Consider the following 461,373-nt stretch of genomic DNA (forward strand, 5'->3'; position numbering starts at 1 on the left):
AAGCAATTGAAGAAGTATCTGCATTCTTAAACATTGAAGCTGACAAGTGTATTAAGTCTATGGTATTTAAAGTAGATGAGAAATTAGTAGTGGTACTTGTTCGTGGTGATCATGAAGTAAACGATGTAAAAGTGAAAAATGTATACGGTGCTTCAGTTGTTGAGCTTGCCTCTCATGAAGAAGTAAAACAACTATTAAATTGTGAAGTTGGTTCATTAGGACCGATTGGTGTAACAGGTGATATCGAAATTATCGCTGACCATGCTGTAGCATCAATTGTCAACGGATGCTCAGGAGCGAACGAAGAAGGATTCCATTATGTAAATGTAAATCCAGAACGTGACTTTAAAGTAAGTCAATATACAGATTTACGCTTCATTCAAGAAGGAGACCAATCTCCAGACGGAAATGGAACAATTCTTTTCGCACGCGGAATTGAAGTTGGTCATGTATTCAAATTAGGAACTCGTTATAGTGAAGCCATGAATGCAACGTTCCTAGATGAAAACGGGAAAACACAACCACTTATTATGGGTTGTTACGGTATCGGTGTATCTCGTACAGTGGCAGCAATTGCAGAGCAGTTTAATGATGAGAGCGGTTTAGTTTGGCCTAAAGCTGTCGCACCGTTCCATGTGCATGTAATTCCAGTGAACATGAAATCTGATGCACAACGTGAAATGGGTGAAAGTATATACAGCTCATTACAAGAGCAAGGTTATGAAGTGTTATTAGATGACCGTGCAGAACGTGCAGGTGTTAAATTTGCAGATGCAGATTTATTCGGCCTTCCAGTTCGTGTTACAGTTGGTAAAAAAGCAGACGAAGGTATTGTAGAAGTGAAAGTACGTGCTACAGGCGAGTCTGAAGAAGTGAAAGTAGAAGAACTTCAAACATATATTGCTAATATTTTAAAATAAGAAGAGGTACCTCGTAATGAGGTACCTTCTCTTTCTTTGTAAACGTATTTTGTAAAAGAAGAAGGTAGAAATCTTTCTTTGTAGTACGTTTCAATTTATAATAGCAAATGGAAGGAGAGTGCTTATGTCTTTAACAAATGAACAACAAGAGCGATTTCAAATTTTGCTCCAGCAGTTGCAAATACCAGAAGACCTTATAAATCAATATTTACATGGCGGTGGTATTGAAAAGCTAGTTATCGATAAAGCAAATAAAAGTTGGCATTTTGACTTACAAGTGCCACGTATTTTGCCAACAGAATTATATGAATTGCTAGAAACAAAGCTTAAGCAATCATTTTCTCATATTGCAAGAACAACATTTGCATTAGAAACAGAGAATAAACAATTTACAGAAGAAGAAGTGAGGGCGTATTGGCCACTTTGTACGGAACGAATTACATTTTCACCTATGTTTGCGTACTTAAAAAAACAACTTCCACAAGTGAATGGCGTGAAGTTGCTAATAAATGTAAATAATGAGCTAGAATCTACTGCTCTAAAGAAAAACGTTGCGAAACCAGTAGGTGAACAATATGAAGCTTTTGGATTTCCACGTTTTCAGTTAGACACACATATAAAACAAAATGTAGAAGAAATGCAAAAGTTTCGTGAGCAAACGCAGCAAGAAGACCGCGAGCGTGTTATACAAGCTATGGAAGAAATGGCGAAGAAGCAAGCTGAAGAAAGCAGCGTTGTGCATGAAGGACCGATTACACTCGGGTATCTGATTAAGCCAGATGAAGAGATTACACCGATGCGAGAAATTCAAGATGAAGAAAGAAGAAAAACGGTTCAAGGATATGTCTTCCATGTGGAAACAAAAGAGCTTCGTAGTGGACGTACGTTATTAACGTTAAAAATAACGGATTATACAGATTCTATTATGATCAAAATGTTCTCACGTGATAAAGAAGATATTCCAATGCTACAATCCTTGAAAAAAGGAATGTGGGTGAAGGCTCGTGGTTCTGTCCAAAATGATACATTCGTTCGAGATCTAGTAATGATTGCAAATGATATTAATGAAATAACAGGACCGTCTCGTAAAGATAAAGCGCCAGAAGGCGAAAAACGTGTAGAGCTGCACCTTCATACTCCAATGAGTCAAATGGATGCTGTTACGCCTGTCTCTAAGCTTGTTGCCCAAGCAGGGAAATGGGGGCATGAGGCTATTGCGGTTACAGACCATGCTGTTGCTCAGTCTTTCCCGGAAGCATACTCTGCGGGTAAAAAGGCTGGGGTTAAAGTTATATACGGTGTAGAGGCAAATTTAGTTAATGATGGTGTACCGATAGCATATAACGAAGCGCATCGTTTACTGGCAGAGGAAACGTATGTTGTTTTCGACGTTGAGACGACAGGGTTATCAGCTGTGTACGATACAGTTATTGAGTTGGCGGCTGTAAAAGTAAAAGGTGGCGAAATTATTGACCGCTTTGAATCTTTCGCAAATCCACATCAACCACTATCGGCGACGATTATTGAATTAACAGGTATAACAGATGATATGTTAACAGATGCTCCAGAAGTGGACGAAGTGTTTAAAAAGTTTGAGGAATGGATGGGAGACCATACACTTGTTGCTCATAACGCAAGCTTCGATATGGGCTTCATTAACGTAGGTTTCAAAAAGGCGGGGCTAGAAAAAACGAATAACCCAGTTATTGATACGTTAGAACTTGCACGATTCTTATTCCCAGAAATGAAAAATCATCGATTAAATACGATGTGTAAAAAGCTTGATATTGAATTAACGCAACATCACCGTGCGATTTATGATACTGAAGCAACGGGATATTTACTTGTGAAAATGTTAAAAGATGTGATTGAAAAAGGTTTTGAATATCACGATCAATTAAATGATAGCATGGGACAAGGGGATGCATATAAACGTGGACGTCCAAGTCATATGACATTACTTGCTACATCAGACGTTGGATTGAAAAATTTATACAAACTTGTTTCTTATTCTCATCTGAATTACTTTTACCGTGTACCACGTGTACCAAGGTCACTATTAAAAAAATACCGTGAAGGAATTTTAGTAGGAACAGCTTGCGATAAAGGTGAAGTGTTTGAGGCAATGATGCAAAAAGCTCCAGAAGAGGTAGAAGAAATTGCGCAGTTCTATGATTACATTGAGGTAATGCCTCCAGAGGTGTTACGTCATTTAGTAGAACGTGAGCTTGTTCGAGATGAGGGGCAATTAAAAACAATTATTTCTAACTTAGTAAAACTAGGTGAGACGTTAGATAAACCAGTTGTCGCTACAGGAAACGTGCATTATTTAGATCAAGAGGATGCAATGTATCGCAAAATTTTAGTCAGCTCGCAGGGTGGAGCTAATCCATTAAATCGACATTCGTTACCGCCTGTACATTTCCGTACAACAGATGAAATGTTAGAGTGTTTCTCATTCTTAGGTGAAGATACAGCGAAAGAAATTGTTGTCACGAATACACAAAAAATTGCATCATTAATTGGCGATGTTCATCCAGTAAAAGATGATCTATACACACCGAAAATTGAAGGTGCAGATGATGAAACGCGTGATATGAGTTATGAAATGGCGCGTAGCATTTATGGCGAAGAGCTACCTGAAATTGTAGAAGCGCGTTTAGAAAAAGAATTGAAAAGTATTATTGGACACGGATTCGCCGTAATTTATTTAATTTCACATAAGCTTGTGAAAAAATCGTTAGTAGACGGATATTTAGTAGGTTCGCGTGGATCGGTAGGTTCATCATTCGTAGCAACGATGATGGAAATTACAGAGGTAAACCCATTACCACCACATTATGTATGTCCGAAGTGTAAGCAATCCGAATTCTTTAATGATGGTTCTGTAGGTTCTGGTTTTGACTTGCCAGATAAAAGTTGTCCAACATGTAATGTTCCTTATGTAAAAGATGGACATGACATTCCGTTCGAAACGTTCCTAGGATTTAAAGGAGATAAGGTACCCGATATCGATTTGAACTTCTCTGGAGAATACCAACCACGTGCCCATAACTATACGAAAGTACTGTTCGGTGAAGATTATGTATATCGTGCAGGAACGATTGGTACAGTTGCAGAGAAAACGGCTTATGGATATGTAAAAGGCTATGCAAATGATCATAACTTAACGATTCGAAATGCAGAGATTGACCGCTTAGTAGCAGGATGTACCGGTGTAAAACGTACAACCGGACAGCATCCAGGTGGTATTATCGTTGTGCCAGATTACATGGACATCTTTGATTTCTCACCAATACAGTTTCCGGCAGATTCAATAGGGGCTGAGTGGAGAACGACACACTTTGATTTCCACTCGATTCATGATAACTTATTGAAACTTGATATACTAGGACACGATGACCCGACAGTTATTCGTATGTTACAAGATTTAAGTGGTATTGATCCGAAAACAATCCCAACGGACGATCCGGAAGTAATGAAAATTTTCTCTGGCCCAGAATCGTTAGGCGTAACGGAAGAACAAATTAACTGTAAAACAGGTACACTTGGTATACCAGAGTTTGGTACGAAATTCGTAAGACAGATGTTAGAAGAGACAAAACCTACGACATTCTCAGAGTTAGTGCAGATTTCTGGACTATCACATGGTACGGACGTATGGCTCGGTAATGCAAACGAGTTAATTTATAACGGTACATGTACGCTGAGTGAAGTTATCGGTTGTCGTGATGACATCATGGTATATTTAATCTATCAAGGTTTAGACCCATCATTAGCTTTCAAAATCATGGAGTCGGTACGTAAAGGTAAAGGTGTACCAGAAGAATGGGAAGAGGACATGAAAAGTAATAACGTACCAGGTTGGTATATTGATTCATGTAAGAAAATCAAGTACATGTTCCCAAAAGCCCATGCGGCTGCTTACGTACTTATGGCTGTACGTATTGCATACTTTAAAGTGCATTTCGCGCTTCTATTCTATGCGGCTTACTTTACAGTTCGTGCGGATGACTTTGATGTAGAGGCGATGGCGAAAGGCTCGGCATCTATACGTGTGAGAATTGATGAAATTGCGCAAAAGGGACTCGATGCTGCGCCAAAAGAGAAGAGTTTATTAACAGTACTAGAAATGACACTTGAAATGTGTGAACGTGGATACTCATTCCAAAAGGTTGATTTATACCGCTCACATGCAACAGAATTTATTATTGATGGCGACTCATTAATTCCTCCATTTAATGCAGTGCCTGGTCTAGGTACGAACGCTGCTTTAAGTATTGTAGAAGCGCGTAAAAATGGCGACTTCTTATCAAAAGAAGACTTACAGCAACGCAGTAAGGTTTCGAAAACGATAATTGAGTATTTAGATAGTCAAGGTTGCTTAGGAGATTTGCCGGATCAAAACCAGTTATCACTGTTCTAATAGGTAGGAAAAGTCTTTGCAAATCAACATTTGCTATGGTATACTATTAACCGAGATAACCATGTCATGTATATTGTGTGAAAAAAAGAGTGGGGAAACCCACTCTTTCGTGTTACTATCTACGTTTTATTGATGTAGAGAGGTAAGAAATTTCTGTCGTATATACATATTTTGTTACAAGTTTTACTTCTTAAATTTGGTAATACTAAGACAGATATTCCCTGCTTAACGGCAGGGGCTTTTGTTAGCTAACGAGAAAGAATAAGATAGACCGTTCTATGGACGGAGTCTTTTCTTGTAAATGGTACATGGCGGCAGGAAGGAGGCTGTTTATGGATAAGAAAGTCACAGAAGTTGTAGAAGCATTTGCGCAGCCGATCGTTGAAGAGTTAAATCTTGAACTTGTAGATGTAGAGTATGTGAAAGAAGGACAAGACTGGTTCTTACGCGTATTCATCGATTCTGAAAAGGGAGTCGACATTGAAGAATGCGGTGCGGTAAGTGAACGTTTAAGCGAAGCTTTAGATAAAGAGGATCCAATTCCTCATCTTTACTTTTTGGATGTATCATCTCCTGGAGCGGAACGCCCATTAAAGAAAGAGAAAGACTTCCAGCAAGCGGTAGGAAAACAAGTGGCAATTAAAACATATGAGCCGATTGACGGTGAAAAAATGTTTGAAGGCAAACTGCTTTCTTACGATGGTACAACAATAACATTATTATTAACAATTAAAACACGTAAAAAAGAAATCCAAATTCCAATGGATAAAGTTGCAAATGCGCGACTTGCTGTTACGTTTTAGTTAGAAGGGGGATCTTCATGAGCACTGAGTTGTTAGATGCCTTGCTCGTATTAGAGTCAGAAAAAGGAATTAGCAAAGATATTATTATTGATGCGATTGAAGCAGCGTTAATCTCTGCTTATAAGCGCAATTTTAATCAAGCACAAAACGTTCGTGTGAGCTTTAACCCAGAAGTGGGAACAATTCAAGTTTTAGCACGTAAAGACGTAGTAGATAATGTGTTTGATCCACGTCTTGAAATTTCTGTAGAGGAAGCAAGACAAATTAATCCAAACTACCAAGATGGTGACGTACTAGAAATCGAAGTAACACCAAAAGATTTCGGTCGTATTGCAGCACAAACTGCTAAACAAGTTGTAACACAAAGAGTGCGTGAAGCAGAGCGCGGTGTTATTTACTCTGAGTTTAGTGACCGTGAAGAAGATATTATGGTTGGTATTGTACAACGTCAAGATGCTCGTTTCATCTATGTAAGCTTAGGGAAAGTAGAAGCTTTATTACCTGTAAGTGAGCAAATGCCTAATGAGCAATACAAACCACATGATCGTATTCGCGTATTCATTACGAAAGTAGAAAAAACAACAAAAGGACCACAAATTTACGTATCACGTACACATCCTGGTCTTTTAAAACGTTTATTCGAAATGGAAGTTCCTGAAATTTATGATGGAACGGTAGAGATTCGTTCTGTAGCACGTGAAGCTGGCGATCGTTCTAAAATCTCTGTATATGCAGAGAACATTGACGTGGATCCAGTAGGTTCTTGTGTAGGACCGAAAGGACAACGTGTACAACGCATTGTAGACGAATTAAAAGGTGAAAAAATTGACATCGTTCGCTGGTCAAATGATCCAGTTGAATATGTTGCAAATGCTTTAAGCCCATCACAAGTTGTTAAAGTGCTTGTAGATGAAGAAGAAAAAGCGACAACTGTTGTTGTTCCAGACCACCAGCTATCATTAGCTATCGGTAAGCGTGGACAAAATGCGCGTCTTGCGGCTAAATTAACAGGCTGGAAAATTGATATTAAGAGTGAGTCTGATGCGAAACAACTTGGTATTGTAACAGAAGAAGATAGCGTAATCGCATTCGGATTCGATTCTGTTGAAGACGAAATCGAATAGAGGTGATGAGTATGAGCAATCGAAAAGTTCCGTTACGAAAATGTGTTGCGACGCAAGAAATGAAATCAAAACGAGAGCTCGTTCGCATTGTTCGTTCCAAAGAGGGAGAAGTGTCCATTGATTTAACTGGAAAAAAATCAGGACGAGGTGCATACTTGTCAAAAGATAAAGAAAGCATTCTTCAAGCTCAAAAGAAAAATGTTTTGGAACATCATCTAAAAGCGAAAATCGACGGTTCTCTATACGAAGAGCTTCTTGAGCTTGTTGAGAAGGAGTCGAAATAAGTGTCCGATTGGAAATCGTTTTTAGGACTAGCAAACCGGGCCCGAAAACTTATTTCGGGTGAAGAACTCGTTTTAAAAGAAGTACGAAGTGGCAAAGCAAAGCTTGTATTGCTATCTGAAGATGCGTCAGCAAATACTACAAAACGCATCACGGATAAAACGACGTATTACAACGTACCAATGAGAAAGGTCGAAAATCGACAACAATTAGGGCATGCGATTGGGAGAGATGAGCGAGTCGTTGTAGCTGTGTTAGATGAAGGCTTTGCGAAAAAGCTGCGTAGCATGCTCGATACAAATTACCGGGGGTGAAGGTATGAGTAAAATTCGAGTGCATGAATATGCAAAACAACATAATATCTCAAGTAAAGATCTTATGACAAAACTAAAAGAAATGAATATCGAGGTTTCGAATCATATGACAATGTTAGACGATGAAGTAGTAAACAAATTAGATAATGAGTACCAAGCAGAAAAACCTTCTGTTGCAGATGAGTTTGAAGTAGAAGAAAAGGTTGTTCGTAGTAAAAAGAACAGCAACAAGAAAAAGAAAAAAGGTAAAGGTAACGAAGACAAGCGTCAAGATAACTTTGCTGGAAGACAACAAACACAAATAGTAGAAACACCAGATAAAATTACTTTCTCTGGAAGCCTTACAGTAGGTGAGCTTGCTAAAAAATTAAGCAAAGAGCCGTCTGAAATTATTAAGAAACTCTTCATGCTAGGAATTATGGCAACAATTAACCAAGACTTAGATAAAGATACAATTGAGTTAATTGCTACTGATTACGGTATTGAAGTAGAAGAAGAAGTAATTGTAAGTGAGACTGAATTTGAAACATTCATCGATGAGCAAGATGATGAAGAGAACTTAAAAGAACGTCCAGCTGTAGTTACAATCATGGGACACGTTGACCATGGTAAAACAACATTACTTGACTCTATTCGTAACTCAAAAGTGACTGCTGGCGAAGCAGGTGGAATTACTCAGCATATTGGTGCATACCAAGTTGAAGTAAATGATAAGAAGATTACTTTCTTAGATACGCCTGGTCACGCGGCATTTACAACGATGCGTGCTCGTGGTGCGCAAGTAACTGATATTACAATTCTTGTTGTTGCAGCTGATGACGGTGTTATGCCACAAACAGTTGAAGCGATTAGCCATGCGAAAGCAGCTGGAGTACCAATTATTGTAGCTGTGAATAAAATGGATAAACCAGCAGCAAATCCTGATCGCGTAATGCAAGAATTAACAGAATATGAATTAGTTCCAGAAGCATGGGGTGGAGATACAATCTTCGTACCAATCTCTGCGATTCAAGGCGAAGGAATTGACAACTTACTAGAAATGATTCTTCTTGTAAGTGAAGTAGAAGAATATAAAGCAAATCCAAATCGCTATGCGACTGGTACTGTAATTGAAGCACAACTTGATAAAGGTAAAGGAACTATCGCGACATTACTTGTTCAAAACGGTACACTTCGAGTTGGAGACCCAATCGTTGTTGGTACATCATTCGGACGTGTTCGTGCAATGGTAAGTGATATTGGTCGTCGTGTAAAAGTTGCTGGTCCATCAACTCCTGTTGAAATTACAGGTTTAAATGAAGTACCACAGGCTGGAGATCGTTTCATGGCATTCGCTGATGAGAAGAAAGCTCGTCAAATCGGTGAATCACGTGCACAAGAAGCGTTACTTGCACAACGTGGTGAGAAATCTAAATTAAGCCTTGAAGATTTATTCCAACAAATCCAAGAGAGCGATGTAAAAGAAATTAACTTAATTGTAAAAGCAGACGTACAAGGTTCTGTAGAAGCAATGGCAGCATCACTTCGTAAAATTGATGTTGAAGGCGTAAAAGTTAAAATCATTCACACTGGTGTAGGTGCGATTACAGAATCTGATGTTATTTTAGCTTCTGCATCTAATGCAATTGTAATTGGATTTAACGTACGTCCAGATGTGAACGCGAAGCGTACAGCTGAATTAGAGAACGTTGATGTTCGCTTACACCGTATTATCTACAAAGTAATCGAAGAAATTGAATTAGCAATGCAAGGTATGCTTGATCCAGAATTCGAAGAAAAAGTAATCGGTCAAGCGGAAGTTCGTCAAACGTTTAAAGTAACAAAAGTTGGAACAATCGCAGGTTGTTACGTAATAGACGGTAAAATTACACGTGATAGTGGCGTTCGTATTATCCGCGATGGTATAGTAATTTTCGAAGGACAACTTGATACGTTAAAACGTTTCAAAGACGACGTAAAAGAAGTTGCACAAAACTATGAGTGTGGTATTACAATTGAGAGATATAATGATCTTAAAGAAGGGGACATTATTGAAGCATACATTATGGAAGAAGTGAAGCGATGATTATCGCTTCACTCTCATTCGAGTGTATGATTTACGATGTGCATTCTTTAAAAGAGAAACGAGCAATTTTGCAACGGGTGCTAACTCGTGTGAAGCAGCGTTATAACGTAGCTGTTTCAGAAGTAGGGCATCAAGATGTATGGCAACGTACGGAAATTGCAATTGTTTCTGTATCCTCCAATCGTGTTATCTGTGAAAAAGAAATGAATCGTGTACTTGAGTACATCGATTCATTTCCTGAAATTGAACGTACGATAACACAATTGGAATGGTATTGAATGAGGTGAAGAGTTATGAAATTACGTGCAAACCGTGTAGGCGAGCAAATGAAAAAAGAATTAGGCGACATCATCAGTCGTAAAATTAAAGATCCACGTGTCGGATTTGTTACTGTAACAGATGTACAAGTGAGTGGAGATTTACAAATTGCTACAGTGTATATTTCTGTTTTAGGTGATGAAGAACAGAAAGAAAGTACGCTAAAAGGTTTAGCGAAGGCAAAAGGCTTCATTCGTTCAGAAATTGGCCAACGTATTCGTCTTCGTAAAACGCCGGAAATTTCCTTTGAATTTGATGAATCTATCGGATATGGTCATCGAATTGATACACTTTTACATGAAATTAATAAAGAAGGTAAACGTGAAGAATAATGGATAGACATTTGTCTATCCATTTTTTCAATGTAAAATAAGTTTTAGGTAATGACTATGAAAGAATTACGATGAGGTGAACATATATGGAAGGTGTAGTACTATTACATAAGCCAAAGGGCATGACATCACATGATTGTGTATTTAAATTAAGAAAGATATTGCGTGAAAAACGAATTGGTCATACAGGAACATTAGATCCAGATGTAACAGGAGTATTACCTATTTGTGTTGGACGAGCGACGAAGATTGCGCAATTTTTAACAAGTGAAACGAAAACGTATGAAGGTGAAGTGACACTAGGTTTTTCAACAACAACTGAAGATGCTTCGGGTGAAGTTGTGGAAACGAAAAATGTAGATCGTGTTATTACTCGTAAGGAAGTGGAAGAGGTTCTTGCGGCATTAACAGGTACGATTGAACAAATGCCTCCGATGTTTTCGGCTGTAAAAGTTAATGGGAAAAAATTATATGAATATGCAAGAGCAGGACAAGAGGTTGAACGTCCAGTTCGTACAATTACAATTCATGAATTTGTATTACTAGATGACCGTGAAGTTTTTGAAGGAGAAAATATTTCATTCCGTTTCCGTGTAACGTGTAGTAAAGGGACGTATGTAAGAACGCTCGCAGTAATGATCGGAGAAAAACTTGGTTTTCCATCACATATGTCTCACCTTGTAAGAACAGCATCTGGTGAATTTTTATTAGAAGATTGCATATCATTTGAAGAAATTGAAGAAAACGTGCAAAATGGAACAGTAGAGTCTATCTTCATTTCAATTGATGAAGCGTTAAGCAAGTTCCCGAAAATGGTTGTAGATGAAAAGCAAGCAGAAAAAATAAAGAATGGTATGTTCTTAAAAAATGAATTGCAAATAACGGCGCCATTTATAACAGTGTTTGATAAAAACGATCGCTGCCTTGCAATTTATGAGCACCATCCAAAACACCCTGGTATGCTAAAGCCGATGAAAGTACTTGTGAATAATCAAGAACTAAAGCTATAATGAATTATTGGAAGGATTATTACAGAAAAAGGTGAATTCAAGCGTGAAACTTATTCATTTAACTCATCCACATGAACAAAATAAATTAGAATTACCACCTACTGTAATGGCATTAGGATTTTTTGATGGCATTCATTTAGGACATCAATGTGTGATTCGAACTGCGAAGCAAATAGCAGATGAACGGGGATACAAAAGTGCAGTGATGACATTTTATCCGCATCCATCTGTTGTTTTAGGTAAAAAAGAAGCGCATGCCGAGTATATTACACCAATGTGTGATAAAGAAAAAATAGTCGAGAACTTAGGGATCGATATATTATATGTTGTTAAATTTGACGAATCATTTGCAGGCTTATTGCCACAACAATTTGTAGATGATTATATTATTGGTTTAAATGTAAAGCATGTAGTAGCAGGATTTGATTATTCATATGGACGTTTAGGAAAAGGAAAGATGGAGACTTTACCATTTCATGCAAGAGGGGAGTTTACACAGACTGTGATTGAAAAAGTTGAATTTCAAGAAGAGAAAGTAAGTTCTACAGCATTACGAAAGTTAATTCGAAATGGCGAAATGGAACAAATTCCATCTATTTTAGGTAGAGCGTATACAGTAGGGGGAACGGTTGTACACGGTGACAAACGTGGACGTCAAATTGGTTTTCCGACAGCTAATGTAGGTTTAAGTGATGAGTATCTATTACCACCTGTAGGTGTTTATGCAGTGAGATTAAAAGTTCACGATGAATGGTACGATGGTGTATGTAATATTGGATATAAACCAACCTTTAAAGAAGATGAGCGTCAATTAGCTATTGAAGTGCACTTATTTGAATTTAACAAAGACATATATGATCAAAATGTTACAGTAGAGTGGCATATGCGTATAAGAGAAGAGAAGAAATTCAATGGCATCGATGAGTTAGTTGAACAAATCGCAAAAGATAAGAAAACAGCACAAGAATATTTTGCGAACGAAAAGAATATACTTGCTTTTTCAAATGAAAAGTAGTATTCTATGTTATGTACTTTATGACAACCATTGCTTGGCATTGCGACTCACCGACGCTTGCTAGGTAATTGGGGGTTTAATTATTAGGAGGTGAAATAGGATGGCTTTAACACAAGAGCGTAAAAATGAAATCATTGCACAATTTAGAACTCATGAGACTGATACTGGTTCTCCAGAGGTTCAAATTGCTGTCCTAACGGAGCAAATTAACACTCTAAACGAGCACTTACGTACTCACAAGAAAGATCATCATTCACGTCGTGGTCTATTAAAGATGGTTGGTAAACGTCGTAACTTACTAACTTACCTTCGTAATAGCGATATCACACGTTACCGTGAATTAATCACAAAGCTTGGCTTACGTCGATAGTCAGAGAAGCGGGAATATTCCCGCTTTTTTGTTAGGTAAAAATATATCTTCTACTCTTTATAGCTTACTTCATTTTCGGTAATACTAGAGGTAGAATATTGTGATATACTATCCATTTACATAGAAGAATTGAATACTTTAAATTGAGAGGGGTACTTAAATGAGTCAAGAAAAGCAAGTCTTCTCGATAGATTGGGCTGGTCGTCAGCTAACAGTTGAAACAAGTCAGCTTGCAAAGCAAGCGAACGGAGCAGTATTAGTAAGATATGGCGATACAGCGGTTCTATCTACAGCAACTGCATCAAAAGAAGCTAAAAATGTAGATTTCTTCCCACTTACAGTAAACTATGAAGAGCGTTTATATGCAGTCGGAAAAATTCCTGGCGGTTTCATTAAACGTGAAGGTCGTCCAAGTGAAAAAGCAATTTTGGCAAGTCGTTTAATCGACCGTCCAATTCGTCCACTTTTCGCAGATGGTTTCCGTAACGAAGTACAAGTTGTTAGCATTGTAATGAGTGTTGATCAAGATTGTTCTTCTGAAATGGCAGCTATGCTTGGTTCTTCATTAGCGTTATCGATTTCAGATATTCCATTTGAAGGTCCAATCGCGGGTGCAACAGTTGGTCGTATTAACGGCGAATTCGTTATCAACCCAACAGTAGAACAGCAAGAACAAAGTGATATTCACCTTGTTGTAGCTGGTACGAAAGATGCAATTAACATGGTTGAAGCAGGAGCAGATCAAGTGCCTGAGGAAACGATGTTAGAAGCAATTATGTTTGGTCATGACGAAATTAAACGTCTAATTGCATTCCAAGAAGAGATTGTACAAGCTGTAGGTAAAGAGAAAACAGAAGTGAAACTTTATGAAGTTGACGCTGATCTTAATCAAGCTGTACGTGAAATGTCTGAGAAGGATATGCATTCTGCAATTCAAGTACATGAGAAACATGCACGTGAAGATGCAATTAACGCAGTGAAAAAGCGTGTAATTGAGCATTACGAAGCGCAGGAAGCTGACGCTGATACATTAGGACAAGTAAATGAGATTTTATATAAAATTGTAAAAGAAGAAGTACGTCGTCTTATTACAGTTGAAAAAATCCGCCCAGATGGCCGTAAAGGTGACGAAATCCGTCCATTAGCATCAGAGGTTGGTATTTTATCTCGTACACACGGTTCTGGTTTATTCACACGTGGACAAACACAAGCATTAAGTATTTGTACATTAGGTGCATTAGGCGATGTGCAAATTTTAGATGGTCTTGGTGTAGAAGAATCAAAACGCTTTATGCACCATTACAATTTCCCATCATTTAGTGTTGGTGAAACAAGACCAATGCGTGGACCAGGTCGTCGTGAAATCGGTCACGGTGCACTAGGAGAACGTGCTCTTGAGCCTGTAATTCCATCTGAAAAAGATTTCCCATACACAGTACGTCTTGTATCTGAAGTTTTAGAATCAAATGGTTCTACTTCACAAGCAAGTATTTGTGGTAGTACTTTAGCAATGATGGATGCTGGTGTTCCACTTAAAGCTCCAGTTGCAGGTATTGCAATGGGTCTAGTTAAATCAGGTGAGCATTACACAATTTTATCTGATATTCAAGGTATGGAAGATCATTTAGGTGATATGGACTTTAAAGTAGCAGGTACAGCACAAGGTGTAACTGCACTACAAATGGACATTAAAATCGATGGTCTATCTCGTGAAATTTTAGAAGAGGCATTGCAACAAGCGAAAGTTGGTCGTGTGCATATTCTAAATCATATGTTATCTGTTATTGCAGAGCCACGCACTGAATTATCAGCGTACGCTCCAAAGATTATTACAATGACAATTAACCCAGATAAAATCCGTGACGTTATCGGACCAAGCGGTAAACAAATCAATAAAATTATTGAAGAAACTGGCGTTAAAATTGACATCGAGCAAGATGGTACAGTATTCATTTCTTCAATAAATCAAGAAATGAACGACAAAGCTAAGAAAATTATCGAAGATATCGTTCGCGAAGTACAAGTAGGAGAAATCTACGAAGGAAAAGTGAAACGTGTTGAGAAATTCGGTGCTTTCGTTGAATTATTCAGCGGTAAAGATGGATTAGTTCACATTTCTGAACTTGCACTTGAGCGTGTAGGTAAAGTAGAAGACGTTGTGAAAATCGGTGATGTAATTACAGTTAAAGTTATCGAGATTGACAAGCAAGGTCGCGTGAATTTATCTAGAAAAGTATTGCTAAAAGAAGAGCAAGAAAAAGAAGCTGCTAAAGAAGAAAACAAACAAGAGCAGCAATAAGTAAAAGCCAGTATAACTGGCTTTTTTTGTTATGTAAAAATATGATTTACATATATTTTTATGTCAGTATAGGTATAGTTTTCATTATAACGCTCAAATTAACAAAGATAAGAAGAAAATGTTTTTTTATATAGTTAATGGGAGGGTTCATATGAAAGTTCGTATATTGGCATACATATGTATATTCTTTTTATATGTCAGTGTAGGCTCTTATTCCGTTTTTGCACAGGATAACTTATATGAAGAAATTCAAAAGCATGCAAAACAATATGAGATTGCACCGCAAAATGCGATGATTGATAAAATATGGAAAGCAACACCTGGATATAATGGAAGACAGGTGGATATTGAAGCATCGTATAATAATATGAAAAAGCTAAAGAAATTTGATCAAAAACATCTTGAATTCAAGGAAGTATCACCAAGTGTCCATCTAGAAGATTTATCACCGGCTCCAATTTATAGGGGACATCCAAATAAAAAGATGGTGGGATTAACAATAAATGTGGCATGGGGAAATGAGTATTTGCCTCGTATATTAGAGATTTTGAAAAAACATGATGTGAAGGCGACTTTCTTTTTAGAAGGCCGTTGGGTGAAAGAAAATTTACGATTTGCAAAAATGATTGTTGATGCAAATCAAGAAGTCGGAAATCATTCTTACACACATCCAAATATGAAAACGTTAGCATCTGATGAAATACGAGATCAGTTGCAAAAAACAAATCGAATGATAGAAGTCGCTACGAATCAAAAAGTGAGATGGTTTGCCCCGCCAAGTGGCAGCTTTCGAGATGAAGTAGTGAAAATTGCAGATGATTTTCACATGGGCACGATTATGTGGACAGTAGATACAATCGATTGGAAACGACCAGAACCAGACGTACTATTGCAAAGGGTGATGCGCAAAATACATCCAGGTGCTATTGTATTAATGCATCCTACCTCTTCTACAGCAGAAGCATTAGACACAATGATTACAAAATTGAAGGAACAAGGATATAAAGTAGGGAATATAACAGAATTAATGGATGAAAAACGTGTAGATTAAATACATTTGCATGACATTCATCCTTAAACTTGTTATCATTAAATAATAGCATTTATTTAGAGAAACTGGCAGTAGGAGGAAAGTTTTTGATTAAAAAATATACTTGTAAAAATGGTGTAAGAATAGTTATGGAGAACATACCAACAGTAAGATCGGTTGCGATTGGTATTTGGATCCATGCAGGATCAAGAAATGAAAATGTAAAAAATAACGGGATTTCTCACTTCTTAGAGCACATGTTCTTTAAAGGGACAGAAACACGTAGCGCACGAGAAATTGCAGAATCATTTGATAGCATTGGTGGGCAAGTGAATGCTTTTACTTCAAAAGAATATACATGTTACTATGCGAAGGTGCTAGATGAGCATGCTAAATATGCTTTAGATGTTTTAGCTGATATGTTCTTTAATTCAACATTTGATGAAGAAGAACTGAAAAAAGAGAAGAATGTCGTATGTGAAGAAATTAAAATGTACGAAGATGCTCCAGATGATATTGTACATGATATGTTAACAAAAGCAACATATGAAACGCATCCACTTGGATATCCTATTTTAGGAACAGAAGAAACGCTTGATACGTTTACAGGTGATACGCTGCGTCAATATATAAAAGATCATTACACGCCTGAAAATGTAGTTGTATCAATTGCAGGAAATATTGATGAAGCGTTTTTACAAACAGTAGAGCAATATTTCGGTAGTTATGAAGGAACGACAAACCGTGAACAAGTACATAGCCCAATTTTCCATTTTAATAAGGTAGCACGTAAAAAGGAAACGGAACAAGCTCATTTATGTTTAGGATATAAAGGCTTGCAAATGGGACACGAAGATATTTATAACTTAATTGTATTAAATAATATTTTAGGCGGCAGTATGAGTAGTCGTTTATTCCAAGAAGTACGTGAACAACGCGGGTTAGCCTACTCAGTATTTTCTTACCACTCTTCTTATGAAGATACAGGTATGTTAACACTGTATGGTGGAACAGGTAGTCAACAATTAGATACGCTGTATGATACAATGCAAGAAACGTTAGAGACATTGAAAAATACAGGTATTACAGAAAAAGAGCTTATCAATAGTAAAGAGCAATTAAAAGGAAACTTAATGTTAAGTTTAGAAAGTACGAATAGTCGTATGAGCCGTAATGGTAAAAATGAATTGCTTCTTCGTAAGCATCGTTCACTTGATGAGATTATTGAAAGTGTTAACACTGTAACAAAAGAAAATGTAGACGGGTTAATTCGTAACATGTTTACAGATGAGTTTTCTGCGGCACTTATTAGTCCGGATGGAAAACTTCCAAAAGGAATTAAACTATAATTGTTTTTCATAATATATTCGAAAATAACCGTACCTCTTTTAAAAAAGGTACGGTTATTTTTTTTAGCCATACAGAATAGGTACTAAATATAGATAGCTTACATGAAAAATTCGATAGGAGGAGAGTATATGCGATTAAGTGAATTAAGTGGTAAAGAGATCGTAGATTTAGAAAGAGCAGAAAAAATGGGGGTTTTAGGCTATGTGGATTTAGAGATTAATGAGGGAGATGGACAAATAGAAGCGCTTATTATACCTGCTGGAAAATGGGGAGGTTTTAAAAAGGAACCACAAGAAATAAGGGTAGCGTGGAGGCAAATTAAGAAAGTGGGACATGATATGATCCTTTGTGATATTACAGATCATTCAAATTCGAAATGAATGGCGACCATTTTGGTCGTCTTTTTTATATCTACATATAAAGCTGATAAATCATATGTGCTTTTCGTTTTTCAATCACCTAAAACTCGTACATTACATATGATGTGGAGGAAAAAGAAAAAGTAGGCACTTTTCTTATAAATGACAGAAAAAGAAGGTGAATTAGGGAATGTTGACTGAGATGCATATTGCTGTCATAGGAGGAGATGCAAGACAGCTAGAAGTAATTCGCAAGCTAGTCGAATTGGATGCAAAACTTTCATTGATAGGGTTTGATCAGTTAGATCATGGTTTCACAGGGGCAGCAAAAGAAAGTATACAAAATTTAGATTTCACTTCTGTAGATGCAATTATTTTGCCAGTTGCAGGTACAAATGCCAAGGGAGAAGTAGATACTATTTTTTCAAATGAAAAAGTTTCTATAACGAAAGAACAAATTGAAAATACACCAGAGCATTTTACTATATATTCAGGTATTGGTACGCCTTACTTGGAAAATCTCGTATCTACTACGAACCGAAAGCTAGTTAAATTATTTGATCGTGATGATGTGGCAATCTACAATTCTATTCCGACTGTAGAAGGTACATTAATGATGGTAATTCAACATACCGACTATACAATTCATGGGTCCAATGTAATGGTTTTAGGATTTGGTAGAACAGGGATGAGTGTTGCCAGAGCATTTCAATCATTAGGAGCCCACGTCAAAGTTGGAGCAAGACGATCTGAACATATTGCACGTATTACAGAAATGATGTTTTCTCCTTTCCATATGCAAGATATTGAGAAAGAAGTAGGAAATATCGATATTGTCATTAACACAATTCCGCATCTCGTTGTAACAGCCAATGTTATTTCAAAAATGCCAGCTCATACGTTAGTAATTGATTTAGCTTCTAAACCAGGTGGTACCGACTTTAGATATGCAGAAAAAAGAGGAGTTAAAGCGTTGTTAGCACCTGGTTTGCCGGGCATTGTTGCTCCGAAAACGGCAGGGCAAATTTTAGCAAACGTTCTTTCTCAGTTATTAACAGCAGACGCAATCGCAAAGGGGGAGGAAAAGAAATGAATTTGAAAGGGAAACGAATTGGTTTCGGATTTACAGGTTCACATTGTACGTACGAGGAAGTTATGCCACACTTAGAAAAATTAATTGCTGAAGGAGCGGAAGTACGCCCTGTTGTTTCTTACACTGTTCAATCAACAAATACGAGATTTGGAGAAGGAGCAGAGTGGATTAAAAAGATTGAAGAAGTAACAGGTTTTAAGGCGATTAATTCAATCGTTGGAGCAGAACCACTTGGACCTAAAATTCCATTAGATTGTATGGTAATTGCTCCTTTAACAGGAAACTCTATGAGTAAATTTGCGAATGCAATGACAGATTCTCCTGTACTAATGGCAGCAAAGGCGACGCTGAGAAATGGCAAGCCTGTCGTATTGGCTGTTTCGACGAATGATGCATTAGGATTAAATGGTGTAAACTTAATGCGCCTAATGGCCACAAAAAACATCTACTTCGTCCCATTCGGTCAAGACGCACCAGAGAAAAAACCGAACTCAATGGTAGCTCGTATGGAGCTGCTTGAAGATACAGTATTAGAAGCACTGCAAGGGAAGCAATTGCAACCAGTTGTCGTAGAAAAATTCAGATATATGAATTAAAAAACGAAAAAAAACGGACAATTTTTGATGAAACCATCATTCTTACTGTAGAATATGATAAAATTAACGTTATTAAGATTAGAAGGGGTATTGTATACTCCTTCTGATTCTAAGTTATAGAAGGATTGGTATCTAGAAAGGGGCATAGTGATGGAAAAGCAAAAAACTTTTCATGTCGCTGTAGTTGGAGCAACCGGCGCAGTTGGTGAACAAATGTTAAATACTTTAGAGAAACGAGAATTTCCAATCGGGAAATTAACGTTACTTTCATCTAAACGATCTGCAGGTAAGAAACTTGTATTTAAAGGCGAAGAATTTACAGTTCAAGAGGCAACTCCTGAAAGTTTTGAAGGAGTAGATATCGCACTATTTAGTGCTGGTGGATCTGTATCGAAACAATTAGCGCCAGAAGCAGCAAAACGCGGTGCGATTGTTGTTGATAATACAAGTGCATTCCGTATGACAGAAAACGTGCCACTTGTTGTACCTGAAGTAAATGAAAACGACTTAAAAGAACATAATGGTATTATTGCAAATCCAAACTGTTCTACAATTCAAATGGTAGTAGCTCTTGAGCCAGTTCGTCAGCAATATGGTTTAAAACGAGTAATCGTTTCCACATACCAAGCTGTATCAGGTGCTGGTGCGGCAGCGATTGAAGAACTTCATGAACAATCACAAGCAATCTTAAATGGGGAAGAAGTTAAAGCGAATGTTTTACCTGTATCAGGTGACGAGAAGCATTTCCAAATCGCTTTTAATGCGATTCCACAGATTGATAAATTCCAAGATAATGGATTTACATTTGAAGAAATGAAAATGATTAATGAAACGAAAAAAATTATGCATATGCCAGAACTAGAAGTAGCTGCGACATGTGTACGTTTACCAGTCGTATCAGGACATTCTGAGTCTGTTTACATCGAGGTAGAAAAAGAAGGCGTAACAGTAGAAGAATTTAAGAGCTTACTTGCAAATGCGGAAGGTATTGTTCTGCAAGATAATCCAGAAGAGCAATTATATCCAATGCCAGCTACTGCAGTAGGTAAAAACGAAGTATTCGTTGGAAGAATCCGTAAAGATTTAAATAACGATAAAGGATTCCATCTTTGGGTCGTATCTGATAACTTATTAAAAGGCGCTGCATGGAATTCTGTTCAAATTGCAGAGCGCTTAGTAAAATTACAATTAGTGTAAACGGCTAAGAGAAGGTGCAAAATATGAAAATAATTGTTCAAAAATTTGGTGGCACGTCAGTACGTGATGAAAATGGACGTAAGCATGCGCTTCATCATATAAAAAAATCGTTAGATGCGGGTTATAAAGTAGTTACTGTCGTATCTGCTATGGGCCGTAAAGGTGAACCGTATGCTACTGATACTTTGTTAAATCTTGTAAATCAAGAGGAATCTACTATTTCTAAACGTGAGCAAGATTTATTACTATCATGCGGAGAATTAATCTCAGCAATCGTTTTCTCTAACATGTTAAATGAGAACGGTATAAAAGCAGCAGCATTAAATGGTGCGCAAGCTGGTTTTGTAACAAATGATGATTTTACAAATGCTAAAATTATTGAAATGAACTGCGATCGTGTACATGAAGAGTTACAAAATGTAGATGTAATCGTTGTTACAGGATTCCAAGGACAAACGAAAAAAGGTGATACGACAACACTTGGACGCGGTGGTAGCGATACTTCAGCTTCAGCATTAGGTGTTGCGCTTCATGCTGAATATATCGATATCTTCACAGATGTAGAAGGTGTTATGACTGCGGATCCTCGTATTGTAAAAGATGCACGCCATCTTCAAACTGTAACGTACAATGAAATTTGTAACATGGCTTATCAAGGTGCAAAGGTCGTTCATCCACGTGCAGTTGAAATTGCGATGCATGCAAAAGTACCGCTTCGTGTACGTTCTACGTATTCTGATAGTGAAGGTACTCTCATTTCAGCATCTGATGGTGCTACAAAAGGCCGTGATGTAGAAGAACGTCCTGTTACAGGTATCGCTCATGTATCTAATGTGACGCAAATTAAAGTGCTTGCAAAAGAAACGGCATATGATTTGCAGCAGCATGTGTTTAAAGAAATGGCGAACGAAGGAATCAGTGTCGATTTAATTAACATTTCACCTACTGGTGTAGCTTATACAGTGAGTGATAATGTATCAAATCGTGCAGTTGAATTATTAAAAAACCTTGGATATGAGCCGATTGTGACAGAGCATTGTGCAAAAGTATCTATTGTAGGAGCTGGAATGGCAGGGTACCCAGGGGTTACTGCGAAAATCGTTACAGCTTTAGCGGAAAAAGGTATTCAAATTCTGCAATCAGCAGATAGTCATACAACAATTTGGGTTCTTGTAAAAGAAGTCGATTTAGTGGAGGCTGTAAATGCATTACATAGTGCATTTGAGCTTTCAAAAGAAAAGCAACTGGAACAGTAAGGAGTGAGACCATGATAGATTTTGGGACAATTGCAACTGCGATGGTAACTCCGTTTGATATAAACGGGAATATCGATTTTGCAAAGACAACGAAATTGGTAAATTATTTAATTGATAACGGTACAACAGCAATCGTGGTAGGAGGAACGACAGGAGAATCTCCTACATTAACTTCAGAAGAAAAAGTAGCGTTATATCGCCATGTCGTATCTGTTGTCGATAAAAGGGTGCCCGTAATCGCTGGAACAGGTAGCAATAATACGCATGCTTCTATTGAATTAACTAAAAAGGCAACAGAAGTTGGTGTTGATGCAGTAATGCTAGTAGCGCCGTATTATAACAAGCCGAGTCAAGAAGGAATGTATCAGCATTTTAAAACGATTGCTGAAAGCACGCCGCTTCCGGTTATGCTATATAACGTTCCAGGACGATCTATTGTACAAATCTCCGTTGATACAGTTGTTCGTTTATCAGAAATAGAAAACATTGTTGCGATTAAAGATGCAGGCGGCGATGTGTTGACGATGACAGCAATCATTGAAAAAACAGCGGACGACTTTGCAGTATACAGCGGTGATGATGGTTTAACGTTACCGGCTATGGTAGTTGGAGCGAAAGGGATTGTTTCTGTAGCATCTCATGTTATCGGAAATGAAATGCAAGAAATGATTACAGCATTTCAAGCAGGAGAGTTCAAAAAGGCACAAAAGTTACATCAATTACTTGTTAGAGTAACTGATTCATTATTTATGGCGCCAAGCCCAACTCCAGTAAAGACAGCGTTACAAATGGTAGGGTTAGACGTAGGTTCTGTACGTTTACCACTTCTTCCGTTAACAGAAGAAGAAAGAGTAACGTTACAATCTGTTATGCAATCTATCCCTCGTTAATAAAAAATGACCTAGTGTGAAGCTAGGTCATTTTTTTATTGGTATGAAAATCTTTTCCCCTTTATTCGCATCTATGTGTTCTTATAAGATTTATATTATGCACCTGTTTAACTGCTTCTTCATTATGTATTGCAATATGTATAAGAAAATAATCATACACCTTTAAGGGCAGCAAAAAATCATAGCTATTATAGAATAAACATTTGTATAAACGTAATAAACTACTGCTTCTATTTTTCAGAGTAATTGTCTCGAATATGACGTAATTCATAAAAAAACTTCATTTTATAAGTGTTTTTGTTCGATTCTAGAAAAATAAGTCTTGAAAATCCATATTGTGAAATTAATTTAGAGTATTTAGAGCTATTTCCTCAAAATAATATGGAGTACAAAATCGGAGTAAATATAAAGGAAATTCGTTCGATATTTTTGTTGGAAATCCGTTCTTTTCCTTTTTCTTTCTCACGATTTAACTTGTGTTCTATTTCTTGTATCAGGTATAATATGGCTAAGTAGCTTAGTACGGGTATGCTTAGCAAAATTGGTAAAAATTATAATTTGGTTAAATTTTCATATCATATCGAATAAGATATTTGATTTATATAATGAAAGAGAGGTGAAACCTGGTTTAAAAAATAAACAAGGACATGATATCGCATAACGGTAAGGACATTCGTCTTGGACGGTGAATATATGGTGGTTGCAGAGTTTCCCCTGGTGTCTCTGCAATTTTAGTGAAATCAGTGTTTGCAAGATTTTTAAACCAGGCAACAACATGAAGAGAAAAGAGAATGAGTCTGTTAAAGTATTTGCTCTTGGTGGAGTAGGTGAAATCGGGAAAAACATGTACTGTGTTGAAATTGATTCTGAAATTTTTATTGTAGATGCAGGATTAATGTTCCCAGGAGATGAAATGTTTGGAATTGATATTGTTATTCCTGATATTACATATTTAGTGGAAAATCAAGAGCGAGTAAAAGGTTTATTTATTACTCACGGTCATGAAGATCATATTGGTGGAATTGTTTACGTACTTCGTAAATTATCTATTCCAGTATATGCAACGAAATTAACGGTAGGACTTATACAAGAAAAACTTGGTGAAGCGGGCATGTTAGGCCGTGTAGACTTAAAAACAATCGACGCAAATTCAACAGTAGAGTTTAATACTACAACAGTGTCATTCTTTGGAACGACACATAGTATTCCAGATTCTGTTGGCGTTTGTTTCCATACATCAAAAGGTGCTGTCGTATATACGGGAGACTTTAAATTCGATCAAACTCCAATTGGAAATAGTGGAGCAGACCTTGGGAAAATGGCGCAAATCGGAAATGAAGGCGTACTTTGCTTATTATCTGATAGTACAAATGCTGAGCGTCCAGGCTATACAGGTTCGGAAAAAGAAGTTGGTGTAGAAATTTCTAAAGTGTTCTACGGCGCAGAAGGTCGAATTATTGTTGCTTCATTCGCATCGAATGTACACCGTATTCAACAAGTGTTTGATGCGGCTGCTGAAACGGGCAGAAAAGTAGCGGTAGTGGGACGTAGTATGGTGAAAGTAGTAGACATTGCTAGACGCCTTGGTTATTTAAATGTTCCAGAGGGTATGGTTATTTCGCTACAAGAAGTAGATAACTTCCCAGAGAAAAAGGTAGCTATTTTGACGACAGGTAGTCAAGGGGAGCCAATGGCAGCCCTTTCTAGAATGGCGAAGCAAGCGCATAAACAAATTTCAATTCGTAAAGGTGATACTGTTATTATTGCGGCTTCTCCAATTCCAGGTAATGAAATTTCTGTTTCGAAAATTATTGACTTATTATTTAGAGCTGGAGCGGAAGTTATTTATTACGGCGAAAGAAAAGTACACGTTTCAGGTCATGGTAGTCAAGAAGAATTAAAATTAATGTTAAATTTAATGAAACCGAAGTATTTTGTACCCGTACATGGTGAGTTCCGTATGCAAAAAGCACATGCATATTTAGCTGAAGATGTAGGTATTGCAAGAGAAAATATCTTTATTGTAGAAAAAGGCGATGTAATTGCTTTTGGTGACGATGAAGCAAACTTAGTTGGCAAAGTACAAGCTGGTAATGTATTAATCGATGGATTAGGTGTAGGTGACGTTGGTAATATTGTACTTCGAGATAGAAAGATGTTATCTCAAGATGGAATATTAGTAGTTGTTGTAACACTTGGTAAAGATGAAAAGAAAATAATCTCTGGTCCAGAAATTATTTCACGTGGTTTTGTATACGTTCGTGAATCAGAGGCGTTAATTGACAGATCTACAGAGATTGTACGCATGATTGTTGAGCAATCAATTAAAGAGTATTCGATTGAATGGTCTATGTTAAAACAAAATATTCGTGAATTATTAGGTCAGTTCTTGTACGAAGAGACAAAGAGAAAACCTATGATTTTACCGATTATTATGGAAGTTTAAAAAAGGTCACCTTTACGGGTGATCTTTTTTCTTTTCCAACTCCGTCGAATGAAATTTATAACTTAAGAAATAATAGTGATATACGAGTGAAAGGGGATGCGATATGACAGAACGTGAGCGTAATGCAAATGAAGAGAAAGAAGCTGAGCCAAAAGAAACGGGGAAAGAAGCTTCGATAGTAGAGAAAATTCAACAGCTTGGACAAACGAATGTGCCACAAATGAACGAATCACGTATTCATTGTTTAACAATCGTTGGGCAAGTGGAAGGGCATGTTCAGTTACCTCCGCAAAACAAAACAACAAAATATGAGCACATCATTCCGCAAATTGTCGCGATTGAACAAAATCCGAAAATTGAAGGTTTACTTTTAATATTGAACACAGTTGGAGGTGACGTTGAAGCTGGGCTAGCAATTTCTGAAATGGTAGCTTCGCTTTCAAAGCCAACGGTATCTCTTGTTTTAGGTGGGGGGCACTCTATTGGTGTGCCAATCGCTGTTTCTACTGATTATTCATTTATTGCGGAAACTGCGACGATGACGATTCATCCAATTCGTCTAACCGGTCTTGTTATAGGTGTACCACAAACATTTGAGTATTTGGATAAAATGCAAGAAAGAGTCATTCGATTTGTGACGAAGCATTCGAAAGTAACGGAAGATCGTTTTAAAGAGCTGATGTTTGCGAAGGGGAATTTAACACGGGATATTGGGACGAATGTAATTGGTGGAGATGCAGTGAAGTATGGACTTATAGATGATGTTGGTGGTATTGGCAGTGCACTTCGAAAATTAAATGAATTAATAGATGCACGCATGGATAATAATGCTGAAGGGACAATGCTACAATGATTTTATATACAATTATGCCAGAGCAACTTGTGTATCCAGCCGATTATTCACAGTGTGAAAGTCAAAAAGTTGTAAATATAAATGGTGTGGAATTAATGGTTTCTGAAGAGGAACATGGGTGTTATTCTATTGTACGCGTGTTAAGTACGAATCCTTTTGATTACTTAGATTATGAGCCTGGACAGAAAATAACCTTTTAGCAAAAAGAAGGATTTTGCTTAGAAGCTATGGTATAATATAAAAAACAAGACGGTTGAGCAGCCATGAGTAGGCTGCTTTCTTCTGTTTATTTAGCATTTTACAGGAAGTGTAAAAATAGAAGATATAAAGACCTGAAAAAATAGAGAAAACAGACATATAAGTAGGGCTTTTTAGAAGGAAGTTTTTCTTATATGCAGAACGTGAGGTGAAGAAATGGCAAAACAAAAGCAAAGAGGGACGAAGGCGAAAGCAAGACGTACGATAAAGCCAACTTTGTATTATGAAATCGTTGGTTTAACTCTTTTTGCACTTTCAATCATTACGATTTTACAGCTAGGTGTTGTAGGAAAATCGTTTGTGTTGTTTTTTCGCTTCTTCTTTGGTGAGTGGTACATAATTGGTGTGTTAGGTGTAATAGCTTTATCGGTTTCCTTTGTTATAAAACGTGGATGGCCAAACCTTTTAAATAAAAGGTTAATTGGATTTTATTTAATTGTATTGGCGATATTAATGTTTAGTCATATTACATTATTTAACCTACTTACGAAAGATGGAGCAGTGCAAAATACTTCTGTTATTGTGAGTACGAAAGATAACTTCTTTCTTGAAATGAAAAAGGGGCCAGATAGTGTTCATTTAGGTGGAGGTATGTTTGGTGCGCTTATGTTCGCAACATGCTACTTCTTATTTGATGAAGTAGGAGCCTATATTATCGGGATTATATTGGTTATTCTTGGAATACTCTGTATAACCAATAAACATATTGGAGAAGTACTAGCTCCGGTTGGTAGAATTCTTAGAAGTCAATTTGAAGTGGTGCAAGGGGATTATAAAGATTGGAGATCCAAAAGAGCCGCTGAACAAACAGAAAAGAAAAAAACAACAAGAAGTACACGGAGCAGACGTGCTGCAGAACAAGAAGAAATTATTGAGCCAGTGGAAGAAATCCAAATTGATCCTCCGATTATTTCAAATTTCACTGAGAATTATCCTGTAAACGAAGAAGAGGATAAACGAATCGAAGTAGAACAAGAAGAGTCGATTCCTTCTCCGTTTATCGAAGAAGCTCCACCTGTTGAGGAGCCACAGAAAAAGCGTGGAGAAAAAATTGTTGAATCGTTAGAGGCGGAAACGCAAGCACCTCCTATGCAATTTTCAAATGTGGAAAATAAAGACTATAAGCTTCCTTCTCTTGATATATTGAAATTCCCAAAAAATAAACAAGTGACAAATGAAAATGCGGAGATTTACGAAAATGCTCGTAAATTAGAACGGACATTCCAAAGTTTTGGTGTGAAAGCGAAAGTAACCAAAGTACATAGAGGTCCGGCAGTTACGAAGTATGAGGTATATCCGGATATGGGAGTGAAGGTAAGTAAAATCGTTAGTTTAAGTGATGATTTAGCGCTTGCATTAGCAGCGAAAGATATTCGTATTGAAGCACCAATTCCCGGGAAATCAGCTGTAGGGATTGAGGTTCCGAATTCGGAAGTTTCTATGGTAACGCTTAGAGAGGTTCTGGATTCAAAGGCTAATAATCATCCGGAAGAAAAGCTATTAATTGGTCTTGGACGAGATATTACAGGAGAAGCGGTATTAGCTCGTTTAAATAAAATGCCCCATTTACTAGTAGCTGGTGCGACTGGTAGTGGGAAAAGTGTATGTATTAACGGTATTATTGTTAGTATTTTAATGCGTGCAAAACCGCATGAAGTAAAATTAATGATGATTGATCCGAAAATGGTAGAGTTAAATGTATATAATGGTGTTCCGCACTTATTAACGCCAGTTGTAACTGATCCGAAAAAGGCGTCACAGGCTTTGAAAAAAGTTGTAAGTGAGATGGAGCGTCGTTACGAATTATTTGCTCATAGTGGAACGCGTAACATTGAAGGATACAATGACTATATTAAAGAGCACAACAGTCAATCAGAAGCGAAACAACCTGAATTACCGTATATTGTAGTAATTGTGGACGAGCTGGCAGACTTAATGATGGTTGCTTCTTCAGATGTAGAGGATGCAATTATGCGTTTAGCACAAATGGCGCGTGCTGCTGGTATTCATTTAATTATCGCGACGCAACGTCCGTCAGTTGATGTTATTACCGGTGTTATTAAAGCAAATATTCCATCACGTATTGCATTTGCTGTATCTTCTCAAACAGATTCTCGTACAATTCTTGACGGTGGTGGTGCAGAGAAGCTGCTAGGCCGAGGGGATATGTTGTTCATACCAATTGGTGCATCGAAGCCTGTGCGTGTACAAGGCGCATTTTTATCAGACGATGAAGTTGAAAGAGTTGTAGAATATGTTATTGGGCAGCAAAAAGCACAATATCAAGAAGATATGATTCCGCAAGATGTTCCTGATACAAAGCAGGAAGTAGAAGATGAATTATATGATGAAGCAGTTCAACTCGTAGTGGAAATGCAAACGGCCTCTGTTTCTATGCTGCAACGTAGATTTAGAGTAGGGTATACGCGAGCTGCTCGTTTAATAGATGCAATGGAAATGAATGGTGTAGTAGGCCCTTATGAAGGTAGTAAACCGAGAGAAGTACTCATAAATGATGTGCAAGAAAAAAGTTCTTAAAAAAAGCCTAATTGTTTTTACAATTAGGCTTTTTTATATGCTGTTTTTGTTATATACTATAGTCAATGATAAAGAAAGGGCTTACATATAGGTAATTTCTTTAGAATGCGAATACTACGAGTATGATTTTTATAAACGTTCGATATTCAATGTAGAAAAATGTTAAATTTTGTTGACACGTATGGGAGCAAGTGGTAAGATTACTTCGAAAAGAATCACTGCCTCATATAATCTTGGAGATAAGGTCCATAAGTTTCTACCTAGCAACCATGAATTGCTGGACTATGAGGGGAAAAGTGTGTAACAAAGGATGTAAGGAATCTTTGTGCCGAACTTTTTCTCGATATGAGGAATGTTTATGGTGCAAAGTTTTTTTTATGGATTAAAGAGTGAAAATTTATTCTTGAAAAATTATTAATATTTATTCGACGATTATGTTTATTTTTAGTATTTAGTAATTTGCTATGTTGTAAGTTGAAAAAAGAGAAAAGAAGTCTTACATCAGAGGTCGAATAATTGAAATGCGGGGGAGTCTTATGTCAGTAAAATCCGATAGTCGTCACCTATATTTACGGGTGATAGATCACATCAAAGAAAAAATTAAAGATGGAGCTTACAAAGAAAGACAGAAGTTACCGTCAGAGTTTGATTTAGCGAAAGAACTTGGCGTAAGTAGAGCAACTTTAAGGGAAGCACTGCGTATTTTAGAGGAAGAAAATGTTGTTATTCGTAGACATGGTGTGGGGACATTTGTAAATGCGAAACCGCTATTTTCTTCTGGAATTGAGCAACTTTCTAGTATTACAGATATGATTTCTAGTGTGGGGAAAACACCAGGAACAATCTTTTTATCATCATCTACAACAACTTTAACAGAAGAAGAAAAAGAGAAATTTAATTGTGAAGATGGATTTAATGCAGTAATGATTGAGCGTGTGCGTACAGCAGATGGGGAACCAGTTGTATATTGCGTTGATAAACTGGCAAAAGAGATTTTACCAGATTTATCAGGATACAATGAGGAATCGTTGCTTACTGTTATACATAATAATACGCACAAACGTATTACGTACGCGGTTGCTCACATTGAGCCAATAGGCTATCATTCGAAAATTTCACCGATTTTAGAATGTGAACCCGAAACGGCGCTGCTAGTTTTAAAGCAAATGCACTATGATCAAAATGATGAACCAATTTTGTATTCTATCAATTACTTTAGAGCTGATAAGTTTAGCTTCCACGTATTAAGAAAGCGTATGTAGGCATGTTCCATTTTAGGGAGGTGACAGCAAGAAGTTAGGGACAGCAGCGTAAGAATAAAGAGATATATTTATTATTTTAGGAGGGGTTTCTAGTATGAAGAAAAAAACAGGTCTATTATTATCGTTAACGTTAGCAGCAAGTACAGTGTTAGGTGCATGTGGTAATTCGGATAAAGCGGATGGCGGCAAAAAAGATGATAAAGAGTTTAAAGTTGGTATGGTTACAGATGTTGGGGGCGTTGATGATAAATCATTCAACCAATCTTCTTGGGAAGGTTTAAAAAAGTTTGGTAAAGATAATAAATTAAAGGAAAAAACAAATTATCGTTACCTACAGTCTGAAAAAGAAGCAGATTATATTCCAAACTTAAAGAAATTTTCAAAAGATAAGTATGATTTATCTTTCGGAATTGGTTATAAATTAGAAGGTGCAATTAAAGAGGTAGCAAAAGAATCTCCAAAACAACAATTCGCAATCGTTGATACTGTTGTAGATGCACCAAACGTAACGAGCATTACATTTAAAGATCATGAAGGGTCATTCCTTGTAGGTGCGGTGGCAGCTATGTCAACAAAAACGAATAAAGTAGGATTTGTTGGTGGAATGAAGAGTGATTTAATTAGTAAATTTGAAAATGGATTTAAAGCTGGTGCAAAAGCAGTAAATCCAAACATTGAAATCGTATCTGAATATGCAGAAGCATTCGATAAGCCTGAAAAAGGTACAGTTCTTGCTTCAGCAATGTACGGTGGAGGCGTAGATGTAATTTATCATGCTGCTGGTGGTACAGGTAACGGCGTGTTCACTGAAGCGAAAAACCGTAAGAAAAAAGGTGAGAACGTTTGGGTAATCGGTGTTGACCGTGACCAACATCAAGAAGGTATGCCTGAAAACGTAACATTAACTTCAATGGTAAAACGTGTAGATATCGCTGTTGAAAAAGTAGCACAAGAAGCAAAAGATGGTAAATTAGAAGGCGGTAAAGTAGAAGCATTTGGTTTAAAAGATGACGGTGTTGGTATTGCAAAAACAACTGACAACGTGAAAAAAGTTAATCCTGAAATTTTAACAAAAGTAGAAGAGCTTGAAAAGAAAATCACAGATGGTGAAATTAAAGTGCCAGCTACAGATAAAGAGTATAAAGAATATGAAGCTTCTCTAAAAAAATAAATAGAGAAATAGCAAAGGTTAGTTCATAGAACTAACCTTTGTATGTATAAAACTTCCAAATTGCTTAATAAGTTAATAGTGTAATAGGGGAATGTTCCCTGTTAAAAGGAGGAACACAATGGAATACGTAATTGAGATGAATAACATTACGAAAGTATTCCCAGGCATTGTAGCGAATGATGATATTACGCTGCAAGTAAAGCAGGGAGAAATACATGCTTTACTTGGAGAAAATGGTGCAGGGAAATCCACATTGATGAATGTACTATTTGGTTTGTACCAGCCAGAACAAGGTGAAATTAAAATTAAAGGGAAACCTGTAAAAATTACAAACCCAAATATAGCAAATGACCTTGGTATTGGGATGGTCCATCAGCACTTTATGCTTGTTCATAATTTTACAGTTACTGAGAATATTATTCTCGGAAATGAGCCGAAGAAAAAAGGGAAAATTGCTGTTGAAGAAGCTGCTAAAGAAATCCAAAAATTGTCTGAGCAATACGGTTTAGCTGTAGATCCATATGCAAAAATACAGGATATTTCTGTTGGTATGCAACAGCGTGTTGAAATTTTGAAAACACTTTATCGAGGGGCAGAAATTTTAATATTTGATGAACCGACGGCAGTGTTAACACCACAAGAAATTCATGAGCTTATTCAAATTATGAAAAAGCTTGTACAAGAAGGTAAATCTATCATTCTTATTACACATAAGTTGAAAGAAATTATGGAAGTTTGCGATCGTTGTACAATTATTCGTAAAGGAAAAGGGATTGGAACGGTTGACGTTGCAAATACGGATGAACATAAACTTGCAGAATTAATGGTCGGACGTCAAGTGAATTTCAAAACAGAAAAAATAGACGCTAAGCCAAAAGAAGAAGTACTTTCAATTGCAAACATTGTTGTTCACGATGCGCGCCAACTACCTGCTGTAAAAGGCCTTGACTTAACTGTTCGTGCGGGGGAAATCGTTGGTATTGCAGGGATTGATGGAAATGGACAAAGTGAATTAATAGAAGCAATTACTGGTTTACGAAAAGTTGAGTCAGGTTCTATTGCAATTAAAGGAAAAGAAATAACGAATTGGCCTGTTAGAAGAATAACAGAAGAAGGAATTGGTCATATTCCAGAAGATCGTCATAAACACGGACTCGTTCTTGATTTTTCTGTTAGAGATAATATAGTTCTGCAAACTTATTATAAAAACCCGTTTTCAAAAAAAGGAATTTTAAATTTCAGCAAAATTACAGAAAAAGCAAAGGCGCTTATTGAACAGTTTGATGTACGTACGCCAAGTGAGCAAACGTTAGCGCGTGCTCTATCTGGTGGAAATCAGCAAAAAGCAATTATTGCACGTGAAGTAGACCGTGATCCAGATTTATTAATCGCTGCGCAACCAACACGTGGTTTAGATGTGGGAGCAATTGAATTTATTCATAAGAGATTAATAGAACAAAGGGATAAAGGAAAAGCAGTGCTACTTTTATCACTAGAGTTAGAGGAAATCTTAAATGTTAGTGATCGAATTGCTGTTATTTACGAAGGGAAAATTGTGGCAATTGTTGATGCGAAAGAAACGAACGAACAACAGCTTGGATTGTTAATGGCTGGAGGAACAAAGAAAGAGCAGGTGGGTACAAATGGCTAAAAAACTTTTAACAGAACGAACGATAAATATTTTAGTCCCAGTACTATCCGTTATTTTCGGCTTACTTGTAGGAGCAATTGTAATGCTAGTTAGTGGGTATGATCCAATAGTTGGTTATAGTGCACTTTGGACAGGAATGTTCGGCAGTGCAAGTGCAATTGGTGAGACGCTTCGTACAATGATACCGCTTATTCTTGCTGGATTATCTGTGGCGTTTGCATTTCGTACAGGCCTATTTAATATCGGAGTAGAGGGTCAATTGTTAGTTGGTTGGCTTGCGGCAGTTTGGTTCGGTTATGCAGTTTCGCTACCAGCTGTTCTTCACATTCCATTATCTATTTTATTTGCAGCGTTGGTGGGAGGAATATGGGGCTTTATTCCTGGGTACTTAAAAGGAAAGTTTCAAGTTAATGAAGTTATTGTAACAATTATGATGAACTATATCGCGTTATTTGTAACATATGACATCATTAAGCGCTTTTTACATGAGGGTAATGATAAAACGTACGACATTAAAGAGAGTGCGTCATTATCTTCTGATTGGCTTGCTTCCATTACTGATGGTTCACGCCTTCACTGGGGAATTATTGTGGCCATTTTAGTAGCTATCTTAATGTGGTTCTTATTAGATCGAACAACTTTAGGTTACGAATTAAAGTCAGTAGGATTTAATCAACATGCTTCTCAATATGCAGGTATGAAAGTTTCTCGTAATGTAGTATTCTCCATGACAATTGCTGGTGCATTTGCAGGGATTGGTGGAGCAATGGAAGGATTAGGAACATTCCAAAGTATGACAGCGATGTCTTCGTTTACGGGAGTCGGATTTGACGGAATTGCCGTAGCGCTCCTTGGAGGAAATAACCCGTTTGGTATTATTCTTTCAGCATTATTATTTGGCGGTTTGAAAAGTGCTTCCCCTCAAATGAACTTTGAGGCAGATGTACCATCAGAGCTTATTAACGTAATTATTGCGTGTATCATCTTCTTTGTTGCATGTAGTTATGTGTTAAGATGGGCGCTTACACGCATGAGCAAGGAGGGGAAATAAATGAGCTTTTTAGATATATTAGCCATTCTTGTGACGGGTACGTTATATACATCAGCACCTATAATTTTCACAGCACTAGGTGGTGTATTTAGTGAAAGATCAGGTGTTGTAAATATCGGATTAGAAGGACTAATGCTATTTGGTGCATTTATTGGAGTTGTTACAAACCTATTAATGGGCGATACTTGGGGAACGATGACGCCATGGATTGCATTATTATTTGCGGCAATTGGTAGTGGATTATTCGCATTACTTCATGCGGTAGCATCTATTACATTCCGAGCTGATCAAGTTGTAAGTGGTGTAGCGATTAACTTCTTATCTCTTGGTTTAACAGTATTTGCAATTAAGAAGATTTTTGATAAAGGACAGACTGACTTTATTCAGTACCGTATTGAAAAGATTGACATTCCAGGTCTTTCGGATATTCCTGTTATAGGGAAAGTATTTTTCTCAAACGTACCGATAACGTCGTATATTGCCATTATTTTAGCATTCGTTGTTTGGTATGTTATTTATAAAACGCCGTTTGGGCTTCGTCTACGTGCTGTTGGTGAACATCCAATGGCAGCCGATACGATGGGGATTAATGTATATAAAATGCGCTATATCGGTGTTTGTATATCAGGTGTGTTTGCTGGAATTGGTGGGGCAGTTTTTGCAATGTCAATTTCTAATAACTTTTCTGGAGCAACTATTACAGGACAAGGTTTCTTAGCTTTAGCTGCTATGATTTTTGGAAAGTGGAATCCACTAGGTGCATTAGGCGCAGCACTATTCTTTGGTTTTGCACAATCGCTTAGCGTAACAGGTGGAACAATTCCTGTATTAGATCAAATTCCAAGTGTTTTATTAACGATATTACCATATGTATTCACAATATTAGCACTTGTTGGTTTTGTTGGTCGTTCGGAAGCGCCGAAAGCATTAGGAACACCTTATGAAAAAGGAAAACGATAAGAATTTTGTAAGCATAAAAAAGCTCGCACATTAGTGCGGGCTTTTTTACATAGAATATGTTTAATACGGGATTTTTCCATATTCCTTACATACTAAAGTTTTTAGAAAGAATCATATGTAAGCATAATAAGGAAGAAAAGTTGATTTTATATTTCTAAAAACTGTATATTGAAGAGGAATATTCCTACATACGTAAAGGAGGACTATAAATGAAACTGATGGAACAACAATTACATGAGTTAGGTGGTTTGCGCGTACATATTATTCCAACTGATAAATATAAAACGAATACGTTTGTATTTCGTTTTAAAGCACCTTTGAGTGAGGAGACGGTGACAGAGCGTGCCCTATTGCCATATGTATTGCAAAGTGCGACAGAAAAACTACCTTCTGTAATTCGTCTTCGTCAATATTTAGAAGAATTATATGGATCTTCTTTGGCGGTAGATGTAAGTAAAAAAGGGGAAGATCACATCATCTCCATTTATGTAGACATTGCAAATGAAGTATATTTACATGATGCACCACCGTTATTTGAAAAAGCGCTTTCTATGTTATCGGATATTGTTTTACATCCAGCAACAGAGGGGAACAGTTTTCTACCTTCTATTGTAGAAAGTGAAAAGAGAGCGCTCTTGCAACGAATTGAAGCTACTTATGATGATAAAATGCGCTATGCAAACGAGCGGTTAATCGAAGAAATGTGTAAAGTAGAACCATATCGTTTAAGTGCAAATGGAAAAAAAGAGAGTGTTTCTTCTATTACAAATGAAAGTCTGTATCAATATTATCAAAAAGTGTTAGCGGAAGATGAAATGGATCTTTATATTATTGGTGATATTTCAGAAAACGCAGTTGATCTTGTAAGTAAATATTTTTCTGTTTCGGCGCGTCCTGTGAAAGAAAGAAATGTACTCCTTCATAAGCGAAATAATGAAGAAAAAGAAATTGTTGAAAAACAAGAATTAAAACAAAGTAAATTAAACATTGGCTATCGTACGTTTGTCACATATAAAGATGAAGATTATTTTGCACTGCAATTGTTCAACGGGTTATTTGGAGGATTCTCTCACTCGAAATTATTTGTAAATGTCCGTGAAAAAAATAGCTTAGCGTACTATGCAGCGTCGCGCTTTGAGAGTCATAAAGGTTTATTGTTTGTTATGTCAGGAATCGAAGCGAAAAATTATGAAAAAGCAGTTGAAATTATTAAAGAACAGATGCTGGCGATGCAAAACGGAGAGTTTTCTGAAGAAGAGATGCATCAAACAAAAAGTGTCATTCAAAATCAAATATTAGAAGCGATTGATACACCGCGCGGATTTGTGGAAATGCTGTATCATGGTATTATTTCAGATCGTACGCGCCCAGTTGAAGAATGGCTTACGAGTATTGAAAGTGTAACGAAGGAAGAGATTGTGAAAGTGGCAAAAAATATTGAACTAGATACAATTTACTTTTTACATGGAACGGAGGGAGAATAAATGGAGAAGATTGTTTATGAGCAATTAAAAGAGACGCTCTATTATGAAAAACTTCCTAACGGATTAGATGTATATATTTTACCAAAGCAAGGCTTTAATAAGACGTTTGCAACGTTTACGACAAAATATGGTTCTATGGATAATACATTTGTACCATTAGGTAAAGAAGAAATGATTCGTGTACCTGATGGGATTGCTCATTTTCTTGAGCATAAATTATTTGAAAAAGAAGACCATGATGCTTTCCAATTGTTTAGTAAACAAGGAGCATCGGCAAATGCTTTTACATCCTTTACACGAACAGCTTACCTTTTTTCATGTACATCAAATGTAGAACGAAATTTAAATACATTGTTAAACTTCGTACAAGAGCCTTACTTCTCTGAAAAAACAGTTGAAAAAGAGAAGGGGATTATCGGGCAGGAAATTCAAATGTATCAAGATAATCCAGATTGGCGCTTATACTTTGGGTTAATTGATAGTTTGTTTGTAAAGCACCCAATTAAAATTGATATTGCAGGGACAATTGAGTCTATTAGTAAAATTACGAAAGATTTATTATATGAATGTTATGAAACATTTTATCATCCGAGTAATATGTTACTATTTGTTGTTGGTGCAATTGATCCAGAGAAAACTATGGATTTAGTACGTGAAAATCAAGCGAAAAAAGATTATAAAAATCAGCCAGAAATTGTACGTTCATTTGAAGAAGAGCCAAATGAAGTAAATGAAAAGAAGAAAATCATTTCGATGCCTGTCCAAACACCGAAATGTTTAGTAGGTATTAAAGCGACAAATTTAAAAGAAAAAGGAAATGCTCTTTTAAAACAAGAAATCGCGCTTACTTTACTTTTAGATTATTTATTCGGGAAAAGTTCTGTTCATTACGAAACTTTATATAATGAAGGGCTTATTGATGATTCGTTCTCGTATGATTATACGGAAGAAAATAACTTTGGTTTTGCAATGGTTGGCGGCGATACGAAGCGTCCGGATGAATTGGCAGAGCGTTTGAAAGATATTTTATTAAAAACAGATTATAATCAATTAGATGAGTCGGCATTAGAGCGAGTGAAGAAAAAGAAAATTGGTGGTTTTTTACGCTCGTTAAATTCACCAGAGTATATTGCAAATCAGTTTACGCGATATGCGTTTAATGAATCTAGCTTATTCGATGCATTGACTGTATTAGAAGGGCTGACCGTTCAAGACTTACAAGAAGTAGCGAAATTATTATTATCAGAAGAAAAAATGAGTGTTTGTCAAGTTTTACCGAAAAAATAAAATTTAAAAGATACCCTCATCTTATTATTGAAAAATTGTAAGATGAGGGTATTATTTAGTTGTGTGAAAGTTGAACTTGTAGAGATAAGAGAGGGAATTTATGAAAAAGTATGCACTAGTAACTGGAGGGAGCGGAGGAATTGGCTCTGCTATTTCAAAACAATTAATTCAGGATGGATATACAGTATATGTTCATTACAATAGCAATAAAAAGAAGGTAACAGAGTTACAAAAGGAATGGGAGGAAGTAATCCCTGTAAAAGCGAATTTAGCCTCTAGTGATGGGGCAGAGCAATTGTGGGAACAAATTGAACATCCTATTGATGTTATCGTATACGCAGCTGGGAAGAGTATCTTTGGACTTGTAACAGATGTAACGAACGAGGAATTGGATTATATGGTGGAACTGCAAGTGAAAAGTGTCTATAAGCTACTATCAATGGCACTTCCGTCAATGATTGGACGAAGAGATGGCAATATTGTAATTGTTTCGTCTATATGGGGGCAAATAGGTGCTTCTTGTGAAGTGCTATATTCCATGGTAAAGGGAGCCCAAAATTCATACGTAAAAGCTTTAGCGAAAGAGGTTTCTTTAAGTGGATTACGTGTAAATGCAGTAGCACCAGGTGCAATTGAAACAGAAATGTTAAGTGCTTTTTCTGAAGAGGATAAAATTGGAATTGCTGAGGACATACCATTAGGTAGAATCGGTTTACCAGAAGAAGTAGCAAAAACAGTGTCATTCCTTGCATCACCAGGGTCATCTTACATAACTGGGCAAATTATCGGAGTGAATGGCGGTTGGCATTGCTAAAAAATTCTTACATAAAAAATGAGAAATTGTACAAATTAAGCATGATTTTATTACTCAATAGTGAGGTGCTTAATTATGTCAGTATTAGAAAATTTCGATCAGTGGAAGAGTTTCTTAGGAGACCGTTTAGAGCAAGCGCAAGGAAAAGGTTTAGATGGTGGCGCGGTATCAGATATGGCATTCCGTGTTGGTGATTACCTTGCTAATGAAGTAGAAGGACGTAATGACCAAGAAAAATTATTAGCCGAGCTTTGGAAAGTTGCTGATGAACAAGAGCAACACACAATCGCAAATTTAATGGTTAAGTTTGTGCAACATAAGTAAAAGTAGAGAGGAGATTCTCCTCTCTACTTTTTTTGTATAATAATTACGCGGGTTAGATTATACATTTAGCTTCCCTATTAAGGTGAAATCATATAATATAGTACGTAGGTGTAAAGTAAGCAAGGGGAGTGATCTTGGATGATTGAATGGTATTTTGAATATGAAATACATAAAAACCGACCTGGCTTGCTTGGTGACGTTTCTTCGTTAATCGGTATGCTCGGCATTAATATTGTCACAATTAATGGTGTGGATAATGCAAGGCGTGGTTTACTCCTTATGTGTGATAATCAAGAGCAAATCTCTAGACTTGAATCAATTTTAAATACGATGGATAACATAACGGTAACGAAATATCGTCCGCCAAAGCTAAGAGATAAGCTAGCGGTTAGACATGGTAGGTATATACAACGAGATGCAGATGATAAGAAAACATTTCGATTTGTACGTGATGAATTAGGCTTACTTGTTGACTTTATGGCGGAGATAATGAAAAAAGAAGGCCATAAACTAATTGGGATACGAGGAATGCCTCGTGTTGGAAAAACAGAATCCATTGTTGCTGCAAGTGTTTGTGCAAATAAAAGATGGTTGTTTGTATCATCTACTCTTATTAAGCAAACTGTTCGTAGTCAATTGATTGAAGATGAGTATAGCGACGACAATATTTTCATCCTAGATGGAATTGTGTCAACAAAGCGTGCAAATGAAAGACATTGGCAGCTTGTTCGTGAAATTATGAGATTGCCTGCAACAAAAGTTGTGGAGCATCCTGATGTATTTGTGAGTCAGTCAGAATATACATTGGATGATTTTGATTATATTATCGAGTTACGTAACGATTATGATGAAGAAATTCAATATAATTTAGTAGATGAAATTGAGCAAGGTACGCAAAATAATTTCTCTATGTTCGACTTTTAAAGAAATATTGAGGTGTTAGTAGTGACAGAATTAGGACAAAAGCTGAAAGAAGCAAGAGAAGCGAAAGGCTTGTCTATCGATCAGCTGCATGAGATTACAAAAATTCAAAAACGTCATTTAGTAGCGATTGAAGAAGGCAATTATGATGTATTGCCGGGAGCTTTTTATGCGCGTGCATTCATTAAACAATATGCAGATGCTGTTGGATTAAATGGAGAGGAACTGCTTGTAGAATATCAGAGTACGATACCACAATCTGAAAAGCGTGAAGTCCCACAAGTATCAACTGGACAAAAAACACAAGAAACAATGCAAAAATCTTCATCATGGCCAATTGCAGATCATATGCCGAAAATCTTAGTTGCGCTGTTAGTAATCGCATGTGGAGTGGTAATTTGGTTTGTGTTTCAAGCGTTAACTGGAAAAAATGATGAGAAAGTTCCAAGTGCTCAAAGTGAGAAAATTGAAGTTAAAAAAGCGGAAAACTCTCCGTTAGATACGAAGAAAGAAGAAGCGAAAGCGGAAGAACCAAAGAAAGAAGAACCGAAAAAAGAAGAGCCAAAGAAAGAGGAACAACCAACGCAACCAACGGGACAACAAGAAGTGAAAGTAGTTGGAACAAGTGGTAATGTATCTACTTTGGAAATTCATAATAATAAAACGTTAGAGCTGGAAATTATAACAAAAGATGCAAGTTATGTAGGTATTAAAAATGAGGCAGGAAATGATATCTTTAGCGGTATTATACAGGCGGGCCAGACCCAAAAATATGATTTATCAACAGCGAAAGAGGTAAACCTTAATATAGGAAGTGCACCGAATGTTGAATTTAAATTGAATGGCCAAGTCGTTACATTCCCATTGAATCCAGAAGAGAATTATCACCAAAAATTCTTGATTAAAAATCTAGGGATAGAGCAACCTGCACAATAACAGTCATCGCTTCGATGACTTTTTTCAATGAACAAATGTTTTTGATATGATGGAGGAATAGCTGTGAATTTACCAAATAAAATTACAATATCTAGAATCTTCTTAATTCCAATTTTTATGGTAATTATGTTAGCGCCTTTTAATTGGGGTTCATACACAATTGGTAATGTTGATTTACCAATTCAACATTTAGTAGGAGCACTTATCTTTATTGTTGCTTCAGCTACAGATTGGATCGATGGACATTACGCAAGAAAGTATAATCTTGTAACGAATTTAGGGAAATTTCTTGACCCGTTAGCGGATAAATTACTTGTTTCAGCGGCACTTATTACGTTAGTAGAGATGCAATATGTACCTGCTTGGATTGTTATTGTAATTATAAGCCGTGAGTTTGCAGTAACAGGTTTACGCCTTGTACTTGCTGGAACAGGAGAAGTAGTTGCAGCAAATCAGCTAGGGAAAATTAAGACTTGGACTCAAATTATCGCGATTGCAGCATATTTATTACACGATGTACCTTTAAATTTAATCCATATTCCCGTTGCTGATATTTTTATATGGATTGCATTATTCTTTACTGTTATTTCAGGATGGGATTATTTCTGGAAAAATAGAGCTGCTTTTGTAAACTCAAAATAGAAGTTTATGGGGGAATTGGGATGAATGCTGAGATTATTGCGGTTGGAACTGAATTATTACTTGGACAAATTGCAAATACAAATGCCCAGTTTTTATCTGAAAAGTTAGCTTCAATCGGAATTAACGTGTACTACCATACTGTAGTTGGGGATAATAACAAACGATTACAGCAGGCGATTGAAGTTGCGGAAGAACGTGCGGACATGCTTATTTTTACAGGTGGATTAGGCCCGACAAAAGATGATTTGACGAAGGAAACAATTGCGTCTAGCTTAGGAGAAGAGCTTGTATATGATGAAAAGGCATTAGCATCAATAAGCGATTATTTTAAGCGTACAGGTCGTGAGTTCACTGAAAATAATAAAAAGCAGGCACTTGTTTTGAATGGAGCAACTGTATTTGCCAATGATCACGGTATGGCGCCTGGTATGGGGTTAAATAAGAACGGAAAAGTTTATATTTTGTTACCAGGACCACCGAAAGAAATGAAGCCGATGTATGTAAGTTATGTAGAGCCTTTTTTACGTAACTTTACAACGGGAGAAAACATTTATTCTCGTGTGCTTCGCTTCTTCGGGATTGGGGAATCTCAATTAGAGGTGAAAGTTCAAGATTTAATTGATGGACAAACGAACCCGACAATCGCCCCACTCGCAAATGATGGAGAAGTGACATTACGTTTAACTGCAAAGCATCAAAATGCTGAGGAAGCGGAGAAACTCATTCAGCGTATAGAAGATTTGATTTTAGAAAGAGTAGGAGAATTTTTCTACGGATATGACCAAGAATTTCTCCATTATAAGGCAATAGAGTTATTGAAGAAAAAAGAATTAACTTTAGCTTGTGCGGAAAGTTTAACAGGTGGTCTTTTCGGAAATCAAGTAACAGAAATTTCGGGTGTATCTTCCGTATTTAAAGGCGGTGTCATTTGTTATCATAATGATGTGAAGCAGCATGTTTTGCATGTGCCTGAAGAAATATTGCATACGGATGGTGCAGTTAGTAAAGAATGTGCTCGTTATCTTGCTGAAAATGTTAAAGAATTATTAAAAGCGGATATCGGAATTAGTTTCACTGGGGTAGCAGGACCAGATACTTCAGAACATAAAGAGCCGGGAACAGTATTTGTTGGATTGGCGATTAAGGATGAACAAACTGTAGTCTTTTCTCTTAATTTAAGCGGAAGTCGTCAACAAATTAGGGAACGCTCAGCAAAATATGGATTTTATCATTTGTATAAAAAGCTAGAAGAGATATAAATCTCTTTTAGCTTTTTTTTTAATGGTTAAATGCAGTTTTATTTAATGGAAAATAAAAAAATCGAATAAATGTTCGATTTTTGTTGGCAAATTGAATTGAAAATAGGTATAATAAGATTAGCAATTCAGTTAAGGAGGAATTTTGAATGAGTGATCGTCAAGCGGCATTAGATATGGCGTTAAAACAAATAGAGAAGCAATTCGGTAAAGGTTCAATTATGAAATTAGGAGAACAAGCGGAGCGTAGAGTTTCTACAATTTCAAGTGGTTCTTTAGCACTTGATGTGGCACTAGGGGTAGGCGGATACCCACGTGGCCGTATTATTGAAATTTACGGACCTGAAAGTTCAGGTAAAACAACAGTTTCATTACACGCAATCGCTGAAGTACAGCGTCAAGGTGGACAAGCAGCGTTCATTGATGCGGAGCATGCGATGGATCCTGTATATGCACAAAAATTAGGCGTTAACATAGATGAATTACTATTATCACAACCTGATACAGGGGAGCAAGGTTTAGAAATCGCAGAAGCACTTGTACGAAGTGGTGCGGTTGATATTATTGTAATTGACTCTGTAGCAGCTCTTGTACCGAAAGCTGAGATTGAAGGAGACATGGGTGACTCACACGTAGGTTTACAAGCTCGTTTAATGTCTCAAGCACTTCGTAAACTTTCAGGTGCAATTAATAAATCAAAAACAATCGCAATCTTTATTAACCAAATTCGTGAAAAAGTTGGGGTTATGTTTGGGAACCCAGAAACAACTCCAGGTGGTCGTGCGTTGAAATTCTATTCAACAGTTCGTCTTGAAGTACGTCGTGCGGAGCAATTAAAGCAAGGTAACGACATCGTTGGTAATAAAACGAAAGTAAAAGTAGTTAAGAATAAAGTAGCACCACCATTCCGTGTTGCTGAAGTTGATATTATGTACGGAGAAGGTATTTCAAGAGAAGGTGAAATCTTAGATATGGCTTCTGAACTTGATATCGTTCAAAAGAGTGGTGCTTGGTACTCTTATAATGAAGAGCGTTTAGGGCAAGGTCGTGAAAATTCGAAGCAATTCTTAAAAGAGAATACGGATTTAAGAGAGGAAATTGCCTTCTTTGTTCGTGATCATCACGGAATTGGTGAAGACTCTGGTGTGGAAGACGCGGAAGATTCAAATCTTCAAGATTAAAAAATAAAAGACACGGTCCCGTGTCTTTTATTTTTAATTATTATGAAAGCGTTGTATATCGTTGGAGAGAAAATATTTAATCTGCTTAAAAGGCTATGTATAAAGAGGAATATATGCATGTTTTATATGAATAAACTGGAATTTACTAAGGTTTTCCAGGATAATATGCTGTCTGCTTTTTAAATTCATATATGAATTAGGGCTGAAGGTAAAGAAAGTAAAAGTAGACAACGCTTGACAATGAAAATTGCGATAGATACAATGAGAATGTATATTTTTTCTTATATACGAAACACTCTTCTCAAGAAGAGAAGTAATATTCGGAGTAAGACTTAAATCTTGCCGAAATAATAATATGACATTTTAATTGTGAAATGAAGAAAGTCCCTTAAAAAAGTGGGGCGACGGTCTTTGCTGTATGTTGGTATTCAATGTACATGCCGACAGTCTTTTTTCATTCATAGCAAGGGGAGGTGAAATCATGAGTAGTACTACAGTTTGGATACTCATCTCCATTTTGCTTGCAACAGTCGGTGCAGTTGTTGGCTTTTTTGTTCGAAAGTCTATTGCTGAAGCGAAGATTAATGGTGCAGCTAATGAAGCGAAACGTATTATAGACGAAGCGAATCGTGAGGCTGAAGCACTTAAGAAAGAAGCGCTTTTAGAAGCAAAGGATGAAATTCATACACTTCGTACAGAAGCTGAATTAGAAATTCGTGACCGTAGAAGCGAATTACAAAAACAAGAAAATCGTTTAATGCAAAAAGAAGAGAACCTTGATCGTAAAGACGAAACGCTCGATAAACGCGAGCTACAGTTAGAAAAGAAAGAGGATTCTCTTGTAGCGAGACAACAACAGATTGAAGAGTTGGAAAGCAAAGTGGGAGAGTTAGTTCAAAAGCAACAAACAGAATTAGAGCGCATTTCCAATCTGACACGCGAACAAGCGAAAGCAATTATTCTTGGTAAAGTAGAAAGTGAAGTTTCTCATGAAATTGCCGTAATGGTAAAAGAAAGTGAAGTTCGTGCGAAAGAAGAAGCGGATAAGAAAGCAAAAGAAATCTTATCTCTTGCAATGCAAAGATGTGCAGCTGATCATGTTGCTGAAACAACCGTTTCGGTTGTAAATCTTCCAAATGACGAAATGAAGGGACGTATTATCGGACGTGAAGGTCGAAATATTCGTACGTTAGAGACGTTAACAGGTATTGACCTAATTATCGATGATACACCAGAAGCGGTTATCCTTTCTGGATTCGATCCAATTCGTCGTGAAACAGCTCGTATCGCTCTTGATAAACTAGTACAGGACGGACGTATTCACCCAGCACGTATTGAAGAAATGGTCGAAAAATCAAGACGTGAAGTGGACGAGTATATTCGCGAAGTCGGAGAGCAAACAACGTTTGAAGTGGGTGTTCACGGTTTACATCCAGATTTAATTAAGATTTTAGGTCGTTTAAAGTACCGTACAAGTTACGGACAAAACGTCTTAAAACACTCTATGGAAGTTGCATATTTAACTGGACTTATGGCGGCAGAGCTTGGTGAGGATGAAAAACTAGCAAGACGTGCTGGTCTATTACATGATATCGGTAAAGCGATTGATCATGAAGTAGAAGGTAGCCACGTTGAAATTGGTGTCGAACTCGCAACGAAGTATAAAGAGCATCCTGTAGTTATAAACAGTATTGCATCTCACCATGGGGACACAGAACCAACTTCTATCATTGCAGTTTTAGTTGCAGCAGCGGATGCATTATCAGCTGCAAGACCTGGCGCTCGTAGTGAAACACTTGAGAACTATATTCGTCGTCTTGAAAAGTTAGAAGAGATTTCAGAGTCTTATGAAGGCGTAGAAAAATCTTTCGCAATTCAAGCAGGACGAGAAGTTCGTATTCTGGTAAAACCAGATACAATTGATGATTTAGAAGCTCATCGTTTAGCTCGTGATATTCGAAAACGTATTGAAAATGAACTGGATTACCCAGGACATATTAAAGTAACTGTTATTCGTGAAACACGTGCAGTGGAATACGCAAAATAAAGTGGTGAAACACCACTTTATTTTTTTGTGTTGGAATTGGTTAAAATAAAGGAAATTAGCATACAAGTGAAACAAACTTATCATACATATATTGTAAGGGAATCACTTGAAGCTATAGTAATAAAAAATGTAGTACATAGGAAGGGTAAGACATATGAGAATATTATTTGTTGGGGATGTAGTAGGATCTCCTGGTAGAGGTATGATTCAACAATACGTACCGGCATTAAAGAAGAAATATACACCTACAGTAACCATTATTAATGGAGAAAATGCAGCAGGTGGACGTGGAATTACGGAAAAAATATATCGAAACTTTTTAGAATGCGGGGCACAAGCGGTTACACTTGGAAACCACGCTTGGGATAACCGTGAAGTATTTGAATTTATTGATGATGCAAAATATCTTGCAAGACCAGCTAACTTCCCAGAAGGAACTCCAGGAAAAGGGCTTATCTTTGTGAACTGTAATGGAACAGAAGTGGCAGTTATTAACTTACAAGGACGTACATTCCTTCCTCCAATTGATTGCCCATTCCGTAAAGTGGATGAATTAATAAACATTGCAAAAAAACGTACGAATATTATCTTTATTGATTTCCATGCGGAAACTACAAGTGAAAAACAAGCGTTAGGTTGGTATGTTGATGGTCGTGCTACAGCAGTAGTAGGTACACATACACATGTTCCTACAGCAGATAATCGTATTTTACCAAGCGGAACGGCATATATCACAGATGTTGGTATGACAGGGCCTTACGATGGAATTTTAGGTATGGATCGAGAAGCAGTATTGAAGAAGTTTTTAACAAACTTACCAGTACGATTTGAAGTGACAAGTGGTAGAACACAATTAAGCGCAGTGCTAGTTGATGTGGATCCTAATACAGGAAAAGCTAAGAAAATTCAGCGTATCTTAATTAATGATGATCAACCATTTTTTGAGTAATTTCTAGGTGGAAATTAGAAAAGTTATTATTTTTTAATTTTTTAGAAAAATTACAGAAATTTAGCAGGAATACGCGTCATTCCTCGTGAATATAAGTTAAAGTGAAATAATTGCTAATACTTTTTATAGAAACGAGGAGGAAACGCGGAATGGAAATATTAAAAGTTAAAGCAACGTCGGTCCCTAATTCTGTAGCTGGTGCACTTGCAGGTGTTATTCGCGAACGCGGAACAGCAGAAATTCAAGCCATTGGTGCAGGTGCATTGAACCAAGCGGTAAAGGCAGTAGCAATTGCAAGAGGATTTGTAGCGCCTAGTGGTTTGGACCTGATTTGTATCCCAGCGTTCACAGATATTATGATTGATGGGGAAGAGCGTACAGCAATAAAATTAATTGTAGAACCTCGTTAAGTTTAAACAACCTGTTTGCAGTATGCAAACAGGTTGTTTTTATAATGGAGGAATGGAAATGAAAATTTTTGATGCTCATTGTGATGTACTCTTTCAGTTATGGAGTGCACAGGGGAAAAAGGATTTTAAAAACGATCCGCAATTACATATTACATTTGAACAATTAAAGAAAAGAAAAGGGAGTATACAATGTTTTGCTATATATGTGCCAGAAACGGTGCTATATGAAAAACGATTTGAAGTGGCATTACAAATGGTAGATATTTTTTATAATGAAATTTTATCATTACCGGGTGTGAAGTTTATTCAGACAAAAGATGACATTAACATGTTAAAACAGGACGAGATTGGAGCGCTGTTAACATTAGAAGGTTGCGAAGCAATTGGAAAGGATGCAATGAAATTACGGCTGTTTTATCGATTGGGAGTGCGTTCCTTTGGGCTGACATGGAACTATGCCAATTTATTAGCTGACGGTGCGCTAGAGACGCGTGGGGCGGGTTTAACAACCTTTGGGAAACATATTGTACAAGAACTGAACATGTTACATTTATGGACCGACGTGTCTCACTTGAATGAAAGAAGCTTTTGGGATGTTATAGAAATTGCTAAAAATCCAATTGCATCTCATTCAAATTGCTATAAATTTTGTCAACATCCACGTAATTTAAATGATGAACAAATTAGAGCACTCATAAAGAAAAATAGCGTGATTGGAGTTACTTTTGTACCGCAATTTTTAACGAGCGAAAGACAGGCGAATATAACAGATATAGTAAGACATATTGAATATATTTGTTCCTTAGGTGGAGAAAAGAATATAGGCTTTGGTTCAGACTTTGATGGGATTTTGGAGACGGTTGTAGATTTAACTGCATATAGAGAGTATGAAAATGTAGTTAATGAGCTTTACAAACATTATGATGCATCTATGGTCGAACGATTTTTATACGATAATTTTGTTGAACATATAAGTTTTTGACTTTTGTTTTAAAAATTCAGAAAAATTAAAATAAATTCATTTGATATTATTGATTTTTTTAAGACCTAATACTAGAATGAAAAACGAAATAGCTTTATACTAAAGATTCAGGGAAATCAGAAGAGGCATAATTTGCGTCCGTTGTAGTTTATTTGCATAAAAAATGCTAAACTATTACTGTAAAAAAATACACTACAATGAATGCAGCCAAAAGGGGTGTAGGAGATGATTAGTCAACTTTCATGGAAAGTTGGAGGCCAACAAGGTGAAGGAATTGAAAGTACAGGAGAAATCTTCTGTATTGCATTAAACCGATTAGGATATTACCTATACGGTTACCGCCACTTCTCATCACGTATTAAAGGCGGCCATACAAATAATAAAATTCGTGTAAGTACAACAGAAGTACGCGCGATCTCAGATGATTTAGACATTTTAATTGCTTTTGATCAAGAAACAATTGATTTTAATTTCCATGAACTACGTCCGGGTGGGATTGTAGTTGCGGATGCGAAATTTAATCCAACAATACCTGACAACACAGATGTGAATTTATATGTGATACCGTTTACAGACATTGCTTCAGAATTAGGCACATCATTAATGAAAAACATGGTTGCAGTTGGGGCGTCAAGTGCGGTATTAGGATTAGATGAAACAGCTTATTTAGATGTTGTTGAAGAGATCTTTGGTCGTAAAGGAGAGCAAGTCGTTCAAAAAAATATGGACGCAATTAAACGTGGCTCTCAATATATGAAAGAATTGCTAGGTGAGAAAGTAAACATGATGCAGCTTGAAAAAGCTGATGGTCAGAAACGTATGTTTATGATTGGAAACGATGCAATCGCATTTGGTGCGGTAGCTGGTGGTGCTCGTTTTATGTCAGCATATCCAATCACGCCTGCATCTGAAATTATGGAATACTTAATTAAAAAATTGCCGAAAGTTGGCGGAACAGTAATCCAAACTGAGGATGAAATCGCAGCTTGTACAATGGCAATCGGTGCAAACTATGCTGGTGTTCGTACATTAACAGCGTCTGCTGGTCCTGGTCTGTCTTTAATGATGGAAGCGATTGGTTTAGCGGGTATTACAGAAACACCATTAGTAATTGTTGATACACAACGCGGTGGTCCAAGTACGGGATTACCAACGAAACAAGAGCAGTCTGATTTAATGGCGATGATTTACGGTACACATGGTGAGATTCCAAAAATCGTAATGGCACCAAGTACAGTTGAAGAAGCTTTCTATGATATTGTAGAAGCGTTTAACTTAGCTGAAGAATATCAAGTTCCTGTTATCTTCTTAACAGATTTACAGCTTTCTTTAGGGAAACAAACTGTAGAACCACTTAAGTTAGATAAAGTGGAAATTCGCCGTGGTAAGCTTGATTTAGACATAGAAATACCAGAACGTGAGAATAAAGCATACTTCAAGCGTTATGAAGTAACAGAAGATGGCGTTTCACCACGTGTTTTACCTGGTATGAAAAATGGTATTCACCATGTTACAGGTGTAGAACATGATGAAATGGGTAAACCTTCTGAATCAGCAATAAACCGTAAAGATCAAATGGACAAACGTTTCCGTAAAATGGATAACTTGAAGTTTAATACCCCTGTTTATAAAAATGTTAAGCATGACGAAGCAGACGTATTGCTTGTTGGATTTAATTCAACTCGTGGTGCGATCGAAGAGGCAATGGAGCGTTTAGAACAAGAGGGTATGAAAGTAAACCATGCTCATGTGCGTTTAATTCACCCGTTCCCTACAGCTGAAATCGATCCACTTGTGAAAAATGCGAAGCGCGTTGTAGTTGTAGAAAACAATGCAACAGGTCAGCTTGCTAACATTATGAAAATGAATCTTGGTAATGGTGAGAAAATTTCTAGTCTTTTAAAATATGATGGAAACCCATTCTTGCCAAAAGAGATTTACAACGAATGCAAAAAAGGGGTTGTACTAAATGGCAACATTTAAGGACTTTCGTAACAGTGTAAAACCAAACTGGTGCCCAGGTTGCGGAGACTTCTCGGTGCAAGCTGCAATTCAACGTGCGGCAGCTAACGTTGGCTTAAACCCAGATGAACTTGCTGTTATTTCTGGTATCGGCTGTTCAGGTCGTATTTCAGGTTATATTAATTCATATGGTTTGCATAGTATTCATGGTCGTGCCCTTCCAATTGCACAAGGTGTGAAAATGGCAAATCGTGATTTAACAGTTATCGCATCAGGTGGTGACGGTGATGGATTTGCAATCGGTATGGGACATACAATCCATTCTATTCGTCGTAATATCGACATTACGTACATCGTAATGGATAACCAAATTTACGGATTAACAAAAGGGCAAACTTCACCACGTAGTGAAGCTGGATTTAAAACGAAAAGTACACCACAAGGTTCAATTGAACCGTCACTAAATGTTATGGAAATGGCTTTAACAGCTGGTGCAACATTTGTGGCGCAAAGCTTCTCAAGTGATTTAAAAGAATTAACACAAATTATTGAAGCTGGTATTAACCATAAAGGATTTTCATTAATTAACGTATTCAGCCCATGTGTTACTTACAATAAAGTAAATACTTACGATTGGTTTAAAGAAAATTTAACAAAACTAAGTACAGTAGAGGGATATGATCCGTCTAATCGCATGATGGCTATGCAAACGTTAATGGAAAATAACGGATTAGTAACAGGTTTAATTTATCAAAATACAGCGCAACCTTCATACCAAGAACTTGTAAAAGGCTATAGTGAGAAGCCTTTAGTGCAATCTGATTTAAATATGGATCAGAAAATGTTTGATGAACTTGTTGCTGAATTTATGTAATGTAAGAAGAGCAGGTTGCCATTTGGCAACCTTTTTAATGAGGAAAAATATAAGGTAGTTATATTTACTTAGAAAATTCAGAATGGTAAAATAATATATAAATCGTTGTATGAAAATTGCATGTTCATTAACTAGGAAATGTAATAATAGGATAAGCCTTCTTCTTTGTAAAAATTGGCGAAACGCTTCATACTATGGTAATGTTTATAGGGATAAAGCAATATGCTTTTGGGTAGGACAAAAGAAATACAAAAAGGGAATGTCTATTTGTGTGGGGAAGACTTCATTCTTACGGATGATTAGATTGATTACTCAAGTTTCAAAGGACAAGTTATCTCTCAAGCTATCTAACCATTTTTGAGGTGGGTCTAGGCGCATTAAAATGGACTATAGAGTGTGTATAGTTAAGGGTGAAAGGAGATTACCGATGAACGAGCAACAACGATTAGCAAGTCAACAAGCAAATTCCTCTACGAAAAAAGAAGAGAAAGATTATAGCAAATACTTTGAAAATGTATACCAACCACCATCCTTAAAAGATGCGAAAAAGCGAGGGAAAGAAGAAGTTAAAATTGAACGGGATTTTGGCTTACCTGAAGAGTTTCGCAATTTTGGTACAGGGAGAAAGTTCTATATTCGTACATATGGTTGTCAAATGAATGAGCATGATACTGAAGTAATGGCTGGTATTTTCACTGCACTTGGATATGAGCCAACCTTTTCAACTGAGGATGCAGATGTAGTATTATTAAATACTTGTGCCATTCGTGAAAATGCTGAAAATAAAGTGTTCGGTGAACTAGGTCATTTAAAATCACTAAAACGAAGAAATCCGGACCTTTTAATTGGTGTATGTGGTTGTATGTCTCAAGAGGAATCTGTTGTAAATAAAATTATGCAAAAAAATCAGCATGTAGATATGGTGTTTGGAACGCATAATATTCATAGATTACCGTACATTCTAAAAGATGCAATGTTCTCGAAGGAAACGGTAGTTGAAGTTTGGTCAAAAGAAGGGGACGTAATTGAAAACCTTCCGAAAGTACGCCGTGGTGATATTAAAGCTTGGGTAAATATTATGTATGGCTGTGATAAGTTCTGTACATATTGTATCGTACCGTATACACGTGGAAAAGAGCGAAGCAGGCGTCCAGAAGACATTATCCAAGAAATTCGTCATTTAGCTGCGAATGGCTATAAAGAAATTACGTTACTTGGACAGAACGTAAATGCATATGGTAAAGACTTTGAAGATATAGAATACGGTCTAGGCGATTTAATGGACGAACTCCGTAAAGTTGATATAGCTCGTATTCGTTTTACAACGAGCCATCCACGCGATTTCGATGATCACTTAATTGAAGTGCTTGGAAAAGGTGGAAACTTAGTAGAACATATTCACTTACCGGTTCAATCTGGAAGTACAGATATGTTAAAAATTATGGCGCGTAAATATTCACGTGAGCATTATTTAGAGCTTGTAAGAAAAATTAAAGAAGCAATTCCAAATGCGGTATTAACAACTGATATTATCGTCGGTTTCCCAAATGAAACTGATGAACAATTTGAAGAAACGATGTCGCTATATCGTGAAGTAGGATTTGATACTGCCTTTACCTTTATTTATTCACCGCGCGAAGGTACACCAGCTGCGAAAATGAAAGATAACGTACCGATGGAAGTGAAGAAAGAACGTCTTCAACGCTTAAATGCATTAGTAAATAAATTGGCGATTGAAAAGAACGATCGTTATAAAGGGCAAATTGTAGAAGTGTTAGTTGATGGGGAAAGTAAAAATAACGCGGAAGTACTTGCAGGTTATACTCGTACGAATAAACTTGTAAATTTCGTCGCTTCAAAATCTTTAATTGGTCAGCTTGTGAAAGTAAAAGTAACGGATGCAAAAACTTGGTCTCTTAACGGAGAATTAGTTGAAGAGCCGATTGAGGTGGAATAATAGATGAAAGTATATTCGAAAGATGAAATTGTTGAGCAAGCGAAAGAATTAGCAAAAATGATTTCTGAAACAGAAGAAGTTGATTTCTTTAAGAAAGCAGAGGCGCAAATTCATAAAAATGAAAATGTAAAGCGTGCAATTGATGAAATTAAAGCACTGCAAAAACAAGCAGTAAACTTGCAACATTACGGGAAATGGGAAGCTTTGAAAAAAGTAGAAGCTGAAATTGATGCCCTGCAAGATAAGTTAGATAGTATCCCAGTCGTACAAGAATTTAAATCTTCACAAACATACGTAAATGACTTACTACAGCTAGTTGCAAGTACGATTTCTAACAACGTAACAGATGAAATATTAATTTCAACTAATGGCGATGTATTGAAGGGTGAAACGGGCGCAGCGGTAGAAAGTAAAAAAGGAAATTGTGGTTGTTAAAGAGATGTCGAATTGACATCTCTTTTTTTAGTGGATTAAACGTAAGTTCTTCTCGAAAAAAGAATGACACATTCCGCTATTGTCACGCATATGATTAAGTGAATAGTGATTGAGGAGGGTTACGAATGTCCGAATTTAGAGAGATTATTACAAAAGCAGTGGTTGGAAAAGGACGTAAGTATACAAAGTCAACGCATACATGTGAATCGAATAATGAGCCAACAAGTATTTTAGGGTGCTGGGTAATTAACCACTCGTATGAAGCAAGAAAGAACGGAAAGCATGTGGAAATTGAAGGTTTCTATGATGTGAACACTTGGTATTCATTTGATGGCAATACAAAGACAGAAGTTGTAACAGAACGTGTGAACTACACGGATGAAGTAAGCATTGGCTATCGTGATAAAAACTTTTCTGGTGATGATTTAGAAATTATCGCTCGTGTTATTCAGCCGCCAAATTGTTTAGAAGCTCTTGTGTCACCAAACGGTAATAAAATTGTTGTAACTGTAGAACGTGAATTTGTAACAGAAGTAGTTGGCGAAACGAAAATTTGTGTAAGTGTAAATCCTGAAGGTTGTGTAGAATCAGACGAAGATTTCCAAATCGATGATGATGAGTTTGAAGAGTTAGACCCGAACTTTATCGTTGATGCAGAAGAAGAGTAATAGAAAGCTAGGGAGAAGTTCTTCCTAGCTTTTTACTTTACATAAGTGGTGCTTGAATGAACATGATTCCTTATGAAATGTGCTATAATGAAGAAAGACTCCTGAAATAGGAGATAAGAGTGTCCGTGAAATGTGACATATATGAAAATAGATTATTATGTAAGAATTATGGAGGAAAAGTATGACGCAATATACGCCTATGATACAGCAATATTTAAAGGTTAAGGCAGACTATCAAGATGCCTTTTTATTTTTCCGCTTAGGTGATTTTTATGAAATGTTCTTTGAAGATGCGGTTAAAGCAGCTCATGAACTTGAAATTACATTAACGAGCCGAGATGGTGGCAGTAGTGATCGTATACCGATGTGCGGTGTACCGCATCATGCAGCTAAAAATTATATTGAACAACTTGTTGAAAAAGGATATAAAGTAGCTGTTTGTGAGCAAGTGGAAGATCCAAAAACAGCTAAAGGTGTAGTGCGCCGTGAAGTAGTACAACTAATTACGCCAGGAACGATGATGGAAGGGCGTACGATTGATGAGAAAGAAAATAACTTCTTAGCAGCATTAACACATTTTGAAGATGGATCGTATGCTTTAGCTTGTAATGATTTAACGACTGGACAAAATACAGTAACGTTGTTAACAGGTTCAGTAGAAGATATTTTATTAGAAGTGTATGCAACTGGTTCGAAAGAAATTGTTGTAGATTCTTCCTTTTCTAAAGATGAACTAAAAAAGTTAACTGAAACATTAAAAATGACGATTTCGTATGAAGATGCAACAACTATTCCGGAAGGATTAGAACATCTTGTGAAAAATGTTTCACAAGCAAAGTTAATTAAAGCAATTGGACGCTTATTTAACTATGTAATAAGAACACAAAAACGTTCGTTAGATCACTTGCAACCAGTAGAAATTTATTATACGAATCAATTTATGAAAATTGATGTGCATTCAAAGCGAAATTTAGAGCTGACAGAAACACTTCGAACGAAAGAAAAAACAGGATCATTATTATGGCTATTAGATAAAACAAAAACAGCTATGGGTGGTCGTATGTTAAAACAGTGGATGGAACGTCCACTTATTCAGAAAGAAAAAGTTGAAGAGCGTTTAGAAATGGTTGAGACATTTGTAAATGATTACTTCTTACGTGAAGATTTAAAAGAAAAACTAAAAGAAGTATATGATTTAGAACGTTTAGCAGGGAAAGTTGCATTTGGTAATGTGAATGCACGGGACTTATTACAGTTAAGACGATCTTTACTTCAAGTACCAGCTATTTTAGAAGCGATTAGTTTGTTAGATAATGCTTATGCAGCAAGGTTAATTCAAGGAGCGGATCCATGTGAGAGCTTAACTGAATTACTAGGAAGAAGTATTCAAGAAAACCCACCGCTTTCTATTAAAGATGGAGATATTATTAAAGACGGTTATAATGACAAGCTTGATCAATATCGTTACGTTAGTAAAAACGGAAAAACATGGATCGCTGAGCTTGAAAAACGAGAGCGTGATATTACAGGAGTTAAATCGTTAAAAATCGGGTACAACCGTATTTTCGGCTACTACATTGAAGTGACGAAGGCGAATCTTGCAGCACTTCCAGAAGGCCGCTACGAACGCAAACAAACGCTTGCTAATGCGGAACGTTTCATTACAGATGAACTGAAAGAAAAAGAAACATTAATCTTAGAAGCAGAAGAAAAAATTGTACAACTAGAATACGATTTATTTACAGCGCTTCGTGAAGAGGTAAAAGTCTTCATTCCGAAATTACAGCATTTAGCGAAAGTAATTAGTGAATTAGATGTACTGCAAAGTTTTGCGACAGTTAGTGAAGAAGAACAGTTTGTAAAACCTGTACTAACAACGAAGCGTGAAATCTTTATTAAAGATGGTCGTCATCCTGTCGTTGAAAAAGTATTGAACGGGAAATTGTATGTACCGAATGATTGTATTATGCCAGAGAAGATGGATGTCTTTTTAATTACAGGACCGAACATGTCTGGTAAAAGTACGTATATGAGACAATTAGCACTTGTAACGGTTATGTCGCAAATCGGTTGTTTCGTACCAGCAACAGAAGCAGTATTACCTGTATTTGATCAAATCTTTACGAGAATTGGTGCAGCGGATGATTTAATATCAGGTCAAAGTACATTTATGGTCGAAATGTTAGAAGCAAAAAATGCAATTGCAAATGCATCAGAAAGAAGTTTAATTTTATTCGATGAAATTGGACGCGGTACATCTACGTATGATGGTATGGCACTTGCACAAGCAATCATTGAACATATTCATGACCAAATTGGTGCGAAAACGTTATTCTCTACGCATTATCATGAATTGACGGTGCTAGAAGAAAGTCTAGATCAACTGAAGAATGTACACGTTTCAGCAATTGAGGAGAACGGAAAAGTAGTATTCCTTCATAAAATTCAAGATGGAGCAGCTGATAAAAGTTACGGAATTCATGTTGCACAACTTGCGGAGCTTCCAGATAGTTTAATCGCTCGTGCGAAAGAAGTGTTAGCACAACTAGAAGGACAGGAAGAAATTATTATTCCAAAGCGTGTAGAAGTGAAAGTGCAGGAGCAAGAAGTTATTCCAGAACCTGTAGTTGTAAAAGAAGAGCCAGTAGAAGTACAAAGGGCGAAAGTAGAGACTGAAGAAGAATCACAATTATCATTCTTTGGTGGAGAACAGTCTTCGAAAAAACAAGACAAGCCAGTTCTAGATGCAAAAGAAACGGCAGTACTTGCACAAATTAAAAAAATTGATTTACTTGATATGACACCTTTAGAAGCGATGAACGAACTGTATCGCTTACAGAAAAAGTTAAAGAAAGGATGAGTAAGTAGATGGGGAAAATTCGCAAACTCGATGACCAACTCTCTAACTTAATTGCGGCAGGGGAAGTAGTAGAGCGCCCTGCTTCAGTCGTAAAAGAACTTGTGGAAAATTCTATCGATGCGAATAGTACATCTATTGAAATCCACTTAGAAGAAGCTGGTTTATCAAAAATTCGCATCATTGATAATGGAGATGGCATTGCAGAAGAAGATTGTATTGTCGCTTTTGAACGACATGCAACGAGCAAAATTAAAGATGAGAACGATCTGTTTCGCATTAGAACACTCGGTTTCCGTGGTGAGGCATTGCCGAGTATTGCCTCAGTTAGTGAATTAGAATTAATCACTAGCACAGGTGATGCGCCTGGTACGCACCTTATGATTAAAGGTGGAGACATTATAAAGCAGGAGAAAACAGCGAGCCGAAAAGGAACAGATATTACAGTACAAAACTTATTCTTTAATACACCAGCGCGTCTTAAATATATGAAAACCATTCATACAGAGCTTGGGAATATTACAGATATCGTGTATCGTATCGCAATGTCACACCCAGAAGTATCGTTAAAGCTGTTTCATAATGAAAAGAAATTGCTTCACACATCAGGAAATGGTGATGTAAGACAAGTACTTGCATCGATTTACAGCATTCAAGTTGCGAAGAAGCTTATTCCAATTGAAGCTGAATCTTTAGATTTCACAATTAAAGGTTATGTAACATTACCAGAAGTAACGAGAGCATCTCGAAATTATATGTCAACGATCGTAAATGGTCGTTACGTTCGAAATTTCGTATTAATGAAAGCCGTTCAGCAAGGATACCATACATTATTGCCAGTCGGACGATATCCAATCGGCTTCTTATCGATTGAAATGGATCCAATGCTAGTTGACGTTAACGTGCATCCAGCGAAATTAGAAGTTCGTTTTAGTAAAGAACAAGAATTACTAAAGCTGATCGAAGAAACTTTGCAAGCAGCATTCAAAAAAATACAGCTCATTCCAGATGCAGGTGTAACAACGAAGAAAAAAGAAAAAGATGAAAGTGTGCAAGAACAATTCCAGTTTGAGCATACGAAGCCGAAAGAACCATCCATGCCAAACATCGTTTTACCGACTGGCATGGATGAAAAACAAGAAGAACCACTGGCTGTGAAACAGCCAGCACAACTGTGGCAACCGCCGAAGCAAGAATGGCAACCACCACAGTCGTTCGTAAGAGAAGAACAAAGTTGGCAGCCATCTACTAAACCTATAATTCAAGAACCGATTCGAGAAGAGAAATCATGGAGCAGTAACGATGAAGACTTTGAGTTAGAGGAATTAGAAGAAGAAGTTCAGGAAATAAAAGAGATTGAAATGAACGGTAATGATTTACCACCGCTTTATCCAATTGGACAAATGCATGGAACATATATTTTCGCTCAAAATGATAAAGGCTTATATATGATTGACCAGCATGCCGCGCAGGAACGTATTAATTATGAATACTTCCGTGATAAAGTAGGAAGGGTAGCACAAGAAGTACAAGAACTACTTGTACCATACCGTATTGACTTATCTCTTACTGAATTTTTACGTGTCGAAGAGCAGCTAGAAGAACTGAAAAAAGTTGGACTATTCTTGGAGCAATTCGGCCATCAATCCTTTATCGTTCGCTCGCATCCAACGTGGTTCCCGAAAGGACAAGAAACAGAAATTATCGACGAAATGATGGAACAAGTTGTCAAACTAAAAAAGGTTGATATTAAAAAACTGCGTGAAGAAGCAGCCATCATGATGAGCTGTAAAGCCTCCATTAAAGCAAATCAATATTTAACGAACGATCAAATATTTGCTTTACTTGAGGAACTTCGTACAACAACAAACCCATACACATGCCCGCACGGAAGGCCGATTCTTGTACATCATTCTACTTATGAGTTGGAGAAGATGTTTAAGAGGGTTATGTAGAGATAATGTATTGAGTTCAAAATAAAGTACTTAAAAGATGTTTTCGGTATACTACCGAAAACATCTTTTTTGTTTCCATTGTTGTTTTAGAATAAAGCTTGTTCAAATGAATGCAAATAACCTTGAGAAACAAACAAAAAGAAAAAACGTGTTTTGAAAAAAGATTGATCAAAACACGCCCTTAATGGTTTCCATTGGTCATTTTTTTATAAGAAGTTGGATTATTTCCTACCTATATTGCTCAACAATCCTGCCTTGTAGCTAAATAAGAAAACCTTTTATTCAAATACAACCATTTCTCCGACATCTATAAATCCAAATCGCTTATAAATATTTTTTCCATCATCTGAAGCTTGTAATACAACTGGCTTTTGTTTATCCTTTGTTTGATTTAGAAGAAACTGAAACATTTCACTGCCAATTCCTTTACCTCTAAATGCTTCTTTTGTCATCACATCATAAATACCATAACTATTTTTGCTTTCTATTAATAAACCAGTAGTTACAGGCATTTCATCTATGCATCCAATAAACATTTGAACTTCTGAACCTAATTTCATTTGTGAAAACTTGTTAAAAAAATTTTCTAATGCATCTTTTTCGGGTGTACCTTCAAATAAGCTCATAAATACTCCGCTATATTTCAAAAGTTCTTCATTATTTTTTACATTAGTAATTATAAGCTGATTGGAAATCCTTTGCCCAACATTAAGCGTATTTTCAAGTTTCATCATTACATTACGTTCTGCTTCTTTTTGGTCATATTCTTGCATAAGTTTTGTCCAGTCCTCAGTTAAATACTGAGCATCAATCCAAATGCTAAAGGGATATTTTTTATCAAAAAAATTATCGATACCATGTTTAATCTTAACTGCATTTTTGATATTTGGAGATTTCGGTAATACTACATTGAACGTATCAGTAGGAATTTCTGTATTTGCTATGACGAAATCTTCTTCTTGTGTAAGTTCCCCGCTAACTGCATGAGTAAATACTTTTAATTTTTCTTCCAAATTGTTAATTACTAATTGTTGATTTGTAATCATACTTTTGCACCTTTCAATTTAATGTAGCGCGCTTTTTTTATTATAAGTTGACTTAAACACTAAATATACAGTGTTCACAGTATGTACATCCTCCCATAATATTCAGAAAGCATTGGGTGATTTGTTTTCTTTTCCCAATAATCTGGTCCGTTTGTTATACAAGTAGGAAACGAAATGTTCTTAAACTGACAAGTCGATTCAATCAAAGGAAAGTAGTTAAGGTAATTTTTCCTCGACAACAGTTAATATGTAGAGTTAATTGTTAAACGAAAATATGGCGGAGTGATTTTGTAGTTTATTTAAATTTGAGTGTATCACCCTTAAGGTTGTAAGTAGTTCTAGACTAAGATAACTTTCATTTATCTATGTATAAAAAAGCGCCGTATATCAGCACTTTTTAAAGGTACGTAAATTGTATAATAAAGATTGCTACATTACTAAACATATAACTTATGCATGGCCAAATATTGATTCTTATTTGGCTAATTGTTATAAGGATCAATATGATTATTTATTTTTATTATTATTATTAATTTTTTCAGTATATAAAACTTGCTCTTTATAATGCTTTTTAATTGGGAAATTGTGTGTACCTGTGCCGTTCTTGAATTTTTTATCAATGGGGTTTGTTAGGGGAACTGTTGTAGTTTCAGTAAATTCATATGGGTAATTTATTTTAGATTTATCTTCAAACATGAAAGTGCCTCCTTTTAGGATTTCCTGAATTCTTTACTATAACATGATATGCATATAGATTTTTTTTGGACTAGTTATTTATATAGGTTAGAACAAATTAATTACATAACTACTGAAATATTTTAAAGGAAAACAATTGGAGAAATATATGATAATGATTTCTTTTATTTGTTAGGGAAGGGATTTTTGCATATATATTCGTTATAAATTGTTTTTATAATATGGCTTATATAGGTTTTTATTGATAATATAATGCAGGGGAATTATAGTTTTATCAGGTTATTAGGAACATTTAATGCTGTTTCATAACTGAAAGGGAATTGAAAAAAAACTGAAACTTTTCTCATGAAAATTCAATCTAACTTGAAAAATGAAAGGAAAATGAAATTTTCCAAAAGATATTCTTTGTTAAGATAAAAAGCATATATACAAAAAAGTATTGACATATCTTAAAAATGTATTTTCAAGATATAGTGGGGGAAAAGATGAGAGTAGAAAAACAATTAATAAAAAAGATGTATTATGAAACGTTCCTAATGGAGAATGAAACAAAAGCACCTCTTGACGTACTTGGAGAAGCGTATGTAAACGAAGAAAAAAATGAGATTTCTGATGGATCTTATATTCGTTTTGTACAAGGTGAATTTTATTATCGCCATCAAGATTTTGAAGCAGCTATTTTTAAATGGGAGAAGGTTGGTAATGAATTAGCGCCATGGGCACAAAAAAATATTGCGGATGCTTATTTCGAACTTAATCAATTATCAGTTGCTGAAAATGTTTATACTTCCATTACTACTGATAATAAAATATTGATGACCGAAATTAGACTACAATTACTTTCTCTTTACATAGAGCAAAATAGTTTTGATTCAGCTTTCGCTGTTATCAAAGAAGCGGTTTCTTTAAATCCGGATTATCCGAATGTCACAAAAATTGCCCGTTCTTTTTATGAGGAGCAGCAAGATTTTGATAGTGCAGTAGAGCTTTCTGTGAATGAGTTAATTCGAACAGAATCTTATCCATGGTTTGAGGTGTTAAAAGGATATATCGATAAAGGATTTACTAAACATATTTCACCAGATTATTTTTATGATGCATTAGTTACATTAAATAATGTAGATCAAGTGCAATTTACGCAAATGGTTTCATCACTTTGGAACAGTTATAAAAATGAACAAAATTATTTATTGTGGCTTAACACAATAAATGAATTTTTCTTACATATTGAAATACATTCGTCTGACATATGGGACAAAATTTCTTCTCTTTATGAAGAAACATACTTTGCATTAATTCAAGGGAAATATATGCTTAGACAATTACATGATATCATTCCAAGTCTTTTAACAAATTGGTTAAAAGTAGTCAATCCATCTTATGCTGTATTTCCATCAGCAGCTGTGTTGGCATGGGATGAAATTTTCCCTTCCAAAATGGATGTAGCAAATATACAACATGCGGAAGACCTACTGTTATATTCTGTTAATCATGTGAATGGTTTAGAGTATAGTCTACATCTTTTTGAATCTATTACAGAGTGGGCACAAAAGCACAATATAGAAATAGGTCACCGATTTAGATGGTTAGTTGACGAACTCGCAGATTTAAGAACAAATCGTATTTTAGTAACGGGAACTTCAGGAAATGGAAAAACTGCATTTGTTAACTCTATATTAGGAGAAAATATATTAGAAAACGCTATCTCAAATGTAGTAGTTTTAAAAAATGATGCTCATACAGAAATTAAAGCTATATCAGATTCAGCCATTACAACAACTGAAAATTTCTTTGATTACCATAATATAATGTCGTTACACCACCAAACATATAGAGATAGAGCATGTGTTGAATTTAAATTACCATGCAGATTTTTAAGTGAAAATAAGCTTACATTCGTAGTTACACCTGGCTTTAATAGGAATAACGACACTAGGGATGAGGTATTTGAATATTTAAATTCTGTGGATGAATTATTGTTTGTATTGAATGCGGATTCCCCTTTTACTGATAAGGAACGTGATATTCTATTAAGCATTCAAGAACATACACCAAATTTACAAGTGCATTTCTTATTAAATAAAATCGATAACATTTATAGTGAAGCAGAAGTGAAAAGAGTATTACATGATACGGCAGCAAGAATAAACACATATTTCCCGCATGCGAGGATTTTCCCTTATTCTTCGTTATATACAAATAGCCAACAACTAAATGATTTAACAGAGTTTATTCGTTTTAACTTTAACCATAAAAATATCGATGCAGAACGTACTGAAAAGCTATTGTTCTTCATTCGAAAAACAATTACATATCTTTTGGATAAACGCGTTGAGAAAGAAAATAATCTAGTGGATGCTATTAATTGGAATGAAGATATGCTAGTGAAACTAAACGGTAGCATTAATAACCTTTCTGCATTTGAGAAGGAAAAAATTCATTTCATTACAGAGTCATATCGTACAATGAAAACGGAAATTACGAATGATCTTACTGAAAATATTCCGAAGATATTACAGAGTTGTTCTGATTTAATGAGTGAAGAAAGCGATTTTGGTCACATGGATATGGAACTAAATAAAGCAATGAATGAAAGAGTGCATAAATATTTAGAACAAACTGTATTACCTAATCTTGCCCTTTCTATGCAAAATTGGATTGCAACTTCTAATAATGAGCTCCTTCAAAGTCAATCGTACTTAGAAGAACTTAGTGAAGGACTTAATTCTTTATTTGGAGAAAATCGAATACAGTTAGAATGTGACTTTAAAGTACTTGATGACTGGCGCAGAGATACTGACAGAATGACGACTAGAATACAAATGGATGAAGTAAATATTTTACGTCGATTTACGCCAGCACAATTTTTACTGAAAAGTGCCGGTAAATTATTTGGAGTTCTTCCTAAAAACAAAGCTATGCTATATAACAAATACAAACAGTATGTAGAAAATGAAGATTATACCGAGGTAACGGATTCTATTATGAAGAAATTCTTTTTGCAATTTGAGCTATTTGAAAACACACAAGAGCGGGATATTAATATATTCTTTAGGAATCCATTTAACTCCTTGAAACAAGCTGTAGAAAATACGCAATTAGAAATACAAGAAAAACAAGAGATGTTACATAAAATGAAATCCAATCCTGAAGTATATCATGATTCTATCATGCTCTTTGAATTGAGATTACGTCAATGTGAAGTAATTTTAAATATAGGTGATGATCATACTTATATAGATGTAAGTTTAGAAACAAGCGCAGAGTAAAAGTAAGATATATGAGGTTTTTTATCCTGCATTAACGGGCAGTAAGACTCCCACCTCAAAATTCAGCGAAAGAAAAGAAGTTAGGTGGAGGATTAACTGTCCGTAAAAGCCCGATTGGTTCAACTAATAATCAGTGGGGGATGAAGAACCCCTCACTGATTAAAGTTTCACTTTATATAAAATTGCATCATGTGTTATAAGAAAGTAAAAAAGGGAGCAACTGTAACGAGTTGCTCCCTTTTCATATTAAGATTATTTTTCAGTCTCTTTAATTTTAGTTTGTACTTCACCAGTTTTAATTTTATTACTTTCTGAGAAACGTAATAAATCGCCTTCAATAATTTTGTCAGACATTCGTAATTCATTTTGTGCGCGGTTAATGAGTGCTTGTGCTTCTTTTTTTGGTAAATCTACAATTTCACCTGTTATGCGGTCATAGAAAGTATTGTTTTTGTATGCATACTTGTCTGTAATAAAGCTACCATCACGTAAAACAACAAAACCGGTATATTCATCTGAAAACATATCATGACCAAAACGAATATCGTTCGTAGTATCAATCCCTAATAAATTTAGAATAGTAGGTTTCATATCGATTTGTCCAGTAGGCTTTGAAATCGTTTGACCTTCTGTTTGTCCAGGGACATGAATATATAAAGGTGTACGTTGTAAATTTAAAGTATCAAATTCTGTTATTTGATCTTTTTCTAAAAACTGTGCCATTGCGCGATTATGCTTTTCAGAAATGCCATAATGATCACCATATAACACAATAATAGAGTCATCATACATTCCCTCGGCTTTTAAACGCTCAATAAATTTTTTAATTGATTCGTCTAAGTAACGTGCTGTTACGATGTAACGATCAAATACGCCATTACCAGAGTTATATGGTTCAATGAATTTTGTATCTTCATCATACGTAAATGGATAATGGTTCGTTAAAGTAAGGAAACGAGCGTAAAATGGTTGATCAATAGTTTTTAATATATCTACTGATTGATCAAAGTATTCAATATCTTTTAATCCCCAATTTAAATTTGTTTCGGGCGTAATTTTGTAATCAAGTTCATTATAGTAACGATCATAACCGAGAGCAGAGTACATGATATTACGATTCCAAAATGTGGCGTTATTCGCATGGAATACAGAAGTGAAATAACCTTGCTGACGCAGAATTTCTGGAGTCGCAGTATAATCATTGTTACCGTGTGTGAAGAATACAGCTCCTCGATTTAATGGATACAACGACGTATCGATTAAGAATTCAGAATCGGATGTTTTTCCTTGCCCAGTTTGGTGGAAAAAGTTATCAAAGTAATAGCTTTCATTTATGAATTCATTCAAAAATGGTGTAACTTCTTGACCGTTAACTGATGCGCCTATTAAAAAGGTTTGCAGGGATTCAAGGGTGACAACGATTACGTTTTTTCCCTTGGCTGCACCAAACATATTAGGGTTTGGTTCACTTTGGTTTGCCTTTACGTAGTTTTCAGTTTCTTGTAATTTACTGCTATCAGCAAGTGCTTTTTGTGAACCTGCTTTTACTTGCAGTGTTAAATCATATACTTGATGCGTGTATAGTCCTAAATTTTTCACAAGCATGACTCGGTCGAATGATCTCGTTAATAGTTCAGGTCTTTCTTTTTCTGCAAGATGTAGATTTGCAAAAAATATACCAATCGTTAAGAGAAAATATACCAAGCGTGCCGAATGAGTTACGCGTCCTGTTTGGAAGACTAATGACTTCTTTTTTAACAAAATAAAGAAGAAAATAATGTCTACGAAAGCGAGTATAATTTTATAGTTCAATATTTCTATAATACTGCCGCCTAATTGGCCAAAGTTTGATGTTTGTCCAAGTACTGGTAACGTAACGAAATCACTATAAAAATCATAGAACATTACATTTCCAACAAGTACGATTGTTAATAAGAAGTTAATACATAGCGCGATATAATTTCGTTTTTCACCCGTTGCAAATAATGCTAATCCAACGAATGCTAATGAGGCGGCTAGAGGGCTAATAAACAAAATCAGCTCTTGTGTAGAAGACTCAATTTTTAAATCAAAACTGAATCGCGTAATAAGATATGTTTTTAACCAAACTGCCAAAGCCATTATGATAACAAAGCTAACATTTTGCATTTGTAAATTGATTTTATTCTTCATTTTTACACCTTCTTTATGTGATTTATTCAACTGAAGTTATATATTATATTTTTATAACTATTAGAGTGTAATGAACCATTGTAGATTTATATTTTCTAAAGGTAATAATTTGAAGTATTCATATACACACAATGGGGAATTTTAAAGCGAAGTAACATAAATTTAATTGTTTTAGAAACGAAGCAGAAAAAGTCATAGTTGTAGTGAAATTGACTTATAGACATCCTACCATATTAAACACTATGGTGATGTTACAAAATATCGAACAAATGAAAGTGAAAATGGATAGACACTTATTAAACTATTGACATTCAATTAGTCGGAATTTAAATGAAAGGAGAGCGTAAAGTAAACGGGGATATTAATGAGTAAAAAAACTACATTCTATAGAGAATGTAGTTTTTGTGTATTTTTCATATATTTCGTAAAATCCTAATCTTTTGTGGGTTAATTATTAATGATAGTGAAACTTAAACGATTTGGAGGGTGTTCTCAAATATCAGATAAATAGTTTCCAACATATAGACCACTTGCAGCTGCTTGAGATAATGAATGAGTGACGCCAGAACAATCTCCAATTAAAAATAACCCATGTATACTTGTTTCGAAATGGTTATTGATTTTTATCGTAGGGGCGTAGAACTTTCCATCAATTCCATATAATAAAGTATCTTGATCGATAGGTTCTTGTATAAATTGTTCTAAACGTAATAAAAATTCTTTGAGCCCCTCAATATATAATGGAGGAATTTCTTTATGCAAATCTCCATAATCTCCGTGAAGTGTAGGTTGTATACGATTATGTTTCATGCTGTTTTCCGTTGTAGGTTGTTTTTTTATTAAGTCCTCTAAGCGCTGTATAATAATCCGATCTCGTCCTTGGTTAATGCCTTTAATAATTGAGCTTGCATACAAATTTGCTTCTTTGAGAGTTGAAAAATAGCGCGGGATAAATAAAGTGAAATTTAAGTTAGGTGTGCCAGTTCCTTTCTCTCGAAAATTTTGACCGTCAGGCATAACTAAACCTTCTTCGTATTTTCGAATAATTCGTCCTTTTGGATTCATACAGTATGTGGTTGCTGTGAAATTTTCGTCTTGATAAGAAAGTTTCGTTTCAAAAGTATCTTTTAATATAGAACGTAATTGATGTTCTTTCATTTCAACTCTAATACCTAAATCTACACGTGTTTGTTCTTGAGAAATATGTAGAGAAGTGCACATTTCTTTTAACCAATCGGCTCCGGAACGCCCGGTTGCCAATACTAGTTGCTTAGATTGAACTTTTCCTTCATTTGTCTCTATTGTAAAATGCTCTTTCTGTTTCATAATATGTTGTACATCTATATCGAATTGTATATTTATTTTCGTAAGTAAAAATTCGTAGAGCTGCTGAAAAATTTCACTTGAAAGGGTAGTACCAAGATGCCGTACTTCAGTTGTTAGCATTTGTAAACCGCACGATTCAGCCCTCTTGTTGAGATTTGGATTTTCTGTAGAATATTTTGAAACTGAATTTCCTCCGAACTGACATAGAATTTCATCTACTTCAGCCATGAGTTGTATAAAGCTTTCTTTACCAACCTTTTGCTCAAGTTCTCCACCAAATCCGTTTGTATAATTAAATTTCCCTTCAGATTTTCCTAAACCAGCAAATCCGAAATATTTATCACATGTAGTACAATTACACGCTTTTCCTTCGTCTAAAGGACAATGGCGATCTTCTAGCGTTTTACCTTTATCAAGAATTAAAACCTTTTTGTTACTTTTAGCTAGTGAATAAGCCATAAAAATGCTACTTACTCCAGCGCCGATAATTGTAACATCATACATATTCTTTCACCTGCTAACGAATAGTTTGTTTGTTATTTTCTTAGTGTATAACAAATTAGTGAAGGGAGGAACTAGCTATTTTGATAGGGAGGGAAGGTGTGTTTGTTTTCGTAAGGTATGTATGATTCAAGGGAGGAGACTTTCAGGAATTACTTATTCCTATAATGAGTAAAGATTTAGTTGTCTTTATAATAAGAAGCCACCGAAAAATAATTTTTCAGATGGCTTCTTATTTTGGTTTTCTTCTATTATATAGAAAAATTATTTTGTAAGCTCAAGGACTGTGTCATAAAAAATATTCGTAGCGATTATGATATCTTCATCTGAACTATATTCTAACGGGTTATGGCTAATACCATCTTTGGAGCGACGAACAACATACAGATTGGTGCCACAGCAGCAATGTTCATCGCATCGTGCCCAGCACCACTTATTAATGAATAAGGCCGTATACCATTTTTTTTAATAATTTTTGTTAGTTGGCGATTTAAGAAAGCATCTGTTTTTGCAGGTTTGACACGTTGTAACACCTTTGAATCTATCGTGACATTTCTACGTTCAGCAATTTTTTTTAGTTGATCTATAATATTAGTTTCTAATGTGCTTATTTTTTGTTCGTCTATGTCACGGATATCAATAGTGAAGGTTACTTTACCTGGAATGACATTTACGCCGTTAGGTTCGACATTTAGTTTACCGACAGTTGCTACAGAGGTGGTCGTATTATTAAGCATGTGTTCAATGGCTAAAATCATTTCACTTGCTGCCGTTAGCGCGTCATGCCGGATTGGCATTGGCGTTGCACCAGCATGCTCACTAATTCCTGTAACGGTAACTTCTAGCCATAACGGTGCAGCGATTCCTGAAACTATGCCGACCGGTAGTTCTTCATTTTCAAGTGCTTTTCCTTGTTCTATATGCATTTCTAAATAAGCTTTAATATCACTACGTTTTACGTTTTCTAAAGGAAGAGGGGATAAATGAAATTGTTTCATAGCTTCTTCAATAGTAATACCCGCCATATCTTTTTGTTGTAATTGTTTATGTGTTAAAAGGCCAGCCATAGCGCGACTACCAATCAATCCGAATCCAAAGCGTGTTCCTTCCTCATCTTTAAATGCAACTACTTGTATTTTTTTTGAAAGTGCTAATTGTTGTTCATGAATTGTTTGCACAATCTCAATTGCAGCTAAAACTCCTAAAGCACCGTCATATTTTCCGCCCTCTGGAACGGTATCAATATGTGAGCCTAGCATAATTGTTTCAGTACCTTCACCAAATGTGCCAATAATATTTCCGACAGCATCAGTAGTAACAGTCATACCTGCTTCTTTCATAAAAGAGGTTATGAGGTTAATAGCTAGTTGTTCTTCATGTGTGAAAGAAAAGCGATTTATGCCGCCAGTTATTTTATTACGACCAATTTTGCTTAAATGTTGAAGGCGGTCTAACAGCCGATTCGTATTAATCATTACATTCACTCTTTCATTTGGAATTGGAAATGACATTGACCTTCGCGAAGTACAAATTGGTCATGCACGACTTCGAAATCTTTATTATATCCTTTGGCGATGGATGGATCGATTACTTTGCAATATAGAATACCGTATTTACCCATTTCGTCATCAGCCCATTGTTGACCAAATGGACATTGAGTAAATGTTTGTTCAATTTCATTTTGTTTGTAGATGGTATCTATTTCAAATAAATCACTGCGTCCCATATCATAGTTTGTTAAATAATTTTCAATAGAATTGTCTAGGCCATTTGTTCGCGCGCGCTGTGCAATTCCAGCACCACGTTTTTGTCCGAAACGTTCGACTGCTCGCATGATGACTTGTTCGCCTTCCATCCCATATTCATCAACAACTTGTTTTGCGATTTGTGCAAACATTTTCGAAAAACGTGCATACGTAGTTAAATTTGAAAATTTTTCTTCACCTTCAACAGTTTGTGGTAAATATTCAAAGAAGGTATGATTTTCACCTTCTGCAGTTGCTTTTTTTGCCATAGCTTCAGCGTCTTTCAGTCCGAAGACTTCTAACCCTTTTTGGATTAAGTTCCGTCCACGTTCATTATACTCTTCGGTAATAGATACATGTAATTCGGTAAACATTTTTGCTGTAATGATGTCCATGGATAAGGCTTTCATCATCAATTTTTCCTCTGCCATGTTTTAGCACCCCTCAATAATCCGTATTGATTTACTTGGTTTTTGTTTTTATTATAGAGGTGGGCACGAAAATAAATCAAATGAATGTTTTTATATCCAAGTATGAAAAAAATTCATAAAAGGAGTTAACCAATGGCTACGTTAGCACAATATACAGCATTTCATACACTCATCAATACTGGGAATTTTACTGCAACTGGTTTAAAGCTTAATCTTACACAGTCATCTATTAGTCACGCTATTAGTAATTTAGAAGCAGAACTAAACTTAGCTCTTATTATCCGCAATCGAAATAATATTGTTTTGACGAACGAAGGAAAAGTAGTTTATGATCATATTTCAAAAATATTAAAACAGCAGCAACACCTTGAAAGTGCAGTTGCTGATTTAAAGAATCTTATTGGAGGTTCATTATCTGTTGGTATACTACCCAGTGTATCGCTCGTTTTATTGCCGAAAGTGTTAGCATACTTTGAGGAGCATCATCCCAACTTACACATTCGTTTAATGGAAGGCGATTATGATCAAATTGAGCAATGGCTACATAATGGGGTTGTTGATATTGGATTTTTAGTAGAGCCGCATTCAAAAGATCTTATTTTTAATCATGTTTTTAATGATGAACTCGTTTGTATTATGGCAAAGCATCATCCGTTAGCTAATGAAGAGGAACTGCACCTAGAACAATTAAAAAATGAAAGATGGATTATGCCAAAGCGAACGATTGACCGTGATGTTTCACGCATTTTAACAGAAAATAAAATTCATCCAAATATCGTATATGATTTTTCCGTTGATCAAGTTATTTTGTCGATGGTAAATGAAAACTTAGGAATTTCAATTGTACCGAGTTCACTTTTAATTCATGCACCACATCAACTTATCCGAAAAAATTTTTATGAGTCGTATGTTAGGAATGTTGGAATTGCCCATAATCGTAGTGTCCATCTTTCTCCAGGTGCTTTAGAATTTTTAGAAATATGCAAGAAATTCGCCTCAAACTTGGAATCTAACTATTGACAAATAAAAAATTCCGAAATACTATCTGATAAAACCTATTGGTATTGTTTACTTTAATCAGATGGAGGAATAAAGTCATGCAAACTGTTGTATATGTTGAAATCTTTATATACTTACTTGCGATGCTTGCAATTGGTATATATTTCAGCAAGAAAGATTTATCGCACAACGACTATTTTTTAGGAGGGAATAAACTTCCGGGATGGGCATTAGCGTTCTCAGAGCGTGCAACAGGAGAATCAGCTTATATGTTTTTAGGGGCAATTGGATTTATTTATGTAGCTGGTTTATCTGGTATTTGGATTTTATCTGGAATGTTTTTAGGGGTTATTTTTTCATGGATATTTTTATCAAAACGTTTTATGACGGAACAACAAAAATATAAGGTGAATAGTTTAACGGATTACATAGCTGTGAAATTTCCAAAGCATGCAGATATCATCCGTTGGTTAGCTTCGATTGTTCTTGTATTGTTTTTCGTTTGCTATTTAGCAGCACAATTTTCCGGAATGGGAAAAACTGTTTATTCATTCTCTGGTTTTAATATTACATGGGGAACGATTATTATTGCTATAATCATTATTGCATACTCTTGTATGGGAGGTTTTATGTCTGTAGTATGGACTGATACGATTCAAAGTTTTTTGATGCTTGTATCATTCATTATCGTTCCCATTGCAGCTTTTATGGAAATTCAAAACCAAGGATTAAGTATTTCAACTGAGCTTGCTAAAATGGAAAATGGTGCAGATAGTTGGGTTGGTGGTTTAAATGGAATCGCCTTAGGTACAATGTTATTTACAAACGTATCATGGTTTTTTGGATGGTTAGGTGGTCAACCACAATTAAGTTCTCGCTTTATGGCAATTACCACTGAGAAAGAGCGTATTACAGGTCGTAATATGGCGATTCTTTGGACTTTAGTTGTATACATTGGTGCTTTTTTATCAGCCATATTCGCTTCTACTTTATATAAACAAGGTACAATAGACGATCCAGAGATGATCTTACCTTATATGGTATTTGATATACTACCGCCATGGGTAGCGGGGATAATCATTGCAGGTATTTTAGCGGCAATTATGTCGACTGCCTCATCGCAATTATTAGTCATTACAACTTCTATTAGTGAGGATATTATTCATAAAACATTGCGCTGGAATATTTCAAGTAAAAAGCTAGTTCATTTATCACGTATTGTAGCGGTTATTAGCGGTATTGTAGGTATAATTATTTCACTTAAATCTGGATCTGTAATTTACAGCCTCGTATCTTTTGCATGGGCGGGTATTGGTAACACATTTTCAGCTATTATTTTATTAATATTTTTTTGGAAACGTATGTCGGGCGCAGGTGTTATTGCGACGATTATTGTTGGATTTTTCAGTGCAATTATTTGGTCACTTTCACCGCTTGAAGTGCTTGTATCTGCAAAGGCTGCAACATTCTTTATTTGCTTATTTGTTGGTATTATAGTCTCTTTATTACGTCCTGATTCGGAAGAAGAATTAGTTAAATTAGGGAAGTCATCATAATGAATGTTAATTGTATATGAAAATGGGTGTAGAGAATTCTATGAAAAAGCAACTGATCATAAGTGATCAGTTGCTTTTTTATTTTCAAAGTGGATGAGCAAAAAAACACAAAAGTGGTTGGTCCGTTTTTTGCAAACATCCATTATGATAAGAGAAGAAAGGTAGTATGTTATTAACGTTTTAAAGAGGAAGTTCTTTATTAAAATAGATTGTCTTTAGAGAGGTGAAAATACAATGAGCTTTGCAATTTCACTAGTGGTTATTATTGTAATTGTATCGCTATTCGGGACCGTACTAGTTGCGCGAAATGTGGAGGAGAATTACGGGAAGTCTACAAAGAAGAATGTAAAAAATTTATCTGTTATCTATATTCTCCTTCTATTTGTTCTACTGGTGGGGGTAACATGGTATGCGGTAATGATTTGATAGTATGTAATGGAACAGGCTAATATTGAAAGTGATGGAGGAGTATGTAGTGATAAAAAATGAACGCCACGTTTTAGTTGTTTTTCCACATCCGGATGATGAGTCCTATTGCGTGGCAGGTACAGTTTTAGCTTATACTGAGCAAAAGGTTCCTTTAACATATGTCTGTTTAACACTAGGTGAGATGGGAAGAGCGATGGGAAATCCTCCTTTTGCAACACGTGAATCATTATATGCTATAAGAGAGAAGGAACTAAAGAGAGCTACAAACATTTTAGGGATTAAAGATTTACGTATGATGGGATATCGTGATAAAACTCTTGAATTTGAAACTCCCGGAGAGTTAAGACGTGTAATACAAAAATGTGTAGAAGAATTGAATCCTTCGTTAGTCATTTCTTTTTATCCGGGATATGCCGTTCATCCAGATCATGATGCAACAGGAGAAGCGGTGGCCGAGGCGTTAGCTAATATTCCGGAATACAAAAGACCAACATTTTATGCAGTAGCTTTTTCAAATAATCATGAAGCGGAAATAGGTCCTCCAAATTTTAAAAATGAAGTGAAACAATATGTGCCAAAAAAGTTGGAGGCATTGCGAGCGCATGCATCACAATTTGCTACTAAGGTAACAGAACTGAAAAGAGAGTATGAAGATGGTGTTCCAGAAACTGTTGAGTGGTTAGAAAGAGAACCATTTTGGATATATCCATTCAGAGATAAGACTAAGTGATGCGATAGTTGAAGGTGATGAATATGTATTTTGAATATAGGAATCGAAAGGTCTTTTACAATATAGAAGGATCGGGACCTGTCATGTTGTTTTTGCATGGTCTTGGAGGAAACTCAAATAATTGGTTATATCAAAGGCAATATTTCAAGAAAAGCTGGACAGTGGTTTCACTGGATTTACCTGGACATGGGAAATCTGAAGGGGTGGAAATTAGTTTTAAAGAATACGCAAATGTTTTGTATGAGTTATGCAATTATTTAAAGTTACAAAAAGTAGTTATTTGTGGTCTTTCAAAAGGGGCTAGAGTAGGGGTTGATTTTGCTATTCAATATCCAAGCTTTGTTTTGAGCTTAATTATTGTAAATGCATTTCCCTATTTAGAATTAAAAGATCGCAAAGAACGCCTTGAAGTATATGATTTACTTAGCATACCGGATAACGGAAAAACATGGGCGGATACGTTATTGAAGGCGATGGGAGTAGAAGGTAATAAAGTAATTGTCCGGGGGTTTTATCAATCTTTACAGTCCATTAAACCGGCGCATATTCAAAGGTTATTTGCTGAATTAGTTGATTATGATCAAAGACCGTATCTTTCCATTATTGCTTGTCCCGTTTTAATTATAAGGGGTGTAAACGACTATTTTGTTCCGGAGAAATATGTGAGAGAATTTGAGATATGTTTAAGAAATACGATTTACGCTGAATTTAAACATAGTGGGCATTTACCGTATTTAGAACAACCTACTAGCTTTAATTTAACAGTAGATGCGTTTTTAAATAATAAGATCGGTTAATCCTGTTGTTAATAAATTGAAGATAGTTCGTTTTGAGAGGAGGGAACAGGATGGAATGGAAACCAAATCGTGCAGAGAAGACCCCCGTGTATAAACAAATCGCTGATTATATTGAAAGAGGCATTTCTTCAGGTGAATTTCCTTCTGATAGTAAGTTACCTTCTGAGCGTATGTTAGCAAAGGAATTACAAGTGAACCGGAGCACAATAGTAGCTGCGTATGAAGAATTAAAGTCACTTGGAGTAGTAGAACGGCAAAAAGGAAGCGGGACAAGAGTGAACACAGATATATGGGGTGTGTCGCATAAACGTATACCGAACTGGGGTAGGTACGTTGAGGATGGATCGTTCTTACCAAATGTCCCACTCGTTCAACAAATTCGAACAGAAACACAAAAAGATGACTTAATCAATTTAGCGAGTGGTGAATTGTCACCAGAATTAATTCCAAGTGATAGGTTTCGAACGATTATGTCTGAGAAAACATTTATGGAAAATCTCGGTTATGACCATCCACTTGGAAATGAAATGTTGAGAAAAACAATTGCAGCACACGTCAATCAATATAAACAAATTGAAGCGGATTCAAATTCTATCCTTATTACATCAGGAGCACAGCAGGCACTTAATCTTATCGTTCAATGCTTATTAAAGCCTGGAGATGCGATTGCGATTGAGGATCCTTCCTATTGTTTTTCACTTCCCATGTTTAAATCTGCAGGGTTAAAAATATTCCATTTACCTGTTGATCAGCATGGAATGAATCCAGATGACTTAATTGATTTGCATAAAAAACATCGTATACGAATGGTGTTTTTAAATCCAGATTATCAAAATCCAACTGGAACAGTACTATCATTAACGAGACGTAAAAAGATTTTAGAATTATCTTCTGAATATGGTATACCAATTGTAGAAGATGATCCGTATAGTTTGACTTCTTTTAATGGAGAAGTGAATCCGACATTAAAATCGATGGATCCAAACGGGAATGTTCTTTATATAAGTTCACTATCAAAAATTGTTGCATCAGGATTACGTATTGGATGGGTAATTGGTCCTACGCGCGTAATAGAGCGTTTAGCAGATGCAAAGCAGCAAGTTGATTTTGGCCATAGTGTATTTACGCAGTGGGTAGCAAATCAATTTTTAGAATCAGAGGATTTTCATACGCATATTACGATGCTTCGTGGACAATTGAAGCAAAGAAGAGATGTATTAATTGCAAAGCTTAACGAAATATTGGGAGAGCGAGTTGAATGTTTCGTTCCAGAGGGTGGAATACATGTATGGTGTAAAGTGAAGGGAACGTTTGATGAATACCACTTATTGGGTGAATCTATACGGAATGGTGTCGCATTTGTTCCTGGAAGTGTTTTAGGTTCTAAAAATGAATATATACGATTTACGTTTGGTAGAGCGAATATAGAACAAATTCAACTTGGAATTACACGGTTTGCTGATACGTTAAATGAGATTTCATAATATGGATGTCAAGATAGTGAAAAGAGGGAAAGAAATGAAGTACGTGACACTTTTACTTCAAGTAGGCGTGCTGTATATATTTAGCCTAGTTGGTCTATGGATTCAGGAAGTATTTGAATTATCGATGCCAGGAAGTTTAATAGGGATGTTAATACTGTTCTTGCTCCTTTCTACTCGGACTTTTCCATTAAAATGGTTTGAATTGGGTGCGGAGAAGCTAATCGTATTTTTACCGTTATTTTTAATTCCCTCGACAACTGGATTAATGGAATATGGATCGTTTCTATTAAGTAAGGGCAGCAGTATATTCCTTTTAGTTGTTGCAAGTACGGTAGTAACCTTGGCTATTTCAGGGTATGTAAGTCAATTGTTAGTAACATCAAAAAAATAAAATCGACAAGGTGCGTTATTGAAATGCTCTTAATTTTTATTACTGTAGTAATATATATATTTGCGACAAAGTTATATAAAAAATTCACGTTTCCATTTACTTTACCGGTGTTAACAGTAACGGCGATTATGATTTGTTTATTCCTCACGTTTGGAATTTCTCATCAAGATTATAAGGAAAATGGAGGGGACATCCTTTCAGGGTTCTTGAGCCCTGCAATTGTAGCATTGGCCATACCTTTATTTAAAGAGCGAAAGATACTTATGAAAAACTTTTTATCAATACTTATCGGTGTAGTGATAGGTATAGTGGCCTTAACAAGTATGACTGTAGTGATTGGTGGAATTTTAAATATAGATAAAGAACTGATATTAACTACTCTACCACAATTAGCAACGATGCCTATTGCTATTTCATTAGCGGATCAAATTGGTGGTATTCCATCTATGACTTCTAGTTTTGTAGTTGTGGCAGGAATAACTGGTGCTATTATTGGACCGACAGTACTTAAGCTTTGCGGTATAACAAGTACGATTGGAAAAGGTGTTGGAATGGGTTGCGCATCACATATTATTGGTGTGAGTCGTCTAGTGAAAGAAGGCGAGAAAGAAGCCACTATTGGTTCAGTAACGATGATTGTAACAGGAATACTTATTAGTATATTAATACCGTATGGAATGAAATTTGTATTTTAAAATGTATGGAGATGATAAAAGTGACAACATGGTTTATAGTTACATTATTTATTTTTGGCGCTCTTAAAGTACTAGTTTCTAGTATGCCGACTTCTGTTGTAGAATCTATTATTAGTAGATTTGAATTACATCAAAAACTTGATGAAGAGAGTACTATTATATCGCTAGATGGGAAAAATATAGAGGGCGAAATGAAAAATCAAGTGATAAACGACTTTAACGAGGCTTTATTTTTAGATAAACATTATTTTCCGCCGCACGGAGAAGGGACACCAATCATCATTGAAACGAAGAAAGGGAAAAGAACAATTACATTATCGATATATAGCTATGAGGAACATGTTGATGTAATAAAACAATACAAGAAGAACGTTGTTGCCTATCGTTTACGTTCTAAAAGTCTTCAAACTTTGGCACCAGTAGCAATAAATGAAGATTATGCTTAAGGAGAGATCAATAATGGTCTCTTTATTTTTGTATCCAATTGTATATTATCCAAATAAAAGAAAGGAAAATCATATACCCAAACAAAGAATAAGTATGATGCCAATTTGCACTATGAATAAATAAACCTAGTTTCTCAGTGACTTGTTCAACCATACTAGCACAAATACCTATTGAGATAATAAGTAGAGTTCTGGAAACTGCAGATAATGTTTTTGAAATTTGTATGAAAGCAGCTGTTAAAATTGGTAGTACAAATAACGTGAAGCCTATGTTGACTGAAAATATAGATGGAAACGGTCTAACTGGAAAGGAATATATTTGTTTCGTGACAAAGAAAGCATCTAAGCACGTTCCGATAACAGTAGAGAGCAAGATTGTAACTGTTAATGCTAAAAAATCATTCTTCTTCTCTAAGGAGGACATTTTTCTTTGCGAGAATTGCCAATTCAATTTTTTCGAGTGTTTTGCAGTAGTCTTCTGTAATTTGCCCAAATATATGTTCCTCCTTATTAGTTAAATAATGTATCACTTGCCAGTCATTAAACCAATCTTCATGTTTTGTTTCTTCGTGTTTCACATTTTTCCACGCGTACATAAGTGCAGGACTATATATACGATAGGAATCATTTCTTAATTGGCAATTTTTTATTCTTCGTTTATAAAACTCTCTTGAAAAGGATTCATTTACACTTGAAAATAAATGTGGCCAGTAATCTTTTCTTGAGCCTGTATGAGGATTAGTATCTGCCCAATGCTTAACTTGAGATAAAATATGTTCATTATGAAATAACAATGTGTATAATCTTTTTCCAAGTGAAATTCGTTCATGTAGCGAAGTGAAGTGTGTCATTGTATCACCAATTAGTAATGTTTTAGCATTCATTTTACTTTCGTAAAAAGGGAAGAGGATATGATTGAACTGAAAAAAATCAAATAGTTTAAATCCAATGCTGTTTAGAACATTTTTTTTGAAATGTTCATTTTGAATAACTCTTTTTTCTAAGTAATTTTGCTCATTAATAATAGTAGCGATTGCTAACGTTCTTTTGTCGCCAGTTTTCCAAAAGGAATTCCACATCGTTTCCATAAAGGTGGAAACATTGAGGTGAGAGAGAAGGCGGAAAAGGTTTGTGGCTCTTTTTATACTTTGTTCATATAGTAAAAATTGTGGATATACATCTTGAAAAATAAGCCAATTTCCACGTTCTAAAAAAGAAAAGAAAGTAAATTGATCTTTTTCAGATAATAGCTTTGTATATAAATCTCCTTTTAAATCAGTCATGTTCCAACCGCCGTTACGTGACACCATATGTCCGAGCAGTGCCCAATGTATTTCAGGATACTTTTTGTGAAACTGAAAGTAAGCACGAGTCCTTGTTACATTATTTTGATTTAATAATTTTGTTTGTTCTTTAATTGTATGTAGTAATATTTCTTCCTCTTTCGAAAGGGTGTAATGGGAGTTATTTACGTTGGTACATTTTTGTTTTAGCTCATTTTTTATAGAGAAGAGGGAAAGAGGGGTATTTTTGTAACGTTTATTATGTGTGTTGTCGTGGTGCATATAAATCCCCCCTATTTAAGTCTGTTATCATAAATGTATTAGTAACTACTTAAATAAATGATATGTGAAGGAAATGAAAAGTTGCAACATAAAGAAAAAGGAAAGAGGAGACTGACCCTTCTTTCCTTTTTCGTATTTATTGGAGCTGAAAATTATTATATAAACCTATGAAGAATGAGTTCACTTTTCCAGCAGAGTAGAAAATGAATCGGCATGAATAGGTTTACTGTAATAGTAACCTTGAATAAAATGACATTTATTTTTTTGAAGGAAACTCACGTGTTGTTTCGTTTCTACGCCTTCGGCGATAACAGACATCTCTAATGTATGTGCTAATGTGATGATTGTTTTAATGATTTCCTTTCCATCTTCACACGTTTCGGACATTGTAATAAATTCTCTCGGGATCTTTAACGTATCAATTGGATATAAGGGTAAGTATGCTAGCGAAGAATAGCCTGTACCGAAGTCATCGATTGATATGTGAATCCCTAAACCCTTGAGTGTCCGTAGCTTTAATAATGTCTCTTTCTCATCCATCATTGCAATGCGTTCCGTTAATTCTAGGTCAAGAGAACCTGCGGGTAAGCCAGTAGTTGCTAAAGTAGAAGAAATGGATTGTATAAAATCTTCTTGCGCAAATTCTTTGGCCGATAAATTAACCCCTATTTTTAAATGAGAATATCCTAGTGTGTGCCAGCGTTTCATTTGCTGACATGCTTGTTGTAAAGTCCATTTTCCAATTGGAATGATTTGCATTGTTTCCTCAGCAATTGGTATAAATTCATTTGGAGAAATGATACCTAGATCTGGATGATTCCAGCGAATTAAAGCTTCAGCTCCAACAATTTTATTACAATTGCTATCAACTTGAGGTTGGTATAAAAGAAACAACTCTTCATTTTGAATTGCGTTCGGTAAATCTTTTTCTAATCGTAATCGTCTTTCAATCTTTCTAGCAATTATATCGTCATAAATAGAGACAGAGTTAAGCTCTTTTTCCTTTGCGTCATACATTGCAACATTAGCGTTTTTCAATAGTGTAGTGATATCGATTCCAGAATATGGATAAATAGCAATCCCGATGCTAAGAGATAAAGTCAACTTATGTTCGTGTATGACAAACGGTTTTTTCATGCTTTTAAATAATTGGTTACATAACGATAATAAGGAATCTTGGTCAGTATAGTTTTCAATTAGGATTGTAAATTCATCCCCACCAATTCTTGAAACATAAGTATGTGATGAAAGGCATGATTGGAAACGTTTTGCTACTTCTTCTAATATGCAATCACCTGTAGAATGTCCAAGTGTATCGTTAATAACTTTAAAGCGGTCTAAATCTAAATATAGCAGTGCAAATTCACTTTGTTTTGCTTGTGCATTTCTTATAACAGTTCTTAATTTTTTTTGGAAAAAGGCCCGATTCCCAATTTTTGTGACAGTATCATGGAATGCTAAATATTTTATTTCTTCTTGCTGTTTTTTAAAGGCGGTAATATCTTTCACCATAATGTAGCTTCCTGAAATTTGTTCATCTACCATAATAGGAACGATAGTAACATATAAAAAATAAGTAAAGCCGTTCTTATATTGAGAGTGAAGTTGTAAGGAAGTAGATTCTTGTTTTTTTACTTTTGCTAATGCGGACACAAGTTTAGGCTTATCTTCATCTAAAATAACAGAAAGACAAGTTTCACCAAGTAATTCACTAGAAGCCGCTCCGAATAGAATATTTCCTGCTTTATTTACATTTAAGAACGTCCCGTTTAAATCAATTGTAAAAATAGGGTCTGGATGATATTCATATAATGATTTGAATTTTTGTTGCTTTTGAGATAAAGCTATTGATTTTTTGACTAAATCAGTAGTTCGTAAAGTAACTTTTTCTTCTAATTGAGTATTAAATAGTTGTAAGCGCTGTGTTAATTTTTTGTTTTGCATATGTACAATGGAATGACGAATCAGCACGAATACAAAAGTAATACAATTTCCTGTAATAAGGGTGGATGATGATGTTTGCTCTTTGAGTGTAAATCCAATTAAGATTGCAACAGCAAGATAGGGAAATACGACTAAAACTTTTTTTCCTAGAATAGGATCTACAATAAAATAGCTTGTAGCGCTATTTTGAGATTTTGGAATAGAACCAGCTATCGCAATGAGTAATATAGGTATTCTATATAAAAGGCGTAATAATGTTATCGTCTCTGTTGATAAATGGCTGTTTAAGTAAAAATAAATATAGTTAAAAGTTGCAGAACTTATTAATACAAAAATAAAAATATAAATCTTCCGTTTAGAATTAAAAATTGTTGGGCGGAAAAAGATACTAACACCTAGTAGAAGAAATAATAAATCTGCAATTGGATATAGAAATGAAAGGAAAATATCTCCCAGTGAAAGAGAGAATATATTTAAATCCGGCTCATTAAATAAATACCATTCTAATGTGAATATAGAAGTAAGTACGATACATATATCACAAATAAAGAACAATTTTCCCCATTTATTGCACTCTTTTAAGATTTTATAGCAGAAAGCGATAAGGAAAAAAAGTAAGAAAAACATGTAAAACACATCAGAAACAGTAAAATGGTGTATTGCAGGTTCAAAAAAGGTATTTTGATATGTATATACAACTTTTCCTAATAGAAAATTTCCAATGGCAATGGTGATACATATCCAAAACGGATTTGAACGGACTTTTTTTGAATATATAGAGTAAATGAGTGATACAAATGTAATGGCTTCAACGATGAGTGAAGCGAAGCGTACACTAAAATTTGAAAACTGAGTAGGGAATAGAAAGAAAAACATAGAATAGATGGAATAGCCTATCAGTGTTGTAATTAATATACAAAGTTGTAAATTTTTATTTAGTTTCAATTAAATCACCTTCTATAAGTATGCGCTATATTCGTAATATCTATACATAATAATATTACTTAAGGATTGTATCAGATTTCTTTATAAAAATCATGTTTATAAGGAAAGAATTAAAGAGTGTAATACTTCTTAAAATTGAAAAAGTATTGTACTTGATAGTTTGTACTGTTATTAAGGTTTTAGATGGAAATTGTATATTTAGTCATCATTTGAATTTTAAAGATTTTTTAGTGATTTGCAAGTAAATATGTAAAGTTGCATATAAAATGATGAAAACATTCTTTCTAGATGAGTTTTTGGGTGTTATAGGTTGCTTTAAGTAAGACGTTTGTATGTATCTATTCTCATACTAATGAGGGATTTCAAAAATGTTTTACGTATATACAATAATACGTAATCATGTATGAAATTTTTAGTATGGGAGGAAGAACATGAAAAACTGGGTGAAGTTTCGGATAGCACGTCCAACAGATAAGTTTGAAGAGGTTACATCTTTTTATGAAAAAGGATTAGGTTTAAAACGTATAGGTGAGTTCTATGATCATGAAGGCTATGATGGAGTTATGTTTGGTCTACCTGATGAAGAATATCATCTGGAGTTTACAAGACATGAAGATGGAAGTCCCTGTCCAGCTCCAACGAAAGACAATTTATTAGTATTTTATATGCGAGAATATAGTGAAATAGAAAAAGTGAGTAAGAGGATGCATGCAATGGGATACGGTGAAGTAGAACCAGAGAATCCGTATTGGAAAGAAAAAGGGATAACAATAGAGGATCCAGATGGTTGGAGAATTGTGTTGATGAAAATAGAAGAACAAGGTTTCAAATTATGATGGGGTAAAAATAAATTAGCTTCCTTCTAGGAAATAAAAATAGAAGGAAGTTTTTTATTTATAGTCTGAAAATTTTATTTTGACAATTAATTGAAAGGAGATGTAAATTGAGAACGTGTATTCTTATAAGTTTGACAGTATTGCAATTCAAAAGAAATGTGTAAATAGGGAGGGTTTTTTATGTTATTTCGAATTGAAGATGCAGAAATATACTATGAAATCGTTGGAGAAGGAAAACCAGTCATTATCATACATGGCTGCGCTCCTGATCATAGGTTAATGATGAAATGTATGGAAGCAGTATTTCAGAAATATGAAAGTTATAAGCGAATATATATTGATTTACCTGGAATGGGAAAATCGAATGCTCCAGATTGGATAAATAGTTCAGATCGTATAGTAGAAGTGCTTATCACATTTATTGAGAAAATCATTTCTACGGAAGAATTTTTATTAGTAGGAGAGTCATACGGAGGCTATTTAGCTAGGGGAATACTCACAAAGCTGTTTGAAAGAGTTAACGGATTACTATTAGTATGTCCTGTTGTTGTAGCGGATCCAGAAAAAAGGACTCTTCCAGATAAACAGGTAATTTTACAAGATGAGGAATTTTTAAATAAGCTCACTTCTACGGAAAGAGAGGGTTTTAGTGAGTTAGCGGTGGTAGCAAATGAATATACATATAAGCGATTTAAAGAAGAAATTAAGCCAGGACTAGATATTGCTAATTATGAATTTATTGAAAGGTTGCAAAATAATTACTCTCTTACTATGGATTTTCATCATAAAAAATATGAGAAACCCGTTCTTTTATTAGCCGGAAGACAAGATATATCGGTAGGGTATCAAGATATTATAGAAATTATTGAAGATTATCCAAGAGCAACATTATCAGTTTTGGATATGGCAGGGCATAACTTACAAATTGAACAGCCTGAATTATTCGAGAGCTTAGTAGGAGAATGGATTAGACGAACAAATCAGCAAAGTTTATCCCGCTTTAATGGGCAGTAAGACCCCCACCTCAAAATTCAGCGAAAGCAAAGAAGTTAGTTGGGGATCGGGCTGCCCATAAAAGTCCGATTGGTGAGGGCTAATAATCAGTGGGGGATGAAGAAAACCCCCACTGATTAAAGTTTCACTTTATAAAAGACGAATGAACATTTTCAAGGAGGACGTATGAATACATATATTTATATGGTTAGGCACGGTGAATTGCCAAAATTAGAAGGGAATGAAAGAACACGTGGATTAACTGAAAAGGGAAGTTTAGACGCTCATAGAGTAACGGACATATTAAAAACAGAGGAAATTGATGCTTTCATTTCAAGTCCGTATAACAGGGCTGTGTTAACGATAGAAAAAACAGCGGGTTTCTATGAAAAAGAAATATTAATATATGAAAATCTCAAAGAGTGTATGTTTTTAAGTGAGGATCAGATTATATCAGATAAAGAGGTGTATCCACTTGTAAAGAAGATGTTTTCAAATCAGAATTTTGCACTAACGGAAGGGGAGTCATATAAGGATTGTCAGAGAAGGGTAGTGAAAGTGTTAAAAGAAATATTAATGGATTTTCAAGGGCAAAAAATTGTAATTGGTACACATGGGCTTGTAATGACACAAATGATGAATTATTTTGATAATCAATACGGGTTTGAATTTCTTATACATACATCGAAGCCTGACATATATAAACTGGAATTTAAAGACGAGCAATTAATGGATGTAGAAAGATTATGGATAGGAGAATGAAACTGAATATATGGAATGTGTTTTAATTCGTATTTATAAAAAACACTCTTTTTTACAGAATAAACAATTAGTTTTAGTAAACCCGGGAAGTACGTTATTAGGGGAAATGTTTGTGTTTATGATGATGTATATACTTTTATTGTGAATGAGTAGTCTATATTCTTAAATTGTGAGATGAAAATAGAAACACCCTATTTACGGTAAAAATCGTAAATAGGGTGAATTCATTTGTATTAAGTTGTGTTTTATAAATTTTCATTAATTTGCTCTTTGTTTTTGTTTTGTAAAGTATGTAAGAGTGTTTGAAACATCTTAAATGATTGCTGAAAGATTGGACTTTGAATAAAAGTGTATAGAAAAGTTACGACAAAAACAGGACCACCGAGCATAAATCCAATACCGAGTACAACGCATTCTACAATGATTCGAGCACGGCTAATAGATAGACCTGTTTTATCGGAAATAGTAAGCATGAATCCATCACGAGGTCCAGCGCCAATTCCAGCCGCAACATACATACCTCCTCCGATACCTGTAATGGCAATACCAGAAAATAAAATGAGTAAGTTTAGCCATAAATAATTAGTAGCGTTTGGAAGAATATTTGATTGTAAGAAAAAGTCCATAATAGGACCGATAAGTAGTGCATTTAAAAATGTACCCACATTTATATATTTTCGATCTACTAGCAAAGAAATCAAAACGAGACATAATCCGCATATGACGCTCCACGTGCCAATGGTCCATCCGAATTTTTGGTAGAGGGCCATATTTAAAACTTCCCAAGGATGTAACCCGAGGAATTTAACTTTGACTGCAAGAGCATTTCCAAGGCCAAAGAAAATTAATCCTAAGAAAAAAAGAAAATAGCGAAAGAGGGTTAGCCTCATCTTTCATACCTCCTATATTTTATAATTATGAATGTTACATGTTAAAGTTTAAATGTACAAATATTATGACTCCTGTTGATTTGTTTTAAATCTTTAAAAATGTAAATGGAATATATACTTTCACAGTCAAAAAAGTTAAAAAATTTTGTCTTAAGGATTATAATGAAGAAAGAAATATAAAAGGGAGTGAACAAATTTGAAACAAGAGCTTATTGAAAGATTTACGAGATATGTAAAAATTGATACGCAATCCAATGAGGAAAGCCATACAGTTCCAACAACACCTGGACAAATCGAATTTGGTAAGTTATTAGTGGAAGAGCTAAAAGAAATTGGGTTAACAGAAGTGACGATGGATGAGAATGGATATGTAATGGCAACACTTCCTGCTAATACGGATAAGGATGTTCCTGTAATTGGCTTTTTAGCACACTTAGATACAGCGACAGACTTTACAGGGAAAAACGTAAAACCACAAATTCATGAGAATTTTGATGGGAATGCGATTATATTAAATGAAGAGCTAAATGTTGTGTTAACACCAGAACAATTCCCAGAATTACCATCTTATAAAGGTCATACGATTATTACAACTGATGGTACGACACTTCTTGGAGCAGACGATAAAGCCGGTCTGACTGAAATTATGGTTGCAATGAATTATTTAATACATAATCCGCAAATTAAGCATGGGAAAATTAGAGTGGCATTTACACCAGATGAAGAGATTGGCCGTGGACCATCGCATTTTGATGTAGAAGCGTTTGGCGCATCATTTGCTTATACGATGGATGGAGGTCCATTAGGTGGTTTGGAATATGAAAGCTTTAATGCTGCAGGTGCTAAGTTAACATTTAACGGAACAAATACACATCCTGGAACCGCGAAAAATAAAATGCGTAATGCAACTAAACTGGCTATGGAGTTTAACGGGCATTTACCAGTAGAAGAGGCACCAGAATATACAGAAGGATATGAAGGATTCTATCATTTGCTTTCTTTAAACGGTGACGTTGAGCAAAGTAAAGCGTATTATATTATTCGAGATTTTGATCGTGAAAATTTTGAAGCGCGTAAACATAACGTTGAAAATATTGTGAAACAAATGCAAGAGAAATATGGACAAGATGCAGTCGTTTTAGAAATGAATGATCAGTACTATAACATGCTTGAAAAAATTGAACCTGTGAGGGAAATTGTTGATATTGCATATGAAGCGATGAAAAGTTTAAATATCGAACCGAATATCCATCCAATTCGCGGTGGAACAGATGGATCACAGTTATCATATATGGGATTACCGACACCAAATATTTTCACTGGTGGTGAAAACTATCACGGTAAATTTGAGTATGTTTCGGTAGATACTATGGAAAAAGCTGTTCAAGTTATTGTAGAAATTTCAAGACGATTTGAGGAGCAAGCTTAAAAAAGAACCAAGTAGTACGAATGTGCTACTTGGTTCTTTTAGTATAGTACTCGCCACAAATAAAAGGTTGCATAAGATTCCCAATTTGCCCAGTTTGCCGCAAAGTCTTTTATTTCATGTTTAGCAGGTTTATTTTCGGAACCTGTTATACATTTAATAGCATTATGCAAACCGACATCGTCAATTGGAAAAGCGGAAGGAAATCGTAAACAGCGCATTAAAACATAGTTGGCAGTCCACGGCCCTATACCATGGATAGCAGTTAGTTGTTTCTCAGCAAGCTTTACATCTTGTGTTTGTAGTAAATCCTCTTTTGACAGTTTTCCCTCTGTAATAAGCTTGGCAATACCAATTAAATATTCACATTTTCTCGTCGTCATTTTTAAGTCTTTAAGATCTTCTACATGTAAATTTGCAATTATTTCAGGTGATGGGAATATCCAATGTTTTCTATCGTCCCATTCTACATAACTTCCAAATGTCTCAACTAACCTTCTTTTTAGCGTATAAGCATATGTGAGATTAATTTGCTGACCGATAATTCCCCAGGAAAGTGCTTCGAATAAATCCGGAATACCTAAAGTTCGAAGTCCATAAAAGTTTTGAACAGGACCTTGAAGGAGTGGATCAAGTTGAGCTAATGTATAAAAGGGGGCTAAATCAGTAGTTAAATCAAACCACTCTGTTACATAGTTAGCTACAGCAACGCATATCCATTTGTCAGAGATATATGATTCTCCTAAAAAACGTATTTCCAAATGGCCATCAATGTTCATATTAATTTCAACCAAAGGGTTTATATTTTGAACAGGAATAACTTTATAAATTTTATTATCTTCAATGTGAAACATACATTCATTGTTAGAACGGGATAGATAGCGTAAATTTTCTTGGAAACTAAATTCTTTCGGAACTGTTAAAGTTAATGCGCTAGTATATTCAGCTGTCATATGCATTCTACCTGTGACTTTTCTAATATAAGCAATTCTTTTTTCATTTCTAATCCACCTCTAAAGCCGGTTAGTTTCCCATTCTTTCCGATAACACGATGGCAAGGAATTGTAATGAGAAGAGGGTTGGCAGCAATAGCAGTAGCAACGGCACGTATAGCTGTAGGTTTTTGCATTTTTTTGGCAATTTCTGAATAAGAATATGTCTTCCCATAAGGAATTTCACGTACCGTATTCCAAACAGATAATTGAAAGGCGGTTCCGTAAGCATCGATAGGGAATGTAAAAGTTTCCCGCTTGTTTTCCAAATACTCGATAACTTCTTTCGTATATGTTTGCAAGTAATCTGGATTGTCGGTCAATTTATATTGCGGCAGTTTTTTTCTAGCCCATATAGTTAGTTCTTCGAAGTTTTCGTCTTGTGATCCAATGAAACATAGTCCATTTTCAGTTGCGGCAATATGAAAGCGCCAATTTTTATGTGTAAGGAGCGTCCAATATATAGATTTATTTTTGTAGGAATTCATTATTGTATCCCTCTTTCATTTCATTCTTTTTTCGATATTCAGTCGGAGTAAAGCCGGTTTTCCTTTTAAATAAAGTTGCGAAATACTCAGGGTTCTCTATCCCGACAGCAGTACTAATTTCTTTAATAGATTGATTTGTATGTGAAAGATATTCTGCAGCTTTAACAATCCTGAATTGTTGTATATATTCTATTGGACTTATTCCTATCAGTTTTTTGAAAGTACGTTGTAAATGAAATGGGCTACCGTGGCACATTTCTGCGAGTAGGTCGAGAGTTAATCCTTCGTCAAAGTGTTTTTCGATATAATCTTTAATTTGTTCTACCCACTCTTCGTTAGGTAAAGTTATCCCATTTGGTTTACAACGTTTGCACGGACGAAAGTTTTCACGCAATGCTTGCTCAGCATTTAGAAAAATTCGTACGTTGTTTTTATTCGGTATTCTCGATTTGCACGATGGCCTGCAGAAGATCCTAGTTGATTTCACAGCATAAAAGAATTTAGTATCATAGGAAGAATCATTATGAATAATTGCTTGCCAATACTCACTTGTTAATGTAAATCCTTGATTGTGCAAAGAACATCACCTCTGAAATTAGTATAACCTGAATAATGTGCATATGTACGTATTTACAAATGTAAGAGCAAGATTACAAAGATGGAAATATGCTTGATTTTCTATTTTGTGGTAGCATGAAATTTGAAAGTGAACATCAAGAGGAGGATTATAAGTGAAGTTAATTTCATGGAATGTAAATGGTTTGCGAGCAGTTATCGCAAAAGGTGGATTTTTAGAATATCTCGAGGAATCAAATGCTGATATATTTTGTTTACAAGAGATTAAATTACAAGATGGACAAATTGATTTAAATCTAGAGGGATATTATACATATTGGAATTATGCTGTGAAAAAAGGATATTCTGGGACAGCTATTTTTTCGAAAAAAGAACCGCTTTCTGTTACATACGGTTTAGGAATTGAAGAGCATGATCAAGAAGGACGAGTTATTACTTTAGAGTTCGAAGATTTTCACATGATAACGTTATATACACCAAACTCCAAACGAGGATTAGAACGATTAGATTACAGAATGAAATGGGAAGATGATTTCAGGGCGTATATTAAACGATTAGATGGGAAGAAACCAGTTATTTTTTGTGGTGATTTAAATGTTGCTCATAAAGAAATAGATTTAAAAAATCCAAAAAGTAATCGAAAAAATCCCGGGTTTTCTGATGAAGAAAGAGAGAAATTTACATGTATTTTAGAAGAAGGATTTATTGATACATATCGTTATCTATATCCTGATCAGGAAGGCGCATATTCGTGGTGGTCGTATCGAATGGGAGCCAGAGCAAAAAATATTGGATGGCGTTTAGATTATTTTGTTGTTTCCGAAAGAATGAAAGACCAAATAACAGAGGCGAAAATTAATAGTGAAGTAATGGGATCAGACCATTGCCCAGTTGAATTACATATAAATTTCTAAAAAAGAAGTGTCCCCCTAATATTAGGGGGATACTTCTTTTTTAATTCAGTTTGTTAAAATTTTTCAAATCTTTCTTGAAATAATTGCATATTAAATATATACTTAGTAACGATAATCATTATCAATGAAAAAGATTATCAATTGATGAGGTGTAAAAGAATTATAGCTTAGGGGAAGTGAACGAGAATGAGTTCTGGATAGGATTATTCATCTAATGAAATATATATGTAAGATAAGTTTCATATAGTTAAGTTTTTTGAGAACATAGTTTGAAAATTCGAGAGGAGCTATATAAAGATGAACAAGAAATTATTTACATTAGGGATGGTTACAGTTTTAAGTGTAGGTTTAGCGGCATGTAATAGTGCAGATAAAACTTCAGGAGAGCAAAAACAACAAACAAAGGCTAGTGAGACGAAAAAAGAAGAAAAAAGAAAAATTACATACTTAGGTAAAGAATATACAGTGCCAGCAAAAGTAGATAAAATTGCGACAGCTAGTTTAGAGTCAATGGAAGATGCAGCAGTACTTGGAATTAAACCAGTTGGTGCCATTACTGTTGGTGGTAAATTACCGAAGTATCTAGAGAAAGATTTAGAAGGTGCGAAATCTGTTGGTGAGAAAATGGAACCAAATTTCGAAACATTACTTCAATTAAAACCAGACGTTATTACATCAAGTACGAAATTCCCAGCAGAAACAGCTGAAAAGTTTACGAAAGTAGCTCCGACGTTCCCAGTATCACATGTTTCAACAAATTGGGAAGATAACTTAAAGTTAATGGGAGAATTAACTGGTAAAAAGGATAAAGCAGAAAAAATTATTAAAGATTACAATGCAGATGCTGAAAAAGCAAAAGCAAAACTAGGGGATAAGTTAAAAGACAAAAAAGTACTTGTAATCAGACTAAGAGCAAACGAACTATTCCTATATCCAGAAGGAGTGTACTTCAACCCTGTAATTTATAAAGACCTTGGGCTAACTGCTCCAGAACAATTAAAGACTGTAAAAGCACAAGAGAAGATTTCATTTGAAAAACTTGCCGAACTTAACCCGGATTATATTTTCTTACAATATGAGACAACTGAGAATAAAAACCCGAAAGTGCTAGAAGAAATTGAAAAGAATCCAATTTGGCAAAGTATGAATGCCGCGAAAGAAAAGAAAGTATTTGTAAACGTTGTTGATCCAATGGCACAAGGTGGTACTGCTTGGAGTAAAACAGCATTCTTAAAAGAAGCAGTGAAAAATTTATCTAAATAATATAATAAGTAAGGTGCGTTGAATGATATGCAGAAAACAAATGCAGTACCAGTAACTATATTATGTATAGCACCCATACTCATCTTATTTACAGTTGTACTTTCCATTTTGTATGGGGCAAAAAGTATTGATGCTGAAACAGTGTGGAACGCATTATTTCATTTTGATTCAAGCGATGTAAATCATAATATTATTATTACTTCACGTTTACCAAGGGTAGTTGCAGCTCTTTTAGTCGGAGCATTTCTAGCCATATCAGGAGCACTTATGCAGGGGATGACAAGAAACTATCTTGCATCCCCTTCTATTATGGGTGTGACGGATGGGGCAGCCTTTGTTATTACACTTTGTATGATTTTTCTTCCGGGCATGTCCTCAATTGGCATGGTTTTATGTTCAATGATTGGCTCTGCACTTGGAGCCGGTATCGTGTTTGGTTTTGGTTCGCTTCTTCAAAATGGCTTATCACCAGTTCGGTTAGCAATTATAGGGACAGTTATTGGAACATTTTTAAGCAGTGTATCTGCTGCAATGGCTTCCTATTTCCAAATTTCTCAAAATGTTAGTTTTTGGTTTAATGCAAAATTAGATCAAGTCGATCCTAATATAATTAAAATCACGATACCTTTTGGGATAATTGGAATAGTTTTAGCGCTGTTTATATCAAAATCTATTACTATTCTTTCTTTAGGAGAAGAAGTTTCTATTAACCTAGGACAGCGTACAAAACTAATTAAAGCGATGGCAATTTTATCAGTTATTTTCTTAACAGGAACGGCAGTTGCTTTAGTGGGGAAAGTTGGTTTTGTAGGTTTAATTATTCCGCACATTACTCGCTTTATAATTGGAGTAGATTATAAGTGGATTTTGCCATGTGCAGGCGTTATTGGCGGCGTTTTTCTAGCATTATGTGATGTTTTAAGTAGATTTGTAAATTATCCATTTGAAACGCCAATCGGAGTCGTAACATCTTTAATTGGAATTCCTTTCTTCCTTTATTTAATCCGTACAAGAGGAGGAGAGAGACATGCTTAAAAGTTCAAGTCAACGTTTCGGAATGACGATGGGGATTATTATATTTTTAATACTATGTGCTATTTATATTAGTTTAACGAATGGTACGTTTGATATTACGATTACAGATGTATTTAAAACACTCCTTAGAATTGATCCAGTACCAGACCATGATTTAGTTATTTTTGAGTTTCGTCTTCCGCGTATTGTAATTGCTGGATTAGTAGGATTAGGTCTCGGTGTTGCGGGTGCTGTTATTCAAGGGATTACGAGAAACGGATTGGCGGATCCAGGTATTTTAGGAGTGAATGCCGGAGCAGGAACAGCAATTGTAATTTTTATGTTTTTCTTTCAAGGGCAATTAAAAAGCACAGACTGGGTTTCTATTATGATGATGCCAATGTTTGGTTTAGTCGGCGGATTAGGTGCAGCTATCATCATTTATCTGTTTTCTTGGAAAAACGGTAAGTTAGATTCGCAGCGTCTTTTATTAACAGGGATTGCGATTGGATCAGGATTTGGAGCCTTTTCTATGTACTTATCACTCAAAATGAAGTCAACTGATTTTGAAATGGCTGCAGTATGGGTGTCTGGAAGTATTTATAATGCAAACTGGAAATATATTATTGCTATGTTGCCGTGGCTTATTATATTAATTCCTCTCATACAAAAGAAAGCTTATTTATTAGATTTATTTCAATTGGAAGAAACGAGTATTACAAGTTTAGGTGTTTCAGTAGAAAGAGAGAAATCTATTTTACTACTAAGTAGTATAGGACTTGTGAGCGCATGTGTCGCAGTTTCAGGGAGTATTGGTTTTATTGGACTAATGGCACCGCATATAGCGAAAAGGCTTGTGGGTATTCAGCATAAGTATATTATTCCTACGTGCGGGGTAATCGGAATGTTTCTTGTAATTGCTTCGGACTTTATTGCAAAAACAGTGTTCACACCTGTAGAGTTACCAGTTGGAATCGTTATTTCTATTGTCGGTGTACCGTATTTCTTATATTTACTTTATAAGGCGAAAGCGTAAGAGGAGGAATAAAAGTGAGTATTTTAAGTGCAAAAAATTTAGAAACGAGTTATGAAAAGCTTACAGTGTTTCGCGATTTAAATGTGGAAATACAAGAAGGAAAAGTAACGACAATTATAGGGCCAAATGGGTGTGGTAAATCGACATTGTTAAAAACAATGGGAAGAATTTTAAAGCAAAAGAGCGGTAAAGTATATTTGCAAGGACAGGATTTAAATACAATTCCGACGAAAGAAATTGCGAAGCAGTTAGCTTTACTTCCGCAAACTCCAATTGCGCCAGGCGAGCTTAAAGTAGAAGAGTTAATTTCTTATGGACGCTATCCACATCGAAATAACGTAAATAAGTTAACTTCAAAAGATAAAGAAATGATTGATTGGGCATTAGAAATAACGAAAACTTCTGAATTTCGAACGAGACAAATTGCAAATTTATCAGGTGGTCAACGACAAAAGGTATGGTTAGCAATGGCTTTAGCACAAGAGACAGAAGTGTTACTACTAGATGAACCAACGACATATCTTGATATGTCTCATCAATTAGATGTATTACAAATTGTGGAGAAATTAAATAAAGAACATAATTGTACGGTCGTAATGGTACTACATGATATTAACCATGCAGCAAGGTTTTCAGATGAAATTATTGCAATGAAAGAAGGGGAAATCGTTACAACTGGTAGCCCAGAAGAAATCATTACAAATGAAGTGTTAAAAGAAGTATTTCATATTGATGCACGTGTCATGATTGATCCGTATAATGGGGCTCCTGTTTGTTTCGGTTATGATAGCGTTGTATCTCAAGAAGAAAAAGTAGAAATATATGTAACGAGTTAAGAAGGGGGGATATAAGATGAATACTACTATTGAAAAACAGCAGATTATAACATCTAATACAGAACAGTGGAAAATGTATTCGAAATTAGAAGGTAAGGAATATCAAATTCATATTTCAAAGCCGAGGCAGCCAGCACCAGAGTCAGGCTATCCTGTTATATACGTATTAGATGGCAATGCCTTTTTTCAAACATTCCATGAAGCGGTTAAAATACAATCAGTTCGAGCAGAAAAAACAGGTGTTTCACCAGCCATTATAGTAGGTATTGGTTACCCAATTGAAGGTGCATTTTCAGGTGAAGAAAGATGCTATGATTTTACGCCTAGCGTAATTTCAAAAGATGCGCCTTTAAAACCAGATGGCAAACCGTGGTCTAAAACAGGAGGAGCACATAACTTCTTTACTTTTATAGAAGAAGAACTGAAGCCTCAAATCGAAAATGATTTTGAGATTGATAAAGGAAAACAAACGTTATTTGGGCATTCGCTAGGTGGTTTATTTGCTTTACATATACTATTTACAAACGTAAATGCCTTTCAAAATTATTTTATTAGTAGTCCATCTATTTGGTGGAATAATCAATCTGTGCTTGAAAAAGAAGAGAATCTTATAAGTGAATTAAATAGTGCCAAGTTTGAAACAGGAGTGTTCCTTACAGTTGGATCACTAGAACGAGAGCATATGGTTGTAGGGGCAAACGAATTGTCAGAGCGCCTTCTCCAAGTAAAACACGATCAGTTTAGATTTATGTTTTATGAGGCTGAAGGGGAGAACCATGCATCTGTTGTGCCGACTTCTTTAAGTAAGGGATTACGATTTATTAGTTGTGTGTAGAGTGTGTACGAGATATGCATACTTTTCATATTTGGACGATTGATAAGAAACAGGAGAATCACGAAGTTCCTCAAAATATGATTGATATGTAAAAAAACAGTTCCATATTGAACGTGCTACAATTCAAATTGAAACACTTAAAATTAAACATAACGAAATGATTGTTTAATAAAATGCAAACAAAAGGCTATGGAGAAATTCTCCATAGCCTTTTGTTTGTTCAAGTAGAATTGTCCTTTTTGAAAGTTTTGTTTCAACTTTTCGTCTAAAGAGACAAAAAGTTGTCACAATTCGGTCACAATTAGCATAAGCATAGAATAGACGAAATGAACTTATTTCCAAAAAGGCTTGGTTTATTCCAAACATGATTCGTAGAGCTGCAAAAGCACGGATAAAAAGTTCACTATATTCTCAAGGAGGTAGATCGTATGAAAGCTATTCTTGCTATCGCTGGACTTATTTGGGTTTTATCACATGGCATTCCAATTTATGAAGGAGAACAAATTCGCAGTGCTCTAAATAAAAATTTTAATGAATATCATATCATTGATCGGCAAGATAATGTTGTGACAGTTCGTGTAAATGACTGTTTTCATACGGTAACCGTTGAAGGAACTTCAGTAGTGAATGATACAAAAGTATGTGATCAGCAGTAATTATATATAGGAAGAAAAAAGTCTCAGTTTGCAAGTGTGAAAATTGAGACTTTTATATTTGGGGACGAATAATAAGTGGGGAGGGACAATCCCCACTTATTGATGTTTTTTGAAAAAAGGAAAGGGTATTATGAAAATTGAGACTGAGAAGCTAATAATTTGTTAAGAATAATCATAGAGTGGAAATATACTCATATGGGGTATCATACATAGATATTTAATGCTATAATTGGTGTACTCGTAAAAGCAATTCTTGTATTGGATGAAGAGAAACTTTAAGAAGGTGATAATATGGATCATAAAGAGCATGAATCAGTAACACATAGATCAGAAAAAGAAAAAGAGCAAATTATAAATAGATTAAAGAGAATTGAAGGCCAAGTTCGTGGTATTCAAAATATGATTGAAAATGATCGTTATTGCGTGGATATTTTAGTGCAAATTTCAGCGATTAATGCAGCGATGAAAAAAGTAGGAATGGGTGTCTTAAAAAATCATACAAGTCATTGTGTTTCAGGAGCCATTAAAGATGGAAATGGTGACGAAGCAATTGAGGAATTAATGACAGTATTTGAACGTTTTTCAAAAGCGTAAAAACAAGCTAGTTTTTAACTGGCTTGTTTTTTGTTTACCCTTATATAGGATTTAGATGTATTGTAGTGAAAAAGTGTATGTAAAATAAACTTTTAGAAAATAATTGAAAAATCATGATACAAAACCATTGATTACCTTAGGGGGGTATGGTAAGATGTAGTTGTGATTAACAAACAATGAAGAAACAAGAGGAGGATTTTAAATGGAACAGTTAACATTACAAGTTGAAGGTATGTCTTGTGGACATTGTGTAAATGCTATCGAAAGCAGTGTGAAAGAGCTAAACGGTGTTGAACAAGTGAAAGTTCAATTAGCAGAAGGAACTGTTGAAGTTACTATCGACTCGTCTGCTGTAACATTAAAAGATATCGTTGCTGTTATTGAAGACCAAGGATACGATGTTCAATAATTATTTTTAGATATGGAAATAAATCGTACTTTAAATGAAGTACGATTTATTTTGCTAATAATTATACCTCATAAGGGTATATAGAGGTGAGAGATATGAATGAACAAAAAGAGGCCAATCTTCAAATATCAGGAATGACATGTGCAGCATGTGCAAATAGAATTGAAAAAGGTCTGAAAAAAGTAGAAGGTGTTCATGATGCAAATGTAAATTTTGCACTTGAAAAAACAAAAATAATGTACGATCCAGCGAAAACGAATCCGCAACAATTTAAAGAGAAAGTTGAATCGTTAGGATATGGTATCGTAAGTGATAAAGCTGAGTTTACAGTTTCAGGAATGACATGCGCAGCATGTGCGAATAGAGTTGAAAAGCGTTTAAATAAGCTAGATGGTGTGAATAAAGCGACAGTTAACTTCGCTTTAGAGTCAGCAACAGTAGACTTTAATCCAGATGAAATTAATGTAAGTGAAATGAAGAGTACAATTACAAAGTTAGGGTATAAATTAGAAACGAAATCAGATGAGCAAGATACATCAACTGATCATCGCTTACAAGAAATTGAGCGACAAAAGAAAAAGTTTATTATTTCGTTTATTTTATCATTCCCATTGCTGTGGGCAATGGTGAGCCATTTCTCATTTACATCTTTTATTTATTTACCAGATATGCTTATGAACCCATGGGTACAACTAGCACTTGCAACACCAGTACAGTTTATTATTGGAGGCCAGTTTTATGTTGGGGCTTATAAAGCGTTACGTAATAAAAGTGCCAACATGGATGTTCTCGTGGCACTTGGAACGTCGGCCGCTTATTTTTATAGTGTATATTTAAGTATTCAATCTATTGGTTCTTCGGAACATATGACAGACTTGTATTTTGAAACGAGTGCGGTACTTATTACATTAATTATTTTAGGTAAATTATTTGAGGCGAAAGCAAAGGGACGCTCGTCAGAAGCGATTAAAAAATTAATGGGATTACAGGCGAAAACTGCTACTGTTGTACGAGATGGAACAGAAATAAAAATTTTAATCGAAGAAGTGGTCGCTGGTGATATCGTTTATGTAAAACCAGGTGAAAAAATTCCGGTAGATGGAGAGATTGTAGAAGGAAAATCAGCGATTGATGAATCGATGTTAACTGGTGAAAGTATTCCAGTTGATAAAACAATTGGAGATATAGTTATCGGTTCCACAATGAATAAAAATGGATTTTTAAAAGTTAAGGCAACTAAGGTAGGTAGAGATACTGCATTAGCTCAAATTATTAAAGTAGTAGAAGAGGCTCAAGGATCAAAAGCGCCTATTCAAAGGGTAGCTGATCAAATTTCTGGCATTTTCGTACCAGTTGTAGTTGGAATTGCGATTATTACATTTGTTGTGTGGATGGTATTTGTTACACCTGGTGATTTTGGAGGAGCACTTGAGAAGATGATAGCAGTACTTGTTATCGCATGTCCATGTGCATTAGGTCTTGCAACACCTACATCTATTATGGCTGGATCAGGAAGATCGGCTGAGTATGGTATTTTATTTAAAGGCGGGGAGCATTTAGAAGCAACGCATCGATTAGATACAGTTATTTTAGATAAAACAGGCACTGTGACAAATGGGAAGCCAGTGTTAACTGATGTAATTGTAGCAGATGGATTCCGCGAAGAAGAAATACTACGTTTAGTAGGTGCGGCAGAAAAGAATTCTGAACACCCACTTGCAGAAGCGATTGTAGAAGGAATTAAAGAAAAGAAAATTGATATCCCAAGTTCAGAAACGTTTGAAGCGATTCCTGGATTCGGTATCGAATCAGTCGTAGAAGGGAAACAATTATTAATTGGTACACGCCGGTTAATGAAGAAATTCAATATTGATATTGAAGACGTTTCTAAATCAATGGAAGAGTTAGAACGAGAAGGCAAAACAGCAATGCTTATTGCGATTAATAAAGAATATGCTGGTATAGTGGCTGTTGCAGATACTGTAAAAGATACTTCAAAAGCAGCTATCGCAAGGCTTAAGAAAATGGGTCTAGATGTTGTTATGATTACAGGAGATAATACACAAACTGCTCAGGCAATCGCTAAGCAAGTTGGTATTGATCACGTAATTGCAGAAGTATTACCAGAAGGAAAAGCAGAAGAAGTGAAAAAACTTCAAGCGCAAGGTAAGAAAGTAGCAATGGTTGGAGATGGAATAAATGATGCTCCTGCTCTTGCTACTGCGAACATTGGTATGGCAATTGGAACAGGAACGGATGTAGCGATGGAAGCAGCAGATATTACGTTAATCCGTGGTGACTTAAATAGTATTGCTGATGCAATCTTTATGAGTAAAATGACGATAAGAAATATTAAGCAAAATTTATTCTGGGCATTAGCTTATAACGCGTTAGGAATACCAATTGCGGCATTAGGTTTCTTAGCACCTTGGGTAGCTGGAGCTGCGATGGCATTTAGTTCTGTTTCGGTTGTATTAAATGCATTACGATTACAAAGAGTGAAATTAAAATAATAAAAATGTAAATCTATAGAGTAATTGCATATGCTTTTAAAACGAAAAACAATACTTTGAAATAAGTATTGTTTTTTGTTCATATAGAAAGAAAAAAGATACTTCAAAAGCAGCAATATTGAATCGTAGGTGGTAGAAAAGTTAAATGATAGTTTAGTGAGGAGGCTCTACTATGTTAAAAGATACGATTATTAGAACATTTCATAAAGAGGATTTAGAACAAGTATTACAGTTGTTCTATGAAACAGTTCATACAATTAATGCAAAAGATTATAACGAATTACAACTACAGGCATGGGCGCCAGATCGAATAGATAGAGAAAGCTGGTTAAAGTCTTTAGAGAAGAATATTAGTTATGTAGCGGATCGTAACGGTATGATAGTAGGATTTGGGGATTATAATGAGGCTCATTATGTAGATCGTTTATTTACACATAAAGATTATCAAGGGAAAAGGGTAGCTTCATACATACTACAGAAGTTGGAACAAGAAGCAGTGAACCTAGGGCATAGGGAGATCTATACAGAGGCGAGTATTACAGCAAAACCTTTTTTTGAAAATAAAGGTTTTATTTGCATAAAGGAACAAAAGAAACAGCATAATGGTCAGATTTTTATTAATTATGTAATGAAAAAAATAGCCTTCTCATAAACGAGAAGGCTATTTTTTCATTATTTTACAGCTTCTTTTAGTTCTTTACCAGCTTTGAAAGCAGGTACTTTAGAAGCTGCGATTTGCATTTCTTCACCAGTTTGTGGGTTACGGCCTGTACGAGCAGCTCTTTCGCGAACTTCGAATGTACCGAATCCGATAAGTTGTACTTTTTCACCAGCAGCTAAAGTGTTAGTGATTGATTCTACTACAGTTTGTAAAACTACAGTAGCTTCTTTTTGAGAAATCTCAGCATTTTGTGCTACGTTTTTGATTAATTCTGTTTTGTTCATGTTTTTCACCTCATATGTAAATAATGCTATTTAAGTTGTTATTATAACGTATAAAACATTCGAGAACAAGTGTACGTACATATATTCGCGAAAAAAATGAAATTTGTAATATTTTTTAGCTCGACTTTACAGACATTCAATTTAAGCGGATATAGATTTATTCTTTATTTCCGTCTTCTCTGTAGAGGAAGATAGTTTCTTATTATAAGATATGAAATAAGGTAGTGCTACAAATAACATACCTCCTACTAAATTTCCAAAGAAAACAAAAATGAAATTTGGAACATATTCAGCCCAAGTTAAATGACCAGCAAAAATTGCAGCTGGGATGACAAACATATTGGCTACAACGTGTTGAAATCCAATCGCGACAAAAGTCATAACTGGGAACCAAATACCGATTATCTTTCCGGTAAATTCTTTACTTCCTATACTAAGCCAAACAGCTAAACAAACGAGCCAATTACATCCAATTGCAGAAATGAAGGCTTGCAGTGGTGTGTCTTGTAATTTAGCCTGTGCAATAGAAATTGTTTTAGCTAAAAAAACTCCCTCCGTTAATCCAACGATATGACCGAAGAAATAAGCAACGAATACAGCCCCTATAAAGTTACTAAACGTAACAATAACTAAATTACGTAGTAAGCGGAATAAGGTGATTTTCTTTTGAAGCCAAGCCATTGAAACTGTCATCATGTTACCAGTTACTAGTTCGCCGCCTGCAAGAATAACGAGTATAAGACCGATAGGAAAGACAGAGGCACCTAAGAAACTAGTAAATGATCCCCAAGATTTTGGCATCGTTCCAATAACATGAATATCGAGTAAATACCCTAATGCGATAAAAGCGCCACCAAAAAAGCCGAGAATTAGCATAGGAAGTAATGATAAATGAGCTTTTTTTCTTCCAGAATTAGCAGCAAGTTCTGTAATTTCTTCTGGTGTGTATACAGACATGAATAACCCCTCCGTCATATTGTGATGGAAAGAAAGAACTTTCCAAAGAATCTATGTATTATAAAAATATGTTATGACTTCTATATAAATTTGTCAAAGTGAAGGGGATAGAATTGGATATGAATAACAGTTCATGTTGTCACATGAATGTAACAATAAGGCTTTAAAGTACTTCTAGAGGTGAAAACATGAATACTCATCGTATGAAGAAAGAACAAAACATATCAAACTTTAGAAAAATTATCATTACTGTTTTTATAAGTATGGTAATGATTTCGGTTGGCGTGTGTTACTATGCAACCGAAATAGAACGAAAATTAATAACGGTTACTTGGAATGAAGTGAAATCTTCTAACCTTCCTAAAGAATTTAATAATAAGAAAATTGTGCAATTTTCAGATGTACATTTAGGACCAGAATTTTCATTGAAACAATTAGATAGTTTGGTTGAAAAAATGAATGAGTTACATCCAGATATAGTAGTTTTTACAGGAGATTTAATAGATAAGTTTGGAACTTATAATGAGGAAAGAGAAGAAGCGAAAAAGATTTTGAAGGAAATTCATGCGCCGCTTGGTAAATATGCTGTGTTTGGAAATCATGATAGAGGTGGCGGCGGTAGTTTGTTTTATAAAAAATATATGGAGGAAGCTGGTTTTTCGGTGTTAGTAAATGAAGTACAAAAAATTAAAGCGGACAATGGAAACTACATTACAATATCAGGTTTGGATGATTTTTTATTAGGAAAGCCACAAATAGACCCAACTTTAAAAAACTTAAAACAACAAGATTTCAATATGCTATTAGTACATGAACCAGATGTTGTAGACAAAGTAGCACGTTACCCAGTTGATTTTCAAATGTCAGGACATAGTCACGGAGGACAAGTTCAAATTCCTTTTGTAGGTCCATTAATCACTACAAAATTAGCTGAGAGCTATGTTGAAGGAATGTATGAATTAGAGGGGAAGAATAAGCCGTTATATTTATATGTAAACCGTGGTATTGGGACAACCCGAATGCCTGTTAGATTTTGGAGTGTACCTGAGATTTCAGTATTTGTGTTGAAGAAAAATAATAATTAGTAATGAAGAATTTGTACGATAGTAATTTTATTTTTTGAGAAGGAAACCCAATCCAATCATTGCTAGAAAAGATTCATATACAAATAAAGAAAAGAGTAATTACTATTGTCATAGTGAATATAAACTTTTTTCTTGACTTTTTATACGAAGGCGAGCAAAATGGTAAAAAAGGAAGGGGGGATGATGATGGAAGAGTACGTATTAGAGCTGTATAACCTGTTATATACGACAGAATGGCAAGATATTGTTTCATTTCTAGGAATAGTATTTTGCATGAAAATTGTAATCGTATATGTGGAAGAGCAAGGTATGTTCTATTCCTTCTCATCTCCGTTCGATTTGCAACGCGAGCCGTTGCTACACTATGCCAATATAAATTACGAACAAATTCCTTTTGTTATCTTCTTTATGATTCGATTTATAACAGCAATTGTAAAGAAAAAAGAAAGTGATGATGAAGAGTGCCACTCAACTTGTAATATAGCGAATGCTTTTTAAGCTAAATACAAGGAGGAGATTTATATGTGGTTTCGATTTCTTATGATTGGTTTCTTTTCATTAACAGCAATTTCATTAATGGGATATCAAGTGTCTGAAATTTTTCAAGCATATAGCAGCACGTTTTTTAACAAAAACTAATTACATTGCTATTTAAATAATAAAACGATAAAATCCTTCTTAAGAAGTTTTATTAAGAAGGATTTTTTTCTTTGTCTTGTCTTGCTGTGTCAAACTATTGTCACATTTACACTGTGAATAATATGTTAAAATAGTGAGGTTACGTATACATATTTGAAGGAAGAGGGAGTGACCATTTTGGTGGATCAATCAACAAATCAGAAAAGCTATGCTCCTATTGTGATAACGCTTTCTGTAATTGTAAATGCGATTATTTTATTTTTATTCTTTGGACCTGTTGGCTATGAAGGAGAAGTACATTTTGATGTAACAATTTTACCAATGTTAAATGCAATTTTTAATAGCTTTACGTTCGTATTCTTATTAGCAGCTTTATACTCTATTATTAAGAAGAATGTGAAAATGCACCGTGGTTTTATCCTCGCAGCATTTACAACAACGTTGCTATTTTGTGTTTCTTATTTATCGTATCATTACTTGGCGCCAGCAACACATTTTGGCGGAGAAGGATTTATTAAATATGTGTATTTCATCATTTTAATTACACATATTATCTTAGCAGCAATTATTGTACCACTTGCATTGTTTGCACTTGTATTTGGTTTTACAAACCAATTAACACGCCATCGCAAAATTGTACGTTGGACGATGCCGATTTGGTTATATGTAAGTTTATCTGGTGTTATTGTTTACTTAATGATCTCACCTTATTATCAATAAAAAATCTCAGCCTTAAAGGCTGAGATTTTTTTGTTAGGCAAATATTTTTGTGAAATGAAAAAAGTATGTTATACAAAAGTATAGTTGCTTTTCATATAGAAGGGATGGTAAAGGGATATGCAAAATTTTGTATTTCGTAATCCAACGAAACTTATTTTCGGTAAAGGTCAATTAGAACAGTTGAAAACTGAAATTCCACAGTTCGGTAAAAAAGTTCTTCTCGTATACGGGGGAGGCAGCATTAAAAGGAATGGTATTTATGATAATGTCATTTCTAATTTAAAGGATATAAATGCGGAAGTATTTGAGTTAACAGGTGTTGAGCCGAATCCTCGTTTATCGACAGTAAAGAAAGGGATTCAAATTTGTAAAGACAATGGAGTCGAATTTATTTTAGCGGTTGGTGGCGGAAGTGTAATCGACTGTACAAAAGCGATTGCTGCTGGTAGTAAATATGATGGTGATGTATGGGACATTGTAACAAAAAAAGCATTTGCTAGTGAGGCGTTACCATTTGGTACTGTACTCACTCTTGCAGCGACAGGTTCTGAAATGAATGCTGGTTCTGTAATTACAAACTGGGAAACGAATGAAAAATATGGTTGGGGTAGTCCTGTTACTTTCCCGCAGTTTTCCATTTTAGATCCGGTCCATACTGCATCTGTACCGAGAGATCAAACGATTTACGGTATGGTAGATATTATGTCACACGTATTAGAACAGTATTTCCATCATGGAACAAATACGGAATTACAAGATCGTTATTGTGAATCTGTTTTAAAAACAGTAATAGAAACCGCTCCAAAGCTTTTAAGTGATCTAGAAAATTATGAGTATAGAGAGACCATTTTATATTGCGGCACGATGGCGTTAAATGGTATTTTAGCGATGGGAGTAAGAGGAGATTGGGCAACTCATAATATTGAACATGCAGTTTCAGCTGTTCATGATATACCGCATGGGGGTGGCCTTGCGATTTTATTCCCGAACTGGATGAAGCAGGTTGTAGATGAAAATGTAAGTCGTTTTAAACAGTTCGCTATTCGTGTGTTTAATGTAGAAACAGACGGTAAAACAGATAAAGAGGTGGCATTAGAAGGAATTGAGGCGTTACGTCAATTTTGGACTTCAATTGAAGCGCCAGTAACTTTAGCTGATTACGGTATTGGGGAAAGTGAGATTAACTTAATGGCGGATAAAGCGATGGCTTATGGTGAATTTGGTAACTTTAAAAAATTAAATAAAGACGATGTTTTAAGTATATATAAAGCTTCTTTATAAGTGAATCAAGAAAAGAAACCCATTTGATTGTTATATCAAATGGGTTTCTTTTTTGTTGTTTATAATTGTTTGTGGTTGATTTTGATTATTTGTGAATGTTTTTGGTTGATTTTCGTGATCGTTTTCATTATACTGTAATCAAAGAAGAGGTGAATAAAATGTTAACTCCTGAACGTCATCAAATGATATTGCAACTTGTAAAAGAGCAGAAAGTTATTAAATTACAACAATTAGTGGAAAGAACAGAAAGCTCTGAGTCGACAATTCGTCGTGATTTAGCACAATTGGAAAAACAAAGGTTATTAAAAAGAGTTCACGGTGGTGCTGCTGTTTTAACAGGAAAAGGACAGGAGCCAACGATGGTTGAAAAATCATCCAAAAACATTCAAATAAAACAACAAATTGCGAAGTATGCCGCTAGTATCGTTGAACAAGGTGATTGCATTTATTTAGATGCAGGAAGTACAACATTTGAAATGATTCCATTTTTAATAAATAAAGATGTTACTGTCGTTACAAATGGACTTATGCATATTGAAGCTTTAGTTGAAAATAATATTCGTGCATATTTACTTGGCGGAATGATGAAGAGTAGGACGAAAGCTTTAATTGGTGCGATGGCACAGGAAAGTATGCAGAAGTACCGTTTTGATAAATGTTTTTTAGGAGCGAACGGTGTACATGAACAACTTGGTTTTACAACGCCAGATCCAGAAGAGGCACTTTTGAAACAAATGGCATTAACGTTAGCAAACGAAGGATATTTCTTAATTGATGAAAGTAAGTTTTCGGAAGTTGCGTTTGCGAAAATTGCCAATGTTGAAGAGGCAAATATTATTACAAACTATTTAGAGATTGATCTAGAAAAATATAAAAGACAAACCAATGTAATTGAGGCTGATAAACAATGATCTATACAGTTACTTTAAACCCATCTATTGATTATGTAGTACAAGTTGATTCTTTCGATTTAGGAACAGTAAATCGTGCGGAGAAAGATATGAAGTTTCCTGGAGGAAAAGGTATTAATGTTTCTCGCGTTCTTCATCGTTTAGGTGTTGAAAATGTAGCGCTTGGATTTACTGGTGGATTTACCGGTCGATTTATTAAAGATGTATTACATGAGGAAGGTGTGACAACAAACTTCGTACAAGTAGACGAAGATTCACGAATTAATGTGAAAATAAAAGGGCAAGAAGAAACAGAGTTAAATGGGCAAGGCCCTAGTGTGACAAATGAGCAATTTGAAACATTAATGAAACAAATTGAAAGTATGAAGCAAGGAGATTGTGTCGTACTAGCTGGAAGTGTACCGGCATCTATCCCAACGACTTTTTATGAATCGATTGCAGCGTTCGGAGCTGAAAAAGGTATTCGCGTAGTAGTAGATGCGAGCGGAAGTGCACTGCAGCATGTAATTAAAAATAAGCCGTTTTTAATAAAGCCTAATCATCATGAACTTGGTGAGTTATTTGGAGTAGAGGTTTCAACAGTAGAAGCTATTTTACCGCATGGAAAAAAATTAATTGAACAAGGTGTAGAGCACGTTATCGTATCAATGGCAGGCGAGGGAGCTTTATTATTTACGGCAGAAGGTATATATGAAGCAACTGTTCCAAAAGGTGTTGTAATTAATTCGGTTGGGGCTGGAGATTCTCTCGTTGCAGGGTTTGTAGGTAAATATGAACAGACGAAAGATATTGAAAAGGCATTTCAATATGGTGTTGCAACAGGGAGTGCAACAGCATTTTCAGCTGATTTATGTGCAAAGGAAAAAGTAGAAGAATTATTGTCGCAAGTAATTGTAACTAAGCGATAGGGGGAAGCAACATATGAAAATTACAGAGCTATTAAAAAGGGATACAGTCATTATGAATTTGACAGCTTCAAATAAAGAAGCTGTCATAGATGAATTAGTTGAGAAATTAAACGGGGCAAATCGTTTAAATAGTAAAGCCGAATTTAAAGAAGCTATTTTAAAGCGGGAGTCACAAAGTACAACAGGCATTGGTGAAGGGATTGCAATACCTCATGCGAAAACAAAAGCTGTTAAGCAACCAGCGATTTGTTTTGGTAGAAGTGTAAGCGGTATCAACTATGAATCACTTGACGGACAGCCTGCACATTTATTCTTTATGATTGCTGCGAGTGAAGGGGCGAATAATACTCATTTAGAAACGCTATCACGCCTATCTACACTATTAATGGATGAAGGGTTTCGTAAGCAATTATTAGAAGTAAAGGATGAAGAGGAACTTCTTCGTTTATTTGATGAAAAAGAAAATGAAAAAGAAGAAGAAGAAGAAGAAGCTGGCATTGAGGTTGCAAAACCAGAAGGAAATGAACCATACGTATTAGCTGTTACGGCTTGCCCAACTGGAATCGCTCACACATATATGGCTGCGGATAGCTTAAAAGCAAAAGCGGCAGAGTTAGGAATAGCAATTAAAGTTGAAACAAATGGATCAACAGGTATAAAAAACGGTTTAACAAAAGAGGATATTGAACGCGCAACGGCTATAATTGTTGCGGCAGATAAACAAGTAGAAATGAACCGTTTTGCTGGGAAACATGTTATTCAAGTGCCAGTCGCTGACGGGATTAGAAAAACGGAAACGCTTCTTAATCGAGCTGTAAAACAAGATGCACCAATCTTTAAAGGAATAAAAGAAGATGGTAAGGCAGAAAGTGCAGAGAAAGAAAAAGGGTTAGGAATTTATAAGCATTTAATGAGCGGTGTAAGTAATATGCTTCCATTCGTTGTTGGTGGAGGAATTTTAATCGCATTAGCATTTATGTTCGGTGGAATTAAGGCGGAAGGTCCTATTGCTGAAATGTTAATGACCATTGGTGGTGGAGAAAAAGGAGCCTTTTTATTCCTTGTACCAATTTTAGCTGGATTTATTGCAAGTTCTATTGCTGATCGACCTGGTTTTATGCCTGGTGTTGTTGGAGGATTTTTGGCGGCGCAAGCAAATGCTGGCTTTTTAGGTGGATTAATTGCTGGTTTCTTAGCGGGGTATGTTGTTGTTGGGTTGAAAAAGTTATTTTCTAGTTTACCAGCGCAGTTAGAAGGGATTAAACCAGTCTTGCTTTACCCAGTATTGGGGTTATTAATTACAGGTGTTATCATGTTAAAAGTAGTTAATCCACCTGTAGTTGCGTTAAACGAAATGTTAACGAGTTGGTTAAATAGTTTAGGTGGTACAAATGCTATACTATTAGGTTTAATTTTAGGTGGTATGATGGCAATTGATATGGGTGGGCCAATTAATAAAGCAGCATTTACATTTGGTATCGCTGCAATCTCAGCAGGGAACTTTGGTGTTCACTCAGCAGTTATGGCTGGTGGTATGGTACCACCATTAGCAATTGCATTCGCAACTACCTTCTTTAAATCAAAGTTTACTGAGGCAGAACGTAAATCTGGTTTAACGAATTATATTATGGGAGCGTCGTTTATTACAGAAGGTGCGATTCCATTTGCGGCAGCAGATCCTGTTCGAGTAATAGTAAGTTGTGTTGTTGGTTCAAGTATTGCGGGTGCATTATCAATGCTATTCCAAATTACATTACCAGCACCACATGGTGGATTGTTTGTTATCGCATTAGTAAATAAACCATTACTATATATTTTCTCTATATTAATAGGGACAGTTGTTTCAGCTCTTATGATGGGGATTTGGAAAAAGAAAATCAAATAACAAATGGAAAGGGAGTAGCTGCTATTAGCTGCTCTTTTTTATTACAAAAAAGTAGGTTATTAATTGAAGAATGATGAATTTTGGTAAAAGATGTAATGAAATGTGAATTTTTTGTAACAAAAAAGTAATACTGTAATTTTTTTTGGAAAAAAATTCTGGTACTCGTATGTGGAAAATATATGAAAACTATTGGGGATTCTATTGGAAATGGAATTTATTAATATGGAAATTTATGTTACAACTCATTAATCGTATATTACGAATGGTTTGTAATTGTGTGATTTCTAAAAATCCTAAAAATCTGTTGCTATAATAAAAATACGAAAACAAAGCAAATGGAGGCTATTCATGAAAAAATTATTAGGTATAGCAACAGCAGCAGTTTTTGGTCTTGGGATTTTTGCGGGTTCTGCGAAAGCAGAAACGATTGTAACAACAGATGTATTAAATGTTAGAGAAAACCCAACTGTAGAGTCAAAACTTGTAGGTAAAATGTTAAGTGGAAATAAATTAGATGTGATAAATACAGAAAATGGATGGACGAAAATTAAGTTAGATGGTAAAGAAGCATTTGTAAGTGCTGAATTTACAAAAAGTACATATTATGTAACGGCGAGCGTATTAAATGTTCGTGCTGGAGCGAATACTGGCTCTGAAGTTCTTGGTAAACTTAATAAAGATGATGTGATTGAAACGACAAATCAAGTTCAAAATGAATGGTTACAATTCGACTACAATGGAAAAGTGGGATATGTTCATGTGCCATTTTTAACAGGAACGGCACCTTTGATTGAAAAGAAAGTAGTTGTAACGCAAGAAGAAGCACCGGCTAGAGTAAATACGTCGGTTAAAAATAATACAGCAGTTAAGAATAAAGAATCCGTTAAGAGTGTAGAATCAAGTAAACCTGTAGAAAAAGCAAAGCCAGTTGCAAAACCAGTGGCAAAATCTACTGAAACTAGTGCGCCTGCAGGTGGTGGTCGTGAAATAACAGTAGAAGCGACAGCGTATACAGCAAATCCAAGTGAGAATGGTACGTATGGTGGTCGTGTACTAACTGCAATGGGGCATGATTTAACGGCGAACCCAAATATGAAAGTAATCGCTGTTGATCCGAAGGTAATTCCACTTGGATCGAAAGTATGGGTGGAAGGATATGGAGAAGCGATTGCTGGAGATACTGGTGGTGCGATTAAAGGAAACCGTATTGATGTATTAGTTGGTTCGGATGGTAGTGCCGATAGTTGGGGACGTAAATCTGTAAAAGTGAAAGTTATACAATAGTTTACCTTTATTAATGTAAAAAAGCGGTTGCTCGAAAATATGTAAGCAACCGCTTTTTATTATTTTGTGTGTGATAGAACACTTTCGTCTCAAAAATGATTATTGAAATGGATAAATTGTTTTACCTGTAATAATTTTATATGCGCTGCAAAATTGAGTTTGCATATACTCTGTATGTGCATTTTCCGCATGTAAGGTTGTCTCTTGAAGAGTAGAATAAAAGGAACGTAGTAAACAATTTAAGGCGAAGTATAATTCTTCTTGTGAACAATTTTGTTCTTTTGTAGCGGTAGCCAAAATGAGGTCATTTGTTAATGCTGCAAAATTGATAGTGGATTGTTTCATAGTCAACGCATCCTCTCCGAACGATTTTTATCATGTATATGCAGATTTGGACAAACTATGTTCTTTTTTTATTTGAAATTTCATGTACCGAATTGAAAGAACTTGCAATAATGCCGTTAAAATTGTTAAGATTGGGTATAATCAATAGATGGAGTACATTACATAAAGAGAGTTGAATGATATGGGAGAAGTGCAACGTGAAAAAGTTGCTGTCATCATTGGACCAACGGCTGTTGGGAAGACGAAGTTAAGTATCGATCTTGCAAAAGCGTTGAACGGTGAAGTTATTAGTGGTGATTCCATGCAAATTTATCGTACAATGGATATTGGAACTGCAAAGGTGACGAAAGAAGAGATGGATGGAATTCCACATTATATGGTCGATATAAAAGATCCGGAAGATTCATTTTCCGTCGCAGAATTTCAAGAACGTGTTCGTAAGCATATTCGAGAGATTACAGAGCGTGGTAAATTACCAATTATAGTTGGTGGAACCGGTCTTTATATACAATCTGTTTTATTCGATTATCAGTTTACAGATGATGCTGGTGATGTGATATACCGAGAACAAATGGAAAAGTTAGCTTTAGAACGTGGTGTAGAATATGTACATAAAAAGTTGCAAGAAGTAGATCCGGAAAGTGCGGAACGTATTCATGCAAATAATGTACGACGTGTTATCCGCGCGTTAGAAATTTTTCACACGACGGGCGAAAAAATGAGTGAACAAATTGAGAAACAAGAAAAAGAGTTGCTGTATGATGTGTCATTAATTGGCTTGACAATGGATCGAGCAATGCTATACGATCGCATTAACTTACGAGTTGATTTGATGATGGAACAAGGTTTGTTAGAGGAAGTAGAAGGGCTGTATAATAGAGGAGTACGAGATTGTCAATCTATTCAAGCCATTGGATATAAAGAAATCTATGATTATTTTGAGAATCGTGTTTCTTTAGAAGAAGCGGTATCACAATTAAAGACGAATTCACGCCGTTATGCAAAACGTCAATTAACATGGTTCCGTAATAAAATGGATGTCACGTGGTTTGATGTTACAGATGGTGAAAAAGCGTCAGAAATTTTACGATACATAGAAGGAAAGTTACAATTAAAGTCGAATAATAGTAAGTAGAGAAAAAGAGGAGGATTCGACATGAAGCAATCTATCAATATTCAAGATCAGTTTTTAAATCAACTCCGTAAAGAGAATACGTTTGTTACGCTGTACTTATTAAACGGTTTCCAGCTTCGTGGATTAATTAAAGGATTTGATAATTTTACAGTCCTACTGGAGACAGAAGGTAAGCAACAGCTTATTTATAAACATGCAATTTCTACATTTGTACCTCAAAAAAATGTTTCAATTGAATTAGAGTAGTAATGAATTAGTGTACATAACAAAAAAAGAGCGAGTTTTTCGCTCTTTTTTTATTTGTCATAAATAATAAATAGTGAAGTTTAAGCAATTCTAAATACAGTTAGACGAATGTTAGTGTTTCCTGTTGCAGGGATTGTAATCTCGTTAAGAGTAGATTGGACAGAAATGTTTGCACCAGCTCTTAACGTTTCGATTGTAGTAAATGAAAGTGAGTCGCCTATTAAATTTGAAGAGAAGTTATCAGTTGCGACTGCTCCATTAATTGAAATGCCTACTCCAAGAGGAGCGCATCCTGGCGCAGTTGTAGAAATAGATACGCTAATTACATAAATACCACCGTTGATAACTGTAACGGTATCTGTGCCATTAAAGATAATATTGTTTACGTTAATTGCAGTACTGAAAATAAAGTTATTAAATTGTAATACTGTTTGTCGAATGTTGTTTGTTACAACGATTGTCGCTACTGGGAAGCTAGATCCAGTAGGTCCGGTAGGTCCTGTAACTCCAATGCCAGTAGCGCCGGTAGCACCTGCCGGTCCTTGAGCGCCAGTATTCCCTTGAGGTCCCTGAGGTCCTTGGGCACCGGTAGCACCTGCTGGTCCTTGAGCGCCAGTATTCCCTTGAGGTCCCTGAGGTCCTTGGGCACCGGTAGCACCTGCTGGTCCTTGAGCGCCAGTATTCCCTTGAGGTCCCTGAGGTCCTTGGGCACCGGTAGCACCTGCTGGTCCTTGAGCGCCAGTATTCCCTTGAGGTCCCTGAGGTCCTTGGGCACCGGTAGCACCTGCTGGTCCTTGAGCGCCGGTATTCCCTTGAGGTCCTTGAGCACCAGTAGCACCTGCTGGTCCTTGAGCACCTGTGTTCCCTTGAGGTCCCTGAGGTCCTTGGGCACCAGTATTCCCTTGAGGCCCTTGAGGTCCTTGGGCACCAGTAGCACCTGCTGGTCCTTGAGCACCTGTGTTCCCTTGAGGTCCTTGGGCACCAGTATTCCCTTGAGGTCCTTGAGCACCAGTAGCACCTGCTGGTCCTTGGGCACCCGTGTTCCCTTGAGGTCCTTGAGCACCAGTAGCACCTGCTGGTCCTTGAGCACCTGTGTTCCCTTGAGGTCCCTGAGGTCCTTGGGCACCAGTATTACCTTGAGGCCCTTGAGGTCCAGTAGCACCAGTAGCGCCACCTGCCGGTCCTTGAGGTCCAGTAGGTCCGGTCGTACCGATACCAGTAGGTCCCTGAGCGCCAGTGTTGCCTTGAGGCCCTTGAGGTCCTTGGGCACCAGTAGCACCCGCCGGTCCTTGAGCGCCCGTGTTCCCTTGAGGTCCTTGGGCACCGGTAGCACCTGCTGGTCCTTGGGCACCCGTGTTCCCTTGAGGTCCTTGGGCACCGGTAGCACCTGCTGGTCCTTGAGCACCCGTGTTCCCTTGAGGTCCTTGAGCGCCAGTAGCACCCGCTGGTCCTTGAGCACCTGTATTCCCTTGAGGTCCTTGGGCACCGGTAGCACCTGCTGGTCCTTGAGGGCCTGTGTTCCCTTGAGGTCCTTGAGCACCCGTGTTCCCTTGAGGTCCTTGAGGGCCTGTGTTCCCTTGAGGTCCTTGGGCACCAGTAGCACCTGCTGGTCCTTGAGTGCCTGTGTTCCCTTGAGGTCCTTGGGCACCAGTAGCACCTGCTGGTCCTTGGGCACCAGTATTCCCTTGAGGTCCTTGAGCACCAGTAGCACCTGCTGGTCCTTGAGCACCTGTGTTCCCTTGAGGTCCCTGAGGTCCTTGGGCACCAGTAGCACCTGCTGGTCCTTGGGCACCCGTGTTCCCTTGAGGTCCTTGAGCACCAGTAGCACCCGCCGGTCCTTGAGTGCCCGTGTTCCCTTGAGGTCCTTGAGCACCAGTAGCACCTGCTGGTCCTTGGGCACCCGTGTTCCCTTGAGGTCCTTGGGCACCAGTAGCACCTGCTGGTCCTTGAGCACCTGTGTTCCCTTGAGGTCCCTGAGGTCCTTGGGCACCAGTAGCACCTGCTGGTCCTTGGGCACCCGTGTTCCCTTGAGGTCCTTGAGCACCAGTAGCACCCGCCGGTCCTTGAGCGCCCGTGTTCCCTTGAGGTCCTTGAGCGCCAGTATTCCCTTGAGGTCCCTGAGGTCCTTGTGCACCGGTAGCACCTGCTGGTCCTTGAGCACCTGTGTTCCCTTGAGGTCCTTGGGCACCAGTAGCACCCGCCGGTCCTTGAGCGCCCGTGTTCCCTTGAGGTCCTTGGGCACCAGTAGCACCTGCTGGTCCTTGAGCACCCGTGTTCCCTTGAGGCCCTTGAGATCCAGTAGCACCCGCCGGTCCTTGAGCGCCCGTGTTCCCTTGAGGTCCTTGGGATCCAGTAGCACCTGCTGGTCCTTGAGCGCCAGTATTACCCTGAACACCTTGAGGTCCAGTAGCACCCGCCGGTCCTTGAGCACCTGTGTTCCCTTGAGGTCCTTGGGCACCAGTAGCACCCGCCGGTCCTTGAGCGCCCGTGTTCCCTTGAGGTCCTTGGGCCCCAGTGTTACCTTGGGCCCCAGTGTTCCCTTGAGGTCCAGTGGCACCTGCCGGCCCGGTAGGTCCGGTAGCGCCTTGAATGAACGAAGCGGCATTGACTAGAGCGGTTTGTAACTCTGCAATTAATTTAAGAAGCTCTTGAAGTGTGCAAGGATCAATTCGAAATAGCTTTGTAATGTATAGTAAATAATTAATCAAATTTTGAAGCTCAATAAATACAGCACTTGCTACGAAAGTTGGATTTCTTAATATAGTTATTAAATTTTTAATAATAGCTAACCCTTGTGCTTTCAGGGAGGAAGTAGCGTCTAGTGAACAAATGAATTTGCTTAGTAGGTTCAAAGTATCGATTAGATCTTCAATATTTTTTGGAGATGGATCTGCAAAAAGTTTTGGGATTATTTTTGTTAAATCAGTAATAATTGCGCGAAATGTTCTAAGTTGTGCTTTAGAAATTGGGATGGATGGGATGTTAGGGATTCGTCCGGCGCTACTTGGAAAGCATGGTTTGGAGAATTTGTTTTGACTGTCGTTATAACGAGACATTAAATCTCTCCTTTCTAATGAGAATATGAACGAAACTCATCATAGTAGATGCAAAAATTAGTTAAATGGTCATAGTAAAATCGTTTGTTTAAAGAAAAAATAGAAAAAACGCCTTAAATTAAGGCGTTTTTTCTATTTTCTGCGAATTGATAATATCGTTTTAGTGAGATTTTTGATTTGAAGCCAGCTAATTTGATGATCTCCGATTCTGGAGTTTGTTTATTTATTAGACGTAAAATAAAGGTGTTTCGGAAATGTTGTCCGGAGATGCCTTTCCGCAAATTCGCTCTAGCAACTTCGAGTCGAATCATCTTTTGAATTGCGATTTCTGTTAACCCTTTTGGTGCATCATTTTCATATACCCACCTGTATGTTCCACGGTTAAAATCGAATGCGACAAACAATGGATCATCGCTATGATACTTAGGGCGAACTGGTTCAGGGATGCTTTTGTAATAAGTATATAGTTGTTTTTTGTCTTCTTTCGTTAGGGTAATTGTTCTTTCTACCCCTGCGTTTGCGGGAATAGTTAATGTGTTAGTTTCAAAGTGAACGTGATGCATAGTTAACGCTGTAAGTTCTTGTAAGGATAAACCGTAGTCGATTAATAAGGTTAAAATAGTGATATTACGATCCATCAATAAAGGACGCACAGGGCGCTGTTTTTCTGAAAGTCCTTCCAGTGAAGTGACTATGTGTTTTAATTTTTTTTCTTCATCAGATGAAATGAAATCTTCGTTACGTAGTGTACGATCTGGTTGAATAGAAATTTCCATATTCTTTAATGGATTAGGAATATTTAGAAAGTGATGCATTCTATTTAATACAATAAATACACGATGCATTGTTTTCTCTGAGTAATGTCGATTCTTTTTTAAGTCGGAAAAGTAATCTTCATAGTCTTTTGTACAAAGTGTAGCCCATATATTACTGGAAGGGAGCTTTTTGTTTTTTTCTAACCAATGTCCGAAATCTTCAATGTCATAAACATAACGCTTAATGGTTGAAGGTTTTCGGCCTTTATTCAATAAAAAAATGGAAAAGGCTTGTATTGTATCATGGAATTCCGTTGTCTCCATAGTCCCACCACCTTAATTATTTCTTCTATTATAGCAAACTTTTCTGAAAATAGGCATTTGCAAGGGGGACAGGAATAATAATATTTGGTGAGTGGATAAAGTGAAGGTTCAATCAATGGGGATTCTGTCCCCCTGCCACTGATTATTAGTCTTCACCAATCGGGTATTTACGGACAGTTATCTCCCGCTGAAATTCCTCGCATTTGCTGGGGTTTGAAGTGGAAGTTTTACGGCCTGTTAATACGGGATAAAATGAGGTGATTGAATGGAACAATCGATGCGTAAAAAAAATAATAATCAAATTAATATTGTGTTAAATCATCGGAAAAAAATTTCTTTACCGGCATCGGAAAAGAAAACGGTAATTTCAAATGAAACTACTACTAAACATGAAATGTTACAGAGAATTGAAGAAGAGATGGGAAAGCTTGTTGGGATGGATGATATAAAAAAGATAATAAAAGAAATATATGCTTGGATTTATGTGAATAAAAAAAGACAAGAGATGGGATTGAAGTCAGAGAAGCAAGTGCTTCATATGTTGTTTAAAGGAAATCCGGGTACAGGAAAGACAACTGTAGCTAGAATGATAGGGAAGTTGTTGTTTGAAATGAATATTCTATCAAAAGGGCACTTAGTTGAAGCAGAGCGTGCGGATTTAGTGGGTGAGTACATCGGACATACGGCTCAAAAAACAAGAGATTTAATAAAGAAAGCAATGGGGGGGATTTTGTTTATAGATGAGGCGTATTCTTTGGCACGAGGGGGAGAGAAGGATTTTGGAAAGGAAGCAATTGATACACTTGTAAAGCATATGGAAGATAAACAACATGGTTTTGTATTGATTTTGGCAGGATATTCAAGAGAGATGAATCATTTTCTGTCATTGAATCCGGGATTACAATCTCGTTTTCCATTTATTATTGAGTTTGCGGATTACTCAGTGAATCAGTTATTGGAAATTGGGAAAAGGATGTACGAAGAACGTGAATACCAATTATCGAAAGAAGCTGAGTGGAAATTTAGGGATCATTTGCACACTGTAAAGTATTCGTCGCAAATTACATCGTTTAGTAATGGACGATATGTACGGAATATTGTTGAAAAATCGATTCGTACACAAGCGATGCGTTTGTTACAAGAAGATACGTATGATAAGCATGATTTAATTGGGATATCAAGTATTGATTTAATGTTGGAAGAGGAGACGCACAGTACATAAACTGTGCGTCTATTTTTGTATGCAATTTCGTTTGTTATTTTTTTGTTTTTCCGCGATAAGATTTATGGAAACGTTCCATTTTTGCGCTTTTTTCGTGAGCGGAATTAGGATCGTGTCCAATTTGGTCTACTGAACTTTTTTGAGCGCCTTTATTAACATGGTTTGTCATTTGTATTCACCTCACTTTGAGGATTAGTATAAACATTATGTGAAGAAAAAATCGTTAGAAAAGAAAAACCTCTTTACGCTATGTAAAGAGGTTAGATTGCTATTTATGCATGGAGCGTTCGTTTGTGTCGATACGTCTGTGCGGTAAATGCCATTTGTAATGAATAGAAATCATTCGGAAGCAAACAATTAAAATGAATAAGGTGTATAGAGCCCAATCGCTAACGATAATTTGAGCGCCGATTAAGAAACCTGCTAGAATCGTCCAGAATGCATATACGTCAGCTCGAAGGACGAGTGGTTTTCTGCGGGCTAAAAGATCGCGGATGATACCACCGCCAATACCAGTTAAAACAGCTGCTACGATTGTAGCGCTAATTGGTAAATTTAATTTTTGGGCATATAATGCTCCTTGTACAGCGAATGCTGACAAGCCAATAGCATCCGTGATGTTTTCCCACTTCTTCCAATGTCTAATTAATTTATTTGGAAAAAGAAAAATAATAGTCATTGATAATAGTGCGATTTGGAATAACATGTCTTGTTGCCAAAACGCCACAATCGGATAACCAATCAGTAAATTACGAAGGGCACCTCCCCCAAATGCGGTTGCCATTCCTAAAATATACACCCCGAAAATATCATAATCTTCTTCCATTGCAACAATGGCTCCGCTTAGTGCGAAAGCGATTGTGCCTATGATGCTAAAAATCTCCCATGCCATGAATTTTCTCCCCCGCTAACTAGATGAAATGTGCTTCCTCTGCTATTATATTAGAAGGTTTAAATTTCGAAAAGGATGAGTGAACATATTTGATGGAAGAAAAAGAAAAAGTCATATTGGTAGGGTGTCAATTGCCACAAGATGATGATGAAAAATTTATGCATTCCATGAAAGAACTTGCATCGCTGGCGAAAACTGCTCGAGCAGAGGTATTAGTATCGACAACGCAAAAACGCCCGAAATTTCATCCGGCGACTTATATAGGAAAAGGTAAGTTAGAAGAACTTACGATGCTAACTCAAGAGTTAGAACCAGATGTAATAATATTTAATAACGAGTTAACACCGAGTCAAATTCGGAATGTCTCCTCAGTACTAGAGGCGAAAGTAATTGATCGAACGCAGCTCATACTAGATATTTTTGCGCAACGAGCGAAGTCGAGAGAGGGTAAACTTCAAGTGGAGTTGGCTCAATTGCAATATACAATGCCGCGTCTTATGGGACAAGGTCTATCGTTATCGCGTCTTGGTGGTGGTATTGGTACGAGAGGGCCTGGGGAGACGAAGCTCGAGACGGATCGTCGTCACATTCGATCTCGTATTGATGAAATAAAGAAACAACTTGCGGTTGTTGTGGAACATCGGAAAAGATATCGTGAGAGAAGGAAAGATAATAAAGTATTTCAAGTTTCATTAATTGGGTATACAAATGCAGGGAAATCCACATTGTTTAATAGATTAACGGAAGCTGATACGTTTGAAGAAAACTTATTATTTGCGACGTTAGATCCGACAACAAGAAAGATGCCGTTACCTTCGGGTTATACCGTACTTTTGACTGATACGGTTGGTTTTATACAAGATTTACCTACGTCATTAATCGCTGCTTTTCGGTCGACATTAGAAGAAGCTGGTGAAGCGGATGTTATTTTACATGTAGTTGATTCGGCAGACCCTAATTATATAGGTCATGAGCAGACAGTAAAACAATTATTGTCGGACCTTGAAATTAACCGTATTCCTATTATTACGTTATATAATAAAAAAGATGAATTACATCAAAACTTTATCCCGTTTCCGAAAAATGACTTTTTAATGACTAGTGCTTTTGAAGAAAGTGATTTATTACACATAAAAGAAGCGATAGAAAAGAAAATGAAAGAAGAAATGGGGCGTTATCAAGCGGAAATTCCTCCGAGTGAAGGTAAGTTGTTAACGCTATTAAAAACGGAAACACTGTTAACGAAGATGGAGTTTTTGGAAGATAAATTTGTATATGATTGTACAGGATATATATTTGCTCATTCGTCATTTAATGGGCAATTAAAGAGATTTTTAGTGGAAGAAGGAGAAAATAAAAATGTTTGATCGTTTGAAAAATGGAGAAAAAATTGCTCCAATCGTAAAAGAAGTAGAAAGTCAAATTACTGAAGTACATAAGCGTGCGGATGAAGTAATCGAAAGTAATCAATTTCGTGTATTAGAAAGTTTTCGTAAACATAAAATTAGTGATTCGCATTTTATTCCAACGACAGGTTATGGATATGATGATATTGGTCGTGATACGTTAGAAAAAGTGTATGCTGATGTATTTGGAGCTGAAGCTGGCCTTGTGCGTCCTCAAATTATTTCGGGTACGCATGCTATTTCTACGGCTTTGTTTGGTATTTTACGTCCTGGTGATGAATTGTTGTACATTACGGGGAAACCGTATGATACATTAGAAGAAATTGTTGGTGTGCGCGGAAAAGGTGTAGGTTCATTTAAAGAATATAATATTGGTTATAATGCAGTTCCGCTAACTGAGGATGGGCTTGTTGATTTTGGAGCTGTTGCAGCTGCGATTCATAGTAACACGAAGATGATTGGTATTCAGCGTTCAAAAGGATATGCTACTCGTCCGTCGTTTACTGTTTCACAAATCAAAGAGATGATTGCATTCGTTAAAGAAATTAAACCTGATGTTGTTGTATTTGTTGACAACTGTTATGGTGAGTTTATTGAAGAAAAAGAGCCATGTCATGTTGGTGCGGACTTAATGGCCGGTTCTCTTATTAAGAATCCAGGCGGTGGAATCGTTAAAACTGGTGGTTACATTGTCGGGAAAGAACAGTATGTTGAAGCTTGTGCGTATCGCTTGACATCTCCAGGGATTGGTGCGGAAGCTGGGGCATCTTTATACAGTTTGCAAGAAATGTATCAAGGTTTCTTCTTAGCACCGCATGTTGCGGGACAAGCGCTGAAAGGTGCGATTTTTACAGCTGCATTTTTAGAAAAGTTAGGGATGAATACATCGCCAGCTTGGAATGCGTCAAGAACAGATTTAATTCAGTCTGTTCAATTTGATGATAAAGATCGTATGATCGCGTTCTGTCAAGCGATTCAATATGCATCTCCGATTAATTCTCACTTCACTCCGTATGCAAACTACATGCCGGGTTATGAAGATGATGTGATTATGGCTGCGGGAACGTTTATTCAAGGTGCGAGTATTGAATTGTCTGCGGATGGCCCGATTCGACCGCCTTATGTTGCGTATGTGCAAGGTGGATTAACATATTCGCATGTTAAAATTGCAATTTGTTCTGCAATTGATGAGTTAATGGAAAAGAATTTATTAACAATTTCTTAAAGGGAAGCTGTCGATTTTGACGGCTTTTTTTTCGTATGAAAGTATTGATTTGTGCCATTAGAAAAAAGAATGAAAAAATTTATAAAAAAATCATGTAAGAAAAGCTAACATCTATTGACACTAAACATAACATAATATAAAATGAGAAGCAGTTAAGGCGAAGGAGGAACTGAAACGATGAAAGAAGATAGACGTTCTGCCCCGCTGTTTCCTATTGGTATTGTTATGGATTTAACACAATTATCTGCACGTCAAATTCGCTACTATGAAGAGCATAATCTTGTTTCTCCAACCCGTACAAAGGGGAATCGTAGATTATTTTCATTTAACGATGTAGATAAGTTGTTAGAGATTAAAGATTTATTAGATCAAGGCTTGAATATGGCTGGTATTAAACAAGTGTTACTAATGAAAGAAAATCAAACAGAAGCAGTGAAAGTAAAAGAAGAAACGAAAGAAATTTCAAAAACTGAGCTTCGCAAAATACTTCGAGATGAACTACAGCATACAGGTAGATTTAATCGAACTTCATTGCGACAAGGTGACATTTCAAGATTTTTTCACTAAAGATAACTGATTCTGAAGGCGTTTAGAGGGACTAAGGAGGAATTTATAATGGCTAGGTACACAAAAGAAGATATTTTCCGTTTGGCGAAAGAAGAGAATGTAAAGTATATCCGTTTACAATTTACGGACCTTTTAGGAGTAATTAAAAACGTAGAAATTCCAGTGAGCCAATTAACAAAAGCTCTTGATAACAAAATGATGTTTGATGGATCTTCTATTGAAGGTTTCGTACGTATTGAAGAATCTGATATGTATTTATATCCAGACTTAGACACTTGGGTAATTTTCCCTTGGACAGCTGAAAAAGGTAAAGTAGCTCGTTTAATCTGTGATATCTACACTGCAGATGGTGCTCCATTTGAAGGAGATCCACGTAACAATTTAAAACGTGTATTAAAAGAAATGGAAGCTTTAGGATTCTCAGATTTCAATCTTGGACCAGAGCCAGAATTCTTCCTATTCAAAGTAGATGAAAAAGGAAATCCAACATTAGAATTAAACGATAACGGTGGATACTTCGACCTTGCGCCGATGGATCTAGGGGAAAACTGTCGTCGTGATATCGTTCTTGAACTTGAAGAAATGGGCTTTGAAATTGAAGCATCTCACCATGAGGTTGCTCCAGGGCAACACGAAATTGATTTCAAATATGCAAATGCAATTCGCTCATGTGATGACATTCAAACATTCAAACTTGTTGTAAAAACAATTGCTCGTAAACACGGTTTACACGCAACATTTATGCCGAAACCATTATACGGTGTGAACGGTTCAGGTATGCACTGTAACTTATCACTATTCAAAAATGGTGAGAACGTATTCTTCGATCAAAACGGTGATTTACAATTAAGTGATGATGCTCGTCACTTCATCGCAGGTATTTTAAAACACGCACCAGCATTTACAGCGGTAGCGAACCCAACTGTAAACTCTTACAAGCGTTTAGTACCTGGATACGAAGCTCCTTGTTACGTAGCATGGTCTGCACAAAACCGTAGCCCATTAGTACGTATTCCTGCATCTCGTGGTATTAGTACACGCGTAGAAGTACGTAGTGTTGACCCGGCTGCAAACCCATATTTAGTAATGGCTACATTATTAGCGGCAGGTCTTGACGGAATTAAAAACAAATTAACTCCACCAGCTGCAGTAGACCGTAACATCTACGTAATGACAAAAGAAGAGCGCGAAGAAGCAGGTATCGTTGACTTACCAGCAACATTAGCGCAAGCATTAGTTACATTACAATCTAACGAAGTAGTATGTGGTGCACTAGGAGATCATTTACTTGAGCACTTCATCGAAGCGAAAGAGATTGAGTGGGATATCTTCCGTACGCAAGTTCACCAATGGGAACGCGATCAATATATGTCTCTATACTAAGAGACTGAAACCCTTGACACATAATGTGTTGAGGGTTTTTTATTTATCGGGTATTTTTATAGGAGGAATATAAAGGGGCGAACAAATTCAAAAATGTACTTGCTAATACCTATGCGAAATGAATATTATTTGAAAAAGTGAGTTATTTAATATATACGCCCTATTTAATATGGGGTAAAATCTCTTGCTGAAATCCGTTTCAATACAAAGAAAAACATCCTGATACTGCAATAATAGGGTGTTTTCGTCATTTATCTACAGTGAATTATGAAGAATATTGTCGTAATTTTTGAGGCGAAATTAAGAAGTGATTAAACAAAAATAATTTATATTGACTCGTTCTATATAAAGAACTAAAATGACAGTAATTAGTAATGTTTATATATTTGAAAAATAAAAAACATGAGTTTTATTTATGGTTTTTATGGGAATTTTAACTGAAATCTCATTGGTATTAAATGAGGAGGAGAAGTAATGAATAAGGAAATAAATTTGAAAAATCTATTTAATGTAATATGGAAAAGGTTGTGGATACTACTATTGTTTACGACTCTTACGACGGTAGGAGGAGCCATGTATAGTATGTATATGAAAACGCCTTTGTATTCCTCCTCAGCAAGGGTTATTGTTCAAGCTAACGCCGAAACGATGAATACATTGAAAGCGATGGTAAATGAGCCTGTAATATTAGAAAAAGTAGCTGCTGAATTGAATATAAATAGATCAGCAGGTGCATTAAGTGGACAAATAAGTACAGAAAGTGTACAAGGCTCTCAGATTATGAGGATAAATGTAGTGGATGTGGATCCTGTGCTTGCACATAAAATTGCAAATACTACAGCGGCTGTTTATAAACAAGAAGTAGCAAATATACTGAATTTTAATAATGTGAGTATATTACCAGAGGATCCAGTTCAAAAATATTCTATGCCTATAAATATAAATCATTTTAAGACGATACTAATTGCATTCACGTTAGGTATGGTGCTCAGTATCGGTTTTATTTTTTTATTGGATTCACTTGATGAAAGAATCAAATCAGAACGACGCATTGAACAATTGTTAGATATCCCTGTTTTGGGTGGGATTTCTAAAATGAATAAGAAGAATACGAGAGATAAATTTAGTGGGAAAAATACAGTGTTATTGAGGGAGGGAACGGAGTGGCATACAAAAATAGACGAAAAACAAATGAAGTTAAAGGAGAAAGTATAATTTCGTATACCGCCCCAAGATCGAAAATTTCGGAGCAGTATCGTTCGCTTCGAACAAACATTCAATTATCTTCATCTAATCACAAAAGCAGAACGATAGTTGTTACTTCTCCGAGGTACGGTGAAGGGAAATCAACGATTACAGTAAATTTAGCAGTCTCAATAGCGCAAAAAGGTGAAAAAGTATTGGTAATAGATGCGAATTTACGAACACCAACGATTCATGAAATGTTTGGAGTAGAAAATACAATTGGACTAACTGATATATTGAACGGAACAACAAATCTAGAAGGTGTTGTGAAAAAAACAGAGATGGAAAGTCTGGATGTATTAACTAGCGGTCCAGTACCGTTCAATCCATCTGAAATACTTAGTTCCGATGCGATGGATATGTTAATTCAAAAGGCTATAGGACGGTATGATATCGTATTATTTGATTCTTCACCTGTATTAGAAGTGACGGACACGAGTGTATTAGCCGATAAGTGTGAAGGAGTATTATTGGTGATCCGATATAATCGTACTGTGAACGAAGATGCGCTTGAAACGAAAAGAGCACTAAGTTTTACGAAGAGTAGAATATTGGGTGCGATTTTGAATGGGAAAGTATAAACGTAATTTATAGTATTTAATCTAACTGTTGTACATACGAATGTTCGTTATAAAGAATAATGATAGAACTGTGATGTGGTGATGTCTCCTAACCGCTATCAATGGAGGCACTCGATTATGCTGTGGGTTGTGAAAACAACCTTAGATGCCAGTCATCAAAAGTGTAATGTGAGGGAGGGTTAGATGCCCATGTTTTATTAAAGTTTCTAACTATGTGTTTTTAATAAAGAGAATATAGTTAGAAACTTTAAATTTGAAAGAGTTAAGTAAGGAATTGATTAAAGGAGGAAGTTATATGACGTATCGTCGGAGGATATCGTTATTGCTTTTAATGGATTCACTGATTGTATTAAGTGCTATTTTTTTTAGTTATTTTTTTGTAAATGCTAGCTTCAGTGTTATCACTTTATCATCAGTTGTTAGCTCTATCACTTTATTAGTTAGTCATCATCTGTTTGCTTTTATTTATAAACTGTATAAAAAAGCTTTGGAATATGCGAGTGTAGGAGAGTTGTTAATTATATGCAAAGTCGTTACATTTTCTATACTCACTACCGCAGTTATGCAACAATTGATTATGCAAAAAATGTATTTTCGATTGCTAGTTGTAACTTGGATGATTCATATTCTATTAATTGGTGGTTCTCGCTTTATTTGGAGAATGTATAGAGATATTTATTATGTGAAAAAGGGTGATAAGAAACGAACGTTAATTGTTGGTGCTGGATCAGCTGGGACAATGGTTGCAAGACAGTTGTTGAAGAATAGTGCCACAGAATTAATGCCGGTTGCGTTTATTGATGATAATGTTAAAAAACATAATCTTGATATATGGGGAATTCCGGTAATTGGTGGTATGAATCAAATTGACTACGCTATAAAAAAACTGAATATTGAAATGATTATTTTGGCAATTCCTTCGTTAAATAAGAGAGATAGAAATGTTATTTTGAAAGATTGTTTAAAAACAAATGTGAAAACTCAAATTCTTCCAATGTTAGAAGACTTAGTAACAGGTAAAGTTTCAGTAAATGAATTCAGAGATGTTCAAGTAGAAGATTTATTAGGACGAGACCCTGTAGAGCTAAATGTAGATATCATTTCAGATTATATAACGGATAAAGTCATTTTAGTTACTGGTGCAGGAGGATCAATTGGCTCTGAAATTTGTAGACAAGTTGCGAAATTTAAGCCGAAAAAATTGGTTTTATTAGGACATGGAGAAAACAGTATTTATTCAATAGAAATGGAATTAAATGAGAAATACAATGATAGAAAAGGTGTATTTATTCCAGAAATCGCAGATATTCAAGATAAAAAGAAGATGTTTTTAATAATGAATAAACATCGTCCAGATGTTGTATATCATGCAGCTGCACATAAACATGTACCATTAATGGAAAACAATCCTGAAGAGGCTGTTAAAAATAATGTAATTGGGACTATGAATATAGCAGAGGCAGCGAGAACAAATGGAGTAGGAACGTTTGTTATGATTTCGTCGGATAAAGCAGTGAATCCGACGAGTGTTATGGGTGCGACAAAGAAAATAGCTGAGATGGTAATACAGCATAAAGATAAAACAAGTCATACAAAGTTTGTTACTGTACGATTTGGAAACGTGTTAGGAAGTAGAGGGAGTGTTATCCCGTTATTTAAGAAGCAAATTCAAAAGGGTGGACCAGTTACAGTTACGCATCCAGATATGGTTCGTTATTTTATGACCATCCCGGAGGCATCTAGACTTGTAGTACAAGCTGGTGCATTAGCTAAAGGTGGAGAAATTTTTGTACTGGACATGGGAGAACCAGTAAAAATAGTTGATCTTGCTAAAAATCTCATTCGATTATCAGGAAACTCTGTGGATGAAATAGGGATAGAATTTACTGGTATACGCCCAGGAGAAAAACTTTTTGAAGAATTACTAAAAGAAGATGAAATGAATGAGAAACAAGTTCACCCGAGAATTTATGTAGGGAAAGAAATGAATGTTCGTATAGAAGAAATAGATAAAATGATTTCTGAATATACAGAATTAAGTGAATTAGAGTTGAGAAAGCGATTGTTACATTTAGTGAATCAGCGTAAAACTTTAAAATTATTAATACCAGTATCAGGTTAATAACAAAAAATTATTATAAGACGGGTGCGTGGGATGGTGTCTAAAAAAGTTCTGTTTTGTGCAACTGTAGATTATCATTTTAAGGCTTTTCATTTACCATATTTGAAATGGTTTGCAGACCAAGGATGGGAAGTACATGTTGCAGCGAATGGAAATATACATCTTCCGTACGTTACTCAAAAATATAATATTCCTATTCAAAGATCACCTCTTAGCATACAAAACCTTCATGCATATAAAAAACTAAAATCAATTATTCATCAAAATAAATATAAAATCATTCATTGTCATACGCCTATGGGAGGGGCAATTGCTCGTCTAGCTGCCCGGAAAGCACGGAGGGAAGGGACGAAGGTCATCTATACGGCACATGGCTTTCATTTTTGTAAAGGATCACCGTTTATAAATTGGCTTTTATATTATCCAATTGAAAGAAGTTTGGCAATTAATACAGATTGTCTTATAACAATTAACCAAGAAGATTACAATTTAGCAGTTAAACATCGGTTTCAAGCGAAAGATATTAAACACGTTCATGGTGTAGGAGTAGATATAGAAAGATTTACCCCAGTAACTGAAACGGAAAAACAAGCATTAAAGCTAAAATTTAACTATAATCCACAAGATTTTTTAATGTTTTATGCTGCTGAATTTAATAAGAATAAAAACCAAAGTTTTTTAATTCGTGTATTAGCACAATTGAAAAATGAAATTCCGCATGCGAAGCTTTTACTTGCTGGTGAAGGGGCGTTAATGGAAGAATGTAAAAAACTAGCTACTCAACTTGGGGTAAGTAATATGGTGCACTTTCTTGGTTATAGAAATGATATAGCCTCTTTACTACAAATGTGTGATCTTGCAGTTGCATCCAGTCACCGGGAAGGCTTGCCAGTTAATATTATGGAAGCTATGGCTTGTGGACTTCCGGTTGTAGCTACTGATAACCGGGGGCATAGGGAGTTAATAACGTATGAAATTAATGGGTATATCGTACCGAAAACGGAGAAACAAGCATTCGCTTTACAAATAATTAAGTTGAAAAATTCACAGAATTTGTATAAGGACATTGGGAAGGAAAATGTAGGGAAAGTAAAGAGATACTCAATTTCACAAGTGAGCATGGAATTAAGAGAGATTTATAAACAGTCTATATTGAGGGATGAAAATGAAAATCAGTGTGATAGTGCCTATATATAATATGGAATGCTATTTAAGAAGGTGTTTAGATAGCTTAATAGTACAAAGTTATAGTGATTTAGAGATTATTGCTATAAATGATGGATCAACAGATAAGAGTTTAGACATTCTTTACGAATATGCACAAAGAGATTCACGTATCATAGTCATTGAAAAAGAAAATAATGGTGTTTCTTCAGCCAGAAATATGGGAATCGAAATGGCAACAGGAGCATATATAGGATTTGTTGATCCAGATGACTGGATTGATGAAAATATGTATGAATCAATGTATAGTACGGCGATTAAGAGAAATGCTGATATTGTAATGTGCACCTATGTAAGGGAATTTGGGGAGTATTCAAAGGTAAAGAAATTTAATTGTCCTAGAGAGTTTTGTTATAAGGGGGAAGAGGTTCAATTAAAGATGATGAGACGCTTAATAGGGCCACTGAAAGATGAAATAGCTAATCCTGAATTTTTAGATGCGTGGGGGACGGTATGGTCAAAATTATATCGAACTGAAATTCTTAAGAATAACAATGTTAATTTTACAGATCTTAATGTTATCGGGACTAATGAGGATTCTCTTTTTAATATATATGCATTTTATTATGCAGAAGTTTTTGTTTTTCTTAATGAGCCTTATTATCATTACTGGAAGACGAATGAAAAATCAGTTACATCGAGATATAAACCTAATTTAGTTGACCAATGGTTTACGCTATATAAGATTATAGAAAATTTCTTGAAGGAAAAAATGGTACCGGAAGAGTTTTACGTAGCTTTAAATAATCGAATATGTCTTAATGTCCTAGGTCTTGGTTTGAATATGCTAAGTGAAGGAGAAAAAATCTCTTTTATTACAAAAATTAAGAAATTGCGTTTGATATTAAATGATAAGCGTATAAAGAGATCATTTAGAGGATTTGATTTGAAATACTTTCCGGTATATTGGAAAGTATTTTATTTTTGTGCGAAATTTAGATTTTCATTTGGTGTTTGTATAATATTAGTCTTAATCGATAGGCTGAGAAAGTTAGTTAGATAGGAGTGATTAAATGGGACCTCTTCGCATATTACAAGTAGTGACAATAATGAATCGTGGTGGACTTGAAACGATGTTAATGAATTATTATCGGAAGATGGATCATAATAAAATACAATTTGATTTCATAGTACATAGAAATGATAAAGGTCATTATGACGATGAAATATTGGAACTTGGAGGTAAAATATATCGAATGCCACAAATCAGACCTGGTAATTACCGAGTATATTTTAAAAAATTGGATGATTTTTTTGTTAGGCATAGAGAGTATAAAATAGTACATTCGCATATTAATGAAAATAGTAGTTTTGTACTAAGGGCGGCAAAAAGAGCTGGGATACCTTATCGTATTGCTCATAGTCATTTAAGTGATCTTGGAATAGACATGAAATTACCTTTTCGATTATATGCTAGGTTATTAATGCAAGATAATCCGAATTTGTATTTTGCATGTTCAAAAAAAGCTGGAGAATGGCTTTTTGGAGAAAAAGCATCTCATCACAAAGAAGTAATAGTTCTTAATAATGCAGTTAATATAGAAGAGTTTAAGTATAACGCGGAAATTAGGAGGGAAATTAGGAATAAAATAAATGTAAAGGATAAATTGGTATTAGGGCATATTGGGAGGTTTAACAAACAAAAAAATCATAATTTTTTAATTGAGGTGTTTAAAGCTGTACATGAAAAACGGCCTGATTCAGTGCTTGTGATGATAGGAGATGGATATTTAAGAAAGACGATTGAAAAAAAAGTTGACAACTTGGGTTTAACATCACATGTGAAATTTTTGGGGGTTAGAGAAGACGTATCAAACCTTATGCAAGGGTTTGATTTGTTTGTATTCCCTTCACTTTTTGAAGGATTACCAGTTGTTTTAATTGAAGCGCAAGCTGCGGGATTGAAGTGTATTGTATCTAATAATATAACAAGTGAAACGGATGTATCGGGACGTATTGAATTTGAAAGTCTAGAAAACACTCCAGATGTGTGGGCAGAGAAAATTTTAAGTTCATCATATGGGCGTAAGGATACATCGAATTTGTTACGTGCAAATGGATATGATACAAAAACGATGGCAAAGTGGTTGACTGACTATTATATAAATCAAGTGGTACAAACCCAAAAAATATAGGATTTTGGAGGTTTTTTTATGGCTCCAACTTTAACGGTGTTTACACCGACATTTAATCGTGCTTATACACTTCATTTATGCTATGAAAGTCTAAAGAGGCAGACTTGTAAGGATTTTGTCTGGTTAGTTATTGATGATGGATCTACCGACAATACGAAGGATTTAATTGAAAGATGGATAGCTGAGGATATTATTACAATTATTTATCATTATCAAGAAAACCAGGGAATGCACGGTGCGCATAATGCTGCTTATGAATTGATTGATACTAAATTAAATGTTTGTATTGATTCCGATGATTATATGGCGGATGATGCTGTAGAAAAGATTCTTTCAATATGGGAAAAAAGTGGAAGTGAAAAATATGCTGGGATAGTTGGATTGGATGCAAACCGAAATGGTAGAATTATTGGGACGAAATTTCCATCAAAGTTAATAGAATCGAAACTGTCAGATTTATATACAAAATATAAGGTTTCAGGGGATAAAAAACTTGTATATCGTTCAGAAATTACAGCCAGAGTCCCATCATATCCGATGTTTCCAGGAGAAAAATATTGTCCACTTAGTTATAAGTATATTCTCATTGATCAAGAATGTCCTTTATTAGTTATAAATGAGGTTTTATGTTACGTAGAGTACTTAGAGGATGGATCAAGTATGAATATTATTAATCAGTATAGAAAAAACCCACGAGGTTTTTCCTTTTTTAGAAAGACAGCTATGAAATATGCTCCATCATTTAAAGAGAGATTTCGAGAATCTATGCACTATGTATCAAGTAATTTGATGATTAAAAATTATAAATTCTTGAAAGAGTCACCATGTAAAGGTACAACTTTTTTAGCAATACCATTTGGTGTCTTGTTCTATATGTATATATTGAATACAAATAGAGCTACGGTATTGAAAAAGTAGTGAGGAATTGGAGCTATGAGGTTCGTTTTGACTAAGGAATTATAAAACTAAAGTATATACACTGGGGACATGGAAGTGATTAATGAATGACTATACTATGGATGAATCTTATTCTAGTTTATTTTTTCTCCTTTTTTTCTAGGTATTTTTCTAAGGTGAATATTGAAAAGGTACCTTATGTCATTCCGAATAAATTTTTAGTATTTTGTACTATTTTTACACTGTGTTTGGTTTCAGGTCTGCGTAATAATATTGGTGATACTTATTTTTACATGCATTCTTATAGTGTAAATGATTTTAACTGGGAACAAGTTAAAGCTGGGAAAGATATAGGGTTTAATATTTTTCAAATGATATTAAAGGAATTTTCAAATAATCCCCAGTTATTAATTTTAATAACAGCAATTACTACGAATACTATTATTGTACTCGTTTTATATAAGTATACTAGAATGTTCGAACTGGGTGTTTATGTATATATAACAAGCGGAATGCACTTAGCTTCAATGAATGGGATAAGGCAATACCTTGCAGCCGCACTTATTTTCGCTGCGACGAAATATATATTGGATGGGAATTGGAAAAAATATGTTTTAGTTATTTTGTTTGCTTCCACAATACATCAAAGTGTTCTCATTCTTATTCCAATTTATTTTATAGTGAGAAGAAGAGCATGGTCTTGGCAAACATATAGCTTTCTTTTTATTGCAGTATTAATAGTTATAGTATTTAATCAGTTTATGAATCTTCTATTTACGGTTATAGAAGATAGCCAATATGGTGAGTATAAAAGTTTTTCTGAAGGTGGAGCGAATATAATTAGAGTTGTTGTTGTTGCTGCGCCTAATATACTTGCTTATTTTGGAAGAGACAAATTGAGAGAGTTGTTTCCTAAAAGTGATTATATTGTAAATATGTCGATATTAGGTCTTGTATTTATGATTATTTCAACACAAAATTGGATCTTTGCAAGAGTTTACATTTATTTTGGATTGTATCAATTAATATTAATTTCTTGGGTTGTGAAATTGTTTGCTGAGAAAGATCAGAAACTTATTTATTATTCAATTGTAATATTTTATTTTATCTTTTATTACTATGAGTGTGTAATTAGTTTGGGAGGGGTGGGTTACAGGAGTTATTTTTTGAACATTTAGTTTTTTTTGAGAAGGGGAGGGATAAAGTGACAGGCATACAATTAATCCCGAAAAAAATACATTACTGTTGGTTTGGGGGTAAAGAGAAACCAGAAATAATCAAGAATTGTATGAATAGTTGGCATGAAAATTTACCAGATTATGAAATAATAGAATGGAATGAAAGTAATTTTGATATTCATTGTAATCAGTATATACGAGAGGCTTATTATTCTAAATGTTTTGCTTTTGTAAGTGATTATGTTAGAGTTCATGCTTTATATAATTTGGGAGGGGTGTATTTAGATACCGATGTCGAAGTGTTCAAGTCCTTTGATGATTTATTATGCCACGATTCATTTTGGGGGTTTGAACAAGAGAATTATATTGCTACGAGTACGATAGGGGCAGCTAAAGGTAATAAACTTATTAAAGTGTTTCTAGATTCGTATGAAGAAAAGTGTTTTATTAAAGAGGATGGAAGTTATGCGACACAAACTAATGTAGCAATTATTACTGAAATATTAAAAGAGGAAGGAATAAAAATGAATGGGAAGTATCAGGAGTTAGAAGGGAGAGGGACATTTTATCCGCAAACATACTTTTCTCCATACGATTATATTAACTGTAGAAGTTTTATAACTGAAAATACCTATGCGATGCATCATTTTTATAAGAGTTGGTTACCACCTAGAGAAAGAGTTAAAGGGCAGTTTAAAAAAATTATTTCTAAAGTTATAGGAGGAGAAAATATAGCTAGAATTAGAAAGGTCGTTTCCAGGAATAAGGGGGAGAAGGGTGAAAAAGATATTAATAGCTTCTTTTGATATGGAAGTTGGAGGGGTAGAGAGAAGTCTTTTGAATATGTTAGACAATTTTGACTATCAAAATCATATTGTAGATTTAATGTTATATAGTCATCAAGGTGATTTTATGAACTTAGTAAATAACAAGGTGAACTTATTAGAAGAGATTCCAGAGTACTCTACTTTCCGGAAATCCATAGTGCAGGTGTTTGAAGGAAAGCAGTATAGTATTGGAGTAGCTAGATTTGTTTCGAAAATAATCGCAGATTGTTTAGGGGAAATGAAAAATATAGAAGAAGTAGGATATTATCAAATGCAATTAATGTGGAAGTTTATTTTACCGTTTCTTCCTAAATTAGATAGAGAATATGATATGGCTATTAGTTATTTATGGCCACATTATTTTATAGCACATAAGATTAAGGCAAAAAAAAAAGTAGCATGGATTCATACCGATTATTCTACAATAGAGCTAGATATAAAAATGGACATAAAAATGTGGGATGAATTTGATTATATTGTAGCTGTATCAGAAGGGTGTAAAAGTTCTTTTTTAAAAAAGTATAGCCAATTAGAGCATAAAGTTGTAGTTCTTGAGAATATTATTTCTCCAAGATACATTAGAGAGATGTCGAATAAACACATTGATAATCCTATGATTTATGATAATCGATTTAAAATTGTGACTGTAGCAAGATTATCACATGCAAAAGGGATTGACAATGCAGTTCGAGCTTTAAAAATACTAAAAGATAGGGGCTTTGATGATATCGTTTGGTATGTAGTTGGATACGGAGGGGATAAAAAAATGATTAAGGATATGGTAAAAGATTTGAGGCTTGAGAGTAATTTTATCTTATTAGGCAAGCAAATTAACCCTTATCCATATATAAAAGAAGCGGATTTATATGTGCAACCCTCAAGGTATGAAGGGAAAGCTGTAACAGTAGGAGAAGCGCAGATTCTTTCAAAACCGGTTATGATAACGAATTATTCTACAGCTGAAAGTCAAGTGGTGAATGGTTTTGATGGGTATATAACGGAACTATCAATTGAAGGAATCGCAAACGGGATTGAAAAGTTATATAAGGATCCACATGAGAGACAAAGACTGATTACTAATTGTACTCAAAGAGATTATGGTAATAGCTGTGAATTAAAAAAGTTATATGAACTTATACAGGATTAATTCTTTAATATAAACATATTGAAATTGAAGTGAATTTAATAATTTTTGTGCTATAAATTTGTGTGTATAAGTATTTTACAATCTGTTCAAATAAAAAATGGTGGAGGAGTTTAGTTTGAAGATTATGATGTTTGCTCATAGTGGAAGTCTAAACAGAGGGTGTGAAGCTATTGTTCGCTCATCAACTGATATTATAAAAGAGAAAATACTTGGTGCAGAGATATATTTGGCATCTGACAATCCTGAAACTGACAAAATAATAACAAAACTAGATGGTATATATGATGGTACTAATCGAGATATAAAAAAATATACATACCACTGGTGGTTATCTTGGTTAAAAATAAAGTTGTTGCAAGATGAATCTTACGCATTGGTAAAAATCCACCACAATATAATAAAGCATATAAAAGATATGGATATATACCTATCAATTGGTGGTGATAATTATTGTTATGGAGAACAGCCTGGATGGTATGAAATAGATAGAAGAGTGAAAAAAGGCGGGAAACAATTAGTTCTATGGGGATGCTCAATTGGTGAAGAAGACATGTCGGAAAAAAAACTAAATGATTTAAGGTTGTTTGATTTAATACTGGCTCGTGAAACGCTCACTTATAATATGTTGAAAAGTAAGGGACTTAATAACGTGAAGCTATGTGCGGATCCAGCATTTACACTCGAAAAAGAAGAGCTGAAATTACCTAAAGGATGGCAAGAAGCAAATACTGTAGGACTTAATTTTAGTCCGCTTGTATGGAATAAAAATAAAAAGTCTCAAGAGGCGGTGAAAAGTTTAATAACACATATATTGAAAACTACGGATATGACAATTGCGCTGACGCCACATGTTATGCAGGAAGGGAACGATGATTACGAATTTTTATATGGATATTATGAAGAATTTAAGGAGACTGGTAGAGTTATTATATTGCCAAATAATTTAAATGCTATGCAATATAAAGGGTATATAGCAAGGATGCGATTTTTTATTGGTGCTCGAACACATGCGACAATTGCGGCATATTCAACTTACGTGCCAACTATGGTATTGGGTTATAGTGTGAAATCGAAAGGAATTGCAAGAGATTTGTTTGGTAAAGAAAAGTTGGTTGTAAATGTGGAGGAACTATCTAATAGTAAGGAATTGAAGGATAAATTTAATGAAATGGTGGTAGAAGAGGGAGAATTAAGGGGGAGACTGAAAGACGCTATTCCTAACATGAAAAAAATGTCATACAAAGCAGTTGAATATTTAAATGAATTGAATAAACGATTTGAGGAATGATATGAAAAAACATTTATTATTTGTTATGCCGAGCTTAGCTGCTGGTGGTGGAGAAAAAAGTTTAGTTAATTTATTATCTCAAATAGATTATACGTTGTATAATGTGGATTTATATTTATTTAATAAAACAGGTTCTTTTTTTAATGCGGTACCAAAAGAAGTGAATATAGTGTGTTTTCCTAAAACATACAGTTTGTTTACAGAAAATTTAATTTATTCTGTGCTTGGTTTTTTAAAATATGGACAAGTTAAATTAGCTTTTTATAGATTTATGTTTTTTTTAAAAAATAGAATAATAAAAGACACTTCTCTTGCAGAACAATATACATGGAAATATTTGAGAGATTCGTTCGGGTTCTTAGATAAGGAATATGATGTAGCAATTGGATATCTTGAAAAATCCCCTATATATTTTGTGGTAGATAAAGTCAAGGCGAAAAAGAAAATAGGATGGATTCATACAAATTATTCTAATTCAGGTATGGATCGTGATTTTGATAATATATACTTTGAACAATTAGATAATATTATTGCGGTTTCTGAAGAATGTGCAAAATCTTTAGAGGAGAATTTCAAACATTTAAAACATAAGATTAAATCTATTTACAATATAGTATCTCCCAAGCTTATTAGTGACCTTTCTAACGTTGATAGTATTGACAATTCTATGAGTGACAAGAGTTATGTAAATATCCTTACTGTTGCTAGGTTAAGTTATGAAAAAGGGATAGATATGGCAATAGAATCTTGTAAGCAACTAATGAACAAGGGTTATAAAATTAGATGGTATGTTTTAGGAGAAGGAAGAGAACGAGAAGCGTTAGAAACACTTATTAAAAGTGAAAAATTAGAAGGTGATTTTAAACTATTAGGAATTAGGGAAAACCCATATCCGTATATAAAACGGACGGATCTATATGTTCAGCCTTCTAGGTATGAAGGGAAATCTATTGCAATTGATGAGGCGAAAATTTTGAATAGACCTATAATTGTTACTAATTTTAGCACGGCTAAAGATCAAATTGAGCATGGAGTGAACGGTTTAATTGTGAGTATGAATGCGAAATCAATCTCTATTGGAATTGAGACTATGTTAAAGGATGTTCAATTAAGAGAGAATTTAAGGAGGAATTTATCTAAAGAGAATTTGGGAACTGAGGGAGAAATATATAAATTATATGATATTTTATAGTGGTGGTGCATATGAAAAAAAAATATTATTTATAATTAATAATTTAAACTGTGGTGGGGCCGAAAAGGCATTAATCTCATTGTTGGAAAATATGAATTATTCAATGTATAGTGTTGATTTATTTTTATTTAAACATGAAGGGGTATTTTTTAATAAAATACCCAAACAAGTGAATTTGTTAGAGGAACAATTGGAGTATCAGTATTTTGATATGCCTATAAAAAAAGCGATTGTGGAATGTATCAAAAGCAGGAGAGTAGATGTAGCTGTAGCAAGAATATATGCAGGATATGTATTTAAAAGTGAAAAAAATAGAGCGAGATGTGAGCAAAGGGTGTGGAAGTATCTATCGAAAGGTTTAAAACATTTAGATCAAAATTATGATGTAGCTATTGGTTATCTTGAAAAAAACCCTATTTACTTTTGTATAGATATGGTACATGCAAAAAGAAAAATAGGATTTATACACAATGATTATGATAAATTAGGGATGGATCCTAGCATTGATATAGAATATTTTTTTAAGTTAGACAGTTTAATGACGGTTTCTCAAGAATGCGCCAATGTTTTAAAGAAGAGATTTCCTATGTATAAAAGTAAGGTAAGCGTTATGCATAATATAGTATCTCCTAAGGTGATAAATAATATGTCATTGGAAAAAGTAGATGTGGAAACCGGGGTAATAAAGATAGTTTCTATAGGAAGACTGAACTATCAAAAAGGATTTGAAATGGCTATAGATGCATGTAAAAAATTAAAAGATTGTGGTTATAAGCTAATATGGTATGTAATAGGAGATGGAGAAGAAAGAGTATATTTAGAAAAATTAATAGTAGAAAATGAATTGAAAGAGACATTTGTTTTACTTGGAATTAAGGAAAATCCATACCCATATATAAGAGAAAGTGATATATATGTTCAGCCATCTAGATATGAAGGGAAATCTATAGCTATCGATGAGGCTAAAATCTTACGAAAACCCATTGTGGTAACGAATTTTAGTACAGCAAAGGATCAGATTCGAAACGAGGAGAATGGGGTCATTGTCGAGATGGATTCCACTGCGATATTTAATGGAATTAAAAGAATAATAGATGATGAGAATTTAAGGAATAGATTAATTAATAATTTATCAAAAGAAAACTTAGGAACTGAATCAGAGATAGAAAAAATATATGAATTAATAGAGCGTTATTAAAATGGGGGATATTATGGATGTTGCGATAGTATGTATTGTGTTTAGTAGTATTATAGTAATTATTATGTTGATTGATGTAATCCCAATTTTGAATGATTGGATACGAAGGATAAAAATAGGTAGGTATACAGATAGGGAGCTATGGTCTATATCCATAACAAAAAAAGGGATTAAGTGGATCAATAAAGTACCTAAAATCAAAGTAACAGACAATACACGGCTAGTTGTAATCGATATGTTGAAAGGAAACTATACTAAAAATACTATACAACATTGGCAAGAAGCTGGATTGGTTCTGGGTATTTCTGAATATTTGAAATATGAAAACGATGATTTTGCAAGAGGTGAAATAATAGAGTTCCTGAATACAAAACTCAACGATGAAGGCGATTGGAAAGTAAAACCTAAACATGTAGATGTAGCGATACTAGCCTATGCCATTATGAAGTTAAACTTTATAGAAGTAGATAAATATAAGAAAGCGTTAGATAGTACGTGGGGAATTATACAAAATTGTATATGTGAAGATGGCACAGTTGGATATAGGAAGACTATGGAGAACTACAGATATGTAGATACGATAGGCTTTATATGTCCATTTTTAGTTACTTATGGCATAAGATATCAAAAAAAAGAATGTGTAGATTTAGCAATGAAACAGATTATGGAATATGAGAAATATGGCATGTTAAATTCATACTATATCCCGAGTCACGCTTATAAGACAAGTGATAAAATTCCTGTAGGTTTATATGGATGGGGAAGAGGGCTTGGATGGTTTGCGATAGGTTTAATAGATACGTGGAATGAATTACCGCAAGATAGTGAAGAGAAAATTGTATTGGAGAAAAGTGTTGAAAAATTTGCGAAATCTGTAATGTATTTTCAACAAAATAATGGTAGCTGGAACTGGAGTGTAGCACGAAATGAGTGTAGAGCGGACTCATCAGCTACAGCGATGTTAGGCTGGTTTATGTTACATGCTTCTAAAATACAGGGTGTATCTAAGGAATGTATAGACTGTGCGGATAATGCAATAAAGTATTTAATGGGTGTTACAAGAAGGACGGGAGAGGTTGATTTTTCACAGGGAGATACAAAAGACATAGGTGTATATTCTATGTTATTTAATATACTGCCTTTTACTCAAGGTTTTTGTATTAGATATATACATTGCTACCTGAAAAAAAGCTTGAGGAATAACGAGCGTAGTTAAGTGGAAGTAACAATGGGACTTTTGGAGTGATAAATTTGTAAATACGTTCTTTTCTGAGAGTAGGGGAGGATTTTATGCGACCTGCAGTAAGTGTTATTGTACCTGTATATAATGTTGGGAAATATTTGAAAAACTGTATTGATTCCATATTAAATCAAACGAATGGAAGTTTCGAGATACTATTAATAAATGACGGGTCTACTGATAATAGTGGGATTTTGTGTGATGAGTATGCAAGGCGAGATGATAGAGTAATAGTAAAACATATTAATAATAGTGGAGTATCCACTGCACGAAATTTAGGTATAAAATATGCAACTGGAGAATGGCTACTATTTTTAGATGGTGATGATACTTTAGAGATAGGTGTCATCGAAAAGGTTTGCAAAAACATTAAAATGAATGAAAGTATGGAAATGTTGATTGGAAGTTTTAAGTATAAAAAAAAAGATGGGGTTGTTTATGCTAACAATAACGATTTCTATAGTAAAGGAATTGATATTGTGTGTGATTATGGGTTATGGAAAATTAAAATATGTATAGGTTCTTTTGTTGTGAAAAAAGAAATAATAGATCGGGACAACATCTATTTTCATGAGAGGACAAAATATGGAGAAGATGTGGAATTTATTAATTATTGCTTAGTAAACTCAGAAAAGGTAAAAGTAACTACAGATTACTTTATGAACTACACAATTCATAATGAATCAGCAATAGCAAAAGTTAATTTTGATAGATATGATTGCTATGAATCTAGATTTCGCTCGTTAAAATATATTCAGAAAAGATACCCTAACTACATAGATATAGAGTTATTGTACAAAACTTATTTACTTCCGGAAGCAATTATTGATACAACATATCTTTTATGTGGAAGTGGTGTGAGTCTATTTGCAATTAAAAGGTATTTAAGGAAAAACAGTTATTATCAAGTCATAGAGGCAGTTCAGAAAGAAGAGAATACGCCTTTATATTTAAGAAAAAAAATTAATCAATTCTTAAATAATGCAATGCTTACATGGGGAACATGCTTTTTGTCAAATCAATATTACTATTTTAGAGGGAAATTAGGATTGATAAAAAGGAAGGTTATAATATGAAATTAACTGTTTTTACTGCTACTTATAATAGAGGATATATAATAGGTGAATTATATGAATCGTTGAAAAAACAAACGTATAACGATTTCGAATGGTTAGTTATTGATGACGGTTCTACTGATAATACAGAAGAACTCTTTAAATTATGGGTGTCAGAAGAAAGTAAATTCCAAATAAGGTATTACAAAGTAATGAATGGTGGTAAACATAGGGCAATTAATAAAGCGACGGATCTAGCAAACGGAGAGTTGTTTTTTATAGTAGATTCTGATGATTATCTAGTAGAAGATGCTTTAGAAACAGTAGTGAAATGGGAAGGGAAATTACAAGGGAACTCAGTGTTTTGTGGGGTTTCTGGGAATAAGGGAAAGAGTGAAAATGAAATTTGGGGGACAACGTTTGAAGGAGAGTATTTGGATGCAACTTCACTTGAGAGAAAAGAATATAAAATAGACGGGGATAAAGCTGAAGTCTTTTATACTCATATTTTAAAAGAATATAAGTTTGATGAGTATGAAGGAGAAAAATTTCTCACGGAACGTACAGTGTGGGATAGAATGGCTTATGATGGCTATAAAATAAGGTGGTTTAATAAAATAATTTATGTATGTGATTACCTTGAAGATGGTCTAACTAAATCTGGTGATGACCTATATGCTGAAAATCCTCAAGGTACCTCATGTATTATAAAACAGCAAATTAAATTTTATAACTATAATATAAAAGAAAGAATATCTTGCTATAATTCCTATTATAATTTAGTGAAACGTAATATAGGATTAACACAAGCTGCAAAGTATTTGGAAATTCCAAAAGGCACTTTAGTATGGGCAATAATTTTAGTTAAGTGCAAGAATCTGTTGTTGTTTAGAACTTGATACATTCTATAGGAAATTATCGTCCCTATTCTAAAATGAGAATATAGGGGGGGGGAGGGTTATTAGCTTTGTTTATAGTATAAATTAATTACAGTTTATACGGAAAGTCATTGTTGGAGTCATAAATATATTTCCATAGAAAAAGTATGGGTGTGGGAAAAGATGAGGGTGAAAAATTCGGTAATTAATATTTCAGTCGGTTTGGGGAATCAAATTATTATTACATCGTTAAGTTTTATTTCGAGAACCGTTTTTATAAGGACATTAGGAGTTGAATATTTAGGGATAAATGGACTGATTACGAATATATTAGCTATGTTAGCTTTAGTAGAAGCAGGTATAGGTGCTAGTATAATGTATAGTCTATATAAGCCAGTTGCAGAAAATGATCAAAATAAAATTAATGTACTTATGAAGTTATATAGAAATGCGTATATGATAATCGCTTTAATTGTATTGCTACTAGGATTATCTATCATGCCCTTTCTAGATTATTTTGTAAAAGATACAACGGTTGAAAATATACATTTAATTTATAGTATTTTTTTATTTAATACTGTTGCGCCTTATTTATATTTGCATAAAAATTCCTTTTTAAATATTTGTCAAAAGAATTATATTGTAACAGGGGTATACTCAATATCTTCTATAATTTCAATGAGCCTTAAAATTTCGATATTATATTATACGAAAAATTATATTTTATATTTAATTGTAGATAGTGTGATAACAATTGTTACTACTATTATATTGGTAATCATAGTAAATAAAATGTATCCATTTTTGAAGGAAAAAACTTCAGAAAAATTAGATTATAAAACCAAGAAAGATATTACTAAAAATATTAGAGCCATTGTCTTGCAAAATATAGGGAATTACTTAGTGTTTGGAACTGACAATATAATAATCTCCTCATTTGTTAGTGTTGCAGCGGTTGGGCTGTATTCTAATTATAATATGTTAATTGAAATCTGTAGAACTTTTATTAATCAAATTTTTAATAATATTTATCATAGTATAGGTAATTTAGTTGCGAGTGAGACTGTTGATAAAGTTTATACTGTATATAAAGTATATATGCTTCTTAACTTTTGGTTATATTCATTTTTTACTATAAGTTTGTATATAATGGTCGAACCGTTTATTTCTATCTGGTTAGGTTCAGAGTTTTTAATGAATAAAAGTGTGTTATTAATACTAATGATTATCTTTTATGAGAGAGGAATGAGAAATTCTATAACTACGGTAAAAACAACATCTGGAATTTTTCATGAAGATAGATTTGCTCCACTATGTCAAGCGGCGATTAATTTGATTTTCTCTCTTATTCTAGTTCAATATATCGGTATCGTAGGGGTTTTTATAGGGACGCTTATAAGTGCATTGACAGTTCCGTTTTGGCTTACTCCGTATTTAGTTTATAAAAAAGTATTCTATAAACCTGTAAGAGTTTATTTTCTGAACTATGTATTTTATGTGTTTTTAGGTTTAGGGACATATTTTGTTACAAATATTATAAGTGGAGAGATTTTAGTAAATGGTATTTTTAGTTTAGTGCTAAAAGGTCTATTATGTGTTGTAGTTCCGAATTTTATATATATATGTGTGTTTTATAGTTCAGATGAATTTAAGTATTTACTTGGGATTTTCAGAAAGATTGTAGGAGTAGTATTTGTGAGGTTTAAAAAGAAGAAATTGGAACTATAGATGGATTTAGTAACGCATTTGTGTTCAGCTATCCAAGCCGTTATGCCTCTTATTACATAGGATATATAAAAGTAATAAAGAGGTGATAAGTTTAAATGACTATTAAAGCTAATCTTGAAGATCTTGATAATTTAGATTTGATAACTCAGCCACCTGTAAATGGTGATGTTTTGACTTATGATAGCACTAGAGCAAAATGGGTTCCTAAAAAATCAGTGTTTAAAACTAATACAATAGTAGGTCAATCTAATTCTTATGTAATAGAACTAGAGAAATGGGGTATAAAAAATGATGGAACCAATCCACTGGCTACTACTCAAGGAATAAATGAAGCCATTGTATGGGCTAAAGCTAGTGGATATAATCATATTATATTACCTAGTGGGACATATAGTTTAAGAATTAATAGTACATCGTTTTCATGTATTATTATGCAAAGTGGGATTCATTTTGAAATGGCTAATGGGTGTAATTTGCAATTAGAAAACAATTCATCTCCTTGGTATAGAATATTCGAAATTAAAAATGTAAAGAATGTGAAAATTAGTGGTGGGAAAATTATTGGAGATAAAAAGGGACATATTTATGAATTAGGAGTGAAATTTGTTAGAGGGGGAGTAAATGCAGATGGCTCCTTAAATAATAATCCGAATTTTATTCGTAGTGAAGTTTTGGATCGAAACGAACAACCGGGAATTTTAAAAGTATTTAGATTATGGAAAATTCCCAATGTAGTAACTTCTGCATATAGTTTTTATCAGTACAAAGATACTATTGCCAGTAGTACACTAGTAGGTGTTAGAACGAATGGACAATTTGCTCCAGCATCTCCAACTGGAAGGGGATGGTTTGCCGAAATAGAAAAATGTAATAAAATGATTTTTGTTATTGATATTACATCGTCCCCTTTAAGTGATGAACAAATTTCGAAAATTAGTGCAAAGGTAGACAGCCAAAATTATACTCATGAGTGGGGACAAGGGATTGAAATATTGGGCTCACATCAAATTGAAATCGAAAATATAGAGATAAGTGATTGTACTGGTGATGCTATTTCTACAGGTTGGTTACAATATAAACTTAACCCATCAGAATATACTCAAGAAGATATGGGATCACATATTTATATTTACAATTGCAATATACATCATTGTAGAAGACAAGGTATAACTTTAGGTGCTTCGAATGATACGTATGTTTATAAAAATCAAATTCATCATATCGGTAAAAATGATGATGGTGTTACATCCGACTTTAGGAGTGGGATAGCACCGATGTTTGGGATAGATATTGAATCGATGGTGGGAGAAACCAATATTCCATATAAATTCCCCTATTACAAACAAGATGGGTTAGAGGTGAATTTTAGACTATTTATTTTTAATAACTATATCCATGATAATGAACGTGGGCATTTTGTAAATAATGACGGAAATTATGTTACTTTAGAAAATAATATATTTGAAGGATATAATATTGGAAGTGTTAGTTCTTACCAAAAGACAATGGAAATCAAATATCTTAATAATTCCTTTATAAACTGTTCATTAATTGTAAAAGGAAATCACTTAGTTGATGGTGCAAATTTTAATAATGGCCAATGTAGAATGCTAGATGTGGAAGGAGCCGTTGTACGGAATATTCAAGTGAAAGAAGGAGCCTTTTTAGTATCTAGTGTTTATGGATATTTTGGAACACCATCAGTAAATGTGACGACTAGTACATTTACCTATAGTCAGCCACATGAAATGGGAAATACAGCGAAAGTATGTTTTGAACAATGGGTTGGAAGGGTTCCAACAGGAATTGATGTAAATAAAATATATTATGTGGTGAATAGAACAGATACAAGTTTTCAAGTATCTGAAGCAATAGGAGGAGCACCAGTTGTTATTACAGATGCAGGAGAAATAGGATTTAATATTAGTCGGTATAATTATGGTCGGTGTTATGTGGAAAATGTACTGGTCGAACGTGAGTGGAGGCCAAATACAGCGGTTGATGTAGGGTGCACATTATTGATGACGGGTGGTGTAGTGAAGAATATAACGGTAAAAAATTATGATATAGATATTAAACCACCTTATAACTATGTAGGGAGACCGATAACTTTAAATGATTTAACAGTTATCGAAGGTGCGACTAATATAGAGTGTTGTAATATAAATAACGGGAGTTTTATAAAAGCAAAGGCTAAAAGATTAGGAGGAGATATTACCTTTGGTTCTAATGATGTAAAATATATGAGGAAAATAAATGCCAATGATTGTTTTTTTGAAAGTGTGGATGTCAATTTAGAGGGAAATGTAGTTTTAACAAATAGTACTTTTGTGAAATCTGGTATTGGGAAAGCAGCTAGTGGTCTCAATTCTTCTATGCTTCTAAATAGTTATTTAGAAAATAGTAAAATTAATTTGTATTGGTTAGTCAAAAAAAATCATATGACGATAGCTAAATGTACTTTTAACAATGTTACAATCTCTGCACGGGACGGAGTTCGTATGATTGATAATTTGGATGTTTCGAACAATTAATCGGTAATAGTTATTTTAAGGTGAGCGCTTTACATGAACCAATGAATCTTGATTATGAAGAAAACCACTATGTTTGTTTATCAACATAGTGGTTTTTTATTATAAGTTCAACATAGTACTAATAATATTAAGGGATGTTTTAAATTAAAGGCTTATTTTATACTTCCATTTCAAATAGTACATTGTAATAGAAATAATATATTTAAAGAAACGGATAGTAGATTAGAAATTCATACAAAAAGAAAGGGATTGAGTATTAATGAAAAGAACTTTCGATCTATGCATCTCGTTATTTTTATTATTTGTATGTTTGCTTCCTATTCTTGTAGTAGCAATCTTAGTTAGGATGAAATTAGGATCTCCTGTACTGTTTAAACAGCAGCGTCCGGGACTATATGGAAAGCCATTTAACCTTTACAAGTTCCGCACGATGACTGATGCTAGAGATAGTAATGGTGAGCTGCTATCTGATTACGCTAGATTAACTAAAGTTGGAAAATTTCTTCGGAAATATAGTTTAGATGAATTACCACAATTAATAAATGTACTAAAAGGTCAATTAAGTTTGGTGGGCCCTCGCCCATTACTAATGGAATATTTGCCTTTATATTCGCAAGAGCAAGCTAAAAGGCATAATGTTAGACCTGGAATTACTGGATGGGCTCAAATTAATGGAAGGAATAGTATCTCATGGGATGAGAAATTTAAATTAGATGTATGGTATGTTGAGAATCAAAGCTTTCTTTTAGATTTGAAAATATTATATCTAACTATTAGTAAGGTTTTAAAGTCAGAAGGGATAACAAATAATAAGCATGTGACTATGCCAATTTTTAAGGGGGAAGTCGAGCATGGGGGAGAATAAAATGAATATTTTGTTTACTAGCTCTGGTAGGAGGGTTTCCTTAATTAAACAATTTAAGGATGCACTTAAACAAGAAGGAATCAAAGGTAACATCTTTACAGCAGATTTAAAAGAAACTGCTCCTACTATTTACTTTAGCCATAAGCATTTTATTGTTCCGCGTGTAAATGAAGAGGGATATATAGATGAATTATTAAAAATATGTAGATCTGAAATGATAAATCTAATAATTCCGTTAATTGATACGGAATTAGTCCTTTTGGCTAATAATTCGAAGGTTTTTGAGGGGATTGGTGTAAAAGTACTAGTTTCAAGTATGGAATTAAATAAAATTGCTCATAACAAAAAATACACATATAACTTCTTTGTTTCTAATAATATCCCCACACCTAAAGTATACAGTGATGAGGAGATTGAAAGAAAAGAATATCAATTTCCACTATTAATTAAACCTTATGATGGCAGTTCTAGTAAAGGTGTAACAAAAATAATGAATGAAAAGGAATTAGAATTTTTTAAGGAATATATACCTAACGCCATGATACAAGAGTACGTTTCAGGAGAGGAATACACTATAGATGTCATGGTAGATTTTTATGGGAATATAAAAACGATTGTACCTAGATTGCGCATAGAGACACGAGCTGGTGAGGTAAGTAAAGGTATGACCAAGAAGGATATTGAAATCATAACAGCAGCAGAAACTGTAATAAAAGCCCTCCCTAATCCTATTGGTTGCATCACTTTACAATGTTTTAAAAAGGAAGATGGGCAAATTACATTTATTGAAATAAATCCTCGTTTTGGTGGAGGAATTCCGTTATCGATTGAAGCGGGAGCAAATTTTCCACTATGGACAATTGAAATGTGTCAAGGAGAAATGTTTACGGAGCAAGATTTCAATTGGAGAGAAGATTTAACAATGCTTAGATATGATGAAGCAGTTTTTACGGAGAGCATTTAACATGGAAATCAAAGCGATTGTTTTTGATATGGATGATACTTTGTATAAAGAAAAAGATTATATCGTAAGTGGTTTTAAAGCAGTAGATGATTGGATTAAAGAGGACTATAAGAAAATTGGATTTTATAATATAGCAATTCAATTATTCGATTCGGGGGAAAGAAAGTTTGTGTTTAATAAAACACTTGAAAAGTTAAATATTACGTATGATGAAAAATTGATTAGTAACTTAATAGAAAAGTATAGGCTCCATAAACCGGATATTCAATTATTAGATGAAGCGGATTGGGTGCTGAGTAATTTAACTAATAACGTAAAAATAGGACTAATTTCCGACGGATATTTAATTACCCAAGAAAGAAAAATAAACGCATTAAAGTTAAAAGAGAGATTTCATTCGATTATTCTCACTGATGAGCTTGGAAGAGAATATTGGAAGCCGAGCCAACTTCCTTATGAAAAAATAAGTAAGGAACTACAGGTTCCACATCGGCAATGTGTGTATATAGGAGATAATTTAAGTAAGGATTTTATTACTGCGAAGAAACTAAATTGGATAACGGTTCATATTAATAGAGAAGATGGAATTTACCGTAATCTTATAGTTGAGCAAGATTATAAAGCGCATTATACAATAAATAATTTAAGAAAACTTCCTGATATACCTGTATTAAAACATATGTTTTTAGATACATAATATTTTAAATATGTATAAAGGATGTGTTTACATGCAAACCGTTCAACACAAAAAGCGAATTTATCTTTCTTCACCACATATGAGCGGAAATGAACAGAAATATATTAAAGATGCCTTTGACTCAAATTGGATTGCACCTCTTGGTCCAAATGTAGATGAATTTGAAAGAGAACTTGCTTCTTTTGTAGGAGTTAAAGGTGGTGCTGCGGTTAGTTCTGGTACTGCTGCCATTCATTTAGCTTTAAGATTATTAAACGTCCAAAAGGGAGATATAGTGTTTTGTTCAAGTTTTACTTTTGTAGCGAGTGCAAATCCGATTGTTTATTTGGGGGCTGAACCAGTATTTATTGACTCTGAACCGGAAACATGGAACATGTCCCCGCAAGCTCTAGCGATTGCGTTGCATGATGCTAATAAAGCAGGGAAATTACCTAAGGCTGTCATTCTTGTTCATTTATATGGTCAGAGTGCTAAATTAGATGAAATTCTTTCGATTTGTAATCACTATGATGTTCCCATAATTGAGGATGCAGCAGAATCCCTTGGATCAACATATAAAGGAAAAGCGAGCGGTACATTCGGGAGGTTTGGGATTTATTCGTTTAATGGAAATAAAATTATTACAACTTCAGGTGGTGGAATGCTTGTTTCTAATGATGTGGAAGCATTAGAAAGAGCGAGATTTTTAGCGACACAAGCAAAGGATCCAGCACCACATTATGAGCACAGTGAGGTAGGATATAATTATCGAATGAGTAATATTTTAGCTGGTATTGGAAGAGGACAATTAGAGGTGTTAGAAGAGAGAGTGAATGTTAGGCGGGGAATATTTAGCAAGTATTATGAAGAATTATCACATATACCTGGGTTTTATTTTATGCCTGAGTTAAAAAATACCCGTTCGAATCGCTGGCTTACAACTTTGAAAATTGATGAAAGAGAAGCTGGGGTCTCTCTTGAAAAAGTATTGAGAACATTGGTTGAAGAGAATATAGAAGCGCGTCCTATGTGGAAACCGCTTCATATGCAAAAGCTTTTTAAAAGAGGAAAATATTATGCGCATAATAAAAATGAGAGTGTTTCGGAAGAGTTATTTCAAATGGGGGTTTGCCTTCCTTCGGGATCTAATTTAACGGAGGAAGATCAAGGTAGAGTTATACAATGCATCAAAAATATTAGTCGATGAACAATGAGGATTAAATCATTTGGAATTAAGTTTTAACAAATAAAGAATAATCTTGCGTTGTTCGTTATAATGAATTTTTGTGTGTAGAATGAATAGTGTATTGACATATTTTAGGGTCAATGATAGTTTGAATTGTAAGATAACCTATTTTGAAATGGAGAATCTGTGCAGTGGAAAACATATTCCTCTTAGTTTAGTGGAACCCTCAAGTTCTTTAAAAAGAACTTGAGGGGTGTGAATTATTAATAATTCATGGTTAGTAGACATAATCTTTGCTTCTTAATTATAGGAGGTAAATAAAAATGAGTGCGATAGCAGGGATTTTTAAGTTTGATGATGAATTTACGTCTACCGAGTGTGGTAAGAGATTAATGAGCGAATTACAAGAATATCCTGCAAATGATGTTCAAGAATGGTATAAAAAAAATGTCTTTTTAGGCTGTCATGCACAATGGATTACACCGGAATCCATTGGTGAGAAATTACCATTTCATGATTTTACAAGGCAGTTGGCTATTACAGCAGATGCTATTATTGATAATAGGAATGAACTATTTGACAGGTTACAAGTTGATTATAAGGATCGAAAAGGAATGACAGACAGTGAGTTAATATTATTTGCCTATCATAAGTGGGGTGAGGAGTCTCCGAAGTATTTAGTAGGAGATTTTGCTTTTATAATTTGGGATGAGAGAAACCAACTGCTTTTTGGAGCAAGGGATTTTTCGGGGGGACGAACACTATATTTTTATCATGATCAAAAAAGAGCTGCATTGTGTACATTGATAAAACCACTCTTTTCTTTACCGTATATAGAAAAGAAGTTGAATGAACAATGGCTTGCTGAATATTTGGCTATAAGTGGCATGATTGATGTTGTAGATGCATTTATTACGCCATATGAAAATATAAAACAAATTCCACCAGCGCATAGTGTAACAATAACTAAAAGAAAAGTGAAATTTTCGAAATATGTAAGTTTGGATTCGGTAAAGAAGATTAAACTTAAATCAACCGAAGAGTATGTGGAAGCATTTCAAGAAGTGTTTCAAGAAGCGGTTACATCTCGGTTACGAACAAATCGGAAAATAGGAATACAGCTTAGTGGAGGATTAGATTCGGGATCAATTGCTAGTTTTGCTGGTAGGGTTCTACAGAAAGAAAATAAGCCATTACATACTTTCAGTTATATCCCACCTAGTGATTTTGAAGATTTTACGCCAAAAAATTTAATGCCAGATGAAAGAATACTTATTAAAGAAACGGTACGACATGTTGGGGGAATAACAGATCATTATCTTGATTTTAAAGGACGGGACCCATATTCTGAAGTGGAAGATTTTCTCGAAATAATGGAGACACCTTATAAATTTTTTGAAAATTCATTCTGGTTGAAGGGAATGTTTGAAGAGGGATATAAAGAGGGCATTGGGGTACTATTAAATGGAGGTAGAGGGAACCTGTCTATATCATGGGGATCGGCAATGGATTATTATGCTTTGCTTCTTAAGCGTTTCAAGTGGCTTACATTAACTTATGAATTAAATCAATATAGTAAAAAAGTTGGTGGAGCTAGAATGAGGAGGATTCCGAATATTATAAGGATTGCATATCCATTTATTGATAGAATTTTTCCGTCAAGTACACCCTATATATTCCCTAGAATTATTAATGGAGATTTTGCTAAAAGAATTGGAGTGTTTGAGAAGTTAAAGCAACATGGCATAGGTGAAAGTGGCTGGTTTGCTGCAACAAATATATATAAGCAGAGAAAAAGTCATTTTGAAGAGGTTTTTCATTGGAACGCAAGCAATACTATAGCTACGAAGCTATCATTAAAATATTCGCTTTGGAAACGAGATCCAACGAATGATATAAGAGTGATTCGCTATTGTTTATCTGTGCCAGAAGAACAATATGTACAAGGGGGATTAGATCGCGCACTTATTAGGAATGCTACAAGTAATCTTTTGCCTGATAAAATACGATTAAATCAAAAAATCCAAGGGGTTCAAGGGGCAGATTGGGTGCATAGAATGCTTCCAAATTGGTCCGCGTTTATAGAAGAGATAGAGAAACTCTCTAGAGACGAAAGAGCGTTGAATTTTTTAGACGGTGAGGTAATAAAGAAGGCACTTTTAAAAGCTCACGGAGATGTTCGTGCGGAGCATGCGATCGATTTTGATTACAAAATTTTAATGCGAAGTTTAATTGTTTACCGGTTTATTCAAAAATTTATTTGAAGGGAGGTGATAATGTGAAAAAGGAATGGGAGATTCCTAAGTTAGAAATGCTTGATGTTAAGATGACAATGGCTTCTACAGTCTTTGGACCGTATACCGATGAAGCATATGTGCCAGGTAAGCCAGAAGATCCTAATAATCCTGGTACTTGGAATCGCTTTACGAGTTAAAAGAAGGCGCTATTGAATTTGTTTGTTATTTTCATAATAAGGTAATTATCAAAAAAAGAGATTGATTGTTATAAAAAGCCTGTATACAAAAGGAGTATATAGGCTTTTTATATAACTTTCTATAAATGGGAGAGAAATCTAATGTTAGAAACTAAAAAAGGGGCTATTTATAAAGCTTTTGGTTTCAATATTTTTAGTGAGATTCCTATGCCAGAATTATCTCAAATAAATGAGCAAGAAAGTTTAATAGATATTGAAATTAGAATGGATAAGAATTTTCATTTTGAATTATTGGATGTACCGTATAAACACGTGGTTCAAGGAACGAAGGTTATGTTTTATATTCCGAATGTTGCACTTTTTTCTGTTCAAGATGGAGAAAAGATAACTATTTCACCTGAAAAAGAGATTGAAGAGGGTTTAATTAGACTATTTGTACTTGGGACATGTATGGGAATAGTATTGATGCAGAGAAAAATACTTCCACTGCATGGGAGCGCAATAACGATTGATGGGAAAGCATATGGTTTTATTGGGGAATCAGGGAGAGGAAAATCCACGTTGGCAGCGGGTTTCCTGAATTTGGGGTATAAACTTTTAAGTGATGATGTGATAGCGATATCGCTTGCAGAAAATTGTATCCCATACGTTATTCCGTCATATCCACAGCAAAAATTATGGCAGAAGAGCTTAGAACATTTTGGAATGCATGCTAATGAATATAAAACGCTAGTTGGAAGGGAAAATAAATATAGTATTCCAGTTGATGCATATTATTTTTCAAATCCAGTCCCACTGGCAGGATTATTTGAGTTAGTAATTGCAGAAAGTGGGGAAATTGAAATTCGAGAAATTAAAAAACTTGAACAACTACATACGTTACTTTGTCAAACTTATAGAAACTTTTTAATTCCACGATTAGAATTAATGGAATGGCATTTTGATATTTCAGCGAAAATCATACAGCATATTGATATGTATCAATTACACCGTCCAGAAATAGAATTTACGGTGTCACGTTTAACGTCTATTATCTTAAAAACTATAGATGAAAAGGAGTAAATAATGATGAAAAAATATATGATTTCTTTGGAACAAAGTATTGTACAGAAAATAGGGAATATAGTGAGCGACATGGATGGTGAGAAGGTTATGTTAAATATCTCCAATGGAAAATACTATAATTTAGGTAAGGTAGGTGGAATCATATGGGAAAGAATAGAGAAGCCAATAAAAGTTAGGAAACTAATAGATGAACTAATATTAGAATATGAAGTGGAATATTCTGAATGTAAGGAACAAGTTCTTCTTTTTCTAGAACAATTATTAGAGGAAAGTTTAATTGAGTTTACTAAAGTGGAATGTTAGGAATGTATCTGAAATAAGGGATAGGAGTTCTTAAATGTGTATGAGAAGAAAAATAAAAACTTTATTTCTATTAAACCCGAGAACTTTATTTTTATTTGGAGAAGTTTATATTTATCTAGGGTTAGCTCGGATATCTAATTTTATTCCTTTTTCTAAGGTTGCTCCTAAATTGGGAATCCATATGGAAGAAACGGTTTTCATTTCTGATTCGAAGAATACGATAATATTAAAAGACGTTTCTGAAGCGATACGTATCGTAAGCCGTCATACGTTTTGGGAGAGTAAGTGTTTAGTAAAAGCGATTGCTGCAATGAAGATGTTAGAAAGAAGAAATATTGAGAGTACATTATACTTAGGTACAGCTAGAGAAGAGAACGGCATGTTGAGTGCGCATGCATGGTTGAGGAGTGGCTCTGCTTATATTACTGGTGCGGAAGAAATGAAAAGGTTTACTATTGTGAGTAAATTTGCTAAAACGATGGATTAAAAAATATTGAAGGAGAGTCTCATGAGAAATAGTTATGAACTTGACTTAAATAATATTAATAAGGAACTTCAACTACAATTAGAAATAATAAGAAGAAAAAATATTTTCGAATTAAAGGAAATGGGAAAGGATTTGTTTGAGGATATTGATTGGGATACCTTTCTTACATTAGCAATCCATCATCGTGTTTATGCATATATATATCCGAAATTGAAATTACTTAGTAGTGAAGACGTTCCTTCTCACGTTACTCAAACCTTACAAAAATATTATAAAATGAATACATTTCAAATGTTGTATTTAAGTGGTGAGATAGAAAGAATAGGTAAATTGTTTCATGAAAATAATATTCGTCTTCTATTTTTAAAAGGTCCAGTACTTGCTGTAGATCTTTATAAAGACATATCTTTCCGTACTTCGAGCGATATAGATCTTATCGTTTCTTTAAGTGATCTTCAAAAAGTAGAACAAATATTGATAAATGATGGATATATAAAGGACGATTATTTTAGTACAGTTTTAAATGATTGGAAATGGAGACACCATCATATGTCATATTTTCACCCTAAAAAGAGAATAAAACTGGAAGTTCATTGGCGATTAAATCCCGGTCCATCACAGGAACCAACTTTTGATGAATTATGGGAACGTAGAAGAAGTAGCTCACTTACACAATTTCCTGTTTATGGTTTAGGAAGAGAGGATTTGTTTTTATCCCTTATTTCTCACGGTGCACGTCACGGGTGGTCTAGATTACGATGGTTAATAGATATTCAGCAAATTTTAGAACAACCCTTCGATTGGAGGCATCTTACTAGATTGTTGAAGCGGTATCAATTACTACATATAGGGGGGCAAGCAGTTATCTTAACATCAAATTTACTAAAGACTACTCAAGTGAAAGATATGAAATTTTTATTGGAGAACGGTCGTTCAATAAAGTTGGCGCAAGAGGCTCTGTTTTATATAGAGAACATGGTGGAGTTACATGCTGATATGGTCCCGGAGGATGTAGCGAAATATCATAAAAAACATTTATTTTCCTTAATGACCTATCGACAAAGGGTTCTTTTTATTACTAGTTTTTTATATCCTTATCCAGAAGATGTGGCGTTATTACCATTACCCAAAAAATTATATTTTTTGTATTTTCCCTTACGCCCTATTTTATGGGCGTGGAGAAAAAAGAGCAATCGTTTACTGCAATAGGGGGAGTATGATAATGGAGTATTTGTTAAGGTTTTTAAAAAAGTTAAATGGATATTCTGGGAAAAAAATATATATAAATCTTTTTGGAATGGTTTTCGTGAGTCTGTTAGAGGGGATTGGAATCCTCTTGCTAATACCGATGGTTACAATGAGTGGCTTTGTTAATGTGCAAGTTAATGGTGTATTCCAATCATCGATGTTTGAGTTTTTATATCATATTCCTGAAGTGTTAAGTTTAGCGATTATTTTAATTATATATATTTTATTAGTGGCAGTGCAGGCAATATTACAGCAAAAAATAATGCTTAAAAATATGAAAATTTTAATGGGGTTTATAAATAATATAAGGCTAGAGACATATGCGTCTTTATTAAAAGCTAATTGGACTTTTTTTGTAAAAAAGAGAAAAACGGATTTGATTTCTACTTTAACGGAAGAACTAGGAAGAGTTACAAATGGAACGAATATATTTTTTCAGATAATAACTTCGCTTGTTTTTACATTTATACAAATAGGAATTGCAATATGGTTAAACGTGAAAATAACTATTTTTGTGTTATTTGCGGGAATCGTATTAGCATATTTTTCAAGGGGATTTATAAAAAAGTCAAGGGAATTAGGGAATAAAACATCTGAGATAGCAAGGGGATATATTAGAGGGATAACCGATCATTTTAACGGTGTGAAAGATATTAAGAGTAATATGTTAGAAGATGCTAGGTATATATGGTTAGATGATTGGTGTGAGAAAATAGAGAAAGAACAGCTTGAATTCATAAGGTTGAAAAATCATTCTCAGCTTTTTTATAAGATTACATCGTCTGTATTAATTGCAATACTTATTTTTATAGCTATTAAATTATTTAAATCCGAACCAACCCAATTGCTATTAATCATTCTCATTTTTTCCAGACTATGGCCACGCTTTACGGCAATTCAATCGAATTTAGAACAACTGGCTGCAAGTATTCCCGCTTTTAAGTCATTATGGGAATTACAAGAGGAATGTAAGGAAGCAATTGAAATGCAGGATATACATCAGCAAAAACATATAACGCCGATTTGTATAGAGCAAGGTATTGAGTGTAAGGATGTTTACTTTCGTTATAATAAGCAAGAATCTTTATACGCACTTCAAAATATTAATGTGCAAATTCCAATAAATAGTATGACGGCTATTGTGGGGCATTCTGGTGCTGGGAAGAGTACATTAATTGATGTTTTAATGGGCTTGATCCAGCCAGAAAAAGGTCAAGTGTTAATAGATGGTACTCCTCTTACAACTGATAATTTATTGTCCTTAAGGCGGGCTATTAGCTATGTACCACAAGATCCGTTCTTATTTAATGCAAGCATTAGAGAAAATTTATTAATGATTGAACCGAATGCAAGTGAAGAACAAATTTGGGATGCATTAGAGTTTGCAGCTGCTGCTGAATTTGTACGAACGCTTCCAAATGGGCTTGACACACTGATTGGAGATCGGGGGGTAAGACTTTCGGGCGGTGAACGCCAACGGCTTGTACTAGCACGGGCAATTTTAAGACAGCCATCCATTTTAGTATTAGATGAAGCTACGAGTGCATTAGATACTGAAAATGAAGTAAAGATCCAATCAGCCATAGAACGATTGAAAGGAACAATGACTATTGTTGTTATTGCACATCGTTTATCTACTATACGCAATGCCGATCAAGTTATTGTCTTAGGAAAAGGTGAAATTGTCCAAAAAGGTGAATTTAATCAATTGGCTAAAGAGAGAAAAGGTGTATTTCGAAATTTATTAGGGTCACAAATGGAAGTTGGTTCATAGAGGAGAAAGAGTGGGGGAGTTTTGTATTCATATAGTTCAAATCGAATAAAAGCCCAAATAATGCTCAGCTATATTATGACCGTATTCGGGCTTTTATTTGTGCGGTTTCTACATTTAGGGAATAAACATAAATGAGTACCTTGCAATAAACAGTACCAAGTGGTATATTATGGATAAATAAGCTACTGTTTATTGAACAGTACTGTGGCGAGAAAGGAGGACTGCAATTGAACGTTCAATTTAAAAAAGGTGTGTTAGAACTATGTGTTTTGGCACTTGTGAAACGTAAAGATAGTTATGGCTATGAACTTGTTCAGCAAATCTCAAATAAATTTTTAATATCGGAAGGGTCTGTGTATCCATTATTGCGTCGTTTAACGAAAGAGGGATATTTTCAAACGTATTTAAAAGAGTCTACCGAGGGACCGCCTCGTAAATATTATCAGTTAACGGAGCAAGGGGAGATGCAACTTAAGTTATTGGTAACAGAGTGGCGAGATTTTGCGAGAGGTGTACAAGAAATTATTGAAGGGGTGAATTGGGATGAATAAAGAACAGTTTCTCAGGGAATTATCGAATCAGCTTAGAAAACTACCAGAAGAAGAACGGCAGGATATTTTGTTTGATTATGAAGAGCATTTTCAATTTGGAATAGAAGAAGGGAAAACTGAATCGGAAATAATAAAAGGGTTAGGTTCTCCGAAAACAATTGCAAAAGATTTACTTGCAATGTATCGATTTGATGAGATGAAAAAAGATCCTTCAACTTCAAATGTGACAAGAGCTGTTATGGCAGCGATTGGACTTAGTTTGTTTAATTTTATTATTGTTTTAGGACCATTAATTGCAATTGTTGCTTTTATATTTTCCTTTTGGGTCGGTGGTATTGCGAGTGTAGTGACGCCATTTTTCGTTATTATAAAAGTATTTATGAGCACTTTTATATGGTTGGATCTTTTCGTTAGTATAACATTTGTTGGAGTAGGTTTGTTGTTATGTATTATCGCTTATTATAGTACGAAGTGGTTTAAGAGATTATGCGTACGATACGTAATGTGGAACTTCAAAATGATAAAAGGGGAGTAGATGATGAAAAAAATATTGTTCGTAGCTATCGCTTGTATCGTTGTTGGAGTAATAGGGATTTCGCAAACGTATAAAAAAGCAGTAGCAAATGTAGAGAAAGGAAATAAGGAAGAGGTTATTAAAAACGAAGCGTTAAAAAACGTAGAAGTTGATTTAGATGCTGGAGATATTGTTATCCAAAAATCTCCGGATTCCTCTTTTTATGTGAAGCAAACAGGGGATTTGCGGAAACAGGAGATTCGTATTGCTGAAGAGGGTGACGCATTAAAAATTATAGGGGGAAGGGAAAAGGGCGATTCGTTTGATTTTTCATTTTACAACTTCGGATTTCAAACACCTACATTGACTCTATTTGTACCTGAACGTTTTTATGAAGAAATAAAAGTAAAATCATCCGCTGGACAAATAGAAATCAGTGATGTGAAAAGTGACCGTGTAAGTGTCGAGACATTTGCTGGAGAAGTAGATTTGAAACATGTCACAGCTAAGAGTGTGGAAGGATCCACGAAAGCTGGTGAGCTGAGTTTTAAAAAGGTAATAGGGAAAGTAACGGCGAAAACGGCTAGTGGGGAAGTGTATATTATGGATCATGATCCTAAATATGATGTAGAGGCAAGTTCAACTGCTGGAGATGTAGAGATTACTTTATTGGAAAAACCACAAGATGCAATTATAAGTGGGCAAAGCGCTGCCGGAGATGTAACAATTTTTAATGAAGAAAATCAAAACGTAACGATTGGTAATGGCAGTAAAAAGATTAATGGTAAAACCGCTGCTGGAGATGTGACTATAGAAGTGCGTTAATGCAGGATAGATAATATGTGCGTTTTGGAATTAGATTCTATCAAAATATAAAAAGAAGATAGTCACCTATATAAATAAGGTGATTATCTTCTTTTTATTATTTTTTAATGTAAATCACGATATACACCAATTACTTTTCCGATAACTGATACTTGTTTTAAAATGATAGGCTCTAATGAAGAGTTTTCCGGCTGTAGACGGAAGTGGTCTTTTTCTTTATAAAAGCGTTTAACCGTTGCTTCGTTGTCTTCTGTTAAAGCTACTACAATTTCACCGTTGTATGCAGACTGTTGTTGGCGAACAACAACTAAATCACCATCAAATATACCAGCGTCAATCATACTATCTCCAGAAATACGTAACATGAACACTTGATCTGCTCCAGCAACAATGCTAGCTGGAAGTGGGAAGTGATCTTCTACACTCTCAACTGCCGTAATTGGTAATCCAGCAGTAACTTTTCCGATGATAGGAACTTGAATAACAGATTGTGTTTCTGCATCCATTCGATCGTCACCTAAAATTTCAATTGCTCGTGGTTTTGTTGGATCGCGTCGAATATATCCTTTTTCTTCTAGTCGTGATAAATGTCCGTGCACTGTAGAACTAGAAGCGAGGCCGACTGCTTGACCGATTTCACGTACGGAAGGTGGATATCCTTTTTCTTGTACTTTTAGCTTAATAAAGTCGAGAATGTCTTGCTGGCGTTTCGTTAACTTTTCCATGTTTTCTAACACCTCGTTTTCTTTCATTTTTCTTATTAATTAGTATAACATGTGAAAAAACATTCTACAAACATAAGTTCGAACAAAAGGCGAATTTATGTTACACTGAAGGGAAATAATAGTGAGGAAGAGGGTTCATAATGAATGCAATTATTTATGCACGTGTGAGTACAACAAAAGAAGCACAGGAAACATCATTATTACGTCAAAAAGATGAATTATTGCATTTAGCTGAGCGCTATCAAATGAATGTTATAAAAGTAATTGAAGAGCAGGCTAGTGGTTATACAATTGAACGTGACGGTATATTAGAAGTGTTGGATACAATTCGAGACGAACAAATTGATGTGCTACTTATACAAGATGAAACGCGCCTCGGTAGGGGGAATGCGAAAATTGCATTAATGCACTGTTTACATAAAGAGGGAATCAAAGTGTATACACATACTCATAATGGTGAATTACAGCTTTCGGATTCTGATTCGATGGTGTTAGATATAATTGGGATTGTTGAAGAGTATCAAAGAAAGATTCATAACTTGAAAATTAAACGTGGCATGCAACGCGCAGTAGAAAAGGGCTATCGTCCAGAAAATAATTTAAAAAATCGTAATTTAAGCGTAGGCCGAGAGAAAAAAGAGGTGCCAATTGAAGAAATTGTACGCTTACGCAAAAGTGAACTTACTTTCGAAGAAATTGCGGCAACGCTTCGTGGATTTGGTCATAATGTTTCAAAAGCGACTGTACATCGTAGATATGTAGAGTATACAAAGCAATTGCTTGATAAAGAAGAGTAACTATTGTATGATAATAATCAGTTTTGATTAGAAGGGGGATTCGAGATGATTAATCACGAACTCGTTGAACGCATTAACTTCTTAGCGAAAAAAGCAAAAGCTGAAGGTTTAACTGAAGAAGAACAACGTGAGCGTCAATCGCTACGTGAACAATATTTAAAAGGATTTCGTCAAAATATGTTAAACGAACTTAAAGGGATTAAAGTTGTTAACGAAGAAGGTACAGATGTTACACCGACGAAATTAAAAGCTTTAAAAAAGCAAGATAATGCAAAATTAAACTAAAAGATGGGCGTAGCTGCCCATCTTTTTTATTGTTAATTTCGTTATTTAATAACTTTCCAGTTATTATTTTGCGTTGCTTCTATCCTTTTATGTTTCAATATATAGTTAGCGATAAGTTCAGACATATCTGTTGGTATGTCTTTTATTACTGGCTTATTTTGAAACATAAAAAAGTTCCCTCCGCCACTTGCGCGATAATTATTCATAACGACGTCATATTCTTCCGTCATATTTAGAGGAGCGCCTTTATACTGTAAAGATTCTACTCTCTCGCCAATTGGTTTGGAAATGTTTAATACGTACGAAATTCCTTCCCACATATCGTAATTATAGTGTTGCGGCTTTGGTTCTATGTAGGTAGGATTTACGATGATGGTTCCATCTACATTTAATGTGAAATAAGAAGCAGAGAGTTCAAGGGCATCTTTTATATCCGCTCCAGTTATTCTAATTACTTTTAATGTATTTGGATAAATATAATTAGAAACGATGTCACGCATTGTTACATATTTCGGGAAACCTGGAGATGTATTATGGAATAAGCTTGTACAAGAAATGGAAACGTTAGCTATATCCATTTGTATTTTATTTATAAATTCAATAAATGGATGATCTTGCAAACGAGTTTGCATAACATCTGAAATTTGCATGTCCCCATGAATGATTCCGATAGGTTGATCAAGCCATTTTTGTGTATTCTCTTCATAATCAGATGCTAAGGAAAGAACATCTGGATCTGCCTCAATTCCTTGCACCGTCAACAACTCTGAATAACTTTCTTTTTTAATCCACTTCTGTTCCATTCTTTCGAAGGTTACGGTTATTTTTCCAACTGATTGCCCATTACATCCAGTCTGTAAAATTGTTACACCGTTAGCCATTGTGCGAGAAATTTCTCGGTGTTGGTGTCCTGTTAATAAAATATCTATACCTTCAATTTCATGACATATTGCATATCCTTGGTTCTCGCCTGTTAACACTTCAGTTGGTACTCCGGTCTGTAAATCACGTTCAAATCCTCCGTGATAGGCTACGACTAGTAAATCTGGTTTTTCGTGTTCGTGGATGTAAGCAACCCATTTTTTTGTAGTTTCCAGTGCATCTTCAAAATGTAAGTCTTGAATATGAAGGGGTTGTTCCCAGTTTGGGATGTAATGTGTTGTTACTCCTAAAATAGCAATTTTTATATTCTCTTCAATATGTTTGATGATGTAAGGTTTCCCGAAATAGGGTGCTTTTATGTTTTTATCTAAAATGTTTGCTGATAAGTACGGGAAGTTTGCAGTTTCTACAGCGTGATTTAATATATCCATTCCATAATTAAATTCATGATTTCCGATAATTGCAGCATCGTAACTTATATAGTTGGCTAATAAGGACATTGGATTTTTCTTATCTTTTTCGTATGTAGCGTAATGGTAAGTAAATGGTGTTCCTTGAATGAAGTCCCCATTATCGATTAAAAGAACGTTTTTATTTTTGGAACGTTCTTTTTTTATAAGGGTAGAAATTTTAGCTAAACCAATTTCTGCTTTGGAATTATCTTGGTAGTGAATTGGATAAACAGTACCATGTATATCACTTGTTAATAAGATGTTTAAAGTTACAATTTGATTTTGATTCAACATCATTCACCTTTTCTATTGTTATCTTCATGTTAATCATATCAAAAATATGAAGGGAATTTTAATGTGAATGTATAGAGTGTGTAAAGATTCTGTAAATAGACAATTATTTGTGAAAATGTGTGATATATTTCTTCATGTTTACGGAAGGTTATTTTATAACAACAAAAAATGGAGGCATTAACATGTTGAAAAAAGTTTTTGCAATGGGTACAACAGTTGTACTAGCAGCGGGATTATTAAGTGGCTGTGGAACGAAGGAATCAAGTGCAAGTAAAAATGAAGATACAAAAAAAGGGTATGTACCGAAGACGTTAAATGTTCAATTTGTTCCTTCTCAAAATGCAGATACGTTAGAAGCTAAGGCAAAACCGTTGGAAAAGTTATTAAGTGATAAATTAAACATCCCGGTAAAAGTTAGTATTTCAACGAATTATAATACAATTGTAGAAGCGATGGCATCTAAGCAAGTGGATGTAGGTTTCTTACCTCCAACTGCGTATGTGTTAGCGCATGAGAAAAAGGCTGCAAATGTAATTTTACAGGCGCAACGTTTTGGAGTAGAGGATGAAACAGGGGCTCCTACAAAAGAGTTAGTAGATTTTTATAAATCTGAATTTGTTGTTAAGAAAGATTCTAACATTAATAGTGTAAAAGATTTAAAAGATAAAAAAATTGGCTATCAAGATGTTACATCATCAGCAGGCTATGTATGGCCGGCAGCGGTGTTGTTAAAAGAGGGAATTGATCCGTTGAAAGATGTGAAACCTGTTACATTAAAAGGTCACGATCAGTCTCTTATCGCTCTTTTAAATGGTGACGTAGATGCAGCTGTTGTATTTCAAGATGCGCGCAATATTGTAAAAAAAGATTACCCGAATATATTTGATCAAACGAAAATAGTGAAATTTACAGAGAAAATTCCAAACGATACAATTTCGGTACGCTCTGATTTAGATGCAGAGTGGAGTAAGAAATTACAAGATGCTTTCATTGAAATTGGAAAGAATGAGGAAGGCCACAAAATTATTAAAGAAGTATACTCGCATGAAGGATATGTTAAATCTGATGATAGTAAATTTGATATCGTTCGTGAATATGGAAAGAAAGTAAAAACACAATAATACATATGGAAATGGCGACTAACTGGAAGGCGTGTGATTTCGGTTAGTTTGCCGTTTTTAGGTTATTGATAATACATTGAAGGTAGGTAAGATGAGTGATAGAGTTTCAAAACGTCTCCAAAGTGTATCCGAATGGTACAAAAGGATTGAATAATATAAATTTAAAGATTGAAAAAGGTGAGTTTGTTGTAATGGTCGGATTATCCGGGGCTGGAAAATCTACACTTCTCAGATCAGTAAATCGTCTTCATGAGATTACAGAAGGTGAAATTATTATTGAAGGCGAGTCTATTACTGCTGCAAAAGGAAAAGGATTACGACGAATGCGCCGAGATATAGGTATGATTTTTCAAAGTTTTAACCTTGTGAAACGATCAACGGTATTGAAAAATGTATTAGCTGGCCGTGTTGGATATCATTCGACACTGCGTACAACGTTAGGGTTGTTTCCAAAAGAAGATTTGGAGCTTGCATTTCAGGCGTTAAAAAGAGTGAATATTTTAGAGAAAGCATATGCACGAGCTGATGAATTATCAGGAGGACAACAGCAACGTGTATCGATAGCGAGAGCATTGGCGCAAGAAGCGAAAATTATATTGGCGGATGAACCTGTTGCATCGTTAGACCCACTCACAACAAAGCAAGTGCTCGATGATTTGAAAAAAATTAATGAAGATTTTGGAATTACGACAATTGTAAACTTGCATTCTATTGATTTAGCTAGGCAATATGCTACTCGTATTATTGGATTACATGCAGGTGAAGTTGTCTTTGATGGATTGGTAGAAGAGGCAACGGATGAAAAGTTTGCTGAAATATATGGGGAAGTAGCTCGAAAAAGTGAATTATTAGAGGTGGCAGCTAAATGAACGACGTGACGATGTACTCGAAATCGATACCGAAGCCACCAAGTAAATTGAAGCATATGTTAACGGTTATTCTCGTTATTGTACTGTTATGGGGCAGTAGTGTACAGGTCGACGCATCATTTGCAAAACTAGTAGTTGGTTTTCCTAATATGATGGATTTATTGAAGGAAATGGTGCCGCCCGATTGGAGTTATTTTGAAGTTATTACAACAGCGATGTTAGATACGATACGTATGGCGATTATTGGGACGACTTTAGGGGCCATTTTAGCCATTCCACTTGCACTATTTGCGGCAAGTAATGTATTTACTAATGTGTTTTTGTACAGTCCAGCTCGTTTGATTTTAAATTTTATACGGACGATACCAGATTTACTATTAGCTGCTATTTTTGTGGCGATTTTTGGAATAGGGCCGCTTCCAGGTATTTTGGCTCTTACTTGTTTTTCGATTGGGCTCGTAGCGAAATTGTTATATGAGTCCATTGAATCCATTGACCCTGGTCCGTTAGAAGCGATGACTGCTGTAGGAGCTAATAAGGTGCAGTGGATTGTTTATGGGGTAATGCCACAAGTGAAAGCACATTTTGTCTCCTATGTACTTTATACATTTGAGGTGAATGTACGTGCAGCAGCTGTTTTAGGGTTAGTAGGAGCAGGTGGCATTGGATTGTATTATGATCGTACACTTGGATTTTTACAATATCAACAAACCGCTTCTATTATTATTTATACTCTTGTTGTTGTATTGTTAATTGATTATATAAGTACGTTGTTGCGGGAGAAATTATAATGAGTGAATCGACGATGATCATGCCAAAACGAAAGAAACCAAGTGTATATCGCTGGATTATTTTTATAGCACTTGCAGGTATATATGTATGGGCCTTTTCAGGAGTCCCGTTAGAAGGAATAAAGAATACCGCGGGAGAAATTACAAAAGCAATTATGACAGGGGTATTTAATCCAGATTGGTCGTATGTATCCTTGCCAGATGGAGAAGATCTATTACATGGTTTAATTGATACGTTGGCTATTGCAGTATTAGGCACATTTATTTCCGCCTTTTTATCTATACCATTTGCTTTTTGGGCAGCAACAAATATGAGTAGTGGAAAATTAACTTCAGGAACCGGGAAATTTGTACTTAGTTTTGTCCGTACATTTCCCGAATTAGTAATGGCACTTTTATTTATAAAAGCTGTCGGTCCAGGTTCTTTCGCGGGCGTACTAGCTTTAGGGTTACATTCTATCGGGATGCTAGGAAAACTGTATTCGGAAGGAATTGAAAATATTGATAAGGGACCGACCGAAGCGCTAATTGCTACAGGAGCAAATCGTTTTCAAATTCTTTGGTATGCGGTATTACCACAAGTGTTACCGGACTTTTTATCTTATACGTTATATAGGTTTGAAATTAATGTACGATCCGCTGCTATTTTAGGTGTTATTGGAGCGGGTGGTATTGGGACGCCGCTAATTTTTGCTTTAAGCTCACGGAATTGGTCTCGCGTTGGAATTATTTTATTAGGCATCATATTAATGGTAATTATCATTGACTTTATTTCAAGTTCGATAAGGAAGAAAATTGTATGATTTATGAAAGAAGCACCTATAAAAGGTGCTTTTTTTATATAATGAGAATAAATAATGTGGATATTATTGGATAATAGGAGGGGTCTTTTGGCTTTACAGCATGAATTTGTATTTGTTTCATTTGAAAAAGAGGGATTGGATTTTGAAGGTGTGAATTGGATTGAGGGTTGTTTCTTGTATAAAGAAGAGGCGATGATAGAGGAATATGTCGTATTAAGTGATGAGCTCATTGTGTATCTATTAGATTTTATTCATTGGATTCCGGTTTATTATCCTGCTAAAAGAGCAGAAGGATTTGGGATTCATTATTATGGTATTACAAAAATTGAACAGAAAGGGGCAGAGATAGCAGAACAGTTATTTTGTTCGCTAGTTAGTATGTTTTCTTTAGGTCCAGAAACAATCGAACTGACAGGACGGTCTCAATGGGGAAATGATACTAATATTGATGGAGAATATGAAAGATATGTATTTGATCGAGATAAATTATGTCAAGATTTAAAGTCTTTTATTCGTTTGCTTCGTAGAGTGAAAAATAGGGAAGGATATGTCTTACATTATGGAATTTGAAAATGATGTATAAATATACAGACAATTCCCTTTCTTTTTAAAATAAAAACAATGAAAAAGTATGTCATATTGAATACCCATACATTCCCGAAATCATTGATTTTTTTATAAAAAATCAAAAAAACATCAACATATTTGTCGATACATGTTGTATAATCTTGCGTGGGAAGCTATCATATAAATGTATAAAACGTTTACTAATATAAGCGAAGGGAAGAATAGCATGTCACATTCAATCGAACAACTTTCTATCAACACGATTCGCACATTATCCATCGATGCGATTGAAAAAGCAAACTCTGGTCACCCAGGAATGCCAATGGGTGCAGCACCAATGGCTTATACATTATGGACTCAATTTATGAAACACAATCCAAATAACCCAACGTGGTTTAACCGTGATCGTTTCGTATTATCTGCAGGTCATGGTTCAATGTTATTATACAGCCTACTTCACCTATCTGGTTATGATGTAACAATGGATGACTTAAAGAACTTCCGTCAATGGGGAAGCAAAACTCCAGGACATCCTGAGTATGGTCATACAGCAGGTGTAGATGCAACTACTGGTCCACTTGGACAAGGTATTGCAACAGCTGTAGGTATGGCAATGGCTGAAAGACATTTAGCGGCTAAATATAATCGTGATGCGTATAATGTAGTAGATCATCATACATACGCTATTTGTGGTGATGGAGATTTAATGGAAGGCGTTTCTGCTGAAGCATCTTCATTAGCTGCTCATTTACAATTAGGTCGTCTTGTTGTGTTATACGATTCAAATGATATTTCATTAGATGGCGATTTAAATCGTTCATTCTCTGAAAGTGTAGAAGATCGTTACAAAGCATACGGATGGCAAGTAATCCGTGTTGAGGATGGAAACGATATTGAAGCTATCGCGAAAGCAATTGAAGAAGCGAAAGCTGACGAAAAACGCCCAACGCTAATTGAAGTAAGAACGACAATTGGTTTCGGTTCTCCAAACAAATCAGGAAAATCAGCTTCACATGGTTCTCCACTTGGTGTAGACGAGACAAAATTAACGAAAGAAGCATACGCTTGGACTGCTGAGCAAGACTTCCATGTTGCAGAAGAAGTATATGACAATTTCCGTAAAACAGTACAAGATGCTGGTGAAACTGCACAAGCAGCTTGGAACACAATGTTAGGCGAATATGCACAAGCATATCCAGAATTAGCAAACGAATTGCAAGCAGCAATGAATGGTCTTCTTCCAGAAGGTTGGGAGCAAAACTTACCAACTTATGAATTAGGATCAAAAGCAGCAACTCGTAATTCTTCAGGTGCTGTAATTAATGCAATTGCAGAGTCTGTACCATCATTCTTCGGTGGATCTGCTGACCTTGCTGGTTCTAACAAAACATATATGAATAACGAAAAAGACTTTACAAGAGATGACTACAGCGGTAAAAACATTTGGTACGGTGTACGTGAGTTCGCAATGGGTGCAGCAATGAACGGTATTGCACTACATGGCGGTTTAAAAACTTACGGTGGTACGTTCTTCGTATTCTCTGACTACTTACGTCCAGCAATTCGTCTTGCAGCATTAATGCAATTGCCAGTAACGTATGTATTCACGCACGACAGTATCGCTGTTGGCGAAGATGGTCCAACACATGAACCAGTGGAGCAATTAGCAGCGCTTCGTGCAATGCCAAACGTTTCTGTTATTCGTCCAGCTGACGGTAACGAATCTGTTGCAGCTTGGAGATTAGCTTTAGAATCTACAAACAAACCAACTGCTTTAGTATTAACTCGTCAAGACCTTCCAACATTAGAAGGCGCGAAAGACGATACGTATGAAAAAGTAGCAAAAGGTGCATATGTAGTTTCTGCAAGCAAGAAAGAAACAGCTGATGTTATCTTACTTGCAACTGGATCTGAAGTAAGCCTAGCTGTTGAAGCACAAAAAGCATTAGCAGTAGACGGCGTTGACGCAGCTGTTGTCAGCATGCCATCTATGGATCGCTTTGAAGCTCAAACTGCTGAGTACAAAGAATCTGTATTACCAAAAGCAGTAACGAAACGTTTCGCAATCGAAATGGGTGCTACATTCGGATGGCACCGTTACGTAGGTCTTGAAGGAGATGTGTTAGGTATCGATACATTCGGTGCTTCTGCTCCTGGTGAGAAGATTATGGAAGAGTATGGATTTACTGTAGAGAACGTTGTTCGTAAAGTAAAAGAAATGCTTTAATGATTTTAGAAAAATCTCTCCGGCATGGAGAGATTTTTCTATGTAAATGAGTTTTTTCGACAGAAAAAGTTTTTTATCTCTCCGCAGTCAGACAATCATTGCAAATTTTCTTCTATATAATGAAGAGAAAAGGTTGTCCAGATTGGGAGGCTGAAAATGAAAACGTATGAATTGTATTTAATTCAAGAGGATATTGCGAAAGCTTATTTTGGTCGTGAATATTTGTTTTTTGATTTATTTGCTCGATTTTCAGAATCTGGGTCCCTTTCGGAGAAAAAAGTGTTATACAAACAAATGATGTATATAACGATGCCATTACAAGTAATGAAAATTCATCATAAATTAGAGCAAGCTTTACGTGCTCTTGGTAAATATGATAGAACACATCATACACATACACTTTTTACAGGAGCGGAATACGGCGAAATAATCGTGAAACCACACTATATCCGTATGAACACCTCTGGAAATGTCTCTATGGAAACGACGTTTTTTGAGGTGCTTCGAAAGTGTGAATTAACATTTTTAGCTATGGATTATGAAAATACAAAGTATGGATGGCTGAATCCTCTAAAACAAGTACGAACATATGTGTAAAAAATGTCGAATTGTATCTTGTCTTATTGAAAAGGTTTTAGTACACTGTAAGGTAGACAACATGAAGGAGGAAAATATATGCCGATTTGGTTAGGTATTCTAGTGGGCGTAGTAGCACTAGTAGCAGGCGTGGCGTTAGGATTTTTCATTGCCCGCAAATACATGATGAACTACTTAGAAAAAAATCCACCAATTAATGAACAAATGTTAAAAATGATGATGATGCAGATGGGACAAAAACCTTCCCAAAAGAAAATCAATCAAATGATGAGCGCGATGAGCAAGCAACAAACGAAATAAGCGCTAAAAGACACTCGCTAAGAGTGTCTTTTCTTTTTATGATTATAGAGTTTAAAACTTTTAAAAATTCTGTATTTTTGGTAAACTGAAAACATCGCTCATTTTAAGGGAGGAGGATAAAAATGAAGGTATTTATTAATTTAGCGTGGTTTTTTAAACAAGAAAAACGAGCGTACATAATCGGAATTATTATGTTATTTGGTGTCGCACTTCTTGAACTTTTAGCTCCGAAAGTACTAGGTATTGTAGTAGATGAAATTAATAATGGAACATTAACATCTGAAAAATTGTTAAAGTGGGTTATTTTGTTAGTAGCTGCTGGGATTACTATGTACGTATTGCGTTACTTATGGCGTATTATGATTTTTGGATCTTCTTTAAAACTAGCCCGTCAATTACGAAAAAATTTATATGAACATTTTACAAAGATGAGTCCATCTTTCTATCAGTCAAATCGCACAGGTGATTTAATGGCACATGCAACGAATGATATTCAAGCGATTCAGCAAACTGCTGGAGCGGGTGTATTAACATTAGTTGATTCACTAGCGGTTGGGGGATGTGTACTTGTAGCGATGGGCTTTACAATTAGTTGGAAGTTAACATTGTTAAGCTTAATTCCTATGCCAATTGTAGCAATTTCGACAAATTATTATGGAACTTTATTACATAAAAGGTTTCATAAAGCGCAGCAATCGTTTTCAGAAATCAATGACAAGGTGCAAGAGAGTATGAGTGGGATGAAGGTAATTCGCTCACTTGGACAAGAGAAAGAAGATTTACAAGCGTTCCGAAAAAAGTCAGAAGATGTCGTACATAAAAATATGTTAGTCGCACGTATTGATTCGTTGTTTGATCCAACAATCGCTCTTATCGTTGGGTTTTCTTTTTTAATTGCGGTATGTTACGGGTCAGTATTAGTTGTGAGAGGTGAATTGACAGTCGGTGAATTAGTTACATTTACAACATATTTAGGTACTCTTGTTTGGCCGATGTTAGCATTTGGATGGTTGTTTAATATTATGGAGCGTGGACGCGCTTCGTATGACCGTGTAGAGAAAATCCTTTCTCAAAAATCAGATGTAGTAAATAGAGAAAACGCTGTACATACAATAGCAAGCGGTGATGTTTCGTTTGCGGTTGATTCATTTTCATATAAGAAAAATGAACGGTTACATTTAACAGATATTCATTTTGATTTGAAGAAGGGTGAAACGTTAGGAGTTGTAGGACGTACAGGTGCAGGAAAAACGACTTTATTAAAATGTTTAATCCGTGAATATGATCATTTTAATGGTGAATTAAAGGTTGGAGAGCGAGATATTCGAGATGTAACACTTTACGGTGTACGTTCTGCCATTTCATACGTACCGCAAGATCATTTTTTATTTTCAGCGAGTATTGGGGAGAATATTGCCTTCGGAAAGGCGGATGCTACATATAATGAAATTACTCGTGCTGCAGAGATTGCCTGTATCCATAATGACATACTCCAATTTTCAGAAGGATATGAAACAGTAGTAGGGGAAAGAGGCGTTTCTTTATCTGGAGGTCAAAAACAGAGAATCTCAATCGCGCGTGCTTTATTAACGAATGCTGAAATTTTGATCTTGGACGACTGTTTATCTGCTGTAGATGCAAAAACAGAAGAAACGATTTTAAATGCATTAAAGAGAGAAAGAGCAGGGAAAACGACGATTATTACTGCTCATCGTTTAAGTGCAATTCAACATGCCAATCTTATTCTAGTTGTGGATGAAGGTAGAATTGTACAACGAGGTACACATGAGCAATTAATGGAGGAAAACGGTTGGTATAAAGAGATGTATGAAAGCCAGCAGTTAGAAGCATTAGTCGAGAAAGGAGGCGTATGATGGCTAAGAAAAAACAGAGTGATTTAAGAAGATTGCTTTCTTATATGAGACCATATAAAGGGTTATTAGCATTAGCATTTTTATTTCTAGTTGGAGCAACTGTAACTGAAATGATGGGACCTTTTTTAATTAAACAATTTCTTGATGAACACTTAGTACCGGGGAATTTTGAACAATCAGCGCTCGTTACTTTATTTGTAGTATACATAGTTGCCCATTTATTAAAAGTGTTATTTACGTATTTGGATTTATTATATTTTCAAAATATTGCTTTTAAAATTGTTCAAGATATGCGTGTTGAAGTATACGAACATGTTCAAAAGTTGTCATTAAGTTTCTTTGATCGTACGCCGATCGGTACGCTCGTATCGCGCATAACGAATGATACGGAAGCAATTAAAGATTTTTATGTCAGTGTATTATCCACATTTGTCAAAAATGTAGTCTTTTTAATTGGTATTTTAGTAGCTATGTTTTTATTAAATGTAAAACTAGCGCTATTTTCTCTTGTGTTAATTCCAATTATGTTTGCGATTATGGTATTATATCGCCGGAAAAGTGCTGCTTTTTATTTAGAAGTACGTAATCAATTGAGTGTTTTAAATGCAAAGTTAAATGAATCCATTCAAGGAATGAATATTGTCCAAGTGTTTAGGCAAGAAAAGCGGATGAGAAAAGAATTTGAAGAAGTGAATAATAAACATTATAGTGCAGGACGACGTACGTTAAAGTTAGACGCATTACTTTTACGTCCAGCTACAGATTTAGTTCATATTATAGCAATTGCGTTAGTACTTGGTTTATTTGGAATTGATGCTTTAAAAAGTCCAGTTGAAGTAGGGGTTTTATATGCCTTTGTTAATTATATTCATCGTTTCTTCCAGCCTGTAAATGAGATGATGATGAAATTGTCATTTTTCCAACAGGCACTTGTTTCATCGTCACGTGTATTTCATTTAATGGATGAGACAGATTTAGCGCCCGTTCAAAAAGGGAATGGGAACCCTCAAGTAGTTGATGGGGATATTGAATTTAAAAATGTTACTTTTTCGTATGATGGAAAGCGTGATGTTTTAAAAAATGTCTCTTTTCACGTGAAACAAGGGCAAACGGTTGCTTTTGTTGGGCATACGGGTAGCGGGAAAAGTACGATTATGAATTTATTAATGCGATTTTATAATATTAAATCAGGAAATATTGTAATAGATGGTGTGGATTTAGAGAATTTTGGAGAACAAGAAATTAGAAAGAAAATAGGACTCGTATTGCAAGATGCATTTTTATTTGCGGGAAATATTAAGCAAAATATTCGTATGTACAATGAAGAGATTACGGATGAAGAAGTAAAAGAAGCTGCGCGATTTGTGCAAGCCAATATGTTTATTGAAAAATTACCAGAGCAGTATGAAACAGAAGTAGTAGAAAGAGGAGCTGCATTTTCTAGTGGGCAACGACAACTAATCGCTTTTGCTAGAACGATAGCAACGAATCCGAAAGTATTAGTATTAGATGAGGCAACAGCTAATATTGATACAGAAACAGAAGAGGCTATCCAAACAGCGTTGCAGCAAATGCGAAAAGGGAGAACGACGATAGCAATTGCGCACAGGTTATCTACAATTCAAGATGCAGATCAAATTTTTGTTATGCATGATGGAGAGATAGTGGAGAGAGGAACACATCAAGAGTTATTGAGTGAACAAGGGTTGTATTATAATATGTATTTACTACAAAATAAAGGAAGTTTACAAAAGGCCTTGTAGAGTTACAAGGTCTTTTGATTGCACGTGAAATTTCTACAAAATATATATCGATAACATAGTATAATATAGTAGAAATATGTATATAAAAGGAGTCGAACTATGGATTATGTGCTAATAGGTATAATTTTATTATTATTAGCTGGAGTGTTCGTACTGTTTTATAAAAATAAACAGTTAGAATCAGAGAGTCAGCAAGTGGAATTTGAAAAGAAGCAAGCAATTGAAACGTATGAAAATGAAATTGCAGCTACGGTTACAGAACATAAAGAACAACAAAATACATTGAAAAATATGGAACAGAAGAAATACAATGATTTACAAGTAAGTGCAAATAGAGAACTTGAAAATATGCGTATGATGAAAAATCAGTTAGCTATACAACATAGTAAAGAACGTAGTGAAATGCAAGATAAACATAGTAATGAAATACATATGTTTCAAAAGCTAATTGCGGATTTACGAGAGTATACTAAAAATGGTGCTGAAGTGAATACACACGAAACATTATATTATATGAAACGAGGATTCGTAGAGCAAGGAATAATAGTAGATAATGAATTTCATATTATACCGAACATTTTCGTTAGAAATCAGCGTGGAGGAAATGATTTTCGAATTCATCATCTTGTCTTAAGTAAAACGGGCATATATCTACTTGAGACGAAAGAATGGACAGGGAAGTTAATTCATGGTTTAACGAAAGAAAATGCTAATATATATTCATTTATGATTGATGAAATTGGTAAGTATCAACAAGATGTTGAGAAAGAAGAGACGTTTGAATGGATTACAGGTGCAGATTCATTAACGCTACAAGTGAAAAATGAAGGGAATCCAGTATGTAAAGCGAAGGAATTATCTCACATTTTATACAATCGATTGAAAGAAATACAAGTTGATATTGTAAAAGAAAATGTAAAGCCGGTTGTATATTTTTATAATGAAAGTGGCAAAGAATTGATAGATCTTTCTGAAGAAGAAACGCCGAGATTAAAAGATAGGGAGCAAATTGTAACGTTCTTCAGAAATGAAATTTTAACAGGGAAAGTAGTATATACAGAACAAGAATTAGAAATAATTCGAGAAATGATTAGCCGGATGAGTTATAAAATGAATTAAAAGGGGAAATTTTTCTGAACGCTATATTACGCGGCATTCTGTATGTTTATTTTTGTTTGTATGTAGTAATGTATCTTATATTTATTTTCGTTATTGATATAGTTCATATGTCATTAAGCGTAAATAGTATTTTTGTAGTAGTCATGCCATTTGTTTTATTAGTTATGATTCAGTGGGCTATTATACATGTTTCAGTAAATCGTAATAAAGAAAAGAAGCAAGTGTTAAGTGTAATGATAATAGCGCTTATTCCATTAATAGTGTGTACCGTACAATTAGGTGTAAATGAATATACATCAAAGTTTAATCAAAATCGATGGTTAAATGATGCGGATAAGCGGGTACATATGGTAGATGACTTATTACAAAAATACAAATTAATAGGAAAATCAAACGAAGAAATTATAAAATTGTTAGGAGATCCTACTGAAACAAGAAATGAGGAAGTGGGAGCTACCACTTCGTATTATCTTGGAAATGAGCGTGGCTTCATTTCAATAGATAGTGAACGTCTTGTTTTACAATTTGATAATGATGGGAATGTTATAGAATATAAGGTGCAGCGAGATTAATATAGTGAGAGGAAGAAGTTATAAATTGTATAACTTCTTTTTTATTTTTCAATATGCTATAGAAAGGGAATGTGAATTTTGAGGGGAATAAGGAATGAAAGCGGAGGTGATGCATATATATAGATGCATTGGGTTATTTTTTGTAGCACTTTATAAAATGAAAAGGAGGTAAGACGGTGAAAGCAATACCGACTGATGTCCTGAGTAAAGAATTGATGGAAAGAGAAGGAGTTATATCTATTACCGTAAAGGAATTTGAAAAGATAGAAGTAGCTGGAGTAGTAGTAGCGGGTCCTGCTGTTATTTTGATTAATCAAGATTAAGTACATACTATCAATATAGAAATGTATAAAAAGCATCCGGCTAGGATGCTTTTTATTTGTGTGCAAGAGAGCGTATAGTAGATAATTGGGGTACTGGAGGGGGAGCATGTGGCAATTATTATAACGATGTTAGTGATGGGGATCTTATTAGGGTTCGTTGGGGCTGGGGGAGCCGGTTTTATTATCGCTATACTCACTTTAGTATTCCATATTCCTATCCACGTTGCTCTTGCAACATCTTTAACAGCTATGGCATTTACGACATTATCTGGGGTTATAAGTCATTATCGTGAAGGAAATGTTGTATTTATTATAGGCGGGATTGTTGGTGGATTTGGGGCGTTTGGTTCTTATATTGGTTCTAAGTTTGGTTCACTTATACCAGCACACCTTCTTCATTGGTTTACAGCTGGGATGTTATTTTTATCTGCAATTTTTATGTGTATTAAATTAATTAAGTTTCAAAATAGGGAAGAATTACTTTTAGCAGAAATTAAAGATTTTTCGAAAGAATACATAATGAAATGTATATGTCTTGGATTAGTCACTGGAATACTGGCTGGTTCATTCGGGATTGGTTCTGCACCATTTATTCAACTTGGATTAATGGTTCTATTAGGATTAACGATTCAGCAATCTGTAGGAACGACTATGCTTGTTATATTGCCGATTGCGATTGGAGGCGGGCTTGGATATAGTTCAGAAGGGTATTTAGATTTTATATTGTTATTGCAAGTATTGATTGGGACGATGTTAGGAGCGTATATCGGTGCGAAGTTTACGAATTATGCACCACGCATGCTTTTGAAGTTATCAATGGTTATGACACCAGTTTTAGCTGGATGTATGTTATTGATGGAATAAAAATAATATAGCAAACTAATATGTTTTACGACTGAATTATGTAAGTAATTCATATTTCCCATATGAAAAGATTTGCTTTAATATAATGAGTGTAAAGTTCGAGTATTCGAAGTACTACTTGAATTATATCCCTATCCCTTTTCTAAAAATGCGAACAAGTTTTGCCCTATTCTATTCAATATTTAATTGTATAGAAATATATTGTTCGATGACCATTATGGAACGTACATAATGGAAAAATCCCGATCCTTAAAGAGGATGCCCCTAATCTTCATGTGAAAATATGATCGGATATGAAAGCTGACCAGTTGATGGTCAGCTTTCTTTTTGTTCAAAAATTATTTCTTCTTTAATTTCTGTTTGCAATAATAAAGCTTTTCCGAAACGGCGTTTACATTCCGCACGCACTTTTTCAATGGCTAGTAGCTGAGTAGTGGCGGGAACTGTGACGATAGCTTGTCGAGGTTTTCTATTTTCTTCACAAAAGACACATTCCACAACATATTTAGAAATCATATTTTCATCCTTCCGTCTTTAATTTCTAAGAAGGGATTGTCTATGAAGTTAATGTGATTTTTCGTCATTAGTTTACTTTTTTCCTCTTTTTTCAAGGAGAAAAAGATAAAGAAGGCGAATTTTTGTAGGGGAGGGATGTACATGGAGAGATGGATAGGTGCAGCAGCTATATGTGTAAATGAAAGAAATGAAGTTTTAATGGTATTGCAAGGACAAAAGGGAGAAGAAAAAAGGTGGTCTGTCCCAAGTGGAGGACTTGAAAAAGGAGAAACACTAGAAGAATGTTGTATCCGAGAAGTTTGGGAGGAAACAGGTTATAGTGTGGAAGTTGTAAATAAAATATACGAAAAAGAAGGTATTACATATGGAATTCCCGTCTATGTTCATTATTACTTTGTAGAAAAAACAGGTGGTAATATGAACATACAAGACCCTGATGAGTTAATACATGAAATTGCTTGGAAAGGAATACGTGAAGTTGAAACATTATCGTTAGCTTTTCCAGAGGATTATGAGTTAATATGCCAATATATAAATAAAAAAGCAAGTATTTAAATACTTGCTTTTTAATGTATCCACGATAAGAAAAGCGGAACGATAACTAAACTAGCTCCTGCTGTTAAAAGCATGGATAAACTAGCAATTGTTCCTTCAACAGGACCGATTTCAAACGCTTTTGATGTACCTGTTCCATTTGCGCTTGTACCTAACATAATGCCTTTTGCGAGCGCAGTTTTAATGCGGCATATACGTATAAGAGATGGACCAAGCAATGCTCCTGTTAACGCAGTTAAAACGACAAATACTGCTGTTAATTGTGACATACCACCAATCATTTCTGAGATTGCCATTGCGATCGGTGTCGTTACAATGTGTGGGGCTAAACTATGTTCTAGTGTTGCATCGATTTGAAAAAAATTCGCTAGTAGTGCTGAAGTAATAACTGATAAAAATGAACCGACAATGACATTAAGTAAGATGGCTACGCCATGTTTCTTTAGTAAATCAAAGTATTTATAGATTGGCCATGCAAAAGCAACTGTTGCAGGTTTTAATAATTCTGTTAGCCATTGACCACCAGATTCATATGTTTCATAAGGTGTATCTAATCCAAGCAATAAAGCAATTAAAATAATGGGACAAACAAGAAGAGGAGAAAGTAAACTCCAATTCCAGCGCTGATATAATTTTTTTGATATCCAATATGTGAATAGTGTTAATAGTAAACAAAGAAAGCCGATCATTGTGTTGATCCTTTCCGCTTAAGTAGCAATTCTGTTAAAAGTCCTGTAACGAGAGTAACGCAAAGTGTACTAATCATAATAATCAAAATGAGATCGATTCCATATTGTGATAATGTATCTTTGTAGCGTATGACAGCGACTGCAGAAGGAATGAAAAATAAAATAAGTTCTTTTAATAAAAAATCAGCACCGTCTTGTATCCACTCTTTTTTAACTATGTTAAATTTTAATGAGATTAATAATAGGAAAATCCCGATTATACTTCCTGGAACTGGGAGGTGTGCCTGTTTTGCAATCCATTCACCTGTCCAAGCGAAACAAAATAGTAATAAAATTTGTCCGCTTAACTTCCACCATTTCATACAGTAACCACCTCTTTCTTTTTTTGCATAAAAATTGCAAAAAAGAATTAACAATTTCTACTATACGTTCATTCAAAAAATTTGTCTAATATATAAATTATGTGTTATTAATATATTAGATGTATTAATCGAAAGTGAAAAGGGTGTCCAAAATGGAATTACGGCATTTGCAATATTTTGTTGTAGTGGCAGAAGAGTTGCACTTTGGACGAGCAGCTGCTCGTTTACAAATGACACAACCACCGCTTAGTCAGCAAATTCAGCAATTAGAAAAAGAAATGGGAGTTATGTTATTTTCAAGAACAAAGAGAAAAGTTGAATTAACAGAAGCAGGAGAAATGTTTTTAAAAGAAGTGAAAAAAGCGTTTGAACAAATTGAAAAAGCAGTAGAAGTTGCACAAAGTGCACAAAGGGGAGAAGTAGGATCACTTTCAATTGGTTTTGTAGGAGCGGCGATATATGATATTTTACCATCTATCGTTAGGGAGTATAGAAAGAAATTTCCGAGAGTATCTGTTGCATTACATGAATTGTCTACGCCAGATCAAGTTCATGCACTTCATGATAATCGTATTGATATTGGCTTTTTACGTCCACCAATTTCAACGCAATTACTAGAATTAGAACCAATTCAAAAGTTGTCTTGTACTTTATGTTTACCAAAGGCACATCCGCTTGCAGAGAAAGATGAAATACATATAGAAGATTTACGAGATGAGCCATTTGTATTTATTACAAGACCAGTCTGGCCAGCATTGTACGATACAATTTTATCTCTTTGCAGAGAAGTTGGATTTAGTCCACGCATTGTACAAGAAGCAACAGAATATCAAACTGTTATGGGGCTTGTAGCAGCAGGGATTGGAATTACAGTCATACCTGTATCGGCAAATAAATTATATAAAACAGAAGTTGTATATAAAGAGCTATATGATTCTAATTTTGTGGCAGAAATGTCAGTGGCTTACAAAAAAATGAATAGCAATCCAGAGCTTTTAGAGTTTTTAAAAATTGCAAGAGAGAAGAAAAGAATAGAAGTAGAAGATGCGTAATAACAGTAACGGTTTAATTCAGATATATAAAAGTACACCTTGTTAAACAATAAAGCGGAAATGCACTAAATTGCATTTCCGCTTTATTGTACTTTTTTTAGCTCAATACTAAATAGATAAACGTGCTCATTTTCTTTTAAGAGTGCGTCAATACCTGTTTCTTCATCAATTGCATTTACGCTTACAGTTTCTTTACTTGATTGGATTACAGCAGCTAAAATTGTTTTTTGATTGTATCTTAAACTTTTTGCAGATTGAATTGTAGTAGTTGCAGAACTATTTACGTTTGGTGGCTCATCTTCAGGAACAAGCGTGGAACCACCGTCAATATTAATATACCATTGACCTTTTCCATGTATATTGTTATTCAATTGGAGATTTGGTGCTATGAAAGAAAGTTTTATTTTCTTTTCTACAAAATATGATGCAGCTATGTTCGCGATTTCTTTTACTTTTTTACCATTTTGATAATATTCAATTTTAGCCTGAAGTTCATCTTTATTATTTTTGATTGTAACATCATAAAACATTCTATTTCCTTCACCTATAGGAGTCATTTGTAAAATGTCAGATTGCTCTTTTGTTAACTTATGTGGTTTAACAGTGGAACCTTCACTATTTTTTAATGGATTACAACTAGTGAAAAGTAATAAAGAAAGAATAAACAGCAATTTCACACGCATATAACCCCTCCTTTTTACAATTGTAGTATATAAATGGAATTTTAACCATTTTATTTTCTAGGACTAAAGGCTTAGAAAAGATTCAGATTGTAGTGCGATGTTTAAAATGTCATATTTTTATACACTAGTAGTATAGAATGCGTATGTTATAAGGTAGGGGAAGAAATTTATGTCTTTATATCGGTTAGCGAGAAAAAATATAAGAAGATTTGCTGCCAAAAGGATGAAGCAATTTATGTGGATTGCTATGAGTACTATAATTTTATTTTTTATGGTATCGCTACAATTTAATGAAGTAGCCGTTGGGGAATTAGGGGATACACTTGTATTTCAAATGTGTTTTTACACGCTGTTTATCGTAGTCATTTTCATATGTATGTTTATTACATATAAAATGACTTATTCTCTTCTGCAAGTGAGGAAAGAAGAAGTTAAATCTTATGTAGCAGTGAATAGGAAGAGAAATGAAGTGCTATGTTTATTATGTCAGGAGCAATTATTTATTTATGGAACGGCGTTTGTTTTTGGATTAGTTAATGGGATGTTATTTTTAAAATTATTTACGATTATCTTTATGAAAATAGCAGGAATACAAGGGATAAATAGTGCACCGATTACAATATATGCAATAGTAGTAGTTAGTATAATTATGATCGTTATCCTTCTATTATCGATGGTGCAATGTTTTCGATTTGTTCAAAGTTTACAAGATAAAAATTCGTTTCATTTCAAGGAAAAGGCATGAGAAATCATGCCTTTTTCTATCATGCCTTTCGAGAGGACTCCCACCTCTAAACGTAAGTGAAGGTGATGAGGTGAATCGAAAGAAATATTTTATTTTCAAGAAAAAATAGGGAATATATGTTCTTTTTTGCTATAACATCCTTAACAAGGAGGTGAATAAAATGACAAAGGAAAATCCATCAAACTATAAAACTCTTCAAATCTGGATTAAAAAAGGGCATCGTATGTATTCTTATTTTCAAGAATGTTGTCATAACGCTAAGAATATGTACAACACTACAAACTTTTATATACGCCAGGTGTACACTGGATTAACACAAGAAAAAGAGTTGCAGCCTTTGCAAAAAGAAGTTTTGGATAATATTCATAAAAATATTGGTAAGATGAATGACACACAACTTCTTGCCTATCAGAAGAAATTGGAAAAAGAGAAATTAAAACCTAAAGAAGAACAGAAAGAGATTACATGTAATTTGTTTTCAGAACCTAATTTTGAAAAACCTTATGTAGATTACAACTTTCTAGATGCACTATTTAAGGCTATGATTCAAAATGATTATCGAGCTTTGCCTACGCAATGTAGCCAGTCAATCATGAAAGGTTTGTTCCAAAATTGGAAATCTTTTTTGCTAGTTTAAAAGACTATAAAAAGAATCCAAACAAATATGCTGGAACGCCTAGGATTCCAAAGTATATTCGTTCTTCTGAAAAAGAGATTCTGTATACAAACCAAGATTGCATCATTAAAAACGGTAGATTTTTAAAGTTTCCAAAGACGAAATTGCAATTAAATATTGGGAAACTAGGTTTCACTGAAGGTAAACTGAAACAAGTTCGTGTGATTCCAAAATACAATGAATATGTAGTGGAAATGGTAATTGATGTCCCTTCTGAACAACAAATTATTGAAGAGAATGCTCGTTATATGAGTATTGATTTAGGGATTGATAACCTTGCAACCATCGTAACAAACACAGGTATGAAACCTGTCCTTGTTAAGGGCAAACATGTCAAAAGCATAAATCAATATTACAACAAAATGAAGAGTCATTTTACAAGCATTCTTAGAAATGGAAAACAAACGAATGAAGGACCTTTTACTTCTAAAAGGATAGAAAAACTTCACCAAAAACGTTATTTGAAAATAAAAGACGTCTTCCATAAAGTTAGTCACCATATCGTAAAACTAGCTCAAGAAGAAGTTTGTAAAATCGTTATTGGTCAAAACAAAAGTTGGAAACAAGAAATGAATATGGGAAAAAGAAATAACCAATCGTTTTGTCATATCCCACATAGTTTATTGATTCAAATGATTACATACAAAGCAAATGCTGTAGGCATTCAAGTTGTTGTAACTGAAGAATCATATACATCGAAAGCAAGGTTTCTGGATAACGACTTCATTCCAACGTATGGAGAAAATGACCAAAATACAACTTTTTCAGGAAAACGAATAAAGCGCGGCATATATCGTTCAGCAAATAAAACGTTAATTCATGCAGATGTAAATGCTGCGGCTAACATTTTACGAAAAGTAATCCCAAATGCATGGACAAATGGGATAGAGGGGGTAGGCGTGAAACAGCTCGCTAATGTGTTAACTCCCCTGACGTTAATCGTCCGTTAGGTCGAAACGTTAGAAACCCCCACTTCAAGCTTTGCTAAGTGGGGGAGTGTTCATTTTACACATAAAAATAATCATGTTACAGTGTAAAGACCTGACAAAGAATGGGAAGGAAAGGTTGTATAGAATGACAAATGAACAAGGGATTGTAAAGGTTGAGCGGTTAACGAAGCGAATCGGTTCAAAGACACTTGTAGAAAATATTAGTTTCGAAGTTAAAAAAGGTGAAGTGGTTGGTTTGCTCGGACCAAATGGTGCTGGAAAAACGACTTTAATGAGAATGATGGTCGGCATGATTCGTATGACAGAGGGCGAAGTGTGGATTGACGGTCAATCTGTAAAACAGCAATTTGAAAGTACTGCCTCGAAAATCGGAGCAGTAATTGAGACACCGGAATTTTATCCGTTTTTGAGCGGCTATGAGAATTTAACATATTTTGGACGCATGAATGGTAACGTGACAGAAGAACGTATCGATGAAGTAGTGAAATTACTAGGGATGGGACAAGTAATCGATCGCAAAGTAAAAGCATATTCACTCGGCATGAGACAACGTTTAGGAATTGCTCAAGCGCTTATTCATGATCCAGATGTATTGATATTAGATGAACCAACGAATGGATTAGACCCTAGTGGAATACATGAAATGAGAATGTACATAAAGAAAATTGCACATGAACAAGGAAAAGCGGTACTGGTATCTAGTCATTTACTTTCAGAAGTTGAATTAATGTGTGACAGAGTTATCATTATTCAGCACGGAGAATATGTGGCGACGCAAAATATTCAGCATAATCAAAGTGAAGAGATGGAGACAATCCGTATACGTGTAGATGATGCGAATAAAGCGGCAGAAATGTTAGACCAAGATGTTTTAATAAAAGGTAATGATTTACTTATTAATGTAAAAGATGAAGAAATCCCAAATGTTATTCGGACATTGCTTGAGAAAAATGTTCAAGTGTATCGTGTATATGAAGAAAGAAAAACGTTAGAAGAGCAATTTTTAGAATTAACAGGGGGAAAAGATATTGTTTAATTTAGTGTATAACGAGTTGTATAAAATATTTAAGCGAAAGCGAACGATTATTCCCTTTGCAGTTATTGCAGTGTTAATAATCGGATTAGGATGGGTTACGGTAAAGTATTTAGAGCCGGAAACAAAAGGCTGGAAAGCAGATTATACAGAACGAACTGTAGAAATTGAGAAAAAGCTTGGCATGAAAAAAGAAGATATTTTAACAGAAAGATCAGGGGACGAGCTTGTAAAGGAATATCAGCTTAAAATGAAGTATTTAGATACAGATACAGCACCAGCAAGCAGTTCTCCACTTTCTTTCATGAGAGATACAGGTTTTATCGTATTTCCAATTTTGCTTCCATTTATCCTTGTTTATGCAAGTACAATTTTTGCGAATGAATATAGCTGGGGAACATATAAATTTTTAACGACCCGTCCAGCAAGTCGATTTAAAATTTTAACAGCAAAATTTTTAGCAATCGTGATCTTTGCAGCTTTATTGTTTATATTTAATATGATTTTCTCCGCTTTATGTGGACTTGTTATTTATAAATTCCAACAACCTGCATGGAGTGAGTTTATTTTCCAAGATGGCAGTATTATAAAACAAAATATTTTTGTAGAAGCAAGTAAGTATTATATTTTATCGTGGCTGCCAACTATTGTGTACGCAGCGTTTGCATTTATGATTTCTGTGCTAACAAGATCTAGCGGAGGCGCAATCGGTATTTCACTATTTCTTGCTTTATCAGGAAATATCGCGTTACTTCCAGCATCTAGATATGAATGGGCAAAATTTTTATTGCCAGCAAATACAAATTTATACGGTATTTCAAAAAGCGGAAGTTTTATTGATGGAGTAACATTCCCGTTTGCTTCCGGTATGCTACTACTTTATTTAGTCGTATTTTTAGGTATTTCTTATACTGTATTTTTAAAACGCGATTTAACTTAATAGAAAAGCCGTTAAGTGCATCCTTAACGGCTTTTCTTTATGTTAATTGCTTAAGCGCTTTTTCGGCTAATAAAGCGAAATATTTTGCGCTAATAGGCAATGCTTGTTCATCGATAGTGAACGAGGGATGGTGCCATTCATGTGTGCCACTTGTTCCCATAAAGACGAATGCTCCTGGTATGTGTTGCTGATAAAAAGAGAAATCTTCGCCAGCCATGGAAGGAGTAGGGGTAATCACGTCTAGTGACATTTCCTGTGCAGTTTGCCTACATAAATGAGTCAGACTTTTATCATTATGAACGGCAGGAGGACCTGAATGAAAATGGAATTCTGTTTTTACACCTAGTGCATCAGAAACGCCCTTAATAATACGTTCCATTAAGGCTGGGATTTTTTCACGTGTTTCAGCTTGGAAAGTACGAACCGTACCTTCTAATGTCGCTTTTTCAGGGATAACGTTCCACGTATTTCCTGAATGGATGTTTGTAACGCTAACAACTGCATTATGAGATGAACTTATATTTCGGCTTACAATAGTTTGTAGTGCCATAACAATTTGAGAGGATGCAACAATTGGATCTACGCCAGCATCGGGTACAGCTGCGTGTGTACCGACTCCATGGATTTCAATTTCGAATCGATCGACTCCAGCCATTAGTGGGCCATCCTTAATACCAATTGTACCTACTGGCAAATCAGGTTTATTATGCATGCCGAAAATAGCTTGTACATTTTGTAAATGTCCTGCATCAATAACTTTGCAAGCACCATTACTGCTCTCTTCAGCCGGCTGGAATATAAAGCGAACAGTTCCGTTTAGGGAAGATTCTCTTTCTTTTAATAAGAAGGCTGTACCTATAATAGCAGCTGTATGAAAATCATGCCCACAAGCGTGCATTTTACCGTGGATTTTTGAAGCATAGGATAAATTTGTTTCTTCCTGAATAGGAAGGGCATCAATATCAGCACGGATTGCTATAATTGGGCCGCTAGCATTCCCAGAGATTTCAGCGATAACGCCCGTTTCTAAACTAGAATTGATAATCGTAATGTTTTTCTCTTCTAACCAATTCTTTATGGCTTTCGTTGTTTCGAACTCTTCGTATGATAATTCTGGATTCTCATGTAAATTTCTACGAATAGAAATAAGTTGATCAGTTAACTGCTCTAGATTTGATGCCACTTATAATGCCTTCCTTCTTAAATAAAGTATTTACTATAAGTATACAATAATAAAAGAGAGGATTCTCAAATGAAAATCCTCTCTTTTTTATCCTGTAAAAGCTTTCGCTTTATGCGGCAACTTTTTTATGTGTATGATGTTTTTGATAACGACCACGCATTGCATATGCAATTTGCGGGATTGCAATACCGATTAAAATAAGTGATACACCGAACCATTGTGAAGATAATACAGCTTCTTTTAAAACGAATACAGACATGATTGTTGTAACTGGTAGTTCCGCTGCACCAAGAATAGTTGCTAAGCCAGAACCGATTTTTGGAATTCCGATTGTAAAGGCGATAGACGGGATAACGATACTAAATATCCCTAGTCCTAATCCGTATTTCCAAAGGCCTTGAGAAATAGCGCCGTTAAAAATAAATGTTGGCGGGAATACGATCATGACTAATGTTAAAGCACCAGCCATTAATAGTACACCACGTGGTAAGGAAGGAACCTCAACTGCTACTTTACCACTTACAAAAATATATGTTGCAAATGTAACAGCAGATAATAAACCTAAAATGATTCCAGTCATATCGAAATCACCTGCTGATTTCTCTAATAAACCACTTGATAAGAATGTACCTATAAGTAAGAGAATAACCGAAATTACTTTTTCTCTTGAAGGTAACGTTTTTGTTGCTACGGCCTCAATGATAATTCCGACCCAAACGAATTGGAATAAAAGAATAATTGCAATAGATGCTGGTACTGTTTTTAATGAAGCATAATAAAAGATTCCAGTGAAGCTTGCTGATGTTCCTGCAACGAATAAAAGTAACGCTTGTTTTAATGGAACGCGGTGTCTAGAAAATAGAAGTGTAATAGTAAGCAAAATAATCCAACCGAACAAATATTGGCTGCCAATTACCTCTCCAAGTGAAAAACCTTCTGCATACGCAAGTTTAACAAAAATAGCTAAAATTCCATAACTACACGCTCCTAATAAAACTAATAGAGAATAACGAAGCATGAAAAATTCCTCCTATCTATATGAAATAGTTCCGTATCGAAAATATATAACTAGAGGGAAGTATACAAAATTAAAAATGAGGGGTCAAATGAAAGAAAAGTGCGACATTTTATAGAATAATAATAAAAGTATGATATTTATGCATAATCTTGAAATTAATAATAATAGAAGTATTGTAAAAACGGCATTGTATTGTATAAAGATAGCATTTTAAAAAAATATTTTTTATTAATATGTTTGTAGACATAATTGCAACGTGCTAATCAGTTGAGAAACTACGTTACCTTTGTTATGTTAATAATAATTAGAGGAGTTTCTTAATCTAGGTGAAAAGTTTCTATTATAATAGAAGGAAATGAAAACGTTTTTTTAGAAACTGTGTGAAAGGATAGTTTTTCTTATTGTCACGTTGGAAAAGTGATTTCACGAATTGTTCATAGTATTTTTATTTGTTTTTGCTACAATATGTAAGGAGAGGAGTGGAACAATGCAAGATATTAGTATTTTTTTAGCGTTTGGCGCCGGTTTCTTATCATTTATTTCCCCGTGTTGCTTACCGCTTTATCCGGCATTTTTATCGTACATAACAGGTATGTCGGTTTCTGAGTTGAAAGAAGAAAATGCAATGCTTCGCAAAAGAAGTATGATACATACAGCGTTTTTCTTACTTGGATTTTCAATTATATTTATTGCGATTGGATTTGGTACAAGCTTTATCGGGGGTATTTTTACGGATTATAAAGATTTAATTAGACAGTTAGGTGGTATATTTATCATCGTGTTCGGTTTAATTATCGTCGGTGTGTTTAAGCCGAAGTTTTTAATGCAAGACCGTAAATTTACATTTAAGAATCGCCCGAGTGGTTATTTTGGATCAGTATTAATTGGATTGGCGTTTGCCGCAGGATGGACTCCTTGTACTGGACCTATTTTAGTGTCCGTAATTGGATTAGCAGCAACGAACCCAGAGTCTGCAATGATTTATATGATTGCATACATACTTGGATTCGCTATCCCATTCTTCGTACTATCATTCTTTATTACGAAAATGTCTTGGATTAAAAGAAATAGTATGAAGTTCATGAAAATCGGGGGATACGTTATGATTGTCATGGGTGTCTTCTTATACTTTAATTGGATGACGAAAATTATTGTATATTTCTCAAGTTTATTTGGTGGTTTTACCGGTTTTTAGTATTATTCTGTGAAAATGTTGGAAATACTAACGGAAAAGCATATAATGAAAGTATATTTTGCATATAGCCACAAAAAAGGATGAGAAAATATGAACATAGTTGTTTTATCAAGTATCGTTGCTGTCTGTATGGCTGTTGGTGCGATGTTTATTCGTTTAAAAGCAGCTAAAAAACCTGCAACCTTGAAAAAAATTATACTTCCACCATTTTTTATGAGTACGGGAGCATTAATGTATGTTTTTCCAGAATTTCGATTAACTCCAGCAGAAATGTTAGAAGCAATTGGTGTTGGTTTATTTTTCTCTATTTTTCTTATTAAAACATCTAAATTTGAAATTAGAGGACAAGAGATTTATTTGAAGCGTTCAAAAGCATTTGTTTTTATATTAATTGGATTACTTGTCGTGCGGATTGTATTTAAAACATACTTAAGTCAATCTCTTGATTTAGGACAACTCAGTGGCATGTTCTTCTTGCTCGCGTTCGCAATGATTGTGTCATGGAGAATTGCGATGTACCGTTCCTTTACGAAATTACAGAAGGAAATGGAAAAAGAAGATGGTTTTTATAATGAAAAAGATATGAAACTAACTTAACAACTGTATATGTATGAAATAAAAAGACAGCGTTTTTGACGCTGTCTTTTTATTTTTATTTATAGTGTTAACACCCTCCGTCCCAGCCGCGACGTACAAAACGTGTACCATTAAAAAAGCAATTTAAATTTGGAGAGACGAATGGACCGATAAACGGAATGATGTTTGGTTCCGAAGTTTCATCAACAGGAATCGGTGGTTTAGTAGGATCTGGTCTGAGCGTATAGCGAATGCGAGCGGTATTGCGAATGAGACCGTCTCGTGGCTCTGCTGTTACTTGAACGATAAATTGGACGACAACGGATTCACCTGGATTAACAGTTCCAATGGTGATACCAATATTTGGAATAATTTCAGGGTGTGGTACTCCATTTAATGTTACTGAATTTGGATAGAAAGTAACTTCAGATGGTAGGACGTCGGTAATGAGTACATTATTTGCTGGTATAGTGCCATTGTTTCTAAAGGTAAGTGTGTACGTTATGAAATCCCCAAGCTGAACGCTATTTACATTTGCGGTTTTAATAAATGTGTTTGGTACATTAGGGTTTACTTCTATCGTAATTGGTGGTGTTGTTGTCGTTGTTGTGACAGGTGGTCTAGTAGGGTCAGGTTGGGAAGTGAAAGTAACATTTGCAGTATTTGTAATCGTTCCATTCGGCGGTAATGTAATAACCTGTACTTGGAATGAAATAGTTACTAATTCTAATGGATTCAGTGTTCCGACTGGAATTCCTGTGGATGGATTCGTATTTGGAACTGGGATGTTATTAATGGTGACACTGTTTGGAATGAATGAAGTACCTGTCGGTAGTGAGTCTGTAACGGAAATGTTTGTAATAGGAATCGTACCTTCGTTTTGGAATGTGACAGTAAACGTAATTGTATCACCTACGGAAACGACATTTTTATCAGAAGTTTTTATCGGATTAATAGTCCCGACGTTTACAGGAGTAATTGTAGTAGGTGTAGGTGTAGTAACAGATACAGGTGGTTTAGTAGGATCTGGTTGATATTCGAATGAAACGGTACCTTGGTTTTGAATTTTTCCGCTTGGTGGAATCGAAGTAACTAGAACGCGGAAAGAAATCGTTGCTGATTCAGAAGGAGTAAGTGTTGGGATAGGGATGCCTGCTGCTGGGTTTGCGGTTGGCTGAAGTACATTGTTAATGGTGACACTATTTTGAATGAATGAAGTACCGACAGGAATTGTATCCGTTACAAGTATATTATTGGCAGAAACAGTACCTGTATTTTGGAGAGAAATTGTATACGGTGCGAGACGTTCTCGAGTAAGTAATGCGGGAGCATAGGCGACAACGAGGACTATTCTTAATTGTAGAAACATCGAAAACAATAAAGAGTAGGATAACTGTTCAGGCGAGTGAGAGGAATGAAGGAGTAACGCCCCGAAACTCTCCCAGTGAGATTCCCAACTGCATACACTCGGCAGAGTGAGATGTTGGAAGCAGGGTAAAACATGCGGTTACGGTTCGTAGTGTCTATATGGATAACCGAAAGCCAGCAGGAATAATAAACCGGCTGGAACTAACTAAGTACCGTATGCTGTCAACCGACAAGGTGAGAATGTGTAAACACTGACGAACTTGCGAATGTACACCTCGATAGGTTTACGGGTCAGAAATGATTCGGAGTCTGAAAATAAGACTTGTCTAATGGATTGGAAACATCGCATAGTGACCAATCCTAACGTTGTTACAGGCAACGGAGCTAGACACGGGGTAAAGCAAGCACCTAAATCGGAGATTGAAAGATCTTTAAAACAACGATAGTCTGAACGGAACGTCGAAAGCCACTAACGTTGGGTCTATGACTCTATCGGCGGATATAGTTGAATACGAAACGGGTAACCGAGGGAAGTATTCTTAATAGTGGTGAGAGTAGTGGCACGACCGTTGAAGATTCTGTAATGGAATTGGAGGAACAGCCACAAGCCTATTTGTAGGAACTGAAATTTCATCTAATCTTGCATGGATTCTGGTAAGACTCAAAAGGTCACCAAATCAATATGAGAGTAGGTGATAGACCATGAATGATAGAACTAAGTCCACGCCAAAGAATAAGAAACTAAGACACAACGAATACTACGGTATCCAAACTTTCTTAGATAACTTATACCAGAAGGCAACAAAGAAAAATTCTTTTAAAAATTTAATGCCTATCATTATATCAGATGAAAATATACTCCTCGCGTTTCGTAATATTAAAGGAAACAAAGGGAGTAAAACAGCAGCTTGTGACAATGTAAACATTAAGGATATTGAGAGAATGGAACAAAGCTATTTCTTGAACGAAGTAAAAAGACGCTTTCAAAACTACCAACCGCAGAAAGTAAGGCGCAAGGAAATACCGAAACCCAATGGGAAAACCAGACCTCTGGGAATACCAAGTATGTGGGATAGGATTATCCAACAATGCATCTTACAAGTAATGGAGCCTATCTGTGAAGCACACTTCTGTAACCGAAGTCATGGATTTCGCCCAAACAGAAGTGCTGAAAATGCTATAGCAGACGCAACAAAACGGGTAAATCAGCAAAACCTTACATATGTGGTGGATATAGACATTCAGGGATTCTTTGACGAAGTAAGTCACGTCAAACTCATGCGCCAACTATGGACACTGGGTATTCGTGACAAACAACTACTAGTCATTATCCGGAAAATATTGAAAGCGCCAGTGCAACTGCCTAACGGCAAAACGATATTTCCGACCAAAGGTACCCCGCAAGGTGGTATCCTTAGTCCACTACTCGCCAATGTTAACCTTAACGAATTTGACTGGTGGATTAGTAATCAATGGGAAACTTTCAAAGCCAAGAAGGTAAAGCCGAGATTGAAAGATGGGATTTGGAGTAATGACACTGTAACATATTGTCTATCCAAAACATCCAAGATGAAACCAATGTATATCGTAAGATACGCAGATGATTTTAAAATCTTTACAAATACACGTAGGAATGCGGAGAAAATTTTCGAAGCAACTCAAATGTGGTTAGAAGAACGTCTAAAACTGCCTATCTCAACCGAAAAGTCTAAAGTAACCAATCTGAAAAAGCAACAGAGTGAATTCTTAGGTTTCACTCTTAAGGCTGTAAAGAAAGGTAAGAAGAACGGTAACACACGATACATTGCAGTAACACACATCTCTCCAAAAGCACTGGAAAAAACAAAACAAGATTTAGCAAAACAAGTGAAAAGGATACAGAGAACCCCAAACTCTAATGAAACAATTAAGAGAATCAGTATATACAACAGCATGGTCATTGGTAAGCACAACTATTATAAAATAGCAACGCATGCTTCCCTGGATTTCAGTAAAATGAACCATAGTCTTGGTCACATGATGTATAACAGATTCCCAAAGTCAAAAATTAGAGGAAAAAGCAACACAAACGGATACACGAATATAGGGAAATATAAAGGGAAAGACAGAGGTATTAAACCATACCTAAAGTCAAAAGCGATGAGATTTCTCATGAAATGTCCTATTTTACCAATCTCCTATATTCAACACAAAAAACCGATGATGAAAAAGCAATCTATTAACAGATACACCGCAGAAGGACGAGCCCTTATACACAAAAACTTGGCAGAAATAACCGAAGCGGAACTGAAATGGTTAAGAGAAAACCCAGTTATAAATGAACGGGCAACCATAGAATACAATGATAATCGAATTTCTCTTTATATTGCACAAAAAGGAAGATGCAGTGTAACAGGTGAGAAACTCTCGCCTTGGGACATCCACTGTCACCATAAGCGATTATGGAGTGAAACAAGGGATGACAGCTACAAAAATCTTACCATCATCAAGCCAAGTGTCCATACACTAATACACGCGACCAATATAGAAACCATAAACCAATTCCTCAATAAATTAAAACTCAACGAGGAACAGTTAGGCAAACTTAATAAATTGCGGAAATTAGTCAAAAATGAGGAAATCTGTATGTAATCACAAAATGAAGTGGATATGGAACATGAACAACTAGCGTTGTTTGCTTAGAGCTTATCATTATTAGATGAAAAGAAAACTACAATATAGGTGGACCGCGGTATGCCGTGAAAGTGGCACGTACCGTGCGGATCGGGGGAAAAGTTGGAGATAACCTCAAAGACTTACCTATCGACAATTAATAATATCGCCAATTGTAACTACCGCCGGAGTAGCTGTTTTTTGGGGATTTAATATAGCCGTATTTACATTCGTTGTGTTAATTGGGGTAGGATCTGTAATGGTAATAGGGGGTTCACCAGGACCTGGTTCATATGTGAAGGTAACAGTTGCTTGATTTCGAATGATACCACCAGGTGGTACGCTTGTTACTCTTGCTTGGAATTGAACAGTAATTGTATCGTTTGGATTGACTGTTCCAACAGGTATACCTACAACAGGATTTGCTCCAAGATCAGGAATACCATTTATTACAACAGTACCTGGAACAAATGTTAATCCATTTGCTAACGGATCAGTAATGATAACAGATGTCGCAGGGACTGATCCACGATTTTGAAACGTTACTGTATAAGTGATAATTTCATTAATATCTACAATTTGTTTGTCTGCTAGCTTAGTTGGATTAGGTGTAGGCGTAATAACGGATACTTCAACAGTTGGAGTAGGATCTGTAATGGTAATAGGAGGTTCGCTAGGGTTAGGTTGGAATGTGTAAGTGACAGTTGCTGTGTTTTTAATAATACCGTCTGGCGGGAGGGTAGTTACAGCAACTTGATAAATTAATGTAACAATTTGTCCTGGAGTTACAGTCCCGACGTTTACACCACTATTTGGATTTGCCCCAGGTGAAGAAGCGCCATTTATCGTAACGCTATTCGGAATAAAAGTAGTACCAGTTGGAGTAGGGTCTGTAATAATAACATTTGTTGCACTTATATTCCCGACATTTTGGAACGTAATTGTATAAGTGACAGTATCCCCGAGATTAATAACTTGAGGGGTTGCTTGTTTGTTAGGATTAGTGGTAACTTCACTTACTTGTGTTTTTGTAGCTGGCGTTGGTGTAGTAACAGATACGGGTGGTAAATTTGGATCTGGTTGATACTGAAATGAAACGGTTCCTTGATTTTCGATAAAGCCTGTCGGTGGTATCGATGTTACTTGAACTTGGAAAGTTACGACAATTGAAGTGTTAGGTTCTAATGTACCGATAAGGATTCCGGAACTAGGAACGATACCTGATTGTGTAACGCCGTTTATCGTAACGCTATTCGGAATAAAAGTAGTGCCAGATGGAATAGGATCGGTTACAAGTACATTTGTTGCAGGGACAGTTCCTGTATTTTGTAAGGAGATTGTATAGGTGATTGTGTCACCTAATAAAGCAAATGCTTTATCAGCAGATTTTGTAGGATTTGTTGTTGCGGTGTTGACATTTGTAGAAGTGGGTGGAGTCGGTGTAGTTACTGTTACTGGAGGTTCTCCAGGATTAGGTTGGAATGTGTAGGTGATAGTAGCTTCATTTACAATAATTCCATTAGGTGGTATGGAAACAACACGAACTTGGAAAGTTACAATGACCGATTCACTAGGGTTTAATGTAGCAAGAGGTATGCCGAGAGCTGGATCAACATTACTAGTTAGTGACCCATTAATTGTAACACTGTTTGGAATGAAAGTAGTCCCTGTTGGGATTGGATCTGTAAAAATGATGTCTGTTAGCTGAACGGTTTGTAAGTTTTTGAAGGTAACGGTGTACGTAATGACATCACCTATATCAACGTTGTTTCGATCGGCATTTTTCGAAGGATTAATAATGCTGTTAATGATTTCAGTATTAACTGGTGGTGTTTCTTCTGTTTCTGTAATAGGAGGTTCATTTGGATTAGGCTGGGACGTAAAGTTGACTAAACCAACATTTGTAACAACCCCATTAGGAGGTATATTTGTAATCGTAACTTGGAACGTAACAGTTACTATTTCATTTGGTTGTACGGTGCCAATAGGTATCTCATTACTCGGGTCAATACCTGGCTGCGAAATTCCGTTAACAGTAACAGAATCTATGATGAATTGTGTGCCTAGTGGTGGTTGATCAATGACGGATACATTTGTCATTGGGATGTTACCAGTATTTTGAAGGGTGATTGTGTAAGTTAATGTGTCTCCAATATTGGCAACTTGTAAATCTACTGTTTTTGTTGAGTGTAAATTTGCACTTTGTACAATAGTTTCTGCGATTGGGGTAGGTGTCGTTGTGGTGACAGGTGGAAGATTTGGATCGGGTTGAGACGTGTAAGTGACATTTGCTTTATTTGAGACAACCCCATTTGGTGGTAGAGCAGTTATTTGTACTTCTAAAGTAACGATCACTGTTTCTCTTGGATTCAATGTGCCAACAGGGATTCCTGTTTCTGGTGTTAAGCTAGGTTGTGAAATCCCATTAATTGTAACACTACCAGGAACGAAAGTGGTTCCAGTAGGGATAGAATCAGTAATAATAACATTTGTCGCAGGTATGTTACCGGTATTTTGAAGGGTGATTGTATAAGTGAGCGTATCGCCAATACTTGCAAATTCTCGGTTTACTGTTTTTTGCGGATTCGGATTAGCAGTACGAACAGGTAAGGTTACAGTAGGAGTCGTTTCTGTTGTTGTAATAGGAGGTTCGCTCGGATTTGGTTGAGAAGTGTAGGTAACACTTGCTGTATTCTCTATTTTTCCGTTAGGAGGAATAGCGTTTATTTGAATTTGGAATGTAGCAGTAACTACTTCGCCAGGATTAACTGTTCCAACAGAAATTCCTGTGACTGGGCTTACGCCTGGTTGAGCGACATTGTTTACAGTAACGCTATTCGTAATAAAAGTAGTACCAGGTGGTAAAGAATCAGTAATAATAACATTAGTCGCAGGAATTGTACCTTGGTTCATGAATGTGACAGTGTAAGTTACAATATCTCCTATCTCTGCAAATGTTAGATTCGCAGTTTTTGTAGGAGTGACGACTGCAGTTTGGATAGGAGTTGTTGTTTCAGGAGTTGTTTCTGTTTTTGTAACTGGAGGTAAGTTTGGATCTGGTTGATAATTAAATGTTGCACTACCTTGATTGCGTATTTCTCCGCTAGCAGGGATGTTTACTACTCGTACTTGGAAAGTAAGCGTCGCTCGTTCGGATGGTGCTAAAGTTCCAAGGGAGATCCCTGATGATGGATCGGTTCCTGTTTGAGGAATCCCATTAATTGTAACACTATCTGGAATAAATACAGTGCCAGCAGGGATAGAATCTACTACTGTTACATTCGTCGCGGGTACAGTGCCAGTGTTTTGAAATGAGAGTGTATAGGTAATAATGTCATTTAATGCAACGAAGGAACGATCTGCTGTTTTTTGTGGATTGAGTGTTGCTGTATTAACTGCTGTTTCTGTTTCGGGAGTTGTAATAGTTGTCGTAACAGGAGGTTCATTCGGATTTGGTTCATATGTGAATGTTATAGTGGCTTCATTTCTAATAACTCCCCCGGGCGGGATGCTAGTTACTATACCTTGGAAAGTAACGGTAACACTCTGACCAGGATTTACAGTGCCGACTGGTATACCTACTTCGGGATTTTCTCCAAGTTGTGATGTTCCATTCACGACAACGCTACCTGGAACGAAAGAAACACCAGATGGAAGTGCATCTTTTACAATAACATTTGTAGCGGGGACGGTACCTCTATTTTGGAACGTTACGGTAAAGGTAATTGTATCTCCTAAATCAGCAACTTGTCGATCTGCAGATTTTGTAGTCGTCGGATTTGGATTGTTAATTGGGATGTTCACACTTGGAGTGGTAGTAGTTGTTGTAACAGGAGGCTCACTTGGGTTCGGTTGATATTGGTAAGTGAAGGATGCTTGGTTTCTAATTACCCCATCAGGTGGTAAGTTTGTAACGACAACTTGATACGTGATTGTTTTCGTTTCTCCGACAGAAATGGTACCAAGTGGTATGCCAAGTGCTGGGTCTGCTCCTGGCGTTGTAATGCCATCGATTGTAACACTATTTGGAACGAAAATAGTACCGCTAGGTGTAGGGTCTGTAACAACTACGTTAGTAGCAGGAACAGTCCCATTATTTCGGAATGTGACAGTATAGGTAATTGTATCTCCTAAGTCAGCAACTTGTTTGTCCGCAGATTTTGTAGGTGCTGTAACAACAGTCCCAACTTGGGTTTCTGTTTTAGGGGTTGGGGTAGTTGTTGTAACAGGAGGCTCATTTGGATTAACAATATAATTAAATGATACACTGCCTTGGTTTTCTATAATTCCATTTGGCGGGACACTTGTAACTTGAACTTGAAATGTAATTTCTTTTGCTTGGTTTGGGTTTAAAGTGCCAATTGAAATGCCATTTTCAGGGTTACTGTTAGGCTGTGAGACACCATCAATCGTAACGCTATTTGGAATAAATGTTGTACCGTTTGGAATTGGATCGGTTAGTACAATATTAGTAGAGGGAACGGTTCCATTATTTTGTAAACGAATTGTATACGTAATAATATCACCGATGTCAACGAAAGTACGATTAGCAGATTTTGTAGGGGTGACTGTAGCGGTATTAACAGTGACTGTAGTAGGGGCTGTCGGTTCGGTTGTTGTAACAGGCGGCTTTGTTGGATCTGGTTGATACGTATATGTCGTTGAAGCCTCGTTTGTAATAACACCGCCAGCTGGTATTTGTGTAACAAGAACTTGGAAAGATAGTGTTTTGGTTTCACCGGGATTAATTGTCCCAATTTGAATACCTAGTGCTGGATTTGAATTTGGAACTGGGGCATTATTTAGGACTACACTATTCGAAATGAATGTTGTACCAGTAGGAATTGTATCAGTAAAAACTACATTTGTAGCCGGAATCGTACCATCATTAGTAAAGGTAATCGTATACGTAATAATATCACCAATATCAACAGTAGTTTTATCCGCTGTTTTAACAGGGTTTGTAATAGCTGTGTTAACAGGAGTAGTAGTAGGAGGTGTAGGATTTGTTGTTGTAATAGGTGGTTTTGTAGGGTCCGGTTGATACGTAAATGTTGTGGTGCCGATATTTCGGATTAGACCATTCTCTGGGAGAGAGGTAACTTGAACTTGGAAAGTTACAGTGGCAGCGTCGCCAGCTGTGATTGTTCCGATTTGTATACCACCAGAAGGATTTACACCAGGTTGTGAAACGCCGTTAATTGTGACACTATTTGGAATAAACGTAGTGCTACTTGGAATTGGATCAGTTACAATAACGTTTGTCGCGGCGATGTTTCCTGTATTTGGGACAGTAATCGTATACGTAATAATATCACTGATATCAGCAATTTGTGGACTAGCAGTTTTTGTAGGATTTACAATTGCAGTTTGTACAGAAGTATTAGTCGGAGGTGGCGTTGTCGTAGTGGTTGTTGGAGGCTCAGCCGGATTCGGTTGCGACGTATATGTTACATTTGCTTCGTTAGTAATCGTTCCATCAGCTGGAAGAGAAGTGACTTGCACCTGAAATGTGACGGTTGTAGTTTGGCCAGCGGGAATTGTACCTAGCGGAATATTTGTTGGTGTTACGCCAGATTGTGTCGTGCCATTAACTGTAACACTGTTTGGAATAAAAGTGGTGCCAGTAGGGATAGGGTCAGTGATTGAAACATTCGTTGCTGAAATATTACCGTTATTTGGAACAGTAATGGTGTACGTAATAATGTCACCAATATTCACAATTTGCTGGTTTGCACTTTTAGTTGGATTAATGATAGTAGCATTAATTTGTGTTTCAACTATATTACTTGTAGAGTTTCTATTAATTGGCGGTTGATTTGGTGGATTATATTGAAAGCTTGAAGTTGCACTATTTGGAATAGGGTTTGGTGTAGGAAGGGTATTAACTCGAACTTGAAACGTAATTGTAGCATTCCCGTTTGCAGCAATCGTTCCTACATTTATACCAGTAGCAGGATTATCGGGAGTAGAAGTGCCATTTACTGTAACGCTACCTGGTACAAACGATGTACCAGCAGGAGGTGTATCTGTAATGGTAACGTTATTGGCAGTTAATGGAGCCTCATTTGTAGCAGTAATTGTATACGTAATCGTATCACCGATCGTAGCGATTGTTTTATCGACTGCTTTTGTTAATGCGACATTAGCTGTGAAAATATCTGTATCAACTATATTGCTGGTTGCTGTACGTGTGATAGTGGGTGCGTTAGGTGCAGGTTGAAATTCATATCCAAATGATGCTACGTTGCTGGCGACAGGTGGGGTAGGGATACTTGTTACATCTACTTGGAAAGTAATTGTAACAGAACCACCAGCAGGGATGTTATTGATGGGAATTCCAGTTGAGGGATCGCCAGCTGTTGGAGTGCCATTAACAGTTACACTGTTTGGAACGAAAGTGGTGCCAGCTGGTATGGGGTCTGTAAATGTAACGTTTTGGGCAGGAAGTGTTCCGGTATTTTGGACAACGATTGTATAGGTTAAGCGACTTCCTATTGTTGCTATTGCCATTAGATTCGTCCTTTCTAAATGAATTTAAATCCGATCAATAGTTAGACATTTACAAACAGCATCAGTTCACAGTTTGAAAATGGTTCTATTTATAAATGTTTATGAAAAATGAGCTCGTCATTGCATCCTATTCAAATTTACATAAATAGGAATAGGTAAAGTTTTTTTTTTTTGCCCAAATTAGTTTATACGTATTCGGATGGCACTTTTTTTGATTTACTCGCATTAAATGAAATAGCGAATAAACATATAGAGAGGAAGTGAAGTCTTTGGCGTTTGTTCAAGCTTACGGAAAGAATGATAATTTATTTATGATGCATACAGGAAATACGATGGGAATGCGCGGTACTGCTAATACAAACTTTGCTTATAATGCACTTATAACATTGAATACAGATTCTACTTTTGGAGGAGTTCCTTCGTCGACGGATCCAAATACATTTGGAGGTACGACAAATGATTGGACGTTAGATGGTTCATGGGCCGAATTGGATCCTTCAATTACTATTGTTCCTGCTACGGCAGTTGTAGATTTCGCATTACTTGTATGGACAGGGGGATTAGATGCGACTGTGACAAATGCTGTTATTGATGCGAATCCTCCCAATTTAGTCACGCCTGATGGAACGAGTACACAAGTGACAATTAATTCAGTGTGGTCGTCAGGAGGAGTGAATTTACCCTTTATAGCCAATGTTTATAATCGAGCAGCAGATGTAACAACTTTACTACAAGGATTACCAAATCGAGCGGTGGGGAGATATAGTGTAACAGGATTACCAACCCGTCCACCAGTTGGTTATGGCGCAGGATGGTCGTTGATCGTTGTATATCGTGATTCCTCATATCCGATGAGAAATGTGAGTTTATTTCCAGGGTTTTTATTATCAGGTACACCGCAAACTCTTTCTGGATTTTTCACCCCAGCTACAGGAACAGTGACAGCACGTACTTTTGTAATGGCAGTAAATGGTGATCCGAATTTTACGGGTGATAATTTTCAATTGAACTCAGTGACGTTAACTGGACCGAATAATCCATTGGGGAACTTTTTTAGAGGGCAAGTGAATGATATTAATGGAAATTTAAATACAATTGGTAGTTTTGCTGATCGGAATTTTTCAGGAACAACTACAAATGCAAATGCAAGAGCTGAATTTGATATTACAAATGTAAATGCTACAGGTTCTATTGCACCAAATACGACATCTACACAAGTAAATATTACAGGTACAGGGGATACGATTTATACGAGTGCGGTCGGATTACAAATAGACTTGGCAGAAGCTAGATTAACAGCTGTAAAATCAGTAACTGTAAGTTAAAAAGATTGCTATAAGCTAGCAATCTTTTTTATGAGGGGTATTTTGTTAGTAAAGATTGGTAATGAGAATAATCAATTTCTTTTTCTTGTAGTTTTTTTACTAAAAATTTATGATCACGTTTCGGTGTAGCAATAATATACCCTTTAATAATTAAATCTTGTGTAATTTGAGAGGCTTTTTCTTGTAATGCCAGTTCTCCGATTTTGCCAGCAATTTTTGATTTAGCAACATCGCGAAATAGTTCTGGAACAGGACTTACGAGCTCTTCTAACAATTGTTTTTGTTCGTCACCCCATAAATGCCTCGTTTTATTAATATAGTGCTCTTCCCAATCTAAAATGGACATACCATCTTCTTTCGGTAATCGTTTTAGGAATTTTCTGAACATAAAGTATCCACCGATAGACATAAGTCCTAATAAAATAACAGTCCATAGCACAATAAACCAACTGAACCATCCTTCGAGCAAGCGTATCCCCCCTTAATGATTGCGGTTTTCTTATATTCATATTATAAACAGTGAGATTCATAGAAAGCAAGAACGCTTGGTCATTTTGACCAAGCGTTATCATTTAAACGAAGTATAGTTGTTCAACACATAAATTATTATTATCATCTTCTACATATTCAATGATTAATGTGCCAACTTTACGATCTTTATCTTCTGTTGTGAAAATAGAGTAAGAAGTAAAACGTGCTGTTGATAGGCCGCTTATATGTGTAGGTAAAGAAATGTAGTCGTTATCGCAGAAGAATTCCATCAGTTCAATATCTTCAAATTCTTTTCGGTCAACTTGTTTATTTGTATAGCGGCGTTGAAGCTGTTTTAAAGACTCATTCCAAGAAATTGCTTTTGTATCGTATACCATTGTGCTATCTCCTTACTGTATGTAATCATTAAGAACATACGTTCTAATCCAGTATACTCTTTTTATTAGAAAAGGGAAAGCAAAAAATAATGTAAGCTTGGGTTTCCAAGCTTACATTATTGATGCGTCCGTCATAATCTCTATTTTTTATTATAAGTTACATAAGAATAAGAAACAAGATGATATATATTTCGTTGATAGTTTTCAAAATTCTGTATATTATAAATGTACTAAAGTGCAAGGGAATGAGAGGTATGGCATATATAATTTCACTCCAAGGACCGATGGCAAGCGGAAAAACGACATTGGCTAAAAGGCTAGAGCGATGCGGGATTTCAGTTATATATGAAAATCCTTATCCAATTGTAGAAAAGCGAAAACAATTAAAGTTGGATATGAAGTCAAAAGAAGGGTTTATTCTAAATCAAAAAATGTTTATGGAAGCAAAAATAAAAGAGTTTCAAAATGTGAAAGATTCAGTTGTGATTTTTGATCGTGGACCAGAAGACATTGAGTTTTATACACTTTTTTATCCAACGATTATAGGGGAAGAGTGGGATATAGAAACTGAATTGAAAGATGAATTATATAAATTAAGAGAATGCCGTTCGGATGCGATTTTTTATGTAGATGTTACGAAAAAGAATGTATACGATAGAAAAAATAATGATAGAGCAAGAAACAGAAGTACATTTGCGGAGCAATTTAAATTAGTAGAAACTGAAAAAGATTGGTATAAACAATTTCCGGTAACTTATGTGGACACTAATAGATTAACAGTGGGCGATTTAGAGGTATATTTTATGGATTGGTTAAAGGAGAGAGGGCTATGAAAAAGATACTTTTATTTGTATATCCAACATTTGCGGAGTTTGAAATAACAGTAGCAACAGCATTGCTGAAAAATAAATTTGAAATTATTACAGCGGGTTTAACAAAAGAATTGGTTATAAGTGAAACGGGTTTGCAAGTGAAACCACATATAGAATTAAGGGAAGTGCGTGTGGAAGAATATGAGGGGATTATTATTCCAGGCGGAGATGAGATACAGATCAAGGATGCAGAAGGACTCTTTTTAGTCGTCCGTCAATTTCACGAACAAGAAAAATTAGTAGCTGCTATTTGCGCTGGACCGTATGCGCTAGCAAAAGCAGGCTTATTCAAAGAAATCCCGTATACAGTGACCATAGATTATCAAAAGCTTGATTGTTTTCCAGTAGAAAATTTTGTGTATAAAGAAGTTGTGCAACACTCAAATATCATTACAGCACAAGGACATGCATTTGTACCATTCGGAATAGCCATTGCCTCTTACTTTGGGATAGCGAACGAACATAATACAAATTTTTATGGCGGTAAGGGCAATGTGATGATGGAGAAGCTTTTACCTGAAAATGTGTGAAAGCTAGCGAATGCTAGCTTTTTTCTTTTTGACATCGATAAATGGCTAACGTTTTTGGATCGCGCCATATACCGTTGTGAAGTAATAATTCATTTTCTACTTCTTCTTTTAGCCATTCCTTCATTTCCGCATGAAGATATGTATTATCAGGTATATTTAGCGACGGAAACATGCTAGAAATATAGTTTATAATCGGAGTAGCATGATAAAAAACGAGGGCATTATGAATAACCGCTTCTTCAACTCTTGGAAAAACAGACTGTAATATCTCTTTACCATTTTCTAAACAAAATGGAGTGACTGATGATGTTGTTTTCGGCAAATCGAATGCGTCTAACATGCGGTTACACATTTCAACTATACGAGGTAATGTAACGTTAGAATTTGTTGTAGCTAAAAGTGAGCCACCAGGACGAATTACTTTATGGAATCCTTGAATTGTTTTTTCGACATCTTTCATGTGATATAACATATGTCTTGCGACGATCCAGTCGTAGCAATTAGCTTCGAAAGGAAGTTTACCAGCGTCACCTAGTCTCCATTCAATTATGCTATTCTTTATGGCTGCTTCAGAAAGCATCGTTTTCGATTGATCAAAACCGGTTAGTCTTCCGTTATGACCGTTAGTTTGTAATAGGGAAAGAAAATTCCCATTAGCGCATCCAACCTCTAATATTTTTTCATCTCCTTGAAGTTGTAAATGTTCTATGACGACTTCATCTAAATTCACTTGTTTTTCTTCGCAATGTTTATGTGTATCGATGCGTGTTTGTAAATGGCTACTTACATTGTATTGGCGTTTTACATCATTCATTTTTTCGCATTCCACTTTTGTGCAAAATTGCTGAATCGCATGTGTCAATACGTCGGTTTTCTTTAAACCTTCGTAATGGAGTGCAGATTCAAACCTTTCAAGTAATTTTTCTTCAATTCGAAAATGAATATCTTTTCGCTTCGTCATTGAAATCTCGCCCCTTTGCATCTGTTAGTGAGACTATAGCATGCCTGAAAAATTTGTGTAAATCATTTGTGTACACAAATGGAGAAGATGAAAAAATTGTTTGAATGTGAGTTTAAACTATTGACGATTTAACCGTTTTCATATATTCTTAAATTAAGAAATATTCAAATAATTAAAAGAAATGAGAGAGTCACATGCTTCTTCAAGGAACACATCGAATTGGTCGTATGGCCATGTTGTTGGCACTTGCGGATGAGAATGAAAGCCCTGTATTATCTATCCCAAAAGGTTGGAAGTATTGTACGGGGAAAGTGGGTTCTATGAATTCGCAAAAGGTTGTCGCAGCAATGGAAACAGCGGCTAAAAGCAACCAAGTTATTGAAACAGACGTTTACAGAGAAACACATGCACTTTATCATGCAATTATGGAAGCTTTGTACGGAGTGACGAGAGGTCAAATTCAGTTAGCAGACGTTCTTCGTACAGTAGGACTTCGCTTTGCGATTGTGCGCGGTACACCATACGACGGAAAAAAAGAAGGCGAATGGGTTGCTGTTGCATTATATGGAACGATTGGTGCACCTGTAAAAGGATCTGAGCATGAGGCGATTGGTTTAGGAATTAATCACATATGATTTGCCCATAGTCTATTAGTTAGAAGGGGGCCTTACTTTTTTAGGACAGAAGTCTGTCTTAAAAAGATAAGGTCCCCTTTTGCCTTTTTAAGGAGGAAAAAAGAATGATTACGTTAACAGGACATACATTGACAGTTGAAGAAATGAAGAGGTTGTTACTTGAAGGAGAAGGTGTAATAGCTTGTCCAAATAGTATGCAAAAGGTAGCGGAGTGCCGCGAAGTAGTTGAGAAAATCGTAGAAGACGGAAAAGTCGTTTACGGTATTACAACTGGATTTGGAAAGTTTAGTGATGTGCTAATTCAAAAAGAAGATGTAAAGGCACTTCAGCATAATTTAATTCAGTCACATGCATGTGGGATAGGCGATCCATTCCCTGAAGAAGTATCACGCGGTATGTTAATTTTACGAGCGAACACGATGCTTAAAGGAGTATCTGGTGTTAGACCGCTCGTTGTAAATATGCTTCTTGAGTTTGTAAACCGTAAAATTCACCCAGTCGTTCCGCAACAAGGATCACTTGGTGCAAGTGGAGATTTAGCACCTTTATCTCATCTTGCGCTCGTATTATTAGGCGAAGGTGAAGTGTTCTATAAGGGGAAACGCGTTCATGCGATGGTTGCTCTTACAGAAGAAGGTCTTGAGCCAATTGAACTTGAAGCAAAAGAAGGTCTGGCGTTAATTAATGGTACGCAGGCGATGACAGCGCAAGGAGTTCTTTCTTATATAGAAGCAGAAGCAACAGCTTATCAAGCCGAATTCATTGCATCTATGACAATTGAAGGGTTACAAGGCATTATTGATGCATTTGATGAAAATGTTCATAAAGCACGTGGTTATAAAGAGCAGGTGGAAGTAGCGAGCAGAATTCGTGACATCCTTCATGATAGTAAATTAACAACAAAACAAGGAGAACTACGTGTACAGGATGCATATTCACTTCGCTGTATCCCGCAAGTACACGGTGCTTCTTGGCAAGTTTTAAATTATGTGAAAGAAAAATTAGAAATTGAAATGAATGCCGCGACAGATAATCCACTTATTTTTGATGGCGGGGAAAAAGTGATTTCAGGTGGTAACTTCCACGGCCAACCGATTGCATTTGCGATGGACTTCTTAAAAGTTGGAATGGCAGAACTTGCAAATATTTCAGAGCGCCGTATTGAACGCTTAGTAAATCCGCAGTTAAATGACTTACCACCATTTTTAAGTCCAGAACCAGGACTTCAGTCTGGTGCAATGATTATGCAATACGCTGCAGCGTCACTTGTTTCTGAAAATAAAACGTTAGCACACCCGGCGAGTGTTGATTCAATCCCGTCGTCAGCTAACCAAGAAGATCATGTAAGTATGGGAACAATTGCTTCACGCCATGCACATCAAATTATTCAAAATGTAAGACGTGTTCTTTCTATTGAGATGATTTGTGCGATGCAAGCGGCAGAATATCGCGGTATTGAAAACATGAGTGCAGTGACGAAGAGCTTCTACCACCAAGGTCGTCAGCAAGTGCCATCTATTACAAATGATCGTATATTCTCAACGGATATTGAAAATATTGCACATTGGTTAAAAACGAATTATTCGATAAAAGAAAGATTAGATGTAAACGCAGCACTATAAAATGAGAAAAGGGAGAGATTGAAATGGAAAAAGTACAACAAACAATTCGCGCGCCAAGAGGTACAGAGTTACAAACGAAAGGGTGGGTTCAAGAAGCTGCACTTCGTATGTTAATGAACAATTTAGACCCTGAAGTTGCTGAAAAACCAGAAGAATTAGTTGTATATGGTGGAATTGGCCGTGCAGCTCGTAACTGGGAAAGCTACAATGCGATTGTAGATTCACTAAAAACGTTAGAAAGTGATGAAACGTTACTTGTTCAATCAGGAAAACCAGTTGCCATTTTTAAATCACATGAAGATGCACCACGTGTTTTATTAGCGAACTCAAACTTAGTACCAAAATGGGCGAACTGGGATCACTTCCGTGAATTAGAGAAAAAAGGTCTTATGATGTACGGGCAAATGACAGCAGGTAGCTGGATTTATATTGGAACACAAGGGATTTTACAAGGAACATATGAAACATTTGGTGAAGCAGCTCGTCAACATTTCGATGGTTCATTAAAAGGTACATTAACACTTACTGCCGGTTTAGGTGGTATGGGTGGTGCTCAACCTCTTGCTGTAACGATGAATGGCGGTGTTGTTATTGCTATTGATGTTGATAAGCGCAGCATCGATCGTCGTATTGAAAAGAGATATTGTGATATGTATACAGAATCATTAGAAGAAGCGTTAACTGTTGCGAACGAGTATAAAGAGAAGAAAGAACCGATTTCTATTGGCTTATTAGGAAATGCGGCAGAAATTTTACCAGAGCTAGTGAAGCGCAATATTACGCCAGATTTAGTTACGGATCAAACATCTGCTCATGATCCATTAAACGGCTATATTCCAGTAGGTTACACATTAGAAGAAGCGGCAAAACTTCGTGAAGAAGATCCAAAACGTTACGTACAATTATCAAAAGAAAGTATGACAAAACATGTAGAAGCAATGCTTGCTATGCAAGAAAAAGGCGCAATTACATTTGATTACGGAAATAACATTCGCCAAGTTGCTTTCGATGAAGGCTTGAAAAATGCATTCGATTTCCCAGGATTCGTTCCAGCATTTATCCGTCCATTATTCTGTGAAGGAAAAGGACCATTCCGCTGGGTAGCACTTTCTGGTGACCCAGAAGATATTTATAAAACAGACGAGGTAATTTTACGTGAATTCGCTGACAATGAGCATTTATGTAACTGGATTCGTATGGCACGTCAGCAAGTTGAATTCCAAGGTCTTCCATCACGTATTTGTTGGCTTGGTTATGGTGAGCGTGCGAAGTTTGGACGCATCATTAATGAGATGGTGGCTAACGGTGAATTATCAGCACCGATTGTTATCGGCCGTGACCATTTAGATTGCGGATCAGTAGCATCTCCAAACCGTGAAACAGAAGCGATGAAAGATGGCAGTGATGCAGTAGCTGACTGGCCGATTTTAAACGCATTAATTAATAGTGTAAACGGTGCGAGCTGGGTGTCTGTTCACCACGGTGGTGGCGTTGGTATGGGCTATTCACTTCACGCTGGAATGGTTATCGTTGCAGATGGAACAGAAGCGGCAGCAAAACGTATTGAGCGCGTATTAACTTCTGATCCTGGTATGGGTGTTGTTCGTCACGTGGATGCAGGATATGACTTAGCTGTGGAAACTGCGAAAGAAAAAGGCGTTAACATTCCAATGATGAAATAAGGAGGAGAAAACATGCTGGACACTTTACTAATAAATATCGGTCAATTACTAACAATGGATCAAGAAGATGGCTTGTTAAGACGGGAAGCGATGAACACGCTTCCTGTTATCGAAAACGGTGCGGTTGGAATTGAAAAAGGCGTAATTACTTTCGTTGGAACAGCGGAAGAAGCGAAAGGATTACAAGCGAAAGAAGTGATTGATTGCGGCGGGAAAATGGTTTCTCCTGGTCTTGTTGATCCGCATACTCATCTTGTATTTGGTGGATCTCGTGAAAATGAAATTGCACTAAAATTGCAAGGAGTTCCGTACTTAGAAATTTTAGAACAAGGCGGAGGTATTCTTTCAACTGTAAATGCAACGAAACAGGCGTCGAAAGAAGAACTTGTTCAAAAAGCGAAATTCCATTTAGACCGTATGCTATCTTTCGGAGTTACAACTGTAGAAGCGAAGAGTGGTTACGGATTAGATGATGAAACAGAGTGGAAGCAATTAGAGGCAACTGCACAATTACAAAAAGAGCATGCAATTGATTTAGTTTCCACATTTTTAGGTGCCCATGCAGTTCCGAAAGAGTATAAAGGTAGATCAAAAGAATTTTTACAATGGATGTTAGACCTACTGCCAGAAATGAAAGAGAAGAAATTAGCTGAATTCGTTGATATTTTCTGCGAAACAGGTGTGTTCTCTGTCGAAGAGTCAAAAGAGTTTTTATTAAAGGCGAAAGAGCTTGGCTTTGATGTGAAAATTCATGCAGATGAAATTGACCCTCTTGGTGGTGCAGAAGCAGCGGCTGAAATTGGTGCAGCATCAGCGGATCATTTAGTTGGCGCTTCGGATAAAGGAATTGAAATGCTTGCAAACTCGAATACAGTAGCCACTTTATTACCAGGAACAACGTTCTATTTAAATAAAGAAAGCTTTGCTCGCGGTCGTAAAATGATCGACGAAGGTGTTGCAGTTGCGTTAGCTACAGACTTTAACCCAGGTAGCTGTCCAACCGAAAACATTCAGCTTATTATGAGCATTGCAATGCTAAAGCTGAAAATGACACCAGAAGAAGTTTGGAATGCTGTAACAGTTAACTCTTCTTACGCAATTAATCGTGGTGATGTAGCTGGGAAAATTAGAGTGGGCCGCAAGGCTGATTTAGTTTTATGGGATGCTTATAACTATGCTTACGTACCGTATCATTACGGCGTAAGTCATGTAAATACAGTATGGAAGAATGGTAATATCGCATATACAAGAGGTGAACAATCGTGGAGCACGGCCACTATTTAAAGAAAAATGCAAAGTTTATCGATCGTGAAGTGACGAAATGGAGTGAAATGATTAAAGATTGGGAGGAAGGCGTAGAAATATTCGGTGCTGCTTTAATTGGAGCACCCCTTTCTAAACCATCTATTAGTCATTCAGGAGCAAGTTTTGCGCCAAAAACAATTCGTGCGATGTTAGATGCATATAGCACGTACGCAATTACAGAAGAACACGATATGAAAGAAAGTGTCTTGTATGATTGCGGGGATATTACGATGCATGTGACGGATATAAAAGAAAGTCATAACCGAATTGCGAAAACAGTTGGTCATGTAACGAAAGTAAATCCGAACATGATACCAATCGTTCTTGGCGGGGATCACTCGATTAGTTTTCCGAGTATAACGGGGTTTGCAAATAGTAAAGGAAAGGTCGGTATTATTCAATTTGATGCTCATCATGATTTACGTAATTTAGATGATGGTGGTCCATCAAATGGTACACCGTTCCGTAGTTTACTAGAAAATGATGTCATTACAGGCAAACAACTCATTCAAATCGGAATTCGTAATTTTTCAAATGCACGAGCATACCATGAATATGCAAAAGAACATGGCGTGACAGTGTATACAATGAAAGATGTACGAGAGCGAGAAATAAAAGATATTATTACGGAAAGTATTGAAGTATTAAGAAAGCAAGGCGTGACCTCTATTTACATTTCTCTTGATATGGACGTACTAGATCAAGCATTTGCACCAGGCTGTCCAGCAATTGGCCCTGGGGGAATGGATAGCGTAACTTTACTAGATGCGATTGAATTCCTTGGCAAAGAACCTCTCGTGCAAGGGATGGATATAGTAGAGATTGATCCAACTCTCGATTTTAGGGATATGACGAGTAGAGTAGCTGCACAAGTGATTATGAGTTTTCTTTTGGCGAGAGAGACAGTCCGTAAGCAGGTTAGTATATAGGCGTGAAATGAATAGGGAATGTTTATTGATTCCATATAAAAAACACATTACTACTTATATGTAGTAATGTGTTTTTATGTGAAAAGAGAAGGTGAAATTAGAATATATATGTGTGTGGGAAAATTAATAAGATTTCGGGTTTTTAGTGATATTTTACGAATTTATTTTCTTAGTTTGAAAGAATTGACATGAAAAATAATTTTATGATAAAATAAAAATTTTGCTAAAAAACTAAATATATGTTAAGCTTGAGAAGGTTACCATATATGGAGGTGGATTATTTGTTTCAAATTGGCGATAACATTGTTTATCCAATGCACGGAGCAGGTATTATTAAAGCCATAGAAGAGAAGGAAATCTCAGGAGAAAAACAACAGTATTATGTTATAAAAATGTCGGCTAGTAATATGGAACTAATGATTCCAGCAGGGAGAATATTGAATTCAAATATACGACCAGTTACGGATATAACCGCATTAGCGCACATAATGGATATTTTTCAACATGGGGAATCAGATAGATTACTTACATGGAAACAAAGATATAAATTGAACACTGATAAAATAAAGACGGGTAAAATACAAGAAGGTGCTGAAGTTGTGCGTGATTTAATGCGTATACAGAAAGAAAAAGCACTTAATGCAAGCGAAAAGAAGATGTTAGATAATGCACACGAATTTTTGATTAGTGAACTGGGATTAATTGAAGGTATCACAGAAAATCAGATAAAAAGCTTTTGTTAAGATTTATTACAAATAATGTATTATATCCCAAAAAAGATCTTGAATTTTTTGGGAACATAATTATAGAAAATTTATCATTTCAAAGACATTCAACTCTTTCAAACCACTTTTAGAGCATTAACCTCTATTGTTATTACTACAATCAAATCCATTTTTATTTTTTAATTTCATTTATGAATGTTCGAAGTTTAATTGAATACTTCGATAAAATAGTTACTTGATTTTTGCAATCCTGATTCACACTGGCACGGACGAGGAGCCGTAAGGATGAAAGAGAGGTAGGGCTTTCATTGTTTTAGGTATATAAGTTATTATTTTTAGGAGAATACTGAACCATGTTCACTTCTATTGTTAAAGTTTTTTATATGTGAAGAGATAATAATTGTTTATTTTCTTTATATAAAAGAGATAAACGAATTGTTAGCCATATATGGTCAACTCAAAAAGGTTTCCTGCCTAGGAAACCTTTTTTTATTTGTATCATTCTATTTTTTGATATTCGAATGTTTGATGGTAAAGGCGTATAAATTGACGTTACTATCTAAAAGTAAGTATGATGCGATTGTAGTAAGAATTTTTTAGGGGGAAGAAAAATGACAAGTTCAAATAATAAAGCGGCAAGTATTTATGAAGGAACAAATATAAACGCTTGGGGATCTTTTGAAAATATTGAAGAAACGAAGTTGTTTAATCCGATTCAAACTGGATCATGGTCTCTTCGTAATCGTATAGCAATGGCACCGATGACGAGATGTTTCGCAGATAATGAGACTGGAGCAGTTGGTGCTGATGTAGTGGAGTACTATAGAAAACGTGCTGCTGACGGAGTTGGATTAATTATTACGGAAGGAATTGTCGTTAGTCCGAGAGCGAAAGGAAATCCAGGAGTGCCAGGAATTTATACACAAGAACAAGTCGATTCTTGGAAACCTGTTACAGAGGCGGTACATAAAGAAGGTGGGACGATTATCGCTCAAATATGGCATGTTGGACGTATGAGTCATCATGAAATAATTGGTGGGCAATTGCCACAAGCACCGTCTGCAATCGCCGCAGAAGGAAATGTTCCGCGTTTTCGTAAACCGTTTGATACACCAGAAGCAATGACGTTAGAAGAAATAAAAGAAGTTATTGGCCAATACGCACAAGCTGCGAAAAATGCGATCGAAGCTGGGTTTGATGGGGTAGAAATTCACGGTGCACACGGCTATTTAATTGATCAGTTCACGTATGAATTTGCGAATAAGCGTATGGATCAATACGGCGGTGATTTAAAGCAAAGGTTAACATTTATGAAAGAAGTAACAGAGGCTGTAATAGAAGCAGTTGGAGCTGATAAAACACTTCTTCGTTTCTCTGCTTTTAAAGGTGATAATCCTACTTATATGTGGGAAAACCCTGAGCTGGCAATTGAAACATTCGTAAATATGTTTAAAGAAATTGGATTAACGATGATTCACCCTTCAACGATGAATTATACGCAAGTGATTGCTGACGGAAAGAATTTTCATCAATTAGTAAGAAAATATTGGGATGGTACGATTGTTGGTGTTGGTAATTTAAATCCGAAAGAGGCTGAAGAAGCACTGCGAGAAGGAACAATTGACGTAGCTGCATTCGGAAGACCGTTAATTGCAAATCCGGACTTCGTTCATCGAATTAAACATGCTGAAAGTTTAGTTGAATATGACGCGAAAGAGCATCTTGCAACATTAGTGTGAATAAAGATAAAAGGAGAACACGTAGAGTGTTCTCCTTTTATTATGGGATTTCATAGGGGGAAGCGGGATGAGTGAAACGCTACTCGTTATTATTAGCATATTACTATTTTTAATGTTGCTTTTAATCGTCTTCTTTATCATTACATTTTTTATAAAAAAACGGACGCATCACTCTATTTTGAAATTACATCCATACCTAGGAAGAATGCGTTACTTACTCGAAAAGATAGGACCAGAATTCCGCCAATATTGGTTTGATCACGATACGGATGGAAAACCTTTTTCACGTTACGACTTTCAAAGTGTTATGTTTTTAGCGAAGTATCGCTCTGAAATACTCGGTTTTGGATCGAAACGAGATTTTGAAGCTTCTGGCTATTATATTGCTAATACATTGTTTCCGATATTAACTGAGGAATTAAGTGTGAATCTATTGCAAGAGCGAGAAGGTAAAAAGTATGTGATTCATAAAGAAGGGTTATTTTCAAGAAGAGAAAAGTTGACAGCGGATACAACAAATCTTTGGCTGTATGAAGAAGAAGATGCAATTATAGTCGGTGAAAACCGCAAATATCCGTGGAAACTACATGGCATGTTTGGAGCATCAGCAACTTCTTACGGTGCGATAGGCGAAAATTATATTTTAGCGAGCGGCTTTGGAGCGAAAATGGCAGGCGGATCGTGGATCAATACTGGTGAAGGTGGCGTTATTCCAGAACATTTACATACAGGTGCGAATATTGTTGCACAAATTGGTCCAGGGTTATTTGGATACCGTGATGAGGATGGTAATTTTTCAATGGAGAAATTTATGGAGAAGGCGAAAGAAAGTAACATTAAAGCATTTGAATTAAAATTTGGGCAAGGTGCAAAAATACGTGGTGGTCATTTAGAGGGGCAAAAAGTAAATGAGAAAATTGCTTCTGTTCGGAATGTACGAGAAGGAGAGACAATTAATTCACCGAATCGATTTTCATTTTTAAATAATGCAGCGGATGCCCTTTATTTTATTCAACAGTTGCAAGAAAAAGGTGGCAAACCAGTCGGGATGAAAATTGTAATTGGTCAGCAGGCGCCTTTGGAAGATTTATTTAAAACAATGAAAGAATTAAATGTGTATCCGGATTTTATAACAATTGACGGTTCGGAAGGAGGATCAGGTGCGACATATAAATCGATGGCAGATAGTATGGGGCTACCGCTTATTCCAGCGCTACTTACATGCATTGATACAGCAAATCATTATGGTGTATGTAATAAATTCAAAGTGTTTGCTTCCGGGAAGTTAATTACCCCTGATAAGGTAGCGATTGCTTTAGCGATTGGAGCAGATGCTGTAAATTCAGCGCGTGGATTTATGATGGCGAGCGGTTGTATTATGGCGCTTCAATGTAATTCCGGACAGTGTCCATCAGGTGTTGCCACGACAAATCCGCACTATCAAAAAGCGTTAGACCCATACGAGAAGAAATGGCGGGTAATGAATTATATTATTAGCATGAGATATAGTTTATTTTCATTAGCGGCAGCAGCGGGAGTGAAGAGTCCGCGTCATTTAACGAGAGAGCATATTGTGTTTAAGGATGAAAGGGGAAGAATTGTTCCGCTGTCGGAATTGTTCCCTATCGTAAATAGGAGATAAATATACTTGTTAAAAGTCATACGTTTGTATGACTTTTTTATTTGAAATGAAATAAGTAACTTGTTGACAATGAAAAGTAAGTAACTTATAATAAATATTGAGTTCGAGATAAATAAAGATTTAGTATAATTATAGATTGATGGATATTTTTTAGAAATTATCTCGAATTCGAGATAATTTCAATAGGTTAGATTTTAGTATGTAAATTTGCGATTAATATCTTGAATTAAAGATAAAATTATCATGACGGATTTTACTTTGCAGTATGGACAAAATGAATAATGAATTTTAATGTAAAGCAATTTTTATAATGAAATAAAAAAGGAGTGGACGAAATGGAAAAGAAAACAATGGGGATTCATCATATTACAGCGATTGTAGGACACCCACAAGAGAATGTAGATTTTTATGCTGGTGTATTAGGCTTACGTTTAGTAAAACAAACTGTAAATTTTGATGATCCAGGTACGTACCATCTTTATTTTGGTAATGAAGGAGGAAAACCTGGAACAATTATTACGTTTTTCCCATGGGCAGGTGCTCGTCAAGGAATAATTGGTGACGGTCAAGTAGGTATCACTTCTTATGTTGTACCAAAAGGGGCAATGGAGTTTTGGGAAAATAGATTAGAGAAATTTGATATTCCATATACGAAGATGACTCGCTTCGGAGAACAGTATGTAGAATTTGATGATCCACATGGTTTGCATATAGAATTAGTTGAAAGAGAAGAAGGCGAATTAAATAATTGGACTTTTGGAGAAGTTACGCCAGAAGTAGCAATTAAAGGATTTGGTGGCGCTGTTCTTTTATCGGCACAACCTCAAAAAACAGCTGAGTTGTTAGAGCATGTAATGGGTCTTGAGAAAGTTGGAGAAGAAGGTGAGTTCGTACGATTCCGTTCTTCTGCTGACATTGGAAATATTATTGATTTGAAATTATCAACAATCGGACGCGGTCAGATGGGTGTTGGAACAGTTCATCATATTGCTTGGAGAGCGAGTGACGATGCTGATCAACTAGATTGGAAAGAGCATGTGTCTCGATTTGGATACGGCGTAACTCCTGTACAAGATCGAAATTATTTCAATGCGATTTATTTTAGAGAAAACGGGGAAATTTTATTTGAAATTGCAACAGATCCTCCTGGTTTTGCTCATGACGAATCGTTAGAGACGATGGGCGAGGAATTAAAATTACCGGAACAATATGAACAACATAGAAAACAGATTGAACAAACGCTTTTACCGTTTGAAGTAAGAAATTTAGATTAAAGTGATTGAAGGGGGAAAAGGATTATGATGAAACATGTTTTTCAAAAAGGAAAAGATACGTCAAAGCCAGTGTTGTTATTACTTCATGGTACTGGTGGTAATGAATTAGATTTATTACCACTTGCAGAAATAATTGATCCGGAAGCTTCAGTATTAAGTGTTCGTGGAAATGTGTTAGAGAATGGGATGCCGCGTTTCTTCCGCCGATTAGCAGAAGGTATTTTTGATGAAGAGGATTTAATTTTCCGTACGAAGGAATTAAATGGATTTTTAGATGAAGCGGCTAAAGAATATGAATTCGATAGAAACAACATTGTTGCTATCGGTTATTCAAATGGAGCAAATATTGCGGCGAGCTTATTGTTCCATTATGAAAATGCGTTAAAAGGTGCTGTGCTTCATCATCCGATGGTGCCTAGAAGAGGGATGAAATTGCCGGATTTAGCAGAGAAAGCTGTATTTATTGCTGCTGGAACAAATGATCCGATTTGTTCACCTTCTGAGTCAGAGGAATTGAAGACATTATTAGAAACTGCAAATGCTAATGTAACAATGCACTGGGAAAATAGAGGGCATCAATTAACAATGGGTGAAGTGGAAAAAGCAAAAGAGTGGTATGATAAAATAATTCTATAAGCTATGAATAATAAAAGAAGCATCTGCTAACGATTAGCAGATGCTTCTTTTATAGTTAAGACTGGATTGCAAGATGTGATGAAGAAAGTGGTAATTGAATATCAACGATAGTACCTTTATTTATTTCACTTGAAATGTGTAATTTCCCATGATGTTCTTCAATTATTTTGTAGCACATCATCAATCCTAGTCCAGTACCTTTTTCTTTTAAACTATAAAACGGTTCGCCTAAACGAGAGATGCGATCTTCTGGAATGCCACAGCCTTCGTCAATAATACGAATTACGATGAAATTATCGTCTAACGGTTTGATTTGAATGAAAATATTTCCGCCATTTGGCATCGCTTCTATTGCGTTTTTTAATACGTTAATAAAAACTTGTTTTAATTGATTACCGTCGCATTGAATGTCATGTTTATGATTAAAATGATCCATAATAATATGGACGCTATGCATGATGGCAGTCGGTAAAATGAATGTGACTACCTCTTCTATTAAAGTTTGTATGTTGCAAGTTTGTATAGATAAAACTTGAGGTTTCGACATCGCCATAAATTGACTCGTGATAGATTCCATTTGTGAAATCTCACTTAACATAACATCGACATACCATTTATTGTCCTCATTTATTTCAGGGAGTAGCAATGTTAAAAAACCTTTGAGAGAAGTGAGTGGATTTCGAATTTCATGGGCAATTCCAGCTGTCAGTTGTCCGACTACTGCGAGTTTTTCTGATTTTCGTAATAACTTCTCAGTTTCTTTTAGCTCAGTAACATCCCTGCCCATCACGATAAGACCTTTGCGAGAACCGTCGGGATGATAAAGTGGAACTTTTGATATACTTAAGATGAGGTCGAAATCATCTCTATGTATAATGAATTCCTCTCCATGAAGAATTTGTCTTTGTTGCCATGCTAGTTCATCTACTTCTTCACAGTGTAAAAAAGCTTCTCGGTACGCTTCATTATATTGAATGAGTTCACTATCCCTTTTTCCGTGATACGGTACATGGTGGAAATTGAAGCAAGAAAGTGCATAGTCATTTGCTTCAAGCCAGCGACCTTCATGATCTTTGAATATAACAAACGCAGGCATTGAATTCATCAATGTACGCAATCGCTTCTCGCTATCTTTTAACATTTTCTCAATTCTTTCTGATTTTTCAAGGGGCTTCATAATCGCATATACACCTGTTAGACGATTGCGAACAAAAGTCGGAACTAGTTTTGTTACAACATCTAATAAATAGCCGTCTTTATGGTAAATAGAGATGATATACTCTTTTTGATTGTCAGCTGTAGTATTTTTTATATATTGTGGCACTTGTTCAGAAATATGAGCTTCTAAAATAGTGGTGATGTTTTTTCGCTCTAATTCTTCTGAAGAGTAACCTAGTATTCTTTCAGCAGAAGGATTAATATGCAAAATAACGCCTTCTAAGTTCAATGAAATAATACTATCAGGGTTGTGTTCAAAAAGAGAGGCATACATTTCTACTAAAGAACGATCTTGAATATGGTTTCGCAAACGCCCAGATATATTAGGCGGACGTTTTTTTGGTGTAGATGAATATTTTTTACGACTCATAATATTTCCTCCGTACAACTAGCATCTAAAAGATTTGTCTATTCATAACTATAATATAGATGTAATGTGTATTTCTATAAAAAATGGAAGTTGCAGAATAAATTTTGTTTTTTTCTTTTTGTAAAAGGGAGTATAAGGTGGTAATAAGAGGATCTTATATGGTTTTATAAATCTTTTGTAAGTTACAGGGGGCTGTTTTCCTTATAACATTAGAATAGAAGAGGGGGAGAGAAAATGAGAAACTATATTCAAGGAATCGACCACGTGCAAGTTGCTGCACCTGCAGGATGTGAAGAAGAAGCGCGAGAATTTTATGGTAATACAATTGGCATGGAAGAAATTCCGAAGCCAGAAGAATTAAAGAAGCGTGGTGGATGTTGGTTTAAGTGTGGGAATCAAGAAATCCATATTGGTGTGGAGCAAAACTTTATACCAGCTAAAAAGGCACATCCTGCTTTTTATGTGAATGAAATTAATGAATTTAAGCAAATGTTGATAGATCGAGGTGTCGAATTGATTGATGATCATGCACGACCAGATGTAATTAGATTTTACGTGTCTGATCCATTTGGAAATCGGGTTGAATTTATGCAAAATAAAGACTAGGTGGATTCCCGCCTAGTCTTTAATTTCTTCTGAAAAGTCCTAACACTTCTACAGTTTCCGTAATATTAACGAACGCATTTGGGTCAATTTCAGAAATTGTTAGTTTCATACTTGCTAATTCTTCACGAGAAACGACTGTCATAAGTACACGCTTTTTCTCGCTTGAATAAGCACCTTCGCCGTCAAGTAATGTAATCCCACGTACAACGGTTGAAAGAAGGTGTTGTTTCATTTTTTCTGCTTCGTTTGTTACAATCATAAGTGTAACTTTACTATGTTTTGTATGAACAGCATCGATTACTTTACCAGTTACATAAATTGAAAGTAAGCTTGTAAGTGCAACATCCCAAGTGAAGAAGAATCCTGCAATAACAACAACGACTGCATTTAAAGCAATAAGGAATCCGCCAAGTTTAATGTCTCGCTTGCGGGATAATAACATACCGATAATATCAAATCCACCAGTTGATCCATTGCAATTAAAAACAAGACCGATACCAGCTCCGGCAATGACACCTCCGAAGATAGATGATAAAAGTGGATCTGTTGCTACGACTTTTACTGGAACATAGTATAATGCAACAGATAATACAATTACAGAGATAACAGTGTTAAAAATTACTTTTTTTCCAAGACCTATGTATCCTAAAATAAGGATAGGTAAGTTTAATACGAAGTTAATAATACCTGTATTCACAGGAGTTACAATCCCTAAAATAATAGCAATTCCGCCAATTCCACTACTTAAAATTTTGTGGGGGATAAGGAAAAGATTAAAGGCAATCGCGATAATAATAGAACCAATAATAACACCAAGAAATCTAACCATTTCTTTCCCGTCCTTCACTAAAAAATTCATATTATTTCAAGATTATATATGATATTGAAAGTTTTAGGGGAAAACAGTTTATTTTGGAAAATTAGATTAATCAAAAGAATTTGAGTATTTTATCATTTGAAAGGGGATACAGTTGTGAAGATAAAAACATATCAACAAAAAAGTCCGTTGAAGCAAGAATGTGAGGATTCTTATTTTTGTAATGAAGATAAAATGATGTATGGTGTATGCGACGGGGCAACACCACTCGTTCCTTTTCAAGATGAAAAGGGACACAATGGAGCATACATCGCTTCACATTTATTTGCAAGTTATTTTACTTCATTACGAGAAAATTATAGTTTGCAAGTTACAGTTGCGAAAGCAAATGAAGTATTACAAAGCAAGATGCTAGAATATAAGGTTGATACGGCAAAAAAAGAAGATTTGTGGTGCACATGTATTGCCGCAGTTCAAATAGATGGTACGAAAATTGAATATGCGCAGCTAGGGGACTGTATGATTGTCGCAATCCTTCGAAATGGAATGATGCAAGTAGTAACAAAAGACACTGTTAAAGGAATTAGTAAACGAGCCAAAAAGAAAAGGGAAGAAGATCGTGAAAAAGGTTTATCTGTACCAGAAGAACATGTTTTTCAAGATGTTCGAGAACAGTTAAAATACAATCGTTATCTTGCAAATATGCAGGGTGGGTATTCCGTTGCAAATGGAATGAAAGAAGCAATGAATTATTTACAACATGGTGAATTACATATAGATGAAGTGAGCGGGATTTTTATTTGTTCAGATGGGCTATTTCACCCAGATTGGTCAATTGAACAAACTGTTGCATATATAAGGAAGAATAGTATAAACGAATATATAGAAATTATTGAAGAGTTAGAAGAAGAAAATAGAATAAGACCAGACGATAAAACAATTATAATGATTGATTTTTAAGAGGAGGTAATTCATATGGAAATTAAATGTGTAAATTTAACGTTTCAAGATGAATTAATTCCGTTAGAAAGAGTAAATAAGCTTATTATTCACCATACATCAGAAGATGGATGGGATGTGTATAAAACACATGAATTTCATCAAAAGGTAAGGGGATGGAGCGGGATTGGTTACAATTATTTTATTGAAGAAGATGGAACTGTAGTCGAAGGGCGAGGTTTACATATTGGAGCACATGCGAAAGATAATAATAGGGATACAATTGGAATATGTATGGCGGGTAATTTTGATAAATATGATCCAACTACCCCGCAAATGAATTCATTATATTCTTTATGTAAAATGTTTATGAAACAGTTTGCTGTAGAGCAAGAAAATATACTCGGCCATAGGGAGTTAGAAGGGGTTACAAAAACCTGTCCAGGAAATCGCTTTTCTATGGTAGAGTTAAGAAAAGTATTATCTTAAATATAGAGGAGTAACGAATGATGATGAACATAAAAATACCAACTGATAAAAAGAAGAGCTTGTAGCACAAATTCAGCAATTTTTCGTTGAAGAAGATTTAGATGAAATTGGGCGTTTTCAAGCAGAACGTTTAATAGAAGAAATGATTAAATTAGTAGGACCTTTTGCATACAATCAAGCAATTGGGGATGCAAGAAAACTTGTAACTGAAAAATTATCAAATATTGAAGAAGATTTGTATGTATTAGAGAAGAGTGAAGGGAAGTAAACTTTCGCCAATTATAAAATAAGTATATGCCGCGGCTTCTTTCCGATGTTCTGTTTGGAAAGAGCCGTGAAGTTGTTTTTAGCCATATAAAATAAAACTTTTCTTTTGTGCCAAATGGGATCCTAGAATTTAAAAAACGTTATTCTTTCTTAACAAGCTAGATGAGAAAGAATAACGTTTTTTTTATAAAAAGATTGAGATTAAAAATATATTATCTTAATTTTATCTTTTTTTAATAATTTATTTATGGGCAATTTATAGTTGCTATTTATAATTCCTATATAGCAGCTATGGACACTACGAAAAGGAACTTTGGAGATGTAACGATGTAGGTAGCGATATACTTTGTATCAAAGTTCGGGGGATAGAAAATTTATCCCGCTTTAATGGGCAGTAAGACCCCCACCTCAAAATTTAGCGGAAGCAAAGAAGTTAGGTGGGGGATCAACTGCCCATTAAAGTCCGATTGGTTCAACTAATAATCAGTGGGGGATGAAGAAAACCCCCACTGATTAAAGTTTCACTTTATATCCAATTAGCTGTAATTAAAACTTAAAACATGAATTGCTCACATAGAATCTTCCTTTGGAAGAAAAGTGGGGTAGTTCTTTGTTAAATGAAGGAAAGGATTGGGAAGCTATGAATAAAACAATTTTAAAAACATGTATCATATCAGTGGTTTTAGGTGGAAGCCTATTAAGTGAAGGAAATGGAGAGGTGAAAGCAGAAGAGAATACACCACAAACGAATCATACTGGTGTATTCAAAGATGTTCCAAAGGATCACTGGGCATATGAGGCGATTCAGCAATTAACAGGTGAGAAAATCATTTTCGGCTATGATGATGGAAGATTTGGTTTTGGAGATAACGTAACGCGCGAACAAGTTGCAGCTTTAATGTATCGTTATTTTAATATGACAGAAAACAAAAATTATCAGAACCCGTATGGGGACGTAAGCGAAGAGTCGACAAGCTATATAAAGGAAATTTTGTCTTTAACAGAAATGGGTGTTTTTACGGGGGACGAGCATGGGAACTTTAGACCGAAGGCATCCTTAACACGTGCAGAAATGGCACAGGTTCTTACAAATGCTTTTCATTTAAAGGAAAAGGGTAATCACACTTTTAATGACGTTTCAACGAATTCGTGGGCAAGAAATGCAATTAGTGCTGTTCAAACAAATAATATTGCAAAAGGAGTAGGAGGAGGGAAATTTGCTCCAAGTATGGATGTGACGCGCGAACAGTATGCACAATTTTTATACAATGCAATACAAGAAACTGAGCAAACTAAACAAACGAAAGGGCAAATACTGGCTAGTATACTTGGTGAAACAAATTGGCAAGGGACAAAAGTCTATGACAAAGATCATAATGATTTAACGAAAGAAAATCAAAATTTCATCGGGCTTGCAAAATATGATGCTAAAACGGCAAGGTATGAATTTTTTAATGCAAATACAGGAGAGAGTCGTAATGATATCGGTACTTTTTTTATAACTAACGATGGAAAGAAGAGAGTGTTAATTTCTGAAACGCAAAATTATCAAGCGGTTGTTGAATTAACGCAATTAGACAAGGAGAAATTTACATATAAAAGAATGGGGAAAGATACAAAAGGGAACGATGTAGAAGTATTTGTTGAACATGTTCCTTATCATGAAAAAGAGTTGTCTTTCACGCGTCCTGATAAAAATTTAGAGAGCTCGACGGGAAAAATAGTTACAAACGTTGATGGCGATGAAATTTTATCTAGTACACTATGGAACGGAACGGTGGTATTAGACGAACAGGGTAATAATGTAACAAAATACAACTCAAACTTAATCAGTCTAGCAAAATACGATAAAAATACAAATAAATATGAGTTTTTCAATGTGAATACAGGAGAAAGTCGTGGAGACTATGGTTTCTTTGATGTGGTACATGGTAATAAAATAAGAGCTCACGTATCGTTAGGAAATAATAAATATGGTGCAGTCCTTGAACTTACAGAGTTAAATAAAGATAAATTTACGTATACAAGAATAGGGAAAGATGCGAATGGAAAAGATATAAAAATCTTTGTTGAGCATGAACCGTATACAGGTGACCTAAAACCGAATTTCACAAAGTAAGATGTAAAAGTAATCTTTTACTCTAGTAAAGGAAATATGTTAGTAAGGAAAAGGCTGAGTGATTAGAGAATTAAAATAGTTGTTTATAGACAAATAGATGCCTTGAGGCATCTATTTGTCGTTTTAAAATGATTTTATGGGTAAATATAAAATACAAATTCTCTTTTCTCGTTCTTTTATTTATTCTCTTTATGTTCTTTATATTCATGAACTTTTTCTTTTACATTACCGACAGTATCTTTAGCAGTGCCTTTGATTTTATCCCATTTTCCTTCGGCTTGTAATTTCTTATTGTCAGTTACTTTCCCAACAACTTCCTTTACTTCACCTTTTACTTTATCAATGGCACCTTCTACTTTTTCTTTTAAACCATGATCATGCTTTGTCATACATTTCTCCTCCTTGTAGTTTGATTAGAATTCTCTTTTCATATTGCAAGTTGAATGATGTATCTAGTAATAGCGTAACAAATCTAGTTTGAATATTCAAATGATTAATAGAGTTGAAAAGGAATTGTCATAAAGTGTATAAAGTTGTAATGAGAAGAGAAAGAATGTTAACTACATGTCTTTTGCGGTCCAGATTGATTTTGTATAAGCAATTTTCATATGGGCACGTTCCATGTTATTTTGACTGCCGCTACCGAACATGGCTTGTCCAACTATTAATTGGCAGTTTGATGCTATTGCTGTTTCAATTCGCTTTTGAATTAATGCAGTATGACAGCCTTTACGCTGAAATTCTGGCAAAGTAGCAGAAGCAGCTAATGAAGCAATCCCATTATTTATGTACAGGACACCAATGCCTGCAGGAGTATTTTGAACTTCGGCTATGAAAAAATGCCATCCTGGTTTATCGTAAAGAATTTCGTTATTTTGGCGCACTCCATCTTTTGTAAAGGATGGCATATTAAATCCACGTACATATATGTCTGCAAAAATATGAAATTCATTTTCTTTCAGTTGGCGTACTGAAATGTTAGCAGGAAGCAGGGCTGGATCTTCTCTCGGTATACTATATAAAGCGGTATGGAAGCTGGATTGGTAAAATCCTTTTTGAGATAAGTATTGAAATAATTCAGCTGTCCCTTGAGCGGGTGTAATTTCAAAACGACAAGGGATTTGTAATGCATGATAATAAGAGATAATTTCATCTAATTCATCTGTATTTGTAAATGTAATACCTTTTACCGTATTAAAAGACGGACCAGCAATTACTTTTGATGAAAAAGCAGTGGCACTTCCGAATTGTTTCATTTGTACTTGCATTGGATTTTCTTTTATCGCCTGTAGTGCCTCTAATCTAGAAGAAAGCATATTTATTTCTGCACGTTCAATTTCTTGAGCAGCATTGACTGTCATAATAGTATTCATAAAATTCCTCCGTCAATTAATATATTTCATAGTACATATACGATTTTTATCATGAGATTCCTGTTGCAATGTAAGAGAATATGAAGTTTTTTGGAAGGGAAATGGAAGTGAACTGTCGAAGGGAGTGGAAACAGATTAAAGGTGGTGCTCTCATGAAACAGAAAGACGTGCAGACATGCTCTAATTGTGGTTCTCATAACATAGGAGAAGGTGAGTTTGTCGGATATGCACAAATACGGAAAAAGGAAACGATGTTTACATCTTCACCAGTAGATGCTTATATTTGTACAGATTGCGGGAATATCCTTTTATTAAAAGTACGAAATTATGAAAAATTTAAGCAGAAGCCGTTATGATTCTTGAGAAGTGGTTTTATTAGGGAAGTTAATAAGGGTAATATTTTACATAAATATGAGTATGCCTCAGATAAAGAGATGAAAACATATACTGTGTGGGATGCATATCAATCGCTATACGACATACCAAAATGTATAGAGAAAATTATAAATCAATATGAGGAAGAAAAATTACCCCTCTTGGAATATTTCATATTGAAAACTCCTTTAAATAAATAAGGGAGTTTTTTGTTTTTTTTATAACAATAATTACCTTTAATTGTTATAATTGGTTATTAATAGGGATTGTTTTATTAACGTCATAATCATAGAAGAAACTAGCTAAATCGTAGGTGAAACCGCAATATAACACAATCGCAACCGTAAGTTGACAAAGCGCAACCGCAGGAAGATAGAGATAGTGGCAATGTTTACATACAATTTAGGTAAGAAAAACAAAGGGGGACACACATATGGAATTTGGTGAAAAATTATTTAAATTAAGAAAGGAAAAGGGACTTTCTCAAGAAGCGTTAGCTGAGAAATTAAACACGACAAGGCAAGCAGTTAGTAAATGGGAAAATGGTCAAGGGTTTCCTGAAACTGAAAAGTTAATAATGATTGGAAATGTATTCGAAGTATCTCTTGATTACTTATTAAAAGAAACTGCTGAACAAAGTAATGAAAAGGAAAATGGTTATTACGTAAGTAAGGAAATGGCAGAAGGTTATATAGTGTATGGACAAAAAATTTCTAAATATATTGCGTTAGGATTTAGTTTGCTCATTTTATCTACAATACCGTATTTACTATTTAAAGAAAATGCAACAATGTCTACGTTCCTTGTCATTATTATTGCAGTGCTGGGGATTGGGGCAATGATGGTACCTGTAACGATAGAAGAGAGTCGATACAATGTATTGAAAAAAGAAGAACTACTATTTGATCAAAACTTTCTAAAAGAATTGACAAAAAGATATGCGACTATAAAAAAGAAATATGCTGCAGTGGTGGTTGTTGGATTTTGTTTCATAGCAGCAGGGGCAATACCGTTTTTATTTGAGAAAAAACGAATCACTTCAGGAGAACTAGTGCAGTATTATCCTTACTGTGTTGTACTTATTGCTATTGGATTCTATCTTTTTGTTCGTGTTTTAGGAGTGTTAGAGACGTATCGGATTTTAGTAGAAAATAAAGAATATAGTAATCGTTTTATTTTTAAATTGAAAAAGAAAGTAAGAAAAAAGGTGGATAGTTTATAAAAAATAAAAAACATGTTTCGGATCAGTGTATTCAAAACATGTTTTTTTATTGAGCTGAATTATTTCCAAAGAAATAATTCAGAAAATACTGAAAAATATCGTAAATATTTGTTGAAGTCTGTTATAATATATTAAAATGAAAACGCTTTAAAGGGAGGATGTAACCAATATGATGATGAATGTACCTCTAACAATTAGTTCTATGATGGAAAGAGCAGAAAAGTTATTCCCGAAGAAAGAAATCGTTTCTCGCACACATGATACCATTACGACATTAACGTATAAGCAGCTAGGAGAAAGGACGAGAAGACTCTCTAGTGCGTTAAAAAAGATTGGGATTAAGGAAGGCGAACGTGTAGGTACGTTAGCGTGGAATCATCATCGACATGTGGAAGCGTATTTTGCTATTCCTGGTATTGCTTCCGTTTTACACACAATTAATATTCGTTTATCTCCTCAACATATTTCATACATTATTCAGCATGCAGAAGATCGAATTTTACTTATTGATGAAGATCTCGTACCACTCGTTGAAAGTATTCAATCCGAATTATCAACTGTACAAGCCTACATTGTTATGACTGATAAAGATGAGCTCCCAAAAACTACACTTCAGCCTGTATATCATTATGAGAAACTTTTAGAAGAAGGCGACGCAAATTTCCAATTTGTAAAAGATATTGATGAAAACACACCTGCTGGTATGTGTTATACGTCAGCGACTACAGGAAACCCAAAAGGTGTTGTATATACACATCGAAGTACTGTATTACACTGTATGGCACTTGGTTTAGCTGATACAGCTGCTTTATCGGAAAGCGATGCGGCGATGGCAATTGTACCGATGTTTCATGTGAATGCTTGGGGACTTCCTTTTGCGGCTACTTGGTTTGGATCAAAACAAGTTCTTCCAGGGCCTATGTTTAATCCGAGAATTTTATTAGAAATGATTCAATCTGAAAAAGTAACGATAGCTGCAGGTGTGCCGACAATTTGGCTCGGTGTATTACAAGAGTTAGAAAATAATAGTTACGATTTATCTAGTATGACCAGAATTTTATGCGGTGGTGCAGCTGCGCCGAAAAGTGTTATTAAAGCATTTGAACAAAAACATAATGTTCCTTTCATACATGCATATGGAATGACTGAAACGAGCCCGCTCGTAACACTTGCACGTTTAAAAAGTTATGAAACAGAATTGTCGTATGAAGAGCAATTAGAAATCCGTTCAAAACAAGGATATCTTGTACCAGGTGTAGAGATGAAAGTAGTCGGTACAAATGGTGAAGTGAAGTGGGACGGTACGGAGATGGGAGAACTATGTTTACGAGCACCATGGATCGCTGAAAGCTATTATAACGATGAGCGTACTGTCGAAGGTTTTCGTGATGGTTGGTTATATACAGGAGATGTCGTTACGGTTGATGAGGAAGGTTGCGTGAAAATTGTTGACCGTACGAAAGATGTTATTAAAAGCGGAGGAGAATGGATTTCTTCCGTGGATCTTGAAAATGCATTAATGGCACATGATGCTATATTTGAAGCAGCTGTTGTTGCAATTCCCCATCCGCAGTGGCAAGAGCGACCAGTTGCCTGCGTTGTTCAAAAGAAAAATAGTGCAGTAACAAAAGAAGAAATATATGAGTTTTTAAAACCACAGTTTGCGAAGTGGTGGTTACCAGACGATATTGTATTTATGGAAGAAATACCGAAAACATCTGTTGGAAAGTTTTTAAAACAAGCGCTTCGGAAAGAGCTTGAGCATTTGCATAAAGAGAAATAATTGAATCCTTATTTGTAAACTTTCATTAAAACTAAGTTGACAAACGGGAGGTTGAAAGATAATATAATTCTTGTGATATGTTATCTAAATTTTAATTTAAGTTTACAAATAGGAGAAGCAAACATGAATACAAAAAACTTAGTTTTCGTCGCTTTATTTAGTGCTATTATGGGAGTGTTAGGATTAATACCTCCGATTGCTCTTTCTATTACACCAGTTCCAATTACATTACAATCACTTGGTGTTATGCTTGCTGGTGGACTGTTAGGATCACGTCTTGGTGCATTAAGTCAACTTGTTTTCTTGCTTATTGTAGGAGTGGGAGCACCATTACTTGCTGGTGGACGCGGTGGCCTTGGTGTATTTTTTGGGCCAAGTGCAGGATATTTACTTGGTTATATTGTTGGAGCGTTTGTCATTGGATATTTAATTGAGCGTTTACGTAAAGTTTCTATTATAAAAGTATTATGTATTAATATAATTGGTGGTATTTTCGTAGTTTATGTATTTGGTATTATTGTGCAAGCTTTCGTAATGGATATTTCTGTATGGGAAACGATGAAAGTGAGTGTCGTATTTTTACCAGGTGATTGCATAAAAGCGATTATAGCAGCAATTCTTGTAACGAAATTACATCGTTCATTGAAACATATTATTACGCCTGCTTTAAAGAGCGGGAAATATACAAATGCAGGATAATAAAAAGAAACACGTTCATTGCGTGTTTCTTTTTATTATTTTGTAAGGGAAGGACGTCTCAAATGGGGATTACAAAAGAATATAAAAAGCATGCCTCTTTACAAGCAAATAAAATAGCGATAAAGGAAGATAATCGAGTTTTAACATATAAAGAGTGGTTTGAGTCAGTATGTAAAGTAGTAAACTGGTTGAATGAAAAAGAATCAAAAAATAAAACAATAGCAATTGTATTAGAAAATAGTATCGAGTTTTTACAACTATTTGCTGGTGCCGCTATGGCCGGATGGGTGTGTGTGCCCTTAGATATAAAATGGAAAAAGGATGAGCTAAAGGAAAGACTAGCAATCAGTAATCCAGATATGATTATTGCGGAACGATATAAGTTAAATGATATTTCGGATGAAGAAGGAAGAATAATTGAAATTGATAAATGGAAGCAAATAATAGAGAACTATCTTCCTACAGAGCACATTGTAGAAAGTGTACAATATGCTCCTTTTTATATGGGATTTACATCAGGATCGACTGGGAAGGCAAAGGCATTTTTACGTGCACAACAATCGTGGGTTCATAGTTTTGATTGTAATGTACATGACTTTCATATGAAAAAGGAAGATTCTATTTTAATAGCTGGGACGTTTGTTCACTCTCTTTTCTTATACGGTGCAATAAGTGCATTATATATGGGACAAACTGTACATATTATGAGAAAGTTTATTCCGAATCAAGTGTTAAATACGTTAATAACTGAAAATATTTCGGTCATGTATACAGTACCAACAATGCTCGAATCTTTATATAAAGAAAATAGAGTAATAGAAAATGAAATGAAAATTATTTCGTCAGGAGCGAAGTGGGAAGCTGAAGCGAAAGAAAAAATAAAGAGTATATTTCCTAATGCGAAAAGATATGAATTTTACGGTGCATCTGAACTTAGTTTTGTAACAACATTAGTCGATGAAGAGAGCAGAAAGCTAAATTCGGTAGGAAAGCCTTGTCACAATGTGCAAGTTCGAATATGTAATGAAGCAGGAGAAATCGTGCAGACAGGTGATGTAGGAACTATTTATGTGAAAAGTGAGCAGTTTTTTATGGGATACATAATAGATGGAGTTGTAGCCCAGGAGTTGACTACTGAGGGCTGGATGACAGTGCGAGATGTAGGTTATCAAGATGAAGAAGGATATATATATATTGTTGGTAGAGAGAAGAATATGATTTTATTTGGAGGAATCAATATTTATCCAGAGGAAATAGAAAGTGTGTTATATACTCATCCAGCTGTTGAAGAAATTGTTGTAGTTGGTGTGAAAGATAGTTACTGGGGTGAAAAACCTGTCGCTATCGTAAAAGGCTGTGCTACGAAGCAACAATTAAAGAATTTTTGCTTACAACGATTATCCTCTTTTAAAATACCGAAAGAATGGTATTTTGTTGATGAAATCCCGTATACAAATAGCGGGAAGATTGCTCGTGTTGCAGCAAAAAGTATGATTGAAAACCGGGAGAAAATATATGAATAGAGCGGTTATTGTAGAGGCGAAAAGAACACCTATTGGCAAGAAGAATGGGATGTTAAAAGATTATGAAGTTCAGCAATTAGCAGCACCACTTCTTACGTTTTTAAGTAAAGGAATTGAGAGAGAAATAGACGATGTGATATTAGGGAATGTCGTTGGGCCAGGAGGAAATATTGCAAGGCTGTCTACATTAGAGGCGGGGCTCGGTTATCATATTCCTGGTGTAACGATTGACCGGCAATGTGGTGCCGGATTGGAAGCGATTCGCACCGCATGTCATTTCATTCAAGGCGGAGCAGGTAATTGTTATATTGCAGGAGGAGTAGAGAGTACAAGTACGTCACCTTTTCAAAATAGGGCGCGATTTTCACCAGAAACAGTTGGTGATCCTGATATGGGAGTAGCGGCTGAATATGTTGCAAAGCGTTATAACATCACGAGAGAAATGCAAGACGAGTTCGCATGCCTCAGTTATAAACGAACACTGCAAGCGTTAGAAAAAGGATATATACATGATGAAATATTGTCTTTTAATGGATTGTTAGATGAATCTATAAAGCGAGAAATGCAGTATGAAAGAATGATTAAAAGAACTAAGCCCGCATTTTTACAAAGTGGTACAGTAACGGCAGGGAATTCATGTGGTGTAAATGATGGGGCATGTGCAGTTCTTGCAATGGAAGAGGGACAAGCCCGAAAATTAGGATACAAGCCTGTACTTCGTTTCGTTCATAGTACTGTAGTTGGAGTGGATCCAAATCTTCCGGGAACTGGTCCGATATTTGCGGTGAACAAATTATTAAACGAAATGAATATGAAAGTAGAGGACATCGATTATTTTGAAATAAATGAAGCATTTGCTTCAAAGGTTGTTGCTTGTGCAAAGGAGTTACAAATTCCTTTCGAAAAATTAAATGTAGATGGTGGAGCAATTGCGCTCGGTCATCCGTACGGTGCATCTGGAGCTATGCTTGTGACACGTTTGTTTTATCAAGCGAAAAGAGAGCATATGAAATATGGAATTGCGACGTTAGGAATTGGTGGTGGAATAGGGCTTGCGCTATTATTTGAGAAAGTAGAAGACTAGTGAGGTATTAACTGTACTATGATTAATAGGGGATAATTAGTTCTATATATGAGTGAATAGCCTCTTTTAGTAACCAAAAAACAAACAACTATTATTCTATATTTTTGAGTTACCTGAGGTTAAATTTGTAAGCCTGAGCCTCAGAAAATTGGTATAATGTAGTAATATGGGTGGAAGATGGAAAAGCTGATATTAGTAAATTGAGCATAAAAATTTCATATGCATCCAGATAAGTATTAATAACATTTCTCTCTCTGAACATAAAACTATACATATATTATGATAGGTAATATAGGCGTTATTCTTATTATATTGCTCTAAAATAATTAAACCAGTTTATTTGAAGAAAGGAATGGGAATATGAACATTGGCGAACGGATTCGACAAATACGTATGCATAAAGAATTCACGCAAGGGGAAGTAGTATCAGGGATATGTTCTATAACTTATTTAAGTAGAATTGAAAATGGACAAATTAAACCTTCAAATTCTGTTTTAAAAAAAATCGCTAAAAATCTAGATATTGATTACAACTTTCTTGTAGGTGTAGATTATGAGGATATTGAAGCTAAGATTCTTGAAATATGTAATAGGTATAAAAATGATAATATTATAAGCTCTAAAGACTTATCATCTTTAGAGTTGTATGTTCGCGATACAGACTCTATTCTCTTATTATTAAAGGCCTATGGTGTTTTAATATACTATCATTCTCGAAATAATAACTTATTACATGTAGCAACGATTGTAAATGAGGCTTTGCAAGTAATTCCAAATCAAGTAGCCTCCCCATATACTCAAGACTTTATATATTATTTAATGGCTCGAGGTCATTATTTTTCTAATAAACAAGATTATATGACTGCAAATGAAATTTATATGCAGACAGAGAGTTTACTTGGTTTAGATGAAACTAGGCTACACGCTGATATATATTATAATCTAAGTCTAACAAATCAAAGTCTTTATAAAGATCAAACGATTAGTCGTTTGTATGCTAAAAAAGCCTACAGATTGTATGAAAAATTAAATGTAGAAAATCAAGTAATAAACATTCTTATAATTATTGCATTACAATATCAAAAAGATAATCTATCAGAGAAAGCTCTTGAATCTTTAAAACAAGCAGAAATTAAAGCAGAGGTTAGCGATAATCCTATGTATTTACCTTTAATTGCATATAATTATGGGAAAATATATCAAGGATTAAAAGATTACACCAATTCTATTAAATGTTATGAAAAAAGTTTACAGACTAGCAATCTTTATCCAGATCAAGCTCAAAAAATATACGCAGTAAGAAACTTAATAGAAATTTATATAGAATCTAAAGACTGGAAAATTGTTAATAAACTGATGGATGATGCATTAGAAATGTTATCAATTTCTGATATGCCACACGCATATGTTGAAATATATGGACTTAAGGGGAAAATATCCAAATTAAGGGGCGATAATCATGGATATGAGAAAAATATGCAAAAAGCTATTGAAAGGGGTCTAGAAAAAAAGCAATACCCTCTAGTTCGTGAACTCGCTACTGAACTAGGAAACTATTTTTATGATAATCGCGCTTATAAAATGTCAGCAAAGTACTTGAAAATATCTAGTCAACTCCCCACTTAAGCTACGCTTAAGTGGGGTTTTTTATGTATTGATCTAATAGGGAATTAACACCAGTAAAACTACTATGTTTATAACGCTCCCATTCAAGTACATTACTTTCGTCAAATATCTAGTTAGGGGAGTAAATCTTTCTGAAATTTTCAAAAAGGTAAAATATCAAGTTTAAAACAATTGATAATTCGCTAAAATTTTAATGGAATTTTACTAATTGTTATTAACATAAATGAACATGTATATTTTAAGTACAGAAACTCAAACAGCAAGGAGGGAGTTATTCTGATGCAAGAGAAAAAATGATCTACAAATATGATAGACAATATAAATTATCATTTGAATTAGAGTAAAGGTTATAATCAATATTTTAAAATCCTTTCAAATGAACGTGAAGTATTGCTATATCATGTTTATAAACACTCATAGCGGAAACATACATCACAAAAAGAATGGATGAAAAAGACAGTATTTAAGCAAATGCAAATGAGATGAACAAAAAAATTGATGGCACTGAAGATATAATGCAGCATACTTTACTTAATAAATAAGAAAGAGGGATACATATGAAAAGCAACGAAACGGGAACTAAGCGAAAAGTAGTAAGATATACGGGTGGAATTGCAATACTTTTATTATTGATATCCTTTATATATCAATGGAAAAATGGTTTAGAGGTTGATACTACTGAAAACTTCAGTCTGGCATTAGTTGTTGCCATTTTCCTTTCTAGTTTTATTCCTGAAAGAAAAAGAGATAGTTAAATAATTGAATAGGCAATTGGGATCTATTTCTCAATTGCCTATTTATGCAAATATAAATTCAAACTAAGAGATAAATGCTTAATATCGGTGATTACATACTTGAATAACAACTAATTTCTATTCAATATTTAATTATCTTTTAAAGTTTTTTAGATTTAGGCCTTGATAGTAGTGCTACTAGTTTTCTACTCTTTGAGGAATATAAGCGTTGCTACCAGGCTTCGCTTTTATTTCATTCCAAGCAGTAATCGCATCAGCTTTTGATTTCCCTTTGTTATTTGAGTCTTCGAAAAAGTCGCGAGTGAAACGATTGTATTCAAACTGCGCGCTGATAGTTGTTTTATAAGTAGGATCTTTTTTTCGTTCGTTTTCTTCATACCAAAACGTTATCGCGTCTTCATATGTTTTTCCAACATTCTCTTTAAAAAACTTTTGAAGAGCTACTGTAAAGCGGAAGTTTGCTCCGATTTTTTCTTTGAAAAAAGCACGAACATCTTCGCTACAGCGGTGATTGTTAGTAATAATCGTTTGAGGGGAAAGGTCTTTATAAGAGAGAGAAGTTTTACTCGCCTTTTGACCAGAGCTGTTTTTTAATATTTTACCAGTAGTTAAATAATGTGAGATACGCTCGGTTATTTCGATCTTAGAGCCACTAGCTGGTAACTCATGCTCACGACAAAATGTTTGGAGTTCTGCTTTTAACCAATAATAGTTTTGGAAATCTTCAAGTAATATAGATTTTGTTAAAGGTGGACGCATGAATGTAACAACTTCTTTCTTCCATAATTTTCTTTAATTATAAAACATACGTTCTTTTTATGGAAGGATTAATTTGTAAATATAACGGGAAGAGGAGATTGCATATGGAAAATGTAATGCAAGTTCGTGTTACGGGAATTTTAATTGAAGATGAAAAGATTTTGTTAGTAAAGCAAAAGGTTGCTAATCGCAATTGGTCTTTACCTGGAGGAAGGGTAACTAACTGTTACGATTTATTTAATCAATTATAACTAAAGTTAATTAAATCTATCAAACCTCATTGAATATATCGAACGTATGTACTATTGTATATTCAATAAGGTAGGAATAATAATGAAATTTTCACGAGTTAGTCAAGTATTGGAATTAACAGGTTTGTATCCTAGTAGTCTTAAGAGAATGCTGGTGGAACACGCTACTATTCAGAAGAACAAACCTTTCATTATCTGAAAGGTGAGTGCCCGAATAATTGCACAGTAAAGGAGTTAAATTCTGATGATATTGGCGAAGAAAGTCAGACTGATTCCAACCCCTGAACAAGAAAAAGTGCTTAGAAACCATGCCGGTGCTGCAAGATTTGCTTATAACTATTGTAAAAGAATGAGTGATAGATACTATAAGCTATTTGGAAAATCTGTTTCACAGTTAGCTTTACAGAAACGATTTACAAAGATCAAGAAGCGAAAGAAATATGAGTGGTTAAAAGACATTAATGCACAAGTTCCCAAACAGGCTTCAAAAGATTTTGATACGGCGAGAAAAAATTCGTTCAAAAAGTACAAAAATGGTTCTCACACTTCTTATAAATCCAAAAAAGATTTAATCCAAGGATTTTATGCCAATTATGAAAGACTGATTATAGGAAAAAAAGTAGTTCATATTCAGTCCATTGGAGAAGTGAAAACAAGCCAACAACTACCAAGAAACAAAAAACCATCTAATCCAAGAGTTACATTTGATGGGCGTCACTGGTGGATTAGTGTAGGGTTTCAAGAAGATTTTGCATCCCAAGAACTAACCAATGAGTCGATTGGTGTGGATGTTGGTTTAAAAGAGCTTTTTGTAGCTTCTAATGGTATGAAAGAACGAAATATAAACAAAGATGCCAAGGTTAAAAAACTTTTGAAAAGGAAAAAGTTAGCACAAAGAGATATGTCTAGGAGATTTAAAAAAGGTGTAAAAATTCAGTCTGCCGGATATGAAAAAGCTAAAGCTGAGCACCTGCGGTTATCTAGGAAAATTATTAATATCCGAAATAACCATATCCATCAAGCAACAGCTAAGTTGGTGAAAACCAAACCAATGAGGATTGTTGTGGAAGACTTACCTATCTCAAACCTGTTAAAAAACAAAAAACTATCGAAAGCATTTTCATTTCAAAAATTAAACTTCTTCTTTCAATGTTTATCATACAAGTGCGAGAAGTATGGCATTGCGTATGTAAAAGCTGATAAATGGTTCGCCTCAAGCAAGATTTGTTCATGTTGCGGAGTAAAATACGACCATTCAGTTCAACCAGAAGGACAGTGGAGTTTAAAGATTCGTGAATGGGACTGTGTTGGGTGCAATAGCCATCACGATAGAGATGTAAATGCTTCGATAAATTTATCAAGATGGGTAAAATAAAAGCTTGATAATGTGAGGTAACGATACTGCCTCGTGTGGAGTGTTATACCCCTCGTCCCTTCGGGGTTGCGAGAACACGATGAAGCACTAACTTGTGTAAATTTGATTGAATTGTATAGATTTAGTTAAGTTTATCGTATCGGTAGAGAATGGTGAAACGTTAGAAGAAGCGATAATTCGAGAAATGAGAGAAGAAACAGGGTTAGAAGTTAAAATTAAGAAGCTACTCTATGTTTGTGATAAACCAGATGCTCTCCCGCCTTTATTGCATATTACATTTTTGCTTGAAAGGATTGAAGGTGAAATTACGCTACCGTCTAATGAATTTGATCATAACCCGATTCATGATGTGCAAATGGTACCGATTAAAGACTTAAGTCATTATGGTTTTTCGGAAATTTTTATCACTCTTATAAGTGAAGGTTTTGCAAGTGCAGGGAGTTATCAAGGGTTGAAACAAAATATAGGCCTGTAAATATAATTGAAGGATAGCGGTTAGCTATCCTTCATAAACATGTTTTACACTGCTGACTGTATAGAAGAAACAAGTTGATTTAAAAACTCATCCCCGGTCATAATCGCTTTCCCACCGCCACGAGCACTCTTTTTATTTCCGCCACCTTTTCCTTCAATTGTAGGAAGTGCCTCTTTTAAAAGAGCATTCATATCGAGCGTGACTGTTTTTCCGCAAGCGAGGATGCATTGTAGTTTGTCTTCGTTTTCAATAACGAAATATGTAACTGCATGCTCTTGTTGTTCTGTAATAATAGCAGAAAGCTTTGCGATTTCTTGCATAGAACGATTTATAAATACTTTAGAAATAAGTATGCCAGCATGTATTTCTGAAGGCTGTTGCAGTAGTTCATTTGCCTCTGCATATAATAATTTTTCATTCATTGTTTGCATTGCTTTTTCGGTTTCTTTTTGAGAAGTAAGAAGTTGTGCTACTTTTGCTGGAATATCAATCTCGCTACTGTTTAATTGTTTAGAAACATCCTTTATAATTTGTTGCTGTTGTCCCATTAGTTTAATTGTGCGCCAACCAGCGATAAATGTTAAGCGGATGCCACCTTTATTACGCTCCCAATCAAGTACTTGAATAGGACCTACTTCACCTGTATGTTTCGGATGCGTTCCACCACAGCCGTTATAATCAAAGTTTTCGATCATAACAACGCGTATATTTTCTGTCATAGTCGGTTCTTTACGAAGGGGGAATGTTTTCGCTTTTTCTAAGTTCATCCACTCGATGCGGATTGGATGGTTTTCGAAAACAATTTTGTTCGCGATTTGTACAGCTTTTTCAACCGTTTCCGCATGAAGATTTTCTGTTTCTAAATCAATTGTTACCGTTTCTTTACCAAGGTGGAATCCAATCGTAGGTATGTTAAAATGGTCCCAAAAAGCAGCGGATAAAATGTGCTGAGCCGCATGTTGCTGCATATGATCAAAACGGCGCTCCCAATTAATTGTACCTTCTACTTCTTCTGTATGTAATTGTTCTGCAAGGAAGTGGCGAATTTCTCCATCTATCTCTTCTACATTGATTACATCGATGTCATTTAATATGCCAGTATCATACGGTTGTCCGCCACCTGTCGGATAAAATGCCGTTTCGTTTAAAACAACGTAGAAGTTACCGTCTTTATCATAATCTTGTTTTATAATTTTAGTAGTAAAGTCTTTTTTATAAGCGTCAGTGTAATATAATTTTTGCTCCAATTTTCTTTCCCCTTTCGTGTTCACTAGTTTCATTGTAAAGCAATTGAAATTAGTTTCCTAATATTTCAGAAGAAAGAAACTATTTTTAGAATTTTCTTGCTATAATAAGAAAAAGAAAATGCGGGGGTGGAATGAATATGCTATATGAAGACGGTGTAGATAAACTGCTTAGTTTAAGCAAAAATATTTCTGAATTGTATCGAGAATTAAATGAAATGACCCGGATTTTAACGGAGTGTAATCGAGAAAGTGTGAAGTTTGATCGGCTATATGTAAAAGAGTTACTGTGGAAGAAAGAAGATGTAATAGAGAAATATGACCAGCTACTTGTACAACTTTGTATAAATGAATGCTTTGATTTAAAAAGTGTCATTACAGGGGAATATAAGTATACATATGAAGAAGTAGAAAACATCGTTTTACAATTTAATGAAAAGTATAATGTTACAATTTTAATTAAAGATGTTTGTAAAGAACTACAGTTTACATATGGCATAGATATGGATATAACGAGAACAGCTCGGGTATCGACAGCTCAAGTATAAAAAGGGAAAAGAAAGCAGAACCTTTGCTTTCTTTTTTTATGTAAGAACAGGGAGAGTAGGTTTGAAGATGAAGGGGAAGTTGCAAAATATTCATCCGTTAGGAATGACAATTATAATAGGGACTTTATTTGCGAGATTCGCTACGTCAATGAGTATTCCTTTTTTAGCAATTTATTTAACGACTGTTAAAGGCGTATCAGCAGGAATGACGGGTGCTATTATCGGAACGAGTGCACTTGTTGGAGTGTTTGCTAGTTTTATCGGGGGGAATTTATCGGATCGGTTCGGCCGAAACATGATTATACTATGGTCCATGATTGTTTGGGTGTTTGTATTCATAGGTTTTTCACTTGCAGATCATGTTTTAAGTTTCTTTTTACTAAATGCTTTGAATGGATTATGTAGGTCCTTTTTTGAACCGACGTCAAGAGCGTTATTATCGGATTTAACGAAACCAGAGTATCGTTTACTCGTATATAATTTGCGTTACGGTGCAATCAATGTTGGGGTAGCGATCGGTCCACTTGTTGGATTACAGATTGGAAGCGCAAAATCAACAATTCCTTTTTTAGTAGCAGCTGGAGTGTACATTCTATATACGGGTATATTAGCGTTCCAATTTAAGAAGTATCCACTGGAACGAAAGAAAATAAATACAGAAAAGCCTGTTACAATGTTAAATGCAATTCGTATATTGCGAAAGGATGTTGTATTTTTAGTTGCTTTAGTTGGTATTATTTTGAGTAATTGTGGTTTTTCTCACTTAACAACAACAGTATCTCAATATTTTGCAAATGCACATATATTTCAGGATGGAGTGAAATTATTTTCATATATGCTAGCTTTAAATGCGATTGTTGTAGTCGTAATTCAATATCCTGTTATTCAAATGTGTAAGAAGTATACACCGTTAGTATCCATTATGGTGGGAACTTTATTTGTGAGCGGGGGATTGTTTGGGTTTGGAATGGCAGAATCTACGCTAGGTGCTGCCATTTGTACAATTATTTTTACAATTGGAGAAGTCTTAATGTTTTCAATGACGGATGTATTTATTGATGATATTGCTGTTGCGCATCTAAAAGGAACATACTTCGGGGCGATGGGATTTTCAGGAATTGGAGCAGTAATAGGTCCATGGTTTGGGGGAGTACTTCTCGATTATTACGGGTACCAAAATGGATTTATTGTCTTTTCAGCGCTAGCTATATTTTCAACTGTAGCATTTCCTGTACTTTTAGTTACAAAAGGTTTATTGAAAAAAAGGTATGATAGAAATTCTAATATAGAAATGCAAGCGAAATAACATGAGCCCCAGTAAATGACTGGGGCTCATGTTTGTATTTATAGTAATCCTTAACTTGAAAAAAGAACTTTCTTTTCATGCTTATCAGCAACTTCATTTTTGGAAATATGAATGGCTAAAAATCCATTCTCTGAGCAGGCTAGCATCTTCTTATAAATAATATTAGCGGGTAAAGGAATGAGCCGCTGTAAAGAAGTATTTTTATGAAGTATGCAAATGTTTAGGCCTGTCTCCATCTTTTTAATGAGTACATTTTGTTCAGTCACATTTGGTACATCTGTTTCCAAAATGTATTCTTGTTCAGTTTCACAAAGGTCAATATGAATTTGATTTGGAAAACTAAAATTACTACAAGAATCGGAACAAAATTGATCCATCCATTCTTCGAAACCATCAACATGAAAAAGACAATCCTTCTTTTTCTTGCCCATGTAAGACACCCTCCGTAAAATCTCAATTCATACTATGTTATGCATGAACGAAGTAGGGGTGAAGAATAAATGGAAAAATATAAACATTGTATGTGGTAAAGGTAGCTAGTGTGAATGCTTTGTTTTACATATCATGATGCGCATGGTTTTTTTGGCGTGAATGGTTACGGTTTTTTACTTTATGAGATCCGCTTAATGGTTCAGGTTGCCCTTTTTTTTCTTTAGATTCACGATTGTTTTTTCCCATTGTATGTGACACCTCCTCTTTCTCTTTAGAATGAGAGAAGTTTGCGAATTTATACGAGAATGTTTTTTGAAAAAAGGGTAAAGATAAATGGGACTAACTATTACAGAAAGGGGAAAGTATAATGCCATATCATAAAGATAAACAACAAGCTTTTCAAGCAGCGCAGCAAGGGGTTACACAAGCAGAAAATTCATTTAACAATATTGTGAAAAATGATCCAAACTACGGTCATGATTTAAAAGAGTTACGTCAAGAGGTTCAACAAGCGTATGAACAAATTCAAAATGCACTTGAAGTAGCTTCGGAAACACAACGTCCACAACTTGAGCAATACGAAAATAATCTCCAAAATATTATGCGAAATGTAGATCAATTAGAAAAGTAAATGAGGTTGTTGTGTATTCAACAACCTCATTACTTTTAGTGTTACTATGCCGAAACGAAAAATTATTCTATTAATTTTTTCTTTAATTTGTGCAGTACATATATTTCAAGTGGACAAAGTGGAAGCTAAAATGTTGTTAAGAAAAGAGTTAGAGCCAACTGGTTATGTAACGTGGGAAGTACCTAATAATGAGAAGGTTATCGCAATTACGTTTGATGATGGACCAGATGCAACTTATACACCGCAAATATTAGATTTATTACGTCAATACAAAGCAGAAGCTACTTTTTTTATGATTGGATTTCGAGTTCAGCGTAATCCATATTTAGTAAAGCGGGTTTTAAAAGAAGGACATGAAATTGGAAATCATACGATGGATCATTTGTATGCAAGTAACTCATCAGATGAGAAATTAAAAAATGATATTTTAAATGGAAAGGAGTATTTTAAAAAATGGGTGAAAGAACCTTTATTATTCCGTCCTCCAGGTGGATATATTAATGATGCCGTATTTACGACAGCTAAAGAAGCCGGGTATCAAATTGTCCTATGGTCATGGCACCAAGACCCTCGCGATTGGGCAAACCCAGGAGTTGAATCCATTGTAAATCATGTCCTGAAAAATGCTAAAAGTGGAGATATTGTGCTGTTGCACGATGGAGGAAGTAATCGTAGTCAAACAGTTGAGGCATTAGCAAAAATTTTGCCAGAACTTAAAAAGCAAGGGTATCGATTTGTTAAGGTTTCAGAATTGCTGCGCTATAAACATTAGAGAAAATCCCAAAAGGCATACCTTTTGGGATTTTTCATTACTGATTCTTTTTACGTTTCTTATTGTTTTGTCGCTCTGCTGGAGTTAAAGGCTCATTTGCAAATTCTTCGCTAAAACCCGCGCCTTGTCCTTGTGCAGAAGCAGCATTCATTCCTGGAATAACATGATTTGCTTTTCGTTTACCCATTTGCTTTCACCTCTATAATAATTTTTGTTGGTTGAATGATGAACAATTCATAGCGTATATGAACGTAAAGTAAAGTGCTAAAAGAGTACTTTACTTTATGGTAATAGTATTCATAAGGAGCATGAACACTATTCAAATTTAGAAAGATAAAGAAAACTTATGATAATCTATAAGTTTCTTATTATTTACTTATTTAGAAAGTTGTAATAAGATATTATCGTAAGGTATTGAAAAGTTTGTCTACATTTTATATTCAGACAACTTAGTCACGTTTAACAGGGGGGAAACATAATGGTCAAACATAATCCATTTCAATCACGTGCAACTTTTGAAGTAGATGAAAAAACGTATCATTATTATGATTTGAAAGCGCTTGAAAATGCAGGGGTTGGCAACGTATCTCAATTACCATATTCCGTGAAAGTTTTACTTGAATCAGTACTTCGTCAAGTAGACGGACGTGTAATCACAGAAGAGCATGTTACAAATTTAGCGAAATGGGGAACGAAAGATGTTCAAGATATCGATGTTCCATTTAAACCATCTCGCGTAATTTTACAAGATTTCACTGGTGTTCCAGCTGTTGTTGATTTGGCTTCGCTTCGTAAAGCAATGGCAGACATGGGTGGGGATCCTGATAAAATTAATCCTGAAATTACTGTAGACCTTGTAATTGACCACTCTGTACAGGTTGATAGAGCGGGTACGGCAGACGCGCTTGCATTCAACATGGACTTAGAGTTTAAACGTAATGAAGAACGTTATAAATTTTTAAGCTGGGCACAAAAATCATTCGATAACTACCGTGCAGTTCCACCAGCTACAGGTATTGTACACCAAGTAAATCTTGAATATTTAGCACCAGTTGTTCACGCGGTGAAAAATGCTGAAGGTGACTTAGTTGCATACCCAGATTCATTAGTTGGAACAGACTCACATACAACAATGATTAACGGTATCGGCGTTCTTGGATGGGGCGTTGGTGGTATTGAAGCAGAAGCGGGAATGCTTGGACAGCCTTCATACTTCCCAGTACCTGAAGTAATCGGTGTGAAATTAACTGGTACACTTCCAAGTGGTACTACAGCAACTGATGTTGCATTAAAAGTAACACAAGTATTACGTCAAAAAGGTGTAGTTGGTAAATTCGTTGAGTTCTTCGGTAATGGACTAAAGAGCATGCCTTTAGCTGACCGTGCAACAATTTCAAACATGGCACCAGAATACGGCGCAACTTGTGGATTCTTCCCAATCGACGATATTTCATTGGAATACTTACGTTTAACAGGTAGAGATGAAGAGCAAATTCGCATTGTTGAAGAATACTGTAAAGCAAATGGCTTATTCTATACAGCAGACAGCAAAGATCCAATTTACACGGATCTTGTTGAAATTGATTTAAATACAATCGAATCTAACCTTTCTGGACCGAAACGCCCACAAGATTTAATTCCACTTTCAGATATGAAAGATGCATTCCACAAAGCTGTGTTAGCACCAGTTGGAACACAAGGACTTGGATTTAATGAGCAAGAATTCGATAAAGAAGTGAAGGTTACATTAGAAGATAAAGAAGTAACGATGAAAACAGGTGCAATTGCAATTGCTGCAATTACAAGCTGTACAAATACATCAAACCCATACGTATTAATTGGGGCAGGTCTAGTTGCTAAGAAAGCAATTGAAAAAGGCCTTGTAGTACCTGAGTACGTAAAAACATCATTAGCACCAGGGTCTAAAGTTGTTACTGAATACTTAGATAAATCAGGTTTAACAACATATTTAGATCAATTAGGTTTCCAAACAGTTGGTTACGGCTGTACGACTTGTATCGGTAACTCTGGTCCATTAGCAGACGAACTAGAAGAAGCAATCGCAGCGAACGACTTACTAGTAACATCTGTTTTATCTGGTAACCGTAACTTTGAAGGTCGTATTCACCCGCTTGTAAAAGCGAACTATTTAGCATCACCACCACTTGTTGTGGCATATGCACTTGCAGGTACTGTTGATATTGACCTGAAAAATGATGAAATCGGTAAAGATGCAAATGGCAATGCTGTTTACTTCAACGATATTTGGCCATCAGCTAAAGAAATTGAAGATGTAGTTCAAAGTGTTGTTACATCTGAATTGTTCAAAAAAGAATATGCACAAGTATTTAACAGCAACGAGCGTTGGAATGAAATCCAAACTTCAAATGAAGCTTTATATACTTGGGATAATGATTCAACATACATTCAAAACCCACCATTCTTTGAAGGTTTATCTAAAGAGCCAGGTGAAGTTGAAACGTTATCAGGTTTACGCATAGTTGGTAAATTTGGCGATTCTGTAACGACAGACCACATTTCACCAGCAGGTTCAATCGGTAAGCATACACCAGCTGGACGCTACTTACTAGAAAACGGCGTACAACCAGTTGACTTTAACTCTTACGGTTCTCGTCGTGGTAACCATGAAGTAATGATGCGTGGTACATTCGCGAACATCCGTATTAAAAACCAAATCGCACCAGGAACAGAAGGCGGATATACAACATATTGGCCAACTGGTGAAGTAACATCAATCTATGATGCTGCTATGAAATATAAAGAAGATGGCACAGGCCTTCTAGTTGTTGCTGGTAAAGATTACGGTATGGGAAGTTCTCGTGACTGGGCTGCGAAAGGTACAAACTTATTAGGTATTAAAGCAGTAATCGCAGAAAGCTTCGAGCGTATTCACCGTAGTAACTTAGTATTAATGGGTGTATTACCACTTCAATTTAAAGATGGCGAGAGCGCTGAAACATTAGGTCTTGTTGGTAACGAGTCATTTGAAATTCAAATTGATAAAACAGTTAGACCACGCGATCTTGTAAAAGTAGTTGCAACTGATGCAGATGGCAATGAAAAACAATTTGAAGTAGTAGCTCGTTTCGATAGTGAAGTTGAAATTGACTACTACCGTCACGGTGGTATCTTACAAATGGTTCTTCGTGAGAAAATCGAAGAGTCTAAAGTGTCGAACTAAATAATTGAATTGAAATGAACGATAAGGAAGCTAACAACTGTTAGCTTCCTTATTTTATGGAAAGGGATGAAACCATGTGGTTTCATCCCTTTCTTTTTACTATAAAAAATGGAGGAAACGTCATGAAAGAATATAAAAGAATATTGTTACCGTTACAGAAAGAAAAAATATTAGTAATAGCAGCTGTATGCAGTGGTTTTTTTGCAGCTATTTTAAATTTATCCCGTCCACTATTTATGGGGCTAATTGTAGATAGCCTTATTCAACGGGAATTAAAAGGTGCGTATTTGTACATCGCATTGTTTGCGGGTAGCCGCTTGATGATGTGGATAAACAATCTTTCATTCGATTATGTAAGCTCAAAAGCAAGTCAGCGAATATTACGAGAGAAGCGTATAGATGTATTGCACCATTTTTTTCTATTACCTTTTGAAGAGAGTGAGAAAATCAAACAAGGAGAGTTAGAAACTTTAGTCGTATCTGATATTCCGAACTGGGTCAGGTTATATGGTTCTATATTAATAGAATATATACACGCCATTGCGCAATTTATCGGTACAATCATAGCGCTGCAACATATAGATACACAGTTCATCTGGTGTATAACTCCGTTTTTATTTCTAAGTGTAGTTGTTCCAATGATTATAGGCAAAAAGGTAAGAAATATCGCAAGTATTGCTCAAAAAAATCAATCAAGTGTTGTAGAGATGGTTTCACAGTTTGTAAAAGGTGCACAAGATTTACGTAGTTTGCAAAAAGAAAAATGGGCTATTCGCTTATTTAAAGGAGTAACGGAGCAATCTTATAAAACAGAAGTAAAGAAGACGATGATGCAACACTGCATTGGAGTGGTTGGAACAGTTATTGAAACAGGAGCATATATCGTTGTTATCATTGTAGGCGCACAAAAAATAATGAAGGGGGAAATGGAAGTTGGTTCACTTGTTGCGGTGTTAGCTACAATTGAAATGCTCTTTTTCCCAGTCCGTTACGTGGGCGATTTATTAATGATGACACAAGTTGCAGTCGCTTCGGCAAATAGAGTTTTTTCCTTTTTAGATAAAAGAGTGGCAGATAGTAATGTAGAAAGAGCGATGGGGATGACGATAACAAATGTTTCATTTCAGGAGAGTGAAGAAGAGAAATGTAGAATTAATAATATTGATTTGAAAATTAATCCTGGTGAATTCGTTATCATTGTCGGAGAAAGTGGTGCAGGAAAAACAACGCTTTTAAAATTAATGACAGGTTTGTATAAACCATCTAACGGTAGCGTTGTTTATTATGGTCAAAAGGCTCGAATGACTACAGTGTGGCAAGAACCTCGTTTCTTTCGGACGACAGTAAAAGAGAATATATATTTCGGGGAGGAGTATTTAGAAAACGAGTTAGAAAAAAATATTGAACTTATAAATATGAAGCCGATAATTAGAGATTTACCTAAGGGGATTCAAACTGTACTACATAAAAGTGGAGAAGAGTTTTCGGGAGGAGAAAGAAAACGTCTTGCATTATTACGAGCAATTGGTTCAAATCCGAATCTTATTATTTTAGATGAACCGACTGCGGGGTTAGATCCGAGTAATCAAGAAACTGTTTGGAATATGATTGAAGGATTAGGAAGAGATGTAACGAGAATTGTGGCAACACATGATGTAGAGAAAGTGATACTAGCGGATCGTGTTGTCATAATGAGAGAAGGAAGTATTGTTGCGTGTGGAAGTCCTGAAAAATTAATAAATAGTCATTCATTTTGAAAGAGGTTGAATAAAGATAAGAGCAGTGCCCTTATCTTTATTCAACATCATTTATTTGATATTGGATAGATTCTGAATGATTTAGATCTACGTTAAAAATAGCAGTCGTAAGGAAAGTTGCAATTCCAAGGATTAAGAAAAGGACGAATGAGACTAGAGAGATGTAAAGACAAATACGCCCTACTTTCTTTTTTTCAAGATCGTTACTAAAGAGTGAAATGATCCATGTAATAATACCGATTGGGTATAAAAGAAAACTAAGAATATATAATGTTATTTTTTCGAATGAATTCATAAAAAATCCCCCTTTTGTTGAAGTTTATATAACTACGAAAGTAAAAAGGTGAATGGGCCCATAAGAAGATAAACAACACTTCATCTGTTTTTCTAATTATATGATAAAAAGGAAAAAATTACACTTTAAATAAGAATATTCTAATTATTTCGACTCTGAATATTTCCAAGCTTGTCCGTATAAGCTAAAATAAGGTATATAGTATTTGAGTAATTAAGTTATAAGAAGATAAATACGTTAGGGTGATATAACATGTGGCGGAAGCTTACGATTATTGTAGTGTTACTTTGTTTAGCGGGATATGCAGCTTATGAACAGTTTGGTAAAAACGATCGGGTGGTACAAGGGGAGCAAGAACAAAGTGAAGCTGCTATGAAAGAGATGATTGCAAGTAATGGTATTGAAATAGGGAAGAGTGCGCCAGACTTTGAATTAACGAAGTTAGATGGAACGAATGTAAAGCTATCAGATTTAAAAGGAAAGAAAGTGATTTTAAACTTTTGGGCAACGTGGTGTGGACCTTGCCAACAAGAAATGCCGGATATGGAGGCTTTCTATAAAGAACATAAAGAAAACGTAGAAATTTTAGCGATAAATTATACACCTTCAGAGAAAGGTGGGGGGGTAGAAAAGGTAAGTAATTTTGCTAAGGAAAAAGGAATTACTTTTCCTATTTTATTGGACAAGAATATTGATGTGACAACAGCCTACAAAGTAATTACGATCCCAACTTCGTATTTTATAGATACAAAAGGTGTCATTCAAGATAAGTTTATTGGACCGATGACGCAAAAAGAGATGGAGAAACGGATTGCTAAATTAAAATAATAGTGAAAAGGTAGAGATGGAATATAATCATTTCTGCCTTTTCTTTTTCAAGTAGTGAAAGCTTCGTGATATGATAAAAGAAATATACGTTGAGAGATAAAGGAGTGTATTTGGAGTGGGGAATGTATCCTTACCGTTAGATTATGTTGTAATTGACTTTGAAACAACAGGATTTAACCCTTATAATGATAAAATTATTCAAGTCGCAGCAGTGAAATATCGTAATCATGAATTAGTAGATCAATTTGTTTCTTATGTGAATCCAGAGCGTCCAATTCCGGACCGCATAACGAGTTTAACAGGTATTACAAATTATCGTGTTTCAGATGCACCGACAATTGAAGAAGTACTACCTTTATTTTTAGCATTTTTACATACAAATGTTATCGTGGCTCATAATGCTTCTTTTGATATGCGTTTTTTGAAAAGTAATGTAAATATGCTAGGATTACCTGAGCCTGAAAATAAAGTGATTGATACGGTGTTTTTAGCGAAGAAATATATGAAGCATGCGCCTAATCATAAACTTGAAACGTTAAAACGAATGCTTGGAATTCGTCTAAGTTCTCATAATGCCTTCGATGACTGTATTACGTGTGCGGCTGTTTATCAAAAATGTGCATCTATTGAAGAAGAAAAGACGAGAAAAGAAAATAAGGTCGTACTGGATGAAACAGTAGTATATGAGGCAGTGAAAGAAATACTTGTACGCAATAAACGTAATGTAGAATGGCTACGTTGTATGAACGTAGGAAGTTATTTAGATATAAAAGCTTTTTATCCAGTTATGAGATTAAAGGTAAAAGGGCGAAAGAAATACGTATTAACAGAGATATTAGAAGATGATGTGAAAGAAATAAGTACAAGTTTAAAATGTGAACCAGCGTTAAAAAATGAAGTTGGTAATACGAGAATTATGCTTAATAGCGTAGAGGATGTTTTGAAATTAGAAAGTTATATTGTAGAGCAGTATGATGTTGTATTACAGACGCTTCGTGAGTATAAAGAAAATGAAATGAATGCAGATGAGAAGTTGAAAGAGTATTTAAATATCCTAGTATAAAAAACTCAGTGTGCAATATATTGTACACTGAGTTTTTTTAGGAGTACTAAAACATAAAATTTTCTTGCAAATCTGATTAAAGAGTTTTTCGTTTGCTCATACTATGTAGTAAGAAAGTAAAGGAGAGAGGGTGAACAGCATGAGAAGAAGTCGCCGTAAATCGTTTGAAGAACTTGTGAATGAAAATAAACAACAATTATTAAGTGATCGTGATGCAATCGATCGCATTGAAGAGCGTATTGAAAAACGTTATGAAATGAAACTTTTTAAGCAAGCTGAATAATTCTTAACACTAGTACGATACTAGTGTTAAGGAGGCGATAGTAATGGGTAATCCGAAAAAGAATTCAAAAGACTTTGCACCGAATCATATTGGAACACAATCAAAAAAAGCTGGTGGCAATAAAGGGAAGCAAATGCAAGACCAAACGGGCAAACAACCGATTGTTGATAACGGTTAAAAAAGGAGAATGTTATCATTCTTCTTTTTGTGACGGATTTTTAATAGTAAAAAAGGGCTGACATGAGTCAGCCCTTTTTCGTAATCGTAAAGTTTTCAACGAGTAAACGCCAATTTTGTGGAAATGGTAAACCGATCTTCCAATAGCTAATACCGCCTATACCTTGTTCCTTCATTAAATTGAATTTACTTTGAACAGAACGTGAATCTTCAAACCAAACTTCGTGTTGTACACCATTCTCATCGAAATAATTAAAATGAGGAGCTTGAGCTGTGAAGTCATAGCGAATAGGAACATTGTATTTACGAGCTAGTGCAACAGCGGCGACAGAGCTAATTGCTTTTGCAGGTGGATTTCCTTGTTTGAACGGTAGTTTCCAATCGAATCCGTATAAATTTTGCCCCATCATAATTTTTTGTGGAGGCATTTGAGATTTTGCGTATTGAAGTACTTCTTTTACTGGACCGATAGGAGAGATAGCCATCGGTGGGCCGCCTTGCCAACCCCAGTCATATGTCATAATGACAACGAAATCAACAATTTGCCCTTGGGCTTTATAGTCATGTGCTTCAAAGAATTTTCCTTTTTGATTGGAGCTCGTTTTCGGTACAAGTGTTGTACTGAGTGTGTATCCGTTAGGTAAACGTGTTTTCACATTTCTTAAAAAGCGATTATACGCTTCGCGATCTTCAGGTGCCACATTTTCGAAATCGAAATGAATGTCGCGCATCCCGTACTTTTCAGCTGTTTGCAAAATGTTCGTAATAAATTTGTTTTGAATTGATGCATCACGTAAAATAACCGATGTTAGATCAGCACTGAAATTTCCATTTTCGATATTTGTAATAACGAGCATAGGGATGGTTTTACCTTGTGTTGCAATAGTAGCGATTTTAGCTGTTTCCGTTGGTTCTTTTAATGTGCCATCTCTTTTTGCTTCGAAACTAAAGTAGGCTAAATATGTTAAAAATGGATTAATGGCACGTGTAGCATTAACTAAGCTTTCTTTAATAGGTATTGTTGAAGGTTGTAAATATGCGATAGATTCTACAGATCTTTTTGTCCCTTTTGGTATATACAATTGCTGTCCGACATGGAGAATGGATTTTAAAGATAAGTTATTCACTTTAGCTAAACTAGCGAGAGGAACGTTATATGTTTGAGAGATTCGATACAGGCTATCACCAGGCTGTACATAATAATTATTCCCTTTTGTATTCACAATCAACGCCTGACCAACAACGAGTGTTTCAGCTGGATTTAGTCCATTGTCCTTTACTATTTCGTCAGGTGTGGATCCGTATTTTGATGCCAAGCTATATACGCTATCCCCGCTACGAACAGTTACAATTTGAATCATATGCTTGCTCCTTTCGGTAAAAGATTCACTGTTTTTATTTTATTTTTGATTCCGCTGTATTATGATTAAATGTATGCAAGGTAGCAGAAGTGAAAGAAGGCGAATACATATGTTTGTAGCAGAACATGAAGTTGAAATCCGTTATGCGGAAACAGATCAAATGGGTGTTGTTTACCATTCAAATTATTTAGTGTGGCTTGAACTAGGCCGTACGAAACTTATACAAGATTTAGGATTTTCATATGTTGAAATGGAGAAAGAGGGCATTATTTCTCCTGTGTTAGACTTGCAAATTTCATATCGTAAAGCGATGCGCTACGGTGAAAAGGCAATTGTGAAAACGTGGGTGGACACTGTGAGCCCGCTTCGCGTTGTATATGGATATGAAATTTATAATGGCGATGGAGACCTTTGTATTACTGCGAGTACGACGAATATTTGTGCGAAAAAAGAAGGATTCAGGCCCGTATCATTTAAAAAGTTCTATCCTGAGTGGTATGCGAAATACGAGGAAATTAAGAAAAAATAAAAAAAGCGTGGCATCTGCCACGCTTTTTTATTTTTCATAATTAAATTGAGGGAAATCATCACCGTCGTTAAATGTAACAGATAAATTATGTCCATCGAAGAACCACTCATCATCGCCTTCAATAAAGAAGTTAATACCTTCTTCTTGAGTTTGAACAGCAGGATGTGCAGGATCATCTTTACGAATACCTAAAGAAAGTCCCTTTTGCACCGTACTGCAACCGCCGTATTGTACGAAAAGGCGTAGTGTTTCACCTGATTGTAAGTTTAATTCGTTTTTATACCATTGTGCTGCTTCTTTTGTTACGGAAAGATTCATGTATAGTTCCTCCAAATTATGTTGCTTTTTCTTTAGTATAAAAAATAACGCAAAAAGACGCTATTAATATGCTTCACGTTTTCTTTTTGCGTTATGTGGGTTACGATCTTATTTTTGCTTTTTTGAAAAGTTTGCTTTCGGTTCAGTTTTATTTATAATTCGGCCGATATTTGCACGGTGTTTATAAATAACCATACCTGCTAATAAACACATCGCAATAATGAAGATTTTATCCCCGCTAACAATGGATGCAATAACAGCCACAACAGCTGTTACCATAGAAGAAAGTGATACGTATCTTGTTGTAAATAAAAGGGTGAAAAATACAACAGCTAATATTGCAAAAACAACTGGTGAGTAGCATAATAACACGCCTGCTGAAGTTGCAACGGCTTTACCCCCGCGGAATTTCGCAAAGATTGGATATACATGTCCAAGAACAGCTGCTAATCCAAACCATAGTGGGTGAACATCTAGCCCGAAAATCATCGGTAGACCTGTTGCTAATGTACCTTTTAAAATGTCAGCAATTGTAACGGTAAAACCTGCTTTTTTCCCTAATGTGCGGAATGTATTTGTTCCGCCTAAATTACCGCTCCCGTGCTCACGAATGTCGATTCCATAGCCGATTTTCCCAACAACTAGTGCAAATGGAATTGATCCAAGTAAGTAGGCAACGATAAATAAAAGATATGTAGTAACCATAAGTTCAGTCTCCTTTATTCAAATGTGTTGATAAAGGGTAAAAAGAGTTTTTCCCGTATATTGTACCATACATTTGTAAAGAGCACATTTCTTTTTTATAAATGAAAAATTCATTAATTCGTGAAAAAAATTTCACAGGAATGTTACATTTCTCACAGAAACAGTAAGACTATATGTTGTAACATTTTAATCAAAAGACAACAACATATTGGTGGAGGGTTATAAATGTTACAACAAAATGTACGTGGAGAAGAATTAATGAAAGTATTTGAGACGATTGTCCACGGTAATGAGCAAGATTTAATGCAAGAAAATGCAAATGTAGACGGCCGCTCTCCAATGGGAGTAATGGGAACGTTCGCATCTGAGAGTGCGAAATATTATGCAGTTGAAAATTTATTGTCAGATCAAGTGAAAAAAGCGATAAATCAAAATATATTATATCCACATGATTTAGATTTTTATGCGACAGGAACGACGACTTGTTCGCAAATCCCGCTAGCGCAAATGCTTGCTAACGGCTTTCATACTGGACATGGACATATGAGACAACCACAAGATATAAAAAGTGCATTGGCTCTTTCTTCTATTATTTTTCAAGCGAATCAAAATATGCAACACGGTGGTCAATCGTTTGCTCTCTTTGATATTGATTTAGCTCCCTATGTAAGAAAAACAGTAGAGCGACATAAAAATCGATTACAGTCATATCCGCTTACGAAAGAACAAAGAGAAGAATTTGCATGGAAAGAAACAGAAAATGATACGTATCAAGCGTGTGAAGCTTTCATTCATAATTCAAATAGTATGCACAGTAGGGGCGGGGGACAAGTACCGTTTATTTCTATTAATTATGGAACAGACACGTCAAAAGAGGGGCGATTACTAGTTAGACAGCTTTTAAAAGCGACACAAGCTGGTCTTGGTAAAGGAGAAACACCGATTTTTCCTATTCAAATTTTTAAAATGAAAAAAGGTGTGAACTTTGAAGAATGTGATCCGAACTATGATTTATTTGAATTAGCATTAGAGACAACGGCTGAACGATTATTCCCTAACTTTTCATTTTTAGATGCGCCATTTAATGCCATGCATTATGACGGACGACCAGAAAGTGAAGTATGTTATATGGGATGCCGTACCCGTGTTATGTCTAACATACATGGAGAAGAAACAGCGATTGGAAGAGGAAATTTATCATTTACGTCTATAAATTTAGTGAAATTAGCGTTAATTAGTGGTTCAAAAGAAGCGTTTTTTGAAGCGTTAAATTATTACTTAGATTTAGGAATTAAGCAACTATTAGAGAGATTCGCGTATCAATGTACGAAGCGAGCAAGAGATTTTCGATTTTTATATTCACAAGGTGTATGGCGCGGTGGAGAAAAGTTACAGCCTGAAGATTCTGTAGCATCCATTTTAAAGCAAGGGACGTTAAGTCTTGGTTTTATCGGTCTTGCGGAGTGCTTAGTAGCTTTAACCGGAAAGCATCATGGAGAAGATGAAGAATCATGGAAACTCGGGTATGAAATCATTTCCTTTATGAGAGATAGAATGGATAAAGCGACAGAAGAACATGAACTGAATTTCTCAGTAATTGCAACTCCTGCGGAAGGGCTATCAGGTAAGTTTGTGAAAAAGGATAGAGAAGAATTTGGGGTGATTAGCGGTATAACGAATCATAATTATTATACGAATTCATTCCATATTCCAGTTTATTATAACATTCAAGCGATAAAAAAAATTCGTTTAGAAGGGCCGTTCCATGCTCTATGCAATGGAGGGCATATTACGTATATTGAGCTAGACGGGACAGCTATGCATAACAAAAAAGCATTAAAGCAAATTGTACAAGCGATGGCAGAGAATGGCGTTGGATACGGTTCAATTAATCATCCAGTTGATCGTTGTAAGTGCTGCAGTTATCACGGGGTTATTGGGAATGAATGTCCAAGCTGCGGAAATGAAGACGAAGCTAGTATAGAAAGAATTCGCCGTATAACAGGATATCTTGTAGGAGATATGTCGAAGTGGAATAGTGCGAAACGTAGTGAAGAGATGGATCGGGTGAAGCATAAATGAAAGTTATGAACATCATTCATGACAGTGTAGTAGATGGAGAAGGATTGCGGACAGTCGTGTTTTTTGCGGGCTGTCCGCATCGTTGTTTCGGTTGCCATAATCCGAAATCGTGGAATGTTTGTAATGGAACTGAAATGACAGTAGAAGAAATTGTGAAAGAGATTGAAAGTAATCCATTAACTGATGTAACATTTTCAGGTGGAGATCCATTTTTTCAAGCTGCTGAAGTGAAAAAAGTAGCAAAAGCTGTGAAAGATTTGAAGAAAAATTTATGGATGTATACAGGTTATACGTTAGAAGAGATACAGAGTTCTCAAAATAATGATATGATAGAGTTGTTACATTACGGGGATGTTTTGGTCGATGGAAGATTTGAAATCGAGAAAAGAGATTTAGCACTTCCATTTCGCGGAAGCTCCAATCAACGTATTATTCGATTGAAAGAGTAAAAAGGCGGGATAGATTATATGAATAAAACAGTATTACTTGTTGAAGATGAAAGAAGATTACGTGAAATTGTTAGTGATTATTTTCGTAATGAAGGCTTTGAGGTAATCGAAGCAGAAGACGGAAAAAAAGCGTTAGAATTATTTGCAGAGCATGAAATTGATTTAATTATGTTAGATATTATGTTACCAGAAATAGATGGATGGTCTGTTTGTAGACGAATTAGAAAAGAATCAGCGGTACCAATTATAATGTTGACAGCACGTTCGGATGAGGATGATACATTGCTAGGTTTCGAATTAGGTGCAGATGAGTATGTAACAAAACCTTTTAGCCCGAAAGTGTTAGTAGCTCGCGCGAAGACGTTATTGAAACGTGCAGACGGCGTAGTAGGAGTAGCAGAAGAAAATACTATGTCTTTAGCTGGAATAGAAGTGAATCGACTATCTAGAACTGTGTTAGTAGATGGAGAAGAAATTATATTGACGCATAAAGAATTCGAACTTCTTGTTTATTTAATGGAGAACAAAGGAATTGTATTGTCACGCCAACATTTATTAGATCAGTTATGGGGATACGATTATTATGGAGATGACAGAACAGTTGATACGCATATTAAAAAACTACGAAATAAGCTAGGCGATAAAGCAAAGCATATCGGTACTGTCATTCGAGTGGGTTACAAGTTTGAAGAATAATGATAAAGGTCGCTATGCACTTTAGTTTGAGAATATAGCAAATTTATATGCTCCTTTGCAGGTGGAAATGTACAAAAAATACTTTTATTGTCTACAATGATAAATAGGAGTATTTTTTTAATTGGATTTCACGATGAGTTCACAAGAAGGACACAAAACGTGGCTATACTGAAAATACGAATTCACCAGAGAGGGGAAATAAAACATGGGATATTACGACGGACCAAACTTGAATGAAGAGCATAGTGAAACGAGAGAATTGAAAAAATCAGGTAGTAAAAAAGGGTATTTCTTCACAGGTTTAGTGGGAGCTGTAGTCGGGGCGGTTTCGATTAGTTTTGCAGCACCTTACATGCCGTGGATGCAAAATAATGGAGCGGCAGTTTCGTCATTTAATTCTAATCAACAAGTGGAGGGTACTGTAGCGCCTGTTGTTAATAAAGTGAAGGGCGAAACTGATTTACCAGGTATGGTTGAAGGTGCAAAGGATGTTGTAGTTGGGGTAATTAATATGCAACAAAGTGTTGATCCATTTGCTATACAACAGACGGGGCAAGAGCAAACAGCTGGTACAGGATCAGGTGTTATTTATAAAAAAGCAGGGAATAAAGCGTATATTGTAACGAATAACCACGTAGTAGATGGCGCAAATAAACTTGCTGTAAAACTAAGTGACGGAAAGCAAGTGGATGCAAAATTAGTTGGTAAAGATCCTTGGTTAGACTTAGCAGTTGTAGAGATTGATGGATCTACAGTTAATAAAGTTGCAACTTTAGGTGATTCAAGTAAACTTCGTGCCGGTGAAAAAGCTATTGCAATCGGTAACCCACTTGGATTTGACGGCAGTGTAACAGAAGGTATTATCAGTAGTAAAGAACGTGAAATTCCAGTAGATATTGATGGGGACAAACGTCCAGATTGGCAAGCACAAGTTATTCAAACAGATGCAGCGATTAACCCTGGTAATAGTGGTGGCGCGTTATTTAACCAAAACGGTGAATTAATTGGAATTAACTCAAGTAAAATTGCGCAGCAAGAAGTTGAGGGGATTGGTTTTGCGATTCCAATTAATGTTGCAAAACCAGTTATTGAATCTCTTGAAAAAGACGGAGTAGTGAAACGCCCAGCTCTTGGAGTAGGTGTAGTTTCATTAGAAGATGTGCAGGCTTATGCAGTAAACCAATTAAAAGTACCAAAAGAAGTAACAAATGGTGTTGTATTAGGTAAAATTTATCCAGTATCACCGGCAGAAAAAGCTGGTTTAGAGCAATATGATCTTGTAGTAGCATTAGATGATCAAAAAGTAGAAAATTCACTTCAGTTCCGTAAATATTTATATGAAAAGAAAAAAGTAGGCGAGAAAGTAGAAGTTACATTCTATCGCAACGGTCAAAAAATGACGAAAACAGCTACTTTAGCAGATAACTCAGCTACAAAGAATCAATAATCGGAATAAAAGAAAGTCTCTTTCATATTGAAAGAGACTTTCTTTATCGGCTATACTAAAGGAATAGGAGGGATTAATTATGAAAATTGAAAACCCAACTCGTACGGAAATTGGAGAAGTATTAAAGAAAAGCAAAACGATTGCGGTTGTTGGATTATCGGATAAACCAGAACGTACATCGTACATGGTTTCAAAAGCAATGCAAGATGCTGGGTATCGCATTATTCCAGTAAACCCAACAGTAGATGAGGTGCTTGGAGAAAAGGCCGTTTCTTCACTAAAAGATATTAAAGAGCACGTTGACATTGTAAATGTATTTCGTCGCTCAGAGTTTTTAATGGATGTTGCACAAGAGTTTGTTGAGATTGACGCAGATGTTTTTTGGGCACAATTAGGAGTACAAGATGAAGATACATATAAATTTTTAAAAGAAAAAGACTATACCGTAATAATGGATCGTTGTATTAAAGTAGAACATGCGATGACAAAATAGTATAGATTTTAAAGATAGAAAGATTGATTCAGCCCTTGTTATAGATAAGGAGGGCCGATGGACGAGGTGTTCATCATGAGATTTTTTAAAGGCTGTTTTTGGGGATTGTTACTTGTTATCCCATTTTGGATATTGATCATTTGGATCATGATAAAGGTTTGGAATGTGTAATCATGGAATACATATCCATTTCTCGTTGACAAACGATTATTTTTCTGAAATAGTAGCCTAGAGGAATCCTTGTGAAAAAACAAGGATTTTTCTATTGAAAATGGTATATAAAAGAGATAAGATAACTTGCCAAAACTATAGTCGAGGCGTTATTCTATAATAGAAACATATGTTCTGATTTGATTAGGAAAGGGGCAAGGAGTTTGGCGAAGCATCAGTTCCAATACAATGAAGATGCAATTCAAGTGTTAGAAGGACTTGAAGCCGTTCGAAAACGCCCGGGTATGTATATCGGGAGTACGGATAGCCGTGGATTGCATCATTTAGTATATGAAATAGTAGATAACTCCGTTGACGAAGCGTTAGCGGGATTTGGCGACGAAATTTCTGTCGTAATACATAAAGATAATAGTATTAGCGTTATTGATAAAGGGCGAGGAATGCCTACGGGAATGCATAAACTTGGGAAACCTACACCTGAAGTTATTTTAACTGTACTTCATGCTGGTGGTAAGTTTGGTCAAGGCGGCTATAAAACGAGTGGTGGTTTACACGGTGTTGGGGCATCAGTTGTAAACGCATTATCAGAATGGCTAGTTGTAACGATTAAGCGTGATGGAAACGTTTATGAACAACGCTTTGAAAATGGTGGTATCCCTGCAACGACGTTAGAGAAAATTGGGAAAACGAAAGAATCTGGTACAACGATGCACTTTAAACCAGATACAACGATTTTCAGTACAACAAATTACAATTATGAAACATTATGTGAAAGATTACGCGAATCAGCATTCTTATTAAAAGGAATGAAGATTTCAATAAAAGACGAACGAAATGATTTAGAAGATGTATTTCACTATGAAACAGGAATTGAAGCTTTCGTTTCATATTTAAACGAAGAAAAAGATTCCATTCATCCGGTTGTATACTTCACTGGTGAACAAAACGGGATTGAAGCAGAACTAGCATTTCAATTTAACGATGGCTACTCAGAAAACATTCTTTCGTTTGTAAATAACGTACGTACAAAAGATGGTGGAACACACGAAGCTGGGTTTAAAACAGCGATGACACGTGTGTTTAATGAGTATGCTCGTAAAGTTTCACTATTAAAAGAAAAAGATAAAAATTTAGAAGGTACAGATATCCGTGAAGGTGTAGCAGCTATCGTTTCTGTACGTGTACCAGAAGAGGTACTACAGTTTGAAGGGCAGACAAAAGGAAAATTAGGTACAAGTGAAGCACGTTCTTCAATTGATGCTATTGTATCTGAGCATTTGGCATACTTTTTAGAAGAAAATCCGGATGTAGCTACGCTTCTTGTGAGAAAAGCAGTGAAAGCAGCACAAGCGCGTGAGGCTGCTCGTAAAGCGAGAGAAGAAGCACGTAGTGGTAAGAAGAAGAAAAAATCAGAAGGTACATTAAGTGGTAAATTAACACCTGCACAATCACGTAATCCGCAAAAAAATGAATTATATTTAGTAGAGGGTGACTCTGCCGGTGGTTCTGCAAAGCAAGGACGAGATCGTCGTTTCCAAGCGGTATTACCGTTACGTGGTAAAGTAATTAATACAGAAAAAGCAAAGCTTGCTGATATCTTTAAAAATGAAGAGATTAATACAATCATTTATGCGATTGGTGGCGGCGTAGGAAATGAGTTCGATGTGGAAGATATTAACTACGATAAAGTGGTAATTATGACTGATGCCGATACAGATGGAGCTCACATTCAAGTATTGTTACTAACGTTCTTCTACAGATATATGAAACCACTTATCGAAGCTGGCAAAGTATTTATCGCACTTCCACCTTTATACAAAGTGAGTAAAGGTAAAGGGAAGAGTGAAGTAATTGAATATGCATGGTCAGATGAGGAATTAGATGGTGTAACGAAAAAGGTTGGAAAAGGCTATATGTTACAGCGCTACAAAGGACTTGGTGAAATGAATGCGGATCAATTATGGGAAACGACAATGAATCCTGAAACGCGTACTTTAATTCGTGTGAAAATCGATGATGCAGCAAGAGCAGAACGCCGTGTTACAACGTTAATGGGTGATAAAGTAGAACCTCGTCGTAAATGGATTGAACGCAACGTACAGTTCGGTATGCAAGAAGAAGGAAATATTTTAGAAAATGAAATGATTATGGAGACGGAGGTGGAATAACATGCAAGCAGAGAAGTTTCATGACCTCCCGCTTGAAGACGTGTTAGGTGACCGCTTTGCACGTTATAGTAAATATATTATTCAAGATCGTGCACTTCCAGATGCGCGTGATGGCTTAAAGCCAGTACAAAGACGTATTTTATATTCCATGTATGTAGAAGGTAATGTACATGATAAAGCGTTTCGTAAATCAGCCAAAACAGTCGGAAACGTTATCGGTAATTATCATCCGCATGGTGATTCCTCTGTATATGAGGCGATGGTGCGTTTAAGCCAAACTTGGAAAGTACGTAATGTTTTAGTTGAAATGCATGGTAATAATGGTAGTGTTGATGGCGATCCAGCAGCGGCAATGCGTTATACAGAAGCCCGCTTATCACCAATTGCATCTGAGTTATTACGTGATCTTGATAAAGAAACAGTGGAATTCGTGTCAAACTTTGATGATACGAGTGAAGAACCAGTTGTATTACCAGCAGCGTTCCCGAACTTATTAGTGAACGGATCTACAGGGATTTCCGCTGGTTATGCAACCGAAATTCCTCCGCATCATCTTGGAGAAGTTATTGATGCTACAATGATGCGTATTGATAAACCAAATAGTACTGTTGATGATTTATTAACAGTTATGAAAGGGCCAGATTTCCCAACTGGCGGTATTATTCAAGGGATTGATGGGATTAAAAAGGCGTATGAAACAGGAAAAGGTAAAATTATTATTCGTGGAAAAGCAGAAGTTGAAATGATGCGCGGTGGTGGTAAACAGCAAATCGTAATCACTGAAATTCCTTACGAAGTGAATAAAGCGAACCTTGTTAAGAAAATGGATGAACTACGTCTAGATAAAAAATTAGACGGTATTGCTGAAGTACGTGATGAGACAGATCGTACTGGTTTACGAATCGTTGTTGAATTAAAGAAAGAAGCAAACGCCGAAGGTATTTTAAATTATTTATATAAAAATACAGATTTACAAATTCCATATAACTTTAATATGGTAGCGATCAATAATCGTCGTCCAACACTTATGACATTACCGAAAATTTTGGATGCTTATATTGGACATCAAAAAGAGGTTATTACGAGACGTTCGCAATATGAATTAAGAAAAGCAGAAAACCGTCAACATATTGTAGAGGGTTTAAAGAAAGCATTATCGATTTTAGACCAAGTAATCGAAACAATCCGTGCTTCTAAAGATAAGCGTAATGCGAAAGATAATTTAAGTGCGAAATTTGGTTTTACAGAAGCGCAAGCGGAAGCGATTGTATCCTTGCAATTATATCGTTTAACGAATACAGATATTACAGCACTACAACAAGAAGCGGATGAGCTTAATAAGAAAATTATAGAACTACAGTCGATTTTACAAAGTGAAAAAAGATTACTTCAAGTAATTAAAACAGATTTAAAGAGAGTTAAGAAAACATATAGTGATGATCGACGTGCTATTATTGAAGACCAAATCGAGGAAATTAAAATAGATGTAGAAGTGATGATCCCACAAGAAGATGTCATCGTTACTGTAACGAAAGAAGGGTATGTGAAACGTACTGGATGGCGTTCACATAATGCCTCAAATGGCAAAGACTTCGGTATGAAAGAGGGTGACATCTTACTTGAACGATTTGATACGAATACGACAGAGACAGTCCTCTTATTCACGAATAAAGGAAACTATATATATCTGCCAGTATACGAAATGCCAGATATTCGTTGGAAAGATTTAGGTCAGCACGTTGCTAATATCGTTTCACTCGACCGAGATGAAACCATTATTTGGGCAACTGTCGTACCGAATTTTGAGGAAGAAAAGCGATTTATCGTATTTGTAACAAAGAATGGTATGATTAAGAAGACAGAATTAAACCAATATAAAGTACAGCGTTACTCAAGAGCGTTCGTTGCTGTAAACTTGAAAAAAGATGATGAAGTTGTCGATATATTTGCGACAGATGGAACGAGTGATATCGTTCTTGCTACACACGGTGCATATGCACTTATTTTCCATGAAGATGAAGTAAGTCCAGTCGGTGTAAGAGCCGCTGGTGTGAAAGCAATTAATTTAAAAGAAGATGACTATGTCGCTTCTGGTAAACCATTAAATGGTGACAAAGATCAACTTATTCTCGTAACGCAGCGCGGTGCTATAAAACGTCTAAAAGCATCAGAAATTGAGAAATCAACGAGGGCGAAGCGAGGTCTTGTTATTTTCAAAGAGTTAAAACGTAATCCATACCGTATTGTCGGTATTGAAATCGTTAGAGATGATGAACTAGTTTACATGAAGACAGAGAAACATATCGTAGAAGAAATTGATCCGAAAGCGTATCGAAATAAGGACCGGTATAGTAACGGTAGTTTAGTACTAGATGTTAATGATACTGGTGAAGTTATTGAAACGTGGACGAAAAAACGACCGGAATAAAAAAAGCATCTTGCCATGAATAATGGCAAGATGCTTTTTTCTAGGCAAATTATTATGTAAATAATAATAATCTTGTTATAATAACCGAATGAAATCGTTCTCATAAAGTGAAACTTTAATCAGTGGGGATTTTCTTTATCCCCGCTGATTATTAGTTGAACCAATCGGGCTTTTACGAACAGTTGATTCCTCGCCTAACTTCTTTGCTTTCGATGAATTTTGAGTTAGGAATCTTACTGCCCGTTAAAGCGGGATAAATGGAGGGGCAACATGAAAAAAATAGGTGTAGGGATTGTAGGGTTTGGATTTTCTAGTACAACATTTCACATCCCATTATTACAAACGATAGAAGAATACGATATTCGTGCCGTATTATCTTCAAAAGAAGAGATAGTAAAAGAAACATTACCGAATGCTAACGTCGTTAGTACAATTGATGAATTGGTGAAGCGGGCTGATATTGACTTAGTGGTCATTACTTCACCGAATACAACTCATTTTCCATATGTAAAAGAAGCAATATTAAACGGTAAGCATGTTGTTGTAGAGAAACCATTTGTTGTTTCAATTGAAGAAGGGGAAGAACTTATCGCATTAGCAAAGCAGCATAATGTCGTATTGAGCGTATATCATAATCGTCGTTTTGATAATGATTTCTTAACGATAAAGAAATTGTTAGAAGACAATAGACTAGGAAATGTATACGCATATGAAGCTCATTTTGATCGTTTCCGTCCTAATGTACGCGATCGCTGGAGAGAAAAGAATTTACCAGGATCAGGTATACTATATGATTTAGGGTCGCATTTAATTGACCAAGCATTATCATTATTTGGGAAACCAGATGCGATAAGTGCAGATGTGATCAAACAACGACCAGGTGCAGAAATTGATGACTACTTCCATGTTATACTTCACTACGGTGTGAAACGTGTCACTTTACATAGTAGCAGTTACGTAAAGCAAGCAGGTCCACACTTTACACTGCATGGAGATAAAGGTTCTATCGTGAAATACGGTATGGATTCACAGGAGGAACAATTAAAAAATGGAATGAAGCCAGGCGATAACAGTTATGGAGTAGACGCTGAAGAGAATTTTGCTACTTTAGATGCTGAAGAAAAGCTAGAGCGTATTCCGACAGAAGTTGGCTGTTATGACATGTATTATAAAGGTGTAAGAGATAGTATTGTAAATGGTGAGAAACCACCTGTAACAGCGCAAGAAGGCTTAGAAGTTATTCGACTTATTCAATTAGCAATTGAAAGTAGTGAAACGGGTAGAGTCATTCCTATAAAATAAAAAAGACACGAATTTCGTGTCTTTTTTATTAGGAATATGTGAATATGGCAAATTATTTAGTTTAGTCGTTTGTCATACATTAACTGGATTTGTATGCCGTAAGGATCTTCAATAATCCCATATGCTTCACTAAATATATTTTTTTCTAGCGGAGAGAGTATCTTCACGTTCTTATCGGAAATTAAATTATTATAAAATCTTTGTATTTCTTCTAAATTAGCGCTTTGAATGCAAAGTGACATATTATTTCCAACGTTATAACGTTCCTTAGGATTCATTGTATCTTCTGCTATCATTAGCTTTGTATTCCCAATTTGTAAAACAGAGTGAGCAATATGATCTTTATTTTCACTTGTAATTTTAAAAGAACGATCGCTTTTGGCTAGTTCTTCATACGTAACACTCATTAACTGCTTAGCTTCTAAATTGCGTGTATAAAAATTAATTGCCTCCTTTGCATGCCCATTCATGGAAAGAAAAATAGCTATTTCTAATGTCATAAATATATAACTCCTTTATTAGTTAATAATTATAATATAGACTAAAAAGGTTTCAATACATGATACCTTTAGGGAGGGAAATATGAAAAAAACGGAACGAATTAATGATATGCTTATTTTCTTAAATAATAAAAGGCATTTTAATTTAAAAGATTTAATGGTTAGATATGATATTTCTAAAAGTACAGCTTTACGAGATATTCAATCATTGGAAGAAATAGGTGTACCAATATATTCTGAATTAGGTAGAAATGGAAGTTATAAAATTATAGAAAATAGTGTGTTATCGCCAATTTATTTTAGTGTGGATGAAATGTATGCGTTATACTTTTCGATTCTTACATTAAATGGATACAAGACAAAACCATTTAATATAGAAAGTATTGCGCTTGAAAATAAATTTAAACATGTATTACCTGATAATGTGAGTAAAAATATTTCAATTATGGAACGAACGCTTTCTTTTGAAGTAACAAATCATAGTAATTTTAGTCCGTTCTTAAAAGAAATTTTACAGGGGATTTTTGCTGAGCGAGTTTATAATTTAACATATTTAAAAAAAGATGTGGAGAAAGTATTGGTCGCCCAATTTATTCGAATTGAATCTAAATTTGGCCAGTGGTATGCTAAAATCTTTAACTTTGAGACAAATCATGTTCAAATAATTAGATGTGATAAAATTCTTTTTATTGAGGAAACAAGCAATACGAATCCCAAAAATCTTGAAGAGTTGTTAAGTTATCTTACTAATTTTCATAGAAAGCCTGATGCAACTGATTTTATTGTCATTGTTAATCAAAAAGGAAAAGACATTTTTGATAAAGAGAATTATCCTTCCATGAAGATGCAAAAAGAAAATGAGAATTATAGTATAACAGGCTATTTTAACAAACAAGAAGTTGAGTTTATTTCAAGTTATTTTCTGAATTTCGGTGAAACGATTCTCTCCATTCAGCCTGTTATGCTAAAAGAGTTAATCTATAATAAGGTATTATCTATAAAGCAGCATTTAACTTCTTTAAGATAAAGTTAGTTTTAGTCATTTTTTGACATGAAAAAGCCCTTGAGATTTAAATGTCCAAAGGGCTTTTTTGTGATTTTATTTGTTTTTTAGAAAAAATTATTTTTCTGGGACGGACAGTCCATAAAAGAACATCGTAACGATATCTTGTATATGTTTTTCACGATCTCCTTCAAGAAGCTGTGCCCCAAAATCATCACCTAATTTAGTAAACATTTGAATGTACAGTAACATCATTTCTTTAGTAAGGTGAGGGTTAATTTCATTTTTTTGTTGTGCTTGTTCTAATATTTCTAAATACCATGGCAGAATTTTTTCATTTTGATACTTATAAATAAACTCTCGGAGAATCTCGTCCCTTTGCATCATTTGTAGTAACATATCAGGCTGAAATAATCCGCCAGTATTCATTTTTCGTACAATCATTTTTTGCATCATATCATGGAAAGGTAATTCTTCTTCAGCAAGCTCTTTATAATATTGAAATTCAGATATGATAAATTCTTGTATAAGTTCTCTAAATAATGCATCTTTACTTCCGAAATGATTATAAATGGTAACTTGAGAAACGTTTGCTTCTTTTGCGATATGTTCTATTTTCACTTCATTAAATCCACGTTCTGAAAATAATAAGAAAGCGGCCTCTTTAATTGCGCGTTTTTTCTTTTCTTTCACCTTTTCAAAGCCGTTCAATGCAATCACCTCAATTAAAATATACAAGAAAAAATAATGGAAAACAATATTTTTGAAATATGGACATATAAATATTTCAAAAAGTTGTTGCGAATATGAAAGATGAGGAGTACAATAATTTTGAAATATCATACATTAAATATTTCAAAAAATGAGGTGGAATTATGATTTCAGTTCAAAATGTCACAAAACAGTTTTCAAATGGAAAAGGTTTGTTTCATATAACCTTTGATGTAAAAGAAGGGGAAGTGTTCGGTTACTTAGGACCGAATGGTGCCGGGAAATCCACGACAATTCGTAATTTAATGGGATTTATAAAACCGACAGACGGAAAGTCTTCAATTTTCGGATTAGATTGTTGGAATGATGCTGCGAAAATTCAAAGAGAAGTCGGTTATTTACCAGGAGAAATTTCTTTTATTGAAGGAATGAATGGATTAGAGTTTCTAAATTTAATGCAAGGAATGCGTGGGTTAAAGGGTACGAAAAGACGAGATGAACTAATAGAACGTCTGCAATTCGATGTGAAAACACCGATTCGAAAAATGTCTAAAGGAATGAAGCAAAAAGTAGGGATTGTTGCTGCTTTTATGCATGATCCGGAAGTGTTAATTTTAGATGAACCAACATCAGGACTTGACCCACTTATGCAGCAAGTATTTATAGATTTAATAGTAGAGGAAAAGCAAAGAGGAAAAACAATTCTTATGTCTTCACATATTTTCACTGAAATTGAGCGTACGTGTGATCGAGTAGCGATTATTAAAGATGGTCGCCTTGTAACGGTTGAAAATATTCATGATTTACAAAGTATGAGACGACAGGTAATAGATGTAACCGTATCATCGCAAGAAGAGATTGAATCTCTGGCGCAATGTAATTTGCAATTTGAAGCGGTGAAAGGTAGAGAAGCATCGATTATTGTACAAGGAAACTATCAAACTGTTTTACAAACACTTTCAAACTATAATGTAACGGCACTTCAAACGAGAGCAATGGATTTAGAACATTTATTTATGCATTATTACGATAAGAAAGAAGGGGTAAAGCATGAATAAGCAATTGTTTTTAGCTAGTTTGAAAGAAACGCAAAAAAGCATTTTGAGTTATGCAACTGGTGCAGCCCTATATTTATGGTTGTTAATTTGGATCTTCCCTTCAATGGTATCAGCGAAAGGGTTAAATGAATTAATAAGTGCTATGCCTGATAGTGTGAAAAAAATTGTTGGTATGGAAAGTCCAATTCAAAACGTAATGGATTTTTTAGCTGGCGAATATTATAGTCTACTATTTATTATTATTTTAACAATTTTTTGCGTAACAGTTGCAACGCATTTAATTGCTCGTCATGTAGATAAAGGCGCAATGGCATACTTGCTAGCAACACCTGTATCTAGAGTGAAAATTGCAATCACGCAAGCTACTGTTCTCATATTGGGGTTACTAATCATTGTAATCGTCACTTATGTAGCGGGTATATTAGGTGCAGAATGGTTTTTAAAAGATAATAACTTAAATAAAGAATTATTTTTGAAGATAAACGTAGTTGGAGGGTTAATATTTTTAGTCGTTAGTGCTTATTCATTTTTCTTTTCTTGTATATGTAATGACGAAAGAAAGGCACTTAGCTATTCAGCAAGTTTAACTATTTTATTTTTCGCATTAGATATGGTAGGGAAATTAAGCGATAAGTTAGAGTGGATGAGAAATATATCATTATTTACGCTATTTCGTCCGAAAGAAATTGCTGAAGGAACGTATAATATATGGCCGGTAAGTATAGGGTTAACTGCTGGAGCACTTTGTATTTTCATCATAGCGATTGTAGTGTTTAGGAAGAGGGATTTACCGTTGTAAAGTAGAAAGTCCACTGAGAAAGTGGGCTTTTTTCATTTGTAAATTTCAACTGATATGTTTCTTGTGTAGCATTCTAAAAAGGATATTTACCTTTTTGTTTACAAAAATATTCGAAAAATTGAACCTTTTCATAGGCTCATCCGTCTAATACATGTAAAGTTAAATTTGAAGTGAGGATGAAACAGGAGGAGCAATTGTGAAAGTAATCCCTTTATATAAAATGATTGTAAAAGAAGAAACGGATGTTTCTTTAGCGAAAAAAGGTGATCATGAAGCGTTTATAGCGCTTATACATACAGAAAAAGTGAAGATGTATCGTATTGCAAAGGCTATGTTACGAGATGAGACAAATATAGAGGATGCGATACAGACAACAATTTTAAAAGCCTATGAAAATATAAAAAAATTAAAAAAAGAAGAGTTTTTTCAAACTTGGTTAATTCGAATTTTAATGAATGAATGTAACAATATTATTAGAGCGTATAAAAATGTAATTGTGACAGAAGAGAATGATTACAATATGAGTGCGTGTGATCAGTATGAAGATATAGATTTGTGTAATGCGATTCAATCGTTACATGAAGAGCTAAGAGCTGTTACGGTTCTTTATTACTATGAAGATATGAATCAAGATAGTATTGCGAAGCTTTTAGAAGTACCAAAAGGAACAGTGAAATCGAGATTGTCACGTGCGAGGGAACAACTGCAAAAACGATTAAAGATGGAAGAGGGGGTGTAAAGGATGGATAATGAAAAATTATTTGATGAGAAATTAAAAAAGAGAATAAAAGAAGAGAATGTTATAGTGCCGCCAGAATTAAATGACAAGATTAATGGTACACTACATAATCTGCCGGTAAAAAAGAAAGATTACAGAGTGTATACGATGGTTATAAGTGTTGCTGTTCTAGTGCTTTCAATTGTATCTATGTCTGAGTTTTCTATACAAAGCTTTGCGCAAAACGGTGGAGTATTTGAATATGTAAAGAAAACGGCATTTTCTGATTACGAAAACGAAGAGGAAATAAAGTCGAACGTAAATTATCCAGATAAAGAAAAGATTCATCAAAAGATGCTTGATTCAATTGATCATTTTAATAATATTTCAGGACAATTTGAGGAGTATTCTAGCTCTTCAAGAATTGCTACAACATATAAATATGCAATTAATACAGAAAAGCAAAGAGGTATCTCTTCTAAAGAAGATAAACTATCGAAAAAACGAACGCTTATATATAACGAGGGCAAGAAAAAAGAATTTGATGACGAGAAGTATACATATAAAGAGACAAAATGGATCCCGAAAGAAAGAAACAATGAACTATTAAAATTAAATCCTACGGAAAGGTTATTGAGAAAATCAGGTGAGAAAAAAAGATATGATGATGAATATGTGGGATTCGCGAAGTCTAGTATTCAATCAGAATTTGCTGATTTATTAATCCGATATAAAGATTGGAATTATAAAGAAACGAAGTATCTTGGACTTGATTGCTACAAAATAGAAGGGACAATAAACATAGAAATGCCTGCAAGTACATCTGAAGATTTAAGAGGGAAATTTGAAATGGTTGTAGAGAAAAATACAGGGATTATGTTGAAGTTTCTTAGTTTCCACGAAGGTATGATTCAATATTCGATTACGACCGAATGGATACAAATAGATAAAGGATTGAAAGAGAATGCATTTCAAAAGGAAAGCGCTAATTATGAGAAATTGAAAAATATATTAGATGAATAGAAAACGGAGGAAACTATATGGAGAATCACTCTTCTTCAAGAGAAAAGAAAAATAAACGAAAATATAAAAAGACAACGATAATAAGTGTATTGTTAGTAGTATTACTATTTGGCGGAGTTGGATATGGTGCTTACGTATATATGAAAACTTCTAATCTAGTACAAAAATCAAATGTTAATTTAGCACGTGGTGAAAAATCAAATTTACGTGAGGAAACTGTAAAGCCGATTACCAATAATGTTTCACTTTTAATTATGGGAATTGATGAAAATCAAGAACGACAAAAGGAGTATAATGGTGCATTTCATACAGATGCGTTATTGTTGGCTACTTTTAATAAAGACGATAAGACTGTGAAATTAACAAGCATACCACGTGATACATATACATATGTTCCAATTGAAAAGAAAAAGGATAAAATAACGCATGCATATGGAAGAGGGTTTATTAAAAATGGTAAAGATGGGGGGCCGCAAGCATCTGTTGAAGCAGTAGAAAAACTATTGCAAGTTCCAGTTGATTATTTTGTGAAGTTTAATTTCAGCTCATTTATTAAAATTGTTGATGGGTTAGATGGTATTGAAGTAGATGTCCCAGTTGAATTTACAGAACAAAATAGTAAAGATGAACCTGACGCGATTCATTTGAAAAAAGGACTACAAAAATTAACAGGGGAAGAAGCACTCGCACTAGCAAGAACGCGCCATATTGATAGTGATGCAATGAGAGGTCAGCGCCAACAACTTGTTATTGAAGCGATTTTAAGTAAATTAAAAAGTGTAGGTTCAATTACAAAGCTAGAGAAGATGGTTGAGGCAGTTGACGGTGATTTTAAAACAAATTTAGCAATGGATGATATTTTATCTTTTTATAAATATGGTTTAAATGGTTCGATTGAAAAGACTCAATTAGCCGGTGATGATCTATATTTACCTAACGGACCAAAGGGACAACCTGTATATTATTATAACCCTAATAAAAAAGATTTACAGAGTTTGAGTAATACTCTTAGAACACACCTTGGATTAAGTGAGAAGCAGATTGAGGAGAATTGAAGCAGACGTAATGTCTGCTTTTTTATCTCTTTCGGCAAGAAGACTCTATCTGATTTGTGTTACGGGTGAAACTCAACAATTCAGGTGGTGATGAATTGCCGTCAGAAGCACGTGCCATCGTTAATTTAATTGGTAACGGTGTTGCGAAAAGTGAAAATGAATTCGACGATGAGAAATATACAACAGTAGTAGAGCAAATGAAAAGAGAGAAAATGGCCGGATAAAAAGTCAGCATTGCTGGATTTTTTATTTTTGTAGGAAAGAAATTTCTAAAAATATACATTATTTATTAACAATAACTTATAGAGATTTAAGTTATAAATATAATAAACACTATTAAAATGGTACATTTGCATGAATAGGAAATAGAATGTGAATAGTATATGGAATTTTTATGAATATTACTGTAAAAAATAATTTTTTAAAAATTTTTAATAATAATACTTTACAAAATTTAAAAAATTAGTAGAATAAGAATTAATAAGAATCGTCTGATAAATATATAAAGAAAAACAGAATTATCAGAAAATTCTTGAATAGGTATCGTTTAGAATTAGGGAGGGTACAGAAAATGAAAAAGAAACAAATGAAAAAACTAACAGCAGTTGTAGCACCAGTTTTAGCAATGAGCATGGCGTTAACAGCATGTTCTACATCAGGTGGAGATAAGAAGACAAGCACAAATTCTAGCTCTAGTGGAGATAGTAAGTCAGGGGAAAAATTAGCAGCAAAACAAGTATTAAATCGAACAGTAACACAAGAGATTCCGACAATGGACTCTTCAAAATCAACTGATACAGTATCTTCACAAATGCTAGGGAATACGATGGAAGGGTTATATCGTCTAGATAAAGATAATAAGCCAATTCCAGCAGCAGCAGAATCTAGCACGAAAAGTGAAGATGGTAAAAAATATACATTCAAACTACGCAAAGATGCAAAATGGTCAAATGGAGATCCAGTAACTGCGAAAGATTTCGTATACGCTTGGCAACGTCTATTAGATCCAAAAACTGCTGCTGAGTATGCATTTATCGCATTCCCGATTAAAAATGCAGAAGTGGTTAATAAAGGAGAAAAACCTGTAGCTGAATTAGGCGTGAAGGCGGTAGATGATCTGACGCTTGAAGTTGAGTTAGAGCAAGCAGTACCGTACTTCTTAAACTTAGTAGCATTCCCATCATACTATCCATTAAACGAAAAGTTCGTTAAAGAAAAGGGCGAGAAGTTCGGTTTAGAGTCTGATACAACTGTCTATAACGGACCGTTCGTTCTTAAAGATTGGAAGCATGAACAAGGATGGCAATTAAAGAAAAATGATCAATATTGGGATAAAAAGACTGTAAAACTTGAAGAAGTTAACTTTAGTGTTGTTAAAGAGGCTGCGACTTTAGTCAATCTATATGATAGCGGTCAAGTTGACTTTGCTTTATTAAATGGAGAGTTCGTTGATAAATACAGAAGTAAGAAAGATGAATTCGGAACATATTCACAAGTGAGTACGTACTTCATTCGTATGAACCAAAAACGTGATGGACAAGATACGCCATTAAAGAGCAAAAAATTACGTGAAGCAATTGCGCTATCAATTGATAAAAAGAATTTAGCAAACGTAATTTTAAATGATGGATCAAAAGAAATTAACTCTTTAGTACCAAAAGGCTTAGCAGCTGGACCGGACGGTAAAGACTTCCAAGAAACATTTAAAAATGGTTTGAAACCAGATGCGAAAAAAGCTGCTGCAGCTTGGGAAGAAGCGAAAAAAGAACTTGGAAAAGATCAAGTTACAATTGAATTCTTAAACTACGATACTGGTAATGCGAAAAAAGTTGGAGAATACATTAAAGACCAGATTGAGAAAAACTTAAAAGGTGTAACAGTTAACATTAAGCTTCAACCATTTAAGCAAAAACTAAAATTAGAATCTGAGCAACAATATGATATTTCGTATGGTGGTTGGAATCCAGATTATGCAGATCCAATGACATTCTTAGATATGTTTGAGTCTAAGCATTCTCACAACCAAATGAGCTTCTCTGATCCTAAATATGATGAAATGGTGAAGAAGGCTGGAACTGAATTAATGAATGATGCGAAAAAACGTTGGGAAGAGCTAGGGAAAGCTGAAAAAACATTACTTGAAGAAGATGCAGCGATTGTACCTTTATACCAACGTGGAGATTCTTATGTTTTACAACCAAATGTAAAAGGTGTAGTAAAACATAATATCAGTCCAGAATTCAGCTTTAAATGGGCATATGTAACTGAAAAATAATAGTGATTCAAAAGCATTTCAAAGCGGCTATGCTACTTTGAAATGCTTTTTTTAGTGTGCTTAAAATATTAATTTTTAGTACAGTTAAATAGAGAAGAATAAGGCCTATAGTGTGTACATATAGTAGATGGGGGATAAATCATACTAAATTATGAGTTAAAAAATCAGAATATTTAAAATAAAACTATTTACAAATACGGGAAAAAGAGTAGAATAACATTAGTTGTAATTTTCTGAAAACGAATATTAACTAGGGGTCTCTCAAGGTTTGGTAATGTACGTATAATTAGGGAGGATACAAAAATGAAGAGAAAAAAGATGAAAAAGTTAACGGCAGTTGTAGTACCGGTTTTAGCGATGAGTATGGCATTAACAGCATGCTCTGGGTCAGGTGAGGGAAAGAAAACGAATACTACATCTAATAGTGGGGAAGAAAAAAAATCTGATATTAAGTATGCAGCGAAACAAGTATTAAATCGTACAGAAAATCAAGAAATTCCAACGATGGACACTTCTAAATCTACTGATACGTTAGGTGCACAAATCTTAGGAAACACGATGGAAGGATTGTATCGTCTTGATAAAGATAATAAGCCAATTCCTGCAGCAGCAGAATCTAGTACGAAAAGCGAGGATGGCAAAAAATATACATTTAAACTACGTAAAGACGCGAAATGGTCGAATGGTGATCCTGTAACAGCGAAGGATTTCGTATATGGATGGCAGCGCTTACTTGACAAAAATACAGCTGCAGAATATGCGTTTATTGCCTATTATATTAAAAATGCAGAGGCAATTAATAAAGGAGAAAAACCTGTAACAGAATTAGGGGCAAAAGCGGTAGATGATTATACATTAGAAGTAGAATTAGAAAAGCCAGTACCATATTTCTTAAATTTACTAGCATTCCCATCATATTATCCGCTAAATGAAAAGTTTGTAAAAGAAAAAGGCGATAAGTTCGGTTTAGAAGCAGATACAACGGTGTATAATGGGCCATTCGTTATGGCTTCATGGAAACATGAACAAGGGTGGCAATTGAAGAAAAATGATAAATATTGGGATAAAAAGACTGTGAAACTAGAAGAAATTAATTACAGTGTTGTAAAAGAAGTTGCTACGAAAGTAAATTTATATGATACAGGATCGATTGATTTTACATTACTATCAGGAGAATTCGTAGATAAATATAAGTCGAATAAAGATGAATACGGTGAGTATGCAGAATCAAGCACATTCTTCTTACGTTTAAATCAAAAACGTAACGGACAAGATACGCCATTAAAGAGCAAAAAGCTTCGTGAAGCAATTGCATTATCAGTTGATAAAAAAGGCTTGGCGAATGTAATTTTAAATAATGGATCAAAAGCAACGGATCAATTAGTTCCAAAAGGGCTTGCATCAGGACCGGACGGTAAAGATTACCAAGATACATTTAAAAATGGCCTGAAATATGATCCGAAAAAAGGCGCAGCAGCATGGGAAGAAGCGAAAAAAGAACTTGGAAAAGATCAAGTTACAATTGAATTGTTAAGTTATGATGATGGGGTTGCGAAGAAAATCGGAGACTATGTAAAAGATCAAATTGAGAAGAATTTAAAAGGCGTAACGATTAATACGAAAATTCAGCCGTTCAAACAAAAGTTAAAATTAGAGTCAGCTCAAGATTATGAAATCTCTTACGCTGGTTGGAGCCCAGACTATGCGGATCCAATGACGTTTATTGATATGTTTGAATCGAAGAGCCCATATAACCAAATGAGTTATTCAAATCCAAAATACGATGAAATGGTAGGGAAAGCAGGTAATGAATTACTGTCTGATCCGAAGAAGCGTTGGGAAACGTTAGGAAAAGCAGAAAAATTATTCCTTGAAGAAGATGCAGGATTAGTTCCTTTATATCAAACAGGAAGATCGTATGTAATGAAGCCAAATGTAAAAGGAATTGTTAAGCATAACATTAGTCCAGAATATAGTTTTAAGTGGGCATATGTAACTGAGGATGGCGGAAAAAAATAATATGAAAGCATTTCAAAAGTGGCTGAGCTGCTTTTGAAATGTTCTTTTATATGTATAAGAGAATAGAGTATTTTTTGAGAGCGATTTCAAAACATCGCTGTAGTGGTGTTCAGTAACGGTTATACATGAATAAAACAAATATAAAATTTAGTAATAGAGAAGAATAAGGGTAGCCATGTATACATATAGTAGATGGGGGATAATTCGTCTAGTAATAATAGTAAAATAACAAGTTGATAGTATTGAAAAGTGAAAAAATTTAGAAATTTTACAAAACTACTTTACAAAACATGAAAAAATAGTAGAATATTAATTAATAAGAATTTTCTGATAACGAAAGTTAGCAGAGAATTTCTAAATGTTAATATCGTACATATAATTGGGGAGGGTACAAGAAAATGAAGAGAAAAAAGATGAAAAAATTAACAGCGGTCGTAGCACCAGTTTTAGTAATGAGTATGGCATTAACAGCTTGCTCTGGATCAGGGGAAAAAGACAAGGCAAGCACAACACCGAAAAGCGGTGAAAAAGAAGGTGGAAAATTAGCAGCGAAGCAAGTACTGAATTTAACAGAAAGCCAAGAGATTCCATCTATGGATTCTTCGAAAGCGACAGACCAAGTATCGTTTCTTGCTTTAAACAACGTAATGGAAGGTTTATATCGACTTGATAAAGAGAATAAAGCAACTCCAGGGGTTGCTGAATCATATAAAAAGAGTGATGATGGCAAAAAGTATACATTTACATTAAATAAAAATGCGAAATGGTCGAATGGTGATCCTGTAACAGCGAAAGATTTCGTATTTTCTTGGAAACGTGCGGTAGATAAAAATACAGCAGCGGAATATGCATACATTATGTTTGATGTAAAGAATGCAAAAGCAATTAATGAAGGAAAAGCACCGCTTGATACGTTAGGTGTAAAAGCGGTAGATGATTACACGTTAGAAGTTGAATTAGAAAATCCAGTTCCTTACTTTGTAGAATTAACTTCATTCGGAACATTCTATCCGTTAAATGAAAAATTCGTAAAAGAAAAAGGTGAGAAATTCGGTTTAGAAGCAGATACAACGCTATACAACGGACCATTTACATTAACAGACTGGAAACATGAAGAAGGTTGGAAATTAAAGAAAAATGCACAATACTGGGATAATAAAACAGTTAAGTTAGAGGAAATCAACTTTAACGTAGTAAAAGATAGCGGCACACGTGTAAACTTATATGAAAGTGGACAAATTGATCGTTCTGGACTTGTATCTGAATTTGTTGATAAGTATAAATCGAATCCAGATTTCTATACACAAAAAACACCTTCAACATTCTTCTTACGTTTAAACCAAAAACGTGGTGGCCAAGATACAGTGTTAAAGAACAAAGATTTACGTTTAGCGATTGCGAAGGCGTACGATAAAAAAGGTTTAACGAATGTTATTTTAAATGACGGCTCGACACCTGCAGATTACTTAGTACCAAAAGAATTTGCTAAGAGTCCGGACGGAAAAGACTTCCGTAAAGAAAACGGTGATATTTTAAAAACTGATGTGAAAAAGGCAAAAGAGCATTGGGAAAAAGCGAAAAAAGACCTTGGAAAAGAGCAAGTAACAATTGAGCTATTAAACTATGATAGCGATAATGCGAAAAAAGTAGGGGAGTTCCTAAAAGGGGAGCTTGAGAAAAACTTACCAGGCTTAACAGTGAATTTGAAAAACCAGCCGTTTAAACAAAAATTAAAATTAGAGTCTGACCTAGATTATGATTTATCTTATGCTGGTTGGGGACCTGACTACTTAGATCCAATGACATTCATTGATATGTTCGTTACAGATGGACCTCATAACCAAACTGGATACTCAAATCCGAAATATGATGAAATTGTAGCAAAAGGTAAAGGTGAGCTATTAACAAAAACAAAAGAACGTTGGGATAGCTTACTGAAAGCTGAGAAAATGCTACTTGAAGACGCAGCAATTGCACCATTATATCAACGTGGTGATGCAATCGTTCAAAAAGCAAAAGTTAAAGGTATTGTTCACCATCCAGTTGGTGGAGATTACAGCTACAAATGGGCATATATCGGTGATGAAAAATAAGATGAAGGGCGCACATGATGCGCCCTTTTTTCTATGCACTTTTCTTCTTTCCACGAATATATAAAATAAAAAAGGGAGAAACCGATGAGACGAAACGTATATATAGATTTTTTAGCTTATTACGGAATAGGGAGTGCTCATCCTGGTGGTTTTACATTAACGAAACAATTGTTAGAGCAACTACCTCTTAGACATGAAGCGAATGTTCTTGAGATAGGTTGTGGCACTGGAAAAACAGCGGCGTATATGACAAAAAGATTTGGTTATAAAGTAACAGCGGTTGAAAAGAATGAAATTATGATTCAAAAGGCGAAAGATAGATGGATGTTTGAAGGATTGAATATACAATTAATTCAAGGGGATGCAGAAAAATTACCTTGCCTAAACGATTCATTTGAGTTTGTACTTGGGGAATCGATACTCGCTTTTACAGATAAAGAAAGAGTTATCTCGGAGTGCTATCGTGTATTGCAGAAGAGTGGCAAACTTGTTGTTATTGAAATGATTATTGATACACATATTGAGAAAAAAGAGGAAGAAAAAATTACCCAGTTATATGGGATGAAAGAACTATTAACTGAGAGAGAGTGGGTACAATTATTTCAAAAAGCAAATTTTAAAAGAGTTAAAATTGCTGGCGGTGGAACAATTGCAGAAACGATCTCTAGCTACACAGAAGAGCCAGAATGGAATGTATCATCATATATTCCAAATGATTTATATGAGGCGTGGGTACAGCATGAACATGTAAGACTTATGTACCAACATGTTTTAGGTCATCGCATATTTATATGTGAAAAGTAAAGAAAAAGAGTTGGTTGTCTTTAGCCAACTCTTTACTATGTTAAATGAAAAATAATGCAGCTAAAGTAATTCCGAAGATAAAACCAAATCCGAGTTCAACGCCCCAGCCACAACCACGGCCGCCCCAGCCGTCTCCGCCACCACAATTACCGCAACCACGACCTCCACAGCCACAGCTACTGAATCCGCCACCACAACCAAATCCACAGCTATCACATCTGCTAAGACCACCGCAAAGGTCACAACCACCGTTTGCATATGCGTTATAGTATCCGAATCCTGTATCAAAAGATGAGCGTTGTTGCATTGGTTCAATCCATACAGAGTCTCTTGTCACATCAATTATTTTTCCTAAATGAACACGTCCATCCCGGTCTTCAATCCGAACAACTTTTCCGAAGTACCGCTGACATGTATCATAACATTTTTGTCTATGCATGTTCTTTCCTCCTTCCGCATTACAGTAATACGATATGTAAAGGGGACAAGTGCGGCTTGTACGAATGACCTATCTATCATAATTGTTATGTGAAAGGGGGAATATAGGAAAAGGATATAGTAAGGAGGAAAAGGCAATGAAATCTACAGATCAGTTTCAGACATACGAAGTACCGTGGGAAGCACTTATTGAAGCATTACGAGATGAAATGAAAAAACAAGTAGGGGCAGATATTATTGATACGATAGTTTGCAATTTAGAAGATGGATTTGAAGTGTATACATATGTGCAGGGGGACTTGGATTTTGAATATAAGGAAGCGCTGGAAAGGAAATATGGGAGCGATGCAAAAACTCCTAATGTGTTAACGATTATGTTATTAGCTAGTATTTATAGTACGAGTGAAGAGAATATACGCTTACATGCGGATCATAAAGAGAATCCGGTTGTTGAAGTGTATGTGAAGCAATGAAACACGCTGTGAAGGGCGTGTTTTTTATTTGTATGATAAAATGTTAGAAAATTAAGAAAGAAGGTGTTAGGTTGGGAATTAAACATCTTAATTTAACAGTTGCAGATGTAGTAGCTGCGAGAGAGTTTTTAGAAAAGTATTTTGGTTTAACTTGTAGCGGAACAAGGGGGAATGGCTTTGCGGTTATGCGTGATAATGATGGGTTTATATTAACGTTAATGAAAGGGAAAGACGTACATTATCCGCAAACATTTCATGTAGGGTTTCCTCAAGAAAGTGAAGAACAAGTAAATAAGATGAATCAAAGATTGAAGGAGGATGGATTTTTGGTCGAACCTCCTAAACGTGCACATGCGTACACGTTTTATGTTAAAGCACCTGGTGGATTTACAATTGAAGTGATGTATTAATTTAAAATCGAACTTTTTGTTATGTGTTTTCAATATGAAAAGTAGGAAAAGTCTGCTTTAAGTGTAGAACTTAAACAGGCTTTTTTACTTATATAATTGGATAAGTAATGGTAGAAAAAATATTACTAAGTGTATATTACTGTTTACATAATAAAGTTATGATAGGTTAGTTGTCCTAAAATACAAGTCATATATCTTGTTTCCTCTCATAAATTTAAACATAGGAATTTGTCTACAAAGGTGGCGAAGCCTCATCATGAAAATCCGAATTTGTGCCACGTTCATGTTGTTTCTATTTATATGTTTACCTTTATCAGCTTTTGCAAAAGGAGAGGAGGCAAAGGAAAGGGTCGTTTCACTTGTATATGACGATTCGGGCAGCATGAGAAATAACGATCGCTGGAAATATGCCAATTACGCTTTGCAAAGTTTGGTTGCGCTATTAGATGAAAAAGATACATTTTCTTACGTTCCAATGAGCAAGCCGAATGATCCATTAAACATTTCGTTAACGAAGGATAAGAGACAAACAGAAATTGAGGGAATTGGAGCATGGAAAACGTATTTAAATACTCCGTTTAGCGCAGTAGAAACGGCAATGCAATCTATAAAAAAGGAAGCAGATATAGATGGAAAACGTGAATTTTGGCTTATTGTCTTAACTGACGGGGCATTTAATGATTTAGAAAAAGATAAGATTGGTGGAAAAGAACAAATTACACAGAAGTTAGCACAGTTTAAGAAGGAAATGGATGTAAAAAAGATATCGTTACATCCAATTTTAATTACGATGGAAGAGGATTTAGGAAAACAAGAAAAGGAGCAACTAAATACGTTTAAGGAAATATGGAAGAAAGAGATAAATGGAGTTACGATGCCATCTAGTGGAGAGGATGGTATTGTAAAAAGCGTCAATCAAGTGGCAGCATTAGTTGCAAATCGTGATCCGTTTTCCTCTGTTGAATCAATTGTAAAAACGAAAGTAGTAGGGAAGAAAGTAGAGATTACAACACCATTTCCGTTAAAGCGTATGACGCTTGTACGACAATCGCCTTCTTTGTCTAATTATCAGGTCACACAAATTTCTAAACCATTACAATTACAATCTTCTTTTTCCATACATGCACCAGGCGAAGCGAAATTGTTCGGAAATATAGTTCATATCAGTACGGAAAATGAGGAAGTTATTAAACCAGGAACTTATACGATAGAAGTGGATCGGGACATTGAGAAAGAAGGGTTACAAGTACTAGTCGAACCGGCGCTTAACTATAACGTTTCTACTTATGACAAAGAGGATAAGAATAGAAAAAATGTTGAGGAAATGTATGAAGGTGTGACAGCTGTTATTGAAGCGAAACCTACTGAGTTACCAGTTCAGTCTTCTTACTTCCAGGCAGAAGTAGAAATAGAGGGAAAGCAATATGCGATGAAGTGGGACGATAAAAGACATGTGTTTTATTACGAAACGAAGCTTACTAAAGGATTAGTACGCGGGAAAGTTCATATGAACATAAAGGGATTTTACAGACAGACGAAAGAATTTAAAATCGAAACAACTGAAAAGCCTAAATTATCACTTCAAACTGTTACGAAAGCTTATGAAGAAAAAGTAACGAATTTAGAGAATAGTAAACCATTTATATTACAACCACAGTTAGATGATAAGCCGATGACAGAAGAGGCTGTAAAGAAACTATTGAAATCTACTGGTGTCACATCTGAACAATCAATCAACTATGAAATAAAACAACATGGTAATCAAATTTATATTTATCCTCGACCTCATTACTCCGACACGTTCAATTTTACAGATACCGGCACCGTAGAAGCTACCATCATAGTACAGGATTCAAAGTTACAAGAAGTAAAGAAAAAAATATCACTTCATATTCAAAATGCGCCGTTTTATGAAAAGTATGCGCTTATTTTTAAGCTTGTTATTCCTATTACGTTATTACTGATAATAGTAGGAATAATCGTGTTAGGATGGATTATTCGTCCGAGGTTTCACCGGAAAGCACTTTTGTATTACGAATGGGATCAAGAAGTAGCGAAAGATTGGTTATATCAATCCGAGCCGGAATTACTTAAAAATAAATGGTGGAAACATTATTTTGGTATTCCATTTAGAGCGGAAAGAAAGACTGTTCAATCCGTTACATTTATAGCAAAGAAAGGATCGAAATCTATCTTTGTAGCGAAAGAGTCACAAGTAGTAGGAATGATTATTGATGGGATGTTTATAACAGAGGATGAGGTTGGAATAGAACATAAGACACTATATCCAAATGAACTTTTAGTAATTGATAGAGGATATGGTAAGGAGATTTACAAATACGAGTGTGAATAGTAGATGGGAAAAGAGGAGCGTATTATCTTTCCCTTCTCTTTTCAAACAAGCAAGAATAGGAAGGTGGTTCACATGACGTTACAAGTTCCAACGATATTAATTGGTTTAGGTGGAATCGGTAGTACTGTGACACATCAAATATATGAAAGGCTGCCTGAGGAACGCCGAAAAAAAGTAGCAATGCACGTATTTGATACAGATGTGAATACATTGAGTAAATTTGATCATATTCGAAAGTTTAAGACGCAAACAAGTTCTAGTAAAACGCCTAGGGAGTATATTGCGGGAGATCCAACGATTCCAGAATGGTTTCCGATGGATCCAACTATACTTGATAAACCGTTAACAGAAGGAGCCGGACAGTTACGTGTCATTTCCCGTTTAGCATTACGCGCTGCGATGAAAGAAGATAAATTGACGTCCTTTTGGCAAGAAATTGAGAAGATTTTTCCGGTTACAAGTGACCAGACAGAATATGGAGTACGTGTCATTATAGTAACATCACTAGCGGGCGGAACAGGTTCGGGGATGTTTCTACAAATCGCATTATATTTACGTGAAATGCTTCGAAAAAAACTGCAGCATCACAACATTTTAATACGTGGTGCGTTTCTAATGCCGGACGTTTTAGTGAAGACGAGAACAGTTAGTGCGAAAGAGTTTGAAACGGTGCAAGCAAACGGCTATGCATCGTTAAAAGAATTACATGCCATTACACTCGGTTCTACTGGAGAATTATCAAAACGTGGCGGAGTGACGATTGAATTAGAATATCGACCCGATCAAGTAGACGAAGACGGGAGAACGAATCATACGATTAAACAACATCATTTACCGTACAATTACTGTTTCTTATACGATTACGAAAATCTACATGGACACCATCTGCACAATTTATCAGATTATATGGAGCAAATGGCAAATACTATTTATTTACAGTTATTTAGCCCGATGTCTGCAAATCATTTTGCGCAGGAAGATAATCAAATTCAGCAATTAGCAGAATCGAGTGGGAAAGGGCGGTATTGCGGAGCAGGAACGGCAAAGATTATTTATCCATATGAGCACGTGTTAAAATATTGTGCTTTAAAATGGGCTGTGCAAGGTTTAGATGAATCGTGGCTTCATTTAGATCAATTGTTTCAAGAAAAGAAACAAAGATACGATCAAGATGTAAAGCGTGGTATGCAACGTGAAAAACCGGAGCGAGGTAAAAGTTATTTAGAGGATTTAGAGCATCTTGCTACCCGCCCAGAACAAGCTCATATTTTCTATAGACAAATGTACAATGAAACACGTGAAGGAGCAGAGGGAGGCAAGATCGGGGTTGCGAAATCTAAACTGTTTTTAGAGGCTGTAGAAAGTTATGTACAGCGGACGGTGCAAAAAGATGAGGAATTAAATCGCTTGCAGCACGAGTGCAAAATTTCAGCTGCGAAACTGAAAATGATGGAACAAATGAAAGGGGAAGTAGCAAGGGTTGATCATGCGGTTCGTTTATATGCGTATGCGATTCCGAGTCGTGTACATGAACATGTAACAACTCTTTTATATGACATGATTGAATCGGACCGTTTTTCACAAAGTGGATCTGAAGGACAGTCATACCAATTGAATACATGGTTTTTAAAGAAGACAGACCCTGTCCATCCAGTAGCAGCTCGTTTTATGTTATACGAAATTCGAAAGCAGTTAGTAGAAAAAATGAATCGACTCCATGAAAATAATGAACAAAAGCGTAATTTAATTCAAAACTACGATAAAAAGTTTAATGTAAGTAATGTTGATGGAACGGTAACTGCTGTTCGCCGAGTAGAAATTGCTCAGCAACAAGGCTGGTTTGGAAAAATGGTTAATAATCAGCAACGCCTATTCAAAAAAGAGTTTGAAGACATCGTGACGCAATATGTACACAAATTAAATGAGTATCGTAAAGAAATGTTATTAGAACTTGTGTATCAATCACTATATCAAGCAGTTAGTAAAATGATTCAATATTGGGAAAGGTTTTTTGATAATTTACACGAAACACGTGAAAATTTATTATTTGAAATTCAAAAACGAAGTAAGGAATTTGAAGGGAAAACAAACCCAACGAATGTATACGTATTAGCTGAAGAGAAGTTGCAAGAAAAGATTTGGCAAGATATGCAGCAACATTTAAATTTAGGTGTATTACCGAAAGATATATCTGCGGAAATTTATATGAGTTTGTACGGGGAATATTGCAGGGATGCGAAAACGGAAGAGATTCAGTCGAAAAAGGTTGAAGATTTCTACCGTGAACATATACTGAGCTATTGTTATGACGAACTACAAATACGCTATCGTGATAAATTAGAGCTGAATATTGTAGAGGCATTACGAAAAGAAGCGGATTATAAGAAGCGTGATCGCGATGAATACGTCCGTGAAAAAATTGAAGACTTATTCCATTTAGCAAGTCCGTTCGTGCCGAAAGTTTCCCATCATAGGGAATTACAATATTGGGGTATACATCCTTCTTTGAAGAAAGAACTGCAAGAAGAATTAATTCAAGAGATGTTTAAAGAAAAAGATACAGTACATGAAGCCTTTTCGCCATTTGAAGTAATCTGTTATCGGGCACATTACGGCTTGTCGCTACAAGACTTTCCTAAATTATCATCAGGGCATATTGCAAACGGCTTTATGAATGATAAAGGTGACTACTTCCAATCATATTATCGCCGAGTGAATAAATTAAATAGTAAAAAATCTAGTTTGACACCGCATTTAGATAAGTATTGGCACTTACCAGCCTTTATGCCAGACTTGAATGCAACTCAAACAAAATTAGATTACGATAAATGTAATCGAGCTCTTCTATACGCGTATATGTATCGCTGGATTAGTTTAGTTGCTGTTGATGGGCAGTTTGTGTATCAATATAACGGTGTAGGACGTAGCTTCTTAATTCAGTCTATGGGAAAAAATATTTCAAGCGAAAGTTATAAACTACACAGAGCATTGCTTCATAATCCGTTCATTTATGAAAACATCTTGTCCAGGTTTGAGGAAGAACAAGAAAAAGCTATGATACAAGGTGGACATTTATATACACACCCATTCGTATTAGGGGCACAAGATGTAAGATGGCTCAGAAAAGAACACGTTCATAATCTTTTGGATATGATTTTAATGTATGACCGTGAAGCGAAATATGATCCGACGTTAGAAGAAACATCAGATGAATTATTAAGGTTATTCCTTGATGAAATTGAGTTATACTTCCAAAACTATTATGGTACTGGTGCGGATATGGTTGCGAAGAAAGAAAAAGAAATGTTTATTAAACAATTGTGGGATCGTTCGTATGCGAAAGGATATGTAGATCCAAATAGTGCACCGTATAAAAAGTGGCAAAATTTATTACACGTTCACGATGAAGAAGAATCGCCAAAAACGAATGTATAATGAGTGAAAAGGGAATCCTTAAGAGTGGCAATACAACTTTAGAAAAGAGGGATTCCGATGCCATTTTTAGGAAGTGTATATCAAATATTTGGATTGTATCCAGAAATTTATTATGGGATGATTTCAGCTGAGTTACAAGAAGAGGCTCAGAAGGAACAACTTATAGATAGTAGTGCAGAAGCTGAAGTGGAAGAATAAAAAAAGTGCAGATGAAAATCTGCGCTTTTTTATTAGCTTTAAAATGGTTGCATACCCTTAACTAAAATATTATTTAAAGATAATAATTTAATTAAGAGTATGATGACGTTGCTTAAATTCTATCTAATTGAAAATGTATAAAAATCAATATAAAAAAATGAATATAAATATAAAGATGGGAAATAACAATGTTTTTAAGAAAATAATTATGTTTAAAAATAACATTTGATACATAATTAACCGTTCTCGTTTAATTAATTTTATTGTTGACAATATAATTAATTATATGATAAATTCATTCAGCGTTCTTAGTGGTGTGTTGCTGAATGAATTGTTTTAAAATTCACTACAGTTGAAAGAGAATGAATTTTCTGTCTTTAATTAAATTATTTAGTTCATGAGGAGTGGATCATGTATATTTTTATTTTCTAAACAGAACAGTAATAAAGATTGTAATAAGTAAGAGATAAACTTAAAAAAGAGGTTTCAATGAATGAGTCTTTTAATAAAGAAAACAATGGATGAAGAAAAGAAAAAAGTATTGAATCAAACTTTAGGTGCCATTGACCTAACTCTTTTAGGGATTGGAGCAATTATTGGTACAGGAATTTTCGTATTAACAGGTATTGTAGCGGCGAAGCATGCTGGCCCAGCGATTGTATTATCGTTTATATTAGCGTCGATTGTATGTGCGTGCGTAGCTTTCTGCTATGCTGAATTTGCATCTACAGTTCCAGTTTCGGGAAGTGTATATTCATATACATATATGACACTAGGTGAGATTTTTGCATTTATAGTCGGTTGGTGCGTTATGTTGGAGTATTTATTAGCGACTTCTGCGGTGGCTGCAGGATGGTCAGCGTATTTTCAGTCATTGCTACTAGGATTTAATATTCACATTCCTACAATTTTTGCTTCGGCACCTGGTATGGGGAAGGGTGGAATCATTGATTTACCAGCAGTTCTTATTATTTTAGTTGTTACATTTTTATTAAGTCGTGGTGTAAAAGAAAGTGCACGAATAAATAATATTATGGTTATTATTAAACTGGCCGTGATTATAGGGTTTATTGTCGTAGGGACACAATATGTAAAACCAGAGAATTGGCAACCATTTCTACCGTTTGGTTTTCATGGTGTGGTAGGAGGCGCAGCAACCGTATTCTTTGCTTTTTTAGGATTTGATGCAGTTGCAACAGCCGCAGAGGAAGTGAAGCGTCCACAACGTAACGTTCCAATTGGGCTACTTGTTTCCTTGTTCATCTGTACCGTTCTATATGTAGGTGTTTCATTCGTGTTAACTGGAATGGTTCCGTTTACGGAATTAAATGTTGCTGATCCGGTTGCATATGCGTTGCGCACTGTAGGAGAAGATAGAATTGCTGGATTGTTATCGGTGGGAGCAATAGCAGGGCTAACAACAGTTCTGTTAGTAGCTATGTTTGCGTTTGTTCGTGTATCTTACTCGATGAGTCGAGATGGATTGTTACCAAAAAGACTTTCAAGTGTGCATAAACGTTTACAAACTCCATTTTTTAATACGTGGGTTACAGGTATATTAGCAGCTTTATTAGCGGGATTAGTGGATTTGAATTTACTAGCTAATTTAGTGAATATGGGAACGATAACAGCATTTGTGTTTGTATCTATAGCGGTCATTGTATTAAGAAAGACACACCCTAATATGAAGCGTCCATTCCGTGCTCCTTTAGTACCTTTTTTACCTATCGTTTCAATAGTAAGTTGTATATATCTAGCTTTGAACCTTTCTAAGCTTACTTTAATTAGTTTTGTGGCATGGATTATAATAGGTGTTTTCATATATTTTGTATATGCCAAAAAACATAGTAATGTTAGAAATGGAAATAGAGTATAGTCTGTTGAAATAATACTTGTAATGGAAATGAAGACACGCTATCTGTATAAGAACAGATAGCGTGTTTTTTACTATTTAATAATACCGCTTTCTAAAATTTTAATTGTAGATCTTACTTTTACACTTGCCTTTGAAAAAGCTTTCGGCCAATCATCTTCAACCTTTTTCCATTCTTTATATTGAAATGCTCTCGCATAATCACCAAACCCAAATGGATCAAGTTGCTGTTTTTGAATTTTGTGGATTAATTCATTTAAATCTTTATTTAGTTGTTTTGTAATAAGTGCAGTTAATTTCTTATTGTCTTTATCTATATCCATGTTGAATGTCATCTCAGCTATGGATATATTAAAATTCATTTTAATATTAAATTGGAAGCGGTTATCGCTATAGCCGGTCCCCATCATACGTTTTATAGTAAGAACGTTTATTGTTATGAAATCGCCGCCGTCTGTATCTTTTAAAGCACTATTACTTTCAACCAAATCAGAAGGCATCTTCATTGTAAGAGAAACGGGTGTATTAGCCTTCTTTTGTAACAAAAGAAGAAGGGCGCTTTCATAACGATCTAATGACATTTTATAGATTCCTCGAGAAGTTAATAGTGCGGAACCAGTAACAATTACGTCTTTTTTTTCTTTTTTTATTTCTGAAATTGCAGGTGTAATCCCTTTATTAAACGTTTGTCTGTGAAATTCATGGAATGTGGTAAAAACAGTCCGATTGTATAGTTTGTTCGTATTAATTAAATCTGTTAAATACTCAGGAAGAGAGGGCTTATCTTTAAAATTATTATATATAACAGAAGAAATGGGACCATTTACTGCAACCATGCGCATATTTCCAGTGTTTTTAGGATCACGATACCAAACATCAAGGTAAGGCATTGCACCTTCCTGTTTTAAAAAATTAGTGCTAAATAAAATGAGCTGTAATTTTTCTGTAGAAACTAAACCGTTGCTTGAGCTGTTAAATGTTGCTTTTGCTTCTCGGGGCGTTTTTACTTTCGCTTCATGGGTTTCGTATTTTTTAGCAACATCTTCATTGAAAATTGGATTTACGTGATACACAATTAATTTTCCTTTTGCTTGTGCATCAAAACCGTAAATTAATGAAATGGATTGCTTTTCTAAATCGAGCCGATCGCCACAGCCTGTCAAAAAGATTAAGAAGAAATAGCACAGTATAGTGAAATGAATAAAGCGTCTCATTTATATTTTTCTCCTTTTCCAATGCTGATAAAGTGTCATGTATAAGAGAAATATGACTGGAAACAGAAAAACGATAAAATAGCTGGCATTTCCCCAAAAATCTCGTAAAGCACTTATTTGGTAAGAGGAAGGGATATAAAAGAATAAGACAACAATACACCCGAATAATAAAAAACAAATAGGTAAGGAGCTCCCTTTTTTGTTAAGTAATTGATTGATTCCATCAGAAGCAGTAAAAATATAAGGAATACAAGAATCAAAAATAATGAAGAGATAAAATGATAAAAAGATAATTTCAAAGCGCTCAAGAAATGAAAAGTGAAATGGTGTAACAAGAGAAAGAGTGGGCCATAAAAATTTTGTTATCCCATCTGGACTAAAATAAACGAAAGAAACGAACGTGACTTGAAGATAAATAAATAGTGTAATTAAATTTGCGATAACAATCCCTTTTTTCGCAGATGATTTGTTATTCAAATAAGGATAAAGGACAAATGCAAACTCAAATCCAAGAAATGCAATAATAGTTGATTTTACGGTGTTTAAAACTGGTATCCAGCCCTCTTTAAGAAGAGGGAGAAGGTATATCCAATGCCCATCTTTAAGAGGGATAAACAATAACAAAGGCATCCACAGTGTGAAAAACACAGTGAAAACAGCGTAGCGACTTATAACAAGAACGCCTTTACATGCGAGCATCAGCATTGGAATAGATAGTAAAATCATAATTAAAAACATTGGAGTTCTAGGTAAAATCCAAATATGAATGACATATAAGAGTGAGAAAATTAAGGAAACAGCGGCAAGTATAGCATATAAAATCCAAAGAAGCATTGCGGCTTTTCCTAGCCAGTTTCCAAAATAACGTGTTAATACATCAAGTAAAGAATAACCAGGATGTTTTGCCATAATTTGTACGATACAAAGACTTACAAACGTAGTTATAGCGCATCCGATAATAACTGACATCCAGCCATCAGTATTTGCTCCTTGTGCAACTTCACGCGGAAGTGTGAGTACGCCGAACCCAACTTGAACACCGCTAATAGTTAGAATGTATTGGAATAAAGTGATCTCCCTTTTCGCACACTTTGTCACTTGTCTTCCTTCCTTTCTTTGATATCTTGTTGCCTGTTTTCTTGTTTTAAGTTAAGAGAGAGCGGGCGTTTTTTCATTATTTTCCATGGTAAACGAATAAGAATGTCCTTTAAATCTGAAGCAAATGACGGAGAAAAAGGACTACCATATGGCACACCAAGCGATTCCATAGAAAGAATATGTATGATTAGGATTGCCATTCCAACCATAATACCAATGACACCAAATAAAGAGGCTATCATCATCATTGGGAATCGAAGGAGCCGAATTCCTGCGGACATTTCCATGTTAGGGATAATGAAAGAAGCAACAGCAGTAATCGACACGACGATAACCATAACGTTGCTTACAATACCTGCTTGAACTGCTGCCTGTCCAATTACAATTCCTCCTACGACGCCGATCGTTTGTCCAACTGGACCAGGAAGCCGTACGGCAGCTTCACGAAGCATTTCAAGTACTAACTCCATCAATAGTGCTTCAAGTATAGGAGGGAACGGGATTTTAGCTCGAGACTCTCCAATTGTTAATAATAATTTCAGTGGAATGACTTCATAATGAAAAGAAATCATAGCAATATAAAGAGCAGGAGCAAATATGGCAATAAATAATCCGGTGAAACGAAGGAGTCGTATAAAAGATGGAATCATTGGTCTAAAACTATAATCATCTATCGTCTGAAAAAAAGCCGAAAAAGTCATAGGACCAATTAATACGCCTGGTGAGCGATCTACAACAACAGCGATTCGCCCATCTAAAATATGATGTGCTGTTGTGTCAGGGCGTTCAGTTATTGATAATTGCGGAAAGAGAGTATAGGAATTATCTTCAACAAAACCCTCTAATTCACCAGTAGTAAGAATCGCATCAACTTGTACTGATTCGATACGGGATGCCATTTCTTTTACGACATCTTCGTTCGCAACGTCTGCTAGATAAAGCAAAAAAACTTTTGAAGTTGCTCGTTCGCCAACAGTGAATTCTTTTACTTTCAATTCACGATTTGGAATATATCGACGAATAAGTGCAAGACTATCGCTCGCTACTTCATTAAATCCTTCGTGTGAGCTTTTTATGGAGCTTTCTGTTGTAGGTTCTTCAATACTCCTTTTTGGCGCCGCTTGCGTATCAAGTTCTAAAGCGGAAAGTTGTCCATTTATAAATAAAATGCTTTTACCATGTAAAAGGGATTGTTCAATATCTGACCACTGCTGAACTTTTTTTATATTTCCAATTGTAACTGAAGATTCTAAACAATCATCCTCATTCCACTCTTTAAATAGGAGGGGGCGAAGAATGTCTACGTTAATAACATTTTTATCGACAAGTCCTTCCATATATATAAGTGCAGCTTCTTGTCCGTTTTTTAACGAGAAAGTGCGCGTAATCAATTCTGGAATACCGCTAAACAGTTTAGACAAGTGTTTTAGGTTAAGTGGAAGAGAAGCAGAAATAGGTTTATTTAATGTGTAATCAGCTTGTTCTTGTGCAGAAAAAGATTTTTCGCCGCGTATCCATTTATTAAAAGACCCCATTTGTTCGCCTACTCCTTGTTATGTTTTATATGGGTTATTATGGATAGTTCCGTGCGGACATATGCGTAGTTTTAAATTTATATTGTATATTTTTATCTTTAACGCTATAATTATAGTGTTAAAGATGGAATCGTGATATGACCTGTTATGAATCTATCGTTTTATTTATGAATAAATGGATTGGTATTTTAGCAAGATGTGCTAATAAACTACTCCACCATGATGATAGCGTGCCCAAAATGTGGTGCGTATATTTTCGTGGTGGAGTTTTTTTTATTCTCAAAAAGGGGGAAAGACCATGAATAACAACATGGTTCATATTACAATTGACGGGAAAAAGTATACAGCGGAACCTGGTTCAACGATATTAGGTGTTATTAATGAGAACGGGATTGAACATCCGCAAATTTGTTACGTGCCAGAAGTAGATCCTATTCAAACATGTGACACTTGTATTGTAGAAGTTGACGGAAAGTTAATGCGTTCTTGTTCAGCAGTAGTCACGGAAGGCATGAACATTGAACGTAATTCTGCTCGTGCGAAAGAAGCACAAACGGAAGCAATGGATCGGTTACTAGAAAATCACTTATTATACTGTACGGTATGTGACAACAACAATGGGAACTGTAAATTGCATAATACAGCAGAATTAATGGAAATTGAACATCAAAAATATCCTTACGAGCCGAAAGTAGATGTAAGTGAAGTTGATATGACGCATCCGTTTTATCGCTATGATCCTAATCAATGTATTGCATGTGGTCAATGTGTTGAGGTATGTCAAAACTTACAAGTAAATGAAACGTTATCAATAGACTGGGAAGCGGAACGCCCACGAGTTATTTGGGATGAAGGTGTAAATATTAATGATTCTTCATGCGTGAGCTGTGGTCAATGTGTAACCATTTGTCCTTGTAACGCTTTAATGGAGAAAACGATGCTCGGTGAAGCTGGATTTATGACAGGATTAAAACCAGATATTCTTGAACCGATGGTAGATTTAATTAAAGAGGTTGAGCCTGGATATAGTGGCATTTTTGCGGTATCAGAAGTGGAAGCGGCCATGCGTGATACTCGTACGAAGAAAACGAAAACAGTATGTACATTTTGCGGCGTAGGTTGTTCATTTGAAGTGTGGACGAAAGGGCGTAAAATTCTTAAAGTGCAGCCTTCTTCTGATGCGCCAGTTAACGCAATTTCTACTTGTGTAAAAGGAAAATTCGGTTGGGATTTCGTAAATTCAAAAGAACGAATTACGAAACCTTTAATTCGTAAAAATGGAGCGTTTGTTGAATCGACATGGGAAGAAGCACTGAATGTAGTTGCAAGTAAACTAGGATCCATTAAAGAAGAGTACGGTAAAGATGCTATCGGTTTTATTTCTTCATCTAAAATTACAAATGAAGACAATTATGTCATTCAAAAATTAGCTCGACAAGTATTTGAAACGAACAATATTGATAACTGTTCACGTTATTGTCAATCACCAGCTACGGACGGATTATTCCGTACAATTGGTATGGGTGGTGATGCAGGAACGATTAAAGATATTGCCAAATCTGGTCTTGTTATTATTGTAGGATGTAATCCGACAGAAGGTCATCCTGTTTTAGCTACACGCATTAAACGTGCGCATAAATTACACGGACAAAAGTTAATTGTAGCTGATCTTCGTAAAACAGAAATGGCAGAGCGTTCAGACGTCTTTGTTAGCCCAAAACAAGGAACAGACCAAGTATGGTTAATGGCTGTTACGAAATATATGATTGATCAAGGTTGGCACGATCAACAATTTATTGATAAGAACGTAAACTTCTTTGAAGATTTCAAAGAAAGTCTAAAAGAATATACGCTTGAATATGCAGAAGAAATGACAGGTATTTCAAAAGAAACACTTATTCAAATGGCTGAAATGATTCGTGATGCAGATGGTACATGTATCCTTTGGGGTATGGGTGTAACGCAAAATACAGGCGGTTCTGATACTTCCGCTGCAATTTCCAACTTACTTCTTGCAACAGGGAACTATCGTCGTCCAGGAGCAGGTGCATACCCACTTCGAGGCCATAATAACGTACAAGGTGCTTGCGATATGGGAACTTTACCAGGTTGGCTTCCTGGATACCAGCACGTTACTAACGATATGGAACGTGCGAAATTTGAAATTGCATATGGAGTGGAAATTAATAGTGAGCCAGGTCTTAATAATATTGAAATGCTTCATGCAATTGACGAAGGAAAAATGAAAGCTATGTATCTTGTCGGAGAAGATATGGCTCTTGTAGACTCTAATGCGAACCATGTACATGAAGTGTTATCGAGCCTTGATTTCTTCGTTGTGCAAGATGTTTTCCTTTCTAAAACTGCTCAATATGCAGATGTTGTATTACCAGCAGCACCATCTCTTGAGAAAGAAGGTACTTTCACAAATACAGAGCGTCGTGTTCAAAGACTATATCAAGTTCTTCCTACGCTTGGGGATGCGAAGCCAGACTGGTGGATCGTGCAGGCGATTGCGAATAAATTAGGTGCAAATTGGAATTATAGTCATCCAAGTGAAATCTTTGCTGAAATGGCAAGTTTATCACCACTATTCTCACAAGCAAATTATGAAGTACTGGAAGGATGGAATAGTTTCCATTGGGGAAGTTTTGATGGAACGAATACACCACTTCTTTTCCAAGACGGATTTAACTTCCCAGATAAAAAAGCTCGTTTTGCGATTGCTGACTGGGTACGTCCAGCTGAATTCCCAGCTGAGTTCGACCTTCACATTAACAACGGTCGTATGCTTGAGCATTTCCATGAAGGGAATATGACAAATAAATCAACAGGTATTCAAAAGAAAGTACCTGGTGTGTTTGTTGAAGTTTCTCCAGAACTTGCAAAAGAACGTGGAGTGAAAACAGGTTCATTAGTTCGTCTTGTCTCTCCTTTTGGAGCATTAAAATTACGTGTACTCGTTACAGATCGTGTAAAAGCGAATGAGTTATATTTACCGATGAACTCTACAGATAATGAAACAGCAATTAATTTCTTAACAGGTCCAGCTGTGGACGTGCGTACGAACACACCTGCTTATAAACAGACGAAAGTGCGTATGGAAGTGCTAGAAATTGATGGCGAAAATCCGATGCCAAAAGCGAACCCACGTAATAAAAAACGTCATCCTCAAGCGGGTATTGAGGTAAATCGTAAGTGGGCACGTCCAGGGTATGTGCATTTAACGGATAAGTAGGAGGAGAAAAATATGGCTGCACCTATAAAAGCGATTCAAAGACAAGAATTAACTGACGAAGAAATAAAACAGCAAAAATTAGAGGATTTAAAGGAGCTTCTAGCTAATAATGAAGACGCTCTAAATCAAATGTTTAATATAGTAGGGGAATTGAATGATATTGGTATGCTAGAAGCGGCAAATTCTATGCTGAAAGCGAAAGAGCCAATCGCAAAAATTGTTCTTGGCCAAGTAACTCGTGAACCTGTTACAAATTTAATTAATAATATGATGGGTGCTGCGGGGGCTTTAACAGAACTTGATCCGGAACTTACGAAAAAGCTTATAGGTAGCTTATTAGTAGGGCTAGAAGAAGGTAATGAACATCTAGAGAGTAATAAAAAAGTCGGGGTATTCGATCTTATGAAAGTATTGAAAGATCCTGACATTAACCGTGCTATCGGATTTGGTTTACACTTCTTAAAAGGTATGGGTAAAGGGTTAAAAGACGAATAAGTTTTAACAAATGAACCTTTTCATCTAAATGCTCGTACGAAATAGTTTGGATGAAAGGGTCATTTTGGTAAAATATATACGAAAGTAAAATGAGTGTTTTTGGGGGTATGACTGTATGTCAAAAAAAGTACATGAATTTAATGATATGTTAAGAAAACTTCGAAAGGAACTTTTCGGAAAAGGACCAGAGCGGATTCATACTGTATTTGCTGAAAATATGGCGATTGCAACACTTTATGGAAACTTAACACCTACTGAAAAATTCATTTCAAGTACGATGGATGGTGCAGAAATGGTTCATATGGCTAGAACGAAAATGATTCAAGAAGTGTATGCTGCGAATTCCCGTGAACATTTGGAGGAACTTGTTGGAGCGAAATTAGTAAATCTATTTTCAGATATGAAAGTAGAAGAAGATATTGCGGTTTCGGTATTTGTTTTTGATAAAAATATAACGTGAGAGAAGGATACTGATCGTGAAACCGATACAAGTAGAAAGAGAAATCTTCCGTTATGACAAAGGGTCATTTAAGCATATAGAGGACAGCATTGTAACAGAGTTTCCAGTCACGATTAAAATGAATGGACAGGAGTTTGTTACAATGGTTAGTACTCCAGAATATATAGAAGATATGGTAATAGGCTTCCTAGCGTCTGAAGGAATCATTCGGAAGTATGAAGATATTGATGACATATGGGTACAAGAGAAAGAAGGATTTGTACATGTCACGACGGCAAAAGTGAATCCGTATTACGAACAAATGCAAAATAAACGTTATATTACGTCATGCTGTGGTATGAGTAGACAAGGGTTTGTTTTTGCAAATGATGCACTAAGCACAAAGAAAATGAATGGTGTCCATGTACAGGTGGGTGTAGAAGATTGTTTTCGATTGATGGAAGAAATGCAGCAATCTGCGGAGACATTTCGTCACACAGGCGGAGTTCATAATGCATCTTTGTGCGATGTGAATGGTATTATTTTAAGCCGAATGGATATCGGTAGACATAACGCGCTAGATAAAATTTACGGATATTGCTTAAAAAATAATATTTCTATAAAAGATAAAATCATTGTATTTAGTGGTCGTATTTCTTCGGAAATATTATTGAAAGTTGCAAAAATCGGTTGTGAAATTATATTGTCAAAATCAGCTCCAACTGAGTTGGCTTTGCAGCTAGCAGAAGAGCTGGGGATTACTACAATAGGTTTTATTCGTAATGAGTCTTTAAATGTATATACGCATCCAGAACGTGTTTTAAATATAAAATAAGTAAAAGTGAGGCAATGAAGATGAAATCAGTTACATTAGACAAATTGCAACGTCCGTTAAAGGATTTACGTATTTCAGTTACTGATCGCTGTAATTTTCGCTGTCGATATTGTATGCCAGAAGAAATATTTGGTCCTGATTACTCGTTTTTGTCTAATGATAAAATTTTATCTTTTGATGAAATTGAAAGGATAACACGTATTTTCGTTTCTTTAGGTGTGAGAAAGTTACGAATTACAGGAGGAGAACCGTTACTTCGAAAAGGGCTTCCAAACCTTATTGAGCGGCTTCATAGAATAGATGGTGTGGAAGACATCGGTTTAACAACAAATGGATCGTTACTGAAAAAATTTGCTCCTGAATTATATAAGGCGGGTTTATCACGTGTGACAGTTAGTTTAGATTCCTTAGAAGAAGAGCGGTTTTTCTATTTAAATGGTAATAGAAGCAAAGTGCAAAGGGTTCTAGAAGGAATACAGGCTGCGGCTGAAGTTGGTATGAAAGTCAAAATAAACATGGTCGTGCAAAAGGGGAAAAATGAACAAGATATTTTGCAAATGGCACAATATTTTAAAGAAAATAAACATATTCTTCGTTTTATTGAGTATATGGACGTTGGAAATTATAACGGTTGGGAGTTAAAAGAGGTCGTCTCGAAACAAGAAATAGTAGATGCGATTCATCAAGTTATGCCATTAGAACGGATAGAAGCGAATTATACTGGTGAGGTAGCTACTCGTTATCGTTACGTTGGAAGTGATGAAGAAATAGGAATTATTTCATCTGTCACAGATTCTTTCTGTTCATCATGTACGAGAGCCCGTATTTCTGCAGAAGGAAAATTATATACTTGTTTGTTCGCTTCTAAAGGAAATGATTTGAGAGAACTGCTTCGATCTGAATACACTGACGAGGAAATAACAGATGTAGTACGCGATATATGGAATAACCGAGAAGATCGCTATTCGGATGAACGCTTAAGTAATACAAGTAAAAAAAGAGTGCCTAAAATTGAAATGTCACATATTGGTGGTTGATATATAAGTGACGTTACGGTAAAGCATAGACAAAATGGAAAATGTGCAACGTTTGTAGATTTTCTATTTTATAGTAAAAGTGATGATTGATATCTCTGTAAAAGATGTGCAGAGAGGTTAAGCAGCATTCAAAAACCTTTATTTTGAGGAGGTTTTTTGAAGCTGCTTTTTTATTTGGAGAAAATGGAGGAATTGGTAATGTCATTTCATAAACCGGAACAAATTGCTGAACTCGTAATTGAGGCCGGTGTTCAAAAAGTAAGTCAGACCTTGCCAGCAATGCTTATTCTCGGTTTTTTAGGAGGAGCATTTATTTCATTAGGATTTTTACTTAACATTCGAGTTTTAGGTAATTTACCTGATCGCTGGGGGAGTTTAGTGAATATTTTAGGAGGCGCTGTTTTTCCTATTGGACTCATGCTCGTAGTATTAGCAGGAGGGGAATTAATTACTGGAAATATGATGTCAATGTCTATGGCGCTTTATGCAAAGAAAATTACATTGATAAGTGTACTCAATAATTGGGTTTGGATTACGTTTATGAATTTTGTTGGAGCTATTTTCGTTGCATATTGCTTTGGTCATCTTGGGGGATTAACAGAGGGAGATTATTTAAATAAAACGGTAGCGATAGCAGAAGGAAAGTTACATGAATCATTTGGGAGAACTTTAATTTTAGCAATTGGTTGTAATTGGCTCGTTTGTCTTGCGCTTTGGCTCGCTTATGGGACGAGTGATTTTGTTGGAAAGATAATCGGAATATGGATTCCAATTATGGCATTTGTAGTGATCGGATTTCAACAAGTAGTGGCAAATATGTTTGTCATTTCAGCTGTTATTTTTGCAGGGCATCTAACGTGGATGGACCTTGCTAAAAATTTTGTTCCTGTTTTTATCGGAAATGTAATTGGAGGAGCTGGGTTTGTTGGATTTGCATATTTTGCTTGTTATCAAAAACAACACTCTAATATGAAAAAGAGCTCTTGAGAGGAAGGGTATGTAATGGCTGAGCGGTATTCAAGACAACAGTTATTCAAACCAATTGGTAGTAAAGGGCAAGAAAAAATTCGGAATAAACATGTGTTAATTGTAGGCGCAGGGGCATTAGGAAGTGCAAGTGCAGAAAGTTTCGTACGTGCAGGTATTGGAAAGTTAACGATTATTGATCGTGACTACGTTGAATGGAGTAATTTACAAAGGCAACAATTGTACTCTGAAGAAGATGCGAGAGAGAAAATGCCGAAAGCAATTGCTGCAAAAAATCGGTTAGAACAAATTAATTCGGAAGTACAAATACATGCTTTCGTGATGGATGCAAGTGTAGAAAATATGGGAGATCTATTAAAAAATATAGATGTAATAATTGATGCAACAGATAATTTTGATATCCGATTTGTAATAAATGATTTATCACAAAAACATAATATTCCTTGGATATACGGTTCTTGCGTTGGCTCGTACGGTATGAGTTATACGATTATTCCGCGAAAGACGCCATGTTTACATTGTGTACTGAAAAATGTTCCTGTTACAGGTGTGACATGTGATACCGCTGGAATTATTAGTCCGACTGTTCAAATCGTCGCAGCATGTCAAGTGGCAGAAGCTCTCAAAATTTTAGTGGAAGATTTCTCAGCAATTAGAAAAACGTTTTTCATGTTTGATATATGGAGTAACCAAAACCATATTATAAAACTAGGGAAAATCAAAACAGACAATTGCCCTTCTTGCGGTTTGAATCGAACTTATCCTTATTTATCATACGAAAATCAAACGAGGGTAGCTGTCTTGTGCGGAAGAAATACAGTTCAAATTAGACCAGTAGAAAATAGACAGTACAATTTTGATGATATAGAAACAGTATTAAAAAAACTTGGGAAAGTAGAACGAAATCCGTATTTACTATCTTGCCAACTAGACGATTACCGCATTGTTATTTTTCAAGATGGCCGAGTTTTTATTCATGGTACAAATAATATTTCGAAAGCGAAGCAGCTATATTATCGCGTATTCGGTTAATAGAAAGGGTTGTCAACAATGGAAAGAAGAGTGCCAATTACGGTTGAAGAAGCTGTTCGTAAAGTAATGGGATTTGCTAATGAGGGATTAAAGGAGCTGCTACCTATTGAATTAGCTTACGGACGTATATTAGCCGAGGATTTAGTAGCTGACCATGATGTGCCTTCATTCAATCGTTCACCGTATGACGGGTTTGCTATTAGAGCAGAAGACACTACTTTAGCGAGTTATGAAAAACCGATTGCATTTGAGGTAGTTGGAGAGATTGGGGCAGGATCGATATTTCATGAAGAAATCGGTCCGTTTCAAGCGGTTCGAATTATGACAGGAGCACAGATTCCGAAAGGATGTGATGCAGTTGTCATGTTAGAACTAGCTCGTCAATATGAGGATGTCGGAAACAATTATATGGAAGTGAAGCGATCATTCAAAACAGGCGACAATATTTCTTTTCAAGGTGAAGATGTTCGTAAAGGAACAGTTCTTGCGAAGAAAGGGTCATACATTAATCCAGGTATTTCAGCCCTTCTTGCTACGTTTGGCTATAGCGAGGTGCCAGTGGCGAGAAAGCCTGTAATTGGGTTGTTAGCGACCGGTAGTGAGTTATTGGATGTAAATGATTCCTTACAGCCAGGGAAAATCCGAAATAGTAATACGTATATGATATTGTCTCAAATTCGAAGAGCAGGCGGAAGAGTAAAATATTTTGGGAAGTTTAGCGATGATTTTAATACATGTTTTACAGCTGTAAAAGAAGCGTTAAGCCAAGTAGATATGCTCATTACAACAGGCGGTGTATCAGTAGGAGATTATGATTATTTACCAGCTATTTACGAAAAGTTAGGTGCATCGGTTCTTTTCAATAAAGTTGCAATGCGACCAGGGAGTGTTACGACTGTAGCGCAATTAAATGGCAAGTTATTATTTGGTTTATCAGGAAATCCATCTGCTTGTTACGTGGGGTTTGAATTATTTGTAAGACCTTGTATTCGGACGTATATGTTTAGTGAAAAAGCACATTTAAAAAGAGAAAAAGCGTTATTAGGAGAAGATTTTCTAAAACCAAATCCATTTACAAGGTTTGTGCGAGCAAAACTGACATATAACGAAGGACAGTTAATTGCTTATCCGTCAGGGTTTGATAAATCTAGCGCGGTTTCTTCTCTAGCGGAGACAAATATATTTATTGTACTGCCAGGTGGTACGAGAGGTTATAAAAAAGGTATGTTCGTAGACATTTTCTTGTTGGAGGATAACGAGGGTAGTGAATGGCCTTGGACATTTTGTAAAGTGAGAGGTGGTTCTAATGGGACAAGCGCTATTTGAAATTGTAGATATACCGATTGTAGTTGAAGAAGTAACGAATAAAGTAGCAAGAAGAGAAGCAGGTGCAATTACGACATTTATTGGTACGGTGAGAGAATTAACAAAAGGAAAACGAACGCTACATTTAGAGTACGAAGCATATAAACCGATGGCGGTAAAACAACTTACGAGAATTGGTGAAGAAATGAATGAAAAATGGCCGGACGTAAAAGTAGCAATTACACATAGGATAGGGCGACTCGAAATAATGGATATTGCAGTTGTTATTGCCGTTTCATCACCCCATCGTAAAGTAGCTTATGAAGCGAATGAATACGCGATTGAACGTATAAAACGAATCGTTCCAATTTGGAAAAAAGAATTTTGGGAAGATGGGACGATGTGGATTGGAGATCAACTTGAAAATACGCCTTATCCAGAAGGAAAACCAAAGAAGGAAGAATGAGAAATGATTACAATTTTACTGTTTGCAAATTTGCGTGAGGAAGTCGGATTAGATCGACTAGTAATTTTAGAAAAACAAGAAATGACTGTTGGGCAATTAAAAGAATGGATGAAAGAAAGCTATCACTTGCAATCTTTAGATACTGTAATGGTAGCAGTTAACGAAGAGTTTGTAACAAATGCAGACACGATACAAGTTGGAGATGTAGTCGCATTCATTCCACCTGTTAGTGGAGGATAATACGTGTTATACGATGAGTCATTTCTCATTGGTTGAAAAATAGCTAGATTGATGTATTACAAAAAACTGTATTGGGACATGATGTTATAAATAAGTTAAGAAGACGGGAAGGGATGAGCGCTATGCTTACTCATGAACAAATCATGAATGCTTTAAAACATGTGGAGGATCCGGAGTTACACAAAAGTATTGTAGAATTAAACATGGTTAGAAATATACAAATGAATGGAACTGAGGTTAAACTTGAAGTAGTGCTAACGATTCAAGGTTGTCCGTTAAAGGCAAAAATTCAGCAAGATATTGAAGAATCACTTCATGCAATTGGTGCCTCTAAAGTGGATTTAACATTTGGTTCTATGACAAGTGAAGAACGTGCAGTTTTAACAGAGAAGTTAAAGAAAAATACTAGAACAGAAACTGGTATGCCGAACATGCTTCGCCCGGATTCAGGAGTGCAGTTTATTACTGTAACGAGCGGAAAAGGCGGAGTGGGAAAATCAACAGTGACAATTAATCTTGCAGCTGCACTAGCTCGTATGGGCAAAAAGGTGGGGATATTAGATGCAGATATATATGGTTTTAGTATTCCAGCTATGATGGAAACGAATCAAAAACCAACTATGATTGATCAAACGGCAATTCCAGTTGTTAGTCACGGTGTTAAAATCATGTCGATGGGATTTTTTACAGAAGGAAATAATCCAGTGATGTGGCGCGGACCGATGTTAAATAAATGGATTCAAAATTTCCTTGCGAATACGCACTGGGGAGATTTAGAATATTTACTGCTTGATTTACCACCAGGTACAGGAGATGTTGCCATTGATGTTGCGGCGATGATCCCGCAGGCGAAAGAAATAATCGTTACAACTCCGCACAATGTAGCTTCATTCGTCGCTTCAAGAGTCGGTGTAATGGCAAAGCATACGAATCATGAGATTTTAGGTATTGTAGAAAATATGGCTTATTATGAAGAACAAGATGGATCGAAAAATTACCTCTTCGGAAAAGGTGGCGGTGAAATGCTTGCAGAACAATTGCAAACAGAAGTAATTGCCAAAATACCTTTTGCAAAACGTGAAGAAAATAACGGTTCATCTGTATATGATGAAGATTCTCTTGTTGGAGAAATATTTACATCGTTAGCGGAGGATATTATTTATAGAGGATAGGGGAGGAAGTTTAGTATGGCATGTAACATTGATCATTCTATTAAAGATGTGATGAATAAGCTTGAAAGTCAGAAGAGTTTTTTATCTGAAGAGATTTTTATAGGATTAAAGGGATTTTTACAAGGGAATCATTCACAGGAAATATTAAATGATATTTTTCATCTTCTAAAAAAGTATGATTTAGTTAGTGAAGAAGAACGAGAGACGAGAAAGGCACAATTATTGCACATTATAAGGTAAGGTAAATACTCTTTGGCTTTAGAATTTTTCCAGGAGGGGTGAATGTGATGAATATGAAAAAGATGATTGAAACGATAGAAGCAACAAAAATGAATGACGTAACATTATCGATTCCTCATTTACATCAAAAGCTTGTGAAGTTGTATAGTCAAAAAGATAGTGCAGAGTATACGGAGCTATTAAAATATATTTTATCATTATCCGTGCAGATGGATTTACATTTCGTATTGAAATATTTTGGTGTGCGACCGGTTGTTACTTCAGATGAACGCATGCAATTTCAAGAGATATTTAAATGTCTAGCTAAGAAAGATGATAATGGGGAATGGTTTTTAAATTTGGTTTCTTTATACGTTGGTTTACTTGTAGTGCTTCATTTCGATGAGAAAGAGATTGAGAGAAGCTTTTGGGGTGATATGACTACAGTAGGTGAAGGAAATGAAAAAGAAATATAAATATATACTCATAATATCTTTCTTTTTAATAGCTGTAATCGCGCTTTCTATTGGCTATGTAAATATGAAAGTAATGAATTAAGAGCAACCAACTAAACTAGCATGCTAAAAAGCGTTCTTCAGTTGTTTCCATCGTTTTTTCATGTTACCATTAAGCGAATTTTTCATAGGGAGAGAAAGCGATGAAATGGATTTATTTTATTATTATTAATGTTATAGCTTTTAGCCTTATGGGGCTTGATAAACGAAAAGCGAAGAAGAAACAGTGGAGAACACCAGAAAGTACGCTATTTTTATCAGCAGCAGCTGGGGGAGCAGTTGGGGCTTGGATTGGTATGTATATGTTTCATCATAAAACACATAAAAAGAAATTTGTTTTCGGTATACCATTACTTGTCGTTCTAACAGTATGTTTATTTTGGGTTGTATGAGAAGTGTCGAAAGAATTGCGGATTGATTATTGGTAAAGTAAGCATGTGAGACCGTATAATGGAGAAAAAAGAAAAAAGAGAAAAGAAGAGGAGAAAATGGAAGATGGGGAGTCAAACAGCACAGCAAAAAAAAGGGATAATATATGCGGCTGGTGCTTATACGATGTGGGGAATTCTACCGATTTATTGGAAATGGGTTGAGGAAGTTCCAGCGGATGAAATATTAGCGCACCGCATCGTTTGGGCGTTCGTTTTTATGTTAATCGTTTTAGGTGTGACGAAGAGATTTCGTCAATTTATTGGGGAGTTTGTGAACCTTTTTAAACGACCTAAATTATTAATGTCATTAACAATAGCGTCAGTCTTGATTAGTGGAAATTGGTTTGTCTATATATGGGCCGTAAATCATAATCATGTCATTGAAGCAAGTCTTGGCTATTATATTAATCCACTTATTAGTATTTTACTTGGGACAGTCGTTTTAAAGGAAAAGTTAAACTTTTGGCAATATGTTGCAGTTGGTTTAGCTGGATTAGGGGTTATCATTTTAACAGTACGTTTCGGATCTATTCCGTGGGTTTCTCTATCACTTGCTTTTTCATTTGGACTATACGGATTAACGAAAAAATTGTTGAATTATGATGCAACAATTGGACTGACGATGGAAACGATGTTAGTGACACCGTTTGCGCTCATTTATCTCATTATGACAGGAGTACATGGTTTCGGGTCCTTTGGCTCTATTTCAATGCTATCGACATTACTTTTAATTGGAGCAGGCATTGTTACAGCGTTACCACTTTTTTATTTCGCAAAAGGAGCGCAACTTATTCCGCTTTATATGGTAGGTTTTTTACAGTATATTGCGCCAACGATTAGTTTAATTTTGGGTGTATTCGTATTTGGTGAACATTTCACATCTACTCATATGATTGCATTTTTCTGTATATGGGTTGCATTATTTGTATTCTCGGTAGCGAAAACAAAGTTCTTAGTGCAGAAACAACCAAAATTTATAAAAAATAAATCAGCAAAAGTATCATAATGCGTAGTATTTTCTACGCATTTTTCTTTATACTTATATTATATAGAATTTCCATTATAGCTAGTAGGGAGCTGAGAACATGGAAACAATTTTACATAATGATCCGCTTATGGCCGCTGTAATCTCGTGGTTTTTAGCACAGTTTACGAAAGTAGTTTTTAAATTAGTCAAAACGGGTGAATTTGATTTTGCAAAGTTTTTCGCTTCAGGTGGTATGCCAAGTTCTCATGCTTCAACTGTTACAGCGCTTGCGACAGGTGTTGGAGTTGTGGAAGGCGTGGAAAGTTCCATGTTTGCCATTGCTGCTATTTTTGCCATTATTGTTATGTATGATGCCTCAGGAGTAAGGCTTGCCGTAAGTAAACAAGCGAAAATATTGAATGAGTTTTTTCACGGTAGACAAACAGAATATAAGAAGTTAAATGAGCTTGTCGGACATACACCGTATGAAGTAGTAGTCGGTGCTTTATTAGGGGTTATTGTCGGAGTAGGATATTGCTTATGAGCAGAACATACTATATGTTCTGCTTTTCTTTATTTTCATACATATTCAGCTACCTTCTTGAATATCGTTATACGGATTTCGAAAGGATGGGTGAATAACTTGTTACTATATGAAAAAGTGCATGAAGAAATAGCGAGAAGAGCAACTGCACTTCAAACGATGCAACAGCAAGATGGTACGTGGCGATTTTGTTTTGAAGGAGCTCCGCTAACAGATTGCCATATGATTTTTTTATTAAAATTATTAGGTAGAGATAAAGAGATAGAACCGTTTGTAAAAAGATTAGCATCACTTCAAACGAATGAAGGGACATGGAAATTGTATGAAGATGAAGTGGGAGGTAATTTATCAGCTACAATTCAATCTTATGCTGCCTTACTTGCTTCGAAAAAATATACAAAAGAAGATGCGAATATGAAGCGAGCGGAAAATTTTATTAAGGAACGCGGAGGCGTGGCGCGTGCTCATTTTATGACGAAGTTTTTATTAGCGATTCATGGAGAATATGAATATCCTTCACTCTTTCATTTACCAACACCAATCATGTTTCTACAGAATGATTCCCCCCTCAGTATATTTGAATTGAGTAGCTCAGCACGTATCCATTTAATTCCGATGATGCTGTGTTTAAATAAAAGATTTCGAGTAGGTAAAAAGTTATTGCCAAGTTTAAATCACATTGCGGGCGGGGGCGGAGAATGGTTTCGGGAGGATCGGTCTCCGATGTTTCAAACGTTAGTAAGTGATGTAAAACAAATTATCTCATATCCACTCTCGTTACATCATAAGGGATATGAGGAAGTCGAACGTTTTATGAAAGAACGTATTGATGAAAATGGAACGTTATATAGTTACGCAACTGCCTCGTTTTATATGATTTATGCTTTACTCGCGTTAGGGTATTCTCTTCAATCATCAATGATTCAAAAGGCAATAGCCGGGATAACATCTTATATATGGAAGATGGAAAGGGGGGATCATTTGCAAAACTCTCCTTCAACAGTATGGGATACGGCTTTAATCAGCTATGCGTTACAAGAGGCCCATTTTCCGAAAGATGACAAGATGATTCAACATGCAGCAACATATTTATTAAAAAAACAACATACACAAAAAGCTGATTGGAGCGTACATGCTCCGGCGCTTACTCCAGGTGGTTGGGGTTTTTCGGATGTGAATACGACAATTCCAGATGTTGATGATACAACAGCTGTGTTAAGAGCGTTGGCAAGAAGTAGAGGGAACGAAAAGGTAGATAATGCTTGGCCGAAAGGGATTAATTGGGTTAAAGGATTACAAAATAATGATGGTGGCTGGGGAGCTTTTGAAAAAGGTGTGACGAGCAATATATTAGCAAATTTACCAATCGAAAATGCAAGTGATATGATTACAGATCCTTCTACACCAGATATTACAGGGAGGGTATTAGAGTTTTTCGGGACATATGCGCAAAATGAATTACCTGAGAAACAAAAACAAAGTGCGATAAATTGGTTAATGAATGTACAAGAGGAAAATGGATCATGGTATGGGAAATGGGGGATTTGTTATATATATGGTACGTGGGCTGTTATGACAGGTTTACGGTCACTCGGAATTCCATCTAGCAATCCATCAATGAAACGAGCAGCTTTATGGCTTGAACATATACAGCATGAAGATGGTGGTTGGGGAGAATCTTGCCACAGTAGTGTGGAGAAAAGGTTCGTTACTTTACCATTTAGTACACCCTCTCAAACGGCATGGGCGTTAGATGCTCTCATTTCTTATTATGATAATGAAACACCAATTATTCGAAAAGGTATTTCATATTTACTTGCGAATCCTTATGTGAATGAAAAATATCCTACTGGAACAGGTTTACCAGGTGGGTTTTATATTCGTTATCATAGCTATGCCCATATATATCCGTTACTTACTTTGGCACATTATATAAAAAAATATAGAAAATAAACCGAGAGATATCTCTCGGTTTATTTTGTTGGGTAGTAGGTCCCTGTTGAAAAGAATAAGGTTGTGCTTTCCTTATTTTTCTGTTGACTGGCGTTTTTGACGTGCATCAGCGGCATTTGCACGTGCGTTTGCTTCTAAGTCATCGTGGTCAGCAAGTTCACGAGAGAACTCTACATCAATGCCATCAGTAGCTTTGTTTTGTTTGAAATTTTTTTTGTTCATTCGACACAATCTCCTTGTGTTTATGCGACGTTGCAAAGTTAGTTTGACACAAATAGACTTTTTTATACAAAGAGGATTTGGAAAGCAACGAGCCGAAATATACAGTATAAGTAATAGAAATGGGGGATAGGGATGGAGTTTCTAAATGGGAAAACAGCTGTTGTAACAGGAGCTGCACAGGGAATTGGAAAAGAGATTGCGAGGGTTTATGCAAAACTAGGGGCGAAAGTATTAATTAGTGATGTAAATGAAGAGAAGCTACAAAAAACGACACGTGAGTTATCGGATGAAGGATATGAAGTGAGCTTATATCGATGCGATGTGAGTAATCAAAATGAAGCGAAGTCGTTAATTGAATATGCGGTTCAAAAATTCGGTACATTACATATTTTGGTGAATAATGCTGGAATTACAAGAGATGCAATGTTACATAAAATGGAGAAGTCTTCTTGGGAACAAGTACTGCAAGTAAACTTAACCGGTGTTTTTTATTGCATGCAACCAGCACTTCTTTATATGAGACAGCAAGGGTATGGAAGGATTATTAATATTTCTTCTATTAGTAGAGATGGGAATATTGGACAAGCGAATTATGCGGCTACAAAGGCAGGAGTTGTAGGTTTAACGAAAACAGCGGCGAAAGAAGTTGGAAGTTTCGGTATTACTTGTAATGCAATTTGTCCAGGGTTTATGGATACAGATATGACAAAAACGATACCAGAAAAAGTGAAAGAAAAGATGGTTGGAGCGATTCCAGTTGGTAGAATTGGAACGCCAGAAGATATTGCGAACGCAGCGGCCTTTTTAGCGTCAGAATATGCATCCTATATTACAGGAGAAGTGTTGAATGTGAGCGGAGGGCTACAAGTTTAAAGGAATACATATTGAAAAGAACCTGACCGGATAGGTCAGGTTCTTTTTCGTTAATTTAAGTTTAACCACACGCTCTTCACTTCTGTATAGTTATTTAATGCGTAAGAGCCCATTTCACGGCCAAGCCCAGATTGTTTAAATCCTCCAAATGGAGATGCTGCATCAAAGACGTTATAACAGTTTACCCATACTGTACCTGCGCGTACTTTACTTGCAACATAGTGTGCTGTTTTAACATTTTCTGTCCATACACCAGCTGCCAAGCCGAATTGTGATTTATTCGCACGTTCAATTACTTCATCAATATCGTTAAACGGTATTGCCGAAATAACTGGACCGAAAATTTCTTCTTTTGCGATCGTCATTTCATCATTTACATCAGCGAATACTGTAGGGGAAACAAAGTAACCTTGATCGAATGGATTACTTCCTCCACAAAGTACTTCAGCACCTTCTTCAATTCCTTTTTCGATATAGCTCATTACACGTTTTTGTTGTTCTTCGGAAACGAGAGGCCCGATTGTTGTTTCAGGGTTAAGACCGACACCTTGATTTAGTTTTTTAGAATAGAGGACGAGATCAGCCATGACATTATCATACATTTTCTTCGGAACAAATAAGCGTGATCCAGCAGAACATACTTGTCCTTGGTTAAACATAACACCAGAAAGTGCACCAGGAATCGCGCGAGATAAATCAGCATCTGGCAAAATGATATTTGGTGATTTACCGCCTAATTCAAGTGTAACGCGTTTTAATGATTCGGATGCTTGTCTCATAATTTGTTTACCAACTGGAGTAGAACCAGTAAATGCAATTTTATCAACGAGTGGATGATTAACGAGAGCTTGTCCAGCTGATTCACCAAATCCAGGAACGATATTAATAACACCTTTCGGGAATCCAGCTTCTTCAATTAATTCAGCTAAGTATAGAGCGGAAAGTGGAGTCTGTTCTGCAGGTTTTAAAACGATTGTACATCCTGTAGCAAGTGCTGCTCCCATTTTCCACATTGCCATAAGAAGTGGGAAGTTCCAAGGAATAATTTGACCAACCACACCAACAGCCTCATGGCGTGTATAGTTAAAATAATCACCGGAAACAGGAATTGTTTGACCAACGATTTTCGTAGCCCAGCCAGCATAATAGCGCATATGCTCTATTGCAAGTGGTATGTCTGCTGCCATTGTTTCACGGATTGGCTTTCCGTTATCTAACGTTTCGAGCTGTGCGAGCTCTTCTTTATGTTCTTCCATTAAATCAGCCAATTTGTACATAAGGCGGCTTCGCTCAGCTGTGCTCATGCGAGACCAAGGGCCTTCATCAAAAGCCATGCGAGCTGCAACTACAGCTTTATGAATATCTTCGCGACCAGCTTCAGAAACGACGGCAAGTGTTTCACCGGTTGCTGGATTAGGTGTTTTAAATGTTCTGCCGGAAGCGCTTTCAACGAAAGATCCATTCACATATAACTTTTTCGTGCCTTGAAGAAACTTTTCTACCTTTTCATGAAGATTTACAGCTAGTTGACTCATTGTATAACCCCCTTGAAAATATAATGTAAACGCAGTACGAGACGGCGTTTATTCCGAAATCAAGGATGTGGGAACTAGATGGAAAGCCTCTAATTAAAATCATAATTAACAAATGCTGAAAATTCAAATTTCATTTGTGTTACAATTGTAAAAAATATGTAATGTAAGAGAGTCTTCTATGTGATGATAAAAAATCCTGCTTGTTTTTGCTTTCTAGTAGGAAAAACTAGAAGAACAATGGTACAATAATACATCGTGAGAGGAGGGAGAGAAATGAAGGATTATCATGATGATCCACGCTTTCGAATCGCCCATAGAGAAGCATTAATTGGTCTTGGACTGGCTATTATTAATTTTATAATATGGTACGGATTTGCTTATGGGCTTGGCAGTAAAAACCCAAGTGATTATACATACGTATTCGGTTTTCCAGCATGGTTTTTTTATAGCTGTATTGTTGGATTTGTCGTTATGGTTATTTTGCTTAGTTTAGTTGTTCGTTTTGTATTTCAAGATATTTCACTCGATGAGGAAGAAAAAAGTGAGGAATAATAGATGAATTGGTATGTAATCATTCCAATGATAATTTCGTTTATCGTTGTATTTTTAATTGGTGTCTATGCTTCAAGGCGTGTACAAGCAACGGCACAAAATAAATTTTTGCAAGAATACTTTCTGGGTGGGCGTGAGCTTGGCGGTTTATTATTAGCAATGACAATGATTGCTACGTACGGTAGTGCAAGTAGCTTCATTGGTGGGCCTGGTATAGCATACAATATGGGGCTTGGATGGGTACTATTATCAGCGATTCAAGTTGTAACTGGATATATCGTATTAACGGTTATCGGTAAAAAGTTCGCCATTATCGCTAGGAAGATGGAAGCAATTACTTTGATCGATTATTTAAAGGGAAGATACAATAATAAAGCAGTCGTGATCCTTTCTGCGTTATGTATTATTATCTTTTTATTTTCAGCAACAGTAGCCCAGTGGGTTGGCGGTGGAAGATTAATTGAGTCGCTAACGGGTTTATCTTATACAACAGCATTATTTTTATTTACTTTTTCTGTACTTGTGTACGTATTAATCGGTGGATTTCGTGCAGTCGCTTTATCAGATACGCTGTTAGGCATCATTATGCTAGTTGGAACGACAATCATTTTAATTGCTACTGTCATTGCTGGTGGTGGAATTGAGAAGATTATGCAAGAGCTTGTTCAAATTAATCCGAATTTAATTACACCGTTTGGAGCAGATGGTAGTTTAACGAAATCATATGTGACATCGTTTTGGATTTTAATTGGAATTGGCGTTGTTGGTTTACCGCAAATTAGCGTGCGTGCAATGTCGTATAAAAATTCAAAAGCGATGCATCAAGCGCTTATAATTGGAACGATTGTTGTGGGTACAATTATGATTGGTATGCATTTAACGGGTGTATTTGCACGAGTAGTACTTCCGGGTATAACGGTACCGGATAAAGTTATGCCGCTACTCGCGATGGAAGTGTTACCACCTTGGTTAGCTGGAGTTTTCTTAGCTGCACCAATGGCAGCGATTATGTCTACAGTAAACTCGTTATTGTTACTTGTAAGTTCGTCGATTATTAAAGATATATACGTCAACTACATAAATAAAGATGCGGCAGACAGTACAATAAAAAAAGGAAGTCTGTGGATTACTGGTATCGTAGGGCTGCTCGTTTATGCAGCAGCGATTAAGCCACCAGATTTTTTAATATGGTTAAATTTATTTTCATTCGGTGGATTAGAAGCGGCTTTCATTTGGCCGATTGTGTTAGGGTTATATTGGAGAAAGGGGAATGCAACTGGGGCACTCGCTTCCATTTTAGTTGGGGTAGGCTCATATATGTGTGTTCATCTTTTCTATCCAAATCCGTTCGGTATACATACAGTTGTTTTCCCAATCTGCTTTGCATTTATTGCTTACATCATTGGTAGCATGGTTACCATGAAGAAAAAAATCTAGATAAAATGGAGAACGCAGTCCGTATAGGGCTGCGTTTTTTCGTATAAATTTGTTCTTTTTTATTCTGTATATGTATGGCTATTCATAAATTAATAACAATCGAGGGGATGGAGTTGAGGTCGATGAAAAAAGTATTATTTTTAGGAGACCCAGGAATTGATGACTCTTTAGCCATCATGTATGGAATTATGCATCCTGATATTGATATTGTTGGTGTTGTAACGGGATATGGAAATGTAACGCAAGAAAAAGCAACGAGCAACGCGGCGTATTTATTGAAAATGGCAGGGCGAGAAGATATACCTGTTATTAATGGTGCGAAAATCCCTTTATCTGGAGATGTTACAACGTATTATCCAGAAATTCATGGGGCAGATGGATTAGGACCAATTAAACCTCCAAAAACTTTTTCACCGAACATAAAACCTTTTTGTGCTTTTTTTGATATTCTTGAAAAGTATAAGGGAGAGTTAATCATTGTTGATGCCGGCAGGTCAACGACGCTTGCGACAGCTTTTATTTTAGAAAAACCGATGATGAAGTATGTGAAAGAATATTATATAATGGGCGGTGCTTTTTTAATGCCTGGCAATGTGACACCAGTCGCAGAGGCGAATTTTCATGGTGATCCGATTGCGTCACAATTAGTTATGCAAAATGCTAAGAATGTGACATTAGTGCCACTTAATGTTACATCTGAAGCAATTATTACACCAGAAATGGTGAAATATATTACGAAACACTCTAAAACGAGTTTTAATAAGTTAATCGAGCCGATATTTACGTATTATTATAAAGCGTATAAAAAGTTAAACCCGAAAATAACAGGTAGTCCAGTACATGACGTTGTTACAATGATGGTTGCGGCGAATCCGTCTCTATTAGATTATGTATATCGTCGTGTCGACGTAGATACAGTTGGCATTGCAAAAGGAGAAAGTATTGCAGATTTCCGTCCTCAACCTGACTCAAAAGCCTTGAAAAATTGGGTGCGAATTGGTTGGTCATTACATTATAAACAATTCCTTGAGGATTTTGTGAAAATCATGACGTAGACATAATAGGAGCATACAAGTTAAAATAATGGAGATGGTTATTCAAATAACCATCTCCATTATTTTGTTTTTTAAAGATAAATAGAGAAGAGTGACACAATAGGAGAGGAATTTTACTTGAAAAAAACTATAGTATGCGCAGTGATTGTGGGTATTTTCGTTTTGCTAATATCGGGTAATTTTTTAGTGAAAACAGTTTGGAGTTCAAATAATGATGATGCACAGTATATAGCATCTTTTATTGAAGAACATAAAGATGAAAAAAATAGCGCGCTTTTAGTAAAGAGAAATGATAAAGTTGTTTATTCGGTAAATCCAAATATTGTATTGCCAGTTGCTAGTACGATGAAGTTAATAGTGGCGCTTGAATATACGAAACAAGTTACAGAAGGGAAAATTGACCCGTCTAGTTTCGTTTCCATTAATGATGTGAATCGGTATTATGTACCGAATACAGATGGTGGTGCGCAAGATAGATGGCAACGGTATTTGGAGAAAACAGGCAAGATAACTGAAGGAGCGGTTTCTTTAGAAGAAGTGGCAAAAGGAATGGTTAAGTTTAGTTCGAATGCAAATGCTGAATATTTAATGGAAGTACTAGGATTAGATAACATTAATCGAAATTTAAAAAGTTTATCGCTTCCTGCACATCAACCACTATTTCCGATTGTTTCATCTTTATACATCCCTGGATATTTGCATAAAGAACTACATGTTCCGAAATATAAAATAGAGAAAAAATTAAAAGAAATGTCTCAAGAGCAATATCGTGAGTATGCGATGATTATTCATGAACGCTTAAAACAGAAAGGACCATTATTGCAGAAGGAAATTCCTCTTTATTTGGAGGAACGTTACGACAAAATTTGGTCAGATAGATTGCCGGCTGCTTCTGCAAACGATTATATGGTACTGCTTCAAAAGGCAAATCATAAAGGTGGCCTGACAGAAGCAGAAGAAAAAGTATGGGCGAATATCGTTGAGACAGATATGAGTGCTAAGAAATATCGTAAAACATTTAGACATGCAGGACAGAAGAATGGTTATACGCCATGGACAGTTACAAAAGCAGTTTATGCGATGGATAAACGCGGGAACTGTACAGAAATAGTGTTCTTAGCAAATGATTTAAATGAGGACGACAGTGCAGAAATACGGAAACATTTAGCAAACTTACATTTCCAAGTGTTGCAAAGTGATAAGTATGATGCGACTTTTATTAAGTAAACTCGGTGCTTAAAGCGCCGAGTTTATTTTTATGTACAAGCACTTTTTCGCCATCTCTGGGTATGATGGGTAGTAATACTTAGGTGAGAGGGGGAAAGGTGATGAAACAAAGTAAAGAAGAGTTTATAAAGAGTGAAGGCGCTGATTTCCCTGGGAAAACATATGTAGATTGCGTATTACAACATGTATTTGAATTTCAGCGTAACTACTTATTGAAAGATATGTTTCAAGTGCACAAAGCGCATATTACGATGCTAACGGAAGAAAATTTAATGAAAAAGGAAGAAGCTAAAGTTATATTAAACGCACTAAAGAAGATAGAAGGAATGTCAAAAGATCAATTGCTATATACAGAGCAACATGAAGATCTCTTTTTTTTAGTAGAACATTTAATTTTTCAAGAAGCAAAATGTGATTTTGTAAGTAATATGCATATTGGTAGAAGTAGAAATGATATGGGCGTTACGATGTATCGTATGAGTTTAAGGCGATATGTGCTACGGTTAATGGAACATCATTTATTATTGCAAGAAAGTATATTGCAACTTGCAGATGATCATAAGGAAACAATTATGCCAGCTTATACACATACACAACCAGCACAGCCAACAACATTTGGTCACTATACATTAGCGATTTATGATACGATGCAAAGAGATTTAGACCGAATGAAAAGAACGTACAAACTTTTAAATCAGTCCCCGATGGGAGCAGCTGCTCTTTCTACAACAAGTTTCCCAATTAAACGAGAACGAGTTGCCCATTTACTTGGATTTACAAATGTAATCGAGAATTCATATGATGCAGTTGCTGGAGCGGATTATTTATTAGAGGTTAGCTCGTTACTTATGGTAATGATGACAAATACGAGTAGATGGATTCATGATTTATTATTATTAGCAACGAAAGAATATAATGGTATTACTGTTGCGAAGCCATATGTACAAATTAGTAGTATTATGCCGCAAAAACGAAATCCGGTTTCAATTGAGCATGCGCGTGCTATTACGAGTAGCGCTTTAGGAGAAGCATTTACAGTCTTTCAAATGATTCATAATACACCATTTGGTGACATTGTCGATACGGAAGATGACTTGCAGCCGTATTTATATAAAGGAATCGAAAAGACCATTCGTGTTTTTTGTATAATGAATGCAGTCATTCGAACGATGAAAGTAGAAGAGGAAACGTTAAAAAGTCGTTCCTATAAACATGCAATTACGATAACTGATTTTGCAGATGTTTTAACAAAAAACTATGACATTCCGTTTCGGCAAGCGCATCATGCAGCAAGTGCGATTGCAAATATGTCATTGGAGCAGAAAAAAGAGCTTCATGAATTACATTTGAAAGATGTTAATGTATACTTACAAGAAAAATTAAAAATAAATTTATTAGAAAAAGAGTGGAAAGAAATTATATCGCCAGAAGATTTTATTCAAAAGAGAAATGTATACGGTGGACCGAGTAAAAAAGAAATGGAGCGCATGATTAAAAAACGAAAAGAGTCGTTTCAAAAAGAAGAAGAGGTATTTGAAAAGGAAAAACAGAGAATTTTACAAGCTGAAAATGATTTGAATGCGTTAGTTTTGAATATTATTGAATCGTAAAAGAAGGATTTAATGAATTAATCGCCAATACTTAATTAAACTATAAATAGAGAGAAGAGATTGTCGATGATTCAATTATATGTATATGAAGAGATACTTAATTTTAAAGAAGAGGTTACACCATTTTTAGAAGAGAATGAGCAAGAAAATAATTTAATGTTAGGTGTTTTACAAGATATTACAGAAGCGGTATTTATGGGCGTAGCGAAACGAGGGGAAGAAATTGCAGTTGTATTTCTTCAAACAGGAGAGAAGATACAAATGATTGTTGCAACTTCTGAAATTTCGGGAGTTGCAATCGAAGAACTTGCAAAAGAGTTAAAGAAAGTATATCCGGATATTCCCGGATTGATCGGTAATAAAAAAGTTTTACAACAATTAGCGGAAGAGATTGCGACGTTAGAAAATAAGAAAACGAATGTTGTAATGGAGCAAGGGGTGTATGCATTAGAACAAGTTAAGCAGAAGTGGAACAAGGATGGGGTTTTTCGAGAAGTAAACAGTGATGAGCTACCATTAATAGAAAAATGGATATATCAATTTTGCGAAGATGTGAAGCTCCCAACTACACAAGAAGAAGCGGAACAAACGGCACATACATTAATCAATAATCATCATCTATTCGGTCTAGAAGTAGACGGAAAACTTGTTTCTGTAGCTGCAAAAACACGTCCAACTAAAAATAATATAACAGTTAATTTTGTGTATACGCCAAAAGAAGCGCGGAAAAATGGGTATGCATCTAGTTGTGTAGCAGCACTTAGTCAACGTATGTTAGACGAAGGGTACAAGACAACTACGTTATATACTGATTTGGCGAATCCGACATCGAATAAAATTTATCAAGAAATTGGTTATGAGCAAATTGCGGAGTCTGTGCTCATATTTTTAGAGAAGTAAAACAAAAAGGTGTGCTATTTTAGCACACCTTTTTGTTATTCATCAATTCTAATAACCTCGCCTTGAGGGAAGTCCTCAGTTTCTAGTAAGTTACGAATAGCTTTCGCAACATATTCAGGTGATAATAGTTTTCCTTCTTCTTTTAATGCAATGAAGCGGTCCAAATTTATGAAATCTTCTTTATTTGTTTCACGAATTTGTGATTGCATATTTGTATCAACAACACCAGGTGCAAAAGCGACGATTTTTACTGGATATTCTTTTTCCACTTCTTCAGTTGCTACGCACTGTGTAAACATATTTACACCAGCTTTCGTTGTACAATAAGCGCCCCAGCCAAAGTAAGGATTTTTTCCTGCACCAGATGAAATGTTAATAACGCGTTTATCTACTTTCCAGTCTTTCGTATGTTTCATAAACGTAGATGTAAGAATCATAGGTGCAAGTAAATTAATGTGAACGTTCGTAATGAATTGTTCGCTTTCAGCTTTTTCAATTGGCTTCATAGGTGCAACTGTGCCCGCATTATTAATTAAATGAACAGAGGATACATTGTCTTTTTTTATAGATGAAATGATCTCTTTAAAGTTAGTTTCTAAGTTATGTACATCTTGAAGATCTAGGGAATGAAAAATGCAATTGCTGTTATATTGTTCTGCAAGTTTAGTAAGTTCTTTATTTTCTCTTCTAGAAATAGAGATGACAGTTGTATTTTTTTCTAACAATTGCGTGGCAATAGCTTCCCCTAAACCTTGTGAAGTTCCTGTTATAATAACGTAGCGCATAGTTTTATAGACTCCTCTCATATGTGCGGAATTTTGTTGGACAACGTACATCCCATAGGTTGTCTACATTTTATAGTATAGAGCACTTTTTACTATAAATGAAATGAGATGATTGTGTGCCTTTTATAAATCGTTTTACGACAACAGTACCTGGTGCCGTCACGTTCACTGGGAATACGCTGGGGCTTAGCCCTACATCACCTGCACCAGGTAATATTTTTGGTACACTTGCTGTGTTTACGACAGTAAATACAGCATTACAAGTACCAGGATTCCCAGCAGGGACAACAGATGAATGGCAATTGAATTCTTCAAGTGCAATTTTAAATCTTCCAGCGGGAAGCAGTGTGTTATATGCAGAATTAGTTTGGGCTGGTACTTTCCGGACTGATACGGAAGATGTGTTACCATTTTTAAATGATAACATTACATTTACAACGCCAGCAGGGACGTTTTCTGTTACGCCAGATCCTGCTACCGCGCAGCAAGGTTCAGTAGGAAATCAGTTTTATTATGCTCGCTCTGCCAATGTAACGAATCTTGTTAGTGCCGGTGGGGCAGGCACATATACAACGGGTGCTGTGCCAGCTGCAAGAACTTCAGCCGATCCAACAATCAGTCGTTCAGCTGGATGGACGCTTGAGGTTGTGTATCAAAATGCAAGTTTACCACTTCGAAATTTGTCAGTATATGCAGGTCAAGAGATTATCGATGCTTCATCACCACCAGTTGATGCTACTATTTCAGGATTTGCTACGCCGGCAACAGGAGCTGTAACAGGAAGGGTGCTTGTAACTGCTCAAGAAGGTGATTCTAACATTGTTGGAGATCAACTTCGCTTTGGACCGAATGCAAATGCTACAGTTGCATTATTCGGACCGAGAAACCCTGCGAATAATTTCTTCCAGTCTCAAATTTGTAATGACATTGGAGAGTTAGATACAACCGGGACATTTGGAGATTTGAATCAGCCGTTAGGGATAGCTTTAGCTGTCCGAAGACAAGGATGGGATATTACGAATGTAGATGCCTCTGCATCATTAGTAAATAATCAAACGTCAGCAACGGTTCGATTTGTTACAAATGGAGATGGATACGCTGCAGTTGGTTTTGGTGTTCAAATTGATGCAACAGGTCCAATTATTAATCCTGTTAAATCGGTTAATAGAACAGTCGCAGGGGTAGGGGATACTCTCACTTATACGATTACGGTCCCAAATACAGGGACAGGTAGTGCAGAAAACGTTGTATTACGTGATAGTATTCCGAACGGAACGACGTTTATAGCAGGTAGTGTAACAGTAGGTGGAGTAACACAGCCGAATGCAAACCCTGCTAATGGAATTAATTTAGGTACAATCCCAAATAACACGCAAAGAATTGTTACATTTCAAGTTCGAATAACATCATTCCCGAATCCCAATCCTATTTTAAATCGTGCAATGGTGTCATATCAATTCCGTCCTTTCGTTGGTAGTCCTCCTATTACAAGTACGTCTTCTTCAAACACAGTACAAACGACAGTGAATCAAGCAACTATAAGTATGCAAAAATCTGTAGATTTACAGACGGCAACGCTTAATGATGTATTAACGTACACAGTTAATGTCACAAATAATGGAAACGTTACTGCAAACAATGTTATTTTTGTTGATAGTATACCAGCTGGAACAACATTTGTTCCAAATAGCGTTACAGTGAATGGAGTAGCACGTCCAGGAGCGAATCCAGCAAGTAGTATTAATCTAGGAAGTATTAATGCTTTGCAAACGACTGTAGTGCGCTTTCAAGTTCGAGTAACATCTAATCCTCTTGTCAATCCAATTCCCAATCGTGCAAGTGCAACATTTACCTTTACTCCAGTTCCTGGTCAACAACCAGTTTCAGGGCAAGCGACAAGTAATACTGTAGTTACGACTATCAATATAGCTGATATAAGAACGAGAAAGACTGTGGATAAAGCTTTTGCGACAGTTAATGATGTTCTTACGTACACAGTTATAATTGAAAATACAGGAAATGTATTGGCGACGAACGTTATTTTTCAAGATCCAATCCCAATTGGAACGACATTTATCGCAAATAGTGTGACTGTGGACGGGGTTTCACAACCTGGGGCAAATCCAGCGACTGGGTTTACAGTAGCTAATATATCTCCTGGCGGAAGTAGGACTGTTACATTTCAAGTACGAGTTACATCTACACCATCGGGAGGTACGATTGCGAATCGCGGAAATGTGTCTGCTAATTTCGTCGTTATTCCGAACCAGCCGCCAGTGACAATCAATAGATTAACGAATACAGTTGTGACACAAGTTAATACAGGCGGTTTAAATGTAATAAAAGAAGTGAATACAACACAAGCGGCAGTAGGCGACACTTTAACATACACAATTGCCGTTCAAAATACAGGGAATGTTCCGTTAACAAATGTGTTTTTCCAAGACACTATTTCTTCAGCTGTTTCTTTCGTCGCAAATTCTGTAACAATTAATGGAGTTTCTCAAAGTGGATTGAATCCGAATACAGGATTTTCTCTTCCCAATATTCCTGCGGCTCAAACAGTTGTAGTCACATTTGACGTATTAATTGTACAGGATCCAGAAAATGAAGATATTTTAAATCAAGCAAATGTAACAGCCAGTTTTCAAGTGAATCCGAGCGAACCGCCAGTAACGATCAATGTTCCGAGTAATGTTGTGAATACGACAGTACAATCAGGGAACTTTGAAGTTGTGAAAGCGGTGAATACGAATGTTGCAACGGTAGGGGATGTTTTAGTATATACAATTGAAATCATAAATGCAGGTAGTGTACCAGCTACAAATGTATTTTTCCAAGATTCAATTCCACAAGGGACATTATTTATTGAAAACAGCGTATTTGTTAATGGTGTTTTACAAGAAGGGGCAGATCCAGAACTTGGATTCCCATTAAATGATTTGCCTACTGGCGCGAATGTAATTGTTACGTTTGAAGTGTTAATTGATGAAATTCCCCAAGGGAATAATGTCGTAAATAATGCGAATGTCACTGGAGATTTCCTTGTAAATCCAACAGAGCCACCGATTACTGTAACAGTACCAAGTAATACTGTTATGACAGTCGTGAATTCTTCAGGGTTAAATGTAATGAAAAGTGTAAGTGCTATTGAAGCAGGAGTAGGAGATACGTTAACGTATACAGTTCGTATACAAAATAGTGGAACAGTAGCAGCAACAAATGTATCATTCCTTGATCCGATTCCTTCTGGAACAACGTTTGTAGCAAATAGTGTAACAATAAACGGGACACCTCAACCAGGTTTAAGCCCAACAACTGGATTTCCACTTGCTAATATTCCAGTAGGAGGTATGGTGACGGTCACTTTTCAAGTGACAATCACGAGTGTACCACCAAATAGAGTTCTTCCGAATAATGCGAATGTAACTGCTGATTTCCAAGTAAGTCCTCTCCAGCCACCAATTACAATTGTAACGATTAGTAATATTGTAGTGACGCGAGTGAATGTAGGATCACTTAATGTAATGAAGAGTGTTAATACACCACAAGCCGGTGTAGGAGATACGTTAACGTATACGATTCTTATTCAAAATACAGGAACTGTTCCTGCAACGAATATTGTTTTTCAAGATCCAATTCCGTCTGGTACTGCGTTTGTAGCAAATAGTGTGACGATAAATGGAGTCGTACAGCAAGGTGCGGATCCTATGGCAGGTTTCCCAGTACCAAATATTCCGGTCGGGCAAACGGCTACGATTACGTTTCAAGTTACAGTGACGAGTGTTCCGAGCGGTGGAAATGTTAGAAACCAATCGAACGTTACTGCAAGTTTTCTGATAAATCCAGCAAACCCTCCAATAACGACTGTTACAAATAGTAATTTTGTAGTGACGCAAGTAAACACAGCGCAATTAAATATACAAAAATCTTCATCTGTACAACAAGCAGCACTTGGAGAAACTTACACGTATTCCGTTATCATTCGAAATAACGGCACAGTAACAGCAACGAATGTCTCTTTCATTGATCCAATTGCTCCAGAAACAACATTTGTAGCAAATAGTGTAACGATAAATGGAACGCCTCAATCTGGATTCGATCCGAATATAGGTTTCACGCTTCCTAATATTGTGGCTGGTACATCATTGACAGTAACGTTTCAAGTGATAGTTGTTGCACCATCAACGCTTGGGGCAGTTCTAAACACAGCGTCTGCTACAGCTACTTTCTTATTGAATCCTTTACAACCACCTGTAACAACAACGAATTCAAGTAATACAACGGTAGTTACAATACCGTTACCTCCTCCTGGTGAAGTAACAGCAACTAAAACAGTTGACGTTGCAACTGGAGCGGTTGGGGATGTATTAACGTATACTGTGCTCATTTCAAACGTAGGAATTATACCAGTTACAGATGTGTTCTTCCAAGATGTCATACCAGAAGGAACGACATTTGTAGAAGATAGTGTAACGATAGGTGGGGTGCAGCAACTTGGTTTGAATCCAGAAATAGGATTTACAGTTACGCCATTATTAATTAATGGTGGAAGTATTGAGGTAAAGTTCCAAGTGACGATTACAGAAATTCCAGATAATGAAGTTATCTTAAATGATGCAGACGTCACATTTACTTCACAACCAAATCCGCAAGAACCACCGATTACGGAAACGATATTAACAAATTTGGTCGTTACGACAATTAATATAGCGTTTATTTTCCCATTGAAAATAGTAGATAAAGAAGTAGCAACTTTAGGAGAAATTTTAACTTATAATGTATTTATCTTTAATTTTGGAACAGTGGCAGCGACGAATGTTCAATTTATCGATACTACTTCCGCGGGTGTAGAATTTGTACCAGGAAGTGTGAGCATAAATGGGGTACCGGCACCAGGATTAGATCCTTTTAGTGGTTTTACAGTTCCAAATATACCTGTAGGTGATTTTGTACGTGTCACATACCAAGAGAAGGTAAAAATCATACCAGAAGGTGGGACAGTTGTTAACTTTGTAGACGTTACAGCTACATTTGCAGTAAGTGAAACAGAGCCGCCTATTACGGAAACGACAACAAGTAACACGACATTAACAGAAATAAATGAGCCTGGTTTAAATGTATTAAAATCAGTAAGTCAGCCGGTTGTGGCGGTAGGCGATACAATCACATATACAACAATAGTTCAAAATACAGGGACAGTCACAGCAACGAATGTTCAATATAGTGATGTATTACCTTCCTCTATAGCATTCGTGCCGAACAGTGTAACGATAGATGGTGTGTTACAACCTGGATTCAATCCGAATAATGGATTCCCGCTTCCAGATATAAATCCAGGTGGAAGTGTAGAAGTCACATTCCAAGTAACGGTTGTTAGTGTTCCGTCAAACGGAACAATTGCTAATACGGCAAATGTAACAGGAAGTTTTGTATTAGTACCAGGAGAACCACCAGTTATAGTAAACCAACCGAGCAATACAACACTCACAACTGTAAATAGAGGGCAATTTAATGTTATGAAACAAGTAAATAGGGCTGCCACTCTCGTTGGAGATGTATTAACGTATACGATTCAAATAACGAATACAGGAACAGTAACAGCAAATAATGTTCAGTTTATTGATACCATTTCAGCAGGAGCGTCATTTGTACCAAATAGTGTAACGATAAATGGAGCCCTGCAACCAAGTTTAAATCCGATTACTGGCTTTGGAGTTGGAGATATACCAGTTGGTGAAACGGTTATCGTGACGTTTCAAGCGACAGTTACAACCATCCCGTCATCAGGAACGATTACGAACGTTGCAAATATAACAGGAAGCTTTGTATTAGTGCCAGGAGAGCCACCAGTTGTAGTAACAGAGCCGAGTAATACGACGATAACGAGGGTAAATAGAGGACGCTTTAATGTTATAAAAACCGTGAATAAGCAAGCGACACGTTTAGGAGATACGTTAACGTATAGTGTGCAAGTTACAAATACGGGAACGGTAACAGCGACGAATGTTCAGTTTATCGATGTTCCATCACCTAGTTTAGAATTCGTTCCTGGAAGTGTACAAATAAATGGAATTCCGCAAGTAGGATTAGATCCATTTGTAGGCTTTTCATTACCGGATCTTGCTGTAGGGGATAGCGTATTAATTACATTTGAAGTAAATGTAATCGCGGTTCCGCCTTCTAGTAGCATTATGAATACAGCGAGAGTGACGGGTGATTTCGAATTGATTCCAGGAGAACCTCCGTTTACAATTACGAATTCAAGTAATACGACAGTCACACCAGTAAATAGAGGCAGTTTAGATATGCAAAAAGAAGTAGACAATTCAATTGTTGGAGTAGGAGAAACGGTAACGTATACTGTTCGTATATTAAATACTGGTACTGCTGATGCAATGAATGTTCAATTTATCGATGTACTATCTCCAGAAGCTGTTTTTGTCCCAAATAGTGTAACAATTAATGGAGTTCCGCAGCCAGGGGTAAATCCACAGGCCGGATTTACGATACCAGACATTCCGATCGGTGAGACGGTGATTGTAACATATGAAGCTACAATTACAAGTTTTCCAGATGGTGGTACAGTAGTAAACGTTGCTGGGGCATCAGCAGAGTATATTTTAGTACCAGGGGAACCACCAGTTACAGTGATGGACACGAGTAATACAGTTATTGTAACTGTAAATACTGCAATTTTGTTTGTTGCAAAGGGAGCAGATTTTGAAGTAGCGATGGTAGGTGATGTTGTCACTTACGGAATTGCTGTTATAAATGATAGTACAGTTCCTGTAACGAATATTGTTTTAACAGATATCATTGATCCAAATACGTTATTTATAAATGGCACGGTAACGGTAAATGATGTACCCCTTCCTTTTGCCAATCCGAATACTGGTATTCCGTTAGGTGATTTTCAACCAAATGATGCAGCAATTATTAATTTCCAAGTTGTCATAACAGGAGGACAAATAAATAATTTAGTTACAAATACTGCTACAGCAAGTGGGCTCGCGACTGTAAATCCTAATGAGCCACCAGTTTTAGTTGAAGGCGAAAGTAATACAGTTGTTGTCCCATTTATTCCTCAGAATGTTTCAACAACAGTTGTAAAAACAGCAGATCATCAAACAGCAACAATTGATGATGTTATTACGTTTACAATAGTTATAACGAATACGGGAGATACAGCGATACAAAATATTCGTTTTCAAGACATGTTAGATAGTAGTGTTCGATTTGTTCTGGGAAGTGTAACAGTTGATAATACGCCAGTGCCAAATGTAAGCCCAGTATCAGGATTTCTCATAGGCAGTTTAAATCCAGGTGAAGCAAGGACAGTTTCGTTCCAAGTAGTAGTTGAGAGCGCACCAAGTGGTTCGGGGAATTATATTAATCAAGCCAGTATTCGCTTTGAATATGAAGTAGGAACAGTGTTACCGCCTGTTACACAAATAACAGAAAGCAACATGGTTGTAATTCCGTTTGTTCCAACGATAGAACAAATTTGCGAAACAAATTTTCATTGTTTGGAGAAATTTCATTTTCAATGTTCTCTATGTGATCACTTGAAAATAAATAGAAAATAAATATAAAAAGGGCATCTTGAAACAATGGGATGCTCTTTTTATATGTATCGAACATGTAGATTCTTCTCTTAATGAGCAAAACGTATCTGTTTTTATTTCATTTCATCATCCAAAGAAAAAATAGTTGTACCTACTTTACTATAAGTATAATCACCAATATCATATTTACTATATTCGTTTTTTTTATATAACATGAGTATTTAGCCTTCTTTCTCAAACAAGTAATGTGAACGGTGTTAGTAGGTGGAATGAATAAAGGGAGTGGAATGTATGCAATACGAAATGGGGTTATATAATAAGCCTTTTCAATCAATTCAATCAGGAAAAAAAGTGTATGAAGTACGGTTATACGACCGAAAACGTCAACTTATAAAACAAGGTGATGAAATCGTATTTACGAACCTTACGACAGCAGAAACGATGGCTGTAAAAGTAACGAAAATAAAACGATACAAAAGTTTTAAAGTAATGTACGAACAAATTGATAAACAATTATTGGATTGTGAAAAGGATAGTTTAGAGGAAATGCTAGAAAGCACATACAAAATATATACGAAAGAGCAGGAAGAAAAGTGGGGAACAGTTGCGATCGGTATTGAGGTAATAAAGTGATAAGAAATCGCGGTGCGGCTATCATTGTGCAGGACGGAAACATTGCCCTTATTAAACGTATTCGAGAAAATGAAACGTATTATGTTTTTCCAGGCGGAGGAATTGAGGAAGGTGAAACACCTGAAGAGGCAACGAAGCGAGAGGCATATGAAGAATTAGGGATACATATAGAAGTGAGGCGCCTTATTGCAAAGGTGAAGTATAAAGGCACCGAATATTATTATGAAGCCTATATTACGGATGGATTCTTTGGAAACGGAAAAGGGGAGGAGTTTAAGCGGAAAGATAGAGGAAGCTATATTCCGTTATGGATGCCAATAAAAGAGTTGGAAAATGTGAATGTAAAACCTTACGAATTGGTCGAAAGCATATTTGATTATTATAGGATATAAGGTCTGACAACATACAAAAAAAACCATTGACATAGCCTCCTGATTTAAGTATTGTATTCGAGTATGTTTATAATCAGGAGGTTTATATGAGCAATCAAACTACTACACATCATGTGAAAATGACAACAGCAGATCCATCTGGAATTGGTCTATTTGGATTAGCAATGGTAACTCTTGTAGCATCATCTCAAAAGTTAGGTTTAACAGATGGCGTTTCACTTGTATTACCATGGGCAATCTTTTTAGGAGGATTTGCACAAATCTTTGCTTGCATTCACGATGCAAAGCATAACAATACATTTGGTACGACAGCATTTGGTGCGTACGGCCTATTTTGGTTAGGTGTTGGAATGACGTGGTTAATTCAACTTGGAGTATTTGGCGAAAAATTAGCACAAGCTGCAGATTCAAAACAGCTTGGTGTAGCCTTTATCGGATATTTGATTTTTACAATATTTATGACGATTGGTGCAATGGAAACACATAAAGTATTATTTATGATTTTCGTACTTATTGATTTCTTATTTATTGGTCTTTCATTAAGTACTTTAGGTGTTATGCCGCACGCAATGCATAATTTAGCAGCATATTCTGAACTATGTATTTCATTATTATCTTTCTATGGTTCAGCAGCAGCAGTGTTAAATACACACTTCGGAAAAGTTGTTTTACCAGTCGGAAAGCCATTTGGTATTTTTAAAAAGTAATAAAAAAAGCACAGATGTTTGTATAGACATCTGTGCTTTTTTATATGGAATAAACAAAAATAAAAAATATAATTGAAATTGATTCTCATTATTAATATAATGAGAATGAGAATCATTTATTGTTAGAGGGGGATGCCAAGGTGGCGAAAATTTTAATAGCATATGCAAGTATGTCAGGAAATACAGAGAGTATTGCTGATTTAATTAAAGTAAGTTTAGATGCTTTTGATCATGAAGTAGTATTGCAAGAGATGGAAGGCATGGATGCTGAAGAATTGTTAGCTTATGATGGAATCATTTTAGGATCTTATACGTGGGGCGATGGTGAACTACCATTTGAAGCGGAAGATTTTCATGAGGACTTAGAAAATATAGATTTAGCAGGGAAAAAAGTAGCAGTATTCGGATCAGGTGATACGGCCTATGAGCTGTTTTGTGAAGCGGTGACAATATTTGAAGAACGTCTCGTAGAACGTGGTGCAGAACTTGTACAAGAAGGATTGAAAATTGAATTAGCTCCAGAAGATGAAGAGGATATCGAAAAATGCAGTAACTTTGCAATTGCATTTGCTGAGAAGTTCTAAGAATGGGAGTGTCAACGTGGAGACAATGTTAAGTGCAACTGCTATTACAGAGTTAAGAGATGGAAAACTATTGTTAGCTACTACATATAATGGCTTATTCATTGAACAAGATGGAGAATGGAAAAAGATTTTAAATGGATTTCAAAAACGAATTCGAGATTTACATAGTGAAGGTAACGTAGTTTACGGAGTAGGAGACGAAGGCGTTTTTATTCGTAGTATGAATGGTGGAAGCGCATGGGAGGTTCGACGTTTCCCGACGAAAGCAACGAGCTGGAATGTGCGCAGTAATAAGAATGGAATAGTGGTTGCTCATGGAGATAAAACACTGTACCATTCTAATAATTTCGGCTCTACATGGGAGACCATTCATCCATTTCTTGATTACGGCAGTGATGCACCGTCTATTCGTTCGTTATTTTTATATAAACATTACTTATTTATCGGTACGAAGATACATGCTAAATATGGTGGAGTTTGGCTTTTTGATTTAGAGACACGTAAATTAAAAAGAATTAAAATAGCGAAGAATCAAATGATTTCTGCGTTGACTATATATAATTCTTATTTAGTAGCGGCAAGTGGATCATGTAAAGGAATAAGTGGAAATATTTCATTTTGTAAAATAGATGAAAGTATTGAGAGCGAAAAAACATATTGGCACACATGTCAAAGCGAGCAGAAAGCGAGTAGCTATTTAGACTTAAGTGTAGATCAAAATGTACTATATACGACTTCAACACAAAATAAGGCCGGAATTAGTACGATTTGTCGTGTGCACCTTGATGCAGGAATTGTTACAGTATGTGACTCGGTTAAAGGGCATGGTTGGCGTATTGTCAATCAAAAAGAAGGCTATGTTGTAGCTGGATCAGGTGAATCAAAAGCGATGCAGTGGAAGAAAAAAGTTATATAGCAAAAAAAACTTTGCTTTTATTATAGTGATATGATATATTATATCTAAACCATTTTACTTTTAATAATATAGAGATTTAAATGAGCTGTAACTTCCGAGGAGGATAGCAATGTTAAATCTCCTCAGGGGTTGCAGTTTTTTAATGTCTGGCTTATTATTGTAAGGTGGTTGAAAATGAATATGTACATATAGGTACATTGTAGGAGGATTTTTTTCATGCAAAACGGTAAAGTAAAATGGTTTAACTCAGAAAAAGGTTTCGGTTTCATCGAAGTTGAAGGCGGAGAAGACGTATTCGTTCATTTCTCAGCTATCCAAGGCGAAGGCTTCAAAACTTTAGAAGAAGGTCAAGAAGTTACTTTCGAAGTAGAACAAGGTAACCGTGGACCTCAAGCTACTAACGTTAACAAGAAGTAATTTTTGAAAAAAGAAGGGCTCGCCCTTCTTTTTTTTGCATTTTTATTGGTGTCCTCCTACCTATATATAATAATAAGACTGAATTTTCATTTTTTATTCGGATTATTTTTGCATAAAGTACATGAATAAATAAATACTGAAAATAGAGTATTGGTGTGAAAAGGAATTTAGAAAGAGGTAAATAAATTGAAAAACGCTACACATTTTATTGTGTTTGATATAGAGAGAAATTTCAGGCCGTATAAGTCAGAAGATCCGTCAGAGATAGTTGATATCGGAGCTGTAAAAATAGAAATAGGTACAATGAAGATAATTGAAGAATTTTCGGAGTTAGTGAAACCGAGTGCAAGATTAACTCGTCATACAACAAAATTAACTGGAATTACAAAAAAGGATTTAATTGGTGTGGAAAAATTCCCGCAAATTATAGAGAGATTTATTCAGTTTATCGGAGAAGATTCTATATTTGTTACATGGGGAAAAGAAGATTATCGCTTTCTATCTCATGATTGTACGTTACACGGTGTAGAATGCCCATGTATGAAAAAAGAGAGAAAATTTGATTTGCAGAAATTTGTTTTCCAAGCGTACGAAGAATTATTTGAGCATACACCAAGTTTACAATTCGCAGTAGAGCAGCTCGGTTTAATATGGGAAGGGAAACAGCACCGAGCTTTAGCAGATGCTGAGAATACAGCAAATATACTTCTTAAAGTATATAGTGAGAGAGATATTACTAAACGATATAAAAGACATGGTGAACTTGAACTTGTAGAGAACGGAAAACTAACAGAAAAAGCGAAAAAAAAGATGCGAAAATGGGTATTTAAAGAAATGAGAAAAAATACAGAGCGTCCTTTCGTTTGGAGTACATTTGAAAGTAGTGACACATGGGAAAGTATAACGGAAAGATACTATATAAGTGAATCTACAATAGAACTTCTGAAAAAGCATTTTCGTACGGCGGTTAGAAAAGCGGAAAGACAGATTAGGTATTTGACTGAGATGGAGGAGAATGCAGAGGTTAAATGACATTCTCCTCTATTTCTAGCTACATAAATTTAACGTCATTGTATTGATGGATGAATAAAATATTTATATTAAATAGTAATTGATTTGTTGTGATTGGACCATTACAATTGCTTTAAAAATTAAGGTGCTGTAAAGATTTTAAGATATAATAAGAGTCCATAGCGATGCAAGAGGAGAGAGTTAAATAGAAGCAATCTTTAACAGTTTTTGCTTTTATTACACCTTCTATAGCGAAGAAGAAAAATTGGGAAAAGCCTAATATCTCTTTAAATCGTGGTGTATTAAAGATTAAAATCGAAGAGTAAGGTAAGAGTTTTACACGAGGGAGATGTGATAATGATAGACTTGGATATCAAAGATGTCACAGTACAGATGGAATTAAACGGAGTCTTTTGGAATGAAGATAAAATTGCTGAAATGACGGTGACTACAAAAGAAGAACATTCTTTTATTCTTCGTCTAGTAGTTGACTTAGAAAGTAAAACGATTCGTGTGATGAAAGCCGAAATAGTGAATGGGTTCTGCCCTCTGTGCAAACAGAAAAGGGATAAATGTAGTGAACTTAATGACCTGCAAAACAAAATGGATATTTTAGAAGAAGTTTACGATTGGGTGAGAGAGCATCCGGAATATCGTTTTCAATTATCTTTTTACGAGTATAATAAATTTGAGGTAGTTAAGTGAAATTTTCATTGTAACAACATACATAGTGATTAAAAGAAAAAACATCAAAAGCTTATAGAAGGACGTGGAAAAATACAAATATTGAAGCAAATATTTGTATTTAAAATAAGCTTGTACAACAAGGAAGGAATCTAATTGATCCTGCAACCAATGTTATCTTGGAGCAAAAATAAGCATATTTTGTTATAAAGTAGAAAAACCGATTCTTAGTAGAATCGGTTTTTAATATAAATGTCAACTGTTTCCTAAATAAAAGAGCACTTGTTCATAGCGCTCAGTAAAAATAGTTAAATGGAAGAATTTATTCAATCCCGTTCGGATCATAAGAATACTGCTGCTTATTCTCAATCCGCTCAATCACATCTTGTAACTCATCTGGCTTCAGAAACTCAATTGGAGAGAATCCCTTCTCAAATGTAAGTGTGTCAGCCTCAATCATTAATACGTATCGGTCATTTACCTTTGCGATATGTATTTGATCCCCGAAATCAGCAAGTAGTGCCTTCACAGAGATATGATCTGCTTTTAACTTTAATTCCACTTCAGGAGCATGCTCGACGATTTGAGCAGTCGCTTCCATTACTTCTTCGGTTGAAAACTGTTCCATAATTTCGCGTTTCGGACTAGCAGCCCATACTTCCATCGCTTGGTCGAATTGTTCGCGTTCTTCCGTACCTTCTTCAAATACATCTTCAATTTGGTCGTATACCATGTCCATTACTTGTGTTTTCATAATTTCAGGCATAGAGCGTTCATACTCGACGAATTTTAAGAAGTCTTCAAAATAGCGGGCATGTGATGCTTGGTGTATTTTTAGTTCGCCTACTTCAACCATACCTTCTTCAGGCATGTACGGATATTGGATAGATTTCATGTTTTTTGTTGTGATGGCCATTTCAACGTTACGAATCAGTGTTGATTCATCTGAAATGGAAGCGACTTTCGGTTCGAAGTCACATTTCATTACGAAAACGAATGGATCATCAAAGTATTTGCGTAGTTTTGCCTGCGCGATTAAAAACACACCACCACGTACAGCACTTGTGTCAAGATATGTATAAACGAGAGGTTCGCTCATATCTTTGAAGTTTTCTTTCGTTTCTGCAAAGCGAATGCGATTAAAAAGGTTGTAATGAGGGTTTGAATCAAGTTCGTGCCCTTCTTCTACAATAAAGCGACCGATTTTTGTTGGGGCTTGTTCTGTTTTCGCGTGACGTTCTACTTTTCGCTTTGATATTTTTAATAATTCACCATTCAAAAATTCTTTTAAAGAGCTATCTTCATATTCTTCAGCGTCTAAAGTTTGAAAATGTTTATAGCGTTTATCAACTGCTTCACCTTTTCCTTCTACTTGTACTACATAAAAGGAAAGAAAATTTATTTCAAAATCCATATTTATCACCTTGTTTCATTTCGTTAACTCTTATCAGTATAGAGATGGAGAAAACTTTAGTCAATTTATAGAAGGAAGGAGGAGTCCCTTCCTTCATATATTTTTTATTTTTGAAATTAAAATCCGTCGTCTAGTGCTGAAAATGGAATGTTCAATCTGTTTTCTACTGTACGTAAACGCTGATTTAAGCGGTTTAATCTACGTGTATGACGCTCAACAGTATTTTCTAGTTGACGTACTCTTTGTTCAAGTTCATTTACTCGTCGTTCTAGTTGACGGTTTCCAGTGCCAGGGAAAGAGATTGGAATTTGAAATTGTCGATTTTGTTCATATGGATTCGCTTGCTCTGCTTGATCTATATAAGATTGGTATTGTGCTTGTAAGTCATATTGTGGTTGTTGATACGCATATTGATTATATGGATCGTATGGATTGTAGGGATACATAATAACATCCTCCATTTCTTTAAATTAGGTTAAATTCATCATAATGTATGTGCGAAAGCGGAGCGGCGACACGGCAAATACCCATATATGCAGAAAGGGAAGGGGGATATACTTATGGAGAATGGCTAAAAATGTTGAATTCGTATAATAGTTACAGGCTTATGTGGTTGCGTAAAGAGGTAAAACAATAGTGTGTTTCATTTGTATTTCACTTAGTAAATGGTATATACTGGATGGAGGTAGTTTGCATAAAAGTTACAATGTTATTAAACTCGAAAATTAATATAAATATGTATAGACATTTACAAAAGAAAAGAGTAACTTAAATAGAGTAAAAAATAGCTTGTAACAATTTATAAATATATTGTAAAATGATTGTAACAAAACATACATACAAATGAAATAATACATAAGAGTGATGTTAGGAAAAAGGGGAGAGTATATTGTTCCGTAAAATAAAGGGTATATTGGTTGGGGTATTATGTGTAGCTGTAGTAAGTGGTTGCGGTACGAAAGTAAGTGATGTTGCATTAGTAAGCGATATTGGCGGACACACTGTAGAAGCTAAAGCAGAAGTGCAGGATTCTATTAGTTTAGTTGACGGTCGTACTGGTACTGAAGTGAAAAAATTAGATTTATCGAGTTTAGGTTATTTTGAAGATGAAGCAAAATTTAAAAAATCGGTAACAAAGGTTGCTAGCGAAGTTGGGAAAAGCGTTGACAAAAAGATGGTTCCTTCACGTATAGCTCCTGATGGAAGTTGGCAAGAAGGAAAGCCTTCTTATGAATTAATGGAAAAAGAATTAGTAGATAAGTTATTGAACGTTGGTATGTGGGATTCTTCATACCAGTTGCCAATTACTGAGAAAAAGCCTACCGCAACACTTAGTGATGGGCAAGGAAGTGGTACTGTAGTTGGTAGATATGAAACGAATTTAGGTGGCTCAACAGGTGGTCGAATTGAAAACATTCGTTTATCTGCAGCGAGCATAAACGGAGTTGTATTAGCAAAAGGAGACCGTTTCTCTTTTAATGCATTAATCGGAGATACGACACCAGACAAAGGGTATCAATTAGGAAAAGAAATAGTAGATGGTAAATTAGTAGATGGATATGGCGGTGGTGTTTGTCAAACTTCATCAACTTTATATAACGCAGCGGATCAAGCTGGTTTGAAAATGGTAGAGAGAACGACACACTCTAAAACAGTAGGTTATGTTCCACAAGGAAGAGATGCTACAATTGCATATCCATATTTAGACTTAGTATTCGAAAATACGAATGACGCACCTGTGAAGCTTTATATGGGCATTCAGGGTGGTAAGTTAGTTGCCGAAGTACATAAAATGAGATAAGAGTTATAAAGTCACTTTTTCTGAAAGTTAGAAGAGGTGGCTTTTTTATTATGAAAATAGAAGTATGTATAAATTCTGACTTTTCTTATTTACATAGGATGATTTTGGTTGTATTCTTCATAGTAACGGTTATATGTAATGAGGAAATATTGGGATAAGGAGAGGAAGTTATTTATGGTACAAATTCATCCGAAAACACGTATTGGTCATGTGGAATTTAAAGTGAAAGATTTAAATCGTCAAATTGCTTTCTATGAGAATGTGGTAGGGTTAGAAGTAATTAAACAAGAGGGGAATAAAGCGCATTTAGCTGGAAAAGGTGGTAAGAATACGTTACTTGTTCTTGAAAAGTTAGAGGATGGGGTACTGCAAGAACCACGTACAACGGGTATATATCATGTTGCTTTTTTAGTTCCAACTCGTGAAGATTTTGCTTCGGCACTATTTGGGGTTATTCGCAATAAAAAGGTAATTGACAGTCCGGCTGAGCAAGAAGGACGTTATACATATTCAAATGAAATTTTACCAATTTCAAGGTTTAATAGTGCAAGTGATCATACGTATAGCGAAGCATTTTATTTACAAGATCTAGAAGGAAATGGTATTGAAATTTATGCTGATCGTCCGCGTGATCAATGGGGAGAAGGGCCAGGAGGAAGTACGCCACTGGATTTAAAAGAACTGGCAACACTCGTTGATTATGAGTTTGATGGATTACCTGCAGATACTGTCGTTGGACACGTACATTTACGAATAGTTGATGTAGAGAAATCACATGAGTTTTATGTAGAAACAGTAGGATTTGAAGTGCAGCAGCGTGAAGAAGATTGCTTATTCATTTCTGCAGGAGGATATCATCACCATATCGGTGCAAATACGTGGAATGGAGTAAATAATCCGCACCCACCGACTCATGCAACTGGACTTAAGGTATATACAATTGTATTACCGCATAAAGAAGCGTTAGATGAAGTGAAAGAAAGATTAGTAGAAAAACAGCATGAAATAAATGAAATTTCAAATGGATTTACAGTAGTAGATCCAAGCGATATTACAGTTCAGTTTGAAATAGAAGTAGTATAAAAGAAGCCAGAAAGTGTGTAATCACTTTCTGGCTTCTTTTTGATTATTCATAGCTCAATCCAGAACCTTCTTACAACATTACCATTTTCTTCAGTGAAATCTTTATCGCGAAGGCCACCATTATGCAAAATTGTTTTCTCTGAAGCTGTATTCACTTCGTCGCAAACGACAAGTGCTTTCGTAATGTTTAATTCCTTCGTTTTTTCTAATGATAACGCTAGTAACTTCGTAGCATAACCTTTTCTTCTTTCAGAAGGGCGAATGCCATAACCGATATGACCGCCAGCGTTAAACAAATGCTCTGTTAAACTATGGCGTATATTAACAGCTCCTACAATTTTATTTTCATCTGTAACGAGCCAATACGTAGAGTCTGGCACCCACGTTTCAGGAATGTTTATTCCGTTATGTGCATCGAGTAATTCTTGAATCATAGCGGGGAAGTTAGAAGGGTCTTTTGAAATAACCCACGGAATCATCGTTTCACCGCTATCTTTCCATTCGTTATAAAAATCTAAGTATTCTTCTTGTAAATTGGTAGTAGGTGTAAGTAAAGAGACATTCATTGTTGGCAAGCTCCTTTATTTATGTAGTATTTATAAAAAATTAAAACAAAAAATGAGAGCGTTTTCCTGATTTTCTCAACCTCATTTCATGTAATTCACCTTTGTTTTTAAAGAAAATGAGTAGGCGGTTAAAAATAGAAGTTGTTTATTTTATGTTAATATTTAAAATATTAACATAAAAAGATCGGAGTATTAAGTGTATTTTAGTAAAATTCTTTCATATCGATAAATGGATGTGTGATAATTTATGTTTTATCCTTTTCGGCAAGAAGAATCCATCTGATTTGTGTTACGGGTGAAGCCCAACAATTCAGGTGGAGATGAATTGCCGTCAACAGGTAGACGAAACAATTTTGTTTCTTTTGTCTTACGATATAATCTGCCCTAGATAAGGAGGGAATATATCGTAGGACAACGAAATTAGATAATGATAATCATAATCATTTAGCTACTTGAACCAAAAAGAATTACGATGAAGACCATGTTCACATTTTGTTCCGTTCTAAATATTGATTTGTCAAAAGTAATTAATTGTAATGAACTCTCTAAGAAAGGTGGTGAAAACAATGCCTAGAAAGAAAGCAGTGAAAGTATTAAGGAAACAAAAGAAAAGAGAAAATATACAGCGATTCACGCAGAAACAGAATATCGGACGAGCTTGCCTTACTGCAAAAGAATTTCGTTTACTGCAACGCATGTCACATAGCTCAAAAGCGTTACGAAATGTTGGATTGTACACGATGAAACAAAGTTATTTGACCCATAATAAAATGGCTACTGTAAAAGAAGTGGACAATGCCATGCAGGCTGATATGAACTACTGGGGTGTTCAATCAAACTCTGTTCAAGCGATTCGTAGAGCCTTATTTACAGAAGTGAAGAGCTTTTTTAAAGCGTTGGAACAGTGGAAGAAAAAACCTGAAACCTTCACAGGTCGCCCGAAGTTTCCGAATTACTCTCGTTCAACGGACAAACGAATCATTGAAATCTATCAAGTGCCAAAAGTGGATGAGAACGGATATTGGATCATTCCGATGAATGTTGTATTCAGGAAAAAATTCGGTTCCATTAAAATACGTATGCCTAAAAACGTAAGACATAAACAAATCTCCTACATTGAGATTGTACCGAAGCAAAAAGGTCGGTTCTTTGAGGTGCATTATACATATGAAATGCACGTTTTTCAAATGAAGAAACCATCCACGACTACGAGTAACGCTTTGAGTTGCGATTTAGGTGTAGACAGATTGTTAAGTTGTGTGACAAATACAGGTGATGCATTTTTAATTGATGGGAAAAAATTAAAATCTATTAACCAGTACTTCAACAAAATGATACGTAATCTGCAACTGAAAAATGTGGGAAATGGACTTTCTAAACGAATTGTAACGAATAAAATGGCTGCACTTTGGCATAAAGGAGAACGACAAATAAATGGTTACATTTCACAAACTGTAGGCCTGTTGTTCAAAAAAGTGAGAGCATACAACATAGATACGGTTGTCGTAGGGTATAACGCTGCTTGGAAACAAAAATCTGATATGGGAAAAAAGAATAATCAAATATTTGTTCAAATCCCATTTCATAAACTGATGGCAGCGATTGAGAATAAATGTGTAAAAGAAGGCATTCGCTTTTTAAAACAAGAAGAAAGCTATACCTCAAAAGCCAGTTTTCTTGATAAAGATCCGGTTCCAGTTTGGTCTAAGGAGGATAGGACCCATTATCGCTTTAGTGGCAAACGAATCACGCGTGGTCTGTACCAAAGTAAAGCAGGAACATGTATCCATGCGGATATTAATGGTGCGCTGAATACATTGGGAAAATCAAAAGTTGTAGAATTAGATGAAAATCTCAAAGTGAAAACGCCGATTCTATTAAAAGTGCAAAAACGTAAGGCTGTTGCTTCGCGCATAGCTTAGTGGGTGCGTCAACTATCCATGTGTACTCGACTTGTCGGGGCTTGTAGCACACGCCGGATTCATCTGAGTGGTGGCTTTTTCTATAAGGAAGAATTGCTCTTTTTTGAAAGGGTGGTGCAAGTGGGAAAACAATCGTTCGTTGCCAGTACCAACCAAAAACATACTTGGGGTGTTACCATAAGGTGGCATGAATGCTAGAGCGTCAAACTGTCTAGCGATAGACCGAAAAGACCTAGTATTCTAACTCAAGCCCCCACTGAAACGTTTTATCTCAGTGGGGGTAGTTGACTCATTCCCATCAATCGCTTAATTGTTCTTATTTGTCCACGATGATTAATTTCGTCTTCCATAACGTGAAACCACAAGTAGTAATTATTATAAGGCACACCATTATCCCACTTGTTTTCCTCGAATAACCAGCTATCTTGTTTTGATTTCAGATATGTTAGTGTATTTTCTCTAACTTGTGATAATTCATTCAAATAATAATCTAAAGATTGCTTTTTTATTCCTTCCCTTGCTTTGTCTCCAAGTTCTAAAGAAATTCGCCACTTTAGATATTCACTTTCAGTTAAATCCCTTTTTTCAAACGAGATAACTTGATGAACAAACTCCATCGCTGCAATATGTGATAAGAGAGAACCAATAGTGTTTGAACTAACGTTTGGTAAGAAATCTAAATCACTTTGGTTTAAATTGGAGATTTCGCTCAATGTAACATCTCTTGTATGTTCAAGCATTGTTACAAGCTCTCCAATCTTATTTGAATAGTTTTCTCTTGAAATTATTCTATAATCTATCATATATATCCCTCCAATTCATGCTAAGCATAAGTTTACCAATAAAATAAAAAAACATAGTCTGTAAATTTATGTAAAATAATGATATAATTTAATTGAATATAAAGAAAAAGGAAACCGATACAGCTTGTGCGTATGCAGTGCATTTTGGTCTGGGTCACAGTCTTTTAACGTGGTCGAACTACAGGAGGAGTAAGCATATTCCCGATGGATCCATTTTCGTACTTCCATTATCTGGGGAACCCCCAGTATCCAAGACTAAATTTTACCCATACATCATTTTTTGATGTAGCTCTTGAAGATAAAAACTATTTAATTTTCAAGGAACAGTTATTAACTTAAAACTTATTATACGAGGAGGGTGTATCATGAAAAAAATATGCTTTGTATTAATTGTCGACGCTGGTATAAATTATGGTTCAATATTTTCTCTACCATTTTTAAGGAATCAGGATGATTTGAAGGAATATTTTTCTAAGTATTATGATGTTTCGATTAATTATATTAGGGATAAAAACTCAGTTGACTATTTGGTAGTTCCCAAACCGTGTCCACCTTTTGATAATGAAAATAATCTTCCAATAATTGAAGTACCAGCAATCTTATTTATGGAAAAGGATTTTGAAAAAATAAAGACTTATATAGACAATTATTTTTCTAATAACTCATAAAGAAAATAAAAGTACAGTAAAAAGAAGTCCGATAAAAAACGAGTGGTGTAGAATATTTCTATTAATCATTCGTTTTTTATTATATTTACATATATTTTTTTAAAGAGGATTATAGACGTTCTGAAAAAATTAATTATAATATATTCTCATAAGTTACCGCATTTCTGACAGCTTCAATATCCCGGGCTAATCCATTCGTAAAGCTCTTAAACTCTTGTATATTAGTATTCTTAATTTTCTCAATACAATGGTCGAGATTCTCAACACTCTTTGTGGTGAAGATGTTTTTAAACTCCCATGTTAAGTCATAAACTATTTTTACAATAGGGTGTTCTTCACAAACACGTTCAAATTGCTCTTGTGTAATAGCTTCTACCTTTTCCAATGGCTTGTAAAGAAGTTTTAAGATATTTGAACGTTTTATGGTTTCGGTTGGAGTATCTGATTCACTAAAGGTTTGAGCGCTCTCTCTTCCTCTGCTTTAATTCATGTACATATTTTCGCAAGTTAGATGATGAGCCGTTATAACCCTTTTCCTGGATTATTTTTTCTATTTTCGAACTCATTAGCCCTTGCTCGAATAAATCTTTAATCTCCTCTTTGTAAGGATCCAGTTTACTACTCCGTTTTTTTCCATAAGAAGCATGTACCGGCGTGAAGTCTTCATCCAAATACCGCTTTATCGTTCTACGGGATATTTCCTTCCCTTTATTTAATATATTTATAAGCGGAAGAGTTATTTCTATAAAGTACCAAAAATGTGATATGAAAGGGGTATTGGTAATTACAAGAACTAACGCGAACTATCATGTAACGTAACATATTATTATAAAATTAGTAAAAAAGGTTCGCCATTTATGGCGAACCTTTTTTACGCGTTATACCCGAATAATTTTAAATCTTCTCCTGAGTCTGAAATTATCTTTTCGAACTTCAATCCTACTTTTTCTAAAAGCTTTCCGGAATTGATGTTATCAATAGTAGTAATTGCTACAATTCGTTTCATACCTAGGTTCTGTACACCGTAGTCTATTACAGCAGAAGCGGATTCAAAACCATATCCCTTTGAACGGAATTTCTCTAAAAAGGCAAAGCCGATATCAACATCTTCTAATGAATCTCTTTTAATAAGTCCGCACATACCAAGTGGAGTGAAATCTTCTTTTCGCTCCACTAAGTAAAGACCAAAGCCCATTTTATTATACATATCAACTGGTCCGTTCAAGATGTATTTTTTTGCATCGTCTAAGTTTTTAATCCTTTTATCACCAATAAACTGGATCCATGCAGGATCGTTTACTAATTCTAGAATAAATGGAGCGTCTTTTATATCAAACCAGCGAAGAACGAGTCGTTCAGTTTCAAGAACTATCAATCCATTGCACCACCTTTAATAGTTATAACAATTAGTATGGGTTGCGAAATACAAAAGTGCAACATATTTTAATTATGCTCTACTTGTTCACATAAAGTTCGTTTGTTTTGTATAAAGGGATATTTTATAATTAAGATTGATTGTAAAGAGTGAGATACTTATACAATAACTCCTAGGTGACTAGGGGTTTTTACTATATAACTATCATTATTACTAAATATGACACACTACACATTCTACTCAAGGAGGTACATAATGAAGAAATTATATACTGCATCGTTTACGTATTTAATTATCGGTTTATTATCAGGAATTTTCGCTAGGGAGTATGGAAAGTATAAGGGGATTGTAGGATCTACTTTGTTAAATCTTTTGCATACACATACACTTGTACTCGGCTTTTTCTTCTTCTTAATTGCTTTAGGATTAGCAAAAGTATTCGCGTTTCATGAAGCGAAAAGTTTTAATAAGTGGTTTATTGTACATAATATCGCATTAACTTTAATGTTAGGTTCGCTAGCAGCGAGAGGGCTTCTTCAGTTAAATGGAGAGGATTTTAAAGGGTTAACTTACATTGTAGGATTTTCTCATTCGCTGATGGCAGTTACTTTAATTTGGTTTATGCTGTTAATAAAGAAGTCATTTAAAATATAGTTTTCTAGAAAAGAACTTGCAATATGTATTGCAAGTTCTTTTTATTTTTCTGACAGAAGTAAACGAACTTCGTATATGTAAAACTTGAATTATTTAATTTTTCGGATTATTATGTATAAAATAGTTAACATATTTTGTAATTCTAATTTATAGAAAGTAGGAGAGTGTACGATGGAAATAACGGTAGAGCGTTTAGTAAATGAATTAAAGGGTGTCCTTCCCGAAGATCGAGTAGTTGTAAATATGACAGTAAGAGAGTTACATAGTAAAGATGAATCTTATCATACTAGTAGTTTACCTGATGTAGTTGTTTTTCCGAAAACGACCGAAGAGGTTAGTAGAATAATGAAAGTAGCGAGTGAGCATAAAAAACCTGTCGTTCCGTTTGGGGTAGGATCTAGTCTAGAAGGACATGTTATTCCGTATGAAAAAGGAATTACAATGGACTTTTCACTTATGAATAAAATACTCGAAATAAGAGAGAAAGATTTTCTAGTGAGAGTACAGCCAGGAGTGACTCGCTCTCAGCTTAATAAAGAATTGAAAAAGTATGGATTGTTTTTTAGTGTAGATCCTGGAGCCGATGCGACGTTAGGAGGAATGGCTGCTACAAATGCAAGCGGAACGACAGCGGTAAAGTATGGTGTAATGCGTGATCAAGTTCGAGATTTAGAAGTCGTTCTCGCTGATGGAGGAGTAATACATACTGGGAATTTAGCGGCGAAGTCATCATCAGGTTATCATTTAAATGGTATTTTCGTAGGGTCAGAAGGTACGCTTGGATGCTTTACAGAGTTAACTTTAAAAGTATACGGCATACCAGAACATATTATGGCAGCGAGAGCGTCGTTTCCAACTGTAAATGATGCAGTAGAGGCGGTTATACATATTTTGCAAGCGGGTATTCCAATTGCGAGAATTGAACTTGTAGATGAATTATCTATGAAACAAGTAAATCATTATAATGAAACAAGTTACAGAGAAGAGCCTACATTATTTTTAGAGTTTCACGGTAATGAAGCAGGTTTAAAGCAAGATATTGAATTCACGAAGGAAATTGTTTTTGATCATAAATGTAAAGAAGTTGCTTTTGAAACGGAAACTGCGGCGAGAAATAAATTATGGGATGCACGGCATAATCTAGCATACTCTTACGTTCATAGTTATCCTGGTAAAAAGCTTATGAGTACAGACGTATGTGTACCAATTTCAGAATTAGCTGGTGCAATACAACATGCGAAAGAGACATTAGATAAGGTTGGTCTTGTTGGTGGTATTCTTGGCCATGTAGGAGATGGGAATTTCCACGTGCTTTTAATGGTTGATCCAAACGATAAAGAAGAAGTGAAGAAGGCAGACGAAATAAATGAAAATATCGTTTTGTATGCTCTTAAACGAGGGGGAACGTGTACGGGAGAACATGGCGTTGGAATCGGAAAACAAAAGTATCAAGAAGAAGAACACGGGGCGGCACTATTCGTAATGGAGAAAATAAAGAAAGCTCTTGATCCGCAAAATATTTTGAATCCGAATAAAGTTTTTCAGTTGAAAGATAGGGGATGATTGGGTGAAAGTACTAGAAGCGATAAGTAATATAGCTGGAAAGTATTTTGCATTTTGGGTTATTTGTATTGCAGCTATTGCATATTTTATTCCTACTCCATTTCTCGGGTTAACTAGTTACATAACAATTTTACTTGGAGTTGTCATGTTTGGGATGGGATTAACATTAAAGGCTGTTGATTTTAAAATCATTGCTACAAAACCATTGCCAGTTATTATCGGTGTATGTGCTCAGTTTATTATTATGCCACTTGTCGCATACGTACTAGCCTACGTTATGAACTTACCAGCCGAATTAGCAGCTGGATTAGTGTTGCTCGGTTCAGTACCGGGCGGCACCGCATCAAATGTTATGGTGTATTTAGCGAAAGGAAACTTAGCATTGTCAATTGCTATGACGTCATTATCAACGTTACTAGCACCAATTGCTACACCTCTTATTTTATTATTACTTGCAGGACAATGGATGCCAGTGAATCCTATGTCTATGTTTCTTTCTATCGTACAAGTCATTATCATACCTATTATTTTAGGATTAGTGGTGAAGAAGTTTTTCCCTAAAACTGTTACGAAAGGAATGACCGTTATCCCTTTAATATCAGTTTTAGCAATTATCATTATTGTTTCAGCAGTTGTTTCAGCCAATGTAAGTAGCATTACTTCTTCAGGTCTTCTTATCTTTATCGCAGTTATGCTCCACAATGCTTTCGGTTTTTTACTTGGCTATATAACAGCATTCATACTTAGACTAGACGAAGGGACAAGAAGAGCCATTTCAATAGAAGTAGGAATGCAAAATTCAGGCTTAGGTGTTGCGCTGGCAACAGCACATTTTGGACCAGCTGCCGCACTTCCAAGCGTATTAGCAGCAGTATGGCATAACATTGCAGGACCAATTTTAGCGACCATCTGGTCAAAAAATGCAAAGAATACTTTTAGTGATGAAAAATTATCGGTAAATATAGAAAAGTAGGGATGGTCAAAAATGCAAAAACGCATTGTGCATTTTGAAGGACTCGTTGTTTTGTTAGCCGCGATTTATACGTATTCAATATATGAATTTAGTTGGATAATATTTTTTCTGTTCCTTTTAGCTCCAGATTTATCAATGTTAGCGTATGGGATAAATAATCATATAGGTGCTAAAATCTATAATATATGTCACACGTATATTATATCTATATTAATTGCTATAGTAGGAGTCTATTTTAAGGTAGATACCGTTATAATGATTGGCTTAATATGGACAGCGCATATTGGAATGGATCGAATGTTTGGATATGGCTTGAAATATGAGACGGATTTTAAAGATACTCATATTCAAAGGTTGTAAATTGTATTGGGAAGAGGGATATATTGAAACAGAGAATTACTATCGAAGAATATAACATCAAATGGGAAAGTGAATTTAATAAGCTACAAAATTTCATTAACGATGTAATGGGAGACAGCATTTTATCTATTGAACATGTTGGGAGTACATCTATTAAAGGACTTGTAGCAAAACCAATATTAGATATTGATATTGTAATAGAAGATTATGAAATCTTTCCTGAAGTAGTAAAAAAACTTGAAATGATAGGATATTATCATCAAGCGGAATGGAGCTTCAAGGGGAGAGAGGCGTTTGGAAGAAAGGATGCCTCCGTTCCGTGGAATGAGGAAAATACAGGTTGGATGGAACAGCATCTATATGTGTGTGATAAGAATAGTGAAGAGCTGAGGAGACATGTAGCGTTTCGGGATTATCTTCGTGAACATATTGAGATAGCTAATCAGTATGGACGTTTGAAGGAAGAGCTAGCAAGAGAATCGAAAAATCGAGCTAGTTATAGTGAAGGTAAGACGGCATTTATTACAAATATATTGGGGGAAATAAACTAAGGTCGCATTAAGTACATGCGGCCTATTCTTTTTAAATTGAACGCTGCCATTGTAAAACAAATACAAACTGGCCCTGTTGATTGATGCAATTACTAAATATAATAGGAAATAAAATAGAAAAGACCGGAAAAGAGGGAACTTATGTACGTACCAAAATATTTCGCCATAGAAGATGAAGAGATGAAGTACGAAATAATTGAACAAAATAGCTTTGCGACGTTATTTTCTCAACATAAAGGGGAACCGTATGCAACGCATTTACCGTTGTTATTGCATAGGGAGACCCTTACTTTACATGGCCATTTCGCACGTCCGAATGAACAGTGGAAAGATAGTGGGAATCAACAAGTACTAGCTATATTTCAAGGGCCACATAGTTACATTTCGCCGTCATGGTATGAAACAACCAATGCAGTACCAACATGGAATTATGTTGCTGTACATGTATACGGTGAATTAGAAATTGTTGAAGATGAACAGGCATTAATAGATTCTCTTCAAAATTTAGTACATACATATGAAGATCCACAGAGCACCTACTCACTTGATGATGTAGATCCGAATTATATGGCGGGATTAAGTAAGGGGATAGTTGGTTTTAAAATTAAGATTAGTAAAATAGAAGGAAAAGCGAAGTTAAGTCAAAATCATTCTGTGGAGAGACGAAAATTAGTTGTGGAGGAACTTGAGAAAGTTGGTAGTGAGGGGAGTAGGGGGATTGCTAGAATGATGACGTGGAATTCGTTGTAATAGAAAATGAAGTAAAAGTTTCAACGAATAAAAATGAAGTCATACAATAATGCATGACTTCATTTTTATATTCTTGTGTAAAGAAAGTGTAGATCAACCGCCACCATCACCTACAGAAAGGTTTTGTATCTTAGTATTAGAATGATCCAGCTTTGTTGGACTTGTTATACCAGTACTAAATGCTAGAATCGTAACGATTCCCATAAAACTTAAGAGTAACTTTTTCATTTTAATCCTCCTTTAGCATTTGCTTTTTTCGTTGCTTGTAATGCCATATAAAAATATTTACTTGCTTCAGAATGTTCGTTTTCATCATAGAATTTAATTGCCAATGCTTCATAATGTTCCTGAACATCTTCATATAATTCTTCTCGCTCGAAATATTTAATTCCTGCTAATGCTACTGTTTCAAATGTTTTAGCAGGTGAACTGTTATTTAGTTCTTGTAAAATCATAAAGCGATGTTGGAATTCCTCTTGTTTTAGTTCGTTACTAATGTTTAATCCTCTTTTTATTAGCTCGTCTGCGACGCTAATTTCCTTTAATTTGTAGTATTCTAAAGCGCTAGCAAAGATAGCTTTATAATGATTTGGGGATTTCTCGACAACTTCAGAGAGATAACGAATAGCTAATGCATTAAGGTTTTGATTTGAATACATCCATCCTAAGTTATGTCGAACCATTAAAATGAATTTTTCTTTTCCTGTTTTTTGAAATTGATTCATTGCAGCTGTAAAATGTTCTTCAGCAAGTTCCCATTCTTTTAAATTTATACATGCTAAACCTAAAATGTTATCACAAAAAGCTACATTCACTTCATATCCTAGATGATTAGAAAACATATCTTTAGCTTTTGTTACTTCTTTGATGGCTTGAAGTGTTTGTTGATTATCGTAGTAGGAATATCCTAGTTTATAGTAGAACTCTGCTTTCTCAATTTCATCTGGAATGTATTGAAGCAAAGCTTCAGCTTTATCATAATGCTCTCTCGCTAGTATATAGTTTCCAATCGCATCTGAGTGAATAGCTTTAAAGAAATGATAGTAATATGATAAGAAATTATTTGTTGGAATTTCAAACGACTCAATTTTATTAAAACTGTCTTTAGAGACGCCTAAGTTATCAATTAAATAATTGTATCGGAAGTTTAGTAGAGAATAATAGAGTAACAAGTTTTGATCAGGTAAACCATTTGGATATTCGTTTTTTAAAATGTTAATTTTATTATCTATTTGTTCTTTAAAACGGTTTGCACTATCAATGCGTCTTAAACGGATTTCTATGTACCATTCGTTTAATAACTGTGTGATTTGTTCACTTTTAGTGGGTGTAAACATGAAGACTCCTCCTTTTTAGAATATTCTTATAAATTAATGATAACAAAAATAATAATACTAAAAAGCAAAATTTATATTTCTCAACATTTTTCACGAATATAACCAATTATTATGATTGGAATAGTAATATATCTGCGGTTTAATTGGAATACGATTTATGTTTATGTTAAACAAAAAAAATATGCTTTCAAAAATTGAAAGCACATTAAAAGATATTAAACAATCAAGTCCCACAAAAAGTACGATAAGGACGATTCGTCGGTACAGGTGGAACGCAGTATTCTTCTTGATCTGCAGAATACGCATAAGGGTTTGATAAAGCCTCAAGAAGCTTCTCCATTACGCTATAATCTCCATTTGTAACAGCTGCTTCTAATGCTTCTTCTACGCGGTGGTTTCTTGGGATAATCGATGGGTTATTATTTTTCATCATCTCATAGGTATTCGCTTTTGATTCGTCTTGCTTTTCTAATCGAGATTGCCATAGTCCGTACCATTCTTTAAATTCTGGACTTTCGAATAGAGGGGTATTTTCTAATGTATCGAGAGTTAATGAACGGAATGTATTTGTGTAATCCGCTTTATATTTCTCCATTATTGCTAAAAGTTTCTCAATAAGTGATTTGTCTTGTTCGTCTTCGCCAAATAGTCCTAATTTCTTTTTCATTCCAAGCAACCAATTGTTTTCATATTGTACGCTAAATTTTGAAATTTCGTCTTGGGCAATCTTTAATGCTTCTTCCTCATCTTCGTGCAGAATTGGTATTAAAGATTCAGCTAGTCGTGCGAGATCCCATGCGGCCATATATGGTTGATTTCCATATGCGTAGCGACCTTGTGTATCGATAGAGCTAAATACCGTTCCTTGGTCGTAATTGTCCATAAATGCACAAGGGCCGTAATCAATCGTTTCTCCACTAATCGTTATATTGTCAGTATTCATTACGCCGTGAATAAATCCAACAAGTTGCCATTTTGCGATGAGACTTGCTTGTTTTTTAATGACTGCTTCGAGTAAAGCAGTATATCGGTTTTCATGAGCTTCAATTTCTGGGTAATGTCTTTTTATCGTATAGTCAGCTAGTGATTTCAGGTCCTCGATTGAACCGCGAGCCGCAGCATATTGAAATGTACCGACGCGAATATGGCTACTAGCTACTCTAGTTAAAATAGCTCCAGGTAACTTTGTTTCACGGTATGTAGGTTCTCCAGTTGTAACGACTGCTAAGCTACGGGTAGTTGGGATATCAAGTGCATACATTGCTTCGCTTATAATATATTCACGTAGCATCGGACCAAGTGCAGCACGACCATCTCCTCGGCGTGAATAGGGAGTGGGGCCAGAACCTTTCAGTTGAATATCAAAACGTTCACCTGAAGGAGTGATTTGTTCTCCTATTAAAAGGGCACGCCCGTCGCCTAACATATTAAAATGTCCGAATTGATGACCAGCATATGCTTGAGCTAATGGATGAGCACCTTCTGGGATTGCGTTACCAGCGAAAATTGCAATTTCGGCTTCTTTCTTTAGTTCTTCAGGGGTCAAGCCAAGAGATATCGCTAATGAATGGTTTAGTTTAACTAACTCCGGTGAACTTACGGGAGTAGGGGGGATTTCTGTATAAAATGAATGTGGTAAAGTCGTATAACTATTATCTAAATTCCAACCTATTTCATTATTTTTAGTCATTGTATCTCCTCCTTTTGTATTTTTTATTATGTATTTGTACGTATGTATTCTTTGTAAAGTTAGCTAAAAGTATAATACGATATTTCCCCTTGCAATCTATTGTAAGGACTTCGCTGCACTATGTCTATTTAACAGCAAATATAAAAACTCCATTTTTAAAAAATGGAGTTTTTATATTTATTTAATTTTTACAATTATTTTCCCTTTTGCTCTTCCAGCCTCTGAATATTCCATTGCTTTTTGAGCATCTTCAAAAGGGAAGACTCGATCGATTACCGGTTTGATGTTTCCGGACTCAATATAGTTTGCGATAGTACGTAATTGATCCCCACTTGGCTTCATAAATAAAAATGAATATTGCGCATTATGCTTCTTTTCAAGTGCAGTAAGTTTGCTACTTGCTAATGAAAATAAGAGTGTTTTAAAAAATCCAGAACCAAATTCTTTACCGAAACGAGCATTTGGCATTCCTGAAACGGAAACAATGTTGCCGCCGTTTTTTATAATGTTGAATGATTTTTCAAGTGTTGTACCGCCGATTGTATCAAATACTGCATCATAATTTGTTAGTATATCTTCAAATTTTTCTGTTTTGTAATTAATTATTTCATCTGCGCCAAGAGACTTTACTAAATTCGCACCAGCCTCACTAGCAGTTGTTGTAACAGTAGCACCCATTATTTTTGCCAACTGAATAGCGAAAGTACCAACACCACCGGATCCAGCGTGAATTAAAATCTTTTGTCCTTTTTGTAATTGCATGATGTCATGTAAAGCTTGATAGGATGTTAAGCCAACGAGTGGAATCGACGCCGCTTCCTCAAAACTTAAATTTTTCGGTTTTAAGGCTATATCATCTTCATGAATGGCTATATACTCCGCGAAAGTACCAATCTTATTTTTTCTTGGACGAGCATATATTTCATCACCGACTTTAAAACGAGTCACTTTTGATCCAACCTTCGTGATGACACCGGCGAAGTCATTCCCGAGGATTAGGGGCATTTCATATTTCAGTAACATTTTTACTTTTCCATCGCGTATTTTAAAATCAATGGGGTTAATACTAGCTGCATGAATTTCTGCGAGCACTTCATACTCATTTATTTCAGGAGTAGATACGTCTGCCATGCGCATTGGGACTTTTCCGTATTTATCAATTATCATCGCTTTCATTTCTTATACCTCCAAATCTCAATAAAAGTTGTGCAATAGCTTTTCAATATCTAATACAAGATTTTTTAATAAACCTAATTTTGTACGTATATCAATATAATAAAAGTTTTTTGTACCTTCTTTTCGCATTAAAATTATACCGGCTTCTCGTAAAATCCTAAGGTGATGTGATACAGCTGGTCGAGAAAGGTGTGTTTGCTTCGTAATTTCGCCTACACGTAATCCGGTTTGACATTCCGTTTCCATTAGAACTAACAAAATAGCTTGACGTGTTTCATCACCGATTGCCAATAATACTTTTTGAGAATCAATAAAATCTTTTTTTATAACATTTAATTGTTCTTGTTTATTCATTTCAATCACTTTGCCTCCTGGTAATTAGTCGAAAGGTTTAAAATGATGAACCATTATATCGATACGGTAATGCTACATGATTGTTGAATGAGCTGCAATATTGGGAAAGAAAATCGAGACGAATGAAATTTTATGTGTTGCAAATGGTAGGGGATAGAAAAGGATTACATACTAGGATGGTTGAAGTTTTAAAAATAGAAAATGATTCATAATAGGTTGTTTACTGAGGATAGAGGATAAGGATTTTTAAAAAAATAAGCGGTCGTAACCCTGTATAATTTATAGGGTTACGACCGCTTATCATGTTTTTATTATGTTGGTGTCTACTAAAGTGAGTTTTTTCATTTTACTTTTTCATACACGCATAATTCAAACGGATTATAGATGTATGAAAAAGTAAAAGTAATTTGGGGCGTAATCTATCTATATGATAATTTAAAATGAAATATAAGTCTATATCTTTGTTGATTTTTTGATTATATTTATGTCACTGAGCTCAGAACAATGATGTGGAGGGTAAATATATGAAAACGAATGATGTACCAGTTTTAATTGTTGGAGGGGGATTATCAGGATTAGCGTCTGCGTTATTTCTTGCAAAACATAACATTGAGTACTTACTTATTGAAAGGCATCCGTCTACTGCAATTCATCCAAAAGCAGGTGGAATCACTTTTCGTACGATGGAGTTATTTCGAGAATTAGGTTTAGAACAAAGAATTAGATTGGCGGGTAAAGCGTTAGAAAATTGCCGAGGAAGAATAGCAGTTGATACAATAGCGGAGGCGAATACGGAAGAATTGGCACAAATGAGGGCGACTCAGTATGGAAACGATGAAAAGTTACTTCAAAAAATAGAAGAGATTAGTCCATCAAAACAAACGGCTTGTTATCAAATTACTTTAGAAGAGATGATGTTACAAGAAGCGAGATCATTAGGCGGAGAATTATCTTTTTATCATGAATTAGTTTCTTATGAACAAAATGAGCACGGAGTAATAGCAACGATTCGAGATCGAGAAACAGAAAAAGAAAGTGTCATACATTGTGACTATGTCATTGCAGCAGATGGGGCAAAAAGTAAAATGCGTGAGCAACTAGGGATACGTACCGAGGGACGAGGTACAATCGGTGGCTATTATATGAATATTTATTTTGAAGCGGATTTAAGTGAGTTTATAAAAGGAGATGCATTTGGTTTTACTATGGTACTTCATCCGGAAGTTCTTGGTGCACTTATTCCAGTTGATAACGAAAGAAGATGGATTTACCATGTATCCTACGATCCATTAAAAGGAGAGAGGTCAGAGGATTTTACTATAGAACGCTGTAAACAAATTATTCAAACCGCAATTGGAAGCAAAAATATTGAGGCAGAAATAGTAAGTGTTTTACCGTGGGAAGCGACTGAAAGTACAGCGGTTAAATTTCAAGATAATCGCGTTTTTTTAGTTGGCGACTCAGCGCATATTATGCCGCCAACAGGAGGGTTTGGTTCAAATACAGGAATACAAGATGCGCATAACTTAGCTTGGAAATTAGCGGCTGTTATAAAAGGGAAGGCAAAAGAAAAATTGTTGGAAACATATCATAAAGAGAGATACCCTGTTGCAAAATTAACGACAGATTATGCGAGTAGTTTACTGTTCCGTGCTGCAAATAGAGAGGAAGGTAGTTTAAATACTATGGACGGTTTAGCTGTTACTGTCGGGTATCAATATTGTTCAGAGGCGATTATAGATGACTTAGTTACCCCGCATAGAATGGATATAGTACAGTTGAACGGAAGACCTGGTACGCGAGCACCACATTTTGTTGGAATGTATGAGGGGGACGAAGTCTCTGTCCTTGATTTATTAGGTAACGATTTTGTTTTGCTTACGGGAGTAGAAAATGGTTCTTGGGCTGAATCAGCACATACTGTTTCAGCTAAATTAGGAATAAATATAAAGGTGTATCAAGTTGGTTTAAGTGGAAACTTTATTGCTCAAGGAGATATTTTTAGCGAATTATATGGAATAGAGAATGGAGGAGCTGTATTAATTAGACCAGATGGTTTTATAGGATGTCGTCTGGCAAAAGAGATAGAAAATCTAGAGACAGTGCTTAACGAAGTAATGAATCATTTATTATGTAATTTTTAAGTAACGAAGAAGAATTGTCTTATATAAGGCAATTCTTCTATTATGCTTTCAACTTACAAAATAAAAATATTGTAAGTTGAAAAAGGATATGTTAATCTTATAACCTAATTGAAATCGTATTTTTTTACACTCAACTTACAAATAATAAAAAATGTAAGTTGTTATTGAAATAATATTATTATGTAAATAGAATGGATGGTGAGAAAAATGAAAGATAAGGCGTTAACGAAAAATATTGTTTTAGATGCAGCGGAAAAAGAGTTAATGAAATACGGATGGAGTAGGACGACACTTGTTAGTATTGCGAAGTCACTTGATGTTAGTCATGCGGCTTTATATTCTTATTTTCGGAGTAAAGTTGCATTACGCGATGCGATTTTAGAAAGGTGGCTGTTAAAATATTCGGATCAGCTTGAGAAAATCGCTGGAAAAGAGGGAGAGACGGCAACCATTTTACAAGAGTGGTTCTTTCATTTATTTCAGCTTAAAAAGAAAGAGCTACTTGAAAACGAAGAGTTATTTACATTGAATAGTTCGTTAGTGCAGCAAAAGAATAAGGTGATCCAAAAGCATGAAGAAAGATTAGTTGGACAACTGGAGAACGTGATAAATCGTGGGATAGAGCGTAATGAGATTGAAAAACAAGATAGTTTGTTTTTAGCGCATACGTTATTTGGGTTACTTTCATCGTTTTATCACCCTGCTTTTTCTGCAAGATGGAAAGAAGATAGGGTAAATGAAGAGTTCCAAAAGTCATGGGAGATTGTTGCATGTGGCATTTTTCAAAAGTAAAAAGTTGCGTATCATATAAGGCTTTCAAATAGTATGAGAAGGAGAGATTATATGAGTCATTATAAAGTAGAGCAACAACGCGTTAATGTAGTCGTTGAAAAAGTAGACGAGGAACTGAGAGAGCTCGATGACCGAGTTGGTTTGGTGAAGTCTGAAATTGTCAGTATTAGAAAAAACTTTTGGGAAGATGTAAAAGTAAATATAGATAACATTAAAGAAGCGGTTGAAACGGCGGCGAGTATTAGGCAAGAGGCAGAACTTCTTGCTGAAAGAGAACATACACATCGTCATACGAAAAATGAATATAACCTTTTAACGAAAATAAAAGAAACGCCGTATTTTGGGCGGATTGATTTTAAAGAAGATAATGAAGCGGATACTGATGAAATATATATCGGTATCGGCTCTTTTTATGATAAAGAAAATGATGAGTTTTTAGTATACGATTGGCGGGCACCTATTTCGAGCCTTTATTATGATTACACTTTAGGGCGGGCACAGTATAAAGCGCCCATCGGTATGATTTCAGGTGATTTGCTTTTAAAACGTCAATACATGATTCGAAATGGAACGATTCAAAGTATGTTTGATGCAAGTGTGACGATAGGTGATGAATTATTACAAGAAGCACTTGGGCGAAATGCAAGTGAACAAATGAAAAGTATTGTAGCGACAATACAAAGGGAACAAAATCAAATTATTCGAAACGATAAAAGTGATGTGTTAATTGTGCAAGGAACTGCTGGGAGCGGGAAAACTTCAGCAGCACTGCAGCGCGTTGCTTATGTATTGTATCGTTACCGCGGCACGGTTCATGCGGATCAAATGTTACTGTTTTCCCCGAATGAGTTGTTTAATAGTTATATTGCGAACGTTTTGCCAGAGCTTGGGGAAGATAATATGCAACAAACGACTTTTCAAGCGTATGTGGAACATATGATTGGAAAAAGTTTTACTGTAGAAGATTCATTTGCCCAGCTGGAATACGTTTTAACGAAAAAGCATGAAAGTACGTATGAAACTAGGCTAAAAGGAGTTCAATATAAATCCTCGGTTGAATTTATGGGACTACTTGAGAAATACGCGCGAAGCTTAAGTGAAAAAGGTTTACAATTTCATGATGTTACATGTAATGGTGAAGTACTCATAGAGGCGAAATCAATATGTAATTATTTTTATAGTTTAGATATATCTATTGCTATACCGAATCGAATGCAACTTACAATGGAATGGGTTCTTCGGAAGTTACATGAATTTGAAAAGATAGAAGCGAAAAAAGATTGGGTGGAAAGAGAAATTCAGTATTTAAATAAAGAAGATTATAATCGTATATATGAAAAATTAGAAAAGGATAATCAATTTGATTATTACGAGAAGGAACATGAATTATTAACGAAATATGTAGTGAAGAAACATTTTCGTTCGTTACGTAGAAAGGTGAAAAAATACGCTTTTATAAACCATCCTGCGATTTTTGAGCAGTTATTTGAAAGTACGCAGAAAGATATTTTCGTACCAGATTGCTGGGAAGATATATGTAAGCAGACAGTGGAGTTTTTGAAGAACAAACAGCTAGCAAATGAAGATGCTACGCCGTATTTGTTTTTAAAAGAAATACTTGAAGGTTTTAAAACGAATTATCTTGTGAAGTTTGTATTTATTGATGAAGTGCAAGATTATACACCATTTCAATTAGCATTTTTAAAAAGACTATTTCCGAAGGCGAAATGGACGTTACTTGGTGACAGTAATCAAAACATTTTCTCGCATGATCAAAATAAAGAGAACGATATGTTTCCTACATTATTTGCAAATCGTAAAGTAGAAACAGTTCAGCTTAATCGTAGTTATCGATCGACAAAACCAATTATTGAATTTACAAAGTGTATGATTCCAAATGGAAAAGATATTGAAGCTTTTAACAGGGGTGGTAAGAAGCCCGTTTATATAAAAGTAAGTGATGAACGAGAGCATATAAAAAATATGGTGCTTAAGGTGAAAGAGTTAGAAAAAAAGGGACATAAAACAGTTGCGGTCATTTGTAAAACAAATGAAGAATGTACGAAAGTGATGGAGCTAATAGGTGCTACATTACATGTCCATTTTATGCAAAAAGAGAATACAACTTATGAGAAAGGCGTTGTTGTTATTCCTGCTTATTTGGCGAAAGGGATAGAATTTGACGCTGTTATTATATTTGATGCTTCAAATGATAACTATTCGAGAGAGTCTGATCGTAATTTGTTTTACACAGCATGTACGAGGGCGATGCATGAATTATATGTATATTATGCTGGAGAAATAACGGAATTTCTCCAGCATGTTCCAAAAGAATTATATATAAGGGAGAGATGTTAAATGGGGAATCCATACAATACTTTTCAACATTGTAGTAAGGAAGTTGCGATGTTATTACCAATTCCGAAGTATGTGAATTTAGTACGTGAGCATGAGGAATTACGTGATGGTGTCAAAGTTGCTGTTCAGCGCTATCAAGCGGAAGAAATGCTCCATTACGGTGGTACTCATATTACGATCATTACTTCTAAAAATGGGAAGTATTTATTAAGTTACACGAATATGATGCCGGTATACTCTAATGCATTACCTCATAAAGATGAGGCGGAAAAAATGGCGATGGATGTAATGGAAAAGGTTGATCAACAATATGCAAGTGGTTTAACTTTACTTCGTATAGAAAAACAAACGAGGCAGTATAAAGATAAAGGAGAAATTGTTACGTTCCCTGTTTTATGGGTGAAAATGATGCATGATAATGGGAGTTTTAACTGGGTAACAATTGGTGGAGAAGGACAAATTATCGAATTTGAGCGGGAAGTACGCTGGGATTATATGATGAGCCGCCGTCACACAGAAATGTGGTATTACGATGATTGGGTATTGGCGCGCATGGGTAAAGGGCCGCAATTAATGCCGCCAGCTGCTTTAGCATAGAAACTACTTATTTAAAAAATATTCACAAATATTAATAGGTTTGGTATGATTAATTTCGACAAGTTAATCGAGGCCGGAGATATTTGAGATAAGCCATAAATTTATTTAGGGATACAGAAGTGTCCTCTGAATAATTTATGGCTTTTTTTATTGATGAACTGTAATCAATAAGGAGTTACATGTGAATAGGAGGGATATGGAAAATAAATAGTATAGTAATAATATAGGGGAATTGTATTTGTAAGATTGGAATTTTAATATAAGCTTATAAAAATAATGAAAGTATATCTTCTATTTCGTGTAAATCTCATTAACTTGTTGAAATTTGCAACGTAGGAAGGGTTAGAAGGATGAGAAAAATTATTAGCGTTTTAGTTATTTTCTTTATGACGGGAAGTATCTTTGCTGGGGGAGCTGTTCAAGCGAAAGCAGAAGGAAAGCATGAGTGGAATACGAATAAGTTTTTAAATATTGCGCATCGCGGAGCAAGTGGACATGCACCTGAGCATACTTTTGCTTCTTATGATCTTGTGAAAAAAATGAAAGCGGATTATTTGGAGTTAGATATTCAATTAACAAAAGATGGCCAATTAATTGCAATGCATGATACAGCAGTTGATCGTACTACAAATGGAACAGGCGAAGTACGAGATAAAACGTTAAGCGAAATAAAAAGTTTAGATGCAGGGTCATGGTTCAATAAAGCTTATCCAGAAAAGGCTAAGCAAGAATATGTTGGACAAAAAGTTCCGACTCTTGAAGAAATCTTCCAAAAGTACGGAAGAAGCATGAAGTATTACATTGAAACAAAATCACCAGATGTGTATCCAGGAATGGAAGAAAAATTATTAGCTTTATTAAAAAAATATAATTTAGTAGGTCAAAACATGTCTTCTAGCCGTGTTATGATTCAATCATTTAGTAAAGATAGTTTAACAAAGATTCATAGTATGAATGAAAATATTCCGTTAGTTCAACTGCTTTGGTATTATCCAAATGAAAACAATGAGATTGTTGAATGGTCTGGGATTACACATGAGCCGAAAAGTGTAACGAATGATGATTTTCAAGAAATTAAAAAGTATGCAGTTGGTATTGGGCCGAACTTACGCAATGATAACGGAGAACTAATTATTGATGAGTCATATATGAAAATGGCTAGAAATAATGGACTGTTAATTCATCCTTATACAATTAATGAGAAACCAGATATGAGATTGTTAATTAAATGGGGTGCTACAGGGATGTTTACAAATTATCCTGATCGATTACATAGTGTGTTAAAAGAAAAATAAATAGGAGAAAAGGTATACCGACGTTTTGGTATACCTTTTTCTATTATGCTAGATTATAGTAGTAGGATACATATTCTTCTAAGCCTTGAACCTCTTTTTCAGGCGGCTCAATACCACCTTTTCTGCCGTAGCAAACATTTCTCAAGTATTCTCCAAAAATCATAGAGCGACTCTTTTCATTTTTCATCCAATTATATCTATTAATTATAAACTCACTATCAAAATTTGTATCAAATGTATATGGGATACAAGTAATAGTTTTAGGTAAATGTTTTTTTAATACTCTATATTGCCGACCAGCGCCTAAACTTTTGCATACAAATAGTAGCCGATTAATCTTTGTGAAATCAAAAATCTTTTTCGCTTCCATTACATTAGCGATAGAATGGAGGGAGTTCGTCTCGAACATGATAGCATCTTTTGGTACACCATGTTCAATTAATTTATGTACAATTACTTCTGCTTCTGACAAATCCCCGTAATTCCAGCTCGGATGTTTCATGCCATGCAAACTAGTACCACCTGTAACGATAATTTGATTTCCTAATCCTTGTCGATAAGCTTCTAGAGGAGCTTGCCAATTGCCAGGGTGAGAACCGCCGAAAACGAAAATTGCATCACATTTTTGAGGTGTTATTTCTTTTAGAAAAGTGATTTCTGTAATTTGATCGATTTGTTTTTTTGTAAGAGTAGGGACATCAGGATATTTAGGGATTACCATTTGAAAACCTCCTATATAGTAAAATGATAAATTCATTATATAGCGATTTTGTTAAGTGAAAAAAGGGAAGCTTTTCATTTGAAGGTACCCCTTTTAAGATAATTCTCCAATAAACCAAATTTCTTTTTCATAGATTGCACCCTCATCATAAATGACTTCTTGAAAGTGTAACGTTTGGAAGGAAGGCAAAATTGAAATTCCCCATGTCTTCCAAAAATCTGGCTCGTTTGAAAGAGGAATCCATGTTTGAAATTCATTATTTCTATTGAAAAAGTTATGAAAGTAGTTTTCATTTTTAAATACAATTATTTGCGAATTCCACAAATTTTCTATAGAAATTAAAACAACAACTCGATATGTATTTGTATCGTTTGGTTTTATTTTTATTAAATGGTTTGCTTGATTTAATAAGATTTGTATACACAATCGTTTTACTTTTCTAGGTGTTTTAGGAGAATCGATAAAAGCTTGGAAAACTGGTAAAGGCATATACCAATATTCATCGTTATAAAAAGTAGAAGGGAACGTTTTTGTATGTTCCTCAATTCGGTTTGTCATAGCGTTTGTTTTTCGTTTCATCCCACGTATTTTCTTTTCGCGCATTGTGAGTCAACTCCATAAATTTTTGTAATGCAGCAGAGTGATATATATCTTTTCTAGTAATAAAGGTAGTAGGAACTTTCTTGAAGTTATTTGGTAAAGGATTGAAGGATAAGTCATGTTCATGTCCTTTTAAAATTGATTTCATCATAATCGCTACGCCCATACATGATTTTACACATGCGAGTATTGCTTCAATTGTTCCGAATTCTAAAACTCGTTTAGGTGAGATTCCTTCTTCTTGAAGTAAGTCTTCTAATAAACTTCTATAATAGCACCCGTGACTAAAAGCGAGTAAATTCATATCTTCTATGTCTTTAAGAGAGGATAAACGTTTTTTGCTAATGAGCACTAATTCTTCTTCACGAAATATACTTGTATGAAGTTCAGTATGCTGAGTAGGTCCAGCTATAAACGCTCCGTCTAATTTTCGCTCTAACACAAGCCTAATTAGTTGTTCGGTCTTATTTGTTTCTAAAATCAATTCGACTTCTGGGTACTTCTCATAGTAGGCTGTTAATATAGAGGGGAGCCTTACCGCAGTTGTAGATTCTGTACATCCGATTTTTAAAGTGCCTTTTGGCTCAGTTCCATTACTTTGAACCGCTTTTATAGATTGATCCATTAAGTGGATAATTTGTTTGGCGTATGTTAATAAAATCTCACCGTTAGAAGTTAAAGTTACACCTTTTCCGTTTCGGTAAAATAAAGGCACGCCTAATTCATTTTCTAGTTGTTTCATACGCATCGTTACGCCTGATTGCACATAGTTCAAATTTTTCGCTGCGTGAGAAATATTATTTTCCTTCGCGACTTCGTAAAATACAGTTAAATCTTTTATGTCCACGTATCATCCCTCCAAAAAGATATCATTTTTTTTGATGGATTACATGATAAATCTTTATTTTATATGATATCAGAACTTTCATACAATGGAAGGGGATGGGGGGATTATTGTGTTAATGGAAGAAAGGATGAATAGTACTTATAAGTGGATTATGTTAATTGTTGCGATGATTGCTCAAACAACAGCGACACTTATAACATATGGTGTCGGAGCTTTCGCTTTATTTTGGAAAGAAGAATATGCTCTTACGAATATGGAAAGCGGATTGTTAGTAAGTGTTGTAAATGTTGGACCGTTATTTTGTATGCTTTTCGTCGGTCGGCTACTCGATCAATATAATGAAAAATTATTAATTTCTATCAGTTCATGTTTGCTAGGGAGTTCACTTTTACTGACTAATATAGTAAATGGATTTAATGGGTTATTATTTGTACTTTTATTAATAGGAATATTTTATAGTGTTTCCCAGCCAGGAGGAAGTAAAGTGATTTTAAAATGGTTCCCAAAAGAAAATCGTGGGTTAGCGATGGGGATAAGGCAAGCTGGTATACCGATTGGTGGCGTGTTAGCTGGAGTGCTAATCCCGTTTCTTACAATACAGTATAATGTGAATTACGCGATAAATAGTATTGCATGCATTTGTATAATTGGAGGATTATTATTTTTTGTGTTTTATAAAGAACCCTATGTTCAGGAGGAAGCAAGGAAAGAACATATTAAAATTTCTTTTTGGACGCAGCTAAAAGGAGTGATATGTAAAAAAGAGTTGTATTCAATATATATAACGGGTATATGCATGATTTCATTGCAAATGGTGTTAGTGGGCCACTTCATGAAATTTTTAGTAAGAGAACAATCAATGACATCTACTGTAGCTGGAACAGTATTTTCAGTGATGTTCTTTTCTGGAATGATAGGCCGTGTTATATTAGCAGCTATTAGTGATGTATTTTATAAGGGGAATCGGCGCATACCTTTATTTATAGCTGTCTGTGCTTCTATCGGTTTGATTCTATTGTTAGTAATAAGCATACATACAGTAACGAGTGGAGTATTGTATGGTGTAAGCGCATTGTTAGGCTTCTTTTCAATTGGATGGTTTAGTCTTTTTATAGCCGAAGTTGCAGAATCAGCAAGCGAAGAATTGGTAGGGATGACAGTGGGTTTTGCACTTACGTTAAATCAAATTGCTATTATTATTGCACCTGTTTTATTTGGTTATATTGTAGATCAGAAAGGGTATACGTATGCGTGGGTGTGTATAGTGGTATTATTAAGTATCTCGGCAGTGAGTTTATATAGTAAAAACAAAAAATAAAAAATGTCAGCAATGTAAATTTTTTATGAAGAAAGTCTAAAGAAATGCCGAATGAGCGACATTTCTTTTTGAATTTATTGTATAATCGAAATATAAATGAGATTCGTTTTCAATGACGTTCATTTCCTCTTTTGAAATTACCTGTTATTTTAGCCATAATTAGTTGTTTTTCTTTATCGTTATTTGCATGATGTATTTTGTTTAAAAATTTTTCAGCATCATTTCCTTTTAATATCATAATTTGTTTTCCGTAATATTCAATTAAAACCATGTTATTTTTTGTTACCCGATAATGAAACATTCTATCATCTAAACGATTGCGTCTATCAGTATTTTTCATATTACATCTCCATTCTTATTAGTATGTAACAAATGTTACAAAAGAAATTGAAATTATAGTTTGACGCATCCGATTGTATGGTGGAAATTTTGTAAGAAAGAAATACAATAGAGAGTAGTCAAAAATTGAATATGAGAAAAAGGGATCTAGTTTAAATAGAGTGAATGTTAGATAATATTATAAAGTATTTGAAAATTAAAAGATATAGAATAGAATGGATGCACGTTAAGTGAAACTAGATAAAAGAGGGTTCCTATTATGTTAAAGAAATGGTTAATCGTTTTCTTTATTTTTGCTGTTTTTTGTGGAAGTGTCGTTACACTCATACATGCAAATAAAGGTAAGAAATATGATATAAAGGCATTTTCTAATTTAAATGATAAGCGCAAGGACGATATGCGAGAGGTTAGCGTAGCTGAAAAAAAGCGTTATGAAATTGCAGCAGAAAAACTAGATCAATATTTAAAAGACAAAGGATTTAATGGAAGTGTTCTTGTAACAAGTAAAGATCATGTGATTTTACGAAAAGGCTATGGCTATGCGAATGTGCAGGATAAAGTATTAACAACGCCAAGAACGAAATATCGTATTGGTTCTATTACGAAAACGGTCGTTGCTATATCTATTATGCAACTAAGAGAAAAAGGGAAATTGAATATTGAAGACAATATAAATAAGTATATTCCATCGTTTCCAGCCGATAAAAATATTACGTTACGAAATTTATTAACACATACGTCTGGGTTGCCAGATCAGGGGCAAGGTAGTGTTGACGCAGCTTCACGTTTAAAATTAGTAACATGGATTGGTTCGCAAGCGTTACAATTTCCTGCAGGGACAGGATGGAAATATACAGATTATAATTATATGGTGCTTGCTTATATTGTAGAAAAAATTTCGAACAAACCGCTCGCTGAATATGTGAAAGAAAATATTTTTACGCCTGTTGAAATGCATGAATCTGGAATGGGAGCAACTCTCCCTGAAGATATTTTCTTAGCAAAAGGTTATACAAAAAAAGATGGTGAGTTAATAGATGCACCTCGTTTAAAAATGAATTGGTTGTACGGTTGTGGTGAAATGTATACGACCGTTGAAGATATGAAAAGGTTAGATGAAGCTATTATGGATGGAAAACTGCTATCTAAACAAAGTGCATTAGATATGTTTACTGCATCACCTGCAAGAAAATATGGATTTAGTTTCTATACGTATCCAGATTATTATCATAATCACGGCGTATTAGCAGGTTGGAATACCTTTAATAATTTTAATTGGGATAAACGAACGTTTGTCATATTATTCTCTAACGTACAAAATGGTATGAATGATACATTTAATCAAGAGTTTAGGAAAATGGCAAATGATTTAATAGAAGGAAAATAATGATGGGAAAATCGGTATTGATATGTAATTATCAATACCGATTTTTTTATCCCGCTTTAATGGGCAGTAAGATCCCCACCTCAAAATTCAGCGAAAGCAAAGAAGTTAGGTGGGGGATCAACTGCCCATAAAAGTCCGATTGGTTCAACTAATAATCAGTGGGGGATGAAGAAAACCCCCACTGATTAAAGTTTCACTTTATTTAGCAATGTTTTACTTAATGAACAAGAAGGTATGGGAGAGCGATTACTATTAGAATAATTTTATATAGGAAGTTAAATGATATGAATGTTACATATAGGAAAGACACTGCATGAAGTTCATCTATTGTATTGAATGTATGCGGAAGATTAATTGGTAAATTTTACATTGATAAAAAGCTTGAGCTTCACATTATGTGAAGCTTTATATTATTGGAGACAAGAGCAGGAGGTTGGAAAAATGAAAAAAATAGTAAAGCTTTGTTTAATAAGTGCATTATCTACAGCGATTATTAGTGGATGTTCTTTTGAAGAGAATAATAAAAATGCAAAAGGGAAAGAGGAGGAAAAGGCAGAGGTACAGAAAAGTGCTGGGAAATATACGATGCCGGATGAGAAAGATAAACATGAAGGTACATGGCTGCAATGGCCTCATGAATACACATATGGTGAAGAGTATAAGCAGGAAGTTGAACCTATTTGGGTTAAGATGGCAAGTTCTTTAACTGAGGGGGAAAAAGTCCACATTGTTGCATACGATGAGGAGGAGAAAGAGCGAATCAATAAGCTTTTAATAGATAAAGGACTGAATATGAATAAAATTGATTTCTTTATCGCTCCTACTGATGATGTATGGGCACGAGATAGTGGACCGATTTTTGTTTATGACAATAATAAAAATTTAAAAATATTAGACCCAGCATTTAATGGATGGGGAAAGAAAACGCCGTACAAAAATGATGCTCGTATACGTGAAAATGTGAGTAAGCAATCAGGGATTGAAAGAATTGATTGGGGAAAGTTTGTCCTTGAAGGCGGCGCAATTGAATTAGATAGCAATGGGACTGCTTTATTAACTCGAAGTGCGGTAACGAATAAAAATAGAAATCCTGATTTATCAGAAAAGGAAATTGAAAAATATATAAGTGACCTTGGGGTATCAAACTTTATTTGGTTAGATGGAGTGCCTAATTTAGATATTACGGATTTTCATATTGATGGATTTGCTAAATTCCATAATAAATCTACCATTGTAACGATGAAAGAAGATGACCTAGCTGAATGGGGTTTATCTAATAAAGATATGGATACATTGTTAGATGCAAAAAATGCTTCAGGAAAGAAATATAAGTATGAATACTTACCGCTTAGTAAAGAAAAAGTTGTATTAGAAAATGGAAAAACTCTTGATTATAAAGGTTCATATATCAATTATTATATTGGGAATACAGTGGTATTGGTGCCTAATTATAATGATCCGAATGATAAAATCGCAAACGATACGATTCAGAAATTATACCCAGATCGTAAAGTAGTTGGTATTGATGTGAGAGAGCTTTATAAAAATGGCGGTATGATTCATTGTGTGACACAGCAACAACCGATTGCATTGAAGTAATGGATTGGAATTTCGTTATGTTGTTTTTGAGACAAAATAGGTGAAATCCTAACTTTACCTATTTTGTCATTCCTTATTATCTGAAACAATTAAATTTAAATATAATGACAAACGAATTATGGTGTGTATTCGCTTTTCGTTTTATATAAAAAAGGAGAAAAATGTTTGTGTTAAAGAACTTAAAAATAGTATTTTCGTTTTTCCCTATCGTTCTACAGTACATTTTAAATGTAGCTTTGATTTGTTTAGGGATTGTATTAAGTGTGTTTCTTATGAAAGAAGTCGTTCAATTTATACAAGAGCTGAAATTAAATGGTGAAGAATCTAGTTATCATTTAATTGATAGTATCGTCGTATTCTTTTTATATTTTGAATTTATTGTAATGATTATAAAGTATTTTCAAATGAATTTTCATTTCCCATTACGATATTTTATTTATATAGGTATAACGGCTATCGTTCGTCTCATCATTATAGATCACGATAGTCCGATAGATTCATTGTTATACGCCTGCGCGATTCTTGTATTAATTAGTGCTTTATTCATTGCAAATTCTAAAATAATGCGTCGTGATTTAGAATAGCGAGCATGTATTGTTTAATTTAAAAAGCTGTTTTATCTTTTGGCCAAAAAAAGGAGTAACGGTATTGAAGGAAATAATTTTAACCAGTTTCGTAATGATAGGGTTTATGATTCTATTATTTAATTGTATACTCTCGTGATTTTAAAGAATAAAAGGTTAATAAGGGAAGAGGTTTTTGTAAATATGGTTCATTACAATAATCAAAATAGTTTACATCAAATATTTACATTAAAGGGAACAGTTATAAGAGATATTTTCCCGCAGATTTTATTATATATTTGCGTTTCAACATTAGTAGTTGTGATTAATTACTATTATGCAGAAATAAAAATTAATCAAACCCCCTGGGTAATTGTTGGAGGAGCCTTAGGCCTACTGTTAGTTTTTCGTACTAACACTGCCTATGATAGGTACTGGGAAGGTAGAAAGTTATTTGGCACGATTGGTGCGTCTACTAGAAATGTAGCAGTTAGTCTTTTATGTTATTGGGAGTCAGAAGGGAAAAAGATTGATCAGGAAAAACTAAAGTTTTTACATTTACTAATTGCTTTTCCTAAAATAGCGAAAGGACATTTGAGAGATGAAAAAGATTTAGATGAGATAAAATCATTGCTTGATATTTGTTCTAATAAGGAAAAAGAAATGTTGATGGAGTCTATTCATTTACCAATTAGTATAGTTTTTCTGTTAAAAATTATACTATCAAAAGGTTTGAAAACAGGTCAAATCCATCCAAATGCAATAATTAATATGGAAGCCGATCTGAATAAGTTGCTTACGGCTGTGGGTGGATGTGATCGTATAAAAACAACACCTATTCCTTTTGCATATTTTGCTCATATTAAAATTTTACTGCTCATATTTTGCGGGACTTTACCGATTGGTCTTGTTGATAGTCTTGGGTGGTTTACAGTACTTGCAACTACGTTTATAAGTTTTGCATTTATAGGGATTGAAGCAATAGGGATTGAAATTGAAGATCCATTTGGTCAGGATCCAAACGATCTTCCGTTAGAAGGGATTTGTATAGGAATAGAAACGCATTTATTAAATTTATATAACCAAAATGTTTTGTTCGAAGCGATGGATATGAACTACGATAAAAAAATTATCTAATCGTCTATCCCGCTTTAATGGGCAGTAAGACCCCCACCTCAAAATTCAGCGGAAGCAAAGAAGTTAGGTGGGGGATCAACTGCCCATAAAAGTCCGATTGGTGAAGGCTAATAATCAGTGGGGGATGAAGAAAACCCCCACTGATTAAAGTTTCACTTTATTGTGTATGGCGATTACATTTTTAATATTGTTATAAAATACTTCTTTTTAAAATCTTGTCAAGAGTCAATGCACGGCTTAACGACAGCGTTATATTTTTTATATAAATATATAATATTTCCTCATGCTATAATCCATTCAAGAAATGTGCACGTTTTAAAAGTTGTAATAAAAAATGAAGAGTATTGAGGAAGAGCGGGCTCCTTAATTATTATACAAAAGAGAGGTAAAGAAGATGGAACAAAAACAAAAGGGAATTATTTTTACTGCGATACCAGATGAATCAAATGAATATTATGAACCGTTTTATGAAGAACTTATTTATTTTAATGAAAATTTAAATGGGAAAAAGGGGGCTACAGACCAACTTATTTCTTTATCAGTTGAAGAACAAGAATTCCATACGAGCTTTTTTGAGTATGATGATATTTGGTTAAGAGATGTTGCGCCAGTTGTAACGAATCACCTTGTTAAATTTAAGTATCGACCAACTTATTTGCCAGAAGATCAAGGGCGGTATTTAGATCAACAATTTAATAAATGGTTGAAAAAGAACGACTTTGAATATGTGAAATCACCATTAATATTGGACGGTGGTAATCTTATTTGGAATAAAAAAGATACTGTTATTTTAACAGAACGCATATTTGATGATAACGATGATTGGACAGAAGAGGAAATTATGGAGCAATTAGAGTGGGATTTAGATGTGAGCCGGGTTATTATTATTCCTGCTGAAGAAGGAGATGTACTTGCACACGCAGACGGAATGGTTAAATTTATTGATGAACATACGATGTTTATTAGTGATTTTTTAGGGGATGATGAATTTAGATATCATGTTCAAGAGATTATTCAAGAGCAAATGCCAGAAGCTGAATTTATCGTTGTTCCTTCCTCATATACAGAGAAAGGACAATATGATCAAGAAATAGCATCGGCAAAAGGTTTATATATAAATATGTTAGAAACATGTGATGCTCTTTATGTCCCTAAGTTTGGACTAGCTAAAGATAGGGAAGTTTTACGATATATTCAACAATATACGGGGAAACAAGTTATTCAAATTCATGTTGGCGAAATATCAACTATGGGAGGCGCAATGAATTGTTTAACGTGGTATTGTCCGAGTCATTTGTTACCTTCAAAAATGAAAAGATTAAACAATCAGAATGAAGGTTCTTCAATTAGAAAGTTTTTGGATTGGTTTTAATAATAAAGTTTACAAAGGAAAATGTGTTCAAGGGGTATGTATATGTATACAATTACTGAATTTTCTCGGATTTGTAAAATGAGTACACGGATGTTAAGACATTATGATAAAGAGGAAATATTGAAACCGGCATATGTGAATCCGGTAAATGGATATAGATTTTATGAGCAAGGGCAGCTAGAAATAGCGCTGAAAATTAAAAAGCTGAGGGAGTACAAGTTTCCTTTGCCGAAAATTAAAGTAATTCTGCAGTCATCAGATCAAGATTCATTTATTAAACATATGCAAGCGCAAATAATAGAGTTGTCTCATGAGGTGAAACAAAATTTACAGGTTATTTCTGAAATGAATGAAATGGTCAATATGAATCATGCTTTAAATATTGCTCGCCATAGAAATTATGACATATTAATTGGAACGAGGAATGAAATAACCGTAATTGCTCAAAGGTTACAAATAGATATAGATTATATGGATGATTATTTTTATGACTTATATGAAGAAGTACAAAAAAATAGTTTGCAAATAGTAGGCTCTCCTTCTACCGTTTTTTATGATGAAGAGTTTATGCCGGGTCACAGTGATATTGAATTAAGAATTCCAATTATGGATGGTGACGATAAAGATGGATTACAAGGATGCGAAATAAAAAAGATGCAACAACATCAAATTGTTACTACTATGCATTATGGTAGCTATGACTATATAGGTTATGCTTATATGGCATTAGAAGAGTGGGTGGAAAAGAACGGTTATATAGTAGGTGATCATCCATATGAAGTTTATATAAAGGGAACTGAATGTGATTGTTTAGTAGAAGAGTATGTGACACAAATTTGTTTTTTAGTTACGAAAATAGAATGAAAATAAGGATTGACATTAACATTATGTCAATCCTTATTCTATATACGAAAGCAATTTAACATAATAAGAAGGAGAAAGAATATGAAAAGAACAATCATGATTATTTGTCTGATTCTAAGTATGGTATGGATTTCGGCATGCACTCCTGGAGAAGGGGAGAATGGTAGCGCTGTTCTACCTAATCAGTTACCTAAAAATGTAGTGTTTAAAAATGGTACAATCTATACTTCAAATGGAAAGCAAGACATCGTAGAGGCTGTAGCCATTAAAGAAGGGAAAATTACATTTGTTGGTTCAAACAAGGATGTAGAGGGATTTATAAATGAAGATACAAAAGTGGTGGATTTACAAGGACGTTTTATCCTCCCTGGTTTTGTGGACAATCATAATCATATATTTGAAGCAAAGTCACCAGCAGCAGGGAATTGTAGTGTCTCACCAGATGCTTCGCTGCAAAAACAACGCTCGTATTTAAAGGATTGTAAAAAAGATGTGAAAGATGGCGAATGGGTAAGTGGAACAGGATTTAGTTTGGAAGAGCTATTAAAAGATATGGACGAAAAAGCAGAACAACAAACGCCGTTACAAGTTCTTGATGAGTTATTTCCTAATAATCCAGTATTAATTATGGAAAGAACCTCTCATTCTGTATGGGTTAACTCAAAAGCACTCGAGTTAGCTGGGATAAATAAAGATACGAAAGATCCGCAAGGCGGAAGAATCATTCGGGATCCAGAAACAGGAGAACCGTTTGGTATTCTTTATGATACTGCTGGAGATATCGTGATGGAAAAAGCATGGAATTCCCAGCCGAAACTTTTTGAAAAGAATTATGACGGTTTGTTAGACGGTTTAGATGAAGTTGCGAAGAATGGTATTACTACAGTTGGCGATGGCCGTCTTTATTGGAAACGAGGCTGGTTAGATGTTTGGAATAAAGTAAATGACGAAAAAAAGCTAACAACGCGAGTAGTACTTCGTCCATGGGTATATCCAAATTTAAATGAAGCAGAACAAATGGAGTATTTTAAAAAAATTAAGCGTGATGATGTATCATCTCGAATGCTTATTAATCAAGTGAAAATGTATAGTGATGGAATTAGCATTAACAGTACAGCTAAAACACTAGAAAAATATAAATTTGAGTGGTTTAAAGGAACCCCGTATGGCTTGAACTATATTCCAGAAGAAAAGATGAAATGGTGGTTAACTGAGCTAAATAAAATTGGTTACGGTGCACTCATTCACACGATTGGTGATGGTGGGGTAAGAGAGAGTTTAAATGCAATTGAAGCAGCGAAAAAAGAAGGGGCGAATCAGCCTTATACGCTTACACACGTGGAAATGGTAGAAGATAGTGATATAAATCGTTTTGCTAAATTAGGTATTAGCGCTGACTTTCAAGTAGGGCATGATTTTGCGGAAGATCCAAAACAAAGCTGGGCAAGTACGTATTTTTCAGATCAACAGATGAAACGAATTATGCCGTTAGGGCGAATTTGGAAAACTGGTGCGAATGTATCACTTAGTAGTGATTGGGATGTAAACGAATTGAATCCACTTGTGACGATTTCGAATGCATTAAGCATTGATGACAAGGGCTTGTCTGATGTATACGCAGCTATTGATGCTTATACAATTAAGCCAGCTAAAGCGTTAGGTCTTGATAAAATTACTGGCTCGATTGAAGTAGGGAAATCAGCTGATATGATATTACTAGATGAAGATATTACTAAAATGAGTGCCGATAAGATTCCGAATGCGAAAGTTTTGGTGACGGTTTTACAAGGAGAAATAGTGTATCACAAGGAGAAGTAAAGAGTCACCTTAAAAAGTTTCTACAAGTAAATGAATATATTCCTGTTGACCTTAACACGATGTCAAAGTATAGACTGGACTTACATTCAGAGAAGGGGTGAACATGTATGAGAAATATAGCAAATAGTTTGTTTTATATGCCGGCAGAATGGGAGAAACATGAAGGAACATGGCTCCAATGGCCTCATGATAAAACGCATAGAGGTGAAGGGTACAGAGCTAAGCTGGATGATATTTGGATAGCGATGGCAAAGGAACTTCATTATGGAGAAAATGTACATATTGTTGTATGCGATGAGGAAGAGAAAGTACATGTCCAATCAAAGTTAATGGAAGCGAAAGTAGATATGGAAAAAATTGATTTCTTAGTACAAGAAACTGATGATGTTTGGATACGTGATAATGGACCAATCTTTGTAAAAGATAAAGAGGGAAAGCGTCGCCTAACACACTGGGTATTTAATGGTTGGGGAGATAAATATCCGTATGAAAAAGATGCTATTATACCAACTAAAATAAGTGAAAGGTATAGCATTCCAAAAGTTGAATCTAGTGTCTGTATAGAGGGCGGGGGAATTGAGGTAAACGGAAACGGGACCTTAATGGCAGCGAAAACTTCTATTATAAATGAAAATCGAAATCCTACATTAAGTCAGGAAGAGATTGAAATGGAGTTAACGAAATATTTAGGGGTAACGAATTTTATATGGATAACTGGTATTCGCGGTGAGGATAATTATGATGAAGATACGGATTACCATATAGATGGTGCAGCACGTTTTGTAAATGAAAATACGATCCTGTATGAATATGATCCTTTTAACGAAGGAGAGTCGTATCTTTTGGAGGCGTACGAAAAGCATTATCAAGAATTGCGACAAGCAAGAAATATAGATGGAAAGCCATTTCAGCTCATACCAGTACCGGTAACGAGAAAAATGGTTAAAGGAGCAGATTGTAAAGGCTCGTATTTTAATTTTTATATTGGAAATGAAGTCGTATTGGTACCTATATACGGTGACGAACATGACAAGTTAGGGATGCAAATTATTGAAGGTCAGTTTCCAGGGAGAAAAATTGTTGGTATTTATGTGAATGAATTGTATGCGTATGGTGGTATGATTCACTGTGTGACGCAGCAGCATATAGGATAAAGTGATTCAAATGAAAAAGCATGCAGATTATATATTCTGCATGCTTTTTTCTACAATGCTGAAAATTCTTCAACAAGTTCACTAAAACGATTTAATGCACTTTCAATCGGTTCTGGTGTAGTTAAATCGACACCAGCTTTTTTCAGTAGATTTAGTGGGTAATCTGAACTTCCGCCTTTAAGGAATTCGATATAGTTTTTCTGTGCATTTGGATCGCCGCTTAATAATTTGTCAGCGATTTGAATGGCAGAGGCAAATCCGGTTGCGTATTTGTACACGTAAAATGGACGATAGAAATGAGGAATTCTAGACCATCCGTATTTTACTTCTTCATCAAATACAAGTGAATCACCATTATATTCTCTAAATAGACTTTCATAAATTTCACTGAAGATTTTTTCGTTTAATGGTTTACCTTGCTCAGCCATTTCATGTGTAATTTTTTCAAATTCTGCAAACATGATTTGTGTAAAGAAAGTACCTTTAAAGCTATCGATAAAGTAGTTAATTAAATGATTACGCACGTTCGTTTCTTTCGCTTCTTTTAATAGATAATGGATTAATAACACTTCATTTACTGTAGAAGCGACTTCTGCAACAAAGATGGAATAGTGTGCAGAAATCCTTGGTTGGTATCCATGCGAATAATGCGTATGCATGCCGTGACCACACTCGTGAGTAAGAGTGAAAAGGCTATTTAAATCATCGTGATGATTTAAAAGAATGAAGGGATGAACGCCGTATACACCAAAGTTATAAGCGCCAGAACGTTTTCCAGGCGTTTCTCTCACGTCTATATATCGTTTGTCTTTAAAGCTTTTTAATGTTTCAATATATTCTTCTCCTAAAGGAGCAAGTGATGCGATCATAATATCAAACGCTTCGTCGTATGGAATATCTTGTTTCACACCCGTTACTAAATCGACGCTTAAGTCATATTGTCTTAGTTCGTCTACATTTAACTTTTCTTTTCGAAGTTCATTATATGTGTGTAAAGATTGAATGTTTTTCTTCGTTGTATCAATTAAATTGTCATATACTTCTTTCGGAACCATATCACCAAATAATGATTTCTCTAAAGCAGATGGATACTTTCTTAGCTTCGAAACAGTAACGTTATTTTTAATTGCAGCAGATAAAGTAGAAGCGATGGAGTTCTTTAATTGAACATACGGTTTGTAATACGCTTTATACGCTTCTTTTCGCTTATCGCGATTCTCATCTTCTATTAATTTTGCATACATTCCGCGTGTTAAGTTCACTTTCTTTCCATCATCAGTCGTCACTTCACCAAAAATAATATCTGCATTATTTAACATACTAAATGTGTGCTGCGGAGAAGAAAGTGCTTCACCCATTTGTGATAAAATTTCTTCTTGATCCTTATTTAATACGTGCTTTTTATAGCGGTACAATTCAAATAAATCTTCTTTATAATATTGCAATCCTTCTGTTTCATCTATGTAAGTATGTAATGTGTTCTCATCGATGCTAAGTAAGAATGGAGAGAAGAATGATTTAGCTGCGCTGACTTTCACATGTAATTGCGATACTTTATCAACAAGTGATTGAGAGTTCGTATCGCGTGTATCTAGGTCAGATTGTAATCGTGCGTAAGCAAACATTAAAGATAATATGCTAGATACTTCTTCGCTCTTCGTTAAATAAGCAAGTAAACGATTGCCGTCGTGAATGTTTCCGTTAAATTCCTTTAGTTCGTTCGTCAATATCTCTATTTTTTTATAATCATTTTCCCAATCCTCAAGTGTGTCGTATATATCAGTTAAGTTCCATTTTTCATTATTAGGTACGTTTAATCGATCTGTAAGTTCTATCATAATCATTTCCTTTCTACATGTGTAGTTACTATATAACTATGAAATACAACAAATTGCAAAAAATCCCTGCTGAAAAATTGAAAAGCATCGCCAAAAGTGGCAATGCTTAAAGGTTATAATGTAATTCCAAATTTCGAATGTAAAAGGTTTGTATATTGTTCGTCTGTAACTGTTTCTTTCGTTTTTTTGCCGTTTTTCGTTACTGTAAGACTATCTTTCGTTAAAGAAGCATGCCCATCTTCTGTAAGTTTTACAATAAGAGGTATTTTATTAAATGGTGAACCTTCATGTTCAACGATAATTTTTTGTGCTGCATTTGCTTTTTCTTCATTTACTGCTTCTGAATAAAATGCATAGCCTAGCGTCCAATCGTCAGCAGAAGATTGATCTAAAAACTCATTGTTTTTACGCATTTCTAACATGTAATTTCCCTTTTCAGTCGTTTCTTTACGAATACGATAATCTCCTGTAACAGAGTGAACGACTTCACCTGAGAATGGGACAGGTGCAAGAGGTAAGTATGATCCGAATCCAACTTCAATTAAATAAAATGCATCCTGATGTTTTAAAACAGTTGCGACATGACCAGAATCAACAGCCCATGTAGAATTTGCTACATTATACACTGTTCCTGAGACGAGATGAACATCGAATCCAGAGTCTTTAAGGAAGTAATACATAGTAGGATTTAATTCATAACAAAGACCGCCACGGTTGTTTACTAAAATTTTTTCTTTTACATTTTCTTTTGATATTTCTTTAAAGTTCTTTTCGAGAACATTTAAGTTTTCAAATGGAACAGTTTGTGCCATTGCTTGCATGATGTGAGGTAAATCTTCAAATGAAACAGTTGCTATTTCTTCTATATGTAATCGTGCGAAAAATTGTTTTTGAAAATCTGTCATGGAAATCCCTCCGTTAAACGATTTATATATATTGTATCTAATATTGAAAGAGGAAACATCTGCATATGTGCGTACGACTAAAGTATGACACCTTTACTTCTAGCTATACATATAGTATGATGATTTCAGTAAATTAGATTTCAATGACTATAATATAAATTAATGAGAGGTGCTTTTTGTGAGTGCGGTAGGTACTAAATAGGAAAAATTTAATGAAATAAATCGGATAAGATCAGGGGATTTTTATGTATATCATACCCCTAACTTTGTCATGGATTTATTTCGATACCTATGAAGATACCTACAATACTTTATAAAGCGTGTAATAAGAGGAGTGCCATATACTTTTTAGGTGGCTTATTTTCTCATACGTTATTACACATGCCTTGTAAATGTAAAAGCTGCGGTATCCCCGCAGCTTTTTTGTATATGTTTTTAATGTATAAAAATGGTAATTGAATAATGTAGAGCTCATTGGAATCTAATGAGTAGGTATCTTCATTTATGAAATATATGAATCATAGTGAGGAGAAATAAAAATGAATACGATGACTTTTGAAAAGTTACAATATAACGAATTAAAAGAAATAGTGAAATCTTATTGTGTAAGTGGATTAGGAAAGGAATTACTAAATAAATTAGAACCGAGTACGAGTATAAAAGTAGTAAAGAATCGATTAAATGAAACAACCGAAGCGCGAGCTATATTAGATGCAGAAGGGCATGTTCCTTTCTTCGGCATTTCAAATATTGCTAGTACAATTCAAAAATTAGAAAAAGGGATGATTTTAGATCCAGAAGAATTAGTAAGTGTTTCAGACTTTTTACGTGGATGTAGAAAGATTAAAAAGTTTATGTTAGATAAAGAATTCTTTGCACCGGTATTAGCTTCTTATGCAAATTCAATGACTGAATATAAAAGTATTGAAGAGGAAATTAACTTTTCAATTAAAGGAACTAGTATTGATGCAGCTGCTAGTAAAGAGCTAAAACGAATTCGAAATAATATCGATGCTGTAGATGGAAAAATAAAAGAACGTTTAACGAAGTTTTTAAATAGTAGTGCAAATAAGAAGTATATTCAGGAATTCTTTATTAGTAAAAAGGATGATCGTTATACGATTCCCATTAAATCTACTTATAAAAATCAAGTTGCGGGAAGTATCGTTGAGGCATCTGCAAAAGGTTCTACTGTATTTATAGAACCGCATACCGTTACAAAGTTAAATGTAGAACTTGCAAGTTTAAAAGCAGAAGAAGCAATGGAAGAATATCAAATTTTAGCAACTTTATCAGGAATGGTGTTAGAAAACATTTATAGTATAAAAATTAACATGGAGCTAATTAGCCAGTATGATATGGTATTTGCGAAAGCGAAATTTAGTAAATCAATCGATGGAATAGAACCGAAGTTAAACGATCATGGGTATATTCATTTAGTGAATTGTAAGCACCCGCTTTTAACAGGGTCAGTTGTACCGTTAAACTTTGAAATCGGTCAAGAATACCGCAGTTTAATTATTACAGGACCGAATGCGGGTGGAAAAACAATTGTGTTAAAAACAATTGGATTGTTAACATTAGCGACAATGTCAGGCCTTCACATTGCTGGAGATAAAGAAACGGAAATCGCTATTTTTGAAAATGTATTTGTAGATATTGGTGATAATCAAAGTATCGAAAATGCACTAAGTACATTCTCATCTCATATGAAAAATCTATCTGAGATTATGAGAATGTCAAATAATAATACGTTGCTATTATTTGATGAAATAGGAAGTGGTACAGAACCGAATGAAGGCGCAGCACTTGCAATTTCTATTTTAGAAGAGTTGTACCTTGCGGGATGTATTACAGTTGCGAGTACGCATTACGGAGAAATTAAACGATTCTCAGAAATGCATGATGACTTTATGAATGCAGCGATGCAATTCAATAGTGAAACGTTAGAGCCGCTTTATAAATTAGTAATCGGTAAATCAGGGGAAAGTAATGCACTTTGGATTGCAAATAAAATGAACGTAAAAGAGCATGTACTGAAAAGAGCAAAAGAGTATATGGGAAATAAAGAGTACGCTTTAGAAAAAGTGAATGAAAGTAAAATTAGAAAACCGAAATTTGTGCAGGAAAAAAGAGAAAAACATTATGAGTACAAAATTGGTGACCGTGTAAATTTATTGGATCATGATGATTTTGGTATTATTTATAAAGAAATAGATAACTTCTATAACGTCGTTGTATATTATAACGGTGAATTCGTTGAGGTAAATGTAAAACGTATTACATTAGAGGTAGCAGCGAAGGAATTATACCCAGAGGGATACGATTTAAATACACTATTTGTTAATTATAAAGAGCGAAAAATGCAACACGACATTGAGCGTGGATCGAAAAAAGCGCTTCGTAAAATTCAAAAAGAAATAAAAAAGAATAGAGGATAAATTAAAATGGTAACGATTAGACAAGAGCAAAAAAATGATTATAGAAAAACAGAAGAAGTTGTAAAAGAAGCATTTTTAAATGAAGAATTTAGCGATAAAACGGAACATGAACTTGTAAAGCGTATTAGAGAATGTGACGCGTTTGTTCCAGCGTTATCTATTGTTGCGGTAGATGAGGAAATAGTTGGTCACATTATGTTATCTAAAATTACGATAGAAAAGGATGGAGCTTCTGTAGATTCATTAGCGCTTGCACCAGTATCAGTTGCTACGGGCCATCAGAAAAAAGGAATTGGTGGAAAGCTTATTGTAGCTGCTTTAGAAAAGGCGAAAAAACTTGGATACGGGTCAGTTGTAGTATTAGGACATCCAGAATACTATCCGAAATTTGGTTTTAAGAAAGCAAGTGAGTGGAATATAAAAGCGCCATTTGAAGTACCAGATGAAGTGTTTATGATGATGGAATTAAGGGAGAATGCTCTTGAAGGTGTAGAAGGGATTGTACAATACTCGAGTGCCTTTTCTGAATAAAAGTACCGATTAAGAAATGTAATCATACAAAACGCTATCTTTTTGTTGAAATATACAGAAAGGTAGTGTTTTTTATTAAGCAGATTTACTTACATATATTTTGCTCAATGAATAATTAAGATGGTAAAATTGATATAGAAATGTAAAGGGAGCGAAGAGAATGAATAAACGAGAAACAGATAGCAATGAGAATGTAGTTACGTTATATGTTACAAGACATGGTAAAACAATATTAAATACGAATCATCGCGCGCAAGGTTGGGCAGATTCTCCGTTAGTAGAAAAAGGTGTGGAAGTAGCCACAAATTTAGGAACGGGATTAAAAGACATTCATTTTACGAATGCGTATAGTAGTGATAGCGGCCGTGCGATTGAAACTGCTAATTTAGTATTAAAATATAGTGAGCAATCAAAATTGAAACTTGAGCAAAGAAAAGATTTACGAGAATTGAATTTCGGTATTTTTGAAGGTGAAAAACTTGAAAATATGTGGGATGTGGTTGGAAAAGCTGCAGGCGTTTCATCACCAGAAGAACTTATGAAGTTTTCTATTCAAGAAGTGATTGACCTTATTAGAGCAGCAGATCCTACGAAACAGGCGGAAGATTGGGAATTATTTTCTACTCGTATAAAAGCAGAGATTGATAAAATTAGTGAAGAAGCTGCTACACATGGAGGTGGCAACGTTTTAGTTGTCGTTCATGGGCTTTTGATAACTGCGTTAATAGAAATGATAGACAGTAGTAAAACAAAACTTGGAGTAGAAAATGCTAGTGTGACGAAGATTGTATATCAAGATGGAACATATACAGTCGAGTCGGTTGGAGATATGAGTCATGTTGCAAAAGGGAAAGCAAGTGTGGAAATATAAAAAATCACATATAGAAATAAGAAAAGGAAGGTAGAGAAATCTAGCTTCCTTTTCATTTTTTAGTATATTATTTATTGATTTGAATCTGAATTTTCTGCAAAAATGCACCGTGAAAATTATTGTGATGGTATAGTTAGAGAGTAGGAATAACAAATTGTTTTGCAGCTTATTGGAGGCATATTAGTCTAGTCTTACATTTCATCTCGAAATTTAAGTAAGTTTACGAGAAATAAAACAAATAAGGAACGTGTGAATATGGATCGAATATATTTTGTGGACAACCCGTGGCCTAACGGTCATCGAATTGTTAATTTTAAGTGGAGTGCACATTTTAAATATGCAAAGGAAGACGAGTTAAATGGTATGGCGGGTTTGTATTTTGATTTGCATTTAGAGACTGCGGATTATGATGAGGAAGATTTGGATGAAGAAGATGAAGAGAATGAGGAAGAAGATGATTGGCACGCTAAGATTGTATGGAATAACTTCCATAGATGCACCTTGTCATCAGAAGAATGGGATTTTAAAGGGTTTCGTGTAGGAAATGATGAGGCGCCTTTTAATTTGGATACGCTAAATGGGAAGAAATTTGCAATTGATTTTTTATCCGAAGATGAGCAGAAGGACTTGGATTTAGAGTTAACTGCATTTGACGTGTATTTACTTGGTCATGATGCGTCAGCTTTTCATAATATTAAGTTTACTAGATTAGAAGGGCAGACATATCAAATTGAATGGAAAGGGAAATTGGCATTAGCGTATATTGGTGATTATGAATTTAAATATGATTTTCATACACTAATTTCCTCAACATCATTTAGTGGAATTAATATTCCTAATGATATAGATGATCATGAGGCATATGTTTTGCTAAAAAGATTTGTTAGTAATCCAGTATTGTTTGAATTGCAACGTGATAATGGGGATAGACGATTTGTATTTAAATAAAGGTATATTGTGCTTTCGCGAAATACATGAGTAAATACTGTATTCGACATAACTAATAACTTCAGTGTCGGGAAATTCAAATAAAATGATACATAGTATGTAATTTATGTTCAGTTCTAAGAAGAAAAGAATATTAACAAGTATATGGAGAAGTGATTATGTTGATTAAATTCGTTCATTTGTTATTTGGAAAGCCGTGTGAAAAAGGTGATTCGTTTCAAACTAAGTTTCCACGTTTTATTTATTGGAGTGCAGTTATATTTTATTTTTTTGGAATGCTATTATTTGGGATTCTTTCTTTTATTGATACTATATTTATTGGATCCTTGATATCCGGAGGTTTGTTTTTCCCTTTAATATTTAGATTCATTTATTTTATAAACTTAAAAATGAGGGGCCTAGAAAGAGAAGTATAGACAGAAAAAATATAAATAACGGGTAATGGAAAGAAGCGAAATTGAACATTAATAACATTAAAAAGGAAGCAAAGAAATACATTCTAGCTTCCTTTTTTAATTGGAACGATTATGGGATTAATAAAATCTTCCCAGTACTTTTACGGCTTTCTAATAATTCATGAGCACGGGCACCGTCTTGTAAAGAGAATGTAGTAGGGCTCGCAATGTTTAATTTTCCACTAGCGATCCAATCAAATAATCGAGTAGAGCGCTGCTTACGTTCTTCAAAAGTAGTAAGTACGTTCCAAAGGTCTCCGCCAGTTAAAGTTTTTGAAGTATCCATAAGCATACGCGGATCTACAGGCGCAGGATTACCACCAGCCATTCCGTAAAATACGACAGTACCACCAATTTTAGTAGCGTTAAAACTTTCCTCAAGTGTAGAGCCTACTGATTCATATACAACATTTACTCCAGTACCATTTGTTATTTCAAGTACTTTCGTAGGCCATGCTTCCGTATATAAAAATACGTGATCAGCACCAGCTGAAGTGGCTACGCTTGCTTTTTCGTTTGATGATGTAAGGCCGATTACTGTTCCACCCAGTAGTTTAATCATTTGAATAAGAAGCTGCCCAACACCACCAGCTGCGGCGTGTACTAAAGCGACATCACCTTGTTTTATTTGATAGCTATCTTTCGTTAAATAATGTGCTGTTAGACCTTGTAATAAGACAGAAGCGGCTGTTTCAAAAGAAATAGAATCTGGAAGTGGGATTGCTTTTTCTGATGGAACAGCAACTAATTCTGCATTTGCAAATGGAACGTCAGCAAATGCAATACGGTCTCCAGCATTGATAGTGGTAACGTTAGCTCCTATTTTTTCAACAATACCAGCGCCTTCATAACCTAATATATAAGGCGGATTGCCAGCGAGATGATAATCACCGCGGCGTCTATAAATATCGGCGAAATTTAAACCGATTGCTTTTGTGCGGACAAGAATTTCATTTGGACTTATGATTGGATCATGTATTTCTTTATATTGTAGTACATCTGGATTACCGAACTGTTCGAAACAAAGTGCTTTCATATGGAATACCTCCATTTATATTGTTTGTCGATGCTCTTTATCATACAATATAAATAATAATAGAAAAAGATGATTATTTCGATGGAATCAATCGGAAATATCGATTAGAGGGAATGGGAAATGGAGATAAAACAGTTAATTACATTTAAAGTAGCTGCGGACACTTTGAACTTTACACAAACTGCGAAGAAATTAAACTTTGCTCAATCGAGCGTAACAGCGCAAATTAAAACATTAGAAGCTGAGCTAGGTACGCCGCTATTTGAAAGATTAGGAAAACGTCTTTTCTTAACTGAAGCGGGCAGGAAGTTTCAATTATATGCTGATAAGATGATTGCACTTAGTAATGAAGCGAAAATGGCTGTGAAAGATGATGAAGAAATAGCAGGTACGTTAATAATTGGTGCGCAAGAAAGTCAGTGTACGTACAGGCTTCCTTCCATATTAAAGAGGTTTAAGGCACAGTTTCCTCAAATAAAGCTTATATTTAAACCAGCACAGTCCAATAAAGATGCGAAGGAACAATTGATGGAGGGGAAAGTAGATCTTGCATTTATTTTGGACGAATGTAAAACGGAAGATGTTTTACATGTGGAGCCGCTTATGAAAGAAGAATTAAAAGTAGTAGCTGCTCCAGGGCATCGTTTACTCGAGCAAACTTCCGTTTCTATAGAAGATTTAGAGAAGGAAACACTCTTGTTAACAGAACTAGGGTGCTCATATCGGACTTTATTTGAAGAGCTATTTCGTACAGAAGAAGTGTATCCGGCAAATAAGATTGAGTTTGTTAGTGTCGAGGCAATTAAACAATGTGTCATTGCGGATTTAGGTATAGCAGTTTTGCCAGCAATAGTAGTAGAAAAAGATATACGAGAGGGAGCGATAAAAGAGTTACATCTAGAAAATACTATCAATCCAATTTTTACACAAATTGCTTGGCATAAAGATAAATGGATGACAGCGCCGTTGCAACAATTTATTGATGTAACGAGGGAGTTTTTTACAACGGATTAAGTGGAGAAATATTTATTTTATATAAAAGAAAAAATGGCAATTTTGTATAAAGAACCGATGCTTGAATGAAACAAGTATCGGTTCTTTTATGTTTTAAATAAAGAATGCTATAAAATGTGTATTTCTCAACTTTTTTTCTTATACGGATAAGTAAATTTCTTCGTATATTCCAATAATCGTAAGGGAATTTACAACGTTTATTCGTTTCTGTAAGATGCCTCTAGGAAGCATGAAAGGAGGGGCGTACATAGGGGATAACTTGTCTTTATTATACGTACTTATTTTGAGGGAGGAGATTGAGAATGTTTAAAAAGTTAATGAAAGTGTGTGTGTTAAGTGTAGCGAGTGTAGGAGTATTATTTAGTTTCCAAGGAAGTACATTTGCAGCTACTGATTTAAGTAGTTATTATGACGGGAAAGATCCAGCAACAACGAAAGTATACGGAGGTAGTACAACATGTGATGCAGATGGATTTAATGCAAAATCTACAGCAGTATACGAAGGTAGTAAAAAGGTTGGGACAGTGTATTTACGTTACAGTAATAAATGTCATGCTGCATGGGCTAAGTTTGTGTTAGATCAACCAGCACCAGCTGTTTCGGGAGGGGTGTATGCGTACGCTGTTGTGAATAAATACAAAAATGGTGTATTCCAAAAATCAGTTACTTCTAATCAGGGGAACGGCACAATAAAAACAGGTCAAACGAGCACGTATACAGGAATGGTATTTGATTTAACTGCAGATTTCGGATACACAGCAGATGCTGAAGCGGTTACGTTTAATAACGGTTACGGGAAAACAGCACGTTATTAATAAAGGAGTGAAATGATATGAAACTTTTAAAAAAGGCGAGTGCATGTTTATTGCTATCTTTACTCGTTGTAACTAGTATGTTTAGCACAACTAATAGAGATAAAGCGTATGCGGAAGACCATTCGTATGATGGGAAAAGTCCGTATTACAATAGTTGTGATCAATCAGCAGTAACGAAAGAGAAGAAATGGATTGATTCAAATTCTTATGTAGAATTAAAATTTAGCACGACGTGTAAGACAGCATGGGCAAAAGTTACTGTAACCCGCCCAGCAGTTTATAATAACGAAGCTGATGCAAGAATCGTTAGAAAAACAGATGGAAAGGCATATACTTGCGGAAGTGCTGGAGGAAATGGTGTTGTAAATAAAGGGCAAACATCATGCTATACGCCAATGGTATATGATTTAGATCCAAGAAAGGCGCAAGCGCAGGGAAAACATGCCATTCCGAATAGTGATGCATATAATTATGCTGAGACTATTTGGTATTGATGATATTATAAAAATTTTAAGATAGCATGTTTCATGAGCATGTTTTGATTGGTTTTCAAAACATGCTCAATCTATATTTATACTAATCTTTTCAATAATTTGTGACTATAGAATTAACTAAGATCCGTGTCAGGGGGAGTAAATCCAAGGTGACGAGCCATTGATACGATTTGTCCTTTATGATGAAACTCATGTGTCTCCGTATGAGTTAAAAGCCATAGCGGGGTTGTGCTCCAAGGTTCTTTTTGCCACTTCACTTCATTTGCTATATTTTCGAGCCACCGGTCGTTATATTCATCTAAGAAACGTTGTACAACCTCATCTACTAACTTAAATCTAGCACGAACTTTCGCAACATCTGCATGTTCAATTTCATAATCACTAGCGAATGAAAAATCTGCTCGCTTTTGTTTAAATGCGAATGATCCAAGCCAGTATCGATAGCAATCGGCTACATGAATATGCGTCTTTATAATGCTACCGTTCCCGAAATTAGGAACAACGCTATGTAATTTTTCTAGCGGGATTTCCTCCAAAAATGTAAATAGAGTTTCTCTTGTAGAGCTAATAAGATTATATTGTTGTTTTAAAACATGTAACATGAAATTAACACTCCTCTTTTACTTACTAAACTATTTGTGTAGTAAGTAATTCTATATTTACGAGGATGGAACCTTTTTATTATTTTTAGTAAGCATATTAGATGTTTTTCTTAATCGTTTCTGATAGATTAAACAAGGTGAAACTTTAATAAATTGAACATTCTTAGTTCATAATAAATTGTACATAAAAAAGGAGAACGATAAAATGAATAGACTAGTTGGTTTAAAACAATTTGAAATAACGCGCGGGGCATTACTTAAATTTATGGAAACGTTAGATGATAAAACTGTAGATACGCAGCCAGAGGGCTTTAACAATACAATTCGCTGGCATATTGGTCACGTGTTAACAGCAGCAGAAGTTTTCATGTTTGGAAAAGAATTTAAACAATTACCAACTGAATATCCAGGTATGTTTGGATATGGCTCAAGACCATCTAAATGGGAAAAAGAAGGGCCATCACTAGAAGTATTAACGGCTCAATTAAAAGAACAAGCAAAGCGTATTAATGAAATTCCAGCAGAAGCATTTGAAAACAAACTGCCAGAGCCATTCCTAGGATTGGAAACAGTAGGGGAACTTTACGGCATGATGCTTTATCATGAAGCGGATCATATTGGTCAAATGAAAGCGATGGAACGTATTATAAAAGCAGGAAAGTAAATATGTAAAAAAGTCCTACAGTTTTAAAATTATTAAGAGCTAAATTAAAAATACTAAAAATAGCAAGGCCCTAACATATTATACATGGCTAATATGTTAGGGCCTTTTGTTTTTTGTCATGAGTTTTCTTGAGTAGAAATAACTAAAGTTCCATTAACGGTCGTTTATAGTTAGATGAACTACTCGTAGCTTTGTATGTAATGCACATTTTTTGAGATGTAATAAAAGATGGAATAGTTGTATCAGGAACTTGTAAAATTCCTGGTATCTGCTGTCCCGTATGGAAGAATCTCGTATATTTTTGCAGCAAGTGCTTGGGGAGATTCCTTTGCCCCTCTTTTAAGCCAATCGTTAACAATATTAAAGATACCGCCTGCTAAAAATAGGATCTGCATTCTACTTATGTCATGATTGCGCGTAATATCTGCTTGAAAGACCTTTTCCATTGTGTAATTCAAATAATCAAGCATCATACTAGATATATTTGAATCAAGCAATTTTCCTGATGGTTTCTGTGCAGACACAAATCCCTCTATGATATATTCAATAATTAGCTGCATACTTTCATACGGATCCAAACTATCAACCTCATTCAAGAATTGTTGAACAATTTCATCCACAGATACTTGCACGACATCGTAAACGTTGCGGTAGTATTTGTAGAATGTGACTCTGGCAACACCAGCCTTTTTGCAAATAGCTGTTACAGTTATATCTTGCAGTTTATGTTCATGCAACAGGGCGCTTAATGCCTCCATAATGTATGTCTGAGAGTGTATACTGTCTTCTCTTGACTTTCTCAAAGCTAACACATCCCTTCATTCTGTTCGTTTTAAGTGAAAATCATCACATAGTGCTTGAAAGATGAAAATCCACTGTTATACTTACACATGTAAGTACAATTGTTAGCATAGTGATAACAATTGTATAAAAGGACATTATTGCTGTCAATGTGTACCATCTTCTTTGTTTCCTATTGGCAATTTGGCGCCATTCTGCAAGCTATAAATAGGGAGATATATTCGGATATAATTTATAATTAAAATTTTATAATCTTTATATATTAATTATAGAAAAAAGTGTAAGTGCATTTCAAGATTGCAACGTAATAACAAGAAAAATTTTTGACAAGAATAGGGTGAGTTTTAATTGGCGAAATATTTGTATAAGTTAGGGTGTTGGGCAGTAAATCATAGGATAAAGATTGTATTCGGTACACTTGCAATTCTTATTGCATTAGTGCTTTTTGCAATCAACATGGGTTCCGCTTTCAGGGATGAGCTGAGCATTCCAAACACACCGGCAGATAAAGCAGGAAAAGTAATTGAAAAAGAGTTTAAAGAGATGCAGCCAGCAGGTGTCCAAGTAAAAGTAGTGTTTAAAGCACAAAAAAACGAAACCTTGGAGTCAGCGGGAGTACAACAGAAAATTGCAGAAGTTCTTGATGAGATAAAAAAAGATTCAGCGGTTGATTCTGTGGTAGCACCGATGCAACTGCAGAATCTTAGTAAAGATAAGAAAATTGGATATGCAGTTGTTACGTACAAAATGAAAGCGGAAAAGGTCACAGAAATTTCTAAGGATAAGATTTTAAATAGCATTGAAACAACAAGGGATGCTGGCATTCAAACGGAGTTATCAGGAGGCGATATTAAGTTTTCCGACTCAGATACTTCAGGTATGACTGAAATTGTCGGAGTAATTGTTGCCTTTGTAGTCTTGGCATTTACCTTTGTGTCTTTTCTGGTAGCTGGATTGCCAATTCTCACTGCGATAATTGGATTAGCAATTGGGATGCTAGGAATCATGATTGGGACCAATTATGTGGAAATCCAATCAGTTTCTTTATCTTTGGCTGCTATGCTGGGACTCGCAGTAGGCATTGACTATGCGCTCTTCATTATCAATCGTTTTAGACAGCAACTTGCAAAAGGAGATTCTGTTTCGGAATCTGTTGCCATCGCAACGGGAACAGCAGGAAGTGCTGTGATTTTTGCAGGGTTAACAGTTATTATAGGTCTTTTGGGACTGTCTGTTACAAAGATCCCATTCTTGATAGCGATGGGCGTATCGGCAGCCTTTACTGTGCTTATAGCTGTGTTGCTTTCTGTCATCATATTACCAGCAATCTTAGGTCTTGTCGGCCATAAGATTGCACCATCTAAACAAAATCGATTCTTGCAAAAGATGACTGGGGCAGGTAAGAAACATGCTGGTTCAAATAAATGGGGGGAGTTTGTCATAAGACGTCCTCTGATTGTTACAGTTTTTGCAATCGGACTACTTGTAGTAATTACGATTCCATTTTTCCATATGAATCTTGGCCTTCCTTCTGATGGAACAACGAAGTCTACAGCAACGACAGAAAGACGAGCATATGATTTATTGACGGAAGCATATGGAGAAGGGGTTCATGCTTCTTTAGTGGTAGTGGCAAAATCAGAGGAAGTAACAGCTAAAACGCAAAATACTATGAACACTATTGCAAAAGAATTGGGCAACCTATCTGGCGTGAAAAGTGTGACACCTGCTATACCTGGTCCTTCTGGAAAGATTTATATGATTTCTGTCACACCAAAGACAGGACCTGACGATATAAAGACGAAGGATTTGGTAAAATCGATCCGGGACAAATCGATCCAGACCGAGAAAGAAAATAGAATTGAACTAATGGTAACGGGCACAGCAGCAATGAATATTGATATTGTGCAAAAGCTAAGTGATGCCTTGCCAATTTTCGCTACCATTATTGTAGGACTTGCATATATACTCTTAGTGCTAGTGTTTAGATCTCTACTTATTCCATTAAAAGCAGTATTAGGATTTTTACTTTCTCTTGGCGCTACGTTGGGAGCAGTGGTATTTTTTGTGCAAGATGGGCATTTCCAAAATATATTTGGTTTCCCAGCTGCTGGTCCGATTTTAGCCTTCTTGCCAGTCATTCTGATTGGCATTCTGTTCGGACTCGCCATGGACTATGAGGTGTTCCTAGTAAGCAAGATGCGAGAAGTTTATACGCATACAGGTGACCCGAAGAGAGCTGTTTTAGAAGGAATGCAAGAGAGCGGTAGAGTCGTAGTCGCAGCAGGGTTAATTATGATGTCTGTATTTATCGGATTCATGTTGGCACCTGATACTATCATTAAATCCATAGGCATGGCTCTTACATTCGGTGTTTTCTTTGACGCATTTATCGTGAGAATGACAATCGTACCTGCGGTCATGACTCTCATGGGTAAGTTAGCCTGGTACTTGCCAAAATGGCTGGATAAAATGTTACCTAACATTGATGTTGAAGGAGAAAGCATTATACATCACATGGAAGACAAAAGTGAAAAGATATATAAGCAGAACAATTAAAGTTAATTCATAGTTGTATTCAGTTAAAAAACCGCTTCCCTATAAAAGAGAAGCGGTTTTTTTAGAAAAAGTATGTATCATGTCATTCTGTATTTCTGAGCTTGAGCAAGGAACATATATCTTTTTTTATCCCACTTTAATGGGCAGTAAGACCCCCACCTCAAAATTCAGCGAAAGCAAAGAAGTTAGGTGGGGGATCAACTGCCCATAAAAGTCCGATTGGTTCAACTAATAATCAGTGGGGGATGAAGAAAACCCCCACTGATTAAAGTTTCACTTTATTACTATCAACACTTTCTGTACTTTCATAACATCCTTCTTCTTAAAGCATAAGATTATATATTAAAATAGAATTTTTTATAGAGTTTATAATTCTAGAATGTATAAAAAAGAGGACATTATCATCAATATCTTTTCGACTCCTTCAAATATTTGAGCTGTGTAACAATCATAATGCTAATAACAACGAGTAAAAACCATGAGCTAATTTTGCTTAAGTGAACGAGATTCCACGCTTCCCGTTGATTTGGATATTGCCATGCTCCGAAAAATGTGGCGATATTCTCTGCAATCCAAATGAAGAAACCAATAAGAAAAAAGGAGAGAACGAGCGGCATTTTATACGTAACGCCTTGTAATGAAAATTCTACAAATGTCCGAAAGAAAACGATGAATAAAAGTAAAGTTAATACCCATCTAAAGTCATATAGAAAATGATGTGTAAAAAAATTAAAGTAAATCATAGCGCCTAACGGTATGGCAAACATAGCTTTCGGCCAATGATACATTTGCAAATGCAATCTTCTCCACGCTTGGCATATGTAACTTGCGACACTCGCATACATAAAACCGCTGTAAAGTGGAACTCCGAACACTTTTGAATATGCCTCTTCAGGATAACTCCATGAACCGAAATGTACTTTATATATTTCTAGTAAAAGGCCGATGAGGTGGAAGACAGTAATTACTTTTAATTCGTCTTTCGTCTCAAGTCCAGTCTTGTACATAATCCACTGCATAAGAAGACATACGATGAGTATGAAATCATAGCGATATAACCCTGGGATAGAAATGATTTTTGAAAGGGCTAGTGTTAAGAAAATAACGACTGGGAATAAGCAAGATAATGCTTGTTCGTAAGTAAAATAGAGTAGTTGTTTTACATAAAACATATTTTCACCTTCTGTGAGTTCTTGTTTTGATTGAATAGTCTGAAGAATAATTAAGTATACTATAGTACTAAATAATAGAAAACAATAATTGGTTTGTTTGAAAAAATAAAAAAATGTAAAATGAAGTTAATTCAATTTAGAGGAGTTGTGCCAATGTCAGCGCTTATTGTAAGTATCCCGTTTATAGAGAAGTTTATGGAAGTAGGGGATAAATAGGCTAGAATAAGTATCCCCATTATTTAATAAAGGGGGAGTTTGAAGTGACAATGAATCTTTTTCAAAATAAAACGATTACATTATCAGCTATTAGAGAAACGGACGCAAAAGTAATGGTTACGTGGCAAGAGGATAGTGAATATTTAAGAAATATAGATACAGATTTGGCATTCCCGCAATCGTTACATGAAATAGCGAGTGACAGACTATTAAGGGGACGAAAATCGAATAGTGTTTCTTTCATGTTGAGGACAGTTCAAGATGATCGTTTAATTGGTTTTATTGCAATTCATGGCATAGAGTGGAATAACAGAACAGGGTTATTAGCAATTGGTATAGGAGATGTAAATGATAGGGGAAAAGGATATGGGAAGGAAGCAATACAACTTATTTTAAAGTATGCCTTCTATGAAATGAATTTACACCGCGTTGGCCTTGATGTCATTTCGTATAATAAAGCAGCCATTGCATTGTATAAAAAATGGGTTTTCAGATGGAAGGTTGTATGAGAGAAGCAGTTCAAAGAGATGGAAAGTGTTTTGATCGTATCATTATGGGGATATTGCGAGATGAATGGATTATGCTACAAGATTAGAAAGTACATTCAATATTATACATGTAATATGCAGGAGATATAATATTAATTGGCGAATTTTTACAGTGTATTGATTGCATTTATAAGGAGTTATGTGAGATGAACTTAGAAAAAGCAAAACCAGTAAATGAAGAGGTCGCTGAATTAAAAGAACTAATTAAAGAATTGCATGGAAGTGTACACCAACTTCAAAGTGAAGTACAGCAACTAAGGCACGAAAGACCAGTTGTTGAAGTGAGAAAAGGTGTTCAATTATCACCAACAATTGTTGGACAAATTGGTGGTATGATTTTAGGTGGTTTAGCAATTATAGGGATATTTTGGTGATAAAAAAGGTTTGCAGCATCATGCTGCAAACCTTTTTTATTTGACGATATAATTTCATGCAATACAACTTTTACATTAAATAACGTAAATAAATGTAAGCATGTGATAATAATAAAGCGATGATCGTTAATGGTAAGCCAATTTTTAAGAAGTCCATATAAGAGAATCCATGTCCTTCACGTTTTGCAATACCAGCAACGACTACGTTTGCGGATGCACCGATTAATGTTCCGTTTCCTCCTAAGCAAGCTCCAAGTGATAACGCCCACCATAGTACTTCGATTTGCGGAGAATCAACAGATAGTCCGAGTCCTGTAGCTAAATCTTGAATAAGTGGTATCATTGTCGCGACAAATGGGATGTTGTCAATTGTCGCAGATGCGATGCCGGATACCCATAGGATAAGTATCGCAGCGAAACCGATGTCGCCATTTGTTACTTCAAGTACTTGTTGTGCAAGAGAAGAAATGAGTCCGATATCAATTAACCCGCCAACGAGAACGAATAGTCCGGCGAAGAAGAAAATGGTTACCCATTCAACGTGGGCGAATACATCTTCAATATCATGTTCTTTCACGCCGATTAACATAAGAAGTGTAGCACCTGTCATCGCGATAACCGCAGCGTCTACATGAATAATAGAATGAAGTACAAAGCCTAAAATAGTTAGTCCTAAAATCGTAATCGATTTTAAAAGGAGACTTCGATCTTTAATATATTCTTTTTCATTTAATGCCATTAACAATTTAATTTGTTCAGGCGTTGTTTTTAGTTTGTTGCGATACATGAAGTAAATAATGCCAAGTGTTACGATAGAAATAATAATTACGATTGGAGCTAAGTTAAGTAAAAAGGCATTAAAATCTAAATGCTTATTTGCTGATCCAATCATAATGTTAGGTGGATCACCGATTAATGTTGCTGTTCCGCCTATATTTGAAAATAGTACTTCTGAAATCAAATAAGGAACAGGATTTACTTTTAAAATACGTGTAATGGACAGTGTAACAGGTACGATTAATAAGACGGTTGTTACGTTGTCCAAAAATGCAGAACCGACAGCAGTTAATAGGGAGAGTAATAATAAAATGCGAATCGGTTTTCCGCCAGCTGCTTTTGCCGCTTTAATGGCTACAAATTCAAAAACGCCTGATTGACTCGTAATATGTACGAGAATCATCATCCCGATTAAAAGGGTAATCGTTTCCCATTGAATATGTGATGTGAAAGCGGTATGTAAATCTACAACTCCAAAAATAACCATAATAGCAGCACCGAATAGTGCGATTACAGCACGATTCAATTTCTCAGAAATAATAAATCCGTACGTGACTAAAAATACGGCAATTGCAAAATAATATTGCCAATTTGCTACTTCATGTGCTGATTGTTCCAATCGTGTCACCTTCTTTAAAGTATGTATTCAATTGTAAACATGCATCCCTCTGCATAATTTATATTGTAGCAAATTCAAAAAAGAAAGAAAACTATTTAACAAAGTGAAGGAAAAAATGTGTTTTTTACATATGATATAAAAAAATAAAGAAACACAGTGCAAATTATTAGGAAAAGTGAGAGTTGTCCTCTAATATAGAGATAGCAATTTACATTATTTTTGCGTAAAATGGTTTAAAGAGGTGAATTCCGATGGAAATAGTAAAAGATAGTTCTCTTATTCAAAATGAAATTGAACGTTTTGTAAATAAAGATGTATATATTCATTTAGAAACGACGAACGGAGCGTATGCGTCACACTTTAATGAAAAGATGATGACAGTTGGAGCATTCATTCGAAATGCGATTATTCGCTTTGAACGCGGGAAGATTACTGGAACAAACCCATACCGAGTTGGTCTAAAGATGGATCATGGTTGGGTATATGCAGAAGGTATTACGCACTGGGAAGTAGACGGTCAAGAGCGTTTATTACTAGCAGGGCACGATAATCAAGGTCGCTTAGCGGTAGCGCTTGAGTTAAGCTTAACACCATTTAAGTAAGAAGGAGGGAAACTTATGGAGAGACATGTACTTGTTGTATTTCCGCATCCAGATGATGAAGCATTTGCTGCGGGAGGAACAATTCGCTTATTAACAGATCAAGGAGTACCTGTAACGTATGCGTGCGGTACTTTAGGACAAATGGGACGTAACATGGGTAAGAACGTATTCGCAAACCGTGAAACGATTCCAAATATCCGTGAGAGAGAATTAAAAGATGCGTGTGAAGCGATGGGAATCAAAGATTTAAGAATGCTTGGTTTCCATGATAAAACGTTAGAATTTGAAGATGTTGATTTCGTTGCAGATAAAATTGAAGCAATCATTCAAGAAGTAAATCCATCTCGAATTATTACATTTTATCCAGAGCACGGCGTACATCCAGATCATGATGCATTTGGCCGCGCTGTAGTTCGCGCCGTATCACGTATGTCAAAAGAAGAACGTCCAGTTATTCATGCGGTTGCAATTACGAAAAATCGCGAAGCTGTACTAGGTGAGCCGGATGTTGTAAATAATATTAGTGAAGTATTCGAGCATAAATTAGCTGCACTAGGTGCACATCGTTCGCAAACAGAAGCGATGCTTGAAGAAACGCATGCAAAAATAAAGAATAAAGATGCAGCAACACTAAAATGGTTGCAACTTGAACAATTTTGGACTTATAAATGGGAGTAGGCTAGAAGATTTTCTTCTAGTAGCTCTTACATAGAAAAGGCACCGTCACTTGTAACGGTGCTTTTTTCTTTATTCTCCTTCTATTTGCAAGCAACCTTCACTTTTATCTCGTACTCCATTCTTTTACGAATTCATCATGATATGCTTCGCTCCAATGGTATGGTTGCAATTCTTTTAATGGTTTGAAAATAATATCTTGTTTAGAATTTGTAATAGCGCATAGTACTTCTGGTCCCCAATAAAATAAACGTTCTTGGCATACACCACAAGGTGATAATACTTTTAACTCAGAATGCTCATTTTCTCTTGCAAGACAAATGGAATGTGTAACTTTCTTATGAAATTTATGTGCTTCTAAAATAGCACCTGTTTCCATACAAAGTTCTGTTGAAGCATTGATTACATCTGGGGCAACACTTGTAAAAATGGATCCATCTTCTACACGAATTGCTGCAGCTCCGCCCCAACCATGTGGGTATCTTTGGTCAATTAAACTTTTCACTGCATCATATAATTGTTGTTCAATGCTCAATTGTATTTCCTCATTTCTACGTGATTTTTGATTTAATGACTGTTATTTCTTATTAATACTGATAAAAAAGAATAGACACCCAATTTCAAACTATGAATGCAAGAATTATTCTTCATCTGCATACTTTTCCTCTAAGGCAATTAATAGAGGAATTGATATAGTTACAAGAATGATTAAAGTGGTTATAAAAGATTTAGAAAGAGAAAAAGAACCTTCGATTAAAGGTGATAAAAACTTGAATGAAAGTATACTTGTTATTAAGGAAACTACTAAAAAGCTAAAAAGAGACACATTTTTATTTTTGATAGATGTTTCTATAAAATCTTTAAGACAGCTTATGACGACAAATATAGTTAATATAATAAGAGAAATAAAATAATGTGTTACATTTGTCATACTAATAGTAGAATCGTCTATTATGTAAGCAAGTAACTTAGATACTAACATGCCTCCAAATAATAAAATAATAAAAGCAAGTAATCCTTCCGATGTATAAGTGCTGAAATTATCTTTCTTGTTAAAGAGTTTATAATTCAGAGTAGATTGGCTTATTTGAATTAGGAACAGGGTAATAATCCACACATAATATACAATTGGTAATTCTCCTGAGAATAGAGCAATCAGGAAATTAAGTACTGTCTTTAAAATTTCAATCATTACGAAAGGCCTCCTGTTTGTAAGCTTTACGACATTAAAATATGCTAGTCTATCGTTTAATAATTAGAACTATCAATTCAAACTATTCCTAATTATTCCATAAAAAGGTGGCAGCATCAAGTTACCTTTTTAGCTAATACTCTAAGGCCAAACAGTAGAAAAAGAAACACAATATGTAATATAATTGAAAAAGTATATTTAAAAATCGATGTTAATATTACCCTCCTATAAGTATTAACATACGTAATTGAGGTGTTTTCTTTGTTGTTTTATGATCGAATTTCTATAATGGCCCCTCCTGTTCCGTAGCTAAGGAAAGTCTTTTTATTTCTGAGATTTTCAAAGTTATAGGAGGGTATGAAAAATGAAAAAAGTCTCAGTACCATCACTTTTATTAATGATCATTCTTGTTGCATTTCCGCAAATTAGTGAAACGATTTACACACCGTCTTTACCTGATATTTCAAAGGCGTTACATGTAAGTAATAATGAGGTACAATTAACACTTAGTGTGTATTTTGCAGGATTTGCTTTAGGTGTATTTTTTATTGGATGGCTATCAGATATAATGGGACGTCGCCGGGCAATGTTATTTGGAATTGTTATATATGGCGTTGGGAGTTTCTTATGCTTTATTGCAAATTCCATTGAAGTTTTATTGGTAAGTCGTTTTATTCAAGCGTTTGGAGCAAGTGCTGGCTCTGTTGTGACACAAACGATTCTTCGTGAAAGTGTAGAAGGGCATAAGCGGCATGTTATGTTTGCTCAAATCTCGGCAGTCATTGCTTTTACACCAGCGATAGGACCGTTAATTGGTGGCTTTCTTGATCAAATGTTTGGATTTAAAATCGTATTTTTAAGTTTAGTAGTAATGAGCATCGGGATTTTTCTGTATACGTTTGTTTCTCTTCCAGAAACAAAAACGGACTCAGTAACGAATAAAATAAATGTGTTTTCAGTATTGAAGAGGTTAATTACAAATCCGAAAGTAGTAACATATGGGTTATTAATTGGAGGAGCAAATGGTGTTTTATTTAGCTATTATGCAGAAGCACCGTTTATCTTTATTGAATACTTTCGGTTATCACCTAGTATGTATGGATTTCTAGGAATTGTTGTTGCTTCTGCTTCTATTATTGGAGCGAAAGTTTCAAAACGATTGCTTGCCACGTATAAACCAGAGAAAATTATATATATCGGTTGTCTTGTAATGACAGGGGGAGCTATTCTTTTGTCTGTTATTACGTTTGTTGGATCAAATCCGAATGTAATATATATGATTGTATTTTTAATAGCGATGTTTATATTGCTATTAGGAATTGGGGTGGCGTTACCTAACTGTTTAAGTTTAGCATTAGTAGATTTTCAAGATGTCATTGGTACAGCTGGAGCATTGTTTAGCTTAGGCTACTATGTAATTGTAACGATGACAATTTTGGGGATGAGCCAGTTGCATACGGGTTCGTTACTGGTGATGCCACTTTATTTTCTGGTTATAGTAGTTATCATGATGGTGTTTACTAAAATGTTTATTTTAGGTAAACAAGCTTCAAAAATGATTTAAGTATGAAATGGTAAAAGGGTCTCATTTTTAATGAGACTCTTTTATATTTTATGAAAGTAATTATAGGTATGAATATGTAATTAATGTTAAAATATAACAAAGTTGTATAGTTATAGTTTTTAGGAGGGGGAAATATGTTAATGAATCTAGTATGCACGCTACTAATCATTTCCGGACTTACTATCGTTGCAAGAAAAACTTTCATTGTAAACCACTATCTTTGTAATTTAATGGCATTCTTTTGTGCTTATATGACAACATCCTCTTATATGTTAAATCAACTTTCATTAGTGAAAACAATAGTTGTACTTGTTTTGTTGTTTATAGCTTTAGTTCTCGTATACTCACATTTCGATATTAGAGGACTAGCTTTTAACGATTATACAGTATTTAATCTACCTTCTAGCCGGGTGAATATGTTAGTGAAAGAAGGGTTAATTGAAGCAAATATAGAATTTACTGTGGAGAAAAATAATATATATTTATCAGGTTCTCCTGTTAAAATTCGAATATTGAATAGACCACTACATACAACTAATATTTTATTTAAAAAATGTCCAGATGATATGAAGGGGAAAATTAAAGATATTATTGAGGAAAAGATAAAAATTGAAGACAAGAGTTTTCCACTTTCGGGTGTATTGTTGATTGTTTTAGGTGGATTAATATTTTTCATAAAATAGTAGTATTATGAAATGTTTTTGCGATAAGATTTGAATTTTTAATTAAAATGAGGTGAATTGTATGCAGAACTTAGTAAACGGTCTAAACGTTAAAGCAACTTCACAAGAAGATTTACTACAAATTTTCAATTTATGTAAGATTTATGATCAAGCTATTTATGGCGAAATTGATACAACGGTAGAGGATATAACTAATTCATGGAAAGGTATTGATGTTAGTAAAAGCTCTTATGTTGTTATGAATGGAGAAGAAATAATCGCTTATGGAATTTTGACAGGGAATGAAGGGCAGTTTCCATCTGCTGTACTTATTCATCCTAATTATATGAATCAAGGCATTGAACAAGTAATATGGTCAAAGCTTGAAGGGCGTGCTACGGATCTTGTTAGTAACTCATCTTGCTTGAATGGCACGATTGTAACACAAGCAAATAATTCCTATGAGGAAAAAATATTAGGGGAAGCCGGGTTTATTCCAACTCGTATTTGGTGGGGAATGGGGATTGAATTAAAGAAAAATATTCCATCAGCAATCTGGCCAAATGGTGTTACAGTGCGACATTACATACCTGGTGTAGATGATGAGAGATTACATCAAGCTTTTAATGAAGCCTTCGCAGACCACTGGAATTCGAAATCTTCTACGTTAGAAGAGTTTTTACAGCGTACAGAAAGAGAGGGATTTCATCCTACATTATGGTCATTAGCGATGGTTGAGGGTGAAGTAGTTGGTTTTGTCTTTAGTAAAAAGGGTGCTGACAATAAAGCAGAAATTACTCACTTAGGTGTAAGGCGTTCTAAGCGGAAACAAGGATTGGGATTAGCACTGTTACATCATGCATTCGGTCAATTATACGAAGAAGGGATTTCAAAAGTGCATTTAAATGTAGATTCTGAAAATATTACAGGTGCACCTCGCGTATATGAAGCAGCTGGAATGGAAGTACAGAGTAAATTTGTTCGTTTTGATAAGGAAGTCTGTGCGAAGGATGTATATGGTATGTAATTTTACTGATATATTATATTTTGGGGTGAGATGTTAATGGAGCGTTCAGAAACCACGAAAATAAAGTTTGAAAATGTTAGTAGAAATGGAAATGACGTTATCAGATATAGATATTAAAGTACATGCAGTATGAAACCGAGGAAGAAATACTTTCCTCGGTTATTTATATTGTAATAATATTCATACCGGAATCATATTGAATAGATGTATTTTATTGTTAATTTAGTTAAAAATTAATCAGACTTATGTATAATAATTTATTGAAAAAATAATTGAATTTTTCAGATTAATGAATTAATATAAGGTAAGTAATTTTAAGATTTATAGAATATTGGAAGATGAAAGGTTTTGGGGATTTTATAAGAAGCAAAAAAACGATTTTAGGATAGCTTTAAAGCTAGTGTAAAATGACGTTTGCTTCATCATTTTCAGGGCCGAAAGGAATTAGGGGAAAGCATCTTACTTAAAAATGCGGCTATGAATCATCTAAGAGGGGGAAGTGAAGTGGCAAACAAAGAATTGAAAAGAGGTTTAGAAGCACGTCATATTCAAATGATTGCTTTAGGCGGAACAATTGGTGTTGGTTTGTTTATGGGGTCAGCTAGCACAATTAAATGGACAGGTCCGTCAGTAATGCTTGCTTATGCAATTGCAGGTATTTTTATCTTCTTCATCATGCGTGCCATGGGAGAAATGTTGTATATGGAGCCAAGTACAGGCTCATTTGCGACGTTCGGTCATAAGTATATTCACCCGTTAGCTGGTTATATGACAGCTTGGAGTAACTGGTTCCAGTGGGTTATCGTTGGGATGTCAGAGATTATCGCAGTTGGGGCATATATGAAGTATTGGTTCCCAGATCTACCAGCTTGGATACCAGGTGTTATCGCAATGGTTATTCTTGGTGCAGCTAACTTAATTTCTGTTAAGTCATTTGGTGAATTTGAATTTTGGTTTGCGATGATTAAAATCGTTACGATTCTATTAATGATTATTGCGGGATTTGGTCTTATTTTCTTCGGAATTGGTAACGGCGGAGAAGCGATTGGAATATCAAATCTTTGGGCAAATGGCGGTTTCTTTACAGGTGGTTTTTCAGGATTCTTCTTTGCGTTATCACTTGTAGTTGGAGCATATCAAGGTGTGGAATTAATCGGGATTACTGCTGGTGAAGCGAAGGATCCGAAGAAGACACTTACAAGAGCGATTCAAAGTACAATTTGGCGTATTTTAATTTTCTACATCGGTGCGATTTTCGTTATTGTAACTGTGTATCCGTGGGATCAATTAAGTACAATTGGTAGTCCGTTTGTAGCAACTTTTGCGAAGGTTGGTATTACGGCTGCTGCAGGACTTATTAACTTCGTTGTGATTACAGCGGCAATGTCTGGTTGTAATAGTGGTATTTATAGTGCGGGTCGTATGCTTTATACGTTAGGTGTAAATGGACAAGCACCGAAATATTTCACGAAACTTTCTGGAAATGGTGTACCTTTATTTGGTACAGTTGGCGTAATTATCGGTTTAGCGGTTGGTGTTGTATTAAGTTATATTGCACCGAAAAACTTATTCGTATATGTATATAGTGCGAGCGTACTTCCTGGTATGGTACCATGGTTCGTCATTTTAATAAGTCAAATTAATTTTAGAAAAGAAAAAGGGGCAGAGATGAAAGATCATCCGTTCAAAATGCCATTTGCTCCTGTTACAAACTATTTAACAATTGCCTTTTTAATTATGGTATTAATCGGAATGTGGTTTAACGATGATACGCGCATTTCACTAGTTGTAGGTATTGTTTTCTTAGCTATCGTAACAATTAGTTTCTATGCTTTCGGAATAGGGAAGCGAGCTCCGTTAGACGTTAAAAATAATCAAGAGATTTCAAGTAAATAAAGATGAAAAAAGTCCGATTACCTATTTAGGAATCGGACTTTTTTATTAAAATTTTTCTAATACAATCTTCCCAATTGTACGTCCACCTTCAAGTAATGCATGCGCCTTTCTAAGGTTTTCTGCATTTATCGGTGTTAGCGCATCGTTTAAAGTTGTATGAAGGATACCTTCATCTAACAACTCACTCACTTTGTTTAATAATTCGTGCTGCGTAATCATATCGCCAGTTTCATACATTGCTTTTGTAAACATAAATTCCCAAACGAATGTAGCACTTTTACTTTTTAAAATTCCCATTTCAAGAGGTTGTTCATTTTCTACAATAGAGCAAATTTTACCTTGTGGCTTAATGAGGTCACATATTGCTTGCCAATGTTGATCTGTGTTGTTTAAGCAGAAAATATAATCTACATCCTTTAGACCAAACTCTACGATTTGATCTTTTAAAGGTTGGTGATGGTTAATGATATAATCGGCACCGAGTTTTTCAACCCAGTGTATCGTTTCGGTGCGGGATGCAGTTGCGATTACATTCAGTCCAGCCCATTTTGCTAATTGAATTGCAATTGAACCTACTCCACCAGCTCCGCCGATAATTAAAATGTTTTTAAATGAGTTCGTATCTTTTTTAGTATAATCAATGCCTAAACGCTCGAATAAACCTTCCCATGCGGTAATAGCTGTTAAAGGGATTGCTGCAGATTCAGCATCACTTAACGTTTTTGGTTTTTTACCAACGATTCTTTCGTCAACTAGGTGATATTCACTATATGTACCTTGTCTCGTAATACTTCCAGCGTAAAATACTTCGTCGCCTTCTTTAAATAGGGTACAATTTTCGCCCGTTTGCACGACAACACCACTAGCATCCCAGCCGAGTATTTTCGCTACATCTTCTTTTTTATCTTTTGGAGAGCGAACTTTTGTATCAACTGGATTAACGGAAATGGCATTAATCTTAACGAGTATATCTCTTCCTGTAGCAACAGGTCTTTCAACTTCCACATCAATTAAACTGGTTTTTTCTTCAATAGGTAAGTATTCATATAAACCAATTGCTTTCATTTCTATTCCCTCCATTAAAGTAAGAGTCATTCTCCTTTATTATAGTAGGTAAAGTGTCAGTATGTAAAAAAGTTGAGTTCTTTCCATGTTGTAAAAGACCTGTTTCAGCTTTATTTTGAACTTTGTAACTGGAGAGGACCACCCACCGTTTTGAGTTTATAAGCGTCGAATGTAAGGTATACTTATTTTTCCAGTGTACCTTGCATTGAACAATACTAACTGTTATATTATACTTGTAGTTACTTATTATAAAACAGTACTGAACAATAAACAGTAGTTGATATCAATTAGAATAGGGTGAATGAATATTGAATGTACAATTTAAAAAAGGAGTTTTAGAACTTTGTGTTCTTGTCTTACTTGAGAAGCAAGACCGTTATGGGTATGATTTAGTGCGAAGTATTTCCAATCAAATTGAAATATCAGAAGGGTCTGTTTATCCGCTACTTCGTAGATTAACTAAAGAAGAATATTTTACAACTTATTTACAGGAGTCTTCAGAAGGGCCTTCAAGGAAGTATTATACACTGACGGATAAAGGTAGAACGTATTTGTACCAACTTTTGGAGGAATGGAATGAGTTCTCACAAGGTGTCAATCAATTAATTAAAGAAGGTGTACGTAATGACGAAAGATAAATTTTTACAACAATTAAATGTATCTCTAAAAAGGTTATCTGATAAAGAGCGTGAAGATATTTTAAAAGATTATGAAGAACATTTTACTTTCGGATTAGAGGAAGGGAAAAGCGAAGAAGAAATTGCAGCCTCATTAGGTTCTCCATCTCAAATCGCCAAAGAATTATTAGCAGATTATCATATTGAGAAAGTAACAACAAGTGCGACAACAGGAAATGTTTTCCGGGCAATTTGGGCAGTAATTGGATTAGGTTTTTTCAATTTGTTAATCGTGCTTGGACCTGCAATTACATTAGCGGCATTGATTTTTTCAGGATGGGTTCTAGGTATCTCATTTTTAGGCGCACCATTACTTGTTTTAGTTGATACTATTATACATCCAAATGCATTCTTGCTATTTAATCTTTTTGTTTCTTTAGCACTTTGTGGACTAGGATATTTCATTGTTATTGCTATGTTATTTTTAACGAAGCTAGCAAAGAATGGATTTGTTCGTTATTTAAAGTTCAATATAGCATTAGTAAAAGGTGGTTTGAAGCATGATAAATAAAAAGAGTCTTTCAATCATTGCAGGTATTATTTTTATTATTGGTATTATCGGAAGTTTATTCACATATCGTTCAATTGCTGCAGTACCAATTTCAGAAGAAAAGGTCATTAACAATAATAATGTGTCAAGCGTCATTATCGATACGAATAACGTTCGTGTTAACATCAATCCTACGACAGATAGTAACATGAAAGTGAAATTAGATGGCGAAGTTAATCCTAACGTAAAAAGAACATTAGCAACGGATGAGAAAGATTCAGCGCTTCTCATTTCTTACAAAGAAAAGCAACAGAGCTGGTTCAACTTTAATATTTCTGAAGTATTGGCGCCATTAACATTAAATGTGTATCTACCCGAAAAACAATATGATTCATTAAAAGTTTCCAATAATAATGGCTACGTTTCTGCTAAAAAAATAAACGCAACACATTTTAATATCAATACAAGCAATGGACGTGTTGAATTAAGAGAAATCAATTCGCCAAAAATTATCGCAGAAGCAAACAATGGAATTATAGATTTCCAAGATATATTGGCACAAAATATTCATGTGAAATCGAACAACGGACGAATAATGCTAGACCATGTTGAAGGTGAAATAGAGGGGCAAACTAAAAATGGAAGTCTTACTCTGAAAACGAATGAACTGGATCGAAATCTCAATTTTACGACTCACAATGGAAAAATTAATATTGAAACCGAAAAAGAACCAACTAATGTTCAATTTAATGTTTCTGTCGACAACGGCAGCGCGAATATCCTGAATAAATATAACGGGAATACGGTTATTGGAAAGGGAGAAAATATAATTAAATTAAACACACATAACGGAAATATTACAGTGAAAAACCAATAGCATATTACTTTTTATAATCGCAGCTCGTCGCACATAAAGAGCAATAATAAATATAAAAGAACCGACTACTTTTTTCAACATATAGGTAGTCGGTTCTTTTATATGTAACATTCGTTTAAGTGTGTATCCTTTTCGTATTACAAAATACAAACAGTTGATTTATTACCCTGGATTCTTAGAAAAATAACGAATAGTAATTAATAGTGTAAGGAGAATTTGTGAATGACTCAAAAATAATAGCTGAAACAATGAAAAGTGAGAAGGAGTTTATTTCTAGCGAGAGGAATTCTTTACTGTATTGTTTTATTCAAAACTAAATGTAAAGGTGGGTACATAATGACAGTAAAGAAGCTTTATTTCGTCCCAGCAGGTCGTTGTATGTTAGATCATTCTTCAGTTAATAGTAGGCTCACGCCGGGGAACTTATTGAACTTACCTGTATGGTGTTATCTTTTGGAGACGGAAGAGGGGCTTATTTTAGTAGATACAGGTATGCCAGAAAGTGCGGTTAATAATGAAAATTTATTTGATGGTACATTTGTTGAAGGACAGATTTTACCGAAAATGACTGAAGAAGATAGAATCGTGAATATTTTAAAACGCGTTGGTTATGGGCCGGAAGACCTTCTTTATATTATTAGTTCTCACTTGCATTTTGATCATGCAGGGGGGAATGGTGCTTTTACAAATACACCGATTATTGTGCAGCGTGCTGAATATGAGGCGGCGCAGCATAGCGAAGAATATTTGAAAGAATGTATATTGCCGAATTTAAACTACAAAATCATTGAAGGCGATTATGAAGTAGTACCAGGAGTTCAATTATTGCATACACCAGGTCATACTCCAGGGCATCAATCACTATTAATTGAGACAGAAAAATCCGGTCCTGTATTACTAACGATTGATGCATCTTATACGAAAGAGAATTTTGAAGATGAAGTACCGTTTGCTGGATTTGATCCAGAATTAGCCTTATCTTCAATTAAACGTTTAAAAGAAGTGGTGATGAAAGAGAAGCCGATTGTTTTCTTTGGGCATGATATAGAACAGGAAAGGGGATGTAAAGTGTTCCCGGAATATATATAGTGCAAAAAGGTCATGAGCTCACTTGCTCATGACCTTTTTATTTAAATAATTTTTTTAAATAAGTTATAAACTTTTTTGGAACTGTCTTCATTTAATTGATAGTACGTAAGGTTTACATCATCAGGAGTGTCTTGCTGAGCAATCATCACTTCGCTGCTATGGTGATCAACTACCCATATGAAATATTTTTTATAAGTCCCATCCTCGAAAGTAATCCACATATCAAAATCTATTAAATCTGATCCTTCTTCATCTAATGTTAATTTTCCTTTTTTTGCGGTATCCATACTGTTAATAAACGTTTTTAATTCATCTGTTTTTGTGAGAAAGATATCCTTTTTTGTTTTAATTGACTCGACATGTATATCTTTTATTTCCTGTTTTCCTAAAAAGACAGGGGGCTCATTTGGGTCTCGCGAGCTTGAAATGATAGTCACTTTCTTTTTTGGTTTGTTTGCAGTATAGAGATCTTGAATAGATTTTCCAGAGTTTACGAACCATATGATTCCACAAATAATCAATGTGCTACCAAGCAATAAAATGATTTTCTTAATAGAATATTCTCCTCTCTATTACTTCGTATGAAGAGCTTTTCTATTAATATATGATAGGTAAGCGTAAAGTATTATAGTTGAACGTGGTTATGCTTCACAGTTTTTATTGGGCGATCTATGAGTAAATTGTAAGTTAGCCCAATTAATACGAGAATGCCACCGATAATTTTGCCGATCGAGAGTTCGTTTGATAGAAAGAAATCGATGATGGTCCCCGCAAATAATTGTCCGATAAAGATGAGTAACGTTAAATAAAATGCTGATATTTTGGGAGTAATATAGTTTGATAATGAAATGACGATAACGCCTACTAATCCGCCAAAGTATACAGCGATAGGGATAGATTGCAACGTATGGATAGGAATATAAAATGAGTCTGAACTGAAAATTAAAAATAACGTAGAGAAAAATAATCCAGTAATATAATTGAAAAAGGTACCTTCCCAATTTCCGATTTCCTTTGCTAAATTCGCGTTAATAATTCTAGCAACGACAATAGAAACACCAGCTAATATAGCGATAGTAATATATAACATTTTCTTGCCTCCATTAATAAATTGTCATGACTATAATTCCAGAAGAGATGAAACATAATCCAATTAGTTTTTTCTGTTCAAACTTTGCAACTTTCATTCCTAATAAACCGAAATGATCAATAACAATTGAAGCAATAGATTGACCGAGTAGGCTTAATGCGATCGTAATAGAGGCACCAAGAGCGGAGAAACTGATGTTGTTAAAAAGAACGGTGAATACTCCAATCGCTCCAGCGCTATATAAAAAAAGTGGAATACTTTTATCGAAATGGATTTTATTTTTGTTTATGATTAAAACGAAAATAACTGCAATTAAACCGACAAGGTGAATGACAACACTCGCTGTATACTTGCCAATTAACTCAGATAAAATCCCATTCAATGGAAGCATAACGGCGATGAGCACACCAATAAAGACAGAAAGAAAGTTAAACACTGTAATATCCCCTTTATATTTCGTATTTGTAATGACTGTATCATGCTGAAATTGTGTATTACTATGACATATGTCATAGTGGAAGAAGAAAATTTTGTATACAATGGGTTGAGTTGTAAAGGTGGGGGAAGTATGAAGAAAGTATGTAACACAAATAAATTAGCAGCGTATATGAAACAAAATAATATTGATGCATTTTTTAGTAATGATATGAAACCATATATGGAACTTATATTTTTTAAAAAGAATGAGTTTATTTGTAGAGAAAATGAAGAGATAGATTATTTATATTTTTTTGTGGAAGGAAAAGCGAAAGCGTTTAATACATTAAGTAACGGAAAATCCGTATTATTATGCTTTTATGATAGTTTGCAGTTACTAGGAGATGTAGAATTAATACACTCCCAAAAGACTGCTTCCAATGTGCAAGTGATGGCAGATTCATATTGTGTTGGTTTGCCTTTAGGAAAAGTGAGAAATCAACTATTTCATGATGCGAAATTTTTACGATGTATTTGCGGTTCGTTAGCACATAAATTAAATCGACTTTCTAAAAATAGTACCATTAATTTACTGTATCCACTTGAAAATCGACTTGCGAGCTACATGTTAGCAGCAGGGGAACGAGCGGTGCAGCACGGAAATCGAATTGTATTTAGTGGGAATTTAACGGAAATAGCTGAATTGTTAGGAACGAGTTATCGGCATTTATTACGTACATTAAATATTTTTTGTGATAAAGAGATAATAAAGAAGAACGATGGATGCTTTGAAGTAGTAAATGTAGATGTTTTGAGAGAGTTGGCGGCAGATGTTTATAAATAGGGGGAGAGTATAAATGATAACACCTATATTTAGAATTTTTGATATTGAAAAAGCAAAGCTATTTTACTTAGATTTTTTAGGATTTAAATTGGATTGGGAACATCGGTATGAGGAAAATATGCCATTATATATGCAAATCTCGTTACATGATGCTGTGATACATTTATCAGAGCATCATGGTGATGCTTCGCCAGGTGGTGCGATTCGGGTCAAAATAGATAATGTAAGGGAGTATCATGCTGTATTATTAAGTAAAGAATATGCTTACTCGAAGCCTGATATAGAAAAAACACCTTGGGGTACAATTGAATTAACTGTGATTGATCCATTTTCAAATAGAATTATATTTTATGAGGCACTGGTTTAGAAAAAAATTATGAAAATAGGGGGTAACAATGGAGCGGAAAATAGCAATAATTTCAGACATTCACGGAAATAGTCACGCTTTACAAGCGGTATTAAAAGATATTGCACGTCGTAAGGCTGAAATGGTAATAAATTTAGGGGATAGCGTGTATGGGCCGTTAGATCCTTTAGGGACAATTGAAATATTAATGAAGAACGAGATGATACATATTAAGGGAAACTGTGATCGCATGCTTTGGGAACCTATACAAGAGCAGTCTGCTACATTAACTTTTGTCCAAAATCAATTAACAAAAGATCATATAGATTGGTTACAACAACATCCTTCACAATTTATTGTAGACGATATGTTATGTTGTCATGGTACGCCAATTTCAGATGAAGTGTATTTGTTAGAAGAGATGAATGAAAATGGTGCGGTATTAAAGAATGAAAAAAATATAATGGATCAACTCCAAAATATTGAGCAAAAAATAATAGTATGCGGTCATACGCACATTCCTAGAGTTGTGTATTTAGCAAACGGAAAAATCGTTATAAATCCAGGGAGTGTAGGACTTCCAGCATACAAAGATGAGTTACCTGTTATGCATAAAATGGAATCAGGAACTCCGCATGCAAAATATGTAGTGATAGAAGAGGTTTTGGGAGAATGGATAATTGAACAAATTTCAGTTCCTTATAATTGGGAAGAAGCTGCTGAATTGGCTGTTCAACAGGAAAGGTATGACTGGGCACAGGCGCTAAAGACTGGGAAGATAGAATGAAGGGCAGTTTGCTTTATGGTAAACTGCTCTTTTTTATTTTGAGTAGATATTGAATTATATAAAAATAAAATGTTATGATTACGGAAACGCATGAATATATGAACAGATATTCATACGTAAAAGAAGGAGGGATTAGAATGAAAGACCTAATTATTATTGGAGCTGGTCAAGCTGGATTAACAATGGGATACTACTTGAAGCAAGAAGGGTATAATTTTTTACTACTCGAGGCAGGAAACCGAATTGGTGATTCATGGAGAAACAGATATGATTCTTTACAGCTCTTTACACCGAGGGAATATAGTAGTTTACCAGGGATGATATTAAAAGGAGAAAAGAATGAATTTCCACATAAAGATGAAATTGCAACGTATTTAGAAGAATATGCACAGTATTTTCAACTACCGGTACAATTGCAAACGAAAGTTTTAAAAATAAGGAAAGAGGAAGAAATATTTGAATTACACACTCCTACAGAAGTTTTACAATCGAAAAAGGTTATTATCGCATCAGGTGGTTTTCAGCAACCGTACATCCCCTCATTTTCACAACATCTTTCATCGCATGTTTATCAAATACATTCATCACAATATAAATCACCATCACAAATTCCTAAGGGAAAAGTACTAGTAGTAGGTGGCGGGAACTCAGGAATGCAAATTGCAGTAGAACTTGCAAAAACTCATGAAGTTACAATGGCTACCAGTCATCCGTTAACATTTTTACCGTTACATTTATTTGGTAAAAGTATTTTTAATAGATTAGAAAAAATAGGTTTATTGTACGCTGAAATAAATACAAAGAGGGGGAAGTGGTTTCAAAAGAGAAAGGACCCCATTTTTGGATTTGAAGGTAAGGAACTCATTCGTAATGGAGCAATACAACTGCAAGAAAAAGTAGTAAATGCATCAGAAAATAAAATAATGTTTCAGAATGGTGAGACATATAGTGCAGATAGTATTATATGGTCAACTGGTTTTGTTTCAGAGTATAACTGGATTGAAATAGAAAAGGCAGTAAATAAGAATGGATTTCCTAATCATATAAAGGGAATGAGTCCAGTAAATGGATTATATTATATCGGTTTGCCGTGGCAATCTCAAAGAGGTTCTGCACTTATTTGTGGTGTAGGAAAAGATGCAGTGTATTTACTTTCTGAAATCAAAAAAATAGATCAGTAGCAGCAACTACTGATCATCCATATGTACATGAATTAGGAGAGGTCAAACATTTATTAACTTTATTATAATAGATTTTCACTGGAATAAAAACTGAAAATTCTCATTTTTTATTGAGAAAGTTTTTTTGTATCGAAATATAAAAAATTAAGCATTTATCATTTTTATAAGGATTATTTTTGCAAATACTTGTTTTGAGCGAAAAATAAGAAGGAACATTCCTTTCAAAATCTATAAATTACGTGTAGAAATTTACTACATTTATCTCGAACATTGAATGATAAAAGGCATGGGATTAAGCGATAATTATTATTAAGGACAAGATTTTGAGTACGTTATATATAATTCAACAAATAAAATATTCTTTTATTCCAGTTCATATTCAAAACTTGATTTGAAATCTTATTTACACATATTTTTATAATAGAAGATAGAGTAGGATGAAAACAAGTAGAGGTAGTAGTTAAAAGAGTGAAAATAAGATAGTTATATTTTGGTAATTTGTGATATAGTCTATATAATAATTATTTCCAAAACATTACGATTTGGAAGCAGAGAGGGGTAGCGATTGTGAAGTTTGATGATCAACGCTTACTAGGAGTCCGATTAGGTTCTATACTTGTAACAGATGAAAATCAATATTTAGTAATTAAGAAAAAAGATCATTATGCACTATTAAATATACATAATTTAGAATGCACTCATGTTGAAGTGCAGCTAGAACATATTGAAGAATTGTTGCGGGAAGATTTCCAAGAAAGTATAACGGAGATTATCGCGCCGGAACATATAAAAATTGTTGCGAAAAATGTTATATAGAGAAAGAAGCTGGAAGGAACAGCTTCTTTCTCTTCGTTATAAGGAGAACGTTTTTAAAACATCACCAATAATCCCTTCCATTTGATGAACACCTAAATCAGCGTTCGTCATTATAACCGCACCATTACCTCGGTATGGATAGCATACCATCATACATTGAAATCCAACGCCCCATCCAAGGGAATAAATTTGGAAGTCCTCATCCGAATCATCTAGAAAAACACCTAGTCCAGTCCATTTTGAACAGCCCTGAGGAGAAATCATATCTTGAACTGCTTCTTGAGAAAGTTTTAGTTTGCCCTTTCCTTGTAAGGAATGAATGATTTCAAGTACTAAAGTTGATAAGTCTGTTGGTGTTGTCCAGATGCCAGAAGTAGCTGCGAATGGGTAAAATGGATACTTCTCATTTGTGACGGTACCATCTTTGTTATGTCCACAAGCAAAGGTCTCCATTTTATTTATATCTTCAGGAGAGAATACCGTACTATTCTTTAGTTGGAGTGGCTGAAAGATATATTCTTCAAGTAAAAGGGTGAATGGTTTTCCAGTTATATCTTCAAGTAGCAGTTCGATAATACAAAAGTTCGCATCAGAGTAGTGAAATTCACTTGCGGGTTTATAAGTTATTTCTATCGGTACGGGGCAATATGATGTTTTACCGGCAAGGAGTTCAGACATGTTTGGTCGCCCTTGTGCAAGTGAATAATGTTCAAAACTATTAGGAGGATCAATGATTCCAGATTGGTGACTTAATAAATTTCGTAACGTGACTTTTTTCTGTGAAGTAAATAGGTTAGTAGGAATATTCCAAGATGTGAGTCTATCATTTACGTCTTCGTCTAAATGCACGATTTCTTGATCTGATAACGTTAGTACGAGCATTGTAGTGATGAACTTGCTAATAGAACAAGAATTGAAGATAGAATCCGAAGTGACAGTTTTAGTTGTTCCAGATTCCAGTGTCCCGAAGGCAGTCACTTCGTCTAGCTTGCCATCACGTACAACGGCAAGGCTTAAACCTGCAACGGAATATTGCTTCATTTTCTCATATATAGTGTTACTTTTTAAGTTCATAGTGACTCCTTTCTTTTAAAAGGCAGAATATTAGTTCTATTATACAGTAGTTAATAGAGAGAATGAGAGAAAAAGAAAAAACTTCATCTTTTATTGATGAAGTTTTTTAGTTAATTCGAAATAAGTGCTTTTAAAAATTTATCACGGTACATGTACATAAGCCACGTAGCTGTTATAAAGGAAATGATGATCTCTTTGTTTTTAATTGGTGCACTGAAAACAAGCCAGCCAACGATATCAAATAATAAATGTAGTGCAATTGAAAGAACTACAAATAGTAGTAATGTCTTCGAAAATCTTTTCATGAAGTATTCTCCTTTTATAAAAGGTCTTATTAACAATGTTGTATATTAATATTATACATTAAGTTCTTGTTATGGTAAAATTTACATAAGTTAGTGGAGTAAAACAAATGAAAGCTAGTGAGGAGAAATAGTCATGGAATTTTGGATAATCATACCGATAGCAATCTTTGGGTTTATTTATATCGTTGAAAAATTAAATAGAATTGAAAAGAAAAATGATGCACGTTTAAAGCGGATGGAAGATAAATTACAATTAATCACGAAAGAAATGGGGATTGTAGAAAGAGAACCTGAAATTAATAAAGCTGAGATTAACAAAGAATTACGTCAGCTTATGGAAGAAGGAAAAAAAGTTAAGGCAGTTAAGAGAGTAAGAGAGGCTTTTGGGTTTTCCTTATTAGAAGCGAAGCAATATGTCGATAAATTATAAAAAAGATCATCCGATTGGATGGTCTTTTTTCATTGCACCATACGTGTATTTACATAGGCAGCGATTATAACGTGGCCAATTATAATGATAGGAAATAAGATTTTGGCATTAGGAGTAGTGAAGACACTGCCAATTGTGGCGATAACGCCGGCAGTTAAATTATAAAGCCCCACTATTTTTGATAACTTCATCTTATCAGGCACACGGCGTTCATTGAATCCTGATAAGAGCCAAGTGTATTGTTTAACTCCGATGAAATAAGCGAGTGTAAATGAAATGATTGCTACTATGAATAATGATGGGGAAGCGAAGAGAGTCATTGAAAACACCTCCATTAATGGACTATAAATAAATTATAGTATGAATGTTATAATTTAACAAAATGCAATTTTGATTTTAAGTGTAATAGAAAAACAGAGTATTTGTGATGAAGGGAGATTACATATGAACATTGCGGAATTCCAGAGGTACGTATTACATTTCAGTAAAGAAAAAGGGTTTCAAGATACAACAATTGAAGAACGTACGATGTATGCAATGGCAGAATTAGGTGAGTTGGCAGAGGTAATATTAAAGCGTGATAAAATACAAGATTCAAAACGAGAAATTGGTTTAGAAATGTTTGATGTAATTTGGAATATATGTGATTTAGCCAATAAGTTAGAAATTGATTTAGAGAAGGCGTTTAAAGAAAAAATGATGATTAATAAAGAGCGTGAATGGTAAGTTGAGTTTTAATTTGTAAAGAAGAGGGATATGAATGAAAAAGAAGCTTATTATTAGAGGAGCTCTTATCTTAATTAGTGTTATGGGTGTTTTAGCTTACTTAGTTTTTCAAGGAATATTTATTCCAAATCAATTAAGTGCGGATAAGTATGAAATAAAAGGGATAGATGTCGCATCTTATCAAGGGGAGATAGATTGGGGAGAGTTTGAAAAGCAAAATATGAAGTTTGCGTTTATAAAGGCTACTGAAGGGAGTGCGTTTGTGGATGAGTACTTTACGAAAAATTGGACGAGTGCGAATAAGACAGGTATGCGCACTGGAGCGTATCATTTTTTTAGTTTTGATAGTAAGGGTGAAACGCAAGCAGAGCAATATATACGAACTGTTCCAAAGAATGAACGAGCGTTGCCTCCTGTAATAGATGTTGAGTTTTACGCTAATAAAAAAGACGATCCTCCAAAGCGTGAAAATGTTACGAAAGAGTTGTCAATAATGGTGAAAATACTAGAAAAACATTATGACAAGAAAGTAATATTGTATGCAACTCAAGAGGCGTACGATTTGTACATAAAGGATGTATATCCTCAATGTGATATTTGGATTCGTAGTGTACTTACGAAACCGAGTATATCCGATAAAAGAAATTGGACGTTTTGGCAATACACAAACCGTGGAAAATTAAGAGGCTATAATGGAAAAGAAAAGTATATTGATTTGAATGTATTTTATGGGAATGCGAAAGAGTTTGAGAATTATGGAATGAAAGATTAACAAAAATATGTAAGAAAAGACGGAACAAGCTTTGGAAATGAATTGTCTATTATAGATAATAACTATGTGTTGAAGTAAGAAACAAAAAATAAAATAATGCCGAAGCTTATTGGTGATTTAAGAAATTTTTGGAATACAAAAAAGATGGAGAAAATAATTTCCCCATCTCTTTCTTCTAACTATATTTAAATGCTGAAGCTCTCGATTACGCCAGCATACGTTACTGAGATTTTAATTCTAAGTATACAAATACTAGTACCGTCATAATTCCTATAATAACGTAAGTAACATCAAGCATTATAAGTGTTTTTAAAGTTTCAGTCATTCTAATTCACCCCTGTTATAAAAATATAACATGATCTGTTTATCGATTAGATAAGAGATCATAAAGATAAAATGTATATGGAATTTCTTAAGTATAAATATATCATATAAATAATGTAAATAATGTTAAGATAGTGTAAATGTATTGTAAATAAAGAGGTTTCTCATAATGCCTTTTTAACAGGGGATCGAGCGGCTCTGTTACTCTTCCTCTACTAGTATTGCGAAAACTTATGTATGATAATTTATTAAGCGTGTATGAACCAGTTATCGTGATTGATTTTCTTCTTTTTTATAAATCAATCACGATAGTAGCTGTTACTACATTTTCTTCTAATACATCTACCTGTACTTGTTCATCGTGTCTCCAATTGATATTGAAGTTGTCTGTCGTATACATTTCCTTAAGAGTGACCTCTTTATATTTTTCTAAAATGCTACCTCTTTTCCCATAATAGATTCTTACAGTTGAGCTGGGACTTGGCCCTTTTGATTTTATTGTTTCTCTAAGCTCGATAATATTTATGAGATTGGGAGATTCACTTTTTTGAAAGGTAAAGGAACTGACCACTTTTTGTACCTTCTTAAAAACAGGACCATTGGATTTATTTGATATGTTAAATTCCACAACTTCAGGTACGGATTCTTTTTCTCGTAGCGTTATTGTTGCCTCATAATCATTTTTCCAATCTATGGAGACATCTGAGGAGTCGAGACGTTCCCCGTCATTTGCAATACTTGTGTCAAAATGTTCCCATAAGCCGTATTTAATTCTGACGGGAGTGGGATCAAGAGAAGAGTCTGAATCTAGTTTCACTACTTTAATCGTATTTTTATTATTTGGAGAATGACTTTTTTTAAGTGTAATGTCGTATAAATACAAAATGTAAGACAAACAGCCTACTACTAAAATAATTGGAATTACGATACGTAAGGCAGTAATGTGACGTCTCCGTGTGGCTTTTTTCTTAGTGCTTTTACTATTTTGTTCAAGTTCTTTTTCAATACTCGTTTGAACCGTTACTTTTGGCGGGCGAATAAGCCACCAAATGAAAGCTATTAGTAGTAAGCAAAGAGGTATTCCTTGAATAAAGAAAAAACCTTTCCAAAAATCTAGTCTAGTACTATATGGAGAATCTGTTGCCATCACTCCTATAAAAAGTGCCACTGGACTTGCAAGTATATTTACCCCTAAACCAATCAATACGAATGAAAGATTTTTATTCCTAATTTTTCGTGACCCAGCCATAATAAACAGAAATACTGCAATACCAAGTATAAGAAACAGTATTCCGTAATAAAACATCATATATACCATGCTATCCCTCCATAACTTTAATTGTACCATTAGTAAGGAAAAATTTGTGAAATGTTAGATGGATATGATATTTGTATTCCTTAAAAGTGATCCGATACATTATGCGAATAAATGATCACCAAGTATTAATATAAGAAGACAGTAAAAATATTATGTCAACAATGTGAACTGTCACAAATTTATACATATTATTGTGATTGATGTCACATCCTTTTTCCTCAATGGGCATTATGCTTAGGTTGTAAGGAATGATTGGGAGAGGGTGGGATGATATGTTTTGTTATCAATGTGAACAAACGCCAACAGGCGGATGTAAAGTAATAGGTGTTTGTGGTAAAAATGAAACAATTGCAAGTTTGCAAGATACAATTGTGTTTGGATTAAAAGGAATCGCTGCTTATCGTACACATGCTGCTCAGCTAGGGTATACAGATGCATTTGTAGATGCTACGACGCAAGAAGCGTTGTATATGACATTAACAAATTCTAATTTTAATGAACAAGAACATATTGATATGGCTATGAAAGTTGGCAAAGCAGCTTTACGAGTAATGGAGTTGTTAGATGAGGCACATACGAATCACTTTGGTGTTCCAGAGCCTGTTCAAATTACACAAAACCATGTAGAAGGTAAAGCAATTGTAGTTACTGGTCATAATTTATTTGCATTAGAAGAATTGTTAAAGCAAACAGAAGGAAAAGAAATTAATATTTATACTCATTCTGAAATGTTACCAGCACACGGTTATCCGCAGCTGAAAAAATATAAGCATTTAAAAGGAAACATCGGTAAGGCATGGTATGATCAACGACGTCTTTTTGAAAAATTTACAGGTGCCATATTAGCGACAACGAATTGTGTTATGCCAATTAAAGGATCATACTCTGATCGATTCTTTTCATATGATATTGCAGGCTTAGAGGGTGTACAAAAAATTAAAAATGATGATTTTGCACCATTGATTCAAAAAGCGCTAGAACTTCCAGAAGTACATATGGAGTCGGATGAACAGTTAGTAACAGGGTTTCATCATAATACAGTATTATCATTAGCTCCTGAAATTATTGAGGCAGTAAAAGAAGGAAAGATTAAGCGTTTCTTTGTTATCGCAGGTTGTGATGCTCCCGGAAAAGGCGGAGAATATTATCGTGAATTAGCAACGTCACTTCCGCCAGAAACAGTTATTTTAACAACTTCTTGCGGGAAATTCCGCTTTAACGATGTGGATTACGGTATGGTACCTGGTACGGAGATTCCGCGTTACATTGACTTAGGCCAATGCAATAATTCAATTTCTACAGTGAAAATAGCGGCCGCTCTAGCTGATGCTTTCCAATGTGAAGTGAACGAATTGCCAGTAAGCATTGTCCTATCATGGTTTGAACAAAAAGCGGTTGCTATTTTACTGGGGCTATTTAGTCTTGGTATTCAAGACATACGCATCGGTCCAAAGGCGCCTGAATTTATTTCATCTGGTGTGCTTGATGTATTACAAGAAACATTTGGTTTAAAACTAATTACAACTGCAGCAGAAGATATGGATATGATGTTATCGTAACAAAAATATAATCTGACTTATTAATTTCGGTATAGTATAGCGCTCCAAAACAAAAATGTAGAATATTTGTTTTGGAGTATTTTCTTTTCTTAGCGGGGTAGGGATGTGGAGAAATTTCTTCAGAAAGAAAATTGGCTGTATCTAATAGGTAATAGTTGATTTTAGAAAAATATAAAAATCAAGTTGACATTTACAACTACTCAGTCATACAATGTACTTGTAATAGGTAATACTGAGTAGTGTTGTTTCTCAAAAAATTTTCAATAAACAATAGGTAATAGTTGATTTTAGAAAAATTTTGAAAATCAGTTGACATCTACCGCTACTTAGTCATACAATGTAGTTGTAATAAGTAATACTGAATAGTGCGGTTTCTCAAAATCTATTCGGTAAAAAATTCGCCTTAGTACTCTGTAATACTGAATATAAGTCAGACAGAATAGGGGGTAAAGGAGGATCAGAACATGGAAAATTTAACTGAAATGCTGAAAGGTTCACTGGAAGGGTGTGTGCTGGAAATCATTAGCCGCCGTGAAACGTATGGCTATGAGATTACACGTCACCTGAATGATCTTGGGTTTACCGAAGTAGTAGAAGGAACGGTTTATACCATCCTCGTACGATTAGAAAAGAAAAAGCTTGTGAATATTGAAAAGAAACCATCAGATATGGGACCGCCTCGTAAGTTTTATTCATTAAATGAGGATGGCCGTCTGGAGCTTGAATTGTTTTGGAAAAAATGGGATTTTGTATCTTCAAAAATTAACGTCTTGAAGTCAAACTAGCCTCATAATATAAAATGTTCCGTCTCATATTTGGAGAGTTTCTTGTTCTGCTTTATAAAAAAGGAGGAAAATAAGATGTTGGAAATGTTCAAAAAATTAATTGGTGATAAAAAAGAGTACAAAATGATGATGGCACGAGTTGAGGCTCTGCCAGAAGACTACCAGTTTGTGTTTAAGAAAATTCAAAACTACATGTGGAATTTTTCAGCAGGTAACGGGATGGATATGCTGCACATACAGTATGAATTGATCGATTTGTTTGAAAATGGTGCAGCAGAAGGCAGACAAGTGCTAGACATTACTGGGGAGGATGTAGCATCGTTTGCTGATGAACTAGTGGCAAACGCTAAAACATATGTCTCTAAGTATCGTGAAGATTTAAATGAAAGTATCATGAAGAAATTGAGAAAAAAATAAATACAATAAGTAATACCGACTGATTAGCTGGTTATAAATGTGAACTGTTGCCATCGCTATTCAGTTATATTTTCAACCACTACTAAGTAATACAGAATATCAGTGATACTAAATAGAGGGTGTAGGTAATTTAATTTTATAAGGGGGAACAAGTATGAGTAATACAGCGATTTCTGTAAAAGAGTTAAAAAAATCTTTTAAAGATAAAGAAGTGTTAAAGGGAGTGGATTTTGAGGTGCAGCGTGGTGAAATTTTCGCGCTGCTAGGCTCAAATGGAGCTGGCAAGACGACGACGGTCAATATCCTTTCGACGCTGATGAAGCAAGATGGTGGTGAAGTAAGTATTTGTGGTTTTGATGTTCAGCGTCAACCGGATCATGTTCGGCAAAGTATTAGTTTGACAGGGCAGTTCGCAGCTTTAGACGGTATGCTTACTGGGAGAGAAAACTTGATAATGATTGCCAAGTTGCGCGGGATTTCCAATCCAGCTCAAGTCGCTGACCATTTGCTTGCAAGATTCAGCCTGACTGATGCAGCAAACCAAAGGGCAGACCAGTATTCGGGAGGGATGAAACGCCGACTTGATATTGCTATGAGTTTGATTGGGACGCCAGCAGTTATTTTTCTCGACGAACCAACGACAGGGCTTGATCCTGAAGCGCGGATCGAAGTATGGGATACGGTTAAGGAACTCGCCGGCGGAGGCACAACAATCTTGCTAACGACTCAATACTTAGAGGAAGCAGAACAACTGGCGGATCGTATTGCTATATTGCATGGCGGAAAAATCATTACGACTGGTACTCTTACCGAGCTGAAAGAGATGTTCCCACCAGCAAAAGTGGAGTATATCGAGAAACAGCCAACATTGGAAGAAATATTCCTTGCAATCATCGGCAAAAAGGAGGAGATGTAAATGAAAAGCAAAACAGGAGTATTACTAGGTCGTTTAATGCGCAACATTATGCGCAGTCCGGATACGATTATTACGGTAGCGATTACGCCGATTATGATGATGCTGTTGTTTGTTTACGTATTTGGCGGCGCTATACAGACAGGAACGGATAACTACGTTAATTATTTATTGCCAGGAATCTTACTGATGGCTATCGCATCCGGTGTAGCTTACACTTCTGTCCGATTATTTACGGATATAAAGAGCGGACTTATGGCACGTTTTATTACGATGCCTATCAAACGCTCGTCAGTATTGTGGGCTCACGTACTAACCTCACTTGTTGCTAATGTGCTTACTATCGTGGTTGTTATCCTTGTTGCACTCTTAATGGGATTCCGTTCCAGCGCCAATATTCTAGATTGGCTCGCGGTAGTTGGGATACTTGGGATGTTTACGCTGGCGCTGACATGGCTAGCTATCATTCCAGGGCTGACAGCAAAGTCTATGGAAGGGGCGACAGCATACTCGTACCCACTCGTTTTTCTTCCGTTTATTAGTTCGGCCTTCGTACCTACCGAAACGATGCCAAAAATTGTTCGTGCGTTTGCTGAGAATCAGCCTGTAACTTCAATCGTGAATGCGATTCGTGCTCTATTATATGAAGGAACTGTTGGTAACGATATTTGGATTGCACTCGCTTGGTGCGTAGGCATAATGATTATTTCTTACTTCTTCGCTAGTAAAGCATTTAAACGTCAGTTAGGGTAAGTATCGAGGTAACTGGATTTATCGGAATAATATATATAAAAAGAAAAGCACGGAAGATTTTCCGTGCTTTTCTTTTTATATGGTCCATTTAATTCAGCGAGAAGGAAATTTTTTAGACAAAGAGAAATACTAGTTGATTGGCAATTGGGTAAGTTAAGGAGAGTATATTTATAATGAATACTACAAAAACCACAGGGTGCTTTACTATTGTTGATAATAATGAAGGAAAAATATTACTAGTTAAACGAAATGATTATCCTATCTGGGATTTGCCTGGGGGAAAACTAGAAGAAAATGAACAGTTAGAGAAGTGTGCTATAAGAGAAACTAAAGAAGAAACAGGCTATATAATTGTTATTGAGCGTAAAATAGGAGAATATCACCAACCTCAATACGATGATATGCAACATTTATTTTCAGGGAGATTACTAGGAGGAGAGCCAATAAATAATGGACCTGAAACTGCAAAAATTGGGTGGTTTAATCCTAGTAGATTACCTTTGTTAATGGTTCCAAATAGGCGAAAACAGATCAGTAATTTTATGAAACACAAAAATTCATTAATAAAGGAGACATTAAAGACACCACTTATAGTAAGGTTATTGAAAAAAATTATATGAGGTGGTTATTGGATTAACCGTTGTTTTAGTGGAGCAATTCGATGAAAGAAGAGCATATTTTGATTAATCTTTTTTCAAAATATGCTCTTTCTATTTGTCTTTTACCAGTATTATACTCATTGTATTTGAAAATATGGGCAACTGGTAACGAATTAAACTCAATATTTTGAGGTTTAACTGATCAATGCTTATGGGGAATATAAAGATAACCGTGCTTGTAAATCGGTTAATACTTCTTCAGGCATTTCCCTTATTGTAATATCTTTCCCTAGAAAAAGTAGCCAATTTGTTATTTCCGTCACTTCATCGGAATTGTTAACATCGATAAATGTTTTTAAAATGGCTGTAGATTGGTAAGGATTTGTATAAGATATTGAAAATTTGAAAGGGTGGTATTTTTTGAACTGGGCAATTGCTGTCGGACCAAGTTCAAGTACCAAATTGATAATTTCGTCTTTCTTACTTAGTTTTTCTGAAATCTTTTTCTTGTTTAGCCTTTTTTTCGTCGTGTACGGTTCGATATTGATGAGGTCATCTACGGGAAACATCATCTTCTTTTCTTCATTTAGGTCAAATCCTTCAATAATCCATTGACTTCTTTCTTGATAAAGATGTAATAGAAAAATTGGATAAGACTCGATTTTCTCTTCTTCTTTGACAGTAATCAATAAATGTCTATCCAAAAGAAGGATTTGGATGAGTTTTTCTAACATAGGATGGGGGAGGTCAGAAAGCTCAAGTAGGTCAGGATTATGTGGGTTAGTCCCTTCAAAAAGCAAGAGTTGATTTAAAAGAACAAGGTCATCTTGCTGGGTTTCTGAAATGAGTCCTAGTAGTTTTTCGGCTAAAGATTGACGACTCTTTAGATAGGGAAGTTGTTGATTTCTTGTAGCCATAAAGGCAATAAAAAGAGCTTTCACTTCATTATCAGTAAAGCGAACAACGGGTAAGATAGAGTTATGCATAACAGAATATCCCCCAGCTCTTCCGACTTCGGCTACAAGTGGCATCCCCATAGCTTCAATTTCTCTAATGTCTCTAACAGCTGTCGAACGTGAGATGTTAAATTCTCGTATGATTTCAGAAATTGTAAAATGGAAGCGGTTGTTGATATATCGCATGATGGTATTAATCCGTTCAACTTTTTTCATTTGAGTCTCCTAAACAGTATCATTTTTTGACATGATTTAAAGATATTATAAACTCATCAGATGAAAAGATAAATCGTTTGATTAATTTAAAACAAGAGGAAGGTTTTGAAAATGAAAAATTACACTATTGAAGAAAAAGATAGCTTTATCGTGTTAGGTATTGGGACTGAAATTAAGAGCGAATACACAGACTTTGCGGGAATAAATAAAGAAAAGGAAGACTTTTGGTCAGCTGTTAAAGAAGATGGAAGGCTGGACACTTTAAAATCTTTAGCTACAAATGATTACATTTTTTCCGTGAGCGAAGCGGTGAATAACAAGATGATGTATTATGCTGGTGTCATGACAGAAGCACAAATAGAAGAAGAGTCTAGAGTGATTCAGTTTCCAAGGGGAGAATACGTAGTAGTGAAAGGAGAAGACAAAACGGCTGAAGAGTTAAGTAATAAGCTGACTGGCATCGCATTCGGTCAAGCTTTACCAGATGCAAAAGATTTTGCCTATGTTGGTGGGCCGAATACAACGGTTGCGATGGGGCAAAGAAACGGCTTAGTGTTTGGTGAAATGTGGATTCCGGTTGTTAGGAAGTAAAGTAATAAAAGGCATGATTAAAAAAGGCTAACAATCTTAAATTGTTAGCCTTTTTGACATGAATATAATATTCATATGCTACTACACATTATGTTCTGATAAAATGGAATAAAAGGAAATTACTGTAAGGTGGTGGCGGGTTGAATAAAAAAAGGATATTTGAGCTATTCATAGTAGTGTTTGTTTTTCTATTCCTTCATGTAAGCACATTTACAAATGAAAAGTTTAACGATACATTGGGTGCTTTTACTTTCGTTGTTCTATTTATTTTTGTTTATATTTACTCTATATTTCTAGAAAGATATTTTGATGATATACAAAAGTGGGTTCGAAATATCACAATTTGTTTTGCTTTGTTGGTAGTAGCTTTAGTAGCTTTATGGATAGGTTATTTTTAATCCTTACTTAAGAGAGTGCATAATACATTCGATCCGACAATATTACTTAGCTGCATCGGCTTATATTAATCTTTTCTCTCCTCAATCATGATAAAATGTACAATAGGAAATTTTATGTAAGATAAAGGAGGAAGGGTTATGGTCAGCTTTAGTACTTTGTTAGCCTTTGCAATTGTTTCACTTAGCATGGTTTGTTCACCTGGGCCTAATATGATTTATCTCATCTCTCGTTCTATTACGCAAGGGCGTATGGCAGGATTTATTTCTCTCTTGGGCATTATGCTCGGATTTGTAATTTATATAATCGCAACAATGTTCGGACTTACAGTTCTATTCGTTGCAGTACCAGCTGTCTACGAAGCAGTCAAGTGGGCAGGTGCCGCTTACTTACTTTGGCTCGCCTGGAATTCGATAAAACCGGGTGCAACTTCAATTATGGAACCTCGTACAATTTCTAATGAGCCACCACGGAAATTATTTCTAATGGGACTTATGACTAATCTTCTAAATCCAAAGATTGCTATTTTGTATGTGTCACTTTTACCTCAATTTGAAGATCCTGAGAAGGGATCGTTGCTTCTACAAGGTGCAGTTTTGGGCCTTACACAAATCACTGTTAGCTTTCTAGTAAACCTCCTAATTGTATTTACAGCAAGTAAAATTGCGAAATGGTTTGGAACACGCCCAACGTGGCTTCGAGTGCAGCGTTGGCTTATGGCAAGTGTTTTGACGGGTCTTGCTGTACGTTTAGCTTTTGAACGTCGGCAGTAGGAGTATATAAAAAATTTGAAGCCTTTTTTTAATGTTACGGCAGGAATGCCGTCTTTTTTTATTTTACGGGAATTTTGCTTTGTTAGCTTGATAGCACTGTAAAACCTAAAGCGATATGATCATATTGTTTAAGGTACTTTTTTTATAATACGATCATATTATAAAAAGGGAGGAGGATATGAATGCCTAAAATAGTTGATCAAATACAAAGGAAGAATCAAATCGCCACTGCTACTTGGCGTGTAATATTAGAAAAAGGCATTGATAAAGCTTCCATACAGCAAATCGCTGATGAAGCAAGCATTTCGGTCGGGCTTGTTCAGCATCATTTTTCATCTAAAAATGAATTAATTCATTATGCGATGAATTTAGTGTTGAATCGAATGGAAGAACGGGCAAAAACTCGTACAAGTGATTTTAAAGGAACGAAAGAAGAGGCACTTAGAAGATTAATGAAATTTATTATTCCTTTAAATAAAGAAGAAATGTTGGAAGGGAAGGTTTGGATTACATTCCTAGGTATCTCTTTTAGTTCCCCAGAGCTTCTTGAACTTCGGAAGAAAATGGATGACCATACGAGGTATCTTATGGGAATGATCCTAGATTTAATGAAGGAGCTAGGTTATGTCAAACCAGGGTATAATAGAGAGTTGGAATTGGAGATACTGTACGGATTTATCGACGGGTTAGTAATTCATGTCCTTCAAACACCAGAATCATATTCAGAAGAAAAAGTAAATCAGCTTATTGAGTATTACTTAAAAGGAAAAAAGAGGGATTGATCGCATGAATAAAGTTTTCATTATTATTCTTGTAGTCGTTATTATATTAATTATTAGGCAGCTTATCCCAAAGAAAGTAGATAGTTTTGATCTTCTTGGTATACCAATCATGGCTATCATTAGAACTTATATGGGTCTTCCAAATAGATTGGATTTTATAATAACAATTGAATTAATAAGCTTGCTTATATTAGGTGCGATAGTTGGTTATTGGCAAGCTAAGAGAGTGAAAGTTTTTCATCATAATAATCAATTATGTAGTGTTGGAGGCTATTCGTATATTATCGGATGGATTATTATGCTTTTAGGGAGAATTGTCATTTTATTATTATTCAACCTTAATGCTCTCGTATCGACATTTCATGACGGACAGGAACAATTTACGAGTGAAATAATTAAAGTTCTTTCTCATGCTGGAGATTGGTTAATATGGTCTACTATTCTTGCATCTTCCATCATGTATACTGTTACTTTATATAAGGATCACCCGGATATCAAAAAAATTATACGTGCTCGTTTTGAAGAAATAAAACAACGAATAAAATACTAATGAAAACGTTAGTCTTTCTAATAATTTAGCTCGTTTAGAAAGAATAGCGTTTTTATTTTGTAAAAATGTTTTTTGACCCCCATAAAATGATTTGTTCCTTCGAATATTTATATAGTATGGAAAGTAAAGTGCATATTAAAAATTGAAACATAAATAAAAATGCTAGATTAGGTGGGGAATCCGAAAGAAAAGGATGGAATTACCAAAAAAATAAAGAAGAGTTATTCAAAGATTGTAGCTAAAATAGAAAAAGAGTAAGTAAAATAAGCGGAAGAAAATAATAGAGTAGATTAAAAATATAACTAACATCAAGAAGACAAGCCAAAAGAAAAGTACCAAGAAAATGTGGTTAAATGGTCACTTGTTTAGTGACCATTTTGCTGTTGGAAGGAGGCTGAGAGATTACCAGTGTTGAGTTTAGTAATGAAGATCTTAAGAAAACCGAAAATAGAAGATATCGTATGTAACATACAAAATAACGAAGAAGATAAAGAAGCATTTATCTTACAGTATCAGCCGTTTATTAGAAAATCAATCTCATCTGTTTGCCGCCGATATATTACAGAACAGGATGATGAATATAGTATTGGATTGTTTGCGTTTAACGAAGCAATTGAACAGTATTCATATAAAAAGGGAAAATCTTTTCTAGCGTTTGCTGATCTTCTTATAAAAAGAGATGTAATTGACTATATACGCAAGGAGTCTAAGCATAACCGTGTCTTTTTAAAAGAAGATGAGCAAGAGGAAATGTTAGAAATGCAGGTATCGCTTTCAGAGTATATGAAGGAGATGGAAAATAGTAACCGTAAGGAGGAAATCCTTCATTTTCAAAGTGTGCTAGCTGAGTTTAAAATCACATTTTTAGAGCTTGCTAAAGAATCTCCTAAGCATCGAGATACGCGTGAGCATTTAATAGAAATTGTGAAGATTATTATAAAAGACGAGGAAATGATGGAAGAGCTGTTTAGAAAGAAAAAGTTACCGCTGAAACATATTGAACCGCGTGTTAGGGTAAGTCGTAAAACGTTGGAGAGACATAGAAAATACATTATTGCAATGTGTATTATCTTTGCAAATAACTATACATATATTCTTGATTACATAAGAGGGGAGAAGCATGATGAATAAAGGAATTGTGATGGATATAAAAAAGCGTAGCGTAGTTGTTTTAACTCCAAATGGAGAGTTTATTACGTTTAAAAGAAAAGCATACTCTTACATGATTGGAGAGGAAGTCTCTTTTAACGAACAGGAACAAAGAGCATCTCGTTTTTCAATCCCTTCTTTCTTAAAGCCTGCATCATTACTGGGTGCTTGTTTTCTATGTGTATTGCTGTTTTTCCATAACCAACCGGAAGAAAAAGTGTTTGCTTATGTCTCAGTTGATATAAATCCTAGTTTAGAGGTGAGCGTAACAAAGGATCTTCGTGTAATAGATTTGCGAGCTTGTAATGATGATGGGAGGCGTATTTTAAAAGAATTGAAGAGATGGGAAAATAAAAATTTGCAAGACGTAATACGTACTATTATAAAGCAGAGCCAAGAGGACAAGTACTTAACGAATGATAAGCAAGTTATACTTACAGCTGTTGCAAAGGAGAAGTCACTAGAGCCAAAGTTGGAAAAGGCTATGCAAGAATTAAAGAAAGAGTATGAGATGAAACAAGTTACAGTTGTAGATCAAACTAGTACGATGCAAATGCGTGATAATGCCAAGAAAGCAGGAATTGGCATAGGTGTTTACATAAATCAAGAGAATGAGAAGCAAAAATTGCTTACTCCTCCTGCACCGCAGCCTCATCAAGAACAGCAAAAGCCATCTTCTGATGTATCACCGGACGCATCTCCTGTAAAAGAAGAAAGCAACGAGAAGAAAGAGTATATAGAACAAAAGCAATCTAAGGAACAACAACCGAAGCAAATAGAAGGAAATAATGGGAATCAGAAAGAGAATAACGGTAGAGGGCCTCAAGGAAATAATAGGAACCAGCAAGAGAATAACGGTAGAGGGTCTCAAGGAAATAATGGGAATCAGCAAGAGAACAATGGAAGAGGATCGCAAGGAAATAGTGGACATCAGCAAGAGAATAACGGTAGAGGATCGCAAGGAAATAATGGACATCAGCAAGAGAATAACGGTAGAGGATCGCAAGGGAATAATGGGAACCAGCAAGAGAATAACGGTAGAGGATCGCAAGGGAATAATGGACATCAGCAAGAGAACAATGGAAGAGGGTCCCAAGGAAATAATGGACATCAGCAAGGGAACAACGGTAGAGGATCGCAAGGGAATAATGGACATCAGCAAGAGAACAATGGAAGAGGGCCTCAAGGAAATAATGGACATCAGCAAGAGAACAATGGAAGAGGGCCTCAGGGAAATAATGGACATGAGCAAGGGAACAACGGTAGGGGATCGCAAGGGAATAATGGACATCAGCAAAAGAACAATGGAAGAGGGTCTCAGTAAGGAAAGCTTCTACCACATAATATCGAGTGAAAAGAAATCTATAGAATATTGAACTGGGGGATTCCTTTCGTCTGAAGGAGTTTCTAAATATTTTTTAAAACGACGGACACAAAATTGTATATCCTTTCGAATTATATATATGGATATCATTAATGTTTATATAAAAGGGGAGAAAACATATGAAAGAAATGTATGAAGAAATCACTGAAGTATTAAAGGTATTGGCACATCCTGTCCGTTTATCTTTAGTAAAAATAATGGTTGCAAAAGGACCTATTAACGTAACGACAATGTATGAAACATTACAAATGCCTCAAAGCACAATTAGTCAACATCTATCTAAACTAAAAGCTACTAAAGTTGTTACAGGTAATCGAAAAGGATTAGAAATTTATTATGAAGTAACAGATAATCGTACAAAAGCGATATTATTAAGTTTGGGTTAAAGGGTGACTGTTTAGACTTTAAAATTAAGAAGAGGGTACGAAAGCAATTCAGCGACTATAATTTTTTTATTAACATTAGTCGTATGCGTTGTTGTTTTTAATTTGTTTAACACATTTCTTTATTTGGGTCTCGCCGTATCACTATCAAGCTAAAGTTTAAATGGACTATAAAAATGACAGTTTTCTTATTAGAGTTTTTTTGTTAGCTTGATAGTGGTGTGCCGTTCCCGCTAGTATGTAAAGAAGTTGGTAGTTTTTTAGTCATGTAATCTTTTGATTTGATGATCTTTTCCCCATTCAAATAATTCATCCATAATTTGCATTAAAGATTTTCCGTATTCACTTATTGTGTATTCAACCTTTGGTGGTACTTCTTGATATACAGTACGATGGATAATCCCATCAGCTTCAAGTTGCCGAAGTTGTTGTGTAAGAACTTTTTGTGTAATGTTTGGAATTTCTCGTTTGATTTCATTTGTTCGCATTTTTCGATCTGTCAAAATACATAAAATATGAACTTTCCATTTTCCACCGATCACTTCGAGTGTCGTTGCAATTGGGCAATCATCATTTTGATTCATATAACACCTCCACAGGTACTTCAAGGTTCCTAAAGCACTTGAAAGTACGTACTTTTCAATTATATGTAACTCATACATACTCATACGTAAAGGATTGAATAATTTACAAAGGGGATGGAAAATGATGAGAACACTTGTAATTGTAGCACACCCTGAAATTGAAAAATCAAAAATTAATAAAAGATGGATAGAAGAACTTGAGAAATATTCGGATGAAATTACGGTGCATGAATTATATAAAGCGGCACCAAATTGGGAATTTAATATTGAAGAAGAGCAAAAGCTGTTAGTAGAACATGACAGATATATATTTCAATTTCCACTTTACTGGTATAGCTCACCACCATTATTAAAAAAATGGTTTGACGATGTATTAACGTATGGATTTGCGTATGGATCAAAAGGGGATAAAGTGAAGGGGAAAGAATTTGGTGTAGCTATTTCGATAGGTGGACTAGAAAAAGACTATGAAAATAGCGGAATCACAATGGATGAATTAACGAAACCATTTCAAGCTACGTGCTTATATACAGATATGAAATTTATACCTTCATTTTATTTATACGGTGCCGAATATAAATTAAGTGATGAAGAGATTGATAAAAGTGCACCTGAGTATGTGCAATATGTAATGAACAAGAAATATTCTAATATATAAGGAGAAAAAGCCATTTACTTGTGAAGTAAATGGCTTTTTTTATTCATTTTATATTCACTAAGTGTAATCTTTAGTAAATTAATATTTAATCTGGTAAAATAAAAAACCTAACATATATAAAGGGGAGTTTTACTTGAGAACGATGCAAAAATTATTACAAAAAAGAGCAATGCAATCACCAAATTTGGAAGCGCTTGTAGGCGGAGGGAAAAGGTATTCGTTTCAACAGTATAATGAACGAGTAAACCAGCTTGCACACTATTTGTTACATAACGGTGTACAAAGAGGAGATCGTATAGGAATACTATGCAAAAATAATCATCCGTTTCCAAGCATTATGATGGCAAGTTTAAAAATCGGGGTTGTATTTATTCCGCTAAACCATCAGCTTACTACTTATGAATTAGAAACGATAATAAAAGAAGCAAAATTAAAAGTGTTAGTTATTGATGAAGAATTTAGTAAAGTTTTATTAAAGATTGATGCTGTTAAAGAAATTCCTGATGTAATTAAAACGACAGAAGAAGGTTTTGGTTCATTTGAATTAACATTACAAGAACAGCCAAGTACAGAACCGAATGTAGAAGTTCATGAAGATGATGATGCGATTTACTTATTTACTTCGGGAACGACTGGACAGGCAAAAGCATGTGTAATTGGGCATAAAAACTTACATCATTATTTTAATGAAATTGCAGGACAAAGAGAAATTCCAGCGGGTGAACGCTTTTTATCCGTGCATCCATTATTTCATATGAGTGGCGTGCTTTCTATTTTAAATTGTATTTATCATGGCGTTTCGATGATTTTCTTAGCTGATTCGAACCCTACTCTTATTTGGGATAAGATTGAAGAAGAGAAAATTACTACAATGCTTGCATTCCCAGCTGTTTATAGCTATATGCTTGATGAACTAAATAAAAAAGAACGTAACATTTCTACTTTTAAAGTAGCACAAAGCGGTGGAACAAAAGTGCCAGAAACACTTATTCAAAAATATATGGAAAAAGGAATCTATATGGTGCAAGGCTATGGTAGTACAGAAGGTTGGGTTGTAACATCATGGCATCCAATGATGGGAAAAGAAAAGATGTCTTCTGTAGGGAAAGCACTTAAACATGTAGATTTGAAAATTGTTCATCCAGAAACAGGCGATGAACTAACAACAAATGAAGTTGGAGAGATTCATGTAAGAAGTCCATACATGTTTAAAGGGTATTGGAATAATGAAAAGGCGACAAAGAAGGTAGTAAAAGATAATTGGTTTAACATGGGCGATGCTGGCATGATAGATGACGACGGATTTCTGCATATTATGGGAAGATATAAAGACGTTATCATACGCGGTGGTGACAATGTATATCCAGATCAAGTAGAAGATGTTATTCATGAAATACATGGTGTTTTAGAAGTTGCAGTAATTGGAGTTCCGGATGACTTTTGGGGTGAGGTTCCGAATGCGTACATTGTAAAAGATATGCAAACGTCTTTAACGGAAGAAGAAATTATACAGCATTGTAAAGAAAAACTAGCAAGCTATAAAATACCCAAAGTTGTATTTATGAACAAATTACCGAAAAATGCTTTAGGGAAAGTACTGAAAAGGGAATTAAGAGAAAATATACTTGTAAAATAAAAACGATTAAATGATGAGGAATCCAGTTATGTACAAAGCATAACTGGATTTTTTGTTTATGGTTCTGTTAGTAGATATCATAAAGATTTTAAAAATTTTGTGTTTTTGGTGTGATATTGAAAATAAAGGGAGCTAACTAATTTCAGTACAAGGGGGAGAAAAGATGGCTATAAAATTAGAAACTGAGCATTTATGTATAGAGCCTTTTACCAATGATGATGTATGTAGAATTAGAGAATTGGCCAATGACAAGGAATTAGCTAATATTCTTGGGCTTCCGCATCCATATAAATTGGAGTTCGCGCAAGATTGGGTTGATATGCAACCAGAACTTATAAGGAAAGGAATCGAATATCCTTTAGGAATTGTCTCTAAAGAATCAAGAGGAATTGTAGGTACAATTACACTAAGAATTGACAAGGGTAACAATAGAGGTGAGCTTGGTTATTGGATTGGTAAGCAATATTGGGGAAAGGGTTTTGCAACTGAGGCTGTAAACAGGATGATTCATTTTGGTTTTATCGAATTAGGTTTAAATAAAATTTGGGCATCTGTCATTTCTAGAAATCGATCATCGATTAAGGTTTTAGAGAAGTCGGGCTTACGTAAAGAAGGCACATTAAGACAGAATAGGCTTTTATTAAATACATATGAAGATGTTGATTTTTATGGAATATTAAAGACAGAATACAAGGTTTTAAATTACAGATAAGATTGGTAGTATGATGACAAAAGGAAACCCTTCAGAACAGGGTTTCCTTTTTGTATTTCTCAAAAATCAATAGTGTAGTTTAACAGGCCCTTGTTTATCCCACTTTAATGGGCAGTAAGACCCCCACCTCAAAATTCAGCGAAAGCAAAGAAGTTAGGTGGGGGATCAACTGCCCATAAAAGTCCGATTGGTGAAGGCTAATAATCAGTGGGGGATGAAGAAAACCCCCACTGATTAAAGTTTCACTTTATCAAAAACATAATAATTTACTAGATTTTGTATTTTGTGTAAGATAATAAAGAATATTCAAATATTAATTAAGGGAAGAGATGTAAATGAAGCTGCCGCTATTACAAATAGAGACAGAGAGACTTATGATCCGTCCGTTTCAAAAAGATGATTATGAAAGTTGGTTAGATGGATTTAATAAGAGGTTACCATCGCAGTATAAATATGATGATGGTTATCAAGTTATGGCATCATCAACAAAAGAATGGTTCACGGAATGGATAAGAGGCTTTGATGAAGCGGCACATCGAGATGAGATGTATGTATTAGGTATTTTTCGTAAAGAAGATGGAGCTAATATTGGTAAGCTAGAGCTTATAAAAATTTTACGTATGGACTATCAGTGGGCGATGATGGGGTATTCCATACATAATCAATATTGGAAAAATGGATATGGCATGGAAAGTGTGAAAGCTGCGATATCGTTATTTTTTAATAGTTTTCATTTTCATAGAATCGAATTACATATACGTGTTGATAATGAGCCATCCGTTCGTCTTGCGGAAAGAACAGGTTTTTCTTTTGAATGCAAGAGAGAGGCGTTTTCGTTAGAGAATGGTAAGTGGATGGATTTTCTTATTTATTTTAAAAATAAGGAGATGGATATATGAGAGTGTTTATTACAGGTGGAAATCGCGGATTAGGGTTACAGTTAGTAAAAATATTTCATGAAAATGGGCATATCATTTATCCGTTAGTTAGAACTGAGGTTGCGGTAACGCAATTACAGCAAATGTTTAGTTGTAGATGTTTTCCTATATTAGCAGATTTATCGGCTGATGAGAGTACCGCGCAAATTAAGAATCAACTTGCGGAACAGACAGAGTATATTGATTTAGTTATAAATAATGCTGGGATACCCGGAAAGGAAACGGAGGTTTTACATACGAATTCAGAGGAGTTAACGGACTTATTTAATATTCATTGCTTAGGTGTAATTCGAGCTGTAAAAGGTACATATGTAGCTTTAGCTAAATCGGATCATCCGAGAATAATAAATGTGTCCTCTCGATTAGGTTCATTGTATAAGATGGCGAACAAAGAGTTTCCACAAGGTCAGTTTTCATATTCATATAGAATTGCTAAAGCTGCACAAAATATGTTAACACTCTGCTTACAACAAGAATTTGAGGATAAAGGAATTGGTGTAACTGCCATTCACCCTGGAAAATTAAAGACTGAAATTGGTGCTTTTGATGCTGATTTGACTCCGGCTGAAGGTGCTCAAAATATATATGAGTGGGTAATAGAGTCAAATGAGGGAGCTTCAGGAAAGTTTATTGAGCCTGGTGTAGGTGAATTGAAGTGGTGATATACGATCTTGCAATCATTCAGAATCTATTCGGTCCTTCCAAAAAAGTATTAAATGGTTTACCAAATGCAGTAACAATTGAAGAAATAGAAGAAGATGTTTTGTATAACGTACAAACATATAAAGAAAAGATAAGTAGATTGGAAGAGGTTTGTTTGAAATGGGAATTAAAAAGAGCGAGTATTGTATTAAACAAAAGGTTTAGTAGTTATAGCTCAAGTGTGAGAGTGTTACTTCATGCAGGTTTTTCTTTGTATGCCGCAAAGATAGAAGTATGTAGAGAATTGAACAATATAGAGGAGCTTGAAAGACAATATACATATCGATCAATAGCAGAAGAAACGTTATCGGAAAAAGAATTTAAATATATTTGGGAACAATGTATGTCGGGTTCAGCGAATCAAACTTCTATTTTAACTATCGATGAGCATTTTTATTCAGTGCAAACAGAGTTAGGTAAGGGCTGGGAAAAGTCATGTATTGTTTTTTATGATAAAAATGAGCCGATTGGCATGTCCGTACCGCATATAGAACAGGGAACAGAAAATGAAGGACGGTTATTTTATTTTGGGGTAATGCCTTATTGTCGCGGGAAAGGAATTGCCTCCCAGCTGCATCTTCAATCGTTACATATGTTAAAGGAAATGGGGGCTACTTATTACATCGGAGGCACACATACTTCAAATGAAAAGATGCAGAGGATATTTTGGAGAAATAATTGTTCGTTGAAAACGGAAATAGAGCTTTATTATAAAGTTTTAAAAAAAAGTTAGAAAAAGCCTGGCATTTTGCCAAGACTTCTTCTTATCTATTCAACACTTCAATATAAGAAGCATTTCCCGTTGTTCTTAAAGCAGAGCGGAAATTATTGTTTTCTAACGCTTTAGCAACTTGTTGTAATTGCTGTGCATCATCATGATGGATAAGTAAGCTGTCAGCACCGCTTTCTTCTATATGAATGTGTTCGACATTTCCAATTGCATCATGTACAGCTTTTAAAAATTCAGGTTTCATATTGTCCTCCTATATGTATGTAACGTTGTTATTAGTATTTCCTTATTTTTGAAATATAAAAGTGAATGAAGGGAGAAATAAAAATGAATATAACGCAGTTTAAAGAACATATTACATCACTTTTTGAAGAGCATCTTCATAAATATGGTGATGATGAATATGGTTTCACCCACATTAGTAAAGAGGAATTTCACAAAATAGGTTACACAACAAATTTAACGTTAGAAACGATTAAAGAGGCGTATCGAAATGGAGTCGATATGATCGTTACACATCATGCACCTTGGAGTTTTTTATTTGGTATGGAAGAGGCTTGTATTGAGAAATTGAAACAATATGAAATGAATCATTTTTGGATTCATTTACCGCTGGATTTTGTGAAATTTGGGACGTGTATATCGTTATTTAACGAAATTGGGATAGATACAATTCTAGAATATTCTACGTATGAGGAAGAAGAATTACCTGGAATAGGAGAGTTTGAAGAAGAGATTCCCTTTTCAAACCTAGTTGAAAAATTGGAAGAGAGAATGGAAGAGAAAGTGAAGAGCTGGAGGAATCATGATAAACCAGTAAAACGGATTGCAATTTTAACTGGTGCAGGAAACAATACAAATTTGATTGAGCGTGCATTAGAAAAGGGGTGTGACACGTACATAACAGGAGAAAAAACGTTATATACAGTGCAACATGCGAAATTTAAAGGTATTAATTTAATTGTAGGCAGTCATACGTTTACAGAGGTGTTTGGTGTGGAAAGTTTGGCTCGGAAGTTAAAAGAAAGAGATTGTGCAATAGAAATTACTAGATTATATGAAGAACATTTGGAGTGAAGAAATTGCGGCGCATTGAAGGAAGTCGTTGCAATAAAACAATATTGTTTTTTGTTATATTAAGATGTTCGGGAGGGTGTTCCTTATTTTATCAAAAAGTAAAGTTGTCTTTTGAAATGAAGGAATATTCGGAATTGAAAGTGGAGAAATGGACATTAAAAGAAACGATTAATTATGCGATGAAACAATGTGTATTTCATAAAAAAGAACGAGATTTATATGAAGAAATAGTCATAGGATTATATTTGCGTATAGATACATGTTTACGGCACCACCCGAAAGATTTAGAAGAGTATTTAGTAGCTTGGCGTTATTGGGTGACTGAAATTGAGCCGACTTTGGGGGAGATAGTGAAATGAACATTGCAGAAGCGAAAAAGGATTTAGCAATCAAAACGAAGAGAGGATTACCGATTATATTAGCTGGTGTTTTATTTTGGATAGTTATGAGTATAACGGGCTTTGTCCTTTCGGAAAAACAAGTGGTGTGGGTATATTTAATCGGTATGGGATGTGTGTTTCCTTTCGGCTTAATGATAGCTGCTATATTGAAAATTGATATGTTTGCGAAAGGAAATCCGTTAGGGATTTTGGCAGGATTAATTGGTGGGATAAATGTATTGAATATTCCGCTTGTATTACTTGCCTATTTTCAATTTCCAGAATGGTTACCTTTTGTAGTAGCGATGTTAATAGGTGTTCACTTTATCCCGTACGTATGGATTTATGAAAGTAAAAGTTATGGTTTATTGTCAGTAGGGACTGTATTCGTAACATCAGTTTGCGGGATTCTTTTTGCAGATAATGGATTTACTGTAATTCCATTATCGGTTACAGCTGTCTATTTACTTACTTTTATAAGTTTATTAATTGAAAATCAAAAATTAGATTATTATCAACAAAAATCAGCTTAATAAAAATATAGGGATAGGGGGAATTATGATGAAAAATTTCGTTTGTACAACGTGTGGCGTGCAGTATGCAGCGGGTGTAGAAGAACCGGTGAGTTGTCATATTTGTGATGAAGAAAGGCAATATGTGAATCCGAAAGGGCAGTCTTGGACGACGCTAGAAAGCTTACAAACAGGTGATACATATAAAAATGAAATAATCGAAGAGGAAAACGGGCTTTATAGTATTACGACAAAACCAGGGTTTGCAATCGGGCAAACGGCATTTGTAGTGAAAACAGAGTCATATCGTTTACTATGGGACTGTATTACTTTTTTAGATGAAGCGACAATTGAAAAAATAAAAGAGCTTGGCGGATTAGATGCGATTGCGTTATCGCACCCGCATTATTATTCAACGCAAGTAGAGTGGGCAGAAACGTTTGATGTACCAATTTATATACACGAAGATGATAAAGAGTGGGTGATGCGCCCGAGTAGTCGCATAATTTATTGGTCTGGAGAGACTTTACAATTAGCTGATGGATTGGTCATTCATCGTTTAGGAGGGCATTTTAAAGGGGGATCTGTCTTACACTGGGAAGAAGGTAATAATGGAAAAGGAATTTTGTTAACAGGTGATATTATTCAAGTTGTAGCGGATGAGCGCTGGGTAAGCTTTATGTACAGCTATCCGAACTTAATTCCATTACCAGCGAGAAAAGTGGAAGAAATGGTGAATCGAGTGAAGACGTTACAGTTTAATCGTTTATACAACGCTTTTCATCGGGTAGTAAAAGAGAATGCAAATGAGGCAGTGGAACGTTCTGCTGAAAGATATATTAAGGCGGTAGAAGGAAAGTTATTTCATACGTAAAAAGTAATTTGATAAGCAGCAAAGCATCCCGTGCTTTGCTGCTTTTATAGTGCTGAAATGTCGTTATTTGTTGGTAAGTCGATATAATTTCATATACTAAAAACAACGAAAAGCAAAGCGATAGCGCTTTGCTTTTTATTGTTTTTAGTAGTCAGTCTAGAAATGCTTGCTGCAATGCTTTCAGTCCATCACTGTAAATACCATGAAACAGATTTATTGCCTCTTCATCACTAACCTCAACAGGAGTGAATGTACCAGACCACTCTACTAACGATGTGTTACTTTCAGTACCTTCTTTCACCTGGATTGTAGATAGATAATTAGTGACTGGGAATGGTGCATTCATAATTGAATACGTGTAGTAGCGTTCTTTTTCATTGAATACTTCTAAGCGTTCTATAATCGTGTCACCATCTGGATTAGCTAGGTGACGTACACGACCGCCTTCAGTTAATTTACTGCTAGGTATATAAGGTAACCAGTCTGGAAGGGAGTTGAAACCTCCGATTAATTGCCATACTTGTTCAGGTGAACCGAAAATTTCCATAGATGTAGTAGTATGTGCCATGTTCATTACGCTCCTTTTTATCTCGATATTTGCGAGCAAATAATCAGTGGGGGATGACCCCACTGATTAAGGTTTCAAATTATTTTACGTTGATTGGTAGTGGTGCATTAGGTGCTACTAGTTTTTGTTCGCGCATTTCTTCCCAGAATGCTGCTGGAATTATTGTGTTTAAGGCGTTTTGATCTTCTACAATTCGTTCCGGTTTACTTGCACCAGGAACAACAGCAGCAACCGCTGGATTCGCTAGTGAAAATTGTAATGCTGCAGCTTTGATGCTAATTTCGTGACGATCTGCAAGAGCTTTGATTTTCTCAACTTTTGCAATAATTTCTGGTGATGCTTTTTGATATTCGAAGTGAGCACCTCCAGCAAGAATACCAGAGCTATATGGGCCACCAACAACAATATCCATATTATGCTTTACAGCTGCAGGCATTACTCGTTGTAAGGCACGCTCGTGGTCTAGTAATGAATAACGACCAGCTAGTAAGGATATATTTGGCTGCGCTTCTTCTAAATCAAGCATAAGTTCAATTGATTCTACTTTGTTTACTCCAAGTCCCCAGCCTTTAATGACGCCTTCTTCACGTAAACGTGTTAATGCACGGAATGCTCCTGTTCGAGCTGTTTCAAATTGTGAAATCCACTCATCACCATAAAAGTCTTGTGCTAAATCATGAATGAAAACAAAGTCTAGACGATCTGTTTTTAAACGTTTCAAACTTTGCTCGATAGAACGAAGTGTTGCATCTGCGCTATAATCATTGATCATTTTATTTTTACGACCAAATTCGAACAGTCCACCTTTTTCACCTAAATCACGTGCAGATGGATCTTCTAGTTCATCTGAAATCGTTCGACCTACTTTTGTGCTCAAAAAGTAATCATCACGATTTCTTTTTGATAGTGCTTCGCCAAGACGAATCTCCGCTAAGCCAGATCCATAAAGGGGAGCTGTATCAAAGTAACGAACGCCATTCTCCCAAGCAGCATCCACTGTAGCGATTGCTTCTTCTTCTGGGATATTACGGTACATATTTCCTAGTGGTGCTGTACCAAAACCGATTTTTTCTTTTAGTAATTTACTCATTATAGATATCCTCCTAAAATGTATTTGAAAATTAATTAATGATTGTGAAAATCAATATATGTCATTGCCTCGTCTGACAAAAGGCATGATGAAAGTATATAAACAGTTAAAAAAGTACGTTAGCACTAAAAGATAACATGGGTAATTTCTAACACTGCATGACTCACTCAACTCTTACAAATGCTATTATGAAATGTATTTTACATAATGAAAAGTACGTACTTTAAAGTAATATAGATACTAAAAAGTAATACAGGTACTTTTTAGTGCCGTACTACTCATCTGCTGTTTACGTATGCTATTATGAAACATGTTTAAAGGGATAAAAAGTACGTACTTTAAGGTGCTATAGATACTTAAAAGTAACATTTAAATGTTTTAGCTTATTTGTCTTATAAAATTATTAAAGGAGATTTTTATATGAAAACATACAATATTCCTGTAGAGGCGACTTTAGAGGTTATCGGTGGAAAGTGGAAAGTAGTAATCCTTTGTCATTTAAAGAAAGACAAAAAGAGAACGTGTGAATTAAAACAATTAATGTCTGGTATTACACAAAAGATGTTAACACAGCAATTACGTGAATTAGAAGAAGATGGTGTAATCGAGAGAAAAGTGTATAATCAAGTGCCGCCAAAAGTAGAGTATTCTTTAACGGATTACGGTCATTCATTAGATTCTATACTTGATTCTCTTTGTAACTGGGGAGAAAATCATCTTGAAAAGAATGGTAACACTTCTATGCTCATTACAGCAGCAGAATAACCAAGAAAAAACGAACGAGAATACGTTCGTTTTTTCTTTTTGTATATAGGGAGATTTTTAAACGGCATAATTACTTTTTTGTAATATAGGTACTTTTTTGTGCTGTAGGAACTAAAATGTGCCGTATAGAAAATTAGTTGTTTTTACGTAACAATAGAGAAGAAATTTAGAAAAAAGGAGGGAGAGTAAGTGAAACAATATAATATACCGATAGAAGCAACTTTAGAAATTATCGGTGGAAAGTGGAAGGTCGTTATTTTATGTCACTTAACGAAAGGGACAAAGCGAACGAGTGAGTTGCAACGTTTAATTCCTGAAATTTCTGTTAGAATGTTGACGCAACAATTACGTGAGCTGGAAGATGATGGTGTAATTACACGTAAAATTTATAAAGAAATTCCACCCCGAGTAGAATACTCCTTAACTGATTATGGGTGGTCTTTGCAAAATGTATTAAATCAATTGACCGTTTGGGGAGAACGGTGCATAGATAGAAAAAATAGTAAAGTTAAGTGAAATCTCTATATGTAACATTGAAAACACCACCTAATGACGAGGTGGTGTTTTTTAGTATAAAAATTTAAAGGATCTATACCATATTAGCAACTGTTTTAGCCATGATGAAGAATTGATTAAAGTTTTAATAGGTACTTAAAAGTGCCTTCATCACTTTAAAGTACGTACTATGCTGCATAATATAACCGTTTTATAATGACACTCGTAGCAAGAAGTCATAACGGTTTTAAGCTATGTTCAAAAAGACTTATTAACTAGTATAGTTTTTTGTTCATTTTTTTAGTAGGAGATGTTTATATGGTTGAAGAACTTTTTTATAAAAAAATACTTAAAAATCTTTTTTCAGATCCAGTTCAAATTACACTTTGGAATGGGGAAACAATACAATATGGAGAAGGGGAACCTCAATTTCATGTAACATTCCATAAGCCGCTCTCCAAAAAAGAAATCGTTAAGGATCCTTCTATTGCATTCGGTGAAGCATATATGAATGGGGATCTTGAAATAGAGGGTAATCTTGAAAAAGCAATTCAATCTATTTATAAAAGGCAGGACAGCTTTTTAGGTGATAGTAAGTTGCAATATTTCAAAAGTAAATGGAATTTCTCAAAACAAAAAAATAAAGATGATATTGCTCATCATTACGATATTGGGAACGATTTCTATAAATTATGGCTTGATGAAACAATGACATATTCTTGTGCATATTTCCAAAATGAGCAAGATTCTTTAACGACAGCCCAACATAATAAAGTGAATCATATTTTGAAAAAGTTGAACCTTCAAAAAGGTGATACGTTATTAGATATTGGCTGTGGGTGGGGTGAACTCATTACAGCTGCCGCTAAACAGTACGGTGTGAAAGCGATGGGAGTAACGTTAAGTGAGGAACAATATGCTAAGACTTCCGAGCGAATTAAACAAGAGGGACTTACGGATTTAGTTGAAGTATCTTTACTTGATTACCGCGATATAAAGAATCGCAAATTTGATAAAATTGTTAGTGTAGGTATGATTGAACATGTAGGAAAAGACAACATTACGCAATACTTTGAGACAGTTAATACACTACTAAATGATGGTGGGATTTCTCTACTTCATTGTATTACTTCTCCAGCCAATGGTGGTGCTACGAATGGTTGGATTGAAAAATATATATTCCCTGGCGGTTATGTTCCTGCTGTTAACGAATTAATCACGAACATGACAAACGAACAATTTTTCATTGTTGATGTGGAAAGCTTACGTAGACATTACGGGAAAACATTACAACATTGGTCTCAAAATTTTGAAAACGTACTGGAGGAAGTTCGCAAAACGAAAGATGAGCGATTCATTCGTATGTGGCGATTATATTTAAATGCATGTGCAGCTTCGTTCTTTACAGGTAATATTGATTTACATCAATTTGTATTTACAAAAGGTATTAACGATACAATTCCGATGACACGTTCTTATATGTATGAATAAGAGTGTGATCTAATAGCTCTTAAACAATGTTTAAACTTATAGATCCATAACTTAAAGTAAAAGTCAGGATGAAAATCGAAATGATTTGTATCCTGACTTTTTTATTTATTATATATATTTAAAATAAAAACTATACTTTTAATAATAAAAATATATAATAAAAATAGAAATGAAATTTTATGAGCAAGGAAGTTGAAACATATGACACTAACAATGGGCTTTATTGGATTTGGAAAATCAGCTAACCGCTATCACTTACCGTATGTAAATACACGTGAAAATATAAAAGTAAAAACGATTTTTGTACGTCAAATTAATGAAGAATTAGCGGCTCCATATGAGGAGAAAGGTGTTAGTTTCACTACTGATTTGGATGAATTGTTGAATGATCAAGAAATTCAAGTGGTGACGGTCTGTACGCCAGCACATACGCATTACGAATTAGCGAAAAAAGTTATACTTGCTGGAAAATCAGTTATCGTTGAAAAACCATTTTGCGATACAGTAGAACATGCGAAAGAATTATTAGCTTTAGGACGAGAGAAAGGTGTAGTAGTTATGCCTTATCAAAATCGCCGTTTTGATGGTGATTTTTTAGCGGTGAAGCAAGTTGTAGAACAAGGATTCCTTGGTGATATCGTTGAGGTTGAATCGCATATTGATTATTTCCGTCCTGGTTCAATCACTCACGAAGGGCCAAAAGAAGAAGGTTCATTTTATAGCTTAGGTATTCATACGATGGACCGTATGATTTCACTATTTGGCCGTCCTGATACGGTGACATACGATATTCGTAATAATGAAGTGGAAGATGCGGTTGATAACTATTTCGATGTTGGTCTACATTACGGAAATCAGCTGAAAATTAAACTGAAAACGAACCATGTTGTAGCGAAAGATTATCCACGCTTTATCGTTCATGGAACAAATGGATCGTTTATTAAGTATGGTGAAGATCAGCAGGAAAATGATTTGAAAGCGGGGATTATGCCTGAAAGTGCAGGATTTGGTGAAGATTCGCCGATGTACTATGGAATTGCTAAATATCAAAATGCAAACGGTGATTGGATTGAAAAACAAATTAAAACGCCGCTTGGTGATTACGGTCGTTTCTATGATGCAGCGTATGAAACAATCGTAAATGGTGCACCCAAACTTGTGAAAGATGAAGAAGCGGTAACGAATATTGAAATCTTAGAAAACGGATTTGCTGCTCCATCACCTTCAGTTTATAAACTTGAGGCTTTAAACTTGAATGAATAGAAGAGGGAATACAGCATAAAGGAGGTATGGAAATGGCAAGCGGATCAACACAAGTAAAATACCTCGGCATTTACCAAAAAATTAAACAGCAAATTTTAGACGGTGAATATAAAATTAACGAAAAAATTCCAAGCAGTACCATCCTTGCTGAAGAATTTGGCGTTTCAGTCCTTACCATAAAAAAAGCGCTGGATCTGTTAGTTAGAGACGGCTACATCATCCGCCGGCGCGGAAGTGGAACAGTCGTTCAAGATTGGCGACAGCAGGAAAAGGCACGAATGATTCAAACTTTAACAGGTACGAAAGCTGTTTACGGCAGTGAGGTAGAAAGTGAAATTATCGAATTTACGATTGTCGGTGCCGATGAAATAATTGCTGAAAAATTGGGCATTTCAGTCGGGGATTTTGTATATAAAATCATCCGCCTCCGCATCATTCACAGTATCCCAACGATTATGGAGCATACATGGATGCCTATTTCGGTCATACCGGGTGTTGAGGTTTCTGTTTTAGAGGAGTCGATATATTCACACATTCAAAATAAACTAGGTCTTGAAGTAGGAACATCCGTTGTTAGGGTCAAAGGGGTTCGTCCAGATGATAGGGAAAAGCAGTTTATGAGCTTAACAAATCATGACTTTTTAATGCGAGTCGAACAAGTAGCCTACTTGACTGATGGACGAACTTTTGAATACTCTTATGCTGATCATCTGCCAGAAACCTTTGAATTTGAAACAGTTATTACTGCAAAAAGTTATAAAGAGGTATAAAAAAATAGGTTGGGGCACGTATTGCCTCGACCTATTTTTTGTCTTCAATATAGTTATAATAGAAACAGTTATTATTCATCGGCTGTAATAAGCATGGATGTGTTCCCGTTTTTTTCAAGATGAACTTCGCCCCAAGTGCAGAGGGAATCGAGTATGGCTCCTAAAGACGAACCGTAATTAGTTAAAGAATACTCTACTTTCGGTGGTACTTGGTCATATACTTTTCTTTGAATTACATCATCTTCTTCTAATTCACGTAATTGTTGTGTTAACATTTTTTGAGTAATACCAGGCATTAAACGCTTTAATTCGCTCGTTCTTTTTGTTCCTTTCTTTAAATGGCAAAGGATAACGACTTTCCACTTTCCACCAATAACTTCTAAAGTTGCTTCGACAGGAATATTATATGTCTTCATAAAAAAACTCCTTTGATAAATTTAGATTACAGTTTTGGGTGTACATACTAAAATTATTTCTTTTTAGTGCCTATAATACCTTAAAGTGCGTACTATTTATTGTGCTAAATATCGTTCATAATAACCGATGTAAGAGAGAAATAAGCAGAACTGTACTAGAAAATACATACGTTACTTTTTAGTACCTATAACACTTTAAAGTGCGTACTTTTTATTATGCTAAATATATTTCATAATAGCACATGTAAGTAAGAAATGAATAAAATGTATTTTGAAGTGCATTGGAAATTGGTTCGCTATAACACTATGGGGAAATTCAAACAAAAAAATGATTAATTATTCCAAGACTTAACAGTTGATTAATTGAACTGTAAAGTTTAGAATTACAGTAAGATTTTTAGAAGTGAGTTGTTATCTTCTGTAAAATGTAGTTTCAATCAATTTATAGAAGAAGCATGAAACGAATAGTAGAAATAAACGAAACATTGCTGAATAAATAATATTACGTGTATTTGATTCTAAACTGTAATTTTTTTTAATACATTTCAATAATTGATATTTAAAATGTACGTTTCATAAAGAACATTAAAGGAGTGAGTGAAATATGGTGGTTTTATATACAACAGCAAGCTGTGGTTCATGTCGAAAAGCAAAAGCATGGCTTGAAGAGAATCAAATTGATTATACTGAAAAAAACATCGTATCCAATTCTATGACAGTGGATGAACTTAAATCCATTCTTCGTTTAACAGAAGAGGGTGCTACTGAAATTATTTCAACTAGATCCAAAACTTTTCAAGACTTAAATATAAATATAGATGAGCTTTCGCTGAATGAATTTTATAAATTAATAATTGAGCATCCACTAATGTTGCGTCGCCCAATTATGCTGGACGAGAAAAGATTGCAAATTGGTTTTAATGAGGAAGAAATTCGAAAATTTTTACCACGTAGCGTTCGAACATTTCTGAACATTGAACTGCAAAAGTTGGCTAATTAATAAGTAATAGTGTGAAAGGAAATTTTTTGAAAGGAGGAAACAGAAGATGATAGAAGTATGTGTTACAGTCAATTATAACGATAGAAATTATCAAACAAATGTTATTGTAAGCAAAGATACGATATGGACAAAAATTAAACAATTGGCAGAAGAACAAGTTAAGAAACAATGGAGTCTTTAAATGTATTTTTAATTTAAAAAGCTAAATGAAGTTATGGAATCTATTTCTTTATGCTACGTGTGGTTCTTATATATTTTAACGTCGGGCTAACTTATCTGTAATATTTATGGCTACAGTATGTTAATATATGAAAAACAATATTTTTTGATCGTAGGAGGAAAACAATGAACAGCGACTTTACCTTGGCCATACACAGTTTAACTTATTTAGCTTTACAACCAGACCGGATGTCAACAAGTAGTGCTATTTCAGAAAGTGCAGGTGTCCATCCAGTACGCATTCGCAAAGTGCTAAGTTTGTTAAAAAAACATAAGTTTATACAATCAAAAGAGGGAACTGGTGGAGGTTTTATTTTCGCTTGTGATTTAAGTGAAGTTAATCTCTGGCATATTTATCAACTAACCTCTGAAGGTGCTTTGCAGCCTAAGTGTCCTGAATCAAATGGTCAATGTATTGTGGGTTCGAATATGCGAAAAGTTCTTTTCACTATTTTCTTAGGTGCAGAAGAACATCTAGGTGAATATTTAAAGAATTATACAATGAAAGAAGTTGTTGATCTTATCAATCAAGAACGTTAAGCGACTTAATGGCTATATAGCCGTGAGTTCTTAACATTTAAATGTAATAAAAAATAATACAGTTTAGTTTTTATATCTTGTTTAGCGTCACGAAAAAATAAATTGTAAGAAGGTGAAAAGTATAATGTCAAATAATAACCATGTTTTAAAAGTTGGAGATTGGGTTCGTGGAATATCAAATGAGGGTGAATTCATACTTGGTTACATTGTATCACTTGATGAAGTGGAAGATGTAGTTACAGTTAGTATTGTGAAACGTGACGACAAGTACACAAACAATGAAGCGATTTTACTCTTTAGTAAACACGTTAACAAACTCCCTGAATCAAAAGCAATCAATAAGGAGCAAATCCTTTATCTTATAGATCTTGCTTTATTAACAGGAGATGAAGAATGGTTTATTGAGCTTTCTGCAAAATTGAACTCGATAAAAGAGCTAGTTAATGGGGGATTTTAAAGCGTACATTTGGTATTTTTAATAGGGTGGATTGTGCAATAATATCATCTCTTTTGTTGCATTTTAATAAAAGAGGTGATTGATGGTATGAAAAAAAATAATTAGTATCATATGTTTTCTGAGTTTTTTATTACCCTGTATTTCCACTCAAGCAATTGTAAAAAAAGAAAATAATAGAAATGAAAGCTTTGACATAGATTTAACCGGTTATGAACTTTATTCGTTTGGTGACTTTAATCAATTAGGTTATAAGATAACGCCACTTACTCAACTGTTTTTAGGTATAGTTCAAACAGAAGGTGAGTGGATTGATGAACCACGATTATATATTAAGGGAAATAAAGGTTATTTTCATCTTTGGAAAGCAGATGGTACAAATGTTCTTTATACCGTTGAAAAGAGCGGTGACTTTTGGAAGATTATAGATGTGAAAAGAAAGAAAATCAACAGAATACCTGTACCAAAACAGTTTTTAAAAGAAGTAGTCATGAATCTCTTATTAGAGCCGATAAGTAAAGAAGTTGAAAACTATTATAAGGAACCAAAACTATGGGATCGAGGTTCTGAAAAAATACTTGAAATAAAAAAAGACGAAGTAAACTCTATTTTCTATGTAACTGTTCAAATTCAAACCTTTGAGGGTGCACACAATCCGCCTTATGGAGAGGATACAATTACTTTTCGTATAAAAGGAAATGATGTAAAAACGATTAATTACAAACATAGAGATATTCCTGAAGAGGAGTTGAAAAAACTCGAATTAAGATGACATTGCATTGAGTTGTTTGCACACCGCTGATAATAATTGTTATGTAAATAAGCTGCCCGATATGGGCAGCTTATTGTATTTTTGCGTTTAGCGTAGGTTTTTGTAAAATGTTGGCGGTCCTCTTATTGCCATCAAGTAAAAAACGTAGCTTCCTAAAAATGTATATGAATGCAATATCGATAATATATATCCTAAAAATTGGTTGGTACATTTAAAAAGATATTTCTTTTTAACCACATTAATTATTTATTAGAATATCTTTTTTAATTAAAATAAATTTTTTTGACAAAGAAGAATATAAGTATCTTTATAATGAGTAACTTGGATAAATAATATATGACTGTATTTTATGCTAATTCATTTAGTTTTAAGCGATAGGAACAAGGGTTGCGTGCTAACTGTAAAATGTTATCCATGTAAAATTATATCCAATTAATATTTCTGAAAATATAAAAATATTAATTTTATAAATATACACGTTATAATGAGGGCGTCGAGAGAAAATTTATTATCTCTGGAGAAAATATAAAAAATGCGATGACTAGTAAGAAAGGTGTGTGATTAGAGGCAAAATGTATGTAAAGCGCTTTAGTGGCTTGTGTAAACAATAGCATTAATGCTGACGAAGTTATTAAAGTTAATGCACGGAGTCGAGAGACAAATGCCTCACAAATTAAGAGAGGCCGGTTTATCTGAAATTACTGTTAAAAGTAAAAAGAGGGAAACCATTAAAGTAATAAACAGTTAGTAGAAACGTTGTAACGCATTTAGGAAATCTATTCTATATTTTTCTCTTAGCGGGTCTTTATATAAATGGTCAGTATTTTGAGTAAACTATTTTGTGAACGCTAACAATTATATAAAGATGCCGACTAGCGAATGTTTCAATGTGGATTAATTTTGATGAAGGTCATACAATGTGGGGCAACTTGTAAGACATTCATTTTTTCTGGAAAGGTAAATGTTCGTTAGCCATAAAGAGAGAGGTAAGAATAGGAGATAAGGGGGATTTATTATATGAACGGGAATACTGCAAAAAAAATAGAAGTTCAAGCTGAAAATACCGCAGTACAAAATGAGAACTATCTAGATCCAAAAAAGTGGCATAAGCAAGATACTACTTGGGCACTGAGTCTATTTGGAACTGCTATTGGAGCAGGGGTGCTCTTTTTACCGATTAATGCAGGTTCAGGTGGTTTATTATCATTACTGTTAATTACATTACTTGCATATCCGGTTATGTATTATTCACATAGGGCGCTTGCTAAAATGATATATGCTTCTAATTCTGCTGATGAGGGGATCACAGGTACAATTAGAGAGTATTTCGGAAATAAAGCAAGTATCATTTTTAACATCGTATATTTCGTTTCAATTTATACAATCGTATTAATGTATTCGGTTGCGCTTACAAATACTGCAAGTAGTTTTATCGTGCATCAATTGCACATGCCAGAGCCTCCAAGAGCTATTCTATCTCTTGTATTAGTGCTTGGTCTTATCGCTATACTAAATTTCGGTCAAGATATTACCGTGAAAATAATGAGTATGCTAGTGTATCCTTTCATAGCTTCTCTACTGTTTATCGCAATATCTTTAATTCCACAGTGGAATACGTCAATGCTTAGTTTTTCAGCTGTTTCTACTGCTTCAACAGGAACAGGGTATTTTGGAACGATATTAATGATTCTACCAATCATCGTATTCTCATTTAATCATTCACCTATGATTTCATCATTTGTTGTGAAACAGAGAGCTACGTATGGAATCGAAGCCACTGATGCGAAATGTGCGCAAATCCAAAAGGCTTGTTATATCATGACATTCGCGGTTGTTATGTTCTTTGTGTGGAGCAGTACATTGAGTTTGACTCCAGATGATATTAAAATGGCAAAAGAGCAGAACTTATCAATCCTTTCATATCTTGCTAATGAGCTTAATTCGCCTGTAATCACTATTGCAGCTCCTATCATTGCTTTTGTGGCTATTACAAAGTCTTTCCTTGGCCATTATATCGGAGCATATGAAGTAATGCGTGACGTGATTATGAAGTTTGGTAAAACACGTGGAAAAGATATAGAAGAAAAAACAATTAAGACAATCATCCTTACTTTTGTCGTATTAACATGCTGGTATGTTGCTTATGCAAATCCAAGTATTCTTGGCATTATTGATTCTCTAAGCGGTCCATTAGTTGCTGCTATCTTATGTCTATTACCGATGTATGCGATCCGAAAAGTACCAGTACTAGCTAAATACAAAGGGAAAATGAGTAATGTATTTGTTATTATTGTAGGTGTACTTACTGTTTTAGCGAGTATTAAATCATTATTCTAATTCACGATTGTTGATTTTAGTGTCAAAGTAGTGGAATATGAAATATCTATTTTTGGACAAACTTCTCACGTTGGAGAGTTTGTCCTTTTTATCCCGCTTTAATGGGCAGTAAGACCCTCACCTCAAAATTCAGCGGAAGCAAAGAAGTTAGGTGGGGGATCAACTGCCCATAAAAGTCCGATTGGTGAAGGCTAATAATCAGTGGGGGATGAAGAAAACCCCCACTGATTAAAGTTTCACTTTATTTAATCTATCAACAAACAGCCACCTTTCAGATAAGGTGGCTGTTTCGGTATATAGGAGTGTTTCTTTGATCAGAAAAGAATCTAGTTTCGGCTAGGTTCTTTTTATTTTTCGTTTGTCTTGATACAAAAATTTGATGAATTTGAATTACAACCATTGAGCAAAAAAAGTTTGATATGAAAAATGTTATTCTTTAGTACATACATTTTTAAGATGTTAAATATATTTCATAATAGTCTCTGTAAGATAGGGATAAGTAGAATAGTACTTTAAAGTACCTATAGCACTTTAAAGTGCGTACTTTTTATAACTTTGAATATCATTCATAATAGCACCAGTAAGAAGAAAACAAGCTTTACGGAACTAGTTACCAACGATGTTACAGCATTTTATTCAGAATCAGATTGATTGAAAGGTTGTACTATATGGCCTAATAATTTCAAAAAATGCCGCAGTGGCATAAAACAATTATGGAGGTTAAAGATATGAGTACTTCAAATTTGAATGAAATAAGTAAACAAATTTTAATAGAAGAGGAAACACTTCAATTTTCTTCTTTTACAAATGAAGATGCCTTGCAAATAGGTTTATTTATTGTTGAAACAGCAAAGCGAGAGGGGAAATTGATTGCTGTTGATATAACGAAAAATGGTGTGCAATTATTTCATTTCAAGATGACAGGGACAAATGAGGAAAATACGAAATGGATTGAGCGTAAAAAACGAGTCGTTTCCCTGCATGATCGTAGCTCGTATTATATGCAGATACAAAGTGAAATAACTGGAATTTCATATAATGAAAAATATCTTTTAGATACTTCGGAATATGCTGCGTTTGGTGGGTGCTTTCCTATCAGAATAAAAAACGTAGGGGTTATTGGAATGATAACAGTTTCAGGATTACCGCCAGAAGTAGATCACGAATTGGTAGTAAGAGCAGTTAAAAATCATTTGAACCAATAGTTGTAGATAGTGAATAAATAATTAATTTTAGGGGGCAATACTATGCCATTAATTGAACTAAATACTTGGCCAACCATGTCAACAGAAGAAAAGAAGGAATTCATTTATAGTGTAACGGAACTTACAATAAAACTATTAAAAATTGTCCCTGACAAAATTCAAGTGTTGATAACGGAACTTGAGAAAGAAAATTGGGGGAAAGCTGGGGCTGTAGCAAGTGATGCTACCTTTGCTGAGAAAAGTAGGGTGTCCAATTGGGAGACAAAAGAGTCTTACGATACACCGGGTCGTAATGTTGATGGAATGGCTATTATTAAGATTGATATATGGAATACATTTGATCAAGATACAAAGGATAAGTGGGTAAACGAACTTACACAAGTGACATCTAAATATACTCATGCACCTTTGGATAAAGTGCTAATTCTTATTCGTGAAATGATTCCAGGAAACTGGGGGCAAAGTGGTGTAACGGGAGCTAATGCAGATTTCCTTTCCAAAAGTCGTACATTTTAATGATTAAATAAAAAGGCAAAAACGAACATATTTCTGTTCGTTTTTGCCTTTTTTGATATTTGTTTGCGGTAATAAATATAATCCTTTATATTTTTGAGCAATATCCTCTAAAGTTGCCTCTATCGGAAAAGTGTATTTTTTCATATGAAAGCCTTCTTCGTGGAATGTAGATTTCAATTTTGAGCAAAATAAGCTAGGTTATGTAAATGTTACTTTTTAGTACCTATAGTACTTTAAAGTACGTACTTTTTATTATGTTAAATATCATTCATAATAGCACATGTGAGAGGGAAACAAGCTTTATGGTACGAGTAATTAACTATGTTACTTATTAATATCTACAGCACTTTAAAGTATGTACTATTCATTATGTTACACGTATTTCATAATAGTACTTGTAGGAGAGAGACAAGCTTTACGGTACTAAAAAGTGCCTATCGTACTTTAAAGTGCGTTCTTTAAAAAGAGAATGAAACCATTCATAATAGCGTTTGTAGAGATTAAATATATTTTTTGAAAGATAAAAGGGCCTTTTTATCGCACTATTATGATAGGAATTATAGGGAAGAGGGGGAACTCAATTGAATTCATATACAGCATCGTCCTCAGGAGTTCAGACGAATCGAAGAAGTATATTTGCGTTATTAGCGCTAGCAATTAGTGCGTTCGGGATTGGGACAACTGAATTTGTTAGTGTCGGTTTATTACCATCTATTTCGGAAGATTTACATGTGTCGGTTACAACAGCTGGTTTAACAGTTTCTTTATATGCGTTAGGCGTAGCGTTTGGTGCTCCAGTATTAACGTCATTAACAGCTAATATGTCACGAAAAACGTTATTAATGTGGATTATGATTATTTTCATTATTGGTAACGGAATCGCAGCGGTAGCAACAAGCTTCACTGTATTACTTATTGCGCGAATTGTTTCTGCACTTTCGCATGGTGTGTTTATGTCAATTGGTTCAACGATTGCTGCGGCACTCGTACCAGAAAATAAGCGCGCTAGCGCGATTGCCATTATGTTTACTGGTGTAACAGTTGCAACTATTACGGGGGCACCAATTGGAACATTTATTGGTCAACAATTTGGCTGGAGAACATCATTTTTAGCAATTGTGGTAATTGGAATTATTGCCTTAATCGCAAACAGTATTCTCATTCCATCTAATATGAAAAAAGGTACGTCTGTATCATTCCGTGATCAGTTTAAATTGATTACGAACGGAAGACTATTACTAGTTTTCGTCATTACTGCATTAGGATATGGGGGAACATTCGTAACATTTACGTATTTATCTCCGTTATTACAAGAAGTAACAGGATTTAAAGCTAATACGGTTACTATCATTTTATTAGTGTATGGAATCGCCATTGCGATAGGGAATGTGATTGGCGGAAAATTATCGAATCATAATCCAATTCGAGCGCTATTTTACATGTTCTTTATTCAAGCGATTATATTATTTGTTTTAACATTTACAGCACCATTTAAGGTAGCTGGGTTAATCACAATTATTTTCATGGGACTATTCGCATTTATGAATGTCCCAGGGTTACAAGTATATGTCGTAATGTTAGCTGAACGATTTGTACCGAGTGCTGTCGATGTTGCATCGGCAATTAATATTGCGGCGTTTAATGCTGGGATTGCTCTTGGTGCTTATTTAGGTGGTATTGTAACGAATTCGTTAGGGTTAATTCATACGGCTTGGGTAGGCGGCATTATGGTAGTAGGTGCTGTTGTTTTAACAGCATGGAGTATGTCATTAGAAAAACGAGATCAAGCAAAATAAAAGGAGAGAAAATAAAATGAAAAACTTACAAAGTAAAACAAAATTGCAAAACGGTGTAGAAATGCCTTGGTTCGGTTTAGGTGTATTTAAGGTAGAAGAAGGACCAGAACTTGTAGAAGCGATTAAAGCAGCAATTAAAGCAGGATACCGTAGTATCGATACAGCGGCGATTTATGGAAATGAAACAGCTGTAGGTGAAGGAATCCGTGCTGGTATTGAAGCGACTGGAATTTCAAGAGAAGAATTATTTATCACTTCAAAAGTATGGAACGCAGATCAAGGATATGAAGAAACAATCGCTGCATATGAAGAGAGCTTAAAAAAATTAAAACTAGATTATTTAGATTTATATCTTGTTCACTGGCCTGTAGAAGGGAAATATAAAGATACATGGAGAGCGTTAGAAACACTTTATAAAGAAAAGCGTGTACGTGCAATTGGCGTAAGTAACTTCCAAATCCATCATCTGCAAGATGTAATAAAAGATGCAGAAATTAAGCCAATGATTAACCAAGTAGAATACCACCCTCGTTTAACACAAAAAGAATTACAAGCTTTCTGTAAAGAACAAGGTATTCAAATGGAAGCATGGTCACCACTAATGCAAGGTCAATTATTAGATAACGAAACATTACAAGCAATTGCTGAGAAACACGGTAAAACAACAGCACAAGTTATCTTACGTTGGGATCTTCAAAATGGAGTAATTACAATTCCGAAATCAACGAAAGAACACCGCATTATTGCAAACGCTGATGTATTTAATTTTGAATTAACGAAAGAAGATATGGAAAAAATCGATGCATTAAACCAAAATCACCGCGTTGGTCCAGATCCTGATAACTTTGATTTCTAATAAAAATGAGTAAAAAGAGTGCAAAAAATTGCACTCTTTTTATAGTTTCTATTCAATAAAGTGTTTCTGTTTATGACTTTTGGATTGTTTTAGGCTATGTGGAAAACTGATTTTAAAATAGTATAAAGTTTGACATAAAATAATGCATTCTATAATATATGCTATAGCATGTATATTATAAGTTATTTGGAGGTGGCATATGGACTTATATGATTTAACAGGATATCTTGTTCATCGTACTGATGTGAAGTTAACAAATTATATAAGGTAAGTTATTATCACATATTCCTTATATAATTTATCTTTTATATGCTATAGCATATAAAAATCATTTCTTAACTGGTAATGTTCAAAATTTAAATAATATAGTAGAGAATTTATGAAACGAGGAGATTTTAGTTATGGAAAAATTCATATTAGCGTTTGATAGAGAACTTGTAATTGCAGAAAAAAAAGACTCAACATGGAGCGTCCAATCGCAGTTTGTAGGTGCTAATCCAGTTGCATTAGCTTTAGATCCATACGACCAAGAAAGAATGTATTGTGGTACTTTTGATAGGGGATTATGGAGAAGCAAAGATGGAGGAAGTTCATGGGAAGCGATTGGAACTTTACCTTCTTTTGGTGAAGTGTTCTCAGCCAATGCTATTCATATGAGAGCTATTACAGCAGTTGCTGTATCTCCAGCAAAGGGGGATGACGGTAACGGGATTGTATATGTAGGAATTGAACCGAGCGCAATGTTTGTATCTAAAAATGGAGGAGACAGTTTTGAACTGCTAACGGATTATCGACAAATACCATCGTATTCATCATGGTTCTTTCCTCAACGAACATATACGCACCACGTAAAACATATTGAAATTGATGCTAATAATCCAGAAACTATTTATACAACGATTGAGGTTGGGGGATTAATAAAAAGTGTAGATGGCGGTATGACATGGACTGAGGAAAAAGAGGGGAACTATCCTCAAGATATTCACATTCTTAAATCACATCGCAATGCGCCAAATCGCTTATACGGGGTTTTAGGTGATTCATTCTTGAAAGAACCAGGTCACGAGTATGCGGAGAGTAATGATGGAGGTAAGACGTGGAACTATATGTGTAGTGGGCTAAAGCATCATTACGCATATCAAATGGCAGTTAATCCTAATGATCCAGAAAATATTATTATCGCGACATCTTCAAATCCACACGTAGCGCATGATTACAATAATGGAAATTGTGAATCATATATTTATAAGAAAGAAAAAGATCAGTATTGGACAGAAATGAATGCAGGTTTACCAACTCCTAAAGGAACAATCATACCAGTATTAAAGGCAACAAGTGATGGAACGTTCTATCTGTTTAGCAATAAAGGAGTGTATCAGTCAGTAGATGGTGGTTCAAATTGGACATCATTAGAGATTCCTTGGGAGAGTAGATTTATGGAACAACATCCTTATGAGATGTTAATCATTAAATAAGTGACGGATATAGTTTTTACTGCTATTCATTGGTAATGTTTAGTTGAATTTAAATTAAAAATGTAAAAAGCCAGGTAATGCATTATTCATGCTACCTGGCTTTTTTGCTGGTTAAAGTTATATTTGTGTAAATATGAAACACGCAGGATACATTAATAGAGAATGGGTAAAATAGTACCGAATAATGACTAGATATTATCAATAATGTTATAAGGCTTTTTTTAGGACAACTGAAGGATGAAGTGTGTTTAGATTCAGAGTGATTGGCAATGGGTGTTATGAAGTTCAATGATTCAACAATGGACTCATTTAAACGCATATTATCTTCGAGATGTATCATTTTGAAGAATATTAAAACTTAGGAGGAAATAAATTATGACAAAAGATTTCTATACTGCACTGAAAGAAAGACGTACTTACTATGGCATTAATAAAGAGGTACAAGTATCGGATGAAAAAATTAAAGAAATCGTGGAGTTTGCTGTGAAATATACGCCTTCAGCTTTCAATTCTCAAACTGCGCGATTAGTTGTATTATTTGGTGAAGCTCATGATAAATTATGGGATATTACAACTGAAACATTAAGAAAAGTAGTTGGAGATGGAGATTTTTCAGGAACGCAACAAAAAATGGATTCCTTTAAAGCTGGTTATGGAACAGTACTATTCTTTGAAGATGAGTCTATCGTTAAATCGCTTCAAGAAAAATTTGCTGCATATGCTGAAAACTTCCCAATTTGGTCACACCAAGCATCTGGTATGCACCAATTGGTTGTGTGGACAGGTTTAGAAGCAGAGGGATTAGGGGCATCTTTACAACATTATAATCCATTAATTGATGATGAGGTAAAACAAGAATGGAATGCCCCTACTAATTGGAAACTCATTGCACAAATGCCATTTGGTAATCCAACAGCTGCACCAGGGGAAAAAGAATTCCAACCGCTTGAAGAGCGTGTGAAATTTCATAAGTAATAAACGTTAGCCATAAGGAATGAGTAAAAAGATTCTAGTTATGAATACGATCACAAGTGTAACAATATGTATATTTAAAAAAAAACGAAGACTTTAAAGTCTTCGTTTTTTTTGATTTATGTTTGAAAGTGATAAAGGAGTATAATGGTTTTTAGTTAATTAGGATAAAAATAATCCTATAACTGTATTTAAGAATGTGTGATTTTACAACCTTTTCTATGATAGAAAAAGATACTACGTTAGTAAATATAATGGGTTAGAAATTATGGTTTATAGGGCACTTTTTTGTTCCTATGGAACTTTAAAGTGCGTAATTTTCTTTATCGTTAATATATATCATAATGGTGTTTATTAGTTGGTTTTAGCTTTACTCTGCTGTTGATGTGATTTTTTAACATTACAATGATTAGAATCAGAATTATCGAGTAGATCTAAATGATGATAATTTCGATTTTTAATTCAGTACAGAGTCCAATAGCTACATAATTTTCGTTTATCCCGCATTAACGGGCAGTAAGACCCCCACCTCAAAATTCAGCAGAAGCAAAGAAGTTAGGTGGGGGATCAACTGCCCGTAAAAGCCCGATTGGTTCAACTAATAATCAGTGGGGGATGAACAAAACCCCCACTGATTAAAGTTTCACTTTATACTCTTTCGAAAAAAGGGTGGATCTGCTTATTTTCTGTTAAAGATAAGAGAAGTGAACCACAATATAAACGTAATTATTTATTCCAACGTAGGTCAATAATGCAGCACATGAATTTGGAGGGATCTATATGCATATGCAATTAAAAGGAAAAACAGCATTGGTTACTGGATCTACGGCAGGCATTGGGAAAGCAATTGCCACTTCATTAGTAGCGGAAGGAGCTACTGTACTTATTAATGGACGCCGTGAAGAAAATGTTAATCAAACGATAAAAGAAATTCGAGCGCAATATCCGGATGCTATCCTTCAACCCGTAGTAGCTGATTTAGGAACAGAACAAGGGTGCCAAAATGTGATTGAAAAGTACCCTGAAGTAGACATTCTTATTAACAATTTAGGAATTTTTGAACCTGTAGAATATTTTGATATCCCTGATGAAGATTGGTTTAAATTGTTTGAAGTCAATATTATGAGTGGTGTTCGACTTACTCGCTCGTACTTGAAAAAAATGATTCAAAGAAAAGAAGGAAGAGTTATCTTTATTGCTAGCGAAGCAGCTATTATGCCATCTCAAGAAATGGCTCATTATAGTGCGACTAAAACGATGCAACTTTCACTTTCTCGTAGTTTAGCTGAGCTGACGACAGGAACGAATGTGACTGTTAATACTATAATGCCTGGTTCGACTTTAACGGAAGGAGTGGAGACTATGTTAAGTAGTCTTTATCCTAATGAGCAATTGACAATAGAAGAAGCTGAGAAGCGATTTATGAAAGAGAATCGACCAACCTCTATTATTCAAAGACTTATTCGACCAGAAGAAATTGCCAATCTTGTCACTTTCTTAAGCAGCCCACTTTCTTCAGCGATTAACGGTTCCGCGTTACGAATAGACGGGGGATTAGTACGTAGTGTATTTTAATAAATTAAAAACAACATAATATTCTGTTGCAGGTAAAGATGGTACGACAAACGAGTTGTATTTTACTTATTAACAGAAATATACAAAAAGCAAATTGTGATATGAAAACAGCCGGATTTTCTACTATAAGAAAAATTCGGCTGTTATTTTTTACTTGTTGTAAAGGATGGAAAGCTTTTAAGGTTGTGGCACGCCTCTTAAGACAAAGATAAGGCGAAGCAATCCCGCTGTTATTTGTATTATTTAGTGAAAGTTACCAAACGTTTTTCAACACTATTTTACCTATTGCTTTATTTGATTCCAAATATTCATGTGCTTGTGCAACTTCATCAAACGTAAAAGTTTTCGAATCTAGCAATGGTCGAAGGTGTCCTTCTTCTACTATTTGCGTCAGTTTAGTTAAAATTTCCCCGCAAGCGTCACGTTTATCTGTATGTAATATTTTTAACGCCATAAAAGTAACGTGCAGATTAAGTCCTTTTGCGTGTAAAGGAGAGAGGTCATGGGTTGAACGAGCTGCAATTGTTACGACAGTTCCATTGACTGCGGCAGCTTCAAAAGAATGATCGAGATTCTTGCCACCTACCGTATCAAATATAACTTCAAATCCGTTTCCATTCGTATGTTTTTGCACATATTCTTGAACAGATTCTTCTTTATAATTAATAGCTATGTCGGCTCCTAGACGATGGGCTATTTCCATTTTGTTTTGCTGAGAAGCTGTTGTAAAAACTTTAGCACCTGCCCATTTAGCTAATTGAATGGCTACGTGTCCTACGCCACCAGTAGCTCCATGAATGAGAACATTTTGACCAGGTTTAATATTTGCACGATCAAATAAAGATTCCCAAGCTGTAATTGCAACTAATGGTAGAGCGGCTGCTTCTTCCATTGTTAAATTGTTAGGTTTGTGAGCAATCAGTCGTGCATCAGCAAGCATAAATTCTGCAAGTGCACCTCCAGTTTCTTTAAAACCCCCGGCACAACCGTATACTTCATCCCCACATTTGAATTTCGAAACACCTTCTCCTACTTCAATAACAATACCAGCTACATCTCCATGTAATATAGCTGGAAACTCAGGAGCGACTGCTGAAACGGCACCACTACGCATTTTTGTATCGATTGGATTTACACTTGTTGCTTTTACATGGATTAGAACATGACCTGGTAAAAGTTTCGTTTTTGAAACTTCCTCTAATTGAAATACAGATGAATCCCCAAAAGAATGGATAATTTGTGCTTTCATTGTTTATACCTCCTGTTTGTGGTTATAGCATAGCAAAGTACGAAAAATAAGTATAATATTTTGAATTTGGTTAGTGAGACTTTTATATAGAGAAGGGAAAGTACGTGAAATAATGTAACGTACTTGCAAAAGCAACGGTACAGCTTTTTGAAGAAAGGATAGATGTTATTTTTGCAGCATGATTTATTCATGATGTTTATCCCGCTATTCGCCGGGAAGTAAGACCCCCACCTCAAAATTCAGCGGGAGCAAAGAAGTTATGTGGGGGTCAGGCTGCTCGTAAAAGCCCGATTGGTGAGGGCTGATTAAAGTTTCACTTTATTATTACTCACTTAGCATAGGTACTTAAAAGTGCCTACATCACTTTAAAGTACGTACTGTTATTCATGTTATGACCGATTTATAATAACACTCGTAGCACAAAGAAAGTTATAACGATTACAATCGGCAACAAAGTGGTGTTACAGCATTGCTCATGAATTTTGAGAAGAAATATGAAAAGTAAAGAAAACTATAGATTTATATGAATGAAGGAAAGTGAGTGAAACACATGGAAAAGTTTGCGAATCATTTTGGATATAATCGTATGTTTGCGAAAGATCGACTTACATTAGGAGTTCACATTCCGATCGAAAATTATCAGTTCCATGCGCCAACGATGGAAAAACAAGTAGAATTAGTGCAAAAAGCAGAGCAATATGGTTTTACAGGTGTATGGCTTCGCGATGTATTGCTGCAAGACCCTGACTTTGGTGATCCTGCAACAGGTCAAATTTACGATATGATGATTTATTTGACGTATTTAGCAAGCAAAACGGAGAAAATCGCATTTGGAACATCGGCAACCGTATTATCACTTCGCCATCCATTGCGTGTGGCGAAAGAAATTGCGACATTGGATCAACTGTTTCCAGAAAGAATTATGCTCGGCGTTTCATCCGGTGACCGACGTGCTGATTTTAAAGCGTTAGGTGTTAGTCATGAAACAAGAGGTGAAAAGTTTAGAGAAGCGTTTGCTTACTTGGAAGAGATTTTGTACAAAAACTTCCCATCTATACAGTCGACGCTAGGAGAAGTGAATGGAGCGAATTTAGTTCCAAAACCGTCTAAACATGTTCCAACCTTTATTACAGGTTTTAGTCAGCAAAATATGGACTGGTTCGCTGAACATGGAGATGGATGGATGTATTATCCACGTAGTCCAGTACATCAGGCGGCAGCAATTGGACAATGGAGAGAACGAGTAGAGGATTATCATCCAGATGTATTCAAACCATTTATACAACCGATGCATTTAGACTTATCTGAAGATCCAAATGAACGTCCTACACCGATACGTTTAGGTTACCGTACAGGGCGTAAGGCGCTAATTGAATTGCTTGATATATATCGAAGTATTGGTGTGAATCATTTATTCCTTGCTTTATTTGATGGTCAACGTCCAGCTGACGAAGTATTGGATGAGCTAGGAGAAGAAGTGCTACCTCATTTCCCAGCATTGTAAAGGAGTGAAAAGAATGAAAGCAATAGGACTTATGCAATATGGAGATAAAAGTGTACTACAAGAGATTGGAATGCAGACACCGCTATTGGAAGACAACGATGTACTGATTGAAGTATATGCAGCTGGTGTAAATCCTGTAGATTGGAAAATACGTGAAGGTTTACTTCAAGACGTAATTTCCTATGAATTCCCGCTCGTTTTAGGATGGGATGTTGCAGGTGTAGTTGCTGATATAGGGAAAAGCGTAACAGCATTTAAAGTGGGGGATGAAGTATATAGTCGCCCGGATATTGAACGAAACGGCACTTATGCAGAGTACGTGGCTGTAGATGAGAAGTATGTGGCGAAAAAACCGAGAAATCTATCTTTTGAAGAAGCGGCATCAATCCCTCTAGTAGGTTTGACAAGTTGGCAAAGTTTAGTGAAGTTCGCAAATGTTCAAAAAGGTAATAAGGTTTTAATTCACGCTGGATCTGGCGGGATTGGTACGTTTGCTATTCAGCTAGCCAAAAGTTTCGGTGCACATGTTGCAACTACGACTAGTACGAAAAACATACAGTTTGTAAAGGATTTAGGCGCTGATACTGTCATTGATTACAAAACAGAAGACTTTTCTTTGCTTTTGCATAATTACAATATTGTATTTGATATGTTAGGCGGGGATGTACTAAAGGATAGTTATAACGTGCTTGCACAAAACGGAAAGTTAGCGTCTATTTATGGTCCGAAAGGTATAGAAATTCCGCAAACTGAAATATCTGTAGAGAAAAATATTCAGGCTGAACACATATTTACTGACCCTAACGGATATGAACTTTCTCTTATTACAGAATTAATTGAGGGCGGGAAGATTAAACCTGTTGTAACGCATGTGTTGCCTTTACATGTAGAAGGTGTAAAAAAAGCACACCACATAAGTGAGTCAGAACGTGCTCTTGGCAAAATTGTACTGAAGAAACATTGGTAAAGTATGAGGTTTTAGAGACAGTATGGTGCTAAGTAGCGAATGAGCTTATATATTCTATTCTAGCAATTGTTTTAAAAGGGAGAGAACAAATGAATTCAATGACATTTCTTTTACCCCGCATTAACAGGCAGTAAGACCCCCACCTCAAAATTCAGCGATATCATAGAAGTTAGGTGGGGGCAACTGCCTGTAAAAGCCCGATTGGTTCAACTAATAATCAGTGGGGATGAACAAAACCCCCACTGATTAAAGTTTCACTTTATTCGGAGCGACAGGGGATTTAGCGAAACGAAAAATTTACCCTGCTTTATATAAACTATTTAGTAATCAAAATATACCACAATCTATTTCGATTATCGGTATTGGCAGAAGGGTAATGTCAGATATGGAATTTCAAACAAAGGTAGAACAATCCCTTGCTACATTTTCTAGAATATCTACTGATGATGAATTAGGAGTAGAAGAATTTATTAGCACATTTCGTTATTGTCAATTAGATAAAGCGAATATAGAGGACTATCAAGATTTGTTGAGTCTTGTAAAGATGCGTGAAACAGAATTAAACATTCCTACAAATCGCATGTTTTACCTATCTGTTATACCAGAAGTATTTGATGTAATTGCTTTAAATATTAAAGAGAGCGGATTGTGGGCTACACAAGGATTAAACCGTCTTATTATAGAGAAACCTTTTGGTCATAATGTAAAATCTGCTCACCAGTTTAATGGAGAATTAATTGAAAGTTTTGATGAAACTGATATTTATTATATCGATCATTATCTTTGAAAATGAATGGTAACTAGGAATACACTTAGGAAAGTATTACGAAATAAATAGTATGTAATTCAAGATATTTTTATTGACGATAATAGTTTATGTGGTTAATATACTAGACATAAGATTACTTAATTACTAAAAGTAATCAAATATAAAATGTTTCGTTAAATTCTATAAATAAGTAAGTTGTAGTAGAAATGCTTTGAATTGCCACTATTAATATTGGGGACAATGAGAGAGCGAAAGGTATAAAAAGAATTGGAATTAGATAACACTTTGTTTTTTATAAAAACATGGGCTTCTGTACAATTCATTTTCAAAATATTTACAAGGATTATACAACAAGAGGGGGACTGAAATTGCAATCAATGACCTTTGTTTTATTTGGAGCGACAGGGGACTTAGCGAAACGAAAAATTTACCCCGCACTATATAACTTATATAGAGATCAAAAGCTTCCAAAGCAAATATCTGTTATCGGGCTTGGAAGACGTCAAGTATCTCATGTAGATTTTCAAGAAAGAATAAAAGAATCAATAGAGACGTTTTCTCGTCATAGAGAAGAAGGTACTCCAGAGCTTGAAGGTTTTTTAGATAATTTTCGCTATTGTCCATTAGATGTGAGTAAGCCGGAAGACTATGAGAGATTATTACAAGTCGTTCGTGAAAGGGAAGAAGAACTACATATAAAAGGTAATAGAATGTTCTATCTTTCCGTTGCTCCTGAATTTTTCGAGACAATTGCTTTAAATATTAAGGAAAGCGGACTTGATAAAACGGATGGGTGGAAACGCCTAATGATTGAGAAACCGTTTGGGCACGATCTTAAATCTGCTCGTGAGCTTAATGATAAGCTTAGTCGTACGTTTGAAGAAGACGAGATATATCGTATTGATCATTATTTAGGTAAACCGATGATTCAAAACCTCGAAGCACTAGAATTTGCAAATCCTGTTCTCCAATCAATTTGGAACAAAGAACATATAGCAAATGTACAAATCACAGCTAGTGAAACAGTTGGGGTTGAAGAAAGAGCCGGATATTATGATCATGCAGGAGCCATTCGTGATATGGTTCAAAATCATATGTTACAAATATTAATGATGACTGCTATGAATCTGCCGGAAAAAATTAACGCATGTGAAATTCGAGAGGAAAAACGAAAGGTAATGGAGACGCTTCGCAAAGTAAAAAAAGAAGACGTTCAAAGCCATATCATTCGAGGTCAATACTCTTCAGGAGAGATAAAAGGCGGGCAAGTTGTAGCGTATAAAGAGGAGCCAGGAGTAAATCCTTCTTCTAACATAGATACATTTGTTGCTGCTCGCTTGTGGATCGATAATCCGTTTTGGACTGGCGTTCCATTTTATATACGAACAGGAAAAAGAATGAAAGAAAAGTCTACTCGTATTGTAATCGAATTTAAAAATACGTTAAAACAGCAATATCAAGATAATAACCCGAATGCAGAACCTAACTTATTAATAATTGAAATTAGCCCAGGCGAAAATGTTTCATTACAGTTAAATAGTAAAAATCCATTGAAAAATGGAGAGATTGAACCGATGCGTATTAACTTTACTTGCGAGCAAGCGGATGTGGGAGTACCTGAAGCGTATGAAAGACTCATTCATGATGCTGTGAGTGGAGACGCTACATTCTTCGCACATTGGAGAGAAGTTGAATTGTCATGGGAATGGGTACAACCAATTCTTGAAGCATTTGAGGAAAACTTATTACCACTTCATGAATATGAGTCTGGTTCATATGGTCCAGATGCGTCTAATGGATTATTGCAAGAAAGTGGATTTAAATGGTGGTTAGATCAAGAGACGGAAAAATAAGTACTTTCTTTCATGAAAGCATTTAGGGGGACGATTACTATGACACAAAATATAAATCAATTAGCAGTGAATACACTTCGTACGTTATCGATTGATGCTATAAATGCGGCAAATTCAGGTCATCCGGGTCTTCCGATGGGAGCAGCACCAATGGCTTATGCGTTATGGGCGAATCATTTACATCACAATCCTAATCATCCAGAATGGTTTAACCGTGATCGATTCGTTTTATCGGCGGGACATGGATCGAGCCTACTATATAGCTTACTTCATTTAGCTGGATATGGTGTTTCGATTGATGACTTGAAAAACTTCAGAAAATTAAATAGTAAAACACCAGGACATCCTGAGTTTGGTCATACTCCTGGTGTTGAAGCGACTACAGGCCCATTAGGACAAGGAATTGCAAATGCTGTCGGAATGGCGATGGCAGAAGCGCATTTAGCAGCGAAGTTTAATAAGGATAGTCACTCTATTATAGATCACAATACGTACGCTTTAGTTGGAGACGGTGACTTAATGGAGGGTGTCGCTTATGAAGCGATGTCAATGGCAGGGCATATGAAACTTGGCAAGTTAATTGTACTGTATGATTCAAATGAAATTTCACTTGATGGTGAATTAAACATTGCTTTTTCTGAAGATATTCAGAAAAGGGTAGAATCTGCACAGTGGCAATATGTAAGAGTTGAGGATGGAAACGATGTTGATGCTATTACAAAAGCTATTCAATTAGCGAAAGACAATACGGATCAACCTACTCTTATAGAGATTAGAACCATTATAGGTTATGGAAGTCCTAAAGTTGCTGGAACGAACAAAGCACATGGTAATCCGCTTGGAGTAGAGGAAGCGACAGCGACAAAACAAGTGTATGGTTGGCATTATGAGGAAGACTTCTTTGTACCTGAAGAAGTAAAAGCTCATTTTAATGACCTGAAACAAAAAGGTATTGAAAAAGAGAATGAATGGAATGAGCAGTTCAACGTATACAGAGAATCGAACCCTGCACTAGCAGATGAATTAGAAAAAGCGATTACAGGTGAGGTTTTAATTGAAGCGAAAGACATTCTATCCTTCGATACTGAAAAAACGATTTCCACTCGTGTTGCAAGTGGGGAAGCTATTAATCATTATGTGAAATCGATCCCTTCTATTTTCGGTGGAAGTGCAGATCTTTCGCATTCTACGATGACAGATATAAAAGGTGAAGCAGTTTATGCAGTAGAATCGTATGCTGGCCGAAATATATACTTCGGTGTACGTGAACATGCAATGGGAGCGGCAGCAAATGGACTGGCTCTTCATGGAGGAGTAAAACCGTTCGTGAGTACATTCTTTGTATTTAACGATTATCTTCGTCCATCTATTCGACTTGCTGCATTGCAAAAATTACCTGTTACTTACGTATTTACACATGATTCGATTGCTGTAGGAGAAGATGGTCCAACGCATGAACCAATTGAACAATTAGCAGCTCTTCGGGCAATTCCTGGTTTAACAGTTATCCGTCCGTCAGATGCAAATGAAACAGCGAGTGCGTGGGCTTATGCATTACAGCAAACGGATGGCCCAGTCGTTTTAGTACTTAGTCGTCAAAATTTACCGGTATTTAATGAAACGAAAGCGAACATAGAGAATCTTTCTAAAGGAGCTTACGTATTAACACAAACGAATGAAAGTCCGGATGTGATTTTAATTGCGACAGGTTCTGAAGTTTCTTTAGCTGCTAGTGCAAAAGCGAAACTAGAAGAAGAGAATGTTTCTGTTCGCATCGTTGCAATGCCGAGCTGGGAGTTATTCGATCGCCAATCAAAAGAATATAAAGAATCGGTACTTCCGTCTTCTGTAACGAAACGAGTATCTCTTGAGATGGGTGTATCTCTCGGTTGGGAGCGTTATGTAGGACAAGAAGGAAAAGTACTATCAATTGAAACATTTGGAGCTTCAGGAACTGGAGCTGAAGTCATGAATCTATTTGGATTTACGACAGAAAATGTTGTTCAAATTACAAAAAATGTATTGAATTCTTAAGCTATGAATGTGAATACCTTTCTGTACAGATCAAATTATGAGTGCCGAAAGGTATTCAAAATCGTAGTGATATGAATTTTTAATAAAAGATGATTTGAGGAGGAATTATATTATGCAAGTAGGATTAATTGGTTTAGGTAAAATGGGATTAAATTTAGGGAAAAATTTAATGGATCATAAACATGAAGTAGCAGCATTTGATTTAAATTCAAGTGCAGTTGAAGAAATGAAAGAGTACGGGGCTACAGGTACATCTAGTTTAAGTGAACTTGTTCAGTCATTACAATCACCAAGAATTCTTTGGGTTATGGTACCACACGCTGTTGTTGATTCTGTTATTGATGAGGTTACACCACTTTTATCAAAAGGAGATATTTTAATTGAAGCGGGTAATTCACATTATAAAGAGTCAATTCGCCGATATGAGCAACTAAAGAAAGATGGCATTCACTTTATGGATGCAGGAACTTCTGGCGGAATGGAAGGCGCTCGTAATGGTGCTTGTTACATGATCGGAGGAGATCAAGAAGCTTGGGACATCGTTGAACCTATCTTCCGTGATACTGCTGTAGAAAATGGATACTTATATGCTGGAAAAGCTGGTAGTGGTCACTTCTTAAAAATGATTCACAACGGAATTGAATACGGTATGATGGCTGCTATTGGTGAAGGATTTGAGGTTTTAGAGAAAAGTGAATTTGACTACGATTATGAAAAAGTATCAAGAGTATGGAACAACGGTTCAGTAATTCGCTCTTGGTTAATGGAATTAACTGAAAATGCATTTTCTAAAGATGCAAAACTCGATGAAATTAAGGGTGTTATGCATTCTTCTGGTGAAGGGAAATGGACAGTAGAAACAGCATTAGACCTTCAAACAGCAACTCCTGTTATCGCAATGTCGCTATTAATGCGCTACCGCTCATTAGACAATGATACATTTACAGGGAAAGTTGTAGCAGCTCTGCGCAATGAATTTGGCGGACATGCAGTAGAAAAGAAATAAACATCTTAAAAATTTAACTCATTGACGTTTAAAAAATGGAGGGAATAGATCATGAAGTTTTTTATTGATACTGCAAATCTTGAGGACATAAAAAAAGCATATAAACTTGGAGTTTTAGCTGGTGTTACAACGAATCCTTCTTTAGTAGCAAAAGAGGGCGTTAAGTTTGAAGACCGTATTGCAGAAATTTGTCAGACAGTACCTAAAGTTGAGTCTGTTTCGGCAGAAGTAACGCCAGATGCTGTTACAGCTGAAGAAATGATTGCTCAAGCAGAAGAGTTGATTAAAATTAACGGTGGCGATGAAAAAGTTACAATAAAACTTCCGATGACGCTAGCGGGATTAGAAGCTTGTCGCTATCTTACTGAAAAAGGTGTGAAAACGAACGTTACCCTTATTTTCACTGTGAACCAAGCTCTTTTAGCTGCTCGAGCAGGTGCAACGTACGTTTCTCCATTTTTAGGACGTTTAGATGATATTTCTGAAGATGGCGTATTATTAGTTGCTAAAATTGCTGAATTATTCGATGTTCATCAATTAGATACACAAATTATTGCGGCTTCTGTTAGACATCCGGATCATGTAACTCGTGTAGCGATGGCAGGTGCTCACATTGCAACAATCCCTTATAAAGTAATTGAACAACTTGCTATGCACCCATTAACAGATCAAGGTATTGAGAAGTTTGCTGCGGATTGGGCGAAAGCTCCTAAATTATAATGCATAAAAGTGAAGGGGCTTTCCGAAAACTGCTTTTCATAAGAGGGCAGATCCTACGTAACTTCATCGTTTAAACGGGATCCCGAGTTTGTCTTACTACGTGAAAACAGCAAGAGAAGAAAGCGTCATTCACTTTTAAAGAAGGATAATTTGCTCGCACGAAGCGTTTACCATAATAACATTATAATTATGAAAGGGAACTCCCCTTATCAGAGAGATGAGTTAAAGTGTATCTCTGATAAGGGAGATTCTTTTTATATAAATCATTCAAGAAAGAACGATATAGGTTCTCTTAATTATAAAGTGATTTGAAAGGGTTTACATAAAGGGTTAGGTGGAATTGATTA

The 461,373-nt window shown here is 35.2% G+C and carries 434 protein-coding genes, 14 pseudogenes and 1 riboswitch (2 of these 449 running past the window's edge); of the genes and pseudogenes, 352 read left to right on the plus strand and 96 right to left on the minus strand.

What is annotated here, in order from left to right:
• The 50 genes from EUC40_RS07980 to mutL all read left to right on the plus strand — a co-directional run.
• Positions 1-920 carry the 3' portion of a proline--tRNA ligase gene (locus EUC40_RS07980; RefSeq protein ID WP_071713237.1) on the plus strand. The gene continues 781 nt to the left of window position 1, outside the view, so 920 of the gene's 1,701 nt are visible here — the last part of the coding sequence; its start codon lies off the left edge, out of view; it ends in the stop codon at positions 918-920.
• A gap of 124 nt (positions 921-1,044) precedes the next feature.
• On the plus strand, positions 1,045-5,346 hold the full coding sequence (locus tag EUC40_RS07985) for a PolC-type DNA polymerase III (protein ID WP_071713238.1): 4,302 nt from the start codon (positions 1,045-1,047) through the stop codon (positions 5,344-5,346).
• 332 nt (positions 5,347-5,678) lie between these two features.
• Positions 5,679-6,149, plus strand: a complete 471-nt coding sequence (rimP, locus tag EUC40_RS07990) for a ribosome maturation factor RimP (protein ID WP_000359095.1) — start codon at positions 5,679-5,681, stop codon at positions 6,147-6,149.
• A gap of 17 nt (positions 6,150-6,166) precedes the next feature.
• Positions 6,167-7,273, plus strand: a complete 1,107-nt coding sequence (gene nusA / locus EUC40_RS07995; protein WP_000102601.1) for a transcription termination factor NusA — start codon at positions 6,167-6,169, stop codon at positions 7,271-7,273.
• Between the two features lie 11 nt (positions 7,274-7,284).
• Entirely contained in the window at positions 7,285-7,557 is a 273-nt protein-coding gene (gene rnpM, locus EUC40_RS08000; protein WP_000071127.1) for an RNase P modulator RnpM, read from the plus strand.
• The gene (locus EUC40_RS08005) at positions 7,558-7,869 is read left to right on the plus strand and encodes a YlxQ family RNA-binding protein (protein WP_001286528.1); all 312 of its coding nucleotides are present in this window, start codon (positions 7,558-7,560) and stop codon (positions 7,867-7,869) included.
• A gap of 4 nt (positions 7,870-7,873) precedes the next feature.
• A complete protein-coding gene (gene infB, locus EUC40_RS08010; protein WP_000036351.1) occupies positions 7,874-9,934 on the plus strand; it encodes a translation initiation factor IF-2 in 2,061 nt (686 codons plus the stop codon).
• Entirely contained in the window at positions 9,931-10,212 is a 282-nt protein-coding gene (locus EUC40_RS08015) for a DUF503 domain-containing protein (protein WP_000582364.1), read from the plus strand. Before infB ends, EUC40_RS08015 begins: the two co-directional genes overlap by 4 nt.
• A gap of 15 nt (positions 10,213-10,227) precedes the next feature.
• Positions 10,228-10,584 carry a 30S ribosome-binding factor RbfA gene (rbfA, locus tag EUC40_RS08020; protein ID WP_000776443.1) on the plus strand — a complete coding sequence of 119 codons (357 nt, stop codon included), beginning with the start codon at positions 10,228-10,230 and terminating at the stop codon, positions 10,582-10,584.
• Between the two features lie 86 nt (positions 10,585-10,670).
• Positions 10,671-11,594 (plus strand): tRNA pseudouridine(55) synthase TruB, encoded by a 924-nt coding sequence (gene truB, locus EUC40_RS08025; RefSeq protein WP_000399353.1) that lies wholly within the window; start codon positions 10,671-10,673, stop codon positions 11,592-11,594.
• Between the two features lie 43 nt (positions 11,595-11,637).
• Positions 11,638-12,609 (plus strand): bifunctional riboflavin kinase/FAD synthetase, encoded by a 972-nt coding sequence (ribF, locus tag EUC40_RS08030; RefSeq protein ID WP_156574313.1) that lies wholly within the window; start codon positions 11,638-11,640, stop codon positions 12,607-12,609.
• A 100-nt stretch (positions 12,610-12,709) separates the two neighbouring features.
• Positions 12,710-12,979, plus strand: a complete 270-nt coding sequence (gene rpsO, locus EUC40_RS08035) for a 30S ribosomal protein S15 (protein ID WP_001229392.1) — start codon at positions 12,710-12,712, stop codon at positions 12,977-12,979.
• Positions 12,980-13,139: 160 nt separating this feature from the next.
• The gene (gene pnp / locus EUC40_RS08040; protein WP_071713240.1) at positions 13,140-15,278 is read left to right on the plus strand and encodes a polyribonucleotide nucleotidyltransferase; all 2,139 of its coding nucleotides are present in this window, start codon (positions 13,140-13,142) and stop codon (positions 15,276-15,278) included.
• Between the two features lie 151 nt (positions 15,279-15,429).
• On the plus strand, positions 15,430-16,329 hold the full coding sequence (locus EUC40_RS08045) for a polysaccharide deacetylase family protein (protein ID WP_071713241.1): 900 nt from the start codon (positions 15,430-15,432) through the stop codon (positions 16,327-16,329).
• Positions 16,330-16,415: 86 nt separating this feature from the next.
• Complete coding sequence (locus EUC40_RS08050; protein ID WP_000593010.1) at positions 16,416-17,657, plus strand: M16 family metallopeptidase; 1,242 nt, start codon at positions 16,416-16,418, stop codon at positions 17,655-17,657.
• A gap of 129 nt (positions 17,658-17,786) precedes the next feature.
• Positions 17,787-18,038: a YlmC/YmxH family sporulation protein gene (locus tag EUC40_RS08055; RefSeq protein WP_001239744.1), complete on the plus strand. Its 252-nt coding sequence runs from the start codon at positions 17,787-17,789 to the stop codon at positions 18,036-18,038.
• Between the two features lie 169 nt (positions 18,039-18,207).
• Positions 18,208-19,110 carry a dipicolinic acid synthetase subunit A gene (dpaA, locus tag EUC40_RS08060; protein WP_156574315.1) on the plus strand — a complete coding sequence of 301 codons (903 nt, stop codon included), beginning with the start codon at positions 18,208-18,210 and terminating at the stop codon, positions 19,108-19,110.
• Positions 19,107-19,706, plus strand: coding sequence for a dipicolinate synthase subunit B (gene dpaB, locus EUC40_RS08065; RefSeq protein ID WP_001049480.1), 600 nt, complete (start codon positions 19,107-19,109; stop codon positions 19,704-19,706). The genes dpaA and dpaB overlap by 4 nt, the downstream gene beginning before the upstream one ends.
• A gap of 150 nt (positions 19,707-19,856) precedes the next feature.
• Positions 19,857-20,903, plus strand: a complete 1,047-nt coding sequence (gene asd / locus EUC40_RS08070; protein WP_156574317.1) for an aspartate-semialdehyde dehydrogenase — start codon at positions 19,857-19,859, stop codon at positions 20,901-20,903.
• Between the two features lie 23 nt (positions 20,904-20,926).
• Entirely contained in the window at positions 20,927-22,159 is a 1,233-nt protein-coding gene (gene dapG, locus EUC40_RS08075; RefSeq protein WP_156574319.1) for an aspartate kinase, read from the plus strand.
• Between the two features lie 11 nt (positions 22,160-22,170).
• A complete protein-coding gene (dapA, locus tag EUC40_RS08080) occupies positions 22,171-23,049 on the plus strand; it encodes a 4-hydroxy-tetrahydrodipicolinate synthase (protein WP_156574321.1) in 879 nt (292 codons plus the stop codon).
• 775 nt (positions 23,050-23,824) lie between these two features.
• Positions 23,825-25,495: a ribonuclease J gene (locus EUC40_RS08085; RefSeq protein WP_071713246.1), complete on the plus strand. Its 1,671-nt coding sequence runs from the start codon at positions 23,825-23,827 to the stop codon at positions 25,493-25,495.
• Positions 25,496-25,598: 103 nt separating this feature from the next.
• The gene (gene tepA, locus EUC40_RS08090; protein ID WP_071713247.1) at positions 25,599-26,348 is read left to right on the plus strand and encodes a translocation-enhancing protein TepA; all 750 of its coding nucleotides are present in this window, start codon (positions 25,599-25,601) and stop codon (positions 26,346-26,348) included.
• Positions 26,345-26,548 carry a YlzJ-like family protein gene (locus EUC40_RS08095; RefSeq protein ID WP_071713248.1) on the plus strand — a complete coding sequence of 68 codons (204 nt, stop codon included), beginning with the start codon at positions 26,345-26,347 and terminating at the stop codon, positions 26,546-26,548. The genes tepA and EUC40_RS08095 overlap by 4 nt, the downstream gene beginning before the upstream one ends.
• Positions 26,549-26,762: 214 nt before the next feature.
• Positions 26,763-29,144: a DNA translocase FtsK gene (locus EUC40_RS08100; protein WP_156574323.1), complete on the plus strand. Its 2,382-nt coding sequence runs from the start codon at positions 26,763-26,765 to the stop codon at positions 29,142-29,144.
• 203 nt (positions 29,145-29,347) lie between these two features.
• Positions 29,348-29,449, plus strand: a riboswitch (purine riboswitch).
• A gap of 231 nt (positions 29,450-29,680) precedes the next feature.
• Positions 29,681-30,406, plus strand: coding sequence for a GntR family transcriptional regulator (locus EUC40_RS08105; protein WP_156574326.1), 726 nt, complete (start codon positions 29,681-29,683; stop codon positions 30,404-30,406).
• Positions 30,407-30,500: 94 nt separating this feature from the next.
• Positions 30,501-31,577: a BMP family lipoprotein gene (locus tag EUC40_RS08110; RefSeq protein ID WP_071713250.1), complete on the plus strand. Its 1,077-nt coding sequence runs from the start codon at positions 30,501-30,503 to the stop codon at positions 31,575-31,577.
• A 118-nt stretch (positions 31,578-31,695) separates the two neighbouring features.
• Complete coding sequence (locus EUC40_RS08115; RefSeq protein ID WP_000456910.1) at positions 31,696-33,228, plus strand: ABC transporter ATP-binding protein; 1,533 nt, start codon at positions 31,696-31,698, stop codon at positions 33,226-33,228.
• Positions 33,221-34,279 carry an ABC transporter permease gene (locus EUC40_RS08120; RefSeq protein ID WP_001085256.1) on the plus strand — a complete coding sequence of 353 codons (1,059 nt, stop codon included), beginning with the start codon at positions 33,221-33,223 and terminating at the stop codon, positions 34,277-34,279. Before EUC40_RS08115 ends, EUC40_RS08120 begins: the two co-directional genes overlap by 8 nt.
• The gene (locus EUC40_RS08125) at positions 34,280-35,239 is read left to right on the plus strand and encodes an ABC transporter permease (RefSeq protein ID WP_000008854.1); all 960 of its coding nucleotides are present in this window, start codon (positions 34,280-34,282) and stop codon (positions 35,237-35,239) included.
• Between the two features lie 209 nt (positions 35,240-35,448).
• A complete protein-coding gene (yfmF, locus tag EUC40_RS08130; RefSeq protein ID WP_156574328.1) occupies positions 35,449-36,723 on the plus strand; it encodes an EF-P 5-aminopentanol modification-associated protein YfmF in 1,275 nt (424 codons plus the stop codon).
• Entirely contained in the window at positions 36,724-38,010 is a 1,287-nt protein-coding gene (gene yfmH / locus EUC40_RS08135; RefSeq protein WP_071713252.1) for an EF-P 5-aminopentanol modification-associated protein YfmH, read from the plus strand.
• Positions 38,011-38,110: 100 nt separating this feature from the next.
• Positions 38,111-38,824, plus strand: a complete 714-nt coding sequence (gene ymfI, locus EUC40_RS08140) for an elongation factor P 5-aminopentanone reductase (protein ID WP_151624261.1) — start codon at positions 38,111-38,113, stop codon at positions 38,822-38,824.
• A 75-nt stretch (positions 38,825-38,899) separates the two neighbouring features.
• Positions 38,900-39,148: a DUF3243 domain-containing protein gene (locus EUC40_RS08145; RefSeq protein ID WP_000114504.1), complete on the plus strand. Its 249-nt coding sequence runs from the start codon at positions 38,900-38,902 to the stop codon at positions 39,146-39,148.
• Between the two features lie 138 nt (positions 39,149-39,286).
• Positions 39,287-40,072, plus strand: a complete 786-nt coding sequence (locus EUC40_RS08150; protein ID WP_000574107.1) for a DUF3388 domain-containing protein — start codon at positions 39,287-39,289, stop codon at positions 40,070-40,072.
• Positions 40,073-40,093: 21 nt separating this feature from the next.
• Positions 40,094-41,005, plus strand: coding sequence for a helix-turn-helix domain-containing protein (locus EUC40_RS08155; protein WP_071713254.1), 912 nt, complete (start codon positions 40,094-40,096; stop codon positions 41,003-41,005).
• 63 nt (positions 41,006-41,068) lie between these two features.
• On the plus strand, positions 41,069-41,647 hold the full coding sequence (pgsA, locus tag EUC40_RS08160; RefSeq protein ID WP_071713255.1) for a CDP-diacylglycerol--glycerol-3-phosphate 3-phosphatidyltransferase: 579 nt from the start codon (positions 41,069-41,071) through the stop codon (positions 41,645-41,647).
• Positions 41,648-41,667: 20 nt separating this feature from the next.
• The gene (gene cinA, locus EUC40_RS08165) at positions 41,668-42,906 is read left to right on the plus strand and encodes a competence/damage-inducible protein CinA (RefSeq protein ID WP_156574329.1); all 1,239 of its coding nucleotides are present in this window, start codon (positions 41,668-41,670) and stop codon (positions 42,904-42,906) included.
• 146 nt (positions 42,907-43,052) lie between these two features.
• On the plus strand, positions 43,053-44,084 hold the full coding sequence (gene recA / locus EUC40_RS08170; protein WP_156574331.1) for a recombinase RecA: 1,032 nt from the start codon (positions 43,053-43,055) through the stop codon (positions 44,082-44,084).
• 481 nt (positions 44,085-44,565) lie between these two features.
• Positions 44,566-46,131, plus strand: a complete 1,566-nt coding sequence (rny, locus tag EUC40_RS08175) for a ribonuclease Y (RefSeq protein ID WP_016086643.1) — start codon at positions 44,566-44,568, stop codon at positions 46,129-46,131.
• Positions 46,132-46,285: 154 nt separating this feature from the next.
• A complete protein-coding gene (locus EUC40_RS08180) occupies positions 46,286-47,080 on the plus strand; it encodes a TIGR00282 family metallophosphoesterase (RefSeq protein WP_001221093.1) in 795 nt (264 codons plus the stop codon).
• A gap of 149 nt (positions 47,081-47,229) precedes the next feature.
• Positions 47,230-47,490 (plus strand): stage V sporulation protein SpoVS, encoded by a 261-nt coding sequence (gene spoVS / locus EUC40_RS08185; protein ID WP_000404341.1) that lies wholly within the window; start codon positions 47,230-47,232, stop codon positions 47,488-47,490.
• A 22-nt stretch (positions 47,491-47,512) separates the two neighbouring features.
• Positions 47,513-48,472: a dipeptidase gene (locus tag EUC40_RS08190; RefSeq protein ID WP_140163812.1), complete on the plus strand. Its 960-nt coding sequence runs from the start codon at positions 47,513-47,515 to the stop codon at positions 48,470-48,472.
• 225 nt (positions 48,473-48,697) lie between these two features.
• Positions 48,698-50,455, plus strand: a complete 1,758-nt coding sequence (locus EUC40_RS08195) for a 2-oxoacid:acceptor oxidoreductase subunit alpha (RefSeq protein WP_071713261.1) — start codon at positions 48,698-48,700, stop codon at positions 50,453-50,455.
• On the plus strand, positions 50,442-51,308 hold the full coding sequence (locus EUC40_RS08200; RefSeq protein WP_149177542.1) for a 2-oxoacid:ferredoxin oxidoreductase subunit beta: 867 nt from the start codon (positions 50,442-50,444) through the stop codon (positions 51,306-51,308). The genes EUC40_RS08195 and EUC40_RS08200 overlap by 14 nt, the downstream gene beginning before the upstream one ends.
• A gap of 427 nt (positions 51,309-51,735) precedes the next feature.
• Positions 51,736-53,265 carry a tRNA (N6-isopentenyl adenosine(37)-C2)-methylthiotransferase MiaB gene (gene miaB / locus EUC40_RS08205; protein WP_156574334.1) on the plus strand — a complete coding sequence of 510 codons (1,530 nt, stop codon included), beginning with the start codon at positions 51,736-51,738 and terminating at the stop codon, positions 53,263-53,265.
• 3 nt (positions 53,266-53,268) lie between these two features.
• Positions 53,269-53,700, plus strand: a complete 432-nt coding sequence (locus tag EUC40_RS08210; protein WP_000870462.1) for a YlbF/YmcA family competence regulator — start codon at positions 53,269-53,271, stop codon at positions 53,698-53,700.
• 125 nt (positions 53,701-53,825) lie between these two features.
• The gene (gene cotE / locus EUC40_RS08215) at positions 53,826-54,368 is read left to right on the plus strand and encodes an outer spore coat protein CotE (protein ID WP_001288800.1); all 543 of its coding nucleotides are present in this window, start codon (positions 53,826-53,828) and stop codon (positions 54,366-54,368) included.
• A 181-nt stretch (positions 54,369-54,549) separates the two neighbouring features.
• Positions 54,550-57,228 carry a DNA mismatch repair protein MutS gene (mutS, locus tag EUC40_RS08220; protein ID WP_156574336.1) on the plus strand — a complete coding sequence of 893 codons (2,679 nt, stop codon included), beginning with the start codon at positions 54,550-54,552 and terminating at the stop codon, positions 57,226-57,228.
• An 8-nt stretch (positions 57,229-57,236) separates the two neighbouring features.
• Positions 57,237-59,180 carry a DNA mismatch repair endonuclease MutL gene (gene mutL, locus EUC40_RS08225; RefSeq protein WP_156574338.1) on the plus strand — a complete coding sequence of 648 codons (1,944 nt, stop codon included), beginning with the start codon at positions 57,237-57,239 and terminating at the stop codon, positions 59,178-59,180.
• Positions 59,181-59,458: 278 nt separating this feature from the next.
• On the opposite strand, the gene EUC40_RS08230 is transcribed toward mutL, so the two are convergent.
• Together EUC40_RS08230 and EUC40_RS08235 are read right to left on the minus strand one after the other, a co-directional pair.
• Complete coding sequence (locus tag EUC40_RS08230; RefSeq protein ID WP_156574340.1) at positions 59,459-60,226, minus strand: GNAT family N-acetyltransferase; 768 nt, start codon at positions 60,224-60,226, stop codon at positions 59,459-59,461.
• Between the two features lie 507 nt (positions 60,227-60,733).
• On the minus strand, positions 60,734-60,922 hold the full coding sequence (locus tag EUC40_RS08235) for a hypothetical protein (protein ID WP_000461143.1): 189 nt from the start codon (positions 60,920-60,922) through the stop codon (positions 60,734-60,736).
• Positions 60,923-61,377: 455 nt separating this feature from the next.
• On the opposite strand from EUC40_RS08235, the gene EUC40_RS08240 reads away from it, so the two are divergent.
• Positions 61,378-64,191: a dynamin family protein gene (locus tag EUC40_RS08240; RefSeq protein WP_156574342.1), complete on the plus strand. Its 2,814-nt coding sequence runs from the start codon at positions 61,378-61,380 to the stop codon at positions 64,189-64,191.
• A gap of 252 nt (positions 64,192-64,443) precedes the next feature.
• On the opposite strand, the gene EUC40_RS08245 is transcribed toward EUC40_RS08240, so the two are convergent.
• The 4 genes from EUC40_RS08245 to EUC40_RS08260 all read right to left on the minus strand — a co-directional run bounded on the left by EUC40_RS08245 (position 64,444) and on the right by EUC40_RS08260 (position 70,366).
• Positions 64,444-66,363 carry an LTA synthase family protein gene (locus EUC40_RS08245; protein WP_156574345.1) on the minus strand — a complete coding sequence of 640 codons (1,920 nt, stop codon included), beginning with the start codon at positions 66,361-66,363 and terminating at the stop codon, positions 64,444-64,446.
• Between the two features lie 492 nt (positions 66,364-66,855).
• A complete protein-coding gene (locus EUC40_RS08250) occupies positions 66,856-68,193 on the minus strand; it encodes an NAD(P)/FAD-dependent oxidoreductase (RefSeq protein ID WP_156574347.1) in 1,338 nt (445 codons plus the stop codon).
• A gap of 335 nt (positions 68,194-68,528) precedes the next feature.
• The gene (locus tag EUC40_RS08255) at positions 68,529-69,665 is read right to left on the minus strand and encodes a Zn-dependent hydrolase (protein ID WP_244322184.1); all 1,137 of its coding nucleotides are present in this window, start codon (positions 69,663-69,665) and stop codon (positions 68,529-68,531) included.
• A gap of 5 nt (positions 69,666-69,670) precedes the next feature.
• Complete coding sequence (locus tag EUC40_RS08260; protein WP_156574349.1) at positions 69,671-70,366, minus strand: L-2-amino-thiazoline-4-carboxylic acid hydrolase; 696 nt, start codon at positions 70,364-70,366, stop codon at positions 69,671-69,673.
• A 132-nt stretch (positions 70,367-70,498) separates the two neighbouring features.
• Between EUC40_RS08260 and EUC40_RS08265 the strand changes: the two genes are divergently transcribed.
• The 9 genes from EUC40_RS08265 to EUC40_RS08305 all read left to right on the plus strand — a co-directional run bounded on the left by EUC40_RS08265 (position 70,499) and on the right by EUC40_RS08305 (position 77,893).
• Complete coding sequence (locus EUC40_RS08265) at positions 70,499-71,386, plus strand: LysR family transcriptional regulator (RefSeq protein ID WP_156574351.1); 888 nt, start codon at positions 70,499-70,501, stop codon at positions 71,384-71,386.
• Between the two features lie 77 nt (positions 71,387-71,463).
• On the plus strand, positions 71,464-72,921 hold the full coding sequence (locus tag EUC40_RS08270) for a sodium/proline symporter (protein ID WP_071713273.1): 1,458 nt from the start codon (positions 71,464-71,466) through the stop codon (positions 72,919-72,921).
• Between the two features lie 234 nt (positions 72,922-73,155).
• Positions 73,156-73,347, plus strand: a complete 192-nt coding sequence (locus EUC40_RS08275) for a hypothetical protein (RefSeq protein WP_000006455.1) — start codon at positions 73,156-73,158, stop codon at positions 73,345-73,347.
• A gap of 52 nt (positions 73,348-73,399) precedes the next feature.
• The gene (gene bshB2 / locus EUC40_RS08280) at positions 73,400-74,080 is read left to right on the plus strand and encodes a bacillithiol biosynthesis deacetylase BshB2 (protein ID WP_156576920.1); all 681 of its coding nucleotides are present in this window, start codon (positions 73,400-73,402) and stop codon (positions 74,078-74,080) included.
• A 23-nt stretch (positions 74,081-74,103) separates the two neighbouring features.
• Positions 74,104-74,877, plus strand: a complete 774-nt coding sequence (locus tag EUC40_RS08285; RefSeq protein ID WP_156574353.1) for an alpha/beta fold hydrolase — start codon at positions 74,104-74,106, stop codon at positions 74,875-74,877.
• A gap of 50 nt (positions 74,878-74,927) precedes the next feature.
• Positions 74,928-76,361, plus strand: a complete 1,434-nt coding sequence (gene pdxR / locus EUC40_RS08290) for a MocR-like pyridoxine biosynthesis transcription factor PdxR (protein ID WP_071713275.1) — start codon at positions 74,928-74,930, stop codon at positions 76,359-76,361.
• A 34-nt stretch (positions 76,362-76,395) separates the two neighbouring features.
• A complete protein-coding gene (locus tag EUC40_RS08295; protein WP_071713305.1) occupies positions 76,396-76,752 on the plus strand; it encodes a CidA/LrgA family holin-like protein in 357 nt (118 codons plus the stop codon).
• Positions 76,753-76,775: 23 nt separating this feature from the next.
• Positions 76,776-77,447, plus strand: coding sequence for an LrgB family protein (locus EUC40_RS08300; protein ID WP_156574355.1), 672 nt, complete (start codon positions 76,776-76,778; stop codon positions 77,445-77,447).
• 20 nt (positions 77,448-77,467) lie between these two features.
• Positions 77,468-77,893, plus strand: a complete 426-nt coding sequence (locus EUC40_RS08305; RefSeq protein WP_156574357.1) for a YfmQ family protein — start codon at positions 77,468-77,470, stop codon at positions 77,891-77,893.
• A 22-nt stretch (positions 77,894-77,915) separates the two neighbouring features.
• Here the strand turns inward: EUC40_RS08305 and EUC40_RS08310 are convergent, their stop codons facing one another.
• The 3 genes from EUC40_RS08310 to EUC40_RS08320 form a co-directional block, all read right to left on the minus strand.
• Positions 77,916-78,317 carry a CBO0543 family protein gene (locus EUC40_RS08310; protein ID WP_156576921.1) on the minus strand — a complete coding sequence of 134 codons (402 nt, stop codon included), beginning with the start codon at positions 78,315-78,317 and terminating at the stop codon, positions 77,916-77,918.
• Positions 78,292-79,458 carry a DUF2515 domain-containing protein gene (locus EUC40_RS08315; RefSeq protein ID WP_156574359.1) on the minus strand — a complete coding sequence of 389 codons (1,167 nt, stop codon included), beginning with the start codon at positions 79,456-79,458 and terminating at the stop codon, positions 78,292-78,294. Before EUC40_RS08315 ends, EUC40_RS08310 begins: the two co-directional genes overlap by 26 nt.
• 180 nt (positions 79,459-79,638) lie before the next feature.
• Positions 79,639-82,347 (minus strand): sensor domain-containing protein, encoded by a 2,709-nt coding sequence (locus EUC40_RS08320; RefSeq protein WP_156574361.1) that lies wholly within the window; start codon positions 82,345-82,347, stop codon positions 79,639-79,641.
• 431 nt (positions 82,348-82,778) lie between these two features.
• On the opposite strand from EUC40_RS08320, the gene EUC40_RS08325 reads away from it, so the two are divergent.
• The 3 genes from EUC40_RS08325 to EUC40_RS08335 all read left to right on the plus strand — a co-directional run bounded on the left by EUC40_RS08325 (position 82,779) and on the right by EUC40_RS08335 (position 84,938).
• Positions 82,779-83,183, plus strand: a complete 405-nt coding sequence (locus tag EUC40_RS08325) for a VOC family protein (RefSeq protein WP_156574363.1) — start codon at positions 82,779-82,781, stop codon at positions 83,181-83,183.
• A 180-nt stretch (positions 83,184-83,363) separates the two neighbouring features.
• A complete protein-coding gene (locus EUC40_RS08330; protein WP_156574366.1) occupies positions 83,364-84,197 on the plus strand; it encodes an alpha/beta fold hydrolase in 834 nt (277 codons plus the stop codon).
• Between the two features lie 165 nt (positions 84,198-84,362).
• Positions 84,363-84,938, plus strand: coding sequence for a histidine phosphatase family protein (locus EUC40_RS08335; protein WP_156574368.1), 576 nt, complete (start codon positions 84,363-84,365; stop codon positions 84,936-84,938).
• Positions 84,939-85,183: 245 nt separating this feature from the next.
• Here EUC40_RS08335 and EUC40_RS08340 read toward each other — a convergent pair whose 3' ends face one another.
• Complete coding sequence (locus EUC40_RS08340) at positions 85,184-85,828, minus strand: YczE/YyaS/YitT family protein (RefSeq protein ID WP_071713284.1); 645 nt, start codon at positions 85,826-85,828, stop codon at positions 85,184-85,186.
• Positions 85,829-86,024: 196 nt separating this feature from the next.
• On the opposite strand from EUC40_RS08340, the gene pepT reads away from it, so the two are divergent.
• Positions 86,025-87,257 (plus strand): peptidase T, encoded by a 1,233-nt coding sequence (gene pepT / locus EUC40_RS08345; RefSeq protein ID WP_156574370.1) that lies wholly within the window; start codon positions 86,025-86,027, stop codon positions 87,255-87,257.
• Between the two features lie 38 nt (positions 87,258-87,295).
• Here the strand turns inward: pepT and EUC40_RS08350 are convergent, their stop codons facing one another.
• From EUC40_RS08350 to EUC40_RS08360, 3 genes are read right to left on the minus strand one after another with little or no spacing between them, the layout of a single operon-like run.
• Positions 87,296-88,207 carry a DNA-3-methyladenine glycosylase family protein gene (locus tag EUC40_RS08350; RefSeq protein WP_156574372.1) on the minus strand — a complete coding sequence of 304 codons (912 nt, stop codon included), beginning with the start codon at positions 88,205-88,207 and terminating at the stop codon, positions 87,296-87,298.
• Complete coding sequence (locus EUC40_RS08355; protein WP_156574374.1) at positions 88,204-88,734, minus strand: methylated-DNA--[protein]-cysteine S-methyltransferase; 531 nt, start codon at positions 88,732-88,734, stop codon at positions 88,204-88,206. The genes EUC40_RS08350 and EUC40_RS08355 overlap by 4 nt, the downstream gene beginning before the upstream one ends.
• Entirely contained in the window at positions 88,715-89,311 is a 597-nt protein-coding gene (locus EUC40_RS08360; protein WP_156574376.1) for a bifunctional transcriptional activator/DNA repair enzyme AdaA, read from the minus strand. Before EUC40_RS08360 ends, EUC40_RS08355 begins: the two co-directional genes overlap by 20 nt.
• 154 nt (positions 89,312-89,465) lie before the next feature.
• On the opposite strand from EUC40_RS08360, the gene EUC40_RS08365 reads away from it, so the two are divergent.
• The 12 genes and pseudogenes from EUC40_RS08365 (at position 89,466) to EUC40_RS08415 (ending at position 100,032) form a co-directional block, all read left to right on the plus strand.
• Positions 89,466-90,224: an exodeoxyribonuclease III gene (locus EUC40_RS08365; protein WP_071713289.1), complete on the plus strand. Its 759-nt coding sequence runs from the start codon at positions 89,466-89,468 to the stop codon at positions 90,222-90,224.
• Between the two features lie 297 nt (positions 90,225-90,521).
• Positions 90,522-91,487: an iron-hydroxamate ABC transporter substrate-binding protein gene (locus EUC40_RS08370; RefSeq protein ID WP_001035496.1), complete on the plus strand. Its 966-nt coding sequence runs from the start codon at positions 90,522-90,524 to the stop codon at positions 91,485-91,487.
• Positions 91,488-91,514: 27 nt separating this feature from the next.
• The gene (locus EUC40_RS08375) at positions 91,515-92,522 is read left to right on the plus strand and encodes a FecCD family ABC transporter permease (RefSeq protein WP_156574378.1); all 1,008 of its coding nucleotides are present in this window, start codon (positions 91,515-91,517) and stop codon (positions 92,520-92,522) included.
• Entirely contained in the window at positions 92,515-93,537 is a 1,023-nt protein-coding gene (locus EUC40_RS08380) for a FecCD family ABC transporter permease (RefSeq protein WP_000920453.1), read from the plus strand. The genes EUC40_RS08375 and EUC40_RS08380 overlap by 8 nt, the downstream gene beginning before the upstream one ends.
• A gap of 14 nt (positions 93,538-93,551) precedes the next feature.
• The gene (locus EUC40_RS08385; RefSeq protein WP_071713291.1) at positions 93,552-94,373 is read left to right on the plus strand and encodes an ABC transporter ATP-binding protein; all 822 of its coding nucleotides are present in this window, start codon (positions 93,552-93,554) and stop codon (positions 94,371-94,373) included.
• Positions 94,374-94,389: 16 nt separating this feature from the next.
• Positions 94,390-95,208, plus strand: coding sequence for an alpha/beta hydrolase (locus tag EUC40_RS08390; RefSeq protein ID WP_156574380.1), 819 nt, complete (start codon positions 94,390-94,392; stop codon positions 95,206-95,208).
• Positions 95,205-95,377, plus strand: a pseudogene (locus EUC40_RS27175) (cation diffusion facilitator family transporter); the annotation flags it as partial. The gene EUC40_RS08390 and the pseudogene EUC40_RS27175, both read left to right, overlap by 4 nt.
• Before the next feature lie 259 nt (positions 95,378-95,636).
• Entirely contained in the window at positions 95,637-95,864 is a 228-nt protein-coding gene (locus EUC40_RS08395) for a hypothetical protein (protein WP_000644301.1), read from the plus strand.
• A gap of 291 nt (positions 95,865-96,155) precedes the next feature.
• A complete protein-coding gene (locus EUC40_RS08400; RefSeq protein WP_000349641.1) occupies positions 96,156-96,458 on the plus strand; it encodes a metal-sensing transcriptional repressor in 303 nt (100 codons plus the stop codon).
• Between the two features lie 202 nt (positions 96,459-96,660).
• Positions 96,661-96,867, plus strand: coding sequence for a copper chaperone CopZ (gene copZ / locus EUC40_RS08405; RefSeq protein ID WP_000436973.1), 207 nt, complete (start codon positions 96,661-96,663; stop codon positions 96,865-96,867).
• Between the two features lie 95 nt (positions 96,868-96,962).
• Positions 96,963-99,380, plus strand: a complete 2,418-nt coding sequence (locus EUC40_RS08410) for a heavy metal translocating P-type ATPase (protein WP_156574382.1) — start codon at positions 96,963-96,965, stop codon at positions 99,378-99,380.
• 172 nt (positions 99,381-99,552) lie between these two features.
• Complete coding sequence (locus EUC40_RS08415; RefSeq protein WP_156574384.1) at positions 99,553-100,032, plus strand: GNAT family N-acetyltransferase; 480 nt, start codon at positions 99,553-99,555, stop codon at positions 100,030-100,032.
• Between the two features lie 20 nt (positions 100,033-100,052).
• On the opposite strand, the gene EUC40_RS08420 is transcribed toward EUC40_RS08415, so the two are convergent.
• Positions 100,053-100,325: an HU family DNA-binding protein gene (locus EUC40_RS08420; RefSeq protein ID WP_001043902.1), complete on the minus strand. Its 273-nt coding sequence runs from the start codon at positions 100,323-100,325 to the stop codon at positions 100,053-100,055.
• A 141-nt stretch (positions 100,326-100,466) separates the two neighbouring features.
• Positions 100,467-101,282, minus strand: a complete 816-nt coding sequence (locus tag EUC40_RS08425) for a formate/nitrite transporter family protein (RefSeq protein WP_156574386.1) — start codon at positions 101,280-101,282, stop codon at positions 100,467-100,469.
• Between the two features lie 188 nt (positions 101,283-101,470).
• Here EUC40_RS08425 and EUC40_RS08430 point away from each other — a divergent pair, with 188 nt between their 5' ends.
• From EUC40_RS08430 to entD, 8 genes are all read left to right on the plus strand, one after another.
• Positions 101,471-102,367: a metallophosphoesterase gene (locus tag EUC40_RS08430; protein WP_156574388.1), complete on the plus strand. Its 897-nt coding sequence runs from the start codon at positions 101,471-101,473 to the stop codon at positions 102,365-102,367.
• A 159-nt stretch (positions 102,368-102,526) separates the two neighbouring features.
• On the plus strand, positions 102,527-102,865 hold the full coding sequence (locus EUC40_RS08435; RefSeq protein ID WP_002019036.1) for a hypothetical protein: 339 nt from the start codon (positions 102,527-102,529) through the stop codon (positions 102,863-102,865).
• Positions 102,866-103,183: 318 nt separating this feature from the next.
• The gene (locus EUC40_RS08440) at positions 103,184-103,726 is read left to right on the plus strand and encodes a DUF420 domain-containing protein (protein ID WP_000228316.1); all 543 of its coding nucleotides are present in this window, start codon (positions 103,184-103,186) and stop codon (positions 103,724-103,726) included.
• 117 nt (positions 103,727-103,843) lie between these two features.
• Positions 103,844-105,007 (plus strand): iron-containing alcohol dehydrogenase, encoded by a 1,164-nt coding sequence (locus EUC40_RS08445; protein WP_156574390.1) that lies wholly within the window; start codon positions 103,844-103,846, stop codon positions 105,005-105,007.
• A gap of 158 nt (positions 105,008-105,165) precedes the next feature.
• The gene (locus EUC40_RS08450) at positions 105,166-105,918 is read left to right on the plus strand and encodes a DeoR/GlpR family DNA-binding transcription regulator (RefSeq protein ID WP_071713299.1); all 753 of its coding nucleotides are present in this window, start codon (positions 105,166-105,168) and stop codon (positions 105,916-105,918) included.
• The gene (pfkB, locus tag EUC40_RS08455) at positions 105,915-106,826 is read left to right on the plus strand and encodes a 1-phosphofructokinase (RefSeq protein WP_156574392.1); all 912 of its coding nucleotides are present in this window, start codon (positions 105,915-105,917) and stop codon (positions 106,824-106,826) included. The genes EUC40_RS08450 and pfkB overlap by 4 nt, the downstream gene beginning before the upstream one ends.
• Positions 106,827-106,839: 13 nt before the next feature.
• Entirely contained in the window at positions 106,840-108,711 is a 1,872-nt protein-coding gene (locus EUC40_RS08460) for a PTS fructose transporter subunit IIABC (protein ID WP_156574394.1), read from the plus strand.
• Positions 108,712-109,059: 348 nt separating this feature from the next.
• Positions 109,060-109,995 (plus strand): cell wall-binding protein EntD, encoded by a 936-nt coding sequence (gene entD, locus EUC40_RS08465; RefSeq protein ID WP_156574396.1) that lies wholly within the window; start codon positions 109,060-109,062, stop codon positions 109,993-109,995.
• A 99-nt stretch (positions 109,996-110,094) separates the two neighbouring features.
• On the opposite strand, the gene EUC40_RS08470 is transcribed toward entD, so the two are convergent.
• Entirely contained in the window at positions 110,095-110,340 is a 246-nt protein-coding gene (locus tag EUC40_RS08470) for a hypothetical protein (RefSeq protein ID WP_000814413.1), read from the minus strand.
• Positions 110,341-110,521: 181 nt separating this feature from the next.
• On the opposite strand from EUC40_RS08470, the gene miaA reads away from it, so the two are divergent.
• Entirely contained in the window at positions 110,522-111,475 is a 954-nt protein-coding gene (gene miaA / locus EUC40_RS08475) for a tRNA (adenosine(37)-N6)-dimethylallyltransferase MiaA (RefSeq protein ID WP_156574398.1), read from the plus strand.
• 21 nt (positions 111,476-111,496) lie between these two features.
• Positions 111,497-111,721, plus strand: a complete 225-nt coding sequence (hfq, locus tag EUC40_RS08480; protein ID WP_000813896.1) for an RNA chaperone Hfq — start codon at positions 111,497-111,499, stop codon at positions 111,719-111,721.
• Positions 111,722-111,801: 80 nt separating this feature from the next.
• Here hfq and EUC40_RS08485 read toward each other — a convergent pair whose 3' ends face one another.
• Together EUC40_RS08485 and EUC40_RS08490 are read right to left on the minus strand one after the other, a co-directional pair.
• Positions 111,802-114,777, minus strand: a complete 2,976-nt coding sequence (locus tag EUC40_RS08485; RefSeq protein ID WP_156574400.1) for a Gly-Xaa-Xaa repeat protein — start codon at positions 114,775-114,777, stop codon at positions 111,802-111,804.
• Positions 114,778-114,890: 113 nt separating this feature from the next.
• A complete protein-coding gene (locus EUC40_RS08490; protein ID WP_000450305.1) occupies positions 114,891-115,856 on the minus strand; it encodes a tyrosine-type recombinase/integrase in 966 nt (321 codons plus the stop codon).
• Between the two features lie 265 nt (positions 115,857-116,121).
• Here EUC40_RS08490 and spoVK point away from each other — a divergent pair, with 265 nt between their 5' ends.
• On the plus strand, positions 116,122-117,078 hold the full coding sequence (gene spoVK, locus EUC40_RS08495) for a stage V sporulation protein K (protein WP_000438189.1): 957 nt from the start codon (positions 116,122-116,124) through the stop codon (positions 117,076-117,078).
• A gap of 34 nt (positions 117,079-117,112) precedes the next feature.
• Here the strand turns inward: spoVK and EUC40_RS27410 are convergent, their stop codons facing one another.
• Positions 117,113-117,247 (minus strand): hypothetical protein, encoded by a 135-nt coding sequence (locus EUC40_RS27410; protein WP_000181490.1) that lies wholly within the window; start codon positions 117,245-117,247, stop codon positions 117,113-117,115.
• A 99-nt stretch (positions 117,248-117,346) separates the two neighbouring features.
• On the minus strand, positions 117,347-117,970 hold the full coding sequence (locus tag EUC40_RS08500; RefSeq protein WP_071709712.1) for a trimeric intracellular cation channel family protein: 624 nt from the start codon (positions 117,968-117,970) through the stop codon (positions 117,347-117,349).
• Between the two features lie 92 nt (positions 117,971-118,062).
• Here EUC40_RS08500 and hflX point away from each other — a divergent pair, with 92 nt between their 5' ends.
• The 36 genes from hflX to EUC40_RS08680 all read left to right on the plus strand — a co-directional run bounded on the left by hflX (position 118,063) and on the right by EUC40_RS08680 (position 157,912).
• Positions 118,063-119,337: a GTPase HflX gene (gene hflX, locus EUC40_RS08505; protein WP_156576922.1), complete on the plus strand. Its 1,275-nt coding sequence runs from the start codon at positions 118,063-118,065 to the stop codon at positions 119,335-119,337.
• Positions 119,330-120,601, plus strand: coding sequence for a methionine gamma-lyase family protein (locus EUC40_RS08510; RefSeq protein WP_156574402.1), 1,272 nt, complete (start codon positions 119,330-119,332; stop codon positions 120,599-120,601). Before hflX ends, EUC40_RS08510 begins: the two co-directional genes overlap by 8 nt.
• Before the next feature lie 177 nt (positions 120,602-120,778).
• The gene (gene glnR, locus EUC40_RS08515) at positions 120,779-121,168 is read left to right on the plus strand and encodes a transcriptional repressor GlnR (RefSeq protein WP_000656783.1); all 390 of its coding nucleotides are present in this window, start codon (positions 120,779-120,781) and stop codon (positions 121,166-121,168) included.
• Positions 121,169-121,216: 48 nt separating this feature from the next.
• Positions 121,217-122,551, plus strand: coding sequence for a type I glutamate--ammonia ligase (gene glnA, locus EUC40_RS08520; RefSeq protein WP_071709709.1), 1,335 nt, complete (start codon positions 121,217-121,219; stop codon positions 122,549-122,551).
• A gap of 474 nt (positions 122,552-123,025) precedes the next feature.
• Positions 123,026-123,766: a YveK family protein gene (locus EUC40_RS08525; protein WP_156574404.1), complete on the plus strand. Its 741-nt coding sequence runs from the start codon at positions 123,026-123,028 to the stop codon at positions 123,764-123,766.
• On the plus strand, positions 123,715-124,377 hold the full coding sequence (locus EUC40_RS08530; RefSeq protein ID WP_156574407.1) for a CpsD/CapB family tyrosine-protein kinase: 663 nt from the start codon (positions 123,715-123,717) through the stop codon (positions 124,375-124,377). The genes EUC40_RS08525 and EUC40_RS08530 overlap by 52 nt, the downstream gene beginning before the upstream one ends.
• A 295-nt stretch (positions 124,378-124,672) precedes the next feature.
• Complete coding sequence (locus EUC40_RS08535; protein ID WP_156574409.1) at positions 124,673-126,499, plus strand: polysaccharide biosynthesis protein; 1,827 nt, start codon at positions 124,673-124,675, stop codon at positions 126,497-126,499.
• Positions 126,500-126,532: 33 nt separating this feature from the next.
• Positions 126,533-127,696 (plus strand): glycosyltransferase family 4 protein, encoded by a 1,164-nt coding sequence (locus EUC40_RS08540; RefSeq protein ID WP_156574411.1) that lies wholly within the window; start codon positions 126,533-126,535, stop codon positions 127,694-127,696.
• Positions 127,665-128,726 (plus strand): glycosyltransferase family 2 protein, encoded by a 1,062-nt coding sequence (locus EUC40_RS08545; protein ID WP_156574413.1) that lies wholly within the window; start codon positions 127,665-127,667, stop codon positions 128,724-128,726. Before EUC40_RS08540 ends, EUC40_RS08545 begins: the two co-directional genes overlap by 32 nt.
• 10 nt (positions 128,727-128,736) lie before the next feature.
• Positions 128,737-129,858, plus strand: a complete 1,122-nt coding sequence (locus EUC40_RS08550) for a glycosyltransferase family 1 protein (RefSeq protein WP_156574415.1) — start codon at positions 128,737-128,739, stop codon at positions 129,856-129,858.
• A gap of 18 nt (positions 129,859-129,876) precedes the next feature.
• A complete protein-coding gene (locus EUC40_RS08555; RefSeq protein WP_156574417.1) occupies positions 129,877-130,776 on the plus strand; it encodes a glycosyltransferase family 2 protein in 900 nt (299 codons plus the stop codon).
• Positions 130,777-130,862: 86 nt separating this feature from the next.
• A complete protein-coding gene (locus EUC40_RS08560) occupies positions 130,863-131,933 on the plus strand; it encodes an EpsG family protein (protein WP_156574419.1) in 1,071 nt (356 codons plus the stop codon).
• 26 nt (positions 131,934-131,959) lie between these two features.
• Positions 131,960-132,739 (plus strand): glycosyltransferase family 32 protein, encoded by a 780-nt coding sequence (locus EUC40_RS08565; protein ID WP_156574421.1) that lies wholly within the window; start codon positions 131,960-131,962, stop codon positions 132,737-132,739.
• A complete protein-coding gene (locus tag EUC40_RS08570; RefSeq protein ID WP_156574423.1) occupies positions 132,711-133,907 on the plus strand; it encodes a glycosyltransferase in 1,197 nt (398 codons plus the stop codon). Before EUC40_RS08565 ends, EUC40_RS08570 begins: the two co-directional genes overlap by 29 nt.
• A 115-nt stretch (positions 133,908-134,022) precedes the next feature.
• Positions 134,023-135,195 (plus strand): polysaccharide pyruvyl transferase family protein, encoded by a 1,173-nt coding sequence (locus EUC40_RS08575; RefSeq protein WP_156574425.1) that lies wholly within the window; start codon positions 134,023-134,025, stop codon positions 135,193-135,195.
• Between the two features lies 1 nt (position 135,196).
• Positions 135,197-136,387, plus strand: coding sequence for a glycosyltransferase (locus tag EUC40_RS08580; protein WP_156574427.1), 1,191 nt, complete (start codon positions 135,197-135,199; stop codon positions 136,385-136,387).
• The gene (locus tag EUC40_RS08585) at positions 136,374-137,585 is read left to right on the plus strand and encodes a glycosyltransferase (protein ID WP_156574429.1); all 1,212 of its coding nucleotides are present in this window, start codon (positions 136,374-136,376) and stop codon (positions 137,583-137,585) included. The genes EUC40_RS08580 and EUC40_RS08585 overlap by 14 nt, the downstream gene beginning before the upstream one ends.
• A gap of 13 nt (positions 137,586-137,598) precedes the next feature.
• Entirely contained in the window at positions 137,599-138,801 is a 1,203-nt protein-coding gene (locus EUC40_RS08590; protein ID WP_167520144.1) for a glycoside hydrolase family 88 protein, read from the plus strand.
• 74 nt (positions 138,802-138,875) lie between these two features.
• Positions 138,876-139,901, plus strand: a complete 1,026-nt coding sequence (locus EUC40_RS08595; RefSeq protein WP_156574433.1) for a glycosyltransferase family 2 protein — start codon at positions 138,876-138,878, stop codon at positions 139,899-139,901.
• The gene (locus EUC40_RS08600; RefSeq protein WP_156574435.1) at positions 139,898-140,779 is read left to right on the plus strand and encodes a glycosyltransferase family 2 protein; all 882 of its coding nucleotides are present in this window, start codon (positions 139,898-139,900) and stop codon (positions 140,777-140,779) included. Before EUC40_RS08595 ends, EUC40_RS08600 begins: the two co-directional genes overlap by 4 nt.
• 162 nt (positions 140,780-140,941) lie before the next feature.
• Positions 140,942-142,486: a lipopolysaccharide biosynthesis protein gene (locus tag EUC40_RS08605; protein ID WP_156574437.1), complete on the plus strand. Its 1,545-nt coding sequence runs from the start codon at positions 140,942-140,944 to the stop codon at positions 142,484-142,486.
• Between the two features lie 95 nt (positions 142,487-142,581).
• The gene (locus tag EUC40_RS08610) at positions 142,582-145,020 is read left to right on the plus strand and encodes a right-handed parallel beta-helix repeat-containing protein (RefSeq protein ID WP_156574439.1); all 2,439 of its coding nucleotides are present in this window, start codon (positions 142,582-142,584) and stop codon (positions 145,018-145,020) included.
• Between the two features lie 259 nt (positions 145,021-145,279).
• Positions 145,280-145,885 carry a sugar transferase gene (locus tag EUC40_RS08615; RefSeq protein WP_156574441.1) on the plus strand — a complete coding sequence of 202 codons (606 nt, stop codon included), beginning with the start codon at positions 145,280-145,282 and terminating at the stop codon, positions 145,883-145,885.
• Positions 145,872-146,849, plus strand: coding sequence for an ATP-grasp domain-containing protein (locus EUC40_RS08620; RefSeq protein ID WP_156574444.1), 978 nt, complete (start codon positions 145,872-145,874; stop codon positions 146,847-146,849). The genes EUC40_RS08615 and EUC40_RS08620 overlap by 14 nt, the downstream gene beginning before the upstream one ends.
• Position 146,850: 1 nt before the next feature.
• The gene (locus EUC40_RS08625; RefSeq protein ID WP_156574447.1) at positions 146,851-147,546 is read left to right on the plus strand and encodes an HAD family hydrolase; all 696 of its coding nucleotides are present in this window, start codon (positions 146,851-146,853) and stop codon (positions 147,544-147,546) included.
• A 31-nt stretch (positions 147,547-147,577) separates the two neighbouring features.
• Positions 147,578-148,732 (plus strand): aminotransferase class I/II-fold pyridoxal phosphate-dependent enzyme, encoded by a 1,155-nt coding sequence (locus tag EUC40_RS08630; RefSeq protein ID WP_156574449.1) that lies wholly within the window; start codon positions 147,578-147,580, stop codon positions 148,730-148,732.
• Positions 148,733-149,034: 302 nt separating this feature from the next.
• Positions 149,035-150,975, plus strand: coding sequence for an asparagine synthase-related protein (locus EUC40_RS08635; protein ID WP_156574452.1), 1,941 nt, complete (start codon positions 149,035-149,037; stop codon positions 150,973-150,975).
• Positions 150,976-150,989: 14 nt separating this feature from the next.
• On the plus strand, positions 150,990-151,145 hold the full coding sequence (locus EUC40_RS08640) for a paeninodin family lasso peptide (protein WP_002018936.1): 156 nt from the start codon (positions 150,990-150,992) through the stop codon (positions 151,143-151,145).
• A gap of 141 nt (positions 151,146-151,286) precedes the next feature.
• A complete protein-coding gene (locus EUC40_RS08645) occupies positions 151,287-152,207 on the plus strand; it encodes a phosphoenolpyruvate carboxykinase (ATP) (RefSeq protein ID WP_156574454.1) in 921 nt (306 codons plus the stop codon).
• A gap of 3 nt (positions 152,208-152,210) precedes the next feature.
• A complete protein-coding gene (locus EUC40_RS08650; protein WP_156574456.1) occupies positions 152,211-152,513 on the plus strand; it encodes a lasso peptide biosynthesis PqqD family chaperone in 303 nt (100 codons plus the stop codon).
• A gap of 34 nt (positions 152,514-152,547) precedes the next feature.
• Positions 152,548-153,000 (plus strand): lasso peptide biosynthesis B2 protein, encoded by a 453-nt coding sequence (locus EUC40_RS08655; protein WP_156574458.1) that lies wholly within the window; start codon positions 152,548-152,550, stop codon positions 152,998-153,000.
• A 21-nt stretch (positions 153,001-153,021) separates the two neighbouring features.
• Positions 153,022-154,209 carry a nucleotidyltransferase domain-containing protein gene (locus tag EUC40_RS08660; RefSeq protein ID WP_156574460.1) on the plus strand — a complete coding sequence of 396 codons (1,188 nt, stop codon included), beginning with the start codon at positions 153,022-153,024 and terminating at the stop codon, positions 154,207-154,209.
• A 13-nt stretch (positions 154,210-154,222) separates the two neighbouring features.
• On the plus strand, positions 154,223-156,022 hold the full coding sequence (locus tag EUC40_RS08665) for an ABC transporter ATP-binding protein (RefSeq protein WP_156574462.1): 1,800 nt from the start codon (positions 154,223-154,225) through the stop codon (positions 156,020-156,022).
• A 227-nt stretch (positions 156,023-156,249) separates the two neighbouring features.
• Positions 156,250-156,573, plus strand: coding sequence for a PadR family transcriptional regulator (locus EUC40_RS08670; protein WP_071709684.1), 324 nt, complete (start codon positions 156,250-156,252; stop codon positions 156,571-156,573).
• Positions 156,566-157,108 (plus strand): DUF1700 domain-containing protein, encoded by a 543-nt coding sequence (locus EUC40_RS08675; protein ID WP_156574464.1) that lies wholly within the window; start codon positions 156,566-156,568, stop codon positions 157,106-157,108. The genes EUC40_RS08670 and EUC40_RS08675 overlap by 8 nt, the downstream gene beginning before the upstream one ends.
• A 3-nt stretch (positions 157,109-157,111) precedes the next feature.
• Positions 157,112-157,912, plus strand: a complete 801-nt coding sequence (locus tag EUC40_RS08680) for a DUF4097 family beta strand repeat-containing protein (protein WP_156574466.1) — start codon at positions 157,112-157,114, stop codon at positions 157,910-157,912.
• 104 nt (positions 157,913-158,016) lie between these two features.
• Here the strand turns inward: EUC40_RS08680 and lexA are convergent, their stop codons facing one another.
• Positions 158,017-158,637 (minus strand): transcriptional repressor LexA, encoded by a 621-nt coding sequence (gene lexA, locus EUC40_RS08685; protein ID WP_000413735.1) that lies wholly within the window; start codon positions 158,635-158,637, stop codon positions 158,017-158,019.
• A 140-nt stretch (positions 158,638-158,777) separates the two neighbouring features.
• Between lexA and EUC40_RS08690 the strand changes: the two genes are divergently transcribed.
• Together EUC40_RS08690 and EUC40_RS08695 are read left to right on the plus strand one after the other, a co-directional pair.
• Entirely contained in the window at positions 158,778-159,434 is a 657-nt protein-coding gene (locus tag EUC40_RS08690; RefSeq protein WP_149176998.1) for a YneB family resolvase-like protein, read from the plus strand.
• Between the two features lie 45 nt (positions 159,435-159,479).
• Positions 159,480-159,719, plus strand: coding sequence for a DUF896 domain-containing protein (locus EUC40_RS08695; RefSeq protein WP_000607015.1), 240 nt, complete (start codon positions 159,480-159,482; stop codon positions 159,717-159,719).
• Between the two features lie 41 nt (positions 159,720-159,760).
• On the opposite strand, the gene EUC40_RS08700 is transcribed toward EUC40_RS08695, so the two are convergent.
• On the minus strand, positions 159,761-161,350 hold the full coding sequence (locus EUC40_RS08700; protein ID WP_482763964.1) for a bifunctional metallophosphatase/5'-nucleotidase: 1,590 nt from the start codon (positions 161,348-161,350) through the stop codon (positions 159,761-159,763).
• A 179-nt stretch (positions 161,351-161,529) separates the two neighbouring features.
• On the opposite strand from EUC40_RS08700, the gene EUC40_RS08705 reads away from it, so the two are divergent.
• The 14 genes from EUC40_RS08705 (at position 161,530) to EUC40_RS08770 (ending at position 175,137) form a co-directional block, all read left to right on the plus strand.
• A complete protein-coding gene (locus EUC40_RS08705; RefSeq protein WP_156574468.1) occupies positions 161,530-162,468 on the plus strand; it encodes a phosphate/phosphite/phosphonate ABC transporter substrate-binding protein in 939 nt (312 codons plus the stop codon).
• A gap of 95 nt (positions 162,469-162,563) precedes the next feature.
• On the plus strand, positions 162,564-163,337 hold the full coding sequence (gene phnC / locus EUC40_RS08710; protein ID WP_156574469.1) for a phosphonate ABC transporter ATP-binding protein: 774 nt from the start codon (positions 162,564-162,566) through the stop codon (positions 163,335-163,337).
• Positions 163,334-164,128 (plus strand): phosphonate ABC transporter, permease protein PhnE, encoded by a 795-nt coding sequence (phnE, locus tag EUC40_RS08715; protein ID WP_156574470.1) that lies wholly within the window; start codon positions 163,334-163,336, stop codon positions 164,126-164,128. Before phnC ends, phnE (EUC40_RS08715) begins: the two co-directional genes overlap by 4 nt.
• Entirely contained in the window at positions 164,128-164,931 is an 804-nt protein-coding gene (gene phnE / locus EUC40_RS08720; protein ID WP_071709678.1) for a phosphonate ABC transporter, permease protein PhnE, read from the plus strand. Before phnE (EUC40_RS08715) ends, phnE (EUC40_RS08720) begins: the two co-directional genes overlap by 1 nt.
• A gap of 87 nt (positions 164,932-165,018) precedes the next feature.
• The gene (locus tag EUC40_RS08725) at positions 165,019-165,501 is read left to right on the plus strand and encodes a coproporphyrinogen III oxidase (RefSeq protein WP_156574472.1); all 483 of its coding nucleotides are present in this window, start codon (positions 165,019-165,021) and stop codon (positions 165,499-165,501) included.
• 223 nt (positions 165,502-165,724) lie between these two features.
• Positions 165,725-167,725, plus strand: a complete 2,001-nt coding sequence (gene tkt, locus EUC40_RS08730) for a transketolase (RefSeq protein WP_156574474.1) — start codon at positions 165,725-165,727, stop codon at positions 167,723-167,725.
• A gap of 156 nt (positions 167,726-167,881) precedes the next feature.
• On the plus strand, positions 167,882-168,322 hold the full coding sequence (gene sirA / locus EUC40_RS08735; protein ID WP_000860633.1) for a sporulation inhibitor of replication protein SirA: 441 nt from the start codon (positions 167,882-167,884) through the stop codon (positions 168,320-168,322).
• 78 nt (positions 168,323-168,400) lie between these two features.
• Positions 168,401-168,622 (plus strand): YneF family protein, encoded by a 222-nt coding sequence (locus EUC40_RS08740; protein WP_001123316.1) that lies wholly within the window; start codon positions 168,401-168,403, stop codon positions 168,620-168,622.
• A gap of 122 nt (positions 168,623-168,744) precedes the next feature.
• Positions 168,745-170,496: an ABC transporter ATP-binding protein gene (locus EUC40_RS08745; RefSeq protein ID WP_156574476.1), complete on the plus strand. Its 1,752-nt coding sequence runs from the start codon at positions 168,745-168,747 to the stop codon at positions 170,494-170,496.
• The gene (locus EUC40_RS08750) at positions 170,496-172,259 is read left to right on the plus strand and encodes an ABC transporter ATP-binding protein (protein ID WP_156574478.1); all 1,764 of its coding nucleotides are present in this window, start codon (positions 170,496-170,498) and stop codon (positions 172,257-172,259) included. The genes EUC40_RS08745 and EUC40_RS08750 overlap by 1 nt, the downstream gene beginning before the upstream one ends.
• A 99-nt stretch (positions 172,260-172,358) precedes the next feature.
• Entirely contained in the window at positions 172,359-173,378 is a 1,020-nt protein-coding gene (locus EUC40_RS08755; RefSeq protein WP_156574480.1) for a nuclease-related domain-containing protein, read from the plus strand.
• Positions 173,379-173,446: 68 nt separating this feature from the next.
• Positions 173,447-173,950 carry a hypothetical protein gene (locus EUC40_RS08760; protein WP_244322186.1) on the plus strand — a complete coding sequence of 168 codons (504 nt, stop codon included), beginning with the start codon at positions 173,447-173,449 and terminating at the stop codon, positions 173,948-173,950.
• A 176-nt stretch (positions 173,951-174,126) separates the two neighbouring features.
• A complete protein-coding gene (locus tag EUC40_RS08765; protein WP_000644411.1) occupies positions 174,127-174,273 on the plus strand; it encodes a BC1881 family protein in 147 nt (48 codons plus the stop codon).
• A 108-nt stretch (positions 174,274-174,381) separates the two neighbouring features.
• Positions 174,382-175,137: a sulfite exporter TauE/SafE family protein gene (locus tag EUC40_RS08770; protein WP_156574483.1), complete on the plus strand. Its 756-nt coding sequence runs from the start codon at positions 174,382-174,384 to the stop codon at positions 175,135-175,137.
• A 315-nt stretch (positions 175,138-175,452) separates the two neighbouring features.
• On the opposite strand, the gene EUC40_RS08775 is transcribed toward EUC40_RS08770, so the two are convergent.
• Positions 175,453-175,653 (minus strand): DUF3903 domain-containing protein, encoded by a 201-nt coding sequence (locus EUC40_RS08775; RefSeq protein ID WP_071709670.1) that lies wholly within the window; start codon positions 175,651-175,653, stop codon positions 175,453-175,455.
• A gap of 135 nt (positions 175,654-175,788) precedes the next feature.
• Between EUC40_RS08775 and EUC40_RS08780 the strand changes: the two genes are divergently transcribed.
• Positions 175,789-176,208: an NUDIX hydrolase gene (locus EUC40_RS08780; RefSeq protein ID WP_116758444.1), complete on the plus strand. Its 420-nt coding sequence runs from the start codon at positions 175,789-175,791 to the stop codon at positions 176,206-176,208.
• An 11-nt stretch (positions 176,209-176,219) separates the two neighbouring features.
• On the opposite strand, the gene EUC40_RS08785 is transcribed toward EUC40_RS08780, so the two are convergent.
• Both EUC40_RS08785 and EUC40_RS08790 read right to left on the minus strand, forming a co-directional pair.
• On the minus strand, positions 176,220-176,897 hold the full coding sequence (locus EUC40_RS08785) for an LrgB family protein (RefSeq protein ID WP_000578950.1): 678 nt from the start codon (positions 176,895-176,897) through the stop codon (positions 176,220-176,222).
• Positions 176,894-177,259 carry a CidA/LrgA family holin-like protein gene (locus EUC40_RS08790; protein ID WP_071709668.1) on the minus strand — a complete coding sequence of 122 codons (366 nt, stop codon included), beginning with the start codon at positions 177,257-177,259 and terminating at the stop codon, positions 176,894-176,896. Before EUC40_RS08790 ends, EUC40_RS08785 begins: the two co-directional genes overlap by 4 nt.
• Positions 177,260-177,411: 152 nt before the next feature.
• On the opposite strand from EUC40_RS08790, the gene alsR reads away from it, so the two are divergent.
• Positions 177,412-178,311: an acetoin biosynthesis transcriptional regulator AlsR gene (gene alsR / locus EUC40_RS08795; protein WP_000423232.1), complete on the plus strand. Its 900-nt coding sequence runs from the start codon at positions 177,412-177,414 to the stop codon at positions 178,309-178,311.
• 83 nt (positions 178,312-178,394) lie between these two features.
• On the opposite strand, the gene EUC40_RS08800 is transcribed toward alsR, so the two are convergent.
• A complete protein-coding gene (locus tag EUC40_RS08800) occupies positions 178,395-178,994 on the minus strand; it encodes a histidine kinase (protein WP_156574485.1) in 600 nt (199 codons plus the stop codon).
• Positions 178,995-179,163: 169 nt separating this feature from the next.
• On the opposite strand from EUC40_RS08800, the gene EUC40_RS08805 reads away from it, so the two are divergent.
• The 4 genes and pseudogenes from EUC40_RS08805 to EUC40_RS08820 all read left to right on the plus strand — a co-directional run bounded on the left by EUC40_RS08805 (position 179,164) and on the right by EUC40_RS08820 (position 183,338).
• The gene (locus EUC40_RS08805; protein WP_156574487.1) at positions 179,164-179,739 is read left to right on the plus strand and encodes an FtsX-like permease family protein; all 576 of its coding nucleotides are present in this window, start codon (positions 179,164-179,166) and stop codon (positions 179,737-179,739) included.
• A gap of 160 nt (positions 179,740-179,899) precedes the next feature.
• Positions 179,900-181,365, plus strand: a pseudogene (locus EUC40_RS08810) (RNA-guided endonuclease InsQ/TnpB family protein).
• A 124-nt stretch (positions 181,366-181,489) separates the two neighbouring features.
• A complete protein-coding gene (locus EUC40_RS08815; RefSeq protein ID WP_071711325.1) occupies positions 181,490-182,401 on the plus strand; it encodes an ABC transporter ATP-binding protein in 912 nt (303 codons plus the stop codon).
• The gene (locus tag EUC40_RS08820; protein WP_151628384.1) at positions 182,394-183,338 is read left to right on the plus strand and encodes an ABC transporter permease; all 945 of its coding nucleotides are present in this window, start codon (positions 182,394-182,396) and stop codon (positions 183,336-183,338) included. Before EUC40_RS08815 ends, EUC40_RS08820 begins: the two co-directional genes overlap by 8 nt.
• 37 nt (positions 183,339-183,375) lie before the next feature.
• On the opposite strand, the gene EUC40_RS08825 is transcribed toward EUC40_RS08820, so the two are convergent.
• Together EUC40_RS08825 and EUC40_RS08830 are read right to left on the minus strand one after the other, a co-directional pair.
• Complete coding sequence (locus tag EUC40_RS08825) at positions 183,376-184,521, minus strand: M20 peptidase aminoacylase family protein (RefSeq protein WP_156574489.1); 1,146 nt, start codon at positions 184,519-184,521, stop codon at positions 183,376-183,378.
• A 109-nt stretch (positions 184,522-184,630) separates the two neighbouring features.
• Positions 184,631-185,539, minus strand: a complete 909-nt coding sequence (locus EUC40_RS08830; protein WP_071711328.1) for an EamA family transporter — start codon at positions 185,537-185,539, stop codon at positions 184,631-184,633.
• A gap of 339 nt (positions 185,540-185,878) precedes the next feature.
• On the opposite strand from EUC40_RS08830, the pseudogene EUC40_RS27490 reads away from it, so the two are divergent.
• From EUC40_RS27490 to EUC40_RS08840, 3 genes and pseudogenes are all read left to right on the plus strand, one after another.
• Positions 185,879-186,010: pseudogene (locus tag EUC40_RS27490) on the plus strand (peptidase T).
• A 16-nt stretch (positions 186,011-186,026) separates the two neighbouring features.
• Positions 186,027-186,734: a cytochrome c-type biogenesis protein CcdA gene (ccdA, locus tag EUC40_RS08835; RefSeq protein ID WP_071711329.1), complete on the plus strand. Its 708-nt coding sequence runs from the start codon at positions 186,027-186,029 to the stop codon at positions 186,732-186,734.
• 90 nt (positions 186,735-186,824) lie between these two features.
• Positions 186,825-187,331, plus strand: coding sequence for a CcdC family protein (locus tag EUC40_RS08840; protein WP_001028639.1), 507 nt, complete (start codon positions 186,825-186,827; stop codon positions 187,329-187,331).
• A gap of 67 nt (positions 187,332-187,398) precedes the next feature.
• Here EUC40_RS08840 and EUC40_RS08845 read toward each other — a convergent pair.
• Positions 187,399-188,607, minus strand: a pseudogene (locus tag EUC40_RS08845) (COG1361 family protein); the annotation flags it as partial.
• Between the two features lie 773 nt (positions 188,608-189,380).
• Here EUC40_RS08845 and ltrA point away from each other — a divergent pair.
• Entirely contained in the window at positions 189,381-191,309 is a 1,929-nt protein-coding gene (gene ltrA / locus EUC40_RS08850; protein WP_000999901.1) for a group II intron reverse transcriptase/maturase, read from the plus strand.
• A gap of 180 nt (positions 191,310-191,489) precedes the next feature.
• On the opposite strand, the pseudogene EUC40_RS08855 reads toward ltrA, so the two are convergent.
• Positions 191,490-197,843, minus strand: a pseudogene (locus EUC40_RS08855) (DUF7507 domain-containing protein); the annotation flags it as partial.
• 269 nt (positions 197,844-198,112) lie between these two features.
• On the opposite strand from EUC40_RS08855, the gene EUC40_RS08860 reads away from it, so the two are divergent.
• Entirely contained in the window at positions 198,113-199,168 is a 1,056-nt protein-coding gene (locus EUC40_RS08860; protein ID WP_156574495.1) for a hypothetical protein, read from the plus strand.
• Positions 199,169-199,196: 28 nt separating this feature from the next.
• Here EUC40_RS08860 and EUC40_RS08865 read toward each other — a convergent pair whose 3' ends face one another.
• Together EUC40_RS08865 and EUC40_RS08870 are read right to left on the minus strand one after the other, a co-directional pair.
• Positions 199,197-199,637 (minus strand): DUF2621 domain-containing protein, encoded by a 441-nt coding sequence (locus tag EUC40_RS08865; RefSeq protein ID WP_156574497.1) that lies wholly within the window; start codon positions 199,635-199,637, stop codon positions 199,197-199,199.
• A gap of 103 nt (positions 199,638-199,740) precedes the next feature.
• On the minus strand, positions 199,741-200,037 hold the full coding sequence (locus EUC40_RS08870; RefSeq protein WP_071711331.1) for a hypothetical protein: 297 nt from the start codon (positions 200,035-200,037) through the stop codon (positions 199,741-199,743).
• 245 nt (positions 200,038-200,282) lie between these two features.
• On the opposite strand from EUC40_RS08870, the gene EUC40_RS08875 reads away from it, so the two are divergent.
• Entirely contained in the window at positions 200,283-200,870 is a 588-nt protein-coding gene (locus tag EUC40_RS08875; protein WP_208814647.1) for an AAA family ATPase, read from the plus strand.
• Positions 200,867-201,439, plus strand: a complete 573-nt coding sequence (locus EUC40_RS08880; protein WP_156574501.1) for a DJ-1/PfpI family protein — start codon at positions 200,867-200,869, stop codon at positions 201,437-201,439. The genes EUC40_RS08875 and EUC40_RS08880 overlap by 4 nt, the downstream gene beginning before the upstream one ends.
• A 13-nt stretch (positions 201,440-201,452) precedes the next feature.
• On the opposite strand, the gene EUC40_RS08885 is transcribed toward EUC40_RS08880, so the two are convergent.
• Entirely contained in the window at positions 201,453-202,400 is a 948-nt protein-coding gene (locus tag EUC40_RS08885) for a class I SAM-dependent methyltransferase (RefSeq protein ID WP_156574503.1), read from the minus strand.
• Between the two features lie 194 nt (positions 202,401-202,594).
• Between EUC40_RS08885 and hutP the strand changes: the two genes are divergently transcribed.
• From hutP to EUC40_RS08935, 10 genes are all read left to right on the plus strand, one after another.
• Positions 202,595-203,035, plus strand: coding sequence for a histidine utilization transcription antiterminator HutP (gene hutP / locus EUC40_RS08890; RefSeq protein WP_000926516.1), 441 nt, complete (start codon positions 202,595-202,597; stop codon positions 203,033-203,035).
• Positions 203,036-203,139: 104 nt separating this feature from the next.
• On the plus strand, positions 203,140-204,657 hold the full coding sequence (hutH, locus tag EUC40_RS08895; protein ID WP_071711336.1) for a histidine ammonia-lyase: 1,518 nt from the start codon (positions 203,140-203,142) through the stop codon (positions 204,655-204,657).
• Between the two features lie 23 nt (positions 204,658-204,680).
• Positions 204,681-206,339 (plus strand): urocanate hydratase, encoded by a 1,659-nt coding sequence (gene hutU / locus EUC40_RS08900; protein WP_156574505.1) that lies wholly within the window; start codon positions 204,681-204,683, stop codon positions 206,337-206,339.
• Positions 206,340-206,351: 12 nt separating this feature from the next.
• A complete protein-coding gene (gene hutI, locus EUC40_RS08905) occupies positions 206,352-207,623 on the plus strand; it encodes an imidazolonepropionase (protein ID WP_156574507.1) in 1,272 nt (423 codons plus the stop codon).
• Positions 207,602-208,573 carry a formimidoylglutamase gene (gene hutG / locus EUC40_RS08910; RefSeq protein WP_156574509.1) on the plus strand — a complete coding sequence of 324 codons (972 nt, stop codon included), beginning with the start codon at positions 207,602-207,604 and terminating at the stop codon, positions 208,571-208,573. Before hutI ends, hutG begins: the two co-directional genes overlap by 22 nt.
• A 281-nt stretch (positions 208,574-208,854) precedes the next feature.
• Positions 208,855-209,316 (plus strand): CarD family transcriptional regulator, encoded by a 462-nt coding sequence (locus EUC40_RS08915; RefSeq protein ID WP_176547482.1) that lies wholly within the window; start codon positions 208,855-208,857, stop codon positions 209,314-209,316.
• 593 nt (positions 209,317-209,909) lie between these two features.
• Complete coding sequence (locus EUC40_RS08920; protein WP_156574511.1) at positions 209,910-211,037, plus strand: alkene reductase; 1,128 nt, start codon at positions 209,910-209,912, stop codon at positions 211,035-211,037.
• 67 nt (positions 211,038-211,104) lie between these two features.
• The gene (locus EUC40_RS08925; RefSeq protein ID WP_156574513.1) at positions 211,105-212,679 is read left to right on the plus strand and encodes an FMN-binding glutamate synthase family protein; all 1,575 of its coding nucleotides are present in this window, start codon (positions 211,105-211,107) and stop codon (positions 212,677-212,679) included.
• A gap of 335 nt (positions 212,680-213,014) precedes the next feature.
• Positions 213,015-213,953 carry a ring-cleaving dioxygenase gene (locus EUC40_RS08930; RefSeq protein ID WP_156574515.1) on the plus strand — a complete coding sequence of 313 codons (939 nt, stop codon included), beginning with the start codon at positions 213,015-213,017 and terminating at the stop codon, positions 213,951-213,953.
• 24 nt (positions 213,954-213,977) lie between these two features.
• Positions 213,978-214,589, plus strand: a complete 612-nt coding sequence (locus EUC40_RS08935; RefSeq protein ID WP_156574517.1) for an alpha/beta hydrolase — start codon at positions 213,978-213,980, stop codon at positions 214,587-214,589.
• A gap of 55 nt (positions 214,590-214,644) precedes the next feature.
• Here the strand turns inward: EUC40_RS08935 and EUC40_RS08940 are convergent, their stop codons facing one another.
• A complete protein-coding gene (locus EUC40_RS08940; protein WP_156574519.1) occupies positions 214,645-216,177 on the minus strand; it encodes a BA3702 family sensor histidine kinase in 1,533 nt (510 codons plus the stop codon).
• Between the two features lie 234 nt (positions 216,178-216,411).
• On the opposite strand from EUC40_RS08940, the gene EUC40_RS08945 reads away from it, so the two are divergent.
• Positions 216,412-216,783 (plus strand): VOC family protein, encoded by a 372-nt coding sequence (locus tag EUC40_RS08945; protein WP_071711344.1) that lies wholly within the window; start codon positions 216,412-216,414, stop codon positions 216,781-216,783.
• Between the two features lie 19 nt (positions 216,784-216,802).
• Here the strand turns inward: EUC40_RS08945 and EUC40_RS08950 are convergent, their stop codons facing one another.
• Positions 216,803-217,642, minus strand: coding sequence for a YitT family protein (locus tag EUC40_RS08950; protein WP_002018978.1), 840 nt, complete (start codon positions 217,640-217,642; stop codon positions 216,803-216,805).
• 96 nt (positions 217,643-217,738) lie between these two features.
• On the opposite strand from EUC40_RS08950, the gene EUC40_RS08955 reads away from it, so the two are divergent.
• The 4 genes and pseudogenes from EUC40_RS08955 to EUC40_RS08970 all read left to right on the plus strand — a co-directional run bounded on the left by EUC40_RS08955 (position 217,739) and on the right by EUC40_RS08970 (position 221,414).
• Positions 217,739-218,560 carry a protein phosphatase 2C domain-containing protein gene (locus EUC40_RS08955; RefSeq protein WP_156574521.1) on the plus strand — a complete coding sequence of 274 codons (822 nt, stop codon included), beginning with the start codon at positions 217,739-217,741 and terminating at the stop codon, positions 218,558-218,560.
• Between the two features lie 15 nt (positions 218,561-218,575).
• Positions 218,576-219,028, plus strand: a complete 453-nt coding sequence (locus EUC40_RS08960) for a peptidoglycan recognition protein family protein (protein WP_071711346.1) — start codon at positions 218,576-218,578, stop codon at positions 219,026-219,028.
• A 17-nt stretch (positions 219,029-219,045) separates the two neighbouring features.
• Positions 219,046-219,296, plus strand: a pseudogene (locus EUC40_RS08965) (DUF2164 domain-containing protein).
• A 639-nt stretch (positions 219,297-219,935) separates the two neighbouring features.
• Positions 219,936-221,414, plus strand: coding sequence for a DUF4822 domain-containing protein (locus tag EUC40_RS08970; RefSeq protein ID WP_156574523.1), 1,479 nt, complete (start codon positions 219,936-219,938; stop codon positions 221,412-221,414).
• Positions 221,415-221,590: 176 nt separating this feature from the next.
• Here the strand turns inward: EUC40_RS08970 and EUC40_RS08975 are convergent, their stop codons facing one another.
• Both EUC40_RS08975 and EUC40_RS08980 read right to left on the minus strand, forming a co-directional pair.
• On the minus strand, positions 221,591-221,803 hold the full coding sequence (locus tag EUC40_RS08975; RefSeq protein ID WP_000160405.1) for a CsbD family protein: 213 nt from the start codon (positions 221,801-221,803) through the stop codon (positions 221,591-221,593).
• 171 nt (positions 221,804-221,974) lie between these two features.
• Positions 221,975-222,787, minus strand: coding sequence for a GNAT family N-acetyltransferase (locus EUC40_RS08980; protein WP_156574525.1), 813 nt, complete (start codon positions 222,785-222,787; stop codon positions 221,975-221,977).
• 152 nt (positions 222,788-222,939) lie between these two features.
• On the opposite strand from EUC40_RS08980, the gene EUC40_RS08985 reads away from it, so the two are divergent.
• From EUC40_RS08985 to EUC40_RS09020, 9 genes and pseudogenes are all read left to right on the plus strand, one after another.
• Positions 222,940-223,143: a hypothetical protein gene (locus EUC40_RS08985; RefSeq protein ID WP_071711348.1), complete on the plus strand. Its 204-nt coding sequence runs from the start codon at positions 222,940-222,942 to the stop codon at positions 223,141-223,143.
• A 3-nt stretch (positions 223,144-223,146) separates the two neighbouring features.
• A pseudogene (locus tag EUC40_RS27495) lies at positions 223,147-223,317 on the plus strand (GNAT family N-acetyltransferase); the annotation flags it as partial.
• 278 nt (positions 223,318-223,595) lie between these two features.
• Positions 223,596-224,384 (plus strand): helix-turn-helix domain-containing protein, encoded by a 789-nt coding sequence (locus tag EUC40_RS08990; protein WP_098252599.1) that lies wholly within the window; start codon positions 223,596-223,598, stop codon positions 224,382-224,384.
• A 169-nt stretch (positions 224,385-224,553) separates the two neighbouring features.
• On the plus strand, positions 224,554-226,167 hold the full coding sequence (locus tag EUC40_RS08995) for a long-chain fatty acid--CoA ligase (RefSeq protein ID WP_156574527.1): 1,614 nt from the start codon (positions 224,554-224,556) through the stop codon (positions 226,165-226,167).
• 123 nt (positions 226,168-226,290) lie between these two features.
• Positions 226,291-226,866: a biotin transporter BioY gene (locus EUC40_RS09000; RefSeq protein WP_156574529.1), complete on the plus strand. Its 576-nt coding sequence runs from the start codon at positions 226,291-226,293 to the stop codon at positions 226,864-226,866.
• A 62-nt stretch (positions 226,867-226,928) separates the two neighbouring features.
• Positions 226,929-228,389, plus strand: a complete 1,461-nt coding sequence (locus tag EUC40_RS09005) for an acyl-CoA synthetase (RefSeq protein ID WP_156574531.1) — start codon at positions 226,929-226,931, stop codon at positions 228,387-228,389.
• Positions 228,382-229,473 carry an acetyl-CoA C-acyltransferase gene (locus tag EUC40_RS09010; RefSeq protein WP_156574533.1) on the plus strand — a complete coding sequence of 364 codons (1,092 nt, stop codon included), beginning with the start codon at positions 228,382-228,384 and terminating at the stop codon, positions 229,471-229,473. The genes EUC40_RS09005 and EUC40_RS09010 overlap by 8 nt, the downstream gene beginning before the upstream one ends.
• Positions 229,474-229,833: 360 nt before the next feature.
• Positions 229,834-231,099, plus strand: a complete 1,266-nt coding sequence (locus EUC40_RS09015) for a helix-turn-helix domain-containing protein (RefSeq protein WP_046198963.1) — start codon at positions 229,834-229,836, stop codon at positions 231,097-231,099.
• 557 nt (positions 231,100-231,656) lie between these two features.
• Positions 231,657-231,854, plus strand: coding sequence for a hypothetical protein (locus tag EUC40_RS09020; RefSeq protein WP_000840055.1), 198 nt, complete (start codon positions 231,657-231,659; stop codon positions 231,852-231,854).
• Between the two features lie 177 nt (positions 231,855-232,031).
• Here EUC40_RS09020 and EUC40_RS09025 read toward each other — a convergent pair whose 3' ends face one another.
• Positions 232,032-232,613, minus strand: a complete 582-nt coding sequence (locus EUC40_RS09025; protein ID WP_156574535.1) for a DUF6434 domain-containing protein — start codon at positions 232,611-232,613, stop codon at positions 232,032-232,034.
• Between the two features lie 104 nt (positions 232,614-232,717).
• On the opposite strand from EUC40_RS09025, the pseudogene EUC40_RS09030 reads away from it, so the two are divergent.
• The 3 genes and pseudogenes from EUC40_RS09030 to EUC40_RS09040 form a co-directional block, all read left to right on the plus strand.
• Positions 232,718-232,837: pseudogene (locus EUC40_RS09030) on the plus strand (NUDIX hydrolase); the annotation flags it as partial.
• A 271-nt stretch (positions 232,838-233,108) separates the two neighbouring features.
• Positions 233,109-234,239: an RNA-guided endonuclease InsQ/TnpB family protein gene (locus EUC40_RS09035; RefSeq protein ID WP_156574537.1), complete on the plus strand. Its 1,131-nt coding sequence runs from the start codon at positions 233,109-233,111 to the stop codon at positions 234,237-234,239.
• 142 nt (positions 234,240-234,381) lie between these two features.
• Positions 234,382-234,714: pseudogene (locus tag EUC40_RS09040) on the plus strand (NUDIX domain-containing protein); the annotation flags it as partial.
• Between the two features lie 44 nt (positions 234,715-234,758).
• Here EUC40_RS09040 and EUC40_RS09045 read toward each other — a convergent pair.
• Positions 234,759-235,961, minus strand: a complete 1,203-nt coding sequence (locus tag EUC40_RS09045) for an alanyl-tRNA editing protein (protein WP_156574539.1) — start codon at positions 235,959-235,961, stop codon at positions 234,759-234,761.
• Between the two features lie 137 nt (positions 235,962-236,098).
• On the opposite strand from EUC40_RS09045, the gene EUC40_RS09050 reads away from it, so the two are divergent.
• Both EUC40_RS09050 and EUC40_RS09055 read left to right on the plus strand, forming a co-directional pair.
• Positions 236,099-236,506 carry a hypothetical protein gene (locus EUC40_RS09050; RefSeq protein ID WP_156574541.1) on the plus strand — a complete coding sequence of 136 codons (408 nt, stop codon included), beginning with the start codon at positions 236,099-236,101 and terminating at the stop codon, positions 236,504-236,506.
• Between the two features lie 67 nt (positions 236,507-236,573).
• Positions 236,574-237,812 carry an MDR family MFS transporter gene (locus EUC40_RS09055; protein ID WP_156576923.1) on the plus strand — a complete coding sequence of 413 codons (1,239 nt, stop codon included), beginning with the start codon at positions 236,574-236,576 and terminating at the stop codon, positions 237,810-237,812.
• A gap of 50 nt (positions 237,813-237,862) precedes the next feature.
• Here EUC40_RS09055 and EUC40_RS09060 read toward each other — a convergent pair whose 3' ends face one another.
• Complete coding sequence (locus EUC40_RS09060; RefSeq protein WP_151628354.1) at positions 237,863-238,243, minus strand: Hsp20/alpha crystallin family protein; 381 nt, start codon at positions 238,241-238,243, stop codon at positions 237,863-237,865.
• 124 nt (positions 238,244-238,367) lie between these two features.
• Positions 238,368-238,490: a small acid-soluble spore protein P gene (locus tag EUC40_RS09065; protein ID WP_000517651.1), complete on the minus strand. Its 123-nt coding sequence runs from the start codon at positions 238,488-238,490 to the stop codon at positions 238,368-238,370.
• Positions 238,491-238,611: 121 nt separating this feature from the next.
• On the opposite strand from EUC40_RS09065, the gene EUC40_RS09070 reads away from it, so the two are divergent.
• Together EUC40_RS09070 and pdaB are read left to right on the plus strand one after the other, a co-directional pair.
• Positions 238,612-238,875 carry a hypothetical protein gene (locus EUC40_RS09070; RefSeq protein WP_088233240.1) on the plus strand — a complete coding sequence of 88 codons (264 nt, stop codon included), beginning with the start codon at positions 238,612-238,614 and terminating at the stop codon, positions 238,873-238,875.
• A 46-nt stretch (positions 238,876-238,921) separates the two neighbouring features.
• Positions 238,922-239,647 (plus strand): polysaccharide deacetylase family sporulation protein PdaB, encoded by a 726-nt coding sequence (gene pdaB / locus EUC40_RS09075; RefSeq protein WP_156574543.1) that lies wholly within the window; start codon positions 238,922-238,924, stop codon positions 239,645-239,647.
• A gap of 37 nt (positions 239,648-239,684) precedes the next feature.
• On the opposite strand, the gene sspO is transcribed toward pdaB, so the two are convergent.
• A complete protein-coding gene (gene sspO / locus EUC40_RS09080; RefSeq protein ID WP_071711363.1) occupies positions 239,685-239,834 on the minus strand; it encodes a small acid-soluble spore protein SspO in 150 nt (49 codons plus the stop codon).
• Positions 239,835-240,125: 291 nt separating this feature from the next.
• Here sspO and acnA point away from each other — a divergent pair, with 291 nt between their 5' ends.
• Together acnA and EUC40_RS09090 are read left to right on the plus strand one after the other, a co-directional pair.
• The gene (gene acnA / locus EUC40_RS09085; protein WP_071711364.1) at positions 240,126-242,849 is read left to right on the plus strand and encodes an aconitate hydratase AcnA; all 2,724 of its coding nucleotides are present in this window, start codon (positions 240,126-240,128) and stop codon (positions 242,847-242,849) included.
• A gap of 56 nt (positions 242,850-242,905) precedes the next feature.
• Positions 242,906-244,606: an ABC transporter ATP-binding protein gene (locus EUC40_RS09090; protein ID WP_156574545.1), complete on the plus strand. Its 1,701-nt coding sequence runs from the start codon at positions 242,906-242,908 to the stop codon at positions 244,604-244,606.
• Between the two features lie 37 nt (positions 244,607-244,643).
• Here EUC40_RS09090 and EUC40_RS09095 read toward each other — a convergent pair whose 3' ends face one another.
• Positions 244,644-244,901 carry a hypothetical protein gene (locus EUC40_RS09095; protein ID WP_001083877.1) on the minus strand — a complete coding sequence of 86 codons (258 nt, stop codon included), beginning with the start codon at positions 244,899-244,901 and terminating at the stop codon, positions 244,644-244,646.
• 252 nt (positions 244,902-245,153) lie between these two features.
• Here EUC40_RS09095 and EUC40_RS09100 point away from each other — a divergent pair, with 252 nt between their 5' ends.
• The 4 genes from EUC40_RS09100 (at position 245,154) to sspN (ending at position 247,253) form a co-directional block, all read left to right on the plus strand.
• Complete coding sequence (locus EUC40_RS09100) at positions 245,154-245,729, plus strand: TlpA family protein disulfide reductase (RefSeq protein WP_060631827.1); 576 nt, start codon at positions 245,154-245,156, stop codon at positions 245,727-245,729.
• A 115-nt stretch (positions 245,730-245,844) separates the two neighbouring features.
• Positions 245,845-246,792, plus strand: a complete 948-nt coding sequence (locus EUC40_RS09105; RefSeq protein ID WP_156574547.1) for a 3'-5' exonuclease — start codon at positions 245,845-245,847, stop codon at positions 246,790-246,792.
• A gap of 139 nt (positions 246,793-246,931) precedes the next feature.
• On the plus strand, positions 246,932-247,075 hold the full coding sequence (locus EUC40_RS09110; RefSeq protein WP_001254699.1) for an FbpB family small basic protein: 144 nt from the start codon (positions 246,932-246,934) through the stop codon (positions 247,073-247,075).
• Positions 247,076-247,118: 43 nt separating this feature from the next.
• Positions 247,119-247,253: an acid-soluble spore protein SspN gene (gene sspN, locus EUC40_RS09115; RefSeq protein ID WP_000527987.1), complete on the plus strand. Its 135-nt coding sequence runs from the start codon at positions 247,119-247,121 to the stop codon at positions 247,251-247,253.
• A gap of 67 nt (positions 247,254-247,320) precedes the next feature.
• Here sspN and EUC40_RS09120 read toward each other — a convergent pair whose 3' ends face one another.
• On the minus strand, positions 247,321-248,613 hold the full coding sequence (locus EUC40_RS09120; RefSeq protein WP_071711366.1) for a glycoside hydrolase family 18 protein: 1,293 nt from the start codon (positions 248,611-248,613) through the stop codon (positions 247,321-247,323).
• A 109-nt stretch (positions 248,614-248,722) separates the two neighbouring features.
• Between EUC40_RS09120 and EUC40_RS09125 the strand changes: the two genes are divergently transcribed.
• A complete protein-coding gene (locus EUC40_RS09125; RefSeq protein WP_000495807.1) occupies positions 248,723-249,142 on the plus strand; it encodes an acyl-CoA thioesterase in 420 nt (139 codons plus the stop codon).
• Positions 249,143-249,169: 27 nt separating this feature from the next.
• On the opposite strand, the gene EUC40_RS09130 is transcribed toward EUC40_RS09125, so the two are convergent.
• Together EUC40_RS09130 and plsY are read right to left on the minus strand one after the other, a co-directional pair.
• The gene (locus EUC40_RS09130; protein WP_001054449.1) at positions 249,170-249,460 is read right to left on the minus strand and encodes a HesB/YadR/YfhF family protein; all 291 of its coding nucleotides are present in this window, start codon (positions 249,458-249,460) and stop codon (positions 249,170-249,172) included.
• 108 nt (positions 249,461-249,568) lie between these two features.
• Positions 249,569-250,165 (minus strand): glycerol-3-phosphate 1-O-acyltransferase PlsY, encoded by a 597-nt coding sequence (gene plsY, locus EUC40_RS09135; protein ID WP_071711367.1) that lies wholly within the window; start codon positions 250,163-250,165, stop codon positions 249,569-249,571.
• A 225-nt stretch (positions 250,166-250,390) separates the two neighbouring features.
• On the opposite strand from plsY, the gene EUC40_RS09140 reads away from it, so the two are divergent.
• The 8 genes from EUC40_RS09140 to EUC40_RS09175 all read left to right on the plus strand — a co-directional run bounded on the left by EUC40_RS09140 (position 250,391) and on the right by EUC40_RS09175 (position 261,401).
• A complete protein-coding gene (locus EUC40_RS09140) occupies positions 250,391-252,247 on the plus strand; it encodes an anaerobic ribonucleoside triphosphate reductase (RefSeq protein ID WP_156574549.1) in 1,857 nt (618 codons plus the stop codon).
• The gene (gene nrdG, locus EUC40_RS09145; RefSeq protein ID WP_098662841.1) at positions 252,244-252,696 is read left to right on the plus strand and encodes an anaerobic ribonucleoside-triphosphate reductase activating protein; all 453 of its coding nucleotides are present in this window, start codon (positions 252,244-252,246) and stop codon (positions 252,694-252,696) included. The genes EUC40_RS09140 and nrdG overlap by 4 nt, the downstream gene beginning before the upstream one ends.
• Positions 252,697-252,714: 18 nt before the next feature.
• On the plus strand, positions 252,715-253,392 hold the full coding sequence (locus EUC40_RS09150) for a response regulator transcription factor (protein ID WP_001044686.1): 678 nt from the start codon (positions 252,715-252,717) through the stop codon (positions 253,390-253,392).
• A gap of 205 nt (positions 253,393-253,597) precedes the next feature.
• The gene (locus EUC40_RS09155; protein WP_000542624.1) at positions 253,598-254,839 is read left to right on the plus strand and encodes a S1C family serine protease; all 1,242 of its coding nucleotides are present in this window, start codon (positions 253,598-253,600) and stop codon (positions 254,837-254,839) included.
• Between the two features lie 79 nt (positions 254,840-254,918).
• Positions 254,919-255,332, plus strand: a complete 414-nt coding sequence (locus tag EUC40_RS09160) for a CoA-binding protein (protein ID WP_000687810.1) — start codon at positions 254,919-254,921, stop codon at positions 255,330-255,332.
• Between the two features lie 374 nt (positions 255,333-255,706).
• Entirely contained in the window at positions 255,707-257,671 is a 1,965-nt protein-coding gene (parE, locus tag EUC40_RS09165) for a DNA topoisomerase IV subunit B (RefSeq protein ID WP_001062209.1), read from the plus strand.
• Position 257,672: 1 nt separating this feature from the next.
• Positions 257,673-260,099 carry a DNA topoisomerase IV subunit A gene (parC, locus tag EUC40_RS09170; protein ID WP_156574551.1) on the plus strand — a complete coding sequence of 809 codons (2,427 nt, stop codon included), beginning with the start codon at positions 257,673-257,675 and terminating at the stop codon, positions 260,097-260,099.
• 270 nt (positions 260,100-260,369) lie between these two features.
• The gene (locus EUC40_RS09175) at positions 260,370-261,401 is read left to right on the plus strand and encodes an oxidoreductase (RefSeq protein WP_156574553.1); all 1,032 of its coding nucleotides are present in this window, start codon (positions 260,370-260,372) and stop codon (positions 261,399-261,401) included.
• A gap of 56 nt (positions 261,402-261,457) precedes the next feature.
• Here the strand turns inward: EUC40_RS09175 and EUC40_RS09180 are convergent, their stop codons facing one another.
• Positions 261,458-261,901, minus strand: a complete 444-nt coding sequence (locus EUC40_RS09180; RefSeq protein WP_156574555.1) for a VOC family protein — start codon at positions 261,899-261,901, stop codon at positions 261,458-261,460.
• Positions 261,902-261,983: 82 nt separating this feature from the next.
• Between EUC40_RS09180 and EUC40_RS09185 the strand changes: the two genes are divergently transcribed.
• The gene (locus tag EUC40_RS09185; protein ID WP_156574557.1) at positions 261,984-262,928 is read left to right on the plus strand and encodes a helix-turn-helix transcriptional regulator; all 945 of its coding nucleotides are present in this window, start codon (positions 261,984-261,986) and stop codon (positions 262,926-262,928) included.
• Positions 262,929-263,021: 93 nt separating this feature from the next.
• On the opposite strand, the gene EUC40_RS09190 is transcribed toward EUC40_RS09185, so the two are convergent.
• Complete coding sequence (locus tag EUC40_RS09190; protein ID WP_187130355.1) at positions 263,022-263,624, minus strand: TetR/AcrR family transcriptional regulator; 603 nt, start codon at positions 263,622-263,624, stop codon at positions 263,022-263,024.
• Positions 263,625-263,779: 155 nt separating this feature from the next.
• Here EUC40_RS09190 and EUC40_RS09195 point away from each other — a divergent pair, with 155 nt between their 5' ends.
• From EUC40_RS09195 to EUC40_RS09240, 10 genes and pseudogenes are all read left to right on the plus strand, one after another.
• Positions 263,780-264,673, plus strand: a complete 894-nt coding sequence (locus EUC40_RS09195; RefSeq protein WP_156574559.1) for an ABC transporter ATP-binding protein — start codon at positions 263,780-263,782, stop codon at positions 264,671-264,673.
• On the plus strand, positions 264,666-265,472 hold the full coding sequence (locus EUC40_RS09200; RefSeq protein WP_156574561.1) for an ABC transporter permease subunit: 807 nt from the start codon (positions 264,666-264,668) through the stop codon (positions 265,470-265,472). Before EUC40_RS09195 ends, EUC40_RS09200 begins: the two co-directional genes overlap by 8 nt.
• Before the next feature lie 196 nt (positions 265,473-265,668).
• A complete protein-coding gene (locus EUC40_RS09205) occupies positions 265,669-266,211 on the plus strand; it encodes an RNA polymerase sigma factor (RefSeq protein ID WP_156574564.1) in 543 nt (180 codons plus the stop codon).
• A gap of 3 nt (positions 266,212-266,214) precedes the next feature.
• Positions 266,215-267,213, plus strand: coding sequence for an anti-sigma factor (locus tag EUC40_RS09210; RefSeq protein ID WP_156574566.1), 999 nt, complete (start codon positions 266,215-266,217; stop codon positions 267,211-267,213).
• Between the two features lie 17 nt (positions 267,214-267,230).
• The gene (locus EUC40_RS09215; RefSeq protein WP_071711379.1) at positions 267,231-268,268 is read left to right on the plus strand and encodes an LCP family protein; all 1,038 of its coding nucleotides are present in this window, start codon (positions 267,231-267,233) and stop codon (positions 268,266-268,268) included.
• Positions 268,269-268,351: 83 nt separating this feature from the next.
• Positions 268,352-268,492: pseudogene (locus tag EUC40_RS27180) on the plus strand (C4-dicarboxylate ABC transporter); the annotation flags it as partial.
• 347 nt (positions 268,493-268,839) lie between these two features.
• A complete protein-coding gene (locus EUC40_RS09225; protein ID WP_156574568.1) occupies positions 268,840-270,543 on the plus strand; it encodes a peptide ABC transporter substrate-binding protein in 1,704 nt (567 codons plus the stop codon).
• 303 nt (positions 270,544-270,846) lie between these two features.
• The gene (locus EUC40_RS09230) at positions 270,847-272,562 is read left to right on the plus strand and encodes a peptide ABC transporter substrate-binding protein (protein ID WP_000823461.1); all 1,716 of its coding nucleotides are present in this window, start codon (positions 270,847-270,849) and stop codon (positions 272,560-272,562) included.
• A 398-nt stretch (positions 272,563-272,960) separates the two neighbouring features.
• On the plus strand, positions 272,961-274,655 hold the full coding sequence (locus EUC40_RS09235; protein WP_156574570.1) for a peptide ABC transporter substrate-binding protein: 1,695 nt from the start codon (positions 272,961-272,963) through the stop codon (positions 274,653-274,655).
• 84 nt (positions 274,656-274,739) lie between these two features.
• A complete protein-coding gene (locus EUC40_RS09240; RefSeq protein WP_156574572.1) occupies positions 274,740-275,459 on the plus strand; it encodes a class I SAM-dependent methyltransferase in 720 nt (239 codons plus the stop codon).
• Positions 275,460-275,499: 40 nt separating this feature from the next.
• On the opposite strand, the gene EUC40_RS09245 is transcribed toward EUC40_RS09240, so the two are convergent.
• Positions 275,500-275,898: a hypothetical protein gene (locus tag EUC40_RS09245; RefSeq protein WP_156574575.1), complete on the minus strand. Its 399-nt coding sequence runs from the start codon at positions 275,896-275,898 to the stop codon at positions 275,500-275,502.
• 136 nt (positions 275,899-276,034) lie between these two features.
• Here EUC40_RS09245 and EUC40_RS09250 point away from each other — a divergent pair, with 136 nt between their 5' ends.
• The 6 genes from EUC40_RS09250 (at position 276,035) to EUC40_RS09275 (ending at position 284,642) form a co-directional block, all read left to right on the plus strand.
• A complete protein-coding gene (locus EUC40_RS09250) occupies positions 276,035-276,370 on the plus strand; it encodes a hypothetical protein (protein WP_156574577.1) in 336 nt (111 codons plus the stop codon).
• 71 nt (positions 276,371-276,441) lie between these two features.
• Complete coding sequence (locus EUC40_RS09255) at positions 276,442-276,780, plus strand: VOC family protein (protein ID WP_071711383.1); 339 nt, start codon at positions 276,442-276,444, stop codon at positions 276,778-276,780.
• A 256-nt stretch (positions 276,781-277,036) separates the two neighbouring features.
• Complete coding sequence (locus EUC40_RS09260; protein ID WP_156574579.1) at positions 277,037-279,133, plus strand: vWA domain-containing protein; 2,097 nt, start codon at positions 277,037-277,039, stop codon at positions 279,131-279,133.
• A gap of 72 nt (positions 279,134-279,205) precedes the next feature.
• Positions 279,206-282,568, plus strand: coding sequence for a tubulin-like doman-containing protein (locus EUC40_RS09265; RefSeq protein ID WP_071711385.1), 3,363 nt, complete (start codon positions 279,206-279,208; stop codon positions 282,566-282,568).
• Between the two features lie 57 nt (positions 282,569-282,625).
• The gene (locus EUC40_RS09270) at positions 282,626-282,766 is read left to right on the plus strand and encodes a phosphonate ABC transporter permease (RefSeq protein ID WP_156574581.1); all 141 of its coding nucleotides are present in this window, start codon (positions 282,626-282,628) and stop codon (positions 282,764-282,766) included.
• 493 nt (positions 282,767-283,259) lie between these two features.
• Entirely contained in the window at positions 283,260-284,642 is a 1,383-nt protein-coding gene (locus EUC40_RS09275; RefSeq protein ID WP_156574583.1) for an APC family permease, read from the plus strand.
• Positions 284,643-284,713: 71 nt separating this feature from the next.
• Here EUC40_RS09275 and EUC40_RS09280 read toward each other — a convergent pair whose 3' ends face one another.
• Genes EUC40_RS09280 through EUC40_RS09290 form a run of 3 tightly spaced genes read right to left on the minus strand, consistent with a single transcriptional unit; the run spans position 284,714 to position 288,486 of the window.
• Positions 284,714-285,853: a Ger(x)C family spore germination protein gene (locus EUC40_RS09280; protein ID WP_156574585.1), complete on the minus strand. Its 1,140-nt coding sequence runs from the start codon at positions 285,851-285,853 to the stop codon at positions 284,714-284,716.
• The gene (locus EUC40_RS09285) at positions 285,854-286,951 is read right to left on the minus strand and encodes an endospore germination permease (RefSeq protein ID WP_071711387.1); all 1,098 of its coding nucleotides are present in this window, start codon (positions 286,949-286,951) and stop codon (positions 285,854-285,856) included.
• Entirely contained in the window at positions 286,948-288,486 is a 1,539-nt protein-coding gene (locus EUC40_RS09290) for a spore germination protein (RefSeq protein WP_156574587.1), read from the minus strand. The genes EUC40_RS09285 and EUC40_RS09290 overlap by 4 nt, the downstream gene beginning before the upstream one ends.
• Positions 288,487-288,784: 298 nt before the next feature.
• Between EUC40_RS09290 and fdhF the strand changes: the two genes are divergently transcribed.
• The 17 genes from fdhF (at position 288,785) to EUC40_RS09375 (ending at position 304,361) form a co-directional block, all read left to right on the plus strand.
• Positions 288,785-291,724 carry a formate dehydrogenase subunit alpha gene (fdhF, locus tag EUC40_RS09295; protein ID WP_156574589.1) on the plus strand — a complete coding sequence of 980 codons (2,940 nt, stop codon included), beginning with the start codon at positions 288,785-288,787 and terminating at the stop codon, positions 291,722-291,724.
• A gap of 12 nt (positions 291,725-291,736) precedes the next feature.
• Positions 291,737-292,219: a helical membrane plugin domain-containing protein gene (locus EUC40_RS09300; RefSeq protein WP_156574591.1), complete on the plus strand. Its 483-nt coding sequence runs from the start codon at positions 291,737-291,739 to the stop codon at positions 292,217-292,219.
• A 115-nt stretch (positions 292,220-292,334) separates the two neighbouring features.
• Complete coding sequence (locus EUC40_RS09305; RefSeq protein ID WP_071711391.1) at positions 292,335-292,679, plus strand: Na-translocating system protein MpsC family protein; 345 nt, start codon at positions 292,335-292,337, stop codon at positions 292,677-292,679.
• A 16-nt stretch (positions 292,680-292,695) separates the two neighbouring features.
• Positions 292,696-293,493, plus strand: coding sequence for a formate dehydrogenase accessory sulfurtransferase FdhD (gene fdhD, locus EUC40_RS09310; RefSeq protein ID WP_071711392.1), 798 nt, complete (start codon positions 292,696-292,698; stop codon positions 293,491-293,493).
• Positions 293,494-293,513: 20 nt separating this feature from the next.
• A complete protein-coding gene (gene moaA / locus EUC40_RS09315; RefSeq protein WP_156574593.1) occupies positions 293,514-294,530 on the plus strand; it encodes a GTP 3',8-cyclase MoaA in 1,017 nt (338 codons plus the stop codon).
• 198 nt (positions 294,531-294,728) lie between these two features.
• Complete coding sequence (locus tag EUC40_RS09320) at positions 294,729-295,517, plus strand: formate channel (RefSeq protein ID WP_071711394.1); 789 nt, start codon at positions 294,729-294,731, stop codon at positions 295,515-295,517.
• 15 nt (positions 295,518-295,532) lie between these two features.
• Positions 295,533-296,549, plus strand: a complete 1,017-nt coding sequence (locus EUC40_RS09325) for a molybdopterin-synthase adenylyltransferase MoeB (RefSeq protein WP_156574595.1) — start codon at positions 295,533-295,535, stop codon at positions 296,547-296,549.
• Between the two features lie 18 nt (positions 296,550-296,567).
• Complete coding sequence (locus tag EUC40_RS09330; RefSeq protein WP_156574597.1) at positions 296,568-297,875, plus strand: molybdopterin molybdotransferase MoeA; 1,308 nt, start codon at positions 296,568-296,570, stop codon at positions 297,873-297,875.
• Complete coding sequence (gene moaE, locus EUC40_RS09335; RefSeq protein WP_156574600.1) at positions 297,856-298,320, plus strand: molybdopterin synthase catalytic subunit MoaE; 465 nt, start codon at positions 297,856-297,858, stop codon at positions 298,318-298,320. Before EUC40_RS09330 ends, moaE begins: the two co-directional genes overlap by 20 nt.
• A gap of 3 nt (positions 298,321-298,323) precedes the next feature.
• A complete protein-coding gene (moaD, locus tag EUC40_RS09340) occupies positions 298,324-298,560 on the plus strand; it encodes a molybdopterin converting factor subunit 1 (RefSeq protein ID WP_071711398.1) in 237 nt (78 codons plus the stop codon).
• A 122-nt stretch (positions 298,561-298,682) separates the two neighbouring features.
• Positions 298,683-299,732: an Mrp/NBP35 family ATP-binding protein gene (locus EUC40_RS09345; protein WP_156574602.1), complete on the plus strand. Its 1,050-nt coding sequence runs from the start codon at positions 298,683-298,685 to the stop codon at positions 299,730-299,732.
• Between the two features lie 15 nt (positions 299,733-299,747).
• Positions 299,748-299,972, plus strand: coding sequence for a group-specific protein (locus EUC40_RS09350; protein ID WP_156574604.1), 225 nt, complete (start codon positions 299,748-299,750; stop codon positions 299,970-299,972).
• 47 nt (positions 299,973-300,019) lie between these two features.
• Entirely contained in the window at positions 300,020-300,427 is a 408-nt protein-coding gene (locus EUC40_RS09355; protein ID WP_071711504.1) for a nucleoside triphosphate pyrophosphohydrolase family protein, read from the plus strand.
• A gap of 182 nt (positions 300,428-300,609) precedes the next feature.
• Positions 300,610-300,858, plus strand: a complete 249-nt coding sequence (locus EUC40_RS09360) for a DUF1294 domain-containing protein (protein ID WP_071711401.1) — start codon at positions 300,610-300,612, stop codon at positions 300,856-300,858.
• A gap of 103 nt (positions 300,859-300,961) precedes the next feature.
• Positions 300,962-301,903 (plus strand): EamA family transporter RarD, encoded by a 942-nt coding sequence (gene rarD / locus EUC40_RS09365; protein ID WP_156574606.1) that lies wholly within the window; start codon positions 300,962-300,964, stop codon positions 301,901-301,903.
• Between the two features lie 79 nt (positions 301,904-301,982).
• A complete protein-coding gene (locus tag EUC40_RS09370) occupies positions 301,983-302,408 on the plus strand; it encodes a divergent PAP2 family protein (protein ID WP_000447814.1) in 426 nt (141 codons plus the stop codon).
• A gap of 99 nt (positions 302,409-302,507) precedes the next feature.
• Positions 302,508-304,361, plus strand: coding sequence for a terpene cyclase/mutase family protein (locus tag EUC40_RS09375; protein ID WP_156574608.1), 1,854 nt, complete (start codon positions 302,508-302,510; stop codon positions 304,359-304,361).
• Between the two features lie 72 nt (positions 304,362-304,433).
• Here the strand turns inward: EUC40_RS09375 and EUC40_RS09380 are convergent, their stop codons facing one another.
• Entirely contained in the window at positions 304,434-304,583 is a 150-nt protein-coding gene (locus tag EUC40_RS09380; RefSeq protein WP_001035807.1) for a YfhD family protein, read from the minus strand.
• 132 nt (positions 304,584-304,715) lie between these two features.
• Between EUC40_RS09380 and fabG the strand changes: the two genes are divergently transcribed.
• The gene (fabG, locus tag EUC40_RS09385; RefSeq protein WP_071711404.1) at positions 304,716-305,456 is read left to right on the plus strand and encodes a 3-oxoacyl-ACP reductase FabG; all 741 of its coding nucleotides are present in this window, start codon (positions 304,716-304,718) and stop codon (positions 305,454-305,456) included.
• A 50-nt stretch (positions 305,457-305,506) separates the two neighbouring features.
• Here the strand turns inward: fabG and dhaS are convergent, their stop codons facing one another.
• Complete coding sequence (dhaS, locus tag EUC40_RS09390; RefSeq protein WP_156574610.1) at positions 305,507-306,991, minus strand: aldehyde dehydrogenase DhaS; 1,485 nt, start codon at positions 306,989-306,991, stop codon at positions 305,507-305,509.
• Positions 306,992-307,264: 273 nt separating this feature from the next.
• On the opposite strand from dhaS, the gene EUC40_RS09395 reads away from it, so the two are divergent.
• From EUC40_RS09395 to EUC40_RS09420, 6 genes are all read left to right on the plus strand, one after another.
• The gene (locus EUC40_RS09395) at positions 307,265-307,543 is read left to right on the plus strand and encodes a YhdT family protein (protein ID WP_071711406.1); all 279 of its coding nucleotides are present in this window, start codon (positions 307,265-307,267) and stop codon (positions 307,541-307,543) included.
• A gap of 3 nt (positions 307,544-307,546) precedes the next feature.
• Positions 307,547-308,980: a sodium/pantothenate symporter gene (panF, locus tag EUC40_RS09400; protein ID WP_151628317.1), complete on the plus strand. Its 1,434-nt coding sequence runs from the start codon at positions 307,547-307,549 to the stop codon at positions 308,978-308,980.
• A gap of 122 nt (positions 308,981-309,102) precedes the next feature.
• Entirely contained in the window at positions 309,103-310,035 is a 933-nt protein-coding gene (locus EUC40_RS09405; RefSeq protein WP_071711408.1) for a nucleoside hydrolase, read from the plus strand.
• 117 nt (positions 310,036-310,152) lie between these two features.
• On the plus strand, positions 310,153-311,262 hold the full coding sequence (locus EUC40_RS09410; RefSeq protein WP_071711409.1) for a serine hydrolase: 1,110 nt from the start codon (positions 310,153-310,155) through the stop codon (positions 311,260-311,262).
• 101 nt (positions 311,263-311,363) lie between these two features.
• Positions 311,364-312,872 (plus strand): argininosuccinate lyase, encoded by a 1,509-nt coding sequence (gene argH / locus EUC40_RS09415; protein ID WP_156574612.1) that lies wholly within the window; start codon positions 311,364-311,366, stop codon positions 312,870-312,872.
• 66 nt (positions 312,873-312,938) lie between these two features.
• A complete protein-coding gene (locus tag EUC40_RS09420; RefSeq protein WP_156574614.1) occupies positions 312,939-313,772 on the plus strand; it encodes a GNAT family N-acetyltransferase in 834 nt (277 codons plus the stop codon).
• A 35-nt stretch (positions 313,773-313,807) separates the two neighbouring features.
• Here the strand turns inward: EUC40_RS09420 and EUC40_RS09425 are convergent, their stop codons facing one another.
• Positions 313,808-314,557, minus strand: a complete 750-nt coding sequence (locus EUC40_RS09425) for a (S)-benzoin forming benzil reductase (protein WP_156574616.1) — start codon at positions 314,555-314,557, stop codon at positions 313,808-313,810.
• Positions 314,558-314,673: 116 nt separating this feature from the next.
• On the opposite strand from EUC40_RS09425, the gene EUC40_RS09430 reads away from it, so the two are divergent.
• Positions 314,674-322,146, plus strand: a complete 7,473-nt coding sequence (locus tag EUC40_RS09430; RefSeq protein WP_156574619.1) for a DUF7507 domain-containing protein — start codon at positions 314,674-314,676, stop codon at positions 322,144-322,146.
• A gap of 60 nt (positions 322,147-322,206) precedes the next feature.
• On the opposite strand, the pseudogene EUC40_RS09435 reads toward EUC40_RS09430, so the two are convergent.
• Positions 322,207-322,346, minus strand: a pseudogene (locus tag EUC40_RS09435) (CatB-related O-acetyltransferase); the annotation flags it as partial.
• Between the two features lie 70 nt (positions 322,347-322,416).
• On the opposite strand from EUC40_RS09435, the gene EUC40_RS09440 reads away from it, so the two are divergent.
• From EUC40_RS09440 to EUC40_RS09475, 8 genes are all read left to right on the plus strand, one after another.
• Positions 322,417-322,758, plus strand: coding sequence for an ASCH domain-containing protein (locus EUC40_RS09440; protein ID WP_156574621.1), 342 nt, complete (start codon positions 322,417-322,419; stop codon positions 322,756-322,758).
• Complete coding sequence (locus tag EUC40_RS09445) at positions 322,755-323,150, plus strand: NUDIX hydrolase (protein WP_156574623.1); 396 nt, start codon at positions 322,755-322,757, stop codon at positions 323,148-323,150. Before EUC40_RS09440 ends, EUC40_RS09445 begins: the two co-directional genes overlap by 4 nt.
• Before the next feature lie 86 nt (positions 323,151-323,236).
• Positions 323,237-323,857 carry an acetate uptake transporter gene (locus tag EUC40_RS09450; protein WP_000070936.1) on the plus strand — a complete coding sequence of 207 codons (621 nt, stop codon included), beginning with the start codon at positions 323,237-323,239 and terminating at the stop codon, positions 323,855-323,857.
• A gap of 140 nt (positions 323,858-323,997) precedes the next feature.
• Positions 323,998-324,441 carry a flavodoxin gene (locus tag EUC40_RS09455; protein ID WP_071711416.1) on the plus strand — a complete coding sequence of 148 codons (444 nt, stop codon included), beginning with the start codon at positions 323,998-324,000 and terminating at the stop codon, positions 324,439-324,441.
• A gap of 16 nt (positions 324,442-324,457) precedes the next feature.
• Positions 324,458-325,357, plus strand: coding sequence for a WD40/YVTN/BNR-like repeat-containing protein (locus tag EUC40_RS09460; protein WP_071711417.1), 900 nt, complete (start codon positions 324,458-324,460; stop codon positions 325,355-325,357).
• Positions 325,358-325,573: 216 nt separating this feature from the next.
• Positions 325,574-325,774 (plus strand): cold shock-like protein CspB, encoded by a 201-nt coding sequence (gene cspB, locus EUC40_RS09465; RefSeq protein ID WP_001179150.1) that lies wholly within the window; start codon positions 325,574-325,576, stop codon positions 325,772-325,774.
• Between the two features lie 186 nt (positions 325,775-325,960).
• On the plus strand, positions 325,961-326,806 hold the full coding sequence (locus tag EUC40_RS09470; RefSeq protein WP_156574625.1) for an exonuclease: 846 nt from the start codon (positions 325,961-325,963) through the stop codon (positions 326,804-326,806).
• A gap of 336 nt (positions 326,807-327,142) precedes the next feature.
• Positions 327,143-327,490, plus strand: coding sequence for a hypothetical protein (locus EUC40_RS09475; protein WP_156574627.1), 348 nt, complete (start codon positions 327,143-327,145; stop codon positions 327,488-327,490).
• A 301-nt stretch (positions 327,491-327,791) separates the two neighbouring features.
• Here the strand turns inward: EUC40_RS09475 and EUC40_RS09480 are convergent, their stop codons facing one another.
• Positions 327,792-328,883, minus strand: a complete 1,092-nt coding sequence (locus EUC40_RS09480) for a DUF3900 domain-containing protein (protein ID WP_000345024.1) — start codon at positions 328,881-328,883, stop codon at positions 327,792-327,794.
• Positions 328,884-328,999: 116 nt separating this feature from the next.
• Positions 329,000-329,329, minus strand: a complete 330-nt coding sequence (locus tag EUC40_RS09485; protein WP_156574629.1) for a hypothetical protein — start codon at positions 329,327-329,329, stop codon at positions 329,000-329,002.
• A 443-nt stretch (positions 329,330-329,772) separates the two neighbouring features.
• Between EUC40_RS09485 and EUC40_RS09490 the strand changes: the two genes are divergently transcribed.
• Together EUC40_RS09490 and EUC40_RS09495 are read left to right on the plus strand one after the other, a co-directional pair.
• Positions 329,773-330,684, plus strand: a complete 912-nt coding sequence (locus EUC40_RS09490) for a VanW family protein (RefSeq protein ID WP_071711421.1) — start codon at positions 329,773-329,775, stop codon at positions 330,682-330,684.
• A gap of 174 nt (positions 330,685-330,858) precedes the next feature.
• Positions 330,859-331,767, plus strand: coding sequence for a VOC family protein (locus EUC40_RS09495; RefSeq protein ID WP_156574632.1), 909 nt, complete (start codon positions 330,859-330,861; stop codon positions 331,765-331,767).
• Positions 331,768-331,814: 47 nt separating this feature from the next.
• Here the strand turns inward: EUC40_RS09495 and EUC40_RS09500 are convergent, their stop codons facing one another.
• On the minus strand, positions 331,815-332,333 hold the full coding sequence (locus EUC40_RS09500; RefSeq protein ID WP_156574634.1) for a GNAT family N-acetyltransferase: 519 nt from the start codon (positions 332,331-332,333) through the stop codon (positions 331,815-331,817).
• Between the two features lie 566 nt (positions 332,334-332,899).
• Here EUC40_RS09500 and EUC40_RS09505 point away from each other — a divergent pair.
• A complete protein-coding gene (locus tag EUC40_RS09505; protein ID WP_156574636.1) occupies positions 332,900-334,255 on the plus strand; it encodes an RNA-guided endonuclease TnpB family protein in 1,356 nt (451 codons plus the stop codon).
• Between the two features lie 266 nt (positions 334,256-334,521).
• Here the strand turns inward: EUC40_RS09505 and EUC40_RS09510 are convergent, their stop codons facing one another.
• Positions 334,522-335,058, minus strand: coding sequence for a DinB family protein (locus EUC40_RS09510; protein WP_156574639.1), 537 nt, complete (start codon positions 335,056-335,058; stop codon positions 334,522-334,524).
• 365 nt (positions 335,059-335,423) lie between these two features.
• Between EUC40_RS09510 and EUC40_RS09515 the strand changes: the two genes are divergently transcribed.
• Complete coding sequence (locus EUC40_RS09515; protein ID WP_000717614.1) at positions 335,424-335,726, plus strand: hypothetical protein; 303 nt, start codon at positions 335,424-335,426, stop codon at positions 335,724-335,726.
• A gap of 133 nt (positions 335,727-335,859) precedes the next feature.
• On the opposite strand, the gene EUC40_RS27585 is transcribed toward EUC40_RS09515, so the two are convergent.
• Together EUC40_RS27585 and EUC40_RS09525 are read right to left on the minus strand one after the other, a co-directional pair.
• Positions 335,860-336,111: a transposase gene (locus EUC40_RS27585; protein WP_167520145.1), complete on the minus strand. Its 252-nt coding sequence runs from the start codon at positions 336,109-336,111 to the stop codon at positions 335,860-335,862.
• Between the two features lie 486 nt (positions 336,112-336,597).
• Entirely contained in the window at positions 336,598-337,101 is a 504-nt protein-coding gene (locus EUC40_RS09525; protein ID WP_156574641.1) for a GNAT family N-acetyltransferase, read from the minus strand.
• A gap of 255 nt (positions 337,102-337,356) precedes the next feature.
• On the opposite strand from EUC40_RS09525, the gene EUC40_RS09530 reads away from it, so the two are divergent.
• The 6 genes from EUC40_RS09530 to EUC40_RS09555 all read left to right on the plus strand — a co-directional run bounded on the left by EUC40_RS09530 (position 337,357) and on the right by EUC40_RS09555 (position 341,952).
• Positions 337,357-337,755, plus strand: a complete 399-nt coding sequence (locus EUC40_RS09530; RefSeq protein WP_156574643.1) for a DUF2871 family protein — start codon at positions 337,357-337,359, stop codon at positions 337,753-337,755.
• Between the two features lie 171 nt (positions 337,756-337,926).
• Positions 337,927-339,318 carry an FAD-binding oxidoreductase gene (locus tag EUC40_RS09535; RefSeq protein ID WP_156574645.1) on the plus strand — a complete coding sequence of 464 codons (1,392 nt, stop codon included), beginning with the start codon at positions 337,927-337,929 and terminating at the stop codon, positions 339,316-339,318.
• 4 nt (positions 339,319-339,322) lie between these two features.
• A complete protein-coding gene (locus EUC40_RS09540) occupies positions 339,323-340,291 on the plus strand; it encodes a bile acid:sodium symporter family protein (RefSeq protein WP_071711431.1) in 969 nt (322 codons plus the stop codon).
• 12 nt (positions 340,292-340,303) lie between these two features.
• Positions 340,304-340,651, plus strand: coding sequence for a DUF4260 domain-containing protein (locus EUC40_RS09545; protein ID WP_071711432.1), 348 nt, complete (start codon positions 340,304-340,306; stop codon positions 340,649-340,651).
• A 23-nt stretch (positions 340,652-340,674) separates the two neighbouring features.
• On the plus strand, positions 340,675-341,202 hold the full coding sequence (locus EUC40_RS09550; RefSeq protein WP_156574647.1) for a GrpB family protein: 528 nt from the start codon (positions 340,675-340,677) through the stop codon (positions 341,200-341,202).
• 141 nt (positions 341,203-341,343) lie between these two features.
• Positions 341,344-341,952 (plus strand): FMN-binding negative transcriptional regulator, encoded by a 609-nt coding sequence (locus EUC40_RS09555; protein WP_156574649.1) that lies wholly within the window; start codon positions 341,344-341,346, stop codon positions 341,950-341,952.
• 93 nt (positions 341,953-342,045) lie between these two features.
• Here EUC40_RS09555 and EUC40_RS09560 read toward each other — a convergent pair whose 3' ends face one another.
• The 5 genes from EUC40_RS09560 to EUC40_RS09580 all read right to left on the minus strand — a co-directional run bounded on the left by EUC40_RS09560 (position 342,046) and on the right by EUC40_RS09580 (position 346,518).
• Positions 342,046-342,180: a Phr family secreted Rap phosphatase inhibitor gene (locus EUC40_RS09560; protein WP_000735068.1), complete on the minus strand. Its 135-nt coding sequence runs from the start codon at positions 342,178-342,180 to the stop codon at positions 342,046-342,048.
• Positions 342,177-343,289 carry a response regulator aspartate phosphatase gene (locus EUC40_RS09565; protein ID WP_071711435.1) on the minus strand — a complete coding sequence of 371 codons (1,113 nt, stop codon included), beginning with the start codon at positions 343,287-343,289 and terminating at the stop codon, positions 342,177-342,179. Before EUC40_RS09565 ends, EUC40_RS09560 begins: the two co-directional genes overlap by 4 nt.
• Before the next feature lie 223 nt (positions 343,290-343,512).
• Complete coding sequence (locus tag EUC40_RS09570; protein WP_156574651.1) at positions 343,513-344,979, minus strand: protein adenylyltransferase SelO; 1,467 nt, start codon at positions 344,977-344,979, stop codon at positions 343,513-343,515.
• A 177-nt stretch (positions 344,980-345,156) separates the two neighbouring features.
• Entirely contained in the window at positions 345,157-346,155 is a 999-nt protein-coding gene (locus EUC40_RS09575; RefSeq protein ID WP_156574653.1) for an NADP-dependent oxidoreductase, read from the minus strand.
• Positions 346,156-346,173: 18 nt separating this feature from the next.
• A complete protein-coding gene (locus EUC40_RS09580) occupies positions 346,174-346,518 on the minus strand; it encodes an ArsR/SmtB family transcription factor (protein WP_088610277.1) in 345 nt (114 codons plus the stop codon).
• A gap of 515 nt (positions 346,519-347,033) precedes the next feature.
• Here EUC40_RS09580 and EUC40_RS09585 point away from each other — a divergent pair.
• The 5 genes from EUC40_RS09585 to EUC40_RS09605 all read left to right on the plus strand — a co-directional run bounded on the left by EUC40_RS09585 (position 347,034) and on the right by EUC40_RS09605 (position 353,695).
• A complete protein-coding gene (locus EUC40_RS09585; RefSeq protein WP_156574655.1) occupies positions 347,034-348,653 on the plus strand; it encodes an FAD-dependent oxidoreductase in 1,620 nt (539 codons plus the stop codon).
• Positions 348,654-348,860: 207 nt separating this feature from the next.
• Positions 348,861-349,445 carry a TetR/AcrR family transcriptional regulator gene (locus EUC40_RS09590; RefSeq protein ID WP_156574657.1) on the plus strand — a complete coding sequence of 195 codons (585 nt, stop codon included), beginning with the start codon at positions 348,861-348,863 and terminating at the stop codon, positions 349,443-349,445.
• A 51-nt stretch (positions 349,446-349,496) separates the two neighbouring features.
• Positions 349,497-351,803, plus strand: coding sequence for an RNA polymerase recycling motor HelD (gene helD, locus EUC40_RS09595; protein ID WP_156574659.1), 2,307 nt, complete (start codon positions 349,497-349,499; stop codon positions 351,801-351,803).
• Complete coding sequence (locus EUC40_RS09600) at positions 351,804-352,400, plus strand: hypothetical protein (protein ID WP_156574661.1); 597 nt, start codon at positions 351,804-351,806, stop codon at positions 352,398-352,400.
• A 350-nt stretch (positions 352,401-352,750) separates the two neighbouring features.
• Positions 352,751-353,695, plus strand: coding sequence for a glycerophosphodiester phosphodiesterase (locus EUC40_RS09605; protein WP_071711440.1), 945 nt, complete (start codon positions 352,751-352,753; stop codon positions 353,693-353,695).
• Positions 353,696-353,738: 43 nt separating this feature from the next.
• Here the strand turns inward: EUC40_RS09605 and EUC40_RS09610 are convergent, their stop codons facing one another.
• The 3 genes from EUC40_RS09610 to EUC40_RS09620 all read right to left on the minus strand — a co-directional run bounded on the left by EUC40_RS09610 (position 353,739) and on the right by EUC40_RS09620 (position 355,863).
• Positions 353,739-354,416 carry a YdcF family protein gene (locus tag EUC40_RS09610; protein ID WP_156574663.1) on the minus strand — a complete coding sequence of 226 codons (678 nt, stop codon included), beginning with the start codon at positions 354,414-354,416 and terminating at the stop codon, positions 353,739-353,741.
• Positions 354,417-354,509: 93 nt separating this feature from the next.
• Positions 354,510-355,019 (minus strand): DUF3916 domain-containing protein, encoded by a 510-nt coding sequence (locus tag EUC40_RS09615; RefSeq protein ID WP_156574665.1) that lies wholly within the window; start codon positions 355,017-355,019, stop codon positions 354,510-354,512.
• Positions 354,958-355,863, minus strand: coding sequence for a LysR family transcriptional regulator (locus tag EUC40_RS09620; RefSeq protein WP_156574667.1), 906 nt, complete (start codon positions 355,861-355,863; stop codon positions 354,958-354,960). Before EUC40_RS09620 ends, EUC40_RS09615 begins: the two co-directional genes overlap by 62 nt.
• 85 nt (positions 355,864-355,948) lie before the next feature.
• On the opposite strand from EUC40_RS09620, the gene EUC40_RS09625 reads away from it, so the two are divergent.
• The gene (locus EUC40_RS09625) at positions 355,949-357,181 is read left to right on the plus strand and encodes an MFS transporter (RefSeq protein ID WP_156574669.1); all 1,233 of its coding nucleotides are present in this window, start codon (positions 355,949-355,951) and stop codon (positions 357,179-357,181) included.
• A gap of 109 nt (positions 357,182-357,290) precedes the next feature.
• Here the strand turns inward: EUC40_RS09625 and EUC40_RS09630 are convergent, their stop codons facing one another.
• Entirely contained in the window at positions 357,291-357,521 is a 231-nt protein-coding gene (locus EUC40_RS09630; protein WP_071711445.1) for a hypothetical protein, read from the minus strand.
• A 258-nt stretch (positions 357,522-357,779) separates the two neighbouring features.
• Here EUC40_RS09630 and EUC40_RS09635 point away from each other — a divergent pair, with 258 nt between their 5' ends.
• From EUC40_RS09635 to EUC40_RS09670, 8 genes are all read left to right on the plus strand, one after another.
• The gene (locus EUC40_RS09635) at positions 357,780-358,907 is read left to right on the plus strand and encodes a serine hydrolase domain-containing protein (protein ID WP_156574671.1); all 1,128 of its coding nucleotides are present in this window, start codon (positions 357,780-357,782) and stop codon (positions 358,905-358,907) included.
• Between the two features lie 441 nt (positions 358,908-359,348).
• Positions 359,349-360,506, plus strand: a complete 1,158-nt coding sequence (locus EUC40_RS09640) for an agmatine deiminase family protein (protein ID WP_156574673.1) — start codon at positions 359,349-359,351, stop codon at positions 360,504-360,506.
• A 167-nt stretch (positions 360,507-360,673) separates the two neighbouring features.
• Positions 360,674-361,090: a phosphate-starvation-inducible protein PsiE gene (gene psiE / locus EUC40_RS09645; RefSeq protein WP_071711448.1), complete on the plus strand. Its 417-nt coding sequence runs from the start codon at positions 360,674-360,676 to the stop codon at positions 361,088-361,090.
• 183 nt (positions 361,091-361,273) lie between these two features.
• A complete protein-coding gene (locus EUC40_RS09650; RefSeq protein ID WP_156574675.1) occupies positions 361,274-362,206 on the plus strand; it encodes a bestrophin family protein in 933 nt (310 codons plus the stop codon).
• 394 nt (positions 362,207-362,600) lie between these two features.
• Positions 362,601-363,578 (plus strand): agmatine deiminase family protein, encoded by a 978-nt coding sequence (locus EUC40_RS09655; RefSeq protein WP_156574677.1) that lies wholly within the window; start codon positions 362,601-362,603, stop codon positions 363,576-363,578.
• A gap of 42 nt (positions 363,579-363,620) precedes the next feature.
• Complete coding sequence (locus EUC40_RS09660) at positions 363,621-364,442, plus strand: MerR family transcriptional regulator (protein WP_156574680.1); 822 nt, start codon at positions 363,621-363,623, stop codon at positions 364,440-364,442.
• Positions 364,443-364,523: 81 nt separating this feature from the next.
• Positions 364,524-366,260 (plus strand): amidohydrolase, encoded by a 1,737-nt coding sequence (locus EUC40_RS09665; RefSeq protein WP_156574682.1) that lies wholly within the window; start codon positions 364,524-364,526, stop codon positions 366,258-366,260.
• 107 nt (positions 366,261-366,367) lie between these two features.
• The gene (locus EUC40_RS09670; RefSeq protein ID WP_156574684.1) at positions 366,368-367,414 is read left to right on the plus strand and encodes an agmatine deiminase family protein; all 1,047 of its coding nucleotides are present in this window, start codon (positions 366,368-366,370) and stop codon (positions 367,412-367,414) included.
• 50 nt (positions 367,415-367,464) lie between these two features.
• Here EUC40_RS09670 and pepF read toward each other — a convergent pair whose 3' ends face one another.
• Together pepF and EUC40_RS09680 are read right to left on the minus strand one after the other, a co-directional pair.
• Positions 367,465-369,252 carry an oligoendopeptidase F gene (gene pepF, locus EUC40_RS09675; protein WP_156574686.1) on the minus strand — a complete coding sequence of 596 codons (1,788 nt, stop codon included), beginning with the start codon at positions 369,250-369,252 and terminating at the stop codon, positions 367,465-367,467.
• A 113-nt stretch (positions 369,253-369,365) separates the two neighbouring features.
• Positions 369,366-370,157: an arylamine N-acetyltransferase family protein gene (locus tag EUC40_RS09680; RefSeq protein WP_156574688.1), complete on the minus strand. Its 792-nt coding sequence runs from the start codon at positions 370,155-370,157 to the stop codon at positions 369,366-369,368.
• Positions 370,158-370,696: 539 nt separating this feature from the next.
• Between EUC40_RS09680 and EUC40_RS09685 the strand changes: the two genes are divergently transcribed.
• The 5 genes from EUC40_RS09685 to EUC40_RS27185 all read left to right on the plus strand — a co-directional run bounded on the left by EUC40_RS09685 (position 370,697) and on the right by EUC40_RS27185 (position 375,364).
• Positions 370,697-372,598, plus strand: coding sequence for an endonuclease MutS2 (locus EUC40_RS09685; protein WP_156574690.1), 1,902 nt, complete (start codon positions 370,697-370,699; stop codon positions 372,596-372,598).
• Between the two features lie 6 nt (positions 372,599-372,604).
• Positions 372,605-373,129, plus strand: coding sequence for a GNAT family N-acetyltransferase (locus EUC40_RS09690; RefSeq protein WP_156574692.1), 525 nt, complete (start codon positions 372,605-372,607; stop codon positions 373,127-373,129).
• A 160-nt stretch (positions 373,130-373,289) separates the two neighbouring features.
• Positions 373,290-374,000, plus strand: a complete 711-nt coding sequence (locus EUC40_RS09695; RefSeq protein WP_156574695.1) for a histidine phosphatase family protein — start codon at positions 373,290-373,292, stop codon at positions 373,998-374,000.
• 255 nt (positions 374,001-374,255) lie between these two features.
• Positions 374,256-374,948, plus strand: a complete 693-nt coding sequence (locus EUC40_RS09700) for a hypothetical protein (protein ID WP_156574697.1) — start codon at positions 374,256-374,258, stop codon at positions 374,946-374,948.
• Between the two features lie 158 nt (positions 374,949-375,106).
• A complete protein-coding gene (locus tag EUC40_RS27185) occupies positions 375,107-375,364 on the plus strand; it encodes a hypothetical protein (protein WP_156574699.1) in 258 nt (85 codons plus the stop codon).
• Positions 375,365-375,473: 109 nt separating this feature from the next.
• On the opposite strand, the gene EUC40_RS09710 is transcribed toward EUC40_RS27185, so the two are convergent.
• On the minus strand, positions 375,474-376,439 hold the full coding sequence (locus EUC40_RS09710) for a quinone oxidoreductase family protein (protein WP_156574701.1): 966 nt from the start codon (positions 376,437-376,439) through the stop codon (positions 375,474-375,476).
• A 120-nt stretch (positions 376,440-376,559) separates the two neighbouring features.
• Between EUC40_RS09710 and EUC40_RS09715 the strand changes: the two genes are divergently transcribed.
• The 3 genes from EUC40_RS09715 to EUC40_RS09725 all read left to right on the plus strand — a co-directional run bounded on the left by EUC40_RS09715 (position 376,560) and on the right by EUC40_RS09725 (position 378,762).
• Positions 376,560-377,453 (plus strand): LysR family transcriptional regulator, encoded by an 894-nt coding sequence (locus tag EUC40_RS09715; protein ID WP_156574703.1) that lies wholly within the window; start codon positions 376,560-376,562, stop codon positions 377,451-377,453.
• Positions 377,454-377,755: 302 nt separating this feature from the next.
• Complete coding sequence (locus EUC40_RS09720; RefSeq protein WP_156574705.1) at positions 377,756-378,268, plus strand: YjfA family protein; 513 nt, start codon at positions 377,756-377,758, stop codon at positions 378,266-378,268.
• Positions 378,269-378,285: 17 nt separating this feature from the next.
• Positions 378,286-378,762 carry a DUF2690 domain-containing protein gene (locus EUC40_RS09725; RefSeq protein ID WP_156574707.1) on the plus strand — a complete coding sequence of 159 codons (477 nt, stop codon included), beginning with the start codon at positions 378,286-378,288 and terminating at the stop codon, positions 378,760-378,762.
• A 113-nt stretch (positions 378,763-378,875) separates the two neighbouring features.
• On the opposite strand, the gene EUC40_RS09730 is transcribed toward EUC40_RS09725, so the two are convergent.
• On the minus strand, positions 378,876-379,364 hold the full coding sequence (locus tag EUC40_RS09730) for a DinB family protein (RefSeq protein ID WP_156574709.1): 489 nt from the start codon (positions 379,362-379,364) through the stop codon (positions 378,876-378,878).
• A 205-nt stretch (positions 379,365-379,569) separates the two neighbouring features.
• On the opposite strand from EUC40_RS09730, the gene EUC40_RS09735 reads away from it, so the two are divergent.
• Positions 379,570-380,028, plus strand: a complete 459-nt coding sequence (locus tag EUC40_RS09735; RefSeq protein WP_156574711.1) for a DinB family protein — start codon at positions 379,570-379,572, stop codon at positions 380,026-380,028.
• Between the two features lie 242 nt (positions 380,029-380,270).
• Here EUC40_RS09735 and EUC40_RS09740 read toward each other — a convergent pair whose 3' ends face one another.
• Entirely contained in the window at positions 380,271-380,786 is a 516-nt protein-coding gene (locus tag EUC40_RS09740; protein ID WP_156576925.1) for a TetR/AcrR family transcriptional regulator, read from the minus strand.
• Positions 380,787-381,177: 391 nt separating this feature from the next.
• Between EUC40_RS09740 and EUC40_RS09745 the strand changes: the two genes are divergently transcribed.
• Positions 381,178-383,388, plus strand: coding sequence for an MMPL family transporter (locus tag EUC40_RS09745; protein WP_156574713.1), 2,211 nt, complete (start codon positions 381,178-381,180; stop codon positions 383,386-383,388).
• A 404-nt stretch (positions 383,389-383,792) separates the two neighbouring features.
• Here EUC40_RS09745 and EUC40_RS09750 read toward each other — a convergent pair whose 3' ends face one another.
• Positions 383,793-384,560 (minus strand): DUF817 domain-containing protein, encoded by a 768-nt coding sequence (locus EUC40_RS09750; protein ID WP_156574715.1) that lies wholly within the window; start codon positions 384,558-384,560, stop codon positions 383,793-383,795.
• 260 nt (positions 384,561-384,820) lie between these two features.
• Here EUC40_RS09750 and EUC40_RS09755 point away from each other — a divergent pair.
• Both EUC40_RS09755 and EUC40_RS09760 read left to right on the plus strand, forming a co-directional pair.
• Positions 384,821-385,371: pseudogene (locus EUC40_RS09755) on the plus strand (GNAT family N-acetyltransferase).
• 99 nt (positions 385,372-385,470) lie between these two features.
• Positions 385,471-385,698, plus strand: coding sequence for a coiled-coil domain-containing protein (locus tag EUC40_RS09760; RefSeq protein ID WP_001047304.1), 228 nt, complete (start codon positions 385,471-385,473; stop codon positions 385,696-385,698).
• Between the two features lie 70 nt (positions 385,699-385,768).
• On the opposite strand, the gene EUC40_RS09765 is transcribed toward EUC40_RS09760, so the two are convergent.
• A complete protein-coding gene (locus EUC40_RS09765; RefSeq protein ID WP_071711469.1) occupies positions 385,769-387,094 on the minus strand; it encodes an ArsB/NhaD family transporter in 1,326 nt (441 codons plus the stop codon).
• Positions 387,095-387,345: 251 nt separating this feature from the next.
• Here EUC40_RS09765 and EUC40_RS09770 point away from each other — a divergent pair, with 251 nt between their 5' ends.
• Both EUC40_RS09770 and bshB2 (EUC40_RS09775) read left to right on the plus strand, forming a co-directional pair.
• On the plus strand, positions 387,346-387,696 hold the full coding sequence (locus EUC40_RS09770) for a YojF family protein (protein WP_000407040.1): 351 nt from the start codon (positions 387,346-387,348) through the stop codon (positions 387,694-387,696).
• 15 nt (positions 387,697-387,711) lie between these two features.
• Positions 387,712-388,374 carry a bacillithiol biosynthesis deacetylase BshB2 gene (bshB2, locus tag EUC40_RS09775; protein ID WP_000439473.1) on the plus strand — a complete coding sequence of 221 codons (663 nt, stop codon included), beginning with the start codon at positions 387,712-387,714 and terminating at the stop codon, positions 388,372-388,374.
• Between the two features lie 103 nt (positions 388,375-388,477).
• Here the strand turns inward: bshB2 (EUC40_RS09775) and EUC40_RS09780 are convergent, their stop codons facing one another.
• Positions 388,478-388,906 (minus strand): cytidine deaminase, encoded by a 429-nt coding sequence (locus tag EUC40_RS09780; RefSeq protein ID WP_071711471.1) that lies wholly within the window; start codon positions 388,904-388,906, stop codon positions 388,478-388,480.
• A 105-nt stretch (positions 388,907-389,011) separates the two neighbouring features.
• Positions 389,012-389,563, minus strand: coding sequence for a DUF5823 family protein (locus EUC40_RS09785; protein ID WP_156574717.1), 552 nt, complete (start codon positions 389,561-389,563; stop codon positions 389,012-389,014).
• 364 nt (positions 389,564-389,927) lie between these two features.
• Here EUC40_RS09785 and EUC40_RS09790 point away from each other — a divergent pair, with 364 nt between their 5' ends.
• The 4 genes from EUC40_RS09790 to EUC40_RS09805 all read left to right on the plus strand — a co-directional run bounded on the left by EUC40_RS09790 (position 389,928) and on the right by EUC40_RS09805 (position 394,712).
• Positions 389,928-391,127 (plus strand): multidrug effflux MFS transporter, encoded by a 1,200-nt coding sequence (locus tag EUC40_RS09790; RefSeq protein WP_156574719.1) that lies wholly within the window; start codon positions 389,928-389,930, stop codon positions 391,125-391,127.
• Between the two features lie 134 nt (positions 391,128-391,261).
• Positions 391,262-391,810 (plus strand): hypothetical protein, encoded by a 549-nt coding sequence (locus tag EUC40_RS09795; RefSeq protein ID WP_156574721.1) that lies wholly within the window; start codon positions 391,262-391,264, stop codon positions 391,808-391,810.
• A gap of 61 nt (positions 391,811-391,871) precedes the next feature.
• The gene (locus tag EUC40_RS09800) at positions 391,872-392,816 is read left to right on the plus strand and encodes a GNAT family N-acetyltransferase (RefSeq protein ID WP_078401456.1); all 945 of its coding nucleotides are present in this window, start codon (positions 391,872-391,874) and stop codon (positions 392,814-392,816) included.
• 504 nt (positions 392,817-393,320) lie between these two features.
• Positions 393,321-394,712 (plus strand): amino acid permease, encoded by a 1,392-nt coding sequence (locus tag EUC40_RS09805; protein WP_001284398.1) that lies wholly within the window; start codon positions 393,321-393,323, stop codon positions 394,710-394,712.
• 45 nt (positions 394,713-394,757) lie between these two features.
• Here EUC40_RS09805 and EUC40_RS09810 read toward each other — a convergent pair whose 3' ends face one another.
• Positions 394,758-395,777, minus strand: coding sequence for a zinc-binding alcohol dehydrogenase family protein (locus EUC40_RS09810; protein WP_156574723.1), 1,020 nt, complete (start codon positions 395,775-395,777; stop codon positions 394,758-394,760).
• 308 nt (positions 395,778-396,085) lie between these two features.
• Between EUC40_RS09810 and EUC40_RS09815 the strand changes: the two genes are divergently transcribed.
• The 4 genes from EUC40_RS09815 (at position 396,086) to aiiA (ending at position 398,910) form a co-directional block, all read left to right on the plus strand.
• Entirely contained in the window at positions 396,086-396,415 is a 330-nt protein-coding gene (locus tag EUC40_RS09815; protein WP_048560091.1) for a PadR family transcriptional regulator, read from the plus strand.
• Positions 396,402-396,965: an HAAS signaling domain-containing protein gene (locus EUC40_RS09820; protein ID WP_048560090.1), complete on the plus strand. Its 564-nt coding sequence runs from the start codon at positions 396,402-396,404 to the stop codon at positions 396,963-396,965. Before EUC40_RS09815 ends, EUC40_RS09820 begins: the two co-directional genes overlap by 14 nt.
• A complete protein-coding gene (locus tag EUC40_RS09825) occupies positions 396,955-397,821 on the plus strand; it encodes a DUF4097 family beta strand repeat-containing protein (protein WP_156574726.1) in 867 nt (288 codons plus the stop codon). The genes EUC40_RS09820 and EUC40_RS09825 overlap by 11 nt, the downstream gene beginning before the upstream one ends.
• Before the next feature lie 336 nt (positions 397,822-398,157).
• Positions 398,158-398,910 carry a quorum-quenching N-acyl homoserine lactonase AiiA gene (gene aiiA, locus EUC40_RS09830; RefSeq protein ID WP_156574728.1) on the plus strand — a complete coding sequence of 251 codons (753 nt, stop codon included), beginning with the start codon at positions 398,158-398,160 and terminating at the stop codon, positions 398,908-398,910.
• Between the two features lie 41 nt (positions 398,911-398,951).
• Here the strand turns inward: aiiA and EUC40_RS09835 are convergent, their stop codons facing one another.
• From EUC40_RS09835 to EUC40_RS09845, 3 genes are all read right to left on the minus strand, one after another.
• Positions 398,952-399,446, minus strand: coding sequence for a YhfM domain-containing protein (locus EUC40_RS09835; RefSeq protein ID WP_156574730.1), 495 nt, complete (start codon positions 399,444-399,446; stop codon positions 398,952-398,954).
• An 89-nt stretch (positions 399,447-399,535) separates the two neighbouring features.
• Positions 399,536-400,000 (minus strand): DMT family transporter, encoded by a 465-nt coding sequence (locus EUC40_RS09840; protein WP_000965816.1) that lies wholly within the window; start codon positions 399,998-400,000, stop codon positions 399,536-399,538.
• 13 nt (positions 400,001-400,013) lie between these two features.
• Entirely contained in the window at positions 400,014-400,436 is a 423-nt protein-coding gene (locus tag EUC40_RS09845) for a DMT family transporter (protein ID WP_071711477.1), read from the minus strand.
• 132 nt (positions 400,437-400,568) lie between these two features.
• On the opposite strand from EUC40_RS09845, the gene yeiL reads away from it, so the two are divergent.
• The 5 genes from yeiL to EUC40_RS09870 all read left to right on the plus strand — a co-directional run bounded on the left by yeiL (position 400,569) and on the right by EUC40_RS09870 (position 404,391).
• Entirely contained in the window at positions 400,569-401,261 is a 693-nt protein-coding gene (gene yeiL / locus EUC40_RS09850) for a transcriptional regulator YeiL (RefSeq protein WP_156574732.1), read from the plus strand.
• Positions 401,262-401,274: 13 nt separating this feature from the next.
• Positions 401,275-401,628, plus strand: a complete 354-nt coding sequence (locus EUC40_RS09855; protein WP_156574734.1) for a glyoxalase superfamily protein — start codon at positions 401,275-401,277, stop codon at positions 401,626-401,628.
• 28 nt (positions 401,629-401,656) lie between these two features.
• A complete protein-coding gene (locus EUC40_RS09860; RefSeq protein ID WP_156574736.1) occupies positions 401,657-402,394 on the plus strand; it encodes a metallophosphoesterase family protein in 738 nt (245 codons plus the stop codon).
• A 137-nt stretch (positions 402,395-402,531) separates the two neighbouring features.
• Positions 402,532-403,575, plus strand: coding sequence for a flavin-containing monooxygenase (locus EUC40_RS09865; protein WP_156574739.1), 1,044 nt, complete (start codon positions 402,532-402,534; stop codon positions 403,573-403,575).
• A 567-nt stretch (positions 403,576-404,142) separates the two neighbouring features.
• The gene (locus EUC40_RS09870; protein ID WP_156574741.1) at positions 404,143-404,391 is read left to right on the plus strand and encodes a hypothetical protein; all 249 of its coding nucleotides are present in this window, start codon (positions 404,143-404,145) and stop codon (positions 404,389-404,391) included.
• Positions 404,392-404,427: 36 nt separating this feature from the next.
• On the opposite strand, the gene EUC40_RS09875 is transcribed toward EUC40_RS09870, so the two are convergent.
• Positions 404,428-405,465: a serine hydrolase domain-containing protein gene (locus tag EUC40_RS09875; protein WP_156574743.1), complete on the minus strand. Its 1,038-nt coding sequence runs from the start codon at positions 405,463-405,465 to the stop codon at positions 404,428-404,430.
• Positions 405,466-405,575: 110 nt separating this feature from the next.
• Positions 405,576-405,770 (minus strand): hypothetical protein, encoded by a 195-nt coding sequence (locus tag EUC40_RS09880; protein ID WP_156574745.1) that lies wholly within the window; start codon positions 405,768-405,770, stop codon positions 405,576-405,578.
• A gap of 133 nt (positions 405,771-405,903) precedes the next feature.
• Here EUC40_RS09880 and EUC40_RS09885 point away from each other — a divergent pair, with 133 nt between their 5' ends.
• Complete coding sequence (locus EUC40_RS09885; RefSeq protein ID WP_156574747.1) at positions 405,904-406,200, plus strand: hypothetical protein; 297 nt, start codon at positions 405,904-405,906, stop codon at positions 406,198-406,200.
• A gap of 29 nt (positions 406,201-406,229) precedes the next feature.
• Here the strand turns inward: EUC40_RS09885 and EUC40_RS09890 are convergent, their stop codons facing one another.
• Complete coding sequence (locus EUC40_RS09890) at positions 406,230-406,520, minus strand: DUF3784 domain-containing protein (protein ID WP_071711491.1); 291 nt, start codon at positions 406,518-406,520, stop codon at positions 406,230-406,232.
• Positions 406,521-406,644: 124 nt separating this feature from the next.
• On the opposite strand from EUC40_RS09890, the gene EUC40_RS09895 reads away from it, so the two are divergent.
• Positions 406,645-406,926: a MazG nucleotide pyrophosphohydrolase domain-containing protein gene (locus tag EUC40_RS09895; RefSeq protein ID WP_156574749.1), complete on the plus strand. Its 282-nt coding sequence runs from the start codon at positions 406,645-406,647 to the stop codon at positions 406,924-406,926.
• A gap of 34 nt (positions 406,927-406,960) precedes the next feature.
• Entirely contained in the window at positions 406,961-407,698 is a 738-nt protein-coding gene (locus tag EUC40_RS09900) for a glycoside hydrolase family 25 protein (protein ID WP_156574751.1), read from the plus strand.
• Between the two features lie 616 nt (positions 407,699-408,314).
• Here the strand turns inward: EUC40_RS09900 and EUC40_RS09905 are convergent.
• A complete protein-coding gene (locus EUC40_RS09905; RefSeq protein ID WP_156574754.1) occupies positions 408,315-409,340 on the minus strand; it encodes an MFS transporter in 1,026 nt (341 codons plus the stop codon).
• Positions 409,341-409,612: 272 nt separating this feature from the next.
• Between EUC40_RS09905 and hcp the strand changes: the two genes are divergently transcribed.
• The 6 genes from hcp (at position 409,613) to EUC40_RS09935 (ending at position 414,387) form a co-directional block, all read left to right on the plus strand.
• The gene (hcp, locus tag EUC40_RS09910) at positions 409,613-410,899 is read left to right on the plus strand and encodes a hydroxylamine reductase (protein ID WP_156574756.1); all 1,287 of its coding nucleotides are present in this window, start codon (positions 409,613-409,615) and stop codon (positions 410,897-410,899) included.
• 464 nt (positions 410,900-411,363) lie between these two features.
• Positions 411,364-411,684, plus strand: coding sequence for a PadR family transcriptional regulator (locus EUC40_RS09915; RefSeq protein ID WP_156574758.1), 321 nt, complete (start codon positions 411,364-411,366; stop codon positions 411,682-411,684).
• 75 nt (positions 411,685-411,759) lie between these two features.
• Entirely contained in the window at positions 411,760-412,101 is a 342-nt protein-coding gene (locus EUC40_RS09920) for a DUF1048 domain-containing protein (protein ID WP_071711497.1), read from the plus strand.
• 154 nt (positions 412,102-412,255) lie between these two features.
• Positions 412,256-413,017 carry an ABC transporter ATP-binding protein gene (locus EUC40_RS09925; RefSeq protein ID WP_156574760.1) on the plus strand — a complete coding sequence of 254 codons (762 nt, stop codon included), beginning with the start codon at positions 412,256-412,258 and terminating at the stop codon, positions 413,015-413,017.
• Entirely contained in the window at positions 413,018-413,767 is a 750-nt protein-coding gene (locus EUC40_RS09930) for an ABC transporter permease (protein ID WP_156574762.1), read from the plus strand.
• Between the two features lie 173 nt (positions 413,768-413,940).
• On the plus strand, positions 413,941-414,387 hold the full coding sequence (locus EUC40_RS09935) for an NUDIX hydrolase (RefSeq protein WP_071711500.1): 447 nt from the start codon (positions 413,941-413,943) through the stop codon (positions 414,385-414,387).
• A gap of 188 nt (positions 414,388-414,575) precedes the next feature.
• Here EUC40_RS09935 and EUC40_RS09940 read toward each other — a convergent pair whose 3' ends face one another.
• Positions 414,576-415,538, minus strand: a complete 963-nt coding sequence (locus EUC40_RS09940; protein WP_156574764.1) for a helix-turn-helix transcriptional regulator — start codon at positions 415,536-415,538, stop codon at positions 414,576-414,578.
• Positions 415,539-415,649: 111 nt separating this feature from the next.
• Here EUC40_RS09940 and EUC40_RS09945 point away from each other — a divergent pair, with 111 nt between their 5' ends.
• The 8 genes from EUC40_RS09945 (at position 415,650) to EUC40_RS09980 (ending at position 421,549) form a co-directional block, all read left to right on the plus strand.
• On the plus strand, positions 415,650-416,129 hold the full coding sequence (locus EUC40_RS09945) for a GyrI-like domain-containing protein (RefSeq protein ID WP_071711502.1): 480 nt from the start codon (positions 415,650-415,652) through the stop codon (positions 416,127-416,129).
• Positions 416,130-416,269: 140 nt separating this feature from the next.
• A complete protein-coding gene (locus EUC40_RS09950; RefSeq protein WP_156574766.1) occupies positions 416,270-416,527 on the plus strand; it encodes a DUF3963 domain-containing protein in 258 nt (85 codons plus the stop codon).
• A 138-nt stretch (positions 416,528-416,665) separates the two neighbouring features.
• Positions 416,666-417,298 carry a LysE family translocator gene (locus tag EUC40_RS09955; protein WP_156574768.1) on the plus strand — a complete coding sequence of 211 codons (633 nt, stop codon included), beginning with the start codon at positions 416,666-416,668 and terminating at the stop codon, positions 417,296-417,298.
• 182 nt (positions 417,299-417,480) lie between these two features.
• Positions 417,481-418,080 (plus strand): TetR/AcrR family transcriptional regulator, encoded by a 600-nt coding sequence (locus EUC40_RS09960; RefSeq protein ID WP_156574770.1) that lies wholly within the window; start codon positions 417,481-417,483, stop codon positions 418,078-418,080.
• Between the two features lie 4 nt (positions 418,081-418,084).
• Positions 418,085-418,630, plus strand: a complete 546-nt coding sequence (locus tag EUC40_RS09965) for a hypothetical protein (RefSeq protein ID WP_156574772.1) — start codon at positions 418,085-418,087, stop codon at positions 418,628-418,630.
• Positions 418,631-419,038: 408 nt separating this feature from the next.
• On the plus strand, positions 419,039-419,761 hold the full coding sequence (gene sigI, locus EUC40_RS09970) for an RNA polymerase sigma factor SigI (RefSeq protein ID WP_156574774.1): 723 nt from the start codon (positions 419,039-419,041) through the stop codon (positions 419,759-419,761).
• A complete protein-coding gene (locus EUC40_RS09975) occupies positions 419,754-421,103 on the plus strand; it encodes an anti-sigma-I factor RsgI family protein (protein WP_280115272.1) in 1,350 nt (449 codons plus the stop codon). Before sigI ends, EUC40_RS09975 begins: the two co-directional genes overlap by 8 nt.
• A gap of 179 nt (positions 421,104-421,282) precedes the next feature.
• The gene (locus tag EUC40_RS09980; protein ID WP_156574779.1) at positions 421,283-421,549 is read left to right on the plus strand and encodes an ArsR/SmtB family transcription factor; all 267 of its coding nucleotides are present in this window, start codon (positions 421,283-421,285) and stop codon (positions 421,547-421,549) included.
• Between the two features lie 257 nt (positions 421,550-421,806).
• Here EUC40_RS09980 and EUC40_RS09985 read toward each other — a convergent pair whose 3' ends face one another.
• Positions 421,807-422,130, minus strand: a complete 324-nt coding sequence (locus EUC40_RS09985; protein ID WP_156574781.1) for a winged helix-turn-helix transcriptional regulator — start codon at positions 422,128-422,130, stop codon at positions 421,807-421,809.
• Positions 422,131-422,254: 124 nt separating this feature from the next.
• Here EUC40_RS09985 and EUC40_RS09990 point away from each other — a divergent pair, with 124 nt between their 5' ends.
• The 6 genes from EUC40_RS09990 (at position 422,255) to EUC40_RS10015 (ending at position 427,509) form a co-directional block, all read left to right on the plus strand.
• Entirely contained in the window at positions 422,255-422,788 is a 534-nt protein-coding gene (locus EUC40_RS09990; protein WP_071711676.1) for an NAD(P)H-dependent oxidoreductase, read from the plus strand.
• A gap of 133 nt (positions 422,789-422,921) precedes the next feature.
• A complete protein-coding gene (locus EUC40_RS09995) occupies positions 422,922-424,424 on the plus strand; it encodes a class I adenylate-forming enzyme family protein (protein WP_156574783.1) in 1,503 nt (500 codons plus the stop codon).
• 163 nt (positions 424,425-424,587) lie between these two features.
• Positions 424,588-425,136, plus strand: a complete 549-nt coding sequence (locus EUC40_RS10000) for a GNAT family N-acetyltransferase (RefSeq protein WP_156574785.1) — start codon at positions 424,588-424,590, stop codon at positions 425,134-425,136.
• Positions 425,137-425,471: 335 nt separating this feature from the next.
• The gene (locus EUC40_RS10005) at positions 425,472-426,035 is read left to right on the plus strand and encodes a GNAT family N-acetyltransferase (protein ID WP_156574787.1); all 564 of its coding nucleotides are present in this window, start codon (positions 425,472-425,474) and stop codon (positions 426,033-426,035) included.
• Entirely contained in the window at positions 426,032-426,736 is a 705-nt protein-coding gene (locus EUC40_RS10010) for an SDR family NAD(P)-dependent oxidoreductase (RefSeq protein WP_156574790.1), read from the plus strand. Before EUC40_RS10005 ends, EUC40_RS10010 begins: the two co-directional genes overlap by 4 nt.
• Positions 426,733-427,509, plus strand: coding sequence for a GNAT family N-acetyltransferase (locus EUC40_RS10015; protein WP_156576926.1), 777 nt, complete (start codon positions 426,733-426,735; stop codon positions 427,507-427,509). The genes EUC40_RS10010 and EUC40_RS10015 overlap by 4 nt, the downstream gene beginning before the upstream one ends.
• 31 nt (positions 427,510-427,540) lie before the next feature.
• On the opposite strand, the gene EUC40_RS10020 is transcribed toward EUC40_RS10015, so the two are convergent.
• Positions 427,541-427,750 carry a hypothetical protein gene (locus tag EUC40_RS10020; RefSeq protein ID WP_000801651.1) on the minus strand — a complete coding sequence of 70 codons (210 nt, stop codon included), beginning with the start codon at positions 427,748-427,750 and terminating at the stop codon, positions 427,541-427,543.
• Positions 427,751-427,833: 83 nt separating this feature from the next.
• Here EUC40_RS10020 and EUC40_RS10025 point away from each other — a divergent pair, with 83 nt between their 5' ends.
• From EUC40_RS10025 to EUC40_RS10040, 4 genes and pseudogenes are all read left to right on the plus strand, one after another.
• The gene (locus tag EUC40_RS10025) at positions 427,834-428,583 is read left to right on the plus strand and encodes a Nif3-like dinuclear metal center hexameric protein (RefSeq protein ID WP_156574792.1); all 750 of its coding nucleotides are present in this window, start codon (positions 427,834-427,836) and stop codon (positions 428,581-428,583) included.
• Positions 428,584-428,741: 158 nt separating this feature from the next.
• Positions 428,742-428,942 (plus strand): annotated as a pseudogene (locus EUC40_RS10030) (aminoglycoside phosphotransferase family protein); the annotation flags it as partial.
• Positions 428,939-429,496, plus strand: a complete 558-nt coding sequence (locus EUC40_RS10035) for a DUF7010 family protein (RefSeq protein WP_156574794.1) — start codon at positions 428,939-428,941, stop codon at positions 429,494-429,496. The pseudogene EUC40_RS10030 and the gene EUC40_RS10035, both read left to right, overlap by 4 nt.
• A gap of 25 nt (positions 429,497-429,521) precedes the next feature.
• Entirely contained in the window at positions 429,522-430,349 is an 828-nt protein-coding gene (locus EUC40_RS10040) for an MBL fold metallo-hydrolase (protein ID WP_156574796.1), read from the plus strand.
• A 151-nt stretch (positions 430,350-430,500) separates the two neighbouring features.
• On the opposite strand, the gene EUC40_RS10045 is transcribed toward EUC40_RS10040, so the two are convergent.
• The gene (locus EUC40_RS10045; protein ID WP_070806561.1) at positions 430,501-430,917 is read right to left on the minus strand and encodes an SRPBCC family protein; all 417 of its coding nucleotides are present in this window, start codon (positions 430,915-430,917) and stop codon (positions 430,501-430,503) included.
• A gap of 79 nt (positions 430,918-430,996) precedes the next feature.
• Positions 430,997-432,007 (minus strand): aldo/keto reductase, encoded by a 1,011-nt coding sequence (locus EUC40_RS10050; RefSeq protein ID WP_071711659.1) that lies wholly within the window; start codon positions 432,005-432,007, stop codon positions 430,997-430,999.
• Between the two features lie 420 nt (positions 432,008-432,427).
• Between EUC40_RS10050 and EUC40_RS10055 the strand changes: the two genes are divergently transcribed.
• From EUC40_RS10055 to EUC40_RS10075, 5 genes are all read left to right on the plus strand, one after another.
• Complete coding sequence (locus tag EUC40_RS10055) at positions 432,428-432,772, plus strand: winged helix-turn-helix transcriptional regulator (RefSeq protein WP_000860819.1); 345 nt, start codon at positions 432,428-432,430, stop codon at positions 432,770-432,772.
• Between the two features lie 189 nt (positions 432,773-432,961).
• Positions 432,962-433,288, plus strand: a complete 327-nt coding sequence (locus EUC40_RS10060; RefSeq protein WP_156574798.1) for a winged helix-turn-helix transcriptional regulator — start codon at positions 432,962-432,964, stop codon at positions 433,286-433,288.
• A 297-nt stretch (positions 433,289-433,585) separates the two neighbouring features.
• The gene (locus EUC40_RS10065) at positions 433,586-434,758 is read left to right on the plus strand and encodes a cyclopropane-fatty-acyl-phospholipid synthase (RefSeq protein WP_156574800.1); all 1,173 of its coding nucleotides are present in this window, start codon (positions 433,586-433,588) and stop codon (positions 434,756-434,758) included.
• A 201-nt stretch (positions 434,759-434,959) separates the two neighbouring features.
• Positions 434,960-436,021 carry an oxidoreductase gene (locus EUC40_RS10070; RefSeq protein WP_071711657.1) on the plus strand — a complete coding sequence of 354 codons (1,062 nt, stop codon included), beginning with the start codon at positions 434,960-434,962 and terminating at the stop codon, positions 436,019-436,021.
• Positions 436,022-436,053: 32 nt separating this feature from the next.
• Positions 436,054-436,791 (plus strand): GntR family transcriptional regulator, encoded by a 738-nt coding sequence (locus EUC40_RS10075; protein ID WP_156574803.1) that lies wholly within the window; start codon positions 436,054-436,056, stop codon positions 436,789-436,791.
• Positions 436,792-436,862: 71 nt separating this feature from the next.
• On the opposite strand, the gene EUC40_RS10080 is transcribed toward EUC40_RS10075, so the two are convergent.
• Positions 436,863-437,207 (minus strand): winged helix-turn-helix transcriptional regulator, encoded by a 345-nt coding sequence (locus tag EUC40_RS10080; protein WP_071711655.1) that lies wholly within the window; start codon positions 437,205-437,207, stop codon positions 436,863-436,865.
• Between the two features lie 604 nt (positions 437,208-437,811).
• Here EUC40_RS10080 and spxA point away from each other — a divergent pair.
• From spxA to EUC40_RS10120, 8 genes are all read left to right on the plus strand, one after another.
• Entirely contained in the window at positions 437,812-438,207 is a 396-nt protein-coding gene (gene spxA, locus EUC40_RS10085; RefSeq protein WP_000261181.1) for a transcriptional regulator SpxA, read from the plus strand.
• A gap of 46 nt (positions 438,208-438,253) precedes the next feature.
• Positions 438,254-438,388, plus strand: coding sequence for a BA3454 family stress response protein (locus tag EUC40_RS10090; RefSeq protein ID WP_000573531.1), 135 nt, complete (start codon positions 438,254-438,256; stop codon positions 438,386-438,388).
• A 164-nt stretch (positions 438,389-438,552) separates the two neighbouring features.
• Positions 438,553-438,966: an Rrf2-family transcriptional regulator SaiR gene (saiR, locus tag EUC40_RS10095; RefSeq protein WP_071711654.1), complete on the plus strand. Its 414-nt coding sequence runs from the start codon at positions 438,553-438,555 to the stop codon at positions 438,964-438,966.
• Positions 438,967-439,087: 121 nt separating this feature from the next.
• On the plus strand, positions 439,088-439,423 hold the full coding sequence (locus EUC40_RS10100) for an IDEAL domain-containing protein (protein WP_071711675.1): 336 nt from the start codon (positions 439,088-439,090) through the stop codon (positions 439,421-439,423).
• A gap of 97 nt (positions 439,424-439,520) precedes the next feature.
• Complete coding sequence (locus EUC40_RS10105; RefSeq protein ID WP_156574805.1) at positions 439,521-440,192, plus strand: DUF3888 domain-containing protein; 672 nt, start codon at positions 439,521-439,523, stop codon at positions 440,190-440,192.
• Positions 440,193-441,209: 1,017 nt separating this feature from the next.
• The gene (locus tag EUC40_RS10110) at positions 441,210-442,529 is read left to right on the plus strand and encodes an aromatic amino acid transport family protein (protein ID WP_156574808.1); all 1,320 of its coding nucleotides are present in this window, start codon (positions 441,210-441,212) and stop codon (positions 442,527-442,529) included.
• Positions 442,530-443,218: 689 nt separating this feature from the next.
• Positions 443,219-443,734, plus strand: a complete 516-nt coding sequence (locus EUC40_RS10115; protein WP_116758521.1) for a heme-degrading domain-containing protein — start codon at positions 443,219-443,221, stop codon at positions 443,732-443,734.
• A gap of 42 nt (positions 443,735-443,776) precedes the next feature.
• Positions 443,777-444,250, plus strand: coding sequence for a tautomerase family protein (locus EUC40_RS10120; RefSeq protein WP_156574810.1), 474 nt, complete (start codon positions 443,777-443,779; stop codon positions 444,248-444,250).
• A 3-nt stretch (positions 444,251-444,253) separates the two neighbouring features.
• On the opposite strand, the gene EUC40_RS10125 is transcribed toward EUC40_RS10120, so the two are convergent.
• A complete protein-coding gene (locus EUC40_RS10125; RefSeq protein ID WP_156574812.1) occupies positions 444,254-444,394 on the minus strand; it encodes a hypothetical protein in 141 nt (46 codons plus the stop codon).
• A gap of 437 nt (positions 444,395-444,831) precedes the next feature.
• On the opposite strand from EUC40_RS10125, the gene EUC40_RS10130 reads away from it, so the two are divergent.
• The 5 genes from EUC40_RS10130 to EUC40_RS10150 all read left to right on the plus strand — a co-directional run bounded on the left by EUC40_RS10130 (position 444,832) and on the right by EUC40_RS10150 (position 450,924).
• Entirely contained in the window at positions 444,832-446,046 is a 1,215-nt protein-coding gene (locus EUC40_RS10130) for an MFS transporter (RefSeq protein WP_156574814.1), read from the plus strand.
• A 16-nt stretch (positions 446,047-446,062) separates the two neighbouring features.
• The gene (locus EUC40_RS10135) at positions 446,063-446,902 is read left to right on the plus strand and encodes an aldo/keto reductase (RefSeq protein WP_156574816.1); all 840 of its coding nucleotides are present in this window, start codon (positions 446,063-446,065) and stop codon (positions 446,900-446,902) included.
• A gap of 401 nt (positions 446,903-447,303) precedes the next feature.
• Positions 447,304-448,377 (plus strand): WD40/YVTN/BNR-like repeat-containing protein, encoded by a 1,074-nt coding sequence (locus EUC40_RS10140; protein ID WP_156574818.1) that lies wholly within the window; start codon positions 447,304-447,306, stop codon positions 448,375-448,377.
• 375 nt (positions 448,378-448,752) lie between these two features.
• A complete protein-coding gene (locus tag EUC40_RS10145) occupies positions 448,753-449,352 on the plus strand; it encodes a nitroreductase family protein (RefSeq protein ID WP_071711646.1) in 600 nt (199 codons plus the stop codon).
• A gap of 777 nt (positions 449,353-450,129) precedes the next feature.
• On the plus strand, positions 450,130-450,924 hold the full coding sequence (locus EUC40_RS10150; RefSeq protein WP_156574820.1) for an SDR family NAD(P)-dependent oxidoreductase: 795 nt from the start codon (positions 450,130-450,132) through the stop codon (positions 450,922-450,924).
• A 253-nt stretch (positions 450,925-451,177) separates the two neighbouring features.
• Here the strand turns inward: EUC40_RS10150 and EUC40_RS10155 are convergent, their stop codons facing one another.
• Entirely contained in the window at positions 451,178-452,173 is a 996-nt protein-coding gene (locus tag EUC40_RS10155; protein ID WP_156574822.1) for a zinc-dependent alcohol dehydrogenase family protein, read from the minus strand.
• Positions 452,174-452,723: 550 nt separating this feature from the next.
• Between EUC40_RS10155 and EUC40_RS10160 the strand changes: the two genes are divergently transcribed.
• The 8 genes and pseudogenes from EUC40_RS10160 to gntP all read left to right on the plus strand — a co-directional run.
• A complete protein-coding gene (locus EUC40_RS10160; protein ID WP_156576927.1) occupies positions 452,724-453,677 on the plus strand; it encodes an LLM class oxidoreductase in 954 nt (317 codons plus the stop codon).
• A 13-nt stretch (positions 453,678-453,690) separates the two neighbouring features.
• Positions 453,691-454,644 (plus strand): NADP-dependent oxidoreductase, encoded by a 954-nt coding sequence (locus EUC40_RS10165; RefSeq protein WP_156574824.1) that lies wholly within the window; start codon positions 453,691-453,693, stop codon positions 454,642-454,644.
• Between the two features lie 250 nt (positions 454,645-454,894).
• Positions 454,895-455,431, plus strand: a pseudogene (locus EUC40_RS10170) (glucose-6-phosphate dehydrogenase); the annotation flags it as partial.
• A 350-nt stretch (positions 455,432-455,781) separates the two neighbouring features.
• Positions 455,782-457,266 carry a glucose-6-phosphate dehydrogenase gene (gene zwf / locus EUC40_RS10175; RefSeq protein ID WP_156574828.1) on the plus strand — a complete coding sequence of 495 codons (1,485 nt, stop codon included), beginning with the start codon at positions 455,782-455,784 and terminating at the stop codon, positions 457,264-457,266.
• A gap of 39 nt (positions 457,267-457,305) precedes the next feature.
• Entirely contained in the window at positions 457,306-459,300 is a 1,995-nt protein-coding gene (tkt, locus tag EUC40_RS10180; protein ID WP_156574830.1) for a transketolase, read from the plus strand.
• Between the two features lie 112 nt (positions 459,301-459,412).
• Entirely contained in the window at positions 459,413-460,306 is an 894-nt protein-coding gene (gnd, locus tag EUC40_RS10185) for a phosphogluconate dehydrogenase (NAD(+)-dependent, decarboxylating) (RefSeq protein ID WP_156574833.1), read from the plus strand.
• 51 nt (positions 460,307-460,357) lie between these two features.
• Positions 460,358-461,026, plus strand: a complete 669-nt coding sequence (gene fsa / locus EUC40_RS10190; protein ID WP_156574835.1) for a fructose-6-phosphate aldolase — start codon at positions 460,358-460,360, stop codon at positions 461,024-461,026.
• Positions 461,027-461,372: 346 nt separating this feature from the next.
• Position 461,373: a 1-nt sliver of a gluconate permease GntP gene (gntP, locus tag EUC40_RS10195; RefSeq protein ID WP_156574837.1), read on the plus strand. 1,325 nt of this gene lie beyond the right edge of the window; only 1 of the gene's 1,326 nt is visible here; only part of the start codon is in view: it crosses the right edge, with 1 base visible at position 461,373; its stop codon lies beyond the right edge, outside the window.

The sequence above is a fragment of the Bacillus luti genome, from assembly GCF_009739945.1.
Taxonomy (GTDB): Bacteria; Bacillota; Bacilli; order Bacillales; family Bacillaceae_G; genus Bacillus_A; species Bacillus_A luti.

What these genes read in the sequence shown, in the direction of transcription:
- EUC40_RS07985 (WP_071713238.1), top strand. Translation starts at nt 1,045, where the DNA reads ATGTCTTTAACAAATGAACAACAAGAGCGATTTCAAATTTTGCTCCAG.
- rimP (WP_000359095.1), top strand. Translation starts at nt 5,679, where the DNA reads ATGGATAAGAAAGTCACAGAAGTTGTAGAAGCATTTGCGCAGCCGATC.
- nusA (WP_000102601.1), top strand. Translation starts at nt 6,167, where the DNA reads ATGAGCACTGAGTTGTTAGATGCCTTGCTCGTATTAGAGTCAGAAAAA.
- rnpM (WP_000071127.1), top strand. Translation starts at nt 7,285, where the DNA reads ATGAGCAATCGAAAAGTTCCGTTACGAAAATGTGTTGCGACGCAAGAA.
- infB (WP_000036351.1), top strand. Translation starts at nt 7,874, where the DNA reads ATGAGTAAAATTCGAGTGCATGAATATGCAAAACAACATAATATCTCA.
- EUC40_RS08015 (WP_000582364.1), top strand. Translation starts at nt 9,931, where the DNA reads ATGATTATCGCTTCACTCTCATTCGAGTGTATGATTTACGATGTGCAT.
- rbfA (WP_000776443.1), top strand. Translation starts at nt 10,228, where the DNA reads ATGAAATTACGTGCAAACCGTGTAGGCGAGCAAATGAAAAAAGAATTA.
- truB (WP_000399353.1), top strand. Translation starts at nt 10,671, where the DNA reads ATGGAAGGTGTAGTACTATTACATAAGCCAAAGGGCATGACATCACAT.
- rpsO (WP_001229392.1), top strand. Translation starts at nt 12,710, where the DNA reads ATGGCTTTAACACAAGAGCGTAAAAATGAAATCATTGCACAATTTAGA.
- pnp (WP_071713240.1), top strand. Translation starts at nt 13,140, where the DNA reads ATGAGTCAAGAAAAGCAAGTCTTCTCGATAGATTGGGCTGGTCGTCAG.
- EUC40_RS08045 (WP_071713241.1), top strand. Translation starts at nt 15,430, where the DNA reads ATGAAAGTTCGTATATTGGCATACATATGTATATTCTTTTTATATGTC.
- EUC40_RS08055 (WP_001239744.1), top strand. Translation starts at nt 17,787, where the DNA reads ATGCGATTAAGTGAATTAAGTGGTAAAGAGATCGTAGATTTAGAAAGA.
- dpaA (WP_156574315.1), top strand. Translation starts at nt 18,208, where the DNA reads ATGTTGACTGAGATGCATATTGCTGTCATAGGAGGAGATGCAAGACAG.
- dpaB (WP_001049480.1), top strand. Translation starts at nt 19,107, where the DNA reads ATGAATTTGAAAGGGAAACGAATTGGTTTCGGATTTACAGGTTCACAT.
- asd (WP_156574317.1), top strand. Translation starts at nt 19,857, where the DNA reads ATGGAAAAGCAAAAAACTTTTCATGTCGCTGTAGTTGGAGCAACCGGC.
- dapG (WP_156574319.1), top strand. Translation starts at nt 20,927, where the DNA reads ATGAAAATAATTGTTCAAAAATTTGGTGGCACGTCAGTACGTGATGAA.
- dapA (WP_156574321.1), top strand. Translation starts at nt 22,171, where the DNA reads ATGATAGATTTTGGGACAATTGCAACTGCGATGGTAACTCCGTTTGAT.
- EUC40_RS08085 (WP_071713246.1), top strand. Translation starts at nt 23,825, where the DNA reads ATGAAGAGAAAAGAGAATGAGTCTGTTAAAGTATTTGCTCTTGGTGGA.
- tepA (WP_071713247.1), top strand. Translation starts at nt 25,599, where the DNA reads ATGACAGAACGTGAGCGTAATGCAAATGAAGAGAAAGAAGCTGAGCCA.
- EUC40_RS08095 (WP_071713248.1), top strand. Translation starts at nt 26,345, where the DNA reads ATGATTTTATATACAATTATGCCAGAGCAACTTGTGTATCCAGCCGAT.
- EUC40_RS08100 (WP_156574323.1), top strand. Translation starts at nt 26,763, where the DNA reads ATGGCAAAACAAAAGCAAAGAGGGACGAAGGCGAAAGCAAGACGTACG.
- EUC40_RS08105 (WP_156574326.1), top strand. Translation starts at nt 29,681, where the DNA reads ATGTCAGTAAAATCCGATAGTCGTCACCTATATTTACGGGTGATAGAT.
- EUC40_RS08110 (WP_071713250.1), top strand. Translation starts at nt 30,501, where the DNA reads ATGAAGAAAAAAACAGGTCTATTATTATCGTTAACGTTAGCAGCAAGT.
- EUC40_RS08115 (WP_000456910.1), top strand. Translation starts at nt 31,696, where the DNA reads ATGGAATACGTAATTGAGATGAATAACATTACGAAAGTATTCCCAGGC.
- EUC40_RS08120 (WP_001085256.1), top strand. Translation starts at nt 33,221, where the DNA reads ATGGCTAAAAAACTTTTAACAGAACGAACGATAAATATTTTAGTCCCA.
- EUC40_RS08125 (WP_000008854.1), top strand. Translation starts at nt 34,280, where the DNA reads ATGAGCTTTTTAGATATATTAGCCATTCTTGTGACGGGTACGTTATAT.
- yfmF (WP_156574328.1), top strand. Translation starts at nt 35,449, where the DNA reads ATGAAACTGATGGAACAACAATTACATGAGTTAGGTGGTTTGCGCGTA.
- yfmH (WP_071713252.1), top strand. Translation starts at nt 36,724, where the DNA reads ATGGAGAAGATTGTTTATGAGCAATTAAAAGAGACGCTCTATTATGAA.
- ymfI (WP_151624261.1), top strand. Translation starts at nt 38,111, where the DNA reads ATGAAAAAGTATGCACTAGTAACTGGAGGGAGCGGAGGAATTGGCTCT.
- EUC40_RS08145 (WP_000114504.1), top strand. Translation starts at nt 38,900, where the DNA reads ATGTCAGTATTAGAAAATTTCGATCAGTGGAAGAGTTTCTTAGGAGAC.
- EUC40_RS08150 (WP_000574107.1), top strand. Translation starts at nt 39,287, where the DNA reads ATGATTGAATGGTATTTTGAATATGAAATACATAAAAACCGACCTGGC.
- cinA (WP_156574329.1), top strand. Translation starts at nt 41,668, where the DNA reads ATGAATGCTGAGATTATTGCGGTTGGAACTGAATTATTACTTGGACAA.
- recA (WP_156574331.1), top strand. Translation starts at nt 43,053, where the DNA reads ATGAGTGATCGTCAAGCGGCATTAGATATGGCGTTAAAACAAATAGAG.
- rny (WP_016086643.1), top strand. Translation starts at nt 44,566, where the DNA reads ATGAGTAGTACTACAGTTTGGATACTCATCTCCATTTTGCTTGCAACA.
- EUC40_RS08180 (WP_001221093.1), top strand. Translation starts at nt 46,286, where the DNA reads ATGAGAATATTATTTGTTGGGGATGTAGTAGGATCTCCTGGTAGAGGT.
- spoVS (WP_000404341.1), top strand. Translation starts at nt 47,230, where the DNA reads ATGGAAATATTAAAAGTTAAAGCAACGTCGGTCCCTAATTCTGTAGCT.
- EUC40_RS08190 (WP_140163812.1), top strand. Translation starts at nt 47,513, where the DNA reads ATGCAAACAGGTTGTTTTTATAATGGAGGAATGGAAATGAAAATTTTT.
- EUC40_RS08195 (WP_071713261.1), top strand. Translation starts at nt 48,698, where the DNA reads ATGATTAGTCAACTTTCATGGAAAGTTGGAGGCCAACAAGGTGAAGGA.
- EUC40_RS08200 (WP_149177542.1), top strand. Translation starts at nt 50,442, where the DNA reads ATGGCAACATTTAAGGACTTTCGTAACAGTGTAAAACCAAACTGGTGC.
- miaB (WP_156574334.1), top strand. Translation starts at nt 51,736, where the DNA reads ATGAACGAGCAACAACGATTAGCAAGTCAACAAGCAAATTCCTCTACG.
- EUC40_RS08210 (WP_000870462.1), top strand. Translation starts at nt 53,269, where the DNA reads ATGAAAGTATATTCGAAAGATGAAATTGTTGAGCAAGCGAAAGAATTA.
- cotE (WP_001288800.1), top strand. Translation starts at nt 53,826, where the DNA reads ATGTCCGAATTTAGAGAGATTATTACAAAAGCAGTGGTTGGAAAAGGA.
- mutS (WP_156574336.1), top strand. Translation starts at nt 54,550, where the DNA reads ATGACGCAATATACGCCTATGATACAGCAATATTTAAAGGTTAAGGCA.
- mutL (WP_156574338.1), top strand. Translation starts at nt 57,237, where the DNA reads ATGGGGAAAATTCGCAAACTCGATGACCAACTCTCTAACTTAATTGCG.
- EUC40_RS08230 (WP_156574340.1), bottom strand. Translation starts at nt 60,226, where the DNA reads ATGATTACAAATCAACAATTAGTAATTAACAATTTGGAAGAAAAATTA.
- EUC40_RS08235 (WP_000461143.1), bottom strand. Translation starts at nt 60,922, where the DNA reads ATGTTTGAAGATAAATCTAAAATAAATTACCCATATGAATTTACTGAA.
- EUC40_RS08240 (WP_156574342.1), top strand. Translation starts at nt 61,378, where the DNA reads ATGTATTTTCAAGATATAGTGGGGGAAAAGATGAGAGTAGAAAAACAA.
- EUC40_RS08245 (WP_156574345.1), bottom strand. Translation starts at nt 66,363, where the DNA reads ATGAAGAATAAAATCAATTTACAAATGCAAAATGTTAGCTTTGTTATC.
- EUC40_RS08250 (WP_156574347.1), bottom strand. Translation starts at nt 68,193, where the DNA reads ATGTATGATGTTACAATTATCGGCGCTGGAGTAAGTAGCATTTTTATG.
- EUC40_RS08255 (WP_244322184.1), bottom strand. Translation starts at nt 69,665, where the DNA reads ATGATTAATACGAATCGGCTGTTAGACCGCCTTCAACATTTAAGCAAA.
- EUC40_RS08260 (WP_156574349.1), bottom strand. Translation starts at nt 70,366, where the DNA reads ATGGCAGAGGAAAAATTGATGATGAAAGCCTTATCCATGGACATCATT.
- EUC40_RS08265 (WP_156574351.1), top strand. Translation starts at nt 70,499, where the DNA reads ATGGCTACGTTAGCACAATATACAGCATTTCATACACTCATCAATACT.
- EUC40_RS08270 (WP_071713273.1), top strand. Translation starts at nt 71,464, where the DNA reads ATGCAAACTGTTGTATATGTTGAAATCTTTATATACTTACTTGCGATG.
- EUC40_RS08275 (WP_000006455.1), top strand. Translation starts at nt 73,156, where the DNA reads ATGAGCTTTGCAATTTCACTAGTGGTTATTATTGTAATTGTATCGCTA.
- EUC40_RS08285 (WP_156574353.1), top strand. Translation starts at nt 74,104, where the DNA reads ATGTATTTTGAATATAGGAATCGAAAGGTCTTTTACAATATAGAAGGA.
- pdxR (WP_071713275.1), top strand. Translation starts at nt 74,928, where the DNA reads ATGGAATGGAAACCAAATCGTGCAGAGAAGACCCCCGTGTATAAACAA.
- EUC40_RS08295 (WP_071713305.1), top strand. Translation starts at nt 76,396, where the DNA reads ATGAAGTACGTGACACTTTTACTTCAAGTAGGCGTGCTGTATATATTT.
- EUC40_RS08300 (WP_156574355.1), top strand. Translation starts at nt 76,776, where the DNA reads ATGCTCTTAATTTTTATTACTGTAGTAATATATATATTTGCGACAAAG.
- EUC40_RS08310 (WP_156576921.1), bottom strand. Translation starts at nt 78,317, where the DNA reads ATGTCCTCCTTAGAGAAGAAGAATGATTTTTTAGCATTAACAGTTACA.
- EUC40_RS08315 (WP_156574359.1), bottom strand. Translation starts at nt 79,458, where the DNA reads ATGCACCACGACAACACACATAATAAACGTTACAAAAATACCCCTCTT.
- EUC40_RS08325 (WP_156574363.1), top strand. Translation starts at nt 82,779, where the DNA reads ATGAAAAACTGGGTGAAGTTTCGGATAGCACGTCCAACAGATAAGTTT.
- EUC40_RS08330 (WP_156574366.1), top strand. Translation starts at nt 83,364, where the DNA reads ATGTTATTTCGAATTGAAGATGCAGAAATATACTATGAAATCGTTGGA.
- EUC40_RS08335 (WP_156574368.1), top strand. Translation starts at nt 84,363, where the DNA reads ATGAATACATATATTTATATGGTTAGGCACGGTGAATTGCCAAAATTA.
- EUC40_RS08340 (WP_071713284.1), bottom strand. Translation starts at nt 85,828, where the DNA reads ATGAGGCTAACCCTCTTTCGCTATTTTCTTTTTTTCTTAGGATTAATT.
- EUC40_RS08350 (WP_156574372.1), bottom strand. Translation starts at nt 88,207, where the DNA reads ATGACAGCTGAATATACTAGCGCATTAACTTTAACAGTTCCGAAAGAA.
- EUC40_RS08355 (WP_156574374.1), bottom strand. Translation starts at nt 88,734, where the DNA reads ATGAATTCCTACAAAAATAAATCTATATATTGGACGCTCCTTACACAT.
- EUC40_RS08370 (WP_001035496.1), top strand. Translation starts at nt 90,522, where the DNA reads ATGAACAAGAAATTATTTACATTAGGGATGGTTACAGTTTTAAGTGTA.
- EUC40_RS08375 (WP_156574378.1), top strand. Translation starts at nt 91,515, where the DNA reads ATGCAGAAAACAAATGCAGTACCAGTAACTATATTATGTATAGCACCC.
- EUC40_RS08380 (WP_000920453.1), top strand. Translation starts at nt 92,515, where the DNA reads ATGCTTAAAAGTTCAAGTCAACGTTTCGGAATGACGATGGGGATTATT.
- EUC40_RS08390 (WP_156574380.1), top strand. Translation starts at nt 94,390, where the DNA reads ATGAATACTACTATTGAAAAACAGCAGATTATAACATCTAATACAGAA.
- EUC40_RS08395 (WP_000644301.1), top strand. Translation starts at nt 95,637, where the DNA reads ATGAAAGCTATTCTTGCTATCGCTGGACTTATTTGGGTTTTATCACAT.
- EUC40_RS08400 (WP_000349641.1), top strand. Translation starts at nt 96,156, where the DNA reads ATGGATCATAAAGAGCATGAATCAGTAACACATAGATCAGAAAAAGAA.
- copZ (WP_000436973.1), top strand. Translation starts at nt 96,661, where the DNA reads ATGGAACAGTTAACATTACAAGTTGAAGGTATGTCTTGTGGACATTGT.
- EUC40_RS08410 (WP_156574382.1), top strand. Translation starts at nt 96,963, where the DNA reads ATGAATGAACAAAAAGAGGCCAATCTTCAAATATCAGGAATGACATGT.
- EUC40_RS08415 (WP_156574384.1), top strand. Translation starts at nt 99,553, where the DNA reads ATGTTAAAAGATACGATTATTAGAACATTTCATAAAGAGGATTTAGAA.
- EUC40_RS08420 (WP_001043902.1), bottom strand. Translation starts at nt 100,325, where the DNA reads ATGAACAAAACAGAATTAATCAAAAACGTAGCACAAAATGCTGAGATT.
- EUC40_RS08425 (WP_156574386.1), bottom strand. Translation starts at nt 101,282, where the DNA reads ATGTCTGTATACACACCAGAAGAAATTACAGAACTTGCTGCTAATTCT.
- EUC40_RS08430 (WP_156574388.1), top strand. Translation starts at nt 101,471, where the DNA reads ATGAATACTCATCGTATGAAGAAAGAACAAAACATATCAAACTTTAGA.
- EUC40_RS08435 (WP_002019036.1), top strand. Translation starts at nt 102,527, where the DNA reads ATGGTAAAAAAGGAAGGGGGGATGATGATGGAAGAGTACGTATTAGAG.
- EUC40_RS08445 (WP_156574390.1), top strand. Translation starts at nt 103,844, where the DNA reads ATGCAAAATTTTGTATTTCGTAATCCAACGAAACTTATTTTCGGTAAA.
- EUC40_RS08450 (WP_071713299.1), top strand. Translation starts at nt 105,166, where the DNA reads ATGTTAACTCCTGAACGTCATCAAATGATATTGCAACTTGTAAAAGAG.
- pfkB (WP_156574392.1), top strand. Translation starts at nt 105,915, where the DNA reads ATGATCTATACAGTTACTTTAAACCCATCTATTGATTATGTAGTACAA.
- EUC40_RS08460 (WP_156574394.1), top strand. Translation starts at nt 106,840, where the DNA reads ATGAAAATTACAGAGCTATTAAAAAGGGATACAGTCATTATGAATTTG.
- entD (WP_156574396.1), top strand. Translation starts at nt 109,060, where the DNA reads ATGAAAAAATTATTAGGTATAGCAACAGCAGCAGTTTTTGGTCTTGGG.
- EUC40_RS08470 (WP_000814413.1), bottom strand. Translation starts at nt 110,340, where the DNA reads ATGAAACAATCCACTATCAATTTTGCAGCATTAACAAATGACCTCATT.
- miaA (WP_156574398.1), top strand. Translation starts at nt 110,522, where the DNA reads ATGGGAGAAGTGCAACGTGAAAAAGTTGCTGTCATCATTGGACCAACG.
- hfq (WP_000813896.1), top strand. Translation starts at nt 111,497, where the DNA reads ATGAAGCAATCTATCAATATTCAAGATCAGTTTTTAAATCAACTCCGT.
- EUC40_RS08485 (WP_156574400.1), bottom strand. Translation starts at nt 114,777, where the DNA reads ATGTCTCGTTATAACGACAGTCAAAACAAATTCTCCAAACCATGCTTT.
- EUC40_RS08490 (WP_000450305.1), bottom strand. Translation starts at nt 115,856, where the DNA reads ATGGAGACAACGGAATTCCATGATACAATACAAGCCTTTTCCATTTTT.
- spoVK (WP_000438189.1), top strand. Translation starts at nt 116,122, where the DNA reads ATGGAACAATCGATGCGTAAAAAAAATAATAATCAAATTAATATTGTG.
- EUC40_RS27410 (WP_000181490.1), bottom strand. Translation starts at nt 117,247, where the DNA reads ATGACAAACCATGTTAATAAAGGCGCTCAAAAAAGTTCAGTAGACCAA.
- EUC40_RS08500 (WP_071709712.1), bottom strand. Translation starts at nt 117,970, where the DNA reads ATGGCATGGGAGATTTTTAGCATCATAGGCACAATCGCTTTCGCACTA.
- hflX (WP_156576922.1), top strand. Translation starts at nt 118,063, where the DNA reads ATGGAAGAAAAAGAAAAAGTCATATTGGTAGGGTGTCAATTGCCACAA.
- EUC40_RS08510 (WP_156574402.1), top strand. Translation starts at nt 119,330, where the DNA reads ATGTTTGATCGTTTGAAAAATGGAGAAAAAATTGCTCCAATCGTAAAA.
- glnR (WP_000656783.1), top strand. Translation starts at nt 120,779, where the DNA reads ATGAAAGAAGATAGACGTTCTGCCCCGCTGTTTCCTATTGGTATTGTT.
- glnA (WP_071709709.1), top strand. Translation starts at nt 121,217, where the DNA reads ATGGCTAGGTACACAAAAGAAGATATTTTCCGTTTGGCGAAAGAAGAG.
- EUC40_RS08525 (WP_156574404.1), top strand. Translation starts at nt 123,026, where the DNA reads ATGAATAAGGAAATAAATTTGAAAAATCTATTTAATGTAATATGGAAA.
- EUC40_RS08535 (WP_156574409.1), top strand. Translation starts at nt 124,673, where the DNA reads ATGACGTATCGTCGGAGGATATCGTTATTGCTTTTAATGGATTCACTG.
- EUC40_RS08540 (WP_156574411.1), top strand. Translation starts at nt 126,533, where the DNA reads ATGGTGTCTAAAAAAGTTCTGTTTTGTGCAACTGTAGATTATCATTTT.
- EUC40_RS08545 (WP_156574413.1), top strand. Translation starts at nt 127,665, where the DNA reads ATGAAAATCAGTGTGATAGTGCCTATATATAATATGGAATGCTATTTA.
- EUC40_RS08550 (WP_156574415.1), top strand. Translation starts at nt 128,737, where the DNA reads ATGGGACCTCTTCGCATATTACAAGTAGTGACAATAATGAATCGTGGT.
- EUC40_RS08555 (WP_156574417.1), top strand. Translation starts at nt 129,877, where the DNA reads ATGGCTCCAACTTTAACGGTGTTTACACCGACATTTAATCGTGCTTAT.
- EUC40_RS08560 (WP_156574419.1), top strand. Translation starts at nt 130,863, where the DNA reads ATGACTATACTATGGATGAATCTTATTCTAGTTTATTTTTTCTCCTTT.
- EUC40_RS08580 (WP_156574427.1), top strand. Translation starts at nt 135,197, where the DNA reads ATGAAAAAACATTTATTATTTGTTATGCCGAGCTTAGCTGCTGGTGGT.
- EUC40_RS08585 (WP_156574429.1), top strand. Translation starts at nt 136,374, where the DNA reads ATGATATTTTATAGTGGTGGTGCATATGAAAAAAAAATATTATTTATA.
- EUC40_RS08590 (WP_167520144.1), top strand. Translation starts at nt 137,599, where the DNA reads ATGGATGTTGCGATAGTATGTATTGTGTTTAGTAGTATTATAGTAATT.
- EUC40_RS08595 (WP_156574433.1), top strand. Translation starts at nt 138,876, where the DNA reads ATGCGACCTGCAGTAAGTGTTATTGTACCTGTATATAATGTTGGGAAA.
- EUC40_RS08600 (WP_156574435.1), top strand. Translation starts at nt 139,898, where the DNA reads ATGAAATTAACTGTTTTTACTGCTACTTATAATAGAGGATATATAATA.
- EUC40_RS08605 (WP_156574437.1), top strand. Translation starts at nt 140,942, where the DNA reads ATGAGGGTGAAAAATTCGGTAATTAATATTTCAGTCGGTTTGGGGAAT.
- EUC40_RS08610 (WP_156574439.1), top strand. Translation starts at nt 142,582, where the DNA reads ATGACTATTAAAGCTAATCTTGAAGATCTTGATAATTTAGATTTGATA.
- EUC40_RS08615 (WP_156574441.1), top strand. Translation starts at nt 145,280, where the DNA reads ATGAAAAGAACTTTCGATCTATGCATCTCGTTATTTTTATTATTTGTA.
- EUC40_RS08620 (WP_156574444.1), top strand. Translation starts at nt 145,872, where the DNA reads ATGGGGGAGAATAAAATGAATATTTTGTTTACTAGCTCTGGTAGGAGG.
- EUC40_RS08625 (WP_156574447.1), top strand. Translation starts at nt 146,851, where the DNA reads ATGGAAATCAAAGCGATTGTTTTTGATATGGATGATACTTTGTATAAA.
- EUC40_RS08630 (WP_156574449.1), top strand. Translation starts at nt 147,578, where the DNA reads ATGCAAACCGTTCAACACAAAAAGCGAATTTATCTTTCTTCACCACAT.
- EUC40_RS08635 (WP_156574452.1), top strand. Translation starts at nt 149,035, where the DNA reads ATGAGTGCGATAGCAGGGATTTTTAAGTTTGATGATGAATTTACGTCT.
- EUC40_RS08645 (WP_156574454.1), top strand. Translation starts at nt 151,287, where the DNA reads ATGTTAGAAACTAAAAAAGGGGCTATTTATAAAGCTTTTGGTTTCAAT.
- EUC40_RS08650 (WP_156574456.1), top strand. Translation starts at nt 152,211, where the DNA reads ATGATGAAAAAATATATGATTTCTTTGGAACAAAGTATTGTACAGAAA.
- EUC40_RS08655 (WP_156574458.1), top strand. Translation starts at nt 152,548, where the DNA reads ATGTGTATGAGAAGAAAAATAAAAACTTTATTTCTATTAAACCCGAGA.
- EUC40_RS08660 (WP_156574460.1), top strand. Translation starts at nt 153,022, where the DNA reads ATGAGAAATAGTTATGAACTTGACTTAAATAATATTAATAAGGAACTT.
- EUC40_RS08665 (WP_156574462.1), top strand. Translation starts at nt 154,223, where the DNA reads ATGGAGTATTTGTTAAGGTTTTTAAAAAAGTTAAATGGATATTCTGGG.
- EUC40_RS08675 (WP_156574464.1), top strand. Translation starts at nt 156,566, where the DNA reads ATGAATAAAGAACAGTTTCTCAGGGAATTATCGAATCAGCTTAGAAAA.
- EUC40_RS08680 (WP_156574466.1), top strand. Translation starts at nt 157,112, where the DNA reads ATGAAAAAAATATTGTTCGTAGCTATCGCTTGTATCGTTGTTGGAGTA.
- lexA (WP_000413735.1), bottom strand. Translation starts at nt 158,637, where the DNA reads ATGGAAAAGTTAACGAAACGCCAGCAAGACATTCTCGACTTTATTAAG.
- EUC40_RS08690 (WP_149176998.1), top strand. Translation starts at nt 158,778, where the DNA reads ATGAATGCAATTATTTATGCACGTGTGAGTACAACAAAAGAAGCACAG.
- EUC40_RS08695 (WP_000607015.1), top strand. Translation starts at nt 159,480, where the DNA reads ATGATTAATCACGAACTCGTTGAACGCATTAACTTCTTAGCGAAAAAA.
- EUC40_RS08700 (WP_482763964.1), bottom strand. Translation starts at nt 161,350, where the DNA reads ATGATGTTGAATCAAAATCAAATTGTAACTTTAAACATCTTATTAACA.
- EUC40_RS08705 (WP_156574468.1), top strand. Translation starts at nt 161,530, where the DNA reads ATGTTGAAAAAAGTTTTTGCAATGGGTACAACAGTTGTACTAGCAGCG.
- phnE (WP_156574470.1), top strand. Translation starts at nt 163,334, where the DNA reads ATGAACGACGTGACGATGTACTCGAAATCGATACCGAAGCCACCAAGT.
- phnE (WP_071709678.1), top strand. Translation starts at nt 164,128, where the DNA reads ATGAGTGAATCGACGATGATCATGCCAAAACGAAAGAAACCAAGTGTA.
- tkt (WP_156574474.1), top strand. Translation starts at nt 165,725, where the DNA reads ATGTCACATTCAATCGAACAACTTTCTATCAACACGATTCGCACATTA.
- sirA (WP_000860633.1), top strand. Translation starts at nt 167,882, where the DNA reads ATGAAAACGTATGAATTGTATTTAATTCAAGAGGATATTGCGAAAGCT.
- EUC40_RS08740 (WP_001123316.1), top strand. Translation starts at nt 168,401, where the DNA reads ATGCCGATTTGGTTAGGTATTCTAGTGGGCGTAGTAGCACTAGTAGCA.
- EUC40_RS08745 (WP_156574476.1), top strand. Translation starts at nt 168,745, where the DNA reads ATGAAGGTATTTATTAATTTAGCGTGGTTTTTTAAACAAGAAAAACGA.
- EUC40_RS08750 (WP_156574478.1), top strand. Translation starts at nt 170,496, where the DNA reads ATGGCTAAGAAAAAACAGAGTGATTTAAGAAGATTGCTTTCTTATATG.
- EUC40_RS08755 (WP_156574480.1), top strand. Translation starts at nt 172,359, where the DNA reads ATGGATTATGTGCTAATAGGTATAATTTTATTATTATTAGCTGGAGTG.
- EUC40_RS08760 (WP_244322186.1), top strand. Translation starts at nt 173,447, where the DNA reads ATGTATCTTATATTTATTTTCGTTATTGATATAGTTCATATGTCATTA.
- EUC40_RS08775 (WP_071709670.1), bottom strand. Translation starts at nt 175,653, where the DNA reads ATGATTTCTAAATATGTTGTGGAATGTGTCTTTTGTGAAGAAAATAGA.
- EUC40_RS08780 (WP_116758444.1), top strand. Translation starts at nt 175,789, where the DNA reads ATGTACATGGAGAGATGGATAGGTGCAGCAGCTATATGTGTAAATGAA.
- EUC40_RS08785 (WP_000578950.1), bottom strand. Translation starts at nt 176,897, where the DNA reads ATGATCGGCTTTCTTTGTTTACTATTAACACTATTCACATATTGGATA.
- EUC40_RS08790 (WP_071709668.1), bottom strand. Translation starts at nt 177,259, where the DNA reads ATGAAATGGTGGAAGTTAAGCGGACAAATTTTATTACTATTTTGTTTC.
- alsR (WP_000423232.1), top strand. Translation starts at nt 177,412, where the DNA reads ATGGAATTACGGCATTTGCAATATTTTGTTGTAGTGGCAGAAGAGTTG.
- EUC40_RS08800 (WP_156574485.1), bottom strand. Translation starts at nt 178,994, where the DNA reads ATGCGTGTGAAATTGCTGTTTATTCTTTCTTTATTACTTTTCACTAGT.
- EUC40_RS08805 (WP_156574487.1), top strand. Translation starts at nt 179,164, where the DNA reads ATGTCTTTATATCGGTTAGCGAGAAAAAATATAAGAAGATTTGCTGCC.
- EUC40_RS08815 (WP_071711325.1), top strand. Translation starts at nt 181,490, where the DNA reads ATGACAAATGAACAAGGGATTGTAAAGGTTGAGCGGTTAACGAAGCGA.
- EUC40_RS08830 (WP_071711328.1), bottom strand. Translation starts at nt 185,539, where the DNA reads ATGCTTCGTTATTCTCTATTAGTTTTATTAGGAGCGTGTAGTTATGGA.
- ccdA (WP_071711329.1), top strand. Translation starts at nt 186,027, where the DNA reads ATGCAAGATATTAGTATTTTTTTAGCGTTTGGCGCCGGTTTCTTATCA.
- EUC40_RS08840 (WP_001028639.1), top strand. Translation starts at nt 186,825, where the DNA reads ATGAACATAGTTGTTTTATCAAGTATCGTTGCTGTCTGTATGGCTGTT.
- ltrA (WP_000999901.1), top strand. Translation starts at nt 189,381, where the DNA reads ATGAATGATAGAACTAAGTCCACGCCAAAGAATAAGAAACTAAGACAC.
- EUC40_RS08870 (WP_071711331.1), bottom strand. Translation starts at nt 200,037, where the DNA reads ATGGTATACGATACAAAAGCAATTTCTTGGAATGAGTCTTTAAAACAG.
- EUC40_RS08875 (WP_208814647.1), top strand. Translation starts at nt 200,283, where the DNA reads ATGAGAGGTATGGCATATATAATTTCACTCCAAGGACCGATGGCAAGC.
- EUC40_RS08880 (WP_156574501.1), top strand. Translation starts at nt 200,867, where the DNA reads ATGAAAAAGATACTTTTATTTGTATATCCAACATTTGCGGAGTTTGAA.
- EUC40_RS08885 (WP_156574503.1), bottom strand. Translation starts at nt 202,400, where the DNA reads ATGACGAAGCGAAAAGATATTCATTTTCGAATTGAAGAAAAATTACTT.
- hutP (WP_000926516.1), top strand. Translation starts at nt 202,595, where the DNA reads ATGCTTCTTCAAGGAACACATCGAATTGGTCGTATGGCCATGTTGTTG.
- hutH (WP_071711336.1), top strand. Translation starts at nt 203,140, where the DNA reads ATGATTACGTTAACAGGACATACATTGACAGTTGAAGAAATGAAGAGG.
- hutU (WP_156574505.1), top strand. Translation starts at nt 204,681, where the DNA reads ATGGAAAAAGTACAACAAACAATTCGCGCGCCAAGAGGTACAGAGTTA.
- hutI (WP_156574507.1), top strand. Translation starts at nt 206,352, where the DNA reads ATGCTGGACACTTTACTAATAAATATCGGTCAATTACTAACAATGGAT.
- EUC40_RS08920 (WP_156574511.1), top strand. Translation starts at nt 209,910, where the DNA reads ATGACAAGTTCAAATAATAAAGCGGCAAGTATTTATGAAGGAACAAAT.
- EUC40_RS08925 (WP_156574513.1), top strand. Translation starts at nt 211,105, where the DNA reads ATGAGTGAAACGCTACTCGTTATTATTAGCATATTACTATTTTTAATG.
- EUC40_RS08930 (WP_156574515.1), top strand. Translation starts at nt 213,015, where the DNA reads ATGGAAAAGAAAACAATGGGGATTCATCATATTACAGCGATTGTAGGA.
- EUC40_RS08935 (WP_156574517.1), top strand. Translation starts at nt 213,978, where the DNA reads ATGATGAAACATGTTTTTCAAAAAGGAAAAGATACGTCAAAGCCAGTG.
- EUC40_RS08940 (WP_156574519.1), bottom strand. Translation starts at nt 216,177, where the DNA reads ATGAGTCGTAAAAAATATTCATCTACACCAAAAAAACGTCCGCCTAAT.
- EUC40_RS08945 (WP_071711344.1), top strand. Translation starts at nt 216,412, where the DNA reads ATGAGAAACTATATTCAAGGAATCGACCACGTGCAAGTTGCTGCACCT.
- EUC40_RS08950 (WP_002018978.1), bottom strand. Translation starts at nt 217,642, where the DNA reads ATGAATTTTTTAGTGAAGGACGGGAAAGAAATGGTTAGATTTCTTGGT.
- EUC40_RS08960 (WP_071711346.1), top strand. Translation starts at nt 218,576, where the DNA reads ATGGAAATTAAATGTGTAAATTTAACGTTTCAAGATGAATTAATTCCG.
- EUC40_RS08970 (WP_156574523.1), top strand. Translation starts at nt 219,936, where the DNA reads ATGAATAAAACAATTTTAAAAACATGTATCATATCAGTGGTTTTAGGT.
- EUC40_RS08975 (WP_000160405.1), bottom strand. Translation starts at nt 221,803, where the DNA reads ATGACAAAGCATGATCATGGTTTAAAAGAAAAAGTAGAAGGTGCCATT.
- EUC40_RS08980 (WP_156574525.1), bottom strand. Translation starts at nt 222,787, where the DNA reads ATGAATACTATTATGACAGTCAATGCTGCTCAAGAAATTGAACGTGCA.
- EUC40_RS08985 (WP_071711348.1), top strand. Translation starts at nt 222,940, where the DNA reads ATGAAACAGAAAGACGTGCAGACATGCTCTAATTGTGGTTCTCATAAC.
- EUC40_RS08990 (WP_098252599.1), top strand. Translation starts at nt 223,596, where the DNA reads ATGGAATTTGGTGAAAAATTATTTAAATTAAGAAAGGAAAAGGGACTT.
- EUC40_RS08995 (WP_156574527.1), top strand. Translation starts at nt 224,554, where the DNA reads ATGATGATGAATGTACCTCTAACAATTAGTTCTATGATGGAAAGAGCA.
- EUC40_RS09000 (WP_156574529.1), top strand. Translation starts at nt 226,291, where the DNA reads ATGAATACAAAAAACTTAGTTTTCGTCGCTTTATTTAGTGCTATTATG.
- EUC40_RS09005 (WP_156574531.1), top strand. Translation starts at nt 226,929, where the DNA reads ATGGGGATTACAAAAGAATATAAAAAGCATGCCTCTTTACAAGCAAAT.
- EUC40_RS09010 (WP_156574533.1), top strand. Translation starts at nt 228,382, where the DNA reads ATGAATAGAGCGGTTATTGTAGAGGCGAAAAGAACACCTATTGGCAAG.
- EUC40_RS09015 (WP_046198963.1), top strand. Translation starts at nt 229,834, where the DNA reads ATGAACATTGGCGAACGGATTCGACAAATACGTATGCATAAAGAATTC.
- EUC40_RS09020 (WP_000840055.1), top strand. Translation starts at nt 231,657, where the DNA reads ATGAAAAGCAACGAAACGGGAACTAAGCGAAAAGTAGTAAGATATACG.
- EUC40_RS09025 (WP_156574535.1), bottom strand. Translation starts at nt 232,613, where the DNA reads ATGCGTCCACCTTTAACAAAATCTATATTACTTGAAGATTTCCAAAAC.
- EUC40_RS09035 (WP_156574537.1), top strand. Translation starts at nt 233,109, where the DNA reads ATGATATTGGCGAAGAAAGTCAGACTGATTCCAACCCCTGAACAAGAA.
- EUC40_RS09050 (WP_156574541.1), top strand. Translation starts at nt 236,099, where the DNA reads ATGCTATATGAAGACGGTGTAGATAAACTGCTTAGTTTAAGCAAAAAT.
- EUC40_RS09055 (WP_156576923.1), top strand. Translation starts at nt 236,574, where the DNA reads ATGAAGGGGAAGTTGCAAAATATTCATCCGTTAGGAATGACAATTATA.
- EUC40_RS09060 (WP_151628354.1), bottom strand. Translation starts at nt 238,243, where the DNA reads ATGGGCAAGAAAAAGAAGGATTGTCTTTTTCATGTTGATGGTTTCGAA.
- EUC40_RS09065 (WP_000517651.1), bottom strand. Translation starts at nt 238,490, where the DNA reads ATGGGAAAAAACAATCGTGAATCTAAAGAAAAAAAAGGGCAACCTGAA.
- EUC40_RS09070 (WP_088233240.1), top strand. Translation starts at nt 238,612, where the DNA reads ATGCCATATCATAAAGATAAACAACAAGCTTTTCAAGCAGCGCAGCAA.
- pdaB (WP_156574543.1), top strand. Translation starts at nt 238,922, where the DNA reads ATGCCGAAACGAAAAATTATTCTATTAATTTTTTCTTTAATTTGTGCA.
- sspO (WP_071711363.1), bottom strand. Translation starts at nt 239,834, where the DNA reads ATGGGTAAACGAAAAGCAAATCATGTTATTCCAGGAATGAATGCTGCT.
- acnA (WP_071711364.1), top strand. Translation starts at nt 240,126, where the DNA reads ATGGTCAAACATAATCCATTTCAATCACGTGCAACTTTTGAAGTAGAT.
- EUC40_RS09090 (WP_156574545.1), top strand. Translation starts at nt 242,906, where the DNA reads ATGGAAAGGGATGAAACCATGTGGTTTCATCCCTTTCTTTTTACTATA.
- EUC40_RS09095 (WP_001083877.1), bottom strand. Translation starts at nt 244,901, where the DNA reads ATGAATTCATTCGAAAAAATAACATTATATATTCTTAGTTTTCTTTTA.
- EUC40_RS09100 (WP_060631827.1), top strand. Translation starts at nt 245,154, where the DNA reads ATGTGGCGGAAGCTTACGATTATTGTAGTGTTACTTTGTTTAGCGGGA.
- EUC40_RS09110 (WP_001254699.1), top strand. Translation starts at nt 246,932, where the DNA reads ATGAGAAGAAGTCGCCGTAAATCGTTTGAAGAACTTGTGAATGAAAAT.
- sspN (WP_000527987.1), top strand. Translation starts at nt 247,119, where the DNA reads ATGGGTAATCCGAAAAAGAATTCAAAAGACTTTGCACCGAATCATATT.
- EUC40_RS09120 (WP_071711366.1), bottom strand. Translation starts at nt 248,613, where the DNA reads ATGATTCAAATTGTAACTGTTCGTAGCGGGGATAGCGTATATAGCTTG.
- EUC40_RS09125 (WP_000495807.1), top strand. Translation starts at nt 248,723, where the DNA reads ATGTTTGTAGCAGAACATGAAGTTGAAATCCGTTATGCGGAAACAGAT.
- EUC40_RS09130 (WP_001054449.1), bottom strand. Translation starts at nt 249,460, where the DNA reads ATGAATCTTTCCGTAACAAAAGAAGCAGCACAATGGTATAAAAACGAA.
- plsY (WP_071711367.1), bottom strand. Translation starts at nt 250,165, where the DNA reads ATGGTTACTACATATCTTTTATTTATCGTTGCCTACTTACTTGGATCA.
- EUC40_RS09140 (WP_156574549.1), top strand. Translation starts at nt 250,391, where the DNA reads ATGTTACAACAAAATGTACGTGGAGAAGAATTAATGAAAGTATTTGAG.
- nrdG (WP_098662841.1), top strand. Translation starts at nt 252,244, where the DNA reads ATGAAAGTTATGAACATCATTCATGACAGTGTAGTAGATGGAGAAGGA.
- EUC40_RS09150 (WP_001044686.1), top strand. Translation starts at nt 252,715, where the DNA reads ATGAATAAAACAGTATTACTTGTTGAAGATGAAAGAAGATTACGTGAA.
- EUC40_RS09155 (WP_000542624.1), top strand. Translation starts at nt 253,598, where the DNA reads ATGGGATATTACGACGGACCAAACTTGAATGAAGAGCATAGTGAAACG.
- EUC40_RS09160 (WP_000687810.1), top strand. Translation starts at nt 254,919, where the DNA reads ATGAAAATTGAAAACCCAACTCGTACGGAAATTGGAGAAGTATTAAAG.
- parC (WP_156574551.1), top strand. Translation starts at nt 257,673, where the DNA reads ATGCAAGCAGAGAAGTTTCATGACCTCCCGCTTGAAGACGTGTTAGGT.
- EUC40_RS09175 (WP_156574553.1), top strand. Translation starts at nt 260,370, where the DNA reads ATGAAAAAAATAGGTGTAGGGATTGTAGGGTTTGGATTTTCTAGTACA.
- EUC40_RS09180 (WP_156574555.1), bottom strand. Translation starts at nt 261,901, where the DNA reads ATGACATTAGAAATAGCTATTTTTCTTTCCATGAATGGGCATGCAAAG.
- EUC40_RS09185 (WP_156574557.1), top strand. Translation starts at nt 261,984, where the DNA reads ATGAAAAAAACGGAACGAATTAATGATATGCTTATTTTCTTAAATAAT.
- EUC40_RS09195 (WP_156574559.1), top strand. Translation starts at nt 263,780, where the DNA reads ATGATTTCAGTTCAAAATGTCACAAAACAGTTTTCAAATGGAAAAGGT.
- EUC40_RS09200 (WP_156574561.1), top strand. Translation starts at nt 264,666, where the DNA reads ATGAATAAGCAATTGTTTTTAGCTAGTTTGAAAGAAACGCAAAAAAGC.
- EUC40_RS09210 (WP_156574566.1), top strand. Translation starts at nt 266,215, where the DNA reads ATGGATAATGAAAAATTATTTGATGAGAAATTAAAAAAGAGAATAAAA.
- EUC40_RS09215 (WP_071711379.1), top strand. Translation starts at nt 267,231, where the DNA reads ATGGAGAATCACTCTTCTTCAAGAGAAAAGAAAAATAAACGAAAATAT.
- EUC40_RS09225 (WP_156574568.1), top strand. Translation starts at nt 268,840, where the DNA reads ATGAAAAAGAAACAAATGAAAAAACTAACAGCAGTTGTAGCACCAGTT.
- EUC40_RS09230 (WP_000823461.1), top strand. Translation starts at nt 270,847, where the DNA reads ATGAAGAGAAAAAAGATGAAAAAGTTAACGGCAGTTGTAGTACCGGTT.
- EUC40_RS09235 (WP_156574570.1), top strand. Translation starts at nt 272,961, where the DNA reads ATGAAGAGAAAAAAGATGAAAAAATTAACAGCGGTCGTAGCACCAGTT.
- EUC40_RS09240 (WP_156574572.1), top strand. Translation starts at nt 274,740, where the DNA reads ATGAGACGAAACGTATATATAGATTTTTTAGCTTATTACGGAATAGGG.
- EUC40_RS09245 (WP_156574575.1), bottom strand. Translation starts at nt 275,898, where the DNA reads ATGCATAGACAAAAATGTTATGATACATGTCAGCGGTACTTCGGAAAA.
- EUC40_RS09250 (WP_156574577.1), top strand. Translation starts at nt 276,035, where the DNA reads ATGAAATCTACAGATCAGTTTCAGACATACGAAGTACCGTGGGAAGCA.
- EUC40_RS09260 (WP_156574579.1), top strand. Translation starts at nt 277,037, where the DNA reads ATGAAAATCCGAATTTGTGCCACGTTCATGTTGTTTCTATTTATATGT.
- EUC40_RS09265 (WP_071711385.1), top strand. Translation starts at nt 279,206, where the DNA reads ATGACGTTACAAGTTCCAACGATATTAATTGGTTTAGGTGGAATCGGT.
- EUC40_RS09270 (WP_156574581.1), top strand. Translation starts at nt 282,626, where the DNA reads ATGCCATTTTTAGGAAGTGTATATCAAATATTTGGATTGTATCCAGAA.
- EUC40_RS09275 (WP_156574583.1), top strand. Translation starts at nt 283,260, where the DNA reads ATGAGTCTTTTAATAAAGAAAACAATGGATGAAGAAAAGAAAAAAGTA.
- EUC40_RS09280 (WP_156574585.1), bottom strand. Translation starts at nt 285,853, where the DNA reads ATGAGACGCTTTATTCATTTCACTATACTGTGCTATTTCTTCTTAATC.
- EUC40_RS09290 (WP_156574587.1), bottom strand. Translation starts at nt 288,486, where the DNA reads ATGGGGTCTTTTAATAAATGGATACGCGGCGAAAAATCTTTTTCTGCA.
- fdhF (WP_156574589.1), top strand. Translation starts at nt 288,785, where the DNA reads ATGAATAACAACATGGTTCATATTACAATTGACGGGAAAAAGTATACA.
- EUC40_RS09300 (WP_156574591.1), top strand. Translation starts at nt 291,737, where the DNA reads ATGGCTGCACCTATAAAAGCGATTCAAAGACAAGAATTAACTGACGAA.
- EUC40_RS09305 (WP_071711391.1), top strand. Translation starts at nt 292,335, where the DNA reads ATGTCAAAAAAAGTACATGAATTTAATGATATGTTAAGAAAACTTCGA.
- moaA (WP_156574593.1), top strand. Translation starts at nt 293,514, where the DNA reads ATGAAATCAGTTACATTAGACAAATTGCAACGTCCGTTAAAGGATTTA.
- EUC40_RS09320 (WP_071711394.1), top strand. Translation starts at nt 294,729, where the DNA reads ATGTCATTTCATAAACCGGAACAAATTGCTGAACTCGTAATTGAGGCC.
- EUC40_RS09325 (WP_156574595.1), top strand. Translation starts at nt 295,533, where the DNA reads ATGGCTGAGCGGTATTCAAGACAACAGTTATTCAAACCAATTGGTAGT.
- EUC40_RS09330 (WP_156574597.1), top strand. Translation starts at nt 296,568, where the DNA reads ATGGAAAGAAGAGTGCCAATTACGGTTGAAGAAGCTGTTCGTAAAGTA.
- moaE (WP_156574600.1), top strand. Translation starts at nt 297,856, where the DNA reads ATGGGACAAGCGCTATTTGAAATTGTAGATATACCGATTGTAGTTGAA.
- moaD (WP_071711398.1), top strand. Translation starts at nt 298,324, where the DNA reads ATGATTACAATTTTACTGTTTGCAAATTTGCGTGAGGAAGTCGGATTA.
- EUC40_RS09345 (WP_156574602.1), top strand. Translation starts at nt 298,683, where the DNA reads ATGCTTACTCATGAACAAATCATGAATGCTTTAAAACATGTGGAGGAT.
- EUC40_RS09350 (WP_156574604.1), top strand. Translation starts at nt 299,748, where the DNA reads ATGGCATGTAACATTGATCATTCTATTAAAGATGTGATGAATAAGCTT.
- EUC40_RS09355 (WP_071711504.1), top strand. Translation starts at nt 300,020, where the DNA reads ATGAATATGAAAAAGATGATTGAAACGATAGAAGCAACAAAAATGAAT.
- EUC40_RS09360 (WP_071711401.1), top strand. Translation starts at nt 300,610, where the DNA reads ATGAAATGGATTTATTTTATTATTATTAATGTTATAGCTTTTAGCCTT.
- rarD (WP_156574606.1), top strand. Translation starts at nt 300,962, where the DNA reads ATGGGGAGTCAAACAGCACAGCAAAAAAAAGGGATAATATATGCGGCT.
- EUC40_RS09370 (WP_000447814.1), top strand. Translation starts at nt 301,983, where the DNA reads ATGGAAACAATTTTACATAATGATCCGCTTATGGCCGCTGTAATCTCG.
- EUC40_RS09380 (WP_001035807.1), bottom strand. Translation starts at nt 304,583, where the DNA reads ATGAACAAAAAAAATTTCAAACAAAACAAAGCTACTGATGGCATTGAT.
- fabG (WP_071711404.1), top strand. Translation starts at nt 304,716, where the DNA reads ATGGAGTTTCTAAATGGGAAAACAGCTGTTGTAACAGGAGCTGCACAG.
- dhaS (WP_156574610.1), bottom strand. Translation starts at nt 306,991, where the DNA reads ATGAGTCAACTAGCTGTAAATCTTCATGAAAAGGTAGAAAAGTTTCTT.
- EUC40_RS09395 (WP_071711406.1), top strand. Translation starts at nt 307,265, where the DNA reads ATGAAGGATTATCATGATGATCCACGCTTTCGAATCGCCCATAGAGAA.
- panF (WP_151628317.1), top strand. Translation starts at nt 307,547, where the DNA reads ATGAATTGGTATGTAATCATTCCAATGATAATTTCGTTTATCGTTGTA.
- EUC40_RS09405 (WP_071711408.1), top strand. Translation starts at nt 309,103, where the DNA reads ATGAAAAAAGTATTATTTTTAGGAGACCCAGGAATTGATGACTCTTTA.
- argH (WP_156574612.1), top strand. Translation starts at nt 311,364, where the DNA reads ATGAAACAAAGTAAAGAAGAGTTTATAAAGAGTGAAGGCGCTGATTTC.
- EUC40_RS09420 (WP_156574614.1), top strand. Translation starts at nt 312,939, where the DNA reads ATGATTCAATTATATGTATATGAAGAGATACTTAATTTTAAAGAAGAG.
- EUC40_RS09425 (WP_156574616.1), bottom strand. Translation starts at nt 314,557, where the DNA reads ATGCGCTACGTTATTATAACAGGAACTTCACAAGGTTTAGGGGAAGCT.
- EUC40_RS09440 (WP_156574621.1), top strand. Translation starts at nt 322,417, where the DNA reads ATGCAATACGAAATGGGGTTATATAATAAGCCTTTTCAATCAATTCAA.
- EUC40_RS09450 (WP_000070936.1), top strand. Translation starts at nt 323,237, where the DNA reads ATGAGCAATCAAACTACTACACATCATGTGAAAATGACAACAGCAGAT.
- cspB (WP_001179150.1), top strand. Translation starts at nt 325,574, where the DNA reads ATGCAAAACGGTAAAGTAAAATGGTTTAACTCAGAAAAAGGTTTCGGT.
- EUC40_RS09475 (WP_156574627.1), top strand. Translation starts at nt 327,143, where the DNA reads ATGATAGACTTGGATATCAAAGATGTCACAGTACAGATGGAATTAAAC.
- EUC40_RS09480 (WP_000345024.1), bottom strand. Translation starts at nt 328,883, where the DNA reads ATGGATTTTGAAATAAATTTTCTTTCCTTTTATGTAGTACAAGTAGAA.
- EUC40_RS09485 (WP_156574629.1), bottom strand. Translation starts at nt 329,329, where the DNA reads ATGTATCCCTACAATCCATACGATCCATATAATCAATATGCGTATCAA.
- EUC40_RS09495 (WP_156574632.1), top strand. Translation starts at nt 330,859, where the DNA reads ATGGTACAAATTCATCCGAAAACACGTATTGGTCATGTGGAATTTAAA.
- EUC40_RS09500 (WP_156574634.1), bottom strand. Translation starts at nt 332,333, where the DNA reads ATGAATGTCTCTTTACTTACACCTACTACCAATTTACAAGAAGAATAC.
- EUC40_RS09505 (WP_156574636.1), top strand. Translation starts at nt 332,900, where the DNA reads ATGCCTAGAAAGAAAGCAGTGAAAGTATTAAGGAAACAAAAGAAAAGA.
- EUC40_RS09510 (WP_156574639.1), bottom strand. Translation starts at nt 335,058, where the DNA reads ATGATAGATTATAGAATAATTTCAAGAGAAAACTATTCAAATAAGATT.
- EUC40_RS09515 (WP_000717614.1), top strand. Translation starts at nt 335,424, where the DNA reads ATGAAAAAAATATGCTTTGTATTAATTGTCGACGCTGGTATAAATTAT.
- EUC40_RS09530 (WP_156574643.1), top strand. Translation starts at nt 337,357, where the DNA reads ATGAAGAAATTATATACTGCATCGTTTACGTATTTAATTATCGGTTTA.
- EUC40_RS09535 (WP_156574645.1), top strand. Translation starts at nt 337,927, where the DNA reads ATGGAAATAACGGTAGAGCGTTTAGTAAATGAATTAAAGGGTGTCCTT.
- EUC40_RS09545 (WP_071711432.1), top strand. Translation starts at nt 340,304, where the DNA reads ATGCAAAAACGCATTGTGCATTTTGAAGGACTCGTTGTTTTGTTAGCC.
- EUC40_RS09555 (WP_156574649.1), top strand. Translation starts at nt 341,344, where the DNA reads ATGTACGTACCAAAATATTTCGCCATAGAAGATGAAGAGATGAAGTAC.
- EUC40_RS09560 (WP_000735068.1), bottom strand. Translation starts at nt 342,180, where the DNA reads ATGAAAAAGTTACTCTTAAGTTTTATGGGAATCGTTACGATTCTAGCA.
- EUC40_RS09565 (WP_071711435.1), bottom strand. Translation starts at nt 343,289, where the DNA reads ATGTTTACACCCACTAAAAGTGAACAAATCACACAGTTATTAAACGAA.
- EUC40_RS09570 (WP_156574651.1), bottom strand. Translation starts at nt 344,979, where the DNA reads ATGACTAAAAATAATGAAATAGGTTGGAATTTAGATAATAGTTATACG.
- EUC40_RS09575 (WP_156574653.1), bottom strand. Translation starts at nt 346,155, where the DNA reads ATGAAAGCGATGATAATTGATAAATACGGAAAAGTCCCAATGCGCATG.
- EUC40_RS09585 (WP_156574655.1), top strand. Translation starts at nt 347,034, where the DNA reads ATGAAAACGAATGATGTACCAGTTTTAATTGTTGGAGGGGGATTATCA.
- EUC40_RS09590 (WP_156574657.1), top strand. Translation starts at nt 348,861, where the DNA reads ATGAAAGATAAGGCGTTAACGAAAAATATTGTTTTAGATGCAGCGGAA.
- helD (WP_156574659.1), top strand. Translation starts at nt 349,497, where the DNA reads ATGAGTCATTATAAAGTAGAGCAACAACGCGTTAATGTAGTCGTTGAA.
- EUC40_RS09600 (WP_156574661.1), top strand. Translation starts at nt 351,804, where the DNA reads ATGGGGAATCCATACAATACTTTTCAACATTGTAGTAAGGAAGTTGCG.
- EUC40_RS09605 (WP_071711440.1), top strand. Translation starts at nt 352,751, where the DNA reads ATGAGAAAAATTATTAGCGTTTTAGTTATTTTCTTTATGACGGGAAGT.
- EUC40_RS09610 (WP_156574663.1), bottom strand. Translation starts at nt 354,416, where the DNA reads ATGGTAATCCCTAAATATCCTGATGTCCCTACTCTTACAAAAAAACAA.
- EUC40_RS09615 (WP_156574665.1), bottom strand. Translation starts at nt 355,019, where the DNA reads ATGCGCGAAAAGAAAATACGTGGGATGAAACGAAAAACAAACGCTATG.
- EUC40_RS09625 (WP_156574669.1), top strand. Translation starts at nt 355,949, where the DNA reads ATGGAAGGGGATGGGGGGATTATTGTGTTAATGGAAGAAAGGATGAAT.
- EUC40_RS09630 (WP_071711445.1), bottom strand. Translation starts at nt 357,521, where the DNA reads ATGAAAAATACTGATAGACGCAATCGTTTAGATGATAGAATGTTTCAT.
- EUC40_RS09635 (WP_156574671.1), top strand. Translation starts at nt 357,780, where the DNA reads ATGTTAAAGAAATGGTTAATCGTTTTCTTTATTTTTGCTGTTTTTTGT.
- EUC40_RS09640 (WP_156574673.1), top strand. Translation starts at nt 359,349, where the DNA reads ATGAAAAAAATAGTAAAGCTTTGTTTAATAAGTGCATTATCTACAGCG.
- EUC40_RS09650 (WP_156574675.1), top strand. Translation starts at nt 361,274, where the DNA reads ATGGTTCATTACAATAATCAAAATAGTTTACATCAAATATTTACATTA.
- EUC40_RS09655 (WP_156574677.1), top strand. Translation starts at nt 362,601, where the DNA reads ATGGAACAAAAACAAAAGGGAATTATTTTTACTGCGATACCAGATGAA.
- EUC40_RS09660 (WP_156574680.1), top strand. Translation starts at nt 363,621, where the DNA reads ATGTATACAATTACTGAATTTTCTCGGATTTGTAAAATGAGTACACGG.
- EUC40_RS09665 (WP_156574682.1), top strand. Translation starts at nt 364,524, where the DNA reads ATGAAAAGAACAATCATGATTATTTGTCTGATTCTAAGTATGGTATGG.
- EUC40_RS09670 (WP_156574684.1), top strand. Translation starts at nt 366,368, where the DNA reads ATGAGAAATATAGCAAATAGTTTGTTTTATATGCCGGCAGAATGGGAG.
- pepF (WP_156574686.1), bottom strand. Translation starts at nt 369,252, where the DNA reads ATGATAGAACTTACAGATCGATTAAACGTACCTAATAATGAAAAATGG.
- EUC40_RS09680 (WP_156574688.1), bottom strand. Translation starts at nt 370,157, where the DNA reads ATGACAGATTTTCAAAAACAATTTTTCGCACGATTACATATAGAAGAA.
- EUC40_RS09685 (WP_156574690.1), top strand. Translation starts at nt 370,697, where the DNA reads ATGAATACGATGACTTTTGAAAAGTTACAATATAACGAATTAAAAGAA.
- EUC40_RS09690 (WP_156574692.1), top strand. Translation starts at nt 372,605, where the DNA reads ATGGTAACGATTAGACAAGAGCAAAAAAATGATTATAGAAAAACAGAA.
- EUC40_RS09695 (WP_156574695.1), top strand. Translation starts at nt 373,290, where the DNA reads ATGAATAAACGAGAAACAGATAGCAATGAGAATGTAGTTACGTTATAT.
- EUC40_RS09700 (WP_156574697.1), top strand. Translation starts at nt 374,256, where the DNA reads ATGGATCGAATATATTTTGTGGACAACCCGTGGCCTAACGGTCATCGA.
- EUC40_RS27185 (WP_156574699.1), top strand. Translation starts at nt 375,107, where the DNA reads ATGTTGATTAAATTCGTTCATTTGTTATTTGGAAAGCCGTGTGAAAAA.
- EUC40_RS09710 (WP_156574701.1), bottom strand. Translation starts at nt 376,439, where the DNA reads ATGAAAGCACTTTGTTTCGAACAGTTCGGTAATCCAGATGTACTACAA.
- EUC40_RS09715 (WP_156574703.1), top strand. Translation starts at nt 376,560, where the DNA reads ATGGAGATAAAACAGTTAATTACATTTAAAGTAGCTGCGGACACTTTG.
- EUC40_RS09720 (WP_156574705.1), top strand. Translation starts at nt 377,756, where the DNA reads ATGTTTAAAAAGTTAATGAAAGTGTGTGTGTTAAGTGTAGCGAGTGTA.
- EUC40_RS09725 (WP_156574707.1), top strand. Translation starts at nt 378,286, where the DNA reads ATGAAACTTTTAAAAAAGGCGAGTGCATGTTTATTGCTATCTTTACTC.
- EUC40_RS09730 (WP_156574709.1), bottom strand. Translation starts at nt 379,364, where the DNA reads ATGTTACATGTTTTAAAACAACAATATAATCTTATTAGCTCTACAAGA.
- EUC40_RS09735 (WP_156574711.1), top strand. Translation starts at nt 379,570, where the DNA reads ATGAATAGACTAGTTGGTTTAAAACAATTTGAAATAACGCGCGGGGCA.
- EUC40_RS09740 (WP_156576925.1), bottom strand. Translation starts at nt 380,786, where the DNA reads ATGGAGGCATTAAGCGCCCTGTTGCATGAACATAAACTGCAAGATATA.
- EUC40_RS09750 (WP_156574715.1), bottom strand. Translation starts at nt 384,560, where the DNA reads ATGTTTTATGTAAAACAACTACTCTATTTTACTTACGAACAAGCATTA.
- EUC40_RS09760 (WP_001047304.1), top strand. Translation starts at nt 385,471, where the DNA reads ATGAACTTAGAAAAAGCAAAACCAGTAAATGAAGAGGTCGCTGAATTA.
- EUC40_RS09770 (WP_000407040.1), top strand. Translation starts at nt 387,346, where the DNA reads ATGGAAATAGTAAAAGATAGTTCTCTTATTCAAAATGAAATTGAACGT.
- bshB2 (WP_000439473.1), top strand. Translation starts at nt 387,712, where the DNA reads ATGGAGAGACATGTACTTGTTGTATTTCCGCATCCAGATGATGAAGCA.
- EUC40_RS09785 (WP_156574717.1), bottom strand. Translation starts at nt 389,563, where the DNA reads ATGATTGAAATTTTAAAGACAGTACTTAATTTCCTGATTGCTCTATTC.
- EUC40_RS09790 (WP_156574719.1), top strand. Translation starts at nt 389,928, where the DNA reads ATGAAAAAAGTCTCAGTACCATCACTTTTATTAATGATCATTCTTGTT.
- EUC40_RS09795 (WP_156574721.1), top strand. Translation starts at nt 391,262, where the DNA reads ATGTTAATGAATCTAGTATGCACGCTACTAATCATTTCCGGACTTACT.
- EUC40_RS09800 (WP_078401456.1), top strand. Translation starts at nt 391,872, where the DNA reads ATGCAGAACTTAGTAAACGGTCTAAACGTTAAAGCAACTTCACAAGAA.
- EUC40_RS09810 (WP_156574723.1), bottom strand. Translation starts at nt 395,777, where the DNA reads ATGAAAGCAATTGGTTTATATGAATACTTACCTATTGAAGAAAAAACC.
- EUC40_RS09820 (WP_048560090.1), top strand. Translation starts at nt 396,402, where the DNA reads ATGACGAAAGATAAATTTTTACAACAATTAAATGTATCTCTAAAAAGG.
- EUC40_RS09825 (WP_156574726.1), top strand. Translation starts at nt 396,955, where the DNA reads ATGATAAATAAAAAGAGTCTTTCAATCATTGCAGGTATTATTTTTATT.
- aiiA (WP_156574728.1), top strand. Translation starts at nt 398,158, where the DNA reads ATGACAGTAAAGAAGCTTTATTTCGTCCCAGCAGGTCGTTGTATGTTA.
- EUC40_RS09840 (WP_000965816.1), bottom strand. Translation starts at nt 400,000, where the DNA reads ATGTTATATATTACTATCGCTATATTAGCTGGTGTTTCTATTGTCGTT.
- yeiL (WP_156574732.1), top strand. Translation starts at nt 400,569, where the DNA reads ATGAAGAAAGTATGTAACACAAATAAATTAGCAGCGTATATGAAACAA.
- EUC40_RS09855 (WP_156574734.1), top strand. Translation starts at nt 401,275, where the DNA reads ATGATAACACCTATATTTAGAATTTTTGATATTGAAAAAGCAAAGCTA.
- EUC40_RS09860 (WP_156574736.1), top strand. Translation starts at nt 401,657, where the DNA reads ATGGAGCGGAAAATAGCAATAATTTCAGACATTCACGGAAATAGTCAC.
- EUC40_RS09865 (WP_156574739.1), top strand. Translation starts at nt 402,532, where the DNA reads ATGAAAGACCTAATTATTATTGGAGCTGGTCAAGCTGGATTAACAATG.
- EUC40_RS09875 (WP_156574743.1), bottom strand. Translation starts at nt 405,465, where the DNA reads ATGAACTTAAAAAGTAACACTATATATGAGAAAATGAAGCAATATTCC.
- EUC40_RS09880 (WP_156574745.1), bottom strand. Translation starts at nt 405,770, where the DNA reads ATGAAAAGATTTTCGAAGACATTACTACTATTTGTAGTTCTTTCAATT.
- EUC40_RS09885 (WP_156574747.1), top strand. Translation starts at nt 405,904, where the DNA reads ATGGAATTTTGGATAATCATACCGATAGCAATCTTTGGGTTTATTTAT.
- EUC40_RS09890 (WP_071711491.1), bottom strand. Translation starts at nt 406,520, where the DNA reads ATGACTCTCTTCGCTTCCCCATCATTATTCATAGTAGCAATCATTTCA.
- EUC40_RS09895 (WP_156574749.1), top strand. Translation starts at nt 406,645, where the DNA reads ATGAACATTGCGGAATTCCAGAGGTACGTATTACATTTCAGTAAAGAA.
- EUC40_RS09900 (WP_156574751.1), top strand. Translation starts at nt 406,961, where the DNA reads ATGAAAAAGAAGCTTATTATTAGAGGAGCTCTTATCTTAATTAGTGTT.
- EUC40_RS09905 (WP_156574754.1), bottom strand. Translation starts at nt 409,340, where the DNA reads ATGGTATATATGATGTTTTATTACGGAATACTGTTTCTTATACTTGGT.
- hcp (WP_156574756.1), top strand. Translation starts at nt 409,613, where the DNA reads ATGTTTTGTTATCAATGTGAACAAACGCCAACAGGCGGATGTAAAGTA.
- EUC40_RS09915 (WP_156574758.1), top strand. Translation starts at nt 411,364, where the DNA reads ATGGAAAATTTAACTGAAATGCTGAAAGGTTCACTGGAAGGGTGTGTG.
- EUC40_RS09920 (WP_071711497.1), top strand. Translation starts at nt 411,760, where the DNA reads ATGTTGGAAATGTTCAAAAAATTAATTGGTGATAAAAAAGAGTACAAA.
- EUC40_RS09925 (WP_156574760.1), top strand. Translation starts at nt 412,256, where the DNA reads ATGAGTAATACAGCGATTTCTGTAAAAGAGTTAAAAAAATCTTTTAAA.
- EUC40_RS09930 (WP_156574762.1), top strand. Translation starts at nt 413,018, where the DNA reads ATGAAAAGCAAAACAGGAGTATTACTAGGTCGTTTAATGCGCAACATT.
- EUC40_RS09935 (WP_071711500.1), top strand. Translation starts at nt 413,941, where the DNA reads ATGAATACTACAAAAACCACAGGGTGCTTTACTATTGTTGATAATAAT.
- EUC40_RS09940 (WP_156574764.1), bottom strand. Translation starts at nt 415,538, where the DNA reads ATGAAAAAAGTTGAACGGATTAATACCATCATGCGATATATCAACAAC.
- EUC40_RS09945 (WP_071711502.1), top strand. Translation starts at nt 415,650, where the DNA reads ATGAAAAATTACACTATTGAAGAAAAAGATAGCTTTATCGTGTTAGGT.
- EUC40_RS09955 (WP_156574768.1), top strand. Translation starts at nt 416,666, where the DNA reads ATGGTCAGCTTTAGTACTTTGTTAGCCTTTGCAATTGTTTCACTTAGC.
- EUC40_RS09960 (WP_156574770.1), top strand. Translation starts at nt 417,481, where the DNA reads ATGCCTAAAATAGTTGATCAAATACAAAGGAAGAATCAAATCGCCACT.
- EUC40_RS09965 (WP_156574772.1), top strand. Translation starts at nt 418,085, where the DNA reads ATGAATAAAGTTTTCATTATTATTCTTGTAGTCGTTATTATATTAATT.
- EUC40_RS09975 (WP_280115272.1), top strand. Translation starts at nt 419,754, where the DNA reads ATGAATAAAGGAATTGTGATGGATATAAAAAAGCGTAGCGTAGTTGTT.
- EUC40_RS09980 (WP_156574779.1), top strand. Translation starts at nt 421,283, where the DNA reads ATGAAAGAAATGTATGAAGAAATCACTGAAGTATTAAAGGTATTGGCA.
- EUC40_RS09985 (WP_156574781.1), bottom strand. Translation starts at nt 422,130, where the DNA reads ATGAATCAAAATGATGATTGCCCAATTGCAACGACACTCGAAGTGATC.
- EUC40_RS09990 (WP_071711676.1), top strand. Translation starts at nt 422,255, where the DNA reads ATGAGAACACTTGTAATTGTAGCACACCCTGAAATTGAAAAATCAAAA.
- EUC40_RS10000 (WP_156574785.1), top strand. Translation starts at nt 424,588, where the DNA reads ATGGCTATAAAATTAGAAACTGAGCATTTATGTATAGAGCCTTTTACC.
- EUC40_RS10005 (WP_156574787.1), top strand. Translation starts at nt 425,472, where the DNA reads ATGAAGCTGCCGCTATTACAAATAGAGACAGAGAGACTTATGATCCGT.
- EUC40_RS10010 (WP_156574790.1), top strand. Translation starts at nt 426,032, where the DNA reads ATGAGAGTGTTTATTACAGGTGGAAATCGCGGATTAGGGTTACAGTTA.
- EUC40_RS10020 (WP_000801651.1), bottom strand. Translation starts at nt 427,750, where the DNA reads ATGAAACCTGAATTTTTAAAAGCTGTACATGATGCAATTGGAAATGTC.
- EUC40_RS10025 (WP_156574792.1), top strand. Translation starts at nt 427,834, where the DNA reads ATGAATATAACGCAGTTTAAAGAACATATTACATCACTTTTTGAAGAG.
- EUC40_RS10035 (WP_156574794.1), top strand. Translation starts at nt 428,939, where the DNA reads ATGAACATTGCAGAAGCGAAAAAGGATTTAGCAATCAAAACGAAGAGA.
- EUC40_RS10040 (WP_156574796.1), top strand. Translation starts at nt 429,522, where the DNA reads ATGATGAAAAATTTCGTTTGTACAACGTGTGGCGTGCAGTATGCAGCG.
- EUC40_RS10045 (WP_070806561.1), bottom strand. Translation starts at nt 430,917, where the DNA reads ATGGCACATACTACTACATCTATGGAAATTTTCGGTTCACCTGAACAA.
- EUC40_RS10050 (WP_071711659.1), bottom strand. Translation starts at nt 432,007, where the DNA reads ATGAGTAAATTACTAAAAGAAAAAATCGGTTTTGGTACAGCACCACTA.
- EUC40_RS10055 (WP_000860819.1), top strand. Translation starts at nt 432,428, where the DNA reads ATGAAAACATACAATATTCCTGTAGAGGCGACTTTAGAGGTTATCGGT.
- EUC40_RS10065 (WP_156574800.1), top strand. Translation starts at nt 433,586, where the DNA reads ATGGTTGAAGAACTTTTTTATAAAAAAATACTTAAAAATCTTTTTTCA.
- EUC40_RS10070 (WP_071711657.1), top strand. Translation starts at nt 434,960, where the DNA reads ATGACACTAACAATGGGCTTTATTGGATTTGGAAAATCAGCTAACCGC.
- EUC40_RS10075 (WP_156574803.1), top strand. Translation starts at nt 436,054, where the DNA reads ATGGCAAGCGGATCAACACAAGTAAAATACCTCGGCATTTACCAAAAA.
- EUC40_RS10080 (WP_071711655.1), bottom strand. Translation starts at nt 437,207, where the DNA reads ATGAAGACATATAATATTCCTGTCGAAGCAACTTTAGAAGTTATTGGT.
- spxA (WP_000261181.1), top strand. Translation starts at nt 437,812, where the DNA reads ATGGTGGTTTTATATACAACAGCAAGCTGTGGTTCATGTCGAAAAGCA.
- EUC40_RS10090 (WP_000573531.1), top strand. Translation starts at nt 438,254, where the DNA reads ATGATAGAAGTATGTGTTACAGTCAATTATAACGATAGAAATTATCAA.
- saiR (WP_071711654.1), top strand. Translation starts at nt 438,553, where the DNA reads ATGAACAGCGACTTTACCTTGGCCATACACAGTTTAACTTATTTAGCT.
- EUC40_RS10110 (WP_156574808.1), top strand. Translation starts at nt 441,210, where the DNA reads ATGAACGGGAATACTGCAAAAAAAATAGAAGTTCAAGCTGAAAATACC.
- EUC40_RS10115 (WP_116758521.1), top strand. Translation starts at nt 443,219, where the DNA reads ATGCCGCAGTGGCATAAAACAATTATGGAGGTTAAAGATATGAGTACT.
- EUC40_RS10120 (WP_156574810.1), top strand. Translation starts at nt 443,777, where the DNA reads ATGCCATTAATTGAACTAAATACTTGGCCAACCATGTCAACAGAAGAA.
- EUC40_RS10125 (WP_156574812.1), bottom strand. Translation starts at nt 444,394, where the DNA reads ATGAAAAAATACACTTTTCCGATAGAGGCAACTTTAGAGGATATTGCT.
- EUC40_RS10135 (WP_156574816.1), top strand. Translation starts at nt 446,063, where the DNA reads ATGAAAAACTTACAAAGTAAAACAAAATTGCAAAACGGTGTAGAAATG.
- EUC40_RS10140 (WP_156574818.1), top strand. Translation starts at nt 447,304, where the DNA reads ATGGAAAAATTCATATTAGCGTTTGATAGAGAACTTGTAATTGCAGAA.
- EUC40_RS10145 (WP_071711646.1), top strand. Translation starts at nt 448,753, where the DNA reads ATGACAAAAGATTTCTATACTGCACTGAAAGAAAGACGTACTTACTAT.
- EUC40_RS10150 (WP_156574820.1), top strand. Translation starts at nt 450,130, where the DNA reads ATGCATATGCAATTAAAAGGAAAAACAGCATTGGTTACTGGATCTACG.
- EUC40_RS10155 (WP_156574822.1), bottom strand. Translation starts at nt 452,173, where the DNA reads ATGAAAGCACAAATTATCCATTCTTTTGGGGATTCATCTGTATTTCAA.
- EUC40_RS10160 (WP_156576927.1), top strand. Translation starts at nt 452,724, where the DNA reads ATGGAAAAGTTTGCGAATCATTTTGGATATAATCGTATGTTTGCGAAA.
- EUC40_RS10165 (WP_156574824.1), top strand. Translation starts at nt 453,691, where the DNA reads ATGAAAGCAATAGGACTTATGCAATATGGAGATAAAAGTGTACTACAA.
- tkt (WP_156574830.1), top strand. Translation starts at nt 457,306, where the DNA reads ATGACACAAAATATAAATCAATTAGCAGTGAATACACTTCGTACGTTA.
- gnd (WP_156574833.1), top strand. Translation starts at nt 459,413, where the DNA reads ATGCAAGTAGGATTAATTGGTTTAGGTAAAATGGGATTAAATTTAGGG.
- fsa (WP_156574835.1), top strand. Translation starts at nt 460,358, where the DNA reads ATGAAGTTTTTTATTGATACTGCAAATCTTGAGGACATAAAAAAAGCA.